The following is a 461,373-nucleotide window of genomic DNA, read 5'->3' on the forward strand; positions in this document are numbered from 1 at the left end:
TCGAGATTCGTGGGTTGACGAAGACGTTCAAGGCGGCGCGCGCGGTCAACGACCTGAGCTTCGACGTTCAGGCGGGCTCGATCACCGGGTTTCTCGGCCCGAACGGTTCGGGCAAGACGACCACGTTGCGGATGCTCCTCGGACTGGTGTCACCGACGTCGGGATCGGCCACGATCAACGGCACCCCGATGCGTTTGCTGCCCAACCCGGCTCGGACCGTCGGCGCAGTACTCGACGTCGGCAGTCTCCATCCGAAACGAACGGCGCTCGGACACCTCGAGATCTACGCGGCCGCTATCGGCATGCCGACTCAGCGCGCGGCGCAGGTGCTGGACATGGTCGGTCTGAGATCGGTCGGAGTCCACAAGACCGGCACCTTCTCGCTCGGGATGCGCCAACGCCTGATCCTTGCCACCGCGATGCTCGGTGATCCCGAGATCCTCGTGCTCGACGAACCCGCGAACGGACTCGACCCCGAGGGCATGGCGTGGCTTCGTCAGTTCCTGCAGACCTTCGCCGGTTCCGGCCGAACGGTTCTGATCTCGAGTCACGCGCTTCGTGAAGTGGAAGCGACCGTCGACAGCGTGGTCATCGTCAGCGCCGGCTCACTCGTCTACCAAGGGACCATGGACGAACTTCGCCGCTCGCAGCGCAGTCGACTGCTCGTCTCGTGTTCCAACCCAGCGCTCCTCGCCACGGCATTGGCCGCTCGCGGAATCATCGACGCCCAGATCACGCAGGACGGACGGCTCGCCGTGGGCGGCACCGACACGTCGGTGCTCCCACCGGTGGCATCCGCCGCCGGTGTCACGATCTTCGGCGTCGCAACCGAAGGCGCAGATCTCGAGCAACTGTTCCTCGCGATGACAACACCGCAGTACGCGGTTCCCCAGGTCGGATACCACCGCCCACCCGGTCCCGGTTCCGGACCGGGCTATTACGGCCCTGCCGCATACGGACCTTCCGGAGGACACCGATGACCACGCTCGTGCGCGCGGAGACACTCAAAGTTCTCACCCTGCGCTACTGGTGGGCACTGGCCATCGCACCGGTCGTCGTGGCCGTGCTGATTGCTGCCTCCACCAGGACGTTCGTCGAAGCCGTGGCCGATTCGGCAGACACCACCTTCGACGTCGATGTCGTGTCCACCGGCGTCAGCCTCGGTGTCTCCAACACGCTTGTCCTGGTGTTCGCGGCTGTCTTCGGAGCACTCACCGCCGGATCCGAATTCGGCTACAAAACTCTCACCACGACGTTCCTCACAGCTCGCGGCCGTGACGGAGTTCTCGGCGCAAAACTTGCCGTCGTCGCGGTATTCGCCGTCGGCTACGCGTTGGCGGTCGAAGTAGTCAGCATCGGCGCGATGTTGCTCTTCGGCCGGGACTTCAGCTTCACCACCGATCTCTTCGCCATCTGCGCCGCAGGCATTCTGGCGTGCGCTCTGTGGGCACTGCTCGGCGCCGGGGTGGCACTGCTCACCGGTTCGTCGATGGCCGGTGCCCTCTCGGTCATCCTGTGGTTCGTCTTCGGTGAATGGATCGTCCGCGCAGTGCTGCTCGCGATGGATCTCGGCGGGGTCGGGGCCGCGCTTCCGGTGTCGGCCACGATCGGCACGATCATCAATGCGGCCCCGTCGATCGACGTCGACGCGTTTGCGTCCTGGCCGAGCGGCCCGATGATGCTGGCCGCTTGGGTGGTTCTGTTCTGCGGGCTCGGTTGGCTGCGGACCAGGACCCGCGACATCACCTGAAAAGGCTGTCTGGGGCCGGGTCTACCGTGGATCTCGATGAACACGATCAACACGGACAGTCCGGTAGCTGGAGAGGTCGATCGAGCTCCGGGCTGGATCCGCCGCTTGGCGCACGCATGCTGGTTGCACCGAAGAGTTGCCATCGGCGCGCTTCTGGTGACCGTCATCGCTTCGGCGATCGACATCTCGTTTCCTCTTCTGACCCGCTATGCGCTCGACGCCGCAAGCCAGGAGAACCCAGGCAAGGTGATCGGGTTCGTCGCGCTGGCGATCGCGCTGCTCGCGGTCGTCCGCTTCGCGTGCCAGTACGGCCGACGGATGCTTGCCGGCCGACTCTCGCTCGATGTTCAACACGACTTGCGGCTCGCCTTGCTCGGCTCGCTGCAACGCCTCGACGGACGCGGGCAGGATCAGATCCGCACAGGCCAGGTGGTATCCCGGTCCATCACCGATTTACAACTCGTCCAGGGTTTGCTCGCGATGGTGCCGATGTCCGCGGGTGCGCTCCTGCAATTCGTGCTCGCGATCGGCATCATGGCGTGGCTCTCGCCGCTGTTGACTCTCGTCGCTGTCGCCGTCATCCCCGCAGTAGGGCTGGTGGTGTTCCTGATGCGACCGATGCTCTTCGCCGCAACATGGTCCGCGCAGCAGCGGGCCGCCGACCTCGCCCAACATGTCGAGGAAACCGTCACGGGCGTGCGCGTCGTCAAGGGATTCGGGCAGGAACAACGAGCCGTCGACCAACTCGAAAAGCACAGCCGCACGTTGTATTCGGAGCGTCTTCGCGCCGCGTGGTTGAACGCGAAATTCGCGCCGACCATGGCCGCCTTGCCCCAGCTCGGGCAGGTGGGAGTGATCGCTCTCGGCGGGTATCTCGCACTGCACGACAAGATCACCGTGGGAACGTTTCTCGCGTTCGCCACCTACATCGTGACGATGACCGGCGTCACCCGAACTCTGTCGTCGGTCATCGTCATGGCGCAGCTTGCGCGCGCCGCTGTCGAGCGTGTCTACGACGTCATCAACGCTCAGCCGGACATCGCCGATCCTGACCATCCGGTGGACCTGCCCGACGGTCCGCTCGGCGTCACTTTCGAAAACGTCGCATTCGGGTTCGACACCGAACGCGACGTCCTGACCGGGCTGAACCTCCGCATAGAACCGGGCGAGACCGTCGCCGTCGTGGGGCCGGCCGCGTCAGGCAAGACCGCGTTGTCCTTGCTTCTCCCCCGGTTCTACGCCCCGACTTCGGGTGTAGTGACCGTCGATACCGCGGGCGAGACGTTCCCCATCGGCGAACTGCGCACAGAACAGCTTCGTGCCGCCGTCAGCCTGGTCTTCGACGAACCTTTCCTGTTCTCGGACACCATCGCCGCCAACATCGCACTGGGGCGCGAGGACGCCTCCGACGAGGACATCCGCGCCGCAGCTGCATTGGCACAGGCAGACACCTTCATCGAGGCACTCCCGGACGGATACGACACCGTTGTCGGTGAACGAGGTCTGACGCTGTCGGGCGGCCAGCGTCAGCGCATCGCGCTTGCCCGAGCCCTCCTCGTCGACCCGCGGATTTTGGTCCTCGACGACGCCACCTCCGCGGTCGATGCGGCAACCGAGGCTGCGATCTTCGACGCGTTCCGGGCCAGACGACGGCAAACCACGCTGATCCTCGCGCACCGGCGATCCACCTTGACGCTGGCAGATCGCGTCGCGGTTCTCGACGGCGGACGGATCATCGACTCCGGAACCGTGGACGAGCTGGAAGCGCGATGTCCGCTCTTTCGCGCCCTGTTCTCCTCGCCGCCGGAACTATCCGCCGAAATCGACGAGGCCGGCCCTGACGCTTTCGGACATCAACGCCGCGAGCCCACAGCCGAGCAGCTGTGGCCGCAGGCTCCGGAATCCGAAGCCAACAGCACTACCGCTTCGGCGCAGAGTGCCGGCGGACCGATGGCCGGAGCGCTCAGCGGAATCGCGGTGACTCCGTCTCTGCGGGCAGCAGTCGACGCTCTCCCACCCGCACGCGAAGACCCCGGAATTGCTCCTGAGAGCCTGCGCGAATCGAATCCACAGTTCTCACTCCGACAGATCTTGAGGCCGGTCCGCTGGGTTCTACTGGCGGTTGTCGTGTGCCTTGCCCTGGACTCCGCCGCGGCGATCGCATTTCCCTCCCTCGTCAGATATGCGATCGACCACGGAGTCGTGACCGCAGACAGCACCACACTCTGGATCGCGACGGCGTTCGGCGCGCTCCTGGTCGCCGCAGACTGGGTCATCGTGGCGGTCATGACGGTGCTCACGGCCCGAGCCGGTGAACGCGTGCTGTTCGGGCTCCGCGTCCGCAGCTATGCACACTTGCAGCGCCTGGGTCTGGACTACTACGAACGGGAATTGTCCGGCCGCATCATGACGCGTATGACCACCGACGTCGACGCGCTCTCGTCGTTCATCCAAACCGGTATGTCGACGGCGATCGTGAGCGTCCTGACCGTCGGCGGAATTTCGATCGCCCTCCTGGCGACCGACGTGACGCTCGGCCTGGTGGCGCTGGCCGTCATCCCACCGCTCGTGGTTGCGACCGTGATCTTCCGCAAGATCTCCTCGGTTGCCTACAGCCAGTCCCGCGAACGGATCTCGCTCGTCAATGCCGACTTCCAGGAGAACATCGCCGGTCTGCGAGCAGCTCAGGCCTACCGCCGCGAAGAAGGTGCGGCGCGTAGGTTCGCAGAACGCTCCGAGAGCTACCGCCGATCGCGGATGCGGTCGCAGCGAGCCATTTCGATCTACTTCCCTTTCATTTCGTTCCTGTCCGACCTCGCGTTGGCCGCGGTCGTGTTCGTCGGTGCGCACCAGATCGCCAACGGATCGACTTCGCCCGGCGTACTGATCGCGTTCGTGCTCTACCTCGGTCTGCTGTTCGGACCGATTCAGCAACTCTCACAAGTGTTCGATGGTTACCAACAGGCAAACGTCGGATTGCAACGAATCGGCGACCTGCTGCGCACTCGCAGTTCGATCGAGACTGCCGACAGCGAGGATTTGATCGCGATCTCCGGACGACTCGACGGCGCCGTCCATCTCGACGGGGTCGGGTTCCGGTACTCGGGTGCGGACGTCGACGCCCTCTCCGATTTCGATCTGCAAATCCCGCCGGGCACGACCGTCGCTCTGGTCGGCCGAACCGGTGCCGGGAAGTCGACGGTCGTGAAGTTGCTCGCCCGCTTCTACGACCCGACGTCCGGATCGGTCGACGTGGACGGAACCGACATCCGGAACTTCCACCTCTCGCAGTACCGACGTCGCCTCGGCGTGGTCCCACAAGAAGCCCATCTGTTCACCGGCACGGTCGCCGACAACATCGCGTACGGCAGGCCGTCGGCGTCGCACGCGGAGATCGAGGAAGCGGCACGTTCCGTCGGCGCACTGAATTCGATAGCCGACATGCGTGGAGGCATGAATCATCCCGTCAGCGAGCGCGGCCAGGGGCTCTCGGCGGGCCAACGCCAACTGATCGCATTGGCCCGTGCCGAACTCGTCGACCCGGACCTTCTGCTCCTCGACGAGGCGACCGCGACGCTCGATCCCGCGACCGAACGAATGGTGCTCGAAGCAAGTCGGTCGGTCACCCGGAAACGGACTTCCGTCGTCGTAGCTCACCGCCTCGCGACAGCTGCCCGAGCGGACCTCGTTGTCGTAGTTGACCGGGGACGTATCGTTGAATACGGCCCGCACGATGTTCTGCGGTATGCCGGTGGTCACTACTCGGGACTCTGGGATGCATCGCAGGCGCGTGAGGGGAATAATCTGACGTCGAGAACTGTCATCGAAGGCAACCCCGTCGCGTGACAGTCGGCACGGATTTGTACCGCCGAGAGGTAGTGCGCGATCGCAAGATCACGGACTTCCGTGAGACAGCTCACAAATTGTGTGCCGCACAATTGCTCGTCACACGCTCGGGCTAATCTCATGTATATAGGCGCTCTGATCGGGTACCGAAATAGAAACGAGGCGAACACCTGCCGTGAGCAGCAGTTCTACATCCCAATTCGGACAGAACCAGTGGCTGGTTGACGAGATGTACCAACGCTTCCAGGACGATCCGTCGTCCGTGGATCCCAGTTGGCACGAATTCTTGACCGATTACTCGCCGGACTCGGCGAACACGGGAGGTGGAAACGGGACTGCCTCGAACGGCAACGCGGCTGCACCCGCCGCTGTTGTAGCTCCGCCTGCTGCTCCCAAGGCCACGCCTCCCGCCCCCAAGACCGCACCTCCTGCGCCGGCTGCCAAGGCTGCCGCTCCGGCCCCCGCGAAGACGGCAGCGCCCGCCGCCAAGGCCGCCCCGGCCCAGCCCGCAGCAGCCAAGCCCGCGGCCGCTACTGCGAAGCCCGCCCCTGCCGGCGGAGCCGAGGAAACCAAGGTTCTCCGCGGCGCCGCAGCCGCAGTCGTCAAGAACATGTCGCTCTCGCTCGAGATCCCGACTGCAACCAGCGTGCGTGCCATCCCCGCGAAGCTGATGTTCGACAACCGCATCGTCATCAACAACCACCTCGCGCGTACCCGCGGCGGCAAGATCTCGTTCACCCACCTCTTGGGTTACGCGATCGTCCAGGCAGTCAACGCGTTCCCCAACATGAACCGGCACTTCGCCGAAATCGACGGCAAGCCGAACGCGGTCACGCCCGAGCACACCAATCTCGGACTCGCGATCGACCTTCCCGGAAAGGACGGCAACCGCTCACTGGTAGTTGCCGCCATCCGGAACACCGAGTCGATGAACTTCGTCCAGTTCCACGCGGCATACGAGGACATCGTCCGACGCGCCCGTGAAGGCAAGCTCACCGGCGAAGACTTCACCGGCGTCACCATTTCGCTGACCAACCCGGGCGGTATCGGCACGGTTCACTCCGTTCCTCGCCTGATGAAGGGCCAGGGCGCCATCATCGGTGCCGGCGCGATGGAATACCCCGCCGAGTTCCAGGGCGCCAGCGACGAGAAGCTGGCCGAGATGGGCGTCGGCAAGTTGATGACTCTCACCTCGACCTACGATCACCGCATCATCCAGGGTGCCGAGTCGGGCGATTTCCTGCGCACGATCCACAACCTGCTGATCAGCGACGAGTTCTACGACGAGATCTTCCACGCGCTCGGCAACCCGTACGAGCCGGTGCGGTGGCGCAAGGACGTGCCGGAAGGCGCTGTCGACAAGAACACCCGCGTTCTCGAACTGATCGCTGCATACCGTGACCGCGGCCACCTCATGGCCGACACGGACCCGTTGCAGTTCGTCAAGGACAAGTTCCACAGCCACCCCGACCTCGACGTCATCAGCCACGGCCTGACGCTGTGGGATCTGGACCGTGAGTTCAAGGTCGGCGGCTTCCACGGCCAAGAGAAGATGAAGCTGCGCGACGTGTTGAGCGTGCTGCGCGACGCGTACTGCCGCCACGTCGGCGTCGAGTACACGCACATCCTCGAGACGGATCAGCGTCAGTGGATCCAGGACCGCGTCGAGGGCCATCACGCCAAGCCTTCGGTCGCTCAGCAGAAGTACATCCTGAGCAAGCTCAACGCCGCCGAGGCCTTCGAGACGTTCCTGCAGACCAAGTACGTCGGCCAGAAGCGCTTCTCGCTCGAAGGCGCCGAAGCCGTCATCCCGATGATGGACGCCGTGATCGACCAGGCCGCCGAGCACCAGCTCGACGAGGTCGTCATCGGCATGCCGCACCGTGGCCGTCTCAACGTGCTTGCCAACATCGTCGGCAAGCCGTACTCCAAGATCTTCACGGAGTTCGAGGGCAACATGAACCCGGCAGCCGCTCACGGCTCCGGCGACGTGAAGTACCACTTGGGTGCCAGCGGAACGTACATCCAGATGTTCGGTGACAACGACATCGCTGTCTCCTTGACCGCAAACCCGTCGCACCTCGAGGCCGTCGACCCGGTTCTCGAAGGCCTGGTCCGCGCCAAGCAGGACATCCTCGACAAGGGTGAAGAAGGCTTCACCGTCCTGCCGCTCATGCTGCACGGTGACGCTGCATTCGCCGGTCAGGGCGTTGTCGCCGAGACGCTCAACCTCTCGCTGCTTCGCGGTTACCGCACCGGTGGCACCGTGCACATCGTTGTGAACAACCAGGTCGGCTTCACCACCGCTCCGGAACATTCACGCTCGTCCGAGTACTGCACCGACGTCGCGAAGATGATCGCCGCACCGGTCTTCCACGTCAACGGCGACGACCCCGAGGCTTGCGTCTGGGTTGCTCAGCTGGCCGTCGACTTCCGTGAGAAGTTCGGCAAGGACGTTGTCATCGACCTCATCTGCTACCGCCGTCGCGGTCACAACGAGGGCGACGACCCGTCGATGACCCAGCCGGCCATGTACGACGTCATCGACACCAAGCGCAGCGTTCGTAAGAGCTACACCGAGTCCCTTATCGGCCGCGGTGACATCTCGCTCAAGGAAGCCGAAGACGCACTTCGCGACTACCAGGGCCAGCTCGAACGGGTCTTCAACGAGGTCCGTGAACTCGAGAAGTTCCAGCCCGAACCGTCCGAGTCCGTCGAACTCGACCAGACTCCCCCGGCTCGCCTGACCACGGCTGTCGCTCCCGAGGTTCTCGAGCGCATCGGAGACGCGTTCGTCAACGTCCCCGAGGGCTTCACCGTTCACCCGCGCGTCAAGCCGGTTGCCGAGAAGCGCCGCGAGATGGCCCGTGAGGGACATGTCGACTGGGCGTTCGCAGAATTGCTCGCGTTCGGCTCGTTGGCCGAGCAGGGTGCCTTGATCCGCCTCGCGGGTCAGGACTCCAAGCGAGGAACGTTCACGCAGCGTCACTCGGTCCTCATCGACCGCAAGACCGGCAACGAGTACAGCCCGATCGCCAAGATCGCTGCCGACGCCGAAAACGGCGGCAAGTTCATGGTTTACGACTCCGCACTCACCGAGTACGCAGGTCTGGGCTTCGAGTACGGCTACTCGGTCGGTAACCCCGACGCTCTGGTCCTGTGGGAAGCGCAGTTCGGTGACTTCGTCAACGGCGCGCAGACCATCATCGACGAGTTCATATCTTCGGGTGAGGCCAAGTGGGGTCAGCTCTCCGACGTCGTGCTGCTCCTGCCGCACGGTCACGAAGGTCAGGGTCCGGACCACACCTCCGGCCGCATCGAGCGTTTCCTTCAGCTGTGTGCAGAAGGCTCGATGACCGTTGCGGTTCCGTCGACTCCGGCCAGCTACTTCCACCTGCTGCGTCGCCATCACCTCGACGGCATCCGCCGTCCGCTGGTGGTTTTCACGCCCAAGTCGATGCTGCGTAACAAGGCTGCCGTCAGCAACGTCGAGGACTTCACGACGGGCAAGTTCCGTTCGGTCTTCGAGGAGCCGGCATACGAGAGCGGCGAAAGCGCACGCGAATCGGTCAAGCGGGTTCTGCTGGTCAGCGGCAAGCTGTACTGGGAACTCCTGGCGAAGAAGCACAAAGACGAGCGTGACGACATCGCCATCGTGCGCATGGAGCAGCTCTACCCCGTGCCGAAGCGTCGCCTCAAGGAGACCCTGGACCGTTACCCGAATGCGGATCAGTTCCGTTGGGTCCAGGAAGAGCCCGCAAACCAGGGTGCGTGGCCGTTCCTCGGGCTGGCTCTGCCGGACCTTCTGCCGGAGACCTTGACCGGTATCAAGCGCATCTCGCGTCGTCCGATGTCCGCTCCCTCTTCGGGATCGAGCAAGGTCCACGCGGTGGAGCAGCAGGAGATCTTGGACGAGGCGTTCCTGCCGACCAACTGATCTCAGTAATTTGACAAGGGCCGGGCCCCACATTCCGCAAGGAGTGTGGGGCCCGGCCTTTCTGCGTTCACGTCAATTCGATTGCAGCAGACCCAGATCCGGCCCGGCATCGAAGCCGACGGCGGCCAGCGCCAACGCGGGCAACGACTGAACCGTCAGGTCGATCAGTTCCTCGCGGGTGATGGCGGGCGCGCGGAGCCAACTGATGGTGGCTTCCTCGACAAACGCGATCCAACCGCGAACGGCCAACTCCACCTGAGGTGTTCGAGTCAGGCCGATCTTCGGGAGCTGATCGAGGGTTCTCTTGGCCATGATGTCGCGAGTCTGCTCGAACACCTCACGCATCTGCGGATCCCCGCTGGCGGTCCCCCGGAGCAGCGAGACGTAGGTATTGCGGTTCTCGGTCACGTAGTCGACGTACGACGCCAGCACCGAGCGGAGGGTGAGCATCGGATCGTCCGACTCGCTCGGCTCGGTGCGCTGGAGCATCTGTTCACTGCTGTGTCGGACGATCGCCAGATGGAACTCGCTTTTCGACGCGAAGTAGTGGAACAGAAGCCCCCGCGAGACACCAGCCTGATCGGCGATGTCCTCGACGGAAATCTGTTCGAGCGGCCGTTCGGCCAGCATCCGCGCCCCGAGGTCGATGAGTTGCGCTCGGCGTTGCGCAGGGTCGAGCCGCGTTCGCTTTACTGCGTCCATGCCCAACAGACTACTGAATATTCGTCAATAAGCTATTGACCGTGACTCAATAAAGGCATATCGTTCCCTACATGAGTCTTCCAGTTACAGATACCTCAGCACCTGCCGCGGATACTCGCCACGTCGGCACACTGATCATCGGCAGTGGTTTCGCCGGTCTCGGTGCGGCGATCAAACTGGCACAGGCCGGCATCACCGACTACGTCGTTCTCGAGCGCGGCAACGACGTCGGCGGGACCTGGCGTGACAACAGCTACCCGGGCGCCGCGTGTGACGTGCCGTCGCATTTGTACTCGTACTCTTTTGCACTCAATCCGGAGTGGACGCGCTCCTTCTCCACTCAGCCCGAGATCTACAAGTACATCCAGTCGGTGGCCAACCGCCACAAGGTGCTCGACAAGCACATCTTCGACTGCGATGTTCTCTCCGCACGCTGGGACGAGGCGTCTGCTCGGTGGCACGTCAGCACCAACAAGGGCGAATTCGTCGCAAAGATCGTCGTCTCGGCCGTCGGCGCATTGTGTGAGCCTTCACTTCCGGACATCAAGGGCATCGACGGCTTCAAGGGCGAGATCTTCCACTCCTCGCGTTGGAACCACGACGCCGATCTGACCGGCAAGCGTGTGGCCGTCATCGGAACCGGCGCCTCGGCCATCCAGATCGTGCCGGCCATCGGCAAGAAGGTCTCGCATCTCGACGTGTACCAGCGCACGGCGCCGTGGATCCTGCCCCGCGCAGACCGCGAGTACACCAAGATCGAGCACCTCGCGTTCAAGTACCTCCCCGGCTTCCAGAAGTTGTGCCGCACCGGTATCTACTGGATGCGAGAGACGCAGGTCGTCGGCCTGGCCAAGGCGCCGGTCTTCATGAAGCCGTTGCAGTTCGCCGCCGAGCGTCACCTGAAGGCCCAGATCAAGGACAAGGATCTTCGCAAGAAGGTCATGCCCAACTTCCAGATCGGCTGCAAGCGCATGCTGATCTCGAACAACTACTTCCCCACCCTCGCCCAAGACAATGTCGACCTGGTGACCGAAGGCATCGAGGAGGTCACCGCCAACGGGATCGTCTCGAAGACCGGCACCACCCGTGAGATCGATGCCATCGTCGTGGCGACCGGATTCCACGTCACCGACTCCCCCACCTTCGCGGGAATCTTCGGCAAGGACGGACGCTCGCTCGCCGAGGTCTTCGAAGAGACCGGCATGCAGGGATACAAGGGCGCGGCAGTTGCCAACTTCCCCAACATGTTCTTCCTCGTCGGACCCAACACCGGCCTCGGACATTCGTCGATGGTCTTCATGATCGAGTCGCAGATCAACTACCTGGTCGACGCGATCGCCACCATCGACAAGTACGACATCGGCACCATCGAGGTGCGCAAGGACAAGCAGGACAAGTACAACAAGGACCTGCAGGCAGCTATGTCCAAGAGCGTGTGGAACAACGGCGGTTGCGCCAGCTGGTACATGGACAAGCACGGAAACAACACCACCCTGTGGCCTGGCTTCACCTTCCAGTTCCGCAACGCCACCAAGCATTTCGACCTCGCGGCATACCGCAGCGTCGCCACCTCGGATCTCGGCGCCGTCGGCACCGCGACCACTTCACAGATCGACCTCGACGACGAGAAGGCAGTAGCACAATGAGTGATTTTGCAGGCAAGGTCGTAGTCATCACCGGAGCGGGATCGGGCATCGGTCGCGCACTAGCACTGAACCTGGCCGGCCAGGGCGCCAAGTTGGCGATCTCCGACGTGGACACCATCGGGCTCGCCGAGACAACGCGTCTGGTGGAAGCCATCGGCGCCGAGGTGAAGTCGGACCATCTCGACGTCACCCAGCGCGAAGCGGTTCTCGAGTACGCCGACGCGGTTGTCGCCCACTTCGGCAAGGTCAACCAGATCTACAACAACGCCGGAATCGCCTACCACGGCACTTTCGAGAAGTCCGAATTCAAGGACTTCGAACGTGTCATGGACGTCGACTTCTGGGGAGTTGTCAACGGCACCAAGGCATTCCTCCCCCACGTCATCGCCTCCGGCGACGGGCACATCGTGAACGTGTCGAGCCTCTTCGGTCTGCTGTCGATGCCGGGTCAGAGCGCATACAACTCGGCCAAGTTCGCCGTTCGCGGTTTCACCGAGTCGCTTCGCCAGGAAATGCTGATCGCCAAGCACCCGGTGAAGGTGACCTGTGTGCACCCGGGCGGAATCAAGACCGCCATCGCACGCAACGCCACCGCAGGCCCGGGTGAAGATCTTGCGGTCTTCTCCGAGTTCTTCGACCGCAAGCTCGCGCGCACCACTCCGGAAGATGCCGCCAAGACGATCGTCAACGGCGTTCGCAAGAGCAAGCCGCGAGTTCTCATCGGGATGGACGCAATCGCACTCGACGCCTGGGTTCGCCTCGTAGGATCGGGCTACCAGCGCATCGTCGCGATCGTCGCCGGCCGAATGATGCCCAAGTCCAGCTGAGTTCGTTTCACAGCGCAGTTCGTTTCACAGCGCAGTTCGCACAAAGAGTCAGGAGCCCTGCCGGTGAGCACGTTCACCCTTCCGCTGCCCGTGGTCGCATTCTTGTTGAAGCCGTACTTCCGTCTGGCTTTCAACTCGCGGCTGCCGTATCGGATTCAACGTCTGTTGCTCGAGGCCGGGGCACCGCTACAGCAGGTTCCAGCGGGCGCCGTCGTGCGCCCGCTGGAGCTGGCTTGCCGACCGGCAGAGAAGATCACCGTCGGCGCAACCGAGCACCCCACCGCAGTTCTCTACCTGCATGGCGGGGCGTACACGCTCGGTTCGCTGTCCACACACCGTTCTCTCGCAGCTCATCTCGCCCGTGAGTCGTCCAGTGCGGTCTTCACCTTGGACTACCGTCTCGCGCCGGAGAATCCGTATCCCGCCGCTCTCGACGACGCGGTCTCGGCCTTCATGCAGTTGGTCACCGAGTTCGACTATTCGGAAGACCGCGTTGCCATCGCCGGCGATTCGGCCGGTGGCGGCCTGGCCGCGGCGACCGCTATTCGTCTGATCGAGCGTCACGGCGTGACCCCCGGCGCGCTTGCCCTGATCTCACCGTGGGTCGATCCCGGCGATCGGGGTGCCACCAAAAAGGCCGACCTGGTGGTCAACACAGCGTGGTCCTTCGACGCCGCCGACGCCTACCTTGCCGGAGTCGACCGTACTGATCCCGGCTACGCACCGATGCACGGCAAGCTCGACGGGTTGCCACCCACCAGGATTCACGTCGGTTCCGAGGAAGTCCTTTACCCGCAGATCATGACCTTCACCGACAAGCTCGCCGCTGCCGGCGTCGATGTGTCCCTGGTCGAGTACGCAAGACTCTGGCACGTGGCTCACGCACAGGCGTCACTGGTGAAGGAAGCAGCAGACGCCGTTTCCGACCTCGGCCAGTTCATCGCATCGAAACTGATTCGTGCCAAGGATGATTCGAGTTCAGCAGTGGGCTCGAACAGTCACTGACGGGTGGCCCACTCCGTCCATGTCACTGACGGGTGGCCCACTCCGTCCATGTCACTGACGGGTGTCCCACCAGGTGCGGGCGACTTCCGAGGCTGACGCCTTGCCGGTCCGCACCTGCTCGATCATTGCGGCGAGATCGGTGGTGGACAGTTCACCGGCAACGACGCTGAGCGCCTTGACAGCCGAATCTCCCAGTGCGCCCGCTCGAAAGAGCGGAACGACATTCTGCGCAGCCAGAACGTGATTCGAATCAGCGAGCACTGTGACGGCATCGGATTGTGCCAACGCCGACAGCGTCGTGGTTCCGAATACTTGTGCACCGGGTACGTCTGCCGGCGTTGCCTGATCGACACCGGCGAAGACACACTCGGCGCCCTCGGCCAACTGTTCCACTGCCCCGTCCTCGACGAATCTCGCGGAGACGAGCGGCGTCGCCGCGGCACACGAAGGAGCAAAGGCTTCTATCGTCTTCGCTCCCAACGACTGTGCGTATCCGGTGTCGAGTGCGAGGACCGCACGATCTTCGGCCATCGCATAGTCGGAGACCGAAAGACCTTCCGGCAGAGAGCGACTCAAGGCTTCGAAGACGTCGTCGGCCTTGCGGGCCGGGGATGACGGGTCGTAGTGATCGAGCAGCGCGCCGGTGAACTCGGGCACCAAAGTGACTCGCGCTGCGTCCAGAGCCTCGAGTGATTGGTTTCGGCCACCACCCACCGATTCGACGCGAGCCGACAGGCCGGAGGAGGAGAGCACCGTCGAATACACCTCGGCCAACACCGAACTCTCCACCGATGCGTCAGCAGCCACCACGATCTGGTCACGAGACTCCGCTTCGGCACCCTCTACCACCGAATCACCGTTTGCGCATCCGCTGAGAATCGGCAGGACCATCAGTGCTGCAACAACAGTCGAATACTTCGTGCGTGTGCTCTTCACCGAAATCCTCACATCCAATCCCATGGATCGAAAACCGTGCCATGTCGGTACCTATCGTTACACTTGTCGGGCGATGCGCGGTAACCAGTCCTGACGCAGCCACTCGGTGGCGGCGCCGTCGAAGTCACTCGGGTGGCTTCGCCACAAGGGAATGGTTTCCGACGCCCGAAACACGGGACGCCCGAAAAACCGGAAGGACGCTCATGCGCACCTCACGATTTCGTTCCAACCGTTGGCTCGTAGCCGCGGCAACCGTTGTCTCTCTGACTGCACTGACAGCGTGCGGTAGCAGCGACGGTGACTCCAACAGCGATCCCAACGCGATCGTCGTCGGCTCCGCCAACTTCACCGAATCCGAGACGATCGCCAACATCTACGCCGAAGCACTGCGTGTCAACGGGTTCGATGTGTCCACGTCGTTCAACGTCGGCAGCCGCGAGGCGTACATTCCGGCACTCAAGGACGGGTCCATCAGTGTCATTCCGGATTACACGGGAAATCTCCTGCAGTACTTGGATCCCGACAGCACGGCCACCAGCTCCGCTGACGTCCTCGCTGCTCTTCCCGCAGCTCTCGGGTCGGAATTGGCAATTGCGACGCCTGCATCCGCCGAGGACAAGGACGCCGTCGTCGTCACGAAGGAAACCGCTGACAAGTGGAACCTGAAGACGATCGCCGATCTGGCTCCGCATTCCGCCGAGGTCAAGTTCGGTGCTCCGGCCGAGTTCCAGGAACGTCCAGCCGGATTGCCCGGTTTGAAGTCCAATTACGGCCTCGACATCTCGGCAGCCAACTTCGTTCCGATCGCCGACGGCGGTGGACCGGCAACCGTGAAGGCTCTCTCCTCCGGTGACATCACCGCGGCAAACATCTTCACGACGTCGGCCTCCATCCCGGAGAACAACTTCGTGGTTCTCGAAGACCCGAAGAACAATTTCCCGGCTCAGAACGTGGTGCCGGTGCTGCGCGCGTCGAAGTCTTCCGACAAGTTGAAGACAGTCCTCGATGCGGTGTCCGCCAAGCTCACCACCGAAGAGTTGTTGGCACTCAACGTCCAGGTGTCCGGCGACACCAAGACGGAGCCGGCAGCGGCGGCCAAGGCGTGGGTGACGGCGCAGGGCCTCGACAAGCCGGTCTCGTAGTCACGTGATCACCTTCGAGGGCGTCACCAAGCAGTATCCGGACGGCACCACCGCCGTCGACCGTCTCGATCTCACCATCGAGGCCGAGTCGTTCACGGTGTTCGTGGGGCCGTCCGGGTGCGGCAAGACGACGTCGATGCGCATGATCAACCGGATGATCACACCGACGTCGGGCAAGATCTTCGTCGACGGTCGTGACATCGCCCAGACCGACGCGGTGAAGCTGCGTCTCGGCATCGGGTACGTCATCCAGAACGCCGGCTTGCTTCCGCATCGCACCGTGATCGACAACGTCGCAACAGTTCCGGTACTGCGCGGTGAGTCCCGCCGCGCAGCGCGCAAAGCCGCGTTGGGGGTACTCGAACGAGTCGGTCTGGACATCTCCCTTGCCACCCGCTATCCCGGGCAACTCTCGGGTGGGCAGCAACAACGTGTGGGAGTTGCGCGAGCATTGGCTGCCGATCCGCCGATCCTGTTGATGGACGAGCCCTTCAGCGCCGTCGACCCGGTGGTGCGTGAGGATCTGCAGACCGAAATGCTCCGTCTTCAAAGCGAACTGAAGAAGACGATCGTCTTTGTCACCCACGACATCGACGAGGCAGTCAAACTCGGTGATCACATTGCCGTCTTCGGTCCCGGCGGGCGGCTTCAGCAGGTTGCGGCACCTCGCGACGTGTTGGCCGCACCGGCAACGGATTTTGTCGCCGGATTCGTCGGACGCGATCGCGGCTATCGGGGATTGTCGTTCCGCGCTGCCGACGAGGTTCCGTTGCACCCTGTACGCACGGCCGTCGAGAACGAATTGAAGGCTCTGCGTCTCGAATTGGGCGAATGGGTTCTCGTGGTCACGGACAACGGAACTCCGCAGGGATGGATCGACGTGACCGGCGTCGAAGGCCTGCGCTCGGGACGAACCCTTGCTCAGTCGACGTCTGCCGGTGGTTCGCTGTTCTCCCCCGGCGGCGATCTCCGCCAAGCCCTCGATGCGGCAATCTCGTCGCCTTCCGGTATCGGCGTTGCCGTCGACGGCGAGGGCGCGGTCATCGGCGGGATCCTCGGTTCCGAAGTCGTGGCGAAATTGGCAGATCAGCGTCGACGCGAGGACGAGGAACGCAACCGCGTCGCCTTCACCGAGGGATTCGGGTCGTAGCGGCATGCGCTGGCTCATCGACAATTTCTCGACGGTCGTGGATTACTCGAAGACCCATCTGTATCTGGCACTGCTTCCTTTGCTGATCGGTCTCCTGATTGCCGTTCCGGTCGGAACAGCGATCCGCAACGTCAGATGGCTGCGCCGAATCACGTTGACCCTGGCGAGCATTGCGTTCACGATTCCGTCGCTCGCGCTGTTCGTCACCATCCCCCAGTTGTTCGGACTCAAGACCCTTGATCCTCTCAACGTCGTGATCGCACTCAGCGTGTATGCGACGGCACTGCTCATCCGGGCAGTACCCGAAGCACTCGACTCGGTGCCGGACAACGTCATCGACGCCTCCACCGCCGTCGGTTTCACACCGCTACGACGCGCTCTGACGGTCGAGTTGCCATTGGCGCTGCCGGTGATGATCGCGAACATCAGAGTTATTGCCGTTACCAATATTTCGCTGGTGTCAGTCGGATCTCTGATCGGAATCGGCGGGCTTGGAGTCCTGTTCAAACAAGGCTACGACCGCGACTATCCCGACCAGATCGTTGCGGGCATCATCGCGATCGTCGTGCTGGCACTGGCGCTCGATCTGATCCTGTATCTGATCGGCCGATTCCTGACCCCGTGGACCAGAACGTCGACCTCGTCGAAGGTTCCCGCCGTCCTGTCAGCCGAGGGGGAACCCGTATGAGCATCTTCACCGGGGCCTGGGACTTCATCGTCGATCCCGGAAATTGGAGCGGCGACACCGGAATCGGCACCCGCATCCTCCAGCACCTCTGGTACAGCGTTCTGGCCGTGGCACTTTCGGCTGTGATCGCGGTGCCCATCGGATTACTCATCGGCCATCTGCGTCGCGGTGAGATCGTGGTCGTCAGTCTGGTCAACGCACTGCGGTCACTGCCCACTCTCGGCCTGCTGACCTTCCTCGTTCTTCTCATGGGTCTGGGAGTGATGCCGCCGATTCTCGCCCTCGTCATTCTTGGTATTCCCCCACTACTCGCCGGCACGTACGCCGGAATCGCCAGCGTCGACCGCGGCGTCGTCGAGGCCGCACGGGCAATGGGTATGACCGAACTCCAAGTGCTCTTCCGCGTCGAGATACCCAATGCGCTGCCATTGATTCTCGGCGGACTGCGTAACGCGACACTGCAGGTGATTGCCACGGCAACGGTCGCCGCCTACGTCAACCTCGGCGGCCTCGGCCGGTACATCTTCGACGGTCTCGCGCTCTACAAGTACGACCGAGTGGTCGTCGGCGCAATCCTGGTCGCGGTTGTGGCTCTCGTCGTGGACGGCTTACTGGCGCTGGTGGTCTGGGCATCGGTTCCCGGGACCGGCAGGCTACGCCGAACACCCGACCTCACTCGTCTGTAGCTCTCGGTACACACGAAAAAGCCCCGATCGGAACCTTGTGTGCGGGTTCCGATCGGGGCTTTCGTAGTCCCTCTTAGCTGGTCACGCCCTCAGCATGCGCTGCGGCCGCGACGGCTTCCGCTACTGCGGGTGCCACGCGAGGGTCGAGTGGGCTGGGGACGATTTTGTCCGCCGCCAACTCGTCGCCGACCACCGACAGGATTGCCTCGGCGGCAGCGAGCTTCATACCTTCGGTGATGCGACGGGCGCCGGCGTCGAGCGCGCCCTTGAAGACACCGGGGAAGGCGAGAACGTTGTTGATCTGGTTCGGGAAATCACTACGGCCCGTCGCCACGATCGCCGCGTACTTCGACGCGGTTTCGGGGTGAATCTCCGGGTCCGGGTTGGAAAGTGCGAACACGATCGACTCGGGAGCCATCGAAGCGATGAGCTCCTCGGGGATCTTGCCCGCCGAGACACCGAGGAACACGTCAGCACCTTCGAGAGCCTCGATGGCACCACCATGCAGGTCACGGGGATTTGTGCGGGCCGCGAGTTCTGCCTTCACGTCGTTGAGGTCGCTGCGCTCACCCGAGATGATGCCCTTCGAGTCCAGCACGATGACGTCGCTGATTCCGGCGGCGAGCAGGATGTTCGCGCAGGCAACACCCGCAGCGCCGGCGCCGGAGATGACGACCTTGAGTGTGGTGATGTCGCGGCTCTGGACCTTCACGGCGCCCTTGAGTGCCGCGAGGACCACGATGGCGGTTCCGTGCTGATCGTCGTGCATGACGGGGCAGTCGAGAGCTTCGATGACGCGCTTCTCGATCTCGAAGCAACGCGGCGCCGAGATGTCCTCGAGGTTGACCGCGCCGAAGCTCGGACGCAGTCGGATGAGTGTCTCGACGATCTCGTCGGGATCCTTGGTGTCGAGAACCAGCGGAATGGAGTTCAGTCCGGCAAAGTTCTTGAACAGCGCCGACTTGCCCTCCATGACGGGCAGCGACGCGCGGGGGCCGATGTCGCCGAGTCCGAGAACAGCGGTGCCGTCGCTGACCACGACGACGAGTCGGTTGGTCCACGTGTATCGATCGGCGAGGGTTTCGTCTGCAGCGATGGCGCGGCTCACCTGAGCAACACCCGGCGTGTAGGCGATCGAGAGGGCCCGCTGCGTATCGAGCGGTGCTGTGGTCTCGACCGAGAGCTTGCCACCGACGTGAGCGGCAAAGATTTCTTCGTCGGTCAACTCGACCTTGGGTACGTTGATGGCTTCAGTCACGAGGGACACGATGACACTCCTGATTAGTCCAGCCTCAAGCGGGGCTGGGTTACTGGGAAGTAATCCTTCGGACCGCTGCGAAACTACGTTCACAACGGTCAGAGATCATTTCTTCCGCGAACGACTACTGAGAAGAAGAGCATTCGGCGTGCGCGAGAAAGTGGGCCGCAATACATCCGAAGCGTCATGGTGTGGGGCGGGTGAGCCCTGGCGTATCCATGCAATCTAGGTTTCGGGAGAAATTCTGACGAAACCTGCACTTCGGGGCCGGGCTGTGGCGCCGCCTCGAAGTAACTCCAGTTTGCCACCAGAGTCGGATCACAATCAAATCCTCCAAGCGGTCGGATTCCTCACCACACTCGAACCCGAGCCGTCATCCCCACCGTGTCATCCCCACCGTGTCATCCCCACCCAGTCATCCCCACCACTGCGTCACCAACAACAGCCCTGCCACCACGAGCACGACCACCGATCCGGCAACCGCCGCGATACCCCGCCTGCGGTCGCACCAGATCTGCGCGGCGAGAGCAACCACCGAGGCCGCAATGTGCGCGGTGATCGACGTTGTTCCCGGACCCGGGAATCCGCGGTTGCCGCCCAGATATGCCGAACCGATGATCACGAGTGTCAAGACCACGATTCCGGCCGCCACGGTGCCACTCAGGGCGCGTAGAGCGCGGACCAGCAGCCATTGTCGTTTGTCGGCGGGATAGTCGTAATCGTCTTCGTACTGATAGTCCTGATATTCCTGGTACTGGTAGTCGTCCTCGTACCTGTCGTTCCGGTCGTACCTGTCGTCGTATGTCATCTCTTACGCTCCCGCGACGAATCCGCGGACTGATTCCGCAATGAGTTGAACCGCGATGGCGGCGAGCAGAAGACCGGCGATGCGTGCCAGCAGACTGATGCCACCCTCGCCCAGTATCCGGATCAGTGCGGTCGAGAAGCGCAGGACCACGAACAGCACGAGGTGGATGGACAGAATCGCCAACGCGATCGCCAGATACGACGCCGCTTCACCGTCGGCCTGGGCGACAAAGACGATGACGGCCGCTATCGCACCGGGACCGGCCATCATCGGCGTTCCCAGAGGAACGAGTGCGACGTTGACGTCGTCGGCTCCCTGCGGACGGTTGGAGGCCTTTCCGGTCAGCAGTTCGAGTGCGATGAGAAGCAGCAGCAATCCGCCGGCGCCCTGCAACGCCGGAATGCCGATGTGGAGGTAGTTGAGGATCGCCTGACCGCCGATGGCAAAGACCGAGATGACCGCCAGGGAGACGGCGGGGGCCTGCCATGCCGCTCGGTTGCGATCTTCACGGCTTTTGCGGCCGACCAGTGACAAGAACACCGGGATGACTCCGGGCGGGTCCATGATCACGAACAGCGTGATGAACACGGTGAGGTAGAGCGTGGTGTCGAGCATCAGCGCCCCAGTACCTCCACGCCGGTGGCAGCCGAGACGAGTTTGTCGAACTCGGCCTCGTCCGTGAGCTCGTCGCCGAGTCCGATCGTCTTGTTCTCGCCGTGGTAGTCAGAGGATCCGGTGACTGCCAAACCGAGGTCGACAGCCAGGCGGCGCAGGACGTCACGATCGTCGCTGCGATGGTCCGGGTGATCGACTTCGAGACCCCCGAGACCCAGCTCGGCCAGATCACGGATGTGGTCGAGCGCAAGCAATCCGCCGCGCGAACGCGCCCGTCCATGCGCAAGGACAGTTACTCCCCCGGCCGCTGCCACCAGTTCGACGGCGTACTCGAGCGGAGTGTCGTACTTGGGAACGTCGTATCGCCCTCGACTGGACAACAGGTCGGAGAAAGCCTCACTGATGCTCGACACCACTCCCGCTCGCATCAAGGCCGCTGCGACGTGCGGGCGTCCGACGGACGGACCGGCGTCGGCGAGGATCTGATCGGGATCGACGGGCAGACCGTCACGCGCCATCATGGTCGTCATCACCCGGATACGTTCGACGCGTTCGGCGCGCAGTCGCTCACGTTCTTTTGCGAATTCGGGGTGCGTCGGATCGAACAGGTACGCAAGCAGATGTACAGCGACCGGCCAACCACGCTCACCTCGACCTTCGCACGACATCTCCATCCCACGAACCAGGCTGACGCCGGCCGGCAAGGCCTGCGCCGCCTCGGCCCAGCCCGAAGTCGTGTCGTGATCGGTGATGGCGACGACGTCGAGTCCGGCGTCGGCTGCGGCGCGCATGAGGGCAGCCGGGGTGTCGGTGCCGTCCGATGCGTTGGAGTGGGTGTGAAGATCTATTCGCACTGTTCCAGTGTGTCAGCAATCGGCAACTTCATCGCGCTCCGGTGGGCGAGCCGGAAGCTGACGTACGATTACGCCGCAGCGGCAGCGCAATTCGATCAGGTGTCGCTGTAGTGCCGTTCCCCTGCCGTTCCACTGCATTACAGACCGAGAAGGAGCGAGCGTGCCAACCATGCCGTCACTGCCGAATTGGTCGAACGGCAAATCGACGCAAGCCGATGCGCCCAAGATCCCCGTTCCGGCAGCCCGCGCGATCGTCGACTGCGCGGTCTACGTGGACGGCGTGCGGTTGCCGGGCAAGTACACGCACCGCGCTGCGTTGGCCGAGGTTCGTAGTCGCGACAACGCGTTCGTCTGGGTGGGCATGCACGCTCCCGACGAAGGTCAGATGCAAGATGTCGCAGCAACTTTCGGACTCCACGAGCTGATGGTCGAGGATGCCGTCCATGCACACGAGCGCCCGAAACTCGAACGCTACGACGACGTCATGTTCCTGGTGCTGCGCACGGTCGTCTACGTACCGCACGAGTCCGTCGCGACGGCGAGCGAGATCGTCGAAACCGGCGAGATCATGGTGTTCGTCGGCCCCGACTTCGTAGTGACCGTCCGGCACGGGGATCACTCCGAACTGGCAAGCGTGCGCAAGTCACTCGAGGAGAACCCCGAGCGCCTCACCATGGGCCCGTTCGCGGTGTTGCACGCGATCACCGACCACGTCGTCGACAGCTATCTCTCCGTCATCCAACTCGTCGAACAGGACGTCGACAGCATGGAAGAGTTGGTGTTCAACCCGCGGAACACCGTTGCCGTCGAGCACATCTACCTGCTCAAACGTGAAATCGTCGAACTACGACGCTCGGTCACTCCACTCGGATTGCCACTGCTCCAGCTGACCCAGCCCGCGGGCGGCCTCGTCCCGAAGGAGATCCGGCGATACTTCCGTGACGTACGAGATCACCACACGATCGTGGCCGAACGTATCTCGGAATACGACGAGGTGTTGAGTTCGCTGGTCGACGCCGCACTCGCGAAGATCGCGGTGCAGCAAAACACCGACATGCGCAAGATCTCCGCGTGGGTCGCTATCGCCGCCGTGCCGACCGGCGTTGCCGGTATCTACGGGATGAACTTCGAGAACATGCCGGAACTCGGTTACAAGTACGGCTATCAGTCCATCCTGTTCCTCATCGCGTCGGTGTGTGTCGGCTTGTTCTTTCTCTTCCGTCGCAACAACTGGCTGTGAACCTCGCACGCTGACTCCCTGTACTTGCCACCGTCGCAGGCGGACAATGGATATGGGTACGCATTTTCATTCCGTTCCCGAAATCCATTTTGCGACAAGCAAATTCAGATCCAAGGAGAAGTGGAGGAGCAACCATGCCTACAGTCGAGCAATCCGTGGAGATCGCGTTGCCACCCAAGGACGTCTGGGAGTACATCGCCGTCGCCGAGAACTGGCCCAACTGGGAGAATTCGATGGTCGAGTGCAAACAGATCACCGACGGCCCGATGGGCGTGGGAAGCCGCTGGCACGGTGTCTCGCGAATCCTGGGCAAGCGTCTCGAGTGGACATCCGAATTCACCGAGTACGACCCACCGAGATCGTCGAAATCGACGTCCGTCGAAAGTCCGGTCAGCTTCTCGCAGACCACGACCTGCGAAGAAGTCGGTGACGGCACTCGGGTCACCTACCGACTCGACAGCGAAAGCGGCCTGGGAGGAGTATTCGGCAAGATGGCCGACCCGATCGTCACGAAAGCATTTTCACGGACGGTTCGGGTAAGTCTCGAGAACTTGGCGGACATCCTCGTGCACGCCGAATGATCTGACGGACAAAGCGCCAGCGCAGCTAGAGCGAGGCAGCGGAACGGTGCGGATCGCGGATGTCGATCCCCGCCTCGGTCCATGCTTCCCTCAGTGCCTCCGCGCCGCGCAGACGCACCCAGGCGGCTTCGGTACCGGTCAGGGGGACCACACCAAGGAAGCGCACCGGGTCGAACGGCTCCGGCAGCGTCAGGTCTTCGATCCCGCTGTCACCGAGAAGCACCGCCGTGAACGCAGTGTCCTTCCACAGCGGCTCGCCCAGGTCCAACAGTGCGTCCTCGAGCAGCACGACGCCTTCGACGGACGGCGCCGCGGCCAGCACCGCGAGCGTCCTGGCCACACCTGACGCCACACCGGTGCCACCGCGCAGCGTGAGTACCAACTCGGCGCGGGGTCCGCGCGTGGGGTCTGCGACCAGTTCGTTGGGGTCGCCCATCGGATGACGCGAGCACCCCAGTGTGACGTAGCGGACCAGGCCGTCGGGTGATTCGAAACGCAGCACGTCCAGCGGTTCGACACCGAGGAACGTCACCGAGGCCGCGGTGGGGTCCGGCCCCTCGATGCTGCTGACGAGATGGGCCCGGACGGAAGATACGACGCTGTCTGACACTCGTCCATCTAAACACCGTGCCCGCGAGGTTCGCAGCGCAGATACCTCGCGGTGGCGGTAGCGTCGTCGAAATGGTCTCCGTTCTCGCTGTCAGCGACGAGACCGTCGAATTCCTGTGGAGCAGTCAAGTTCGTTCACTCGGAGTCGACGTGATCCTGGGCGCGGGCGATCTGCCGTTTGCGTATCTGGAGTACCTGTCTGACCAACTGAATGCGCCTTGCGTGTTCGTTCCCGGAAACCACGACGCCGATCTGTCCGGATATTCGAACAAGAGATCGGGTTGGACGCGGGCCGGGATGCCTGCGCAGTGGCCGGGGCCTACCGGCGCAGTCAACGCCGACGGACGCATCGTGACCGTCGCCGGTCTGCGGATCGCGGGCCTCGGTGGTTCCATCCGATACAACACGGGTCCCAATCAATGGTCCGAGCGCCAGCAGAGCCGACGCGCTCGCTCGCTCGCTTGGCGAAACGCCTGGCAATCGCGACTTCCCGGCGGCCGGGCGGGCGTGGATGTGCTGCTCACCCACAGCCCCGCCCGCGGTGTCGGCGACGCCGAGGATCGGCCACATCGAGGGTTCGAATGCTTCACGCCTTTGATTCACAACCTCGATCCGACGGTGATGGTCCACGGACACATCCACCCGCACGGGCGAACCCCTCTCGATCTGGCGGTAGGCCGGACTATCGTGCTCAATACCGTCGGCTTCACGCTGATGGAGATTTCCCCAGGTACTCCGCCGACGATCGTGAGGCGCCGACATGGCTCGTGACACCGGATTTCCCACAGCCGACGCGGAAAACGACTTCGCTCGTCAGCGTCGACGCGCCGACGTGGCACGTCTGGTCAGTTGGCTACGACGCGAACCGGACGACGTCAACGCGATCCTGCCGTTCGACGAGGTTGTCGCAGCTCTGGGCAAGGTCGGCGAGAAGTCTCTGGGGCTGCAGGTCGTCACCATCGAATCAATAGTCGGAAGTGTCGACCGCACAGGTGATTTCGACAGGTACTTCCGTCCGACGTCCACTCACTCGCGCGCTCGTTGGGAGCGACTTGCGGTGGCGCAACGACGCGGCGAATCGGTACCACCTGTTCAGTTGTATCGCGTCGGCTCCATGCATTTCGTGATCGACGGGCACCACCGAGTGTCCATTGCGTGTGCGATGCACCAGAAGACAATCGACGCGTACGTCACCGAGATCATCACGCGTATCTCGCCGGAAGGCATCACTCAGCGCGCCGATCTGCTCATCAAGGATCATCGTCGACTCTTCCTCACCCGCGTTCCGCTGCAGGGTTCACAACGCGAAGCCGTCCAGGTCACCGACCCGTGGGAGTACGCCGAACTCAGTGAGTGTGTGGAGGCGTGGGGTTTTCGGCTCATGCAGGAGAAGGGTGAGTTCCTCGGCCGAGACACCGTCGCCCGCCGCTGGTTCGGCGAGGAGTTTCTGCCCGTCGTGCGAATGCTGCGGGGTGCCGACATGTTGCCCGAGCACACCGACGCCGAGGCCTACTTGTGGATCGCCCGGGAGCGGTACCGACTGGTGCGGCGGCACATGTGGAACGACGAGATCGTGGCCGAACTACGCGATCGAGCACCGCGAAAGCACAAGCCCGCTACGTAGATGCAGTGAAGCGAACCTCGCGGTTCGGGATCTTCGGGTGCATGAACTTCAGCAACGAACGCGCTTCTTTCTCGATGGACGCGAGGGCGGTCTTCGGTTGCTGCGCAAACAGAGTCGCACCCAACTCGACCGTCTCCTTTGCCGGCGTCACCGTCGCATATCCCACCACCTTCCCGCGCACCAGGATGGCGGGCTTGATGATGCCGTTCACGGTGAAGACGCGAGTTCGGTACTGCTCGTCCATGATTCGAGATCGGTCGGCGTGCGAGAGCAAGATGTTGTCGAACGGTGCAAGTATGCGAACCGGGGGTGTTCCGGAGGTCGGTCGTGGCGCGTCCGGCAGGTCGAACACCTCGGCCCCATTCTCGTTGACAAAGGTGACCAAGCCGGGTCGTAGCCGCTCGAATACTTCGGCGAGTCTGGTCAGACCCGACCACGCCTGAGCGTCCTTCACGCTCGCGGGCCCGAAGGCCGCCAGATAACGAAGCACCATCGCATCCGGATCCGGCGATGAACTCACTTCCGTGCCAAGCCAATTCTCCAAGGTCGTCAGTGCCGGTACTCCGGATCGTCCCCACAGGCCTCGCGGTGGGACCTGCACCATCGGCAGAAGTCCTCGAACGCCGTGCGCCAGCCCCTCGGCCGCGTGGCCGGGAAAGCGCTCTGCCAGTATCGGTCTCATCTGCATTTGGGTGAGCGGCCCGTCCGCTACGAGGTCCCGTCCCGCCCGCGCCAGAGCGTCGAGATCCAACCCGGTGAGCGCCGCACGCTGTGTGCTGTTGGTGTGGAGATCGCGTTCCATGATCGTCTGAACCGTGGCCCGGAATGGGCCCGCATCCGCGGCCGAAAGAGCAAAGACCGTGCCCCGCATGGCAACAAGCCGCACCACCTGGCGCTTCTCGACAAGGGTGGAGAGGTCTTCTGCCGCAAAGTTCTTCAGCCGCGCCCACAGCGCCAGGTAGGGCGGGTTCGGCGCCTGGGCCTGCAGACCTGCCAGGTGCTCGATCGCATCCAACGCACTGACCTCGGCCCTCCGCAGCAGGAACTGCCGCGCCAGAGTCGCCAGGTTGAGCTCGCGATCGGTGATCAGTGCAGCCATCGACAACTCCTCAACGATCGTGGTCAGTGGCGGTGACGATCTGGAACGGTATCTCGACTCGCGCGAGGGTTCCGGACTCTTCACCCGGTCCGACCGAGAACGAGCCACCCGCGGCAACCACTCGCAGTTCGTGCGAGAGCAGTCCGATGTGCCCGGCAGCCCGTCGTTCGGCAATCCGATCGGCGCTGATCCCCCGACCGTCGTCCGAGACCACGAGCACCGCACGGTGGTCCAGTCGTGCAAGCTCGATCCGGACGTTCTGCGCGCCGGCATGTTTGACGACGTTGCCCAGAAGCTCTCGGGTGGCGCCGAACAAGACCTCGTCGGCAGACGTGCGTAGATCGTCGTTCCAGCCCGAAGTGTCGACGTCGACCACTACTCCGCCGCGTCCCTGCGCCGATCGCGCGAGGTCCCCGATCGCGCGGGCAAGGCCCACGTGGACGAGAACTGTGGGATGCAGTTCCGAGACGGACGATCTCAACAGCGTGGTCGCTTCACCGAGCGCTTTTCCGGCTCGCGCCAACGCGACAGGCTCCGCACTGTCTGCCAATTCGTCGAGATCCATCCGCGCGGCGAGAACGTACTGGAGCGCCCCGTCGTGCAATTGCTCGGACAGTTCTGTGCGCTCACGCTGCTCGAGCCCCATGAGTTCGGCCAGAAGGCTGGTGCGATGCCCGACGAGGTGCCCGATGGTCAGCACGCGTGATCTTTGAATCCGAGTCAGTCCGATTGCGCCTGCGCCCACTCCGGCCAAGGCCATGGTGCTCAGCAGGATCGACGGCCACGGCTCGGAGTTCGAAGTCATCGTTGCCCAGCTGGAAACGAAGAACACCCCGATCGTGCAGGCAACGACGCCGACACACACGTCCGTCCGCAGTTGCGTACACGCCAGAACCGGAATGACGAAGAGCCCGTTACTCAAGATGTCGGCGGTCCAACTCTGCTCGGCCGCGAGACCGGTCAGCAATGTCAGAGTTGCGAGCACGGCAAGGTCGACGAACAAGCCGAGCCAGATCATCGTCACCGGGCCGGTGCCGCCCTTGCGGATCCACAGCGCCACGGCTGCCGACCAGAGTGCATAGGCGCCCAGAATCGCGAAACACCATCCCGCGTCGTTCATCGGCGGGACGAAAATCAGTGTCAGGGCGATGAACAGCACCAGAGCGCCGCGCACCGTCAGTTGGAGGTACGCACCGCGGTAGGCGTGTTCGCGCATGATCCGCTCGAGGTCCGGGCCACCGGGCAGGTGCTCGGTTCGTACCGAGGATTCGTTCATCTGTCCTCCTGTGCCGCCCATTCCAGTTCCCTGTGAATGAGCTTCGCACACGAGATTTCACAATCAACCCGCAATACCGTGAATGACACAGCATTCACCGAACCTCGAAACCACGCAGGAGTGCTCATGATCTCGACCCGAGCAAGCAAGCGCCGCATCGCCACTCGATTTGCCGTCGCCGGCGCCCTGGCAGCGGCGCCGATCGCCGTGGTGGCCGGGACAGCGCAAGCCACCCCGGCCTCCACCCATCACGAACAATTCGGCCGCCTGGTCCCCCTACCCGAACCGGCCGACGCAGCGCCCGGCCCCGAACAGGTACCGCTCCCCTGGGGCGCGACGTATTCGGTCACCTTGCCCGGGTAAAGGTCACAGCAGCAGATTGGCTCCCGTACCGCCGTCGAACACCGCGATCTTGGCGGGATCGAACCACAGATCGACAGACCTGCCCTGGGCCACCGTGGACTCGGACGAGAGCCTGGCAACCAGTTGACCGCCACCAGCGACGGCCGTTCCCGAATCGGCGGCGAGTTCCTCGAGTTCACGAGAGTTGACGGCGGGGCCACCAGCGAGGAAATACGCGTACTTGTCCGAACCCATCGATTCCAGCACGTCGACGTCGACGGTGAACGTCCCACCGTGCGGCTTCTGCGCTGCATCGACCAGCGCCACGTCCTCGAAATGTTCCGGCCTGATACCGACCACGACGTCCTTGCCCGAGCCGCTGCCCGAGATCTTCGACTGCGCCGCCGCGGGCAGGCGAGCATCGCCGATCGGCGTGCTCACACCGTCGGCCGTCAACTGTCCGGGGAAGAAGTTCATGGACGGGGACCCGATGAACCCCGCCACGAACAGATTGTTCGGTCGATCGTAGAGTTCCTGCGGCGCACCGATCTGTTGCACGATTCCGCCGCGCAGCACGACTACCCGATCGCCGAGCGTCATCGCCTCGGTCTGGTCGTGGGTCACGTAAATCGTTGTCGTACCGAGTCGCTGCTGCAGACGGGCGATCTCCGTCCTCATCTGCACGCGCAGTTTGGCGTCCAGGTTGGAAAGCGGCTCGTCCATGAGAAACGCCTTCGGGCTGCGCACGATTGCGCGTCCCATCGCGACACGCTGACGCTGACCGCCCGACAGGTTCGCCGGTTTGCGATCGAGATGCTGGGTGAGGTCGAGGACCCGCGCAGCGTCGTCGACCTTGGCGTTGATCTCGTCCTTGGACATCTTCGCCAATGTCAGTGGGAAAGCGATGTTCTGACGCACCGTCATGTGCGGATACAGCGCATACGACTGGAAGACCATCGCGATGTCGCGGTCCTTGGGGGCGCGTTCGTTGACGCGTTCACCCGCGATCCGCAACTCACCGGTCGAAATGTCTTCCAGCCCGGCAATCATGTTGAGAGTCGTGGATTTTCCACAACCGGACGGGCCCACGAGAATGATGAATTCTCCGTCGGCGATGGTGATGTCGACATCACTGACCGCCTTGGCTCCGTCCGGGTACAGCTTGGTCACCTTGTCCAGCACGATCTCGGCCACAGGCTTATCCCTTCACTGCGCCGGAAGTAAGCCCGGCCACGATACGACGTTGGAAGAACAGAACAAAGATGATGATCGGAATGGTGATGACCATGGCGGCCGCGGCGATCGACCCGGTGGGCTCCTCGAATTGTGAAGCGCCGGTGAAGTTTGCGATGGCCGCAGGGGCGGTGATGGAGCGTTCGGTCGACGTCAGCGAAATCGCGAACAACAGATCGTTCCAGCAGAAGATGAACACCAGAATGCCCGCCGTGACGATGCCGGGCGCGGCGAGCGGAGCTACCACCTTCCGGAACGCCTGCCCCGGCGTCGCGCCGTCCATCTGCGCCGCCTTCTCGAGCTCCCAAGGAATCTCTTTGAAGAATGCCGAGAGCGTGTAGATCGCCAACGGCAACGCAAAGGTGATGTACGGCAGGATGAGTCCGGCCCAGGTGTCGAAGAGTCCGAGCCGTCGTTCGATGTCGAACAGCGGGCTCACCAATGAAATCTGCGGGAACATCGCGATCAGCAGGGCAACAGCCACCAGCAGCTTCTTGCCCGGAAAATCCAGGCGCGCAATCGCGTAAGCAGCCATGGTTCCGATCACCACGGCGATGACCGTCGAGATGAGTCCGATGCCGATGGAGTTGATCAGAGCACTGGTGAAGGCGCTGGTGTCGAAGATTCCTCGGTAGTTGTCCAGGGTCCACTTCTCCGGAATGAACTTGCCGTCCTTGATCGTTCCGGCCGGTTTGAATGACAGGCTCGCAATCCACAGGACGGGAACCAGCGCGTACAGCAAGACCAGAAGGTTGACGACGGACCAGCTGATCTTGAGTCTGGGAGTCACGGTCATGTCAGCGTCCTTCCGTATCGGATCCGGGAGCCGAAGCACCGAAAAGTTTGATGAAGATGAACGCGATCACGGCCACACACACGAAGATCAACACGCTGATCGCGGATCCGATGCCCAAGTTGAATGCCTTGAACAGATTGTCGTAACCCAGAATCGACACCGACCCGGTGTCGTTCGCTCCCTTCGTGAGCACGTAGATGTTGTCGAAGATGCGGAATGCGTCGAGTGTGCGGAACAGCAGAGCGACGAGGATGGCGGGCTTCATCAGCGGAAGGATGATGCGTACCAACCGGGTCCACGCGCCGGCGCCGTCCACCTGAGCCGCCTTGAGAAGGTCATCGGGCACGAGCGCCAAGCCGGCGAGCAGGAGCAGCGCCATGAACGGCGTCGTCTTCCAGACCTCGGCAAGGACGATGATCGCGAGCGACGGGATCTGGTCGGTGAGCGGCGCACTGCCGTCGGGCAGGAGATTGGCGAGGTAGCCGGTCCCCGGCGTCCACGCGTAGTACCAGCTGTATGCCGCCGCGACGGTGACGATGCCGTACGGGATGAGCACAACGGTGCGGACGAGCCCCTTACCCACGATCGTTCGGTGCATCACCAGTGCGATGGTCAGTCCGAGAACGAACTCGATGACGACCGAGACAACCGTGATCGACGTCGTCACCGCGAACGCTTGCCACCAGTAACCGTCGGTCAGCACCGACACGTAGTTGTCGAACCACACGAACTTTCGTTGATCCGGGAAGCGCAGGTCGTAGCGCTGCAAACTCAGCCAAACGGCGTAGACCACCGGATATGCGGTCACCGCGATCATGAGAATCGCGGCCGGGGCCACCAGCCAGAGACCGAGGCGACGCTCGGCCGCCTTTCCGTCCGACATCTTCGACTTCGCGGAGTGCTTCGGCTCCGGCGATGCCGTCGCGACTGTTGGTGCAGCTCCCGAATTTTCGCTGTCGATCGTCACGGAATCAGCCCCTCGGAATTGACTGCCTTGCGTACCTGCTCGGCAAGATCGTTCACGGTCGATTCCGGATCGATGTTTCCCACAGGGTTCAGCGTGGCAGTGATGAGCGTCGAAATACTCTGATAGGCAGGAGAAACCGGACGAACCGAAGCGGTGTCCAGGCTGTCGCGAACCTCACGCCACGCCGGGTACGCCTCCTGAAACGCCGGGTCGTCGTACAGGCTCTCGAGAGTCGGCGGAACGCCACCGGCTACCGCGTTGTTGCGCTGATTCTCCTCGTTACGCAGACAGGTGAGCGCCTCGAAAGCGAGGTCCGGATGCTGGCTGGTCTTGGCCACCGCCACGTTGAAGCCGCCGATCGTGACCTCGGCCGGCTTACCCTCGATCACCGAGGGATACGGAGCGGCAAGGAAATTCCGTTCTCCGTTCACCGTGAGCACCGTGTTTCCGGTGTTCTCACTGGTGACGTTGCCCTTGTCGTCGATGTACGGCAGATCGCCCTTCTCGGCGTTCTCCATGATGCCGGGCAGCACGAACGGCCAGTTGACCTGGAAGGCAGATTTGCCGCTCTCCATACCCAGTCGCGACGACGCTTCATCCCCCTGCGAGATCGAGGGATCCGCACCCTTGGCGGTAGCGACGCGCTTCATGACGGTCAGCGCCTGCTGGGCAGCATCACCGTCGGCCACCGTCACGGTTGTTCCGTCCGGCCCCACCACCGATCCGCCGGCACTGGCGAGAAGGGTGTTGAACCAGACCATCAATCCTTCGTACTGCTTGCCCTGCACACCGATCCAGCTGGGGCGCCCCTCCGCGGCCAGGCCTTCGGAGATGTCGATCATCTGATCCCAGGTCTGGGGTGGTTGCCCGTCCGGCATCAAATCCTTTCGATACCAGAGCAATTGGGTGTTGGTGTTCAATGGCGCCGCATAGAGCTGGTCCTGCCACTTCGCCGACTCCAGCGGACCCTCGAGCGTCCCGTTGCTGACCTCGGCCGCCACGTCGTCAGGAAGCGGCAATGCCCATCCCGCTTCGGCGAATTCGGCAGTCCACACCACGTCGAGCGTCATCAGATCGAGTGACTTGTCATTGCCGGTCAGACGCCGGGCCAACTGAAGTCGCTGGTCGTCGGCACCCTTGGGCAGAGTTTTCTGCTCGACCCGGTACGCGCCGTTCGACGCCGCCGAACAATTGGCGGCGGCCTCCGCATACTGCTCGGCTCCGTCGGCAGCGGTGTAGAAGGACAGCACCACGCCGTCGTCATTGTCCGATCCGCACGCACTGAGCAAGGGCGCCAACAACAATGTTGCCGCGCCGAGCAGCCCCGCCCGCAATTTCTTCTTCTGTCCCGCCCGCGATCTCTCGTTCTGCCCCGCCCGCGATCTCTTGTTCTGCACAGCCGTCCTCCTCGGGCGGCGAGACGGCGCAGTCGTTACGGCTGGCCGACGCACCACACATCGGCACTTTTGCCGGAGAAGGAACCTATTTCCTTGTCCGGCAAACGGTCACGGGAAGCGAGTACTACCTCGCCCGCGTGTACATAAAGTAACCGAGATCACACAAGTTGGCAGCCCGAGCGAGAATGTCAGATGGCGAGCTTGGCGAGCAGGTCGCGCGCCGACTCCGCCGTCTTGGGCTCACACAGTACGTCGTAACGTCCGGCGACCAACTGCATCGTCGAGGCGAAGTCCCGCTGCCCACGCGTCGCGGCGTACGGAATCGTCGTGGAGATGACACCGAAGATGATGCCGCCCACGATGCCCGCGATCAGCGGAGCGAGGAAACCACCGGTGACGATTCCGAGCACCAGGCCGAAGAAGACACCGAGCCAAGCACCGGAGACGATGCCGCCACCGATCACCTTGGCCCACGTCAACCGACCGAGAACTCGCTCGACCTGCATCAGGTTCACGCCGACGATAGTGACGTCCTGAACCGGGAATTCCTGATCGGAGAGGTAATCGACTGCGCGCTGCGCCTCGGCGTAGGTGGGGTACGACCCGATGGGCCATCCCGAAGGCGGTGTCGGCAACGCTCCACGGCGCGACCCATTCGACGATTGACCGAGCGGATTGGACATGGCTGGCTGCGCTCCTCTTTTCGGGCACGTCATCCACGCGGATGACGCAAGTACATCTACCCCCTATTGTGCCCTTTACAGACCTGATTCGTTCGGCTATGCGAGCGTCAGGCGTGTTCGGGCGGCGTGAATTCCGAGGTGCGCGTCATCCCCGCGGCGCGGCCCTTGGCCGAAATCACCAGTGCCATCTTGCGACTCGCCTCGTCGATCATCTCGTCGCCGAGCATGACGGCGCCCCGCCCTCCCCCGGCAGCCGAGGTGTGGAACGCGTACGCGTCCAAGATGAGTTCCGCACGGTCGTAATCGGATTGGCGCGGACTGAACACCTCGTTGGCCGCCTCGATCTGCGTGGGGTGCAGAACCCACTTGCCGTCGAAACCGAGCGCTGCCGTTCGCGCAGCCGACCGAGTGAAAGCCTCGACGTCGCGGATCTGCAGGTACGGCCCGTCGATGGCCTGGACGCCGTGCGCCCGCGCGGCCATCAAGATGGTCATCAGGATGTGGTGATACGCGTCACCGCGGTCGTAGCCGTCCGGTTGCTCACCGACGACCAGAGTTCGCATGTTCAAGCTCGCCATGAAGTCGGCCGGGCCGAACACGAGCGCCTCGACGCGGGGACTCGCGGTGGCGATCGCGTCGATGTTGGTCAAGCCGATCGCGTTCTCGATCTGCGGTTCGATCCCGATCTTGCCGACCTCGAGACCGTTGGCCTTCTCGACCTGCGTCAACAACAAATCGAGCGCCTGGACGTGACTCGCATCGGGAACCTTGGGCAGCAGAATGGCGTCCAGATGCGCTCCGGCGCGGCCCACCACCTCCACGACGTCGGCATACGTCCATTCGGTGGTCCAGTCGTTGACCCGGACGACCTTGACCTGTTTGCCCCACCCGTCCTCGGCCAACGCGTCGCCGATCGACTCCCTGGCCGCCTGCTTCGCCAGCGGCGCCACCGCATCTTCGAGGTCGAGAAAGATCTCGTCGGCGGGCAATCCCTTCGCCTTGTCGATCATCTTCCGACTGCTGCCGGGAACTGCCAATACCGATCGACGGGAACGGTTGCGTGAAGTCATTGCGGACTGCCCTTCTCGATTTTCGGTGGCGCCGTTGCAGATTTTGACGCTGGACGAATTAGCCTTGCAATCATGGCAGCAGCAGGCAAGGTATTTGCAGCCAGGCTTGCCGGCCTGGTTGTACTCGGCCCGGACGGCGAATCGATCGGTCGTGTGCGCGACGTCGTCATCACGGTCCGTATCGGACGCCAGCAACCGCGGGTTCTCGGTCTGGTGATCGAAATGTTCACGCGCAAACGTATTTTCGTTCCGATGTTGCGTGTGACAGCAATCGAACCGAGTGCAGTCACCCTCACCACCGGCAACGTCAGTCTGCGGCGCTTCAACCAGCGCCCGGGCGAAGTGCTCGCTCTGGCGCAGGTACTCGATTCGCATGTGCGCGTGGACGACCCGGAACTCGAGGAGCTTCACGGCGTCGACACGATAGTCGTCGATCTCGGAATCGAATCGACGCGGACGCGAGACTGGGTGGTCTCCAAGGTCGCGGTTCGCGGCCATCGCGGACGCCTCGGTCGACGCGCGGCGATTCACATCGTCGACTGGCAGCACGTCGCCGGCCTCACCCAGAGCGACCTCTCACTCCCCGGCCAGGGCGTAGCTCACCTGCTTCTCCAGTACGAAGGCATGCGACCCGCCGATGTGGCCAACGCCATGCGCGAACTGCCGGAGAAGCGCCGCCACGAACTGGCCGTGGCGCTCGACGACGAACGCCTCGCCGACGTCGTGCAGGAACTGCCGGCGGACGACCAGACCGATCTGCTGATGCACCTGGAAGTCGAACGTGCCGCCGATCTACTCGAAGCGATGGATCCCGACGACGCCGCCGACCTGTTGGGCGAGCTGCCCGAAACCGAGGCCGAGTCACTGCTTCAGTTGATGGACCCGCAGGATTCCGAACCTGTTCGACGCCTGCTCGAGCATTCCCCGGACACTGCCGGTGGTCTGATGACGCCCGAACCGGTGGTACTGACGGCCTCGACGACGGTCGCGGAGGCCCTTGCCCGCGCCCGCAACTACGACGTGACCCCGGCGCTGTCGAGCATGGTCTTCGTCGTACGTCCGCCGACGGCGACTCCGACCGGGCGGTATCTCGGCTGCGTCCACTTGCAGAAGCTTCTCCGCGAGCCTCCCGCCAGCCTGGTAGGCGGACTACTCGACACCGACATGCCCCGGTTGGCCCCGGACGACTCGTTGGCGTCGGTCACCCGATATTTCGCGACGTACAACTTGGTATGCGGGCCGGTCGTGGACGACGAGAACCACCTGATCGGGGCCGTGACGGTCGACGACGTGCTCGATCACCTCCTGCCGGAAGACTGGCGTGAGGATTACTCCGACGACGAGGAACTACTCCGATGAGCGAACGGGCGTCGAGCACGACCGCACGGCAACGACTGGAAACGCCCCGCGGAAGCCGCCGGTTCAATCTCGATTTCGACGTCGAAGCTGTCGGGCGCGTCAGTGAACGCATCGCCCGCTTCCTCGGCACCGGGCGTTATCTCGCAATCCAGACGATCATCGTGATCGTCTGGATCCTGATCAACGTGTTCGCGGTGGCCCTGCAGTGGGACCCGTACCCGTTCATCCTGCTCAACCTGGCCTTCTCCACCCAGGCCGCCTACGCGGCGCCGCTGATCCTCCTGGCCCAGAACCGTCAGGAGAACCGCGACCGGGTCTCGCTCGAGGAGGACCGCTCACGCGCCGAGCAAACCAAGGCGGATACCGAATTCCTCGCCCGAGAACTCGCAGCTCTGCGTATCGCCGTCGGCGAGGTTGCCACCCGCGACTACCTGCGACGGGAGCTCGAGGAGATCAAGTCGATCCTTGCTGCCGACGGCGAACCGACCCCGAAGAAGAAGCACCGTGACTCGAATACTGCGAAACAAAGTCACAACTAGCTGAGCGTTCGCTGAGTTTTGCTGCACGCACCGTGACCGATATGTAACGTAAGTCACAGCAATATGGATATCACGGTGGGTACTCCGGAGCGGGAGCGCCAGCAAAGGGGAATCGTGCGAGTACGCGGAATGATTGCAGCATCCACACTGGTGGGGGGACTGCTCGTCGTAACAGGTCCAGCGGCCCTCACTGCCGGAAGCGCACCGACCGGAGGGTCACAGGTTCCGATCGCACTGGCGGGCTCCGCCTCGATTGCGCAGCCGGACTCTGTCGACTTCCTCCCGACGCCCCGCACGGTCCGAACGCAAAGATCGGCCCCGCCCAGCGATACGGTCGCCGGCGCCCCGGCAGCGCCTAACGCTGCGGCCGTCGTCCTCACCTCTCTGGGCATCCCCGAGATCGTCCTGAACGCGTACCGCTCCGCGGAGCTGGTGATGATGACCGAGGCACCGGGATGCGGAATCCCCTGGCATCTTCTGGCCGGCATCGGACGCATCGAATCCGGTCACGCCAACGGCGGCAAGACGACCTCGGTGGGTACGACAGTCACCCCGATCCTCGGCCCCGTCCTCGACGGACGGCTGGCAGGCAACGAAGTCATTCGGGACACCGACAAGGGCGCGATCGACGGCGACCCCACTCACGACCGCGCCGTCGGGCCGATGCAGTTCATTCCGGCCACCTGGGCCGGATATGCCAGCGACGGCAACGGGGACGGAATCAAGGACCCCAACAACGTCTTCGATGCGGCGCTCTCGGCAGCGAAGTACCTCTGCAGCGGCGGACTCAACCTGCGCGATGTCGCCCAGGAGACCAAAGCTGTTCTGCGATACAACAACTCGGCCGCTTACGCAGCAAACGTGATCATGTGGTCGACGGCATACAAGAACGGTGTCATTCCTTCCGGTCAGCTGCCGTACACCTCGGGCATCAACACCGGCAGCTCCGCGATCAACGCCGCCGCCTCGGCAGACTCCGCCGCTTCGGCCGTACTCGCCGCGGCTGCGGCTACCGATCCGGCGGCCGGCGACAAGGAATCAGCGTCGACGACGCCGACCCCGACCACCACTCCCCTCTTCCCGGGTCTGCCGGACATGCCTGCACTCTCACCCGAGATCCAGGCACTGATCCCGCCGGGCGTCATGCCGACCAGCCCCGCTCCGGGACCCAACTCCGCCCGGAATGCGGCTCCCGGTCCGATCATCCCGCTCCCCGTCCTCACCTCACGGGGTCTCGTGTGGCCGATTCTGACGGCCGAGGGATGGCGCTGGCCCGACGACATGTGTGTGATCCTTCCGGACCCCGCAGCCCTCGACGCCTTGCAGGACGGCATCCTTCTGCCGTGCACGATCCCGGGCATGGCAGTGGCCGCCACGGCACCCGCCACCACCGACGCGGCTCCCGCGGAATCCTCTCCACCCGCCGCCCCCTCTCCGGAGCCCGCACCGGCACCGGCACCCGCACCCGCACCGGAGCCCGCTCCGGCCCCGGCTCCGGCATTCGTGCCGTTCTTCCCGGGCCTGCCCGGCATGCCCGCTCTGTAACCGAAAAATCACGAAAGAACAGTGCATATGCCCCAAACTGCCCTTCTAGATCACGGTTGAATAACGGAAACGCAACAAATCAGGTAGCCTCGACTCCGTCAGTTGAACGGAAAACCTCCTCGCGGAGGTTCAGGAGGCATAAACAGTGGGTCGGCACAGCAAGAAGACAGATTCGCACATCCGTCGAAATTCGGTCATCGCGCTCACCGGACTCATCCCTATCGGACTCGTCACCGCAGCCAACACGGCCGGCGCCGCTCCCAAGGTCCCGTTCTTCAACACCAGCTCCGCCGAAACGGTGGACACCGCCGCACAAGCCACGCAGGAACCGCAGGCGCAGATTCTGCCCGCCGTCGAAGCAATCGCCGAGCCGGCTCCCGCCCCCGCGCCGGAACCCGCGCCGCTGGCTCCCGTGCAGGCAACTCCCCCGCTCCCCGCCTCGATGGCCGAGGGCGCACTCGGAATCCCGAGCGTGAGCGTCGCCGCCTACCAGAACGCCGAGCGAATCCTCGCTGTCGAGAAGCCCAACTGCAACATGCACTGGACGCTCCTCGCCGGTATCGGCCGCGTCGAATCCGGCCACGCCAACGACGGCAAGGACGCCGACGCGAACGGCAACCTCTACAAGCCCGTGATCGGCCTGCCACTCAACGGCAGCCTCCCCGGCCAGGCCGTCATCATGGACACCGACGGCGGCGCCCTCGACGGCGACACCGTCTACGACCGCGCAGTCGGCCCGATGCAGTTCATCCCGTCCACGTGGAACCAATACGCCGGTGACGGCAACGGTGACGGAATCGCCGACCCGCAGAACCTTTTCGACTCCGCACTGACCACCGGCAAGTACCTGTGCGACGGCGGACTCAACATGCAGGACGTCACGCAGGTTGCCTCCGCGATCCACCGCTACAACAACTCGGCCGCCTACGTCGCCAACGTTCTGGCCTGGTCGCTCGGGTACTCCACCGGCATCGTGCCCGCCGCATCGGACCTGCCGCGCATCCACTGACCTACCTGGACTTACCATGGAGTCATGTCTGTACTGACCGAGTCCGACGTTCGCTCCGCGCTCGCGCGAGTTCTGGACCCAGAGATCCGCAAACCCATCACCGAACTGGGGATGGTCAAGGGGATCTCCCTCTCCAGTGACAACAGCGTCGACATCGGCATCTATCTCACGACCGCCGGCTGCCCGATGCGCACCGAGATCACCGAACGCGTCACCAAGGCCGTCGCCGATGTCGCCGGGGTCGGCGCGATTCGCGTCGAACTCGACGTCATGGACGACGCTCAGCGGACCGAGCTCCGCAAGTCGCTTCGCGGCGATTCCGCCGAACCCGTCATCCCGTTCGCCCAGCCGGGTTCACTCACCCGCGTCTACGCCGTGGCCTCCGGCAAGGGGGGCGTCGGAAAGTCCAGTGTGACAGTCAATCTCGCGGCAGCAATGGCCGCGCGCGGACTGTCTGTCGGCGTACTCGACGCGGATATCTACGGTCACTCGATCCCCCGCATGCTCGGCACCGACGCCAAGCCCACTCAGGTCGAGCGCATGATCATGCCGCCGGTTGCACACGACGTGAAGATGATCTCCATCGCGCAGTTCACCCAGGGCAACACTCCTGTCGTCTGGCGCGGACCGATGCTTCACCGCGCACTCCAGCAGTTCCTCGCCGACGTGTTCTGGGGCGATCTGGACGTGCTGCTGCTCGATCTGCCGCCCGGCACCGGTGACATCGCCATCTCGGTGGCTCAGCTCATCCCGAGCGCCGAGATCCTGGTCGTCACCACACCGCAGCAGGCCGCTGCCGAGGTCGCCGAGCGAGCGGGCGCCATCGCCCTGCAGACCCGCCAGCGCGTCGCCGGCGTCGTCGAGAACATGTCGTGGCTCGAACTTCCCGACGGCACCCGTATGGACGTCTTCGGCGAAGGCGGCGGGCAGACCGTCTCCGATCGCCTCACGAAGGCCGTCGGCGCCAAGGTTCCGCTTCTCGGACAGATCCCGCTGGATCCGTCCGTCCGCGAGGCAGGCGACGCCGGGACGCCGATCGTCCTCAGCGCTCCCGATTCACCCGCAGCCATCGCACTCAAGGACATCGCCGACAAGTTGGCCGTCCGTCAGCGCGGGCTGGCCGGAATGTCGCTCGGTATCAACACGGTTCGCAACCTGTAGAACCCCCTCATACGGAAGGGCGCCTGTCACCGATCGGTGACAGGCGCCCTTGCGTATGTCGAATCTAGGTTGCGTCGAAGTCCACAGGAGGACGTTCGCCGGCGGTGAGTGGCTTGTCCTTCGACATCGTCTTCGGCTCCTGCACTCCGCTCTGCGGCTTCTTGTCGAAGTTGCCCGTGAAGATGGAGTCGTCGCCGTCGAGGAGGTGCTGGGTGATCACAGCGCGCGGCGTCATTCCGCGCAGCTTGTTCAGATCTGCGAGCGGTTTACGCAGATCCTCGAAATCGGTGCCCAGTTCTTCCTTGAGCTGATTGGAAGCGCCCGAAGCATATTCGCGCACCTGCCTCAGGGATTTCGTGACCCAGGAGACCGCACCAGGAAGCCGCTCAGGTCCCAAGATGACCAGAGCCGCTACGAGGAGGATCATGAACTCGCCCCAACCGATGTTGCCAAACACAGGGTCAGCCTACTGTGTGCTCGCTCGGTGCGCGCATGTCCGGATCAACCTCACAGGAAGATCGCAGGGGCCGATCAGTCCGACACCGGCGTGACCGAAATGTCGACCTGCCGTCCGTCGCGGATCAACTGAACGTTGACGGGTTGGTCGACGGTCGTCGCGTTGACCGCAACCACCAATTCGTCGGCGCTTGTCACCGGTCGGTCACCGACCTTGACGATGACGTCCCCCTCGACGATCCCCGCACGTTGAGCGGGGCTGCCGTCGCGGACATTGGCCACTGCCGCACCACTGGTCGCGTCGTTGACCGCGGTGCGGGCATTCACGCCGATGTCGGGGTGATGAACCTTGCCGTCGCGGATGATGGTCTGCGCCACCTCGGTCACCGTGTCGATCGGAATCGCGAAGCCGAGCCCGACCGAACCGCCGGACTCACTGAGCATTGCGGTGTTGATGCCGATGACGCGGGCTTCGTCGTCGACGAGCGCACCACCGGAGTTGCCGTGGTTGATCGCCGCGTCGGTCTGGACGGCGTCGATGACGGCGTTGGTGTCGGTGCCTTCACCCGACAACCGCAGAGGCCGGTTCAGTGCACTGACGATTCCGCGGGTGACGGTCTTGCTCAATCCGAGCGGTGAGCCGACGGCGACGACGTCGTCGCCCACCTGAACATCCTCGGATTTTCCGAGCTGAGCGACCGTCAGATTGTTCGCCGACACCTTGAGCACTGCGAGGTCTGTCTTGACGTCACGTCCGACGATCTGGGCGTCGGTCTTGGTTCCGTCGGAGAAGATCACCTGGATCTTCGCGTCCTGAGCGGGCGGAACGGCCGAGGAGATCACGTGGTTGTTGGTGACGATGTATCCGGCGCCGTCGATGACCACACCGGAACCCGTGCTGCCCTGGTCGCCGACGGCGACCTGAATCGACACCACTGATGGCAGTACCGCGTCGGCGACCTTCGCCACCTGAGACTCCGGCTGTTCCCCACCGCCGGATTGAACGAGCGTGACACGTGAGCTGGTGAGTGAACTGCGATCGGCAGTGATGACAGTGGCAAGCAACCCACCGACGAGAGCGATGACAAGCGCCATGCCCGCAAGCGCGGCCAGTGCCGAGGGGGCGACCTTGCGACCGAACAACAGCTCACGCACGTCGAGTTTCTGGGCGGGAGGCAACTGCACCGGCGCCTCGGACTCTGCGGGCTTGCCCAGCGAGACGGCGGATTCAGGATCACGCCACGGATCACGCGGCGGTTCTTCGTCGGGCGTGTTGTTCGCCGTCGCATCGGGATCGCGACCGATCGACTCGGTGGCGTCTGCGGGTCGTCCGAACGCTTCGGCCAGAACCGGGTCCGGAGTCCCGATCACGACATCGGAGGACGGAGTCGATCGCGCGGCCACCGGAGTGAACGAGCCCTCGACTCCACTCGGCCGACCGAACACCTGGCGCGAGGCCGGATCGATCTGGGGTCGATAGACCGGACGGGGGTCGAGAACCGGCGCATCTGCCGGTCTGTCCACCGAACCGTTTGCCGAAGAATCCGAACTCACTCCGGAGTGCCCCCTTTTTCCGTCAGTCACATGGTCCAGTATCACTGATCCGCGCCGGGAAGCTGGCGCGCGGCGTCATTTGCGCCAGCGACGGGACAACCTCTTGCTGATGGTGGAGAAGCCGGCGGGTTGATTACCGACGGAACTGTCGGCGTTTTCCGAATTCGGCCCGGTAGTCGGACTGTTGCACGAAGGAATCTGGCTGAGAAGTCCCACCAGGGACAACGGCATCGTCATCTCGCCGCTTCGACGCAGCGCACCACGTGCCTGCTGCTGAGCATCGACGGCCGCAGCGCACTCGGCACAGATCGAGATGTGATGCGAGGCCCGCAAGTAGGCCTGCATTCGGAGTTCTCCGTCGACGTAGGCAGCGATTGCCTCGCTGGCCAGATGTTCGGTCGAACCGAACTGGCGATGTGCCCGCGCCTCCGTCATTCGTCCCTCCAGGTGATTGACCACGTCCCGCTCTGTAGCTCGAACCCGACCGTCAGAAACCGACGAGTTCGGATTCGGCTGCGCGCTGCGCTGCCAGATGATCACGAATCGCCTGTCGCCCACGATGGATACGGCTACGAACCGTTCCGAGCTTCACTCCCAGTGTGGCACCGATTTCCTCGTACGACAGACCTTCGATGTCACAGAGCACGACAGCGGCACGAAATTCAGGTGCGAGCGAGTCCAGTGCGGCTTGCAGACCTGCGTCGAGGCGCGCGTCGTGGTAGATCTGCTCGGGGTCGGGACCGGGCGAGGGAACGCGGTCGTAGTCCTCGGGCAGCGCTTCCATACGGATGCGATTGCGTCGGCGAACCATGTCGAGGAACAGGTTTGTGGTGATGCGGTGCAACCAGCCCTCGAAAGTTCCGGGCTGATAATCGGAGAGCGAGCGGAACACCCGGATGAAGGTGTCCTGCGTCAAGTCCTCGGCATCCTGGGCATCGCCTGACAACCGGTAGGCCAGGCGGTACACCCGGTCACCGTGCTGACGCACGAGTTCGTCCCAAGACGGCATGGAGGACTTCTCACCAGTTGCATCGAACACAGCAGTGCCGATCAATTCGGAATCCACAGCCGATTCCGTCGTCAAAACTTCCGACTCTCGAGGGCGAGGCTCGTCGTTGACCTGGTAAATAAGTTGATCCTCCTGCTCGGGATCGCGTAGTTCGATCACCGCGTTGTCCGAATCACGTGATGCGCGATATTCGGGAGAACCAGCCGATGCTGTGATTTGTTCCCGATCACCGAGCTGCGAAAGATCAACTTGGTAGAAATCGATACCGCCGTGCGATCTTCGATCCGGCGATGTATACACCTTTTCTCATCGCGGTGTGCACGCCATATGAGGAGCCTGAGGGATTCCTGAGAATCCTGGTGACTGCGCGCCTTGCAGCGACAATCCGAACCGCCCGATAACCTCATGAGCGTGACCCACGCCGAACAGATACTCCGCCACGTCGAGGACGTAGTTTCCGAGGACGAGATTTTGACCGCGGCGCGAGATCGAGCGCTGGATCTCGGAGCCCATCCGGTGACGCCCGCCGTCGGTGCGACGCTCGCGATGTTCGCGAGGATGCTCGACGCGAAGACGGCCGTCGAGGTGGGTACCGGAGCCGGCGTGAGCAGCCTGTGGCTTCTGCACGGAATGCGCGACGACGGCGTCCTGACCACGATCGACAGCGAACCCGAACATCAGCGGGCCGCCAAGCTGACCTTCCGCGAAAGCGGAATCGCTCCGGCACGCACTCGCCTGATCAACGGACGGGCTCTCGACGTGCTTCCCCGGCTCGCCGACGGCGGCTACGACCTGGTATTCGTCGACTGCGCCGCGATCGACCACCCGCACTACGTCCGCGAAGGTGTCCGCCTGCTGCGCTCCGGCGGTGTCATCGTTCTGCACAACGCCCTGGCCGACGGCCGCGTTGCCGACAGCTCCGCACGCGACGCGACAACGGTTGCGGTCCGAGAAGCGGCAAAGGCCGTGACCGAGGACGAGCGACTCATTCGAGTCCTCCTCCCCCTCGGTGACGGCCTCCTCTGCGCGAGCAAGCTCTAGATCCAGACGCCCTTACCGATGGCGACGACGCCACCCTGACTGACGGCAAATCGTTCGCGGTCACGTTCGAGATCGACGCCGATGATTTCGCCGTCACCGACGACGACGTTCTTGTCGAGGATCGCTCGCCGTACGACGGCACCCTTGCCGATGCGCACACCCGGCATCAGCACGCTGCCCTCGACGGTCGCACCGTCCTCGATCATCACGTTGGAACTGAGTACCGAATTGCGCACGGTCGCCGCGGACAGGATCGACCCAGCACCGACCACCGATTCCTGCGCGAGTCCGCCCTTCACGAACTTTGCGGGCGCGAGATTCTCGGTGGCGCCGCGGATGGGCCAGCGACGGTTGTAGAGATTGAAGATCGGGTGCACCGACACCAGGTCCATGTGAGCGTCGTAGAAGGCGTCGAGGGTACCGACGTCACGCCAGTAGCCGCGGTCTCGATCGGTGGCACCGGGAACGACGTTGTCCTTGAAGTCGTAGACCGACGCCTCACCCGCGGCGACCAAGGCGGGAATGATGTCTCCGCCCATGTCGTGATCGGAATCGGAATTCTCTGAATCAGCGCGGATGGCGTCCACGAGCACCTTGGTGGTGAACACATAGTTACCCATGGACGCGAACGTCGAATTGGGGTCGTCCGGTGTCCCGGGAGGATGGGCGGGCTTTTCCAGGAACTGGGTGATGCGTCCGGACTCGTCACTGTCGATGCAGCCGAAAGCAAAAGCCTCACTTCGCGGTACACGAATACCCGCGACCGTCACGCCTGCCCCGGATTCGATGTGGTGCTGAACCATCTGTTCCGGATCCATCCGGTACACGTGGTCGGCACCGAAAACCACGATGTACTCGGGGTCCTCGTCGTAAACGAGATTGAGCGACTGCAGGATTGCGTCGGCACTGCCGGTGTACCAGCGCGGCCCGAGCCGCTGCTGGGCCGGGACCGGGGTGATGTACTCACCCGCGAACCCGGACAATCGCCACGTCTGCGAAATGTGGCGGTCGAGTGAATGTGACTTGTATTGCGTCAACACACAAATACGCAGATATCCCGCGTTGACAAGGTTGCTCAACACGAAGTCGATAAGTCGATATGCACCTCCGAAGGGCACTGCGGGCTTCGCTCTGTCCGCGGTCAGCGGATACAAGCGTTTGCCCTCGCCCCCGGCGAGCACGATTCCAAGCACATGCGGCTGGCTTCTCACACCGCTAACCTATCCGCACTGGTGAACTCCCGCTAGCGAAGCAGTCCGAGAGGTCCGATCGTGTCCCCCTCCGAACGGCCGGGGATAACGTGATCGGTAGCCGGATCGACCACGGGCGGTTAGGTTTAGCGCGTGCGAGTCGCGATGATGACCAAGGAATACCCGCCGGAGATCTACGGCGGCGCAGGAGTACACGTAACCGAGCTCGTCGCTCAGATGAAACGGCTGTGCGAGGTCGACGTGCACTGCATGGGCGCCCCGCGCGAAGGCGCGATCGTCCACTCTCCCGACCCCGCTCTCGCCGGATCCAACCCGGCCCTGACGACGCTCTCCACCGAACTGCGCATGGCGGACGCCGCGGCCGGTGTCGACATCGTCCACTCCCACACCTGGTACACCGGACTGGCCGGGCATCTCGCGTCGGCTCTCTACGACGTGCCGCACATCCTCACCGCGCACTCACTCGAGCCCAGACGCCCGTGGAAGGCCGAACAGCTAGGCGGCGGCTATCGGATCTCGTCGTGGTCCGAACGCAACGCCGTCGAGCACGCAGACGCGATCATCGCCGTCAGTTCCGGTATGCGACTCGACGTCCTCGACGCGTATCCCGCTGTCGATCCGAGTCGCGTTCACGTAGTGCGCAACGGAATCGACACCGAGGTATGGCATCCCGGGGGATCTGCGCCGGGAGCACAGTCCGCACTCGCGTCGATCGGCGTCGACCCGGCGAAACCCATCGTGGCCTTTGTCGGACGCATCACGAGGCAGAAGGGCGTCGGGCACCTCGTCGCGGCAGCCCACCACTTCGACCCGGAGATTCAGCTCGTGCTGTGCGCCGGCGCTCCCGATACGCCGGAGATCGCCGCCGAGACGGAGAAGGCGGTGGCCGAACTCGCCCGGCACCGGGGCAATGTCTACTGGGTGCGCGAGATGCTTCCGACCGAGCAGATCAGGGAAATACTCTCGGCAGCAACGGTATTCGTCTGCCCTTCGGTGTACGAACCCCTCGGGATCGTCAATCTCGAAGCCATGGCGTGTGAGACCGCCGTGGTCGCTTCCGACGTCGGCGGCATCCCCGAGGTGGTCGCCGACGGCGTCACCGGTCGACTCGTGCACTACAACGCCTACGAGCCGAACGCATTCGAGGAATCGCTCGCGGCCACCGTCAATGCCGTTGTCGCCGACCGAGAAGGCGCCGACGCGATGGGTCGTGCGGGCAGGATCCGTGCGATCGACGAGTTCTCCTGGGCCGAAATCGCCAAGCAGACGCTCGAGGTCTACGCGGACGCCGTCACGAGACGCTGATCCGCGTCAGATCTTGCGATAGGTCGAGACCGTCGCCGACGCGGTGACGGTGCTCGGCTGCGGCAGCTTCGCCACGGCGGCAGCCAGATCGGCGGGCGTCAGGTGTCTCGCCGACGGTCCCATCCCCACCAAGTCGAGGACGTCCTGGTGTGAGAGTGACATCGTGAACTCGACCTCGTCGCTACTCACACGCTCGAAGTATCCGGCCATCGACGATTCGAGACGTTCCACTTTGCGGTCGTCGACCCGGACCATCGCGAGAATGTCGATCAGCTCGCGCAGATGCCTGTCGGTGGGCGTCAGGACCACCAGAACTCCGTCTTCGGCGAGAACTCGATGGGACTGCGGACCGTTACGAGGAGCGAACACACAGAGCACGTGAGAGAGCGCTCCGTCGCGAATGGGTAGTGGTTGCCAGACGTCTGCGACGATCGAACCGATTCTTTCGTGGACCTTCGCGGCACGCCGGGCCGCGAACTTGGACACGTCCAACGCTATCGCCCGAGAATCAGGCAGCGAATCCACGACGTGTGCGAGGTATTGTCCTGTGCCTGCGCCGATTTCGACGATCCGCGCGGGGTCCGACCCCGCCGTCGTCGCGCAGGCCCGGGTGACGGCATCCATCAGCGGGCCGAAGTGGCCGGCGCCGAGCAATCGTGCACGCGCGGCAATCATCTCGGCACTGTCGCCGGTGAACTTCGTGGCACCGCCACTGATCAGGCTCACGTAACCCTGGCGAGCGATATCGAATCGATGTCCGCGGTCGCACTCGGCGGCGCCGTCCACCAATTCCAGATCAGCAGCACACTGCGGGCAGGACAGAAGATCGATCACGGCGGCAAGCATTGATCCGTCCTTTCGGCTACCGGCGGTGCGCACACACTTCAGGCCCCGTACCGAAACGGATACGGAGCCTGCGTGCAATCACGTGCTGTTGTTCGTACTGCTACAACCTGGACCCGACTAGCTGGTGACGTTCGTGAGTTCCACACCGAGCGCTGCAGCTTCATCCGGGGTCAGCTCGACGACGAGGCGTCCGCCACCCTCGAGTGGAACCCGCATGACGATTCCTCGTCCCTCTTTGGTTGCTTCGAGGGGACCGTCCCCGGTCCGGGGCTTCATGGCCGCCATCCTCTGCTCCCTCCAGATCTGCGCTGCATTGCTCTGCGCCTCGACTAACGGTGCGCCCCGCCAACAATCAGCGAGGCTCGTACCCTCCATTGTTCCCTATGGATGCGGGAACCGGGAATCTGAGTCACATTTAGGGGTGTTCAGTCGACCGTCACACCTGCGCCGGAACCCAGCAATCGGCCACGTGATCATCGACCATTCCGGTGGCCTGCATGAGCGCATAAGCCGTGGTAGGACCCACAAACTTGAACCCGCGCCGCTTGAGTTCCTTAGCCATGGCAGTCGACTCGGGAGTGACCGCGGGAACCTCTGCAATTGATGTCAGTCTTCTGGTGCGTCGAGGCGGCGAGAACGACCAGAGTAACGAATCGAGGTCCAGATCGGGCGAATTCACGAGCACTCGGGCGTTGGAAATCGTCGCCTCGATCTTCGCGCGATTGCGGACGATCGCGGCATCGGAGAGCAATCTCTCGACATCCGCAACTCCGTACGCTGCGACCTTGTCCGGATCGAACCCGTCGAAGGCTTCGCGGAACGCCTCGCGTTTGCGCAGAATCGTGATCCACGAAAGTCCCGATTGGAATGCTTCGAGGGCGAGTCGTTCGAACAGTTCGTCGCGCCCGTGCAGAGGACGCCCCCACTCCTCGTCGTGATAGTCGCGGTAGAGCGTGTCGCCGGGCGTCTCGACCACCCAGCCGCACCGAACGAGTCCGTCGGCCATCAGCCCTGGGAATCCTTCGATTCGGATACGGTCTCAGGCTCCTCCTGCGATGCTTCGGCCTTGGCCGGAGCATCCGCTTTCACCAGGACCTCACACCGCTCGTCACGGCCCAGTTGTGCACGCAGAGAATCGATTTCCAACCCGAGGCGATGCAGGGCCCAATCCACTTCACTCGCCTTGTAGCCACGCAGCACCTGCTGAAAACGCAGCGCGTCGACATCCGCCCCGGTGACGTCCTCTGCCGGGAGTACGGTCGCCGTCGTGCCAGGAGGCAGCGGCGGCAGCTCTTCCGAGCGCCCGAACACAGCGCTGGCGGCGAGGAAGATCATCGCGCCGACCAGAGCCATGACAATCAGGTACAGGAGGATCGTCATCATGGACCGATACTCCCATACCCGAGTGTGAGCGGTCAGACCCCCGCGGTGCGCACTATCGAATTCATCGGGGGTCGATCGAGTAGCGAAACCTCGGTGGTCTCGGGCACGAAAGAATCGCCGTCGACCAGGAATTGGGTCAACCCGGCACCCGAATCCTCGATCCCGCACCGCCGGAGCATCGTTCCGATGATCTGCCGGCTCATCACACCGAGGTCGGCGAGCGGCCGGTTGCGATGCTTGCGCACACCGAGATTGACCTGACCGATCGCCGCCAGCCCCAACGTGTCGTACGTGTCGAGCAGCAAACCGATCTCGACGCCGTAGCCGGGCGCAAACGGGACAGCGGACAGCAGCTCACGGGTGCCCGCGTATTCACCGCCAAGCGGTTGCAGTACCGACGTGAGTTCCGGCCGCAGCGCGGCCAACATGGGCCGCGCAACCAATTCCGTGACTCGCCCGCCGCCGTTGGCATCCTCCGTGCCGCTCACGCGCAGCGGACGGCGGTAGTAGCCCTTCACCAGATGGATGCCGTCAACCGTGAGCAGTGGCCCCAGCAGTTTGGGCACGAACGCCGGATCGGGATTGATGAGATCGGAGTCGACGAATGCGATCAGATCGCCGGTCGTTGCGGCGACCGAACGCCAGAGCACCTCACCTTTGCCCGCAGTCGGCGGGATGGACGGGACCGCGCTCTCACGACTGATCACCGTTGCTCCAGCAGCGCGAGCACGCTCGGCGGTTCTGTCGGTCGAACCGGAATCGAGAACGATCAACTCGTCGACCAGGCCACCGAGCAACGGATGAATGGTGTCGACCACCGCGGCAACGGTGTCCTCTTCGTTGAGTGCGGGCAACACCACCGAGACGGTTCGGCCACCCTTCGCCCGTTCGAGCTCGGCGACCGTCCAACTCGGATGGTCCCAACTGTTGGCGTCTGCCCATACGCGGGTCGGGCCCGCACCGGTGATGCTCATGCCAGACCTCGAACCGTACGTACCGGGGCACGGCGTCCCTGGATCGCGGCCACCATGTCGACGACTCGACGGGTGGACGCCACCTCGTGAACACGGAACACCCGGGCGCCGCCCGCCGCGGCCATTGCTGTCGCTGCCAATGTTCCCTCCAACCTCTCGGAAAGCTCCACACCAAGAGTCTCCCCGATGAAGTCCTTATTACTCAGCGCCATCAGCACTGGCCACCCGGTGTTTACAAGAACGTCCACTTTCCGCAACAACTCGAGCCCGTGGAAGGTGTTCTTACCGAAATCGTGGGTGGGATCGATCAGGATCGCGTCACGCGGAACCCCGAGTGCCAGGGCGCGCTCTGCCGCCGACACGACCTCGGTGACCACATCTGCGACGACGTCGTCGTAGCGGACACGATGCGGGCGGGTGCGCGGAACCGCGCCACCCGTGTGCGAGCAGACGATCCCGGCACCAGTCTCGGCAGCAACCAGGACGAGGTCGGGATCCGCACCCGCCCACGTGTCGTTGATCAGGTCGGCGCCTTCGACGCGTGCCAACCGCGCGACGCCGCTCCGCCAGGTGTCGACGCTGATGATCAGCTCGGGGTACTTGGCTCTGATCGCGGCGACGAACGGAACGACTCGCCTGACCTCTTCGTCGGCGTCGACGAGGTCACCGGGCCCAGCTTTCACTCCCCCGATGTCCACCAGATCGGCGCCCTCGTCGACGGCCCTGTCGACGGCAGCCATCGCTGCCGAATCCGAGAACGTCGCGCCTTGGTCGTAGAAGGAATCGGGAGTGCGGTTGACGATGGCCATCACCAGTGCACGGTCGACCGCGACCGGACGCCCACACAGGGTGGGCGCCGGACCTGGCTGCGCGGTAGAACCGGGGAGTGAAGACATGCCACTCATACTGGCATGACGGAACTCGGTCTAGCCCTTGGGTACCGAGCCCGCCGCGACCTTTCCGACGTATTCGTCGTACGAGTCCACGTAACCACCCTCGCGGCCTTCGAGAACGTGCAGAGTGTCGGCGCCGACGTCGTAACCCTCGTTGCGCAATTCCACCTTGCGCGACTTGAAAGTGCTGGTGTGTTCGAGTGAGTCGACGATGCGGATGAACAGCGGGACCGCGTAGTTGGGGAGCTTGCCGTAGAGGTGTGCCGCGACTTCACTTCCCTCCAAGCTTTGACCGTCCCGCAGCTTGACTGCCGCCATGCCCGCGCGACCGTCGGTGCCCGGAATCTCGACGCCGTAGACAACTGCTTCCTCGACGGCCGGGTGCGAACTCAGCGCGCCCTCGACCTCCGTGGTGGCGACGTTCTCTCCCTTCCAACGGAAGGTGTCTCCGAGACGGTCGACGAAGGCGACGTGGCCCCATCCCTGCTTGCGCACCAGGTCTCCGGTGTCGAACCAGGTGTCGTCGTCCTTGAATCCGCCGCGTACCAGTTTGCTGTTGCTCGCCGCTTCGTCGGTGTAACCGTCGAAAGGCGCCCGGTCGGTGACCTTCGACAGCAGGAGTCCGACCTGACCCGTGGAAACCTTGCGGAGTCGACCGTCGGCTCCACGCAACGCTTTTCCGGTGTCCTCGTCGAACTCCACGACGGCGTGCGGCAACGGGCAGATGCCGGCCGTCTTGTCGACGTTGAGTGCGTTGACGAACGCAATGTTGCATTCGCTCGCACCGTAGAACTCGGCGACGCGGGGTATGCCGAACCGCTGGGTGAATTCGGCCCAGATCTCAGGGCGCAGACCGTTACCCACCATCAGCCGAACAGCATTGTCGCTGTCGGTCGGCTTGACCGGCTGGTTGAGCAGATAGCGGCACAGTTCGCCGATGTAGGTGAACGCGGTCGCCTTGTTGAGTGCGATGTCGTCCCAGAACCGCGAGGCCGAGAACTGACGTCCGATCGCGATTGTCGCACCGGACGCGAGCACCGAGGACAGCGAGACCGTCAACGCGTTGTTGTGGTAGAGCGGCAGGCAGCAGTACAGGGTGTCCGAGCCGCGCAAGCGCACGCCCATCAACCCGAGCCCCGACATCGACTTCAACCAACGGAAGTGAGTCATCAAGCTGGCCTTGGGCATTCCGGTGGTGCCCGAGGTGAAGATGTAGAACGCCTTCTCCTTTGCCAGCACCTCGGCGGTGACCGCGGGGTTGGACGGATCAGCCGTCTTCGCCAGATCCGCGAGTTCGCTGACGAGAAGTTGGTTCGGTCCGCTAAATCCGGCGGGCAACGATTCGAGGGCTTCTTCGCACTCGTCGGCGACCACCAGGACGCGCGCATCGAGGAGCGTAAGGCTGTGTGCCAGAACGTCGTCGCGCTGGTTGTAGTTCAGCATGCCCGCTGCCGCGCCGAGTTTTACCGCGGCCAAGGCGATCAGCAGCGCTTCGGGAGTGTTCTTTGCCAGCACTCCGACGACGTCTCCGCGGTCGACTCCTCGACCACGGAGAACGTCCGCGTAGCGGTTCACCAGTTCGTTGGCCTCCGCGTAACTGGTCGCGTGGCCCTCGAACCGGATGAACGGGCGCGACGGGTGCGCGTGCGCGGCCTTCTGGAAGATCAACCCGATCGATTCCTTGGCCGAAGGCTTACGGGTGAGCCCGGCGGCCCCCCGCGCCAGGATCGGCACCTCGGTGATCATCGACGGCAGTTTTGCCGCCAGATCGAGCAGGCCGACGGTCGAACGGGCTTCCGAACTCATGGCTCCCCTAACACGTATCCGGCGCCCATTCGGCCGCCCAGTCTGCGGCCACCTTACTGCACGGTAATAAAGCCCGCCATGCCCCAGGTCAGGGTTTCACGCACGCGTCTGATCAGGATTTGACGCACGCGTCGAGCGCGGCCTCGACGTCCGTCCTCACCAGCAGAGTGTCCAGCGCCTGACGCCCGACGAAGCCGGTCCCGTCGAGCTTGTTCAACCACTCGAGCAGGCCGGTGAAGTGGCCGACGGGATCGAGCATCACGACAGGTTTCTCGTGCATTCCCAGGTAGCCGGCTGTCCACGTCTCGAACAACTCTTCCAGCGTCCCGATTCCGCCGGGCAGCGTGATGAACGCGTCGGCGTGGTCTTCCATCAGCTTCTTGCGTTCGCGCATGGTGTCCGTGACGATCAGCTCGTCGGCATCGACGTCGGCAACTTCCTTGTGCACCAAGGCCTTCGGGATGACGCCGACGGTCCAGGCACCCGCCGCGCGAGCGGACTCGGCGACAGCGCCCATCATCGACACGTTGCCGCCACCCGAGACCAACTGCCATCCGCGTCGACCGATCGCGGTTCCCACCTCGGCAGCCAACGCCAGGAACGATTCGTCCACCGGACCCGACGCGCAGTAGACGCAGATCGAGTACTTCTTGTCGGAATCGGTCACCATTCTTCTTCTTTCCCCAGATCTGCGGCCTCGTCGACGCCCTTGTCGGCGTTGAGGACGATTCGTACTGCTTCTTCCACACTGTCGGTGACGTGCAGCAAGTTCACGTCACCTTCGGAAATCTTGCCGTCACGCTCGAGGGTGCCGCGGATCCAATCGACGAGTCCGGACCAGTACTCGGTACCGAACAGGACGATCGGGAAGCGCGTGACCTTGTGGGTCTGCACCAGGGTGAGTGCCTCGAACAGCTCGTCGAGTGTTCCGAAGCCACCCGGCAGGCAGATGAATGCCTGGGAGTACTTCACGAACATCGTCTTGCGTGCGAAGAAGTACCGGAAGTTGATTCCGAGATCCACCCACTCGTTGAGTCCCTGCTCGAACGGCAACTCGATGCCGAGGCCGATCGAGTACCCGCCGGCCTCACTGCAACCGCGGTTGGCAGCTTCCATCACTCCTGGCCCACCACCGGTGATGACGGCGTACCCGGCCTCGGCCAACGCCGTTCCCAGCTCGCGCCCGGATTGGTACTCGGGATGATCGACCGTGGTGCGGGCCGAACCGAACACCGTCACCGCACGCGGGACCTCGGCGAGTGCGCCGAAACCTTCGATGAATTCGCTCTGGATACGCAGCACACGCCACGGATCGGTGTGTACCCAATCCGTGGGTCCGCGCTTGTCGAGCAAGCGCTGATCCGTCGTGGTCTTCTCGTCCTTGCGCTTGCGTCGAAGCTGAACCGGCCCGCGGTGCTTGATCGACGAGCTCTGCTTCTTCGAAGCCGAATTCTTCTCTGGTGCCATGCGGCAAGGCTAACGGTCAGGCCGACAGATACTTCCTCAGCACGGCCGCGACGTCGGTGATCTGCTGCACCGGAACGTGCTCGTCGCGCTTGTGCGCGAGGTTCGGATCACCCGGTCCGTAGTTCACGGCAGGAATGCCGAGCGCCGAGAACCTGGACACGTCGGTCCACCCGTACTTCGCACGGAACTGACCACCGGCCGCCTCGATCAGGGCGGCAGCGGACGGGTTCGCCAAGCCGGGCAGCGCGCCGGGCGAGGAGTCGGTGACCTCGAATCCGAGGCCCAGACCGTCGAACACTTCGCGCACGTGCGCCTCGGCTTGTACCTCGCTGCGATCGGGCGCGAATCGGAAATTGACGTCCATCTCGGCTTCGTCCGGGACGACGTTTCCGGCGACACCGCCGGAGATCCGCACCGCCGACAAGCCCTCGCGGTAGCCGCAACCGTCGATGTCGACCGAGCGCGGCTGGTACGCCGACAACCGCTCCAACGCTCCGCCGAACTTGTGAATGGCATTGTCCCCCAGCCAGGACCTGGCCGAATGGGCGCGAGTTCCCGAAGCCGTCAACCGCACCCGCATCGTGCCCTGACACCCGGCCTCGATGAAACCGGCCGTCGGCTCACCGAGAATTGCGACGTCCGCCGCGAGCCATTGCGGGATCTCGCGTTCGATCCGTCCCAGGCCGTTGTACGTTGCGGCGATCTCTTCGCAGTCGTAGAAGACGAGGGTCAGATCGTGGGCCAGGTTCTCGATGGTGGCCGCAAGGTGCAGGAAGACCGCGTCGCCCGACTTCATGTCCACGGTCCCGCAGCCGTGCAGGATGTCGCCGTCACGCCGCGAAGGAACGTTGTCCGCGATCGGCACCGTATCCAGATGTCCGGCGAGCATGACCCGACTGGGCAAACCACGCGACGTACGCGCCAACACGGCATTGCCGTTGCGGATGATCTCGAAGCCCGAAGTCTGCTCACGCAACGCATCCTCGACAGCCTGCGCGATGACGGATTCGTCGTGCGAGACGCTGGGGATGTCGACCAGGGCGGCCGTCAAGTCGATGGGGTCCGAAGCAAGATCGAGGATGCTCACACGCACCAGCCTAGGCCGGTGCACCCACCACCCAGTAATCTCTAGTCCCGTGAGCGCACAGGGAGCAACAGCAGTAGGTATCGCCAACGTGACCGCGGACGGAACCGTCCTCGACACCTGGTTCCCGGCACCGGAGCTGGGAACATTCGACAAGACCGGTACCGAGAACGTCGAGGGAACAGATATTCCTTCCGATCTTGCACTGCTGGCAGGCACTGATGACGCTCGCGAGGTATCGCAGGTCGTCGTGCGCACCACCATCGCCGATCTCTCCAAGGCGCCGGTCGACGCACATGACGTCTACCTGCGCCTCCATCTCCTCTCGCACCGTCTCGTCGCACCCCACGGTGTCAACCTCGACGGCCAGTTCGGCCTGCTCAGCAACGTCGTGTGGACCAACTTCGGCCCGTGCGCCGTCGAAGGTTTCGAGCAGGTTCGCTCGCGTCTGCGCATCCGCGGCGTCGTGACCGTGTTCAGCGTCGACAAGTTCCCCCGCATGGTCGACTACGTCGTGCCGTCCGGAGTTCGCATCGGTGACGCGGACCGTGTCCGACTCGGTGCACACCTCGCCAGCGGAACGACCGTCATGCACGAGGGCTTCGTCAACTTCAACGCCGGCACCCTCGGCAACTCGATGGTCGAAGGCCGCATCTCCGCGGGCGTCGTCGTCGACGACGGATCCGATGTGGGCGGCGGCGCCTCGATCATGGGCACCCTCTCCGGTGGAGGCAAGGAAACGATCTCCCTCGGCAAGCGCTGCCTCCTCGGCGCAAACGCCGGCCTCGGCATTTCGCTCGGCGACGACTGCGTCCTCGAAGCGGGCCTCTACGTCACCGCCGGCACCAAGGTCACCGGCCCGGACGGAACCGTCGTCAAGGCCAAGGAACTGAGCGGCAAGTCGAACCTTCTCTTCCGTCGTAACTCGGTCTCGGGTGCCGTCGAGGTCGTGCCGTGGAAGGGCACCGGCGTCGAACTGAACGCTGCTTTGCACGCCAACGACTGATGACTGACACCGACGTCTCCGACGGAACAACCACTGCTCTCGGCCACGGTCTCAAGGTCCGCCATCTGACGATGATGGGCTTGGGCTCGGCCATCGGCGCCGGCCTGTTCCTCGGAACCGGCGTCGGTATCGCCAAGGCCGGGCCGGCCGTCCTGATCTCCTACATCCTTGCGGGCGCCGTCGTGGTGTTCGTGATGCGCATGCTCGGCGAGATGGGCGCCGCGATCCCGGCCAGCGGTTCCTTCTCTCACTACGCGCGCCTGGGGATCGGCGAGTGGGCCGGCTTCGTGATGGGCTGGCTCTACTGGTTCATGCTGATCATGGTGCTGGGCGCCGAGATCACCGGGGCTTCGGCGATCGTGAACGACTGGGTGCCGTCGATCCCGCAATGGGTTGTCGCCCTGGTTTTCGTGGTGTTCTTCGCCGTGGTGAACCTGGCGAAAGTCAGCAACTTCGGTGAGTTCGAGTTCTGGTTCGCCGCAATCAAAGTCACCGTCATCATCGGCTTCCTGATCATCGGTGTCCTGCTGGTGTTCGGTCTCCTCCCCGATACCGACCCGGTCGGTACGAGCAATCTATTCGGGCAGGGCGGCTTCATGCCCAATGGATTGTCCGGCATAGCCGCAGGACTTCTCGTCGTGGCATTCGCCTTCGGTGGGATCGAGATCGTCACCATCGCCGCAGCCGAATCCGAGAATCCGGAACGCTCCATCGCCGTCGCTGTCCGGAGCGTCGTGTGGCGCATCAGCGTCTTCTACATCGGCGCCATCTCGATCATGGTTCTGGTGCTGCCCTGGAACGACCCCGAACTCGAGAGCGGCCCGTTTGTGGCCGTCCTGAACAAGGCGAACATTCCAGGCGTTGCCGGGTTCATGGAACTCGTCGTAGTGGTGGCGTTGCTTTCCGCCTTCAACGCCAACATCTACGGCACCTCTCGCATGGCGTTCTCACTTTCGCGCCGCGGCGACGGACCCGCCTTCATGGCGAAACTGTCGAGCACCGGAGTTCCGACCAATGCCGTTCTGCTGTCGGTGTTCTTCGGTTTCGTCAGCGTCCTGCTCAACTGGCTGCTCCCCGACGACCTGCTCGGCATCCTGCTCAACGCAGTCGGCGCTGCGCTGCTGGTCATCTGGATCTTCATCGTCGTCTCGCATCTGCGACTGCGAAAACAACTCGAAGCGTCGGGCAAGCTGACGGTTCGGATGTGGCTGTTCCCGTATCTGAGCTACGCGACACTCGCGATGCTCGGTGTGTTCGTCGTCCTCATGCTCTTCGACGCCGATGCCCGTGCACAGTTGATCTCGACCACCGTGTTGTTCCTCGTGATCGCGGCATTGGGTTTCCTGAACGCCCGTTGGCGTAAGCAGAATCAGCCCGTCTGATCCGTGTGCCTATGCATCCCGCCTGTTCACGACGACGATGCTGAGACCGAATACGACGAGCACGAAGAGGGCGAAGTAGATCAGGCTGCCCCAGGGTCCCCAGTGGAAATCGACGCCACCGCTGGAACCGAGAAAGTTGTTGGCGTTCATGAACGGCAGGAACGGCATGATCTTCTCGCCGATACTTCCGAACAGGTTGAAAAGATTCTCGATCAGCAAGGGCCACAACAGCAATAATGCGATCGCACCTGCAGACTGCCGGAGCAACGCGCCCACTCCGACTGCTAGAACTACGCAGAAGAACGCGTAGATCGGTGTTCCGTAGACGACCCGCCAGTTCTCGTCGCCGGACAGAGTCAAGAATCTTCCGGCGTCACCTGCCGTGGCCTTCGTGAGGGCGAAGGCGCCGAACGACAACACGAGAGTCAGCACCGCTCCGAACCCACCGATGAGGCCCGCTTTGGCGACGAGCACCGAGGCGCGGTTCGGAACTGCCTGGAAGGTGGTGCGGATGGTCCCGAAACGATATTCGCTGGTGATCGCGAGAGCCGCCATGATCATCAGAACCAACACACCGAAGCCGGTCACTCCACTGAGTGCCCCCGAAACTGTCGGCATCATTGCACCGTTGGGGCTGCTGAGCGACGACTTGGCGCTCAGTCCGAAAACGGTAGCGAGTCCCAACCCGAGCACGATGATGATGATCGTGCACCACAGCGGCGACTTGGTCGTGGTGATCTTGATACGTTCAGCACTGAGAACAGCCATTACAGTGCACCTCCCATAGCCTGCTGCGTGTTTGCCTGCTGTGTATTTGCGTGGTGTGCACCGACACCCGGATCGATACCGGATGCGTGGTACTGGACATCGTCCCCGGTCAACTTCATGAACGCATCCTCGAGCGACCCCTGCACAGAAGCCAACTCGTACAACACGATCCCCTGCGAACCAGCCAAACCACCGATCACATCAGTGGTCGAATCCACCACCACCAACACCGGCTCCGATCCTGAATGTTCCTCGCGGACAGTCAGTCCCTGGGCAGTCAATGCGGCATGGAGAGCGTCCAATTGTGGGCTGCGCACGCGCACCGTCGACTCCGACGAACGATCCACGAACTCCGCGACCGTCGAATCCGAAATCAACCGACCCCGACCGATCACCACCAACTGCTCCGCCGTGAGCGCCATCTCCGACAGGAGGTGACTCGACACCAACACCGTGCGGCCCTCGGCCGCCAACCGCTGCATGAACTTACGAATCCAGACGATGCCCTCCGGATCGAGACCGTTGACCGGCTCGTCGAACAACAACACCTTCGGATCCCCCAACAGCGCACCCGCCAACCCCAGACGCTGCGACATACCGAGCGAGAACCCGCCTGCCTTCTTGCCCGCCACCTCGGACAATCCGACCAACCCGAGCACCTCGTCGACGCGGGACTTCGGGATCCCGTTCGAAGCAGCCATCCACTGCAGATGCGCCCGCGCACTGCGATTGGGGTGCACCCACTTCGCATCCAACAACGCACCGACAGTCCGCAACGGCGTCTTGAGCTCCCGGTACGGCTTGCCCTCGATCAACGCCGCACCCGAGGTCGGCTGATCCAAACCCAGGATCATCCGCATCGTCGTCGACTTACCAGCACCGTTCGGGCCCAGAAAGCCCGTCACGATGCCCGGCTTGACCGTGAACGACAAATCGTCCACCGCTTTCGTCGGTCCGTAAACCTTGGTCAATCCCCTCAGCTCGATCATGAGGACCAGTCAACCATGAAAACCGAACTGTCGGAACTTTCAGACGCCAACGGAGAAAGGCGTTGCGTCCGTTCGCTGTCGAGGCTAGTATCGAATGTATGTTCGACACTACCGGGGGGTAAAAGTGACGACGCAAGTATCTGAACAGGCCATATCCAAACAGGCGATATCCGAAGAGACCATCGGACAATTCCGAGCATCACTCGTCAGCATGGATCGATCCATCGACAACGCAGCACGCGTGGATCTTCTGCGCGCTTTGGAAGAGTTGAAGGCCAGTTGCGCTGGTGCCCAGGCATTGCTGGCTGCCGATCTCGACGCGTTCACCCGCAACGACCGCAGCGAACGGGGAGTGCCGCGCGCATACCAAGGCCGTGGAATCAACGCGCAGATTGCCCTCGCACGGCGAGAGTCGGCTTGGTTCGGAACTCAGCATCTGAACCTGGCCCGCGCACTGAACGACGAGATGCCGCACACACTTCGACTACTCGTCGACGGCTCCATCAGTGAGCATCAGGCGACGATCCTCATGCGCGAGACTTCATGTCTCACCGCCCAGGATCGCGCTACGTTGGATCGCGAGTTCTGCTGCGACGCTGCAATCTTGGACGGATGCGGCAACCATCAACTGACACAAAGAATCCGCGCACGCGCTGCCGAAATAGACTCCGACAGTGTTGCCAGACGAGCACGCAAAGCCGTGGGAGACAGACGAGTGACGTCACGGCCTGCGCCCGACACGATGTGCTGGCTCAATGTGTTTCTTCCCGCGGCCGAAGGTATCGCCGTGCACGCCACGCTCAGGCGCGACGCAGATTCCGTACTTGCCGGCGGGGACAAGCGCACCCGAGCGCAAATCATGGCTGATCTCCTGGTCGAGCGGGTTACCGGAATCGGCCGCGCCACACCGACACCCGTCACCGTGAATCTGGTTGTCTCCGACCAGTCATTGTTGGGCGACAATTCCGCCCCGGCGTACGTCCACGGGTACGGACCTGTACCAGCCGCTATTGCACGCGAATGGATCACCAAGGCCAGCGAAGACTCCGAAACGGTGGCAACGGTCCGAAAGCTCTACGCACGCCCCGATACGGGCGCGCTGACCGCAATGGAATCCACGGCGAGAACCTTCCCGAAGGGGTTGGCGCGATTGATCGAACTCCGTGATCGAAGCTGCCGCACTCCGTGGTGCGACGCGCCGGTTCGCCACCGCGACCACATTCGCGATCACTCGAGGGGTGGACTCACCAGCGCAGCCAACGGTGCCGGGTTGTGTGCGGCATGCAATTACGCGAAACAGGGCTCGGACTGGACTGCCGAACCTGTACCAGGTAACCGGCACACCTTCACCACGACGACACCTACCGGGCACCGGTATTCGTCTGAGGCTCCGCCACTTCCGGCACCCTGGACCAGTCCGGATGCGGCCTAAGTTCCTCGGTGAGCCAATGCGTTCACGAACACCTCGGAAATCTCCGAGGGGTCACGAGCGATGTACGTCGAACCGCCCGTCACGCGGGAGATATCGGCGAGCGCCGCCGCATCTGCGTCATCGGTGATGCCGATGGTGACGATGATGACCGGACGCGCCGGATCCTGCTCGCGTGCAAGTACATCGAGCAACTGTTCACGGCTGATGCTGTCAGGATCTTCGTTTGCGCCGTCGGTCAAGATGATGACGCTGTTGACTGCTCGCGGATCGTACGATTCCTGAACCTTACGGAATGCGGCCAGCGTCGTGTCGTACAAACCTGTGGCGCCACGTTTGAGTTCGGTGAGCCGGTTCGCCTGATCTGCCATCAACTTTCGTTGAGTCACACCGTCGACGATCGTGTCGTAGCGCCTGATCGGCACCAATTCCTGGAAGTCCTGGGTTCCGTTCATACCTTGGGAAAACGCCCAGAGACCGGCAGCGACGCTGTCTGGGAAGACCTGATTGCCGGCCAGAGCAGCAGCAGTGGTCAACTGCATGCGCGTCTTGCCGCCTGCCGCCGGGTAGTCCATCGACGCAGACACGTCGATCGCAACGAGTGTCCGGATCGGCTTGGCCATCAGAGCCCAAGCGCCCAGTGTCTGATCGGCCACCGACTGTTCGGACACGGTCAGTGCCGTGACGTCACCGACTCCACCTTCGACGGCTCCACCGCCGGAAGTACGGAACCCGCTGCGCGTCAGCACTTCCTGAGCAGATTCACTGTGCAACAGCTCGGCGATGGCGTCACTCTTCTTGGCTGCGGCGTAGTGCCGGTCCGGTGCCGAAGCACTGACCACCAGGGGGTAATCCATGATCATGGTTCCCGTCGCCGGTACTGTCGCGGAAATCTTCGACTCGGCCTTCGTGAACTCGACGACCTGTTGCTCGGTCGAAACACCGACCTTTCCGGAGCTGACCAATTCGGTGAGCATCTTCTGTCCTACCGGCTGATCTTCGGTACGAACACTCTCCGCTTGCGCATGGGGTACGAGTGCCGCTCGAACGGATTCGGAGGTGGCCCCGGTCTCCGCGAGAGCTCCGAGAATGGGCGCCGACGCAACCCCTGTGAACAACGGATTGCCCAACGCCAGATCGGGAACCTGTAGCGCCGCGAGCCAACTGGCAAACTGTTCGCCACCGCCGGAGGCGAGAACGACAGGCGAGGTGGCGATCGAACCGCCGGCGGCAGCGACCGGCCCCTTGGCCGTCAATGCAGCTTTGCCCACCCACGCTGTCGAATCCGGTATCCACATGTCCGGCGCGTCCACGCCCTTACCCAGGGTTCCCGCAACGTCCCCGGGCAGCGCAGAGGTAACCGTGATCCGCGAACAGCCTGTCTGCTCCGGCGACGATTCTGCGAGGATCTCTGTGACTGCCGGCGCGATCGCAGGATCCGCTGCCAGCGAGTACTCGTCGACGCTCTCGCAGGAATCGGACTGTGTTGCCTTGAAGACCACCACCCCGGTGGCGATTACCGCGACGGCAACCAACCCACCCACTGCGTAGAACCCGATCGACCGCCCGCTGTCAGGACTCGAATGCCGTCCGCCCGCCATGAAATCTGCCCTTCCGAGGCCACTCGCACTCAGGCATACCGACGGTATGCGCGCGACTGGAACTGTCCCTACCGGGCGGTAGTGTAGCCAAGAACACAGAAATTCCAACTAGCGCTGAATCGTCGGAGAACCGGCGAGCCCACATTTCGGGACAGGCCGGCCGAATTCACGAACCTTCAAGCGTCGCAGCGACTTTTCAGCAAACTGACCTACCTAGAGCAGCTCACGCTTCTGAACCTTGCCCATCGCGTTACGTGGCAGAGTCTCGGCAAATCGAACCTCACGGGGACGCTTGTGCGCCGACAACTCCGCCCCGACCAACTCGACCAATTCGGCTTCGGTGACCTCGGGGGTCCCGGGCTTACGGACTACGACGGCGATGATCCGTTGCCCCAGATCGGCGTCGGGGACACCGATCACCGCAACTTCGGACACCGAAGGGTGCCCGAGGATGGCGGTCTCGATCTCGCCGGCGCCGACTCTGAATCCACCGGATTTGATCAAGTCGATGGATTCGCGGCCGACGATTCGGTGGAACCCACCCTCGTCGATGACGGCGACGTCACCGGTCTTGAAGTAGCCGTCCTCCGTCCAGGACTCGGCGGTTGCGTCCGGACGGTTCAAGTAGCCGTCGAAAAGCATCGGCCCACGTACCTGTAGGCCGCCGATACTCTCGCCGTCGTGCGGCACATTGTTGCCCTTCTCGTCACGAAGACGAGTCTCGACTCCGCGCAGCGGCACGCCGACCCACCCCGGGCGTCGCTCGCCGTCGAAACGTGTGCTCAAAGTCAGCATCGTCTCACTCATGCCGTAACGCTCGATGGGCGTCAAGCCTGTTCGGTCCCGTAGCTTTTCGAAGACAGGCACAGGAAGCGGCGCACTACCGGAAACCAGAAGTCGGGCACCGGACAACGCGCGGGCAGCTTCTTCGTCTTCGGCGATACGCGACCAGACGGTGGGAACACCGAAGTAGAGGGAGCCTTTCGCCCGGGCGTAATTTTCCGGCGTCGGCTTGACGGTGTGGATCACCCGGCTGCCGATCCGGAGGGGGCCGAGGATTCCGAGGATCAGTCCGTGCACGTGGAAGAGCGGAAGCCCGTGCACGAGCGTGTCTCGCCACGTCCAGTCCCAGGCCTCGGCGAGCGCGTCGATCCCGGCTGCGATGGCCGAGCGACTGAGCAGAACGCCCTTCGGTGGGCCAGTGGTTCCGGACGTGTACAGGACGAATGCTGTGGACTGCGGTGCCGGTTCGGGATAGCTGTGCCACGAGCGAGCGTGCAATCGGACGGGAACCACGGGCAGGCCTTCGCAGTGGTCGTCCGTTTCGCCGAGCCACGCCTGGGCACCGGAGTCACGCAGAATGTGCTCTCGCTCAGCCTTCCCCGAATCCGGCGGGACCGGCACAACGGTGACGCCGGCAATCAACGCCCCGACGACGGCGAGAATCGTTTTTGCTGTGGGAGTTGCCAATACGGCAACCCGATCGGCCTGCGCCACTCGCTCCGCGACCGAGGTCGCGGCACCGAGAATGGCACTCCGCGAGAGAACCGTGTCACCGATCGTCACGGCGTCGTCGAGGTCGTCACCGCGGGCAACAGCAAGGGGGTTCAAGGATCTCAGCAGCACCACGACAGCATCTCACAGCGCGGATGGTCGCAAACTTTCTCCTGCCCGACGCGCGTCCATCGAGTGCGGAGGGAACAGCGTCACCAGCGCAGCCCCCAAGAGCGCCCCGGAAAGCACCGCGAATCCGTGTGCGTCGTCGACCGTCACCAATGTTGCGCCGCCGACGACAATCACGACCGTCAGAACAATCTCAGGCATTCGCGGGCGCACCAGAACGCCGATCCCCGCGGCCGCCGCTGCCAGAGCAAGCGTGGCACCGGAGTTGCCTGCGCCGGTCGACGGGAAGACTGCGGTGGTGAGCAAACCGAACAACAGTTGACCGAGCAGGAAGAGAGCCCAGCCACGTGCGGCGCCCCAGAGCCGAAACGCAAGCGGTGCAACCACGGCCAGCGTCGCGAGATTGGTGACAGTTCCTGCGGCCCCTCCGTCCTGAACGAGCACGGAGGTCAGAATGCGCCACCATTGCCCGTCACGAATCAACGCGGGATCACGACGAAACATCTCGAGCAGTCCCGGCATCGCCGCCTGCAGGATGGAAGGCACTGCAACCATCAGCCAGAGCAGAGCTGCCGAGAGTGGGAATTCTCCGAAAACTCGACGACTTTTCAACCACACGAGCATCAGTGCAACCGAGGCAACGACGACAGCAAAAATCAGTACCGCGTCCAAGCCGCCGGTCCCTGAGGTGGTCACAGCGCGACCTTACATCGGACCGATACCGACATCAGGGAACCTGACACCTGGGAAAGCACACGATTCAGGCGGAGAGGCGCTTTGCTGCCGCGGCGATTCGCTCGTCTGTTGCAGTGAGCGCGATCCGCACGTGCTTGCTCCCGCTCGGTCCGTAGAACTCACCGGGGGCAACGAGGATCCCACGATCGGCGAACCAACTGACCGTCGCTCGACATTCCTCGCCGCGCGTCGCCCAGAGGTACAGACCTGCCTCGGAATTGTCGACGGTGAATCCGGCGCCTCGAACAGCTTCGATCAACACACTACGACGCTCGCGGTACCGCTCGCGCTGGATGTTCTCGTGTTGGTCGTCGCCCAAGGCTGCGGTCATCGCCGCCTGGATCGGTAGCGGCAGGATCATGCCCGCATGCTTGCGCACCTCGAGCAGTTCCGACACCAGAGCCGGATCACCGGTGACGAACCCGGCGCGATAGCTCGCGAGATTGGACGTCTTCGAAAGTGAGTGGACCGCAAGCAAACCGGTCAGATCACCGTCGTTGACACGAGGATCGAGAATGGAGAGCGCATCCGCTTCCCACGTCAATCCGAGGTAGCACTCGTCGGAGACGACGATGGCGCCGCGCTCGCGCGCCCAGGCCACGACCTTCTGCAAGTGCTCGAGGCCGAGCACCTTGCCGGTGGGGTTCGAGGGCGAGTTCACGAAGATCATCGCCGCCGACTCGGGACCGAGCTTGTTCAAGCCGTCGGCGCGCAGGACGCGAGCACCTGCCAGTTTCGCTGCGACCTCGTACGTCGGGTACGCCAACTCCGGAATGACCACTAGATCGTCGGCTCCGAGACCGAGCAATTTCGGCAGCCACGCGATCATTTCCTTGGTACCGATGGCCGGCAGCACCGCTGCCGGATCGACGTCGGGAATGTTGTAGCGGCGATCCAGTGACTCCGCCACGGCCTCGCGAAGCGCGAGCGTGCCATGAGTCGTCGGATATCCGGGCACCTCGGCAACAGAGGCCAGAGCCTCCTGAATCACCGGATCCACCGGATCCACCGGCGTCCCCACGGACAGGTTCACGATGCCGTCGGGATGAGAGTGCGCCTTCGCCGTCACGTCGGCGAGCGAATCCCACGGAAAATCAGGAAGCCCAGCGGCCACCGGAGTACGAGACAAGATCTCTATTCCTCACCCATGGGAGGCAGCGCCTTGATGAACGGCGTGTCGTAGTCGACCTTGCCGAGCTTGGCCGCTCCACCCGGTGAGCCGAGATCGTCGAAGAAATCGACGTTGGTGCTGATGTACGCGTTCCACTGGTCCGGGACGTCGTCTTCGTAGAAGATGGCTTCGACGGGACAGACAGGCTCACACGCGCCGCAGTCGACACACTCGTCGGGGTGGATGTAAAGCATGCGTCCACCCTCGTAGATGCAGTCGACAGGGCATTCTTCGATGCACGCCTTGTCCATCACATCTACACACGGTTCAGCAATCGTGTAGGTCACTGCCGATCTCCCTGCCTTCCTGTCGTGCATCGCCGCCGCAACACGCAGTTGCAAGGGGCCGAAAATCCGATACGACTCTCACGTACCGCGGGAACAGCCTATTATCCCCCTGCCGACCGACTCTGAGCAGGCGGGGGTAACACATTTCAGCCTACTGCGGTGAAGTTCCTCGACCGAATCGCGATCCACTTCTCCCCCAGAGCGGCCGCGCGTACCAGTGCGCCCCGCTCACCGAGGTAATCCGCCACGACGCCGACCACCGGAATCTTGCCGATGATCTCGTACGGTTTTGTCCGCGACGGCCGCTTGTGCAACTCGTCCGTGATGGCACGAAAAGTCTTGGACGTGCGCCACAACGTTCCGATGAGCGCGAACGGGCGCCAGGTCTCGTCGGCGCCGCCGGCTGATTTCTCGGCGAAGTCTTCTCCGGTGAGAAGCTCTCGAGACTTCGTCTCACGCCGGCACAGCACCGACGCCAGGAGGTCCACCTGCTGATCCCGTTCGGTCACTCCGTGTTCACGGGCAACCGCAACGAGCACAACGGCCTGATTCGCGAAGGCCAGCAGGTCCTGGATCGGCAACCGATTGAGGAGGACGCCGAAGATGCCGGGAAACGCGACGGCGACGGTGTTGAGTGCACCCAACCGGGTCGTCCACCACTTCGAGCGCTGCTCGTCGGTCATCACCGACCACGCCGCCGTCCCGGGGAACTTGACGACGTCGAGGACCCAAGCGGCCGCGTCCAACACCATCGCAGCAGCGTTTCGCTCGGGATCGGTCGGCTCGAACGTCCGACGCTTGATACCGAGCGGATCGCTGTAGGCGAGGTCGAGAACCGGGTTGATCCCCCACACCGCTCGATCGAGAACCTCGACGACCTTGCGGTCCCCCAGTACGTCAGCCATCAGGCAATCGCTCCTTCGCGTCGTGCATGTGTGGTGGTTCGTTCGCGTGCCGGACGTCCGATTCCCTCGGCGATGGCGCGCAGTTCTGCGACGGTCTTCTCGGAACCGTGTTCGGAGCCGGCCATCCGCGAGATCGTCTCTTCCATCAGCGTTCCGCCGAGGTCGTTGGCGCCGCCGTTGAGCATCATCTGCGTTCCGGTGATGCCAAGTTTGACCCAGCTGGTCTGGATATTGGGTATGCGGCCGTGCAGCATGATGCGTGCCAACGCGTGCGCAGCGCGGTTGTCCCGATTGGTCGGCCCTGGCCGGGAAGCGCCCGCCAGGTACAGGGGCGCGCTCTGGTGAACGAACGGCAGCAGCACGAACTCCGTGAATCCGCCTGTACGGTCCTGGATTCCGCGAAGAACGTTCAGGTGCCCGACCCAATGGTGCGGCTGATCGACATGCCCGTACATCATCGTCGAACTCGACCGCAGCCCCACCTCGTGCGCCGTGGTGACCACTTCGATCCATTCCGCCGTCGGCAATTTGCCCTTGGTGAGGATCCAGCGCACCTCGTCGTCGAGGATCTCCGCTGCCGTACCGGGAATGGTGTCCAGGCCCGCCTCACGAAGGGCCGTCAGCCAATCCCTGATGCTCTCACCACTGCGCGATGCACCGTTCACGATCTCCATCGGAGAGAACGCGTGGACGTGCATCGACGGCACGCGCTTCTTGACGGCCCGGACCAGGTCGGCGTAACCGGTGACGGGAAGTTCCGGATCGATACCGCCCTGCATGCACACCTCGGTTGCGCCGGCGACGTGCGCTTCCCACGCACGGTCGGCAACCTGCTCTGCCGACAGCGTGAACGCGTCGGCGTCACCCTTGCGCTGCGCGAACGCACAGAATCGGCAGCCCGTGTAGCAGATGTTGGTGAAGTTGATGTTCCGGTTCACCACGTAGGTGACGTCCTCGCCGACGGCATCCTTGCGCAGCGCATCCGCCAGTGCCACAACGGCTTCCAGGCCCGGTCCCTCCGCCGTGGCAAGGGCCAGGTACTCGTCGTCGGAGCATCCGGCCGGGTCGCGTTCGGCACTGCGGAGCGCAGCCAGCAGATCGGTGTCGACGCGAATCGGAGCACTGAGCTCGAGGACCTGTTCGCGCACGGTCTCCCAGTCGCCGAACGCACTGCCCAGGTCACTGCGGGTCTCGGTGTTGCGCCCGTCCGTGTCGATCTCGGTATTGAGATCGACGCGTCCGCTCGATTCCCACGACTCGTCCGGTTCCTGCCACGGTCGACCCACCGGTTTGGTGTCGGGCAGGGCGAGGCCGGTCTTGGGGTCCGCCAGCGCTTGCACGTGACCCGCAATACGCGGATCGATCCACGGAGCCCCGGCCAGGACATATGCCGGCTGAGCCGCAGTGCGTTCGGTCAGCGTGAAGCCGCCCTCGGCGCTGATCTCGGCCAAGGTCTCGAGATTCGGCCAGGGACGCTCGGGGTTGACGTGATCGGGGGTCAACGGTGATACCCCGCCCCAGTCGTCCACGCCTGCGCCGAGCAGCGCGAGGCACTCGCTGTTCGAGACGAGATTCGGCGGACTCTGAATCCGCATCGTCGGCCCGAGCAACAGGCGTGCGACCGCGATGGCCGCGAGAAACTCGTCGAGTCCCGCATCAGGCGTATTGCGCATCGCGGTATCAGGCTTGGCCAGGAAGTTCTGAATGATCACTTCCTGGATGTGGCCGAACGCCTTCTGCGACTTGCGTATCGCCATGATCGACTCGGCACGCTCGAGGAAGTTCTCCCCGATGCCCACAAGAATTCCCGTGGTGAACGGGATGTTCAGTCGGCCTGCGTCGGTCAGGGTGCGCAGCCGAACCGCCGGGTCCTTGTCCGGGCTGCCGTAGTGGCACTCACCCTTGTCGGTGAACAGCCGGGTAGCGGTCGTCTCGAGCATCATGCCCATCGACGGCGCAACGGGCTTGAGCCGCGAGAGTTCCTGCCAGCTCATCACACCGGGATTGAGGTGTGGGAGCAGGCCTGTCTCCTCGAGTACCCGGATCGACATCGCACGCACGTAGTCGAGGGTGGAGTCGTAGCCGCGTTCGTCCAGCCATTGCTTGGCTTCCGGCCAGCGAGCCTCGGGGCGATCCCCCAGCGTGAACAACGCTTCCTTGCAGCCCAATTCGGCACCTGCCCGGGCAATGTCCAAAACCTCGTCCGGTTCCAGGAACATGCCGTGCCCAGCGGCACGCAGCTTCCCGGGCACCGTGACGAATGTGCAGTAGTGGCACTTGTCCTGGCACAGACGGGTCAGCGGAATGAAAACTTTCCGCGAATACGTCACGGTGTTCGGCCGACCCGCTGCCAGCAGACCGGCATCGCGAACCTTGGCCGCCGAAGAACACAGATCGGTCAGATCGGTTCCCCGTGCCTGCAGCAGCGTTGCCGCCTCGTCGACGTTCAGGGTCGCTCCGTCGCGTGCACGACGGAGAACTCGCCGCATCGCCGACGCTGACGGGCCGGGCGACGGACTGGACGAGGCGGACGCGGAAATACCTGGCATCGGAAGCATGGTGGGTTTGCCGGAGTCATCACCAGTTCGGTTCACCTAGCGATCATGCGCCATGTGGGACGACTAGTGCCACCCGGTGCCAGAAGTAGGAGGCCTCACCGCCCCGACACCGCCTCGATCACGACGGCCGGTAGTCGTCGTCGACCGCAACCTCGACTCGTTGATCCACCACGTCAGCCACTGGCGCGTCGAGCGGAATGTCGGTCAGATCGGGTTCTTCAGGGGCGTTCGGATCTACAGGTGTCGATTGTTCGAGCGCATCTGATTCCGGAGCCTCCGGGTCGAATGTCGCATCTTGTTCGGTCATCACGTGCTCCCTTCGCGGTCGCCACACTCCACGATAGGGCCGATGTCGACAGATCGCCCCTCACTCGACCAAAGTAGTGCCCATGACTGCGCCGCAACCGCTGACCATGGCCGACCCGTTATGGCGACCCAGCACCAAAGCCCCGAGGCTGTGGGCAATCACTGCCTCACTGTTCTGGGTACCCGTCATCGTCGCCGAAATCGTCTGTGCCGTCTTGATACCCGGAATCCCGTCCTGGGTGGTCGGCACCGTATTCGCAGTCACCGTGCTCTTCGCTGCCACCTACATTCTGATGGTCCCGGCGTGGCGGTATCGCGTCCACCGATGGGAGATCAGTGATACCGCGGTGTACACACGCACCGGCTGGTTCACCCAGGAGCGACGCATCGCACCGATCTCGCGCGTGCAGACCGTGGACACCGAGCGCGGACCGATCGACCGCATGTTGGGTCTGGCAACCGTCACGGTCACGACAGCGTCGTCGGCCGGGGCCGTGAAGATCTCCGCACTCGACCAGGAAGTCGCCGACCGCACGGTGGCTCAACTGACGGAGATCGCGGGTACCAACGTCGGAGACGCGACGTGAACGAGAAACAGTTGGGCGACCCGACCGCGATCGAGATCCCGGTAGAGGCGGAAACGGCAGCTGCCGAGGCCGCGGAAGAGGAACAGCCCTGGCTCCGCCTCGACCGACGCATGCTTCTGGTCCACCCCGTCAACGAAGTCGTCAAACTGCTCCCGGTCCTACTCGTCTCCGTAGTTCTCGGCAGCCAATCCGGAAACCACTGGTGGGGACTCGGCGTCGTCACTCTGCTCGTCATCTTCGGTTTGTTGCGGTATTTCACCACCACGTACCGAATCGGACCCGTCCACGTTCAACTGCGCACCGGGGTCTTCCAGAAAAAGCTGCTCTCCGTCCCGCGTAGCCGCATCCGATCCGTCGACGTCGAGGCCGGGGTCATGCACCGGTTGCTCGGACTGTCGATCGTGCGCATCGGTACCGGCCAGCGCGCCGGGAGCGGCCACGATTCGAACAAGTTCGAGCTCAACGCCCTGTCGACCGCCCTGGTTCCGGACCTACGCGCCGCACTGTTGGCCGGCGCCCAGCAAGCACGGCGACTGGAAACCCCGGGCACGCCGGTCGAAAGCATCACCGAACCGGTCGACACCGAAATCGGTCACTGGGAACCGAGTTGGGTTCGCTACGCCCCCTTTTCGTTCACCGGAATCGCCATCATCGCAGCCATCATCGGCATCTCGTTCCAATACGGCATCGGCACTGCCGTCGCGAAATCCTCGGCAGTGAGCGACAGCTTCGACTCACTCGAGAGCCTCGGCATCGCACTGATGGTCGTCATCGCACTCGTCGTGCTGCTGGTGCTGTCGAGTGCACTCGCCTGCGTCCAGTACCTGATCGCGTTCGGCAACATGAAACTCACCGACAACGGCCGCATCCTGCATGTCAGTCACGGCCTGTTGAAGACTCGGCAAACCACACTCGACCGCGCCCGCCTCCGTGGCACGACGCTCAAGGAACCGCTCCTGCTGCGATTGGCCCGCGGCGCGCGGCTCGACGCCATCATGACCGGGGTCAGCGCCGAGAAGAAGGAATCTTCGCTACTGCTCCCACAGGGACCACGCAGGGAAGCCGAGCGAGTGATGGCCACCGTGATCGGTGACTCACGCCAGGCGTCCGCCCCGCTGATCCCGCACGGCCCGGCCGCGCGGCGGCGCCGGTACACCCGAGCACTGTTCCTCGCCGCGGTGGCGTTCCTGGTCTGTGTGGCGGGCGCGGCTTCTGGACTCGATGTACCGATCTACGCGTGGTTCGGGGTCGCCGTACTCGCCATCGGTGGCACCGCCCTCGCCTACGACCGATACAAGGGCCTCGGCCACGCAGTACTACCCGGATGGTTGATCACCCGAAACGGCTCGCTCGATCGCCAGCGTCACAGTCTCGAATCCGAAGGTGTCATCGGATGGACGGTGCGCGAGACGTTCTTCCAACGACGCGCGGGAGTGGCAACCGTCGTCGCCGCGACGCCCGCCGGCACCGGAAGCTACGAGGTGATCGATCTCCCCGCCGAGAACGCGTGGGAATTGATCGAAGCCGTCACTCCGGGCGGTGGCGACGTGTGGGCAGGTCGTCGATGATGAGCCTCGCCAGCGAACCGAGACGCGATCGCTCGGGCTGGATGGTCGGAACACCGAGGAGTTCCAGCGGAGCGGCCGTGACCGGTCCGACGCAGTAGGTCGGTACCGGTCCACGCATCGCTGCGACGAACCGCTCCAACTCGCCCATTTCTTTTGCCGTGCTGAGCATCGAGGAGACCGCGGGGGCACTGGTGAAGGTCAGCGCGTCGATCGCACCGGAACGAACTGCAGCGACCAACGCGCGGACCGGCGACTGATCCGGCGGCCGGATCCACCGATAGACCGATACCGGAGTGACAACCGCGCCGATGTCGGCGAGGGAGGCGCTCAGGTCCGTCAACGGCTCCCATTCGGTGATGGTGCCGTGCAACTGGACTGCGATGCGCAAGCCTGCCACTCCCTCGCTTCCGAGATGTGCCAGAACTTCCTCGGACGACTCACCCGAAGGCGACCATTCCTCGCGCAGTCCGGCGCCTCGGATGGCGCCCGTCGCCTTCGGGCCGCGGGCGATGATGCGCGTGTGGGCGAGAGCCCCGAGGAACTCGTCGGTCAAACCCCACGAGGCGACGGCGTCGAGCCAACCCCTGAAGCCGATCCCGGTACTGATCACGACCAATTCCGGAGGATCGGCAATCAAAGCGGACGTCTGAGTCCTCAGGTCTCGATCGTCCACCAACGGCAGCACATGGATCACCGGTGTCCGCACGATCTCCGCGCCTCGACGTTCGAGGAGCGTCGCAAATTCTTCGACACGCCGTTCTGCGGTCAAGGCGATAGTCGCACCCGCCAAATCATGTTCAGCCACAGGCTGAGTGTCCCTTATGCACGGGTCAGTTTCCTACGCGCGCGCCGAGAACTATTGCGAGCTGAGGGTGGCGAGTCTGTTGATCGCCACTTTGAAGAGGAAAACGGCGGCCGGAGCGATCGCACCGACCAGCAGCAGGAAGGTCAGAGGGGACGAAAGCACGAGTACGTCGCCGCCGGGGCCGCCCACCATGCACACCAAGAACCCGACGATCCAACCGGCGAGCGGCAATGCGGCCCTACCCGGCGTCGTAACCGTGCGGGCGGCGATCACCAATACGAGGTTCGCGGTCGCGGCTACGAGAATGCTGATGGGAAATGCCGTCGTACCGAGATGAGTCGGCAAGAACAGGACGGACAACACCGCGCACAAGAATCCGTCGAAAATCAGGACGCCGAGGATGACAGGGTCGAGCCACGACAGCGACGTTCCTGTCGAGGCGTCCGTGTTGTTCTCGACGGTCGTCATGGTTTTGATAGTGGTCTATCGGTCGTCATCGCGCGAGCGCGGGGTCCCTCCCGACAAGCACCCCGGCTCGCGCCCGAAAAGCACGAAGCTGATCAGGGAACCGGCGGGAACCCGAGCAGAGTCAGCAAATGACTCTGCTGATCTGCGAATGCGTAGAGCGACCCGTAATACAAGTCGTGGTAATAACCAGCCATCGGACGCAACGAATCGACGAAGGCGACGATCTGGTTTTGCAGGTCCCAGTTGTACATTTCTTCAGCCCCCAGGCTTTGCTGTTACCGAAAGGACCACCCATCCGGTGACACGCATCACACACCACTACGGCGTCGATCGCAATGCCTGTGAGCCGACGCCCAGGTCAGCTGTGCAGCCCGCCGAACAGATCGCGCTCGCGGCCGTCCTCACCCACCGGACCGAGCGCGCCGGCGGCCAATACGAAATGCTCGACCGTCAGGATCGGTTGGACCACGTTGTTCGACAATGCGAACTCGGCTCGGCTCGGGGCTACCGTCACCTGAGTGGCGTGGGCGCTCAATGCCCTCGCCTTCGCATCGATGACGCCTCGAACGTCGATTGCCGTCGTCACGTCTGTGTCCTCGACGCTCGGCAATTCCCCGGGCTCGGGCAGACGCCAGTTCTCCGGGAACTCGGAAATCGCCGCGATGCCGCGTTCGAGTCCGCTGCGCTCGGTCACGGTCCAGTAGAACTTCGGAGTCGACCACGGCTCGCCGGTCTCGGGATACGCGGTCGTTCCTGCAGCTTCGACGGCCGCTGTCGTGATCGCGTGCGCCTGGATGTGGTCCGGGTGCCCGTAGCCGCCGTTGGGGTCGTACGTGATCACGACGTGCGGCTGAATCTCACGAATGACGGCGACCACCGCGCCGACTGCTTCGTCGAGTCGAGCATTGACAAAAGCACGGGGATTGGCGGCCGAAGGTGTGCCGATCATTCCGGAGTCGCGATACCGACCGGCACCGTCGAGGAAGCGAGGAGCGGCACTGCCCAAAGCCGACAAAGCAGCGCTCAGTTCCGCGATCCGGTAGCCACCGAGTTGATCGGCCTCGGAAGCCACGAGCCCGGCCCACGCATCACCGATCACTTCGCCTTCCTCCCCCAACGTGCAGGTGAGGACTGTGACCTCGACGCCTTCGGACGCGTATCGCGCGATGGTGCCACCGGTGGTGATCGTTTCGTCGTCCGGATGTGCGTGTACCAACAAAAGCCGCCTCGCCGACGCGGTCACTTTTCCACCCTCACCCAGTCCGTAGCGTTTCCGAATATCCCCACCTGCACCGGCCCGTCGAGGACCACGCCCTCGACTCCGGTCCCGACCGCGACCAGCGCTCGGCTCTGCACGATCGGCAAAACCGCCGCAAGATCCCACAGCTTGGGTTCCGCATCGGCGATCAACGACCCCAGATCCCCGATGCCACTGAGCGCTTCGTCGATCCGACCTTGCAACGCCGGATCACACAGCCCGGCCAGGTTGCTCGGAGCCTCGACGCTTGTCGTTCGGATGGGCTCCGGTGTCTGCGACGGCGTCGGTGCGGGCACTGCCGAACTTGTTGCCGGAGTGGAAGGTGCGCTCGGGCAACTGAACCGCGAGGCCAGCGAAGTGGCCGTGTCGGCGCCTGCCCGGCTCCAACCGACGATCATGTCGACGCGTCCTGTCGTCAGGTCCTCGCCGTAGAGTTCCTCCGGCGCCACCGATTCGACGGTCGCCAGGATTCCCACGTCACGCAATTCGTCGGCAGCGGTGTTTGCCACGGCGATCGCGATGTCGTCGTTTTCGGGAGCGCCGATCAGCAGTGTCAACTGGGCGCCGTCACGGACGATCGATCCGACCGTTCCAGTGCCCGTGACGATTCCGGTGGGCGGTGCCGTCAGGTAGCCGGCTGCAGTCAGCTCGCCCAGCGCCTGCTCCCTGGTCGGTTTCGGCGGCGCGGTGGGCGCATATCCCGGATCCGACGGAGCGAGGATCTGAGCTTTCACCGGGGCCGACGCCGATTCACTCCCTGCCGCCACCACGGCGAGCAGGTCCGGATCGAGCAGTCCCAGAACACCTTTACGCACCCGAACATCCGCGAAGTTCTTGCTTCGCCCGTTCACGTTGATGTCGAGAGTGCGCGGAACGTAGGAGAATGCCGTCCTGACACCCGGGATTGCAGACAGCTGAATATCCGTGGCACTACCCGAATGAACCTGCGCCACTTGGGCATCGTCGGTACGCAGCGCATCCGCCAACTGCGCAGCCGTTCCTCCGCGTCGCAGAACTATCTGATCCGGGTCTGAAGGCTTGCCCCAGAATCGGTCGTTGCGTTCGAGCACGATTTCGTCCCGGCCGCGGTCGACCGAGCGCACGTGAAAGTGGGCTCCCGACACCGGAATCCCCTCACTCAGGCCGGTGCTGAAACCGCCGGGAGTGTCCTTGATCAGGTGGGACGGAAGAATATCGGTGAACAACTCTCGCCATGCCGGATACGGCGCACGCATCACGACGTTGACCGTTTTGCCGCCGCCGGACGAGTTCACGTCGTCGATCATCTGATAGCCCGCGGGATTGACCACACCGGGAACCGAGATCATCTGCTGCCACAGGTAGCGAAAGTCTTCTGCCGCAATGGGAGCGCCGTCCGACCATTGGGCTTCGTTGCGCAGTTGGTAGCGAATCGTGAACGGGGCCTCCGACGTCACTTCAGCGGAAACGAGGAAAGAATCGTCGATCGCCCACTCCGTCGCGCCAGGTTGTGTGGGCGAATTGATCGGGCGAAACGCACTGGGCAGTACGAGGTTGCCGACTGCGGAGTTGACCGGCGACTGATCCGCGAGCAGGTGCGGGTTGAATCCGCCTCCCACCTCGTCGATTGCCACAGTGACCTGCTTCATCGCCGGAACGACCGGAGTCGGTGTGGGCTTGACGGTTTCGGTGCTCTCGACCGGAGGCGGGGGATCGGCTGTACATGCAGTCAGTGACAACGCCGTCACTGCCACTGCCAACGCCAGGTAGCGACGTCCTGAGGCCACAGACAATTCCTTCCGTACGGGGCCGCGTCGCCCCTTCGCACTCGATTTCCAGGCAGAACTTTGCCTGGAAACCATGAAGGCGAATGTACCTTTCCGCCGAAAACTCGGCTGAAAGGCACATCCGCCTGTCAGGTTGTAACCGACGAAAGACTACAGAGCAGCCTTGTCGCGTGCCTTACTACGTGAACGCTCGCGAGCGCGCTCGGTTGCGTTGAGGTGCACCTTGCGGACGCGAACGTCCTCCGGGGTGACCTCGACGCACTCGTCGCTGGAGCAGAACTCCATCGCTGCTTCGAGTTCGAGCTTGATCGGCTTTGCGAGGGTCTCCATCACGTCTGCGGACGACTGACGCATGTTGGTCAGCTTCTTCTCGCGGGTGACGTTGATGTCGAGGTCTTCCTGACGCGGGTTGATACCGACGACGTGTCCCTCGTAGGTGTCTGCGCCGGGCTCGACGAAGAAGGTTCCGCGGTCGGCCAACTGGATCATGGCGAACGGCGTCACCGTGCCGGAGCGGTCCGAGACGAGCGAGCCGGTGTGGCGCGCACGGATCTCGCCGGCCCACGGGCCGTATCCGTCGAACACGGCGTTGGCGATACCGGTTCCGCGGGTTTCCGTGAGGAAGTCCGTGCGGAAGCCGATGAGGCCACGCGAAGGAACGATGAACTCCATGCGAACCCAGCCTGCGCCGTGGTTCGACATCTGGACCATCTTGCCCTTGCGGTTGGCCAGGAGCTGCGTGATGGCGCCGAGGTACTCCTCGGGGCTGTCGATGGTCAGCTCTTCGAAAGGCTCGTGAACCTTGCCGTCGACGAGCTGCGTGACAACCTGCGGCTTACCGACGGTGAGTTCGAAGCCCTCACGACGCATCTGTTCGACGAGGATGGCGAGCGCGAGCTCTCCACGACCCTGGACCTCCCACGCATCGGGGCGACCGATGTCGAGGACCTTGAGCGAGACGTTACCGACGAGCTCCTGGTCCAGGCGGGACTTGACCATGCGTGCAGTCAGCTTGTGACCCTTGACGCGACCGACGAGCGGTGACGTGTTGGTGCCGATCGTGACCGAGATTGCCGGCTGGTCGACGGTGATGCGGGGCAGTGCGACCGGGTTCTCCAGATCGGCGAGGGTGTCGCCGATCATGATGTCCGGGAATCCTGCGACGGCGCAGATGTCACCGGCGACGGCGACCTCACCGGGAACGCGCTCGACACCGATGGTCGTGAGGAGTTCGGTGATCTTGGTCTTCGTGACGACGGGCTCGCCGTCGACCTCGCGGCACCAGGACACGGTCTGGCCCTTGCGCAGCTCGCCGTTGTGGATGCGAACGAGTGCGAGGCGACCGAGGAATGCGGATGCGTCGAGGTTGGTGACGTGAGCCTGCAGCGGTGCGTCGACCGAGCCCTTCGGCGCGGGGACGTACTCCATCAGCACCTGGAAGAGTGCGGTGAGGTCCTCGGCGTCGGGAGCCTTGCCGTTCTCGGGCTGCACGGTCGATGCCTTGCCTTCGCGACCGGACGCGTAGAGGACGGGAAGTTCGAGTGCGAGCTCAGCGGCTTCGGCGGCCTCGTCGGACAGGTCCGATGCGAGGTCGAGGAGCAGGTCCTGAGCCTCGGTGACAACCTCTTCGATACGGGCGTCGGGGCGGTCCGTCTTGTTGACGACCAGGATGACGGGCAGCGAAGCGGCGAGTGCCTTGCGCAGCACGAAACGCGTCTGCGGCAGGGGTCCCTCGGAAGCATCGACGAGCAGGACGACGCCGTCGACCATGGACAGGCCGCGCTCGACCTCGCCACCGAAGTCGGCGTGGCCGGGGGTGTCGATGACGTTGATGACGGTGATGGAACCGTCTTCGTTGACCTTATGTACTGCGGTGTTCTTCGCGAGAATGGTGATGCCCTTCTCGCGTTCGAGGTCGCCGGAGTCCATAACGCGATCGACCAGCTCGGCGCGCTCCTCGAACGCGCCGGACTGACGAAGCATGGCGTCGACGAGGGTGGTCTTGCCGTGGTCGACGTGTGCGACGATGGCAACGTTACGGAAGCTGGTGATGGTCACGCGATGGCTCTCCTGGCTGAGTTGATTCGGCCACGCGAAAGTCAAGTCGCACGGCTCTTCTGGTGGCCGCTGCACGAGTGTGTGATCCGAATCAGGGCACGAATCGCCTGAGAAGGCACCGCGGCCTAGTAAATACTACTCGCTCCGGGCTGATACTCCTGCATTGTGCGGCCTCTATCACCGCCCCCACCAGCGAATAGTGATCTGCACCACGCCGATGCGCGTAGGATTACGACCTGGAGAAACAGGTCATTTAAGGGTACGCTAACCTCGTTCCAAGAGCGGGCTCTCCGCCGTAGTGAAACAGGAAAGCCGCAGCGTCACATGGGAAAAGTCAAGGCAAGCAAGGTCTCGCAGCTCAAGCCGAAGAAGAAGTGCTGCCGCAAGAAGACGCGGTGCATCAAGTGTCCCGTCGTCATCATGCGGATGAAGAAGCTCGAGAACGAGGGCGCATCCAAGAAGGAACTGAAAGCGGGTCTCAAGAAGGCTCGTGCGGCGTAAGCGCGCTCAATTCCGCGAGTAACTCGGGGATCCAGGCTCGATCGTTGTCCACCAGATCCATCGACAACAGTTCTTCGGCGTCGACCCATGTCAATTGAGCATGGTCGAGCGCGACCGGTTCTCCCGACACCAACTCCGCCCGGTAGGCCCGCAGGACCAACCCCGGCGACAGTGGCACGTCGACACCGATTCTGGCGCCGCATCTCACCTCGACCGCCAGTTCCTCGAGCAGCTCCCGCGCCAACGCGTTCTGTGGCGATTCGAATTCTTCGACCTTCCCGCCCGGCAGCTCCCAACGACCGGCCAAAGCCGGCGGACTCGTCCGCTGCGCGAGGAGCAGCCTTCCCTCGCGGAAGATCGCACCGGCGACAACTTCCCGATCCCTTGCAGGTGCATCACTCATCGCACCATGATGGAGTATGGCCACTTTGTTGTCCGACTCCGCGATCCAAAACGCTCTCGACGAACTGCCCGCCTGGCAACTGTCGCCAGGGTCGATCACTCGCACGGTCGACTCCGCGACATTCCCGGACGCCATCGCGCTTCTTCAACGCATCGCGGCAGTCGCCGAGGCCGCGGATCATCATCCCGACATCGACGTTCGCTGGCGAAAGGTCACGTACACGCTTTCGACACACTCGGCGGGCGGTCTCACGGAACTGGACTTCGACCTTGCCCGTCGAATTGACGTACTCGTCGACGATTCGGTCCGTTTCGACTGATCTTCGAGTGAACAAACCTCGCAATCTGACGTAACAGTTGCATCAACTTTCACATAGATCACTTCAGTCACAGGTATGGTCGCCGTAAATCACGATCGAGGCCGGTCATGCCATAGACTCCCCCCGGTGCGTAGCTGCTCAGCAACTGAACAGCTGTACAACCCGGGGGCTCTGTACATAGAGTGACCCCTCGAGCCGTCAAACGCGGAGCTCGCCTAGGCGCCCGCGCGGTATGACTAAGGATGGGGAAACAGTGCTTCGAACCCGAGGTATGCGAAAGGCGTTCACCGCCGTCGCTATTGCCGCAGTAGCAGGACTGGCATTGCCGGCACAGGCAATGGCCGATCCGGCAGCACCGCCCGCACCCGAAAGTGTGCCGATCGAGTTCCTCGCATCGTTTGCGCCCGCCATCATCGGCGCCGCCGCAGGTCCGGCCGATGTTGCAGGCGGACCGCAGCAAGCGTTGCTCGACCAGGCTCGCGCGATCCTGAACTCCCCCGGCATTCCGCCCGAGATCAAGGCCACCCTCGAGAAGGTCATCACCTTCCTCGACGGCAGCGGCGGCGGCGGACCGGCGATCCCGGACGAGAACGCCCCCGTCATCGCGCAGTTCCTCTACCCGACGCTTGGCAAGGGCTGCATCTCGGCCACCGCCGATTCGGTCGGAACCGCACTTGCCGTTCCCGGCCCGGCTCACCTGCCTCCTCCCGGTCCCGCTGCCGGTCAGGCCGGATTCGTCTTCACCGCTCTCGGTACGGCTCCCGCCGTCGACGACCAGCCGGTGCCGATGACCGTCACCTGGGTCAACATCGACAACCAGCGCAGCGCCACCCAGAACTTGACCAACGCCGCACGCATCAACCCGGACGGCCCAGCCACTCTGTCGGCTATCGCCGATACCGGCCCCGGACGCGTTCTCTCGGTGATCAGCGGTTCGCTGACCACCCAGCCGGAAGGCGCAGATCGCATCACCTGCAGCTTCCTTCCGACCGTGGGCATGTTCGCGGTAGCTTGATCGAAGTCTTGTGAAAGGGACCCACCGAATTTCGGCGGGTCCCTTTTGCATCTCCGATCACCGTGATAGACCCGATAGATGGGACATCTACGAGTGGACATCACGCACGGTCGTCCAGAGAAGAAATCCGGCCCAGACCAGTCGATACGGTCACACAAGTCGACGCGATCGATACTGTCCATCCGATCCGAGGGGTCCATTCTCTCGATCGGATCGGCGTACTCGATCCTGTCGATCGGTAGCGTCGGCTCTTTTCTTTCGATCGGAAGCATCGGGTCTACGGCGTCGGTCCTGAGTTCGGGCTCGTTCGCCAGTCTCGGGTCCGCGCTGTCCGGTCTCTCACGTTGGTCACTGCTCTCCTGGCGTGGAAATCATGCAGCCCCCGAAGAACACCCGAAACTTGTTGTCATTGCGCCGGAATCGGATTCGAGCGATCCGGACCGCTCACTACGATCCGTCTCGCACTCTCAGACCTGATTCGGTCGCGGCCATTCGCGGCCTTCCAGCGCTTCGACCGAGGTATTGAATTGCCGCAGTAGGTCACCGAGCGCGAGACGCTGCTCCGGCGTCCACTCGCGGAGGACCTTTTCGACACCGGCTGTCGAATGTTCGCGATCAGCACGAAGTTTCGACAGCCCCTGCGCCGTCGGCCGGACCTTTCGCGCGAGCCCTCCGTCCGGATCCTCCACTCGCTCCACCAAGCCCTGACGCCTCAGCGCGCCGATCTGCCGGTTGATGGTGGAGATGTCGAGCGAGAAAGCGCAGGAGAGCTCCTTGAGGCTCATGGGATGTTGCAATTCCAGTCGACCGAGCAGTAGATACGCCGACCGGTCCAGATGAAGTTCGGCCCGTTGTGCGAGCGCGTGGTAACGCGAGAGCAGAGTCAACTCGTACTCGATATTCACCAGATCAGGGTCCCGGTCCATCCTCATATTGTGCAGACTACACACGATGTGTAGCGTGCACACTGGGGCGAACGCACCAATCAGAACACGCCATGGCGGGAGCCGCATGTCCGTTCACGCAGGGTCGTCCAATGTCGACGAGAAAATCCCCGACACGAACTACGCATCCTCGGGTCCAGTGCTCACCGTTCTAGGACTGTGCGGAATCGTCGTCGCCTTGATGCAGACGCTGGTAGTCCCCATCATTCCGCAATTGCCGCACCTGTTGAACTCCACTCCCGCCGACACCTCGTGGGCGGTCACCGCAACACTCCTCGCCGCCGCGGTGATCACGCCGATCAGCGGGCGCCTCGGCGACATGTTCGGCAAGAAACGAATGCTGCTGGTCAGTCTCGGGATGGTCGTTCTGGGCTCGGCCATCTGCGCGATCGCACCTTCACTGATCATGCTCGTTGTCGGCCGAGCACTTCAAGGAGCATCGGTCGGGGCAATTCCATTGGGCATAGCCATCATTCGTGACGTTCTTCCACCGAAGAAAGTGGCCGGCGCCATGGCGGTCATGAGCGCCACCCTCGGCGTCGGCGGTGCGATCGGACTGCCGATCGCCGCGGTGATCGCCCAGAATGCCAACTGGCACTTCCTCTTCGTCACATCGGCAGCGTTCGGGCTGATCTGCATCGCACTGGTTGCGTTCGTCATTCCCGAATCGACCGTACGACGCCCGGGACGTTTCGACTTCGTCGGTGCGCTCGGCCTCACCGTTGGTCTGATCACCCTGTTACTCCCCATCACCAAGGGCGGAACCTGGGGATGGGGCGACGCGAAAACCCTGGGGCTCCTTGCGGTTTCCGCGCTCAGCTTCCTGGTGTGGGGATGGTGGGAACTTCGACGCAACGCACCGCTGGTGGACCTCCGCGTATCGGCCCGGCCGCAAGTTCTCTTCACCAACTTCGCGTCGATCGCCGTCGGTTTTGCCATGTACGGCAATTCCCTGACGCTCCCCCAACTGCTCATGGCACCGACGTCCACCGGTTACGGACTCGGACTGTCCATGGTTGCAGCGGGACTCGCACTGGCCCCCGGCGGACTCGTCATGATGGCGCTCTCGCCCGTCTCCGCTCGAATTTCGGCTTGGCGCGGCCCGCGAATCACGTTGATGCTCGGCGCCCTCGTCATCGGATTGGGTTACGCCTTCGCATATTTCACGGTGTCGAGCGTCTGGCAGGTCGCTGTGGCCGGAATGTTCATCGGAGCGGGCGTCGGGCTCTCGTACTCGGCCATGCCGGCCTTGATCATGGGCGCAGTCCCCATCACGGAATCTGCAGCCGCGAACGGACTGAACTCACTGATGCGATCGATCGGCACGTCGACGTCTGCCGCGATCGTGAGCGTCGTTCTGGCCGGAATGACCATCACCGTCGGCACCGCAGTGATCCCCTCGTTCGAGGCGTTTCGTGCCACGTTCCTGATCTCCATCGCCGCCGCCGTCGTGACGATGGTGTTCGCCGGGTTGATTCCCAAACAGAAAGTCTCGTAGGGGAATCAACCCGGCGGAGGACTCACTTCTCCGAAGAGCCTTCGATGCTGCCCGTCTGCAACTTCGACAGAAGTGTGTAGATGAAATTGATGATGATATCCACGTGGTGCCCTCTCGCATAACGGGTCCCCGACCCGCCAACGACGGTACCGCAGAACCCTCCTGCATCGAATCGCCGACAATCAATTCTGCAACGTGTTCTAATTTGAGGCGACGACTACCCGAGGAGCCTTTCATGACCTGGACACGCACCGAACTCGAAGACGCCTTCGCGGGTTACCAGAACACCGTTGTCGAGTGCACTCGTTCCGGCGATTGGAACGCCTTCGCGGACATGTTCACCGAGGACGTCGTCTACGTGGAACACGCTTTCGGCACCCTCAATGGCCGAGAGGCCGTACGCAAGTGGGTTACTCGCACGATGACGGAGTTCCCGGGGCACCGCATGACCGAATTCCCGGCCAACTGGTTCGTGGTCGACGAGCAGCGCGGATGGATCGTGTGCGAGATCGACAACCCGATGGAGGATCCGGGTGACGGATCCAAGCACGGAGCCGCCAACATCACGATCCTGCACTACGCCGGCAACGGACTGTGGTCTCGCGAAGAAGACGCCTACAACCCGATGAACTTCCTGTCGATGGCAAAAGCATGGTGCCTCGCCGCGGAAGCGGCGGGCACCCTCCCCGATGACGCCAAGGCCTGGCTCGCCAAATTCGGCGCTATGGTGCGATAGATCCTGTCGGCAACGAGGATCCGACCGGCTGGGCCGGACCGACCGCACCGGCCAACGACCACTGCCCGTAGTCCCGAGTGAGGATCGAGTTCAGATCCACGCCGACGCCGTCGACCTTGCGCTTGTCGATCTCGAACTGATGCAGGTTTGCCCGCGGGTGCACATACCCTGCGGGTGAGCCCCAGTTGTGCTGCCAGAACCAGGTTCCGACGCCGGCACTGATCATTGCGTCGATCACGCGAGTGTTTCCGTAGACGCCGAGCGCTCCGTTGCCGACAACCGAGGCCCACCCCTCGAGGTACGGCGTGATCAGCGTAGTGATTTCAGTACTGGTCGGATTGTCGTCGATCGACGCGTAGATCGGGCGACCGGACGGCCCACCAGCCGCCGCATGTAGTTCGAGGCCACGGGCAGCATGACGCTTGCCCGCTTCGCGGGCCCCGCGCCAGTCCGCCGTTCCGCCCTTGCCGAATTGATAGCAAGAAACGACTTGGAGTCCGGCCGCGGTCAACGCGTCGGTTTCCCGCGCCAGTACGGGCTTGCCGACCATCCAATCGGCGCCCGGGCGCCTGTCCGAAACGTATCGAATGGCGCCCGCATACCCGGCGGCCTTTATCGCCTGAGCGGACGGCACACCGGCGGCGTAATCGAGCAGGGTCCCGAGCGAACCGGCATTGGCCACCGACGTCGTACCGCTCAATGCAGCGAGTCCGGCAGCCGCCGATCCAGCCGTTGCGTACTTGAAGAGGTTTCTTCGCGAGACGTGCACAAAGCTCCGATCATCGGCGTGTCCCGCTCGAAGTGGCGGGCAGGCAAGCTATCTTCTTTCGCTCGCATTCCACCACAGTCACATCATCCCCGCCATGCACTTGGCCAACATGAGCCACATTTGCGACAAATGGGCTCGGTGCCCACTCCACCGCGCAGCTCGATGAAACAGAGAAGTGCCCCCGCGCCACAGGCTCGGGGGCACTTCTTGCTCTGCGGGACTTACTCTGCCGACAGGCCTTCAACGCTTCCGGAGATGAAGTCGAGGAATCCGAAGAGGTCAGCGAAAGCGCCGAGGAAGTCTGAGATGTCGCCGAAACCGATAGTAGGCATTGATATTGCTCCTGTCAGTGATGAACTGTCCGTGATGGCGGGCCACTGGCTGGCTGCCGGGGCTAACACTAGAGCCCTTCCGTTACTTTTACGACACCAAATGTGTCCGGGACGTTACATTTCAGGCCCGCTCGACTGACCTCATATCCACAGGTAACAACCAGTCACGGTGAACAATTTGTCACCATATTGCGCATTCCTGACAAAATTCGAACATGGTTCCCGAGAGCAGTTATCGTGCAGCATCACCGCTGTACCGGTGCTGCAAGAACAGAGGGCTCGACTTCCCCACCCTGAGAGATTCGCCGTCAAAGTCTCTTACTTGCGAATCGGTGCCAAATCTCCCCGTCCAGGGCACATTGCATCCTGAGCGTGTGCGCAATTTTTCAGCCATAACTTCGGTTAGCGAGATCTTTACGCCGAAAACGACCGGCCCGACGGCCCGCGGGACCGTACCTATCGGTCATCATGGTGACGCTATTCACACTGATTTGAGGAACTCCCGGCACCGATAACAACCGGCTCTCGACACCGATTGGACGTTCGAGGGCACAGTGGAGTTCATGAACCTCACAAAGAAGAAGTCCTGGAGTGAGCTGTCACCCGCGCAACGCCGCGTCGTCGCCGTGCTCGCAACGATTCAGTCCCTGTTGGCGATCGCCGCGTGGACAGACCTGGCGCGACGCCCTGCCAATACGGTCAACGGCAGCAAGAAGAAGTGGGCGGCGATCATCTTCGTCAACTTCTTCGGACCGCTCACCTACTTCCGCCGAGGCCGGATTCAGTCGAAGTAGTCCCAGAACTGCAGCCACTTCACGGAGGCGAAGAGCGTCAGAGTCACGACGTACACCGCAATTACCGCCGCGACGCCGCGCCAGTTGGTGCGGGGAACGGCGCCGTCGACCGGGTCCAGCCAATGACGGAACCATCTCGTGACCGTCGGCATCAGGAACCACGTCATGGCGCCGACGCTGACTATCTGGCTCAACCACATCGACAGCCACGGCGGCGCTCCGATCCCGTCGAGCAACGGCCCGAGAAACCTCGACAGCGTCATCACCGTCGGATAGAGGACGAGCAGGATGATCATCGCCGTCTTCCAATTCGGCGTCGCGCGAGTCTGCCCGTTCTCCGTACGCAGAATGGTGCCGAACGGTGTCGACCGCGTGGTCTCGGTGAAGTCCTCGGCCAACTCGGCCCGCAGTTTCGGTAGTGCTGCGGCCCTCTCGGGCGACGCCATCCACACCGCCAACTGCTGCTCTGTCCGAAACCGAAGGACGGACTTCCACTCGGTGGAGTCGGTGACCGACCGCAACAACATCACCGACTCGTAGCCGGAGAATCGCGAACTGAGATCGATGAGGTGTCGTTGCGTTCGCAGAAACTCGTTCTCCTTACCCACGACGACGGCGTGGTCGTACACACCGATACCGGGCGGCGGCAGCACGCCGTCGATCAGAACGAGATCACTCGTCTGCGCCAGAATTCCCGTTGCAGCAGCTGATCTTTCGAGATCGCGGCGATCAGTCGACTCCAGCCAACGATGAAGATCGTCGGCACTGTCGAAAGTGACGGACACGCCGTGCGACACCGGTTCCGGTTGATCACTGATGCCACAGCTCAGGTAGCCGTCGAATCGACCGGCGGTCTCGGCCGCACGCTCGACCCACGCCCGGAATCCCGAACTCGTTCGGTGGTACCCGGTGATGGCAGTTGCGGACACGTCAGCCCGATATCCGGCGCCCTTGCACGTACACGTGCGCAATCGCGGGCTCGCGCATCGCCATCAGGAGCCCGAAGAGCGTCTGGTCGCGGGCGAGTATCGGATCATCCGAACGCGTTCCGTAGTTGACGAGCCCGGCGAGCGGCGGCCACCCGGACGGATCGATCACCAGGAAGTCGGCCTCTTTGCCCTCGTCGAAGTTGCCGATCCGGTTCTCCATGTCCAGCGCGCGAGCACCGCCGAGTGTTCCGGTGAACAGCAGTTCGGCAGGGTGCATCGACACTCCGTCGTCTCCGGCTTCGGAGATGTGAACCTTGAAGGCGTCGCCGAGGACTCGGGTGAGCAGGCACTCGTCGCCGCCACCGAAGTCCGATCCGATCGCGATGTTGACCCCTGACGCAACGGTTCGTTTCCACGGCATGGTGCCGGAGCCGAGAAACTGCTGGGACGTAGGGCAATGTGCGATCGAGGTTCCGGTCTCGGCCATTCGTGCGAGTTCGGAGTCCTGGCAGTGCACCGAGTGCGCGAGTATCGCGCGTGGACCCAGGAAGCTCTTTCCGCCGACCTGTGAGCCGGGGAGGAACTTGCCGTCGTACGTGTCGAGATAGGTCTCGACCTCGTACTCGGCGAGTGTGGTCGCCACCTCGCCGGTTCCGGGCCGATTGTTCTCGTTGAGATGACTGTGGAAGTAGACGCCCCGGTCACGGACAGAGTCGTACAACTCCCCCAAATCCTTCAGCGTCCGTGTTGTCACCGCGAGAGAGAAGCGGGGAACCACTGCGACGTGAACGAGCGCAGTGTTCACGTCGCCGGTGTCGGCCGCGTGCCACTTGTCGATCTCCTCGCGGGTGAGTCTGATCGCGTCCTCTTCCGAGGTGATCAGCGCGGCGGCGGAGGCCGGGCCGGTGGTCTGAACCCCACGTCCGCTGACCACCCGAAGGCCGCGTTTCAGAGTTTCCGAGAACAGGGCGTCCTGCGCGTGCGGGAAGGCCGATCCGAACACCATCGCGGCCGTGGTTCCCGTGGCGATTCGGCGAGCGCAGAAGGCCTCGGCAGCGTGCTGGGCAAACTCCGGATCAGCGAATCGCGATTCGGAGGGAAAGACGCACAGGTCGAGCCACTCGAGGAGTTGGCCGCCGCCGTATGCGTCGCCGGCGTAGGTCTGCGGGAAATGAATGTGTGCATCGACGAATCCGGGCAGCAGGAAACCCGGTCGGTGGTCGTGGGTTTCAGCGCCTTCGAGACCGCTCGGGAGTGATCCGAATTCTCCGCAGTAGACGATCGTTCCGGCATCGTCGATCGCCAAGACGCCGTCGGGGATCGAGACGAGCGACTGCGCCGCATCCTCTACCGTCGGACGACCGGAGATGTGGAAGACATGGCCTCGATGAAGGTGCGTCACTTACTGAGCAAAGCACAAAACTACCCGGCGTCGCGCGGCGAATGCTGTCCTTTTTGTCAGATATTGGGATCAAGCAAGAGTTGCATGCCAAACAAGAGCCGCAGCCAGCGCACCGGCACCGTTCAACGACCAATGCAGAGCAATCGGCGCAATGAGGCTGCCGCTGCGATGACGAAGCCAGGTGAATACGAGACCGGCCGCAGCGGTGGCGAGAACGGCTCCGAGGATGCCGGCGACCTGGCCGACGACTCCGGTACCGAGAAAGCCGGACAGCCCTTCGTTACCGCTGGTCAAACCCATCGACGACGCGATGTGCCACAGTCCGAACATCAGAGAACCGGCAGCGGCGACGCCGCGGAATCCACTGACCCGGTTCAACGTGCCGTGCAGGACGCCACGGAAAGCCAACTCTTCGGGAATGACGGTCTGCAGCGGGATCACGATCATCGACGCGATGATCGCGCCGGAAATAGTGGCGTAGCGATCCGCCATGAAGAAAGGACGTGTGAGCGGAAGCAGAGCGCCGACGGCGACAACGGTCAGGACCAGGCCGACGGCAGCAAGCGCGTACTTCGAACCTCGCCGCAGGTCACGAGGGGACAGCCCCAATTCCGCCCAACCCATTCCCCGGCGCTTGGTGAGCGCCAACAGGACGAGAGCAGAGATGGGTACCGTCGCGATGCTTGCCCAGGCGGTGGTGAAATGCGCGATCAGATTGGTTCCCACCAGCACCACGATCACAACAGCGATATCCACGTATGCATGCATCCGCGGAAAACGAGGAGCGGTCGCTTCGATCTCCACTGGAGCGATCTCCACTGGGCCGCCGCTCGTTAGCTGAAAGTTCACTTTTTCCAGTGTACTGACGCACGAGAACTGCCCGCCACTGTTTGCGAACACGCTCACAGTGACGGGCAGGTCCCGAAGCACCTCTGATCAGGTGCCGAGCGTGCTCGCAAACTTCGGAACGGCGTTGTCGATCGCGTAGGTCAACCCCGGTACCGAGCCACTCGAGAACGCATTGACGAGTGCCGGGTCATCGAGGATCAACAGATGTCCCTCCTGGGCCGACGGGATTGCGCGCAGTAGCGGATCGTTCGCAAACGCACTGCTGTCGAGGAAGATCGGAAACAGCACCGTGAGATCCGCGTCGAACAGGTTCAGGTTCTCGTTGGCGACCGGGATGTAGAAGTTTCCGGTGGCTTTTTCGGTGATCGCCGTCGGGATCGTGAAGCCGAGGCGGGTCATGAAGTCTGCGCGTGCGTCGCCGGGTACGTACACGCCATAACCATCGGAACTGTAGGCGCCGACGGCCGCTGTCTTACCCGCAAAGCTCGGATTGGCGGCAATTGCAGCGTCGAACTTGGCGTTGAGGCCGGACAGTAGCGCCTTTCCTTCTGCTTCCTTGCCGAGAGCCTTCGCGACGAGTTCGGTCTGCTGCTCGACCGTCGTCCCGTAGGCCGTGGCGAGACCTGGAGGCGGCCCGACCGTCGGCGCGATGGTACTGAGCTTGTCGTAGGTGGCCTGCGTGTTGTCGCTTCGCGTCCACAGAATGAGGTCCGGTTCGAGCGCGATGACGTCTTCGACGCTCAAGTCCATCGTTCCGAGGATCTTCGGGCCCGTGGTGAACTCGTCCGCAATCCAGGGTCCGACGCCCTTGCCACCGAACGCCATCCAGTCCGCGACACCGATCGGCTGTGTTCCGAGGGCAAGTGCCGTCTCGGCGTCCGACCAACCGAGCGCGACGACGCGCTGCGGGTTGGCCGGGACCTCGACGTCGCCGAACATGGTCGAGACGGTTGCTCCCGCCTCCGCGGGTGCGTCAGCGCTGTCGCTGCTGCAGCCGGCAAGTCCGGCGACGGCGAGCGAGGCGGCCAAGGCGGTGACTGCAATCTTCATTCGAGAGACTTTGATTCGCATGGTTACCAGCACTCCTCCAACGCTCCAGCGAGAATTAGGGAAGGCTAGCATCAGCTAACGAAGGCTGTCGCCCATCGGCCAGATCGTGTTCAGGACGCGTCTGCGGCCCGTTCGAGCTCCGCGATATCGATCTTCTTCATCTTCATCATCGCGTCCGTGGCGCGTTGCGCCTTGGCCCGATCCGGATCCTTCATCAGTTCGAGAAGGCGATTCGGGACTACCTGCCAGGACAATCCGAACTTGTCCTTGGCCCATCCGCACGGGCCCTCTTCCCCACCCTCGGTCAGCCTGGACCAGTAATGATCGACCTCAGCCTGATCGACGCACGGAATCTCGAAAGACACTGCTTCCGAGAACGTGAACATCGGTCCGCCGTTCAATCCGGTGAATCGCTGACCGTCGAGCTCGAAGCTGACGGTCATCACCGATCCCGCCGGCATTCCGGAAGGCGATCCCTCGACGTATCTTTCGATTCCCAGGATCTGCCCGGAACCGAACACCGAGATGTAGAAGTTGGCTGCTTCTTCTGCTTGGTTGTCGAACCACAAACAGGGAGTGATGGAAGGCATGTTCTGTCCTTGTCGGAGAGGTTACGAAACAGGTGTACAGGGTTATAGACCCGGCCCGAAGCGGAAACTCATCGCAAGGAACTGCTCAAGCGGTCAACGCAGAGTCGAGCATCGGCCAGGAGCGAACGAGTTCGTCGCGCCAGTACGGCCAACCGTGCGTCCCCACCGGTTGAGCGCTGCGGGTGACATCGACTCCGCGATCGCGCAACACCTGCGTGATCTGGTCGGTGCACAGGTTCGATCCCAGTTCCATGACCCCGCCGACGACCAGTACGCGCCCCAGGGCAGGAGTATCGAGGGTTTCGTGCGGGCCTGGTAGTCCCGACCCCGAGGCGAGATACACCTTGGTTCCGCGGAGCTTGTCGGCATTGGCGAAGATGTCGTGCTCTTGCCAAGCCTCACTGCCGGCCGGACCCCACATCTGCTCCGAACGGGCATTTCCGTTGATCACAACAAGATCGGTCAACGCCTTGCCGAATCCCCCGACAGTTGTGTAGCAGCCGCTGTAGCCGGCGACCGCGTCGTACAACCCGGCTGAGCGCTGGGCCAGGATCAGCGCGGCTTCTGCGCCCATCGAAATCCCGCCGATTGCGTTGTGCCCGTTGGTCGCGAACCTCTCGTCGATCAGCGAGGGAAGCTCTTTTGTCAGGAACGTCTCCCACTTCAGACGACCGAATTTCGGGTGATCTTCCTGCCAATCGGTGTACATGGTGCCGGTCCCACCGATGGGGAGTACGACGTTCACATTCTTGTCGGCAAAGAACGGGACGATATCGCCGTTAGCCGGAGCCAGCCAGTTGTTCTCTTCGATCTGCCCGGAATTGCCGTCCAGGAGATACAGCGTCCCGCGCGGTTCCGAGCGGTCGGCAGGAAGCAGCACTTTCACCTGCATGGTGCGCCCCATGGCGGGACTCGCGACGTCGAGAAGAACCAAGCGCGAAGACAGTTCGGTGACACTCGTTATCTTCGGGGTCTCGTCGGCGAGCGCGGTCGAGGGCAACGCAAGAAGTGAAATCAAGGCGAGCGCGCCGACGAGAACGACGCTTCGAAGGCTTGCTCGATGGGGCCTCACACGCCGAGCGACGCGGCGATCATCGGCCACGAGTCGTGTAAGTCGTCTTCCCAGTATCCCCATGAATGCGTTCCTGCCGGCTTGAAGTTGTAGCGAATGTTGTTCATACCCAATGCGTTCGTCCTGTCCGCAAGCTGGGTGGTGCAGTAGTGAGTTGCCGCCTCGATTCCGCCACCGAGAACAAGCTGCAACGCCAAATCTGTGACGTCGTTGCCGATCCGCGGATCGGCAAGTGTGTCGTACGGACCCGGAATTCCGGTTGCGGTTGTGATGTACATCGGGATTCGAGGTAGCTTGTCCGCGTTGACAACCGGATCGTGAGCCGGCCAACCCGGACCATCGTACGGACCCCACATGTTTTCCGCGTCACCCCCACCGACGGCGACCACGAGTTTCACGAAGTCCTGCCCGATGCCCGGACTCGTCATCGCGCACCCGCTGAAGGACCCGACACTCTTGTACAGCGCGGGCGCCGCCATAGCCAGATCCAGTACCGACGTGCCTGCCATCGACAGGCCTGCCAGTGCGTTCTCGCCGGTCGTCGCGAACATCGAATCAACGACTGGCGGTAGTTCTTCCGTCAGGAACGTGGTCCACATGTTGACCCCGTTGTTGTTGCCGGATTTCGCGAGGCCGGGGTCCGGCCGCTCCCAATCGGTGTAATAGCTGAATGCTCCACCGAGAGGGGTGACCACGTTGACGTGCTTGTCCGCGAAGAACTTCGGTGCGTCGGTCCGCACCGACCACGTCGCGTCGTCTTTTCCTCCGTCTACTCCGTTGAGTAGGTAGAGCGTCGGCGCGGGCGTCGAGGTATCAACCGGCCGCAAGACCTGCAACGGTATGTCGCGCCCCATCGACGGTGAGTACACCGAGATGTCGACCAGCCTGCTGTTCACTGATTGAGCGTGACCCGGTGCGCCGAGAAGGTCGAACCCGCATACCGCCGTGGTCAGCGCGACGAAGACGCGGAAAACCGTTCGTAACGCACGAGTCTCGATCATCCGGGTCACTCTCTTCGGCAGCGGAACCTTTCGAACGGTACCGCCTGAAACAGGCAAACCCGACATGATCGGAAAAACTCGATCCGGTCGACACGGAAAGGCTCACGCACCGAGTGCGTGAGCCTTCCTCGTCAGACGACGCTTACTTGGGCGTAACCGTGCCGCCGCTGAGCGTGGTCAGTGCGTCGACGAGACGCTGACCGAGGTTGTTGACGCTTCCGATGGCTTCACCGAGAGATCCCATGAGTTTCCTCCTGCAGTTTGTCGAAATTGAAGTAACTACACCCGGAGCGGGCGTGGCAATGTCGCGCTGAATTAGGGGGTGGGGTCCTTGGAGATGGTCTCTACCGATCCCATGAAGGTCTTGAGCAGACCGTCAGCGCTGAACAGTGATCCCAGGCCCTGAACAACAGCGCCGAGAATTCCTTCCATTGAACCCATGTGAATCTCCTTGAGAGGTCAGAGGTCAGCTGCCGAAAGCACCCGACAGTGCTGTGACAGCTGCGTCACATCTGTAATGTATCCGTGACGTGGGTAACAGTAATCATACGAACGACCAGTTGGCAAAGGATTCCGACAATGGGGTCATTATTTCGACTAATAAGGTCTGCTACTGAAAAAATTCCGGCCAATCGGTCGAATTTGACCAATTCTGTCGCCGCATTGATCAACCGCCCCAAATCCTGCGGTTACCCACCAGTAAACTGAAATCATGTCTAGCGCAACCTCACTCACGCAGGTAGCTAATTTCCGGTGGCACCGCCATCAACTCGACCGAGCGGTTATCGGTGACGCCGATCACAGCGATTGCAGCATTCTCGATCTCGGGATTCAGAACACCGGACCTGACGGAGCCGCCTGGGCCCTGCGGATCCGCGGCGTCCGCGTCGACGCCACTGAGCTCGCTCTTGCCTGGACGTTGCGCGGAGCCCCCCACTATTACCGTCGGGGCGACCTGCCTGCCGTCGCCGCCGCCACGTCGCCGTTCAGCGAAGCCGATGCAGCCAAGCGCATTTACGACGCGAATCGGCCCCTGAAGGCCGCCGGCATCCCGACGCTGACTGCCCTGCAAACAGTTGCTGCTGCGATGCGGGACATCGTCTCGAAACCAACCGTCAAGGGCGAGATGTCCGCGCAGTTGACCAACCGAGTGACCGAGCCCTATCTGAGATTCTGCCGCCCGTGCAACGCCACTCATCTGTACGAGATGCCGTTCCGGCTCGCGGCACTCCAGGCAGGCCTCGAGCTACAGCCGGACACATCTCCCCCAGTGCTCGAACGCATTCCGGGTTGGCGCCGACGCCCATTCAGCGCCACGGGCGCAGACGCAGATTCCCGCTTCGACGTGATCCGGGGTTATCTGCGGTTCTACGGCCCCGCGACTCCTGCTCACGTCGCGTCGTTTCTCGATGCTCCGGTCAGGGACGTCAAAGCCCACTGGCCAATCGATGCCGAGGAGATCGAGGTGAACGGCGAGAAGCGGTGGATTCTCGAACAGGACCGCGAAGACTTGTTCGGCTCCCCCACCGATTCGAGTACGCGCTTGCTCGGGCCTTTCGATCCGTATGTACAGCTCAAGGATCGGGAGACCCTGGTTCCCGATCCGACCGCCCAGAAGACGGTGTGGCCGACCCTCGGGCGACCGGGCACGGTGGTGGTCGGTGGCACGATCACCGGATTGTGGCGACCACGAGCATCCGGAAAGAAGCTGAAGGTCGCGATCACCCCGTGGGGAACGTGGTCACGATCGGCCCGCGCAGCAGTGGCCGAGCAGGCCGAAATACTTGCCGAATTTCGCGGCGTCGAGCTCTCCGAACTGGTCGAAGTATCTTGATCGAGCCAGTGGCATCCGGATAATTCCAGCTCACACCCGCCCCGATTCGGAGAAGGAAACCCCCAACGATAACCTGAATGCGACCTTCGCACGCACCCTTGTTCAGGAGAGATGATGGCCGACTTCCTCTATGAGGACCTGTTGCCGATCGGTGATGACACCACCGAGTACCGATTGCTCACCACCGAAGGGGTGTCGACAGTCGAGGGACCGGACGGCCGCACCTTCCTGCAGGTCGAGCCGGAAGCGATGCGCTTGCTGACTGAAACGGCGCTGCACGACATCTCTCATTACCTGCGCACGGATCACCTGACGCAACTCGCGAGCATCCTCGACGATCCCGAAGCGTCGAACAACGACAAGTTCGTCGCGCTCGATCTGCTCAAGAACGCCAATATCGCCGCTGCCGGCGTTCTGCCGATGTGCCAGGACACCGGAACCGCCATCGTCATGGGCAAGCGTGGACAGCATGTGCTCACCCCCGGCGACGACGAGAAGTCCATTGCCCGCGGTGTCTACGACGCCTACACGCGTCTGAACCTGCGCTACTCGCAGAACGCCCCCATCACGATGTGGGACGAGAAGAACACTGGCAACAACTTGCCCGCGCAGATCGAGCTGTACGCCGATACTGCTGCCGGACATGAGAACTCGTACAAGTTCCTCTTCATGGCCAAGGGCGGCGGAAGCGCCAACAAGTCCTACCTGTACCAGGAAACCAAAGCGATCCTGAACCCCGACTCGATGATGCAGTTCCTCGAGGCGAAGATCCGCTCACTCGGCACCGCGGCCTGCCCGCCGTACCACCTCGCGATCGTCGTCGGCGGTACCTCGGCCGAGTTCGCGATGAAGACGGCCAAGTACGCGTCCGCGCACTACCTCGACGAATTGCCCACCGAAGGCGCCATCACGGGCCGCGGCTTCCGCGATCACGAACTCGAGAAGAAGGTCTTCGAGCTCACGCAGAAGATCGGCATCGGCGCACAGTTCGGCGGTAAGTACTTCTGCCACGACGTCCGCGTCGTTCGACTCCCCCGCCACGGCGCTTCGTTGCCCGTCGCCATTGCGGTGTCCTGCTCGGCAGATCGACAGGCGAAGGCCAAGATCACCCCGGAGGGCGTGTTCCTGGAACAGCTCGAATTCAACCCGGGCCGTTTCCTGCCCGAGGTCACGGACGCTCAGCTCGACGAAGAGACGGATGGCATTTCGGGTACCGGCAAGGGCGCTGCGGTCAAGATCGATCTGACCAAGCCGATGTCGGAGATCCTCGCCGAGCTCTCCAAGCACCCGGTGAAGACTCGTCTCTCCTTGACCGGTCCGCTCGTCGTGGCACGCGACATCGCGCACGCCAAGATCAAGGAACGCCTCGACGCAGGCGAAGAGATGCCGCAGTACCTCAAGGATCACCCGGTGTACTACGCCGGCCCCGCCAAGACGCCCGACGGTATGGCATCCGGTTCGTTCGGCCCGACCACGGCCGGCCGTATGGACTCGTACGTCGAGCAGTTCCAGGCCGCCGGTGGCTCGATGATCATGCTCGCCAAGGGAAACCGCTCCAAGCAGGTCACCGACGCCTGCAACTCGCACGGCGGTTTCTACCTCGGATCCATCGGTGGACCGGCCGCTCGCCTGGCGCTCGACTGCATCAAGAAGGTCGACATCCTCGAGTACGCCGAACTCGGGATGGAAGCCGTCTGGAAGATCGACGTCGAGGACTTCCCCGCCTTCATCGTCGTCGACGACAAGGGCAACGACTTCTTTGCGCACACCGGTGAAGTAACCCTGACGATCGGCAAGCGTCCAGGCCTGTAGACACGTCAACAGCAAAGAGCCCCGGCGAGTTTCGATCGCCGGGGCTCTTTTGTGTCTTTGTCAGGTCCAGAGCGCGGCCACGAAGACGGTCACGATCGACAACCCGCCGACGACGTGTACCAGATTCGGATTGGGCTGGCCCTTCTTCTGCTTCGCCCGGGTGATCTCGGCAAGCGCCACGATGACCAGCGAAAGCACCAGCTTCACAGCGATCTTCGCGTGAATGTAGTTCTTGTCCAGGGCGCCTTCGCCCAACCCGACGATGATCAGGCCGGACACGAACTGCATCCTGGCACCCCACACCATGACCTCGGTGATCGAAGGAGCCTTGAGGACGGTGAAGTAGCTACCGACCAGGGCAGCCATGCCGAGTAAGTGAATCACTACAAAGACGTTGTATAGAACAGACATACAAGCGCTTTAACTTGTACCTTGTTCTGGCCGAACGGAACTGCGACTTCTCTCAGAGAATTCCGGCTTCGGATGCGGCGGAACGATATTTTGCTGCCAAGGTGTCCACCGTCTCGTGTGCGTTGAGACCACTGGGATTGGGCACGATCCACAGTTTTGCCCCCTCGAAATCACGGTCCTGACGCCCGGCCTTCGCCTTCTTGTCACCGAAAGCTGTTCGATAGGCGGTGATCCCGGCGAAGGCAACGACTACTGGATTGGTTGCGCGCACGATGTTTCGGACCCGAACTCCGCCAGTTGCGAGTTCCTCCGACGTCAATTCATCGGCGCGCGCAGTTGCCCGCACCGCCAAATTGGTGATGCCCACTCCCCGATCGATCAGATGCTGTGTGTCAGCGTCCGACATACCCGCGGAAGGATCGATCGCATGCTCGATGATGCCTGCCCGCAGCAGTGCCGGATAGAACCGATTACCCGGTCTGGCGAAATGCGCGCCGGTCGCCGCCGTCCACAGTCCCGGGTTGATACCGACGAACAACAGCCGACAATCCGGCCCGATCAGATCCTCGATCTCGGCGTCTCGGAACGATTCCAGTTCGGCACGCGTGAATCCCATGCTGCCAGTACATCAGGCCGTCACGACAGTGCTTCGCGCACCTCGTCGATCGCGTCGTGCATCATCTGCTCGTACACATCGATGTCCGGAATCGAGGCCGGACTGCTGGTGATGCTGATCGTCACAGTGTCCCCGATCCCGTGTACGCCGTGGGTCAACGACATGACCGGCGACAAACTCGGGAAGCCCGCTGTGAACCGAACGACGCCGCCTCCGAGCACCAGATCCGCGTCACCACGCGCGACACTCGACACCACGGTGTTTCCAGTGACCTCGTCGGGTACTGCCGTGAAATCGTATTGCTGCACGCCCCAACGGACCAGCGGGCCGGGAACCGCGTTCAGCGCGAGATCCGACGCTGCGCTGGATGGATGGGACGCACGTGCGCGACGCTCGTCCATCGACTCCCTGATCAATTGGGCTCGCTCACGAAGATCATCGACTTCCGGGAACAGCCCGACACCTGCATTGCGGAAGTGATTGCGCGCCGTGGGTGTACCTGCCTTGGCGATGGTCACCTCAGCTCCCAATTCGGGCGGTACCGAGCCGTCTCGCTCGGTGAGGTAGTTCGCCATCGCTACCGAGATGGCTGTCATCGCTCCGACTGTGACGGATACGCCGTCGCCACGGAAATCGGCGCTGTCCCGCACGACCATGCGCACCAGTCGGTGCGGTCCGGGAGGGATGTTCGAGCGCACCTTCGGACGGCTCGCCGCCTGCGGCGCAACAACTCCCGATTCGGTGTCCGCCTGCAGCTGTAACTGCGCGCGGTGCCCCGCCCGGCCGTCGCGGAACAGCGAAACGAGTTGGCCCGGAAGGCGCAGGGCGGCGCGGCCCAGAATCTCGGCTGATCCGCTACGCCGCACGTCCGTCTTCTGCTTCGCGGGCGGTTGCGGCGAGAACAGTTGGCGAGCAATCGCCGACGCGCGTTTGCCGTCCGCCAGAGAATGAGCGACCTGCAGAACTGCGATCAGCGCCGGGCCACTGCAGCGCGGCACGCCGGTGACGCCGTGAAACAGGTGCAGCGTCCACGGGGACTCGCGCGGGTCGACGTGGTTCTCGAGTAGTTTCTCGATTCCGTGAATGCACGAGAGCCACGAGTTTTCGGGCAGCTCATGCACTCTCACCAAGGAGGCGTCGACCGGCATGGGCTCCCACACCGGATAGTCGAGGTGCCACGGCGATTCACGAATCCGAACATTGAGATCCGGAATGAGCGACGCTCTTTCCACCACCGAGCGTCGTAGCTCGTCCATGTGCTGGCTCTGCCCGTCGAAACAGTAGAGCAGCAGCTGATCGTTCGGGATCTTCTCCGAAATCCAGAAGGTTTGGGCATCGGTGGGCGTCATCCGTAACACCGGGAGACGGTACCACCGGCTTGTCAGCTCTTTTCTGCAGCAGCTTTCAGCTGGGACAGGCCCTTCTCGAAATCCTTTCCGACAAGCTTGTCCATGCTGAAGATGAAACCGAAGATCTTGAAGAACAGATTCTTCTTTCCGGTCATCTTCCACGTCACCTGAACTTCACCGGAATTCGGCGAGATGAGAAACGTGGTGACGTTCTGCGCCTTGAACGGCTTGAGGAAGGCCAGGTCCAAAACTACTCGTTCATTCGGGACGGATTCGGTGATCACCATCGAACCGGAGCCCGCCTTCTTGTTTCCCGCCGAGGCGTACGAAGCCCCGACGCCCGCGTCAGGCCCCGCGTACGTCCGCTGCATCGCCGGGTCGAGACCTTCCCACGGCGACCACTGAGTCCACTGATGGAAATCGTTGATCAACGCGAAGACGACCGGTGCTTCTGCCTTGACGATCTTCGTACGTTCTACCAGGAATTCGTTGGAATTCTGCGAAGCCATCGTCGATCTCCAATTCTCGGGCGTGACAAGTGTTCGGAATTATCCACGGTCGACGAGATCGGAGCGAGTCGACACTCAGTCCCGCAGGCACAGGCAGAAATAGTGACCGACCGGGTCGCGGTACACGCGGAAAGTCTGATGCTCCGGAATGTCGGTCACCCGCTGCGCTCCAAGGTTCGTCACCCAAGCCTCGGCGGGGTCGAGAGAATCCACGAACAGATCCAGATGGATCCCGACACCGGAGGTCGGCCAGTCCACCGGAACGAAATCCGGAGCGAGCTGAAACGCGAGCCGCTCCCCGCCGGGTCCTTCGATCACGTGCCAATCATCCTCGTCGCGAACACTTTTCCACTCGAGGACCTGGACGTAGAAGTTGGCCAATGCAGCCGGATCCGGGCAGTCCAGGACTGCGTAGTCCATACCGATGTTCGGGCCCGTCACTGTGCCTTCTTCTCCTGAACTTTCTTACGCACGAACAACAACGGAAGAACCAGCGTCGCAACGGCGGTTACCAGCCACACGACGACGGTTCCCAGAATCCACGTCGAGACACCGGAGATCGACAGATTGGAGAAGAGCGACGCCACCAACAGCGCGACAAATGTCGACACCAATCCGATTCCGCCGAGAAATGCCGGTGCATGGCGCTTTGCCACCGTGGCGATGAACGGCGCCAGGACCGACTGCGCAATCGCAAAGATCACGACCGCAACGATGAATCCGGATGTGGGCGCCGAGAAGCCGGAAAGAATCAACGACGCAACTAGAAGCCCGACAGCGGCAGAACCCAGGAAGATCGCGGCGCGAATCAGGAAGCTGATCATTTGTTGATCCTATATGTCGGATATCGAGGAGAACAGATATTCACAATCCCAGAGATTCCTGCACCTCTCGCAATGTCCGGGCAGAAGATCGGAGCCCCGAAGCCTCCTTTTCCGATAGCGGCACTTCGAGGACTCGGCCGGCACCAGCACGACCAACCATCGTGGGAAGGGACAGGCAAACGTGCTCGAGTCCGTGGACGCCGCTCTGCAAAGTCGACACCGGCAGAACCCGTTGTTCGTCCCGCAACACGACTTCCGCGATGAATGCGCTCGACAATCCGATGGCGAGGTTGGTCGCACCCTTACCCTCGATGATCTCGTAAGCACTCTCGACTACAGACTTCGCTACTTTCGCGCGTAGGTCGGGGCCGAGGACGCCACCCGACGGTCCCACGAACGAGGTTGCCGGCACTCCGCCGATGGTTGCGCTCGACCAGAGCGGAATCTCGGAATCCCCATGCTCGCCCACGATGAAGGCATGAACGTTCTCCACCGCGACTCCGAGTTCGGTAGCCAGCAGGAATCGCAATCGGGCCGTGTCCAGCACGGTCCCAGATCCGAAAATTCGGCCGCGGTACGACGGTCCCGCGGCCTGGATCGCTGCGTAGGTCGCCACGTCGACCGGGTTGGTGACGAAGAGTAGAACCGCGTCCGGTGACACCGCCAACAGTTGTTCGGTCAGTGTCTGCGCGATCTTGACGTTCACCGCGGCAAGTTCGAGCCGCGACTGACCGGGATGCTGTTTGGCGCCCGCGGTGACGACGACCAAGTCGGATCCCGCGGTGACCGAGATGTCATCGCCTCCGTCGACAGTGCACGGCGGTGTGAACTGGGTGCCGTGGTTGAGATCGAGAACTTCGGCCCGGACCTTTGCGCTGTTGGTGTCGTAGAGGGCGAGCGCGTCGGCCGATCCGCGTATCAGGCACGCATACGCAATTGCGGTGCCGACGCTTCCCGCACCGACAACGGACACTTTTCGTCTGGATGAACGATTCGGCGTCGTCATGGGTAAATGGTGCTCGCTCGATAACGATTTCGCAGTACAACGGATTGCCAGTCTCTTCTCAGGGTTTGGATGCAGACCTCTCAGAATCGACGTGGATGATCGCTGACATGGCTGAGGTAACCGTTCTTGCAGTTGGCGGCACCGGCGAATCCCACGTTGGCGACGACAGCGCCCGCGTGCTCGGACTCCTCAGCGCCGTCACCGACGAACTCGACAGTCGATTCGATTCTCGCTGGGTCGCTTATCCCGCATCGTACGGTCCGGTCGCCGACGGTGGCCTGAGCTTTCGGCACAGCACCGCGATGGGTGTGAAGGCCCTCACCGCCGAAATCGCACAGACAGACGGCCCGGTCATGCTGATCGGATACTCACAGGGATGCACCGTGATCCGCTCGGCTCTTCCGACGCTGAACCGCGCCAACGTCATCGGAGTCGGACTGATCTCCGATCCTCAACAACCGGCAGGCGTGATCGAAGGTTGTGAGGGACACGGAGTTGCCGGCGACGGACCCGAGATCCAGCCGTGGATTCCGGTCAAGTGGATCGGGCACCCGCAGGACATGATCTGTAATGCCAGCGACGACAGCTACATTCGCGACATCGCAGACTTGACGCGCTGGATGTCCTTCTCGCAGGCACGCGTGTGGGCAGGAAAGGTTTGGGAACTACTTCGTAGCAATGCTTTCCAGAATGCGCAGAAGACTCGTTTCAGTCCCAAACAGTGGCGTACCGATCTACGACGTATTCGCACCGCGTTCCTCGAAGTACTTGGTTACCTGCCGACGAAGTTGAACCTGAACCGATTTCAGCTCAAGAACCCTCGCGGCGGTAGACACATCAGCTACGCGATCGAACCTCTCGACGAGAGCGGACTGACCGGGTGTGAGCTTCTGGCGTCGTGGATGAAGGTCCACGCGAGCGGCGTCGGGCAGCGCATTCACGCGGCCTGACCTTTACCGTTAGTTTACCTAACGAACCCCGGCGAGCCATTCGACGCCTCTACGTTCCTTTCATGCAACTGAGCAGAATATTGTCGTGTGCCGCCGTGACCGTCGCACTCCCCCTCACCGCCCTGGCGGCCCCGGCCGGCGCATCGCCAACCGGCAGTCTCGACTGGTCCGGTTCGTTCGGTAGTTCAGCACCCCAGCCGGTTTCGACGTTCGACGTCCAAGCCCACCGCGGCGGGCTCGGCCTGTACACGGAAAGCAGCCTGGCCGCGTTCGCGAATGCCCTCGAAATGGGCGTCAGCACACTGGAACTCGATACCCAGATCACCGAGGACGGGATCGCTGTCGTCACGCACGATCGCAAGATCTCGAACAAGAAATGCCTCGACACCGAGCCCGCCACTACCGGCGACCCGGAGTTCCCGTACGTCGGCAAATTCGTCAACAAGCTCAGCCTGCAACAGATCAAGACCATGGACTGCGGCACGCTCCCCCTTGCCGGATACCCTGAGCAGCAAAATGTTCCGGGAGCGAAAATGCAGACACTCGAAGAAGTGCTCGCTCTGGTGAAGTCGTACAACGCACCCGGAATCAAGCTCAACATCGAGACCAAGGTGGAAGCGGGAGCACCTCACGAGACCGCCCCGCGTGAGCAGTTCGTCTCTGTTGTTCTCGACACGATCCGGGCAGCCGGATTGTTGGACAGCGTCACCATTCAGAGCTTCGACTGGGGCTCACTCATGCTCACCCGTCAGCTCGCGCCGAGTGTGCCTGTCGTCGCGCTCACCAATGGCGACTTTCTCCAGGTAGGCAAGGACGGAGCATCACCGTGGCTCGGCGGTCTGGACATCGATGATTTCGGTGGCGACGGCATCGCTGCGGTGGCAACCTTTGGTGCCTCCGCCTACTCCCCTGTCCAAGGAACTCCGCAGGGCGGAAAGGTCGCGGATCCCGGTTTCACCCTCTATCCGACAGCCGACATGATCGCGAGCGCACATGCGCGTGGCATGAAGGTCATCCCGTGGACCGTCGATGATCCGGCCACCATGCACGCCCTGATCGACCTCGGTGTCGACGGGATCATCACCGACTACCCCGATCGTCTCCGAGCCGTTCTGGCCGAGCGAGGCATGCCACTACCTGCACCTGCGGTCAAGAAGTAGCCTCCACCGCGCGCCGAAGCAGGTACCTGAACAGGTACTACGGCCGATGTCCCCGGGGTCCCGTCGGCCGCATCCTGGACAGGTACTTGCTCGGGTGATCGGAGGTGAATTCTGATGATGTCTTTGAAGGATCAACTGGACAACTGCGAATACCTACTTGCCGACGCGGAAATGGCCGGCGACTGGAATGCTGTCCGGCGATTCAGGGAATACCGGCTCAGGCTCGTTCGACAACTGTGCAGGCAAAGGGCCGCCGGCCTCTGCGCCTAGAGGCCCGACCTCAACCGTATCTGAGCTGGTCCCTCTGGGCGGTTACGATCCGCCGTCGCCCGAGTCACAGTCGGGTGCTCTCACCAATTGAGCTACAGAAGGTATGGCCCGCAGTGCTTTTCGACTGCGATCTTTCTCTGCCGAACCATACGGGCCCGCATCTCGTCCGCGCTACTGATTTTCGAGTAGACGATCTACACCGACCACCGCTGTGAGTTCGGTTTCCGCGTCCCCGCGGGGACGTCCCCGTCGAGGCCACACCGAATCACCGCTGACCAGTAGTCGATGGGATGATGACCTGCGTGTCCATGTCCCCACCGCTGCCCGTCAAGAACGGGGTTGGCCCGACGCGCCTACGCATCCCGCTCTCTGGGCCGTGGGCGACGATCGCCGAGTACGTCGTAGCCAAGTTCGACCATCTGGACGCCGAGAACCTGTATCGGCGGTTCGACGACGGCGAGTTCGTAGATACCGACGGCCACTCGATCTGCCTGAACACAGAACTCAGCGCGCACCGGTTCGTCTGGTACTACCGTGAGTTGCCGGCGGAGGACCCGGTGCCGTTCCACGAGGAGATCCTGCACACCGACGACGATCTCGTCGTCATCGACAAGCCACATTTTCTCCCGACCACTCCGAGCGGGCGATACCTGCGTGAGTCGGCGCTCATCCGCCTGCGGGTTCGTCTCGACAACCCAGATCTGACCCCGATCCATCGACTCGACCGCGGCACCGCAGGGGTGGTGATGTTCTCGGCCCGCCCCGCGACGCGCGGCGCGTACCAGTCACTGTTCGAGAAGCGTCAGGTCACGAAGGTTTACGAGGCGGTGTCGGCGCGACCGACCCGGCGGGGCCGGGATGCACCAGCGCTCGACGTCCCTCTCGTTTACCGCAACCACATCGAAGCTCGACGCGGCGAGTTGCGAGTCGTCGTCGACGACAGCCGTGAACCCAACTCCGAGACCATGATCGAGGCGCGAGGGATGGGCGTGAGTGCCTCCGGACGTGCTGTGCTGCACACGGTTCTACGTCCGCAGTCCGGACGGATGCACCAGTTGCGGGTGCATTTGGCAGCTCTCGGCGCCGGGATCCTGGGCGACCGGCGATACCCCGACCTGCTTCCCGACGCGCCGGACGATCATTCCCTCCCACTCCAATTGCTCGCGAGGGAACTCGAATTCACCGACCCGTTGTCGGGGAAAGCGCGGCGGTTCGTCACCCGTCGGACGCTCAGCGAGATGCCCGTGGGGTGACGACCAGAAGCCGCGGATTTAGACGTTGAAGCGGAACTCCACCACATCGCCGTCGGCCATGACGTATTCCTTGCCCTCCATGCGGACCTTGCCGGCAGCCTTGGCTGCGGCCATGGAACCGGCCTCGACGAGGTCGTCGAAGGACACGATTTCAGCCTTGATGAAGCCACGCTCGAAGTCGGTGTGAATGACGCCGGCAGCCTGGGGCGCGGTGTCACCCTTGTGGATCGTCCAGGCGCGAGCTTCCTTCGGACCAGCCGTCAGGTAGGTCTGCAGCCCGAGAGTGTGGAAGCCGGTGCGCGCGAGGGCATGCAGGCCCGGCTCGGTCTGACCGATCGAGTCGAGCATTTCCTGGCGGTCTTCCTCGTCCAGCTCGAGCAGTTCCTGCTCGACCTTCGCGTCGAGGAACACGGCGTCGGCCGGGGCGACGGAAGCGCGCAGTTCCGCGACCTTCGCTTCGTCGGTGAGCACCGACTCGTCGGCGTTGAAGACGTACAGGAAGGGCTTGGTGGTGAGCAGGCTCAGCTCACGCAGCAACGAGAAATCGAGCTTGTCCTTGACGCTGAAGAGCGTCGTGCCCTCGTTGAGGAAGGCCTGAGCCTTGAGCGCCTCGTCGTGGGCTGGCTTGAGCTCCTTGTTCTTGCGAGCTTCCTTGTCCAGACGCGGGAGAGCCTTCTCCAAGGTCTGCATGTCGGCGATCACGAGCTCGGTCTCGATGACCTCGATGTCCGAGGCCGGGTCGACCTTGCCGTCGACGTGGATGACGTCGTCGTCGGCGAAGACGCGAACTACCTGGCAGATGGCGTCCGCTTCACGGATGTTGGCCAGGAACTTATTACCCAGGCCTGCGCCCTCGGACGCGCCCTTGACGATGCCGGCAATGTCGACGAACGACACGGTCGCAGGGAGGATGCGCTCGGAGCCGAAGATCTCGGCGAGCTTCTGCAGCCGCGGATCGGGCAGCTCGACCAGACCGACGTTGGGTTCGATGGTCGCGAACGGGTAGTTCGCTGCCAACACGTCGTTGTTGGTCAGTGCATTGAAAAGGGTGGACTTGCCGACGTTGGGCAGTCCGACGATTCCGAGGGTAAGGCTCACGGTCTGTGGATTCTACGGCCTCGCGGCGACGTGACGGGTACTCGCCCCACCGTCACGTCGCGGCAGGTGATCAGTTGTAGGTATACGAATCGACGGATGACACGATCGCAACCAGGAAGATGACGTAGAACGCGATGAACAGCACCCAGCAGATGACGGCTATGAGGAGCGAAATCTGCCCGAGCTTCTTCACCCGCTCGGACGCGTACTGCGCGCCCTGGTGATCGCCCATCGCCCACTTCGGGTAGATGTCGTGGAGATGGTTGAACGCGGCGAACGCGATAGGCCAGAAGAAGATGATCGACGCGACGGCCCATCCCGCGTTGGACTTCGGCGGACCGTACTGAGGCGCCGCGTACGTGGGAGCAGCGCTGTACTGCTGGGCTGCGCTGTACTGCTGACCGGTCGGATACTGCTGTCCGGCTGAGTACTGCGGGTCGGTTGGGTACTGCTGGCCCGTCGGATATTCCTGGCCTGCTGAATATTGCTGACCGGCTGAATACTGCTGGCCTGCCGGATACTGCTGCTCCTTCGGATCCTGCGGGTCGGTCGGATATTGCGGTTCGGTCATCATTCCCCCAAAGAGTCGGATTCGGTTCTCTATCGCAGAACCTAGTGGAGACTTACCGCTGCCGTGTCACAGTGAGCGCCTACGCTCTCGAGGTGACTCGGATGCTGATCGTGCTCTTGATATGGATAGTGGGTCTCGGCACCGCCGCGCTCGCAATTGTCGCCTCGCCCGGATGGTGGGTGATCGCTGTCGTCACACTCGCGCTGGCGGCCATGGGCACCTACGACCTCACTCAGAAGTCCCACAGCATCCTCCGTAACTATCCGGTCCTGGGGCACGCGCGATTCCTCCTCGAGAAAATTCGACCGGAGATCCAGCAGTACTTCGTCGAATCATCCACCGATGGAATGCCATTCGATCGCGAAACGCGAGATCTGGTTTACGAGCGGGCAAAAGGAACACTGGCGGAAGAGCCCTTCGGGACCGAGCGCGACGTCAATGCGATCGGCTACGAGTTCATGACGCATTCGATTCGCGCACGGACCGCCCCCGACACCGTTCCCCGAGTTCGCCTCGGCGGACGCGATTGCACGAAGCCGTACGACATCGCTCTCCTGAACGTCTCCGCGATGAGCTTCGGGTCGTTGTCCGCCAACGCAATCGAGGCCCTCAACGCCGGCGCAGCCAAAGGCGGCTTCGCTCACGACACGGGCGAAGGCGCGATCAGTCCGTATCACCGCAAACACGGCGGCGATCTGATCTGGGAAATCGCCTCGGGATACTTCGGATGCCGGACCGAGGACGGCCGATTCGATCCTGACCGTTTTGCCGAGCGCGCAGGCTCCGACCAGGTGAAGGCCATTTCGATCAAGCTCTCGCAAGGTGCGAAACCCGGGTTGGGTGGCGCGCTTCCCGGAGTCAAGGTCTCCCCCGAAATCGCCGAAACCCGCGGGGTACCCGTCGGCCAGACCGTGATTTCGCCACCCGCGCACACCGCGTTCAGCACCCCGGTCGAACTGGTCGATTTCATCGCGACCCTGCGAAAACTGTCGGGAGGCAAGCCGGTCGGGATGAAACTGTGTGTCGGCTCGCGTCGTGAATTCCTCGGAATCTGCAAGGCGATGATCGAACGCGGCATCACGCCCGACTTCATCATCGTGGACGGTTCCGAAGGCGGCACCGGCGCAGGTCCGGTGGAGTTCGAGGACCACATGGGCATGCCGTTGACCGAGGGCCTGATGCTGGTGCACAACGCTCTGGTGGGAACTGGTTTGCGCCCTCTCGTGAAAGTCGGCGCTTCCGGAAAGGTGGCGAGCGGTTCCGACATCGTCAAACGCATCATCCAGGGCGCAGACTTCACGATGGCGGCCCGCGCAATGATGTTCGCAGTGGGCTGTATTCAGGCCCAGATGTGTCACACCAACCGCTGCCCGGTCGGCGTTGCCACTCAGGATCCGGCACGCACCCGCGCACTCGACATCCCCGACAAGAGCGAGCGCGTCTACCGATTCCAGAAGGCAACCGTCGCCAGCGCGCAACAGATGATCGCGTCGATGGGCATCGATTCCTTCGACCAACTGCAACCGGGAATGCTCAACCGCCGCGTCGACGGTCTCACCACTCGCACCTATGCCGACCTGTTCGACTGGCTGATGCCGGGCGAACTGCTCGACTCCCCGCCGCAGAGCTGGCTCACCGATTGGATCGACGCCGACGCTCACCGATTCTGACGTCGGTCGACTCCCGCGTTTCAGATCGCGCGGATTCACCCTTCTGGTCCTACAGTGACAGATGGCCCGCTGTGACGGCGGCCACACGTGCACTAGTGGACGGAGTTCGACGATGAGCTTGACGACTGCGCCGGAACCAAATGTCGAGTACCTGAAAACCGATCCTGACCTGCCACCTGTCGGCGTCATCGACAAAACACCCATCTCCACGACTGCGCGCGTCGTCTTCCTTGTTCTCGGACTGGTCGGCGCGGGCGCCTGGTACATGATTGCGATCGTCCGCGGTGAACACATCAGTGCCGTCTGGTTCGTGTTGGCCGCAATTTGCACTTATCTGATTGCCTACCGCTTCTATGCGCGGTTGATCGAACGCAAGATCGTCAAACCCCGCGACGACGTCGCCACTCCCGCCGAGATCATGGAGAACGGCGCCGACTACATGCCGACCGACCGTCGGGTGCTGTTCGGTCACCACTTCGCGGCAATCGCCGGTGCCGGCCCCCTGGTCGGACCCGTGTTGGCCGCACAGATGGGATATCTTCCGGGAACGATCTGGATCATCGTCGGCGTCGTGTTCGCCGGGGCGGTGCAGGACTTCATGGTCCTGTGGATCTCGTCGAAGCGCCGCGGGCGCAGCCTCGGTCAGATGGCCCGCGAAGAACTCGGCCTCGTCGGCGGCGTCGCCGCACTGATCGGCGTGTTCGTCATCATGATCATCCTCATCGCGGTGCTCGGACTTGTGGTCGTCAATGCGCTCGCCGAGTCCCCGTGGGGAGTGTTCTCGATCGCGATGACCATCCCCATCGCGCTGTTCATGGGCGTGTACCTGCGGTATCTGCGGCCGGGCAAGGTTTCCGAGGTCTCCCTGATCGGCGTCGTCCTGCTTCTCCTTGCCATCGTCTCCGGCGGATGGGTTGCCGATACCGGTTGGGGCGCAGACTGGTTCACACTCTCGAAGGTCACCATCGCGTGGCTGATGATCGCGTACGGATTCGCCGCATCGGTGCTGCCGGTCTGGCTGCTCCTGGCACCGCGCGACTACCTGTCGACGTTCATGAAGGTCGGCACCATCGCGCTGCTGGCCATCGGAATTCTGGTCGCACGACCCGCGCTGAACATGCCGGCAGTGACGCCGTTCGCCTCCAACGGCGAAGGCCCGGCCTTTGCCGGTTCACTGTTCCCGTTCCTGTTCATCACCATTGCCTGTGGCGCACTCTCGGGCTTCCACGCACTGATCGCGTCCGGTACGACGCCAAAGCTGCTCGAGAAGGAAAGCCAGACCAAGATGATCGGGTACGGCGGCATGCTGACCGAATCGTTTGTCGCGATCATGGCTCTGGTCACCGCCTGCATCCTCGATCAGCACCTGTACTTCGCACTCAACGCTCCCGCGGCACTGACCGGTGGAACACCGGAAACCGCAGCCGAATACGTCAACAATCTGCCCCTCGGCACTGCCCCCATCACACCGGACGTGCTGACTCAGGCAGCCGAGGCCGTCGGCGAAGAATCGATCATCTCGCGAACCGGCGGCGCCCCGACGCTCGCGTTCGGAATGTCCGAAGTGCTCAGCGACGTCTTCGGCGGCGACTCGCTGAAATCGTTCTGGTACCACTTCGCGATCATGTTCGAGGCGCTCTTCATCCTCACCACGATCGATGCCGGCACCCGCGTCGCTCGATTCATGCTCTCCGACTCGCTCGGCAACTTCGGCGGTCCGGCAAAGAAGTTCAAGGACCCGTCGTGGCGCATCGGCGCGTGGCTGTGCTCGCTGATCGTCGTCGCTGCCTGGGGTGCGATTCTGCTCATGGGTGTCACCGATCCGCTGGGCGGAATCAACACACTCTTCCCGCTCTTCGGCATCGCCAACCAGCTACTCGCCGCGATCGCACTGACGGTGGTCATGACGATCGTCATGAAGAAGGGCCTGTTCAAATGGGCCTGGATTCCCGGCGTGCCGCTGGTGTGGGACCTGGTCGTAACCATGACCGCGTCGTACCAGAAGATCTTCTCCGACAACCCCGCGATCGGGTACTGGGCTCAGCACAACGTGTTCAAGGACGCGAAGGCTGCCGGCGAGACGGCGCACGGTTCCGCGAAGACTCCGGAGGCCATCGATGCCGTCATTCGCAACACCTTCATCCAGGGCACGTTGTCGATCATCTTCGCGTCACTGGTGATCGTCGTGGTCATCGCCGGGATCATCGTATGTGCCAAGGCAATCCGAGCGGGCGGGCTGCCGACCACCGAGTCCCCGGAAGAACCGTCGAAAATCTTCGGACCCGCCAGCTTCATTCCGACGCCCGCGGAGAAGGAAATCCAGAAAGAATGGGACGAGCTGATCAAAGCCGGGAAAGTCCGGGCGCCCGGCGCCGCACACGGAGGTGGGCACTGACCATGACGACGGCGACCATGACGGCAAAACTCACCACAGCGTTCCGCGGAACGCTGTGGTGGGTTCGCTCGGTGATGGGTGATCTCGACTATCAGCGCTACGTCGAGCACACCCGACGCCACCACGCCGACTCACCGGTGATCAGCGAACGAGAGTTCTGGCGCCGCCGACACGCAGCAGCCGACGCCAACCCAGGCGCCCGCTGCTGCTGAATCCGGTCAGGGGCAGGTGGCCTTCGCGAGTTCGTAAATGTGGCCGGCCTGCTCGTCGGTGGGCTTGTTGCCGTTGTTCTCGGCCAGGTCGGTGATCTTGGTCTTGACCTCCGCCTCGTCCGTGCCGTTGGCGACCTCGGTACACGTGGTCGTCAAGATCTCCTCGATGTCTGCGTCGTCGCGGTTCTCCGCCAACGGTGCGTAAGCCCCACGGAACGTGGCGACGAACAGCGCCGTCTTGCCCTGATCGATGGCGTTGCCCGCTGACTGTTTCGCCGTCTCGAGCGCCTGTTGCCCGCTCGTGACTGCCTCGCTGATCTTGTTCTGCGCGTTGTCCTGATCCTCGGTGCTACACGCGGTGAGCCCGAGAACGACGATTGCTGCTGCCCCGACTGCTGCTGCGATTCTCATGACGGAAATGTTAGTCCGATCAGCATGCTTCAAAACACAGTATTGCAGCGCAACACACGAGTTATCGCATGCAGTCGTTACGATCAGCTCAGCTAGATCACCGGATTCGCACATCGGCGAGGAGATCCCTGCGCCGACGGAAAGGACGATCAGTGAGCGAGCAAGACAAGGGGACGTCCGCAGGGGTGCGCAAGCGCGACCGCGGCGAGATCATCGGGCAAGGGGGTATGTGGCTCGCAAAATGGTCGTTGGTGTTGGCGTCGATTTCGCTGGGCGCCTGGATTTTCGGCTGGCTGATCGAAAAGCTCTGGGTCATCATCCTGCCGGTGGCTCTGGCTATCGTTGTTGCGACAGTCATGTGGCCGCCGACCCGCGGCATGATCAAGCGCGGGATGCCACCGGCCGCGGCAGCCGGCATCACCCTGGTGCTCTCGATCGGAATCCTGGCCGGTGTGATCGCCGGCATCGTTCCGTCAGTGGTCAGCCAGGCCCCCGAGCTCGCGAACAAGACCACCGAGGGCATCAACCAGGTTCAGGACTGGCTCCAGGGTCCGCCGCTGAACCTGAAGGACGACCAGATCGACAACGCCGTCCATGCCGTCATCACCAAGGTGCAGGAAAGTGGAACCGCCATCGCTTCAGGCGTTTTCAGCGGCGTGAGCACAGCGAGCTCGTTGTTGGTCACGCTCGGTTTGGTCCTGATTCTCGCTTTCTTCTTCATCAAGGACGGACCGAGGTTCATCCCCTGGCTCCACGCTGTCGGCGGCGGCCGTGCCGGTCGGCATCTCGAAGAGGTCCTCACCCGCATGTGGGACACGCTCGGCGGATTCATCAGGACACAAGCACTGGTGAGTCTGATCGACGCGGTCTTCATCGGCGCCGGACTGCTGATACTCGGGGTCCCGCTGGCACCGGTGCTGGCAATTCTCACGTTCATCGGTGGCTTCATCCCGATCGTCGGTGCCTTTGTCGCCGGCGCCCTGGCTGTGTTGGTTGCGCTGGTGGCCAACGGTCTCACCACCGCCATCATCGTGTTGATCATCATCCTGGCCGTTCAGCAGATCGAAGGAAACGTCCTTCAGCCTGTGCTGCAGAGCAAGTCGATGAAACTCCACGCCGTCATCGTGCTGCTTGCCGTGGCCGCCGGTAGCTCGCTGTACGGCATCGTCGGCGCCTTCCTCGCAGTGCCCGTCGCCGCTGTGGCAGCAGTTGTCATCCGGTACATCGGCGAGCAGATCGACGAACGCGCAAGCGACAACGAGCCGATGCCCGCCGGCGATGCGTCGGACATCCTCGAGGATCAAGACGACGACGCCGAGTCAGAGGTAGAGAACAAAAAGGCCTGATCAGCCCGCGATCACCTTCACCGAGGAGCCTGCACGTCCGCGAATGACGTGCAGGCGACTCGGGATTCGCTGCCTCATCTCGTCCACGTGACTGACGATGCCCACCACTCGTCCACCGTCGCGAAGCTCGTCCAACACAGCCATCACCGAGTCGAGGGTGTCGGCGTCGAGAGTGCCGAATCCTTCGTCGATGAACATCGTGTCGAGAACGATTCCGCCGGACTCCGCCGCAACCACATCGGCAAGTCCGAGGGCCAAAGACAATGACGCCAAGAATGATTCACCGCCCGAGAGCGTCTTCGCCGAGCGAACCACACCCGTGAAGTCGTCCCGGATGTCGAGTCCCAGACCGCCGCGGCGACCCCGAGAACCTGCCTCGTCACTGTGCACGAACTCGTATCTGCCCCCGGACATCCGCTGCAGCCGAACCGACGCCGACACGGCGATCTCTTCCAACCGCGACGCGAGCACATACGCTCGCAGCGACATCTTGCGACTGTTCTGACCTTTGCCGGCGATCACGTCGGCAAGCGCCGCGAGTTCGTCGTGCAGTTCACGCTCAGGTGCAACCGCTTCGTATGCCTTCTCGAGTTGTCCGCTGAACCGTTCGAGATCCGACACACGGTTCTCGGCCAGGGAAGCAGCTGCAACAGCCGAGTTCACCACCTCGGCGCACCGAAGAGCACGCTCGCGAGGACCGTCGACGTCGACTGTCTCGACTTCGCTCACCGCAACGACCTCGGGGTCGTCGAGGACCGTCCGAGCGGCCACCTCGAGGTCGCGTGCTTTGGCGAGTTCCGTTTCGATCGCCGTGATTCGGGCCGGCGATCTCACCCCTTCGATCGCAGCCTCGACCGAATCGAATCCAGCAGCGGCCGCCGCAGCGGCCAGTTTGGTCGACAGTTCCGCCGATCGCGCCTGCGCACGAACGGCGTCGTCACGCATCTCAGACGCCGCCGAGGCAGCGGAGGCAATCCTTTCGAACCACGAGCGCCGAGCAGCGATGGTCGAATCTTCTCCCACCGCAGCGACGATCGCCGCTCGAATCTGCTCGACCGTGGCCGACAGAGTCGTCGTACGCTCGGTCAGTGCCGCCAATTCGGCCGTCAGAGAAGCGGATTCCTGTTGCAGCTCGCCGTCACGCTCGTTGAGATGCCCGAGCTTGTCGGCCAACCCTCCAACCTGACCGGCAGAGTGGGTCGCCTCGTCAACGGCGTTCCGAGCCGCGGCGCGGAGCCTGTCGAGTTCTGCGACGTCGCCGTCCCCGCCGCGGGCGATCACCCGGTCGATGTCACGGTCGACGGTTACCTGGCGGTCGACTACCTTGCTCAGGGCTTTCTCGGCCGCACGCTCGGCTGCGGACGCGACTTCCAGATCGGGCTCGGTGACCGTCACGACATCAGACTGCGCCGGCGCAGGGTGTTCACGCGAACCACACACCTGGCATGGGTCACCGGGCGCGAGTGAACTCGCCAACTCCGCAGCCATGCCCTCGATACGCTTCTGCACGAGGTCGAGCCAGCGCCCGCGAGCACTCTGATGGGCGTCGCGCGCATCCAACACCTGCACACGAATCTTCTCGGCTTGCGCACGCAGAGAGACGAATTCATGAGCCGCTGCCGCAGCATCCGATGCTTTGGCCAGTGCAGCTTCGAGGCCGGGCAGAGCCGCGTGCGCGCGTTGCGCATCCTCCAGTCGTTGGCCGGCCGAGCGCACCATTTCTGGCAGTTGAGTGCGTTCAACCGCGATGGCATCGATGCGCTCGGACAGAGCGTCTCGCCGAACTCCGAGTTTCTCGATCTCGGCTTCTGCCGCATCGGCTCTGCGAGCATCCTCCGCCATTGCGTCCAGGCGAACGATCTCGTCACGCCAGGTCCGGATCCGAGCTACGACGCGTTGACGCTCGTCGTCGGTGGGTGGCCACACCTCCGGCACGAAAATCTCCGGACCGCCCGTTGCGGAGTAGGTCGACATCGCTGCGGTCATCGATTCGAGTGCGGCAGCGAGGTGCAAGCCGGCAGCGTCCACATCGCCGGCGACAGCGGCCACCGGCAGTGCGCGCTTGGCGGTCTCGAGTTCAGCGCCGATCACAGCTCTTTGGGCGGTGCCCGTATTGAATGCTGCGAGTTCAGCGGTCGCACGATTACGGCGAGCGACCAGATCTGCGGTTCGCTGCGCAACGGTGAGCACCCGATTAGCCTCGGCTGCTGCATCTTTCGCGGTCACCAGCTCCGCAAGACTTGTATCGCGGGTGTCCTGAGCCTCGGCGAGGAGTTTGCGCGACCATTCCAGTGGGTGTGCCTCGGCGCCTACCTCGAGTCCCGCAGCTGTCTCGACCTTCGCGAGCAGCAGCCGCACGGATTGCTCCCTTGCCGCGAGCGCGGTCGCACTTGCCTTTCGCTTGGCGTCGAACCATGCCTCGACGGAGACAAAACGCTTGGTGTCGAACAGACGCTCGAGCAGTTTGCCTCGCTCGTCACTCTCGGCACGCAGGAATTTGGCGAACTCACCCTGCGGCAAGAGCACCACCTGGAAGAACTGATCAGCGCTCATGCCCATGAGGCGGTTGATCTCGTCACCGATGTCAGGGATGCGCGAAAGATTCTCGCCGCGGCCGTCCAACCACGTCAGTGTGGCCTTTGCATTCTCTGTGATCGAACCGGTCCCGCGCTTCTTCGGACGCGAATACTCTGGACTACGAACAAGTTTGATTCTGCGACCACTGATGGTCGCTTCGAGTTCCACGCGCGGCACCGAACCGGCGGGCGCGTGATCGGACAACAATCGCTTGCCCTCGTTGCGCGCACCCGGCACCCGCCCGTACAGGGCGAACGCAACCGCGTCGAGGATCGTGGTCTTGCCTGCCCCGGTGTCACCGTGCAGAAGGAACAGCCCGTCTGCACCCAAACGGTCGAAGTCGACCTCGACCGTGTCGGCGAAGGGCCCGAAAGAGCTGACTTCGAGTTTGTGCAGCCTCACGCGGTTTCACTCAGTTCTACCGTGGACTCCTCGGCGCGCGCGGCAGCGCTGAGCGCTTCGGCCATCAACGTGACCTCCCGCTCGGACGGGTCACTACGCACGGCCGAGACAAAGCCACGGGCGATCTCCATGTCGGTTCGACCCCGTACCGCGTCGCGATACTTGAGATCCGATTGTCCTTCCGGCCTTTGCCATTCGAGGTGAACGGCAAAGGGGAAACGTGCCTGGAGCTGCCTCATGGCATCGACGGGACGAACCGGGTCGGTGAGCAAAGCGGAGACGTAGCACTGCTCGGAATCGGCGTACTTCGACTCGGTGAGAAGTTCCTCGAGAGTTCCCGTCACCTGGCTCAGCCCTCGAATCACCGGAAGATCGAGGCGCTGCACCGACGACAGACCGGCTGCGTCGAGTTCGATCAAAAGCGCAGCCTTGCGGTGGCTGCGCTCACCGAACGAATACGGCAACGGTGAACCTGAGTACCGCACACTCTCCGAGAGCATCTGCGGAGAATGCAGGTGTCCGAGGGCGACATAGTCGACGCCGTCGAATTCGCCCACTGCGACGGTCTCCACTCCGCCGACCGAGATGGAGCGTTCCGATTCAGAGGCCTCACCGCCCACGACGAAGGCATGGGCGAGCAATACCGATCGAGTCGCGGGGTCGGCAGCCGTTCGTTCGGCGAGATCTCGCCGAACACGCGACATGGCCGCTCCGAGGATGTCGGAATGAGTACGAGCCCGGGGCACGCCCAACTCGACGCGCGTGATCTCCGGCTCGAGGTACGGAATCCCGTAAAAGGCGACAGGACCGAACTGATCGCTCAGCATCACCGGAGTACCGATCTGGCCGACGCGAGTGATCAAGTGCAAGCCGCCGGCAGCGGCAAAGGATGCCCCGGCTCCGAGCCGCACCGCGGAATCGTGATTGCCGGACGTCGCGACGATGACCGCCCCCGCCGCCCGGATTGCCTCGAAGCCTCGATTGCACACGGTGACCGCGTCGGAACTGGGAATCGAGCGGTCGTAGATGTCACCGGGCACGACCACGACGTCGACGCCGTGTTCGCGGACGGAATCTGCGATGGAACCGAGCACACTCGCCTGATCGGCCAACAGATCGACGCCGTGAAAGGTGCGACCTATATGCCAATCGGAGGTGTGCAGAATCTTCATGAATCCGACGGTAGAGCAGCCCACCGACACCGCCGATCTCCCACGCTGACGGCTTCGTCGGTGTGCCCCAACCCACGAGCGTCCGGTGACCCTGCACACAATCCGTCCGGTTCGTTTGACGAAGAACCCGAAACCATCGCGCCATCGCGTCGATAAATGCGCCAGCCACGACCCGCACAAACACGGCCGACAACGCAAGAACCGCTAATGTCGTTATGTGTCTGCAACCCAACGTGCTCGCTCCGGGGTACCGCTGGACAAGCGATCGCTCATCGTGACCGTCCCCGGCCTGCCCTGGTGGGGAGTGATCCTGCTTGCTGCCGGTGTGACCGCCGTCGGCGTACTGATCGATGCCACCGGAGGCGGCGGAGAGCTCACCGCGGTGTTCTCGACGTTCTACTTCCTGGGCTGTCTCTTCGCTGTGGTTGCCGCTTCGAACAAGGCCCTCTTCACCGCGATGGCCCAACCGCCGTTGCTGCTCTTCGCTGCGGTGCCGATCGGGCACACGCTCATCGGCAAGGACAACAGCACCGCGCTGCGCGATATCGCGATCAACATCGCGTATCCGTTGGTCAACCGCTTTCCGATCATGTTGGCCGCAACCGTGGTCGTGCTGATCATCGGTGGCTTCCGATACTTCCTGCTCAATCAGCGCCCCACCGGACCCGCGCGCTCGACCCGCTCCCGCCGCTCGGCGGCCACCACTCGTGACTCCTCTGCAGCTGCCACGCGAGAACAACCCGCACCCGAGACCGGGCGTCGACGCAGAGTCTCGGACGCGCCCGTCCCCGGGCCCCCGCGTCGCCGCGCCCCCGAGGTGGACGAGCAGCCCGCCTACCGAAGCACCCCCAGGCGCGAGCCGATCCAGGACGAGCGTCCGCTGCCGCCTCGGAGAAGCCCTCAGCCACCCAGGGTCGATCGCACGCACCAACCGCCTACGCGTCGCCCCCAGCCCGACAGTCGGCCCGTGGCAGACGACGACTACCCGTCGTACGGTCGCCGCCGGGCGCCCGAGCCCACTCCGTCGCCCAGACGTGAGGAGCGGATGGAGCCCTTCTTCGCTTCGGGTGACGACGTATCGCCGCCGCTGCCCCCTCGCCGCCGCCCACCCGGAGTCGATCTTCCCGCGTATCCGCCGCCGCGAGTTCGGTACCGCGATCGCGAAGAGCCCTGAACAGACGCGCCCGGTAGCACAAAAATGCGGGGCACCTTCCAGATGGAAGGTGCCCCGCATTTTCTTGTTTCAGGACGTGCGCGCTGCTCGCAATTCACGGGGAAGGGCGAACACCAGAGTCTCGTTGGCAGTGGTGACGGGTTGAACGTCGTTGTATCCGTGCTCGGCAAGAAGTTCGATCACGCCGCGCACGAGCACCTCGGGTACCGATGCGCCTGACGTGATGCCGACTGTCTGGACACCCTCGAGCCACGCGAGATCGACCTCACGGGCGTAGTCGACCAGGTACGACGCGGCAGCGCCCGCCCCGAGCGCGACCTCGACCAGGCGAACCGAGTTGGACGAGTTCCGCGAACCCACCACGATCACGAGATCGCACTCGGGAGCCATCGCCTTGACCGCGACCTGACGGTTCTGCGTGGCGTAGCAGATGTCGTCGGACGGCGGGTCCTGCAGATTGGGGAAGCGCTCACGCAGGCGCGCGACGGTCTGCATCGTCTCGTCGACGCTCAGTGTGGTCTGGGAAAGCCAGATGACCTTCGACTCGTCACGAACCGTGACCGCGTCGACCGAATCCGGGCCGTCGACGATGGTGACGTGATCGGGAGCCTCACCTGCGGTGCCCTCGACCTCCTCGTGGCCTTCGTGGCCGATGAGCAGAATGTCGTAATCGTCGCGGGCGAATCGCTTTGCTTCCTGGTGCACCTTCGTGACCAGGGGGCACGTTGCGTCGATCGTGCGCAGGTTCCGCTCGGCAGCCGAGTCGTGGACGGCCGGCGACACACCGTGCGCCGAGAACACGAGCAACGATCCCTCGGGAACCTCGTCGGTTTCGTCGACGAAGATCACGCCTTGATCTTCGAGCGTCTCGACGACGTGGCGATTGTGGACGATCTCCTTACGCACGTAGATGGGTGCGCCGTGCTTCTCGAGGGCCTTCTCGACGGTCTCGACCGCGCGGTCGACGCCGGCGCAGTAGCCGCGAGGCTCGGCGAGGAGCACGCGCTTGGCGCTGCCCTTGCGGGTGGACGGCGAATCAGCCGAGTGCGCGATACCGAGATTGAGAGGAACAGCCGAAGACATGTGACCAGCCTACTGGCACCTCGAACGTGAGACACTCAGGCAAACGTGAATACCTCGGTTTCGGGCTCCGATCGAAGGTTCCGAAGTAAACGAGTACGGCCGTCACAGGCAAGTCGGCTACCGATTGTCGGAGCTTTGCGGCAAGCTGTGGGAATGATCCGACCACCGTTCGTGGCGCGCGTTGCCGCGGGACTCGCCGTCACCGCGATGGAAGAGGCAAAGAAGTTGCCCACCACCGCCGTCGCCCTGCCGATGACCGCCGTGAGCCAGATGCTGCAGACAAGCATGCGCGTGCAGCAGTCGATCACCTCGTTGGCCATCAAGGGCGATCAGGCATTTGCACTGATCAACTGGTCTTCCGAGGACGAACAGCCCGAGTGGGCGGTCTTCGACGAAGACGTCGACGCGCCTGCTGACCCGACGTCTTCCACCGGATCGACCACCGCTGACACCCCGACCAACGCCGGTCGCTTCGCGCTCTACTCGCTCGAGCCGACTGCCCCCATCGAGGAACCCGCACCCGTCGCCGAGTCCGAATCCACGGCAGCTACGACGGACGGACCTGCCGAAGAGCCCGAGATCGTCACCGAACTCGACTACCCCAACCTCACACTCGCACAGCTCCGTGCGCGCATCCGGACGCTCAGCATCGACGAGCTGACCGCAGTCCTGGACTACGAGAATGCGACGCTCGCCCGGGCACCGTTCCAGACCATGCTCACCAACCGCATCACCACAGCCAAGGCAAAGTGACTTCCGCAACGCCCCCCGCTTCATCGCAGCGATCGTCCGGCGCCAGCAGCGCTGAGCAGCCGTGGCCGGTCCGCACGGTTTCCGCCAAGGTCGCCGGCTGGATCGATCGGCTCGGCAGCATCTGGGTCGAAGGCCAGATCACCCAGATCAATGCACGCCCCGGCACCCGAACGGCCTTTCTCGTCCTGCGTGATCCGTCGGCAGACATGTCGCTGTCGATCACGTGCTCACCGCAGTTGTTGCACAACTCCCCGGTGCCGTTGACCGAGGGCTCGCGTGTCGTGATGTTCGGCAAGCTCTCGTTCTACACCGGACGCGGAACGGTGTCGTTGCGTGTCACCGAGATTCGCGCCGTGGGTATCGGTGAGCTGCTTGCCCGCATCGAGAGACTGCGCGCCTTGCTCGCCGCCGAGGGCTTGTTCGATCCGCGGCTCAAACGGCCGCTTCCGTTTCTGCCCGGCACGATCGGCCTGATCACGGGCCGAGCCAGTGCGGCCGAGAAGGATGTCGTCTCAGTCGCCCATCGTCGTTGGCCAGCAGTTGCCATCGCAGTGCGTAACACCGCGGTTCAGGGCCCGACTGCTGTTCCCCAGATCATCGAAGCGCTGAAGGAACTCGACGCCAACCCGGTAGTCGACGTCATCATCCTCGCTCGCGGCGGCGGTAGCGTCGAGGATCTCCTGCCGTTCTCCGACGAAGCGCTGTGCCGCGCCATCGTGGCCTGCACGACGCCGATCGTCAGTGCCATCGGACACGAGCCGGACAGCCCGCTCAGTGACCACGTCGCCGACCTGCGCGCAGCCACACCCACGGACGCGGCCAAGCGCGTCGTACCCGACGCGGTTGCGGAAGCTGCCCTGGTTGCGGATCTGCGTGACCGCAGCGCTGCGGCACTGCGCAGCTGGGTCAAGCGTGAGTCTCATCTGATCGAACAGTTGCGCACTCGACCGGTCATGGCATCGCCGCTGCTCGCGGTGGACCGTCGCGCCGAGGAAGTCGAAAGGCTCCAAGCCGCCGGACGACGCGATGTGACTCGGTTGATCGACTCCGAGTCCCGAACGATCGAGCATCTGCGCGCCCGGCTCACCACGCTGGGCCCCGCCGCGACGCTGGCCCGCGGATACGCAGTCGTGCAACGTGTTGTCGCCGAAGGCGATCCGGAGGTTCTGCGCTCGGTCGAGGACGCGCCACCCGGTACCCAGATTCGAGTTCGACTTGCAGACGGCGCCGTTCGCGCCGCAGTGATGGGAAGAGAAAAATGAGCAACGCCACCGACACCGACATCAACGAACTCGGCTACGAAGCAGCCCGGGACGAACTGGTGAGCGTCGTGAAGATTCTCGAACAGGGCGGTCTGGACCTCGACGCGTCACTCTCACTGTGGGAGCGAGGCGAAGCGTTGGCCAAGCGCTGTGAAGAGCACTTGGCCGGCGCGAGGGCCCGCGTCGAAAAGGCTCTGGCCGAAGCGGACGAGTAGCGTCCGCTCCGACCGCAAATCCTATGGCGTGATCGGCTGCGCTGCGCCGACCTTCTCGGCAAGAATCCGGAACTCTTCCGGCGTCGCCGCGCCCGTGAGCAACAGGCGAACATCCCCGACGTCCGTGACCCAGATCGACTCGACACCTTCGCCGCCGAAGACGTTCCACGTATCGGCACCGACGGTCTCGACTCCGGTCGCGAATCGCTGTCCACCGGCAACATGTGACACCAACGGGAATTCCTCGGCGTTGCTCTGTGTCAGCTGGATGTAGCGACCACTGGTCGTGATGAATCCCACAGTGCTCGAATCTCCGCCGCCGTCGCCGGAGATGATCTTGCGACTGCCGGAGTTCGGAGTCCACCCGTCCGGAACACCGGGATTACGGATGGGAAATCCGAGTTCCTTCGCGTCGTAGTTCAGAGCTGCGTCCACGTCGACGCTCGGGATAGGCCCCTGTGTCGGGCCGCCAGGACTGAACGTGCACTGGCTGGCGATGCCCGCAATGATGATGCAGAACAGCACCAACGGTACGAGAGACCAGACCATGTCTTTGTTGTCTTCGAGAATGCGGGGTTTCTTCGATGCCACACCCCCAGTATCCAGGTACTGCGCAGTAGATACGATTCCCGGTCCCCCTCGAGCGAGACAAAACGTCTCTGCGGCGACCCGACAGCGCACGTAGCCGCTCCCATCTGGGACAATGACGCCTGAAGAAACCACTGCGTCGACACACCCCGTCGACCGCGACCGCGCCAGGAGGCACCGCACATGACGGCCAGCAGCACTCATCGTGAGACCCCGGACCGTAACCTCGCACTCGAATTGGTCCGAGTCACCGAAGCCGGTGCTATGGCTGCCGGCCGCTGGGTAGGCCGCGGCGACAAGGAAGGCGGCGACGGAGCAGCCGTCGACGCCATGCGTCAGCTCGTCTCCTCAGTCTCGATGCGCGGCATCGTCGTCATCGGTGAAGGCGAGAAGGACGAAGCGCCGATGCTGTTCAACGGCGAAGAGGTCGGAAACGGCGACGGCCCCGACTGTGACTTCGCCGTCGACCCGGTCGACGGCACCACCTTGATGTCCAAGGGCATGCCCAACGCGATCTCTGTTCTGGCTGTTGCCGAGCGCGGCGCGATGTTCGATCCGTCGGCCGTGTTCTACATGGAGAAGATCGCTGTCGGGCCGGATGCCGCAGATGTCATCGACATCAGCGCACCGATCGCCGAGAACATCAAGCGCGTGGCCAAGGTCAAGAAGGCGTCGGTCTCCGACATCACGATCTGCATCCTGGACCGCCCGCGTCACAACCAGCTGATCCAGGACGTTCGCGACACCGGCGCTCGTATCCGTCTGATCTCCGACGGTGACGTTGCCGGCGCGATCGCCGCAGCGCGTCCGGAGTCCGGCACCGACATGCTCGTGGGCATCGGCGGAACGCCAGAGGGCATCATCGCCGCAGCAGCCATGCGCTGCATGGGTGGATCGTTGCAGGGCAAGCTGGCCCCCACCGACGACGAAGAGCGTCAGAAGGCCATCGACGCCGGTCACGATCTCGATCGGATCCTGTCCACCGAAGATCTCGTCTCGGGCGAGAACGTCTTCTTCTGCGCCACCGGCGTCACCGACGGTGACCTCCTGCGCGGCGTCCGCTACTACGGCGGCGGCGCCAGCACGCAGTCCATCGTGATGCGTAGCAAGTCCGGCACCGTTCGCATGATCGACGCGTACCACCGTCTCGAGAAGCTGCGCGAGTACAGCTCCGTCGACTTCGACGGCGAAGAGGGCGCGGTTCCCCCGACGTTCTGATGGGCTCCGCCCCGTGAGTGGTTAGGGAGTCCCTGCATTCCTCAACCGCTCACGGGGGACGTAGTCCCCTACCCGCTCTCGAAAAGTGGCAATGTGGAGCCATGACGGAGAGCAACGATCAACAGTTCCGAATCGAACACGACACCATGGGCGAAGTTCGGGTGCCCATCGACGCACTGTGGCGAGCACAGACCCAGCGTGCAGTCGAGAACTTCCCGATCAGCGGGCGCCCGCTCGAGCGCACCCAGATCCGCGCAATGGGCTTGCTGAAAGCAGCGTGTGCGCAGGTCAACAAGGACCTCGGACTCCTCGACGCGGACAAGGCCGACGCAATCATCGCCGCCGCGAACGAGATCGCCGAAGGCAAGCACGACGATCAGTTCCCCATCGACGTCTTCCAGACCGGCTCGGGAACCAGTTCGAACATGAACGCCAACGAGGTCATCGCATCCATCGCGAAGGCCGCCGGTGTGGACGTACATCCCAATGATCACGTCAACATGTCGCAGTCCTCCAACGACACCTTCCCCACCGCCACGCATGTCGCAGCTACCGAAGCAGCGGTCACCGATCTTGTTCCGGCACTGGAACATCTGCATGCTGCGCTTGCCACGAAGGCGACCGAGTGGAAGACCGTCGTCAAATCCGGGCGCACCCATCTGATGGACGCTGTGCCGGTCACGCTCGGTCAGGAGTTCGGCGGCTACGCACGTCAGATCGAGGCCGGCATCGAGCGCGTCAACGCAACACTCCCCCGCCTCGGCGAGCTGCCGATCGGCGGAACAGCAGTCGGCACCGGTCTCAATGCTCCGGATGGATTCGGCCCCAAAGTTGTTGCCGAACTAGTCAAGTCGACCGGCGTCGACGCGCTGACTCCGGCGAAGAACAGCTTCGAAGCGCAGGCCGCGCGTGACGGACTGGTCGAGGCATCGGGCGCGCTGCGGACCATCGCCGTCTCACTGACGAAGATTGCCAACGACATTCGGTGGATGGGATCGGGTCCGCTGACCGGACTCGGCGAGATCGCACTCCCTGATCTGCAGCCGGGAAGCTCGATCATGCCCGGAAAGGTGAACCCGGTCCTGCCCGAGGCAACCACTCAGGTTGCGGCTCAGGTGATCGGAAACGACGCCGCCATCGCGTGGGGCGGCGCTGCCGGAGCTTTCGAACTCAACGTCTACATCCCGGTCATGGCCCGCAACCTGTTGGAGTCGTTCACCTTGCTGGCCAACGTCTCTCGACTGTTCGCCGACAAGTGCGTCAGCGGACTGGTCGCGCACGAGGAGCACCTCAAGACACTCGCCGAATCGTCACCGTCGATCGTGACGCCCCTCAACTCGGCGATCGGTTACGAGGAAGCCGCAGCCGTCGCGAAGCAGGCGCTCAAAGAGAAGAAGACGATCCGCCAGGTCGTCATCGAGCGCGGACTCGTCCCGGACAAGCTGAGCGAGGAAGAACTCGACAAGCGTCTCGACGTTCTGGCGATGGCGAAGGTCAAGGACTGAACAAACAACAGAGTGGCGGTTTCCACTTCGGAAACCGCCACCCTTGCACTCACACCGCAGCGGTTGCCCGCCACTCGTCGGTGCGATCGGGGCTCGCCTCGGCCAATGCCTTCAACGTCGCTTCTCGATCGAAGTCCTTGCCGTACACCGGAGTTCCCGGCTGCTGACGCCAGGAATCGTCGATCGTTCCCGCATCGACGGGATCGAAGCCCAACTGATTGATCAGATCGAAGACGACCTGCTTGTTCGCGTCGTCGTCGCCGGCGACGGGTAGCGCAATGCGCCCCTCTGCACCTTCGGGAAGGCCCTTCTCGAGAAGATGCTTCCACCAGATTCCGTTGAACGCCTTGAATACCGGAACACCCAGGTGCTCCTGCACCCATCCGCTTTCGGTCTGCCCGTCCTCGATGGCCGAGATCAGACCGTCACGCTGTTGCGGGTAGTAGTTGTTGGTCTCGATGACCGGGGCACCGGCGACCGCACCGCTGAGAATCCCCGCCGGTAGATCGACCACGTTCTTCTGCGGAATGCTCACGATGACCAGCTCGGCACCCTCGGCGGCCTCGGTGCTGCGGACTGCCTTCGCGCCCGTCTACGCTTCCAGTTCTGCAAGCGTGTCCGGTGTCCGCGAGTTCGAGACGCGCACGTCGTGACCGAGCGCAGCGAGCCTACGTGTGAGCGTGCCACCGATCTGACCGGCTCCGATGATTCCGATGCGCATGACCCTGCTCCTTCGTCGTGTGCAGTGGCGATCGCGCCACCGCTGCATTCGTCAACGACGAGAACGCACCGGGTCATTCCGCACCGACCATTTCAACTCCCGTTGATTCAATCGGTTGACGGATCGAGTGCGAGCCTGAGGCGGACACTGACCGGGTCGGTCTGCAATCCGCGAAAGGCAGAGGCCGTCAGCGCCGATCTGATCTTCCCCGACGCAAATGTCTTCACCCGCGCCGGCACGTCGTCGTCCGGCATGATCTGGGCCTGTCCGTCGACCCACTCGCCGCGGCGACGGATCCGAACCTTCGGCGTCGCAGAGATATTGGCACCCCACCCCGTGCCGGTGCCATGCTGCGCAATGACCCACGCCTCGTCACCGTCGTAGGTGATCGCAACGGGCACTCGGCGGGTCAGACCGGTTCGGCGTCCAACCGTCTCGATCTCGGTCATCAACGACGGCATCAAACCGATCCGATTCAATCCGGTGACCAGCGGATTGGCGAAATACTTCCCGACTGCGACTTCGATTCTTCGTTTTCGTGCAACTGACGTCGGTACCGGCATGTCGTTTCCTCTCCTCCGAAGCTGGTGCTCGAAGCAACAGCTCTATATCGCACGATATAACCACTGTTCGGGGAGTTTTGCCACCAAGAATCTCCGTCGATACCCACCACCTGCACACAACACTTGACTGTGTCTGCCGGTTACATCTAGTCTCAGATTCGTTCCTATACCGATCGACATACTGGGAGGCAGTGATGAACACACCTCGAGACGCCTCGTTGCCATGACCGGCCCGCAGACGCGTTGTCCGATCGCCGCAGCGCGTCGCAAGTGGGGAGTACCAAGAGAATCAGCGGCACCAGATGATTCGAACAGCACTGCGATTGCATACGATGGCGGGATGGCCGACTCCGATTCCCGCACTCTGATGCTGGTCGGCGCCATCAATGCCTTCCGTGAACACGGGATCGCGACGACCTCGCTCACCGAGATCGTCGAACGCTCGGGAACTCCCCGCGGGTCGGTGTACCACTACTTTCCCGAGGGCAAAGGACAGCTGGCCGGCGAAGCAGTTGCCTACTTCGGCCGGGGCGTCAGTGCCGCCATCAGTTCGATGATCGCTCAGTCTTCCCCACCGGAGATCATCGACGCGGTTGTCACGATATTTCGAAACAGCTTGGTAGAGAGCGATTTCACCTCCTCCTGTCCGGTCGCAGCCGCGGCAGTGGAGGGCGCGTCGACGCCGGCGGCATTAACTGCTGCGGGCGAATCCTTCACCTCGTGGGAATCGCTTCTCACATCGTTCTTCTGGCAGCAGGGACAGCCGTCCGAGACTGCAGCACAGTGGGCAACCGTCGTGATCGCGTCAATCGAAGGCGCGACGCTGATGGCAAAAGCTCAGCACACCACGGCGCCTCTCGATCGCATCGGCGCTCACCTCAAGGCTCTGGTCTCGGCCCCGAGCTGACCAACCCTCTTTCTTCCAACCGCTGCTGCCGTCCGCGCAGGAGCAGAGATGGCGTACAAACATGTCTCACACACTTGCACCGGCGCCCTCGGCGCCCATGATGACCAAGTCCCGTCGATTCACTGCGCTGATCTTCATCTGCCTCGCCGAACTCCTTGTCGTGCTGGACAACACAGTGGTCAACGTCGCATTGCCGACGATGAGCGTCGACTTGTTCGCCAGCGTCAGCGACCTGCAATGGATCGTCGACGCGTACACGTTGACCTTCGCCGGGTTCCTACTCACTTTCGGCCACCTGGGTGACCGCTTCGGACGCCGCCGAGTGATGATCATCGGCTTGATCGGCGTCGGTGCGATGTCGCTCGTCGGCGCTTTGGCTTCCAACCTCGAACAGGTGATCATGGCGCGAGCCGCCATGGGTGTCTTTGCCGCAGCGGTCTTTCCGGCTACATTGGCCATGATCACCAACATCTTCACCGACGCCAGAGAACGAGCCATCGCCATCGCGGCCTGGACCGCAATGGCCGGCTTCGCGATTGCCATCGGCCCGACTGCGGGCGGCTGGCTTCTCGAGCACTTCTCCTGGCACTCGGTGTTCTGGATGAACGTTCCGGCAGCACTGTTGGTCATCGTGGGTGTGCTGCTGGTTGTTCCGGAATCGAAGGCGCTCCACGTCGGCCGATTCGATTTCGTCGGAACAATCTTGTCGCTACTGGGCATCGTCATTCTGGTGTGGACCATCATCGACGCACCACATCGCGGATGGGTGTCGACATTCAGCATCACGGGATACCTCTCTGCGACAGTGTTGTTGGCCGCATTCGTAGCATGGGAACTGCGCACCGACGCGCCGATCCTGAACATGAATCTCTTCCGAATCCGGCGGTTTTCATTCCCCGCCTTGGCTATTGCGGTCAGCTACTTCAGTATGTTCGGGTTCTTGTTCCTGATCACGCAGTACTTCCAGGGCGTTCGCGAATACTCGCCGCTCGAATTCGGCATCCACTCTTTGCCTTTCGCCGCCGCTGTCGCCGTGGGCGCCCCCGTCGCCACCTTGGCGGCACAGAAACTCGGCACGACCGCAGTGATGGTGTTCGGCCTCCTCGTCCTCAGCGGCGGCATGTTCCTGGCCGGCCAGACGACCGTCGAGACGCCCTACCTCGGACCCGTCGTGATCTCGATGGTTCTCATGGGTCTGGGCCTCGCAATTGTGCAGGGACCGGCGACCGACTCCATCATGTCCTCGGTGCCCCTCGACGAAGCGGGCGCAGGTTCGGCAGTCAACGACACGACGCGTGAGCTCGGCGGGACCCTGGGCGTCGCCGTCATCGGTTCGATCGTCGCCTCGTACTACACGTCCAAGGTGGCTCCGATCGTCGACGCCATTCCCGACGCCGTGATGTCGGCGCAGGAGAAAGGCTTCGCTCGTGAGTCCGTGCTCAGCGTCATCGAAATCCGCTCCCGCGACATCAGTCCGCTCTTCGAGCAGCAGAAGGACAGTCTGATCTACACGATGAAGACCGCATGCCTGGAAGGCTTCGCCATCGCGTCGTACTTCACGGTCGGAGCAGCATTGATCACCGCTCTGCTGGTCGCGTTGTTGCTCCCTTGGAAGCCGGTCACGGAAGGCTCCATTCTCGGCAGTCTGACAACCAAGACCCCGAAGTAGCTACAAGGTTTCCCGATTTGTCCCAATATCAGCCCGCCGTTCCCCGATACTGGATTGACCGAGTGGTACCGACGACAACCCTGCTAGGGAGAATCTCGTGTCCATCACCAGTAGAAACAGCCCGCGACTGTCGGCAGCGGCGGTTCCGGTAGTACTGACGGTCGCCCTGCTCGCCGGATGCTCGTCCGATTCAGACACCACCTCGGCGCCCGGGCCGGTCGTCAGCGACGCCAGCCCGGGTCTCGACGCCGGGGTGCCGATCCCGGACGGGCAAATCGACGACGCGGTCGGGAAGCTCGACGGCCTCGCGAACGACCTCATGGCAAGTTCCGGTGTTCCCGGCATGGCGGTGGCCGTGGTGCACGGAGGTAAGACTGTGTACGCAAAGGGATTCGGGGTTCGCGAGTTGGGTAAGAGCGCCACCGTCGATGCCGACACCGTGTTCCAACTGGCATCGGTGTCGAAATCGGTCGGGGCCACGGTGGTCGCCCACGAAGTCGGAATCGGGACCGTCGACTGGGACACTCCGGTGATCTCGAAACTGCCGGGGTTTGCGCTTGCCGATCCGTGGGTGACCGACCACCTCACGATCTCCGATCTCTACACGCATCGGTCGGGGTTACCGGACCACGCCGGCGACGGGCTGGAGGACCTGGGCTACAACCGGGCCCAGGTGCTCGAAAAACTTCGCCAACTTCCGCTCAATCCATTCCGAATCACATACGAGTACACGAACTTCGGCGTCACTGCCGGTGCGGAGGCCGTTGCAGCCGCGGCGGGCACCGATTGGGAAACGCTGTCGCAGAACACGATCTACGGTCCGCTCGGTATGACTTCGACGTCTTCGCGGTTCGCCGATTACCAAGCCCGAGAAAATCGAACAGTCGGCCACATCCTCGAAGACGGAAAGTACAAGGTAGGGCCGGTTCGGGACGCCGACGCCCAATCCCCCGCCGGTGGAGTCAGCTCCTCGGTGAACGACATGGCCAAGTGGTTGGACATGGTGCTGTCGGGCGGCCGGTATCAGGGGCAGCAGGTCGTTCAGACGGAGGCGCTCGTGCCAGCAGTCAACCCGGAAATCGTCTCGCGCCATGCGCAGGAAATCGGGGAACGTTCCGGCTTCTACGGCTACGGGTTCAACGTTTCCGACAGCGCGGCAGGCCGTGTGACCGCCAGCCACTCCGGCGCCTTCCTGCTCGGTGCCGGGACCAATTTCGTCACGATTCCCTCCGCTGACGTCGGCATAGTCGTTCTGACCAACGGCACGCCCACCGGCGTCGCAGAGACCTTGACCGCCGAATTCGCCGATCTGGTGCAGTTCGGGAAGATCACCCGCGAGTGGCGCCCGCTGTACGAAGCGTCCTTTGCCTCACAGGCCGACCCTGAGGGCGAACTTGCCGGGAAGACGCCGCCGGCCTCCCCCGCTCCCGCGCCACCGACAGACCAATTGACCGGCGACTACGGCAATCCGTACTGGGGTCCCGCGCTCGTGACGCAGCAGAACGGTGCGCTGACCTTGACCATGGGTCCCGCGGCCGCGACGTACCCTCTGACCCACTGGGACGGAAACACCTTCACGTTCCCGCTCAGCGGCGAGAACGCACCGGCCGGGACGGTCTCGAAGGCCACCTTCGACGGAAACTCGCTAACCTTGGAGTACTTCGATCACGATCATCTCGGTACCTTCATCCGGGCAACACCGGCCGAATAATCAGCCAAGGACACCCCATGAGTAGTTCGACAGCCACGGTGAACGCAATGTTCGCGGCCCTCACCGATTTCGACGTGGACGCCGCAGCCGAATTGATGACAGACGACATCGTCTGGCAGAACGTCTCGCTCCCCACCCTGCGAGGCAAGAAGACCGTCGTGCGAGCGCTTCGTCTGGTCACCAAGCCTTCACTGAAATTCGAGGCGGAGATGCACCACATCGTCGGCGACGAGTCCACGGTGCTCACCGAACGCACCGACATCCTCACTGTCGGACCGTTGCGCATCGAGTTCTGGGTATGCGGAACTTTCGAACTGCGCGACGGCAAGGTCTGCGTCTGGCGGGACTACTTCAGTCTGCGAGACGTCGCGTGGGGCGTGGTGACCGCGGTCGGCCGCGCAGTCGTCGGGACCGGGACACGAAGTAGGCTTGCTCCGGCCTGAAATCACCTGCCGAAAGCGAGCGAACCTGCCATGTCCGAAAACACCACGCCTGACTCCTTCGACGCCGGATTGGCTGTGCGCACCGAAGTCATGGGGGCCGATTTCGTCGACGCCGCCTTCGAGCGCACCCGGGGAACGGACAGCGAAGAACTGCAGAACTTCGTGACGGCCAACGTCTGGGGTTCTGTATGGACGCGTCCCGGACTCGATCGCCGCAGTCGCAGTCTGATCAATCTGGGGATGCTGATCGCGCTGCGCGCCGAGAACGAACTCAAAGGCCACGTACGTGGGGCATTGCGAAACGGATTGACGCGCACCGAGATCGTCGAAACCGTGATCCACGCGAGCGCGTATTGCGGCGCGCCGGCGGGGCTGGCGGCGATGCGTGTCGTGCAGGAAGTTCTCGACAACGAACTGGGACCGCTGCAAAACTGAACAACTTCAAACCCAGGCATCTCCCCGTGCAGACCGAAGTCCGCACGGGGAGATCACTTCTCAGGAAGTGGGGCCGAACTCCTCGAGCATGTCGGTCACCAACTCGGCGATCGGCGAACGCTCACTGCGCGTGAGTGTGATGTGCGCAAAAAGCGGGTGCCCCTTGAGCTTTTCGATGACGGCCGCAACTCCGTCGTGCCTGCCCACTCGCAGGTTGTCACGCTGCGCGACATCGTGCGTGAGGACCACTCGCGAGCCGGTTCCCAGACGAGAAAGCACTGTCAGCAGAACATTTCGTTCGAGCGACTGCGCTTCGTCGACGATCACGAACGAATCGTGCAGCGACCGACCGCGAATGTGCGTCAGCGGCAACACTTCCAGCATTCCGCGGGCGAGAACCTCCTCGAGAACCTCTGGCGAGGCCAACCCGTCGAGAGTGTCGAAAACGGCCTGAGCCCACGGGCCCATCTTCTCGCTCTCACTACCGGGAAGGTAGCCGAGTTCTTGTCCACCAACGGCATACAACGGACGGAAGACGACAACCTTGCGCTGAGTGCGGCGCTCGAGAACGGCTTCCAGACCTGCCGTCAGAGCCAAGGCCGATTTACCGGTGCCCGCCTTACCACCGAGAGAGATGATGCCGATGCTCTCGTCCATGAGGAGATCGAGCGCAATGCGCTGCTCGGCGGAGCGGCCGTGCAACCCGAACGCCTCGCGCTCACCGCGCACCAACTGGATGCGCTTGTCGGGAGTCACCCGACCGAGGGCGCTCGACGAACCACCGAGCAGGCGAAGACCCGTGTGACACGGTAGATCTCGCGCTTCGTCGAGGTCCAGGAAACCCTCGTTGAACAGCTCGTCGATGTCCGTCGAGGCGACGTCCAGCTCGGTCATGCCCGTCCATCCGGATGGCACGACGTCGTGAGCGTGGTACTCGTCGGCAGGTAGTCCCACCGCGCCTGCCTTCACACGAAGCGGAATGTCCTTGCTGACGAGGACTACGTCCTTGCCCTCCGCAGCAAGATTCAGCGCACACGCCAGAATCCTCGAATCGTTACTGTCCGTGCGGAATCCGACGGGCAGGACCGCAGGGTCGGTGTGATTGAGTTCGACCTGCAGTGTCCCGTTCTCGGTGCCGATCGGCACCGGACGGTCGAGGCGGCTGTATTCGATCCGTAGATCGTCGAGCATGCGGAGCGATTCTCGGGCGAACCATCCCAGTTCGTGGTGGTGCCGTTTGCCTTCGAGTTCACTGATCACGACCAGTGGGAGTACCACGTGGTGTTCGGCGAATCGAGTGACAGCCCATGGATCGGACAGTAGTACCGAGGTATCCAAGACGTACGTGCGAAGTGCATCTCCCGAATGATTCCCGGCTGATAGATCAGCCCGGGCCGAGTGGGCAGAGACGGAGCGTGATGCAGTCACGTTGGGCTCCTAGGTCTGCGCGGCACCCGCGCAAACTCAGCTCGCTGGGCCGGACGGCTCTGGTGTCAGGTGACGCTGTGTCAGCTGAAACAAGGGCCGGGCGCCGGCCCTCTCGTACTGAGTGTTTCAGTCACGATCAGAACCTCCCGCACAAGTAACTTCTGGTTACTCGTTACTGCCGACGGTACTGCGGATCGGACACTCGCGCCACGGAACGAGCCGCACATCTGGTGAACGCCAGGTAACAAAATGCCACTCGTGTGATTCGGCGTCACTCAGGACTCGATCAGACCCCACTTGGCGGCGCGCACCGCTGCCTGAACCCGCGAATTGGTTCCGGTCTTGACGAAGATGTTCTCGAGATGGGTGGCGACGGTGCGACGGCTGACGAACAACTCCTCGGCGATCTCGACATTGCCCGCGCCCCTGGCCACCAATTGCAGTACTTGAATCTCCCGTGGGCTCAGATGGACACGATCGAGCGCCACCTGGTCCCCCACGACGCGCGAGCAGGCTGCGCTGGACGCCGCCACCACCTCCCGTACGCGATCGACGACGCCGGAATCCGCGAAGCTCATGTGCAGCAATCCGGTCACCTCACGGCCGGAGAACCCCAATGCGACCGAGGCACCCTCGGCGTACCCGGACGGCCGCAGAACATCGGTGACCATCTCGACCTGCTCGAATCGTGGCACGTCCTGCCAGAACACGGGCACGCCCGAAGCCTCGCGAATGATGCCGAAGAGATTGCGATCGGCGACGAAGTCCTCGAGCAGGAACTCGAGCACCCTGGCGTCGTATCCGGAACTCGCCAGAGCCCGATGCCTTCCGCTCGACGGGTCCCGGTACGTGACCGCCGCAGCCGAGTACGCGAGTCCACGTGCGCGAAGTTCTTCGGCGCACAGGCCGAGAATGCCGTACGCCCCGGCCGCCGGCGATCGCGGCGCGAACATGTCAGGTCCAGCGCCGCGATCAGGCAGTACAGACGTCATCACACCAATCTAGCCAATCGTGTGAGCTAGGCCACCACCAGTGAATCGGCCGGCTTCTTGTCCGCCCACGGACGTGCCGCTTCGAAGTTCGCGGCAGCCCGCATGACCACTGCGTCCTGGCGGTGACGTGCGGCGATCTGCAGCCCCACCGGTCGACCGTCGGCGGTGAATCCAGCGGGCACGGTGATCGCCGGATTGTTGAGCATGTTGTACGGGTAGGTGAAGAGCCAATCGAGCAACTGCTCACGCAGCGACGCACCTTCGAGCCACGACGGCGCGAACTGACTGAGCGGGAACGTGGCCGAAGCCAAGGTCGGCGAGACCAACACGTCGTAGTCGTTCATGAACGTCGTCCACGTGTCCCACATCACGCCGCGGAATGCGTCGGCCCGCCCGACGTCGACACCGGTGAGCCGCTCGGCCTCGTGCATGATCTCGATCAGGTTGTCGTCGACCTCACCGCGCTGGTTCTCCCAGTCGAGCAAGTCGTATTCGGAAGCGAAACCGGGAACCCAGATGCCGTTCCACATCGACTCCGACGGATTTCCCCACTGCGGGGTCGCCTCGGTGATCCGGGCACCCAATTCCTCGAATGCCGACAACGCGTCGAGACACACCGCCAGCACCTCCGGATCAACATGGCCGAGACCGAGATTCGGCGACCACGCCACGCGAAGGCCCTTCACGTCACCCTTCGAGGCTTCGACGTACGAGGTCTCGGCACGCTCGATCGAGAGCGGGTCCGCATTGTCCGGCCCGGCCATGATGTCGAGCATCAGCGCGTTGTCGGCAACAGTCCGGGTGATCGGACCGTGGTACGCCCAGTTGTAGAAGCGCCCGGCCAGGATGGTCTGCGGGATGACGCCGGTGGTCGGCTTCAACCCGACGACCCCGCAGAGCGCCGACGGGATACGCACCGATCCCGCGCCGTCACTGCCCTCGGCGAGTGGCCCGAGGCCTGCAGCCACGGCAGCCGACGCACCGCCACTGGACCCGCCCGCGCTGTTGCCGAGCTTCCACGGGTTGTGCGTCGGCCCGTACAGGTGGTTGTCCGTGCCACCGTAGTAACCACTTTCGGGAGTGTTCGTCTTTCCCAGGAACAGTCCGCCGGCGCCACGCAGCCTGTCCACGACGACGGCATTTCCCGTCGCGATGTTGTCGGCCATCGGCTTCATCCCGAACGTGGTCGGCAGCCCGTCGACTGCCGTCAGATCTTTGATCGTGAACGGAACGCCGTGCAGCGGGCCGAGCTTCTCGCCCGCTTCCTGTTGCCGTGAGAGTTCGGCCGCATCGCGCGTCACCTGCTCGCGATCGAACTGCACTATCGCGTTGATCGACGGATTGACGGCGTCGACGCGCTGGATCATCGCTTCGGCAATCTCGTTGGGCGAGAGACTGTTCGACGCGACCGACGCCGCCATCTCGGTAGCGGAGAGCCAATGCAGATTCTGTTCGGTCATGGGGTTTCCTTCGCCGGAGGGGTGATGCTCTCAGGCTAGGAAGCACCGAACTCGGCCACCATCGGTCATGTGACCGATGCCACAATCCGCGACTGGCAAAAAACCAGCGGCCCGGCCCCTCGAAAGGGACCGGGCCGTCGGTGAAGGAATTCCTAGACGTTCTTGCTGAGCAGGCCCCAGTTCTCGAGACCGTCGTACAGAGGAAGGTCGAGAGCGAGCTTGGCGACGCGCGCACGCAGCGCCGGCAGATCCGCGTTGCCGGCCAGAGCGGTACCGATGATGTCGGCGACCTCGGTGAACTCGGCATCGCCGAATCCGCGAGTGGCCAACGCTGCGGTACCGATACGCAGACCGGAGGTGGTCATCGGCGGGCGGGGATCGAACGGAACAGCGTTGCGGTTGACCGTGATGCCGATTTCGTGCAGAAGGTCCTCACCCTGCTGGCCGTCGAGCTGCGAGTTACGCAGGTCCACGAGAACGAGGTGGACGTCCGTGCCGCCGGTCAGGACGCTGATGCCCTGGTCTGCGACGTCCTTGTTGCCCAGACGCTCGGCAAGGATGCGCGCACCGGAAAGGGTGCGTGCCTGACGATCCTTGAACTCTTCACCGGCAGCGATCTTGAAGGTGACTGCCTTGGCCGCGATGGCGTGCATGAGCGGTCCACCCTGCTGACCGGGGAAGACAGCGGAGTTGAGCTTCTTGGCCCACTCTTTCTTCGCCAGGATCAGGCCCGAACGCGGACCACCGAGGGTCTTGTGGACGGTCGAGGAGACGACGTCTGCGTACGGGACGGGCGACGGGTGCAGGCCTGCCGCAACCAGTCCGGCGAAGTGAGCCATGTCCACCCACAGGTACGCCCCGACCTCGTCGGCGATCGCGCGGAACGCCGCGAAGTCCTGCTGACGCGGGTACGCGGACCAGCCGGCAACGATGACCTTCGGCTTCTCGGCGAGGGCGATCGAGCGCACCTCGTCCATGTCGATGCGGTGATCTTCCTTGCTGACGCCGTAGGACGCGACGTCGTACAACTTGCCGGAGAAGTTGAGCTTCATGCCGTGCGTGAGGTGACCGCCGTGTGCAAGGTCGAGGCCGAGCAGCTTCTCACCCGGGTTCATCAGTGCCATCAGAACAGCAGCGTTGGCCTGTGCGCCCGAGTGCGGCTGAACGTTCGCGAACTCTGCACCGAAGAGTTCCTTCGCACGGTTGCGCGCCAGATCCTCGATGACGTCGACGTGCTCGCAACCGCCGTAGTAACGACGTCCCGGGTAGCCCTCGGCGTACTTGTTGGTCAGGACGCTGCCCTGAGCCTGCAGAACCGAGCGGGGAACGAAGTTCTCCGACGCGATCATCTCGAGCGTGTCGCGCTGACGAGCCAATTCACCAGCCATCGCCTCGGCGACTTCGGGGTCGAGTTCGGCGAGTGATGCAGAGTTGACGTCGGAGCCGGGCACAGCGGTCATCGAGGAATCTCCAAGCTGGATGCGGAAACGAATGCGTCCAGTCTACGAAGTTCGCTCCCGCCGTCTCCACCCGGCACTAGGCAGCACGCAGAGAGCTGGGGACCAGCGGCTCGTCGAGCAGCCTGCGGAAGCGTCCGGTGCGCTCCGCGCCCACCGGCACCTCGTCCAGCCATCCCCCGAGCAGCCGGTATCCCTCGACATACGTGCTGGTGTATGCCCGCCACAGCGGCGAAGACAGGAACTTGAGCGATTGGCGAGCGCGTTCCGGCGTCGACAGCGACCACCGTTCGAGGAACAGCGCCACGTCGTCGAGGCTGCGCCCCTCGTCGTGCAACATCAGCGCCGCATCCTGCCGGACACTCAGCAGTTGCCCCGACGCGGCGGAGAGCCGTTGCGCCTTTTCCCCGTCGAAAGACAAGCCGAGGTCGGCGTAGATGTCCTGCGCCCACACACCCCAGTCCGGGCCGACAATCGCTTCCAGCGCCAAATCCGCGAGGCCTTCGGCCATGATGCACTGCGGCGTGTTGACCAGGAACAGTGTCTGCTCGAGCTGGCCCGAACCGACCAGACCGGCTTCCTTACGGCAATGCTCGGTGTGATGGCCGGGGTAGGACTCGTGCGCGATCAGCCGCGGCAGGTTGGCCATGAACTGCGGCAGATCCGAATTGATCGCAACCTTGGAGCGGTAGTCACCGAGGTAGTAGTTGAAGCCGGACCACGGCTTGTCCCCCACCACTTCGTATTCGACGGTTTCCGACGCGGGAAGCCCGAAGGTGCCGCGGACCAGATCGCGCAGCGCACTCGACATTGCCTCGACGCATTCGTTCAGTTTCGCCGCGGGGATCTCGTCGGCCTTGCGATGCGCCTGCACCCGCTGCGCCAGCGGTCCCGGACCGGGCAGAACTTCACCCATCAACCGGTGAGCGTCGCTGTAGGCGTCCTCGTTTCCCTTTTCGATTCGTACGTCGAAGTACGCCTCGACCTCGTCCACGAAGCCGATGTCCTCACCCGCGAACTTGCGCCCGGAGCATTCCAGGGCGCGAAGGTGTACGTCGACGAAGTGGGAGCGTTCGGCATTCAGACCACTTCCGGCCAACTCGCCCCGCAATTCACGTGCCGTGCGGGCAAGTTCACGCGGATCGGGCTTCGGGGCGCTCTCGATCTGCTTACGCAGCGCCGGGTCACCGGTGAACGCGTCGACGAACCCGTCTTCGAGACGGTCGAAACCCAGTCCGAGCAGCAGGTATTGGCGAACAAGTGTGTCTGGATCCATAACCACCGAGCCTAGTCGCTCGCTCCGGAATGCCACCCGGCGAAAGTCCCGGACGTGGCACCGAGCACAATCCGACTATGCACTCGGATCGTGCGCACACGCGCCTGGCTTGCTCGCATAGCTGTTTCGTCCGCCGGGCCCCGGGTTCACTACGTGCCGGTGAGCTGGGCTGATGGCGCGCACCAACGAATCGAGTCCCTACGTCGAGTTCGACCGCAAGCAGTGGCGGACACTGCGTAAGTCGACGCCACTGGTGTTGACCGAGGACGAGTTGTACGGCTTGCGTGGTCTCGGCGAGCAGATCGATCTCGAAGAAGTTGCCGAGGTTTATCTCCCCCTCGCACGTCTGATCCACCTACAGGTAGCGGCGCGCCAACGACTGTTCGCGGCCACCGCGACCTTCCTCGGCGAGAAGCATCCCGACCGTCAGGTGCCCTTCGTCATCGGCGTCGCCGGTTCGGTCGCGGTCGGAAAATCCACGACTGCTCGTGTGCTGCAAGCTCTCCTGGCCCGCTGGGATCACCATCCGCGCGTCGACCTCGTCACCACGGACGGATTCCTCTATCCGACCAGGGAACTCCAGCGTCGGGGCATCATGCACCGCAAGGGTTTTCCCGAAAGCTACGATCGCCGCAAGCTGTTGCGCTTCGTCACCGAAGTCAAGTCCGGGGCGGAAGAGGTAGCGGCGCCGGTCTATTCGCATACGTCGTACGACATCATCCCGGGCCAGTACCACCTGATCCGCCAGCCCGACATCCTCATCATCGAGGGCCTCAACGTCCTGCAGACCGGCCCGCGTCTGATGGTCTCCGATCTGTTCGACTTCTCGATCTACGTCGACGCCCGCATCGAGGACATCGAAGCCTGGTACATCCAGCGGTTCCTCGCGCTACGCAACACGTCGTTCGCCGATCCGAACGCCCACTTTCACCACTACTCCGGCCTCTCCGACCGTGACGCGACCATCGCGGCGAAGGAGATCTGGAACTCGATCAACCACCCGAACCTGGTGGAGAACATTCTCCCCACCCGCCCCCGCGCAACCCTGGTGCTGCGCAAGGACGCCGATCACACGATCAACCGGCTGCGACTGCGCAAGCTCTGAGACGGCTCAGGCGCCGAACCGGCGGTGGCGCGCCGCGTAATCGCGCAAGGCTCGAAGAAAGTCGACTCGACGGAATTCGGGCCAGTACGCCTCGGTGAACCAGATCTCCGAATAGGCGCTCTGCCACAACAGGAATCCGGAGAGCCGCTGCTCGCCGGAGGTGCGGATCACCAGATCCGGATCGGGCTGTCCCGACGTGTACAGATGCCCGTCGATGCCGTCGACCGTGACGGCCTGGATCAGTTCGTCGCCGCTCAGACCCGCACCGATCTTGTCGCGCAGGAGCGATTGGACGGCGTCGGCGATCTCCTGACGCCCGCCGTATCCGATCGCGACGTTGACATGTGTCCCGGTTCGGCCGCTCGTCCCCGCCGCCGCTTCCCGCAAGCGCCTGGACTGCTCGGGAGGCAGAAGATCGAGAGCACCGACGATCTGCACACTCCAGTTCTTGCCGGGCCCGGAGATCTCTTCGACGACGTCGGTGATGATTTCGAGGAGGGTGTCGAGCTCTTCCGGCTCGCGGCGCAGGTTCTCGGTCGAGAGCAGGTAGATGGTTGCCATCTCGATTCCGGCGGCGTCGCACCACTCGAGCAATTCGGCAATTTTGAGCGCGCCCATGCGGTGCCCGTGACTGACATCGGTGAAGCCGTTCTCGCGAGCCCATCGCCGATTTCCGTCACACATCACGGCTACGTGCCGTGGGTGCGCGAGACCGTCGAGATGACTGAGGAGTCGTCGCTCGTAGATGCTGTACAGCAGTCCGCGCAGATTCACCGTGACATCACCATGGTGTCAAAGACTACGCCCGGCAGTGACAGCCACATGCGAGCGCCGTCACGCTTTTTGTACGCGTCGAAAACCCGCAGGTAGGTTATGCTACTGATGCGTAACCTACGGTACCGTAGGTTACGCGGTTCGCAACAGTACGGAACGAGAGGGGTTGCACATGACGGCATTCGGGCTCGAAGAGCTTCCGGTCAAACCACGCATGCGCGGTTGGATCCATCTGTGGGCGCTCGGTGTCTCCGTCGTCGCGGGCATCGTTCTCGTCTCCGTAGCCGGCGCTCAGGTCGGCGCCAAAGCGGCTTGGGCGACCGCGATCTACAGCGTCACGATCTGTGGCCTCTTCGGCATCAGTGCGACGTATCACCGCATCCAGTGGCAGACGGTCAAGGGCCGTACGTGGATGAAGCGTGCGGACCATTCGATGATCTTTCTCTTCATCGCCGGCAGCTACACACCGTTCGCCATGCTCGGCCTCCCGACTCACACCGGCAAGATCATCCTCGCGATCGTGTGGGCAGGCGCGCTCGCCGGCGTCGCACTCAAGATGCTCTGGCCCACCGCCCCGAAATGGGTGGGAGTCCCGCTCTACCTGCTCCTCGGTTGGGCGATCGTTCCCGTGGTCGGTGAACTGACGCACCAGGTCGGTGTGGCGCCGATGGTGCTGCTGCTCGTCGGCGGAATCTTCTACAGCGTCGGTGCGATTTTGTACGCGACGAAATGGCCCAACCCGTGGCCCACGACCTTCGGTCACCACGAGTTCTTCCACGCCGCGACGGTCGTCGCGGCGATCTGCCACTACATCGCGGTATGGCTCGTCGTGTTCAACTGACTCGCCAGTTCAACCACCGTCGTCACCGGCCGATCACACACGAATCCCCGACAGATGTACGCGGCTTCACCACCGTCGACAAGTGGTCGATCCGCAAGCAGCGGTGAAGAATCCGGGGCTCCCCCGACAACCACTGCACCACCCGGCGCAAGCCGACGGGCATCGGCCAACAGCGAACCTTCCCCGACGACGGCCACCTGTATCGGACCACGCGACGACGCTTCCGCCACAGCGAGCCAATGTCCCGCCGAGCGAGGCGCACGCTCGAGCGGCAACGTGGCCCTCGCCAGCGCGTCCGCCGCGGCCTGGGCGTAACGAGAAGAGCGCTCGGCATCGGTCAACGCCGCTGCGGTCAACAGAGCCTCCGCGACGCTCGACGCACCGGACGGCGTCGCGCCGTCCAACGGGTCTCGGGGCCGAGTCACGAGCGACTCCGCGAAATCGGCCGTGTCGAACCAGCTTCCCGGCTCGGCCGGATCAGCGAAGTGGTCGACAGTGACGTCGAGCAACTGCTGCGCCGCATCGAGCCACCGCGCCAATCCCGTTGCCTGGTATAGAGCCAGGAGGCCGGTGGCCAACATTGCGTAATCCTCGAGCACGCCCGTCGGGGCGCCGACAGCCCCGCCGAGGGAAGCGCGACGCAAGTGACCGTCCACCAGGTGAAGGTCGAGAAGAGCGCCTGCGCACTCGGCCGCCGCGGTGATCCAGTCGGGTCGGTCCAGGGCAAGTCCGGCTTCCGTCAAGGCCGTGACGGTCAGCCCGTTCCAGGCCGTCACCACCTTGTCGTCGCGGCCGGGCTGTGGACGCTGAGCCCGGACGGCGCGTAGAGCGTCGGAGACCGTCTGCCAGCGCGACCAGTCATCGGGGTCACGGAGCAACTGCAGTACCGACGCACCCTCTTCGAAGGTTCCGGTATCGGTGACCCGGAACAACTCCGACGCCCACTGCCCGTCCTCCGCGCCGAGAATCTCGACCAGCTGCGTCGGCGTCCATACGTACGTGAGGCCTTCGACGCCGTCGGTGTCGGCATCGAGAGCCGAAGCGAAGCAACCGTTCTCGGTCAGCAGATCGGAGAGCAGGAACCTTGCGGTCTCCTCGGTGACGCGAGTGGCGAGGTCCGATCCGGTGCGCCGCGCCCAGTGCGCGTAGAACCGCAGGAGCAGCGCATTGTCGTAGAGCATCTTCTCGAAGTGCGGAACCACCCACTCGGCATCGGCCGAGTACCGCGAGAAACCGCCACCCAACTGGTCGTAGATCCCGCCACGTGCCATTGCTTCGGCGGTGCGCTCGATGCCGCCGAGGATCTCGCCCGAACCCGTTCGCTCGTACTGTCGGAGCAGCCCCTCCAGTAGTGCCGACGGTGGAAACTTCGGTGCCCCACCGAATCCCCCGCGCGGGACGTCCTCGTCGCCGAGGATCGACCGACCCGCCGCGTTCAGCAGCTCGGCGTCGATAGGTGCTCCCCCGTACGGAATCCCGCCCGACGCGCGCTGAAGTTCCGTGACGATCGACTGTGCCGCGTTGTCGACCTCGTCGCGCCGATTCGTGAAGGTGTCGACTATCGCTTCGAGAAGCTGTGTGAACGAGGGCATTCCGCCGCGAGGCGTCGGCGGGTAGTACGTGCCGCAGTAGAACGGTGAACCGTCGGGAGTCAGGAAACAGGTCATGGGCCAGCCGCCCTGGCCGGTCATCGCAACCGTCGCATTCATGTAGACGGCGTCGATGTCGGGACGTTCTTCTCGGTCCACCTTCACACAGACGAAGTTCGCGTTCATGACGGCCGCGATCTCGTCGTTCTCGAACGACTCGTGCGCCATGACGTGGCACCAGTGGCACGCCGAGTATCCGATCGAGAGGAGAATCGGCACGTTGCGCTCGCGCGCCCACTCCATCGCTTCTTCGCCCCACTGTTGCCAGTGGACCGGATTGTCGGCGTGCTGACGCAGGTAAGGGCTCGAGGACCCACCCAGGTTGTTCCGCATCCGTGGGTCCATCGCCGCTACCTCGTTCGTCTCAGGATTCTTGCTTGGGCTTCTTCTCGGTAGAGACGTTGGGTTCCGCCGGGCTCGGAGCAGTGATAGCTCCCCGGTCGGTGCCTTCGTCTGCCTGCTGATCGAGTTCGGGATGATCCGGTTCGAACGTCTCCGGCAGCTTCTTGAGCTGGCGGTTCATCGACCGAACCAGGAGGATCACACCGATGAGCAGCGCAAGAATCACCAGCAGGCCGACCGGAGAGGACTTTCCGAACTCCGGGCCGGATGGGTTACTGGGCGTCTGAGCAAGAAATTGTGTGGTGCCGAGAACTACCTCGGCGGACAGAGCATTCACTTCTGAGCGTCCTCTTCGAGACCTGCGAACAGGTCGGTTTCCGGAATGGACGTGGTGACCCGCGTCTTGGCGAGCTCGAATTCCTCGGTGGGCCAGATCTTCTGCTGAATGTCGAGCGGCACAGCGAAGAACGAACCGTTGGGATCGATCTGCGTCGCGTGTGCGCGCAGAGCATCGTCACGCTGGGGAAAGTAGTCGCCGCACGTGACCTGAGTGGTCACCCGGACCATCATGTCGCCGCGTTCGGTCTTCCACTTCTTGAGCCAGTCCGCCATCGGGAACGGCTCACCGCGACGCTCGTACTCCTCCTGGAAGAGTTCGAGGCGCTTACGGATGAATCCGTGCGAGTAGTAGACCTTCTTGATTTCCCACGGCTGACCGTCCTCGGGGAAGTACTCGGGATCGGCGGCGGCTTCGTAGGCTGCCATCGTCACCTCGTGGCACCGGATGTGATCCGGGTGCGGGTATCCGCCGTTCTCGTCGTACGTCGTGACGACGTGGGGACGGAACTCGCGAATCACCTTCACCAGAGCGCGCGTCGACTCTTCGAGCGGAACGAGGGCGAAGCACCCTTCGGGCAGCGGCGGAAGAGGGTCGCCCTCGGGAAGCCCGGAATCGACGAAACCGAGCCAGCGCTGCTTCACGCCCAGGATGCGAGCGGCCTCGGCCATCTCCTCCTGGCGAACTTCGCTGATTCGATCGCGGACACCGGGAACGTCCATGGCCGGGTTGAGAATGTCGCCACGCTCACCCCCGGTGAGCGTCAGGACCATCACTTCGTGGCCTTCGGCTGCATAACGGGCGGTGGTGGCCGCACCCTTGCTCGACTCGTCGTCGGGATGGGCATGGACGGCCATGAGCCGGAATCCGCTCACGTGTTCGTTCACCTCAACTTCACCTGTAGCCGTTGCCGGCAGTTCACCTGTAGCCGTCACCGGCAGTTCACCTGTAGCCGTCACCGGCAGTCTTCGAATCACACGCTGTGCACCGCTCGGATTACTCCGGGCCGTTGCCGTCAAACGTACCGACTGCCGACAAACCTACCGACGGCGCGACGGGATACGTCCTCTATAGTTCCACCCGAGAGTTCCTGGCGCAGCCGTGACCCCTTCGGTAATCCGGCGGGACACAGTCAGTTGCTGCACGACACGCGAACTCGAGTCTTCGAGAGCAGAGTGATGAGCAAACCGCTTCCCCAAGATCGGTACCCGAGCACAACTCGCACGGGCAGTCCCCGCAAGTGGATGGTGTGGGCTCTGACCGCTCTCGTCATCGTCGTAGGCGGCGGAATCGCGTACTACGCGTACGGAAAATTTGCGGTCAAGGAAATCGAGACCGAGACCATCTCGTTCGACATCGCCAACGACTCCACGGTGAAGATCCGTTTCACCGTCACACGCGACGACTCGTCGCGTGAAGCGATGTGCATCGTGCGCGCACGCTCGAAGGACGGCTCCGAAACCGGTCGACGTGAGGTCTACGTCCCGTCGTCGGAACATCAGACCCTCGAGTTCAACACCGAGGTCAAGACGTCCCAGCCGCCAGGCATGGCCGACGTCTACGGCTGCAGCTTCGACGTTCCGGAGTACCTGACCAAGAGCTGACCTCGGGACGCACCCACCCTGCCGGACGTTTGACGCCGGACAGGGCGGGTAGTCATGCGTGATAGAATTGCCCGATACACGGTTCCGGGTGGAACCGTGTATTGCTGCATTGACGCAAGGTTTGACGGCAAGGTTGCATCCCTGGTGGTGCTTCTGTGTCGTTGTTCGCTGCTGTTGCAGCGATCGTCGAGGGAGCCCCCGGCTCCGACTACTAGGGAGTGATCGAGATGACCGAGACCCAGGTGACCTGGCTTACCCAGGAATCACATGACAGGCTCAAGAACGAACTCGACCAGCTCATCGCCAATCGCCCGGTCATCGCCGCCGAGATCAACGAGCGTCGCGAAGAGGGTGACCTGAAAGAGAACGGCGGCTACCACGCTGCCCGCGAAGAGCAGGGTCAGCAGGAAGCCCGCATTCGCCAGCTCCAGGAGCTGCTGAACAGCGCAAAGGTCGGCGAGGCCCCCACTCAGTCCGGTGTCGCACTGCCCGGATCCGTAGTCAAGGTCTACTACGACGGCGACGAGAGTGACACCGAGACGTTCCTGATCGCTACCCGCGAAGAAGGCGCACGTGACGCCAAGCTCGAGGTCTACTCGCCGAACTCACCGCTGGGCGGCGCGCTGCTCGAAGCCAAGGTCGGCGACACGCGTGAGTACAACCTGCCCAACGGCAGCACCATGAAGGTCACGCTGCTGAGCGCGGAGCCTTACCACAGCTGATCGGCTGTACCAGCTCTGAAAAGAAGCGCCACCCGACTCGGTCGGGTGGCGCTTCTTGCTCTGTCGACGCTCGCCGTTTCCTGCCCACTCACACCACGCGGCGAGCCTTCATGCCGGCGAAGATCGGGCCGACCTTCACCACGTCGCCGAACGTGGGTGCGTGAAGCATCTGACCGTTGCCGACGTAGATCGCCACGTGGCCGGGGCCGCCTGCCTGCCAGTTGCCGAACAACAGGTCACCGGGCTGCGCCTGATCCAGCGGGATCTCGACGCCGACACCCCACTGCGTCTCCGAGGTCCGGGGCAGAGTCACCCCGGTGGCCGCGTGGATCGCGTACGACGTCAGCCCCGAGCAGTCGAACCCGCCCATCGACGGCCCGTTGATGTTTCCGCCACCCCACACGTACGGCAATCCGAGAAACTTCAGACCGGCCTCGACGACGCCGCCCACCGCTGCGGCGAGGTTGTTGTAGTCGAAGGGCGCAAGCATCAGGGCGAACGAGTCCTGCAACGATTTGATCTGGGCGACGAACGGAGCGGCGACCGCCTGCTCCGCAGGAACCTCGCCCGACTTGTCTGCCGGAACGCCGCCCGCTTCGCGAACTGCGTCCGGCCCGACGTCGTAGGCAGCGAGCGCGAGGTCGACGGTATCGCCCTCGACCTCACCGGACTTCTGCCAGGACTGCGCTTGCTTCACGAGATCGCACAACCGGTATCCGGTTGTCATCACCGGATCGGCAACGCCCAGGATGTCCATCTTTCCGTCGCCGTCACCGTCCTTGCCGTATGCCGTCCACGCTGCGGTGGTGAAGCGGCCAGGCCCGCGCCCACCTTCCGGTGAGATGTCGGTATCGGGTCCGTACTTGAATCCGTTCTCGACCGAGTACAGCGAGGCGATCACCGCGGGTGTGATCTCCGAGCACAGAGCACCGGCCTTTTTGATCCACGGCGCGAACACTGCCACCGCTCCCACGGGCGCCAATGTCGCTCCCGGAAAGTTGGAGGGTACGGAAGGCACGATTCCCTCAGGTGTGTCCTGAGTTCGTGCCGGTCCGTTCCAGGCTGCAAGTGAGACTGCAGCATTCGAAGACTCGTTCTTCTCGACTTGTGCGGGCGCTCCGAGAGTTCCACTCATCACGCCCAGTGCGGTGCCGATCGACACAGCGATCGCCAGGACACCGACTGCCATCCGAACCTCCGATAAACCTCTGAAAATCCATGTACGTGGTCGTACCCGAAACTTGTCGGTGCGAACATCTACTCTTTCGAACATGCATTCGACACGGCTCAGTCTCGCGACTCCTGTAACCAATGTCTCATTTATCTCGGCGGGCGTTACGCAAATGACTACAGACGCCAAGGCTTTTCTCAGGTTCGGCGTGCAAGCTGAGTCCATGAGCGACGATCGGCCACGACCCGCCCGGGGACGCACTACGGTGTATCGACCCGTTCGCCTCGCCCTCGCAGCCACGGCTGTGGCGGGAGCACTCGCAAGCGGCGGACTTTCACTCGTTTCTTCTCCCACTGCCACGGCACTCGCGCCGGACACGTCGGCTTCTCACACCAAGAATCCCGTAGCGAAGCGGCCCGTCGTGGTCGCCGGATTCGGAACCCCGGACGCCGTCTCCAACGGTTCGTGAGTACTCCGCGCTCGGCCTCCGAGTGGCTCACGTGGGGGGTTCAGGCCCGGGTCGTCGTCACCGACCCTGAAGTCCTTCCCTCCGCGGCCAGCCTGGTTCGCGGGTACCTCAGCGCTGCCGACGCCGCCACCAATCGAGATCGTGCCGACTCCGAGATTCGTACCTATGTCAGCGCCGCGAGCAACGTCGACGGCGTCGCCGTGACCCCGATGTTCGCGCACTTCCTCGAAGACGCGTTGGCTGTCGCACGACTGACCGACGGCAAACTCACGCCGACGGCCGGGTCGGCAGACCCTCACTCCTGGTGGAAGATTCGCGTCGAGAACAACCGCGTGTACAGCCCGGACGACGTCGTTCTCGATCTGTCCGCGACGGCCCGCGCCAGTTCAGCGGACCACTGTGCCGCGTCCACTGCGACTCTTCTCGGGTGTGGCGTGCTGGTCGGCCTCGGCGGGGACATCGCGGTTGCCGGCCCGGCGCCGGAAGACGGCTGGCAGATTCAGGTGCAAGACCTGCCCGGCGACCCGACCTGCCAGGTAGCACTTCCGTCCGACTGCGGGATCGCCACGGCCAGCACCGTCAAGCCACTGCACCGCGAATCGACGGCGACGCCGATGTGGCGCACGGTGTCGGTGATTGCATCCTCCTGCGCCCAGGCCGCCGCATTCAGTCGGGTTGCGGTCGGCATGGGCGGTTCGGCCATCGACTGGCTACATCAACTCGACGTACCCGCCAGGCTGGTCGACCAGGAGTACCGCGTGACGGTTCTGGGCGGCTGGCCTGACGAGTAACTCGCCTCAGTTCTGCAGTCGTACTGCGTAACCGGCGCGGTCGAAGGCCGTCAGAAGTTCCGCCTTGTTGTCCGGACCACGCGTCTCGACGGTGAGGAAGACTTCCACTTCGTCGAGTGCAAGTTCGCCACCGGTACGGGAATGGATGACATCGACCACGCTGGCGCCGTTCGCTCGAACCACTTCCAGCAACGAGACCAGTGCGCCCGGCCGATCGTCGATGGTGATGTGAACTCCGAGGAACCGTCCGGCCGCTCGCAGACCGTGCGAGATGACGTGCGTGAGAAGTAGCGGATCGATGTTGCCGCCGGAAAGCACGGCGCACACCGGCCCTGTCAGTCCCAGCTCCTCCGGAGTACAGGTCATCAAGGCCGCGACGGCCGCGACGCCGGCCGGTTCGACGATGAGCTTGGCGCGTTCGAGGCACAGCAGGAGCGCCTTGGACAGCGCTTCCTCGCTGACCGTCACCACGGCGTCGACATGGGCGGCAACTTCGGCGAACGGAACCTCGCCCGGGCAGCCAACGGCGATACCGTCTGCCATCGTGGACATCGACGCCAAGGCGGTCGGCTTCCCGGCTGCCAACGACGCCGGCCAGGCAGCCGCGGTCTCGGCCTGCACTCCGACGATGCGGACCTGCGGGCGCACAGCTTTGACGGCTGCAGCCACTCCCGCGATCAAACCGCCGCCGCCGGTGGGAACGAGGATCGTGCCGACCTCAGGCAGTTGCTCGAGGATTTCGAGCCCCACAGTCCCCTGCCCCGCCACGACGTCCTCGTGGTCGAACGGGTGGACCAGAACTGCTCCGGTTCGGTCCGCGAATTCGCGAGCGGCCACGAGCGCTTCGTCGACAGTCGAACCGTGCAGGTGGACCTGAGCTCCATATGCCTTGGTGGCCACCAACTTCGGCAGCGGCGCACCCGTCGGCATGAAGACGGTCGACTTGATTCCCAATTCTGTTGCAGACCAGGCAACTCCCTGCGCATGGTTACCGGCACTGGCCGCCACCACGCCCGCTGCCCGTTCCTCTGCGGAAAGATTGGCAATGCGGTTGTACGCACCGCGCGGTTTGAAAGAGCCGGTGCGCTGCAGGTTTTCACATTTCAAGCTCACGGCGAAGCCGGTGGTTTCGGACAACACTCGCGAGGCCACGACCGGGGTGCGTCGCATGACCGGGGCGAGCAGTTGCTGTGCAGCCTTTATCTGTTCGAGATTCACGCATGCCTCCAGAAAGTGCGCCTCCACACCCTCGTGAGGTGTGAAGGCGCACTGCAGATTCGAAGTCGAATTACTGTAGAGCGAAGATCAGGACAGCGCTTGCTCGATGTCGCCGACCAGATCGGAGGCGTCTTCGATGCCGACCGACAGGCGAACCAGATCGTCGGGAACCTCGAGAGCGGAACCGGCCGTCGAGGCGTGGGTCATCGCACCGGGGAATTCGATGAGGGATTCGACTCCGCCGAGAGATTCTGCCAGCGTGAAGATCTCGGTGCGCGAGCACAGGTCGAGAGCTGCCGCCTTGCCGCCCTTGAGGCGGACGGAGATCATGCCGCCGAAGCGTCGCATCTGCTTGGCCGCGACCTTGTGCGACGGATGCGAAGCCAGTCCGGGGTAGATGACGCCGGCAACCGCGGGGTGGCCGTCGAGCAATTCGACGACCTTCTCCGCGTTGTCGCTGTGACGCTCCATGCGCAGCGCCAGTGTCTTGATTCCGCGCAACGTCAGGAACGCGTCGAACGGGCCGGGAACGCCGCCGGATCCGTTCTGCAGGAAGGCAAACGCGGTGTCCAGTTCTTCGTCGTTGCAGACGAGAGCGCCACCGACCACGTCGGAGTGTCCGCCGATGTACTTGGTCGTGGAGTGCAGCGCGATGTCGGCACCGAGCTGCAGCGGCTGCTGCAGGTACGGCGAGGCGAAGGTGTTGTCCACCACGATCTTTGCGTTGCCCTCGTGGGCGACCTCGGCAAGGAGCTCGATGTCACCGATATTGAGCAGCGGGTTCGTGGGCGTCTCGACCCAGACCAGCTTGGTGTTGGACTTCATCGCCGCGCGCACCGCATCGACGTCGGACACCGGAGCCGGGGTGTACTCGATCCCCCACTGCGTGAAGACCTTGTCGATGAGGCGGAAGGTTCCGCCGTACGCGTCGTCGGGGATGACCAGGTGATCGCCCGGTCGAAGTACCGAACGGAGCAGGCAGTCGGTGGCCGCCATTCCCGAACTGAACGCTCGGCCGTAGGTTCCGGATTCGAGCGCTGCGAGGTTCGCCTCGAGTGGGCGACGGGTGGGGTTACCCGTTCGCGCGTACTCGAAGCCACTGCGCATTCCACCGACGCCGTCCTGGGCGAAGGTGGAACTCGCGTAGATCGGCACGTTGACCGCACCGGTCAGCGGATCGGGTTCGTAACCCGCATGCACCGCTTTCGTGGAGAAACCCTGCCAGCTGATGTTGTCGGCCTTGCTGCGTTGCTCACTCATGGTCCCCAGCCTAATGGCGCCGGTGCCGGCGCAGGAATCCGAACTCAGGAATCCGAACTCAGGAAACCCAGGAGATCGTGGCGCGTGATGACACCGACCGGCTTGCCGTCGTCGACGACCATGAGTGCGTCGGTGTCCCCGAGCGCCTTCGTGGCAGCCGAGACCGGCTCGCCGGAACCGATGAGCGGGAACGGCTTGCTCATGTGCTTCTCGACGGAATCCGCAAGGTGCGCACGGCCTTCGAAGACCGCGCTCAGCAGATCCCGCTCGGACACACTTCCGGCGACCTCGCCTGCCATGACCGGCGGTTCCGCACCCACGACGGGCATCTGGGACACGCCGTACTCGCGCAGGATCTCGATCGCGTCGCGCAGGGTCTCCGACGGGTGGGTGTGAACGAGGTCCGGCAGCTCGCCCGACTTGCCACGCAGAACGTCGCCGACGGTGGGGACGTTGGTCTTGCCGTCGAGTGGGGTGCGCAGGAATCCGTACGACGCCATCCACTGATCGTTGAAGATCTTGGACAGGTAGCCGCGGCCACCGTCCGGGAGGAGGACGACGATCAGGGCGTCAGGACCCTCACGCTTGGCTACTTCGAGGGCAGCGACGACGGCCATACCGCAGGAACCGCCGACCAGCAGTCCCTCCTCGCGGGCGAGGCGACGCGTCATCTCGAAGGAATCGGCATCCGAGACGGCGATGATCTCGTCCGGGATGGACGGGTCGTATGCCGACGGCCAGAAGTCTTCGCCGACGCCTTCGACCAGATACGGACGACCGGTGCCGCCGGAGTAGACGGAGCCCTCGGGGTCTGCGCCGATGACCTTGACCTTGCCGCCCGAAACTTCCTTGAGGTAGCGGCCGGTGCCGGTGATGGTGCCGCCGGTGCCGACGCCCGCGACGAAGTGCGTGATCTTGCCGTCGGTGTCGGCCCAGATCTCGGGGCCGGTGGTCTCGTAGTGGCTCTCCGGTCCGCCCGGGTTGGAGTACTGGTTGGGCTTCCAGGCGCCGGGGATCTCACGGGTGAGGCGGTCGGAGACGCTGTAGTAGCTGTTCGGGTTGTCCGGCGCGACGGCCGTGGGGCACACGACCACCTCGGCGCCGTAGGCGCGCAGGACGTTGCGCTTGTCTTCGCTGACCTTGTCTGGGCAGACGAAAACGCACTTGTATCCACGCTTTTGCGCCACGAGCGCCAAGCCGATTCCGGTGTTGCCCGAAGTCGGCTCGACGATGGTGCCGCCCGGCTTCAGTTCACCCGAAGCCTCGGCTGCGTCGATCATCTTGACGGCGATGCGGTCCTTGGAGCTACCGCCAGGGTTGAGGTATTCGACCTTGGCTGCCACCGTGCCGAAGTTTTCGCCCGTGACGGACGTGAGCTTGACGAGTGGGGTGTTGCCGATGAGGTCGACGACGTGTTCCGCGATGCGCATTCGTCCATGTTCCCAGATGAAAGAAAACGGTGCGCGCGGACGTCGGGCGAAGGTGGTGCAATCCGGCTAGATTGGCAAGTGTGAGTCGAACCGGACTGAAAGCGTCGGTGGCCACGGTGGTGGCCGGATCGAGTGCAGGCACGCTCTCCTGGTTGGGCTACAACTATCTGATGTCGCAGGCGGGGGCGGCCCGCGGGGTGATCGGTCGCAATATCGCCAAGCCACCCGAGGCGGACGGGGTGTACGCACCCGGCGCCGACAACCCGGAACTCTGGTGGCGGGCCGTGCCCTTCGATCTCCACTTGATGATCTTCGGCGATTCCTCTGCGGCCGGCGTCGGCGCGCTGACGGCCTCGGAAGTACCGGGTGTTCAGGTCGCGAAGCTGCTTGCGAGTGAAACCGGGAAGCGAATCCGTTTGAGCACCAAGGCCATCGGGGGCGCCACCTCCCGCGGGTTGAGTGGGCAAGTCGACGCCATGTTCGTCGCCGGTCCTCCCCCGGACGCTGCGGTGATCCTGATCGGCGCCAACGACGTCACCGCCAAGAACGCGATTCACGCGTCGGCTAAACGCCTCGGCGACGCGGTTCGACGCTTACGCGAGAGCGGCGCCGTCGTTGTTGTCGGCACCTGCCCGGATCTGGGGGTGGTCACGGCGATCCCGCAACCTCTGCGCTCCGTGGTGCGCGAATGGGGCCATCGCCTCGCACTCGCCCAGGCGGCCGCGACCAGAAACGCCGGGGGTCATCCCGTTCCACTGGCCGACCTGCTGGCCAAGGAATTCCTGGCCTCGCCCGACACGATGTTCTCGGCCGACCGTTTCCATCCGTCCGCGGCCGGATACGAACTCGCGGCGAAGCAGATCGTCCCGGTTCTCGCGTCGGCTCTGGGTGAATGGCAGGGTGGCCCGCTACCCGAGCTCCCCCACGTTTCAGAGGCGGCGCAAGCCCGCACCGTCGCGGCCCGACTGACGGCGGCGGCAACCCAGTGGAAAGCCTTCGCGAGACGCACCAAACCTGCAGGTCAGCGCCCCGACGTCAACTGAGTGAGACTGCGTGACCACCATCTGGGAGCGGCAACGTAAATTGTAAGTCGAAGCTGCATTCAACTTGCCCTGCTCGACGGCGTTTCAAGCCGCCCTCGAGCAGTACACAAAAGGAGTTTTCATGCCCGAGGCAGTAATCGTCTCAGCAGTACGGTCGCCCATCGGCCGCGCAATGAAGGGTTCGCTCAAGGACATCCGCCCGGATGACCTCGCAACTCAGATGGTTGCCGCCGCGTTGGCAAAGATCCCCGAGCTCGACCCCACCGAGATCGACGACCTCATGCTCGGTTGCGGCCAGCCCGCCGGCCAGTCGGGCTTCAACATCGCCCGAGTCGTCGCCGTTCAGCTCGGCTACGACTTCCTCCCCGGTGTCACGGTCAACCGTTACTGTTCCTCCTCGCTGCAGACCACCCGCATGGCGCTGCACGCCATCCGCGCAGGCGAGGGCGACGTCTTCATCTCCGCCGGCGTCGAGTCCGTCTCCAGCTTCATCACCGGCAACGCCGACGGCCTCCCCAACACCAAGAATCCGCTCTTCGACGCAGCGCAGGCCCGTAGCGCCAAGCTCGCCGAAGGTGGAGTCGCCTGGACCGATCCTCGCGAAGAGGGCCTGATCCCCGACGTGTACCTGGGCATGGGCCAGACCGCGGAGAACGTCGCTTCCGCCACCGGAATCACCCGCGAAGACCAGGACCGCTGGGCAGTTCGCAGTCAGAACCGCGCCGAGGAAGCCATCGCTCGCGGCTTCTTCGAGCGTGAGATCACGCCCGTCACGCTCGCCGACGGCACCGTCGTCTCCAAGGACGACGGCCCCCGCGCCGGCACCACCTACGAGGGCATCAGCGGCCTCAAGCCCGTCTTCCGCCCCGATGGCACCGTCACCGCCGGCAATGCCTGCCCGCTCAACGACGGCGCAGCCGCACTGGTGATCATGTCCGACACCAAGGCAAAGGCACTCGGCCTGACCCCGCTCGCTCGCATCGTCTCCACCGGCGTCTCGGGCCTGTCCCCCGAGATCATGGGCCTCGGCCCGATCCAGGCCGTCAAGAACGCCCTGAAGATCGCCGGCAAGTCGATCTCCGACATCGACCTGTTCGAGATCAACGAGGCATTCGCAGTGCAGGTCCTCGGATCCGCTCGCGAACTGGGCATCGAAGAGGACAAGCTCAACATCTCCGGTGGCGCGATCGCGCTGGGTCACCCCTTCGGTATGACCGGTGCCCGTATCACCAACACCCTGATCAACAACCTGCAGGAGCAGGACAAGACCTTCGGCGTCGAGACCATGTGTGTCGGCGGCGGACAGGGCATGGCAATGGTGATCGAGCGCCTCAGCTGATCCCCTGAGCACGTCGAAAGCGGCCGCCCGGCTTCTGCCGGGCGGCCGCTTTCGTGTGGTCGGGTTTCAGGTAGTCGTGAACTTCCGAGCAAAACTCCCCAACTCGCGAATCAACTCTCGCGCAGCGTCGTCCTCACGCTGCACGGCAGCGCGAGCTTCGTCCGCCCATCCGTGACGGAGCAGTCGTTTGGCGGCAAGGACTGCCGGTCCGACGTTGGCGGCAATCTGCTCGGCACTCCCGCGGGCGCGTGCCTGTACCTGGTCGGCCGGCACGGCGGCTGTCGCCAGTCCGTAGGCGGCAGCTTCGACGCCGCTGAGCCACCGGGCCGACAGGATCAGCTCGGCGGCTCGCTGCGTTCCGATCACCTTGGGCAGCAACCAACTACTGGCAGCTTCGGGAGCGGTACCCAGCGAAGTGAACGGTGCCCGCAGACGTGCGTCCTCGGCAACGTAGACGACGTCGCAGTAAAGCAGCATGGTCAGGCCGATGCCGACGGCAGCGCCGTGTACCGCGGCGATCAATGGCTTCGGGAACTCCACCAGCGCGACGATCAGCGGCGCGAATGCGTGGCCGAAGTCGGCGTTGTCTGCGCCTGGTTCGGCGAGTGCGCGTAGGTCGACGCCACTGGAAAATGCCTTGCCTGCACCCTCGACGATCACCACGGCCACGGCTTCGTCCGACGCCGCGTCGTCGAGCGCCTTGGTGAACGCTCGAAAACCGGCTGCATCAAATGCGTTCAGGCGACTCGGATTATTGAAGGTCAGCGTTCGCACTGCTCCGGCATCCGCGACCAGGATGGGTTCAGAGGTGTTTGTCGACATTCGCTCCCCTTCGTTCCAAACCAAGCAGTTGCTAGGTATCCAAGCACCGTAACCGTCCACAGACGACAAAAGAAGGGCCCCTCGCGGGGCCCTTCTTCGTGTTACGGATCGACTCGAGAACTAGTCGTTGTTGAAGTAGCTCAGCAGACGCAGGATCTCGACGTACAGCCAGACCAAGGTGACGGTGAGCCCGAATGCGACGCCCCAGGCTGCCTTCTCGGGCGCCTGTGCGCGGATCAGCTGATCAGCGGCGTCGAAGTCGAGCAGGAAGCTGAAGGCTGCGATGCCGATGCAGACGAGGCTGAAGATGATGGCGACGGTTCCACCGTCACGCAGTCCCAGTCCGCCCTCGGTGAAGAAGCTCGCGACGAGGTTACCGAGCGCCAGAACGACAACACCGATCAACGCACCGATGATCATTCGCGTCAGACGAGGTGTCACCCGAATCGCACCGGTCTTGTAGACGACCAACATGCCGAAGAACACGCCGAAGGTTCCGAGGACCGCCTGCGCAATCAGCATCGACGCGTCAGCGCCTTGGAGTTGGAAGGTGAACATGAACGACAGCGCACCGAGGAACAGGCCCTCGGCCGCGGCGTACGCCAACACGATTGCCGGGTTGTCCATTTTGCGACCGAACGTCGCGACCAGAACCAGAACGAGGCCGACGAGACCGCCGCCGATGACCAGCGGGGCTGCGAGGTCGGCGTTGTTGTTGACCAGGAAGTACGACACCAGTGCCGAGATCGTCAGCACACCGAGCGTGATGCCCGTCTTGGTGACGACGTCGTCGATCGTCATGGCCCGCGAGGTGGGACCGGTCTGGTACGGCTCGGCCGGAGCGTACTGCGGCTGACCGAACTGCTGGGTTGCCTGCGAGGCGCCCGCCGTCGCAGATCCGAACGAGGCGTATCCGTTGCCCTCTTGCTTGGGCAGATTGCGGAACACCGGGTTGCTGGTGGTGCGCACCGTGATCATCCCTTCATCGTGGTGGCCTACGACGGGTGCGTCGCGGGTTCGCCGGACGGATCCGAGTTTCCGACACGGTCCGTGTACCTGACTAAAAGTAAAGCACTCGTAATTTACAACGTCGAAGCTTCGGTTGTAGTTCCCGGCGCATTTCCGGAAGATCAACACTCTTCGACACTCGTCCCTTTTCGATACTAGGACGGTTTGACCGACTTCATCACGATGAACTTCGCGTTCTTCGCCATCGCCTCGCTCGGACCCACCGCGGCTTTCAACGGTTCGCGATACCCCAGATGCGCGTTGTGAACAGTCCACAACTCGCCACCGGGACGCAGGACACGGCCGGCAGCTTCGAACATCTTGAGTGCTCCGCCGGTGTGGACCGCCGCGCCGACGTGGAACGGCGGGTTCAACAGAACCAGATCCGCGCTCGCACTGGGCAACGAACTCACGGCGTCGTCGCGCAGGCCGCTCACTCGATCGCCGACGCCATTTGCGGACGTGGTCGCCAGAGCCGAAGCGACGGCTGCCGAGGACTGATCCGTTGCGATCACGTGCACGTCCGGGAACTTCCGCGCGATCGCCGCCGCGAGAATGCCGCTGCCACAACCCAGATCGATCACGTCGCTCAGCGGATCGACCGCAATCTTTCCGAGGTTCTCCAGGAGCAACCGGGTGCCGATGTCCAGGCTCGCACCGGCAAACACTGCGCCGTGAGCAACGACGTCGAGGTCGAATTCGTCGAGGCGTTCGGTCACCGGGAACGTGATAGCAACCTCGGCCTTCGGTTCCGAAGCCTTGAGTACGCGGGACTTCTGACGCCCACGCGAGGCGCTGACGTCGGAAAACGATTCGCCGAGAACCTTGTTCATCGCTGGGGTGATGTGCTTGTCACGCCCACCGGCGAAGACACGAACCGCCGGGTCGGCGTGAAGCGCGATCAGCTGGGCGATCTCGGCAAGTTCGGCGAGGCTACGCGGCAATTGCATGAGCACGACGCGGGCGCCGCTGAGCAACTCCTCGTCCAGTCCGTGCGAGGTGAAGGCGTCACTGAATCCGAGTTCGCGCGCATTGTTCGCGAGGGCCAGCTCTCCGGTGAGCGGATCCTGGTGAACGCGCACGGCGGCGATTCCGTGCACGAGCGCAACACCGGCAGTCAGCGCACCGTAGTGATCGCCGATCACGACGACGGTGCCCGCCGGTGCCGCGGCGAGAGCGTCGGCGGCCTCGTCGAGGATCAGACGATCAGCCGCATCGACGGCAAAGAGATTGGGTGCCTCGACATCGGGGAATCGGCGCAGACGATCGAACAGTTCGGGTGTGTCGGACATGCCACCAGTCTTTCAGGTGGAACTACGCAACACTCAATCCCCCGACCAGCAGGTGATCAGTTCGACATCCCTGTCAGTTCGACATCCCTGTCAGTTCGACATCCCTGTCAGTTCGACATCCACTGCACGACGTTGTCGACGGTTTCGCGTTCGGTGCGGAATCCGTTCACCGGGTGGTCGGCGTCGGGGTATCCGAACGAGATCGCGCAGACAACCTTGCGAGTGTCGTCGATACCGAAATGCTCGTGAATGAACTTGGAGCTGCCCGCGAGCGCCGCCTGCGGGATGGTGGCGACCCCCAGACTCTGGGCCGCGAGCAGGAAGCTGTTCACGTACAACCCGCAGTCGACTGCGCCGTAGGTGCCCAATGCCTCGTCGGTGGTGATGATCGCGACGTGAGGAGCGCCGAAGAGCTCGAAATTCTTCATCGTCTGTGCCGCGGATCCGGCGCGGTCACCGTGCTCGATTCCGACGCTCGAATACAGCGCCATCGCGCAGTCGAACCGACGCGACTTGTAGATGCCCTGGTACGCGCGCGGGAACTCGAAGTCCGACTCCTGGGCGTTGGCCATCACGTACTCACCGAGGCCGGCGCGGAATCGCTCGGTGCCCTCCCCTTCGGTGATCGCGACCTGCCACGGTTGCGTGTTGCACCACGACGGCGTCTTCTGCGCCAGCCGAAGGATCTCCTCGATCACCTCACGTGGCACCTGACGGTCCTCGTAGGCGCGGCAGCTGATCCGGGCGTCGAGCAACGCTTCCAGGCTCGTATCCACGACGATGCTCTCGGTCATGTGTTCTCTCCTCGATCAGGCTGCACTACAACACTTCGCACGATAGAACTACCGCCTCGACGCAATCGTCAGCGGGTCACCTTTGCGAAGGCCGACACCAGCTCGCCGAACTCTGCCATCGCCGCATCCGGATCCGGATCTACTGCTGCCAGCGCAACCAGCACATCGGTGGCACCGGATTCGAGCAGCTGCTCGGCGCCGATCATCGTCGCCGGGAGGTCGATCGAACCGTCGGACCCGCGTACGACGGTCAGTCGCCCACGGACCTGCAATTCCGCTGGATCGCGTCCGAGATCCGCCATCGCTTTGCCGATGACGTCGATCCCTTCACGTAGGTCGTCGTCCGCGGCACCCATGATCGGAATCCACCCGTCACCCCAGGTTGCGACGCGTCGTACAACGGCCTTGGAGAGCGAACCGGACACCCAGATCGGGATTCCAGCGGCCGGACGGGGCGCGCAGTACACGTCGTCGAACTTCAGACGAGGGGTGTCGATGCTCGCCGGCGCCGAACTCCACAGGGCCCGGCACACTGCGAGAGCGTCGTCGAGCAGTGGTCCCCTTTTACCGAAGTCCATACCTGCCGCCTCGTATTCACGTTCCTGCCAACCGGTTCCGACGCCCAGGTCGAGTCGGCCCCCGGAGAGCAGATCGAGTGTCGCGGCCGTCTTGGCCAGTACCGCTCCCCCGCGCAGCGCCGCGATGACGATTCCGGTCCCCAAGCGAATTGTCTTCGTCTGTCCGGCAACAAAAGCCAGGACGGTCAGCGGCTCGAGCCAGTTGGCGTCGGGCTCGGTGGGGAACGCCGACCACGTGTACGCCGAGTTGTCCGAGCCCATCACCACGTGATCGGTGACGAGGACCCGGTCGAAGCCGGCAGCTTCCGCGTTCTGACAGACCTGCACGAGTTTCGCGTAGGAGTCCTCCGCGAGAGTGGTGCCGAAGTTGGGAACGTTCAGACTGAAAGTTGTCATGTGTCAAGCCTTTCGGGGCCGGTTGGTCCAGCCACCCTCTTCTGTGGGGAACCAGCCTCCGGCAGCGTGCGAGCCGCCGTCGACGTGGATCACGGTTCCGGTGATGTATCTCGCCAGGTCGGAAGCCAGGAACAGTGCGGGGCCGGCAATGTCGACCGGCTGGCCCGGTCCGCCCAACGGTGCCCACCCCGGCCACTTGTCCCAGTCGTCGGCGGGAACGATCGTGCGATACGGCACCTGTACCGACTCGATCAGATCCGGGGCAATGGCGTTGACGCGCACTCCGGTTCGACCGATCTCCACACCAAGGCTCCTGGTGAACTGTGTCAGCGCGGCCTTGTATGCCGAGTACATCGTGTGGCCCGGGATCGCTCGATGCGCCTCCACCGTCGTCAGGTTCACGATCGATCCACCCAAACCGCGGTCGATCAAGCCGGGAAGCAGGGCATGGGTCAGACGCACGACGTGATCGAAATTGATGCTGCCGGCCTCGGACCAAAAATCGGGATCCGTACCGGTGAACTCTGTCGGCGGGTTCAGGAAATGACCCACATTGTTCACAAGGACGTCCGGGGCGAACTCGGTCAACGCGACGGGGACTTCCCGCGTCCGCACGTCGTACTCGAGATAGTTGATCGAACCACCTGCAGCCGAGTCGAATTCGACGTCGCCAAGAGGAGCCACGTCGACAACCAGAACTGACGCGCCATGCGATGCAAATGCTCGAACAATCGCTGCGCCGATTCCCTGGGAACCGCCTGTGACCACTGCCTTCTTACCCACCAACATCGGCCCTGGGGAGTACGCCGATCCGACCACCACGAACACACCCTTCTGCAGTTCGATGTGAAGCACTTCGGCGTACCGTCACACATCGAACGGCAAAACGGGCGCAAAGTTCTCACTCAGTGGTAGCCGCGACACCCCACCTGCTCGAACCGCCGAGTCGCCCATTCAAATAGTGCGGAATCTCGGCTGCCCGTATCGGCATTCCCTCGAGGTACCCCTGGATCACGTCACATCCGCACTCGGTCACTATCGCGCGCTGCCTCTCCGTCTCCACGCCCTCGGCGACGGTGTCCAGCCCCAGAGACTTGGCAATCGCGATGACGGCTCGCAAGACAGCGAACCTCGAATTCGAGGGATCCGCGTCCAGCGGTGCGACGAACGCCCGATCGATCTTCAACCGATCGAGCGGCAGCCGGGCCAAGCTGGCAACCGAGGAGAACCCGGTGCCGAAGTCGTCCATCGCAATGGCGATGCCGAGCGCCGAGAGCTGTACCAACACATCTCGGTCGGCGTCGTCGATGACCAACGATTCGGTCACCTCGATCTCGAGTCGGCTGGGGTGGAGGTTCACCTCGATCAGTGTCCGGCGTACCGAGTCGACGTATCGACTCGAACGCAGTTGCACCTGAGAAACATTGACGGCAACCCGAATGTCCTCCGGCCACGTTGTCGCCGCCGTGCAGGCAGCCCTCAGAACACCTGCACCGATCGGCACGATCAAGCCGGTTTCCTCGGCGACCGAAATGAAGTCTCCCGGCGAGACGAGACCTGAAGTCGGATGGTTCCACCGCAGCAGAGCCTCGAACCCGACAACAACTCCCGTCGCGGCCGAGACCTGTGGCTGATAAACCAACTCGAACTCTTCGTCGATCAACGCACGACGAAGATCCAACAATGCCCTGGCCCTACCCGTCGCACGATCCCGCAAAGTCGCATCGAAGGCGCGAATCTGGTTCCGACCGCTCTCCTTTGCGTGGTAAAGCGCGAGGTCCGCGACAATCACCAGGTCTTCGAGGCTGTCGGCGTCGTCGGGCATCGAGCCGTACCCCAGACTGGCACGAATGCGAATCTGGTTGCCGACCAGTGAAAATGGTCGTTCGAATGAGTCGAGAATCGTTTGGAATCTCTTCTCCACCTCATCTGCACTCCCGATGTCGTCGAAGGCTAGGTCGTCGAAGGCGATGGCGAACTCGTCACCCCCCAGTCGGCCACAGATCTCGTTCGATCGCAGAACGCTGTGCAGTCTGCCGGCAACATCGCGAAGCACGTCGTCTCCGATGTGGTGTCCCAACCGGTCGTTGATCGACTTGAAGTTGTCCAGATCCAGAATTGCCAGCCACACCCTGTGTCCGTCCCGAATCCGCGAAGACAGTTGAGCGTTGAAGCTGTACCGATTTCTGAGACCGGTCAACGAATCGATCTCTGCCAATCGCAAGATGTTCTGGCGCTGGTGATACGAGTGCGTGATATCGGATCCGACACCGCGCCACCCGTAGGTCGCCCCATCGCCACTGCCCGGGTGACCTGACATCGACCACCAGCGAGTATCGCCCCGAACGACGACCTGCATGGTGAGGTCCCGAAACGCCGTCCCGGCTTGAAAATTCGCGGCGAGGAGATCAAGGGACTTCCTGCCCACATCTGTTCGGGACACGCCGATCCCGATCAGGATCTCGTGCATTGTGCGGCCCCGAATCTGTGCTGCCGGCAAACCGACCTGCTCGGCGAATCGATACGACACGGTACTGGCGATACCGCGCGAATCGGTCTCCCAGAGCCAATCCTGTGCTCCGTCTTCGAGATCGTTGAGCAACAACTCGACGAGATCTCGTTCGTCCTCGGCTATGAGTTCGGCGCGTAGCCGTCTCTCGAAAAGTTTGGCCAACAGCAAAGTTCCGCTGTAGAGCGAACCTACAAAGACGACCAGCACCCCGATCAGCACGAAACGCGATGTGCCCGGTTCCGTCCAGAACGCCCCGGCCAACCCGACTCCCACCAGGCTGATCCAGACCACAGTGATTCCGCGAAACATCATGGTGGGAAACACGCCGACCGCGATCCCACCGATCAAGGTCGAGCTCAGTACCAACTCGTCACGAGGATCGAGCATCGGAAAGAGAACGAGAGCCAAGCACGCCAGGAGCACTCCCCAGACAATGATTTCGACTGTGAGTACCACCAGTTCGGTGGTCTGGGACTCGGAGACGCCGAGACGCGAGCGCCGGAGCCAATACACACTGAATCCAGCGCTCGACAACAGCATGACGCTCGACCAGGCGAAGGTGAACCATCCGGAATCCACCGGTAGAAGCACCACGATCGCTGACAACGCAACCGCTGCGGTCAGAAACGACCACGGCAGTACGCGCGCGGTGAACCGCAGTCGTCGATCGAGTAGGCGACGGCGATCGTAATCCGAGAGGTGTTGTTCCGTGCCGCTGCGACCGAGTTTGCGCACCGACGTCTCGACACGACGCCTACGGAGTACTGCCGGGTCATCCACGTCGGCCTGCTACCGCCGCTGCGACCGCGTCGACCGACATGGCTCCGCCGGCGATGTATCCCTGAACAGTCCTCACCCTTGCAGCGGCCACGGACTTCAAGTCTTCCTCACCGTCGACTCCCGAGACGACGACCTCCATTCCCAACGCGTCGACCAGATCCACGACAGCTTCGAGGATCGACCGTCCACCAGGCACTGCACCCGAAATGGAGCGCTCTATCCGGACTCGGGTGAACGGAAGGCCGGACAGTGATGCGAGCGAGGAGAATCCGGCGCCGAACTCGTCCACGGTCAGCGCGATTCCCATGTCCGCGATGGCGTGCAACGCAAACTTGGACTCGTCGGTGATCGCCGATGATTCGTTGAGTTGGAGCTCGAGCTGATGTGCACTGACACCTGATCGTCGAAGCGAGTCCCCTATCGCGACGACAAAGGAATCCGATTCGAGCTGACGCGTCGATACCGCGACGGCTACCCGCAGGTGATCAGGAAGGCGGGACGCCGCCTCGCAGGCCAACTCGAAGACGGTAGTCCCCAGTGAGTACGCCAAACCGGTGTCGTCTGCGACGCTCATGAATTCGGCGGACGTAACGGCACCGAGGCGGGCGTTGTGCCAGATCACGCGGACTTCCACGGCCACGATCTCGCGGGAAACCACGTCGATCCTGGGCAACAGCTCGAGTTCGAGGTCCTTCTCCGCGACAGTGTTTCCCAGATCTTCGAGCAGGCGGGCCCGCCGATCGGCCACGGACTTCATCGAGTCTCGATATTCACGTACGGCCCCGCGCCCGGATTCCTTTGCCGCGAACAAAGCCAGGTCCGCAGCGCCCATCATCTCGTCGGCGGAGGACGGCAGCTCGTCGGGGAGGTAGTACCCGATGCTGCATCCGATCTCCAACCGCGTACCGGCCACTGTGATCGGCTCGTGCAGAGTTTCGATGTAGCGGCCGAGCAGAGTACGAACTTGTGAGCTGTCACCCACATCGGTGAAAAGAACCGCGAACTCGTCTCCCCCCAGACGTGCGAACAACTGTGACACCCCGCCGGCTTCGGACAGGCGATCCGCGACCTCTCGCAGAACCGCGTCGCCAACGGTGTGTCCCAGTGTGTCGTTGACCGACTTGAAGTTGTCGAGGTCGAGCATGGCCAACGCGAGACCACTTTCGCTTGTGTACGGCTCGCGCAGCAGTCGCTCGAGCTCGGTCCAGAAGCTGTGCCGGTTCGGCATACCGGTGAGTGCGTCCACACGACCCATCCGCACGATCTCGTCACTCTGCAGTTTTACTTCCGTGACGTCGGAACCGACTCCTCGCCAGACGAACTCGTCGGGTGTACGGCCGGGGCGCGGGCGTCCGGAGATCTGCCACCACCGAATTTCACCGTGAACTCGGACCGGAACGAGCACGTCGACGAATGCGGTCTTCGTGTGGCGGGCCTGCTGCAACTCCATCAGCGCATCGATCCCGCCGGGGATCCGTAGGGTGCCCAACTCCATGAACAGGTCCTGCCACGCCGTTCCCTGCAACTCGGTGGAGTCCAGCCCCGCTTCGACCGCGAGCCGCGTCGGGATTCGGTTGAACTTGCCTTTCTGGTCCGTCTCCCACACGAAGTCCCCGGCGTTGCCTTCGAAGTCTTCGAGAAGCATCTGCACGACCGATCGTTCCGACGCGGCGCTCAATTCAGCTCGATAGCGAGATTCCAGGTTGCCCGAGACCACTATCGTGCCGCCGATCAGAGCCGCGCCATAGGCGATCATTCCAATGAGAATTCGTTCGAACTCGGGTCCCGGCTGAAGCCAGAATGCCACCCCGAGGATTATCAGATTGGACAGGACCCAGGTGACCCCCACCACTCGCAACATCGCGGTGGCCACGGCTCCGGCACCGGTGATCGATGTGGTGACCGCTATCAGGATCAGATCGCCGGAATCGTCCAGGATCGGGTACAGGACCAGGGCGAGCGAGGAATACAGGATCCCGACTACAGCAAATTCGACGATGAGAAACGCGTAGGACATCCGGTACGTGGGTGTGATCAGGTTGAAATGAATGGCGAGACCCACGCACATCCCCACCAACCCGATCACGCCGGACAGAAATGGCCACAGGCTTGGTAACAGTCCGCTGTCCGGCGGAATCACATACAACGTCAGCCCGAGTGTGACGACGAGGTGGACGGCAGCGGCCCATGGCAGCACGCCGAAGGTGACGGCTATCTGCTCGCGAGTGACGTCATCGCGCTGGGCGGGCGTCAGTCTTTCTCTCTGGTGGGGTTGAAGAAGAGACAGGACTGACATCTCTTACCTCCCGCTCCCACGACGCAATTGAATCGGACGTCCGACTCAGCAATTCTTCCGTAATTGGACTTTGCCGTGTCAACCAGTGCGTCCACCCTATTTCGGAGTCGCGTCTGCCCACAGACACAGTAATCAGCAAACTGCTGGTCTGCCGCAAGTTGGCGCCGCAAGTTTGATGCCCATGGGTTGAAATCAGACATGAGGGACAATGGCCGGAGGTCGCCGATCACGTCGGTGGAGATTCCTCGACGGGTAACACGATCGGACTCATTCGAGTTCAGACAAGGACTATCACGATGGCAATCGACTACACCCGACGTTCCGGCGAGTCCACTCCGTCGCAAGCACCGGTCAGCCTGAGCAAGATCACGCTCACAAAATCGGCGCCGACGGTCAACCTCGCGAAGGCGGGTGAACGACAAGGCAATATGCGCGTGAACCTCAACTGGTCACAGGGGGCACCACCGAAGAAGACCGGTTTTCTCGCCAAGCTCGCCGGCGCAGGCTCTGGTGCGGTCGACCTGGACCTCGGATGCCTCTACGAACTTGCCGACGGGTCCAAGGGAGTAGTTCAGGCCTTGGGTAACAGTTTCGGTTCACTGACTTCTCCGCCCTACATCTCCCTCGACGGCGACGACCGCAGTGGTGCGAACACCGGCGGCGAGAACATGCACGTCAATCTTGGTGATCCAAGCGCTTTCCGGCGAATCCTGATCTTCGCGATGATCTACGACGGCGCTCCCAACTGGGCGGCCGTGGACGGCGTCGTCACCTTGTATCCCACCAACGGGCCGGAGGTGGAAGTGCGACTCGACTCCGCGAGCAACCAGGAGCGACTGTGCGCGATCGCGCTCATCCAAAGTTCAGGTCAAGGCGTGACGGTGACGCGCGAAGTGCAGTACATCAACGGCAGTCAGTCCGATCTCGACCGTGCGTACAACTGGGGTATGAAATGGGCTGCCGGACGAAAGTAGGGGCTGCGGACGAGGCCTCCCCCATCCGAATGACAATGTCCGAATCATCCACAATGTCGCAAGTTACTGGATAGTGTCGAGAAGTGGGGTCGGACATGAGGGGTCACGCTCGACACCGATAGTGGGTCGGTGACGCTATGTGCTTGGCGGCGCCGACGTTCGACCGGAAAGGCCCTCGATTTCCCCCGAGATCGAGGGCCTTTTCGTATCTTGCGTCACTGTTCGCACCCTTTCATTAGTTGATCGTTAAACTAGGCGTTCGTCCAACATGCACCGATGGAGAACGTGAATGTCCACGAATTCAGATCGACGCCCGCGCCTGCCCGTGAGAATCGCCTACCTCGCCGCAGGAGTTCTCTTTGTCGCCGCCATGCTCCTGTTGGCAAGCGTCGTCAACCCTGATCGGGACCGCGATTTCTCGATGAACCACGTCCCCGCGGGGACGTCGACGACCGCCTTCGCCGCAACGTCCGACCTCGGCTAACGAAGGTACCGGTACGTAAGTGGCGCACGTCACGAACTGTGGGTAGTTTCAACGCCGATGGTTCGCCGTAGGTCGGTATTGAGAGGGACGGCCAACCACTGCCCTGCCTGGTTGCCCCACCCAAGCAGGCAGGGCACCCCAGATCAGGCAGGCACCGCCGATAATTTAAGCCTCAAGTAACTGTTACCCGGGAAAGACTTGTATCAAACCGGGACGAATCGTACATTTCATCCGGCAGTCGGCCTTCGTCCGACGCCTTTGCCGTCAATGTCGACGGAACTTCTCTGAACACCACCACAAGTCGGCCACTTGTCGTGACCGCATTCGTCCTCGCGAAAGGCTCGCCCATGTTCGATTTCTTCGGCGCAATCTCCGGCTTCTTCGGTCTACTGTTCGGCACCGGCTCGTCGAGCGGGAGCTCGGGAGGAAGCAGCGACGCACCCGTCGCCCCGCCTACCTGATCCACAAGCCTCACCCGGCACCGATCCGCCGGGTGAGGCTCTCGCGAATCTCCTTGAAACACAACGTAACAGCACTTCAACTCCACCGACTTTTCTGCGGATCCACGCCGACGCACTCCGGCGTCCGGACAGTTTCACCACATCGCCTGCAGTAATGGGTCCTGTGTCCGCCATTCTCCGTCGAGGCACACCCGCAGACCTCCCAACCGACAAGGCATGTGTTCGCCGTGAGCCGGTGTCCGTTGGGGCAGCAGTCCGGGGATTGCTCGGTCAACCGCATCTCCACATTTTCGCACACATGTTCGACAACTTGGTACTGCACGCTGCACATTCGATTGCACCGGCCGCTTCCGGTCGGCCCGAGCGCAACTATCCCTTCCGTCACTTCGGTCTGCTTTAATACGAAGGCTTTGTCGGGGGTTTACCAATGTCCGAAGTTGTCGAGTTTCTGCGAGCACACGCAGGCGAACACGGGGTTGAACTATGGGTTTCTTCACGAAGGCGGCTGTGACTGCTCTAGCGGTCGCTGCAGTCGGAGCATCAACAGGGATCGCATCAGCTGATCCGTCGACCGACGTGAATTACGAAGCGAAGGTCGTCGACAAGTCGATCGTCACCACCATCGACGCCGGGCTGTTCAAGGTGTCCAGCGACGGCAAGTCCGTCGTCTTGCAGGACAGCAAGGGAGCCGACCTTGTTTCCCTGCCTCTCGCATACAACCTCGGGGATCTACAGTTCCCCTTCGATCGCACGATCAGTGAAGACGGTAAGACCCTCACGCTGACACCGATCACCGATTCTGCGAAGGCAACACCTCGACCCGAGAGTGCGCCTGCGGCAAAGGAATGGACGCCCGTCGCCTCGCCCGAGGAGAATGATCGGGCGATTGCGCACTTCCAGAGCCAACTCGGCCTCGGCACTCAGGTCGGCAGCCTGCTCGGCACCATCGTCGGCGCCGGAATCGGTTGCGCTGTCGGCGCTCCGCTGGGCTTGACCATCGTCGGACTCCCCGTCGCCGCGGCACTGTGCCTGGGTGGCCTCGCAACAGGCGCCGGAATCGGCGGTGTCGCCGGAACGATCCTCGGCGGCGGCGGCGCGGCTGTCGTAGCCGGCATCGATCTCGTCAACACGCTGAATGCTCCTGCCGGGACGACCGTCTGGGCTCAGTAGCCACGTGGTGGTCAGTCGCTGCTCCACGGAAAGCCCCGCCCGCCCGAAGAGGACGAGCGGGGTTTTTCGATTCAATGTGCAGGAGGATCTACGTGGTGCCCCCAGTCGGACTCGAACCGACACTTGACGGATTTTAAGTCCGTTGCCTCTGCCAATTGGGCTATGGGGGCCTTGCCGCACCCGACGGGTCGGGTGCGGCAGGGATCAGACTATCGGGTCGGTCTGAGCTACCGACATCGCGATGCCGTCGAGTATGTCGTGTTCGCTGACAACCAGTTCGGCGATCCCGGCTTTGGCTTCGAACGCTTGAGCCAGCACCGTGGTGATGATCGCTCCGCCGCCGATGACGTCCACCCGCCCCGGATGCATCGGGCCGAAGGCAGCACGATCAACCCGAGGCATAGCAATGAGACGCTCGCACACGTCGAACAGTTGATTGAACGAAATCCTCGACAGGTGCACCTTCTCGGCGTCGTACTCCGGAAGTTCCTGCGCGATCGCGGCCAGCGTCGTCATGGTTCCAGCGACACCCACCCACGTGTGCGCCTTCTCGACGGGTACGGCCTCGAACGCCTCGGCAAGTTTCGCGGTCGCGAAAGCCGTCGCCTCGGAAACCTGCTCTGCTGTAGGCGGATCCGACGGTAAGCACCGCTCCGTGACGCGCACACAGCCGATGTCGGTGGAGTACGCAGCCTGGACGCCCGACGTGTCGCCGAGGACAACTTCGGTGGATCCGCCGCCAAGATCGACGACCACGAACGGGCCCTCGGACGGATCAAGTTCTCCCACAGCACCGCTGAACGAGAGGCGCGCCTCTTCGTCGCCGGTGATGACCTCTGCTCCGGATCCGGGAATCACCGCGCCGAGCACGTCCCGCGTCATCGTGAAGAAGTCTTCCCGATTCGCAGCGTCGCGAGTAGCCGAGGTGGCGACCATGCGAACGGCGGTTGCTCCGGCATCGGCGATCATCGACGCGTACTCGACCAGCGCGACCCGGGTGCGTTCGATGGCCTCGGGCGCGAATGCCCCTGTCGCATCAACACCTTGACCGAGTCGCACGACGCGCATCTCGCGCCGGACATCCACCAGACGACCGTCGGCGCCGACGTCCGCGATCAGCAGTCGAATGGAGTTGGTACCGCAATCGACTGCGGCGACACGGCGAGTCACCGGTCGGTGTTGTCGGCATCGTCGATGCCAGGCCAGTCCGCGGGAATTGCAGTGCCGCGCAGCTTTCCGTGACCGGCCAACGCGACGGACTCGTCACCGAGCGGATTGACGCCGGGTCCCTTGGCAAGCGAATGTGCCATCAGCACGTGCAGGCACTTGACACGATCCGGCATCCCACCGCCGGCAAAGTCGGTTCCCAGAGATTCGATCGCGTCCCGCTCGGCAAGGTACGACTCGTATGCCCGTCGATAGGCCGCGGCAAGTTCCGGATCCTGGGTCAGGCGTTCGGTCATTTCACGCATGACGCCGGCGGATTCCTGACGGCTCGCTTCGGCAGTCAGTCGCGGGTCCGTGAGGTAGTACAACGTCGGGAACGGTGTTCCGTCCGGAAGTTTGGGGGCGGTCTTGACCACGCCCGGCTGACCGTCCGGGCTGCGGTACGCGATCTCGATCACTCCGCGTGGCTCACGGCCCAATTGAGCGGCAACGGCGTCGAGATCCGCTTGTGAAACCTGTGGGGAATTTTCGGACGTGTTGCTCACCCGGTGGGTACTCCTTGTTCTTCTGGCTCTATCGGCGCCAACGGCATCGGGGCCGGTGTCGTCGTCTCGGGAACCACTGGCGGTTCCGAAATCGTTTGCCACAGATCGCGATACCACGGACCTGTGAGCGGTGTTTCCTTTTCCTGCTTCTTCTCGGGTTCCTTGTAGTCACCGGGAAGCTGAACCTGGAACGGGGTCTCGCCCGGTTTGACGTACCGAAGGCGTTCTCGTGCAAGAGCTTCGATGTACGCAGGGTCGTCGAAGCGCGCGTTCTGCCCTTGCAGCTTTCGCAGCTCTTCCTCGAGTACCTGACGTTCCGCCGCCACCTGCGCGGCATCCGAACGCTGGCTGATGTAAGTACGGAGCGGCACTGCCAGTGTCAGCGCCAGCATGAGCACAACCATCGCGAGCACAACTGCCCGACTGGTGGACAAGCCGAAAATGGTGTTGTCCGACTTCGGAAGCCGAGACCAGAACTTGTTGGTTCCGCTCTTCCCCCGGGCCGACTTCGACCCTCGCGCCGACGCTTTCTCGGCGGAGACCCCCGGTTGCGCGGGGTCTGTCACAGCGGAATCGACTGCTTCCGGATCTACCGAAGGTTCCGACACGCGTGGGCGTCGGGCACTGTCCCGACGCGCACGCGACGGTGTGTCCCCACGACGGGAACCACGACCCCCCGGACTTCCGCCGGGGGATCGTGGCTTACCGCGCTGTGCAGACACTACTGAATCTTAGATTTCCGTCAGGCCTCGAAAGCGAAGCGCGGGAACGCAACCTCGCCGGCGTAACGTGCTGCGTCGCCGAGGTTTTCCTCGATGCGCAGCAGCTGGTTGTACTTGGCAACGCGCTCGCTGCGTGCCGGAGCACCGGTCTTGATCTGGCCGCTGCCGACGGCAACCGCGAGGTCGGCGATGGTGGTGTCCTCGGTCTCGCCGGAACGGTGGCTCATCATCGTCTTGTAGCCGTTGCGGTGAGCGAGATCGACGGCATCGAGGGTCTCGGTCAGGGTGCCGATCTGGTTGACCTTCACCAGGAGTGCGTTGGCCGCACCCTTGACGATGCCTTCTTCGAGGCGCTCGGGGTTGGTGACGAAGAGGTCGTCGCCGACGAGCTGGATCTTGTTGCCGATCTGATCGGTGAGTGCGACCCAGCCGTCCCAGTCGTCTTCGTCGAGCGGATCCTCGATGGAAACGAGCGGGTAGGCGTCGATGAGCTCGGCGTAGAACGCCGCCATCTCGGCCGCGGTGCGGTTCTTGCCCTCGAACTTGTAGCCGGTGCCGTCGGTGTAGAACTCGGTGGCAGCGACGTCGAGAGCGAGCGCGACGTCGGTACCCAGCTTGAGGCCGGTCTTGTTCACGGCGATCGTGATGAGGTCGAGTGCTTCCTTGGTGCCTGCGACGTCGGGCGCGAATCCGCCTTCGTCGCCGAGACCGGTGGAGAGGCCCTTCTCCTTGAGAACCGACTTCAGGGAGTGGTAGACCTCGGCGCCCCAGCGCAGCGATTCCTTGAAGCTCGGTGCGCCGATGGGAGCAACCATGAACTCCTGGACGTCGACGCCGGTGTCTGCGTGCGCGCCACCGTTGAGGATGTTCATCATCGGGACAGGGAGAACGTGAGCGTTGGGGCCACCGACGTAGCGGAACAGCTCGAGGCCCGAGGACTCGGCGGCGGCGCGAGCCACGGCAAGCGAGGCACCGAGCAGAGCGTTTGCGCCGAGACGCGACTTGTCCGGGGTGCCGTCCGCGTCGAGCAGCGCCTGGTCGACCGTGCGCTGCTCGGTTGCGTCGATGCCGATGATGGCAGGAGCGATCTCGCCGAGCACAGCCTCCACGGCCTTCTCGACGCCCTTTCCGCCGTAGCGTGCGCCACCGTCGCGCAGTTCGACGGCTTCGTGCTCACCCGTCGAAGCGCCGGACGGCACCGCAGCCCTGGCGAAACTTCCGTCTTCGAGCAGAACCTCGACCTCAACCGTGGGGTTACCACGGGAATCAAGGATCTCGCGAGCTCCGACCTGCTCAATACTGGCCACTGTGTGGTTCTCCTTCGAATGGGCTTCGCATTGGGGCACGCTCTGCGTGCTTGACACTTGGGCTCCGACCCCTCCGGTCGAAAGAGGACCACGATCGCGGCTGGGCCTCTGCAGTGCCAGCACCTCTGTAGTGCCAGCACACAGCCTAACCGCACGGGCCGAAGGCTTCTTTATCGACGCGCGGTCACGGGTCCGACCTGCGGATCGATCACCGTCAGTCCGGCCGTACCCCGACTGAATACGCCGACGCACGATCACGAACGAGCGCGAGATAGTCGCCCGAGAGGTTGTACGCCATCAGTGCCTGCTGCCATCCGGCAGCGGAAGTGAGGTCTCCCCCGCGTGCACACAGGTAGCGGGCGGCCGTGAGGGCAGCGTCGTCGATGTTGTCGGGGTCCACCCGGCCGTCGCCGTTGGCGTCGACTCCCCATTTGAGCCACGTCTCGGGGATGAACTGCATGGGCCCCATCGCACGGTCGTGCACTGGATCGCCGTCCATCGCCCCGCCGTCGGTATCGGGGATCTCGGCAACTCCCGGGCCACCGTCGAGAGGGATTCCCCGAATGATCGGAGCAACCTGGCCGAACGCGTCGACCGACGAGCCGTCGTAGGTCCCGTGGCGGCTCTCGACGCTGCCGATACCGGCCAAAGTTGTCCACCCGATTCCGCAGCCGGGAAGCGTCTCGGCCATGACCGCAGCGGCGTACCCGTAGGCCTCGAGTGCCGTCGTCCCGATCCCGATGTCGTCCGACAATCCCGCTGCCCAGTCGGCGAGTTGATCAGCACTGCGGCCGGGAGCATCGATGTCGATCGGCGGCGTCGGAGCGCCGGTACCTGGGGGTATTCCCTCCGGAATGGCCACTTTCGGTTCGTTCGATCCGCAAGCCACTACGCCTGCGCCCAGCAAAGCCGTTCCGGCAGCTACTGCTGCTACGGCTCGCGAGAGACGCCGGGGACTTCTGCGGTCAGCGGGGGTTCGGTACACCCTTCCATCATCCACATGTGAACGAACTACTCCCGAATCCATTGGTAAAGAACAGCAAAAGTACAGGTGAGGGCATGGTTCGCCGTCGATGATGGAGTATCTTCTTCTGAGTTAAGGCTGGCCTAGCCTCACGAACTTGTCCGAAGCTGTTACACCCTTCCTGTCAGGAGTCGCCCGTGCCCGTGTCGGTACTCGCTGCCGCGAGCACACCATCAGTTGCCACCCAGTTATTCGGCAGTGGCCTGATCGGTCTGCGCGAAGGCCTCGAAGCGGGCATCGTGGTGATGATTCTCGCCGCCTACCTCGTGAAGGCGCAGCGCAAGGACGCACTGAAATGGGTGTGGCTCGGCGTCGCGATCGCCGTCGCGATGGTGGCGATCATCTTCTTCGCGATCCACTACGGAACGTCGACGGTCGACGGCCTGACCGCAGAGATCATCGCGGGCGTTGCCTCCCTGATCGCCGTCGTCATCGTCACGATCATGGTCCTGTGGATGCGTACGGCAGCGAAGAACATTTCCGGAGATCTCAAGGCGGGGATGGAAAAGGCGCTCATTGCCGGACCCGTCGCCATTTTGTCGCTGGCATTCTTCGCGGTCGGTCGTGAAGGCGTCGAGACAGCGTTGCTCATGGTGGGGTACGCAGAGAACACCGCCGGCAGCTCCTGGCCGCTGGTCGGACTGCTCCTCGGAATTCTCTTGGCCGCCGTCTTGACCGTCGCCATGTACTTCGGCGCCCTCCGTCTCAACCTCACGACGTTCTTCCGGTACACGGCGATCTTCCTCATCGTCGTAGCCGCCGGAATCCTCTCGTACGGTGTTCGCGCTCTGCAGACCGGAAACGTCCTGCCGGGCGGTTCGAATCTCGCGTTCAACCTGACACCCGGCTACGACCCGTCGACCTGGTACGGCACCGTCCTCGCCGGAATCTTCAACTTCCGCCCGGACCCGACCGTCCTGCAAGCCGTCGCATGGCTCGTCTACCTCGTAGCCGTCCTAGCACTCTTCCTGCGTCCCCTTCCGTCGAAGCCAACCGAGCCGACGGCCCCGCCCGCGCACGACACACACGTTCCCGAAAAATCCTGAGAGGCATTGCCGACATGCGTAAATCCACCCTCGTACTGGCCACGGCTGCGGTACTTCCCTTCTCCCTCGCCGCGTGCACCGAGAAGACGACGGCGAACGACGGCGACATCACGGTCACCGCCACCGACGACTCATGTGAGGTCAGCGCCACGACGGGGACGACCGGCACGTCGACCTTCCAGGTGACGAACAACGGCTCCAAGGTCACCGAGTTCTACGTCTTCGCCGAGGGCGATCGAGCGATGGGCGAAGTCGAGAACATCGGCCCCGGCCTTACCCGGCAGCTGATCGTCTCCCTCCCCGAGGCTGCGACCTATCAACTCGCGTGCAAGCCGGGCATGGTCGGAACCGGCATCCGTCAGGACTTCGTCGTCACGGGCGATTCGCAGGCGGCCACCGACGAGAGCGGCCAACTCGCCGAAGCTGCCGACGGCTACCGGAGGTACATCCGCAGCCAGATCGTCGCGCTGCAGGACACCGCAGCTCAGTTCGTCGCCGCCGTCCAGTCCGGCAACGTCGACCAGGCGAAGGCACTCTTCCCGATCGCACGTACCTACTACGAGCGCATCGAACCCGAAGCCGAGAGCTTCGGCGAACTCGATCCCAAGCTGGACCTGCGCGAAGCGGATCTGGAGCCCGGTCAGGTCTGGACGGGATTCCACCGCCTCGAGAAGGATTTGTGGGTGACCGGGCTTCAGCCGGATACCAACGCGGTCGCCGATCAACTGCTCGAAGACATTCAGTATCTTGCCGACCAGCTGAATGCCGAGGATTACACGATCGATCCAACCAAGATCGCCGGCGACGCCCAAGGACTGCTCGACGAGATCTCGACTTCCAAGATCACCGGCGAGGAAGACATCTTCTCGCACACCGACCTGTGGGATTTCCAGGCCAACGTCGACGGCTCGCAAGCGGCGATCGCGGCACTGAACCCGATTCTGCAGGAACGTGATCCCGAGCTCGCCCAGCGCATCGCTGACCGATTCGCCGACCTCGACGCTGCGCTGGCGCAGTTCCGGGTCGGCGACGGATTCGTGTACTACGACACCGTCACCGAGGCGCAGCGTCAGGAACTCTCGCGTAAAATCGATGCACTGTCCGCCGAGGTCAGCCAGGTCCAGGAAGTAGTCGCGGGACAGTAGATGACTGATTCACCAGAAGGCACACCCGCTGCGGAAAACGCAGCACCGCACGCAGTCTCACGGCGCCGACTGTTCGGCGCCGTGGGGGCCGGCGCCGTCCTGGCCGGTGCCGGTGCCGTCATCGGGCGGGTGACCGCCGACGAGAGTTCCGGCGCCGATCACGCAGACGTGGTCGCCTTTCGCGGCGAGCACCAGGCAGGCATCACGACGCCGGCCCAGGATCGTATGCACTTCGTCGCTTTCGATGTGACGACGAAGTCGCGCGACGAACTGATCACGCTGCTGCAGACGTGGACGGCGATGGCCGAACGAATGACGGCGGGTCAGGAAGCAACCGAAGACGGAGCGACCGGCGACGGTCCGTATGCACCACCGAGCGATACGGGTGAGGCACTCGATCTCGCGCCGTCGCAACTCACCCTGACCATCGGATTCGGACCGTCACTTTTCGACGACCGTTTCGGGCTCGCAGACAAGAAACCTGCTGCCCTGCTCGATCTCCCCCACTTCCGTGCGGACAACCTCGACCCGAATCGGAGCGGGGGCGACATCGCCATCCAAGCGTGCGCCAACGATCCCCAGGTTGCCGTCCATGCGATCCGCAACCTCGCGCGAGTCGCGTTCGGGACCGCGTCGGTCAAATGGTCGCAACTCGGGTTCGGACGAACATCCTCGACCTCGACGACGCAGGCGACGCCACGAAATCTGTTCGGGTTCAAGGACGGAACAGCCAACATCAAGGCGGAAGATCCAAACGCACTCGCCCAGCACGTCTGGGTTGATCCCACTGACGATCAGGCCTGGATGGCGGGCGGATCATTCCTCGTCGCCAGACGAATCCGCATGCTGATCGAGCAGTGGGATCGCGCAGTACTCAAGGAACAGGAAGCTGTCATCGGCCGCTCCAAACGGAGCGGAGCGCCGCTCGGTGGCAAGGACGAGTTCGACGAGCTCGATCTCGATTCCAAAATGGGACACGACTTCGTCATCCCGGAGGATTCACACGTGCGCCTGGCCTCTGCCGAGGAACTCGGTGGGATTCAGATCTTGCGCCGCGGATACAACTTCACGGACGGCTCCGATGGCTTCGGCCACCTGGACGCGGGACTGTTCTTCGTTGCGTACTGCCGGAATCCGGTCGAGCAGTTTGTTCCGATGCAGCAAAACCTTTCACGACACGATGCGCTGAACGAATACATCCAGCACGTCGGTTCTGCGGTCTTCGCTTGCCCCGGCGGTCTCGCCGACGGGAGCTACTGGGGCTCCGCGCTGTTCGCGTAGCCGAACACCGGGACACCGGTCCAGGTTGCGATCTCGGAACGAAATCTGCGCACGGAGTACTTCTCGTACGAGCGGGCACCATTCACGTCCACTGCGGCGACATCTCGGATGCACTCGGCCACCGATTCCCAACTGTCGTCGTGGAAATGGAGTCCGTCGACACCAGGTGTCACGGTTTCCGAAGCTCCCCCGATGCTGTTCGTAATCACGCGCGCACCCGCAGCCATTGCCTCCACCGGCATGATTCCGAAGTCTTCGATCGCCGGAAAGACGTATGCGAGTGCCTGCTGATACAGCGCAAAAAGCAACGCATCCGAGGGGCGCCGAACAATTCGAACGGGAACCGACGCAGAGTCAGCCATCGCGCGGAGCCGATCCTCTTCCGGGCCCGACCCTGCGATGACAGCAGCCGTTCCGGCCCGCTCGGCTGCCCGGATCACCCAGTCCAAACGCTTGTACGGAATGAACCTCGAGGCACCGAGAACGAATGGCGAGGGAAAACTGGATAGTAGCTGAATTTCGTTTTCGCTCAATCGGGACCGCCAATCCTCGACGGCGGAGATCCGGTCGACGTCCACCGGAGGGTGGATGACCCGTGATTGCACGCCCCAGGCTCGCTCAACCCGTCGACTGACGAACACACTGTTCGCTGCGAACGAGGCTCCCTCCGACGCTCTTTTGCGGTCGATCTTGCGCAGAATGGGTGATCCCAGCCTCGCGAGTGGCGAGTTTCCACGCTCGTCCAGTTCGGGATTCCACACGTACCTGGCGGGGGTGTGCACGTAGACGAATTTCCGGAATCGCGCAGACTGCTCCCTGAATGTTGCGTGATGGGCAAACACGTGGGAGCTGATCAGCGCGAAGTCATAGCCGCGGTTCTCCAACCCTCGCCAGGTGAACGGCATGACAGGCAATGAGAGCGCTTTGCTACGACGCAATGGCGTTGCAGCGAGCACACTTTCGTTGACATCGGTTGTCGAGTAACGCCCGGGAGCATCGTTCCACAGACAATAGAGGTCAGCGTCCGGATAACAGTTGACGAACTCGTCCAGCACCTTCTCTGCGCCGCCCGAACGCTCTATCCATTCATGGACGAGTACACCTGACATTTTCGGACTCCTATGCGCTTTTTTGGCGCTTCACAAACCTAGAGATTGCCGGATCGGCATCAAACAGACTACTGGTATGTTTACTAGCAACATACAGGCAACCGATCTTGACCGGAGTGATCACCATCGAGACTCAACTGGCCACGTGGTTCGGGTCGGCAGACAGGCCGTTGCTCGGATTCGTTCACGTGCCCTCTTCAGGAACTGTCCGAGAAGCCGTGGTCATGTGTCCCCCGCTGGGCAAGGAGCACATCGACACCTATCGCGGCATGCGACTTCTCGGCGAAAAACTCGCGGCACAGGGTATGGCCGCTTTTCGTTTCGAGTACGCGGGAGTCGGCGACTCGGCCGGTGCCGAAGACGATCCTGACGCTCTCACCCTCTGGCTGAAGAGCATCGTCAGCGCTGTGGACTATGTCCGACGAGCGGGCGCGGAATCCGTCAGCATCGTCGGACTGAGAGTTGGGGCCCTCCTGGCAGCGTCGGCATTGCAGGAGTGCGGACACGTCAACTCGATAGTCCTGTGGGACCCAATTCTGACCGGCCGCAACTACCTCAGGGAACAACGTGCGTTCTACGCGATCAGCGTCGGAGAGGACGATCCCGCCGACTCACGTGTGTCGATCATGGGTGGCGTGCTGGCTCCCGAATGCGCCGACCAACTGTCACGTCTCCGCATCACCGGACCATTTCTCGGACGTCCACGCACCCTTCTGGCCGTGAAGTCTTCGGTACTGGACAGCAGAGCTGTCGCCGGGCTCGCAGCAACTCTTGATCCCGAGATGATGATCTTGGAGAACCACGACGCGTTCACGTCGCCTCCCAGTTTCTACGTCGACATCCCCTACACACACATCAGCGAAATCGCACAGTGGTTGGATCGCCACGCGCCCACGAGTTCCTCCGCGTTCACTCCCGCGATCACCACCACAGCTCGCGTCGCGGTCACCGAAGTCGGCGAGGAGGTGTTCGAGACGTTGGAACGATTCGGCGCTCAGGAGCTCTTCGCGATCCGCACGCATCCCGCAACTTCTCCCGAATCCGAGGCAGGCAACATATCGACCACCGATGCGCCTCCCGAGCGCGGACTACTGTTCTTCACTACTGCAATCGAGCATCGAGTCGGGCCTGGCCGCTCGTGGGTGACCATCGCTCGTGAGGCCGCGGCTCTCTCGGTCACGAGTCTCCGATTCGACCGACGAGGGGTCGGCGACTCGGGTCCGATCGACGCCGACAATCCGACGTCGGTCTATTCACACGCGGCAGACGAGGACGCACGCACTGCCGTTGCCGCACTCGGCGCAGATCCGAGAAACCTCGTGATGACCGGATTGTGTTCGGGGGCATGGACCTCAGCGTCCATGGCGCTCCAGATGGGTGCGAGATCGACAATACTCGTAAACATGATCTTGTGGTCGGTGAGGCGCAAGAAGTCCCTGATGGATGCTGTCTTGCCGGAGGCTCCTCGAATCGATCCAGGTGCCGAAACCACGAAACTTCCCCTCCGCGGACGGGTGAAAGGCGTACTGCAGTCCCGTCTCCCCTATCCAGCGTGGAAGCTTCTGGGAATCAGGGGAATCACGCAGGTTCCTGAGGTAATGCTGGAGGCACTCTGCAAGCGTGGGGTGGATACCACCGTCATCCTCTCCCCCGCGGACGCCGCATGGTTCAATCAGCAACGCGGACCCGAAGGCGTTGCCCGGATGACTCACCGAGGACAAACGTTCGACGCGATCATGCCACCGGTCGGCGATCACCCGTCCTACCATCGTGACCTCCGAAATATCGTGCAAACAAAGGCGATTTCTTCGATAGCGAAAGCATTCGGAATTACGACGGTCCCTCGGGCCGACACGGCGAATGCGAACCGGTTCATCGCGTGAACACATCATTCATGTTTGTTGCTGCAATCTTCGCAGTACCCATCGTCGTTGCGATCTACCAGCGACCACAACGCGGCTTGCTGCTTGTTGCACTGTTCGCTCCGCTCCACGGTCTGTTGGCGATCATTCCCGGCGGGACATCGATGGCCGGTTGGAAGGAGGGGTTGCTCCTGCTCACGTTGGGATGCACCTTCGTCAGCCCCAATCGCCTTCGGGTAGTGCGCCCCTCGATGCCTTGGTGGCCGGCTGCCGCGGCCTGGGTAGCTTTCGGTTCCGCGTCAGCACTGCTTCTGTCCGGTATCGCCGGGGTGACATCGATAAAGATCACCTACTTCTACATCTTGATACCCGTCATTCTCTGGCGCGCACCGTTCTCGCGGGACGACCGAGATCATCTCGTGTCCGTCCTGATGGGTATGGGGATACTGACAGCAGTCATCGGACTCCTTCAGCAAGCAGTAGGGCCTGCATACCTGGTGGATCTCGGCTACAGCTACACCGAACAGATTCGAATCACCGGCTCGATCTTGCGAAGCTTCAGCACTTTCACCGGTCCGTTTGCGTTCGGTCTCTTCGTGATGCTGAGTTTGATCGTCGGTATTTCGGTCGCTCTCGCGGATCCGAAACGGCTGCGCAACATTATCTTTCTGGCCGCAACTCCGATCATGGTCGTAGGCATGGGAGTCTCGATTGTGCGGGCCAGCTACATCGGGTTGGCTGTCGGGCTTCTCTGGATTGCCGTATACAAGTATCGGTCTATCTTGATGTTGTTCGGCGCGGCTGCCGCTGCCGTTCCCTTTGTACTTCTGTTGGCACCACCATCAATCGTCAAACCACTGTTCTCGTCGTACAGTCTCGAAGAACGCGGTAGCGGATGGTCGTCGACAATCAGCTCGCTGTTCGTGCATCCACTCGGGCAAGGTCTGGGCGCAACAGGATCCGCGGCAGCAAAGGCGGCGGAAGCAGCGCAACCGATGCTCAACACGATGACGATCAAGGCCGCGACAACACTTGGGCTGATCCCCTATCAGCCCGACAACTACTACATGAAAGTCGCAGTCGAGCTCGGACCGATCGGCTTGTGGATTTTTGTCCTGGTCCTCATATCTTCCGGAGCGTCCGCGCTGAGGGCATCGCGTGTGCTTCCCGGCTCGGACGGCGCTTTGGCTCTCGGTGTCAGCGCCTCGATCGTCGCGGCCGCGGTCGCTTCTGTCGTCTCGACATATTTCGAGATATTTCCCCTCGACCTCTACTTTTGGCTACTGATTGGAACCGTGGGATGCGCACTGACTCAACACCACTCGGAGAAAGAAGCGATATCCGATCACGAATCACCCTCGGAGCCATGGCACTCCGACCTGGTGGGGGCGGCGTCCAAACCTATGCACGCGAACTACTCCGAGAACTCTCCCCACTGATCAGCGAATCGACGAACCTCAGCGCAACAGTGCAAATCGACGCTGTCGATGAGATTCCAACCGGAGTGCGCGCCGTGACGCGCCCTGTTGCCTCCGGAGCACGCAGAGCCGCGTGGGCGATGGTGCCGGTCGCGGGCAGCGACTTGTTCCACAGCCTCGACGTCGACCTCCCGATCGGGCAAGGCGGCCTGAAGATCTCGACGTTTCACGACATGTCGGTATTCGACGTTCCGTGGGCCTTCAGTCGATATCGAGCAGCTGGCGAACGCCGACTCCTGTCCGCGGCGCTACGCAAGGCCGACGTCGTCATTGCAGTATCGGACTTCACCGCCGAACGAATACTCGCACTGAGCGGTCGGCATGCCGTTGTCACGCCGCTGGCACCCGCATCCTGGGCCACGATCCCCACCGAAGCTGCAGTGACCGAAGTTCGGCGGCGATTGAAACTACCGGAGCGATTCGTGCTGCAGGTCGGAACGATCGAACCTCGAAAAGATGTCGCTCTGGTCGCCGAAGCGTGCACGGAGCTGTCGATTCCTTTTCTGCTGGCGGGCTCCGGCTCGACTGGCCCCGACGCGCCCCGTTCCGCCCGAGGATTGGGTTACGTCGCGACAGAAGACCTTCCGGCACTCTATTCCGCCGCAACTGCTGTCGCTTACTCCTCCCACTACGAGGGGTTCGGTCTGCCGCCACTCGAAGCCATGGCGTGCGGCGCGGCAGTGGTTGCGAGTGCGGTCGGAGCACTGACCGAATTCGCCGACAACGCCGCCGTGCTTGTCCGCAAGCACGACAAGGCTTCCTGGTTGGCCGCTCTTCGCTCAGTCGTCCTGGACGACGATGTCAACACCGCACTCCGTATATCTGCGCCACGTGTCGCGGCCCGATCGACGTGGACCCGAACAGCCGAATACACGGTTGACGCGTACCGCACTGCAGGGCTGAGCGTGTGAGTTGCTCATGACGAATCGCAATTCGACGGGCACCGAGCCCGTATCGCCGCGAGAGTTCGCCGAATTGCGCCAGGCCGCTATCGACAAGTTCGAGAAGGAACGTCGCGAGCGAGAGACGAAAATCCACGGGCCGGCCGCTCCGGATTTGACTGCGAACGATGCACGCCGAAGCACTGCGATCATGCTCGGAAGCCGGATCGCAGTGGCAGCGATGGGGTGGACCGGCTCGGTTCTGATCGCGCGTTCGATCAGCCCTGACGAATTCGGTCAGTTCTCCCTCATCTTCGGATTGCTCGGATTGTTGTCCGTCGTCACCGATCTCGGCGTCGGCCGAGTGGTGCTCGCGAAGTTGGTCGAGTGCAATCCGTGGGAAGTTTCGCTGGTCACCACCGCGTTCATATCCCTACGGGTCGCCCTTGGTCTTTTCGGATACATCGTCGCGGTGGGTTATGTCTGGATTCTCCGCTACCCCGCAGAAGTGGTCGAAGCAACGGCGGTCGCTGGTTTGGTCGTTGTCGTTGCCACTCCCAGCCATGCACTTTCCGTCATGTACCAGAGCCGCCTGCGCATGACGTATGTCGCGATCGCCGAGGGCGTCGGGCAACTCGCCCAGCTTGTCGCGACCATCGTCGCGGTTTTGTGGCAGCCGATCCTCCTCGTTCTCGTCATCCCTGCGGTTATCAACGAAGTGGTCGCGGCCGTCGTGAAAGTGCGCGGTGTCCGAAAGGGCGTCGCCGGGCCTAGGCCGTCGTCACGAGCGCAGTTTCGTAGGTGGCGGGAAATGCTGATCGAAGCAATCCCTTTGAGCATCGGCTTCGCTTTGGTCACGCTTCTGTCCAAAGTGGATGTGCTGCTCTTGGGCAAGCTCGATACTTTCGATTCGGTCGGCTTGTACACCATCGGGTACAAATTCGCGGACCTTCTGCAAATCGTCGCAATCACCGTAGTCACCCCGGTAACAACACTTCTCGTGTCCTATTGGCCCGACAGCGTGGCAGTGTTCCGCGAACGAAGCCGCGAAACATTCATCGTCCTGACAGTTCTCGGGAGCGCATCGATCGCCGCGTTCTGGCCTGCTGCCACCGGAGTGCTCACCTTTCTGTACGGAGAGCGGTTCGCAATTGCAGGGACCTCGACGCGACTGTTGGTGCTTGGCGCATGCTTCTCGATGCTCACCCAGTTGGGGTTGATGATCCTGGTTGCGAGCGGCCGGCATCGAATATATCCGTGGATTGCATTGGGCGGCTTACTCTTCAATATCGTGGTCAACATCGTGTTAATTCCTCGAATGTCATTCAACGGAGCGGCAGTTGCGACCGTATCGACCGAACTGCTTCTTTTCGTTGCAATTTGGGTTGTAGTGCGGCAAAGTCTGCCGGTTCACAGAATGTTTCCGATGCTCCCGCTCGGAGCGGCCGTCGCCCTCTGCGCGGTGGTCACAGTGGCAGGAACGATCTGCGTCGAAAGGTTGTGCGTGCCATGGCCAGTCGTTTCGGTTCTCGCTCCACTTGGGACAGTCGGAATCTATGCACTTGTATCGCTCGCGGGCGGGAAGTCGCCACTCGCAATGGTAAAACCCGACAGGGAAGTAAAATGACACGAACGATCATTTTCGTCAGCCACACTGGAGAGATCTCCGGCGCCGAACTGGTCATGCTCCAACTGATGCGTTTGGCACACGAGCAGGGTTTCACGGTAATGTTGGCTTGTCCGGAAGGGCCGCTGAGGGATCGCGCATGCGCGTCAGTCGACTTCGAAACGGTCACGCTACCAACCCTGTCGCTCAGAGGCGAAGGGGGTCTGGCACGCGTCCTGGCGATTCTCGAAGTTGCAAAGAATTGGCGAATTGCCGGGCGCATCATTGCGTCTCGGGCTCAGTCGGCCAGCTCGACCGTGATAGTCAACTCATTGTTCGCATTGCCGGTGATCAGGCTCGGCCGCGTACCGCAACGTGCAACGTGGCTTGTCCACGACACTCTCTCGAGCACAAAACAACGATTCGTCGTACGGATTGCAAAACCCGGGATCCGACGAGCAGTCGCCGTCTCCGGACCGACATCGCTTCCTGTTCTTTCGCTGGGAATTCCCACCTCGGTGTCACGACTTGGTGTTGTAGTTCCCCCTGAGGTAACGGAAGTTCGATCACCGGCACGCCGAGTTGTCGGAATCATCGGGTCACTGACGCCGTGGAAAGGCCACTTGGTGTTGATGGATGCCATCGCCCGCACAGTAGACGTCCAACTCGAAATCGCCGGACTTCCGTTCCCGGGCGATGAAATGTACGCACAAGTACTTCGTGAACGCGCACAGCAGCCGGATCTGGCGGGTCGCGTCACATTTCTCGGATATGTCGATTCACTGGCAACTATCAAAGGATGGGACATCGCGATTTCTGCGAGCACCTCTCCCGAAGCCGGCCCACTCGTGGCACTCGAAGCAATGAGCATCGGAGTGCCAGTCGTCGGAACCGATCTCGGCGGCACCAGCGAGCTGCTGGGGGACGGCGCCGGATCGCTCGTCGAGCCATCTGATTCAGTAGAACTCGCAGCCGAGATAACGAGACTGTTGGAGGACGGGAGTGCACGATCCGAATTGTCACGCATCGGCCGGCGGAAGGTAGAGGACCGATATGACATCCAGAAGAATCTTCCGGCTCTGCTGAAGGAGCTCATCGATGGCTAAGGCACGTCGAGTCGCCGCAGTCGCAGTGGTCTTGTTGATTGTCGGATTGGTAGTCCATTCTTCGATTACCGCAACCGGCGAACCTTGCGCAGTTCAACCTTCGTCAGACAATACTGGCATCGCACTTGGTTCCGGCTATACCGCAATGAGTGACGCCGAAATGGATCGAACGGTGGAAGCTATTCGATCATCGGGTTCGCACTGGGTCAGATTCGACATCGACTGGTCCGCCATCGAAAGTACCGAGGGCACCTTCGACTGGTCCGGAACCGATCGCCTCGTGGACATCGCGAAATCTTCCGGGCTCGAGATTCTCGGTCTCATCACCTACACGCCTGCCTGGGCAAGAGATCCGGCAGCGACGAGTCCTGACACGCATACCCGTCCGGCCGACCCGGACGCGTTCGGTAGGTTCGCGGCGCTTGCCGCTGCCCGCTACTCGAATTCCATTTCGTCATGGGAGATCTGGAACGAGCCCAATCTCCAAACATTCTTCAATCCGACGCCGGATCCTGAGTATTACTCGAAGCTGCTCGCCGCATCGAGCGTAGCAATCGAGGCAGTGCAACCGGGCGCAACAATTGTCTCCGGTGGCTTGTCCCCCGCAACTGACAACGGCGCTGACATAAGCCCCACGACGTTCCTCGCGAACATCTACGAATATGGAGCTGGACAACACTTCGACGTTGTCGGAATGCATCCGTACACCTACCCGGCACTGCCCTCGGACCCGTTGACTCGAAACTGGAACTCTTTCTATCGAATGCGGCTGATGCACGACACAATGGTTGCAAACGGCGACTCGACCAAATCTATTTGGGCGACCGAATTCGGGGCACCAACAGGAACTGGTCTCGACGCTGTGACCGAGTCGATGCAAGCCGAGATACTGCGTGACGGATTCAACGAAGCGCGTAGCCTCGGGTTCGTTCAGAAGGTCTTCGTTTACAGTCTCCAGGACCGCGGCTCCGATCCCGGTGATCGCGAACAAAACTTTGGCCTTCTGGATCTCGACTTCGAACCGAAGCCCGCAATGGCCGTGTTGCAAGATGCAAACGAAACTGGAGGATGCCTCTGAACTATTGATCATTTTCGACCACAGTCACCGAGAAAATCGGACAATACCAACCGGCGCATTTCGCAGTAGCACCCAACCGGACGGAAGTACTGCAGAACCGACTTCGAGACTGGTGCCAAGTGACCCAATTCATGCAATTCTTTGATTTGTCGGATTGGTCATCTAGTTCGGCTTCCAACTTGTCTGTCCCGCACCGGTTTCGAGTCACTGTGGAAAGAAGGTGGTCGGCGTGAGTCGACTTCGATTGTCCCTCGCCTGCGCCCTGTTGACTGTCGGGTCATTGAGCGCGTGTGCACCGAGTCCCGTTCCAACAACAACCCCAACCCCGAACTCGACGTGCAGTTCCGTTGGTTTAGGGATCGCCGCGGGCGCCCCACTCAACGGTCTCTCTCAGAATGATCTCGATGCAGAACTGACCGCAATGAAGAATGCCGGCGCGACCTGGCTCAGGTTCGACGTCGATTGGTCCGCCGTCGAATCAACCAAGGGCCAACAGAATTGGAGCACAACGGACCGCGTCGTCGATCGAGCACGTCTCCAAGGATTGAGCGTCTTGGGAATCGTTACGTACACGCCGGCTTGGGCTCGCGTCGCCGGGGTCAACGATACCCACGGGTATCCATCCGATCCGGCCGCGTTTGCCAAGTTTGCACAACAAGCAGCACAACGGTACTCGAACAGAATCAGCACTTGGGAGATTTGGAACGAACCGAACCTGACACAATTCTTCCGCCCCAAGCCGAATGTGAACACATACACTGCACTCCTGAAAGCCGCATCTGAAAGTATCCGTGCGGTACAACCGGGTGCAAAGATTCTCAACGGCGGTTTGGCACCGGCCGTCGACAACGGATCCGACATCTCACCGGTCACATATCTCAAGGGTATGTACGCGGCAGGAGCAAAGTCTTCATTCGATGTCTTTTCGATCCATCCGTACAGTTGGCCTGCGCTACCTTCGGATTCGTCCACCCAGAATTGGAACACTTTCTACAGGATCCGACTGATGCGAGAATCGATGGTGCAGAACGGGGACAGCGGAAAGAAAGTCTGGGCAACCGAATTCGGAGCTCCGACAGGTACAGGCCCGACCGCCGTCAGCCCGCAATTACAGGCCAACATCATCTCGGATGGATTCGCGCAAGCAAAGGTGCTCGGTTACATCGAGCGCATTTTCATCTACAGCATGCGTGATCGCGGAACCAACACTTCGGATATCGAACAGAACTTCGGTCTGGTCACGATCAATTACACTCCGAAACCCGCACTCGCAGCGGTGAAACAGGCAGTTGGAGGGTGCAGCACACCCAAGATCTAGTGAAAGCCCGGTCCTTCAGGATTCCGACTGTCCGTCTGCTGAATCCGAACGTATAAGGCTCACGCGAGTTCTTTGCCTCCTCTTTCGAATTTCCGCTATATCTTTGGAGGTCAGCATAATTCGTTCGGTCGAGGCTTCGGAGTCGATGCCGTCGGCTTCCCCGGACGCCTTGACACCAGTTGCATCATTGCTGGTCGACTCCGCTCCGGAAATCTCCACTGCGGACGCCTCGACTCCGGCGCCCTCGACATCAACAGCCTGCACGATCTGCGGCTCTTCGAGCTCGACCCCTGCGCTCGGCTTGGGCATAGCCTTCGGCAGGTTCTTCTTCGCAATACTGACCGTTTTCGCATCCACCAGGCTGGCGCGATCCCTCCTCGAATCCAGGGCGGAAGTATCCATTCCGTACGGCACGGCAACGGAAGGCTCGTTCAGCCGCGGCGCACCGGACTTCACCCAGGCGCTGTCGGACGGGGCCTGTGAGTTCGTGGCCGAGTTGGTCGGCTCGGCCGCCAGTTTCACTGAACTTGCGGGCCTGCGTCTGCGACGCAGCACCGCGAGGGTAAGTACGTCGAGGAGAGGCTCGGGAGCAGACGGACCCACGAGTACCAGTGTTCGCGCAACATCGACTTCGGCCAAAGCCCTGAGGCATTCGACGATCTCCCGTTGGTTGGCGTGCTGTGCGGAGACAACAACCAGGGCAAACCCGGTTCCATTGGAGTCAAATCGGCGCCACCAGTCCGACTTCAGCGAATATCGGGAGACCCCGGATCGCACGTGCGCAGGAACATCCCATGATGTGGAGAGGACGCCGTCACCCGAAAGCACCAGGACATGATCACCGAGACTTGCACGCTGGCATATCGTCAGCGCGAGGTTCGGCGGAAACTCAGCGGCTTCGGAGTGCTGCAGGAGTAGTGAGGCTCCGTATTTCCGGGCCGTTCGACGTGCCCACGCGTCGGTCACTCGCGAACTGAATCGACCCCGGCAGGCAGAGAGGATTTCGGCAGCGAGAATGAGGACCACCAAGAACGCAACCGCCGACTCGACGAGTGGCTTCGGCGCAACCGGCAGACCCGTTCCCGCGGGGGCGGAAAGCAACTGCAGTCGGTCGGAACCGGATACGGTCGATCTCAACTGGCGCAACTGCTCCAGCCTCGCGTCGAGATCCGCCTTGATAGTCGGATCGTCGGCGGGCGTCTCGTATTCGTCCAAGCTTTCTCGCCGCGCTGCGTCCAAGTCCCCGTTCAATCGAGCGATGTCGTCGGTGAGAACTCGGGTACGACGATCCAGCGTGTCTGCATTGCGTCGCGCCTGCGCGTCGCTCAAGGTGGCGACGACTATTCGTGCCAGCGCGTCCGCGTCAGCCTGACTGAAGGCAGTCGCCTTGACGAATACCAATGCCGGAGAAGTACCGGGCGTCACCGAGATGTGGCTTGAGACATCCGCTGTCGTCCACCCGTTATTCAACTGGTCGTGGATGGCGGCAACCACATCGCTATCGGTGGCCAGTGCGACATAGGGGGCAACCAACTGGCCGAGGTTCGCGTCCGTCACGACGATCTGAGAGGCAGACTGAACCTCCGCGACGATGTCGGATTGATACACCGGTGTCGCGCTTCCCCGCACAGCGTAGACAATCCCACCGACGAGCAATGCGATGACAAGAGCGGGGAAGAACACTCTTGCAAGGTTTCGTGCATGCCTCACCAGGTCGAAAGTGGGCGGAACGCCGAGTTCGCGACGTATCGCCGCATCCCTGGTACTCGAATCTGCCATCTTGAGTACCCCCGATTGGATCGCGCGTTGAAGCGTAGCTGAAAGAAACCAAAAGTTTGCCGAACGCACACAAACATACCTGACGGCTGATGTCAGCTACCAAGTAGCCATCGCGGTCGCGACCACATTTGCCAGTACTCGACGATTTCGGCTCCGCTCGCGTCGTACAGAGCATTGCCGGCAGCGCTGGCGAGACCACACACGGCGCCGTCGCCGACAGCCTCGAATGCGGCTGCCGACACTTGCCGAAGGACCCGTAACCCATGTCCGCGCCGCTGTCCTTGCGCCCTGGTTCCGGCCGCCCACACAGTGCTGATGGGCTTACCGAACGACAGCATCGCTGCGGTCTGCAGCGTGTCGAGTTCGAACAGGCCGACGACTGAACGCTCACTTGGTCGGTCGGGGGCCGCCTCCTGATACACCAGAGTCGCAGATTCGCGATCGATACCGAAAACATCCTCCGCAAGTTGTCGTGCTGAACGCAGGTCGCCATCTTCCAGGATCCGCACCGCGGCATCCGGCGCTGACGGAGAATTCGGTAGCGCGCGCAGCGAACTCGAACCGACGCACACCCACCCTGCATCCGCGAGGACGGTCGCGGCATCCAGGCCCGCCCCGGCGAGCATGACAACGGTGCGCAGTCGCTCTGCGAGCACTCGTTCCACAACGGCGACCGTGTTTTTCCGCACATCACCCCCATGGACCAATGCAAGGTTGTAGCTGGGATCGGGTGCACCCGTGAGAGCGATCCACCAACCGTCGTCGGCGAGATACACACCGGTCTCAGGTACGAGTCCAGACATGTTCTGCCCATAGGCATCCCGTAAGGCGGTCAACCCCGCCACCGTCCGAAGTGGTTGCGATCCGGTCATCGTCGTCTCCTGGGTCCAGGTATTGTGGGGCCATCAAACAGATCAAATCGGCCTTGAAGATTGCGGGCATACCTCTATCACTCCTCGCCCTTGGTGCGGCAGCGGGTTGGCCCGTCTTCGTCTCACCCAAGATCGATGCACCACGAAGTGCTGACGCTATCGTTGTCCTCGGCGGAGCACACGACGGACGCGAGGAGGTCGGAATCCAACTGATGAAAGACGGTTACGCACCACGCCTGATCTTCTCGAATCCGTACGGCGACAACGACAAGAAGATGCGGTCGATCTGCGAGGGTACGTTCGACTTCCCTGTCGACTGTTTCGTCCCGTCACCGTCCACCACCGAGGGCGAGGGGTTCGAAATCGAGAGAATGGCTAATGCCAACGGATGGAAGACTGTCATCGTCGTGACGTTCGTTCCTCATATCTCGCGGGCGCGGCACATCATTTCGCAGTGTTATCAAGGAGAACTGGTCATGGTCGCAAGCCGTCCGGAACTCTCGATCGGGACGTGGGCATTCAACTACGTTTACCAAACTGCCGGCTACGTCAAGAATCTGTTCTCGCATTGTTGAGCTCGACAGCTGACAGGAGGGTGCCCGGCGCGGATATCCGCGCCGGCACCAACCGCGTAGTCAGTACGCTCCGTCGCTTTTCGCGACCGCTGAGACGGTACGAGTAATGATCGAAAGATTTTGCAGGATAGACCAATTCTCCACGTAGGAAGAGTCCAGTCGAACAGATTCTTCCCACGAGAGATCACTGCGACCACTTACCTGCCAGAGGCCGGTGATGCCAGGCTTGACCAGCAGGCGCCGGGCAACCTCGTCGTCGTACATCTCGACCTCGCGACGCAATGGCGGCCGTGGGCCGACAACGCTCATCTCTCCGCGAATGACGTTGAAGAACTGCGGTAGCTCGTCGATACTCAATCGACGAAGGATCTTGCCGACGGACGTGATTCGTGGATCCTCACGCATCTTGAACAACACACCTCCGGCGCCTTCGTTGTCCCCCATCAGATCGACAACCTGCTGATCGGCGCCTTCCACCATGGTACGAAACTTGAACATGGGGAACGGTTTCCCGTTGAGGCCGATGCGTTCCGCCTTGTAGAACACCGGGCCTTTCGACGTGAACTTGACTGCAGCGGCAGCGGCGAGCATGACCGGCGCCACGAGGAGGATCATCAGCATCGAGAACACCGCGTCGAAAACAGCGGGCGCAAGCCGGTTCGCGCCCTGGTAGCGCGGCCGCGCAACGTGAATCAACGGGAGACCCGCCGCAGGGCGAAACATCAAGCGAGCCTTCGACACATCGGCCACGACCGGTGAAACCACCATGTCGACGCCCTCGGCTTCGAGGTCCCACATCAGTTTGCGAATGCCCACCTGTCCGAGGTCTTCGGTCCCGGTTACGATGACGGTGTCTGCGCCACTTGCGCGCATCCCCTCGACTACCTCGAACTCGTTGCCCATTACCGGGACTGCTGCTCCGTCGACAACGATGTGATCGTCCAACGCGGTCGCCCGACGCGGAATGCACGCTCCCACAACGTCGTAGCCTGCCGAGGATTCCCGCACGAAGGCACGCGTAGTAGCAACGACGGACGCATGTCCACCGACCAACAGCACCGAGTTACGGCAATCCCCGATCGCACGCTTCTTTCGAATGTCGCGTCGCCAGAGGTAGCGTCCGAGAAGCAGCGCAGCGAGTCCGACGGGCAGTGCGATCATGAGGTAGCTTCGCGCAATTCCCACGCCCAGAATGATCCCGGCCAATGCGCCTACTCCGAAGACCTGGCCGGTAGCGAGCAGTACCTTCTCGTACTCGTCACTGCCCTCGCCCAGCATCGCCTGATGACGGCTACGCCCCCGTGCGAGGGCGATCATCCACAGTCCGCCCAACGCTGCAGACGCGATCACTTTAAGTGGTGTCAGCCACTCGATGGGATGCGGCCACATACTGCCGATCTGAGCGAGTGCGATCACGAACAGGACCGTGATCGAATCGCTCACTGCGATCCGCTTCCGGTATGCCCGGCGCCAGTCTGTTCCGACATGAGCGGAATCCTGCGATACCGCCGACCGGCTCTCCACCTCAGCATGAACGCTCATTTGCCATCAGTCTTTCTTGTCATACGAACGGCGTCAGCGGATCGAACGGCTTGGGGGATCGCTGATCGGTAGCCACCGCGAGCGTCCAGGTACGGCAACACCCCGCCGGTTGCCGTACCTCGCTGCTCGCAGTGCAGAAATGAACCGTCATCGGACCCCCCTACATAACCGCCGATCAAAGGCCAATTCATGCAAGAAAACGACCCAGTGTTGCTCATTTCGTACGTAAACATACCTTAGGTTTGTTTCAACTGCACTCACCAAGCCCAAGCTATTTTCCGATTGCCAGGTGATTACCGGGCAATTACGTCAAAGTGGGCTAATCCTCCACGTCTTCGAGACGTCTTCCCTCACGAATCCGAATGTCGGCGATCAGCATGTCCAGGGCGCCCAGGAGTGCAGTGTCGGCGCGTCGGCACTGCTCGATCAGAGCTTCCAGATCAGCTTCATCGGCGCTTTCGATCACACCAGCTTTGGCGGCCCTGCTCAGTACTTTTTCGGCGAGGAGCAACGGCGGCTGCGACCGAGCGATGCCGTCCATGGATGACGCGCGAGCCTTCTCGGCAGCCTTCAAAGCGTCCCACGCCCGCTCTTGCTCAGCGATGTCGACCGCCCCGGAACTGACCAGGTGCGGGCTGCGGTGCACGAGTTTCGCGATCAATGCACCGGCCACGTCGTCCAATTCGAAAACACCGTGTGCTTGAGCGATCCGCGAGTGGAACAACACCTGAAGCAACAGGTCTCCGAGTTCCTCCCGAAGATCGCTCTCGTCGTCGCTTCGAATCGCGTCGACTACCTCGTAGGTCTCCTCGACGAGGTAAACGGAGAGGCTCTCGTGCGTCTGGGTCGACTCCCAACCGCCGCGATTCCACAACCGGTCCATGATCGACGCCGCTTCCACCAGTCGATCGCCGTGAATGGGTTCGGCGCGAATCATCTTTACCCCAGCGGCAGACAACGCCGCGATCTTCGGCTCGGCGGTGTCCATCATCACAGTCACCGCGGCGCCGGGTGTCGTGGCCGGCAGTGCGCCGCGTACCGAGTCGGGAACGTCCGGGTCGATATCGATCGCGCCGGACAGGAACGGGAGCGCCTCCAGCGGAAAGACATGCGGCCGCAAAGGATCGAGCAGTACGACGACGGGCGATTCGTTCACCGTGTGCTCACGCCTCGACCAGGACGGCACCGGCGGCGCGCCCGTCAATCGCCAGGATGAAGTCCGCGATGTACTGGAGCAATTCGACGTCCCGCAGGCGATCCGAGCCGACTCCGCCGGTGCGAGGCAGCGGGAGTTGCACGAGCCCGGTCGTTGCCCGGTACTGCGCGCTCGGATAGATCCTCTTGAGCCTGATCTGTTTGGAATCGGGCAGTGACATAGGCGAGATCTTGAGCTGAGTTCCGGTGACGGCGACTTCCTCCAGTTGATACTCGCGGCAGAGCAGTCGAAGCTTGGCCACCGAGATCAGCCGTCGAACCTCTTCGGGCAGTGGGCCGTAGCGATCGACCAGTTCTTCGACTACGGCAGCGATGCCGTCGGAATCAGTTGCCGCAGCGAGCTTGCGGTACCCCTCCAACCTGAGCCTGTCACTGGTGACGTAGTCGGGCGGGATGTGCGCGTCCACCGGTAGGTCGATCCGGACTTCCTTCGTGCCCTCGTCCATTGTGATCGGTTTGCCGTCGGCTGCAGCCCGGAAGGCTTCGACCGCCTCACCGACCAGCCTGACGTACAGATCGAACCCGACCCCCGCGACGTGGCCGGACTGCTCTGCGCCCAGAACGTTTCCGGCTCCACGGATTTCGAGGTCCTTCATCGCGACGGCCATACCCGCGCCGAGGTCCGAATTCTGCGAAATCGTTGCCAGTCGGTCGTATGCCGTTTCCGTCAAAGGCTTTTCGGCCGGGTACAGGAAATAGGCGTATCCACGTTCACGACTACGCCCGACGCGTCCGCGAAGCTGATGCAACTGCGAGAGGCCCAGCGAATCCGCGCGTTCGACGATCAGTGTGTTCGCGTTCGAGATGTCCAGACCGGTTTCGATGATCGTGGTACAGACCAACACGTCGAAGTCGCGTTCCCAGAATCCTTGCACAGTCTTTTCGAGAGTGTCCTCGTTCATCTGACCGTGCGCGACGACGACGCGAGCCTCCGGGACGAGTTCGCGGATCTTCTTGGCTGCCTTGTCGATCGAGCTGACACGGTTGTGAACGTAGAAGACCTGACCGTCGCGCAGAAGTTCACGCCGGATGGCCGCGGCAACCTGCTTGTCCGCATACGCGCCGACGTACGTGAGGATAGGATGACGTTCTTCCGGCGGTGTGAGGATCGTGGACATTTCACGGATCCCGGCCATGCTCATCTCGAGAGTACGAGGAATCGGGGTAGCCGACATCGTCAGGACGTCGACGTGGGTGCGTAGCGCCTTGATGTGTTCCTTGTGCTCGACTCCGAATCGCTGTTCCTCGTCGACGATCACAAGCCCGAGGTCCTTCCAGCGAATACCGGTCTGCAGCAACCGGTGAGTACCGACGACGATGTCGATCTCACCTTCCGCCATGCCGGCGATGATTTCCTTCGAGTCCTTGGCGTCGGTGAACCGGGACAGCCCTCGCACCTTCACCGGGAACGACGACATTCGTTCGGTGAAGGTCTGAAGATGTTGCTGTGCAAGCAGAGTCGTCGGCACCAGCACCGCCACCTGCTTGCCGTCCTGCACTGCCTTGAACGCGGCGCGGACGGCGATCTCCGTCTTGCCGTACCCGACGTCACCGATGACCACCCGGTCCATCGGAACCGGCTTCTCCATGTCGGCCTTGACCTCACTGATAACGGTCAACTGGTCGATCGTCTCGGTGAACGCGAACGCGTCTTCGAGTTCCTTCTGCCACGGTGTGTCCGGGCCGAACGCATGCCCGGGAGCAGCCTGACGCGCTGCGTAGAGCTGAACCAGCTCGCCCGCGATCTCACGAACTGCCTTGCGGGCCTTACGCTTTGTGTTTGCCCAGTCGGATCCACCGAGCTTGCTCAGCGCCGGCAACTCTCCACCGACGTATCGGGAGAGTTGATCGAGCGATTCCATCGGGACGAACAGACGATCGCCCGGGTGACCGCGCTTGCTCGGCGCGTATTCGATGACCAGGTATTCACGACGCGCCCCACCGATGGTGCGTTCGACCATTTCGACGAACCGGCCGATACCGTGCTGATCATGCACGACCATGTCCCCTGCCGACAGCGCGAGGGGATCAACCTGATTGCGGCGCTTGGCCGGCAAGCGCTTTCCGTCGCCGACCGCGGCAACGCGGTTGCCGGTCAGATCGGACTCGGTGACGATCACCATCCCAGGCGTCGAGTCGTCGCCGGCGAGTACCAGTCCGTCGTGCAGTGATCCGCGGAGCACCGCGACCTGTCCACGAGCGGGGGTAACGCCGGCATCGAGCATCTTGGCGGGCACTTCGGCTTCACCGAGTCGCTCCACGACGCGGCTTGCGGTTCCGGCACCTGCCACCACGATCGCCGCGCGACCGCCCGTGCTCACGTGCGCCCGAAGGCTGACGAACAGCTCGGCCAACAGGTCGTCGGAACCGCGCACCTGCGGTGCCGCATGCACCGGGAGTTCGAGTTCTTCACCGTTTCCCGACGCCAGCGGGCTGACTGTCCACCAGGGTCTGCCGGCAGCTTCGGCAGATTCGCGAACATGACGAAGCGACCGGTACGCGGAGGCACCGAGATCGACTCCTCCGCCGTTGAGGATCGACGTGTCGAGCGGTGCAGCGCCGCCGATCGACGCCGCCGTCCACGATGCTTCCAAGAATTCCTGGCCGGTGCGCACCAGGTCGGTGGCGCGGGTGCGCACCTTTTCCGGATCACACAGAAGAATGTGCGCCCCTTCGGGAAGTACATCGGAAAGTAGTTGCAGTTCACCGGGTTTGAGAACCGGAAGCAGAGCTTCCATCCCCTCGACGGGGATACCTGCCGAGATCTTGTCCAGCATCTCGACCAACGACGCGTCAGCCTGGTTCTCAGCAGCGAGTGCCGCAGCTCGATCACGAACATCAGCTGTCAGAATCAGTTCACGACACGGCGGCGCGATCACGGAATCGACGTCGACGTCCGCTAGCGAACGCTGATCGGCAACTGAGAAGTACCGAAGCTCGGATACCTCGTCACCCCAGAATTCGATACGGACCGGATGATCCGCCGTGGGCGAGAACAAGTCGAGAATGCCACCACGGACCGCGAACTCACCACGCTTTCCCACCATGTCGACCCGGCTGTACGCCATCTCAACCAGACGAACCAGAACGGAATCGAAATCGATCTCGGTGCCGACGCGCAACGTGATCGGTTCTATCTCGCCCAGGCCTGGCGCCATCGGCTGAACGAGGGAGCGCACCGTGGTGACGATCACCCGAAGAGGCGATCCGTACGAGGCGTCGTCTGGCCTGGCGAGTCTGCGCAGTACCTCCACCCGTCGCCCAACGGTATCCGCGCTCGGCGACAGTCGCTCGTGCGGCAATGTTTCCCACGACGGAAACTGCGCCACTCCTCCACCGAGCATCTCGGTGAGTTCCGAAGTCAGATCGTCGGCTTCACGACCGGTGGCTGTCACCAGCAGCACCGGCGTGCGAGCGGCGAGTGCAGCGGCGATGAACGGCCGAGCCGGCTTCGGAGCCACGATGTCCAAGGCGGCCGATCCGATGGATTCGATCACCGGAGTGAACGCGGCATCTGCGAGGGCGACCTCGGCGAGTCCAGCGAGCGCAGTCTGGGCAGAGGACAAGGAAGTCAACGAACGCGCTCCTGAACAGTGATGACGGGTTGCGGACGCACAGCCCGAGCGCAATATCCCCACCGAGGCAGAGTTGTGCGCCGGTTCGATTCTATCGGTGTGCGATCTCGCAGCGCAGTCCGATCCGTTCAGTTTCCCGTAGCACTCGTCTTCTTCGACGTCCGCTTGGACGGCGAGGATTGTGTGACCGGAGTGATCGGCGGCGCCACGGCCACACTCACGTGCGAGTTGAGCGCCCGAACGCGACCGATCACCTTCGTCGCCTGACCGGTTCTCCGTAGGCGTACAGTCCTGCGACCGTTCGGCGCGAGGTGGAACCAGGAGTCTTCGGGCTCGAAGCCCTGCAGTTCGAGGGCAACGTATTGGGCGGAAGCATCCGTCGAGACGTCGACTACCCACTCTTCGTCACCGACGTTGCGCGCTGTGGCAACAAGTCCGACCGATCGCTCGCGAGGCCGCGCCGAGCCACCCAGGAGGTGGACCACTTCGTCCACCATCTCGCCGTCTTCGTCTTCGAGTGTGACGGTGACGGCGTCGTATGTCCGCGCCCCGAAACGAAAGACGTGAGTGAGGTCGGTGAAACGTCCGACAAGGCTGTCCACGGACCAGGTCAGACTTGAATGCGCTTCCACCTTGACCGGTAGCGCGACGTCGACCGGGACGACACCTGACCGACTGTGCGCTCGAAACCTGATCTCGCCGACGACAGGTTCGGCGGTCTCGTTGATCGCGTCGAGCCTCAATCCGTCCATACCGTCGTCCGTGACGAGGAGCGCAATCGGTTTGGCGCTCCTACGGAGCACGAACCACGGAGCTTTGGGGCTGCCGCTCCAATCGAGGACCCCCCATCCCGGTCCGGGCTCCAGGTCTCGCAGTGCGAGTGTCAAGGCGCCGTCGCACCGAGAGTCCGGGCGACGCCAGTATCCGAGCGTCGATGCGAACGCCTCACATACAGCTGCTCGCCCCAGGTCGAGATAGCGTTCCGGGTCGGACCACCGGACTTCACGAGCGTCTTCGCCGAAAAGCGCGTGGACGTAGTGGTCCCGAACATCCTCGAAATCCCACGACGATCCGTTGTCCCTAGGCACCGCGGCTTTCCATGCCGGGTGGTGCCCCGCGACGGCGAGTGAACCGAATTCGTTCTCGATCACGGCATTCGACGGTGGAATCGAAAATGCCAATGATTCGGTCGCAAAACGTACTCGCGCGCTGAGCACGTCGGCCAGTGGACGACGATAGGCACCCACCCCGAAGTAGTGAGCGACCCCGCTTCCGACATGCGTTGCCAATTGCTCGCCCCCGCGAGGCGCCGAGGGGGACGACGTCACGTACTCGAGTTCGGGTGCCACCGTCGAGATCAAGTCCGGCAGTCTCGAATGAATGAGCGGGATGTGCTGATCGACCAAGCCCAGCATGGTCGGCTGCTGTTCGGTCTCGCTGCCGCCGCAGAAGACTGCCAAAGCGGGATTTCCGCGCACTCTGTGCAAGAACTCGGTGACCTCGGTGGCAACGAGTTCGAAGAATTCGTCGGTGTCGGGCGGATCGAGCGTCGCCAACATCATGTCCTGCCACACGAGAATGCCCAGTCGCGCGCATTCCTCCCAGAAGTGGTCGCTCTCGTAGACCATCGTCCCCGGGATTCGAATCATGTTCAGTCCCGCCTCTGCCAGGCGTTCCAAGACACGAGTGGTGCCGGCGTCGCCTTGAAGCGAGATCGGGTCGGTCGGCACCCACACCGAACCACGGCAGTACACCCGGATGCCGTTGACATACAAACGGAATCCACCATCGGATCTGTCGACCTCCACCGTCCGGAAGCCAACTGAACCGAGATGCTCGGAGAGTCCGACCGCTTCCATCGTCACCCGATAAGTGCGCGGGGTGCCATGAGTGTGCGGCCACCACAACTGCGCGTCCGGCACTTCGACGACGCCGGACACCTCGAGAAATCCATCCGGTCCGGCGGATACAGCCAATTGCCGCGAGTGTTCGCCGACACGCACGGTCACGTACTCCAGCGAGGCCGGCAATCCGGTGAGCCGAGCACTGACGGCAACGCGACCGGTTGTGCCGTCAACACTCGCATGCTTGACAGCAGAGACTACGGCGACAATCCCCTTGTCCAACAAGCGGATACCCCGCCACGGACCCACCGGTACCGGCACACCACTGAACACGGGAGCCATACCGAGCATCGTGGTTCGGATCCACCGAAGGCCCTGCTCACGGACCATCGACGAGCGCCAACGTCCTCGAGGACGCCTCGATCTCAAAATCGCGGAGAGAGAATGAAAATGAACAGCCACCTGGACACGTTTACCAGCGCCGACTCCGGCCGGAATGCTCACTTCCCCAGGTGCGAACATGGATTCAGTGGACGCGACACGGACACCGCCGATCCAGACATCCGCAAACGCCGTCATACCGTCGAACTGGAGCAGCCACGACCCCTCACCAGTCGTGGCCACGGTAGTCACGAACCACCAGTCCGACGATGAAACGGATGATTCTGAAACAGACGACGAAACGGACTTTGTGCGTCCGGCGTCCGTTTGCGCCGCACGTAACGCACCGACGACTGTTCCAGGCACGGACGCTGCGACCCACTCGGTCACGGCTTCGAGGGCATCCGGGTCAGATATGGATCCGGGTTCGGTTGCAGCGCATCGCCATATCGCGCCGGCCAGCAGGTCTGCTGACGAACGTGGCACTGTCAGACCAACCTCAGGTGTCGATGCGAGTCGACGCCGACTGTGTCGGCAACGATTTCCATCGCCCTCTTCCACGACACGGCCATCTCGTCGAGTTGCTCACGCGGGTCCACCGCGCGGCCCCTGGAGGCACGCGCCATCTGAAACTGCACGCTCTTGGCACCGGATGCCACTTTGCGGAAATCTGGCGCAGCTTCGCCTGTCCCGGAGAAACCTGCAGTGTCCAAGAACTCGCTGGCGTCGGCGGCCAGCTCCGCGCTGGCCCCGCACTGACGAAGTAGCCCGAAGGACCAGAGGTGAAACGCATCCATACCCGCCCCCTGCACCCATTCGAGGTCTTCGATCACCTTGCGTCCCAGCTCTCGCACGGGATTACCCACCGCTCGAACCGCTACATTCCGCCGAGCCACTTCGGCGATGTTTCCGGCGTTGGTCGCGTGAACCGGATTCAACCTGATCTGTTCGACATAGGGCACGAACGAAGGAAGTGAGGAACGATCGAGATCGAAGACGCCGGAGAAATCGTCGCCTCGCAGCAAGTAGTACCCGCTGTTGTGAAAGTACTCGAGCTCGCCGGCAACGCGATCGATCCGATTGGGCACGATCGTGGTCTTGGTGTGCCCCTCGTGATAACTCGTTCCAAGAGTGTCGGGAAGCCAGTATCCGTCCACTTCAACCGTCGACAGCATCCCAACCGCGAGGTTGTCCTCGACATGGATCAGCGGTGCCCGCCAGACGTTCATCTCGGCGACTTCGATTCCGTACAGCGCGTAGATGTCCTCGGCCTTGAGCTTGAGGAACGTCCACTGAGTCCCGTCGAACCGCGACGAGAAGGCACATGCCAATGCCGGGACGGGGTCCAATCCCAGCGAATGCAACACTTCGATCCACAGATCCGTGTAGCAGTTGGTCTGCGCCCACACGCGGTCGTCCTGATGCAACGAATGGGGCCTGTAGCGATCAGGTGAAATGTCGATGAGCCGTAACATCAGATGCCCATTCGTTCACGAACGGAGGTTGGCCATGCAGCCACGTCAAGACCATGAGTCCGCAACAAGGACAACGCGATTCGCTCCATCCCGAAGCCGACGCACGAGCTGTGTGCCACCTCCCCCTCCGCCGTTCGGATGTCGAAGTTGACACCGAAATGGTCGAGATGGTTGTTCGAGGACACGATCGCCGTGCCCTCGTCGAGATCTCCGTAGAGCCGAACTGTCAGTTCCGTCTTGAGATTCTCTTCACGCTGGTTGGCTGCAAGCATCTTTCCGGCGCGCCCGAAGAAAGGATCATTGGCGATCACCGGGGTAGCGTCGAGTTCGAGCCGGCCGAGCACCTCGAGCCCCCGCTCGATCCAGTGCTCGCGATGCGCTCGCGCTGCCGCGGCGTCACCGATCGTCACGAACTCGTGCATCCGAAACGCTTGCATGCGAGCCGGATCGATGGCCGGTTCGTGCCGGAAGCAAAAACCGTAGATGTCCAGCAGCACGCCGCCTTCGGGCAGAACTCCGGTGTACCGCGCATAGGCAGGATGGCACGCTGCGGACACGAGCATGGTCTCGGTCGGCTCGAGGTGGCGGTCCCACGATTGTCCCTCGGCGCGATCGGCCAGCAGTCGCGCGTGATCGCGATTGGAACCGGCGAAGGTGTTGATGGCGCCGGTGAGGTTGGGAAACGAAGCGATGTAGTCGGTGCGCTCGAAACTGCTCCGCGGGAACACCGGCGGGAACCGCAGCCGAGTCGCGGCGTCGCCTGGCCCCGCTGCAATCACCACTCGGTCGATACCGTCGACGATGTCCTCGAACACGCCGGAACGCCCGTAGAGTCCCGGCACCTCCGTCTCGACGAGAAGTCCTTCGACGAGCAGTTCACGTTGAAATGCAGCCCGGGCCCGATCCAGATCGGTCTCGCCTGTCACAGTCTCGTTCGTCATAGCGTTCCCCGGTATCCGATAGCCATGTGCGCTGAACCTGCCATGATTCGATCGTTGTTCACCATCACCGCTGCGCCGTGCGCGTCACGAAGGTGCCGACCGAGCGAAAATTCGGTGTCCTCGCGATATCCCGAGATTCCACAGATCAACATTGTCTGCCCCACGATTTCCACCACCGCTGTCGACGCTGTGACTTTCAGGTTGTTCATCGCGAGCGAAAATCCCACCGCTCCCGTCGCCTCGAAATCGGCAACGCCTTCCTCCGCGTGGACTGCGCGGTCGTACCTGCGCGCAGAGGCACCGACGAGATCGGCGAATTGTTGTGCCGAAGCGGCAACTTCGGCGAGCCGCAGCGCTCCGGGGGAAGTGACCCCGGGCTGCTTGCGGGCGGCGGCACGCACGTACTTGCGCGCCTTCTCGACTGCAGCGTCGGCAATTCCCAACCACACCGAACTCCAGACGACGTGCGAGACCGGAAGCATCGTGTGGGTGGAGATATCGGAATACGGTACGCCGGCGACCATCTCCGGCGTCGAGGTGGCCCGAAGGATGTAACCGAGACTGCAAGTACCCCTCAGCCCCAGCGTGTTCCACTCGGTGGTGCGTTCGAGCGTCAGGTCTGGGGTACGACACACCACGAGAACCTGATCGTTCGGCTGACTCTCCGGTGTTCGCCGAGCCGTCACGACTATCGCGTCGGAGTGTTCACCGTACGAAATGACAGGCGCGTTCTTGATCAACAGCAGGTGACCGCCCAAGTCTTCCACCGCGCAGTAACTCCGGCTGACGTCACCACCGATTCCCAGCTCAGTGGTTGCCGATGCCAACAGCAATTGCTTGTCGACCGTTTCTTCGACAAACTCGCGTAGTGCTTCGGTGTTGCCGTGCTTGACCAACGAGTATATCTGCGTCTGATGCATCGCAAAAATCATTCCGCTTGCTGCACAGCGCGTTCCGATCACACGGGCGATCTGCGACACTTCCTGCAGCGAGAGCCCTTCGCCGCCTAGTTCCCTCGGCACAGCTACGGACAGCAGCCGTTCGCTTCGCATGGCGTCGACAGCTTCACGCGGAAACCTTGCTTCTGCATCGACTTCGTCGGCCCACACCGCTGCAACTTCGTCGGCCAACCGTGCGGCCCGCTCGAGGGCCGTTCCGGTGGAGCACTGCGATTGCGGAGCGTTCATGCAGCACCCAACTCCGTCAACGCACCCTCGATCGCCTTGACGCTTGCGAAAGTACTCTTCCGCAACAACTCGTCAGGGAACTCGATGTCGAACGAATCCTCCAGCGCCAACATGACATTCACGCTCGCGTGCGACGTCAAACCCAACTCGTAAAGATCGGCCTCTCCGTCGATCGTGCTCACGTCGACTGCCAGCCGACCGTGCTCGACGAGCACTTTCCGAATTGCCTGATCAATCATCAGCGATGTCGTCCTTCTTTTCGATGCGAGCGCCCGAGCGTGTTGCGATCACCATTGCGATGGCCACGTCCGCTTCGTGCGAGATAGATACTTGAAAATCGTGCAGATCCTGGGCCCGCGCGAGTTCCGCGGCATTACCGGACAGTGTCACCCCACAGCCACCCCACTCGGCCCGAGTGATTTCGATGGAACTCCACGGAACGGGAACGTCACCAGGCCGCAGTACCTTCACCACAGCCTCTTTGGCGGCGAAACGTGCAGCCAATCGTTGATCCCGCGCCGGCCCGGCGCACGTCTGCAATTCGTGCGGGGTGAAGGTCCGATCGAGATACCTCCGCCCGAAGAGTTCAATACTTCGAGTGACATCCACGACGTTCACTACGTCACAGCCGATCCGCGGGCCGATGTCGAGCATCGGCGTCGGCGCAGTGTCACCCATCTGTCGACTCCCCATCTGGGGTCGTACACGCCGGGCAGCCCCCTATGCTGCCCGGTGCGCCGACGCCGTCACCCTGCCCTGACAAACCTTCATTCTCAGCAATTCTTCAGCTACCGATAGAACATACCGCAATCCGAAGATTGACGGCAAGATCGGACTTCCAGATTCCCATCAACACTATAAACATACTCTTAGTTTGTTTCGAATGCAGAACAAAGAGAGCAATGTCCCTACCAGGACATTTGCAGCAAATTGACCAAGGAGCAGTGCGGAGAGCCAGTGATTTCAGTGATCACTGGCAAGGCGACGGGCCGCGAATTGCCTGAAGTACTCCACTTTCGATTCCGGGACCACGATCGGAAGTATCAGGTTCCACGATGCCTTCATGGAGTCCGAAAGCTCACGAACGGTCCCGGTCGCGGCTGCCATCAGCCGAACTCCCGACGCAACTTCCAACAGGAAACGAGCAATGTCAGCAGAATCCGCGTCCGAACGCAGATCACCTTCGTCGGCGGCACGGCTGGCAAGTTCACGGTAAATGTCGAGCCACACGTCCAGAGTCGCCGGCCCGGAGCCCCGATAGTCCCCGATCTCGACCAACAAGCGGAACGTCGCTCTAACCATGGCGTCATGCGCACCGATGTCGACGATGACCGACGAAATACCGATCAGTGACTCGAGTGCGGGAGTTCGACGGTCCAACCAGAGCTCACATTTTGCGTCGAAACGTGCCGAACCCTCGTCTATCACCGCCCGCGCGAGTTCTTCCTTGGACCCGAAATGGAAGTACAGGGCGCCTTTGGTCACCTGCGACTCGGCGATGATCTCGCTCAAGCTGGCATTGGCATAGCCCAGGCGCAAGAACACACCCGCTGCTCCGCGCAGCACCGAATCACGGGTGGCTTCTGCCCGCTCTTGCCTCACCATCGATCCGGCCTCCAATCACCACACATCGAACGAATTCTTGGTCTTAACCGTTCACAGCGTCAAAATGGATGGCACGGTTCGGCATTCAACCCACCCTGCAAACAAATGAGACATTTGCCCATCAAACGATCGTGATACAGCGAACACAGCTTAGACCGCGATCCATCTCTGCGCGGCAGGCGCGCCTGGTTAACCCTCCAATTGTGGATCGGCTTCCAGATTCGTCAGCCCATTCCAACACAAATTCACGAGGTGAGCGGCGACAACTTCCTTCGACGGAGTCCGTTCGTCGAGCCACCAAGTAGCCGTAGTGGACACCATGCCGACAAGCGCCTGTGCGTACATCGTTGCTAGTCCGGGGTCGAAACCGCGTCTGGAGAAGTCCCCCGCCAACAGGTAGCCCACCTGACTGATCGCATCGTTGAGCAAGCTCGAATATGTCCCACTGGGCGCGACAACGGACGAATCGCGCACGAGTATCCGAAATCCGTCGGTGTGCTCTTCCACGTAGGTGAGCAAAGCCAACGCAACCCGCTCGACTCGAACTCTCGAGCGATTTTGTGAGAGCGAAGACGTGATCATCTCGAGGAGTCGCGACATCTCCCGGTCCACTACGACGGCGTACAGCCCCTCCTTGCCGCCGAAGTGCTCGTACACGACAGGCTTGGACACGTTCGCGCGCTGGGCGATCTCCTCGATCGAGGTCGCTTCGTATCCCCGTTCGGCGAACAATGCCCGCCCGATCTCGATCAGCTGTTGCCGACGTTGGGTACCGGTCATCCGGATCCGTGTCACTCGTTCGGGAACTGGATCCCCGCCACCCGAACCGGACACCGTCGCCATTGTCTTCCTCTCGCCGACACACAAATCACTGCTGTGGACGCTCAGCCTATCGGGACTTCAGGGGCCCGATCGGAGGAGCGGTTCGACCTACGGCGGGTCGGCATGCGATTATTCTTTCGCGCGTTCGGCCGCAAGGCTCGGCAATGCGTGGCAATCCGCCGTGGTGTAATGGCAGCACCTCTGATTTTGGTTCAGATAGTTCAGGTTCGAGTCCTGGCGGCGGAGCTGGTGAACAACATGCTTTCCCGAGCGGAAATGTATGTCTTGATCGACAGTTTGATCGACAGAGGGAGCTCAAACCAGTGCAGACCGCCGTGATCGTTCTCGCAGCGGGTGCCGGTACACGAATGAAGTCGAAGACTCCCAAGGTCCTCCACACTCTCGCCGGACGCAGCATGCTGGCACATTCGCTTCACGCGGCAACCTCACTGAATCCCACGCACCTGGTGACCGTCGTCGGTCACGATCGTGAGCGTGTCACCGAAGCCGTGAACGCAGTCGCCGGGGAACTGGACCGTTCCGTCACCGTCGCCGTTCAGGACGAGCAGAAGGGCACCGGGCACGCTGTCAGTTGTGGGCTCGAGGGGTTGCCGGCCGACTTCTCCGGGACCGTACTCGTCACAGCCGCCGACGTGCCTCTGCTCGACGGCAAGACCATCGCAGACCTCCTCGCCCAGCACACGGCTGCTCCCGCGGCCGCGGTGACGGTGTTGACGTCGACGGCCGTCGACCCCACCGGCTACGGGCGAATCCTTCGTACGACGGACGGCGAGGTGAACGCCATAGTCGAGGAGAAGGAAGCCACCGATTCGCAGCGCTCGATCACCGAAGTCAATTCAGGGGTCTACGCCTTCGACTTCGAAACTCTGCGCGACGCGCTGGCGTCCCTCGACTCCAACAACGCACAACACGAGTTCTATCTCACCGATGTGATCATGATCGCCCGTCGCGCGGGCAAGCGTGTTCGTGCTCAGCACATCGCGGATTCGGTTCTCGTCGCGGGGGCCAACGATCGCGTGCAGCTCTCGACGCTCGCCCGCGAGATGAACCGTCGGATCCTCGAGAAGTGGATGCGTGCCGGCGTCACCGTCGTCGATCCTGCGAGCACATGGATAGATTGCGGCGTGCACGTCGCACAGGACGTGACGCTCCTGCCCGGAGTTCAGTTGACCGGCACGACCTCGGTGGGCGAAGACGCCGTGATCGGCCCGGATACCACCTTGGACAACGTGAGAGTCGGTGAGCGCGCAGTAGTCGTCCGCTCGCACGGGACCGACTCCGTTGTCGGCGCGGATGCGACTGTGGGCCCCTTCGCCTATCTCCGGCCTGGTACCCGCCTCGGGGCACACGGCAAGATCGGCGCCTACGTGGAAACCAAGAACGCGGATATCGGCGAGCATTCGAAGATTCCGCATCTTACCTACGTCGGCGACGCCACCATCGGCCATCACAGCAATATCGGAGCTTCGAGCGTCTTCGTCAATTACGACGGGGTGAACAAGAGCCGTACTGTGGTGGGGTCGCATGTCCGAACAGGCTCCGACACCATGTTCGTCGCCCCTCTCGTCGTGGGAGACGGCGCATACACGGGTGCGGGCACGGTCTTGAAGAACGACGTACCGCCTGGGGCGCTCGCCGTCTCGGGTGGGGTGCAGCGCAACATCGAGGGCTGGGTCCAGAAGAATCGTCCCGGCACACCCGCGGCCGATGCCGCTGCAGCAGCTGCACAACCTGACGGCCCTGCAACAACCTGACAGCCCTGCACAACAGACAGCACAGATCACCACCAGATCGACCGGCAAGTACAAAAGGACGGCATGAACCAGTGACTGCGAATTGGATCGACAACCAGAAGAACCTGATGTTGTTCTCGGGTCGCGCACATCCCGAGTTGGCGGAGCAGGTGGCGAAGGAACTCGACATCCGCGTCACCCCGCAGACCGCGCGCGACTTCGCGAACGGTGAGATCTTCGTTCGATTCGAAGAGTCGGTTCGCGGCTCCGATGCGTTCGTCCTGCAGAGTCATCCGGCACCGCTGAACACGTGGGTGATGGAGCAGCTCATCATGATCGACGCTCTCAAGCGTGGATCGGCAAAGCGCATCACCGCCGTTCTTCCGTTCTACCCGTACGCCCGCCAGGACAAGAAGCATCGCGGACGCGAGCCGATCTCCGCTCGCCTGATTGCCGACCTGCTCAAGACCGCCGGCGCCGATCGCATCATCACGGTCGACCTGCATACCGATCAGATCCAGGGCTTTTTCGACGGCCCCGTCGATCACATGCACGCACACAGCCAGTTGGCCAACCACATTCGCGCGGGCTACAACCTCGAGAACATCACGGTGGTGTCCCCCGACTCGGGCCGCGTTCGTGTCGCCGAGAAGTGGGCCGACTCGCTCGGCGGAGCACCGCTGGCATTCATTCACAAGACGCGCGACCCGTTGGTACCCAACCAGGTCAAGTCCAACCGCGTCGTCGGTGAGGTCGAAGGTCGCACCTGCATCCTGATCGACGACATGATCGACACCGGCGGAACCATCGCCGGCGCGGTCAAGGTGCTCAAGGAAGCCGGCGCAGGTGACGTCGTCATCGCTGCAACCCACGGCGTCCTCTCCGACCCTGCGGCCGAGCGTCTGTCGACGTGTGGCGCGAAGGAAGTTGTTGTCACCAACACACTTCCGATCGACGAGTCGAAGAAGTTCCCGACGCTGACGGTGCTGTCCATCGCACCGCTGCTCGCTCGCACCATCAAGGAAGTTTTCGAGAACGGTTCTGTGACTTCGCTGTTCAACGGCAGCGCCTAGTCTCGCGCCGCACTACGGGCGCGTACCTGTGACTTCACGGTCACCGGTACGCGCCCGTCGTCGTCTTCGTGAACCTCTCAGAAACAGACCACCCGGTCATCATGAAACCACCTGTGGGACACACGAATACCGCCGAATGCGACGATTGGCATGATCTTGATCACGCTCCCGTCGAGAAACCCAGGTCGATGTTGGGGCGGTGTTCACCGCGCCGCAATCTTCGCCTAGTGTGGCTCGTCGTGATCGACGCGCAAACCCTGGAATCCCGGCCCGAATCTCATTCCCTGAATTCATCAGTTCCGACGATCCGGCGGTGGCGCCCAGGATCTTGTGTCTGGTGCGGAGACGACAACTCCGTGGACATGTTCCGCAACGAACCCCGCTGCGGAAAATGCCGTGAAAACGAAGGCATCATCGACGACGCCAAGCGCTTCCTCGGCATGTACGGTCTGCGCCCGCTCGGCGGCACGCTGCAGTCCGACGACGACGAAGAGCGCGAGTACCGCGTCAACGCACGCGAGGCACGCCGAGTCCTGAACGAGATCCGTATGGACGTCCTTCCTGATGCGGCCGCTGTTCGCAAGGCAATTCGGCCCCGCGCCGCAACGGTTGTCGCCGACACGTCACACGCACGCGCTTCCCGCCCCGCCAGCACGGGCACAGCGACGCGTGTTGCCGCTCCGGTCAAGACCGACACCGTGGACATCGACACGCTCCAGACGCGCGTCCTAGGGCTTCTCGATCAGCTCGGTTCGATCGACGAGCAGATCAAGGTCGCCGAACTCGCACAAGGGTTGCCGGCTCGCGCACGACTGAGCGATCTGAACAAGCAGAAGGCCACGGTTCTTCGCACGCTGGCCGCTCTCGAGAAGGCCCGCATCGCCGCCTCCAACTAATTCTCCTCGCGTCCGTCCCACGGCCCCGTCTCACTTGCGAGACGGGGCCGTTCTGTATGAGCAGGTACCTTTACGAATCGTGAATGACATCACCATCACTTTCGTCGTGCTTGCACTGGTCGTGGCGCTGTTCGTGATCGGGCGAATCCCGGTCGGCATCATCGCGATCGGCACTGCCCTGGCGCTGTACGCCACCGGTGTGATCACGATGGAGCAGGCGCTCGCCGGATTCGGCGATCCCACGGTGGTGTTCATCGCCGCGCTTTTTGTCGTCAGCGAAGCCCTCGACGCCACCGGTGTCACCACGTGGGCGGGCGAGAAACTGCTGGCGAAAGTCGGCGAATCCCGAGTCCGTCTCGTGAGTGCGATCATGTTGCTGGTTGCCGCGTTGACCGCATTGATCAGCGTCAACGGGGCCGTAGCCGCGTTGGTACCGATGGTGGTCGTCTTGGCGGTACGTCTCGGTAAATCGACGTCACAACTGCTTCTGCCGTTGGCATTTGCCGCCCATGCCGGATCGATGCTCACCTTGACCGGAACACCGGTCAACATCATCGTTTCCGAAGCCGCCGAGGAATCCGGGGCCGGTGCTTTCGGGTTCTTCAGTTTCACCTTGGTCGGTGCGCCGCTCGTATTGGGAACGATTGCGATCGCCGTACTTCTCGGTCCTCACGTCCTCCCCCATCGTGCGGGGACGTCGATGTCGCCTGACCTGAGCCGGCATGCCAAGACCCTCGCGAAGCAGTATCAGCTCATGGGAAAGGATGCGCCGTCCGCAGAGCCCTTGATCACCAAGCACGACGGCGTGGTCGAAGTGATCATCCCGCCGCGCTCGGAAATGATCGGCGACAGGGCTTTTCCGGGCATGGTGACCGACAGTGGAGATCTGGTGATACTCGCAGTCCAGCGCGCCGGTGAGGACTGCGGCCCCAAGGGCGTCAAGTTGGCGGCCGGTGACACGCTTCTCCTGCAAGGAAGCTGGGACGATCTCGACACCCACACCTCCGTCGATCCGAACGTCCTCGTGGTCGACGCACCTGCCCAGATCCGTAAGCAGGCAGCCCCGTTGGGAACCCGCGCGGTCATCGCTCTCGTCGTCGTCGCGGCGATGGTAGTGATGCTGACGTTCGGATTGGTGCCGTCCGCGATAGCCGGACTCCTCGCGGCATGTGCGATGGTGCTGCTACGAGTCATCAGCGTCGAGCAGGCGCATCGGTCCATCTCGTGGACCACGTTGATTCTCGTCGGCGGAATGATCCCGCTGTCGACCGCAATCCAGCAGACCGGCGCGGCCGAAAAGCTCGCGCATGCGTTTGTCGACGTCGTCGGTGGGGCAAGCCCGTATGTCGTCGTCGCTGGACTCTTCGTCGTGACGGCGACTCTGGGCCAGCTGATCAGCAACACTGCAACCGCGTTGATCATCACGCCGATCGCGATCTCGGTCGCCATCGAACTCGACATCTCGGTGCTGCCCCTTCTGATGACGGTCACCGTCGCTGCCGCGGCCTCCTTCCTGACGCCTGTAGCCACTCCCGCGAACATGATGGTGATGGGCCCTGGTGGTTACAAGTTCGGCGACTACTGGAAGCTCGGACTCCCGATGTTGTTGTGGTTCCTGATAGTTGCAACGGTGTTGATCCCAGTGATCTGGAGTTTCTGATGTGCTCACCGAAGGTCTTGTCGGAGGTCTACGAATCGATCGGACGCGAGGGCAGGAAGATCAGCCGTCGATCGATGTTCGCGGCGCTGGGCACCGGTGCCCTCGGCGCGACCGTCATGGCCGGCGCTGTACAGCCCGCTGCGTCGGCAACGCCATCGGGTCGGACCATTGTCGATCTGACACACGTACTGACGCCGGAGTTCCCGGTGTGGCCGGGCGCGCGCTCGTTCGAGATGAGGAACCTGGCGAAGATCGCCGACGCCGGCGGGTCTCTGGGCTCGCTCGGCTCCGCCGGGTCAGGTGGAAAGTTCTACCTCAACGAACTCCGCCTCGAGGAACACACGGGTACTCACATCGACGCGCCCGCACACGCCAGTGCGGACGGGATCACCGTCGAGAAGATTCCGGTTGCCGACCTCGTCGTACCGATTGCGGTCGTCGACATCAGCGCCCGCGCCGCCGCCGACCCTGACACATTGCTCACCCACCAGGACATCCTCGATTGGGAAGCCGTCCATGGGACGATCGCTCCCCGCAGCCTGGTCGCGATGAACTCGGGTTGGGATAACCGGGCCGGTGCCGGTGGCGCCTTCACGAATCGAGATCCACTCGGCGTGCAACACACACCGGGATTCAACCCCGAGGCGATCGACTTTCTCGTCCGCGAGCGCAACATCGTCGCCGTGGGCTCGGACACCCTCAGCATCGACGCGGGCCGAAGCACCACCCACGGGGCTCACCGAAGCGCTTTGGGCTCAGGAAAGTACGCAGTCGAAGCCCTCGCAAATCTGTCCGCACTTCCGGCCGTCGGCGCCACGGTGATGGTGGGAGCGCCGACGCATGCGGGTGGTTCCGGTGGTCCGTGCCGGGTCATCGCCTGGTACTGAAGATCAGGGCGTGGGCGTCACCCGCAGCACCTTGTCGCCGGCGCCGTTGTCGGTGGTCACCAGGAGCGAGCCGTCGGGCGTCGGGGTCACCGACCGCAAGCGACCGAACTGGTTCTCCAACCCGAAGGTCTGCGCGTCGACCGAGCGTCCATCGGCACTCAGGCGGAGGAAGATCAGTTCCTTGCTCTTGAGGCCACCCATTACGAGCGCACCGTCCCAGGCACCCCATGCAGCTCCACCGGTGAAGGCAGCGCTGGCGGTAGCCAACGTCGAGCTACCCGAACGCCACACCGCCGCAATTGCTCCCGGCACTCGCACGGGATCGGTCATCGGCACGGATTCGTCGTACGTTCCGGGAAGCCGATCCGGGCGGTAGCCGTAATTTCCGCCGGGGGTAAGCAGGTTGACTTCGTCGTCGACGCTTGTGCCCTGTTCAACCGAGTACACCCGGCCGGTTCCGGGTTGCACGGCCAAGCCTTGGACGTTGCGGTGCCCGAGCGTGTAGACCGGGCTGGAAGCATTCGGATTCCCCGCCGCCGGAGTTCCGTCGGCGTTGATGTGCAAGACCTTGCCGCCCAGCGAATTCGGATCCTGCGGGACGCTCGGCGTCGCGGTGTCACCCGTCCCGACGAACAGCGTTCCGTCCTGCGCCGCAAGAATTCGGCAACCCCCGTGACGCCCGGACGAGACCGGGATTCCTGGCAATACAGTTCCGGTTCGCGTGAGTGCGGTCCATCCGGCGTCGACGGTCCACGCGATCACTCGAACGTCCGTGACTCCCCCAGCACTGAATCCTTGGCAGGTGTACAGGGTGCGCGACTGAGCGAAGTCGCGAGCAAGCGCGATGCCCATGAGCCCGGTTTCGGACTGCGCGTAGAGATCCGAAAGGTCAGCAGCGACTGGACCTGTCGTGTTGTCGCCTCGGCGAACGAAGAATCCGCCGGATCGTTGTCCGGTCAGGATTGCACCGTCCGGGGCCGCCACCACGTCCCAGGGGTGGTCGAGTCCGTCGACCAGTGTGGTGACCGACAACTGCGGGAGGGTGTCCTCGATGGGTATGTCCGGGTCGTCGCTCCCCAACGATCCGGTGCTTCCGTTGCCGAAACTGCCGGGGTCGAAGGGGAATGGTTGAGCCACGCTCTGCGTTACCGGCATCACCAGTACTGCAGTCAGGGCCACGGTCAATGCGGCGAGCTTCGGATGACGCACGCGTTCTCCTCGGGTCGGAAACCGTTCTGCGCCTCACTATAAACAGACAAACACCATTTTTCGGGCCCTCTCGCTATACCCGCAGGCCACAGGAGAAACGAAACCCCTTCAGAAGTCGGCAAACTCCGGCAAAGCGTTCGCCAGTGGGGATGCGTTACGTCTTGATGCAGATCGTGCCTTCCGCCAGCCGGGCACACTCCAGTCCAGGAGGTATTCGAGATCCGCTTCCACTCCCCTGTCCCGAAGTCCGAAACGTCGTTCCAGCGCATCGTCGTCCGTCAAATGCAGTCTCGCCGCGTCGGGCAACCTCAGTTCGGGGTCACAGAATGGGCCTACGGGCGCGGTAACCGTTCGTCGTCCTGACGGATCTTTCCACTCCAGAAGACCACCTCCGATTTGCTTCACTGTCCACCTGCCAAACGTCTTCAGTCGGTGATGTTTTCGACACAGACAGGCCAAGTTCCGTTCTGCAGTGGGCCCTCCCTGAGCGGGGTTGCCGTGATCGAACGGCACCGTGTGATCGATATCGCAACTATCAGAACGCACAACACAATTCGGAAAGCGGCACGTACCGTCTCGCGTCCTAACAATCGTCGCCAACGCCGCGGACGGCTGGTACGTGGATTCACCGCGCCGCGAACCACTGTTCCTTCTCGAGCGATTATCCCTTGCCGCAGCGGGCAATATCTCCGGTGAGCGCATCGACCGACCCACGCCGAGCACCGGTCCGACTGCCCCCGCAGTCGAACAATGTTGCACCTCGGGCGGTGCAAGGGTGAGGACTCTCTGCCACGTGGCGTCCGCGGCGATCGCGCGCGCAAGGTCGGCATCGATGTGGCCGTACCCCTGCAAATAGCCTGGCAGGTCGTCGAATCCGAGCAGGGTGGAAGCGTTGACACCCACAAGAATTGTCGCAATCGGGAGCGCGGAGGTCTTCGTATCATCCCTACGGGTGCAATCGCCGTCGCACTGACAATCCAACGACGTCTTTCCTTCCGCCAATGCGATCAGTGCATCGGCACGCCGTTGCCCGAAAGTTCTCGGATCGGAACCACAGACCTGCATCGACATCGCACGGAGCCTGGTGGCCAAAGTCTGAGCGCCGACCGCTGGAAGCATTCCGTCCAGAGTCGACATACCGTCGTGCGACGCGCACGTCCGAACGTCCCGATCCGCCTCCGCACGAACTCGCCTGGCACGCACCCCATCAGGGTCGTGCCGAGCAATGAGACCTCGTGCGCGCGCCTTCAACTTGTTACCGGTTACACGGCAGGCACCGTCCACGAGGAGTCGCTCGATGTCATCGAGCGCGTGCTCGGAGACGTTGGCGAGAGCTTCGGACAGTGCCATCGCTTTGGCCAGATCGATGTCACCGCAAGCAAAAGCGGCCGCCACCCGCGGAAGTCGCCAGCGCAGGTCACATCCCAGTGCAATCATTTTCTGCGCGGCGTACTCCGTAATGCTCAGTATCGACGCGATCTCCACGTGCGCGAATTGACCCCGAAAAGCCTCATTGACTCCAACCGCGGCATCCTCCTCACAACGGTCCAAGTACAGCGCAGTGACCGCGTCGATCTCGAGGAAGTGGGCGCGCGCGATTTCCGCATGCTGCCGAAACAGCGCGTCCGCGGAAGTCTTCGATTCGAACATATGAGCGATTCTACGGGCGCCCACCGACAAGTTTTTGCGAAATCCCGGGGTATTCACCGATACCTTTTGCGCTCCGATGTCACTACGTTCAATCGCATGACTCAGCATCCGACACGAGATCAACCGTACTTCGGCATAGCGATATTCGAGTTGGGGAAGAATGACGGGGTCGGGTGCTTCCACCGAGAGGACTGTTATCTCATCTGGGCTGGCGACCCCGCTGAGGCGCAGTCAAAATTCGAGCGCAAGGCCGGCGAGCGGGAGTATCCGCTCGGCGCGAGCGATGACCAGTCCTATGTAAAACTCGCGCATCTCGTGGATCTTGCGCCGGTGTCGGACGCTGTCCATACCGGCACCGCAGATCTCTACTCTCGACACTTCTCAAATATTGCCGCCTACAGAACTTTTGAGACACTTCTAGGAGGAGACAGCATCCTCTGACAAGCGCCCACTTCACGCCCGCTGCGCGCACAACAGCGCGAAGCGCTGATCCTGATCTGTCCACACCTTCCGTACCCCGAAGCCCGCGGACGCGAGTTCCGCGGCAATCCCCTCCTCGGTGAACTTCGCCGAGATCTCGGTGCGCAGCTGCTCGCCCGCTGCGAAGGTGATCTCCAGATCCAGGTCGTCGATATGCACCGAGACTTCACGAAGTGCTTCCAGGCGCATCTCGATCCACTCGTTCTCGGCATCCCAGAGCGCGACGTGACGGAAGTCCTCCAAGGGAAAGTTCGCTCCCAGTTGCTTGTTCAGGACCGAGAGAACATTGAGATTGAACTGAGCAGTCACACCGGCAGCGTCGTCGTAGGCGGGCACGAGGACTGCGGGATCGATCACCAATCCCACGCCCAGGATCAGGTTCTCACCGGGATCGAGCACCGCTGCAATGCCCGAGAGGAACTCGGCGCGTTCTGCCGGAACGAGATTGCCGAGAGTTCCACCGAGAAAAGCGACTGCGCGCCGTCCGCCCCCGGGTAGATGATGCAGCGAACCGGTGAAGTCACTGACCACCCCGACCACGTCGATTCCGGGAAACTCGGCACCGACTTGCTGCGCCGCACCTTCGAGGGCCGTCACCGAAACATCCTGCGGTACATACGTTCGCAGAGTTCCGCGAGCCGTCATCGCGTCGAGGAGTAACCGCGTCTTCTCAGAGGAACCTGAACCCAGTTCGATCAGGATCTCGGGTTCGGTCAACGCCGCGATCTCGTCGGCGTACCGAGCGAGCAGGCCGCGTTCGGTACGGGTGGGGTAATACTCGGGTAAGGCCGTGATCTCCTCGAAGAGTTCACTTCCACGCGCGTCGTAGAACCATTTGGGCGAGAGCCACTTCGGCGTAGCGGTCAAGCCCTCCCTGGCCTCGGCTCGCAATGCGTCGACCGATTCGGCCGGTGTCAGATAAACCTCGAGCGTAGGGGTTTTCATTGTTCTCCCATCGGTATCGGGGTGATGATCAAATGGCCGGGACGCGCGCAGACGATGTGCCGGTCCGGCACCTGCTCCCAGTTCGGCGAACGATCGGACGGTTCGGAAACGATCAGTGCCCGCGACTCGTCGACCCGCGTGTACAACGTGTGGCCCCACGCCGTGGCCCACAGTTCCTGCCCGTCGCCGAACAGGAGGTTCAATCGTGAATCCGGTGCCGCCGCAGCCACATCGTGAACGAGGCTCGTCACGGCGGCCTCCGCGGGCTTCGACTTCAACCGATGCCGAAGCACTGTCCACAACAAGGCAGCATCCGTCGGGGCGGGCATCTTCAGCAGTTCGACGGCCGGAACTTCTGCTGCCAAGTCGGCGAGTGAGCCAGGCCAACCGGACACCGCTCCGTTGTGGCTGAAAGCGTAGGTTCCGTCGACGAACGGTGCGCAGGCACCGATCTCGACGGCCATCCCCTCCGTCGCGGAACGTACGGCGGCGACAACGGATCCGGAAATGATGTGGGACAACGTCTCGTCGACTGTCGGGTCCGACCAGATCGGCGAGATACTGCGGTACCGTCCCTGCCTTCCACCGTTCCACCACACCGCGCCGAATCCGTCGGCATTGACGGTCCCGCCGCCACGCATCTCGCGAGGTGCCCACGACTGTCGCATCAGTGAGTTCTCGCCGTCGTGGAGGAGTTCACGAACCGAACGCGGCGGCCCGAGATACCCGAGGTGCCGACACATGTCAGGATCTACCCGAAATCGTTCTGGCGCAGCGAAAACCCGAGAAGATCTGGCGCCTGATCGGGTGGTCCCAGTTGCGGAACGTCCCCCGGCAGGCAACGCTGTCGGTCCCGAACGATCCCCCTCGCAACACTTTGTAGTCGCCGCCGAAGAACACCTCCGAATACTCCCGATACGGGAAGGCCCGGAAACCCGGATACGGATGGAAACCCGAAGACGTCCACTCCCACACGTCACCGATCAACTGCTCGACACCCGCTGCCGACGCACCCGCCGGGTACGAGCCGACGCCGGCGGGACCGAGATGGCGCTGACCGAGATTGGCTTGATTCTCGTCTGCGGACACGTCCCCCCACGGGAATCGTCGCGATCTTCCGGATTCCGGATCCCACCGCGCGGCCTTTTCCCATTCCGCCTCGGTGGGAAGCCGTTTGCCTGCCCAACTCGCGTAGGCCTCGGCTTCGTAGAAGCTCACATGCACGACGGGCTTGTCCGGTGGGACCGGAGCCTCGACGCCGAAAGTCTCGTGCCACCAACCCGAACTGTCGCGTTCCCAGAACAGTGGTGCACGGAGTTTCGCGTCGACGCGATGCCGCCAACCGTCTCGAGACCACAGTTCCGGTCGGGAATAGCCGCCGTCCTCGATGAATTCGACGAACTGCCCATTGGTGACCGGGAATCTGTCGATCGCGAAGTCGGTGAGATAGACCTGATGCGCAGTGCGCTCGTTGTCGAGTGCCCACGGTTCGTCGTCGGTCCCCATGACGAAGGGGCCGGCGGGGATCGTGACCTCGTCGAGTTCCGGCATGCGGGCCGCTTGCGGAGCGGGTGTGGCAACGAGTGCCGTGGGTCCCGAACGCAATTGGTGTGTTGCGAGCATGGTTTCGGCGTGTTGCTGCTCGTGCTGCGCGATCATCCCGAAGGCAAAACCGTCCATGTCGAGTTCTGTGCGTCCGAAGGTGCTGGCTTCGAGCACATCCCAGACCTTCCCGCGAACCGTACGTACGTATTCGCGCGCCTCGGCCGGGTTGAGCAGGGGAAGTGTGGGTCTCGACGATCTCGAATGCTTGAACGCGTCGTACAGCTCGTCTATGTCGCTACGCACCGGATCGCGGCCACCGACATCTCGCACCAGCCAGAGTTCCTCTTGATTGCCGATATGCGCCAGGTCCCACACGAGTGGACTCATCAACGGGGAATGCTGAGCGACCAATTCGGTATCGTCGACGCAGTCGGTGAGCAGCGTCGACCGCTCACGCGCTCGCAGAAGTACGGCCTCGACCGCTTCCTTGGTGATCTCCCCCGTCATGTGTCGCTCTCACCGGGCACAATTGCGCGACAACACCGTTCGGCTGCGGCATCGAGAAGACGGACAAACTGCGGCTCCGGCGCGTACGACGCGGCAAGCGACATCAGAGAGGTTGCCGCCGAACGCAGTTCGACGTCGTCCAGACCGTACTCTGCCGCATCCCGCCATCTCCCGGCCGTCGACGCTGCGGCATCACTCGCCTCACGCATCACGGCAGGCCCGGACAGCAACGCGTCGATCGCTGCTACCGGTACTCGCCACAGATCTCCCGGCTGCGCATCGATGTAGCGAACCTCCAGATGGCCGACAGCGCGAACCGGCGGGAACAGCGTGGACAGGTGATAGTCCAAGTCCGCCCAGACGGGTCGGCGTCCGATCTCGGCATCCACAGCGCCGTCTATCCAGTCCCCGAAAGTGGCACCCCGCGGAGCCGTCCAATCGTCGCCCTCGTTTCGCACACACATCAGCGGAACATCGAGCGCCCAGCCGGCGTAGTCCTGCACTTCCGGGACTGCGACCGTTCGCCAGGAATCGAGTTCGAGCCACGTCCGCATGCGTTGGGACGCCCAATCCCCTCTCGGAACCCCTTGCAAGCGTGGAGAACATGCAAACGCAGCGATGAGCGCCGGCCCCATGTCCCCGAGGAGCCGCCAACGCTGGGCAATGGACTCCGGGCTGCCGCCGGCATCGACACTGACCTGCACTGCTGCTGTATTGCACATCATCAAGGTGCCGTACGGTCCTATCCCGGCGAAGCGGGATTCCATTGCGCAATAACGTGGCAACCGGAGAATCCGGGAAGGTGGGCGGGCGACGTCGGCCGCGGCAGAACTGATTTCGATGGAGTACGACGCGAGGAGTGTTTCGAGAGTACGACGGTCTTCGTCGAGACAGTCACACAGTTCTCGGGCGGACGTCCGCGGCGCTGACGAGAGTTCGATCTGTCCGCCAGGTTCTACGGTGACGAGGCTGCCACGAGGAAGCGGAACCGCTGGTGAATCCGGGTCGATACTGGTGGGTGCGTGTCGCCCGAGTGCCTTTGCCAGAGTCGCTGCTGACGGCCGCTCCCCACCGGGAACCTGGCTGGTCAGCCACTCGAGCTCAGCTCCGACCAAACGGGGTGGCCCCTGTTTGAAGCACACACCACCGACGTAGGCCTCGGCCGCAGGACGTGAATCCACCTGCGTGGTCTGTGCTGCTGTCAACGCTGCTGTCACCATTCGACTTCCCCTTCGGGCGGTCTTCGCGGTCGCTACCGACGATAGAACGCCAACGTCCGAGATGCACCCTTTGTGGTGTTACGTGTCGTTGAATTTCTTCAGTCGTATCCACCGGTACCCACAACCGGACAGAACCACACCTGCGCCGGAAACAACCGCGATCCACGGAAGTGTGACCACCAGAACGACACAACCAGCCGCGCCGACCGCTTGCAGCCACTTCGGATACATCCGGTCCACACCGCGTTGGCTGTACGCACTCACGTTCGCGACGAAGTAGTAGAGCAGCACTCCGAACGACGAAAAGCCGATCACCCCACGAAGATCGGTTGTCGAGACCAAGGCGATCACAACGGCACCGACCACAAGTTCCGCATGGTGAGGGACCCCGAACCGTGGATGGACTGCAGCGAGGGCCACTGGCAGATCGCGCTCGCGGGCCATCGCCATCGCCGTACGACTCACGCCGGCGATCAGAGCCAGCAGCGCCCCCGCCGACGCCGCCGCGGCACCGATCACCACTACGGGAACGGCCCAACTCCACCCGACTGCGCCCACCGCATCTGCCAGTGGTCGCGCCGAATTCGCCAGCCGATCAGGTCCCAGCGTCACCAACAGCACCACCGCTACCAGCGCATAGAGGATGACGGCGACGGTGAGTGCGATCAGGATCGCCCGCGGAATCGTTCGACGCGGATCACGCACTTCCTCCCCCAGCGTCGCGATCCTGGCGTACCCGGCGAAGGCAAAGAACAGCAGTCCCGCCGATTGCAGAATGCCGTACCACGACCCGAATGCGAGATCCGGGAACTCGCGCACCGCACCAGGACCGACGACGGCAACCACCAGCGCTACACACAGCGCCGTCGTCGACACGGCGACGATCACCCTGGCCATGTGCGCCGTCCGCGTGACTCCGCGGTAGTTGACTGCAACCAGCGCTGCCACCACCAATACCGCGACGGGGACACGCCAGGCCGTAGGCGCAACATACGTCGCGAAAGTCAGAGCCATTGCCGCGCAGCTCGCGGTCTTCCCGATCACGAACGACCAGCCGGCGGCAAACCCCCACCAGGGTCCGAGCTGCTCACGTCCGTAGACGTAGGTCCCACCTGAAGTGGGGTATCTGGCCGCAAGCTGCGCCGACGACGTCGCGTTGCAGTAGGCGATGAACGCTGCAATCACCAGGCCCACAAGCAACCCGGTACCGGCTACTGCGGCAGCGGGCGCGAACACCACGAAGACTCCGGCGCCGATCATCGCGCCGAGGCCGATCACCACGGCATCGGACGTGCCCAGTCTTCGCTCCATCGGGACAGCTTCGTTCACAGGTAGTTTGAACCACACCGACATGAACGGAAGGTGCCATGTTCGATCTCGACACGATCCGCCGCGACACTCCCGGATGCCTCGACAAGGTGTTCCTCGACAGCGCGGGATCCTCGCTCCCGCCCGAGCCGGTGCTGACCACGATGATCGAGCACCTGAGACGTGAAGCCGACGTCGGCGGATACGTCGCAGCTGCTCGTCAGAGCGGCGCCCTCGCTGCTGTTCCCCATTCGCTGGCCCGGGTCATCGGTGCTCAGGCAACCGATATCGCTTTGACGGACAGCGCGACCCGTGCGTGGAACGACTTCCTCGCTGCCGTTCCGCTCGGACCCGGTGATCGAATCCTCATCAGCGGAGTCGAATACGCGAGCAACGCCATCGCTGCACTGGGGCGGGCGCGTTCGACCGGTGCCCACGTCGAGATCATCCCGAGCGATCAGTACGGACGCATCGACCTCGACGCACTCGAGAACATGCTCGACGATCGTGTTCGCGTCGTCTCCGTCGTCCACATCCCCACCAACGGCGGCCTGATCAACCCCGTCCGCGAGGTCGTCGAACTCGCGAGGGCCCACGGCTCGCTCGTTCTGCTCGACGCATGCCAGTCCGTCGGCCAATTGCCCATCGACGTCACCGAACTCGGCGTCGACGCCCTCAGCGCAACCGGCCGCAAGTGGCTCCGCGGGCCACGCGGAACCGGATTCCTGTACGTCCGCCCCGGACTCGTCGACGCACTCGAACCCGCTGCGATGGACCTGCACGGAGCGGAATGGACCAGCGAGAACAGCTTCGTCCCTGCGCCGGATGCAACACGATTCGAGCTCTGGGAAACGAGTGTCGCGGCGCGCCTGGGTCTCGGCGTCGCCGCCGACTATCTGCTCTCGATCGGCACCGACACGGCGTGGGAGCAGATCGAATCCCGAGCAGTCACGCTGAGGGAAGGTCTGGCAGCGATTTCCGGAGTCGAAGTCCGCGATCGAGGAACCCATCTGAGCGGCATCGTTTCCTTCACCGTCGACGGTATTTCCGAGCACCTGGTTCGGGATCAGCTTGCAGCACAGAACATCACCGTCACCGTCAGCGGTCGCGGGTCCACGCTCCTCGACATGGATGCCCGCGGACTCGACGCCGTGGTTCGCGCATCGCCGCACTACTTCGTCGACGAAGCCGACCTGGACACATTTCTGGGCGCGGTGAGGAGTTTGCAAACCTCCCGTTGACCGGGACCATGCCTGATCTGCGGAAGTCGAAACTGCAACTGTGGGGTGATCAGCAGTTTCGCCTTCCGAGAGGACTATTCGCATGGCCGACCCCACCGTCAGACCGATCTCCGCTGCCGACATCACCACCTGGGACTACGAGGCCGACGTCGTCGTCGCGGGATACGGCATCGCCGGCGTCACCGCTGCGATCGAAGCAGCTCGTGCCGGCGCCGAGGTGCTCGTCCTGGAGCGGACGGGCGGTTGGGGCGGAGCCGCGTCACTGGCTGGTGGATTCATCTACCTGGGCGGTGGAACGCCGTTGCAGAAGGCGTGCGGGTTCGAGGACTCGGTCGAGAACATGAAGACGTTCATGAAGGCAGCGCTTGGCCCCGGAACCGACGATACGAAGATCGACGCGTACTGCGAGGGCAGCGTCGATCACTACAACTGGCTCGTCGACGCCGGGGTCCCGTTCAAGGAATCGTTCTGGGGTCAGCCCGGCTGGGAACCGCCGTACGACGACGGCCTCATGTACTCGGGAGGCGAGAACGCCGCGCCGTTCAACACCCTCGTCGATCCCGCGCCCCGCGGACACGTTCCGCAGATGTCCGAGAAGAACACCGGCGAGAAGGGCGGCGGCTACATGCTGATGAAGCCACTCGTCGAGACGGCCGAGAAGCTCGGTGTCCGAGCAGAATACGATCTGCGCGTCCAAACTCTGGTGGTAGACGGCGATCGGGTTGTCGGCGTCGTCGCCAAGCGTTACGGCAAGGACGTCGCGATTCGCGCACGCAAGGGCGTCGTGCTGGCGATGGGCAGCTTCGCGTACAACAACGAGATGGTGCGCTCGAACGCACCGCGTATCTTCGGCCACCCGGCGGCCTCCATCGAGGCGCACGACGGCCGCGCAATCCAGATCGGTCAGGCACTCGGCGCCGACACCGCACACATGGACGCCACCGAGGTCGCGTTCTTCTGCGACCCACAGTTGATGGTGCGCGGCATTCTTGTCAACGGCCGCGGTCAGCGATACATCCCCGAGGACACCTACCCCGGCCGCATCGGCCAGGCAACGCTGTTCCAGCAGGATAACCAGGCATTCCTCGTGATCGACGAAGCTGCGTACGAGGAAGGCATGAATGCCGAATCGTCCAGTGCACAGTTGCGGGCGCAGCCGAGCTGGGTGGCGGAGACCGTCGAGGAACTCGAAGGCGAGATGGGATTGCCCTCCGGATCGCTGCAATCCACCGTCGACCTCTACAACCGGCACGCGGCTGAAGGTTCGGATCCGGTGCTCGGCAAGAAGTCCGAGTGGGTGAAGCCGATCGTCGGCCCGTTCGCGGCAATCGATCTCCGTGGCCGCACAGGCGGATTCACGCTGGGAGGATTGAAGACCACCGTCGATTCCGAGGTTCTGCACGTCTCGGGTGCGCCGATCCCCGGACTTTTCGCAGCGGGTCGCTGCACGTCCGGTGTCTGTGCGGGCGGTTACGCCAGCGGGACAAGTCTCGGCGACGGCAGCTTCTTCGGACGTCGTGCCGGAATCAGCGCGGCGCGCTAGATCACCACAACTCGCACACCGTCGGCAAAGCGGTACGGCTGAGTCTGCAGGACCGCGCCGAGGTGTTTCCTCAGTCTGGACACCTCGGCGCGCACTGCCACGACATGCTCGCGATCACCGAAGAGCACTTCGCTCAGGCCTGCGGCATCCACACCTGCCGAACCGACGGCTGCCAGTGCCCGCAAGATCTGAGCGTGACGCGGCGAAAGCGCGCGCGTCCAGTTGGCGTCACCACGCACCGTCACCTGCGGCGATGCGCCGAGGGCCAGCTCCAGCTCGATCAACGGCCCGCCGACGCCGGTGCGCAACAGCCAGCCGTCTCCGAGCGGCTCAGGCAGACACATCCCCAGACCTGGCACGATGACGGGCTTTCCCGCACTGGGTGCTGCCACGCGGTCAGGCGCGGCAATCCCGCTGGCGCCGGCCACCCAGCCGTACTCGTCGACCACCAATGCCGGACCTGTTCCTGCCGCGAACAGCGGTGCCGCCCGCGAGCGCAGGCGCTCGAGCGAAGCTGCGTGCTCGCGCCACAGCGTCGCCTCCGCGAGGCGAACCGCGGTGCGCACCAGCGCGACGGTGGTGGGATGAACCGAAGCTGCGGATCCACTGATGTCCACCACGCCCAGGATCTCGCCCGTCCGTGGGTCGTGCACGGGCGAGCCGGTACACGACCAATTGTGATGCGTGGGCGCATAGTGCTCGGCCGAGAAGAGTTGCACCGCAGAGTCTTCGATCAGCGCGGTACCTATCGCGTTGGTCCCCACCGACTGCTCCGACCAGCGTGCGCCTTCCGCGAACCCGAGAGCGTCCGCCGCACGTTTGACGGTCTTCGCCCCTTCGCGCCAGAGCAGGACACCGTCGGCGTCGGCAACGACCACGATGAAGCCCGCGTCCTCGGCGACCTCGGTGAGCGTGGTTCGCAGTTCGGGCAGAACGCTTCGCAGCGCGGTACGCGAACGCCTCGCCTCCAACTCGGAGAAATCGGCGACAGTAGACGCACCGCAGTGATCCGGCGTGAGCCCGCCGGCGGCCACCCTCGACCACGACCGCGCCACGACGGTCCGCGGCTGCGCCGGTGGTTCCTGGCCGGAGAGAACTGCGTCGTGCACCCGACTGAGTAGGCGAGCATGCTGCGACAGGTCGGTACCCGGCACGACGGCACCGAGCCGACTGCCTTCGGGAGCGTTCCCCACGATGGTCACTCCGTCAGGCTACCGCTTTCGATGTGACGCGAACCACGTCCACACGGCCAGGTCCCCACCACCTGCGATTAGCGGCCGGGAGCAAACTCCGGTAACGTATCCAAAGTTGTCTCGGCGAGGGTGAATCGCAGCAGTTCCACACGTTGCAGGTTTACCGTGATCGACGCGGCTACGGCTCAGCTCGAGCGTTTCGCTCCTGGCCGTGTGCGCGCCTGTCCGCCTTGCCGCAGGCAAAACCACACGTCAGTAAACCGAGCACGAACCCCGTGAGTTGTAGGAGCCGTTTCATCATGTCTGAAGAAAACAACCTCGTCGCCGTCGTCCGCACCGAATTCGGCAAGGGCGCAGCTCGCCGCGCACGTCGTGACGGCCAGGTCCCCACGGTTCTGTACGGCCACGGTGAAGATCCCCGCCACCTCAATGTGCCGGCTCGCGACTTCGCCGCCATCCTCCGTGCACACGGCACCAACGCCATCCTCACCCTCGACATCGAGGGCACGGAGCAGGTTGCACTGACCAAGTCGGTCGTCGTGCACCCCATCCGCAACTACATCGAGCACGCCGACCTCCTCGTCATCAAGAAGGGCGAGAAGGTCACGATCGACGTGAACGTCATCGTCGTCGGCGATGCTGCTGCAGGCACGATGGTCGCGCAGGACGCATCCACGATCTCCATCGAGGCCGACGCGCTTCACATCCCCGAGCAGATCGAGGTTTCGGTCGAGGGTCTCGAGATCGGCACCCAGATCCTGGCCAGCCAGCTCGAACTGCCCAAGGGCTCGACCCTGCAGGCTGACGCCGACACCCTGATCGTCAACGTCGTTGCTGCACCCACCGAGGCAGACCTCGAAGAGGGCGCAGAAGCTCCCGCCGCCGACGAGGCTGCAGAAGAGGCCTGATCCTCTCGGTTCCAACAGAACTCACTGCGCGCGGCGCGTCATTCCGATTCGGAGTGACGCGCCGTTCGTGCGTAGCAGGAAAAATCAAGCCAGAAAGTAGCGTCCGTTGAGCACAGATACCGCCCTCGTCATCGGCCTGGGTAATCCCGGCCCCCAGTACGAGAAGACCCGGCACAACGTCGGCTTCATGGTCGCCGGCACCCTTGCCGGGCGCATGGGCGGAAAGTTCAACGTACACAAGAAGAGTGGTGCCGAAATCGTCGAAGGTCGCCTCGCCGGCCGGCGCGTGATTCTCGGAAAACCACGCTCGTACATGAATCTCTCGGGTGGCGCTGTCGCCGGTCTCGCGCGGTTCTTCTCGGTCGACGCCGCGAACATCATCGTCGTCCACGACGAACTGGATCTCGATTTCGGGACGATCAGACTCAAACTCGGCGGCGGCGAAGGCGGCCACAACGGCCTGCGGTCCATTTCGAGTTCGTTGACCACCAAGGACTACCTGCGCACGCGCGTCGGGATCGGTCGTCCGCCGGGCCGCATGGACCCGGCGGACTACGTTCTCAAGCCGTTCTCGTCCACGGAGCGAAAAGAACTCGATCTCGTATGCGAAGAGGCTGCGGATGCAGTGGAGCTACTGCTCGAACTCGGGTTGGAAGCCGCACAGAACCGCCTGCACTGACGGTCAGTTACCCAGCAGTGCAGCCGAATTCGCGCGGCGGAGCTTCCCCGACGACGTCTTCGGGATACTGCCGGGACCCAGGACCGCAACGGCACGAGGTCGGACACCGACGTCGGCAACCACGGCGTGGACCACTTCGCGTTCGATACGCTTGACCTCTTCCGGATCTTCGAAAGCGTTGGTCTCGACGGCGACTGCAAAGCTCTCACGCTTCTGGCCGGCGTCGAGACGAATCGCGACGGCGTTTCCGGGACGCACACCGGCAACGGTTCCGGCCGCCCGTTCGATGTCTGTGGGGTACACGTTCCGGCCGCCCATGATGATGACGTCCTTGACACGCCCGCACACCACGACCAGTCCTTCCTCGGTGAAGTACCCGACGTCACCGGTGTCGAGCCAACCGTCGGCGTCCTGGGCCGGCTTGTGTCCGTCGACCGTGACGTACCCGGGAGTGACTGCCTTGCCGCGAACCTCGATGATTCCGACACCGCGGGCCGGAAGCACCTGACCGTCACGGTCGACGATGCGTCCCTCGAGGTCAGGCACCATCTTGCCGAGTGTGGCGAGGGCACGAGCGTTGGGGCGATTGGACGGCACCGCTCGAGACATCGATTCGAGAAAGTCTGGATCGACGTAGTCGAGGACCTGACCTTGATCGGGATCCGGAATCGACACGGCGAGCGTGGTTTCCGCCATTCCGTACACGGGCGCCAGCGCAGTCGGGTTCAAACCGAAACGCGCACCTGCCTCGGCGAGTGCATCCATCGTGTCGGGATCCACCGGCTCGGCGCCGTTCCACATGTATCGGACGCTGGACAGGTCGACTGCCCCGTCTTCCGCCTGTGCGAGTCGACGAGCCAAGAGCGAGTACGCGAAGTTCGGTGCGGCGGTGACGGTTCCGCCGTACTTGCCCATCAGTTCGGCCCACAGCACCGGGGTGCGCAGGAAATCCATCGGCGTGATGCTGATGACCTCTGCGCCCACCTGCATCGGAACCGTGAGAAAACCGACCATGCCCATGTCGTGGAAGAGCGGAAGCCAGCTCACCATCACGTCGTCTTCGATGGAGAACTTGATGCGGTTGATCATGGCGTAGGCATTTATGTAGAAGTTCTCGTGCGTGATCTGCACGGCCTTGGGCGAACCGGTGGAACCGGACGTCAACTGCTGGAGTGCGATATCCGATTCGGCCGTCTCCACGGGATCGATCGACGTTCCGCTGCGAAGCTCGTCCACCGTCACGACGGTGATGCCACGCTCTTCGAGGAGCGGCTTGGCCGCGTCGAAGGGCGCACCCAGAATGACGGCTTTCGCGGAGATCATGTCGATCACAGTCTCGGTGTCCTGAGCCCAGACGCCCAGATCCGTTCGGGGGGTCGGCTGATGCAGCATCGTCACCGACGCACCGCGCATCCACGTCGCCTGGCAGGCAGGTGCGATGTCGACGGGCTGTCCGGCGAGAATGCCGATCGCGACGCCGCGATCGATACCGACCTCGGCCAGGCCGCCGGCCATGCGCCGAGCCTCCTGGTGGATGTCGCCCCAGGTCTGACGGAAAGCGTTGTCCGGCTCTCCCGTCACCAGGCCGCGGTCGGTGACTGCGGCGGTCGCATACATCTCTTCGGTGAACTTGCTCAACGCAACTCCTCGGTCAGTGTCACTCTTCGATCAGTGCAACTCTTCGCAGGACACAAATGGCTGTGTGTTCGAACACACACATACATGGATAATCAGCGATCGTTCGCCGAGTGTTACGCCGCAGTGGCTATTGCATCGTGGTCTGCGAGTATCCTTTCTCTGTTGTGCTGCCGCACTCTCCACCTGTCCGCGCACCGGCACGTCGCCGGCACCGACGCCCACTTCGAGAGGTTCTTCGTTGACTACCCCGTCCGACTCGACCGTCCCTTCCGACTCGACTGTCCAGTCCGACACCGAAGGCCCCGATTCAACCGAGAGCGGGTCGGTCGCGGTCACGACGACGACCAAGGGCCTGTCCGCCGAGGCAGAGCGTCGCCGCACCTTCGCCGTCATCTCGCATCCCGACGCCGGAAAGTCGACGCTGACCGAAGCGCTTGCACTGCACGCGAAGAAGATCTCGGAGGCAGGAGCCGTCCACGGCAAGGCAGGCCGCAAGTCGACGGTCTCGGACTGGATGGAGATGGAGAAGGCCCGCGGCATTTCCGTCAGTTCCACCGCACTGCAGTTCAACTACCACTCGTCCGAGACCCCGGACGAGCAGATCAACGTCATCAACCTCGTCGACACCCCCGGTCACTCCGACTTCTCCGAGGACACGTACCGCGTCCTGACCGCCGTCGACGCGGCGGTCATGCTCATCGACGCTGCCAAGGGCCTCGAACCGCAGACGCTCAAGCTGTTTCAGGTGTGTCGTCACCGCGGCATTCCGGTCATCACCGTCATCAACAAGTGGGACCGTCCCGGTCAGACTCCTCTCGAACTGCTCGACGAGATCAGCGAACGGATCGGCCTCACGCCCACCCCCCTGTACTGGCCGGTCGGCATCGCCGGCGACTTCCGCGGACTGCTGCGGCGCGGTGAAGACGGTGAGGCTCGCGAGTACGTCCGCTTCACCCGCACCGCAGGCGGCGCGAAGATCGCCCCCGAAGAGGTCATGGACGCCGACGCGGCGCTCGCCAAGGAAGGCTCCGAGTGGGAGACCGCGGCCGAGGAGAGTGAACTGCTCTCCGCTACCGGCCAGGACCACGATCAGGAGATGTTCCTCGCCGGTCAGACTTCCCCGGTGATCTTCGCGTCCGCGATGCTCAACTTCGGCGTCCGCCAGATCCTCGACACCCTCGTCGAATTGGCGCCGCCGCCGCGTGGGCGCGAAGACCTCAGCGGCAAGCCGCGCGAGGTCACCGATCCGTTCAGTGCGGTCGTCTTCAAGGTCCAGGCCGGTATGGACACCGCGCACCGCGACCGTCTGGCGTTCATGCGCATCGTCTCCGGCGTGTTCGAGCGCGGCATGGTTGTCACACACGCCCAAACCGGCAAGCCCTTCACGACCAAGTACGCCCAGACGGTGTTCGGACGTGAACGTTCCACCGTCGAATCCGCGTTCCCCGGCGACGTCGTCGGCCTCGTCAACGCCACCGCACTCGCACCCGGCCACACGCTGTACACCGAGAAGAAGGTGGAGTTCCCGCCGATCCCGTCGTTCGCGCCGGAACACTTCTCGATCCTGCGCGCCGAAAGCGCCGGCAAGTACAAGCAGTTCCGCCGTGCTGTCGACCAACTCGATTCCGAGGGCGTCGTCCAGATTCTCCGCAACGACATCCGCGGCGACGCCTCCCCCGTCATGGCGGCCGTCGGCCCGATGCAGTTCGAGGTCGTCGCAGCACGCATGAAGGCCGAGTTCAACGTCGAGGCCAAGATGGAACCGCTCGGCTACGCATTGGCTCGCCGTACCGACGCCGCGTCCGAGGTCGAACTGAACCGTCAACGAGGTGTGGAGGTCTTCACCCGTTCCGACGGTGTTCTGCTCGCCCTGGTCAGTGACAAGTGGCGCCTGCAGTACATCCAGAAGGAACTCCCGGATCTGACGCTCGAACCCCTCGTCGCTGCTGCGGACTGATGAGCCTGATCGAGGCGCTGTTCGACGCCGAACTGCACATCGGCAGCGCCACGATTCTCTGGCGAGAGATCATCGGAAACGCGTTCGGAATCGGCTCCGCGATCGCGGGCGCGCGACGCTCGGTATGGGCGTGGCCCGTCGGTATAGCCGGAAATGCCTTGTTGTTCACGGTGTTCATGGGCGCACTTTTCCACACGCCGCAAGAGCTCAATCTCTACGGCCAGGCCGGCCGTCAGTTGTTGTTCATCACCGTCAGCGTCTACGGGTGGACTCAGTGGCGACGCGGGGCACGCGACTCCGGTCGCGCAGTCCTGCCCCATTGGGCGACAACTCGCGAGCGCGTCGCCATGATCGCCGTCATGACCAGCGGCACAATCGCTTTCGCCTGGATCTTCGACCTCCTCGGCTCGTACGGAGCGTGGGCGGAGGCCTGGATCTTCACCGGCTCCATCCTCGCGACATACGGCATGGCGCGCGGCTGGACCGAATTCTGGCTCATCTGGATCGGCGTCGACGCCGTTGGTGTTCCCCTTCTTTTCCGAGCCGGCTATTACCCTTCGGCGATCCTCTATCTGGTCTATGCATTCTTCGTCCTGTGGGGCTTCGCAATGTGGCTGCGCATTCAACGCCGAACTCCACAAGGGGTGTGACCATAAACCAACTCCTGGTATGTTTGCGTCGATTAAGCAAACCGGCGGTCTGTTTACGGGCATCAGGAGCGAAACAATGGAAGACAAGAATTCTCACGGAATAGCGGGCCCCAACGGTTCCGGCAACGGATCGAGAGCCAATAGTTCCGCAAGTAATGGTTCTGCAAGCAATGGTTCTGCAAGCAATGGTTCTGGGAGCAACCTTTCCACGGGTAACGGTTCCAGCAGTGCCACCGCCACAGCGGATTTTCTGTCGACCGCACCCAAGCAATCCGATGCATTCACGTTTCCGCTTCCTGCCCGAACCACGACCGCACACAGCAGCGGAGAGGACCTTTCAGTGCCAGCTTCAACACGCGAATCATCGAGGACGCTCGAAACTCGAAGTCGTACCGTCGTACGTCGCGACGCGATGGGCGTAGCCGCCGTTCGAGTGGCCGGTCGACTCACCCACACCGAACTCATCGCAAATCAGGCCTCACCCTCGAGCGCACATTCCTCCGATCCCACGACGGATCTGGACGAGTTGCTCACGATGCTCGGCAGCTACCTGTTGTCCTCGGGGTTCGAACATCCCGAAATCCACGCCAAGCTGGGCGGACAGTCGATCGTCGTCAACCTCGTATCGCCGGAGATCAGCGCGAGCTGATCTGGGCCCAGCTGCCCCTTAGGGCCATAGCACTGCTCGTGTCCATGCTCGGTCCGAGCCGCGCCGGTACAACCACCGCTGATGTCGACGCCCGGAGTCTGCCTGCCAGAACTCGACAGACTCCGGCTCGAGGCACCACGCACGCCAGTCCTTCGACACGAACCCTGGGTCGTCGCTGATTCTTGCTTCCGCAGCGGCCACCGACGCGTCGTACGCCCCTAAGTCTTCGAGCACCTCGCTCTGCTTACTTGCCGTCGCCACCGCTCGCGCGGTGACGGAGCGTTCGACGAAGTCTCGGCGTCGAAGTGCGTCGTCGCCCTCGCGAACCGTTCCGCGAATCCGGACCTGTTGGCCTGTTTCGCGCCAGTAGAAGGCGAGCGATGCTCGCGGATTTTCTTTCAACTCAACACCTTTCGGCGAAGCAGCTGAACCAGAGAACCAGAACCCTCCCTCGGTCACGTCCTTGAGGATGAGGAAGCGAGAATCAGGCATACCGTCGCCGTCCACGGTCGAGAGCGCACACACGTGTGGCTCGACGACGCCGAAGGCCACGGCCGCACGGAGCCAGTCGAGGAACAACTCCCCCGGCTTTTCCGGAAAACACTCGGGCGCGGGCGGCGGAGTTCCGGTCAGCGCGGGGATACCGCGAATCCACGTCCGTACGTCAGGCAGCGAAAAATCTGCATCAACCATGAGCCGACTCTAATCGCGGGCGACGTCAGGAGACGTTGCGAACTACCGAGTCGCCGAACGACGGTTGCTGCAGCAGCGCCCACTTGTTGGACGTCAATCGGAAACTCGGCATGTCGGCGAGCGCCACCACCGATTCCCAGGTCCGCTCGTAGCTCGTGTGGGAGATTCGCCATTCACCGTCGCTGCAGCGGGTGTATCTGTCGTGATAGAAGGCCGATCCGCGAAGCAGCATGCCGTCTTCGGGGATTACCACTGTGTCCGCGAGGCACCAGATCCCGGTTGCGGTGTCTCCGTCGACGTCGATCTCGGGTTGCCCGCACTGATGTTCGGTGATGATGTGTGATCCGAGAGTGTTCTCGAGGAAGGAGACGAACGAATCTCGGGAATCGAAACTGAGTTGTTCTCCGTAGATCGCGGTGGCGTCGACGGTCAGAGTGTCGGCGAATTCGACCCACGATTTGGTGTCCAAGGCGCGTGCGTATCGGTACTTGAGTCTTTGGATGAGAACAATCGCTTCGAGATCCATGATCCCCGCCTCCCGGTGCAGCAACCACCCGTCCTATGTGTGCACATTAGCCTGTATCACGCCGAAACGGGCATTACTCTCAAAGCTAGTAGAAATGTCAGCCGATAACACGCTTTTCCAGGCCGTCGAGCATGATCGTGATCTTCTCGTCCAACCAACCTCGCCCGTGCCACGTCGATTCGTCGCCGATTCCCTCGATCAACGACTCCGATGCATTCCAACTTTCCTGATACGCCTGTCGCGCGGAACGTGAATCGGCGGAGCTGACGGTCTTGTCCATCGCCGCCATCATTGCGAACTGCGTCATCGTCACCTCGGAGATGAAGTCCACCGCCAATATCGCATCGTGGGGTGTGAAGCCTTGCGCAGTCAACGAACCGACCAGTTTCTCCACGATCTCGATTATCGCCGGCGGCGTGCCCGGAACTGCGAGACCGACCTGGGCCAGACCTGGATAGCGCTCGAACGAGGACCACAGAACGTCGCAGAAATCCTTCAGGAATTCGCGCCACGGACGATTCGTATCGGGCCATACAGTCTGACGCACAACATGATCCGAGCAGGCACGCAGCAGCGCTTCGCGGTCTGCGAAGTAGCGATAAAGTGCAGAATGACTGACGCCCAGCCGCTTTGCCACGCTCGGCATGGTCAGTTCACTCAGATCACCGGCGAGGGCGGCCTCGACGATGTCCACTGTCGACAACGTCGGCGGCCGCCCCGTCTTCTTTCCGGTCTGCATTCTGCTCAGCTTGCCACCAACCGCCATCCCGACGCACGGTGGCGCTGATTCCAGAACGCGGCGTAGTTCCCACCGGCTGCGAGCAGGACTTCGTGGGTGCCCACTTCGACGATCGAACCGTCGTCACCGAGCACGATGATCTGATCTGCGGCCACGACGGTCGACAGTTTGTGAGCGATCACGAGCAGTGTGCTTTCCCTGGCGAGTTCTTGCATCGCACGTTGAACGTGTGCCTCGTTCTCGGGATCGAGCGCGGCCGTCGCCTCGTCGAGCAGAACGACAGGTGCGCGTTTGAGGAGTGCGCGTGCAATGGAGACCCGCTGCCGCTCTCCACCGGACAGTGCCGTCCCGCCCTCACCGACACGGGTGTCCCAACCCCGCGGAAGCCGCTCGACGATTTCCGCGACGCCCGCGATCCGAGCCACGTCGAAGACTTCTTCGTCCGTGGCTTCGGGGCGGCCGAGGCGGATGTTCGCGATCAACGTGTCGTCGAAGAGGTACACGTCCTGGAAGACCAGAGACAGCTGCGACATCAGGTCGGCACTCGTGAGGTCCCGCACGTCGACGCCGCCGACACGCACCACACCGGAGTCGACGTCGTAGAAGCGCGAGATCAACCGAGTGACGGTGGTTTTGCCGGACCCTGACGGACCGACCAACGCCGTCAACGACTTCCGTGGCACGTCGAAGGAGATGTTTCGCAGAACCTGCCCACCGTCCGCGTATCCGAAGTCGACGGCGTCGAACTGCACTGCCGTCTCCCCCCTCGCCGCCCCGCTGGTATCGGGTTCGACCATTGGTTCAACTTCGAGGATCTCGGACATTCGCCGGATTTCATTGCGTGCCATTCTGATTGCACCGCCGAACTCGCCGATCTCACCCAGCGGCTGGATGAACCGTGCGGTCAGTCCGAGTAGCGCGATCAACGTGACCGGATCGATGTCGCCGCCGAGCGCGAGGAACGCGCCCAAGATGATCACGGCAGAGAACACGAATTGCAGGGCGATCCCGTTGACCACGGACCCGATCACCACGAACCACAGTTGTGAACGACCCGCAGTGTGTTGCGCTTCGATCGCGTCGTCGAGCGGTTCGTACACCCCGTGGGTGCGTCCGAAAGCACGCAGGACCGGTTGGCAACGCGCGTATTCGAGCACTCGATTGTTCGATTCGACGGCCGCTGCATGAGCCCGATCGTCGGCCTTGGCAGTCATCGTCGAGGCAAATCGTGCTGCCGCGAAGAGAATCGGAACGCTGATTACCAGCGCGAGCCCGAGCCGCCAGTCGAAGAACAACATGCACACGACAATGGTTGCCGGGCTGGCAATTCCGGAGATGATCGGTGTCATCAGGTGCGCAGCGGCCCCCATCACCGAGATGGTGCCCTTGCTGGCAACCTGCGATACCTGCCCGAGTCGGCCGGCGCCGAACCAGCCGAGCGGCAGAGTGACGAGATGATCTCCCAGGCGCAGATGCATCGTCCGCAGCAGAGTGAGGGCCGACTCGAAACCCTTCATCGCCTGCAGGTAGTGCGCAATCGAACTGATCACAGCGCATACGGCCATGGCGGCGAGCCACCGAACGAAACTGCCCCAATTCTGATCGAACAGTGCCTGCACCGCCGGGACCAGAAGCGCCACTGCCAAACCCTGCATCACGCCGTACAACACTGCCCACACCAGGAACTCGCGATATCGGCCCTGATTCTGCGGGCCGAGTATCCGGAAGAGGTCGCGAATCATGAGTTGGCCTTTCCTGCTGCGTCAGACGTACCTGCGATGCTGTCGGCCCGACTGTGCTCAATCGAGTCGGCCCGACTGTGTTCAATCGAGTCGGCCCGACTGTGACTCGCCCACATCCGGGCATAGGTTGAACCACTCGCCACGAGCTGATCGTGCGTGCCCTTCTCCACGATCCGTCCGGCGTCGAGGACCACGATCTGATCGGCACACACAATCGAAGCCAACCGGTGCGCGATCACCAGCACCGTGCGGCCGACCGTCAAACGCGACAGCGCTTCTTGGATATCGGCTTCGGACTCCGGGTCGGCGAACGCGGTTGCCTCGTCGAGCACGAGAACAGGAGTGTCCGCGAGAATCGCACGCGCGATGGAGACTCTTTGGGCTTCACCACCCGAGAATCTGGCGTCGACCCCGACCACCGAGTCGTACCCCCTCGGGAGCGCTTCGATTCGGGTGTCGATCTGCGCGGCTGCGGCAGCGGCCTTCACCTCGGCCGAAGTCGCCTGCGGTCGGGCAAGCCGAATGTTGTCGAGCACGGTCGCTTCGACCAGCTGCACGTCCTGCAGAACAAATCCGACGTGGCGGTACAGCTCGTCGGTAGCGACTTCCCTGACGTCGACACCACCGATGGCCACGGATCCGGCACGCACGTCGTGGAACCTCGGAACCAGCGTTGCCAGCGTCGACTTACCCGAACCCGAAGGTCCGACCAACGCCGTCACCGTGCCCTCCGGCAGCGTCAGATCGATGCCGGTCAGAACGTCGGCGCCGTCGTCGTATGCAAAGGAAACTCCGGAGAATCGAACTTCGTTCCCCACAGGCTTTTTCGGATGATCGGTTTCCGGCAGAGCGTCGGTTGCGAACAGCGCGATCAGTCGCGCCGCAGCGGCGGCTGCCTCACGGCGTGCCTGCATACCGAAACCGATGGTCGTCAGCGACACCGGAATCACCATCGCGACAAGAGAACTGGTCAGCACATCGATGGGTGACACCCATCCGGAGTGAACGAACCACGAGCCGAGGCCAAGGTTGACCACCAGCACAACCGGTGCGCTCAACGCAATCGAGGCCAGCGCCTCGGTCCGGAGCATCGGGCGAACCCAGCCCTCGTACGAGACGGCAAACGCCTTGGCAGCGTCGCGGTATCGAGAATGTGACTGCTTGTCCTGACCGAAGGTCTTGACCACTGCGATGCCGGTGACGAACTCGACGATGGTGTTGCTGATGGCCGCGATGCCCTCATTCATCCGGCTCAACTTGACGGCCATGTCCTTGGTCATCATCGCGTAGGCGATCATGTAGATCGGGAGGGTGGCAATCGCGACCAGTCCCAGACGCCAGTCGATCGAGATCACGTAGCCGAGCCCGACGAGCGGCACCGCAATGGCGCCGGTGGTCTCGACGGCGCTGTGCGCAACCAGGTAGTGGAGATCGGAGATGTCGTTCTGCGCGGCTTTTCGCACGGTTCCGGACGAGTGGGAGGTGAACCAGCCCAGTGGAAGTCGACCGAGTGTCGCTGCGATTCGACGCCGAAGCACAGCTTGAAGATTGACATCGGCGAAGTGCGTCACGATCAATGCACCGCCTCCGAAGAACGCGCGCATACCCAGACCGAAGACGACCACCCACACGATCGTCCAGACGCGAGACGAGTCGATGTCACCGCCCACGATCAGCGTCTTACCCAACTCGGCGATGGCCACGTACGGCACGATGGCCGCGACCGCGGCGATCACCTGCATCACCATCGCGATGGTGGTCCGTGTACGAACTGGCGCAAGGAGTTCGCGAAGCGCGCTCTTGTGCGCCGCCGCTTCAGCTTTGGCTTGCGAGGCTTCGGCCGTCGCTCCTTGTGATGCGTCGGCCTCTTCAGATGAAATGTCTGCTTTCGTAGCCTGTGTCGTCGTCATTTCGAGAACGCCTTCCATCGGGTTACTGCGTCGGCGTCGGATGCGATGCGGCCTTGGAGTTCCGCGCCGGTGAGAGTGAGATCGGCAAGAGCCTCGAGGTCTTCGAGGATCCAGTAGACCGCGAAAGGATAACTGCCGAACCAAAGTTCACCGCTCACGTCCACTGTGCGTCCGGCCTTCACTGCGGAGATCTCGTTGAACAGTGGATTTGCGTGAACTAGAGCGCCGTCGTAGATGTTGCCCGAGGTCACGACCATCGCGTCCGCCGCGTGCTGTCCGACCTCCTCGCCTGACACCGAAGACGTGGCAACACCTGTGTTGGGGCCGATCTTCGCGTCGAGTTCGGCTTGCGGGCGCCCGAAACCGGCTTCCTCGATGATCGAGGACATCGGCGACTGTGGGATGACGGTGTAGATGCCGCCGGAGAATCCCACCAGCACTGACAGTGTCTGCGGTTGCGCCTCGACCGTTCCGGATACTTCGGCAAATTTGGCCTCGAGCCTCGACACGATTTCGCGAGCTTCGGACTCTCGACCCAGTGCAGTCGCCGCGGTATTCAGAACTTCGCGCCACGGCGCCGCATAGGCGAGCACCGTCGTCGGGGCAATCTCGTTGGCCCGCACGGTGATCGACGTCAACGAGCCGACATCACTGAGCAGGATTCGGTCAGGATGAACGGCCGCGATCTGCTCCGCATCTGGTGATTGGAAGAACGTCGGTTTGTCGACGACCTCGATCCCCTCACTCTGCAATATCTCCTTCGCCGCCTGCGACTGCAGCGTGGCGAAGACCGTATCGGGCTTGACCCCGAGCGTGAGTGCGTTGAGCGCTGCGAACTCGTCCAGTGCGAGCAGTTTCTGAGGTGCAGGTACGGCCGACGACTCGCCTGTTTCCGATGCGTCTGCGTCATCGCCGCCCACGGAGCAACCGACAAGCGCCGTTGCTGTCGCTGCGAGTGCCGTTGCTCGCAGGCCCCACTGCTGCCGCATCCTTCTCTCCCCGCTTTAGTTACACGCTGTCTCGATTAGGGGAGCCTACAATAAGTCACGCCTTTTGTGCAGTCCTCGTCGCTGGAAGTGCAATCGCCGGCAGACAGGCGACAACACTGATGACGGCACCCATCACGAACGCCAGCGCGAACGAGTCGCCGGAAATGCCGATCGCCAGGACCGCTGTGGTCACCGGGGCGCCCACCGCCGAACCGACGGTTCTGATCACACTGTTGACTCCACTGGCTGCTGCCATTTCCGATGGCGGGACGATCGAGGCAACCAACAGAGCACAGACCGCGAACCCCACGCCGTTCCCCAATCCGACGAGGGAAAAGAACGCCACGATCGCAACCACCGAACTCGGCCAGATCGCGAGTCCGACTGCGCCCGCCGCCATGAGGGCCAGCGCTATGACAGCGGGCACCCGCGGCCCGAATCGCCGCGCGAGAGCCGGCGTCAAGCGGCCACCGAGAAAGACGAGGACAGCGGCGGGCAAGAGCGCCAAGCCGGTCTGCACAACGGTGAATCCGCTTCCATACGTGGACGTTTCCGGCGCCTGGAGGATCCGCGGCAGACAGAGATAGAAAATGTACGGCACGAACCCGAACACCAGGGTGAGTGCGCTGGTAATCATCATCGGCTTGTCCCGAAAAACTCGCATGTCGACGATCGGCGCGTCGTGGCGGGAATCGACGGCAATCAGTGTCGCGAACGAAACGAACGCGACTACCACCAGACCCCAGAATCCGAGCGACAAAACTCCCCAGTCGGAGGCTTTCGTGATCGCCAATAGCAGGCTCACCAATCCGAACGCCAGAGCGCCGGCACCGGCCCAGTCCGTCGGCATACCCGGGCGGCGATGCGAGCCCGGAACCACGGCCACCACTGCGACCAATGCGAGCACGATCAAGATCCCGGTGATCACGAACAACCACTGCCAACTGAGATACTCGAGGATGACACCGCCGATCACCAGTGCACTTCCGGCACCGATTCCCAAAGTCCCAGCGAGCCAACCTATCCCTGAAGACAACTCGGGACCTACTACCGTTCTCCGCAGTACTGCCATCGCAAGCGGGAAGCTCGCCATGCTCACTCCCTGGACAGCTCGAACGACAAGCAGCACCCCGATATTCGGGGCGGCTGCCGCGGCAAATGTCGCGAGAGCGAAGATGATCAGGACGATCACCAGGACTCGCTTGTCGCCGAATCGGTCACCCATCGCGCCGACTATCGGAGCCATCACCGCGGCCGCCAACAGGTACGCCGTCAGGATCCAGCCGGTCACCGCCACGGACGTGTCGAAATGCTCACCCAACACCGGCAACGCCGGTACCAGCATGGTCTGCATGAGCGAGTAGACGAGTACCGCCCCCGCAAGCGCGGCGATCACCCGGCTCCCGGATCGCGTGGGCGCCTCCGCCAAGGTTGTCATCGACACCTTCCTCCAATCATGAATCGAATCGGAACGGAACACTCCGTTCCGATTGAGTAAACCATGCATTGCTAGCCTGTGGGAATGGCGAAAGAGAATGCGAGCCTCCCCGGACGCGCCCGAGAAGCCGCAGACAACGACGTCACCGTACTGCGAGCAGCGCGCGAGATTTTTGCCGAACAGGGTTGGAATGCACCGGTATCGGCAATTGCCACCCGGGCCGGAGTGGGAGTAGGCAGCATCTATCGCCGATACCGAGGCAAGGAGGAACTGGCGCAATCCCTGCGCGTCTGGGCGATCGACCACCTCGCCACCCTCGCCCGAGAGTGCATGAGCACCGCGAAAACCGATGAAGCCGTATTGAAGACGTTCTTCTCGCGATATCTCACCGAATCAGTGGGACCGCTCATTCCGGTCCTCGGCGGCAAGTTACCTGAACACGCCGAAGTCACTCGTGCCGCCGAAGAATTGGAGGCCGCACTGCAATCGATGGTCGACGTCTGCATCGACGCTCGCGAAGTCCCGCCCGACTTCACTGCTGCTGACGTCATGCTCATGACAGTGCATCTGCGGCCGACTCTGCCGATCGAGGGTGATCGAGCCACCGAAATACACACGCGCTATCTCGACTTCATGCTCGACGGACTTCGTGGCGGAACACCTCGACCAACGATCACTCCCCCGTCTTGGAGCGAATGGCTTCAGATGTGGCAGGGCAACTGACCCCGAGAACACCCGAATGACATGTCAGGTTAGGCTTACCTCGCTTATTTCGCCATGTTCGGAAGGTTCTCATGAAAATCAATCGCCGGCTCGCCGGCTTCGCCGCACTACCCGCCGTCGCCACGCTCCTACTCGCCGGTTGCGGAAGTAGCGACGCAGCGCCCTCTACCGAGACCAGGTCTGCCGACCAGTCCTGGAGTTACACAACGGGATACGGAAACACGATCACCCTCGACCACGCCCCGGAGCGGATCGTCGTCGACGCGTACTCCGCTGCGGCTCTGTGGGACTACGGCATTCGGCCGGTCGGCATCTTCGGTTACGGCGTCGGCAATCCAGACGTCACCGATCGCGCTGACGAGTCGACGATGACCGTCGTCGGCCGTGAAGGTGAACTCAGCGCGGAAGCTCTTGCGGCGCTGGACCCAGACCTGGTCATCGGGTACGGCAACAGCGACGACCCGACACGATGGACTTGGTGGGACGAGCCGATGGGCAAGACCGTCAACAATGTTGCACCGTTTGTCGGCGTCAAGTTCTCCGGAGCCTCGACACCGGACGTGTTGAACGAGTACGCCTCACTCGCCGAAGCACTCGGCGGGAACACCGACACAGTGGCAGCACGCGAGGGCAAGGAAGCATTCGAATCCGGTGCAGAGCGCATCCGAACTGCTGCGGCCAAGGTCGACGACATCGAAGTCCTCGCCCTGAACGGTGACAGCTCCGAGTTGTACGCAGGCACAACGGCGCTCGCTCAGTTCGGGTACCTGAAGGAACTGGGCGTGAAGTTCACCGGTCCGGGAGGCGACAAGGGCTGGGCCGATCTCAGCTGGGAACAGGTACCGGACTATCCGGCGGACATCGTGTTCCAGTTCGCGAAGTCGGCAGAGGCATTCGCGGCATCACCCGTGTTCGTCAAGCTGCCCGCGGTGACCGCGAACCAGGTGATCGACTTCGACGACAAGCGTCCCAACACCTACGCCAATTACGGCGCCTGGTTCGAGCAGGTTGCACAACTACTCGACCAGGCCCGCAACGTCGCCTGAATTACTGCCCAGCAGTGATTCGTCCGGCCGCTTCCTCGAGAACGTCGAGGAAGATGGCCGCGGTGAGCGCAAATCCTTGGTTGTATCGCGCGTCGCTGGTCAACACGTTGCCCGCTTGAACTGCAGGCAACCGCTGCCACGTCGGCTGCGACTTGATTGCGTCGAGCGCTTCCTGATCGCGTGCTTGGGCGATGATCACATCCGCCGGAGCCAAGGTGTCGAGTTGCTCGAACGACAACTCGAACGAGTTCTCTGCATTGTCGTCGTCACGGAAAAGCACGTCCAGGCCGGCATCGAGTGCAACACTGATTCGCAGATTCCGCTGATGCACAAGGAAGCCCGTCGGCGTCTGAACGCCGAACACGATCTTCTTTCCGCCCAGCTTCTCCTGCAACATCGGTCGCAGTCTCGCGAGCTTGTCGTCGTACTCCGCAATGGAAGCCTCGGCGATCGTCACCCGGTCGAGCTGGCTCGCCTGCGCCATCAGAGCACCTCGCCAGTCGACCGGGTGCCCGGCAATCGGTTCGACGTCGTCGCCGACGACCAACAGCGGCGCGATGGAAGACAAGCGCTCGGTGCCGTACCAGTCACTGGTGTATCCGATCGCAGTGATGACGATCAGATCGGGCTCGAGAGCGAGCAGAGCCTCGAAGTTGGTGGAGAAGTCGCCGGCGACGTTGACGAAGCTCGCGTCCTCGATGGTGCGGCCGGGAAACTGGAATCCTGCCTTGGCGTCGGGGAACCAGAAGTTGCCCGATCCGACGATCGGGTAGTCCATCATCATCGCGAATTCGAGGTCGACGCGGCCGTCGAGCACCACCACACGCTTCGGGTCGCGCGGAACGTCGCCGCTGAACTCGGCCCACGTGTACGGGAGAGTGTCACTGGCAGAGTCGGATTCGCCATCGGAGCTTCCGCAGGCGCTCAGCGCCAATGCTGCAGCCACACCAGCTGCGCCACCGAAGAATCGGCGTCGCGAAATGCGGTCGACGATCTGAGCCCACTCCGTGTCGGTAACCTGCGCATCCAGGACGAGTGTCATACCTTTGCTCCTTCGATGTTTCGCTGACGCTCGCGTCCCAGCGGAATGACCAGCGGTGTGTGGGAAACCGGATCGTCGATGATGCGGCACGCCATGCCGAACACCTCCTGCACCAGTTCTTCGGTGATGATCTCCGCGGGCGGGCCCTCGGCGACCACCGCGCCGTCCTTCATCGCGATGATGTGAGTTCCGTAGCGGCACGCGTGATTGAGATCGTGAAGCACCGCCACCAGCGTGTGTCCGTCGTTCTCGTTCAGATCGCGGCAGAGTTCCAGCAGCTCGATCTGGTGCGCGATGTCGAGGAACGTCGTCGGCTCGTCCAGTAGCACCAACGGAGTCTGCTGCGCGAGAACCATAGCTACCCAGACACGTTGGCGCTGACCACCGGACAGTTCGTCGACCGGCCTGGCCGACAGATCCGTGACCTTGGTTGCCTCCATCGCCTTGATGACGGCGGCCTCGTCCTCTCGGGACCACTGGCGGATCAGCTTCTGGTGCGGATAACGCCCTCGCGCAACCAGATCGGCGACTTTGATTCCGTCCGGCGCGATCGACGTCTGCGGCAGAAGCCCGAGTCGCCTCGCAACTTCCTTTGCCGGGTACGACGTGATCGCCTTACCGTCGAGAAGGACCTTGCCGGTGGTCGGCTTGAGCAACCGGGACAGCGCACGCAGAAGCGTCGACTTGCCGCAGGCATTGGGACCGACGATGACGGTGAAGCCACCGTCGGGGATTTCGACGTCGAGGTGTTCCGAGATGACGCGCTTGTCGTAACCGATCGTGACGTCCTCGGCGCGAAGCCGATTCGTCCTTTCGACCACGACGGCGGCCGTACTTGTCTCGTTCACGCTGTTCCTCGTTCCTTCACCGATCACTGCTTACGTGCCTCTCGCGCGAGAAGCCATACGAAATAGATGCCACCGATGGAGACGGTGACGACGCCGACCGGCAACTGTGTCGGCGCGAAAGCTCGCTGCGCCACCCAGTCGCTGACCATCAGCAACGCGCCACCCATTGCTGCCGACGGCAGCAGGGTCACTCCGGCACTACCGGTCAATCGCCTCACCAACTGCGGAGCCGCAAGAGAGACGAACCCGATGGGACCGGCCGCTGCTGTCACCATGGCCGTCAGGGCGACGCCGAGAACAACCAGGGAAAGCCGCGTGGGTTCGGCCCGGACGCCGAGCGCCTTGGCGGCGTCGTCGCCCATCTCGAGCATCTGCATCCGCCTGCCCAACACCAGGATCAGCGGAACGAGGATGGCCAGCACGACGACCACCGGCCACACCTGAGTCCAGCCGAGGCCGTTCAACGAACCGGCACCCCACACTGCGGCAGCCATGGCGTCGTCAAGTTTCGCCTTGAGGATCATCCAGGTGTTGACCGAGCCCAACATCGCGCTGATGGCGATACCGACGATGATCAACCGGAATCCCTGCACACCTCGCTTGTACGCAAGGAGATAAACAACTGCTGCGGTGGCGATTCCGCCCACCAGAGCACCGACTGCGATCTCGTAGTAAGTACCACCGATGAGGAGGATGACCACCAGAGCGCCCGTGTACGCACCGGAGTTGAAGCCGATGATGTCCGGGCTACCCAACGGGTTCCTGGTCAGCGATTGGAAGATCGCACCGCTCATACCGAGCGCCGCACCGAGCATCAGCGCCAACAGAACTCGGGGCAGACGCCATTCCACGACGACCATGTGGATACGCGCGGGGGCTTCGCCGAACAGTGCACCGAGGACGTCCCCGATCGGCACTTGGTAGTCACCACTACCGAGCGCGATGACACCGATGGCCAATGCAAGCGCAACGAGGACGAGGCAGACTGTGACCGTGCGGACGTCGATCCGCGCGGACCAGCCTTCTTTGGGTGAGCGCACCACCGTGGTGGCGCGCCCGAAATCGATGCTCACAGACCGCTCACCTTGCTTCGACGCACCAGCATGATCAGCACCGGAGCGCCGATGAAGGCCGTGACGATGCCGACCTGAAGTTCACCCGGGCGCAGCACGATTCGGCCGACGACGTCGGAGAAGAGAAGAAGAATCGGCGAGCACACCAACGTGTACGGGAGAATCCATCGCTGATCCGGTCCGACGAACCATCTCGCGACGTGCGGAACCATCAAACCGACGAATCCGATCGGCCCGGCCGCAGCTGTCGCCGCGCCGCACAGCAATGTCACCGCGATGACACCGAGGATGCGAGTACGAGTGATGTTGGCACCGAGCGAACGTGCCAGATCGTCACCCAGGGCCACCGCGTTGAGTTGGCGCGCCAACGCGAGCGCCAGGAAGAGCCCGATGAGAATGAATGGGGCAACGGCCAGAACGATTTCCAACGAACGCCCGCTGAGTGAGCCGGCATTCCACTGGCGCATCTGGTCGAAGGCGGTCGGGTTGAGCAAGGTGATCCCGGACGAGATGCCGCCGAGCACGGAGCCGATGGCAACACCGGCAAGCGTCAGCCGAATGGGCGTCGCACCACCTCGACCGATCGAGCCCAGCGTGTAGACGATCGCCGTGGCTATCACCGCTCCGAGGAAAGCGAACCATATGTACGACCAGATGCTGGTCAAGCCGAAGACCGCGACGGCAACGACCATCGCGAAGCCCGCGCCGGCATTGACACCGAGAATTCCTGGATCAGCCAAGGGATTTCGTGTCATCGCCTGGATGAGGCCACCGGCCACACCCAGTGCCATACCGACTATCAGACCGAGCAGAGTACGAGGTAGCCGCAGATCACGGATGATCACGTGATCATTGGAATCGTCGTAGTTCACCAGCGCGTCGATCACGGTGCCGAACGGAATGGTCTTCGATCCCACCGCGATACTCAGCAGGAGCACGGCGGCGAGCACCACCAGGCACACCAGAAGACCCGCCATACGACGAGAGTTGGTCGATACCAGCCCGTCCGGTTGCTTCTGCTTCTCGTGCAGCGACTCGTCGATCAGTTCTTCGGTGTGTTTGTCGACTGCGCTCTTGTCCGCCGCACCGCTGTCGACAGCACTCTTGTCGAATCCAACGGTCACAAGCCGGCGCTCTCTAGAGTCTTCTCGACCTCGTCGCGGATCTCTTCCTCGTCGCGGTCCGATTCCCAGGCCGCATCGAGTGCCGCGCGGACACTTTCGTCGAGGGCCTCGTACTTCGCGTTCCACACCTCGGCTTTGTACGTCCAGTAGCCGATGACCTTGTACTGCTCACCCGGCAACTTCAGTTCGTGGCGAAGGTACTTGCGGATGTCACGGAGCATCGTGCTCTCGCCTGCAACCCACACGTATCCGAGTTCGGTGGGCAGGTTCATCGCGCGAACCGCGTCCGGCAACTTCGACGGTGCAACACCGTTGCCACTGCCGACCAGCCAGATGAACTCGACGTCGGCCGACGAGGTGATCTGTTGCTTGTGAGACTCGTCCACCACCTCGACGATCGCCTTGGCCGACATCCCGGCGGGCAACTGTTCGATCAAGCGCCCGAGTGCGGGGAGTCCAGTCGCGTCGGCGACGAACACCTGCCAGCGTGCGTCGGCCGGAGGCTCGTAGAGGCCACGAGACTCGCCGATCGCCAACTTGTCACCGATCTCGGCCTTCTGCGCCCAGTCGCTGGCGATACCACCCTCGTGAACGACGAAGTCGATCGTCATGCAGCTGGTTTCGGAATCGAACCGTCGCACGGTGTACGGCTGGCACGGGGACGGTTCCTCTCCCTCCGGGTATCGCCAACCGCGCGGTGCATCCGGATCTTCCGCCGGAAGAACGAACTTGCCTGTAGCCGGGACCGGGAAGTGGAGGCGCAGGTATTCGTCACCGGTACCGGTGGTTTCGAAGGCGGTCAGCTCCTCCCCACCGAACACGATACGAACCATTCCCGGGGTCACGTACTCCTTGTGAAGTACCTCGCCGAACACAAGACTCACAACAATCTCCAACATCGATGGAACATGAACCGGACCCGAACACGAGGATCCATCCGACTTCCGGACATAGTTAACCCGTGCTAAGTAAGGTAGACCTTAATTTATTGCAGTGTCGTCGATGAGTCGATGCCTTCTCCGCTGCAACGGGGCCAACTACTATCGCAATTCGGCCAACGCAATACGTATGGCCTGTTCACGACAAGTATTGGCACCGGTGTGACTTCTGACTACCGCCCACGATCCCTAGCGTGGACCCAGTGCCTTCGACACCACTTCTTTCGGCCGAGACAAACGGTCCCCCAACCAGCCCGGCGATCACGCCGCGTCAGGTAATCACACGCGCGATCGCTTCCGAAGGTCGCGGAGCCAAGCTGGCGGCCGCGTCCGTCGGCTTCACCGGCCACCAGGTCGCGGAAGCGTTGGTGCCGGTGGTGATCGGTGCAGTGATCGACCGTGCTGTGGCGACCAGCGATGCCGCAGCGCTCGGAAAGTGGATCCTCGTTCTCGGAATTCTCTTCACCGGCTTGTTGCTCAGTTGGCGCTTCGCGGCGCGCATCTCCGATTCCGTCACCGAGCACGGAGCACATCGCTTGCGGATGGACATCGCGCGCCGAGGCCTCGATCCGCACGGCATGTCGCCGCGGCGTATGCCGGGCGAGGTCTACTCGATTGCAACATCCGACGCGGGTTCGGTGGCCGGATTCACGCACACGCTGAGCACCAAACTTGCGGCCGCCTGCGGAGTGCTGACCGCCGCGATTTCGCTACTGGTGATCTCGGTGCCACTCGGCCTGCTCGTCATCCTCGGCACTCCCCCGGTGCTGGCTCTCATGCAGGTGGTCAGTCGGCCGCTCGAACGCCGAGCCGAAACAGATCAATGGCAGGGCGCCAAGGCCGGCGCGCTAGCCGCAGATCTACTCTCCGGACTCCGAATCCTTTCCGGAATCGGCGCCGGAGATGCTGCAGCGCAGCGGTATCGGGGAGCCAGCCGGACTTCGTTGGAAGCAACCCTTCGCGCACAGAGATACCAAGCGATGTACTCCGCCGCCAACGTTGCGATCGCCGGCGCTTTCCTCGCCGTCATCGCGTACGTGGGCGGACGGATGGCAGCGTCCGGGAGCATCTCGGTCGGTGAATTCGTTGCCGTGGTTGGTCTGGCACAGTTCCTTCGGGGTCCGTTGATCGACATCATCTACTTCGGCGCCGGTCTGGCACGGGCGCGTGCTTCCGCCAACCGCGTCGCAGCACTTCTCGGGACCGGCGAGGCTGTCACTCCCGCGGGTGAACCTGTGTCCCTGAATCACTCCGAGTTCCTGACGCTGCGCGACGTCGTGTTGGCCGGAGCGTCACCAGTCGATCTCGACGTCAAACGCGGCGAGATCATCGGCATCGTCACCGAGAATGCCGCCTGGGCGGATGCGTTGGTCGACGCACTGGCGCGTCGAATCGAGCCTTCGAGCGGAACAATTCATCTCGGCGACAACGCCATTCACGAGCTGCACATCGACGAACTTCGCACTCACGTTCTGGCAGCACCGCACGACGCGGCACTGTTCATCGGCACAGTCGGCGACAACATCGACGCCCTCGCACCGATCGGCAGCCGCAACGACGAGGCCATCGCCGCTGCTGCGGCAGATCAAGTGATCTCGGCACTGCCGCTCGGCCTCGCAACCCGAGTCACCGAGCAAGGGAATTCTTTGTCCGGCGGTCAACGTCAGCGCATCGCGTTGGCGAGGGCACTGGCGAGCGAAGCTCCCGTCCTGGTCCTGCACGATCCCACCACTGCCGTCGACTCCGTCACCGAAGCACGCATTGCTCGCGGGATCGCCGAGGTACGCGGGGCGCACGCCACAATACTTCTGACCAGCAGCCCAGTGCTGCTCGATATCTGCGATCGGGTGATCGAGCTGTGAACGAACTACTCCCCACCGCAACACCGAAACAGGCGCGGCGCGCGGCACTTCGGTTGATGGGACCCCACCGGATTTCCGCGATCGCAGCAGTCGTCACCCTGACCGCCGCGACCGCGATCGGTCTGCTCACACCGCTGGTCCTCGGCGCCATGGTCGACGCCGTGACCGACGCAGACGGCGACGCTGTCTCTCGCATCGGCACACTGACTCTCGCGTTGGTCGGCATCGCGGTTGCCTCGTCACTTCTCGTCGGAATGAGCAACTACCTACTCGCCGGCGTCGGCGAGCGCGTTGTCGCCGACCTTCGCGAAGAAGTTGTCGTCCGGGTTCTCGACCTTCCGCAGAGCGACGTCGAACGGGCCGGGCGCGGAGATCTCGTCTCCCGCATCACCGGCGACGTGCGGTTGGTGACCCGGGCCGTATCCGAAGCACTTCCGGTTTTTGCCACCGCGGCACTGACCATCGTGTTGACGCTGATCGGATTGGGTAGCCTCGATTGGAGATTCGCCGTCGCCGCGGTGATCGCGGCACCCATCCAGATCCAGGCGCTGCGCTGGTACCTCTCGAGGTCGGCACCGGTCTACCGCGAGGAGCGGGAGGCAGAAGGTGCACGTGCGCAACAGCTCCTGGACTCGCTGAGCAACTCCGACACCGTCGGATCGCTTCGCCTGGCCCAGCCGCATCTCGAACAGATCGAATCTCGATCGATGACGGCCGTCCGGCTGAGCTTGTTGACCACGCGTCTACGCACCAGGTTCTTCGGCCGGCTCAACATCGCGGAGTTCATCGGCCTGTCCGCTGTGCTGATCACCGGCTTCTGGCTGGTGAAGGACGGTCAGATCAGCATCGGTGCCGCCACCGCCGCAGCCCTGTTCTTCCACCGCCTCTTCGATCCGGTGGGCGCGGTTCTCAGCGTGTTCGACGAATTGCAGGAAGGCACAATCGCGTTGGCTCGCCTGGTCGGAGTCACGCTTGCGCCCGTGCCATCTGCACCGACCGATCCGCAGGAACCTGTCGACAGCTCAGCTTCTTTGGAACGCGTCACATTCTCGTACCGAAGCGGCGACGCTCCTGTTCTGCGAGACATCGACATCACCATTCCGGCAGGAACCGTCACCGCACTGGTGGGCGCTACCGGAGCCGGAAAATCTACAGTCGCAAAGCTGATCGCGGGAACCTACGAACCGACCGAAGGCGTCGTGAAGATCGGGACGGTGCCCCGGAACGAACTGCCACCGTCGACATCTCGGAGCGCGGTGGCCCTCGTGACTCAGGAGGTCCACGTCTTCGCCGGCACGTTGGCCGAGGATCTGCGGCTGGCCGACCCGTCGGCAACCGACAACGACATCACCGCGGCGCTCGATACCGTCGGCGCGTCGGATTGGCTGCGGGCTCTCCCGGACGGACTCGAAACCGTGGTCGGAGACGGTGGACACCGGCTGACCGCAACACAGGCACAACAACTTGCGTTGGCAAGAATCGAATTACTGGATCCGCCGCTGCTGATTCTCGACGAGGCGACCGCCGAAGCGGGCAGCGCCGGAGCCAGGGTCCTCGACGACGCCGCGCTCGCCCTGACCCGAGGTCGCACTGCTGTCACAGTGGCACACCGACTCTCACAGGCCGTCGACGCCGATCAGATCCTGGTGATGGACGACGGCCGCGTCGTCGAGCACGGCTCTCACGACGAGTTGGTCAACCTCGGGGGTCGGTACGCGGAGCTGTGGGAAGCGTGGTCCGCGCCGCGGAGTTGACCGCGACGGTTGCACCGAGCACTTCCGCCCAGTGCAACCCAACTCAAGCGTGCAGAAGGTACGGCACCGATTCGGGCGCCACACTCCCCTTGTTCATCATGCTGCCGGGCGTACGGCCGGTGACCCGGCGGAACACTGCGACAAAAGCACTCGGAGTTTCGTATCCGACCCGCCTACTGACAACCGAAACCGGCACTCCAGCAGCTAAATACGTCAATGCTGCGCGGACACGTACCTGAATTCGCCACTGCGCAAAAGTCATTCCAGTGCCCTGCGCGAACACACGCGTCAGCGTACGGACGCTACCGCCAGCCGTCAGCGCCCATTCGGACAGCGACCGCTGGTCTGCCGGATTGGCGACCAACGCTTCGGCGACGAACAACGCTCGCGGATCGGTCGGCATCGGAACCTCAACCGCAGCAACTTCGAGCGGCTGCAGCATGTCGAAGGCCACCCGCTCGGCGCGACTACGCGCCTCGTCGGGCATGTTCCGCCGATGCATGTGCAGGAGCACCTCACGCAGGAGAGCACTGACACCGAACAAACCCGGAACACCCGACGGCGCGGCGTGAGCCTCGGGCCGGAAGTAGGTGCAGAAGAACTCCGTACCCGGACCGGCCTTCACGGCATGCAACGCCCCGGCAGGCAGCCACAGTCCGGCCGAAGGCGGCACCTCCCAAGTGATGCCGTCAGCGACAACCGTGAGCATTCCACCGGAGTTTCCCCAGATCAGCTCATGTTCAGGATGACGATGCGGGGCCCACTGCCGCTGATGAGAGAGCTTCAGAGTCACCGTTGTCATCGAGTAGGGGTGATCGATGGAACGCGGCCCCACGGGCACCGAAATTCTCTCTGCCACAGCTGTCATGAAGACGAGTATAGGACTTTCGTTAGGCATACCTAAATAGGAACCCGAAAATCGTTGACTGTGACCCCAGAGTTACACATACCAGGGTCCCCGATATCGTGACTGCAACTCCCGGCTACGGGTCGGCAACGAGAGGTACATGATGGTTGACGCATCACGAATCCCGGTCATCGTCGGCGTCGGCGATCTGCGCCGGAATCCTGCCGACGGGCACCGCGAACCCCTCGATCTGATTCACGACACCACCGTCGCCGCGTTGAACGACAGTGGACACGCTGAACTGGGAACACAGATCGATTCCGTGTTCGCGATCAAGACAGTCAGCTGGTCGTACGACGATCTCCCCGGGCTACTCGCCTCACGATTAGGCGCGACCCCCACGGTCACCTCTACCTCGCCGATCGGTGGCCACTGGCCCGCGGCGCTCCTCGATCGGATCGGCGCGGCCATCGCTCGCGGTGAATCCTCGGCTGCTCTGCTCGTGGGCGGCGAATCGCACGCCAGCAGTACCGCCCTGCGAAAGTCCGGAGTCGCCCCCGACTCGATCGGGTGGACAGCCGCGCCGGGTGGGCCTCCCGGATTCGATCCGACCGACCTGGGAAGCGCCGAAATGCAGCGCGCCGGTTTCATCGTGCCGACTCGTGTCTACCCGCTCTTCGAGAACTGTTTCAGTGCTGCCGAGGGCCACGACGCCCGTGAATCGCTCGACTGGTCCGCGCGGATGTACGCCGCGTTCTCGGAACTGGCTTCGAAGAATCCCGCCTCCTGGACGTCGGAGATCCGATCGGCAGACGAGATCGGCACCGTCGGCCCCGGCAATCGGATGGTCTCCGAGCCGTACCCGCTGATGCTCAACGCCATGCCTTTCGTCAATCAGGCTGCGGCCGTTGTCGTCTGCTCGTTGTCGACGGCCCGCGAGTTCGGGATCGATGAAAGCAAACTGGTGTACCTCTGGGGCGGCGCTGGTGCGAGTGATCCGTTGGACATCCTCAGCCGCAACAGCTTCGACAGCTCGGCCGCGATGCATGACGCCGTACATCGCACACTCGACGGTGCCGGAGTCGGCGCCGACGCACTCGACATCGTCGATGCCTACAGCTGCTTCCCGATCGTGCCCAAGCTGTTGATCCGCGAACTCGGACTTCCCGATACCGCGATCCCAAGCGTCACCGGAGGACACTCGTTCTTCGGCGGACCGCTCAACAGCTACACCCTGCATTCCGTCGCTGAAGTCACCAGGCGAATTCGCGACGGCGCGAACCTTGCCCTCGTCCACGGCAACGGTGGATTCCTCACCTACCAGCACTGCGTACTGCTGTCGTCCGCCGCTCACGCTGGCGGGTACGTCGGTGATCCCGACGCACGCGCGCTAACTGCGGAGGTTCCGGAACTGATCACTGATTACACGGGCACGGCGGAAATAGTTACGGCCTCTGTCGAATACGGCCGCACCGGGGAGCCTGAGATCGGGTTCGTGATCGCGGCAACGCCGGACGGCGGCCGCGTCGCCGGTCACACCGGTCCCGAGAATGCCGCCGAACTGACCCAGCTTCGCGGTGACAACCCTCCGTCGATCGGGCGAACTGTTCACATCAGCGACGAGAACGGGCGACTCACGCTCACGTTCTGACAGTAGCGTTCTGACAGTAGACAGCCGTCAGCACCGGGGCATGGTTGTGCCCCGGTGCTCACGTCTTCAGTTGTCGCGATTCACGCCGCTGTCGGTGGGCTGTTCCCGCCGATCGGCTGCTGATACGGATCAACAGACATCGGCGGATAGAACACCGATTTGCGATCCGGCCCGATCTCCACCCGCCATTCGGTGTGGTGCATCGTCCGATGGTGATGACCGCACAACAAGATCAGATTGTCGAGATCCGTTGGGCCACCATCGTTCCAGTGAACAATATGATGGGCATCGCACCACCCCGACGGTGTCCCGCATCCCGGAAACGCACACCCACCATCACGAACCGCCAACGCCCGCCGCTGGGGTAGCGTCGCGGTCCTTGCTTCTTTGCCGCAGTCGAGCGGAACACCGTTCTCGTCCAACAAAATCCGGGTGACCGTGCAGTCGCACGCCAGCATCCGGGCAGTATCGATACTGATCGGACCTACCCAATCCGCCCACGCGAAACCCAGTTCCTGAGTCGACGGCAGTAGATCCTTCAATGCTTTGAGGTCGGTCATGTCTTTTGCACTGGCGGTGACTGTGATGTGCGGTTTCACTCCGCCTTCGATCGGACCCAGCCCCGCCCGCTCGTACCGCCGCAACAATTCGCAGAACCCATCCGCCCGTCGTAATGCCGGCGTGCGGGCGTCCTTGACGCCGTCTTTCTCCGGCGTCGGCGCCGACAGGCTCGACAGCAACGTGATCAGACGTGCCCCGTTCACAGCATCCAGGTCGCCCTTCACGGTCACCCGCCCGTACAAGCCTTTCGAGGCGTAGAACTCGTTACGCTCCGAATCCTCACCCACCGGAACGCCGTCTTCGCGTTTGCCGTACTGCTTCTCGATCCGCCGAATCGCCGCCCGCACCGCATCACAATCGGCGATGTTCTTCGACGCCAACCCCAACAAGATCCCGCGAGCCTTGTCCACATCCGCCAGGGTCATGTTCTTGGGTGGATGCTGACAAAACGACGCCACCTGCCGCGCCTTCAACGCATCCACGTCACCACGGTGAAACGCATCCGCGACAACAGGTTCGAGCATCAACAACCGCGCCAACCCGACCAGCAGACTGCACTCACCGATCTCCAGATTCGTCGACCCATGCAACCACTGCGCGATCGCCCGAAAACCCTTCCCACCGAGAACCTCCCGGGAAAACATCTCCACGATCAGCAACACCATCCGCGACTGCAACTCGTGTCGGGCGCGCACCAGATCCAGAACCTCACCCTTGAGGTCCTCGCCATCCAGCTGCCACGCTTCCCGACTGTCCATGCTCAAAGTTTAATCGAACATACTTTCGATAACCAGAGACAAACCGGACAACTTCGGGAACATGAAGACTTGAGACCTGTTGAAGTACATCACCATTCAGCTAGCCGTCAAAGACGACGCGATAGAGGACGTATCCCGCGAAACACACAATCGCAACAACGCACAGCACAAGCAGGATGTCGAAAAAGACGGGCCGGGTTGGGTTTCGAGCCTGGTCGATGAGAGGCGTCGAAGACGAGGCGGGCGTGCCACACGGCAGCGCACGGCACTACTTCGCAAACCAACGTGGACTGATAGTCGAGGTGGTGCGGCATCTTCTGGACGGCGATCTTCCTCGCCCGGGCGAGACGCCGAAGCAACAGGTGGCCCGGTGGCTGGGGCCTGAATCCGGCCGCACTCGGGCGCGTTACGAACTGATCATCGCGTCATTCCACGATCCCGACCTCGCAGTGGAACTGGTGCGTGGTCGGGATCGGTTTGTCGACATCTTGATCGAACGCGGCATGACCTCGTCCGATGCAACGGAGTTGGTCGCAGCACTGGACGGGCTCGTTCTGGACGCACTGCTGCGCAGGCAGGCGCCGGAAACCCTGGATCCAGAGCAAACCTTCAAGAGGTTCGGGGCGAAGTTCCCCTAGCCGTCCAGCTCGGCGAAGAGCTCCATCCACTGCTCTTCGGCGGCTTCCTTGTCGGCGATGACCTGCTTGAGTTCTGCGCCGAGTTTCTGCAGCTTGTCCGGGTCGGTGGCCGCGTCGGCGAGGGAAGCGTGCAGCTTCTTCTCTCGGTCGTCGAACTTCGCAATGGACCGCTCGAGCTTCGAAAGTTCCTTGCGTGCAGCGCGATCCGCGGCGCCGTCGCGGACCTGCTTGCTCTTCGACGCACCACTCGCCGTCGAAGCCACCGACGGGTTGTCGCCATCCCCCATTGCTGCGCGCCGACGCAGGTAGTCCTCGATACCACCGGGCAGGTTGGTGAGCTTGCGGTCACCGAAGAGCGCCCAGGTGGTGTCACAGATGCGCTCGATCAGGTACCGGTCGTGCGAGATGACCACCATGGTGCCCGCCCAGCCGTCGAGCAGATCTTCGAGTTGCTGAAGCGTGTCGATGTCGAGGTCGTTGGTCGGCTCGTCGAGAAGCAGGACGTTGGGCTCGGCCATGAGGACACGTGTCAACTGCAGACGTCGGCGCTCACCACCGGAGAGATCACCGACTGGGGTGCGCTGACGCGCCGGTGTGAAGCCCAACCGCTCAGCCAGCTGACCCGCCGATACTTCCTTGTCTCCCAGCGTGATTCGCTCGGCTACATCCTTGACCGCGTCGAGTACGCGCATGTCGGTCGGTAGATCGTCGAGTTCCTGCTTGAGCCAACCGATGTGGACGGTCTGCCCCTGAATGCGCTTTCCGGCGGCAGGCTCGAGTTCGCCGGCCAGAGTCCGCAGCAGAGTCGTCTTGCCCGAGCCGTTGACACCGACCAGGCCGACACGCTCACCTGGAGCGAGACGCCAGGTCAGATCCTCGACGAGTACACGGCCGTCCGGAGTCTCCAGACGCGCGTCTTCGAGTTCGATGACAACCTTGCCGAGTCGACGCTGGGCGAAGGACGCAAGTGCCACCGCGTCACGAGGTGCCGGAACGTCGGCGATCAGGGCCTCCGCGGCCTCGATGCGGTACTTCGGCTTGGACGTACGGGCCGGCGCACCGCGGCGCAGCCATGCGAGTTCCTTGCGTGCAAGGTTGCGTCGACGCTCTTCGGAAGCGTCAGCCTGACGCGAACGCTCGGCGCGAGCGAACACCCAGTCGTTGTAGCCACCCTCGTAGCTTTCGACGCCGCCGCCGACAACCTCCCAGGTGCGGGTGGCGACGGTGTCGAGGAACCAGCGATCGTGGGTCACGACGACAAGCGCGCTGCGACGCGAGACGAGGTGCTCGGCCAACCACTGAACACCTTCGACGTCGAGGTGGTTGGTGGGCTCGTCGAGCACCAGCAGGTCGAGGTCCTGAACCAGGGCCGCAGCGAGAGCCACGCGGCGACGCTCACCGCCGGACAGGCCGTCGACCTTGGCGTCCAATGCGGACCGCTCGCCACCGGCGCCCAGGTTGTCGATGCCGATACCCGAGAGCACCGAACGGATGCGCGCGTCGCCGGCCCATTCGTGTTGCGCCACTCCGAGCGGCCCCAGGACCACTTCACCGACAGTGGAGCCGGGAGGCAGCACACCGCGCTGCGTCACGACGGCCATACGCAATCCGCCGACGCGGCTGACGCGTCCCGAATCCGGCTGCTCCACACCCGCGAGGACTTCGAGCATGGTCGTCTTACCGCCACCGTTGAGGCCGACGACGCCGATGCGCTCGCCCTCCTCGACGCCCAGGGAGACCCCGTCGAGCAACGGCTTGACGCCGAAAGACTTCGACACGTTTTCCAGATTGATCAGATTCGCCATCAGTGCTGTCCCTTTGCCGCATTGTCGAGTATTCGTGCTCCGGGAACGGGTCCGCTCGCCACGCGAACGGTGCGGCACACCCCCGCTCCCGCAAGTTCTGCGCTCACTTCCACCGCGGACTGTGCGTCGGCGCAGAGAAAGGCGCATGTCGGTCCGGAGCCGGAGACGATGCCGGCCAAAGCTCCGGCTTCGACGCCCGCTCGAAGCGTCCGTCGTAGATCCGGGTTGAGTGAGAGTGCCGCAGCCTGCAGATCGTTGCCGAGCAGCGACGCAAGCAGATGAGCGTCACCCGTGGTCAGTGCCTGGATCAACGCATCGGCGCTCCCCAACCGTTTCGGGGAGCCTTCTGCCCGCAGCTTGTCCAGCTCGCGGAACACGACTGGTGTGCTCAAGCCACCCTTGGCCAGCGCCAACACCCAGTGAAAAGTGTGGCGGGTCAACACGGGGACAAGTTGTTCGCCGCGGCCGGTTCCGAGGGCAGTGCCACCGTGCAGCGAGAACGGAACGTCACTCCCGAGGCGTGCCGCAAAAGCGTCGAGATCAGGCCGCGAGAAGTCGAGCTTCCACAAAGCGTTGAGCGCAACCAAAGCGGCGGCTGCGTCGGCACTCCCGCCGGCCATTCCGCCTGCGACGGGGATGCCTTTCTCGATGACTATCTCGACGTTCGGGGCCACGCCACCCTCGACGGCGAGCATCTCGGCGGCACGCCACACGAGGTTGGTGCGATCGGTCGGCACGGCCGCGGCGTCGTCGCCGATCACCCGCACGGTCAAGGTGTCCGCAGGCGCCACCGTGAGGGTGTCTGCCAGCGACAAAGCCTGAAAAACCGTCGTCAGCTCGTGATAGCCGTCGTCTCGCAGGTCCCCGACGGCAAGGTGGAGATTCACCTTGGACGGGGCCCGGACGACTACGGGGCGTGGAACGACGGAGAGCACAAGGAACAACAATAGGCGCTGCGAACACCTGGGCGAAAACCTGCGACCGCAGCAGCCCGTCCGACAGCCAGCACACCCACGCTATTTCACCGCGCGCACACCTACGCCCAGACCGACCACCGCCACGCCCAAGGCGGCGACGATTCCTGCCAGAACGCTGCTCGACGCGAAGTCTCCGGCAAAGAGTGCCCGCTCGGCGTCTACGACGTAGCCGAGCGGATTGATGTTCACGAGGACCTTCATCCAACCTGGTGCGTCCTCGAGTGGAAGCATGGTTCCCGACAGGATCAGGAGCGGGAACATCAGCGTCTGCTGAACGACCCAGAACATCCAATCCTGCTCCCGCACAGCCAGAGCGAGAGCGTACGAGAGCGCACCGAGTCCGACGCCGAACACTCCCAGCAGGACTATCCCGAGCGCGGCTCCCGCTGCATTGACGTCCAATCCGAGCGGAAGTGCGACAAGAATGATCAGAATCGCCTGCGCGGCAAGCGGAACCATCTCCTTGCACGCTCGCCCGATCAACAAGGACGAGCGTCGGAGCGGAGTCACCAACATTCGCTCGTGCGATCCCTGCTGCATCTCCATCAGGAGGTTGGACCCGGTCATCGTCGTTCCGAAGATCGCGATCATCACCAACACACCGGGAATGAACCAATTCCATACGCCGTCACCGGTACCCGGAACCCCTTTGAGCAGAGGCCCGAACAACGCCAACAGGATCAGCGGCTGGATGAGGCTGAAGATGACGCTGACCGGGTCGCGCAACATCGGTCGCAGCTCACGGCCCATCACGATTGCGCTGTCTCGAACGATGTTGCCGTGCACGGTACGTGGGGTATCGAGTGTGATTGTCATGGCGGATTCCTGTTCGTCGAAGTTCTTTGTCGTGTTTCAGGAAGCGACCGCGGCGGCGCTCTCGCGCAGGCTGCGGCCGGTGAGAGTGAGGAAGACGTCGTCGAGAGTCGGCCTGGTGATGTCGGCAGTGAGTGCGCGGGCACCACGGGCATCGGCTTCACGCAGCAACACCGGTAGCGTCGAATCACCCTCGCCGGCACGGATACTCACCGAACTCGCCTGGACGGTGACGTCACGCACAGTGACAAGTCGCTCGGCCACCGACGCTGCGACGGCGGCCGCCTCGACGCTGTCGAAGGTGAGCAGAAGATGATCCCCCGCAAGATCCGCTTTGAGTGCAGCGGCGGTGTTGTCCGCGATAACAGTGCCCTCGTCGATGACGATGACCCGCTCTGCCATCGAATCCGCTTCTTCGAGGTAGTGCGTGGTCAGCACGATCGTGGTGCCCATCTCGCGCCGCAGCCGGAGGATGTGGTCCCAGAGGTTGGCCCGACTCTGCGGGTCCATGCCCGTGGTCGGCTCGTCGAGGAACAGGAGCGGTGGGCGATGGACCAGGCCCAGAGCGATATCGAGCCGCCGTCGCTGCCCGCCGGACAACGTACTGACCTTTCGAGTGCCCAACTCGGTGAGTTCGAGATCACGCAGCAGCTCGTCGGCCCGGACCTGCGAGTCACCCTTGGGCATTCCGTAGCACAACCCCTGCGTCACCAACTCGTCGCGAACTCGCTGGTTGTGGCCGGCTCCGTTCCCCTGTCCGACGTATCCGAGGCTCGATCGCACCTCGTTTCGTGCCGCAGCGATGTCAAATCCTGCGATTCGCGCGCTGCCGGACGTGGGCTCGAGCAAGGTGGTCAACATGCGCAACGTCGTCGATTTCCCGGCGCCGTTCGGCCCCAGCAAGGCAACCAACTCACCCTCCGCTACGTCGAGAGTGACTCCCTTGACTGCTTCCACGAGTTTCTTGCCCTGAGCGAAGTGCTTGGTGAGCGCCTTCGTCTCGATCATCGGTCTGCCGTCGTTGATGCGACTCATGACGTGGCCCCAATTTCTTCTCGACTGGTCGGATGTGGACCAACCTAAATTCAATTGAGGACTCATACGGTCCTAAATGTTTGGCAGACTTCTGGCCATGAAGGAGACATCGGCTCGCCTACTGCGGTTGCTGTCACTGCTCCAGACGCGTCGAGACTGGTCCGGTGCCGAACTCGCAGACAAACTCGCGATCACCCCGCGCACGGTTCGACGTGACGTGGACCGCCTCCGCGATCTCGGCTATCCGGTCGACGCGACAGTCGGAGTCGGTGGCGGATATCGCCTGGGTGCCGGCGCGGAGATGCCCCCGCTACAGCTCGATGACGAAGAAGTGCTCGCGGTGGCACTTTCACTGCAGTCCGGAGCGCCCGGCTCTGTGGTCGGCATCGGCGAGGCTTCGATGCGCGCGCTGGCGAAGCTGCGGCAGATCATGCCGTCGAGGCTGCGACACCGTCTGGAGTCGCTGTCGATCGATGTCGTGCCACGCGAGCCCGCCGCGAGCGCAGTCGATGCGTCGGTCTTGTCCGCCATCGCGTCGGTGTGCCACAACCACGAACGCCTGCGATTCGATTACAGCACTCACGACGGCACCCAGAGCCGGCGCGAGGTGGAACCGTACCGGCTCGTACGGTCGGGTGTCCGGTGGTATCTGGTGGCCTGGGATCTCGCTCGCGAAGACTGGCGATCATTTCGCGTAGACAGAATGGAACCCAAGATCCCCACCGGCCCACGATTCGTGCCGCGGGAACTACCCGCCGGTGGTGCAGCAGACTTCGTTTCCCGCGGTGTCGCTCGGGCCTATTCCTCCACGCGCGCAACCGTTCTACTGCATGCACCCATCGAGCAGATAGCACCGATGGTCAACGAACAGTGGGGATCGGTGGAGTCCACCGACGAAGGGCGTTGCGTCATAGTGCTTTCGGGCACTTCTCTGCGATCGATCGCACACTGGCTCAGAGCTTTCGACGTCGATTTCACCGTTGTGAATCCACCTGAACTCCGCGAGGAATGCCGCACGATCGCGGCGGAAACGGCAGTCGCCACTCAGCGGTATCTCGATGCATGACAGCGTTTTTCACCCAAATACAACAAGACCCCAACTCCGAAGAGTTGGGGTCTTGTCAGTACGTCATGCGTCGGTTGCCCGACTCACATGGACGTCTTAGACGATGGTAACGCCGGTGGCCTGCGGGCCCTTGTTGCCCTGACCGATCTCGAACGCCACGCGCTGGTTCTCCTCGAGAGTGCGGAAGCCGCCACTCTGGATCTCGGAGTAGTGAACGAAGACGTCAGCACTGCCGTCTTCGGGAGCGATGAAGCCGAACCCCTTCTCGGAGTTGAACCACTTCACGATGCCCTCTGCCATGTAAATCTCCTCTAACACAGTGTCAACAGGCAGTCGCTTCGACCGCCCGGGTCACTTACTACGACCGTTCTGAGACAAATCCGTGGAGGATGTCCAAACGCTCGCAACCTAACCATTTGCGAGCGTGGAAACACAAACACAAACACTTACGACCAACACAAGTAGACCACACATCCGCCGTGTTGTCTTCCTTGAGGCCTTCATCACTGCCCAGCCCGTTGACAGGCATACCCCCTGGGGGTACCTTCGATTGCAGAGCGATACCTACACCGGGTATCCGTAAAATAAGCTTTCCACAACCGAAGGGATCTGCGATGACCACCGCCGAATACACCGTTTCCGGAATGACCTGCGGACACTGCGTCGGATCCGTCAAGGAAGAGATCGGCAACATCGCGGGAGTAACCGCGGTGGATGTCGAACTGGCGAGCGGACGCGTCGTTGTCACCAGCGATGCTCCCGTCTCCGCAGCCGACGTCGTCGCAGCAGTCGACGAAGCCGGCTACGCAGTCGTACCAAGCTGAGTCAGCCGTGCGCACCTCGACAACACTTGCCGCCTACGCCGTAGGGCTGGTCGCCGTCTTCGGCGCCGCCCTCGGCGTGGGGGCCGCAATCGGAAGCCCGATAGACATGTCCACCACCCAGCACAGCACCCACGAATCAACCACCGAATCGATGCCAGGCATGGATTCGGCAACACCTGCAGGTCTCGAAGTCTCTTCCGGCGGATACACACTCACCGATGTGACCGCACCCGGTCGAGCTGGGGAGCCGGGAACCTTGACCTTCCGGATTCTCGACGACACCAACACGCCCGTCGTCGATTTCGACCTCCTGCACGAGAAGAAACTCCACCTCATTGTCGTCCGAAACGACACCAGCGAATTCCGCCACGTACATCCGTCCCTCGCTGCAGACGGCACCTGGTCGATCGACTGGGCCTGGCCCGCCGCCGGCACCTACCGAGTCTTCGCGGACTTCGATCCCACCGACGGCACCCAACTGACACTCGGCCGAAACTTCGACGTGGCAGGCGAATTCACTCCTGCGCCGCTACCTGAGAAGAGCGCGACCGCAACCGTCGACGGATACACCGTGACTCTCGACGGTGATCTGACCACTGCCGGCGGCCCGATCACGCTGAGCGTTGCTCGCGACGGAGCCCCGGTCACCGATCTCGATCCGTACCTCGGTGCCTTCGGTCACCTCGTTGCCCTGCGCACCGGCGACCTCGCCTACCTGCACGTGCACCCCGAAGGCGAGCCAGGCGACGGCGTCACAGCTCCTGGTCCGGACATTTCCTTCCACGCACAGGCACCGAGCGAAGGCACATACCGACTGTTCCTCGACTTCCAGCACGAAGGCGTGGTTCGGACCGCCGAATTCACTGTTGATGCAGGCACTTCCACGGCTTCAGTTCCAGACAATCACGAGGGAGGGCACTGATGACGTCACCGACTGCGGTCGACAATGCTGCCAACTCGAGCAGCGTCGAACTCGCGATCACCGGGATGACCTGCGCCTCCTGCGCGTCACGAATCGAGAAGAAGCTCAACAAGATCGACGGCGTCACAGCCACCGTCAACTACGCGACGGAGAAGGCCAAGGTCACCTTCCCGGACGGGGTACCCGTCGAAGATCTGGTCACTGCCGTCGAGAACGCCGGTTATTCCGCCGCGCTCCCCAAGCCGCCCAGCGCGCCGGACACCGTCGACCCGGATGCGGAAACCCCGCAGGATCGTGATCTGCGCGAGCTCCGTACCCGCCTGATCATCTCGACTCTTCTCTCCGTGCCGGTCATCGCTATGGCAATGATTCCTGCGCTGCAGTTCGACAACTGGCAATGGCTCTCCCTCACACTGGCCGCACCGGTCATCGTGTGGGCGGCCCTCCCCTTCCACCGGGCTGCCTGGGTGAACCTGCGTCACGGCGCGGCCACGATGGACACGCTCATCTCGCTGGGCACCATCTCGGCCTTCGTCTGGTCGCTCTACGCACTGTTCTTCGGCACTGCGGGCGAAGCCGGTATGAAGCACGCCTTCCGGCTGACGGTCGACCGGATGGACGGCAGCGCCAACATCTACCTCGAAGTTGCCGCGGGCGTCATCACGTTCGTGCTGGCCGGACGCTACTTCGAGCACAAGTCCAAGCGCACGTCCGGCGCCGCACTACGCGCACTCATGGAACTCGGTGCGAAAGACGTCGCGGTATTGCGCAACGGCGTCGAAGTACGAATCCCCGCCGAAGAACTGGCAGCGGGCGACTCCTTCATCGTCCGGCCCGGCGAGAAGATCGCCACCGACGGCATCATCACCGAGGGCCGCTCAGCCGTCGACATGAGCATGTTGACCGGCGAATCCGTGCCGGAGGAAGTCGGTGTCGGGGACACTGTCGTCGGCGCCACCGTCAATGTCGGTGGAACCTTGACCGTCGAGGCAACCCGGGTCGGGAGCGACACCCAACTCGCCCAGATGGCGGCACTGGTCGAAGACGCCCAGAACGGCAAGGCCGAAGTTCAGCGCCTCGCCGATCGGATCGCCGGTATCTTCGTGCCGGTCGTCATCGCGATTGCCGTTGCGACACTGGGCTACTGGCTCGGTACCGGTAACCCCATCGAGATGGCCTTCACCGCTGCGGTCGCCGTGCTGATCATCGCGTGCCCCTGTGCCCTCGGATTGGCAACGCCCACAGCCCTGTTGGTGGGCACGGGTCGCGGAGCTCAGATGGGAATCCTCATCAAGGGACCCGAGGTGCTCGAATCGACGCGCGCAGTCGACACCGTCGTGCTCGACAAGACGGGAACCGTCACCACCGGTCAGATGACATTGCTGGACACCGTGGTGGGCGAAGGAACAACCGTCGACGAGGTCCTTCGGCTGGCCGGCGCACTCGAACATCGCTCCGAGCACCCCATCGCCGCAGCGATCGCGAAGGGTGCGACCGAAGCCGTGGGCGAATTGCCTACGGTCGAGGATTTCGTGAACGTCGCCGGGCGCGGCGTGCAGGGAATGGTCGACGGTCACGCCGTCGTCGCGGGCCGAGACGCGCTGCTCGCCGACTGGTCGATGCCGTTGCCGGAAAATCTCCGCGAGGCGAAGGCTGCAGCAGAGAAGGCCGGGCGCACCGCAATCGCGGTGGGCTGGGACGGCAAGGCGCACGGCATCCTCGTGATCGCCGACGCGGTCAAGGACACGAGCGCCGAAGCAATCGCGCAGTTGAAAGCACTCGGCCTCGAACCGGTTCTGCTGACCGGTGACAACGCCACCGTTGCTCGCACTGTCGCGGATCAGGTCGGGATCAGCACCGTCTTCGCCGAGGTCATGCCTGCGGACAAGGTCGACGCCGTCAAGAAACTGCAAGCGGAAGGACGCGTCGTGGCCATGGTCGGCGACGGCGTGAACGACGCGGCAGCCCTGGCTCAGGCCGATCTCGGCCTGGCGATGGGCACGGGTACCGACGTTGCGATCGAGGCCAGCGATATCACTCTGGTGCGAGGTGACCTGCGGTCGGCAGCCGATGCAATTCGACTGTCCCGCAAGACGCTCAAGACCATCAAGGGCAATCTGTTCTGGGCATTCGCCTACAACACGGCTGCGATCCCGCTGGCTGCGGCCGGCCTGCTCAACCCGATGCTAGCCGGTGCCGCAATGGCATTCAGCAGTGTGTTCGTGGTGAGCAACAGCCTGAGGTTGCGGCGGTTCAAATAAGGGGGCAAGCCCCTGTGCGCGGTTAGGGAGTCCCTGCACTCCTTAACCGCGCACGGGGCTATTCGCCTCCAGCCAGCCGAACGAAGGCTGCTGCGTCGAGCATCTCACCACGCGTCTGTGGCTCGATGCCGGCAGCGAGGAGCCGTCGTTCGGCCTCGGCAGGCGAACCTGCCCAACCGCTGAGCGCGGCACGCAAAGTCTTGCGGCGCTGCGCGAACGCGGCGTCGATCGCCGCAAAAACCTGCTTGCGGTGCTTCTCGTCCATCGGCCACGGCGGCTCCGCGTACCGATCGATACGAACCAGTCCTGACTCGACCTTCGGCACCGGCCAGAACACGTTGCGTCCGACTGCACCGGCGCGGCGAACCTCGCCGAAGAAGTTGGCCTTGACGCTGGGAACGCCGTAGATCTTGCTTCCCGGATCAGCCGCCAGGCGATCGGCAACCTCGGCTTGCACCATCACGAGTGCGGTCCGCAGACTCGGAAGCGACGCGAACAGGTGCAACAGCACCGGCACCGCGACGTTGTACGGCAGGTTCGCGACAAGCGCGGTCGGCTCGCCGGGAATCTGTGAAGGCAGCACACGCATCGCGTCGGCTTCGACGACGGTCAGTCGATCGGCCAGTTCCGGCGCTCGCTCGGCCACCGTCTTCGGCAGGCGAGCCGCGAGGTTGGGATCGATCTCGACCGCGATGACCCGATCGACGACGTCCATCAGCGCCATCGTCAGCGAACCGAGACCAGGCCCTACCTCGAGAACGACGTCGTCACGTGTCACGCCTGCCGTGGTGACGATGCGCCTCACGGTATTGGCGTCGTGAACGAAGTTCTGCCCCAACTGTTTCGTGGGCCGGACACCGAATTCCTCGGCAAGAGCGCGCACCTCGACCGGACCGAGCAGGGCTGCCTGCCCGCGCGGAGTAGCGATGGGTTCGTTCGATTGTTCGGCGTCTGACACCAGTAGAACTTATCCCAGTCCGAGGCGACCCGAGCACGACGGCCATGCGCCCCAGCCCTGAGTGCGCTGGGTCTGTGTCGCAATCGCGATCTGTTCTTCACGGGTGGCGAGGTCGGCGCGGGGCGCATACTTCAACCCGCCCTGTCGTTCCCAGGTGTTCTGATCGAACTGCACGCCGCCGTAGAAACCGTTGCCGGTGTTGATGGCCCAGTTACCGGTGGCCTCGCACTGTGCGAGCGCATCCCACGTCGAACCGTTCTCCACGGGCGGCACCTCGGTGCCCGGCTTCGTTCCGACACGCACGACCTTCGGCTGCGCCGGTGTGGTGATCGTCTCCGAGACCTGGGTACGTCCGGCTTCGACACCGTTGACGAGATTCACGGCGAACGTCACGTCACGCACGCCGGGCACGCCCGGGTTCTCGACGATCGTGCGACTCTGGTTCATCGTCGGATCCTCGATGCGCTGATCCGGCGGATCGAGCGGCAAGGTCTCGACCTTGTTCTCGGTGCGGTTGCGCGTCACCGTGACCTCCAGGCCCTCGGTCAGTGGAGCGTCGGCGGCGGGAACCACCGTGTCCGACTGCTCGAGCGGAGTGCCGTTGGCGGTAAGGAACTCCCCGACCGTCGGCGCCGCGATACGCACGTCTGCTGCCGCGTTTGCGCCGTCGACCAGTTTTGCGACGACCGGTGTCAGCACGTCGAGCGCGGCGCCGTCCAGCGGAAGACGCTGCGAGCGCGAAGCCGACACGTGCACATCCGCCGCGACGTCCAACTGCTTCAACGCGTCGTCGACGGTCAAGGCAGTGGTCCAGAGCTTCTGCGGCTGACCGTCGACCGTCAGCGTGATCTCACGGGCACGACGGAGCACCACGGTGTCGCCGTCGGACAGCGAAGCGTCGGCCGCGGGAGCAACTGCATCCTTGTCACCGATCGGGTAACCCGCGTCCTCGAGAGCGCCGTCGACGTTGGTCGACATGGTGCTCAGGCGAATCTGCTCACCGTCGACATCGAGAGTGATGGTCTTGTGCCGGACGACGGCCAGAACACCACCCACGAGAACCGTCAGGAGAAGAGCGGCGATCGCCGAGTACAACAACGGCGACCTGGTCGAGTTGATCTTGGCGAACGGTGACATCGGTTCCTGTGTTCTGTGAGGTGTGAGCGCGTCAGCGCAGGCCCAATTTGCTGGTGCAGGACGGCCAAGCACCCCAGCCCTGACCGGCGCGGACTTTCTCGCCGATCGCGATCTGCTGTTCACGTGATGCGAGGTCGGCGCGAGCTGCGTACTGACCGCCGCCGAATGCTTCCCAGGTGCTCTGGGTGAACTGAAGTCCTCCGTAGAAACCGTTGCCGGTGTTGATGGCCCAGTTTCCGGTCGCCTCGCACTGAGCAATGGCATCCCACGTCGACGCGTTGGACACAGCGGGAGCGGAAGCCTGCTTGGTACCGACCTTCACCACTGCTGCGACCGGTTCCTTGATCACGGTCGCGGACAGTTCGGTTCGTCCGGCCTCGACGCCGTTGACGGTCTTGACCTCGACGGTGGCCGTGCGCTCACCCGGAACACCCGGGTTCTCGACGACGGTCTTGTCCTTCTCCAGCTCGGGATCCTCGACCTTGTTCTCCGGCGGCGCGATCGGCTGCGTCTCGACGCGAATGTCCGTGCGGTCGCGAGTGACCTGGATGGTCAGGCCGTTGGTAACGGGTGTGTCGGCGGTGGGAACCACCGAGTCGGCCTGCTCGAGCGGCGCATTCTTGGCCGCGAGAAGATCGCCGACGGTCACGGCGGCGAGCTTGACCTCCGCCGCGGGAGCACCACCGTCGCTGACGCTGACGGTCTTCGGGCTGACGACGTCGAGCTCGGTCCGTTCGAGCGGCAGACGATGCGAGCGCGAAGCCGAGACTGCGAAGTCGTCGGAAACATCTACCTGCTTCAATGCCTCGTCGACCGTCAATGCGGTGGTCCAGATGGTGGTCGGCTGACCGTCGACGGTCAGAGCCAACTCACGGGCACGGCGCAGTACGACGGTATCGCCATCGGACAGGGAGGAATCGGCACTGGGTGCGAGCGCGTCCTTGGGATCGACCGGGTATCCGGCGTCCTCGAGAGCGGTACCGACACTGCTCGACATCGTGGACAGCGAAATCATGTCGCCGTCGACGTCGAGGGTGATCGTCTTGTGCCGAACCACGGCGAGCGCACCCCCGACGATGAGCGTCAGAAGCAACGCACCCACCACTGAATAGAGAAGTGGTGACTTCGTGGAGTTGATCTTGGCAAAAGGCGACACAGGAAATCCCAAGGCAGACGACGTTCGATCACAATACGGTAACGACCGAGCGTTGTATCGGCAACCAAATCACAACGAAATGCGACTTTTGTCACGGAACGGCAACGGCGTGTCGTGTGTTCTGCACTTTCCGGCTCCGATACCCGTGTATCGATTCAGCTCTGGGCGCAGTATGTTCTCGTCTGGTTCAAAGCAGTCCGGCGATCCCGGGCGCGACAGAAGAAAGCTGGGCGATAGTGCGAAGAAGATTCGACAGACCACGTAATGCCAGGTGGCCGATCCTGGCCATCCTGCTGGCGCTGATCGCAGCGCTGTTCGCCCCCGGAATCGCGAGCGCGCAACCCGGCCGCACCTACACGATCGCCACCGATCTGACATTCGCCCCGTTCGAATTCGAGAACGAAGACGGCAAACTCGTCGGCATCGACATCGACCTGCTCAATGCGATCGCCGAGGACCAAGGCTTCAAGGTCGACATCAAGCAGCTCGGCTTCGACGCGGCCCTTCAGGCCGTGCAGGCCGGGCAGGCGGACGGCGTCATCGCGGGCATGTCCATCACCGACGCCCGCAAGCAGGTGTTCGACTTCTCCGACCCGTACTTCGAGTCGGGCGTGCAGATGGCGGTCCTCGAGACCGACAACGACGTGAAGTCGTACGAGGATCTGAGGGGCAAGCGCGTCGCCGTCAAGAACGGCACCGAGGGCGCCAGCTTCGCCGAGTCCATCAAGGACCAATACGGCTTCACCACAGTCTATTTCGCCGACTCCGCCAGCATGTACGACGAGGTCCGCACCGGGAACTCCGTCGCAGTCTTCGACGACTACCCCGTCCTCGCCTACGGCATCACACAGGGCAACGGCCTCAAGACGGTCACCGAAAAAGAGGTGGGCGCGAGCTACGGCTTCGCAGTCAACAAGGGCCAGAACGCCGAACTGCTCCAGATGTTCAACGCCGGACTGCAGAACCTGCGCGACGACGGCCAGTACGACGAAATCGTCTCGACCTACCTCGGTCAGGGCGCGTCGACGTCGGACAACTCCATCATCGGCTTGATCAAGAGCACCTACCCGCAGCTTCTCAAGGGCCTGTGGTTGACGATCGTTCTCTCCGTCGTCTCGATCGCGATCGCTCTGGTCCTAGGCGCGATCTTCGGTCTCTGCCGCGTGTCCACCAACATGTTCGTCCGAGGTATAGGCACAACCTACGTCGACATCTTCCGCGGCACACCGCTGTTGGTGCAGGCATTCTTCATCTACTTCGGCATCCCGGCAGCCCTGCATTTCCAGATGTCCGCCTTCACCGCAGGCATCATCACGCTCTCGCTCAACGCCGGCGCGTACATGGCTGAAATCGTCCGCGGCGGCATCCTGTCCGTCGACAAGGGACAGATGGAGGCGTCACGAAGCCTGGGCATCAGCTACATGAAGTCGATGCGAAAAGTCATCATGCCGCAGGCAATTCGCACGATGATCCCGTCGTACATCAACCAGTTCGTGATCACCCTCAAGGACACGTCGATCCTGTCGGTCATCGGACTCGCCGAGCTCACTCAGACAGGGCGCATCATCATCGCGCGCAACTTCCAGTCGTTCAACATGTGGCTGATCATCGGCGTCATGTACTTCATCATCATCATGGCGCTCACCAAGCTGTCGAACCGCCTCGAGAAGAGGATCAACAAGTGACCGAAACAGCCGTCAACATGGGCAAGTCCGCCACCGAGGTCAAGATTTCGGTCAAGGGACTGAAGAAGTCGTTCGGCGACAACGAGGTCCTCAAGGGCCTGGACGTCGACATCAAGAGCGGTGAAGTGGTCTGCGTCATCGGGCCTTCCGGTTCCGGCAAGTCGACCTTCCTGCGTTGCCTCAACCGCCTCGAAGACATCACCGCCGGATCCGTGCGCGTCGACCAGTTCGACCTCACGAACAAGGATGTCGACATCGACAAGGTGCGCCAGCACATCGGGATGGTGTTCCAGCACTTCAACCTGTTCCCCCACATGAGCGTCGTCGAAAACGTGATGCTCGCTCCGGTGCAGACCGGGCGATCGACCAAGGAGCAGGCTCGCGAGATCGCCGTCAAACTGCTCGGCCAGGTCGGTCTCGCGGAGAAGGCAGATGCCAAGCCCGCCAGCCTGTCCGGTGGGCAGAAGCAGCGCGTTGCCATCGCCCGCGCACTCGCGATGAGTCCGGACATCATGCTCTTCGACGAGGCCACCAGCGCCCTCGACCCCGAAATGGTGGGTGAGGTTCTGCAGGTGCTGCGCGACCTCGCCAAGCAGGGCATGACCATGGTCGTCGTGACCCACGAGATGGGCTTCGCCCGTGAGGTTTCCGACCGAGTCATCTTCATGGCCGACGGATACATCGTCGAAGAAGGTAAGCCGGAGAGTCTGTTCGGCAACCCCCAGCAGCAGCGCACCCAGGACTTCCTGGCGAAGGTTCTCTAGGGGCAAGCCCCCTGTGCGCCTTTTTGGTAGTGGGGACTACTGGAAAGGCGCACGGGTGGTGGCCAATTCGACGACCAGCCCGGTCTCGATCCGATTCTGCGGCTCGAAGTCGAAGTCGCCGAACCTTCGGAACCACCGAGGACTGGCCTCGACCCTTCGATAGGTCTCGCTACCTTCGACGGGCAACCACATGCGTGGACTTCCGACTTCCTCGTACGTCGTCGTGACCACGAGAATCCCGAGCACCACACCCGTGGTCACGACTCCCGACGCCGGCATCCCGCCGTGAACCCAACCGTCGAACGCGTCGTCCTGCGATCGCGGTGTCAATGTCCACGAGCATTGTTCACCGACTACAGGAAACGGTCCGCAGCACTCGACTTCGACCGCGTCGACATGAACGCTGACGATCTGGACCGAAGAGTCGACCGGCGTCGGCTCAGTGAAGCTGTGCGCCTTCATTCCCTCCCGGGATGCGAGAAATTCGCAGCGCTCGCGCCGGATCGAGAGGACTGTTCGTCTATGTGTTCGACGTCGTCGGGATCGACGTCGGAGGGATCGATGCGGTCATTCATCTGAATACTCCGCGCAGTAGACGAACCGGGACACGACGGTCCCGGGCGCGGAGTTACCTGTCAGACCACCATAGCGTCAGAGCTTGTAGACGCGCTCCGCTGTCGCCGTGGACGCTGCTGCCAGCGCCTGCGGATCCTCGCCGCGGATGTCTGCGAGTGCGCGCACCGTGTACGGCAGGCAGTACGACTCGTTGGGCGCACCGCGGAACGGGTGCGGCGTCAAGAACGGCGCATCCGTCTCGACGATCAGCTGATCCGAGGGCACCAACAGCGCGGCCTCACGCAGCGCCTTCGCATTCTTGAAACTCACGGTTCCCGAGAAACTCAACACGTAGCCCGCGGCGATGCACGCACGGGCCATCTCCGAATCCGAGGAGAAGCAGTGGAACACCACAGTCTCCGGCGCGCCTTCCTCGTGCAGCACCCGCAGCAGGTCCTGATCGGCTTCGCGATTGTGAATCATCAGCGTCTTACCGAGACGCTTCGCGAGGTCGATGTGCCACCGGAAACCGTCGACCTGCTCCTCGATGGTGGCGCACCCTTCGAGCTTGCCCGGCCAGTAGAGATCCAGCCCGGTCTCCCCCACCGCGACGACCCGCGGATCGGACGCCAACCGTTCTATCTCGGCTCTGGTGTCGACATCGAGGACGTTCGCCCTGGTCGGATGGATTGCGACGGCTGCGTAAACCCTCGAATCCCAGTTCGCAGCGTCGACGGCAAAGCGTGCGGCATCAAGGTCGTCGGCCACCGTGACGACCCGTCCGACGCCGACGGCCTCGGCCCGATCGACAATTTCGGCCACGGTCGCAGCGTCGTGCGCACCACAGGCGTCGAGGTGCGTATGTGCGTCGATCAGAGGCGACAAGGGCTCAGGGGCATCGGGGGCGGGACGGTCTTTGCTCACGCCCGATAGAGTAAGCCCACCATGACTGTGCCTGCCTCACCCTCCCAGACCCCGCGCCCGGACTCCGCTGCCCCGGAAGGCGCGGAACGATCGCCGTTCTACATCACGACAGCGATCGCGTATCCCAACGGCGCTCCGCACATCGGCCACGCGTACGAGTACATCTCCTCGGACGCGCTCGCCCGTTTCAAGCGGTTGGACGGTCACGAAGTGTTCTTCATGACCGGCACCGACGAGCACGGTCTGAAGATGCAGCAGACAGCGATCAAAGAGGGCATCGACGTCCGCGAACTCGCGGCTCGGAACTCCGACGTGTTCCAGAACCTCGACAAGGTCCTGAACATCTCGTACGACCGGTTCATCCGCACCACCGACGCCGACCATCAGGTCGCCAGCAAGGCGATCTGGGAAAAGATGGCCGCATCGGGCGACATCTACCTCGACACCTACTCGGGGTGGTATTCGGTTCGTGACGAGGCCTTCTACACCGAAGCCGAGACCACGCTCCTGGACGACGGCACCCGTCAGTCGACGGAGACCGGCACTCCGGTGGAGTGGACCGAGGAGTCCAACTACACTTTCCGTCTCTCGGCCTACGAGGACCGTTTGCTTGCTCTGTACGAAGAGCATCCCGAGTTCATCGCACCCGCGACTCGTCGCAACGAGATCGTCAGCTTCGTCAAGGGCGGCCTCAAGGACCTGTCGATCTCGCGCACCACGTTCGACTGGGGCGTCGAGGTTCCCGGAGACCCCGACCACGTCATGTACGTCTGGGTCGACGCCCTCACCAACTACCTGACCGGCGTGGGTTACCCGAACGTCGACTCGGCGGAGTTCGAGAAGTTCTGGCCCGCGAGCCTGCACATCATCGGCAAGGACATCACGCGTTTCCATACCGTGTACTGGCCGGCGTTCCTCATGTCTGCCGGCATCGAACTGCCGGAGCGGGTCTTCGTCCACGGGTTCTTGTACAACAAGGGCGAGAAGATGTCGAAGTCGGTCGGCAACGTCGTCGACCCCATCGCGATGGTCGATCAGTACGGCCTCGACGCGGTCCGTTTCTTCCTGCTCCGCGAGATCTCGTACGGCCAGGACGGCAGCTACAGCCACGAAGCAATCGTGACGCGTATGAATGCAGACCTGTCCAACGAACTGGGCAACCTCGCGCAGCGTTCACTGACGATGGTCGCGAAGAACTGCGATGCCCAGGTACCGACCCCCGGCGAGTTCACCGAGGACGACCTGGCGATGCTGGCGTCGGCGGATGCCCTGCTTGCCAAGTGCCGCAGCGAGTTCGACGTGCAGGCGCTGCATCTCGCACTGGAAGCCATCTGGGGCGTTCTCGGCGAGACCAACCGGTACTTCTCCAAGCAGGAACCGTGGGTTCTGCGCAAGACGGATCCGGCACGCATGGCGACGGTTCTGTACGTGACGCTCGAAGTGGTCCGTATCGTCGGGCTTCTCGTTCAGCCGGTGATGCCCGACGCGGCGTCACGCATCCTCGATCTGCTTGGCCAGAGCGAAGAGAACCGGCAGTTCGCCGACATTGCGGTTCGCATCGACGCGAACCGGAAACTGCCTGCTCCGGCGCCAGTTTTCCCCCGCTTCGTCGAGGAATGAGCTAAGCGAGAGTGCCGCACGTGGGGTCCGAGATATCCGGTTACAGGCGGATGTGTCGGACCCCACGTGCACACTCCAGCCATGACGACGAATAGAACATACATTCGAACCAGCGCTTCGGCGCAGACACTGCCATGGAACGGAGCGCGGGTGTCCACTCAGGAGGTCAGCCCTCAATCCGTTTCCGCGGTGCGAGATCTCGTTTCCGAACTGTCCGCGGCGTACGACCGCGGATGGCAGCCGGCGGATCTGATTCATCTGGCGCGTCGAAGCAAAGAAGCGTCCGACGCCGATCTCGCCGCCACCACCATCCTGTTCGACGCGAAGGCGTCGCGCGCCTCCGATCGCGCTCCGCTCGAATGGGTGGGGCAGTTGCAGACAATCGGCGAGCAGTATCCGAAGTCTCGGCACATCGCTTCTCGAATCACCGTGGACGACGACGTTTTTCGCTCCCTCGCGGCCGGCCTTCTGTTCCAGGATCCCTACTTCCTCGTTTCGCAGATCGTCGACGTCGCGCGATCGTGGATGCGCCTACCTCAGTGGACGGTGTTGCTCGCGCCACCATCCACCTGGCCGTCGCAACGCACCGATACCAGCTATGCCGGCGTCGGCGATACCGAGGTCGACGCCAAGGTACTCAAGCGAATTCGTGGACTACTCGCCAAAGCGGAAGCAACCAACTTCGCGGAAGAAGCCGAGATTTTCACCGCGAAGGCCCAGGAGTTGATGACCCGGTACGCCATCGACTCCGCACTGCTCCACAGTCGCGCCGGGGTCACCGACACATCCGTCAATGCCCGACGCATTCACATCGAGAACCCGTACGTGAAAGAAAAAGTTCACCTCCTGACCGAGATCGGCGAATCGAATCGTGTCAGGACGGTGTGGTTCAGCGATATCGCGCTCGCGACCGTCGTCGGCACTCCGGTCGACCTTCAGCAAGTCGACATGCTGTTCATTTCTCTGCTCGTACAGGCAACCCGTGCAATGCAATTCGCCGACTCGAGCAATCGTGGCGGCTCACGCACCACCTCGTTCCGCAAGGGATTCCTGGCCGGGTTCGCCAGCCGCATCGGACACCGCCTGCGTGACGCCGGCACCAAAGCCACCGCCGAAGCGGCCGACGCGGCATCGATGGACGTCGCGGATCTTCTGCCGATCCTCGCCACCACATCCGAGGCCGTCGACGCCGAATTCGATCGATTGTTCCCGACAACCCGCAAGACTCGCGGACGGTCCGTGGACGCCGAAGGCTGGCACGCCGGCCAGGCTGCAGCCGACGACGCCAACCTGCGTCCCGGCGCACCCGCCGTGAACCGCTCCCGCTAGTCCTTTCGAGCGGCCAGGACCGTCTCGTACAACTCACGCTTGGAGACTCCGGCCGTTGCGACCAGAGCACACGCGTCCTTCAATCGTGCTCCCCCCTCGACCAGCCTTTCCACCTCGTCGACCAGATCGGCAGGATCAGATGCCACCAGCACTGCGCCTTCGAGCACCACCGTGATCTCACCGCGAACGCCCTCGGCGGCCCAAGCAGCTAACTCCCCGAGAGTGCCGCGCTTCACTTCCTCGTAGGTCTTGGTCAATTCCCGGCACACGGCCGCGCGGCGATTCGGCCCGAGCACTTCCACCGCATCTGCGAGGCAGTCGGCAAGGCGATGAGGCGCTTCGAAGAACACACACGCTCGCTGCTCGGTTGCCAAGGCAGAGAGCCACGTCTTGCGCTGCCCCTGCTTACGCGGCGGGAACCCGTCGAAGCAGAACCGCTCGACGGGCAATCCGGAGAGTGCCAGCGCCGTCGTCACCGCCGACGGACCGGGCAAGCACGTGACGGCGAGGTTCTCGGCTACGCAGGCGGCGACAAGGCGATATCCGGGATCGCTGACCGACGGCATGCCCGCGTCCGTGACCAGCAGGACGGTCTTGCCTTCGGCGACGTCGGCGACCAGCGCGGGCAGCCGGGAAATCTCGACCTGATCGTAGAAACTGACGATCTTCCCGGTGATGGTTACCTCTAGCGCGGACGCCAGAGACTTGGTGCGTCGTGTGTCCTCCGCAGCAACGACGTCGGCGGTTGCGAGAGCAGACCGAAGACGCGGAGACGCGTCACCGACATCTCCCATGGGTGTTGCGGCGAGTACCAAGCGACCAGTCATACCTGACAGCCTACGATTGCCAGGTGACTGTGCAGACGGACGAGCGGCCAACGCCCGCCACGAGCGATCGGGTAATGCGTAGTCCCGGCCCGCTGGTACCGGATCCTGATTTCGGCCCGACCGACAGATTGCGCGGCTGGATTGTCACCGCTTTCGTCACCGCTATCGCGGCGATCACACGCTTCACGATGCTCGCCTACCCGACCGACGCCGGCACACCTGTCTTCGACGAGAAGCACTACGTTCCGCAGGGCTGGCAAGTTCTGACCGGTGGCGGCATCGAAGACAATCCCGGTTACGGATTGGTGGTACACCCGCCGATCGGTAAGCAGATGATCGCGATCGGCGAAGCACTCTTCGGTTACAACGGTTGGGGGTGGCGATTCTCGTCGGCCCTGGTCGGGACACTGATGGTCTTGCTGATCATCCGGATCGTGCGCCGCATGACGCGGTCCACGCTGATCGGCGCGATTGCCGGAATCCTGCTCATCGTCGACGGCGTCACCTTCGTCTCCTCACGCCTGGGGATGCTCGACATCTTCCTGGCTTTCTTCGTCCTCGCTGCTCTCGGATGCCTGGTGGTCGATCGCGACCAAGTCCGCGAACGGATGGCGAAGGTATACGAAGAGGGCCGAATCGGCGACTCTGCCTGGGGTCCGCGGCTGGGTTTCCGGTGGTGGAGGTTCGGCGCCGGCATCCTGCTCGGCCTGGCCTGCGGAACAAAGTGGTCCGGCATGTACTTCATTCTGTTCTTCGGATTGCTCAGTGTTGCCTTCGACCTGTCAGCGCGCCGCGCCTACCGCGTGCAGCGCCCATGGGTCGGCACTGCAGTTCGCGACATCGGGCCGGCTCTGTACGCGTTGGTGATCATTCCGCTCGGTGTGTACCTCGCGAGCTACTGGGCCTGGTTCACCAGCGAGACCGGCGTCGACCGTCACGCCGTCGGTAACGAGATCGGTGAGGGCGGCACATGGAGCTTCATTCCCTCCGCGCTGCGCTCACTCTGGTACTACAGCGGAAACGTTCTCCAGTTCCACGCCGGTCTGACCAACTCCGCCGGAAACCACCACCCGTGGGAGTCGAAACCGTGGACGTGGCCGATGGGGCTACGACCGATGCTCTACTACTACGCCGACGGCGAGCAGGTCACCGGTTGCGGGGCCGCCAGCTGCGTCAAGGCCGTGATGCTGATCGGCACACCGGCGATGTGGTGGCTGGCCCTACCGATGTTGGCGTGGGCGATCTGGCAGACGTTCGTGCGCAGGGACTGGCGATACGCCGTGGTCCTGACGGGCTACGGTGCCGCTTACCTCCCGTGGTTCGCGACGCTCGACCGCCAGATGTACTACTTCTACGCAGTAGCACTCGCCCCGTTCATGGTCATGGGATTTGCGCTGCTCCTCGGCGATGTACTGGGCAAGGCGAGCGCGTCCGTCGAGCGTCGTACCACCGGACTTCTGGCAGTCAGTCTGTACATCGGTCTGGTCGTGGCCAACTTCGTCTACCTCTGGCCGATACTCACCGCCATGCCGATCACGCCGGAATCGTGGCAGAACCATCTGTGGTTGCCCAGCTGGAAATAACCGGACGACAAAAGGGGCACCGAACCGCAGTTCGGTGCCCCTTCACGGTTCAAGTCCTACTCCGCTCAAGTCCTACTCCACTGACTTACCCGCACGGCGTCCTCGGCGCGGGCGTAGGAGAGCACGTTTCTGCTCCTTCGCCGCAATGATGATCGGGTCGTGCGAAAGATCCTTGTACAGCGAGAAGCATAATCCGATCATGACCAGCACGAACGGCGCCGCAGCGATGATCGTCATGGTCTGCAAGCCGTCGAGCGCTTCGGAACCACCGGTCCACAGCAGAAGCGCCGCGACGCCACCGGTCAACATGCCCCAGAACACCACGACCCAGCGACTCGGTTCGAGCGTTCCGCGCTGCGAGAGCGTCCCCATCACCATCGACGCAGCGTCGGCGCCGGAGACGAAGAACACTGCGACGAGCAGCATGACCAGGACAGTCGTCACTCCGGCCAACGGCAGATTGTCGAGCATGCCGAACAGTTGAGCCTCTTCCGAGCCTCGGCCGGACAAGCCGATTCCGTCGCGTTCCTCACCGATGCCTGCGCCGCCGAAGATCGCGAACCAGAGCAAGCTGACAGTCGTGGGAACGGCGATGACGCCGACGATGAACTGGCGGATCGTGCGGCCGCGGCTGATGCGGGCCAGGAACATGCCGACGAACGGCGTCCAGGACACCCACCATGCCCAGTAGAAGATCGTCCACGACGAAAGCCACGCGCCGGTTTCAGGATTCGACGATGCACCCGTGCGGGCCGACATCTGGGCGAGGTCGGAAACGTATGCACCAATGGTCGTCGGGAGCAGATTGAGAATCAGCACGGTCGGCCCGAGAACGAACACGAACAGGGCCAAGATCAGCGCTAGCACCATGTTGATGTTGGAGAGCCACTGAATTCCCTTGGCCACACCGGAAACTGCCGAAGCGACGAACGCCAGGGTCAGCACCGCAACGATGGCCACGAGCAGGAATACGCCGGCTTCTTCCATCCAGCCGACTACCTCGAAACCGGAGCCGATCTGAAGTGCGCCGAGCCCCAAAGATGCTGCGGTGCCGAAAAGTGTCGCAAAGATTGCCAGGATGTCGATGACCTTGCCGATCGGCCCTTCGGCTTTGCGACCGAGCAACGGGATGAAGGCCGAACTGAACAGTTGCTTGCGTCCTCGGCGATACGACCCGTACGCAATGGCAAGGCCCACAACGGCATACATCGCCCAAGGATGAAGACCCCAGTGAAACATGGTGGTAGCCATGGCAGTTCCGACGCCACCGTCGGTACCGGGAGGCGGAGTCACGTAGTGCGCAAGCGGTTCCGCGACACCGAAGAACATCAGGCCGATGCCCATGCCGGCGCTGAACATCATGGCGATCCAGCTGACGGTTCGGAACTCGGGCTTCTCACCGTCTTTGCCCAGCGGAATGTCGCCGAATCGACTGACAGCGAGGTAGATGGAAAACAGCACGAAAGCCGAAGCTGCGAGTACGAAGAGCCAGCCGATGTTCGTCACCAACCAGCCGAGAACACTTCCGGTTACCGAGTTCAGGTTGTCGGGAGCTACGAGACCCCACACGACAATCGCCAGCACCGCTGCGGCCGCCACGGAAAACACCACGTAGTCGGTCCGAACGCCTACCCGAGTAAAGCCCGTCTCCGGGCGCTCTTCGTTGGCCCCGGAATCTTGTTCGGATCGATCAGATTTCGTCACCATAGATGACTACGTTCGTCACTTTGTGGGCCAAAAGCAAGCTGGAAGGCGGGCTCAACAGCCGTTGAACCCGCCTTCTCACCCCGATCAAGCTGGGGTTTTAACCCAACCGTTGCCCTTGCCGATCAATCCGTCGATGCTGATGCGTCCTGCGCCGATAACAGCGATCAAGAGCGAACCGACACCGAGTGCGACGACGAGTTCATAGCCGCCGTTGTCTATGAAGACGCCCTTGTCGGCGTGCACGATGAAGAACGCGCCGACCATGTCGAGGAACAGCAGTGCGCCGACGAGCGGGGTCAGCAGACCCGCGATGAGCAGGATGCCGCCACCGAGTTCGATGGATGCTGCCAGAACTGCAGAAATCTTGGGGAGCGGGGCGCCCATCCCTTCGAATGCGGCCTGCGTTCCGGCGATCTTGTAGGTGAAGAACTTCTGCCAACCGTGGGCGATGAAGATGATCCCGAGGCCGACACGGGCGATGAGGAGTCCGAGGTCACGAGCAATCGACGAATTCATGAGCCAAGACTGACAGCTTTAAGTTGAAGCGTCAACTTAATCAATGTGTCACGCACCTCTCAATGCCGACTCCACCATGGCGACGATCTCAGTGTCGGAGTACCCGAGCGAGCGGACCTTATGCGCAAACGCGGTCGCCGCCTGCTCCGCCTGCGCCTGCACCGGATCGGTCCCCGAAGCGATGAACGTCCCTTGCTTTCCCCTCGTCTCGATCACGCCCTGATCGCTGAGCGCGCGATAAGCCTTCGCGACGGTGTTGGCCGCCAATCCCAGCTCCGAGGCCAATGCACGCACCGTCGGGATCTTGGTTCCCGCAATCAATCCGCCGCCGTGAACCTGCTCGATAATCTGTTGCCGCAGTTGGTCGTACGGAGCTGTGGAGGAATCGTGTTCGATAGCGATCTTCATCGTCACCCTCGTCGTATCTTCTCGGTCACAGCATCTTCTCTCTCACAAACCCTCGATCGCTTCGCGGATCGTATGCGGGCCGGAGGTCAGAACCAATATCTTGCCGACACTGGACGGCGCGTCGATGAGCGCTTCGATCACTGCGGCGACATCTGCACGAGGCACAGAGCCTCGATCGACGGGCGGCTCTGCAAGAAGGACTTCACCGGTGGGGTCGTCGTCTGTCAGAAGGCCTGGCCGAAGAATCGTCCAATCCAGCGAAGTCCTTGTCTTCAGGTCTTCCTCTGCTGCAGTCTTCGCCCGCAGGTAGGCGGCAAAAACCTCGTCGGTGTTCTCCGGTATTTCGTCACCAGCACCCATGGCGCTGATCTGTATGAACCGACGCACTCCCGCTTTCTCGGCGGCATCGGCCAACAGCACCGCCGCAGCTCGGTCTACGGAGTCCTTCCGCTCGATCGAGCTACCAGGTCCGGCGCCCGCGGCGAAGACCGCGACGTCGGCACCGTCGAGTACCTTCGCAACTTCCTCGACCGTGGAGGATTCCAGATCGATCACCACGGGGAACGCGCCGAGTGTGCGGACCGCACCCTCGTGCGCGGAGTTGCGGATCAGCGCTACCGGCCGATCACCATGTCCTGCCAGCAGGTACGTCAGGTGCTGCGCGATCTTGCCGTGCCCACCGGCAATGACCACGCGCCGTTCGTCCACACTTCGATGTTCCGTCATCGTTTTCTCCTCACAAGTCGGTACTTCAAGTGCAGCGCGCCGGAGGTGTCCGTTGTTCCCCTGTTTGTCCCACGAGTTCGGACACAGAGGCAGAATGACGGACATGGCATCTGCAACCATCTTCCACAATCAACGGTGCAACACGTCGCGGACTGTTCTCGGACTTATCCGCGACGCCGGCATCGAACCGACCATTGTGAAGTACCTCGATACTCCGCCTACCCGATCCGAGCTGGAAAAACTCCTCGCCGACGCCGGCCTCGAGCCCAGCCAAGCCGTTCGCAAGCGCGAAACGCAGTACAAGGAACTCGGGCTCGCCGATGCATCCGAATCCGAGATCCTCGACGCGATGATCGAGCACCCGATTCTGATCGAACGCCCGTTCGTGGTCACCGACAAAGGCACCGTCCTCGCGCGGCCTGCAGCCAAGGTGGAAGAAATTCTCTGACAGCGTCGACGGCTTACAGCGGATCGCGGGCGATCGGGCAGGACATGCACCGAGGACCACCTCGGCCGGACCCCAGTTCCGAACCCGCGATTCGCAAAACCTCGATACCCGAGGCCTCCAGCCTGGCGTTCGTTTCGACGTTGCGCTCGTAAGCGACGACGACGCCAGGCTCGACGGCGAGGGTGTTGTTTCCGTCGTCCCACTGCTCACGCTCGGCAGTCACCGTGTCGAGTCCGGTGTCGATCACACGCAGTTTTCCGATTCCCATGGCGTCGGCCGCCGCTTCGAGGAACGGCGTCGCACCGCGAATACTCACCCCGTCGTCTTCCTTGCGCAGAGTGAACGCCGCCAGGGTGTCCTGAATGGCCGGATACATGACGACCGCGTCGGCCTCGACCATGGTGCAGACCGTGTCGAGATGCATCGACGCTCGGCGTTGCTCGATCGGAACAACCAACACCGTGTGGGCGAGGCCGTCGTCGAACACGCTACGCGCCAATGCTTCTGCTCCGGCGGGTGACGTACGTTCACCGACACCGATTGCGATCACCCCCGGCGCGAGAAGCAGCACGTCACCTCCCTCGACAGGAGCCGTGTGCGACTCGTACGCGCGGCGCACGCCTTTGAATCGAGGGTGATGCGCGTAGACGAGATCCGTTATCGAGGATTCGCGAGCTCGCGCTGACAACGCCAAGGACGTGATGATGACCCGTGGCCCGACCCAGAACGACGAATCACGGGTGAAGAGCAAGTTGGGCAACGGGTCGATCACGAAGTCACCGCCGTGATGCATCCTGCGCACCAACGAGGTCGAGTCGGCATCGATCGGCAATTCGTCGAACGTCATTCCTGCAGTAAGGATCGACGAAAGCTCCTTCGGCTCCACCTTTCGCAGGTAGGCGGCCAGGTGTTGCCCGAGCGCGTGGCCGATCTTGCGTGCGTCCACGGCGGCCGCGATTCCCTGGATCCTCGCTGCGCCACTGACCTCGAGCGCCTCGGTGAGGAGATCGGACAAAAGCAGTACCTCGACGCCGCGCTCACGAAGGACGGTCGCAAACTGATCGTGTTCCTCCTGCGCGCGGTCCACCCACGGCAACGCGTCGAACAGCAGCTCGTCGTTGTTGCGCGGAGTCAATCGTTTCAACTCGTCGCCAGGACGATGAAGAATGACCGATCGCAATCGGCCCACCTCGGAATCGACACCGAGGGGGACGGAGCCAGAAGCGTTCATGAGTGAACACTAATCCCGTAGGCCCCACCCAGCAGGGACAAGCAGCTGTCGTACCGGCCCGCGTAACGTCTGATCCGACGCAGGCGAGAGGACCAGGCAATGAGTAGTACGGATCAGGCGGCGCTGAACGGCGCCGGAATCGAGAGGTTCACCGGGCGCTGGGTCGGCGCTGGAGCCGGACATTTCCCCACCATCGACGACTTCGAGTACTCCGAGGAGATCGAGTTCGCGCCCACCCCGAAACCGTTTCTCACCTACTCGTCGCGCACTCGTGGGCTCCCCGACGGACGACCGCTTCACATGGAATCGGGATACCTGCGCCCAACACCGGGTGGTGAGCTCGAATTGCTGGTCAGCCAGCCCACCGGATTCGTCGAGATCCATCGCGGCACCCTCGACTCCGAAGGCACTCTCGCCTTGACCCGTCGCACGCTCGCAGCATCACCCGACGCAAAACCGGTTCACGACGTTCGGCGAGTCATGCGCGTTCAGGGCGACACGCTGACATACGACCTGTGGATGGCGCACGGCGACACCCCGCTGACGCATCATCTCCACGCCACCCTCCACCGCGCGACGGACCGGTAGTCGCCATGGAGATGCCGTCGTGGAAGGCAAAGGAACTCACGCCCGGCCAGCTCTCCGAGCGCAGCGGTGTCGCCGTCTCGGCCCTGCATTTCTACGAACGAGAAGGCCTCATCGTCAGTCGCCGGACCAGCGGAAACCAGCGCCGATACCAACGAGACACGCTTCGACGCGTCGCCTTCATCAGAATCTCGCAACGCGTCGGCATTCCGCTGTCGGAAATCAGAGAGGCCCTCGGCACACTTCCTGAAGGCCGTACCCCGAACCGCGCAGATTGGGAAAGATTGTCGACCGGGTGGCGGCGCCACCTCGATCTACGCATCGAGCAACTGGAACGTCTACGGGACAACCTCACCGGTTGCATCGGTTGCGGGTGCCTCTCGTTGGAGGGGTGCGCCCTCGCCAACCCGCACGATCAACTCGCATCCGCCGGCCCGGGTGCGCGCGTTCTGGAAGTAGATTTCGGTGCAGGCTCAGGCGAGAAATGACTCGACGGCGTCCCGATCGCGCCCCAGCAAGTCCTCGACGGTCTTCTTCAGCAACTTCTCGATCTGGCCGCCGATGATCGGCATCTTCACCTCAGCCGTTCCGTCGACGACCAACCGCGTGCAGGACTCGGCGGCGGTGAGATCGAGCGTCGTCTCGATTCGGATCGGCAGTCCCCGCGCGATTCCGGTGACCGACCCTGCTGCACGCCCGTCCGACAGAGGTCCCCACCGATCGACCCGTTTCAGACCGAGCCGACTCGGCGCAACCTTGGCGACCAGGCTCGGGAGGGAGGCGGAGTCGATTTCCTCGGACACGGATACTTCGATCGATCCGTCTCGAACTTCGATGTCCGAGGTGGCATAAAGGTCTCCGAGTCTGCCTTTCCAATAATTCGGGTCGGTCAAAGTTCGATGCACGTCGTCGATCGGATATTTGAATTCGATATCGAAGTGAAAACTCTTCGGCATGACTTTGGTCCCTATTCGACTAGATAAAAGTCCCGGCGGAGTTAACGCTCATCGCTTGAGCAATTTACTGAACTGGTCGTTCGCTTTTTGCATCACGAACTCGTAAGGCAGGGCGAATTTGCGCGCCCACCAGTATCCGAATCGGATGTCATTGGACGTATATACGAGGTACGTATTCTTCTCGATTCCCCGCAGAATGCACGACGCCACCTTCTCCGGGGAGACAGCACGCGCCTCGAACCGGTGCGTGAGTTTTTCGACCCGCGGGTCGTTCCTGTCGATACCCGCTATTTCCACGGTTCCCACCAATGGCGTCTTCACCCCACCCGGCACAACCAGACTGACCCCGATTCCGTGCCGCTTCAGATCGAATCGCAGCACCTCGGACACCCCGCGAAGGCCGAACTTGCTCGCACTGTAGGCGGCGTGCCACGGCAGGGCCAAAAGTCCGGCAGCCGAAGACACGTTGACCAGGTGTCCACCCTTGCCGGCACGAATCATGGGTGGAACAAACGTCTCCATGACATGGATCGGCCCCATCAGGTTGACGTCCACCATGGACTTCCAATGCCGATGTTCGAGGTTCTCGATAGTTCCCCACGCTGAAATGCCGGCGATATTCATGACGACATCCATCGAAGAAAATTGAGTGTGAATCTCGGTACCGAATTTCACGACCTCGTCGTAGTCCGAGATATCGAGTGCCTTCGCCATGCTGACCGTGCCGCCGCCGGCGCCGACCATCGCGACCGTCTCTTCCAATCCGACGCCGTTGATATCGGTGAGAAACAATTCGGCGCCGACCTCTGATGCACGCAGCGCAGTTGCACGTCCAATTCCACTACCGGCGCCGGTGATCAGGCATTTCTTGCCGTCGAGCGACCTTACAGACATGGATGAACACTCCCCCGCACTCGTACTGTGGACATGCGGGAAAGTCTACGCACGCACGGTGCGGCCGCCCTGAAACACGCAAGACGACCTGCGGGGCACGGCCGTACTCCGCGCAAACACCGCACAGAGACGACCGCAGCGAGCACTAGAGACGCTGCATCATCTGCTCTTGATAGCCCTTGACCGTACGGTCGAGTTCTTCCGCCGCTACATCGTCCCCACGCTTGCGTGCGTCGTGGGCTCGATCCTGAATTTCACGGATTGCGCGGCGCAATTCATCATCGCTCATCGTGTGTTTCATGTCACAATTCTGCACCCACTCGGAGGGTTTAGCTAGCACAGATCGCAATCCGGCAAACCGTTCAAGGTTCAACCCCGAGGTGATCCGCATGACATCGCAACCAGCCACCCTGATCGCGACCCCAAACCTTCAAACATCGCTTGAACTGCAGTTTTTCAATCGAAATAGTTGTGAAAAACCAGGCTAACGCATAGCTAATATCGCCAAAACGGGTAAAAGGTTTGATATTGGGCAGATTGGCCAAGTACTGGAAGGTTCGAATAGCGCAGTCGTAGCTGCACATTTCCGTGTGGCGGAAACTCAATGTGCGCTGAGACATAGCTGAGCACTCATTGGCCGGACGAATCGAATCTCGGACACATTTGACAACTAGTCCACTAAACAGACTACGGTGAGCTACCGATCGGTTATCCGCGTGATACCGTAGGATTCACTGAACGGACAATTGCTAGCTAGAGAGGATTACGGGGCGGTTCACAATGGCTGACTTTGCAGAACGATTGAACAAACTGTTCGACAGTGTTCATCCTCCGGGGCGCAAACCCCATACCAACGCCGAGGTTGCGGCAGCGCTCATCGAAGACGGCCATCAGATCTCCAAGCCGTACATCTCGCAGCTCCGCTCGGGACAGCGCACCAACCCCTCAGACGAGACAGTCGCAGCCTTCGCCCGGTTCTTCAAGGTGAAGCCCGACTACTTCTTCAACGACATCTACGCAGCCAAGATCGATCACGATCTCGAACTGCTCTCACAGCTCCAAGGCTACGGGCTTCGCCGCCTCTCGAGCCGTGCATTCGACCTCTCGGAAGAATCGCAGAATCTACTCACCACGATGGCTGAAAAGCTCCGCGCGAGTGAAGGTTTGCCAGAGGTTCCGCCTGACGCGTCACGCTGATGTGAACGTGCTGAAGCACTGACTCGATCTCGAGCACTGCAATGACATGGAGTAGGTCGACTACGAACGTCGACCTACTTTTGTCGTTTCATCGAGTACTTTCGCCAACAACAACACCCATCGGCGCGCCGACATCTTCTCAGGAGGCGCAATCCACCTGGTGTCCAACACATCCGAGGCCAAGGGATCGGCGATCCACCCCGCCAAAATCCCCGCGTGTGCAGTGACGGCCCGCGGCGGTTCCTGACCACCGACGTCGAACATCCCGGCGCCGGACTGGATGTACATCGCATCCATGATCTGCGCGATCATGTCCGATGCCCGCAGCACAGACGTACTCCCGGCGCTGTCCGCGTCGACTACCTCGGGGAATCGCTTGACGAGAAGCGCGTGCATCCGCCGCAGCCGGTACAGATCTCGTCGCGCACGTAACCAGGTCTCGAGAAGCACCCACGTGATGCCCAGCGCAATCAGAACACTCGAGGCAGCGATGAACCACACCCCTGCGCCCGTCCAGATATCCGATTCGAGTGCGCCGGTGCCACCGATCGATTCGACAAGCATCACGACGACCACGACGAGCAGGATCGACGAACCGGTCACGATCAACGCGATTCCGCGCCCCAACGGCGCCCACGCAACGTGCCGTAGCCCTGTCGAAATGACAAGGGACAGAGCGACGATGATAAAGATCAGAGCCGGCGCCGGGTAGCCGAAGAGAACCGCGATCGCCACCAGGAGCCCCACCGAGTACAGCACGGTGGCGAGGCCGCGCATAGCCGGACGTGACATCACCGGCCACGCAGACACGGCGCCGACTGCACTGGCCGCAGACAACGCTGTCCACAAGACGATGACGATCATCGCGGCGGCATGCTGCTCCGGCGCAATGCGATCGACGATGTCCCATACCGCCGGCACCATGACCGTCGACGACAATGCGACCGAGAAGCCTGCAAAGACCATCGACATTCGCAACGGCGTCGCGGTGCGCGCGACAACTCGACCCAGTCTCGCGCCGGCTGCAACCCAGACGAGAAGGGCCACAGCCCAAAAGATCATCCGATCGCCTCGTCGTACCGCAACACCGACAGCGGTGTCCCACGGCCACTCATCGTTCGCAGACGCATGATCAACATCGACGCGAACGTCTCGGCTTCCCACTCCGCGATGTCGTCCATCGGCACGGGTTCGTTGCGCCGCAGAGAACGTTGACTCAACATGTAGGCGATCAAATCGTCACTGACCTCGAGCGTCGCCTCGGCGATCTCGGCACCCTCGTGGCGAAACACTATGTGCCCCAACTCATGTGCCAGAGTCCGCTCGACATTGGGTAGTCCGGGAGCCAAAACGATGACGTCGTGGTCGTCGTAGGCCCGGCGCTGACCGCACACTCCGGTGGCGAGAGGGGTTTCCAGATCGATCTCGATCGGGCGCCCACGCTCGCGGGCGACTGTCTGCACCACCGTCAGCAGTGACACTGCCTCCGACGACGCTGCTGCGTCGCATACGGCATCCACCGCGGCCAGAACGCGGCGATGTGAACGTCTGTCCGGCACGACTCACGCACCTCCCTGTGATCCGGGTGCCAGGAATTCGGCACGCGCGGCAGCCAATCGTGCCTTCTGCAGCGATGCTCCGCGGAAAGTCAGTGCTCCCGCACCGGCCGCTACCACTGCCATTCCGCCTACACCGCCGGCGACGGCGGCGGCGTTGAGAATCGGCGGAAGCCCTTGAGTGAACGCCGTCGGAAATGCCTGCGGGTTGTCAGTCGGAGCCGCGACGTTCGGAACGTTCGACGGTACCTGCGGAGCTACGGGTGCGGGTGCGGCCAGAACCTCGGGTGCGGAAGGGGCTGCGACTGCGCCCGGCGCAGCGTTTGCCGGTCCACCGGCAGAGGGTGCAGGCGCTCCGCCGCCCGCTGACGGTCCCTGCGGATCAGACGGTCCAGCCGGCGGAGCCGCTACCGCGGACGACTGCTCGGAACTCGGCTGCGATTCGGAAGGAGACTGTGTCTCGGAGGGTGCTTGGCTCGAAGGACTCTCGGTCTGCGAAGTTGCGTTGGTCGCAGAAGTTGCGTTGGTCGCAGAAGTTGCGTTGGTCGCGGGGGAAGCGCTGCTGCTCGGACGTTGCGACGCCGAAGGGTTGGTCGTGGGCTCAGTCGTGGTCGTGGGCACAGTCGTCGTGGGCTCAGTCGTCGTGGGCTCAGTCGTCGTCGGCTCAGTCGTCGTGGTCGGCTCAGTCGTCGTGGTCGGCTCAGTCGTCGTGGTCGGCTCAGTCGTGGTCGTCGGCTCAGTCGTCGTGGTCGGCTCAGTCGTGGTCGTCGGCTCAGTCGTCGTGGTCGGCTCAGTCGTCGTGGTCGGCTCAGTCGTGGTCGTCGGCTCAGTCGTGGTCGTCGGCTCAGTCGTCGTGGTCGGCTCAGTCGTCGTCGGCTCAGTCGTCGTGGTCGGCTCAGTCGTCGTCGGCTCAGTCGTCGTGGTCGGCTCAGTCGTCGTCGGCTCAGTCGTCGTCGGCTCAGTCGTCGTGGTCGGTGTCGGAATTACGGTCGTGCCGCAGTTGTGACGGTGACAATGCCAGCCATAGTTGCCGTTGCCGTTGTTGCCGCCACCGTTGCCGTTGTGACCGCCACCGTTGCCGTTGTTATTGCCGCCGTTGCCGTTGTGACCGCCACCGTTGCCGTTGTTATTGCCGCCGTTGTTGCCGTAATTGCCGTTTCCATTGCCGTTGTTGCCACCACCGCTGTTGCCGCCAGGTTGGGCGGCGACGATGGCGGGGAAGACCGATACGGCAAGGACGCCGATACCCATCAGGCACATCACAGCAACAAGCATCATCGCTAGCCGTCGTGGCTGGCTCATCGACATTCCTCCCCGACACATACGTCCGACCTGCGGAAAACTGCGGCAGACTCACCGTGCCTATCGCACCGGACACACCCTCGTTACATTTCCGGCAAACATGTATCCGCCCAAGGATCATCCCTCACTTGGAAGCTCAACGGTCCGGATCAGCGGTCGCAATCGTATGAAACGGCGCACACTCAGATCGAATCTTCGCAATTCGGGCAGGCCCTGAAAATGCAGGAAAGGGTCGTTCAACTTTCGTTGAAAGACCCTTTTCGCTGGTACTTCTTGGTGGAGCTGAGGGGAATCGAACCCCTGACCTCTTCGATGCGAACGAAGCGCGCTACCAACTGCGCCACAGCCCCGTGCCACCGCCTCAGCGGTGCTCGGCAACTCTAACAGGAACGAATACTCCCGTTGGAATCACCCGACACGAACTTTCGGCCCGACGAGATCGGCCCAGAAGATCACTGACCGGACGCGCGACGCATCTCGGTGTGCCTGATCTCTTCTTCGTAGTGATCCAGGTGATCGAACACCGGATCTTCGTCGTCGACCTCGAGGACAACCGCTCCTGGCCGACGCAGTCGCGCCGGAATCAGGCGAAGCTCTTCGTCGGTGTGCGATTCGACTCCGAGTCGCGATCGGTTGAGGCGTTCGGTACGACGGCGGCGAATCTCTTGCTCGATCCGAACCTGCCGACGCAAGTACGCCATGTACCCGCCGAGGCCGCACACGGTCAGCGCAAACAACCACCACACCATCGGCGAGATGATCAATGCGAGAGCGCCCGAGAGAATCGCGACGAACGCAAGTCCCAGCAACGTCCGCTGACGGAATGCATACCGCGCCTCCCGGGCGATGGCATCCGCTTCGGGGTCGAATCCGCCTCGGCCGCGCCGAACCGGAACAAATTCTCCGACCGGTGCACGACCGCCGGCGTAGTCGTCTTCTGCGTGAGTGTCCATCTGGTCCTCCGCGTCGTAGCTGCTGCGCACTGGTTCTGGTTGCCAGTTCGGATCGCTTCGATGTCCTGCTGCCGGCCCGCGCTGAACAGGGTTGCTGTCACCGCGGTGGAGTACTCGAGTCGCGAGTGCCGCGTCACTCGTCTGCCGGATCCTGGGGCGCTTGTTGACAAGCATCGGCACCAGGACGAACAGCCACACGGCCACCAGCCCGATCCACACGAATGAGCTAGGCATGCCGCGGCCTCCTCCCGATCACCTACCAGCACCTATGCCAGCCGTTGACGAGTCAAGGTTAACGGCCGACGCCCTCGCATCGTTGCCGACGCGCCGAACCCCACCATACTCATGTGTCACACGCGTACCGAACTGAACTTCCGGTTCAGTCCCAAAAGTTTCAAGTTCTGGTTGAATCAAAAACCACATTTTCCCGACCGAAAGTAGGACTACTCAGCGGTAACTGCTGTTTAGCTCGCGTTTCTCACGCTTCTGGCGCCGTCTTCGTCACACCCACGAAGCGCGTCCGGACCGCACCAATCTGTCGACGACGGTGGTGGGTACTTCCTCGATGGTCATTCCGACCAGAAGATGATCACGCCATTGGCCGTCGACATCGAGGTAGCGCTTGAGAAGACCTTCCTCCCGGAACCCAACATTTCGTAGGACTGCGCGACTCGACGCGTTCTCCGGCCGAACAGTGGCCTCCACTCGATGCAGACCGACCTTCGAGAATGCGTGATCGAGTGTGAGTGCAACGGCAGCTGTGGCTACGCCCCCACCGGTCACGTGCGAGGCAACCCAATAGCCCACCCAGGCGGACCGCAGAGCGCCGCGCACCACATTTCCGATGGTGACCTGCCCGCAGTACTTCCCGTCGAGTTCGATCACCAGGGGAAGGATCCTGCCCTTGCGCGCTTCGGAGCGAAGGTTTCCGCACAGGGACGGCCAGACGGTGATGTGGTGGCGAGCATCCCAGGGCGATTCTCCGGTGGGCTCCCACGGCTCGAGGTGCTCGCGATCGCGAATGCGGAGACGACTCCATACCGCAGCGTCACGGAGCTTCACGGGGCGGACGGTCACCACTCCCGCGGGCACTCGCAGCGGGCCGAGATCTTCCGGCCATCCTGGATGGACTGACATCACACCCCACTCGGGTCGGCGTTACCCACGTTGGGCGAGAAAAGCTACGTCGACTTCTTCACCGATGTGCACTTCGGTGACGTCTCGATCGACCAGAACCAAGCAATTGGCTTCCGCCAAGGTCGCGAGGAGATGTGAGGACGCACCGGGCGCACCCCCGAGGGCCTGCACGAGGTACTCCCCTGTCGCTTCGTCACGCATCAGCTGACCACGCAGAAAACCCTTGCGATCGGCAATCGACGTGATCGTTCCCACTGTCCGCGCCTTCACTACTCGCCGCATCGGCTGGCGGCGTCCGAGCGCGATTCTGATCAGCGGGCGAACCATGACTTCGAATACCACCAGTGCGCTGACCGGGTTGGACGGTAGGAGAAAGGTCGGAACCTCGTCCCTTCCCAGCTTTCCGAAGCCTTGCACCGATCCCGGATGCATGGCAACGCGCTCCACCTCGAGTGTCCCCAGGTCGGCAAGCGCCTCACGAACCTCGTCGGACGCTCCGCCGCCCACGGCACCGGCGATGACAACGATTTCCGAGCGAATCAGCTGTCCCTCGACTACTTCGCGAAGACGACGCGAGTCGTTGCCTGCGATTCCCACACGGTTGACGTCGGCGCCGGCATCGCGCGCTGCGGCGGCGAGGGCATACGAATTGACGTCGTAAACCTGACCAGGCCCCGGCGTGCGATCCACGTCGACGAGTTCTCCACCGACGCTGATGACGGAGAGGCGCGGACGGGGATGGACGAGTACTTTGTCGCGGCCGACCGCGGCGAGCAACCCGACCTGTGCGGCTCCGATGATGGTGCCTGCCCGAACGGCCACGTCGCCCGGCTGGACGTCGTCGCCTGCACGGCGAACGTAATCGCCCGAACGCACCGGCTCGAAGATCCGAACGCGAGCGCGACCACCGTCGGTGTTCTCGAGGGGAAGAACTGCGTCGGCCAGCGTGGGCAAAGGCGCGCCGGTGTCGACTCGGACGGCCTGGCGAGGTTGCAAGCGGATCGGTTGGCGTGAGCCCGCCGTCACCTCACCGACCACCGGCAAGCTGAGGTCGGTAGGCTCGCCGTCCTCGCCTCGGAGGTCGGCTCCGGCGCCGGCGACATCGACACTGCGAACCGCGTAACCGTCGATGGCAGCTTGATCGAATCCCGGCAATGGGCGTTCGGTCACCACTTCCTCGGCACACAGCAGTCCCTGCGCCTCCGAGATGGCGACCCGAACCGGACGGGGTGCCACTGCAGCAGCGGTAACCCTGGTCTGCTGCTCCTCAACCGACCGCATCTGGTCCGCGTCCTCCTGTGTCTGGAAATTCGGTGATATCCGTCAGCTCATGATGCCTTGCCGCCGAAAAGGGACAAGCACATTGATACTGCGTTATCGGGCGATCAACCACCGTGGCGACACGCTCAGCGGTCGAGCCGATCCGCGAGCCACTTACGCAAGGACGGGCCGTAATCGTCACTGTCGAGCGCCAGGTCCACCGAAGCGCGGAGGTACCCGCCGGGGTTGCCCAGGTCATGACGCGTTCCGCGGTGCACCACCACGTGAACCGGATGGCCCTCGGAAATCAGGAGAGCGATGGCGTCGGTGAGTTGCAACTCACCGCCGGCTCCCGGCTCGATGCGACGAAGTGCGTCGAAGATCGCACGATCGAGCAGATAGCGACCTGCAGCGGCAAAGGTCGACGGCGCGTCTTCCACAGCCGGCTTCTCGACCATGCCGACGACCTTGAGGACGTCGGGATTGACCGCGTCGGGAACGATCTCGACGTCGAAGACGCCGTAAGCGCTGACTGCGTCTTTCGGGACGTCGATTGCACAGAGAACGGATCCGCCGCGCTTGGCCCGAACTCGCGCCATGATCTCCAGGACGCCACGCGGTAGTACGAGATCATCGGGCAGAAGGACCGCGATGGCATCTTCGTCGTCGTCGAGAACCGACTCGACGCAACCGACTGCATGCCCGAGGCCGAGGGGCTGCTCCTGAATCACGGAGTCGACTTCGAGCAAACCCGGCGCTTTGCGCACCTTCGCCAGGGCAGCGAGTTTTCCGCTTGCTTCCAGCTTGCTTTCGAGCACGAGATCCTCGACGAAGTGGGCAACCACGCCGTCTTTGCCCGGGGACGTCACGATGACGAGCCGCTCGGCTCCCGAGTCCGCAGCTTCACCTGCCACCAGTTCGATACCCGGTGTGTCCACGACCGGCAGCAATTCTTTCGGAACCGTCTTGGTGGCAGGCAGGAAACGCGTACCAAGTCCGGCTGCGGGAACCACGGCCGTACGGAAGGCCCTCGTGCTGCTAGCGACAACGTCTGTCATGCCAACACCTTAGCCGCCGCTTGTTACCGCTCGGTCAGCACGACGAATATCGTTGCGGGGTGACACCTCAGACAAAAGCACAATGGCGACAAATCACACTCGCAGCACGTGATGCAGTCTCCGAGCACACTCGAAACACGGAAACTGCGGCGTTGATCACGCACATACGTTCAGTGATTGTCGACGGCTCGGTCGTCTGTGCGTACGTCCCCACCCGCACCGAACCAGGATCCACCGATTTGCTCGACGCCGTTGCCGAGATCGCTCAGCGTGTACTACTTCCGATCACCGGGGAGCCGGGACCGTTGTCCTGGGTCGAGTACAGCGGCGCGGACGGTTTGCGCCCCGCGAAGTACGGCATTCGAGAGCCTGTCGGACCCGTCCTACCACCGGAAACCCTGTCCGACGTGGAATGCATGCTTGTCCCTGCTCTCGCGGTGGATCTTCGCGGAACACGCCTCGGCCGTGGCGCAGGCTTCTACGACCGGACGCTCGGGTCGGTCGGACCACAGACTCGGCTCGTGGCAATTGTCAGAGACTCCGAACTCGTCGAGGCCTTGCCTGCCGACGACCACGACATTCCCATGGGCTGGGCATTGACGCCAAGCGGCGGTCTCACGCCGCTCCAAGGCGATTGATCTGCGGGAATAGATCCCTGATTAGCGCTGTTGGCACTGTCACTTGTAGAGTGCTAAAGGCTGCGGTGTAAATACGCGGCTGCTCGAACATCACAGTGCGGAGGAAGCCCGGTGCCCACCTACTCATACGCATGTACGGAATGTGACAACCGTTTCGACATCGTCCAGTCCTTCAGCGAAGATTCGCTGACGGTCTGCCCAGCTTGCTCAGGCAAGCTCCGCAAGCTGTTCAACTCTGTTGGCATCGTGTTCAAGGGCAGCGGCTTCTACCGCACCGACAGCCGCGGCGGCTCCGGGACTGCGAGCGAGCCCGCCAAGAGTGATTCGGCACCCGCTACGAAGTCCGAGTCCAAGTCGGACTCCTCGTCGACATCGAGTTCGTCGACCAGCACGCCGGCGCCCGCAAAGGCTGCCGCGAGCTGATTTCCACAACCTCCGGGTTGTCCACAGGTTCACATTGTCAGGGCCGGAAGCACCGCTTCCGGCCCTAACGTGCATGAATGCCGTCAGCACGTTCTCGCTCGCCGAGGCGCTCCGATCCACTGCGCGCCCAACTCGATCTCAGCCCGAGCACCTTCGATCGCGTCGTCGAACTGACACGGGGCACACGATTCCGCACGGCGACAGTCCGTAAGATCGCAGCCGTTGTCCTCGCCACACTCGGCGTTGTTCTCTTCTTTCGAGGCGATCCCGCGACCGATACGGTCGCCGTAGTTGTCTCGAGCCGCGATCTCACTCCGGGGCAGGTGATTGCGGATTCGGATGTCGAGATGCGAGAGATCGACTCGAAACAACTTCCCGAAGGAGTTGTCTCCGACACCGACCTGGTGGTCGGAAGAACCGTTGCCGGCCCGATTCGCTCCGGAGAAACCGTCACCGACGTGCGCGTTCTCAGCCCACGGCTGGCCGGGTTGTCGGTAGGAACCGACGACGCCCGCATCGTCCCCGTCCGATTGGCCGATGCGGCCGTCGCGGACATGTTGCGCAGCGGGGACGTCGTCGACGTCCTGACCGTCGGCCCTGACACATCCCGCCCAGACACACCCCACCCCGACACACCCAACGAATCAATTGCCGACAAGGCCCCACAAATTCTTGCGGCAGGAGCGGTAGTCGCGTTGGTCACCACGTCGGAAAGTACACGTAACCAGCAGGAACAGGTGATTTTGCTGGCCCTGCCGACACCAGCAGCCAACGTCGTAGCCGCGGCATCTCTGTCCAATGCGATCACCGTGACATTCCGCTGACCGCACAAAGCGTCCGAAGCTCCTCTAGGATTTTTCCAGTCGGTTCGGTATCAACGGACCATCTGGCACTTGCCATCGGAGACTCGAGGGGACACCGACATGCTCAAGGGATTCAAGGACTTCCTGCTTCGCGGAAACGTGCTCGACCTGGCCGTCGCAGTGGTCATCGGCGCGGCCTTCACCGCCATCGTGACTGCCTTCACCAGCAATATCATCAACCCACTTGTCGCTTCGATTGGCGGAGCCAACGAATACGGGTGGGGCATTCAGCTGACGGGTGACTCCGCTGAGACGTTCCTGAACTTCGGTGCGGTCGTCACCGCGATCATCAACTTCATCATCATCGCAGCGGTCGTCTACTTCGTGCTGATCGTCCCTGCGAATGCGGCGAAGAAGAAGTTCGTCTCCGAGCCCGAGGACAAGGAAGCCAGCGAAACCGATCTGCTCATCCAGATCCGCGACATCCTCTCGGCCAATGCCGGTGGCGCCGACACGGGAGCGCACGCCAAGACTCTCGAATAGGCAGTGCCCACAGATCAAATCAGGCCCTCGGACAATTGTCCGGGGGCCTGATTTACTTCTCAACCCCCGTGGTGCGGGGGCCGCTGACTGCGCAGCCAGTCGTCGTCCGAGGACCGCGAGGATCCCTCGGGACCCCGCTCGTCCGACGTCGTCTCGGGAAAGACGTCCCCGAAGATGCGCGCCAGGCGCTTCTTGTCGACTGACGGCTTCTTCGGGGTATCTCGTTGCTCCGACAAGCTGTCTCAGCCCTCGAGGCTGGAGAGCTCGGCGATCACGTGACTCGCCAAAGCCGTCAGGGTTGCCATGCCGTCGCGAATTGCCGGCCTGGTCGACGCCAGATTGGCGACCACGGTGCTTCCCGAAACTCCGACGAGGCCGCGGGACAAGCCTGCTTCGAGCGATCCGGCCGAAAGACCGGAAGCACGAAGTGCTTCGGCAATTCCCGGGATCTCGCGATCGAGAACCTCAGCGGTCACGTCAGGAGTGACGTCACGCGGGGATACCCCGGTACCGCCGACCGAGATGACGAGGTCGACGCCACCGATGACTGCGGTGTTGAGAGCGTTGCGGATCTCCACTTCGTCGGCGGCGACGGCGACCGTCGCATCGACGAGAAAACCCGCTTCGTTCAGCAGTTCCGTGACCAGTGGACCGATGGAGTCGGTGTTGTCGCCGTGGGCTGTGCGATCGTCGACGATGACGACCAGAGCGCGGCCGGCCGATGTGGCTTCGAGTTCCATGACTCCTACCGTAGTGTCCGATCCCGACGCCGTTGCGATCTGGCCGAAGATCGGGTCGATCGTCTGCTGATCGCCGAACATCATCGACCGCCCTGCGCTGCCGCGGTTCCCAACGTGACGTCGACGGTCTTGGTCTGCCCGCCGTCGCTGTACGTGATCGAGACCTTGTCGCCGGGAGCATGTGAACGCACTGCCGCGATCAGCGAATCACCATCTGCGACAACACGATCGTCGACCTTGGTGATGACTGCACCCTTCGGGATACCGGCCTTGGCTGCCGGCCCGTCAGCAGTGACATCCATGACGGTTGCGCCGTCGGCGTTGTCCTGCGACGGCACGGTCACGCCGATCATGGCCTGAGTCGCCTTGCCGGTCTTGATCAGTTCGTCGGCGACGCGGCGTGCCTGATCGATCGGGATGGCGAAACCGAGGCCGATCGAACCGCCTTGGGTACCCGACGACGCTCCGAGCGAGGCGATCGCCGTGTTGATGCCGATCAGCTGGCCGTCCATGTTGACGAGGGCGCCACCGGAGTTGCCGGGGTTGATCGCTGCGTCGGTCTGCAGAGCGTCGATGACGGTGTTCTGGTTGCCGGACTCGCCGCTCGTGGACACCGGGCGATCGAGTGCGGAGATGATGCCTTCGGTGACCGTGCCGGCCAGGCCGAGTGGGGACCCGACGGCAACCACCTGCTGTCCGACCTGGACGTCGCCGGAGTTGCCGAGATCGATGGGGGTGAGGTCGTTGCGACCGTCGACCTTGATGACGGCGATGTCGGAGACGGGGTCGGCACCGACCAGAGTGGCCGAGGCCTTGGTTCCGTCGGAGAACGCAACGCGAAGTTGCGCTCCCTGTGCGCCGGCAACGTGGTTGTTGGTCAGGATCAGACCGTCGGAGGACAGGATGACACCGGAGCCCTCACCCCCCTGTCCCTGCGCGGTGGCTACCTCGATCTGCACGACGCTGGGCACGACCTTCGAGGCAACGGCCTGAACCGAGCCGGCGGGAGCGTTGGACGTGTTGGTCGCAGTGGGCTTCGGAGCGTTCAGAGAGTTGGTGACCGTCGCGGTTCCACCGTTGCGGTCCGCGACGACTGCGCCGACCACGCCACCGACACCACCACTGACCAGGACCAGGGCGAGAGCGCCGGCAACCAGCGCCATGCGTCCCGACTTCGGCTTGGTGGTGGTCGAACCGGAGTTCGGCCCCTGCAGCGGTGCGGGGATCTGGTTGTGGCCGCCGCCCGGGCCGTTCGGACCGCCGGGGCCACCAGGGTTGGGTGCGCCGTACGGGGCGCTCTGCTGGTACGCGGCCTCATGGGCACCGTGCGGGTGGCCGAAAGCCTGCGTGGGCTGCTGCTGTGCCTGCCCGAAGGCTTCGGTGGGCCGGCCTTCAGTGGGTCGGGCTTCGGCGGGTCGGGCGAACGATTCGGTCGGCTGGTACGGCTGCTGAGGCGCCTGCCCCTGAGGCTGCTGCGGCGGCACGGGAGGCTGTGCCTGAGGTGCTGTCGGCTGCGCTTGAGGTGCTGTCGGCTGCGCCTGGGTGGTGGGCTCGCTGTTGGGCTGCTCGGGCCGGGTCGGCCCGACGTTACGGTCCTCGGTCATCGGCTCGCTTTCGTCTACGGTGACCACCGGACGGGCAGTCACAACTGTTCTGCCGACAATGCTGCCTTGCGCTGCTGAGAAGGCGCTGAGACGTGCCTGTCACTTTACCCAGAGTTCGACGTGAAAAACCGGTGTTGTCGGTTCGGCCCGAAAGACTTTCGGGCCGAACGCATTAAGCCGTGACGTCAGTCACCGAAGCGAGGGACCAACGGGTCTACAGAACACGCTACTCGGCACTCGGCCCCGGTTCACCGGGAAGCACGATACGAACAAGCGCTCCCCCACGATCGGATTCGTCGATCGCGATGGTGCCGCCGTGCTTGACGACGACCTGACGCACAATCGCAAGTCCCAGACCCGATCCCGGCATCGAACGTGCCGCAGTCGACCGGTAGAAACGATCGAACACCAACTCCCGATCCTCCTCCGGAATGCCAGGTCCCGCATCACTTACGGTCAATTCCAACAATCCTTGACCCACCGGACGCATTTCGACGCGTACCTGTTCGCCCTTCGGACTCCACTTCGCAGCGTTGTCCAGGACGTTCAACACGGCACGCGACAGGCCCGCTTGATCTCCGTAGACGTACCACGGAGTGGTGACCGCCTCGAACTCGATTTCGTTGCGCCTGCGCCGCGCTCGTTCGAGCGCACGCTCGACGACGTCGCTGACGTCGACGCGCTCGTACACGGTTTCGGGTGCGTCTTCACGGGCCAGGTCGACGAGGTCGCCGACCAGAGTCGACAGTTCCTCGATCTGCGCAACGACATCGGCACGAAGTTCTGCCATGTCCTCGTCGGGAATCTGCGGCGCACCGGGGCGACTTGACGCGATCAGCAATTCCATGTTGGTGCGCAACGAAGTCAACGGCGTCCGCAACTCGTGTCCGGCGTCCGCGACGAGGCGCGACTGACGCTCACGGGACTCGGCGAGCGCCCGCAGCATCGTGTTGAAACTCTCTGTCAGGCGCGCCAATTCGTCGCTGCCGGTAACGGGGATCTGCGTCAGATCGTCGGTCCGAGCGACTCGTTCGGTGGCAGCAGTCAGCCTGGCAATAGGTCGTAAACCGGTGCGGCCCACGGTAGTACCCGCCACCGCCGCAAGTATGACGCCACACCCGCCGACCACGAAGAGCACCCAGGCCAGACGGTCCAGTACCGCAACGGTCGGCGCGAGCCGCTGACCGATCACCAAAGTGCTTCCGTCATGGGTTCGTTGAGCCAGCACTCGCTGACCGTCGACCGTTCGCAGCGAGGAATCCGATTCGCCACGCGCTACGGCGTCTTCGGCTTCACCGATCGGCACGTCGGAACCGGGCGGCTGGTACGTGCTCAGGTCCGAGAAGATCAGGGCCACACTGATGTCGGTGGTGTACAGCGTCGCACCGGAGATGTAGCGAGGATCGAATCGCACGACATTGCTGTCGATCAGCACCGCTGCCCTGGTACGCAACTGGTGATCGACGTCCGCGTAGAGCGCACGCGAAACCACCGCGTAGGCAGCGATCGCCATGACTGCGACGGCAATGGCCACCACCGACGCGGCGAGCAGCGTCACACGCCAACGCAATGACACCGAACGGGTCAGTGGCATCGGCGGGCGCATTTCGACGGACGCTTGGGTGGTGGAGGATTTCTTAGGTTCGGCGTTCTTGCCGAACGGAGCGGTGATCACGGAGGCGTCTCCCGCAGGACGTATCCGACTCCGCGGACGGTGTGGATCAACCTCGGTTCGCCGTCGGCTTCCGTCTTGCGACGCAGGTAGCCGACATACACCTCGAGGGCATTGCCGGACGTCGGGAAGTCGTATCCCCACACTTCTTCGAGAATGCGTCCACGGGTCAGCACGCGGCGTGGGTTGGCCATGAGCATTTCGAGGAGGGAGAACTCGGTGCGCGTCAGGCTGATCGATCGTTCGCCGCGCTTGACCTCACGGGTGACCGGGTCGAGGGTGAGGTCCTCGAACGCCATCATTTCGGAATCGGCGTCCAGATCGGGCGCGGTGCGGCGAAGTAGTGCACGCAACCTGGCAAGCAACTCTTCCAAAGCGAAGGGCTTGGGCAGGTAGTCGTCCGCTCCGGCATCGAGACCGGCCACTCGCTCGCTGACCGAATCGCGGGCGGTGAGCACGAGGATGGGCAGGTCGTCGCCGGCACTGCGAAGACGACGGCACACTTCGAGTCCGTCGAGTCGCGGCATCATGACGTCGAGCACGGCGGCGTCGGGCCGGTTGGCGAGGATCTTCTCGAGTGCGTCGAGTCCGTCGACCGCGAGCTCGACCGTGTAGCCGTTGAAGCTGAGCGACCGCCGAAGCGACTCGCGAACCGCCCGGTCGTCGTCGACCACCAAAATACGCATACCGACAGTTTGGACTGAAGTGCTGAGATGCGGCTGAGAGGGTCCGATTCCGGCCTCCGGCGTGTCGCGGTCAGTCCCGGGTTCGCCTCGGCCCGGGCAGGCTCCAATGACGCCATAACGCAAGCAGTCTGAACACCGCGGCGAACGCTGTGCCGCACACCAGCGCGGCGTTGGTGGACAGTCCGGCTTGCGAGACTGTGACCACCAACGCAGCGCCGAGCAGTGCGGGAACCGCGTACAGGTCCTTGTGCAGGAGCAGTGGCACCTCGTTGACGAGAACGTCGCGGATCACGCCGCCGCCGATCGCCGCGGTCGCACCGATCAACGTCGCCGCCAGCGAACTGGCGTTGTTGTCCAGCGCGATGACGGCGCCGGTGCTCGCGAACAAGCCCATCCCCAGTGCGTCGAGCGCCAGGATTTCACGACGCAGTCGATTGAGCGGCTCGTGGAGGTAGAACACGGCGAGTGAGGTGGCGGCGGCCGTTCCGAAGTACGGCCAACTGCTCAGCGAGCTGGGCGGATGGACGCCGAGGAGAACGTCGCGGACGATACCGCCGCCGATGCCGGTGAACACACCCACCGAGCACACCCCGAAGATGTCGAGTCGCTTGGTGACGCCCACCAGGGCACCCGAGGCCGCGAACGCCACGATGCCCACCAGTTCGAGGATCCTCAGCAGCACCGGCCAAGGATCGCACGGTCAGATGCGGCTCGGGTCGATCACCCCGAGTCGAACTGCTTTGACCAGTCGCCGAGGGACTCGGTGGGTCTGGCCGAAGGCTGTGACCTCGACCAGATCGGGCGCCGTCGCCTTCCACTGGGCACGACGGCTGCGCGTGTTGGAACGGGACATCTTCCGCTTGGGAACGGCCATCAGAGTGCCTTGCGCTTTCCGTAGCGCCGCTCGAACTTCTCGACGCGTCCGGCGGTGTCCATCACACGTTGCGCTCCGGTCCAGAACGGGTGAGAGTCGCTCGTGACGTCGACGACCAGCAGCGGGTACGTGCCACCATCTTCCCATTCGACGGTGCGCTCACTCGTCACGGTCGATCGGGTCAGGAAGCTCTTGCCGGTGCTGGCGTCCTGGAAGACCACCGGGTGGTAGTCGGGGTGCATTTGCTTCTTCATTCGTTTCCCTCTCGCGTTGATTCGGTTTCGGCATAAGGTGATTCGGATTCGTCACACGGGTCTTCGTGAAACTCGCCGAACGGGTCTTCCCACGTTGCCCACGACGCTTCGTCCGCCAATTCGTCGTCGGTGACCAAGGCGTGCTGCAGTGTTCGGTCGATCTCGAGCGGGTTCGCACCGCATGTGAGAACGACCATCGAGGTGTCGCGATCACCGAAACGCTCGTCCCATTTCAGGGCCGCGAGTGCACGGCGTTCAGCTGGAACGCGGTCTCGTTCCTCCGGCGTCATCGCGGCAAGCCAGGTGTCCGCGCTGGCAACTCGCAGGCCACCGCCCGCCGATTCGAGCCAGAGCGCTTCACCCGGTTGCGTCGCCACCCAGACGCGCCCCCGGGAGTACACGACGCCTTCGAGCAGAACGTCGATCGCCTCGTGCAGACGCCCGGGGTGAAACGGCCGGTTCGCGGTGAACTCGACCAGCATCACTCCGCCGTCGTCGTCGAGCGGCGGCTGGCGACGCAGCAACGGTGAGTGAGCGTCGGCCAGTTCACCGCGTCGCGCATCCGCAGGCACCTCGAGGAGCAGTGCCTCGATGTCGTCTCCCTCATCGAAGACGGGTACCCGCGGAGCGATGCGCGCGAGAACCGCGTTCAAGCGGGACCGCTGCCAGCCGTCGAGCGCATCGGACCCGCGTAGGACGAGCGCGTCGGCGAAGTCGACCTGCCCGACGACGACCTGAGCCAGGGTGCGGTCGTCGTCGAGGGCTTCGTCGCCGGTGGCGTCTGCCAGCCAGGTCACCGCGTCGATGCACGTCACGACGGCGTCGACGCGGACGTCCCGCTGCGCCGGTCCGTCCAGTTGGCCGACGACGCCGGTCACGACGACGTGCTCGATCGCCCAGCACAGCGCCTCGGGCTCGAGTTGCCGGTCCAACAGCAACACGATCCGCTGCACCGAACTGTGCGAGTGAAGCCGGCGCAGGAGCGGCAGCAAGTCTTCGCGCAGAGTGCAGGAGACGCAGCCGTGCGCGAGCTCGAGGATCGTCTCGCGCTCGGACACAGTGCCGGCAGACCCGGCACTCCCGGTCATCGAGGTGACCGTCCGCCGGACCACCCCTTCACGGACGTGGCTCAGGTCGTGGTGGACCAGAACAGTTCCCGTTCGCAGCAACGCTCGTGCGGTGTGTGGGGTGGATTCGCTCATGCCGGCGACCAGGACCAGCGGAGTCCTGCCGTCCAAGATCGTGTTCACAGCGGGCCTTTCTGGGAATGATTGTCATTACCGAGGTTGAACGGTACATTGATCTCACCGCATTGTCGAAAATGATTGTCATCTGCAAGTTGAAAGGAACACCCATGTCGGCTCACTGCCAAGTGACCGGACGTGTGCCGGGGTTCGGAAAATCCGTCTCGCACTCTCACAAGCGTTCGAACCGTCGCTGGAACCCGAACATCCAGCGCAAGACCTACCTCCTGCCCAGCGAGGGGCGTCGCATCACACTCACGCTCTCGACCAAGGGCATCAAGACGATCGACCGCGACGGCATCGAATCCGTCGTCGCCCGGATCCGCGCGCGCGGCGAGAAGGTCTGAGCAGATGGCACGCAACGAGATCCGCCCGATCGTGAAACTCAAGTCCACCGCGGGCACCGGGTACACGTACGTGACCCGCAAGAACCGTCGTAACGACCCCGATCGACTCGTACGGAAGAAGTACGACCCGGTGCTGCGAAAGCACGTCGATTTCCGAGAAGAGAAGTAGGCATGGCCAAGAAGTCGAAGATCGCGAAGAACAACCAGCGACGGGTCGTCGTCGAGCGGTACGCGGAGCAGCGGTCCGCTCTCAAGGAGACGATCCGCTCCCCGAAAAGCTCGGCAGAGGAGCGCGCGAAGGCCCAAGCGACCCTGCAACGTCTACCACGCGACGCCAGTCCGGTACGATTGCGCAATCGAGACGCTGCGGATGGACGTCCGCGCGGCCACCTGCGGAAGTTCGGGCTCTCCCGGATTCGCGTGCGAGAAATGGCGCACCGTGGGGAACTGCCTGGCGTACACAAGTCGAGCTGGTAAGGAAGTCGGATGGCAGTCAAGCGTTCACCGTCGAAGAAGCCACGCCCCGTAGAGGGTCGTAAGCCCAAGAAGAACCCGTTGTTCGCAGCGAAGATCACGCATGTCGATTACAAGGACATCAACTTGCTTCGCACGTTCATCTCGGACCGCGGCAAGATCCGCAGCCGTCGCGTCACGGGCCTGACCCCGCAGCAGCAGCGTCAGGTCGCCGTTGCAGTGAAGAACGCACGCGAAATGGCGTTGCTCCCCTTCACCGCCGCCCGGTAGTCATACGTGCTCGGTAGTCACACGTAGAAGTACCGAAGAGGTCGCGCAGTCACTCGACTGCGCGGCCTTTTTGTTGCCCGGACTAAGATTTCCCGAAGTCGTTCATTCCAGTCGAGAGGTGCCCGCAGCGTGTCGGGAGTTGTTGCGGGTTTCACCGTAATTTTTGTTGTCATCGCGGTTGGGTATCTCCTCGGCCGTCTCGGCACCCTCGGTAGCCAAGGACAGTTCGTTCTCGGTCGACTCGTCTTCTTCGTCGCGACGCCTGCCCTGCTGTTCACCACCCTCGCGTCGTCCGATCTTTCGGTGATCTTCTCGCCGACGCTCGCCGTTGCGTCGGCTACTGCATTTGCCGTCGGCGCTCTGTACGTCGTCGTCGCAAAGATCTGGCTCAACCGGCCGCTACCCGAACTGACCATCGGCGCGCTGTCGGCTTCGTACGTGAATTCAGCCAACCTCGGAATCCCGATCGCGGTGTTCGTGCTCGGCGATGCCACGTTCGTCGCGCCGCTCCTGCTCTTTCAGATCGTCGTGTACTCCCCGATCGCCTTGACGATCCTCGATCTGACGGCCCTTCGCGGCGCGGATGCCGAGAAGCTCTCGTTGATCGACACCGTCACCGCCCCGTTCAAGAATCCGATCGTGCTCGCGGGCGCTGCGGGGTTGATCGTCGCGTTGATCGGTTGGGTACCGCCCCGGCCGCTGATGCAGCCTTTCGAATTGATCGGCGCGACGTCGGTACCCGGTGCGCTGTTGGCATTCGGGCTCTCGCTCTACGGAGTGCGGGTGCTGGAGAAGGGCTCGAGTCCACGCCGCGACGTCGCGCTGGCATCGACGCTCAAGATCGTGGTCCAACCTGTGCTGGCCTATCTGATGGCGCATTTCCTCCTCGGCATCGACGGTCATCAGTTGTTCGCCATCGTGGTCGTCTCGACGTTGCCGACGGCGCAGAACGTCTTCATCTATGCAAGCCGCTATCGGCGCGGAATGGTCCTCGCCCGAGACAGTGCCTTTGTCACCACTTTGGCGTCAATTCCCGCAATTGCGCTGGTCACAGCGCTACTCGCTTGAGCAGGGTTACGGTGGATTCATGCGTGTACTAACCCTCGCCGTTCTGGCCTGCCTTGCTGTGGCCGGATGCTCCGTCGGGGCCCAGACCACGGGGCCGGTTGCCGCACCGAATCCGATGGCGGCCAACGAAGCAAGTCCCGCCGACTGGTCGCTCGGAACCCCCGTTCCCGACGAGGTCGACGACAGCGAGATGGGCACGGAGTTCGACAGCCGCACCGACATCGTGGGTGCGACGGCCACGATGTTCGAATCGTGGTCCGAGGTCGACGATCACACGGTGGCCGTCCACTTCGTGACCGGCACTCCGGAGTGCTACGGCGCGTACGCAACCGTCGAAGAGACCGATACGACGGTGATCGTCACGCTCCGAACCGGGGCACTGCCCGAGGCCGCGGACAAGATGTGCATTCTGGTTGCCGTGTTCGGCAGCTTGGATGTCCCGCTGAGCCGACCGCTCGGCGATCGTCACGTCATCAACGGCTAGCCGCGCCTAAACGGCACAAGTTCGACGATCGAACACTCCGTTTCGTCAGGTGTGGTGTGCGTCTCCTCGGGACAGACTGAAAACCGACACCCGTTCACTCGCTCGTCGGCAGCTTTCGACTCGAGCGGTGCTCAACATGAAGGAGCTCGCAAGTGCCTACTCTCCAGAGAGACGTTGCAATCGTCGGCGCCGGCCCCTCTGGCCTGGCAGCTGCAACCGCGCTGCGCAAGGCCGGTTTGACCGTCGCTGTAATCGAAGCGCGCGACCGCGTCGGCGGCCGCACGTGGACCGACACCATCGACGGAGCAGTTCTGGAAATCGGCGGCCAGTGGGTCTCCCCCGACCAGACCGCGCTGATCTCCTTGCTCGACGAACTCGGCCTGAAAACTTTCGAGCGCTACCGCGAGGGCGAGTCCGTCTACATCTCGTCGGCAGGTGAGCGGACGCAGTACACGGGTGATTCCTTCCCCACGAACGACACCACGAAGAAGGAGATGGACCGTCTCATCGACGAGATGGACGATCTCGCAGCACAGATCGGCGCCGAGGAACCGTGGGCACATCCCCTCGCCCGCGATCTCGACACAGTCTCCTTCAAGCAGTGGCTGATCAATCAGTCCGACGACGCCGAGGCACGTGACAACATCGGCCTCTTCATCGCCGGTGGCATGCTCACCAAGCCCGCCCACTCGTTCTCTGCCCTGCAGGCCGTACTCATGGCCGCTTCCGCAGGTTCGTTCTCCCACCTCGTCGACGAGGACTTCATCCTCGACAAGCGAGTGATCGGCGGAATGCAGCAGGTATCGATCCGCATGGCGGAGGCCCTCGGTGACGACGTCTTCCTCAACGCACCCGTGCGAACGGTGAAGTGGAACGAATCCGGTGCAACGGTGTTGGCGGACGGCGATGTTCGCGTCGAGGCAAGCCGAGTGATCCTGGCCGTACCGCCCAACCTCTACTCCCGAATCTCGTACGATCCCCCGCTGCCGCGTCGTCAGCACCAGATGCACCAGCACCAGTCCCTCGGCCTCGTCATCAAGGTTCACGCGGTGTACGAGACGCCTTTCTGGCGCGAAGACGGCCTCTCCGGCACCGGCTTCGGCGCGTCCGAGGTAGTGCAGGAGGTGTACGACAACACCAACCACGAGGACGATCGCGGCACCCTGGTCGCTTTCGTCTCCGACGAGAAGGCCGACGCGATGTTCGAGCTTTCCGTCGAGGAGCGTAAGGCCACGATTCTGGCCTCACTTGCCCGCTATCTCGGCCCGAAGGCCGAAGAGCCGGTTGTGTACTACGAATCCGACTGGGGCTCGGAGGAATGGACCCGCGGTGCGTACGCAGCGAGCTTCGACCTCGGAGGCCTGCACCGCTACGGCGCGGATTCCCGCACGCCCGTCGGCCCGATTCACTTCTCGTGCTCCGACATTGCGGCCGAGGGGTACCAGCACGTCGACGGTGCCGTTCGGATGGGTCAGCGAACCGCAGCCGACATCATCGCTCGCAGCAAGGCCTGACGGCCGCTTTGCCAAGTCTCGATCATTGCCCGGCAGTCACGATTGCCGGGCAATGATCGAGAGCAGTAGTTCGGCCCGAACCCTGGCCACTTCCAGCCGACAGTCGATCAGGCTCTCCACCTTCGCCATTCGGCTCCGCAGTGTGTGCCGGTGAACGCCCATCGTGATGGCGGCCGCTTCCCAGTGTCCGTTGGCCTCGAGAAATGCCCGCAACGACGCCAGCAGTTCGGTGCCGTTGTCACGGTCGTAGTCCTCGATCGGTGTGATCATCGTTTCCGCCAGCGTGTTGAGCACTTCACGCGTCGAATCGAAAGACAGCAGCACACTTCCGGTCAGCGCCGCGAATTCCAAAGGTTCGCCACCGATTTCCGCCGCCGACGCACACAGCTGGGACTGTTCGACGGCGACCGCCAGCGCAGCGACCACCCGTCGCGCGCTCAAGCCGACACGAAGCGCGCGAAGATCCGACCTCGATACCCCGCCGAGCAGCTCTCGGGCGAACTCGACGTCGTCGGTTCCACGCAGCAGCACCGTGACGCGAGTGTCGTTGATCCGCGAGAACAACTGCCGCCCCGCCTTGTTCATGAACTCGGCAATCTCGGCTCCGACGCGTCCCGCTACGTCGGACGTGTCGGCAAGAACTGTCAATCCTCGGATCATTCCCTCGCCGTCGGCGGCATGCCTGATCTGTTGCCACGCCGGCGCCGGGTCGCGATCCTCGGTGAGCAGCAGCCCGAGGGCGTGCGAATTCAACTGATCCTGAGTAGCACGCAGGCGCGCAGGTTTCTCGAAGTCCAACGCCAACAACGAGTTCGCGTGACCGAGCAGTATCTGATCGACGTAGCTGAGCGCCGAAGCACTGATCACCGCCAGGTATCCGTACGGCGTTCGCCCGACGCTGATCTGCTGCACCGCGATCGACGCTCCAGACCTTGCGAGCGTCACGCTACTGGAGGCACCGCCCCCGAGAGTTGCTCGCAGTTCGTCGATCACGTCGTCCGTCGGCAGTTGAGGTGAGCTCTCGAGAACTCTTCCGGCGACGTCGAGAAGAAGCACCGTCGCCGAAGTCGCGATCGCCAGTTCACGCACGGTCGCAGCCGTTCCGCCGGAAATGACGGCACGCGTCATTCGCGGTTGCGCCCGCGACGCCCGGAGGACAGCTTCATATTCCTGCTCTGCCAACCGGCTCATCACACGCTTGACGACGGCAGCAAAAGGCGTCGGCAGCGGCACCTCGATCAGCGGGAGTCCGATCTCGTCGGCGACGGCCACCAGATCGGCCGGGACCTCGGGGTACGAGAGCCCGGTTCCGAATCCCACCGCCGCCACACCTGCCGCGTCGAGCATTCGGAGATAGCGGCCGCGCTTTTGCTGAGTGGACGGCAATCGGATGCCGGTGGTGAGGATGAATTCGCCGCCGGTCAACCACCGGAAAGGGTCGAGCAACTCCGTGGCGTGCGCAAATGTGATTTCGCGACCGACGCCCTGGGCGCCGCCTTTGAGTTCCAGCGCGAGGTCCGGCTGCGCCAACATCCACCGCACAGCGATCGTCATGGGCTGGACTGTACAACTCGGCGCGTCGGCGATCAAAGATTTCACCTTTTTGGCAGCTGCCTTTACTTGTGAGTCAGCGCACACTTGCTCACACACGCCCCACAAAGTGCGAGTTCCGTGCTGATCACCTCGGCCGGAACTCGTTCGACCTCGAGAGGAACCGGTACCGATGTCGATCGTCGTACTCGAGAACTACATCAACGGTGAATTCGTCGCCTCAGCCGCGACGGAAACACTCGACCTGATCAACCCCGTGGACGAGAGTGTGGTCGGGCGTACGCCGGTCTCCACGAAGGAAGACGTCGACGCAGCCGTCGAAGCCGCACAGAGAGCATTCGAGACCTGGGGCAAGACGACGCCGAGCGTGCGGCAGGCTGCACTCCTCAAGCTCGCCGACGCCATCGAAGCGCACAGCGACGAAATCGTCGCAGCCGAAAGCGCCAACACCGGCCAGGCCCACCAGATGATCGCCGACGAAGAGGTCAAGGTCGGAGCCGATCAGATGCGGTTCTTCGCCGGAGCCGCACGACTTCTCGAGGGCAAGGCGGCCGGAGAGTACATGGAGGGTTTCACCTCCTACGTCCGTCGTGAGCCGATCGGCGTCGTCGGTCAGGTCACGCCCTGGAACTACCCGTTCATGATGGCGCTATGGAAGATCGGGCCCGCCCTCGCGGCCGGCAACACGATCGTCCTTAAGCCCAGCGACACCACACCGGGCAGCACGCTGGTCCTGGCGAAGCTCTCGAAGGGCATCCTGCCGGACGGCGTGTTCAACGTCGTGCTCGGCAACGGCGGAACCGGAGCGACGTTGGTGGAGAACCCGGCCCTCGGTCTCGTCTCGATCACCGGTTCGGTGCGGGCGGGCATCGCTGTCGCCGTGTCCGCAGCACAGCAACTCAAGCGCGCGCACCTCGAACTGGGCGGCAAAGCGCCGGCGATCGTCTTCGGCGACGTCGACATCGAGAAGACCGCCACCGGCATCGCCGAGGCAGCGTTCTTCAACGGCGGCCAGGATTGCACCGCGGCCACTCGCGTGATCGTTCACGAGTCCATCCACGATCAGCTCGTCGAAGCCCTCGTCCGGAACGCCGAGAAGCTGCGCCCCGGAGCGCCTTCCGATCCTGATGCCTTCTACGGCCCGCTCAACAACATCAATCACTTCAACGCCGTGAGCGACAAGATCGCGAACCTGCCGGCGTCGGCCAAGATCGTTACCGGCGGAAAGCGTTCGGGCGAAACCGGATTCTTCTTCGAGCCGACCGTCATCACCGGCGCCGCACAATCGGACGACATCGTGCAGGAAGAGACTTTCGGTCCTATCCTCACAGTCCAGAGCTTCTCCGACGAGAAGGAGGCGATCACGCTTGCCAACGACGTTCGGTTCGGCCTGGCCTCGAGCATCTGGACCAAGGATCACGGTGTCACGCAACGCGTCTCCGCTGCTCTCGACTTCGGTGCGGTGTGGATCAACTGCCACATCCCGCTCGTCGCCGAAATGCCGCACGGCGGCTTCAAGTATTCCGGTTACGGCAAGGATCTCTCGGCCTACGGAGTCGAGGACTACACCCGTCTCAAGCACGTCATGAGTTCGCACGACTGAGTCGCCGCCCCTCCTGCTGTGCGCCTTTATCAACCCCCCGCGGTTAATAAAGGCGCACAGCAGATTCCTCCAATCCGGAAAAGAGCCACCATGCGCCTTATCGTCGGATACCTCGCCACACCCAGCGGTAAAGACGGGCTGGTCCTCGGGGCCCAGCTCGCGCGCAGTCTCGGCGCGCAACTCGACATCTGCATGGTCCTCCCACCGGATCGGACACTGCCGGCCAAGGTTCCCTCGGAAGCCGGCTACGACGACATCCTCGCCGCGCGTGCACACGACTGGCTCGCCGAGGCGAAAGCGTCGGTGCCCGAGGACATCCAGGTGGAAGTACACCTGAGCTTCCACGAGTCGTTCGCTCAGGGCCTGCTCGACGAAGTGGACCGACTGAATGCGCTCGCGATCGTGGTGGGAGCTTCCGGCGACGGTCTGCTCGGCCGTCACGCGATAGGTTCGGTCTCGACCGAACTGCTTCACTCCGCCCACGTCCCGGTAGCACTGGCGCCTCGCGGAACGCGGCACTCGGCGGCCACTGCGATACGAGAGGTCACCTGTGCACTCGGCACCCGTGTCGGCGCCGACATCGTCTTGAACACCGCCGTGCGCGCCAGCGAACTGATGCAGGTTCCGCTCCGACTGGTCTCACTGGTAGCGCTCGACCCCCAGAACGATCTGCGAGATCATCGCGACACCGCCGAGTCGGCCAGGGAGCGTGCACGAAATCACGCTCAGGACACACTCGACGTCGCAAGAGCCGCGCTCCCCGCGGAGTTCCCCATCGAGGTCATCATTGCCGACGGATCTACCGTGGAATCGGCAGTGCGTCAACTGGACTGGCAGGACGGCGACCTCGTGATGGTCGGTTCAAGTCGACTCGCACAGCCCCGCAAACTGTTCCTGGGCTCGACCGCCGCCAAGATGCTGCGCGTACTGCCCGTACCCATGGTCGTAGTGCCCAAGCACGAATTCACCCAGCCGGAGGCACTGTCATGACCAGCACCGAACTGAGTTCCAAAGGCCTCGCCACCGGCAAGATCGGCATGATCTCCGGCGCGGTGCTCGGAATCTCCTCCGTGGCACCGGGTTACACCCTGACGGCCAGCATCGGATTGATCGTCGCTGCGGTCGGTCTCAAGATGCCCGCCATCTTCATCGCCGGCTTCATCCCGATGTTCCTCACCGCGTACGCGTACCGCGAACTGAACTCCGACACTCCTGACTGCGGAGCGTCATTCACGTGGTCCACCAAGGCATTCGGACCGTACGTCGGCTGGATGTGCGGCTGGGGCATGGTGATCGCCACCATCATCGTGCTCTCGAACCTCGCTGCAATTGCCGTCGACTTCTTCTATCTGTTCATCGCGCGGGTGGCCGACAATCCCTCCATCGCCGATCTGCCGGGCAATAAATTCGTCAACGTCGGCACCACACTGGTGTTCATCGCGTTGGCCACCTGGATTGCCAGTCGGGGAATCACCACCAGCGAGCGCGTACAGTTCGCGCTCGTCGGCTTCCAGATGGTGCTGCTGGTCGTCTTCGCCGTCGTTGCACTGGTTCACGTCGGCGCCGGCGACGCCCCGGCCGGATTGTCCTTCGACCTGAGTTGGTTCAACCCGTTCAGCGGACTCGCCATCGGTGCGTTTGTCATCGGACTCACCGGATCGATCTTCGCGTTCTGGGGCTGGGATACCTGTCTCACGCTGGGCGAGGAGTCGAAGAACCCCAAGAAGACCCCCGGCCGCGCCGGTTTGCTCTGTGTCGCAACCATTCTCCTTACCTACCTGCTGGTCGCCGTTGCCGCGATGATGTACGCCGGCGTCGGCGAGGAAGGCCTCGGCCTCGGCAATCCCGACAACTCCGAGAACGTCTTCGGCGCTCTGGCCGACCCGGTCCTGGGCAACTGGGGCGGAATGCTTCTGTTCCTCGCGGTCTTCGTCTCTTCAGTCGCCAGCCTGCAGACCACGTTCCTGCCCGCGGCACGAACCATGCTCGCCATGGGTGCATACGGAGCTTTCCCCAAGAAGCTCGCCGAGGTCTCGCCTCGGTTCCTGGTGCCGTCGTACGCGACCGTCGTGGCAGGCGCGGTAACCGCAGTGTTCTACAGCGTCGTCACGTTCCTGTCCGAAAGTGCTCTGCTCGACACGATCGCCGCACTCGGCATCATGATCTGCTGGTACTACGGCATCACCGCATTCGCGTGCGTGTGGTACTTCCGCAAGACGCTTTTCGAGAGCGTACGAAACTTCGTCTTCCGGCTCGCGTTCCCACTCATCGGTGGCCTCATGCTGCTTGCGGTGTTCGTCATTTCGGTCCAGGAGAGTATGAATCCGGACAATGCCAGCGGAGCATCCATCGGCGGAATCGGCCTGGTCTTCTTCCTCGGCTTCGGAATCCTCATCCTCGGCGCGGTCCTGATGATGGTCATGCGAGTGCGCAATCCCGAGTTCTTCGAGGGCAAGACCCTCAACCGCGACACGGAGGCTCTGCGCGACGAGAACGACCTCAGCGTGTCCTAGGAGACAGTAGATTCGGGGGCCTGCGCGATCAGGCCCGCCATCAACACGCGCAAGCCGAATTCGAAGGCGGCGTCGGCACGTTCGGGATTTTTCCCGGACGTTGCCAACGCCGCCTTCATCGCGTCGTTGGCTTCGGGTCCCGACGCCCACTGGACGTCCGGCGCCGCCAGGTCCAGGGCCGAACCGAGAACAAAACTGTCGACGGTCGTGATCGCGTGCAGTGTTTCGGTCGGGTCGAAGCCACCATCGGCAAATGCCTGCGCCAATGCGTTGTAGAGGGTGAACGCCACACCGGCCTGCACCGTCTGGGCCGTGAAGAGCGGAATCAGACGAGGATGCGCGGCGTAGCTTCGCCGGTACTCGGCTGCCAGCGCCGCGACGGTCTCACTCCAGGTCCCCGAGGCCGACTCGACGTCGATTCCTGCCATCAGCTGAGCCCTCATCAGTTCGACGATCTCGGCTCGTCCGGAAACGTGGTTGTAGAGCGAGGACGGTCGAACCTTCAGTCTTGCGGCGAGTCCCGGCATGGTGAAGTCGCCGGATTCGTCCACCGACTCGATCGCTGCCTCGGTGATGATCGCCGGTGAGAGCAGTCGTTGCGATGGCCGCGGCATATGTCCTCCTGTAGTGATCCACACCGTTCGGGGCGCTGCAAAAAACAATTCCTCGAAAGTCCTTGATCAATCAGCGCTCACCCACCATACTTAACGAATCACATTCGTTTTACGTTGAACGTCGAATACCCGAGCACCGAGGAAACCCCATGCTGACGATCACCGCCCTCACCCCACCCGAGTCACCGGCCGCGACTTCGCCGTCCACGTCCACCCCTCTGCGTGTAGGTCTCGTCCAACATCGCTGGCACGAGGACCAAGACGACCTCCACGCCGAATTGAGCGAAGGCATTGCGTCCGCAGCGAAGCTGGGCGCTTCCGTGGTCTTTCTTCCAGAGCTGACGCTCAGCCGCTACCCCGCCTCCACCCCGGCCGGCGACAATCCCGGACGCGCGGCGGAAGACCTGCTCACCGGACCCACTTTCGCCTTCGCCACCAAGGCCGCCGCGGAGAACCAGGTTCTCGTTCACGCGTCGTTGTACGAGCGCAGCGACGCCGAGGACGGCCTGGGCTTCAACACCGCGATCCTGGTCTCGCCCGGGGGTGAACTTCTCGGTCGTACCCGCAAGCTCCACATTCCGGTGACGGCCGGGTACTACGAGGACACGTACTTTCGCGGCGGTCCGTCCGAGGACGCATACCCCGTTCACGAGGCACTCGGCGCCAAGTTCGGACTCCCGACATGCTGGGACGAGTGGTTCCCCGAGGTCGCACGTGCATACTCCCTCGCCGGTGCCCAGGTCTTGGTGTACCCGACGGCGATCGGCTCGGAACCCGATCACCCGAACTTCGACACCCAACCGCTGTGGCAGCAAGTGATCGTCGGAAACGGTATCGCCAACGGCACTTTCATGGTTGTCCCCAATCGCCACGGCAGTGAAGGTCTCATCACCTTCTACGGTTCGTCGTTCATCTCGGACCCGTACGGACGCATCCTCGTTCAGGCTCCGCGCGACGAATCAGCCGTCCTGGTCGCAGATCTCGACCTGCAGCACCGTGAAGACTGGCTTGCGCTGTTCCCGTTCCTGGCCACTCGCCGACCCGACACCTACTCGGCCCTGACCGCACCTGTGAACACTGCAGGAGCCAACCGATGACCTGGCGCATGCCCGCGGAAAGTGAGCCGCACGAACGTACCTGGATGGCGTACCCGAGCGCCGGATACTCTCTCGGGGACACCGCGGAAGAACAGCACGAAGCGCGCTCGACGTGGGCGGCCGTCGCCCACGCCGTCGCCGAATTCGAGCCGGTCACCGTCGTCGTCGATCCCGCCGAAGTCGAAGAAGCACGAAAGTACCTGTCCGAGAAGGTCGACATCGTCGAGGCACCTCTCGACGACGCGTGGATGCGCGACATCGGGCCGACGTTCGTCCTGTCCGACGAAGGCCGTCTCGGCGGAGTCGACTGGGTGTTCAACGGCTGGGGTGCACAGGATTGGGCGCAGTGGGACAAGGACTCGAAGATCGGCGCATTTGTCGTCGAACAATCCAGTGCCCAGTTGATCGACTCACCAATCGTCAACGAGGGCGGCGGTATTCAAGTCGACGGTCTCGGCACCGTCTTGGTCACCGAAACCGTCCAACTCGATCCGGGACGAAACCCCGACCTGACGAAGGCCGACATCGAGGCCGAACTCGCCCGCACCATCGGCGCCAAGCACGTGATCTGGCTTCCCCGCGGGTTGACCCGCGATCAGGAGACCTACGGAACGCGCGGACACGTCGACATCGTCGCTGCCATCTCTTCCCCCGGAGTGGTACTCGTCCATGACCAACGCAATCCGGTGCACCCCGACTACGCCGTCAGCAAGACGATCATCGAGTTGTTCGAAAGCTCGACGGACGTCGGCGGCCGGCCGTGGAAGGTCATTCGGGTACCCGCTCCCGAAATCCTGCGCGACGACGAGGGATTCGTCGACTACAGCTACATCAACCATCTCGTGGTCAATCGCGGAGTGATTGCCTGCAGCTTCGACGATCCGGCCGACGCCGAAGCGGCCCGGATCCTTGCGGCCGCCTACCCCGGGCGCACCGTCGTCACCGTCGACGCCAGACCGCTGTTCGAACGTGGCGGCGGCATCCACTGCATCACCCAGCACCAGCCCGCTGAACAAGACTGACGGCGGCAGAATTAGCGGCGACCTCGCATGTAGTCACTCACGACCGCGGCGCCGAGGCCGTCCAGGTCCGGCGCGATGACGCGTCCACCCACACGGTGCGCCATCCGGTCGACCACCCTGGCCAGACCTGGATCCTCACCGAGGCGGAAGAACGTGACCTTGGCGCCCAGCCTGGCCACCGCGTCGAGTGCTCGAACCGTCAAACCGAGGGTTCGTGCACTCGGCGGGTAGTCGAACCTGGCTTCTCCGTCCGCTTCGAGATGAGCCGTCGGCTCACCGTCGGTGACGATCAGTACCACCGGCTGTGCGTTGGAGTGGCGTCGAAGATGCCTGGCCGCCAACAACAGTGCGTGGTGCAGGTTGGTTCCCTGGTCCCACGCGCCGTCCAAACCAGCGAGCTCCGACGGGCTCAGCACGTGCGCGTGGCGTCCGAAGGCGATCAACTGGAGTTCGTCGCTGCGAAATCGCGTACTCACCAGATGATTGAGTGCCAGAGCGGTGCGCTTCATCGGCACCCAGCGATCTTCCATCACCATCGAGAACGACGTGTCCACCAGGAGAGCAACCGCAGCCTGACTGCGCTGTTCGGTTTCGGCCACCTCGACATCGACGACGCTCAGCCGCACCGGCATTCGGCCCGGGTCACGCAGGACGGCGTTGGTGATGGTTCTCGTGACGTCCCACGGTTCCGTGTCCCCGAATTCCCATTCGCGGGACGCTCCGGTCGGTTCACCCATCGCACCGGCCCGACGCGTATCGCGTTGACCGGTTCGTGACGACAGTTGCCCGGCGACATCGCGCAGAGCAGTCTGTCCGAGCTGTCGCATGGCTTTGGGCGACAAGCGCCATTGACCATCCGGTGCACGATCGAAGAAACCCTGTTCCTGCAAAGCCTTTTCGAGATCGGCCAGGGTGCGAGCATCAGCGGCGGCTTCGTCGCCGAGATGCCGCGCGAGTAGCTCGGGGTCGATGTCGTCGAGCGCCGCGCCCGCGTATTGCTGCGACAGTTGATCCGCCAAGGATTCCAGCTCGGCGATGTCCTGCAGGGCACCGGTCCCCTCACCCAACCCCATTCCGTTGTCGCCGCGGAACTGTTGCGAACCTTCCCAGTCCTCACCCGGCCGAGCCGCCTGAAGGAACTGGTCGAGTTGACTCAGTTCACTCATCAGGCTCGGATCACCGAACGCCTGCTGCGCCAACGCATCCAACTCGTCACGCTGCTCCTGCGAGAGCGAGTTCCGCAATCGTTGTGCAGCCGCCGCGCGCTGCGCCAAAGAATCCAGAAGTTCCTCGACGTTGCGCGGGTTGTCCGGGAAATACTGCCCGTGCTTGTCCATGAACTCCGCGAACTGCTCCGCAGTGTCGACACCCCGAGAGTGCGCGTCGAGCAGTTGATTCAGATCAGCCAGCATCTGGCGAATCTGCTCACGATCCTCGTCGGTGGCGCCCTCGAGTGCCTGCTTCATTCCCGAGAAGCGTTGATCGAGGACCTCTCGCCCGAGCAGATCACGAATCTTCTCGTAATCCGCGCGCGCCTGTTCGCTGCGCCAGTTGTAGTCGGCCAGATCTTGCACGGCCTGAGCTGTCGACGGCGGTAACTCCTCGATCCGCATTTCGTTGAATCGTGCGTCGTCGTCGAGAGCACGTGCCAATTCTTTGCGCTCTTCGAGCACCGCCTTGTCGAGAAGCTTGCGAACCTCGTCGAGAGTTCCGTCGAGATTGTTGCGGCGCAGCAACTCGCGTCGACGCCGGTTCGCCTGGGCGGCAAGGTCGTCGAGCCCGCGCATGTCCCGGTTGCCTCGGCGCAGGAGCTCTCGGAGGGCATGGCGCGGCGACGTGCCCGACAACACGTCGTCGCCGATTGCTGCCAGGGCCTCGCGCAGATCCACGGGAGGCGCCAGCGGATCGGGACCACCGTCGTAAGGCCCGTACCGCGGATTGTGGATCATCACTGCCCCTTACGAATACACCGAGCGGCCGCCCGGGCCTTGATCTTTGGAGATCCGGCGCGCGAGGTAAAGCCCTTCGAGGGCAAGTTCGGCACCGGCGGCACGCTCGCCGTCGGATTGCGCGCCGAGGCGTTCGGCTACTTCGTCCAGGACCTCGAGGTCCGGAAGCTCGTCGAGAAATGCCTTGGCCGTGACAGATTCACCGGTGACGATCGTGTTGCCCATCTCCACCGCAGCAACCAGCATCCCCAGGTCGATCCCGCCGAGACGCACCCGAACCGTATCGGCCGTCGCGCGACGCAGCAGGTGCTCGAGCACCTCCAGTTCCCGTCCCTCTTCACCGGATTCGAACTCGACCTTGCCGCGAAGAACCTCGACCACGGACTCGAGATCGACGGGCCGTGCAACAGGATCGGCTTCGCCGAGCACCGCTGCCCGTCGTACCGCGGCGGCACTGACGGTTTCCGCGCCGGCGACGGCAAAGCGTGCCGACACACCCGATCGCTGGTCCACCGAGGTGGATTCGCGGAGCAGGCGAGTGAATCTGGCAAGAATTTCGAGAAGGTAGTCGGGCACCTCCGCGGCCAGGTGCGCCTCCTGCTCGATCACCGCGATCTCGCCCGCCAGCTCGACGGGGTAGTGAGTGCGGATCTCGGCGCCGAAGCGGTCCTTGAGTGGTGTGATGATGCGCCCGCGGTTGGTGTAGTCCTCGGGGTTGGCGCTCGCGACCAGAAGAACGTCCAACGGAAGCCGAAGCGTGTACCCGCGGACCTGGATGTCCCGCTCTTCCATCACGTTGAGCAAAGAGACCTGGATGCGTTCGGCGAGGTCGGGGAGCTCGTTGATGGCCACGATTCCGCGATGCGCGCGAGGCACGAGGCCGAAGTGAATGGTCTCCGGATCGCCGAGGCTCCGGCCTTCGGCAACCTTGACCGGATCGACGTCGCCGATCAGGTCGGCGACCGAGGTATCCGGCGTCGCCAACTTCTCGGAGTACCGCTCGCTGCGGTGGCGCCAGGCGATCGGGAGGTCGTCGCCCAGTTCCTTGGCTCGACGTATCGAAGCCGGGGTGATCGGCTCGTACGGGTGCTCCCCCAGTTCCGAGCCTTCGATGACGGGCGTCCACTCGTCGAGCAGGAGCCCGAGAGTGCGAAGCAGCCTCGTCTTTCCCTGACCTCGTTCGCCGAGCAGAACCACGTCGTGGCCGGCGATCAGCGCCCGCTCGAGTTGCGGGGCGACCGTGTCCTCGAACCCGACTATCCCGGGCCAGGGGTCACGGCCGTCCCGCAACGCGGCGAGAAGATTCTCTCGTAGTTCTTCCTTGACACTTCGCTGTACGTGTCCGGAGGCGCGTAGCTCTCCGAGGGTTTTTGCGACAGTCACCACTCCACGCTACGAGTGTTTTCGGGGTTTCGCCTCTTGCCGAGGAAGTTCGGTCGCTCAGCCCTCGATGTTCTCGGGATTCATCCAGATGATTTCCCAGATGTGGCCGTCGGGATCCTGGAAGCTGCGGCTGTACATGAAGCCGTGATCCTGCGTCGCGTTACCTTCGGAACCGCCGGTCGCGAGCGCCTTGTCGACGAGGGCGTCGACGGCCTCACGGGTCTCGGCCGAGAGACCGAGCAGCGCCTCCGTCGACGTCGAGGTGTCGGCGATGCCCTTGGTGGTGAAGGTCTTGAAGAAGGGCTCGGCCAACAGCATCACGACGATGGTGTCACTGATGACCATCGACGACGCATTCTCGTCGGAGAACTGCGTGTTCTTGGAGTATCCGAGGCCCTCGTAGAAGGTGGTGGCCTTGCCGAGGTCCTTGACGGGCAGGTTGAGGAAGAACATCGGCTGCGGGTTTGTCGCCATGAAAGGTCCTTTCCGAGACTTTGCTGTGCGCCTTTATTAACCGCCGGCGGTTAATAAAGGCGCACAGTAGACCTAAACTCCACCCATGGATACCTGGGTGTTGCCGGCCATGCTCGGCCTCGGACTCGCCGCAGCGTCCGGAATGCGAACCTTCCTGCCCCTGCTGATGCTCAGCGCTGCCGTCCACTTCGAACTGTTCGGGATCACCGTCGGTGAGTCGATGCGGTGGATCGGATCGACCGGCGCGCTGGTGGCATTGGCAATCGCCGCGGTGGTCGAACTGGGTGCCGACCTCATTCCGTTCGTGGACAACGCACTCTCGGTGATCGGGAACGTCACGGGGCCGATCGCCGGAGTGATCGCGGCCTGGGCGGCCTTCAGCCATCTCGACCCTGCGATGGCCGCGTTGGCGGGCATCATCGTCGGAGCGCCGACGGCGTTGACGTTCAGCGCCGCGCAGACCGGCACTCGCGCGGTCAGTACGGCCACTACCGGTGGGCTGGCAAATCCCGTCGTTTCCGTCATCGAGGATGTGCTGACTTTCTTCACTTCCTTGATCGCGATGATCTTGCCGCTCCTGATCATTCCCCTGCTCGCCGCGCTCTTGTGGTTCAGCTGGCGTGGCTGGCGTCGTGTCCGGAGTCTGCGCACCGCCTGACCGCACCGACCTGGTAGACAAGTCGTCATGTCCGACACCGAGATCTCGTTCCAATCCGGCGACGTCACCCTGTACGGGAGTCTTCGCCTGGCCGCCTCACCCGACGCCCCTGCCCCGGCCGCGCTGATTCTGGCCGGCAGCGGCCCCACCGATCGCAACGGCGACAGCGCCCTCCTCGAAGGCGACATCGGAACTCTGCGGTTCATCGCGGATCTTCTTGAAAATCAAGGCATTTCAAGCCTGCGTTACGACAAGCTCGGCAGCGGCGAAACCGCCCTCGGCGACTACGAGATCGAGGACATCGCCGATCTCGGCTTCAACACTTTTGTCGACGCCGCCTCCGACGGACTGGACTACCTCGCCGGGCAACCCGGTGTCGATCCCGAGCGCTTGTTCGTGGTCGGACACAGCGACGGCGCCGTAGTCGCACTGGCTCTCGCCACCGCGAAGGAGGGCGCCAGAGTCAGTGCCCTCGCACTGCTCGAGCCACTGAGCGTCAGACTTCTCGATCTACTCACGACGCAGATTCACCGCCAGCTCGATGCGGTCGTCGGCGCCGGTCAGTTGCCGGTCGAACTGGCTGACGAACTGCGCGTCGCGCTCGCCGATGCCGTCGAGTCGCTGCGATCCGAGGGCACTGTTCCGGATGACCTGCCCGAGCCGCTGCAGAATGCGGGACTCGTACACGCCAACGCCAAGGCACTCGCCGAGGAAGACGCATTGGACCCGGTTGCGCTCGTGGCGGCGCTACCGGCGGGCATGCCCGTTCTCACGAGCTGCTCGGACAAGGACATCCAAGTCATTCCCGCCGATGTCGCGGCACTCGACGCCGCGCTCTCCCATACAGCGCTGACTTCCGTGCGGATGCGCAACGCCAACTTCGTACTCAAGGACATCGGCGACGAACAGTCCACCGGTGCCGACTACGTCGCGCCGCTTCCGTACTCGGCAGAGTTCTCGGAGCCCTTCACAGCGTGGGTCCGTTCGTTCTCCTGATCACGTACAGACCGAACGTCCTCTTTTTCAGGTAGAAAGTTCCCTCCGCGAACCATCGCGGAGGGAATTCTGCTTTCTACGCCTGACCTGCAACGCAGACTCTTTCAATCCAGCGAGCCCGGGGACAGAAGTCACCCGGAGTTTACGTTCGCGGCGCTTTTTATTGGTGCGAACCCTCGATCCGTGCTGTACGGTCATCCATTAACCAGCAACGCCACACAGAAGGGAACGGACATCATGTCGCTACACCCGCACGTCGTATCCGTACCTTCGTGGCGCAGCTGCACCGCAGACAAGCACATTTTTTCGGCCGCAATGTCGGCCAAGCACATGGGCAACAAGCGCGGTGTACCCCGAGAATGATCCCCAGTTTCACCGGATTCGTTCTCGGGCACCCAGGGCAAACGCCTCGGGTGCCTTTTCTTTTACCTTTCACACGCAGGAGCACCACATGAAACTTCGAGTCAACCAACTGTCCATCGCGCCGCCGTATGTCGATCTGCCCGGTGACCTCACCGGATACGCCGTCACCCTGGATCTTTCACACTCCGATGCGGCCCACGAAGCTACCCTCGGCGCATTGATCAGCGAGATCCGCAGTCGCGGAGCCTCACGCGTCGTCATCACCGGCTCACCGCGCGAACTCCAGGGCACCCACAGCAGCGCCGCCTGAAAGACCCGGGCGGCCTGAATGCAGAACGGGCCCCGAACTCCCGTTGAGGAGTCGAGGCCCGCTACCGACGTAGGAGTCAGTGCGCGAAGTGGCGCGCACCGGTCAGATAGAGAGTGACACCGGCTTCCTTGGCTGCGGCAATCACTTCGTTGTCGCGAACCGAACCACCCGGCTGCACAACAGCCTTGACGCCGGCGTTGAGCAGCACCTGCAGACCGTCAGGGAACGGGAAGAACGCGTCCGAAGCTGCAACCGAACCTACGACGCGGTCACCGGCTCGCTGAACAGCCAGATGCGCTGCGTCGACGCGGTTGACCTGGCCCATGCCGACGCCGACAGAGGCACCGCCGGAGGCCAGCAGGATCGCGTTGGACTTCACCGAACGGCTGGCGCGCCAAGCAAATTCGAGGTCAGCGAGAGTCTCGGCATCGGCAGCCTCACCGTTGGCGAGGGTCCAGTTGGCCGGGTTGTCGCCGTCGGCGTCCAGGACGTCGCGCTGCTGGAGCAAGGTACCGCCGGAGATCGGACGCAGTTCGATTCCGGTAGCGGTCGGAGCGGCTGCCTTCAGAACACGAATGTTCTTCTTACGCTGCAGAACCTCGACAGCTCCGTCTTCGTACGAGGGCGCGATGACGACCTCGGTGAAGATGTCGGCGATCTGCTCGGCCAGTTCGACGGTGACCTCGCGGTTGGCAGCGATCACACCACCGAAAGCACTGACCGGATCGCATGCATGCGCCTTGCGGTGGGCGTCGGCGATGTCGGTGCCGATGGCGATGCCACACGGGTTGGCGTGCTTGATGATTGCGACGGCCGGATCAGTGAAGTCGTACGCTGCGCGCCACGCTGCGTCGGAGTCCGTGTAGTTGTTGTACGACATCTCCTTGCCGTGCAACTGCTCCGCCTGAGCCAAACCTGCAGGCGCAGCCGGGTTTTCGTACAGCGCAGCGTCCTGGTGCGGGTTCTCGCCGTAGCGAAGAACAGCGCTGCGGTTCCAGGTCGCACCGACCCAGGCCGGGAACAGCGAACCGTCCTCGTCAGCGGCGATCGTGCTCGTCATCCAGCTCGCAACCGCGACGTCGTACGACGCAGTGTGCTGGAACGCCTGCGCTGCAAGCACAGTGCGCTCACGCAAGGTGAATCCGCCACCGGCAACGGCAGTCAGGACGTCGGCGTACCGAGCCGGATCGACCACGACGGCAACCGACGGATGGTTCTTGGCTGCAGCACGCACCATCGACGGGCCGCCGATGTCGATCTGCTCGACGCACTCGTCCGGGCTAGCGCCCGAGGCAACCGTCTCGGTGAAGGGGTACAGGTTCACGACAACCAATTCGAAGGTCGCGATGCCGAGTTCCTCGAGCTGAGCGAGGTGATCCGGCTTGCGGGTATCGGCGAGAACGCCGGCGTGGACGCGCGGATGCAGCGTCTTCACACGGCCTTCGAGGCATTCCGGGAATCCGGTCAGAGCCTCGACCGGGGTCACGGGGATTCCGGCGTCGGCGATCTTCGACGCGGTCGAACCGGTCGAGACCAACTCGACACCGGCCTCGTGCAGGCCCGTGGCCAGCTCGATCAGACCACTCTTGTCGTAGACGCTGACAAGTGCACGGCGCACAGCCTTGCGTTCACTCACTGGGGATCACGGCCTTTCGTCCATCGGAAACCACTCCGCGCGTAGCAACAGCGGCGATGACGTCCGCCAACAACCGTCGCTCCACAATTTTGATGCGTTCATGCAACGAAGACTCGGTGTCGTCGTCATGCACCGGCACAGCTTCCTGCGCCAAGATCGGCCCGGTATCAACTCCGCCGTCGACGAGATGCACCGTGGAACCGGTGACCTTCACGCCGTACGCCAGAGCGTCGGGAACCGCGTGCGCGCCGGGAAAGGCAGGCAGCAACGCGGGATGAGTGTTGATGATTCGGCCGCCGAAACGCTCGAGAAAGCTGGGGCCGAGGATTTTCATGAAGCCTGCACTGACCACGAGATCGGGTTCGTACTCGGCCACTGCTGCTGTCAGCGCCTCGTCCCAGGCGGCACGATTTTCGTAGGTCTTGATCGAGACCTTGAAGGACGGGATCTTCGAATCCGCAGCGTGCTCGGCGGCGAGGCAGTCACGATCTACACCGACGGCAACGATCTCGGCGGGGTATCCCTCGGCATGCGAAGCGTCGATCAGCGAAGTCAGCAGGGTTCCCGCGCCGGAAGCGAGTACGACTACCCGCGCGACAGAGTCGCGAAATTGGACCCTGTCGGGCATTGTCGGCTGCGGATTGTCGGCCGAGGCAGTCAGCGCACTACTCCTGAGAACTGGAAGATGATGCGGCCGGAGTATCGGCCGCATGACAGCCTAGTCGCTGGACTCCTGCGGCTTCGAGGGCAGGTCGGTCTCCGGCTCGGCCCCGGCTGTGGGGTCCGCCTCGGGTGCCGCGACAACCTCCGCGTCGACTACTTCGATCTCGACGGTTTCCTCTGTCACTACCTGCACGGGTTCGCCTGATTCTTCGACAATTTCGGCTTCGACGACCTTGGTCACTACCACCGCAGATTCCTGGGCGAGCACTTCGTCGGCGTTTTCGTCGTCCTCGCCATCCGTTGTGGCCGCGGCCGTGATCGCAAGTTCGGGCTCGGATTCTCGAGCCGGTTCAGCCGTCGGCGGCGCAACCTCGTCCTTCATGTGTCCGCGGTGTGAGAACCACATCGCGAACAGCGCCGAGACGGTTCCGAACAATCCCAGCCACGCGAAAGTCAGAAGACCGAAGCCCCACCACAGGACCTCGACGGTGCCGAACTGCCCGAGGTCTCCCCCCGCAGCAAGGGCAAGCAGAGCCATGACGACGCCGGCACCGGCAGCTGCCGTCAGCACTGCGAGCACACTGTCCTGCCCGGCGATGCGTCGAGCGCAATCACGGCCGAGCATCACACCCACCGCAGCCGGAACGATCAACAGCACCGGCCAGATTCCGCCGGCGACGCCTTCCGGAACCGCTCCGAGAAGGGGCAAGGGTGGCAGATCTCCACCGATGTTGCCGAACACGCTGATGGAGACGTTTCCGAAATCGGCCGTCGATCCCGTCATCACCGCGGCTGCACCGACCACGAGGTTCGGCAGGTAGAGCAGCGACAACACCGTCAATCCCAGTACGCCGACAAACCCGTTGCCGCGTGCGAGTAGGTCACCGACCGTCGACCACGACACGAGTAGCGACACCACGACGGCCACGGCGCCCGCAGCCAGCAGCGCTGCCGACGCAGCCGCGGCCGGACGAACAGCGGCAGATGCCCACGGCGGAATCTCGGCGACGACGCGATCCCAGTGCGCAGCAGCAACACCGACGGACGCGGCGATCAGGTGAATCCCGGCGACCCAGCCGAAAGCGGCCAACGTGTTGGGGCTCGACAGCGGAATTGCCGCGGAGGCGTCGGCGACAACGGCGAGAGCGATTGCCGTGATAGTCAACGGTCCGGCTACCGCCGCCCCCACCAGGCGGAGGGTGTCGTCACGGGAGTCGGTGTGCACCGCAGTCGACGCGCATCGGCGTGCGACCACCCACATCATGACCGCCGTTGGAAGCAGTGGCAGTACACCGAGTTGGACGCCGCTGATAGTCGCCGGCACCTGGTGGATGGCCAACCATGTAGTGGCAATGGCGCCGAAGGTTCCGGTCAGATCGCTGCTCGCCGATACCAAAGTGACCACGACGACAGCCGCGATCAGCAGCATCGTCAGGCCCGACGGTCGGAAGGCGACGGTCAGCAGCTTGCGCGCCAGGTCCGGGTTCGGTCCCGGGCGACCGCCGCCGACGCGGCCGCTGCCAGTACGACCACGTCCGGGTCGTGAGGACGTGGGACGGGACCGGGTGCCATCAATCAAAGAACTCATCCCCTCGAGGGTTTCACTCGACAGTGCGCCGCGCACTCAGGCGCGCCGTCGGGCTCACGGAATGTGGCCTCCACCCGCAGCGGGTCGGAGGCCACATTCATGTTCGTGAAACGAAGAAATACTACTGCTGACGCTCGTCGGGGTTCTGCGAGCCGAAGACCTTGGTCTCGGCCGCGGAATCGCTGCTGCCCTGGTCAGGTTCCGCAGACGGCGTCGGCGCTTCGAAGGTAGGCGGCTCGAAGCCCGTCGGCTGCTCGGTCGAGCCAGTCTGCTGCTGGTTGTACGGCTGGCCGTAACCGCGTGGAGCGGTGAACTGATCCGACGAGTAACTCGGGTTCGGCTGGCCACCGGGCTGAGAGGTCAGCGGATAGTAAGACGACGTCGTCGCGGCCGACGAGTCGGTCTGTCCGGGATTTTGCACCGGGTTCTGCCCGTAGGGAGACGCAGTCTGGCCGTAAGGCGGCTGCGAAGCGGTCGGGTCGACGGGGGCGGCGTGCGCTCCCCCGTATCCCTGCTGCTGCGCCTGCCCGTACTGCGGATTCTGCTGGTACTGGCCCGGCTGCTGAGCCTGCTGAGGCTGGCCGTACTGAGCCTGTCCGTATCCCTGTGGCTGACCTGGCGCCTGCCCCGGCGCCTGGCCCTGGGGCTGGCCGTAAGGCTGCTGCTGACCGTACTGCTGAGCTACCGGTCGGGGCGCGGGCGCCTTCAGAATTCCGATCTCGAACAACAACGCGGCGACTGCGACGACGGTCTGCACGAACGAGAGGATCAGCACGATGATCAGGCCCCAACCGAGGCTGATGTCGACGTAGTCGCTGGTACCGACGGAGAACGCGGCGAACACCAAAGCGAAGAAACCCGTGAGGGTGAGCGCTGCGGCAATGCCTGCATACGACTGCTTCGGGAGGAGCGATACGCCCGCAACCACACCGCCGGCGAAAACGAATCCGAGGCCGTAGATGCTCGATTCGAAGAAACTCGAACTGGTATCCAGGCCGCTACCGATGCCGCTGCTGCTTCCACTGATCGACGTGAAGGGCGCAAAACCGAGCAGGAAATTGATCAGGCCGAGTGCCGCGACGGCGATGAGCAGGATGAATCCGAGATTCTTGGTTCCACCGCCCGCTGCCGGCTGATTCGGTGGCCCGAAGCTGGGCCCTTGCGGCGTGAACGTCATGACTTCTCCTCGTAGACGGTCTTCGATGGTTACCAGCGTATGTGTCTCGACTTCGCACGCTAACACCGACAGGAGACAATGGGCAGATGCCCTTCACCCTCGCGCCCGGCGCCGACCACGTCGTCGAAACCGAGGTGAAGCACTCACGATTCATCGCCGCGCTTCACCGGGTAGACGACGCCGAAGCCGCCACGGAGTTCGTCGCGGAGCAAAAATCGCTGTATCCCGATGCGCGCCATCATTGTTCGGCTTTCGTGATCGGATACGAGGCGAACTCACGCGTCGAACGTGCACACGACGACGGTGAACCGGGCGGCACTGCCGGGGTGCCGATGCTTCAGGTTCTCAAGTCTCGAGATCTGGTCGATGTGATTGTTGTCGTCACGCGCTATTTCGGCGGAATCAAGCTCGGCGCCGGTGGATTGGTCCGCGCGTATTCGGGAGCGGTCTCGGTGGCTCTCGATTCGGCCGAGCTTGTGGCCAGGGAGAGAAAGGTCCTGCGCACTTTGGCGATCCGGCACTCAGAGGCCGGTCGGGTGGAAGCGGAGCTGAGAGCGCGGGGCGTCTCGGTGCTCGGAACTACGTATGGATCGAAGGCGGTGATGACGCTCGCCGCCGGTGACGCCGACGATCTCGATTCGATCGTCGCATCCATCACATCCGGTGCCGGGCAGTTGGAACCTGCCGGGTCGATGTGGGTCGATACCACTGTGCGTGGTTAAGGAGTCCGGAGACTCCCTAACCACGCACGGGGGCGAAGCCCCTTACAGGGACTGAAGAATCTCGCGAGCGAGAGCAGCGGTAGCGGACGGCGTCTTGCCGACCTTCACGCCTGCAGCTTCGAGAGCTTCCTGCTTTGCCTGAGCAGTTCCCGAGGAACCGGAGACGATGGCACCGGCGTGGCCCATGGTCTTGCCTTCGGGAGCGGTGAAGCCTGCCACGTAGCCGACGACCGGCTTGGTGACGTTGGCCTTGATGTAATCGGCTGCACGCTCTTCCGCGTCGCCACCGATTTCACCGATCATCACGATGACCTTGGTCTCGGGATCCTTCTCGAACGCCTCGATGGCGTCGATGTGGGTGGTTCCGATGACCGGGTCGCCGCCGATGCCGATGGCGGTGGAGAAGCCGAAGTCACGGAGTTCGTACATCATCTGGTAGGTCAGGGTGCCCGACTTGGAGACCAGGCCGATGGGGCCGGTGCCTGCAATGTTGGCGGGCGTGATGCCGACGAGGGCCTCACCCGGGGTGATGATGCCGGGGCAGTTCGGTCCGATGATGCGGGTCTTCTTGCCCTTGGACTCGTTGTACGCCCAAGCGTAAGCGGAGTCCTGAACCGGGATGCCCTCGGTGATGACCACGAGGAGCGGGATCTCCGCGTCGATGGCCTCGACGATGGCGTCCTTCGAGAAGGCCGGGGGAACGAATGCGATGGAGACGTCTGCGCCGGTCTCCTTGATTGCCTCTTCGACCGTCGCGAAGACGGGGAGCTCGACAGGGGAACCGTCAGCAGCAACGTGCGAGACCGTGGTGCCGGCCTTGCGAGCGTTGACGCCGCCGACGACCTGGGTGCCGGCCTTGAGCATCAGAGCGGTGTGCTTGGTGCCCTCGCCGCCGGTGATGCCCTGGACGATGACCTTTGAATCCTTGGTGAGGAAGATTGCCATTGTTCTGTGAGTCCCTTACTTCGCTGCGTGAGCGAGTTCGGCGGCCTTGTCGGCGGCCTCGTCCATGGTTGCGACGACCGTGACCAGCGGGTGGTTGGCCTCGGCGAGGATGCGACGACCCTCTTCGACGTTGTTTCCGTCCAGGCGAACGACGAGCGGCTTGTTGGCCTCGTCACCCAGGGTCTTCAGTGCGCCGACGATGCCGTTGGCAACTGCGTCACACGCGGTGATGCCGCCGAAGACGTTGACGAACACGCTCTTGACCTGTGCATCGTTGAGGATGACATCCAGGCCGGCAGCCATGACTGCAGCGGAAGCTCCGCCGCCGATGTCGAGGAAGTTGGCGGGCTTGACGCCACCGTGGTTCTCGCCGGCGTATGCGACGACGTCCAGCGTGGACATGACCAGGCCTGCGCCGTTGCCGATGATTCCGACCTCACCGTCGAGCTTGACGTAGTTGAGGTCGTTTTCCTTGGCCTTGAGCTCGAGGGGATCGGTAGCGTCGCGATCCTCGAATGCCTCGTGGCCGGGCTGACGGAACGCTGCGTTCTCGTCGAGGGTGACCTTGCCGTCGAGGGCGAGGATCTGATCGTCAGGCGTACGAACGAGGGGGTTGACCTCGACGAGGAGTGCGTCTTCGCCGATGAAGACCTCCCACAGCTTCTGGATCGTCACGGCCGCTGCGTCGAGCACCTCTGCGGGCAGCTTTCCTGCCTCGGCGATGCTGCGCGCGAACGCGAGGTCGACGCCCTTGACTGCGTCGACGGGGATCTTGGCGAGAGCGTCGGGGTTCTCCTCGGCGGTGACCTCGATCTCGACGCCACCCTCTACCGAGCACATGGCCAGGTAGGTGCGGTTGGTGCGGTCGAGCAGGAAGGAGATGTAGTACTCCTCGGCAATGTCACTTGCCTCTGCGACCAGCAGCTTCTTGACGACATGGCCCTTGATGTCCAGGCCCAGGATTGCCTCGGCGTTTGCCACTGCGGCATCCACGTCGGGCGAGTACTTGACGCCACCGGCCTTGCCGCGGCCGCCTACCTTGACCTGTGCCTTCACCATCACGGGCTTACCGATTTCTTCGGCAATCTCGCGTGCGCCGGCGACTGTGTCTGTAACACGTCCAGCCGAAGTCGGCACTCCGTGCTTGGCGAAGAGTTCCTTCGCCTGGTATTCGAAGAGATCCATCTGCTCACCGTCTCGTCTGCGTTGTCACCCGCTCGAGGGGTAGGAGCGGGTCTGTTCTGGACTTTAACCAGTTGCCGCGTTCGGTTTGCGCCCGCATTGATGCTATGTGGCCCAAGTCACGCGCAATTGCTCGATGAGGCACGCCTCACCGATTCGGCAAGGTGGCCACACCGAATTTGTCAAGCATCAGTCTCACTGATTCTTGCGCTCGAGAACGCTGCAACGAGAAGCAACACTATGCCCGTGGCCGCTGTGATCGCACCCACCCCCACGGTTGCGTCCGATATGCGCGATGACGTGAGTGGCCACTCACCTACGTACACCAGAGCTGCCACGGCAGATCCGATCAGCAATGCCGCGCCCCGCGACGGCCGCGCGGACGCTGCGATCACAGCGGCGATCACGACGGTGACGCCGACGAGCAGTTGACCCCAGACGTCAATTCCCCACGGCCACTCCAGAACTGAGGCCGCCGTATAGGTGTCGCCCTGATAGAGGGGAAGCGCGGTTCCGATCAGGACAGCGACGGCGCCGATCCCACCGACGATAAGCACCAGCCCTCGCGAACCGCCACCTACCGACGTGTCGACATCCTCACGCTCGGCGCTTCCCGCCAGCCAGACGAGCAGTCCCGTCGCCGCAGCGAGGAAAGCCGCGCCGCAGAGCACGAAGGCGCCGGCCCCCAACCCGACGCCTGGTACGTCCGTCGCGATGACCGCCGACTGCATGACAGCGGCGACTCCCATCACGACCGTGGTCCACAACACGCCGACGGCCGGCCGCACCACCGCGGCGCGGCCCGGGGCGAACAAGACCAGACCGGCGACCAGCAGTACAGCAGCCGCGAGCAGGACAACTCGAGACGAGAGCATGGACGGTTCGGGGATGTTCTCCTGCAACGACAGGACCGGAAATGCCACCCCCAGGGCTGCCACTGCTGCGGTGACAACTGCGCCGATACCGGCAACGCGGTGAAGTCTGTTCACCCGCGCTTGCGCCGCCCGGGACTGAGCCACCATCGCCGCTTTCAGCGCACCCTTTGTCGTCTTCGCGGGTGCGCGAACCACACTTTCAGCGGGAATCGCATCTGTTTCACGCCTGGAAGCGAGGTAGGGAGCTGAAACTCCGATCACGGCGATGACCACGGCGGCCAGTGCCCCGACCACCGATCCCGAACCGACGCCGATCCGATCGCCGGCCGCGAACCCAGCCATCACCCTGGTTCCACTGACTGCGAGTGCGCCGAGACCGACACCGATCAGGGCGCCGCAGCCCACCGGTAGCGAGATGGACGTCAATGCCGCCGCGACCGCAACGAGTACCGCGACGCCGACCAATCCCGTACCGACGGCGGTGGCCGCCGCCGAGTCGACGAGCGGTTTGACCAGAAAGATCGGATCCTGCGAACTGAAGGAAGGACCGAACAGGGAGAGCACGAACACCACCGCGGCCAGAATCAGCAGCGCAGTCGGCCATCCGCCGATCCGCCCGCCAACCGATCGCCCGTCGAATTCCGCGGCGCGAGCGCTGCCGTATCCGTCCCGCTCCGATTCACGATGGACGACCATGAAGCCGAGGACACCGGACACCACAAGAAGTCCGTGGCCCGCGAGCGCGAGATAAGCGCCCGGACCCGCATCGATCGAACCCGCCGAAATCGGACGGAAAAGGTCCAAGCGGTTTGCATCGATTGCGTCGACGAACAACTGAACGTCGAGGATCGCCGCGCCGAGGGACACCGCGCCGATACCTGCCAGGAGTCCACCTGCGAAGGCGGGCCTGCGCCCCGAGGTGAGCACCGCAACCAGCGGCACGACGATCGTGCAGACGGCGGCGAAGAGAGCGGCGGAAGCAAGAGCCCCCGTCGTGTCGACCCCGCGGCCACTCCCGACTCCGACGACGGGACTGGCTGCCACTCCGACGGCACCGAGCAGTCCGATTACCGCCGCGAGTGGCGCCCCGGACTTCACTCCGGGGTCGTCGATACGCGCCTGCGACGTAGTTCCAGGTGTTGTGGACACTCGATCGACGGTAGTGCCTGAATGGACCGGTGATCCGGTTGTGACACGCGCGATCACGAAACGAGATGATTCGTCCGTTTTGCCCGGATCGACATATTCCCAGGTCAAGCTGTGAGGCACGTCACATAATCGGACAGGTTTCCGCTACGGCTTGCGCCCATCGCAATCATTTCGTTACCGTCAGTCGGTCTAAGTCACGGGCTGATCACGAACTCGAGGAGAGAACCGGCATATGCATCACCGCAGCCAGTTCACCGCTAGTAGGTTCTCGAACTCAGCTCCAGACGAGGTCACGACCACTTATCCAACGCACTCGGCCAGGCGTTACACCGAGACCAAAAGTTCTGAGATCTCTACCGATATGTTCACTCGAAATTCATCCTCCACGTCGTCAGATTCCGACTCTCACGAGTTCGTCGAGTCCGACGTGATCAGCACCCCCACTTACGCCTCCTCCGCACCGACAGTCGATGTCGAATCTCCGGTTCGCCGCAGCGGTGCTCACCGACTCCCCACCCCTCCCTCCGCTCTCAAGGGCCGCGCCGCCGTTCTGGCAGTTGCAGCCGGCGCGGTTGTCGCCGCGGGCCAGGCAGTTGTCAACGACGGTTCCTCTTCTGCCGCCGACCACTCGGAAGTTGCACTCGCCAACGAGTCCTCCGCGATCGGTACCACCGCAGAACCGCAGGCCGCTCAGTTCGCTCCGGCCACCTCCACGGCAGCCACCACCGAGGCCGACGCTCCGCAGGTCCTCAACGTCGCAGCGCCGACCGACCTCTCCCAGTTCAGCAACCTGCTTGCCAAGGGCCAGCGTTTCAGTGACGAGCGCGCAGCACGCGAAGCCGCTGCCCGTCGCCCGCTGTTCGTCCTGCCGGCAGTGGGCACGTTCACGTCCAACTTCGGCACCCGCTGGGGCACCCTGCACGCCGGCGTCGACATCGCCGCCCCGATCGGGACGCCCATCGTCGCCGTCGCCGACGGCAAGGTCATCGATTCAGGTCCGGCTTCCGGGTTCGGCATGTGGGTACGCCTACAGCACGCAGACGGAACGATCACCGTCTACGGCCACATCGACACGTCCACCGTCACGGTCGGTCAGCAGGTCATGGCCGGCGACCAGATCGCCACTGTCGGCAACCGCGGCTTCTCCACCGGCCCGCACCTTCACTTCGAGGTTCATCTCGCCGGCGAGAACAAGATCGACCCCCTCCCCTGGCTCGCCTCACGCGGCATCAGCCTCGGCGTCGAGCAGGACTGATCGCAAGCCCAACGCTTCTGATGAAAAACTTCCGGCCCGCACCTTTCCAGGTACGGGCCGGAAGTTTTTGCCTGTCTTCTACAGCTTGACCATCGGCACACCGCCGATGAGCATCAACCGCACCTTGCCCGCGCTACCGAAGTCGATGGTGACCGTCGCGGTGGGGCCAGTGCCCTTGGTTTCCAACACGGTGCCCAGACCGTACTTGTCGTGACTGACGCGGTCACCCGTGGCGAGGACCAGAACGTTGTTGCGGCCACGCGCGGCACCGAAACTGGGAGTCGACGCGGCCTTGCCGGACCCTCCCCCGTAGTTCTGCCCGCCGCCGTATCCCTGGCCGCCCTGGCTGCCGTAGCGGCTTCCGCTGCCGTAACCCGGCCTGCCGCTTCCGAATCCGCCACCGGTGCCCGGATCCTCACGGCGCCAGTTGATCAGGTCCTCCGGGATCTCCTGGATGAACCGCGACGCCGGGTTCTGGATCGGTTGCCCCCACGCCGAACGCATGATCGCGCGCGTCAGGTACAGGCGCTGCCTGGCACGGGTGATGCCGACGTAAGCAAGTCGACGCTCTTCGGACAGCTCCGCCGGATCGCCGAGGGCGCGCATGTGCGGGAACTGCCCGTCCTCCCAACCGGTGACGAAGACGACCGGGAACTCGAGGCCCTTGGCGGTGTGAAGCGTCATCATGGTCACGACGCCGTCGTCGGAGTCCGGCAGTTGATCGGCGTCGGCGACAAGCGATACCCGTTCGAGGAAGGCGGCAAGCGAACCCGGATCGGGTTCACCTTCACGCATTGCTGCGGTTTCCTCGTCGTCCGGATCGATCAGCCCGGCCGCGTTTCGCGCGTCGGAACTGAATTCCCTTGCCACGCTGACGAGTTCGTTCAAGTTGTCGAGTCGCGCGCCATCCTGCGGATCGCTGCTCGCCGCAAGCTCGGCGCGGTAGCCGGTGCGCTCGAGCACCGCCTCGGCAACCTCACCGATGTCACCGAGCTCGAACGGTTCGTCCTCGTCGGCGGCCGCTGTCGGTAGCAGGGCCCGCAGCCCGTCCATCATCTCGAGGAACGACGCGATGGCCTTCTGTGACCGCGTATTGAGCAGCGCCACTTTGCCTTCCGCGCCGTCACGGAGAGCGGCGGCGAAGCTGATGTTGCGATGCTCGGAGTGCACGGCGACGCAGGCTTCGGCTCGATCACCGATACCGCGTCGGGGCGTGTTGAGAATGCGTCGCAGGCTCACGGTGTCGTCCTCGTTGGCGAGGACGCGCAGATACGCGACGATGTCCCGAACTTCCTTGCGCTCGTAGAAGCGAACGCCGCCGACCACCTTGTACGGCACTCCGAGTCGAATGAAGATCTCCTCGAGCGCGCGCGAGGAGTTGTTGGTCCGGTAGAACACCGCGATGTCGGCGAACTTGGTCTCGCCCTGGTCCACCAGCCGATCGATCTCCGAGGCGACAAACGATGCTTCGTCGTGCTCGTTGTCTGCAACGTAGCCGACGATCAGTTCGCCTTCACCCGAATCGGTCCACAGACGCTTTTCTCGTCGGCCGGTGTTCTTGGAAATCACGGAGTTGGCCGCAGACAGAATGTTCTGCGTCGAACGGTAGTTCTGTTCGAGAAGGATGGTCCGAGCATCCGGGTAGTCGCGTTCGAACTCTTCGATGTTGCGGATAGTGGCTCCGCGGAACGCATAGATCGACTGATCGGCGTCACCGACGACGCACAGTTCGGCCGGGGCAACGGCGTGGTCGGACTCGCCGGCTCCACCGACCAGTTCACGCACAAGCATGTACTGCGCGTGGTTGGTGTCCTGGTACTCGTCGACGAGCACGTGACGGAAGCGGCGGCGGTAGTACTCGGCGATCTGTGGAAACGCCTGAAGAAGCGCGACGGTCTCACCGATGAGATCGTCGAAGTCGAGTGCGTTCGCCGCACGCAGCCGCTGTTGGTAGTGGCCGTAGACCTTGGCGATCAGTCGCGGAAGTTCGGCCGGATCCTGATCGGCTGCGACAACCGCCTCTTCCGGTCCGACGAGTTCGTTCTTCAGATTGGAGATATGCGTAGCGAGAAGCCGCGCGGAGAATCGTTTGGTGTCGAGCTCGAGGTCCTTCGAGATCATCGTCAGCAGTCGACGCGAATCGTCGGAATCGTAGATCGAGAAATTCGAGTTCAAACCGGGTAGGAGCGCCGCCTGTGCTCGCAGAATCCGCACGCAACTGGAGTGGAACGTCGAGACCCACATGGCGTTGGCACGCGGTCCGACAAGAGCTGCCACACGCTCGCGCATCTCGGCCGCAGCCTTGTTGGTGAACGTGATGGCCAGGATCTGACCGGGGGTGACACCCCGTTCGGCCAGCAGATAGGCGATACGACGCGTCAGCACTGCAGTCTTGCCCGAGCCGGCGCCCGCGACTATCAGCAACGGCGAACCGGCATGGACCACGGCCTCGCGCTGTTGCGGGTTGAGACCCTCGAGGAGGGCGTCCGAACCCGCGTCGTGTCCCCGCGCGCCGCCCCCGTCGTGCTGGGAATGTCCGTCGTGCTCACCGAGTGCTGGGTACGTGTTCATCGCCTGTCCACGCTACCGGCGTCCACCGACACGGTCGTCAGTGCGTCCACCTGCTGGTAGAGGCACTTGGATTACCTGTGTCGAGCATGGCAAACTGGACGCTATGTTCAGCATTTCCGTTCGCGACAACACGGCCGACCCCGTCGGCCCGCTGTGGCGTTACTTTACGTGCCCCGGACCTCGGTGCACGTGATCTGAACAGCTCACCCGCCCCTGGTCCGAATCGGATCCGGGGCATTTTCGTCAGTGTGCCTGGATCGGTAACGACCCGAGCCGAGACCACGATCCACGCAGTAGGAAGAGGAGACGAATAGCAATGAGCACCCAGGCTGCAGCCCCCCATGGAAATACTGTCGATACTGTAAAAACTGCTCCGACAGACGTCGAGATCCCCCAGAGTGAGGCGGAGATCGACGAACTACGGAAAGAAATCGACCGTCTCGACGCCGAGATCCTCGCGGCCATCAAACGCCGCTCCGAGGTCTCCCAGATCATCGGCCGTACCCGGATGGCATCGGGTGGTCCGCGTCTGGTGCACAGCCGCGAGATGAAGGTCCTAGAACGATTCAACGAGCTGGGCCAGGAAGGCCACACTCTCGCGATGCTGCTCCTGCGCCTGGGCCGCGGACGCCTGGGCCACTAGCGCACACCCAGATCACTTGCGAACGGCCACATCGGATGCCTCTGGCAGTCCCGATGTGGCCGTTCGCGTGTGTATCAGCTCTCGAGCGCGATGTACTTCGTGTTCAGGTATTCCTCGATCCCCTCGGTCCCGCCCTCGCGGCCGAATCCGGATTCCTTCACGCCACCGAACGGCGCTGCCGCGTCCGAGATCACTCCGCGGTTGACGCCGATCATTCCTGATTCCAGTGCGTCGGAAACCCGAAGCGCACGGTCGAGATCCCTTGTGAAGATGTACGCGGCCAGTCCGAACTCGGTGTCGTTGGCGGCTGCGATTCCCTCGGCTTCGGTGTCGAAGCCGGTGATCGCGGCGACGGGTCCGAACACCTCTTCTTTCAGAATCCGCGCGCTGGCCGGAACGTCTGCCAACACCGTGGCTGGATAGAAGTACCCTTCACCACCCGGCGCTTCGCCGCCCAGTCGCACCTTCGCCCCGGCATCCACCGCATCTGCAACCAACTCCGCGACCGTGTCGAGTTGGTTCTGGTTGATCAGCGGGCCGAGCTTCGTCTCCGGGTCGGTACCGGGTCCCATCGTGAAAGTCGCCATCTTCTCGGTCAGCTTGGTCGTGAACTCTTCACGCACGGCGTTGGCGACGTGGAACCGGTTGGCGGCGGTGCATGCTTCGCCTCCGTTGCGAAGCTTCGCCAGTACCGCGCCCTCGACTGCCTTGTCGACGTCCGCGTCGTCGAACACCACGAAGGGTGCGTTGCCACCCAATTCCATCGACGTGCGGAGCAATCGCTTCGCGGACTTCTCCACCAGCATCTTGCCGACGCCGGTGGACCCGGTGAAGGTGAGCTTGCGCAGTCGAGGGTCGTCGATGAGAGGGCCGGTCACTTCACCGGATTTCGATGTCGGCAACACCGAGAGGACTCCGTCGGGCAACCCGGCTTCGGCCATGAGCTGAGCAAGCAACAACATCGTCAACGGGGTCTCCGAGGCGGGCTTGACGATGATCGTGCAGCCGGCGGCCAACGCCGGGCCGATCTTGCGGGTACCCATCGCCAACGGGAAATTCCAGGGAGTGATGGCCAGACACGGTCCGACCGGCGCCTTGGTGACAAGGATCCGGCCGTTGCCCGCCGGCGCCGGCGTGTAGCGCCCGCCGATGCGAACGGCCTCCTCGCTGAACCACCGGAAGAACTCCGCCCCGTACTTCACCTCGGCGCGACTTTCGGCGAGTGCCTTGCCCATTTCGAGGGTCATCAGCAGCGCCACGTCCTCGGCTCGCTCGGTGATCTTCTCGAAGACGGCTCGCAGGATTTCACCACGCTCGCGCGCAGGTGTGCTCGCCCACTTCGACGAGACGGCGACGGCTTCGTCGAGAGCGCGCAGCGCGTCCGCGGGGCTCGCATCGGCGACATCGGTCAACGATTTCCCGGTCGCCGGATCCGCCACCGGGAAGGTCGCGTTGTTCTCCGCGGGCACGAACCGACCGCCGACGAACAACTGGGTGGGAACTGATCGAATGAATTCGAATGTGTCCATGGGTTCCATGATGCTCGTCGGAGCCGCGTCCGTCTGCCCGCGAGCGAGACTCACGCGGAAGTTTCCAGCTTGTGCCACTAAAGTCGATGATTGTGAGCACTGACATCACCGGAACCTCAGCCTGGCAGAAACTGCGCGCTCATTACGCCGACACCGAAGGCGTTCACCTGCGAGAACTCTTCCAGGACGATCCAGCCCGCGGGCGAGAGCTGACGATCGACGCCGGTGATCTTCACATCGACTACAGCAAGCATCGCGTCAGCCGCGAAACTCTCGCGCTACTCGTCGACCTGGCCCGCGAGGCCGGCGTCGAGGCACGACGCGACGCGATGTTCGCGGGCGATCACATCAACACTTCCGAAGACCGCGCCGTACTGCACACAGCGCTGCGTCTGCCCAAGGATTCTGCTCTGACCGTCGACGGTCAAGACGTCGTCGCGGACGTTCACGAAGTTCTGGACGCGATGGGCGCTTTTGCCGATCGTGTGCGCAGCGGCGAGTGGACCGGAGCTACCGGCAAGCGCATCCGCACCATCGTCAACATCGGCATCGGCGGTTCCGACCTCGGGCCGGTGATGGTCTACCGCGCACTACGGCATTACGCCGACGCCGGAATCAGCGTCCGGTTCGTCTCCAACATCGACCCTGTCGATCTGGTCGGACAGCTCGACGACCTCGATCCGGAGACGACGCTCTTCATCGTCGCATCCAAGACGTTCTCCACCCTCGAGACCCTCACCAACGCGACAGCGGCAAAGCGTTGGCTGTTCGCCGGTCTGGGCAGCGAAGACGTCTCGGCCGTAGCCAAGCATTTCGTCGCAGTCTCCACCCACGGTGACCGTGTGGCGGAGTTCGGCATCGACACCGCGAACATGTTCGGGTTCTGGGATTGGGTCGGCGGGCGCTACTCCGTCGACTCGGCGATCGGCTTGTCGGTCATGTGTGCCGTCGGACCGCTTCGCTTTGCGGAGTTCCTCGACGGTTTCCACCAGATCGACACGCACTTCCGAAACCAACCGCTCGAGCAGAACGCGCCGGTCCTCCTCGGCCTCATCGGGCTCTGGTATTCCAACTTCTTCGGCGCACAGTCCCGCGCAGTGCTGCCCTACTCCAACGACTTGCTGCGCTTTCCCGCCTACCTGCAGCAGCTGACCATGGAGTCCAACGGCAAATCGGTTCGCGCCGACGGCTCACCGGTGACCACGTCGACCGGTGAGATCTTCTGGGGCGAGCCCGGAACCAACGGCCAACACGCCTTCTACCAACTCCTGCATCAGGGCACCTGGCTGGTGCCTGCCGATTTCATCGGGTTCGCGGAATCCACCGACGATCTGCCTACTGCGGACGGCACGGGATCAATGCACGATCTGCTCATGAGTAACTTCTTCGCTCAGACAAAGGTTCTCGCGTTCGGGAAGACTGCCGAAGAAATCGCGTCAGAGGGCACTGCTCCGGAGCTGGTGCCACACAAGGTGATGCCAGGCAACCGACCGTCGAGCACTATCTTGGCGAGGGAGCTGACCCCCTCGGTCGTCGGTCAGCTGATCGCACTTTACGAGCACCAGGTATTTGTCGAAGGTGCTGTGTGGGGTGTCAATCCGTTCGATCAGTGGGGCGTCGAACTCGGCAAGACACAAGCCATGGAACTGGGGCCTGCGCTCTCTTCCGAAGCAGCACCCGGCGACCTCGGCGACACATCCACAGATGCTCTGGTGCAGTGGTACCGCAGAGAGCGCGGACGGGCCTGACTCACGCGGCCGCCGGGCCGAACCAACTTTCCGTTGTGTACACGCGTCCGGATCGGTCGACGAGCCGAGCCCGAAGCTCTTGCTGTTCAACCCATTTGATGGCGCTTATCCCCCGGATCAACGCAGCTTCGCTCGCGGCGTACGCCCACACCGCGTCGTCAGCAATCACCGAGACCTGTGCCCATTCCGTGGAGGGCCGCTCCTGGTTCGGCTCCCAGGAGGGCAGCTCCAGCGCCCGCGCCGTCGCCATCGCGGTTCCGTTGATCAGTTCGACTTCTTCGCTGTCCGGCACCGGAATCTGCCAGCCACCAGCCGGTGCATGGCCGGCCGTGGCGATCACGTCGCCGATCCGCACAGCAACGCCGCATTGTAATTCGGCGGCGACGATCTGCGCGGCGCGATCGACGGTGTCGGCCTTGGCAACTCCGGTGATGTCGAACGACGCACCCCAGGGCGCGTACACCACGTCTCCGTCGAGCTGTACGTCCTCGAACGTCGGGGTCGGGTGCACCGGAGGGATGGATTCGTCCTCGGAGTAGTTGTCGGCAAGCGGATTGACTGCACCGCCGGTCATACGGGCAGCCCACAGCGCCGACCGCAGCAGAGCCGACATACGTCGTGTCACTTTGACCGGAGTTCCCTGAGCGAGGTTGACGGCGTGAATCTCGGCGTCTCCCCGGCGAAGGTCGCAGACCGCTTCGGTTTCGTCGATGGCAGCTGCGATCAACGCGTGCGCAGTAGGCAGCGCAGCGCCCTCGGTGACGTCCACCTCCACGGCGGAATCCCACATCGCCCACTTCTCGACACTGACCATGTCAGTCCTGCCCTTCGAACACACTGTGTTGTAACCAGTATGCGCCGGTCAGCAACCCCCGTGCCATAAAGCGCTTCCGAGGCCGAGGCACACATGCCGCAGGTTGAGCAGCGCACGGCGGGGACTGGATGGTAGATCTGTGCGACAGAATTGCCGCCCGGACTGTCGCCCTCCGTGTGCAAGACGTGTAATCCTCCACATGGTTCTGACATGCACCTGACTGCGACGACGTCGACTACTACTGGCGCAGCGGGCAATTCCGATCCGAAAGACGCAGAGTCGACGCTCGACATGTCCGGCCGGCCGGCTGCGCTTCGAGCCCGGTCCGCCGCAGCAACACGCCCGGGCGGCGCTGATGTCACCGCATGAACCTTATGTCACCGCATGAAAAATGGGGACCGACGAGAAGCACTGTGTTCCAACGTCGATGACATACCAATCGGCCGCTTTCGATGCGCGTCACTTTCGCAGGTGGACACACCTGAGCGCTCACTCTCGAGTGCAGCAAAATACGGGCCCACCACTGCGCGCGAGCGTCGAGCAGAGCACCGAGAAGAAGTCCCGAACACGCGGCGCGCCAACCGCCGGCACGACGACGCCCGGTGCCCGGCGGCAGCGCTTCGCACGTTACAGACCGAGCAGGAATGCATCGACACAAAATGGATAGGACCGGCTGAAAGAACCTGCAGCACAATGGCGTAACCACCACCGTTCGGCTTATACGCTACCGCCGTACACCTTGGCAAAACGAACGGTCAGTACGCGGCGAAAATCACATACTTTACAAAGTCTTTGGAATTTTTCTGCGCCAAATATCCGCAGGTGAAAGGACTTTCGACCAGAGTCCAGAATAACCGTGTCGTCTACTATGTGAAAACTGCGAAGTAGCTGTGACGCTGGGTCACGCTCGAGGGAGGAATTGTGACCGATTCATTCAAGGACCGTTTGAACGCCTTGTACCCGGCCACAGCACCGAGACTCACCAACGCACAAGTTGTGGAAGCCCTTTCGCAACGTGGATGCAAGATTTCGACACCGTACCTCTCGCAACTCCGGAGCGGTGTGCGCACGAATCCATCGGAGCAAGTCGTTTTGGCATTGGCCGATTACTTCGGCGTAGCAGCAGAGTATTTCTTCGGCCCGACACCTCGCCAAGATCCCGAACTGATTCCGGAAGAAGACCGTTCGGTTGTCGAGGAGTTCCACGACAGCGAATTACGTTCTCTGGCCATAAAAGCGGTCGATCTCTCCCCTGAATCGCAGGACTTGCTCTCATCGATTGCGGAGAAACTTCGCTCGTCCGAAGGACTCCCGGCCGTCCCTCCGGATTGCAGCACCTACACCCCACCGTTCACTCGCGACTAGTCCGGAGCGAAGTTCAGCGAGTCAGATCAGCGAGTCAAGCGGCCCAATAGTGCCGAAGCTGTGATGATTCCGAGCAGCGCGGCCCCGATCAGCACGCCGAAGTCGACGAAGTAGTCGGTCGGCATTCCGATCAGCAGACCGCGCAGCGCTGACACCTCGTAACTCAGCGGATTGATGCGACTGAGCCACTGAACCCACGTCGGCAAGAGTTCGACCGGGTACAGAGCGTTGGACGCGAAGAACAACGGCATGGTGATCGCCTGGCCGATGCCCATCAATCGATCTCGCTTGAGCACGATCCCCGCGATCGCAACCGACAGACAGGCGAAGAACGCCGAGCCGAGGACAACGACAGCCACGACGCCGAGCAGCTTGATCGGGTTCCACGTCATGCTCACGCCCAGCAGCGCCGCTACAACGACTACGACCACGGCCTGGGCGACCGCACGGATACCGGCCGCAAATGCCTTTCCGGTGACCAGCGCGGCTCGTGGCGTCGGCGTCACCATGAGTTTGGTGAGGACTCCCGCGTCACGCTCCCAGATGATCTGGATTCCGTAGAAGATCGCAACAAAAAGCGCGGACTGCGCAATGATGCCCAGCGCGAGAAAGTCGAGATACGGTACGTCGCCAGTCGGGATCGCTCGGATATGACTGAACGTCTGACCGAAGATCACCAACCAGAGGATCGGCTGGATTGCGCGCGTGACCAATTCAGATCGGTCGTGCCGCAACTTCTGAACCTCCACGAGGCAGAATGTGTAAATTCTCGAGAGCAATCGAGCAAACCCGTTGGTAGTGGGATCAGCCCAAGCGGCGCGCTGTGCGACGGGCACTGCGGACATCGCGGAGACCTCCTGACTTGTCGCCGGTGAGATCGTCGCCGGTGTAGTGACGGAACACGTCTTCGAGAGTGGCCTCCGGCCCCAGTTCGGCGGCCAACGCGCTCGGCTCGCCCACCGCACGAAGTTCACCGTGATGCATCAACGCAACACGATCACACAACTCCTCCGCTTCTTCCATGTAGTGCGTCGTGAGCAGCACAGTCATGCCGTACCGCTTCTGCATCTCCGCCACTCGCTGCCAGACGGATTCGCGGGCAATGGGATCCAACCCCACCGTCGGTTCGTCGAGCACCAGCAACGACGGTCGGTTCACCAGCGCCTGCGCAAGTTCGAGCCGTCGCACCATACCGCCGGAGAAGCTCGACGCGAGACGCTCACCTGAATCGAGCAGATCCACCATCTCGAGCGCCTGGTCGACGCGCTCGCGTCGTTCGGACCGCGGAACGTCGTACAGTCGCGCGAACCAGGTCACGTTCTCGCGTGCGGTCAATGCGCTTTCGATCGAGAGCTGTTGTGGCACGTACCCGAGGTAGCGCCGAATGGTCATCGCTTCGCTGCGAACGGAGCGACCGAGAATTCGAATGTCACCCTCTTGCAGAGGAAGTAACGTGTTGAGCAACCTGATCGTCGTCGTCTTTCCTGCACCGTTGGGACCGAGCAGGCCGAAGCATTCCCCCGCGTTGACGACCAGACTCAGGTTGTCCACCGCCCGATGACCGCCGAACTTCTATGTGACCGAGTCGATCTCGACCGCGGGTGCGTCAGGGTCAGGCATGTGTACTGCTCGGCTCCTCCACCACTGCGTCAGCATCTCACTGCCCCCCGCCTTCCGATCCGGCTGCTGCCAGAGCGCTCGCCAATCGAGACAGGGCCGGTAGAGCAGCCTCGATACTTGCCCTGTCCTCTGCGGTCAGAGTCGACAATGCCTGACCGACAATCACACTCCGGCGATCACGCCACACCTCGACGCGGGCGCGCGCCTCGTCCGCGAGCACCAATCGCGCGACGCGGCGGTCGGCCTCGTCGGCAACGCGTTCGATCACTCCCTCGTCGACGAGCTGCCGCACCAAGGTGGACACCGTGTTTGCCGCGACACCCAATCGCCCGGCGGCCTCGGCCACCGACAGACCCGGGTTGCGCCGTAGCAGCCTGACGAGTTCGATCTGGGCGCCGGCGAGCGGTCGTTCCGCAAACGGCCGCCCCGACGCCTTCCTCGTGACCCGGCGCAATTGTCCGAGCGTCTCCAGGACGTCATCCGAAAGCCTGTGATCTGCTCCGATTTCATCCATACCTCACAATAGCTCTGTAACAGAGCTATTGTCGAGGAATCCGGACGCCCGGCGTTTTCAGCTCGTCCGCAACGGGTATCCCCGATTGCTTGTCCCGAGCACTCCCGCCCAGAACGGAGACGTCATGCGCAGACAGTGGTTGTTCGCGACGGTTGCGAGTAGCGCCCTGATCCTCACCGGTTGCTCGCCCGACGCCCTCGATTCCGGGGACAGCGCAGACAACGTCACTGCCATTGCGACGTCGCTGTCGCCACCCGCCGCCGCTGATGCACCCCTGCTGAAGACCGCCGACTCCCCACTCGGGACGATCGCCGTCGACGGCGAAGGCATGACCGTCTACGTCTACAACCCGGACGAGGAGAACTCACAAGCCGGGTCGTGCGACGAAGCGTGCCTGCGTTACTGGCCGGCGGTCACCTCGGTCACGGATTCGCCGATCGTCGAAGGAATCGACGCCGTCATCGACACTGTCGACGGGCCTGAAGGATCTTTCCAGATCACCGTCAACGGCAAGCCTGTTTATCGGTACCTCGACGACAAGGTTCCCGGCGACATGCTCGGACAGAGCGTCGGCAGCCTGTGGTGGATGATCGACGCCGCCGGAAACCCCGTGTTCAAGACCGAGTAACCCTCAGTTGTACGGCTGCCGAGCGGTTTCGGGGTCGCCGTACGTGATTGCCCGTTCCCGACGCGTTTTCGACGCCAGGGTTGCGCCCCAGTTCAGCACCGTGCTGGCGCGATTGCGGAACCCCGCGAGGAACGCGATGTGGATGATTCCCCATGACACCCATCCGATGAACCCGGACAACTTGACCGGCCCTGCCTGAAGCAACGCGTGGCGTCGCGAAATGTAGGCCGCGGTTCCAAGATCGCGGTACTTGAACGGTTTTCGGCTGGGCACTCCGTTTTCCACGGTTGCAGCGATCCGGGCACCGGCGTGCCGACCACCCTGCATCGCGACCTCGGCCACCCCGGCAAGTTTGTCCCGCGACATGAGGTCGCCCACCACGTAGACGTTCGGGTGGCCGGGAACGGTCAGATCGGCTTCCACCTCGATGCGGCCACCGCCGACCTGCTTCACACCCAGCGCCGTGGCCAGTGCCTCGGCGAACGGCACTGCTTCGACGCCCGCGGTCCACAGAATCGTGCGGGTCTCGTACTGCCGCTTCTCTTTTGTCTTCTTGTCCGTCGTCTCGATGCTGGTCTCGCACACGTCGGTGACGTGCACGCCGAGGTGAGTCTCGACGCCGATCCCGTCGAGAGTACGTTTGGCGGCGGCCGAGAGCTTGCGACTGAACGAAGGGAGCACCCGATCGTCGCCGTGGAAGAGCAGTACCCTTGCCTCGTCAGGGTCGATGGACCGGAACTCGTTGGTGAGCGCGTGCATCGCCAATTCGCGGATCTGTCCGGCTAATTCGACGCCGGTGGGTCCGCCGCCCGCCACGGCGAATGTCAGCCACGGTCGACGTTCTTCCGCAGTCGGGAGCGATTCGGCCATCTCGAACGCAGCAATGAGACTGCGCCTGATCGCCAAAGCGTCGTCGAGGGTTTTCATGCCGGGCGCCCATTTGATGAACTCGTCCTGGCCGTGGTAGGACTGGCGCATTCCAGCCGCCACGATCAGGTAGTCGTACGGCAATTCGAAGGTCGACCCGTCGAAGCGACTGGCAGTCAGTATCCCGGCGTCGGCGTCCACCGACTTGGCCTCGCCCAGAACGACGTTCGTGTTCTTGTTGTCCTCGAGCAGATGTCGCAGCGGACTTGCGATCTGCCCTTCGGAGAGCAGACCCGTGGCGCACTGGTAGAGCAGGGGCTGGAAGACGTGGCTGGTCCCTCGGTCGATCAGAACCACCTCGACGTCGGCCTTCTTGAGCCGTCTCGCTGCGTACAGTCCACCGAAGCCGCCACCGACGATCACTACGCGGGGCTTACCGTTCGAGATGTGGATGCTCATCAGACAAACCTCGCTGTCACGGAGTTGGGCAGGAATCGTAGGGCCGCATCTATCCCTTGCCACTTGAGGCCGGGTAGCGCCGCTCGGGTGGTTTCCTTCTCGATGGCGTCGACCATGGCACTGACGCCTTCGTCCAGACTGGCCATGAGCGCTGCGTCGTCGCCGGCGCCGGCGGACATGTCGGTCTTGATGAAGCCCGGCAGCAGGGTGGTGACCCGAATAGGTGTGCGCGCCAACTCGATACTGAGCGCCTCACCCAGAGCCGCTACTCCCGCCTTGCTTGCCGAATAGGCCGCTTTTGGCCCGGGTAGCCCCCGATCCGCGCTGATCGAGGACACGAGAACCAGGTGTCCGGAGTCCTGCGCGCGGAAGATCTCGAGCGCAGCTTCACACTGCGACAGCGCGCCGACAAAATTCGTCTGCGCTGTTGCAAGATTCGCGTGCGCTTTTCCGGTTCCGATCTTGGCGCCCTTGCCGAGCCCGGCGTTGACGATCACCCGGTCCAGGCCACCCAACTCGTCGCGCAGCTCACCGAAAACCCGGACGACGGAATCGTGTTCGGTCACATCGAGTTCGCGCACTGCGACGCTGATCGACGGGTACTGCGCCACCAGCTCCCCACGCAGCGTGTCGAGACGATCCGTCCGCCGGGCACACAACGCGAGGTCGCGACCGGCCGCGGCGAATCTCCTGGCCATCTCCTCACCCAGACCCGAACTGGCACCGGTGATCAAAATCTTCTGCCGCGTCATGGGTGCAACTGTAACCATCATCGAGTTCTCGTACCCGGCGGTAACCGAGCGAACTCGGACCGATCCGACATACCGTGGAGCAATGACCGACGAATTCGATGTCATCGTGATCGGCGGTGGACCCGCCGGCGAGAACGCCGCCGCATACGCCATCGCCGGAAGTAATCGCACCGCCGCAATCGTGGAACACGAACTGGTCGGCGGTGAATGCTCGTATTGGGCCTGTATGCCCAGCAAGGCACTACTGCGCCCGGGGCAGGTCCTCGAGGCGGCCGACGCCTTGCCCGGGATCCCGGCCGGACCGCTGGACGTCGATGCCATTCTGAAACGGCGCGACTCGTTCACCCACAACCACGACGACTCGTCCCAGGTCGACTGGGCAACCTCCGCGGGCATCACCGTGATCAAAGGCCACGGGGTCATCGACGGCGAGCGAGCAGTGACCGTCGACGGGACCCGTAAGCTCCGTGCCCGCCAGGCCGTCGTACTCGCCACGGGAACGACCGCCACCGTCCCGAAGACACCGGGATTGCGCGAGGCACTCCCGTGGACCTCGCGCGACGCCACCAACCTGCACGAGGTTCCGTCGCGAGTGGCGGTCATCGGCGGCGGAGTGGTCGCAACTGAGTGCGCAACGTGGTTGTCGTCGTTCGGCGCTCACGTGACGTTGCTCGTGAGGGGCGATGCTCTGTTGAAATCAGCAGAACCGTTTGCCGGAACGATGGTGGCCGAAGCACTCGGTGCCCGCGGTGTGGACGTTCGACTGAGCACTGCCGTCAACTCGGTCTCACGCCCCGATGCCAAGGACACCGGCGAAGGTCACATCCACGGTGGACCCGTCAGCATCGAGACATCGTCCGGCGTGATCGAAGTCGACGAGGTCATCGTCGCGGCGGGCCGCGGGCCGACATCTGCCGATCTCGGCTTGTCCGTCATCGGCCTCGAGGACGGCAAGTACGTCACCACTGACGATCACCTCTGTGCCCAAGGTGAGTGGCTCTACGCCGTCGGCGACATCAACGGTCGTTCTCCCCTCACCCACATGGGCAAGTATCAGGCGAGAGTCTGCGGAGACGTCATCGCCGCGCGGGCCGAGAGCCGCGGACTCAGGGGACCTCGGTACACGGCGTCGGCGGACAACGGACAGGTCCCCCAGGTGGTGTTCACCTCACCCGAAATCGCCTGGGTGGGACGCACCGAGAAGAAAGCTCGCGACGACGGCTACGACGTCGAAGTCGTGGAGATCGAACTCGCCGTCGCGGGATCTTCGCTGCTGCGCGACGACTACTCGGGGCGCGCGAAGTTGGTGATCGACAAGGCCACCGACGTGATCCTCGGCGCTACCTTCGCCGGGCCCGAAGTATCCGAGCTGGTGCATGCGGCGACAATCGCGGTCGTCGGCGCCGTACCACTGGAAACTCTCTGGCATGCGGTGCCCTCGTATCCGACGGTCAGTGAAGTCTGGCTTCGATTGCTGGAGGCTCGCCGCTGACGCGCTCCCGAAGTACGTATAGTCGCGACATGGCGTCCGACATACTTGTGACCACGGCCGACGGCACCCTGCGCGGCCGCCGGGTGGGAAAACTTCGTGCCTGGCGCGGAATTCCCTACGCCCGGCCGCCGGTCGGAACACTGCGTCTGACGCGACCCCAGCCGGTCACGCCGTGGACCGGAGAACGCGACGCGACCAGGTTCGGCGACGCGTCTGTCCAACACAAGAAGGGGCTGTTGCTCGCGCCCGGGAAGTACCAGCCGAGCAGCGAGGACTGCCTGACGCTCAACGTGCTCGCCCCCGCGAACACCGGCAATACTCCGCGTCCCGTCATGGTTTTCATCCACGGTGGGGCAAACACCATCGGGACCTCGGCCACCGGCTTGTACTCGGGCGTGTCCCTCGTCGAACGCGGCGACGTCGTCTACGTCTCGATCAACTACCGACTCGGCGCTCTGGGCTACCTCGATTTCACCCCGTTCTCCACATCCGAGCGCGTATTCGACTCCAACCTCGGACTGCGCGATCAGGTCGCGGCCCTGCAGTGGGTGCAACGCAACATCGCCGCCTTCGGTGGGGATCCTGAAAAAGTCACGATTTTCGGTGAATCCGCCGGAGCCACCGCCGTCACCACCCTGATGGCGACTCCGGCCGCCAAGGGACTCTTTGCCGGCGCTATCGCCGAGAGTTCGGCTCCGGATCTGGTCTCGAGCACGCAGCGATCGCATGCCTGGGGCGCGCGTTTCGTCGAGATCCTCAATTCCGGCCTACCACCCGCGAAGGCCCTGACCTCGGCGACAGCCGTCGAATTGGGCAGAGCCGGAAGCAGACTGGGCGCCGAGGTACTCGCGAACACACCTGGACTACATCCCTTCGGACCGGTCGTCGACGGCGACTTCCTGCCGCGCTCCCCCTTGGACGCATTCAAAGAAGGATCGGCACACCAGGTGCCGATGATCATCGGCACCAACAGACGGGAGGGGACGCTGTTCCCGAAGGTGCTCGACGCACTTCCGACCAACCCGTCGCGCATCGACACCATGTTTGCCCTCACCGATCCCGAGGCCGGGAAGCGCATCCTCGCAACCTATCCCGGCTACCCGGACGAGCAGTCCGCGATCGACGTCGGCGGAGACGTCACGTTCTGGCACCCGTCCGTGGAGTTGATGCAAGCGCACGCACAATCGGCGCCGACATACGCCTACCGATTCGACTTCGCGCCGACGATGATGCGCTGGCTCGGCCTCGACGCCACACACGGATTCGAGCTGTTTGCAGTCTTCGGCATCGGTGACACCCTTGTCGGGCGCGGCCTCACCCTTCCCGGCGGTCGACGCGGACTGCGCGCAGTCACCGAATCTGTTCAGGGACACTGGCTTCACTTCGCCGAGCACGGCTCGCCGCGCGGATCGTGGCCGCGCTACGAGGGGCAGGAGCGTCGGACCATGATCTTCGACGAGATCGTCCGCGTCGAGAACGATCCCAGACGTGAACAACGCTTGGCCTGGGCGGGATACAGCGGTTACCGTAGCCACGGCACCGACATCTCCCTACCGTGACGAGCCCCCTCGAGATCACTCTCGATTCCGGGGTCGTACGCGGGCGCCTCGATCGAGGACTGCGCACCTGGCGAGCAATCCCCTACGCAACGGCCCCGACCGGTCCTCGGAGATTTCGCGCACCGCAGCCGGTCGAGGCTTGGCATGGTGTCCGCCCGGCGGAAGCATTCGGCTCTCCGTCTCCGCAGCGCAAGAGCAACTTCGACGAGAACTCACTCTTCGTCAATGTCGTGGCTCCGCAGGTACCGTCGGATTCGTTGCGACCGGTCATGGTTTTCATTCACGGCGGCGCGTACAACGGCGGGAATCCGTCGACGCCCATGTACCGCGGAACGAGCCTGGTCGAACGTGGCGACATCGTCTACGTCTCGATCCAATATCGTCTCGGCGCGTTGGGCTACCTCGATTTCAGTGAATATTCCACTGCGGAACAATCATTCGAGACGAACCTCGGATTGCGCGATCAGATCGCCGCGCTGACGTGGGTCCAACGCAACATCGCCGCTTTCGGTGGCGACCCGAACGCCGTCACCGTCTTCGGTGAATCGTCCGGCGCCAACGCGGTCACCACTCTGATGGCAACGCCGGCGGCACGAGGGCTGTTCGCCCGGGCCATCGCTCAAAGTCCGCCGGCTGCTTCGGCATACGGAAAAGAGCGAGCGCACCGTTGGGCACGCGAGTTCCTCGAGATCGCACAGGCTCCGGATGCCGATCCGGCATCGTGGCTGCGCTCCGCTTCGGTGAAGGACCTGGTCGATGCCGGCGAAGAACTTGCGCGCCGCGGCGCGGACGACGAACCCGGAACGCGGGCATTTGCCCCCGTGGTGGGTGACGACGTCCTTCCCGAACACCCGCTCGACGTGTTCGCCGCCGGACGCGCCCACCCCGTTCCGCTGCTCGTCGGTTCGAATCTCCACGAGGGAAGAATCTTCCCGCGCGTTCTCGACATCTTGCCTACCGACCCGGTTCGGATCGAGAAGATGTTCTCCCACACCACCCCTGAAGTGAAAGCACGTGCGCTCGCGGCGTATCCCACGTATCCGCACCGGTTTGCTGCCGCAGATCTCGGCGGCGACATCACGTTCTGGGAGCCCGCGATACTCTGCGCACAGGGTCATTGCCAGGTAGCTCCTACCTACAGTTACCGCTACGATTTTGCGCCTCGCCTGCTCAGACTCATCGGCATGGGCGCTACCCACGCCACCGAATTGCTTGCGGTCTTCGGGCGTTCGGATGCACTCACCGCGGCCTTGACAGCGGTCGGTGGGCGCCGCGGACTGACTGCGGTGACCTCCACCATGCAGCGCCACTGGATCCATTTCGCCCGCCACGGAGTGCCGGACCGGGATTGGCCCGCCTACTCCGTACCGGAGCGGCAAACAATGATCTTCGACGAGACGTCCCGAGTGGAGAACGACCCGATGGGTGAGCGTCGACGGGCTTGGATCGGCTACGAGCACAGGCGCTGAAGCCCGATCAGAAGAACTGACCTTTCACGAAACCTGCGAGTAGGACGGCAAATCCGCCCACCTCGCCGAGAATCAGCAGAAACATCCCGAGGTGCAGGGGCGGACCGGCGGACTCGAACTGATTGTCGGTGTCCTTCATCGCACCGTGAGCGATGTAGCTGAATATCGCTGCGAGAAAGAAGAACACGACCACTGCGGCACTGGTCAGGTTGATCCACGTCGGCCACGCACTGAGTTCGACGAACACCGCGATCAGCAGCGTCGCAAACGAGTACATCAGGGCAGCGCGGTGTGCGATGTCGACATACGGATGGGCGAGGTGATTGTCCGAAGTGGCCATCTGTCGGTATTTCCAGATTCCCAGGCACAGGGAGAGAAGGAAGATCAGACCGGCAGCGAGAAGCGTCAGTGTCGTGTCGATCCCCAGCGTCATCTGCCCACCCCGCAGTGCGTTTCCAGCGAGTCACCGCTGGGTGATCCAGCCGAAGGCTTGTCGTAGACGACAACCAACACCACCGCACGATCCGCCGACACCGACCGCATCCGGTGCGGCGTATTCGCGTCGAAGTACAAGCTGTCGCCGGCGTCGAGGTGCATCGTCTGCCCGGGGATTTCGAATTCTACGGATCCGGAATGCACGAACACGAACTCCTCTCCCGTGTGGTCCATGAACTTGGGACCCATCACCGAGGCCGGATGAACCACGAACGGCTGCATGGCCTTTCCGACCAGTGAGGGCGCGATCGGATCGTAGACGGAAGACTGCACGGAGTTGGCCGGGTCGATCACGCGGTCCTTCGCGCGCACGATCGTCATGGCATTTCCCTCCATACTGTCCGAGAACAGTTGCCCCACATCGGCGTCGAGCACACGCGCAATCTTGAGTGCCACCGCGATCGACGGGGTACTGATACCCCGCTCGACCTTGGAGAGATAGCTCTTCGTCAGACCGGTCTGCTCGGCCAGGCCCTCGAGCGTCAGACCGGCGCGACGCCGATGTGTTCGCAAAAACGCTGCCATTCGGTTCCCCTCACGAGACTTTGTGTCATCACCCTACCAATACATTGACCTGCGGCGATCAGCGATGCAGGAATCGAAGGTTGCACATTTCCGTCCTATATGACACTTTGTGTCTTATAGGTGACTGAATGTCATTGATTCCCGGGTCCCGAGAAAGGCACACCCTATGACCGACACGATGCATGCGAGCAAGCAGGAACTCATGGCCACCGCCGAGACGAAGATGCTCACCGAAGTAGCGACAGGTAGTTGGACTCTTCGACAGAAGATCGCACTGACCTGCCGGGCACTGTCGGACGCCGGCCACGACTCCGGCCTTGCCGGACAGATCTCCGCCCGCGGTGAGCAGCCAGGAACGTTTGTCACACAGCGACTCGGCCTCGGGTTCGACGAGATCACCGAGGACAACCTCCTGCTCGTCAACGAGGATCTCGAAGTCCTCGACGGGGAAGGCATGCCGAACCCCGCCAACAGGTTCCACAGTTGGATCTACCGCGCACGACCCGACGTCAACTGCATCGTCCACACACACCCGCTACATGCGACGGCGCTGTCGATGCTCGAGATTCCCCTCGTCGTCTCCCAAATGGACATCGCGCCGCTCTACGACGACTGCGCATTTCTCGCCGACTGGCCCGGGGTTCCCGTGGGAAACGAGGAGGGCGAGATCATTTCGGCTGCACTCGGCGACAAGCGGGCAATTCTGCTCGCCCACCACGGCCAACTCGTCGTCGGCAACACGGTCGAAGAGGCATGCTCTCTCGGGCATCTGATCGAGCGAGCGGCCAGACTGCAGTTGCTGGCGATGGCTGCCGGAGACATCAAGCCGCTACCGCCTCGCCTGGCGAAGGAGGCACACGATTGGACACTGACTCCTCGGCGCAGCGAGGCGAACTTCGCTTACTACGCCCGTCGCGCTCTCCGCAATCATCCCGACACACTGACCAACTGACTTTTGTTTCCCACCAACAGAACTGAGAGCCTCATGAGCAGCACCATCAAGGGAATCGTCGCCTATCCCATCACCCCGTTCGACCGGGACACCGGAGCATTCGACCCCAAGCCGCTACACACGCTCCTCGACAGCATGATCAGCAGTGGTGTCGACGCGATAGCCCCACTCGGCAGTACCGGCGAGAGCGCCTATCTCGACGATGCAGAGTGGGAGACGGTCGCTCGGGAGACTGTCGACTACGTCGACCGCCGAGTCCCCACCGTCGTCGGAGTGTCGGATCTGACGACGGCGGGAGCACTCCGCCGAGCATCGATCGCGGCAGACGCCGGAGCCGACGCAATGATGATCCTCCCCACGTCGTACTGGCATCTGGGTGAGCAGGAGATTCGTGAACACGTCACCGCGGTGGCCGATTCCGTCGACATTCCCACGATGATCTACAACAATCCGGCCACCACCGGGATCGACATGTCGCCGGAGTTTCTCGTCGATCTCGTCTCCACCGTCGACGGCATCACGATGATCAAGGAATCCACCGGCGACATCACCCGGATGAACCGCATCAACGAACTGAGCGGTGGCACGATCCCCTTCTTCAACGGCAGCAATCCTCTTGCACTGCAATCTTTCTCTGCCGGTGCAAGCGGATGGTGCACGGCAGCCCCGTGTCTGGCCCCCGAACAGGTGGTGCACTTCTGGCGTCTACTCGAATCCGGTGATCGGTCGGGTGCCGCCGCTGTGTTCGAACAGATCGAGCCGCTACTGAAGGTCCTCGTCAGTCGCGGACTGCCGTCGACGGTCAAAGCCGGGTTGGAATCTCTCGGCGTCGACGCCGGCCTTCCCCGCCGGCCCCTGCTGTCCCTCGACGACAACACCAGGACAGCTTTGTCCGACGCTCTGTCGGTGGCTCGCGGTGTAATCGTCGCGTCGTGACCTGACGTGGGAGTGGGTTCCGGCAAGATGGGATGCACACCGACCGAAGGAGGGGCACCATGTCCGTAGATTCACGGTCTGCGAGGATCGCCGTCACCGGCGCGACCGGTCATATCGGCGGACTGGTGGCCCGGTCGTTGGCCGACGCCGGTGTCCCGCAGCGGCTGATCGCACGGTCGGTCAACCGATTACCGCAGCTCCCCGGTGCCGATTCGGCCGAGACCACGTACGGGGATCAGGAGCGCGCTCTCGCGGCTCTGGCCGGAATCGACACCCTCTTCATGGTCTCGGCGGCCGAAAGCGCAGATCGCCTGGATCAGCACCGCACCTTCATCGACGCCGCAGCGGAGGCCGGGGTCAGGCACATCGTGTACACGTCTTTCCTCGGCGCTGCTCCGGACGCGACGTTCACGCTCGCTCGCGATCACTGGGTCACCGAAGAACATATCCGCGCTTCCGGGCTCGCATTCACCTTCCTGCGCGACAGCTTCTACCTCGATTTCCTACCCGCTCTCGCCGGTGAAGACGGTGTGATCCGCGGACCCGCAGGGGACGGTCTCGTCGGCGCGGTAGCGCGCTCCGACATTGCTGCCGTCGCTGTGTCGGTTCTGCAGGATCTGGATTCTCATGTCGGACAGACGTACAACCTGACCGGACGGGAGGCACTGACGCTCTCCGAGGCCGCGAGCATCATCACCGAAGTCACCGGCAAGCGAACCACGTACGTCGAGGAAACGCTCGAGGAAGCTTACGAATCGCGGGCGTCGTACAACGCACCCGCTTGGGAACTCGACGCATGGGTGTCGACGTACACCGCAATCGCGCAGGGTGAATTGGCGCTGATCACGGGCACCGTGGAGGACCTTGTCGGCCGGCCTGCGCTCACGCTGCGTGAATTCCTCACAGCAGAAACCGCCTGATGCCACCACGCAAAGCAACCACGGCACGCAAGGCTGCCGCAAAGAAGGCTGCACCGCAGAAGGCTGCACCGAAGAAGGCTGCACCCAAGAGGAACACGACCAGAAAGACCGCCCCGAAGAAGACTGTCGCAAAGAAGAGCTCACGCGCGACGATGCCGGATGTGCCGACTGCCGGCCCTGGTGAGAGAGTCTGGCTCCTCGACGTTCCCTTTCGGACGCCGGCGCCTGGTGCGCAATTCGTCAAGAAATGGAAGAGCTACGCGTGGGTCGGTACGGAGTTACCCGTAGAACTCGCTCCATTCAAGGCACTCCCCTTCTCTTATCAGCAGTGGGTAGAGGACGACATCAATGACAGCACCGGTGAACGTCCCGTTGCTGCACCCAAAATTCCTCGGCCCGAGCAGGTTTCGGGGGCTGCAGCCGTCGTCGATGCCGCTCGCGCCGGCAAACGCGGATTTCTGTTGGCAGACAATGCAGGCCTGGGTAAGACGCTGATCGCAGTGATGTCTGCCAAGACGATTGCCGAGGAGCGTGGCGAAACCAACATCCTCGTCCTCGTCGATCGACCCGCACAGATCACCATTCCGCATTGGCGCTATTCCATCGCCTCGGTGGGCGACGGTGGATTCCGCTGGTTGATCATGTCGCCTGACCAATTGAAGAAGCTGATCGCGCGAAACGGCCGCCCCAAGTACACGTTCGGTGTGGTGATTGCCGACGAGGCCCAGCTGTACAGCAACGACACACAGCGCACGGCGGCATTCGAGAAGGTCGCGCGCTTTTCGAATGCTCACGAGCAAGCGCCGTTCGTCCTGTCCGTGACGGCAACACCGGGACACACGCCGGCCGACCAGCGTTACCTGGCACCGCTTTTCGCGCAGCTGCATTCAGAACCTTCGGAGTACTGGTCCGACCTGGGCGCCAGGCTGGTCGAGTCCGGCCTTCCGCTGGACAAGTCCTACGGGAAGTGGACGTGGAGCGCAGAGGCGAAGGAATCACCTACGCTGCAATCTCGCGCGCTCGAGACCGTGCGTGGGTGGATGTCGAACAGCAAACCGCCCTTGATGATTCATCGACCGACTCCGTGGGGACCTGTTCCGCTCGACGGTATGCCGATCGACCTCACCCATGCCCAGCGCGCCGAGTACGAGACGGAGTGGGCCGAGTACGCCTACGAAATGGGATTGGCCCGCAAGAGTCGCAACATCGCGCGCGGCCGTGCGCTGGTTCTGCGCTACCGACAGAAAGCGGGCATGATCCGCGCCGAGTCGACGGCCCAGTGGGCGCAGGCGCAGGTCAAGGCAGGCAAGCAGGTGTTGGTGGCCGTCGAATTCGTCTCCACGGCAGGTGATCCACTGGTCGAGATGATCGAAGACGCCGGGATCTCGGTGGCAAAACTGTTCGGCGCGGTGCCGGACAAGGAGGGTCAACGTCTGCGGTTTCAACGCGGGGACGCACCGGTCATCGTCTTCAATGTCACGACCTCGATCTCGCTCCATGCCAACGAAGCACTCCCGGACGGCACTCACGCGTCCCCGTTGCCGCGGACGGGAATCTTTCATCAACCGCGCTACTCAGGGATCGCGGCAGAACAGACGTTCGGTCGGTCGCATCGCGACTACCAGACGTGCCCGTGGGTCATACCCTTCGGCGTGGGCACCAAGGAAGAGGACGTCGCCACGGTCATGTTGCGCAATCTCAATTCGGTCACAGGTCTGAAAGGTGGTGATCGATCCGGTCTGCGGTCGCTGTCCGAACTGCTCGGCGTCGAGTGGCTAGAGCCTGATGTCTTGACCTCGGAGGGTTGATCTTCCAACGACCGTCCAACGCGCACAAACGAACGGTTTCGGCGGTATGCCCCAATTCTACTCCACCAAAACCGAATTCGGCTGACCGCTTCATTCCTTTCGGGACCTTGGGACTCAGGTATCTGTGACCAGACGTGGCAGACTCTTTCGAGTCGAGGTGCACCAGCCTCGAAACAGTGCCGAGAATGCGAGGGGTCCGATGCGCAATATCTACCGGTCATTGATGCGCAATGTCGGCCATACACAATGGTTCTCGGATCTCGGCAAGGATCTGGTTCCGCTCGATCGAGCAGTGCAGAGAGTGTCGGGAGGCAAGCTCTCGCTGGTCGGAGAGAACACCGTGACTCAGCTACTGCTCACCACGACGGGCCGTAAGACCGGCCGTTCTCGAACCACGCCACTCCTGTACGCACCCGACGGCGATGCGTTTGTCGTCGTCGGTTCGAACTGGGGGCAGGATACGCATCCAGCATGGACACTCAATTTGATGGCAAACCCCACCGCAATCGTGACAGTGAAGGGCGTCGAAATACCGGTCGGTGCGAGTCTGGCGGAGGGCGCCACGCGTAAGAAGCTGTGGGAGCTCGCGACCACCACGTGGCCGCCGTACGAAACCTACGCCGATCGAGCATTCGGGCGCCAGATCCGCGTATTTCGACTCCAACCTGTCAAATAACTGCTGCCGGGCGCAGGATGGGAAGGACCACCCTGCCGATCTCAGGAGCATTCGCGAATGTCCACAGCACTGACTCACGCAGAAGACACACAGATCAAAGCTTCCAACGGGCGGATCGCACTGGAGCCGAACCCCCGCCGAATTCGAGCCTTCTTCGCTGGTCACGCCGTCGCAGACACCACTCGTTCGGTATACCTTTTCGAACGCGGCCGCCTGCCGATGTACTACATCCCCCTCGCGGACGTTCGTACCGAATTCCTCGTCCCGACGTCGACGACCACCCATTGCCCATGGAAAGGTGACGCCACCTACTGGACGATCGAGATCGGGGATCGCCGGGCCGAGGACGCCGTCTGGACCTACCCTGAACAGTTCGACGGTTCCCTGGATCTGAGTGAGTACGTCGCATTCTATTGGGATCGCATGGACGCCTGGTACGAGGAGGATCAACAGGTCTTTGTCCACGCCCGCGATCCATACGTACGTATCGACGCACTCCCCTCGTCCCGCCACGTCCAGGTTTTTGTCGGCGACGTACTGGTCGCCGAGACGAGACGACCCAGACTGCTCTTCGAAACCGGACTGCCCACGCGGTACTACATTCCGAGAATCGACGTTCGCAGCGAGTACTTTGCGCCGTCCCCGACCACCACGGCCTGCCCCTACAAGGGCACTGCGTCGTATCTGTCGTTCACCGGCACAACCGAACTCGCTCCGATCGAGGATCTGGCGTGGTTCTATCCGTTCACTACCGCCGAAGCGTCCGGGATCGACGACCACGTGTCGTTCTATCCCGAACGCGTCGGCAAGATCCTGGTGGACGGTGCCGAAATCTGAAAGGTGCTGGAGCCGAGAAGGTGTGGGTGCCTACCCCACTGCAACAGGGGATTCCGGGATTCGCAGTTCAGCCGTCTCCAGTCGGCGATCATGCACCCACACCATCGCCGTTGCAACGGAGAAGACCAACCCGGCGATGCATACTCCGTTCCAGCCGTACGACTTCCACACCACTGACCCCACCGCCGAGCCCACGGCAGCACCGACGAAGTAGGTGGTCATGTACACGGAATTCACACGCGAACGTGCTTCGGGGACAAGGGCGTAGATCACGTTCTGGTTGCTGACGTGCACTCCCTGCAGCGCGAGGTCGGCAAGGACGATGGCAACGAGAAACCACACCACGTGGGTGGCACCGGCGACAAAGGGAAGCCACGACACCAAGAGAATCGCGATGGCGCCGCCGGTCGCCAGCTGACCCAATCCCCGATCGGCCAGTCTGCCCGCCACCGTCGCCATCAAAGCTCCCGCCACACCGAGTAGTCCGACCAAGCCGATTTGAGTGTCGCTGTAGCCGAATTCGCCGGACAGAAGAAAGGCCATCGTCGTGAAGACGGTGCTGACAGCAGCAAAAGCCAGTCCGCCCATGGCCGATCGGGTTCTCAGGCGCGGCAAGGTCGCAGCCAACTTCCCTACCGAAGCGAGCGTTGCGCGGTAGCTTGCCTTCGGGCGATCTGCGGAATCGGAAGGCAGAGATCGCCACAATGCCACGGCCATCACCACCATCAGCACCGCCGCAACCTTGTATACCGTCGACCAACCTCCCAATCCGGAGAGGACGCCGGCAACGCTGCGCGCCAGCAGGATTCCGATCAGCAGTCCACTCATGATCGTGCCGACCACCTGACCGGACCTCTCAGGTTCGGCCAGTGAGGCGGCAAACGGAATCAGCACCTGGGCGGCGACCGAAAAGACGCCAGCGACAGCGATTCCCACTGCCAGCGTGGCAAAGTTGGGCGCAAATCCGCTGACCGCTTGACCGGTCGCCGCCAGCAGCATGAGCCCTACCGTCAGCTTGCGTCGGTCCACCATGTCGCCCACCGGAACCAGAAGTATCAATCCGAGTGCATACGCGACCTGCGCGATGGTCACCGTCGCGGCCGCTGCGGAGGCCGACACATTCAGGTGATCTGCGATGGAATCGAGGAGTGGCTGGTTGAAATAGTTACCGCCCGCGCACAGGCCCGTCGCCGCAGCCATCAGCAGCACTATAGGTAGTCCGAGCCTCGGACGCGCGTCGCTTGAAATCATGTCGTCAAGCATGACCGCCTACACCGACGCGCGTCCAATAGATAGATATGCATGATCTATCTCCAGAAACGATAGATTGGTGCAATGGAACTACGTCACATCCGCTACGCCCTGGCAGTCGCGGAAGACAGACACTTCAGCCGAGCAGCGTCGCGGTTGCACGTTTCCCAGTCCGCCTTGAGTGCCCAGATCAGAGACCTCGAAAAGGAACTGGGAGTCGAATTGTTCAACCGGAACAGCCGAAACGTCGGCCTGACTGCTGCAGGCGAGGTTTTTGTCGCCCGCTCCCGCGAGGTACTCGGCGCCGTGTCGAGACTCGTCAGTGATGTCTCGGCACGGAGCAACGAGCAAGTGCGGTTGACGGTCGGCACCATCACCTCGGCGGGGCGCGTCGACGTCGGACGCGCCCTGGCAGATCTGACACGGCGCCACCCTGCAATCAACATCACCGCGCGACCGTACGGCAGTGAAGTAGTTATCGAGGGAGTCCGGTCCGGTGCAATCGACGTCGGCATTGTCGGATTGGCCGCAGGTCGCCTACCCAAGAGCTTTGCCGCCGCACCGCTGTGGAGTGAACCCACCGCAGCGTTCGTTGCTCCCGACCATCCCTTTGCCCAGGCTTCGTCGATCAGGCTCGAAGACCTACGCGATCACACTCTCGTGGACTTCGCCTCCGGCAGCGAGGCCCGTGTCCAAACCGACCAAGCCTTCGCCGAATCACAGGTCCCTCGGGGAAAAACCCTTGAAGCCAACTCGGTAGACCTGATCTGTTCACTGACCGCCAACGGCCTGGGCGTAGGTTTGCTCCCCCAGTCCATGAGCGCCCTGCACCCCGAATTGGTCTGTATTCCGATCACCGATGCGCCGCATCGGATCGTCCACGCAATCACCGAACCCACCCATTCGTCGGCGCTCGCCCGCGAGTTCGTCGAACTACTCGCAGCGCAGTTCGCTACTTGAGCAGTTTCGACATTCGCCTGTCCGCCAACGGTTTACCGCCGGTCTGGCACGTCGCGCAGTATTGAAAAGAGCGCTCCGCGAACGACACTTCGCGTACGACGTCACCGCACACCGGGCACGGAAGTCCAGTACGAGCATGTACTCGCATCCCCGAGCGTTTCTCACCTTTGAGCCGGGCCGCGTCCTGACCTTCCGAACGCTCGATCGCGTCGGCCAGCGTAGATCGCATCACGGCATACAACGTCGAAATCTGATCCGGCGTCAGCCGCGACGAGGTCGCGAAAGGCGAGAGTTTCGCGGTGTGGAGGATCTCGTCCGAGTAGGCGTTCCCGATACCGGCGATCAACGACTGCTCGACTATCGAGTTCTTGATCCGCGCCGACGTTCCGCCCAGAATCTGTGCGAACTCGGCTTCGGTCACAGCCATCGCGTCCGGCCCCAACCGGGCGATGCCCGGAACTTCCTGCGGATCGTTCACGACCCAGACGGCGAGGCGTTTCTTGGTGCCGGCTTCGGTGAGATCGAATGCCGGCGTCAACCCTTCGGGTGTGAAGAAATGAACGCGCAGCGCCAACGGCCCCTTCCCCGGCTTCGGCGGCGTCGCCGATGGATTGTCCAGCCAGCGCATCCAGCCGGCACGGGAGAGATGCGTGACCAACCACAACCCGTCGCAATCCAGAGCCAGATGCTTCCCGAAGCGGGCGGCGCCCGTGACGTCACGCCCCTGCAGAGCGGTGATCGGCGGATCGAAGGTCTTGAGCACACTCAATGCAGCGATGTCGACGCGTCCCACCACTGCGCCGACCGCGTGCTGACGAAGGAACCCTGCCAGCGCTTCCACCTCGGGTAGTTCAGGCATGGCAACAGACTAACGCCGACCACGGACACTCACAGCGCGCTCAGTCCGTTTCCGTCTGCAGCACCACCGAATGCCCACCGCGTGCCTTCGCGGAGTACATCGCCCGATCCGCTCGCCGCAGCAGAGTCGGGTATGCGACCAGCGCATCATCCGCTGATTCGAAAGGCCCTGCAATCTTCGCGATTCCGACGCTCATCGCCACCTCGGGATGATCGGGCGAGGTGATCGTCGAACGGAGTAGCTCATGTTCGAGTCGATGGAACGAGCGTTGATCGACCGAATCGACGATGACGAACTCGTCGCCGCCTATCCGTGCGATCAAGGCCGCCGGGCCGGCGCATTCGACCAGCCTCGATCCGACTTTTTCGATCACAGCGTCACCGACGGTATGTCCGTACTCGTCGTTGATGGCCTTGAATCGATTGATGTCGACGGCGGCGACTACCAAGAGCGCCGAGTGCGTGTACGACCGCTCCAGCAACAGTCGTACTTCGTCGGCCAGTCCCCTCCTGTTGAGCAGTCCCGTCAGTGGGTCCAATTGCGAGTTCAACGCGTCGGTGCCGAGGATCGAGAAAATGAACTGACAGGCAAAGGGAATCACGTAGATTGCCGCGCCGACCAGTACTACCAACGCGACCAGAACCGGAACATCCACATCGTTTTCGACCACGGCCGTACGTGTCACGATGCCGATGACCACGACGAATACCCACAACATGTGAAGGCTCTGTATTCGAGCATTGTGGAAGAACGCGATGTATCCGCCGATCACCGAGAACATCACGGCGTGTGCCAGTGCTGCAAGTGGATTGGAGTACAGCAGCATTGCGGCCGCTATTCCCACTTCCGAGTAGAGCACAAAGGCGTAAGACCAGGAACGGGAGAGATTGCGCCTCGTCGAGAGGGCGACGGCCATCATCACGGTTATGACCATGATGACTGCGTTCGCGGTGCGCGCGTGCGAAGTGGTCGGTCCCTGTGGACTGAAGCGAGTGAGGAACATGATCACGGTGACCAGCACCAACGAGCAGACGACGAGAAACCGCGAGGCGACGGTCAACCCTTTGTCCGCGAGATAGCGATTGAAGGTGTCGAATTGGTCCGGACGCCGATACCAATCGACAAGTTGAGAAGAGATCAGCCGGAACGCGGGGCCCGAGAGCGGTCGTCGAGACGCCACGGCGTCCGAACGCTCAACACTCTCGGCAGATTCCATAGTGTCAGGGTAATCCAGTCAACTCCCCGCAATCAGACAATTTTCACTGTTTGCCGTCCCACATCACAACCTGATCGCCGCCGGCGGCCTTCGCGCGGTACATCGAGGCATCGGCTACTCGAAACAGTTCCGTCAACTCCTCGTCGGAAATAATCGACGACCATTCGGCAGAGGTGATCGCGACTCCGACGCTGGTGGTCACTACCGGATCACGATCGTCGATTCGCAAGTGCCTTCGCAGATTGTCTTCGAACGCAGGCGCTGCGCCGACGTCTATCGTGTCTACCAACACGAACTCGTCCCCACCGAATCTGGCGAAGAGCGCCTTCTCGCCGCCGCACCACCGCAGTCGATCAGCAATCTGGCGAAGTACGAGATCGCCTTCCTCGTGCCCCTGTGAGTCGTTGACGCTCTTGAACGAATCGACATCGACAATCGCGACGACATACGACGACTTGCTCGACGCATGCCCCGTCGCCCCCATTTCGACAACAGCTCGCTGCAGCCCGCGCCGATTCAGAAGCCCTGTCAACGGATCCACATCCGAACTGTCCGCGTCGGAGCCGAGAAGTGAGAGGACGAACTGGCAGGCGAACGGGATGACCACGATCCCGGTGGCGATGATCAGACACAGTGCGGTGGCCAACGCAGGATCCGCGTAGACCGCAACCTTTCGGCCGACCACTGCCAGAACCACGATGGACAGCGCGATGTGAACCGCCTGGAGTCTCGCGTTGTGAAAGTACGCGATGTAACCACCGATCAGTACGAAGAGCACGCACTGGATCAACCCGATGAAAGGGTCGTTGTTCAAGAACACGCCGACGAATACGCCGACCTCGCAGTAGGCGACAAAGAAGTACGACCACCGACGCGTGATTTCGGGCAGAAGGCAGAAGAGCACGATCACCGCAATCGTGACGGCGATGATAACGGCGTTGACGACGCTGGTGACGTGGTTGTGCACGCCCGCGTCGCTGAAGCGCAGCAGAGTCATCGCAATGATGACCGTCGTCAGCGAGCCGATGACCAGCAATCGGACAGCTAGCTCCAGGCCCTTCGTGGCGAGGTATCGATTGAAACTGTCGAATTGATCAGGACGCCGATACCACTGAACCAGAAGGTCGAAAGCCGACTTCACAGCTGATTTTTCACGGCCACGCGGCGCGGGCAGAATCGACTGCAGTCGGTCCTGCCCGAACGATGTCATGCGCAGATCATAGGTGCGCAGACCGTCGTTCGGGATCAAGAGTGCAGGATCGAGGCGGCAAATTCAGGGTCGGTTGTCAGCGCCGAACGAGGTACGTGTCCATGATCCAACCGTGCTTCTCACGCAACTCCGCCCGGCGAGCGACGATCCGATCTTCGACGTCACGCAGTTTGCCGGAAATCAACTCCTCGTCCGGGGTCCCGAGGTACGCGCCCCACCAGATCTCGGCGTCGTTTTCGCTTACCTGAGTGAAGGTGCAATGCGCGTCGAGCATCACGACGGCATTGTCCACGCCGTCGGGCAATCCCTCGGCCAGTTTGCGGCCGGTCGTGATGTGGATGGGTTCGCCGATTCGGTTCAGGACGATCCGGTGTTGTGCAGCCAGCGACTGCACGCTGGTGATTCCCGGGATGACGGAGTAGTCGAACGAAACTCTCCCGCGAGCGAGCACGCGCTCGACGATCCGCAGAGTGCTGTCGTAGAGGGAAGGGTCACCCCAGACGAGAATCGCGCCGACGCCAGGTTCGGCCGCGAATTCCGCTTCGAATTTCGCGGCCCGACGCTCGTGCCAGTCCTCGACGACGCCCTCGTAGTCAGTCGGGGTTCGGTCCCGCGGCGGGTCCGTGATCTCGACCACCTTGTAGTCGAGGTGAACGTGCTCGTCGAGAATGCCGGTGCGCAAGTCGACCAGGGCCTGCTTCTCGTCACCCTTTCCGATGATGAAGAAGGTATCGGCCCTGTTCATGGCCTTGATCGCCTGAACCGTCACCTGGTCGGGATCACCAGCACCGATACCGATCACCAAGAGTTCGCGCATGTGCCGAGGCTATATTGCCGTGCGCCTTTATTAACCGCCGGAGGTTAATAAAGGCGCACGGCAGGGCAGGCCCTAGACTGATTCCCGTGACTGTCTCCACTGCTTACGAAGACCTCCTCCGGCTCGTCATGGAGACGGGTACCGCCAAATCCGATCGAACCGGAACCGGCACCCGCAGCATCTTCGGTCACCAGATGCGTTTCGATCTTGCCGACGGCTTTCCGCTCGTCACCACCAAGAAGGTCCACCTCAAGTCGATAGTCAACGAACTCCTGTGGTTCCTGCGCGGCGACTCCAACGTGGCGTGGCTGCACGAGCACGGCGTCTCCATCTGGGACGAGTGGGCCGACGAGAACGGTGAACTCGGCCCCGTCTACGGCGTCCAGTGGCGTAGCTGGCCCACCCCTTCGGGCGAGCACATCGACCAGATCACGCAGACCGTCGAGACTCTGCGCTCCAACCCCGATTCGCGGCGGATCATCGTTTCGGCGTGGAACGTCGCCGACATTCCGCAGATGGCCCTGGCGCCGTGCCACGCTTTCTTCCAGTTCTACGTCGCCGACGGCAAGCTCTCCTGCCAGCTGTACCAGCGCAGCGCCGACATGTTCCTCGGCGTTCCGTTCAACATCGCCAGTTACGCGCTGCTCACCCACATGATGGCCCAGCAGGCCGGACTCGACGTCGGCGAGTTCGTCTGGACCGGCGGCGACTGCCACATCTACGACAATCACGTTGACCAGGTGACCGAGCAGCTCGGCCGCGAACCGCTGCCGTTGCCGACCCTGAAGCTGAACAAGCGCGACTCCATCTTCGACTACACCTTCGAGGACGTGGAGATCGTCGACTATCAGCACCACCCCGCGATCAAAGCCCCGGTAGCGGTCTGACGATGACCGATCGCACAGTCACCCTCATCTGGGCGCAGGCCCACGGCGGCGTCATCGGCGCCGACAACTCGATCCCGTGGCGCGTGTCCGAGGACATGGCTTACTTCAAACGCGTCACCATGGGCCATCCGGTAATCATGGGGCGGCGCACCTGGGACTCCATTCCATCGAAGTTCCGTCCGTTCAGCGGGCGTCGGAACATCGTCGTCACACGCGATCCGCAATGGCACGCCGAAGGCGCCGAGGTGGTCCGCAGTCTGGACGACGCCCTGGCGTTGCCGGACGGTGACGTCTTCGTCGTCGGTGGCGGGCAAATTTATTCGGCTGCACTGCCATTCGCAACGCATCTACTGGTGACCGAGATCGACCTCGACATCGCCGGCGATGCTTTTGCTCCCGAGATCGGCCCCGAATGGAACCTGAAATCCGACGAGCCCTGGCAGACCTCGGAGAAGAGCGGCCTGCGCTTCCGCTGGTTGGAGTACACGCGCTGACCGACTTCCGCCGATAACGAGGCACCTCGCGAGTGAGTCGGTCATACTCCAAGAAGGACATTCACCGCTTCCGAGAGGTCTTCGATGGACAAGAAGTCACTGACCGCTCTCGCTCGCCAACAGTTGAAACTGGCGGGCTCGGCGACCAGCGGTCGCAGTTCACAAACCGTCTACGGTGGCCACCAGCGCAGCCTGCGACAAACGGTGATCGCGCTGAGCGCCGGCAAGAGCCTCGCCGAACACGACAGTCCGGGCGAAGCCACATTGTTGGTCCTGAGCGGGAAGCTGAATCTTGTATGTGGGAGCGACCAGTGGAAAGGATCCACGGGTGATTTCCTGACCGTCCCGGCCGACCGGCACAGCGTCGAAGCGCTCGAAGACGTTGCATTTCTACTGACCGTCGCCATGAAGGGCTGAAATCGGTAGCGTCTTCCGCGTGAGCGAAACCGTGATCGAAGTGTCCGTCGTCGCAGCCCCGTCCGTACTCTGGCCCGCGCTGCGCGACCCGTCGCTGATTCGACGTTGGTTCGGCTGGGAGTACGACGGACTCGACGACGAAATCAACCAGATCTACTCCACCGCTGAGGCCGACCCCGAAGCGTTGACGCTGAAACTCGGAAACGGCGACCGTTTCTCACTTCGCGAACAGGACGGCAAGACGGTCGTCCGCATCGATCGGCCGGCCAAATCTGCCGACGACGACTGGTACGACGACATCACCGAGGGCTGGACGACATTCCTCCAGCTGCTCAGATTCGCAGTGGAGCACCACGGACTGGCCGAGCGTAGAACCATTTATCTCGACGGCCTTCTGCTCCCCGGTGAGAACGTGGCAAGCGTCCTCGGGCTCACCGAAATCGAATTGGAAGCGGGAAGTCGGTACGCGGTGACAATCGCTCCCGGCGACTATTTCGAAGGCGTCGTCGATTACGTCACCGACCACCAATTCGGGTTGACAGTCGAGGATCTCGGCCCTGGCTTGCTGTCTGTCGCCACCCAGTCGGTGACGGCGCAGCGGCCCGACGGAGGCATGTCCATCCTGCTGACCACCTACGACCTGAGCGATGACGAGTTCGACGAGATCAAGCATCACTGGTCGTCGTGGTGGGAAGGTCGCCGCCAGGAGAGCTGACGTTCGGTGAGGCGATATGCTTCGACCATGGTCGAAGCTTCGGGTCACAGTCCGGCACGTACGTTCGGCGAGTTGCTCGACCGCCTGGGCGATTCCAATGCCGACATACCGACACTCCACCGCCTGCTCGAGGCGGTCCTGGTGGTCGGCTCCGGCCTGGACCTCGACCTGACGCTTCAACGGATCATCACCTCTGCGACAACGGTTCTGGATTGCCGCTACGGCGCCCTGGGGGTCGCGGCGCCGGGGGGCGGGCTCTCGGAATTCGTGTACGAGGGAATCTCCGGGTCCCAACGCGCGACCATGGGACATTTCCCCGAAGGTCATGGCGTGCTGGGTGTTCTGATGAATCACCCGCAGACTTTGCGTGTGGCCCATCTCGGCGACCATCCCGAATCGGTGGGATTCCCCGCAAATCATCCACCGATGGAGAGCTTCCTCGGGGCGCCGATCATGATGCGGGGAAAGGTGTTCGGAAGCATCTACCTGACCGAGAAACGGGGACAGGCCGAGTTCACCCAGGAAGACGAGGTCATTCTCGAAGCCCTCGCCATCGCAGCCGGTATCGCTGTGGAAAACGCCCGACTGTTCGAGCAGTCACGAACTCGTGAAAGATGGCTCACCGCAACATCTGCCATCCGCTCGCGGTTGCTGGCCGGTGACTCGCTCGAGGACGGCCTGCAACTTCTTGCCAGTCGCGTTCGGGACCTGACCGGCGTCGACGACGTGATCGTGGTGATCTGCGAGAACGGCTACGCACAGGTTCACGCCGCGGCCAGCGCCCGGACCACGTCACGTGGAGTCAGAATCCCGGCGACCACTTATCCGTTCGACGTGGTGCGGAGCAGTCGAAAGCTACAGGTACTCACCACTTTAGGCGCACTCACCGAACTGGTGCCGTCGGCTGGGAGTGCGGTCGTGGCACCGATGTGCGTCGCCTCGGGTGTAGTCGGCGCGGTCATCGTGGCGTCGAATTCCACCAACACGCACTGGGATCACGACGAACTGACCCGGATCGAGTCGATGGCCGAACTCGGCTCCGTTGCAATCGAGTTCGACGAGAAACAAAAGGCGCAACGCCTGTTGTCCGTTCTCGCCGACCGCGACCGCATCGCACGAGACCTGCACGACAACGTCATCCAGCGACTGTTCGCGAGCGGAATGAGCCTGCAGAGCACGCTTCCGGACGAGACCCTCCCGGAGTCGGCGCGCGCGATTGTCAAACGATCTCTCGAACAGCTCGACAAGACAGTCCGCGAGATCCGGACAACCATCTTCGATCTGCAGACTCCGACGGCCACCGATTCGTCGAGCCTGCGCCGACGCCTCCTCGATGTCATCGGCGACGCCACCGCACAGTCCGCGGTGACCCCGAGCGTCCAATTCTCCGGCGCCATCGACACTCTGGTGAATCCCGGGATCCACCAGCACGCCGAAGCCGTGCTGCGTGAGGGGTTGAGCAACGTCCTTCGGCATGCACACGCACGCCACATCACCATCGCTGTCACCGCGGACGTCGAATTTGCGATCACGATCGAGGACGACGGCGTCGGACTCCCCTCCGACTTCCACAAGAGTGGACTGCACAATCTGGAGCGCCGCGCCGAACATTGCGGCGGTACGTGCACGATCGTCAATCACGATCCGAGCGGTGCACGCCTGCTCTGGCGAGTACCGCTCGGTCGCACCAACTCGAATCGACCGAAATCCGGTCGTTAGATCCTAGCGACTGCCGCTACGGATTTCGGTCGCCAGCACCGCAGCCTGAGTACGACGCTGCATGCCCAGCTTCGAGAGCAGACGCGTCACGTAGTTCTTGACCGTCTTCTCTGCGAGGAACAATCGCGCGCCGATCTCCCGGTTGGTGAGCCCTTCTCCGATGAGGTCGAAGACTGCTCGCTCCTGATCGGAAAGTTCGGCCAACGGATCAGCTGTACGGTCGCTGCGGATCCGCTGCATCAGCGCCTCGGTTGCACGACTGTCGAGCAGTGAACCGCCGCGCCCGACTGTGCGGACTGCAGCGACCAAGTCGGTTCCGAGAATCTGCTTGAGGACGAATCCCGAGGCGCCCGCCATGATCGCGTCGAGCAACGCCTCGTCGTCGGCGTACGACGTGAGCATCAGGCAGCGGAGGTCGGGAAGCATCGAGCGGAGTTCTCGGCACAGTTCGACGCCGTTGCCGTCAGGCAGGCGTACGTCCAGAACAGCGACGTCGGCGTTGCTCTGCGGTACCACGGCCAGCGCTTCCCCCACGGACGCCGCCTCGCCCACCACCACGAAGTCCTCGACCCCACCGAGTAGGTCGAACAATCCGCGTCTGACGATCTCGTGATCGTCGACCAGGAATATCCGCGTTGTCATCGAACCCCTCCAAAAGACATCTCACGTCGAACGGTACCGGAGACGGTGGACTCAGAACTCATGGAATGCATTCTCTTCACTTGTTGACGTGCCGGACGATGAGAACCGGGCAATCCGCGGTGTGCAGGAGCGCCCGACTGGTCGATCCGAGGAGCATTCCTGCGAATCCGCCGCGCCCGCGACTGCCGACGACTATCAACTGCGCCGTCTCCGCGTATTCGCTCAGGACTCGGACCGGACGGTCACGCGCGACGACTCTTTCGACGACGACGTCCGGGTAACGCTCGGTGAATCCGGCCAATTGCTCGGCGAGGACAACTTCCTCACCCGTCTGGATGCTGCTCCACAGTGGGTCGTCGGGGGTGGCGCCCAACGAGGGCTGCACACTCACGTCGCTCCACACGTTGACGGCAATCAAGGTGGCGCCCCGCGCGGAGGCCTGCTCGAAAGCGTGCTCGACTGCCTCGATGCTGCTTTCGGATCCATCGACGCCGACGACGACGGGGCCCTCGGTCGGCGGTCGACCGTCGAGCGTCCGTCCTCGGACAACTGCAACCGGAGATTCGCCGTGCGAGACAACCGAGACCGTCGCAGAACCGACGACCAATCCGGTGAATTCGCCGTGCCCGCGAGGGCCGAGCGCAATGATGTACGCGCCCTTGGACAATTCGATCAGGCGATCGGAGACGCTGCCGTCGAGTAGTTCGGTGACGATCTCGAGGTCGTCGTCGATGCTTTGCCGCGCGAGAATCTGTGCGCTGTCCAGACGAGCGGTGGCAGTGCGCCGCAGTTCGTCCTTGAAGCTCTCGGCGAGGTAAGGCTCGGAGTAGTAGAAGGCTGGGATGTGCACCACCGTCGCGATGTGGAGCGGTCGACCGAGCGCCACCGCGGTCCTCGCCGCCCAGACGACAGCCGACGACGCCGATTCCGAACCGTCTACCGCTACGACGACGGGTTTGGTTGCACTCATGTTCGTCCCTCCACAATCGACCACAGAATCTCTTCGCCCTCACACTATTGCCCAATGACGGCAAAAAGGATTCATCAGCCGACGCGAGTCCCGAATCGGACATTGGGTGTTCGGGTGGACTGCGGCAACGGCCCCGCCAACATCCCTTTCGGGCGTCAACGAGGCCACCGGTGCCGGATTCGCACGCAAACCCTGGCTACTCGATCCACGTTAGGTGAAGAACCCGACCGGTCAGAAGTGAAAAAAGTCCTGTCAACAAGCGCCCAAAATCGGGTTTCGTACGCAGGAGATCCTGAACCACCTGCTCTGCTGTGCGCCTTTATTAACCGCCGGCGGTTAATAAAGGCGCACAGCAGGGTCAGTCACAAATCTTGCGGAACTTCTCGATCAGCTGCACTCGGCCGTTGCGGTCGGCCGCCAACGGCGTGACGTTGAGCGTCGTGACACCGGCTTCGGCGAAGGCTGCGACGCGTTCCTTGACGTAGCTCTCGGGACCGATCAACGACACTGCGCGAACCAGTTCGTCCGGCACTGCTGCGGCGGCTTCGTCCTTTTTGCCCGCGAGGTAGAGATCCTGGATCTTCTCGGCGGCCTCTTCGTAGCCGTAGCGCACCGCGAGATCGTTGTAGAAGTTCTTGCCCTTGGCGCCCATGCCACCGATGTAGAGCGCAAGGCTCGGGCGTACCCAGTCGAGCATGTGGTCGACGTCGTCACCGATGGCCAGTGCCGGCGACGCGTACACCTGAAGCTCACCGAGGCTCGGATCGCGCTTGGCCTTGCCCTTGGCGATCGGCTCACCCCACACGCTTGCTGCCTTCTCCGGATGGAAGAAGATAGGTTCCCAGCCTTCGGCGATTTCCGCCGTCAGCTCGACGTTCTTGGGTCCGAGCGAAGCGATCAGGATCGGGATGCGCTCACGCACAGGATGATTGATCAGCTTGAGCGGCTTTCCGAGTCCGGTGCCCTTCTCGGCGGGGAGGGGAACCTGGTAGTACTTGCCCTGGTACTCGACCTTCTCGCGGCGCCATACCTGACGGCAGATCTCGACGACCTCACGTGTGCGTCCCAGCGGAGCGTCGTACTTGACGCCGTGGAACCCCTCGATCACCTGCGGTCCGGAAGCGCCCAGTCCCATCACGAAGCGACCGTTGGAGACGAAGTCCAGGCCAGCCGCCGTCATGGCGGTCAACGAAGGGGTACGGGTGTAGATCTGAAAGATTCCCGAAGCGAGTTCGATGGTCGACGTCTTGGCCGCCAGGTAACCGAGCTGGCTGACGGCGTCGAAGGAATACGCCTCCGGGACGAAGGCGATGTCGAGGCCCGCCTTCTCCAGGTCACCGACCTCTTCGACGGTTTCGGCGAACCCGCCGCTGTAGTTCAAACCCATACCGATACGCACGTTGTAACCCCAATCCTGACGATTGCTGCCGTGTGCGACGCGCACACGAGCAGTGGTACTCCCATCGAACACTTACTCACATCGAACACTACGGAACCTGAGTCCGCATTCATGTGACTACCCCGTTCATATTCGATGACCGAAATGAACGGGGTAGTGGGAGAGCCTGTCGAGGGTCAGGATTCTTCGGGGCGAACCACCATGACGGGGCACTTGGCCGAAGCGATCAGGGTGTTGCTGGTCGAGCCGAGCAACATGCCGCGGAATCCACCGCGACCACGGCTTCCGACTACGACGAGCTGCGCTTTTGCCGACCAGTCCAACAGCCGTCCGCGTGGGTTGTCGAGGTATACCTCGCGCCGGACCTTCACGTCCGGGTATTGCTCGGACCATCCGGCCAAGCTCTCGCTGAGTACCGCGTGCTCTTCCTCTTCGAGAGACTGCGGGGCAAGCGCAGCGGCCCTCGGGTCTTCGAATGCCGCACTGCCGAGGTCACTCCACACGTGCAACGCCACCAACTCGACTCCGCGGAACGACGCTTCCTCGAAAGCCGCACCGACGGCCTGGGCGCTCAATGCGCTGCCGTCGACGCCGACCACTACGGGTCCTTCCGAGGGCACCGCACCATCGCGGTCCCGAACGACGATGACCGGACACTTGCCGTGACTGGCCACACCGACCGCGGTATTGCCGAGGACTGCTGTCGCCGCCTTGCCTGACGCCGACGCTCCGACGACTACCCGCCTGGCTTGTGCCGAACTCTCGATCAGCCACTGAGTTGCGCTGCCGATGGCGATTTCGGTGTGAACTTCGAGTTTCGGATCGATCTCACGGGCGAACTGTTCCGCCTCCGCCAAGATCGCTTTTCCGGCCTCTTCGACCCATTCGTACACCCCACCCGCGTCGACGTACGGTCCGCCGAAACCGTAAGGCGCGAAGTCGAGAGCGTGGATGATGTCGAGTCGCAATTCGCGCTGGGCGGCGATTTTCGCGGCCTCGCGGAGCGCTGTGGACGCAGTGTCCGAACCCTCGACTCCGACAACAACACTGTTATGTTCGCGTGAACTCATGTGCCCACCTTCCTGAAGAAGTAACCGAGCCACTTTCACTCTAACCATCCCACTTGTCCGGCTTTTTTGGGGTCGCCCCCTCTTCATTTCGGGGACTTAGGTCCCCGAAACTGTTGACGGATAGGAGAATTAGCAGAGCAATCAGGACCAGGTGTGAACAGGATCTCCCGTCCGCATGTTCTCCACGTAACCGCGGAGCATTCCGGTGAGCGCAGTCGAGCGGTCCGCGCCCGAGGCCTCCGCGTGCGCCACTTGCTCGCGTTGCCAGGCGGCACCGGTCTGCCGATTCATGCACCGCCCTTCGATCACGCCGAGGTACCGATCGCGGGCCGCGGCGGACAATCCGAAGTCGGCCAAACCCTCGTCCGCCAACGGCAGCAGCCTTCGCAGGACCAACTCGTCGGCACCGACCCAACCGATCTCCGGCCAGTACAGGGTGGCGTCGAGTCCGTACTTGGCGCCGATGTGCAGGTTCTCTTCGGCCGCATGGAACGACAGGTGCGACCACACTGGCCGCTCCGCGTTCACCAATGCGCGAACGGTTCCGTAGTAGAAGGCCGCATTGGCCATGATGTCGACGACGGTCGGCCCGGCCGGCAGCACCCGATTCTCGATACGCAAGTGCGGCTTGCCATCCGAGCAGTCGTAGACAGGCCGATTCCAGCGATAGACCGTGCCGTTGTGCATCTGAAGCTCGCTCAACTCCGGAACCCCGCCCGCCGCGAGCACTTCCAGTGGATCGGTGTCCGAGACATCAGGGAGCAGCGCCGGGAAGTACCGTGAATTCTCCTCGAACAGGTCGAGAACCGAATGGATCCACCGCTCACCGAACCACACTCGCGGTCGCACACCTTGGTTCTTGAGCTCGAAAGTTCGGGTGTCCGTTGCCTGTTCGAAGATCGGAATGCGTGATTCGTGCCAAAGCGCCTTCCCTGCCAGGAAAGGAGAATTGGCCGCAAGCGCCACCTGTACTCCGGCCAGACACTGCGCGGCATTCCAGTGCGCTGCGAATTCTTCCGGCGCGACGCGCAGGTGCAACTGCATGGACGTACAAGCCGCCTCCGGCACCACCGAATTGGTGTCGGCCCGAAGGATTTCCACGTCGCCACCGGGTAGCGCGACACCTTCGACGTCGAGTTCGATGTCCTCTCCTCGCGCGGCAAAAATTTGCTCGTTGAGCAATTCGTAGCGCTGGTTGGCGGTGATCCACTCACGATCGAGATGCTCGAGCTGCAGGGTCGGCAGCATCCCGATCATCACCATCTCGGCGTCGTGCGCGTGGATTCGCGCGTCTGCGACGTCGAGGGACGCCCGCAGTTTCTTCTCCAATTCGAAAGTCGCATCACCGGTGAGTGGGCCGGGCTCGACGTTCATCTCGACGTTGAACTGTCCGAGCTCGGTTTGGAAAACCGCAGAGTCGTCGATGGATTCGAGCACTTCACGGTTGGACATCGCGGGCGTCATCTCGCCGGTCACGAGGTTGAACTCGATCTCCATGCCCAACAGCGGAGCGGGCTTGTCGACGGCGTCTCGGAAGTCACCACCGTCGAGCATCTGCTTCATGGCGTCGACGCACGAGCGCACCTTCTTACGAAAGAGCCTACGGTCGGCTCTGGTGAATTCTCGCGCCGTGACCTCTGCACCCATTGCGCATTCCCCCTTCGACGATCAACGTCACTGAAGGCTATCCGTCCGGTGTCACCGACAAACGAGAACTGCGGTGGCACCGGGAAGAATTTCCCGGCGCCACCGCAGTTCTCCGAAAGTTTCTTCTACGAGTTGTCGACCCAGGTGACAGCTACGCCGCGAGCCTGCAGCCACGCTGCGGGATCGACCTTTGCGCCGTTCTCGGCAACCTCGAAGTGCAGGTGCGGGCCGGTGGACTGGCCACGGTTACCCACGGTGGCGATCTGCTGGCCGGCGTTGACGCGCTGGCCGACGTTGACCTGGTAGTCGTTGACGTGGCCGTACGTGGTGACCGTGCCGTCGTCGTGCTGGACGCGGACCCAGAGGCCGAAACCTGACGCCGGGCCGGCGTCGATGACCTGGCCGTCGGCTGCAGCCAGAATCGGCGTACCGATCGGAGCCGCGATGTCGAGGCCACCGTGGTGTGCTCCCCAGCGCGAACCGAAGGTGGAGGTCAGCGTTCCGGACACCGGCTGCACGGTACGAGCTGAGGTGCCGGGGTTGATCCCAGCGAGGAACTGCTGTGCCTGCGTGTTGAGGTCGGCAGCAAAATCGGGAAGCTCGGGGATGTCGAGAGCCGGAAGTGCCGCCAATTCAGCCGGAACGACAACGCCCTCGGGGAGCAGACCCTGCGGGATTTCGATGCCGGCGATGGTCTGTGTTGCCGGCGCCGCAGCAGCGGTTCCTGCGCCCATCTGGCCTGCACCGACGAGGAGTGCACCGGTAGCCGCAGCTACGACACCTGCCTTGACACCGGCACCAGGGCCAGCCGACGGGGTGCGGTGGCGGCCGCTTGCTGCCTCGGGATCGATCTCGAAGACAACATCGTCATTGCCCGTGCGGTGGTGGTTTCCCACAGTGTGTACTCCGTCAGTCGTCGGCGTGCAGCGTCCTTCTGATGAAGCCCGCTCCTCTGTCTGCCGAAGAATGTAACAGTTTGATCAAGGCGGCCGCCACCGTTACCCGATCTTGACCAAAACTATTTCTCGCCGTTCTGTCGGCTGGCGTCCAGTTCTGACTTGAATGCGTCGTATCGTGCCCGGTGAGCGGGTCGACGCCGGATGATCGCCCACGCGATGCCCAGAACCACGAACCAGATCGGCGTGACGAGAAGTGCCTGCAGGGTGTCGTCCTTGGTTGTCAGTGCCCAGAGGATGAAGACGAAGAACGCGAGCACGACCCAGCACATCACGATGCCGCCGGGCATCTTGAACTTCGACGCCTCGTGCAGGTGCGGACGACGCTTCCGGTACACCATGTAGCTCGCCAGGATGATCGTCCACACGAACATGAACAGCAGCGCCGAAATGGTCGTGACGACGGTGAAGGCCTCGATCACGGAATCGCCCGAGAACAGCAGGATCAACGACGCCAGCAGGAAGATGCACGAGAACATCAGGGCGTTCGCGGGGACCTTGCGTGAGTTCAGCTTGCCGAGGGCCCTCGGTGCGTCGCCCTCCTGCGCAAGGCCGAACACCATGCGCGAGGTGGAGTAGATACCCGAGTTGGCCGAAGATGCAGCGGAGGTCAGCACGACGAAGTTGATGACAGAAGCAGCGATGCCGAGGCCGGCGAGTGTGAACATGGCGACGAACGGACTCTTGTCTGCGCTGATTTCACGCCACGGAGTCACCGCGATGATCACGGTCAGTGCAACGACGTAGAACAGCAGGACACGAATGGGGATGGAGTTGATGGCCTTCGGCAGATTCTTCTCCGGGTCTTTCGCCTCGGCTGCCGTCGTGCCGACGAGCTCGATACCCACGAAGGCGAACACGGCGATCTGGAAGCCGGCGACGAAGCCCATGAATCCGGTCGGGAACATCCCGCCGTCGTTCCAGAGGTTGTCGATACCGGAGGTGGCACCGTTCGGCGCCGTGAACCCGGAGACGACCATGACGATGCCGACGACGATCAGGCTGACGATGGCGATGATCTTGATCAGCGCGAACCAGAACTCGGTTTCACCGAAGGCGCGAACGGTCGGGAGATTGAGGAGCAGCAGCGCCGCGATCGTCAGCAAAGCAGGAATCCACGCCGCGAGCCCTGGCCACCAGTACTTGAAGTACCCGGAAATCGCGATGACGTCCGCGATGCCGGTGACGATCCAGCAGAACCAGTAGGTCCAGCCGGTGAAGAATCCCGCCCAGGGGCCCAGCAGATCCGCGGCGAAGTCGGAGAACGACTTGTACGCCATGTTCGAGAGCAGCAGCTCCCCCATCGCCCGCATGACGAAGAAGAGCATGAATCCGATGATCATGTACACGAAGATCACGGAAGGCCCGGCGAGCGAGATCGTCTTGCCCGATCCCATGAACAGTCCGGTGCCGATGGCACCACCGATGGCGATCAGCTGGATATGCCGGTTGGACAGCTGACGTGAGAGGTGGGGGTCTTCGCCGGACGGCTTCGTCAGGTCTGGTGTATTCGCGTGGTCGGACACGGAGGATCCCCCTCGTCGTTCGGTTCATCCGGGGCATCGAAATCGTGCCCGTCGGGGGAACCTCGGAAAATGTGCTCTCTCAAAGTACGCGTGCACTGGCTCACATCACGCATCGGAAAGCGGACGCCGATAACCTGTCGAGGTGAACACTGACAGCACGGCCCATCAAGACGGACATATCGCCGCGACGCTGTTCGATTTCTCCGGAACCCTCTTCCGTTTGGAGGAGAGCGACGATTGGACCGAGCACCTCGTCGATCACCAAGGCGATCCGCTCGACGTGCACGCTCAAGCCGAGCTGATGCGTCGGATGACCGCGCCGGTGGGCAGAACCGTGGAGATGGACGAAGCGGGGATCTACGCGTGGGAGAACCGCGACCGGGATCCGAAGTTGCATCGTCAGGCTTACCTCGACGTGTTGAGTAAGTCCGGGGTGCCCGATCCGGTTCGGGCCGAAGCTTTCTACGCCCTGCTGGTCGATCCGGATCAGTGGTCGCCGTACCCGGATACCGGCGAGGTCCTGAAGTCACTGTCGGAGAAGGGCATACGCACTGCCGTCTTGAGCAACATCGCCTTCGACATCCGTCCGGCGTTCGCCGACCGCGGCTGGGACGTCTGGGTCGACGAGTTCGTTCTCTCGTTCGAGGTGGGTGCAGTCAAGCCCGAACCGGCGATCTTCGAGTACGCCCTCGCACAACTCGATGTGGATGCGGCGCAGGCTCTGATGGTCGGTGACAGCGACATCGCCGACGGCGCTGCCCGTGACGTCGGTTGCCAGTTCGCACTCGTCGATCCCCTGCCGACGACCGAACGCCCGCACGCGCTACTCGACGCAGTGCGGAAGTTCGGGCTTCTGTAGGGAGCGCTCAGACACCTTCGGTGAGTTCGCGCAACGACGCGTAGCGCTCGCGCACGTGGGGAGCTGGTTCGGCGTCGAATCGTCGCTCTTTCGGTTTCGGCCACACCGGCGGCTGCGTGTCCCCGGACAGTGCCCATGCTGCTTGCCTGCATGCCCCTTCGGCGACGTACTCACCCGGAGCAGGGATCACGACCGGCACTCCGAGAATTGCCGGCGCGATCTCACAGAGAGCGCGCGACTTCGCTCCGCCTCCCACGAGGAGAACTCGCTTCACCTCGACGCCTTGACGAACCAGGTCGTCGACGCCGTCGGCCAAGCCGCACAGGAGCCCTTCGATTGCGGCTCGTGCAAAGTGCGCAGGCGTCGAGTTCTGCAGCCGGAATCCGTGCATGGCCCCCGTGGCGTCAGGGCGGTTGGGCGTCCGTTCACCCTCGAAGTACGGAATCATGACCAGCCCGTCGTTTCCGAGGGGCGCCGTCGACGCCAACCGCGACAGTTCGGCGTGATCGACACCGAGAATGGACGCCGTCGCATCAAGAATGCGCGCGCCGTTGAGAGTGCACACCAGCGGCAAGTGCAGGCCGGTTGCGTCCGCGAATCCTGCCACGTTCCCGCCGGGATCATGCGTGGGGGTGGCCGATACAGCCGAGACGACGCCGGATGTTCCGATCGAGATGATCACGTCACCGGGAACTGCCCCCAAACCCAGTGCGGCTGCGGCATTGTCACCGGTGCCAGGCCCGACAATACCTCCGGAACGTGTACTTCCGATCTTTTCGTTCGGCGATGCAACTCGGGGAACATGCGGGGTTCGACCGCGAAATGCCAACGCCAGCAAATCTTTACGATATTCGCGCGTCGAGGCAGCATAATAGCCGGTTCCACTGGCGTCGCCCGCGTCGGTGGCAAGCTCCTCGATCGAGACGGACCCACCCAACTTCCAGGACAACCAGTCATGCGGAAGACACACCGCGGCAGTGCGATCGGCGTTGCCGGGTTCGTGATCTGCCAGCCATCGAAGCTTGCTTGCCGTGACCGCGGCGACCGGAACTACACCAACTGCGTCGGCCCACGCCTTGGGTCCGCCGAACTCTTCGACCAGATCGGTCGCAGCCTTCGCCGAGCGAGTGTCGTTCCACAGCAACGCCGGTCTGACAACCTCGCCGCCACTGTCCAGACACACCATGCCGTGCTGTTGAGCTCCGACCGATACGGCTGCGACGTCGCCGAGCCCACCCGCCGCGGCGATTGCACTGTCCATCGCCTCGAGCCAGCATGCCGGATCTATCTCGGTACCGACGGGGTGCGCCGCCCGCCCTTCTCGTACCAGCTCTCCCGAATCGGCATCACGGACAATGACTTTGCACGACTGGGTGGACGAATCGATACCGGCTACGAGGGTCACACTGGCGTCCTTTCCGAAGGACCGTCAGCTCGCGTTGGCGACCGCGGGCATCCGGTTGCTGCGCTTACGCAGCGATCGCACATATTCTGCGCGCTCGGTCTCCGTCATTCCACCCCAGATGCCGTACGGCTCGTGGACGGAGAGTGCGTGTTCGCGGCACTGCTGGAGTACAGGGCACGTCGCGCAGACCTTCTTGGCGTTGCGTTCACGGTTCTCGCGGGCGTGTCCACGCTCGCCGTCCGGATGGAAGTACACCGCGGAATCGTGCCCGCGGCACGCTCCCTGCAGCTGCCAGTCCCACACTTCGGCGGTCGGGTACGGCATCGGAAGGTGCTTGTGCATGATGGCGACCTCAATTCCTTACTCGGGTGACACGGATTCGGGTGACTCTGGGCTGACGCCGGGTCGGACTTATCGACGCCTGGCCGATTGGCCGAGTCGATGTGCACAGACCGTTGCGAGTTCGCCGGTGACCGGCGGAGTCAGCGCTACGACGCCGTCGTCGAGAATTGCCTGCAGCCTGCGGAAATACTCGTCCGGGGCGAGGCCGAAGGTTACGAAGATCTCTTCGTCAGGTCCACCGTCGAACTGCTGCCACTTACGTGCGAACTCGACGATCTCTTGTGTATCGGTGCGGCTCATCAGGTTCTCCCCTGTTTGTGCGCCCTGCTTCACAGAAACTGCGACTCGTCTCCTCGGACGCCCGTGGCAGTGAGTCAAGACACAGACTATGCCTACTTCTGCTTTTTCACAAGACCTACTTACGTCTTTTTGTGGACAAAGTATGCGAACTTTCGCACGCTGAAGTTACCGACGAGGAATGCTTGAATAGGACAATGACCCGACCGTCCACGACTCCGGCTACCGCGGGAGAGGTATTCACGCTGATACGCAGCGGTTCCGCGACCACGCGCAGCGAGATCGGGAAGCTCACCGGCCTGTCCAGGACGGCGGTATCGGCCAGGGTTGCAGCACTTCAATCGCTTGGTTTGATCGCCGATGACGACGAGGGCCCGTCGACAGGCGGTCGGCCGCCGTCCACTCTCACGTTCGCGAACTCGTCCGGCGTGGTTCTCGTCGTGGCAATCGGTCGATCGCGGGCACAACTTGCCGTCACCGACCTGGCGGGCACGATCCTCGCGGCAGAAGACATCGACAAGTCGGTCGGGGTCGGCCCCGACGAACTGATGCCCGAAATTGCCGAGCATCTTTCGTCACTACTGGCCCAGGTCCACCGCGCGTCTACCGAGGTCATCGGAATCGGACTGAGCATTCCCGGAACGGTCGACGTCGCCGCGGGAGCAAGCCTCGACTCTCCGATGATGGCGGGGTGGGACGGAGTCGCGCTTGCCCCCTATCTGGCATCGGTGACCACGGCTCCGCTGTTCGCGGACAACGATGCCAACGTGATGGCTCTGGCCGAATTGAGCGAGCGACGCGAGAGTGCGCCCAACCTCCTGATGATCAAGGCGTCAACCGGCCTCGGCGCAGGAATCGTCATGGGCGGAGTCCTCCAACGCGGTTCACTCGGAGCGTCCGGCGAGATCGGGCATACCAAAACCGCTGCAGCGCGGGGCATGAAGTGTCGCTGCGGCGACGTCGGCTGCGTCGAAACTGTCGCCAGCGGTTGGGCTCTCGTGCACGCCCTCCGAGATCAGGGCCGAAGCGTCGGTCACGTGCGTGATGTCGTTCGCCTCGCCCTGGACGGCGACAGCGAAGCCCGCCGGCTCATCAGAAGCAGCGGCCGACTGATCGGCGACGTCATTTCCGGCGCGGTCAATCTCCTCAATCCCGAGGTCCTGATCATCGGCGGCGACATGGCCGAGGCGGACGAACTCTTCCTCGCCGGGCTTCGGGAGTCCGTCTACGGCAACGCAACGGCGCTTGCCACCCGAAAGCTTCAGATCGCTTCGGTCAGCCACGGCGCACAATCCGGCATCCTCGGTTGTGCGGTTCTCGTCCTCGACCATCTGCTCAGCGCCAGGGAAATCGATCTGCGGATCGCGGCGTCACTCCACACGTGAGTCGCTGACTTCTCGCACGCTCCGCATCAAAAAATCAGACTTTTCCGGCATCGCTTGTGTTGACGCTCACACTTCTGCATAATTCATTACCTACCGATCATTCGGTTGTCGATATCGACGATGAGATCGCGCAGGAACGCTCCGAGTCAGCCAAAAGCATGCACCGAGCACACCGGCAACGTCGCAGATCGAACAGCGTTTCTCCCCTGTTCCGACTTCGCAGTTTCACCGTGTCGGTGAACCACGTGACTGGCAGAAAGTAGCTCGATGACCACAACCAGAACTGGCACCAAGCCCGCCGCGAAGGAATACGACCGCGCCGCGATGGCGTCGATGGTCGGCACCACCGTCGAGTGGTACGACTTCTTCATCTACGCCCAAGCTGCAGCCCTGATCTTTGCCGACCTGTTCTTCAAGCCGATGGGCTCGGCAGGCCAGATCGTCTCCTACGTCACGGTCGGCATCAGCTTTGTCTTCCGTCCTCTCGGTGCCATCGTGGCCGGCTATCTCGGCGACAGGCTCGGCCGCAAACGTGTCCTGGTCGCGACGTTGGCGATGATGGGTGCCGCGACGGTTCTCATCGGCGTGCTGCCGACGTATGCATCGATCGGAATCTGGGCACCGATCCTGTTGATCCTGCTTCGCGTCGTCCAAGGATTCTCGACGGGCGGCGAATGGGGCGGGGCCGCTCTTCTTGCCGTCGAACACGCACCCACCAAGCGTCGAGGATTCTTCGGAGCGTTCGTACAGATGGGAGTACCGCTCGGAATGTTGCTCGCCACCGGCGTTTTGGCACTGTGCACGTTCACCCTCACGGACGAACAGTTCACCACCTGGGGATGGCGAGTGCCGTTCCTGCTCAGCGTCGTGTTGATCGGCGTCGGCTTCTACATTCGAAGCAAGGTCAGCGAGTCACCCGTATTCGCCGAACTCAAGGAACGCCGCACCGAGAGCAACACGCCTATCCGAACTCTGTTCAAGAAACACCCGAAGCAGGTCGTACTCGCGGCGCTGTCCTTCATCGGCACAAACGGCAACGGCTACATGGTGATCGGCGGATTCATCGTCGCGTACGCAACCAAGACCTATGGCCTGGGTAAGACCGAACTACTGATTGCCACGCTCGCAAGTGCCGTCACGTGGGGCGTTTTCACCATGATCGGCGCCTACTGGTCGGATCGACGCGGCCGCACCACGGTGATGAACGTGGGCAACCTCGCAATGGTCCTCTTCGCGGTGCCGTTCTTCCTCCTCATCGACACCGGGAATCTCGGCTGGATCTACGTGGCGATGATCCTGTTCTCGGTCGGACTCGGGCTGTCGTACGGACCTCAACCCGCGTTGTTCGCCGAACTGTTCCCGGCTTCGATCCGTTACAGCGGTGCGTCGATCTCCTACGCGGTAGGCACCATCTTCGGCGGCGCCTTTGCTCCCACCGTCGCACAGTGGCTCCTCGGCAAGACCGGTGGCACCCTTGCCATCTCGATATACCTCGCCCTGCTGGCCGCGGTCTCGTTCGTCGCCACGATGCTCATCAAGGATCGATCAGGACGAGACCTGATGGTGTAATCGACCTGAATGTGGACGCCCAACGGCGTCGCGATGCCGGAGTTTGTCAGCCGAACTTTCGAAAGGCGAACTCCGGCAACTTCTTCGCAGCATTCGCTGTGCGCACGATCTTGTGGTTCTTGCCTCGCATCAGCGCCAGTTGGATCCGCGATTCGATCCAGAACGCGCCGCGAGGCGAGCGGTTCCAGGTCTTGTGCAGCAACGTCTTCGTCGCTGCGACGGCGTCCGGCGAGCGAACCGCGATCTGCGACAGCAGTTCCTGCGCCGGCTTGATCGGATTGTCGCTGACTCCGCTCACGAACCCCCACTCGAGAGCCTGATTTCCGTCGAACAGTTCAGCAGTCATGGCGAGGCGTTTCACGACGTCCATTGCCGCGAGTTCGCGCATCGTGACCGTTCCGGTCATGTCGGGGATCAATCCCCACTTCGCCTCCATCACCGAGAACGTGCAATCGGGGGTGGTGAATCGAAAGTCTGCGGCGAGCGCCAATTGCAGTCCCCCACCGAAGCAGTGCCCGTGAACGACCGCGATGACCGGCACGGGCAATTCGCGCCACACCCAGCACGCGCGTTGGAAGAGGTTGGTCTTCTGACCGGGAAACTTCGCGAAGGCCTTTGCCATCCGCCTCGGCTGCTTGCCCGCAGAAGCGAAGTCCAACCCGGCCGAGAATGCGTCACCCGCGCCTTGCAGAACCACGCCCCGAATCGAACGATCGGTTTCGATCGTTCGAGCGGCATTCACCAGCGCGTCGAGCATGTCCAGATCGAGACCGTTGAGTTTCTCCGGTCGGTTCAGCGTCACGTACGCCACCGACTGCACTACCTCGACACGAACACGATCACTCACGGCAACTCCTCCGATTCGACATATCCCCGACGAACTTACCTGAGAGTAAGTTCCCCGGGGATTCGTCATGCCATCTCGGCAAGAAGTTCCATGGTCTCTTGCCCGGCCGGGTCCGAATCAGTGGATGACGGTACGGCCACGACGGTGTCCACACCCGCCGCTCGGTACGCCTCGAGTTGCGCGCGAGCATCGGCCGGAGTCCCGACGATTCCCACCGTTGCCACCATCGCGTCCGAGACCTGGCTCAAGAGCTCGCGCGGCGCGGCCCCGGCCCTGGCTGCCTCGATCACGTCCGCGAAGCCTGCGCGGACGAACATGTCCGAGTATCCGGGGGCAGCGAGATACGGCACGAGTCCACGTCTGAGTTGATCGATCGACATCTGAGTTGGGCCTTCGGTTGCCACGGCCGCCGGCGCCCACACCGACACCTGGGGCATCACCGTTTCCGTCTCAGCCGCGATCTCCTTGCACCGTGTGATCAGACGACCGGCCTGCTCCGCACTCACCAGATTGAGCACCAGTTCGTCACCCAACTCCACGGCGGCCCGAAGAGCCTTGTCTCCGAATGCCGCAACGATCAGCCGCCCACCTGGCGGCTGAAGTCGCAGCCGATATCCGCTGGTCCGCATCACCGTTCCGGCGACTTCGCCCCGCTCACCGTTCATCAGCGCTCGCACACCGCGGGCGGACTCCGCAAGTGCACGTGCCGCCCCGGATCTGCTTCGCCCATGCCATTTCTCGACCACGACAGTGCTGGAAGTACCCAACGCGATCGATACGTCACGCCCGGTCAGGTCGGATACCGACGCCGCCCCGATCGCGATCATCGCCGGATCACGAACCGTCACCGCGAGCGGGCCGACCACTAGTTCGGAGTGCTCGAATCCGGTGCCGACTGACGTCGCCAGAGCAAAGGCGTCGTACGTCGCCATCTCCCCCACCCACACTCGGCCGAACCCGAGTCTGTCGGCGAGGCGTGCAGTAGCGGTCACCTCCTGCTGCGGACGGTCCTGCCACAACCCCAGGGAGATGTCGATGGTCGGCAAACCTCTACTCGAAGTCGGAGACAAGACCCATTCCCTCCAACAGTGTCGGACGGTCGTAGTACTCGAGCCACTCGGTGATCCGTCCGTCTGCCATGCTGAGGATTCCGACAACAGGAACGACGCCATGGGTACCGTCGAAGTGGAAGTCGTCCACTCGCTGCACAAATACCCTTCCGTCGATCACGCCGAGAGACTCGATCTTCAGTGTGATCCGTTCACACTTGCTTGCCAGTAACGCAATTCGGCCCGCAACGGCATCCTTGCCGACAAGAGGTTCCTGCATGACGCTGTGGAGCACACCGTCTTCGGCGAACAGGTCGACGACGCGTGTCCAGTCCATGACGTCCCACGCCTGGAACATCTCACGCGCCAACGCAAGCTTGTCACTGTCGTTCATCACACTCATGCCACACTCTTCTGTCGAAGCTCACGCTTGAGGATCTTTCCGGTCGAATTGCGCGGCAGTTCTTTCCGAATCTCCAGCCGCTCGGGAAGTTTGTACGACGCAATGCGCTTGTCCTTCAGGAACGCGACCAGAGCGTCCAGCTCGAGTTCCGTCTCGGGCCGCAGCGTGACCACTGCTGCGACGCGCTCACCGAGTACTTCGTCGGGGTCGCCGATGACGGCCACATCCGCAACGGCCGGATGCTCGGCGATCAATCCCTCCAGTTCGGCTGGGGCGATGTTCATTCCGCCGCGGATCACGAGGTCCTTCCCCCGGTCCAGGTAGCGGAGAAACTGCCCGTGATCACCGGCAATCTCGAAGATGTCTCCGGTGCAGAGGAATCCGCGTTCGTCGAACGGAGACGGCCGATCGCCGAGATAGCCGGCAAAGACCGTCGGTCCGCTGATTCGCAACTCACCCGGGTGCCCGACTTCGGTGATGTCCTCGCCGGTGACCGCGTCGACCAAGCGCACGTCCATCCAGTCGGAGATTCTTGTGCTCCAGCGAAAGTTCTCGACACCGAAGCGGGGGAAGTACCGTGCGCGGTCGTCCGGATCCGGCATGTCCGCAGGCGAGGAGAGCAGACTGATGCCTTCGTTGGATCCGAAGAAGTTGATGACTCCGATTCCGTATCGCTCCTGCCATCCCCGGACCATCGGAGGTTGCAGTGGCACCGAACCCGAACCGATCCGAGTCAAGCTCGACAGGTCGACCGCCGCGAGCATCGACTCGTCGGCGAGCAGCATCCACAACAGCGCAGGCGGCGCTACCGTGTACGTCACGCGCTCGGCCTCGATCTGCCCGAGGAAAACTCGAAGATCGAACGGGTGGTGCTGTACCAGTACACATCCCGTGCGGAGCCACGGCAGGAACATTCCGTTGATTCCGGCCATGTTGACCATCGGGAACGGGTTCAACAAGACGTCGCCGACGACGATGTCGGGAGCGTCGATCGTGGCCCAGCAGATGGCCAGCCACTCGTAGTGCGAACGTGGGACCCCTTTCGGTTCGCTTTCGGTCCCGGAGGTCCAACAGATCGTCATCGCATCGTTGGGGTCGTTGGGATCTTCGGTGATTCGTACATCCAATTCACTGCGCTGTGTTTCGGTGGCCGCCCGAGGACTCAGCCCCACGACGCCGGTAGGAAGCTCAGCCGGAAGCTCTGATTCGGGAGCGTAGGCGAACACCGATCTCAGAGAAGGAATCCGGGATCTGATTGCAGCGATCTCCGTAGCAGGGAGTCTGTCACCAAAACTGGGTACGGTGACAAATGCTGCAAACGCCGCCTGGTTTGCCATTCCTTCCACTTCACGTTCGCGGTACTGCATGGGCAATGGCGAGACCACGATCCCCAGAGACCACGCTGCAAGGTAGACCTCGACCAATTCGACGGTATTGGGCATCTGCACGCCCAGAACATCTCCCCGGCCCAAACCCCCCTCGGAGAAGCCGGCAGCGAGCGCGATGACTTCGCTCTCCAGTTGGTTCCAACTGAGGCGTCGCGGATCTCCGCCGGACAACTCGCTCCGGTTCGCCGGATCAACCACGGCAAGTTCGTCACCGCGTACCCGCACCTGCGCCCGGAACACCTGATCGATCGTCTCGTCGGACCACCACCCTTTCGAGGTGTATTCGTCCACCTTGACGCGAGGATGCAATCCCCTGTGTGCCTTGTTCATTCGCGTACTCGTTTCAGTTCTCGTAACGGCCGGAAATGTCGATCACGTCGCCCTGCTTCTCGAACGCCTGGGTAGCGGCGTTCCACTCGAACGGCTGGAATGCCAGGATTCCCAATGCATGGTCCGCGGTCATCGTGAATTTGATTCCGTCGATGAACATCGGCGGGTGGTAGTCCTGCGTTCGTGCGGCACTCATGATGCTGGCGCGTGAGAGTCCGTCAGACGACTCAGAGGCCCGAGTGAAGTTGTCCACCAACAGGTCACCGATGGCCCAGCCGTTCACGGTGTAGCTGTTGGTCGGGGAATCGGCACCGTGAGCAGCCGCACCGGCCAGGTAGTCACGTACCGCCGCGTCGTCCTTGTAGAGGGCGTTGTTTGGATCCTTGAGCCACACCATCACCTGCTGCCCGTCGGCAGCATCACCGGCGGGCGCATACAGCGTCGCACCGTCGACGCAGTTCGACGGTTGAATCACGGTGTCGGGCTTCCATCCGACACGTCCGATCGCCTGGGTGATCGCGAGGCAATCGGTGGTGACACCGGCCACCACCAATACCTCGGCGCCACTGGCTTTGAGGGTCGATGCCGCCGTCTTGGGGTCGGTCAGCGCCTCTTCGGCTGCGATCTCGAAGTTCGTTCCTTCGATCGCGGACTTGAAGCCGTTGGCGATCCCTTGTCCGGACTCGGTCTGGTTCGTGGCCAAGGCAACCTTGGCGCCGCTCGGATACTTCTTCTTCAGGCTTTCGACCACTACCTCCATCTCGACGCCCGGATCCGGTAGATACTCCGTGGTCCACGGAAAGTCTTCGATCACCCGGAACTCGGGCATGCCTGCCTGCGCGAAGAGCAGTGGAACACAGGCAGTGGTCTGGTCGTCCGCGATGGCGTTCAACTGGCCTGCTCCGAACGTGCCCAGAACGTCGACCTTGTCCTTCTGAATGAACTCTCCGACATTGGCTTTGGCGCGCTCCGGCGAGAAGGCATCGTCCTTGACCACGACGTCGAGCTTGACGCCGCCGACGCCGCCGGCCGCGTTCTCGACCTCGAACCGTGCTCGCATTCCTTCGATCACGTTGCCGACCGCGTCGGCGAGCGGGCCGGACGTCGGCCCACTCCACCCCACCGTGAGTTTGTCGGTGATCGGCGCCGCGGCACCACTGGGATCGCTGCAGTCGTCGACCGATACTGCTCCGGCCGAGGTCGACGTGTTGCTCTCTGCGTCGGAGTTACCTCCGCAGGCCGAAAGGAGTAGTGCCGCAGCGGCGATGACTGCGGGAATCGTGGTCTGCCTTTTCATATCGTCCAGTTCCTTGCTGTGAGTTGAGAGAAACGAGAGTGGGCGAGGGAGACGGCGCTCAGGTGCGGGGTTCACCTTCGCGATACTTGGGATGATCTGCGGGAACCACGAGGACAAACCGTCGGAGAACGCTGTTGATCCGGCCGACGATTCCGTCCGGCATCAAGAACACGATCGCGATCAGCACCGCGCCGAACACCACTCCCGACACGGGGCCGTCGGTGACGCTTCCGGTGTAGTACGGCAGGAACACCACTGCCGTAGCCCCGACGATCGGGCCGAATTGCGTTGCGATTCCGCCCAACACCAGTCCGGTGATGAACTCGATCGACTTCATCAACGAAAAGGACTCGGGTGAGAGCGCGCCGATGTACATCGTGAACAGCGAACCTGCCAGACCGGTGATCGCGCCGGAAAGTCCGAAAGCGAGAATCTTGACCCGCGCGACGTTGATGCCGTTTGCACTCGCCGCAATCTCGTTGTCGCGCACCGCAACCATTGCCAGACCGAATCGACTCTTGACGAGATTGCGGATCAGGAGCATGACCACTGCCAGCGTCACTACCGAAACCCAGAAGATCCAGAGATAGGTGTCCGCGCGGGTCAAACCCGTCCATTTCGGCGGGACCAGAAGATTCGCACGAACGACCATGCCGGCCGCGCCACCGGTGAGATCCCCGGTCTTGCGGATCACTTCGGGAAACGCCACAGCGGCGGCGAGGGTAACGAGGGCCAGATACAGCCCTTTGATCCGCAAGGAGGGAAGCCCGACGAGAAGTCCTAGTACGAAACACAATACGACTGCCATCGGGATTGTGGTCAACGGCGAGTATCCGCGATCGACGATCAGAACGCCGGTCGTGTACGCGCCGAGGCCGAAGAAGGCAGAATGGCCGATCGACAGAAGTCCGGTGTACCCGCTGACGATATTCAGTCCGGCGATGGCAATCGCGATGATGAAGACACTCGTGAACTGCCCTACGCGAAACGGCGCGCTCTGCGACACGAGGAGCAGGGCACAGACGGCAGCCACCAGCAGAACCAGTTGGAGTATCCGGTACGACGTCGATCCGGCAACCACCACGCGCGGCTGCCTGACTGCCTTTTCGGCGACCGCGGGTTCATTTCTCTCGGCAAGCGTCGTCATACCCGCTCCAGTTTCTTGGTACCGAACAGTCCATTGGGTCTGAAGAAGAGGATCACCACGATGATCAGTAGCGCGGATGTCTGCTGCAGCGAACCGCCGATGACCGAAATGTAGCCGCTGAGCATCGATTCCAGAACACCGATCGTCAACCCACCCACAACTGCGCCGACAAGACTGTCCAGACCGCCGAACAGCGCTGCCGCAGATGCTGCGATGAAGATCGGGAACATGGTCGTGAGGCCGAGTTGTTGCGGCGAGAGCGGAGTGACCAGGACACCGGCCAGTGCGCCGATCGCTGCCGCAACACCCCAGCCGATTGCGAGTATCCGGCTGGTCGGAACTCCGGCGAGAGTGGCAGATTCGGCATTGTCCGCGACGGCACGCATGTGCAGACCGACTCTCGTCTTGCGAAAGAGCAAGGACATCAACACAAGTAGGACAACGAGCGCAACCAGTACGCCCAGTGCGTCGCCGTACACGCGCGCGCCGCCCACCGAGATGTAGTCGGTGGGACCGTTGGGAAACGGGCTCGGCATGATCTTCGTTTCGCTCCCCCACAGCATTCCGGCCAACGAGTTGAGCCCGGTGAACAATCCCAGTGCCACTATCAGCACTGCCATGTCACTTCTACGTTGAACCGGCCGGATGAGCAGACGCTCCATCAACGCCCCGAGCAGGAAGCCGAGAGCGAGAGCCGCTCCGATCGCGGCCCAGATCGGCCAGGACATCGTTGTGAGCCACCACGCCACGAAGGTTGTGAACAGGGCCAACTCGCCCTGAGCGAAGTTGATCGTGCCGGTGGCACGGAACACCACCACGAGTGCCAGCGCGAGAATTGCGTAGATCGAACCGTTGGTCAATCCGGAGATGAGTCGTTCGAGAAAGAGTGTCACCGTTTACTCCTGGTACCCGAGATAGGCGCTGCGCACGACGTCGTCCGAACGAAATTCCTCGGGCGTGCCGGCAGCGACGATGGTGCCTACGTCGAGCAGGAAGACCTTCGACGCGAGTTTCATCGCGAGATCGGCATTCTGTTCCACGATCAGCAGTGCAGTTCCGTCGCTCCGGTTGATCGCACCGAGCGTGTCGAACAATTCGGCGATGACGATGGGCGCCAGACCCAGGCTCGGTTCGTCGCACAAAAGAAGGGTGGGACGGCTCATCAATGCCCGCGCGACCGCGAGCATCTGCTGTTCACCGCCTGACAGCGAACCTGCCAACTGTGTGGACCTCCTCGCGAGCACCGGAAATGTCTCACACCACCGCTCGATGTCGGCCTCGATCTCCGCCTTGTCGTTGCGAAGCGCAGCACCGACGAGCAGGTTGTCACGTACCGACAGTTGACCGAGAGTTCCACGGCCCTGTGGGACAAGGCTGACGCCGGCGGCCACGGCGCGTTCAGGTTTGGATCCGAGCGGCGAACCGTTGAAGGTGATCGTTCCCTGGTGCGGAATCAATCCGGCAAGCGCGCGCATCATGGTGGTCTTGCCGGCACCGTTCGCGCCGAGAACAACAGCGACCCCGCCGGGTTCCACGTCGAGCGACACCCCGTGCAGTACATTGCCTCGCCCGTAACCGGCATGCAGATCATCGACGCTCAGCAGGCTCATGCCGCTCGCCCCAGATAAGCATTGATCACGGCGTCGTTCTGCTGGATCTCCGCCGGAGTACCTTCAGCGATCTTGTGGCCGAAGTTCAGTGCGACAACGTGATCGGAGATACCCAGCACCAATCCCATGTGGTGTTCGACCAGAAGCGCTCCGAAGCCGAAGTCGTCGCGGAGCGAGACGATCAGTTCTCCCAGCTCCTTGACTTCGCTGTGTGTGAGCCCGCCGGCGGGCTCGTCGAGCAGAAGCAGCGAAGGCTCGGACATCAATGCTCGTGCCAGTTCGACGCGCTTGAGTGTTCCGAACGGAAGGCCTGCTGCCGGCGCGTTCGCGACGTCGACGAGTTCGAGGCGTTCGAGCAGGTACCAGGCCTTCTCTCGCAGTTCTCGGACTCGGGCGCGCGCTGGAGGCCAGCCGAGAAGCCCGCTCGCCAGTCCGAAGCGGCCCCTAGACGATCCGCCGACCATGGTGTTGTCGAAGACGCTCATGCCGCTGAACAGTGCGAGATTCTGGAAGGTCCGAGCGATCCCTGCAGATGCCAATGCATAGGGCCGCAATCCCAAGAGGTCGGTTCCTTGCCAGGTGATGACACCGCGACTCGGTTCGTAAATCCTTGTGATGCAGTTGAACAGCGTGGTCTTACCAGCGCCGTTCGGCCCGATGAGTCCGCAGATCTGGCCGGCGTGGACGTCGAAGCCGACGTCGTCGAGAGCCGTGACTCCGCCGAATTCGATCGATACATCGGAGAGCGTGAGTACGACCGGGTCATTCGCGGGTTGTGCGGGTGGTGTGTTTCCAAGCATTGGTTTCACCTCCTCGTGACACTTCAATTAACAGTGTGATAGAGATTACTACAGTAAACAGAGGCACTCCGTCAACGTGCGGCCCCCGATCCGGAGCCGAGAAGGGACATCATCGTGAGGTCCAACAACATTCACGCAGTCGACAGCGGCGGGGGCCCAGACGTCAGGGACTACAGCCGGGTCGACGCTCTCGTCGCCAAGCAGGAAATCTACGAGGTTCTGGCTCGTTTCCTCCGAGCTGCCGATCGCGGAGACGTCGAGGACGCCAGGCGGTGTTATCTACCCGGCGCAACCGAAGACCACGGGGGTGTCTTCACCGGCACCGCCGACGACTACATCGACCACATCGCCGGGGCCATCACTCACCCACGGTCACTGACGACCCACGCAATGACCAACGTCCTGATCGAACTCGACGGGGCCACAGCACACGTCGAGTCCTACGTGCTTGCCTTCGCGCGAATCAAGCACTCGGACGGCATAGCCGACACACTCACCGCGGCGCGCCTGATCGACCGCTTCGGCTACGAGGACGGCAGGTGGGGAATCCGCCACCGCGCACTGCGGTGGGACTGGAACCACGACATGGCCACAGCCGAAGGCTGGATCTTCGGGATGCTCGCGCCTGAAACGTCTTTGAAGAAGAGCAAGAAATTTCCCGACGACCTCATCTACACACGGCGGACACAGGAGCACTCATGACAAGGTTTCGCGGAACGCCGATAGAGGGCGCGACTGTCCTCGTCACCGGCGCCAATCGAGGGCTCGGCTTGGCCTTCGTCCAACAGGCGAAGTCGATGGGTGCCGCCAAAATTTATGCAGGGGTGAGAAATCCCGACGAGGCGCCCGCCGAGCTGCGATCCACCGGAGCACACATCGTCGAACTCGACGTGACCGATCCAGGACTCGTCGATGCAGCGGCCAGGGCGTGCGGTGACACCACAGTGGTCGTCAACAATGCCGGACTGTTCACCGGGAATCGGTTGATCGAGGCCGACGACCAAGCGGCTGCGCGAGCCGAGATGGAGGTCAACTACTTCGGGCCTCTGACGATGATCCGCGCCTTCGCGCCGGTACTCGCCGCCCGCGGCGGAGGATCGATAGTCAACGTCCTGTCGGTGGCCGCAATCGCTCCGACCGCCTTCATGGGTGGCTATTCACCGGCCAAGGCGGCTGCTCTGTCGCTCGGCGGCATCGCTCGCGCCGAACTCGAACCGCACGGCATCACCGTCACGTCGTTGATCGTCGGCAGCGTCGATACCCGCATGGCGTCACATGTTCAGGGCCACAAGGAAAATCCTCTGGACATCGCCGCGACCGGACTCGCCGCCACGCAACGCGGTGAGTGGACGTGCGACACAGATTTCATGGCAATCGATGCCCGTGCGCGTCTGGCACGCGACCCGATTCGGTACGAACGCGGTCTGGGCAAGCTCCTCTTCGCCGGCGAACTGACCACTCGATCATGAGCGATCCGATTCGTGTTGCCCAGTGGGCGACCGGTGCCATCGGCAAGACAGCGCTACGCGGAATCATCGATCGTCCCGACCTGGAGTTGGTCGGCCTCTACGTGTACAGCGACGCCAAGGCGGGTCGAGACGCCGGTGACATCGCCAGACGAGCACCGACGGGGGTGATCGCTACACGCGACGTGGACGAGATCATCCGCTCGCGCCCACAGGTTCTCATCCACAGTCCGCGGTTGCAGATTCCGTACGAACGCCACGACGACGATCTGTGCCGTCTGCTTCGCGCCGGGATCAACGTGATCACGACGGCCGGGCAGCACTTCCCCCGCGCACACGGCACCGAACGCGAGCACATGTTCGCCCAAGCATGCAAGGAAGGCGATTCGACGCTCTTCGGGGTCGGCGTGAGCCCAGGTGTCATCGGCGAGCGATTGGCGTTGGCGCTGACGGGAACATCGATCGAACTCGACCGAATTACGATCGACGAGGTGCTCGACGCTCGCGGCATGCCTGACCCCGACTTCGCGTTCACCGTGATGGGAATGGGTTCGCCCCCGAAGGACCTGGACGGCACCGGGCCGTTGCCCTCGCTGTACGCGTCGCTGTACCTCGAGACCATCGCGTTCATGTGCGAGCGCCTGGGCGTCACCTACGACGAGGTCGTGTCCGATCACAGGGTCGTTCCGGCACGTACGGATCTCGACGTCGCCGCCGGACGCATCGCCGCGGGAACCGTCGGAACCACCGAATGGCGCTGGCACGCAATGGTCGACGGAAAGCAGTTCCTCACCCTCGCCATCATCTGGACCATGGAACCTGATCGCGACGAATACGCGGGACGGGACCAATGGGAAGTCCACCTCTTCGGCAAACCCGAGATCGTGATGACCGTCAACCTGGTCGAACCACAAGATCCGAACAGTCGCACGACAGCCGGTCAGTTCATCACTGCAGGCCCGGCACTACGCGCCGTCGAGCATGTACTCGCTGCTCCCGCCGGCATTTTCGAACCCCCTGTCTTTGCCCCCTTCAGATTGGAGCATTCAGCATGACAACTCAGCCGACGGACGTAGGTTCGACTGCCACCCGTGAACCTGCCACCCGTGAACCTGCCGTCCGTGAACCTTCCGTGAACGCGCTCCTGCCCGACGGTCGCCCCGTGCAGAATCTGGAAGACTTGCTACGCAGCCGGGCGATTGCCAGTCCGGAGAGCACCGCCGTCATCTCCGATGACGGGCGTACCAGTTTCCGCGAACTCGACATCGAAACAAATCGTGTCGCGAATGCACTTCTGCGCGATGGTGTTCGACCCGGCGACCGGGTGGCGTACATCGGGGCCAATGCACCGTCTTTCCTCTCCGTCCTGTACGGATCTTCGAAGATGGGCTCGATCCTGACGGCCGTCAACAATCGGCTGGCACCGGGCGAGGTCGACTACATCCTGAGCAACAGCGAGCCGACCGTTGTCGTACTCGGAGCAGGCGATGAGGGCCTCTCCGACGTCGCCGCGGCGGTCGGTAGCGTCCGGACCGTCGTCACGGTGGACGGTTCCGGAAACTCGATCTCGTGGAACGACTGGCTTTCCGGTGTCGGCGACGACGATCCGGGGTCGTCGCGCCGCCCCGACGACACAGCGCTGATCTTCTACTCGTCGGGAACCACCGGTCACCCCAAGGGAATCGAACTCACCGGCGCCAACCTCGGCCGCGCCCTCGCCACCATGTATCACCTGCTCGATCTCGACACCGACTCCGTGGCTATGTGCCCGGTTCCGTTCTTCCATGTGGCCGGACTGGGTCTCGCCCTGGTCACGACGCTCGGCGGTGGCGCTCTACTGCTCGAGACCATCGCCGGACCTCTCGAACTCGTCGCGCTGATGCAGGAGTACAAAGTCACGCATGCGGTCGCCGTTCCCGCGGTGATCAGCGTCCTGACCTCCCTTCCGGCTGTGCGCGAGGCAGATTGGAGTGCCCTGCAGTTCCTCGTCTACGGAGCCGCGCCGATGCCACTGCCCCTGTTGCAAGACGCGACCGAGGTCTTCGGGTGTAGTTTCCTGCAGGCATACGGACTCACCGAGTCGACCGGCGGCGTCACCATGCTGACCCCGGAAGATCATCGGGCGACCGACGAGTCGACCGCGCATCGGTTGAAGTCCGTCGGGCAGCCGATGTTCGGAGTGCCCATCCGCATCGTCGATCCCGTGACGCTCGAAGACGTCCCGGTCGGTACCCGCGGCGAGGTCGTCATCGGCGGCGCTCACGTCATGAAGCGTTACTGGCGTAACGAAGCAGCCACTGCGGCCACCATGTTGGACGGCGACTGGCTTCGCACCGGAGACGGCGGATCGTTCGACGAGGACGGCTATCTCTACCTCCACGACCGCCTCAAGGACATGATCGTCTCCGGCGGTGAGAACGTCTATCCGGCCGAGGTGGAGAGTGTTCTCTCCGGGCACCCCGGCATCCGCGAGGTCGCGGTAGTCGGCGTTCACTCCGATCGGTGGGGTGAGACTCCCCTTGCCGTGGTCGTTCGAGCTGCTGATTCGGATGCAACCGAAGCGGAGATCATCGAGTGGTCACGCGAGCGACTGGCTCACTTCAAGTGCCCCAGTGCAGTTCGGTTCATCGAGGAGCTGCCACGCAACGCTAGCGGGAAGCTGCTCAAGACTCGTTTGCGACAGGACTTCGCTTGAGTCCATGACACGAATTCGGGGCCGGTCGCTTCGAGCGATCGGCCCCGAATTCTGTCGTTCGATGTGAAGCACGCTCAGCGTGGGTGAATCCGGAACTCCACGCCGCCGACACTCAGCCCGGGCTCGACGGCAGACGCGCCGCTCGACGCCGCCAGATCGATTGCAGTGAGCATCGACCGCTCCCCCGGAACGAACGACTCGACGCGTGATCCCAGCCTGATCGAGAGTGGTTGCGCCGAGACCGGTTTCTTTCCGAACACTTCGGCCCACAGCGTCGCCGTCCTGGCCGGATCGGGCGAGGACACGTCGACGCCGAGGATGTCGTCGACCCAGGGATCGAGGGAAACCTCCTTCTCCGTCTCATCCCAGAACCACTCGTCGGCGTCGGGAATCTCGTCGAGTTCTACGAGCAGTCCGAGATCACCGGGATGAAGTTGGACGATCCGGTGACCGTAGGCCTCGATATCTGCCACCGTCCGAACATCGGCCGCAGCTGCACGTTCCAGATAGGGCTCGATGTTCGAAACCTGGATCGAGAGTGCATAGCCGCCCTCCCCTCCGCCCTTGCGGATCCATCTCGCCAGCGAGACCTTCTCGTCGAGCGGCGCGACGATCTCGAGAAATGCCTGCGGCCCGACGGCCAAGGTCTCGTCGGCCAAACCGATGTCTTCGAGCAGTGGATCCGCGAATCCTGGTGCCAGATTCAATGCTTCGCGCAATTGGTGACCGGTCTTGTCCACGTCTCGTGCACCGATCACCACCTGTCGCAGGATCTCCCACATGCCCGCGTCGTGCGTGCCCGTCACAGTCCGACCGCTTCGGCTGCGGTGTCGGCACTCTGCCAGCGTCGGAGCTCGGCACCCGGCGCCCACGTCGAGTGGGTGCCACTCGAAATCCGTTCGGGAAGGCGAAGTTTGCACAATGGTCCGTCTCCGACGCGGGCAGCGTCGAAGATCAGGCAGAAGGACGCGTCCTCGTTCATGTCGGTGGTCAACGTGATGAGATAGCCGTCGTCTTCGGCGGTACCACCCACGCGTGGTGCCATCGAGGTCTCGCTTCCATACACGCCGTCACCGAAGGAGAATCGTTCCTCGTTCCCCGTAAGCAGGTCGTGTTTGACCAAGCCGTCGAACAGGAACCACGACGGCTTACCAGAAGCCGCATAGGCGTATCGGTACTTCTCACCCGCGAAATTGCCGTTCATCATGCCGAATTCGGTGATCGAGTCACTGAGTTGCTCTTCACGCGTGGCTCCGGTGACCAGGTTCAAACGCCAGCGGTGAAGCCGGGTCTGCATGCGATCGAGAGCGAGGAAACGGAAGGCGCGCTCCCACTGATTGCCCATACCGTTGTCCGACGGCTCCGGATCACCCTGGTAGAAACCGTCCAGAACAATCTCGTCCCCCTCTTCGTAGGCGTTCACGAAGTGCAGGACATAGGTCGAATCGGCTTCGAACCACTTGATGTCAGAGGTATTTCCGCGGCGTGGGATGACTCCGAGACGCAGCGGGATATCGGGATGGAAATTCGCGACGTGCGCGCCCTTCTCCAGCAGAACCGGATCCCAGAACAAGGGGCAGTCGTTGAGGATCGCGTAGTTCTCCGTGAAGGCCATGTCGTGCGGCAAGCGCGGACCGGGAAGTGGGACGTCGACGTAGTGGACCAACTCGTTGGCCGAGTCCACCACGCCGTAGTGCATGTACGGCGCTTCCTTGCTGTAGTTGAAGAACAGCATTTCTCCGGTCTTGTCGTCCACCTTCGGATGCGCGGACACACCCCATTCGAAGGGGAACTTGCCGTTCCAGCTTTCCTTGCCGAGTGTCTCCGCCGACATCGGATCGAGACGATACAGATCTCCGCACTGGTAGAAGCTGGTGAGAGCAGTCCCCCGGTGAACGACGACGTCGGTGCTGGACGCGTCCTTCATCCGGGTGCGCGCACCCTTGCCGCCCTCGGGGCGACTGAGTTTGGGAGACTCGGCAAGCCCGGCCCACAACGCAGCGCCGGCATCCTGCTCGGCCGCCAAGCCGTCGGTACGTACGAATCGGTTGCGGTAGAACGACTCTCCGTCGCGAAAGCCCACGATGTGAATCATGCCGTCACCGTCGAAGGGGTGATACGCCTTCATCGAGGGATGGAGCGGATTCTCGGTGTTACGCAGGTAGACACCGTCGAGGTCTTTCGGAACCTCACCGAATACGACTTCGAGGTTGTCCGCTTTGAACTCGGTGGTCTGGGGTTGCCACGGGCCGGTGCGATACGGGTGATCGTCATCGGCGGGAAGGGTGGACAACAACTTGCCTACGATTTCGACGTCCATGGAATTCTCTTTTCGACTGATGGGGAAAGGCTGGGTTGGGCTGCACTTTCAGGAAACTGCGTCGACGACAAAACTGACGGTGGTGGCCGTACTTCCACCGAAGTTGAGCGTCGCAAAGCGGCTCGCACCCTCGACTTGGAAACCGCCGGCCGTTCCCGTCACCTGATGGGCCGCGTCGAGAAGCATTCGAACACCACTGGCACCCACCGGATGACCACCGCCGATCAGACCGCCGCTGGGGTTGATCGGTAGCTTGCCGCCCATGGCGATGTCACCACTCTCGATGGCTTTCCACGACTCGCCGGGTGCGGTCAGACCGATGTGGTCGATCGCGAGATACTCACTCGCCGTGAAACAATCATGTGTTTCGATCCCGTCTATCCCGGCCAGGTCGACTCCGGCCCGGGAGAAGGCACCCATCACCGCATCCCGAACGTGTGGCATCACGTAGGGATTATCGGCGTCGCGGGCCAGCTTCTGCTCGAGACCTAAACCAACTGTCCGGTGACCCCAGCCCGCGATCTGGGCCAGCGGAGTCGCCGCGGCATCAGGATGCTCTCGGAGGTACTTGTCCGTCACCAGCACAACCCCGGCGCCACCGTCGGTCACCTGACTGCAATCGAATCGTCGAACACCACCTTCCACAACGGGATTGGTGGTGTCGTCACCACCCGCATTTCCGAGTAGATCGGGCACCGCCCAACCGCGTGTCTGCGCGTTGGGGTTGTTCTTCGCGTTTGCGAAGTTGATCTGCGAGATCGCGCGAAGGTGAGATTCGTCGATCCCGTAACGCCGCCCGTACTCCTTCGACACACGGTCGAACATGTACGGCCACATGAATTTTGCTTCCTGACCTTCGTGTCCGACCCAGGCTGCAGCGCCCAGATGGCCAGCCGCGTCATCACCCGGAACCGTCTTCTCCAGTTCGATACCCATCACCAGAGCCACGTCGTAGTTGCCGGCGCGCAGGTCTGCCATCGCTGCAAGTACAGCGATACTGCCCGATGCGCACGCCGCCTCGTGCCGAGACGAGGGCACACCCCACAGGTCTGGATGCACGGTGGCGGGCATCGCGCCCAGCTGACCTTGGCCGGCAAACAATTGCCCGAAGGCATTACCGACGTGGATCACCTCTATGTCGGTGGCAGGAACCTTCGCCGCGTCCAGGGTGTGGTTCACCACCTCTTCGGCAAGGTTCGCGAAATCGAGTTCCTCACGGGTGAAGTTCCGTGCGAAGTCGGATTGGTACCCGCCGAGAATCCAAATGTTCGAAACAGTCATGACCTCTCCCCTTGCCGATCCGGCCTCGGTGACGTCACCGAGATACCCGCGCAACGGCGGTTGTAATTTCACCGCAACCGTACTACAACTAGCAGAGTAACTCTACTAATTGAAGGGTTGAAAATGACTGATGCTTTTGTCCTCGACTACGTGCGAACGCCGCGCGGTCGAGCATCGGCGCGAGGCGCCCTCCACGAACACAGCCCAGTCGATCTTGTCGTCCACCTGGCCAAGGCTTTGCAGGGTCGAACGAACCTCGCCGCAGAACAGATCGACGACGTCGTTCTCGGTTGCGCATCGCAGGTGGACGAGCAGGGCGCGAACATCGCGAGAACTGCCGCACTCCTTGCCGGTTGGGGCGACTCCGTCCCCGGCGCAACCCTCAACCGATTCTGCGCATCCGGCGTCGACGCAGTCGGCCAGAGCGCGGCCCGCATTCGCGGCGACGACGTGTCCCTCGTCGTGGCCGGTGGCGTCGAAAGCGTCTCCCGGACTCCGATGTTCAGTGATCGAGGACCGCTGTGGACCGATCCGGCAACTATCGCGCAGATCGGTTCCATCCATATGGGTGTTGCCGCCGACTTGAATGCCACGATCGAGGGGTACTCCCGCGACGAGTTGGATGCGTACGGCGTCGAAACCCAGCACAAGGCTGCCGAGGCCTGGCGCAACGGCGCATTCGAGCGGTCCGTTGTGCCTGTCCCCGGCAGAAATGGTGAAGCCGGAATCGCGCACGACGAACTGGTCAGGGCAGAGACGACGGCAGAGGGACTCGCCGCGCTGCCTCCGGCCTTCGAAGGGCTCGGCGCCGCCGGTCAGGATGCACTCGCGCTCGCCGCCTACCCTGAGGTCGGCAAGATCGAACACCTGCACACCGTCGGATCCTCTCCCGCCATGGCCGACGGCGCAGCGCTCCTACTCCTCGGATCCGAGAAAGCCGCGGCGAGAGCCGGCTTGACCCCTCGCGCACGGATCATCGGATCCGCCTCGACTTCGGTGAATCCGGTCCTCATGCTCACTGCGGGCCAGAGCGCCGTGGAGGCAGTCATCGCGCGAGCCGGGCTTCGTCCACAGGACATCGACGTGTTCGAGTTCGCAGAGGCGTTCTCCGCACTCTGCCTACGGTTCCGCCGCGATCTTGACGCCGGGCCGGACCGCATGAACCCCAACGGAGGCACGATGGCGATGGGCCATGCATTCGGCGCCACCGGAGCAATTCTCGTCGGCGCATGTGTCGACGAACTGGTACGGAGCGACGGACGCTACGGTGTGGCCGCGGTCAGCGGCGCCGCCGGTGTCGGAGTCGCGGTGCTCGTCGAACGGATCGCCTCATGACCGTCAGTTCACTCTCCGGCCGCGTTGCCGTCGTCACGGGAGGGGGTAAGGGCCTCGGCCGTGCCGTCGCACTGCATCTCGCGAGCCGAGGGGTCACGGTGATCGTCAACAATCGGAATCGCACACTCGATTCGAGCGGCCGAGGCCCTGCAGATCAGGTCGTCGACGAAATCCTCGAAACCGGCGGACAGGCCGTCGCCAACCACGACGACGTCACCGACCCCGAGGTCGGCCGAAAGTTGGTGGACGACGCTCTCACTCGGTTCGGACGACTCGACTTCTGCATCACCAGCGCCGCGGTCAGCGGTCCACAGATGCTTCATCGCACCACCGCCGAGAACCTCAGCACCGTCATCACGACAAACGTCGTCGGAACCGCACTGGTCGCCGCCGAAGCCTCCCGAGTGATGCGCGAAGCCGGATTCGGGCGCATCGTGATGATTGCCTCGACCGCAGGACTGCACGGAGAACCCACCGTGTCCGCCTACGCCGCCAGCAAGGGTGCCGTCATCGCATTGGGACGCACCGCAGCCGGCGAAGGAGCGAGTCGCAATGTGTTCACCAATGTCGTACTGCCCTATGCCACTACGCAGATGACCGAGTCCGGAATGGACCCACGATTCATCGACATCATGGGGGCCGACCTGGTAGCCCCGGTGGTCACTGCTCTCGTCGATCCCGAGTCCACGACCAACGGGCAGGTGATCGTCACCGCAGGTAACGGAGTGCGTTCGGCCGACGCCGTCGAGGGCTCGACCGAATTCTTACCCACCACCACAGAACTCGATGCCAAAGCGCTCGACGCACTGCTCGTGACCAGCCGGCTCGGCACTCCTCACACCTATCCGAGCGCACAGGAAGCCTTCGCGGACTTCGCTTCCGAACTGCTCGACCACCACAATCGGAAAGCGCGCACATGACCGACATCCCACTGGGCGACCTTGCACTGAACTTCGGTGTGAGCGCACTCGCCGTCCTCGTCTTCATCGCAGTCGTGATGGCCGTCGCCATCCGGATGAACAATCACTCGATCATCGACATCTGCTGGGGGCCTGGCTTTGCCGTCGTCGCCGTCGTCTCGTACCTGACGTCCATCGGGTCGGACGGCAACGATCTGCGTCGCCTCGTCGTGCTGGCTCTGACCGTGGTGTGGGGAATGCGACTCGGCCTCTACATCGGCTTCCGAAACCGTGGGCACGGGCAGGACAAGCGCTACACTGCCCTGCTCAAACATCAACAGGGACCGCTGGTTCCGTTCCTGATTCGCAAAATCTACGGCCTCCAGGGCGTTCTCATTCTCGTGGTGTCGCTGCCCGTCCAGTTCGCGATGTACGAGTTTCGCGCCCTCGGAGTCCTCGGCGCGATCGGCATCGCGGTCTGGACCGTCGGCTTCGTCTTCGAATCGGTTGGAGACTACCAACTTTCCCGCTTCAAAGCTGATCCGGCCAATGCCGGGAAGGTGATGGACCGTGGGCTCTGGGCCTGGACCCGCCATCCCAACTACTTCGGTGATGCATGCGTCTGGGTCGGTCTGTTCATCCTCGCGCTTGGTGATCCATTGGCGCTGATCACGATCGTCTCTCCGATCGTCATGATCAAACTGCTGGTGAGCTACAGCGGTAAGGCCCTTCTCGAACGCGGCATGCGCAAGAGCAAGGGGCAGGCCTACGACGACTACGTCGCCCGGACCAGCGGATTCTTACCTCGTCCACCCCGTCCGGCACGAAACCACGCGTCGTGAGCGCCCCCACGAGTGGTCTCGCCGACGTCTTCGATCTGGAATCGACCGGCCCGGACCGGTGGCAAGGGTCGAACGACGGTGTTCGGCTGCCTCAGCTGTTCGGCGGCCAACTGGTAGCCCAGTCGATTCTCGCAGCCGGGCACACGGTTACCGACGGCAAAGCGATCAGTTCCGTCCACACCCACTTCCTTCGCCCGGGGTCGACGAATCGCGCGACCGAGTTCTCGGTAGATCGCCTTCGGGACGGAAAACGCCTGTCCACCAGAGGCGTCGACGTCCACCAGGACGGACGACTCGTCTGCCGTTCGACGGTCTCTGCCTCCTCGATCGACGAGGGCATCACTCACAGTCGCGCAGTACCTACCGCACTCCCGCCCACTGAGTGCGTGACGTTGCAAGAGTTGGCCGAGGCAGACGGTGGGTTGGGTGAGGTGTGGGAGGAGTTCTCCGCCATCGAGATTCGTGTTTCCCCCCTTGATTCGCACTCCCCCACCGCGCATTCGGCGGCGCCTCCGCGCAACATCTGGATGCGTTCGGCTCAGCGGCTGAGCGACGATCCACTGATTCACGTGGCTGCTCTCGCTTATGCCAGTGATCTGATGCTGATGGCAACCGCACTGACTCCGCACGGCTACGACATCGGGCAGGAGCACTCGCTCGACACGGACTGGACTGGTGTGTCCCTCGATCACACGATGTGGTTTCAACGCCCTGTGCGGGCGGACGAGTGGCTGCTCTTCGAGCACTCGACCCCCACAGCTCACACCGGCAGAGCAGTAGTGAATGCCGCGGTCTTCGATCAGTCCGGACTCCAGATCTGCCAGATCACTCAGGAAGCGTTACTCATTGCCCGCACCGAGTGATTCCCGACTCTTTCTGCAGACCATTCGGTACGGTCTCGCGGTGCCGCAGGGTGCGCGGCCTATGATTTCGGGGTGGTACGAGTGAATGCAGCCGGATCTTCGACACCCACCGCGTCGGCGGGCGTCACCGAGTTGCCTGCCGGCGGTCCGAACGCACTGGCCGTCACGCTCGGGTTGTTGGGGGACGAGTGGAACCTCTGGATTCTGCGATTCGCCCTGTTGGGGTCGCGGCGATACAACGACTGGCTCGCCCTCGGGGGAATCTCCAACTCCGTATTGTCCTCACGGTTGGCGGTCCTGACGGCCGGCGGAATGCTCGAGCGTCGTGAGTATCAGCAGAACCCGCCCAGGCACGAATACTCGGTCACCCGCAAAGGGCAGTCGATCTGGCCCGTCCTCATCACCATGTGGTCGTGGGAGAAGCAGTGGGCGCCCAATGAAACCCAGCCGCTTCCACCACTGCGGCACAGCACCTGCGGAAACGACTTCACCCCGATCCTGCGCTGCAAGGAGTGCGGCGAGGACGTGGACGTACGATCCCTGGACTCCCAAATGGGTCCGAGTGGGGACTTCTCACGCAGTGTCCCGGAAGCAACATCGCGGCGACGCTCCACCAAGTCCGAACGCCGTCCGGAAATTCTGGCTCACACGATGGAACTTGTCGGCAATCGCTGGTCAGCGGCGATCATCGGTGCAGCTTTCCGAGGCGCTCGCCGCTACGGAGAGTTCGCCGAGATCACCGGTGCACCACCGGCGATAGTCGCGGATCGCTTGAAGCACCTCACCGAGATCGGTGTGATGGAAACGCGTCCGCTTCCGGATCGCCCACAGTGGTCGGAGTATCGACTCACCGCCAAGGGCACGGCGTATTTCCCCGTGGTGATGTGCATGATCTCCTGGGGTCAGCGTTGGTTCAGATCCGCGGACGGCCCGGACATCGTTCTCCATCACAAGGCCTGCGGTAAACGGTTCGAAGCACGCTTGGGTTGCAGTGTGTGCGGTGAAGAGTTGAGGTCTTCGGACATCGAGGCCGTCAACCTCACCACCTCGGTTCACGTACCCGGGTCCGGCTGGTCCTGAGGTCCCCGCTCAGCCGGCAGTGCGGATCCGGTCGAAGCTCCGGCCTCGGTGTTCGAGCGGCAGCCTGTCCCCTCGCCCGAACAGTTTGTTGCGCAGCGTTCCCTCGTCGTAGTCGCTCTGGTAGGCACCTCGTTTGGTCAGCTCCGGAATCACATGCTCCACAATGTCTTCGAAGGTTCCGGGAGTCACCGCGTACGCGAGATTGAAACCGTCGACGTCGGTCTCGGACACCCACTCCTGCAATTCGTCGGCGACCTCCGCGCCGGAACCGACAACGATCGGGCCGAGCCCGCCGATGCCCGCCCACTCCGCGATGTCCCCCACCGTCCATTCGCCACCTTTCTCGTCGGCCTGGCGAAACGATGCGACCGCGGATTGAATGGCATTGCTCTCGACGTTCCCGATCGGTTCGTCCGCTCGGTATCCGGAGAGGTCGATTCCCATCCACCCCGAGGTGAAAACGAGCGCGCCTTCACTACTCGCGTAGCTGCGGTAGTCCTCGAGCTTCGCCTGGGCCAACTCAGGGGTTCGGTCGGTGATGATCGTCAACAGTGTGTAGATGCGGGCCGAGTACGGATCTCGCCCGACCTTCGTCAGTTCGTTTCGGATTCGGGCAACGGTGTCTTTGAGAATCGCCTTTGTCGGTGCACCGACAAAAATTGCTTCGGCATTCTCGGCGGCGAACCGAACCCCGCGAGGCGACGCGCCGGCCTGGAAGATGACCGGCGTCCGCTGCGGAGAAGGTTCGGAGATGTGGATGCCCGGAACGGTGAAGTGCTTGCCTTCGTGCTCGATCGGATGAACCTTGGCGGGGTCTGTGTAGACCCCGGTGGTTCTGTCACGCACCACCGCGTCGTCTTCCCACGACGTTTCCCACAACTTGTAGAGAACTTCGAGGTACTCGTCCGCGTGGTCGTAGCGATCGTCGTGCTGGAGTTGGTCGTCCTCGCCCATGTTCCGTGCGGCCGAGGGGAGGTATCCGGTGACCACGTTCCACCCGATTCGCCCGTTCGTCAGGTGGTCGAGGGTGCTCAAGCGCCGAGCGAACGGGTAGGGATGCTCGAAAGCTGTACCTGCGGTGATCCCGAAGCCCAAGTGCTCGGTCACGGCAGCCATCGCCGACGCCAGCAGTAGCGGGTCCGAGACCGGTACCTGCGCGCCCTGCCGCAGCGCTGCGTCGTGATTGCCGCCGTACACGTCGTACGTTCCCAACACGTCGGCCAGGAACAGCCCGTCGAATCGTCCACGCTCGAGGAGCTTCGCCAATTCCGTCCAGTACCTCAGATCCGTGTACCTGGACGACTGGTCCTCCGGGTGGCGCCACAGACCTGGTGATTGGTGGGCGACGCAGTTCATGGCAAAGGCGTTGAATCGGATTCTGCGGGTCATTCCCGCACGATGCCGTGCCTGCTCCGCGGTGAACACCATTGCGATCAGTGCGATCGGTTCGGCTCCTGCTTGCACCCGGCGATACCGTCGACTTCGCGACCTCGTCGGCGGGCCGCTACACTGACTAGCGCAGCTGTGACGCCCGAGGCTTCGTGCCGACAGGTCGAGCGGACGCAACAGCAGTATCGAGAAGCGAAAACCCCGGCAGCACAGGGTTTTCAGCGCTTGTCGGTACGCTCCCCGCCCTCGTAGCTCAGGGGATAGAGCATTCCTCTCCTAAAGGAAGGGTCGCAGGTTCGAATCCTGCCGAGGGCACATTTGGGATCCTCAAGCGCAGATGGGAATGCGTTCTCAAGCAACGAACAATTGCGTCAGCCTAATCTCGGGCGCCGCGCTTCCCGTGTGATCACAGCCAAATTTGGGTTTGAAATATGCGAGTCACCTCGATCGGCTGATCATAAATCCCGTCCGTCTGGTTTGATAACTGCACACTCGCCGAGCAAAGTGCGAGCAACAGACTCGAAGGACAGAGTAATGACGCAACAAGGGATTCAGTTACCGGTTCAGCAAACCCCGATTCGGAAACAAGGGCCGTGGGGTTTGTGGTGGCTGACGGTAATCACCTTCGGAATCTATTACCTCGTCTGGTACGACCGCATCAACGGCGAACTGGCAAGCTTCACCGGGAATCAACGTGAGGGCTGGACGCGCTGGTGGTCGCAGATCATCCCTTTCTACGGTCTTGTGGGACTGTCTCGAACGGCGAAGCGATTGAACCAGGCCCACGGGATTGTTAACTCGCCCGTGACGGTGTCCCCCGTTATGAGTTGGCTGTGGGCACCGGCATGGTTCGGTTCGCAAACGCGTTACCTGCAGCGACGGATCAACACCCTCGCGGACATCCAGGCGAGTCACAGAATCTAGCACCATCGAGTGGAGCCCCCACCTCGCGAGGTGGGGGCTGTCCAGTCTCGCGGACCAGTGATCTCTCGCCCAAGCGCCTGCGGGTGTCGATCACCGGCCAGACCGGCAACTTCAAACTGACTGCAGTGCAGCGAAATAGGTCGATTGATCGACATGGAGTCGATCCGAGTTGTTTTTGCCTAAATCCTGATTACGTAGGCTGCGACACGGAGCATTTCGACGCTCCGTGTAAGTGTCGAGACACTCGGTGGGACTCTCCCCACATCGGCGCGACCAACGTGCCATTCTTGAATTCATGACGACGCCTCACTCCACGGCAACTCCCCCGAAGAACATGTCTTTGATCCCGGGTGGGACGTACTGGATGGGCTCCGAAGATTTCTATCCGGAAGAACGCCCAGTTCACCAGGTCACAGTCGACGGATTCTGGATGGACACGACGGCGGTGACGGTCGCCGAGTTCCGACGCTTCGTGAAGGCAACCGGCCACGTCACCACTGCTGAAATCGCCCCGGACGCCGCCGACTATCCCGACGCCGATCCAGCCCTCCTCGTCCCGGGATCGTTGGTCTTCAATTCGCCACCCGGCCCGGTTTCACTTGACGACTACACCCAGTGGTGGTCGTTCACTCCCGGCGCCGATTGGCGCCATCCCGAGGGCGCCGACAGCAACATCGGGGGACGTGAACGGCACCCCGTCACCCACGTGTCGTACTTCGACGCCCAGGCCTACGCCGCGTGGGCCGGCAAGGAACTCCCGACCGAGGCCGAGTGGGAGTTTGCCGCCCGCGGTGGACTCGATCGCCAGGCGTACGTGTGGGGCGATCACGACTCTCCGGGCGGGCGGCCCGGTGGCAACGTGTGGCAGGGCCAGTTCCCCTGGGAGAATCTGCTCGAGGACGGTTACGAGCGCACCGCTCCGGTCAGAAAGTTCCGGCCCAACGGCTACGGACTGTTCGACATGGCCGGGAACGTGTGGGAATGGACGGCCGATCACTACACGTCCGACCACGCCCACAGTTCCAAGAACGTCGCGCCGGCCTCGTCGTGCTGCATTCCTCGTAATCCCCGAGCGGAGTTCGCCACGGAGGCGTTGGTGGGCGAACCCTACGCACGACGGGTGATCAAAGGCGGCTCACATCTGTGTGCACCGAACTACTGCTTGCGATACCGCCCCGCCGCGCGGCAGGGCGAATCCGAGGAGTCCTCGACCTGCCACGTCGGCTTCCGGTGCATCATCCGCATTCCGCAGGAGTAGATCAGAAGGGCACGTCCCCCAGGATGGCCACCCGCTCCATGACGCGACGATGCGGGAAGTAGTCGCTCGCAGCGTAGTGCTGGGTGGCCCGGTTGTCCCAGAAGGCAATGGAATTCGGCGCCCACTTGAAGCGGCACTGAAAGTCCGGGACCTTGACCTGCGCGAACAATAGGTTGAGCAGATCGTTGCCTTCGACAGGATCCATATCCGGAATGTGGGTGGTGAAGAGGCTGTTGACGAACAGAGTTTTACGCCCGGTCTCCGGATGCTTACGCACCATCGGATGCAGAACCGGCGGGTACTGCTCCTTCATCTGCTCCAACTTCTCCGGGCTCATGCCGCGTCCGAAGGACGGTACAAAATCGTGGATGGCGTCCTTGCCGTCGATCAAGTCCTTGATCTCGTCGGGGAGGCAGTCGAAGGCGTTACCCATATCAGCCCAGAGCGTGTCACCACCGGCAGGCGGTACGTCGATCGCCCGAAGTACTGAACCGAGCGGCGGCGTCTTCGTCCACGTGACGTCGACGTGCCAGATGTTCTCGGTTCCTGGACTGTCCTCTCCGCGTTCGAATCTGACGACTGCCGGAACCTCTCCCTGTGGGAGAAGTGGATGGACCTCGAGTTCGCCCCAATGGGCAGCGAAGTCACGATGATTCACGCTCGAAATCGGCTGGTCCCGAAAGAACACGACCTTCCATTCGAGCAGGGCCCGACGCACGTCCTCGATCTGCTCCTCCGACGGATCATGCAGGTCGATGTCGCTGATCTCGGCACCGATGAACGGTGTGACGGGTGTCAGAGTGAACCGCTCGTACGGCCTCGATTCAACGCCTTCCGGGTTTCGCCTCATTCCGCGTGGTCCGAATTCGATTGTGTGATTGCCGATTTGGACTGTTCGTGAGGATGTAAGGGTAGCCATCGAATGACTCCGTCCTGTCGTGTCGTGTCGCGGGGTCACACGTCAGTCGACGCGTGCACCCGCTTTGCTCGTGTGCGTTTGTGTGCGCTTTGGGGCGCGGTCAGTGCTCCTACCGCGAGATCGACCAGATGATCCACTGTCGTATCGAAATCTGCCTGCACAACCGGGTTTTCGTCTTCGCGGCGCTGCTCGAAGATTGCCAGAGCGGAGACGCTCATGTTGAACGTCAGATCGATCCGTTCGACCGCGACGCGGCGAGATAGATGCGGCAACGCCCGCGTCAACCTGACGACAACTTCGTTGATCCCCTCGCTGACCTCGCGGAACTCAGCACTCTGCGTATCCACCGACGGTGAGATTCGGGCAATGAACCTCGCATAGTTGGAACCGTCGACCGTCGCCAGAAAATCTGCCAGCGGGTACAGAAAGGCTTCGACCAAAGCACGGACCAAGTCGGTCCGCCCACTGGCGTCGATGTCGTCGAGATACGTCAGTCGCGCTGCGTTGATCTGATCCATCCGATGCCGGAATACGGCCAGCACCAGACCGTCTCGCCCACCGAAGTGATACTGAACTGCAGAGTTGTTGCGCTGCCCGGCCGCAGTCGCCACGTCCCGCATGGACACTTCGTGAATACCTTGCTCGGCGAACATCCGCTCGGCGACGGCGATCATGGCGTTCTTGGCATCCAACGAGGCGGGCATACACCGACCATATAAGTCACTGTCTTAATTCCGCAAGCCCCATCCCCTGTGCGCGGTTAGGGAGTGCAGGGACTCCTTAACCACTCACGGGAGTAGTTGTCCCAGTCAACGAGACATACGCCGCCAACTGAATTCCGATCGATACGCTCCAGATTAAGACGACTGCTTAATCCGCCCGGTTTTGCACACGCCAAGGAGCCTGCTGGTGAATCGCCATTCCATTCCGATCATTCCCGAGACGCCGAACGTCGCGGCCGCCGTGTACTACCCCGATCAGAATCCCCCGTACACCCGCCCGGAACCGCTTCGCCCGCCGGCCGGGGCCCCGAACGTGCTGCTGATCATGATCGACGACGTCGGATTCGGCGCACCCTCCGCGTTCGGTGGCCCGTGCCGCACCCCCACCGCCGAGCGTTTGGCCGAAACCGGCGTGAAATACAGCCGATTCCACACCACGGCTCTGTGCTCGCCGACGCGTGCCGCCACACTGACCGGGCGCAACCACCACAGTGTCGGTATGGGTGTCATCTCCGAAATGGCCAACGCGGCAACGGGATACAACGGGACCCGCCCCGCCTCTGCCGCCACGGTCGCACGCGTCCTACAGGGAAACGGCTATGCGACAGGTGCTTTCGGCAAGATGCACCAGACCCCGACGTGGGAGACCACCGCTGCCGGGCCGTTCGACCGTTGGCCGGTCCGTGAGGGTTTCGACAAGTTCTACGGTTTCCTCGGTGCCGAGTCCGACCAGTTCACCCCGGTTCTCTACGAGGACTTCACGATGGTCGACTTACCCAAGACACCACAGGAGGGTTACCACCTGTCCGAAGATCTCGTCGACCACGCGATCGAATGGGTCGAGGGCGTCAACACGATGGACCCCGACAAGCCGTGGTTCTGCTACCTCCCCTTCGGCGCGTGCCACGCTCCACTCCAGGTCCCGGACCGCTACCTGGACAAGTACGTCGGCGAATTCGATCACGGGTGGGATCGCCAACGCCAGATCACCCTCCAAAAGCAGAAGGAACTGGGCGTCGTCGCTCCTGACACCGAATTGGCCCCGTGGGCTCCGGGGCTCCCACACTGGGACGAACTCGACGACGACCAGAAGAAGGTCTCGGCCCGTCTGATGGAGTTGTACGCGGCATTTCTCGAGCACACCGACGACGAGGTAGGCAGGCTCGTCGACCGGTTGCAGGACATGGGTGTACTCGACAACACTCTGGTGCTCTACATGATGGGTGACAACGGCGCTTCCGCGGAAGGCGGAATGGAGGGCTCGTTCAACTACCTCGCCGGCCTCAACGGTTACAAGAGTGCGACATCCGACGTACTGGCGCGCTACGACGAATTGGGGACCGAAACCAGCTACCCGCACTATCCGGCGTCGTGGGCTCTGGCTCTCGACACCCCGTACCAGTGGGCCAAGCAGGTTGCGTCCCATTACGGCGGTACCCGGAACGGCCTGATCGCCCACTGGCCCAAGGGGATCGACAAGCCAGGCATCAGGGAGCAATGGCATCACTGCGTCGACATCACGCCGACGATCCTGGAAGCTGCCGGTATTCCGGCACCGTCCAGCGTCGACGGGGTGACCCAGAAACCGATGGAAGGCGTGGCGATGAACTACACCTTCGCCGAGCCCGACGCCGAAGAGCGCCACACCACACAGTATTTCGAGATCTTCGGCAACCGCGGAATCTACGATTACGGTTGGACCGCAGTCACGGCCCACCGCGCACCCTGGCTGATGGCCACTCACGGCCTCGAGCTCACACCGATGAGCGAGGACCGTTGGGAGCTGTACGACACCTCGGTCGACTGGTCGCAGGCCCGCGATCTCGCAGACGAGCATCCCGAGATCCTGGCCCGGCTCAAGGAAAAGTTCCTCGTCGAGGCGGCCAAATATCAGGTGCTGCCGCTGGACGACAGAACGGTCGGTCGCCACGCCACCGCGGAATCACGACCCCCGCATCCGATGATGGGCCGCAAGACCCTCACGCTGTACCCACACATGAACGGTCTGGTCGAGAAAGCCGCGCCGACGTTCTTCAACCGCTCGTACACGCTGACCGCAAGTCTGGGTAGCGTCGCCGACGGCATGCTGGTCAGCCTCGGTGGCCGGTTCGGCGGATTCGCTTTGTACATACTCGATTCCGTCCCCGTCTACTGCTACAACTTCAGCGGCGGTGGTCGGACCTTCGTGCGTGGGCGCAACCCGCTGGCACCCAATGCACGCGAGGTGTCCGTCCACTTCGAGTACGACGGCGGCGGAATCGGCAAGGGTGGAACCGCAACCCTGAGCGTCGACGACGAGGTGGTCTCCGAAGGCCGGATCGAGAAGACCACTCGGGCGATCTTCAGCATGAACGAACAGCTCGACGTCGGCATCAACCGGGGAAGCCCGGTGGCGGAGGAGTTCGCGGACAAGGGCACGTTCCGTTACGGCGGCAAACTCCACAGCGTGACCGTCGACTTACGATCCACCCGAGACGTGGTGTCCGCAGAGGAACGGGAGAAAATCTCACTCGCCGTGCACTGATCGACCAGGCGGCGCTCGCCGATTATGCAGCCGCGCAGGCCATCTGCCGCGCGGCTGCACAATCGCCCTGCGTCTATCCGACCGTGTACATCTGCAGGCACGGCCCCACCGGGCGAGCTTCCAGGATGTCGCGGGCCTTCTCACGCGCTGCGTTGAACTCCCAGGGCGCAGTGGTGCCCGGCACTCCGAATCGATATCTGCTCAAGGCACATGAACGCTGCGGTTCCGGTAGACGATCCAAGGCAGGTACCGCGTCGACGGAGAGCCCGCGTAAGTAGGAAACGTCGATGCTCTTGCCGCCCTCGAACCGTTCCACGTTCTTTTGCGCGATGTACGCGTCGGGGTTGAACACCGCGAAGGCCAGCAGCGCGACGGCCGAAGTGGCGAGAACAGCTGTGGGCAGCCACTTCCCGGACATCCGAATACCTGCGACGAGCAACAACACGAACACGAATCCAAGAAGCAGCTCTGTCGCGAAGACGCTGACCCGGAGCACCGTGAAACCGTACTGATTCTCGTACAACCACATCCGGTGCACAGCGGACGCCACGATCACCAGGCTGAAAACACACAGGGCACCCAGCAGTCCGCGGGCAAGACGCCTCGATCCAGCGTCGCGGCGGTCGATGTACCGCACTGCGACGGCGATGACGAGCAGCGTCAGCACGGTAACCGCCATAAGCTGCCAGAAACCCTCACGCGCGTAGTCCGCATAGGTCAGTCCATCGGTCACCTGTACGTGCTCGTCTCCCCCGAACAGCGTCTTCGTCTGTACTGCAACAAAACCGAGGAACAGCACGTTGAGTACTCCGAGCGGGACCGCCCACTCCCACATCGGCAACGGCGTCGCCGGCGCAGGTGCAAACGCGTCCACCGTCGGCGTTCTGCGGCGCAGATACACCGCAACCAGCGTGCCGAACGCCATCACGACGCCGGCAAAGATCCGTGCCCCCGGGTTCGACACCGAGATGGCCGGAGCGAAGCCGCCGAAGATCTTCGCGAACTCCGGATCCGCACTCACGAACAAAGATCCGAAAATCAACAGGAGAAGAATCGATACTGCGCTCACGACGACAACTCGCGCCGCCGGCACCCGCGGAGCAGAGCGGGTAGCGAGCTTTCGACGACGAACGAAGTTGACCGTCCGGTGCGGTGCCCGCCAGGGAGCGAACGTTCCCAGAAGTATCCCGGTCCACGTCCGCCCGCCGATCAGAGTCCACGTGAACAGAACCCACGCAACCACGACGCAGAGGAACACCAACCACTCCGCACCGCGAACGGCGGCAACACCCAGCAGTGCGAGCATCCCGATGGCGGCGACCCACTGCGTCACGGTCATCCGCGGCGGCGTCAGAATCCCGAAGACGATCACCACACCGGCACCCACGATCACGTACGCGATACTCGCGAACCCTGGGTCGAGGATCAGGGCCGCAAGCACCCCTACTCCGGCCGCGCCGAGGAGCATCGAGCGGGTGGCCATCGACGTGCGATCGGGACGCCAGAACCGGCTGGGACGCTTCGGTTTTACGGCCGGCATCGGCGGTTTCGGTGGAATTACTATCGGAGCGCTCATGTGATCTCCTATGTGTCTGGTTCAATTTTCAGGGTCGGAAGTACAGACGAATGCCGATGAAGACATGCGCCATCGCGAGATCTCTCGATCTCGTCAGGGACTTTGATTCAGTTCTGCGGCAGCACTACTCGAATGCAACAACCCGACGGGGCATCGACGACGGCAATCCTGCCGTCATGTAATTCGACCGCCCACTTCGCGATCGCGAGGCCGAGTCCGGTGCCCCCGTCGGTCGAGCCGCCGCGGATGAAGCGGTCGAACACTCGCTCACGGGCCTGTGGTTCGATGCCGGGGCCGTCGTCGTGGACGTCGAGCACCAACTCCCCCGCGCTGCCGGTACGTACTCGGATCACAACTTTGGTGTCGACGTTCCCGTGCTGAACCGCGTTGTCCACCAGGTTGGTCACCACCTGATGGAGGCGATCCGGATCGGCGACCACGGACAATTGCGGAGGCTTGACGTCTATCTCGATGTCGCCCGCACTCACACTCGACAGCTCACGTAGGAACGGCTCGACCTCGAAACGGCGGCGTTTCAACGGCATTGCGCCACCCTCGAGTTTCGAGAGATCGAGAAGGTCGGCTACCAGCGCGCCCAGTCGTTCCGTCTGCCGCAGCGCCGATTTCATCATCGCCGGATCCGGTTCTTCGACACCGTCGACGACGTTCTCGAGCATGGCTTGCAAAGCGGTGATGGGCGTGCGCAGTTCATGGGAGACGTTGCCGATCAACTCGCGGCGGTACCGGTCGTCGGCCCCGAGGTCCTCGGCCATCCGATTGAACGCATGGGCGAGTTCGCCTACTTCGTCTCTGGAAGTCGCTCGTACTCGCCGCGAATAGTCGCCGCGCGCCATCGCCTTCGCCGCGGCCGTCATCTCGCGAAGCGGTGACGTCATCCCGTGTGCGAGCACCTGCGTAACGCCGAGAGCGACAACCAACGCCGTCAGTAGAGCAAAACGAAACGGTTGTTGCGACGTCAGCCAGAAACCACCCGCGGCGAACACCAGTGCTGCGACAACCAGGAGGCCGACCTTCACCTTGAAGGACCGCATCGGGTCCAGCGGCCGCGGCCACCGTGCAAAAAGACGGTCGACGACGCTCATCGCGGCACGTCCCAGGCGTACCCGACGCCGTGAACGGTCCGGATCACGGAAGGTCCGAGCTTGCGTCGCAGCGCCTTGACGTGGCTGTCGACGGTCCGACTGCCCGCTCCCTCACCCCAGCCCCAGATCTCCTCGAGCAGCGACTCCCGCGGGATCGCGGCTCGCGGCCGCTCCGCCAGATAGGCGATGAGATCGAATTCGGTGCGAGTCAGGTGAACTTCTTGCGCATCACGGCGCACTCGACGTTCGGTCAGGTCGATCACGACGTCACCGAACTCGAGGAGGTCGGCCACCGGGCGAGCAGCGTGCTCCGCGCGATCCGCACGCCGAAGCAGAGCCTGCACCCGGGCGACGAGCACACGCATGCTGAACGGCTTGCTCAGATAGTCGTCGGCCCCGACGCCGAGACCGATCAGCATGTCCGTTTCATCGGCGCGAGCGGTCAGCATCAGCACAGGCACCGGGCGCACGGCCTGGATGCGGCGGCAGACTTCGAGTCCGTCGAATCCCGGCATCATCACGTCGAGTACCACCAGGTCTGCGTCCATCTGCTCGCAGCGGGCCACCGCGCTGGGACCGTCGAACGCCAGCTCGACGTCGTAGCCCTCGGCACGCAGCCTCGCCGCGATGGACTCGCAGATGCTGACCTCGTCGTCGACCACGAGCACTCTTCGCTGACTCATGGAACTGACTGTATTCGGCCCTCGTGGATGAACCTGGGAGGACTTGTGAAGGTTCTGTGCAGGTTCTAGAACCTGCGGATGTTGTTGATCGGCAGATCCGCCAGGGGCGTCAGTCCGGTCGGAACACCAACTCCGTAGGCGTTGAACACCATTCCGAACCCAGCGTAGATGCCGACGTGCGTCGCACCGGGGTAGAAGGTGATGACGTCGCCGGGAGCGAGGGCCCACCGGGGAACCGGCTGTCCGACGTTGGCCTGCTGTTGGCTGGTCCGTGGCAGATTCACTCCGGCCTGCCGAAACGCCCATTGCACCAGCCCGGAGCAGTCCCACGAGTTCGGCCCGACGCCGCCCCACTGGTAGGGCTTTCCGGTCTGAGTGCTCGCCGCTGCCAGCGCGATCAGGCCTGCCGGACTCGGGATGGGGAGGGCGGCTGATCCACTGCTGATGCTTCCTGCGCTTCCCAGGCTGCCGGAGCTCCCGCTACTGCCGCCGCTGCCGAGGCTTCCCGGATCGGCCGAGGGGGGGCAGCGGAGAGCAACAGGACACTTCCGGTCAGCAGAGCAGCGACCGTTCCCGTGCGGAGTGTCGACTTCTTCATGCATCCGTCCTTCGTGGGAGTCGTTTCGGCGCGCGGCAGCGCACCTCGATAGCCGTGAACTGGTAAGACACGTGAAAACAAACACTTCGTTCGGATGTTAACGGCGTAGACGTTGTGTTCGGACAGGAATGATTGATCCGATTTGTCGGTTTTGAACAAACGGGCCTTACGTCCCGGCCTGGCAAAGATCAGGGAATGATCGGGGATTTCCTGGATCCGTCGGAGCCGGCGGATCCCTAGATTCGAAATCATGCGCTCATACCTCCTTGTCGCCGCGGTCATCATCGGAGCCACCACGGCGCTGATCGGTTGCTCGACGCTCCAGCGCGCAGTGGAGATTCAATCGGATCTCGACGGACTCGCCAGGTCGGGTGTCGTCGGGTCGATCGCAACACTCGACGACGGCACCACGACGGCTGTCATGACCAGCGGCGTGCCCAACCGGACCAACGGCGATTCGATCGGCAAGAATGATCGCGTCCGGATCGGAAGTGTGACAAAGACATTCACAGCTTCGCTCGTTCTGCAGTTGGTCGCCGAGGGCAAGGTCGACCTCGACGCACCGATCGAGCAGTATCTCCCGGGCCTACTGCACAGCAGTGACATGGACGGCAGTGGCATCGACGGTAGCGCGATCACCGTGCGGCAACTGCTGCAACATCGCAGCGGCCTTCCCGAGTTCGCCGGAGAACCCGGCGCCGACGAATGGATTGCAGCAAACGAGAACCGAACGCTGACGCCGTCCGCCGCGGTCGCCATCGCCCTCGGCAAACCGGCGCAATTCGTCCCCGGAACGTCGTTCGTCTACACCAACACCAACTACATCGTTCTCGGAATGCTCGTCGAATCGGTGAGTGGCCGCAGCTACGCCGATGAACTCCGGTCTCGGATACTCGATCCGCTGGACTTGGAAGACACGTACCTCCCGCCGGCCGGTGAGCTCGACATCAGGGGCGATCACCTGACGGGCTATCAGGATCTCGACGGTGGCCTGACCGACGTTTCCCGCACGGAACCGTCGATCCCCTGGGCTGCCGGAGCGATGGTCTCGACGGGCACAGACCTGAACACCTTCTGGCGTGCACTACTCGACGGGCGGGTGGTGCCGGCCGAGCAGCTTGCCGAGATGACCACCCCTCAGGTCGCCGCCACCGAAGCCGAGGGACTCGGGTACGGGATGGGCGTCGGCGCCACCGAACTTCCCTGCGGCGTCACCTATACCGGCCACAGTGGTGGGATCTACGGGTACTACACACTGTCCGGTGCGACGCCGGACCGCGCGTTCACTGTGACGCTGACGTCGACGCCGAAGGACCAGCCGGACACCGTCGCGATACTCTCGCACGCACTCTGCCCTTGACGCTGTTACCAGTATTGATGACGTTTTCCATCAGTGTCCGCGACGAAAATGACCGCGTCGGCGCCGTCCAACTCCGAAGGTTTCAGCGGCAGATGCCCTGGCAGGATCGCCTCTCCCGCGGTGACGGACAGGTCAAGTGCTGCGCGAAGTGCGGGGGTCGGAAACAGGGCACGCCGACTGGTCGCATCGGCCAACGCTCCCTGCAGAGTGCCCGGATCACTGTCGGGGTTGGCGTCGGTTGCCACGAATACGTAGCGCTCTCCGAGGACAAGTCCGACAAGTGAGCCGGCGCTCCCCCAGCTGACCACGTCGCCGTTGACGGGCATGTCGGACGGCACTCGCAGGAGATGGGCATTGTGTGCGAAGAGCAGGATCGGCCCGCGTCGCTGCTCCTGGGCGACGACGGCCAGCAGGTTCTCGGCCATCATCTCGGCACGGAGACTGAGCAGAGTGCCGATACGATCAGGAGCGGAACTCGCCATCGCGGCGTGGTAGCGCAGAAGACCTACAGCGGTGCGTGCGTGTGCGAGGGCCAGGTCGTATCCGCCCGGGTCGGCGGGCCGCAGCACAGGTGCGGCGCGCCGCAGGACGCTGGCGAGGTCGTCCGCAATGATGCGCAGGGCACGAGCCTGATCGGAGTTGCCGACGGACGCAGCCGGTTCGAACATCGCCGCCGGGTTGGTCCAGTCGGGGTCCTGCCCGAGCAGAAGGTCGATGTCGTCGAACGAGTGCGGCCGCATCGCAGCGGGCAGGAAGTCACCTGCTGCAGACAGCGCGCCACGTGGGCTCGGTGCGCCGGAGTACTCCACCGGAGCGTCGAAGCCGTAGAAGCGAACTCGGTCGGCCGGAGCGCGGCCGTGGTTGTACTCGCGTAGCCATTCGACGAGTTCGCGGTTTCCCGGTACCGCACCGAATCCGTGGCTGAAGCCTGTGGCGAGCACCTTCTCGATGTCCGCCTCTCCCCCGTTCACGTAGTCGTTCACGAGCAAAGCCGCAAAGACATCTGTTTCGAGCACGATCGACCGATATCCTCGTTCGACCAGTTGGCCGAGAAGTTCGTTGCGCAGCAACGGAAAAGCCTTGATCCCATGAGTCGGCTCGCCGAGAGCGAGCAGAACCGGCACCTCGGTTCGCGCTGCGAGCAGTTCGTCGACCGCACGACCAAGACTTGCCGCGTCTTCGAGTTGGCGGCCGAACTCACTCAGCGCTGGGGCAGTGGACATGATCATCCCTTTCGAAGGTGGACTGCCTTCGACAGTATCGTTGAAGATTCGTTTGAAACTTTCACTGGCAATTACCTGGGGTATACCGTGAAAAGCCTCAATCGGAGGTGATCAGTGCGGCCCATAGACCTTGCCCGTGAACACGGGTTGTCCGCACAGGCGATCCGCAACTACGACGATGCCGGCATCCTCCCTCCGAGCGAGCGCAGCACTTACGGCTACCGGCGATACACCCCAGTGCACGCGCAAGCCCTGCGCACTTTCCTCGCATTGCGCGGCGGTCACGGGCACCAGCGGGCCACGGAAATCATGCGGGCGACCAACCAGGGCGACACCGAGTCCGCCTACCGCCTGATCGACAGTGCGCACGTGACGCTGCTCGCCGAGCGAAAAACTCGCACCGAGGTAGCCACAGCGCTGGGGACTCTGTCCACCATGGCACCGGCACTGGTGCACGGTCCAGCGCTGACGGTGGGTGAGCTGGCGCGCCGTCTCGGCGTTCACCCGGCGACACTGCGCACATGGGAAGAGCACGGCATCCTGCGCCCCGAGCGCGAACGAGCAACGGGTTATCGCGAATACGGTCCGGAGTGTGTGCGCGACGCCGAGATCGCACGGCAGCTGCGGCGCGGTGGCTATCGGCTGTCGCAAGTCGCTCAGTTTCTCGATTCGCTGCGCGAGGCCGGCGGAGCAGACGCATTGTCAGCGTTCCTCGAATCCTGGCAAGACCGGCTGGCCACACGCAGTCGCAACCTTCTCGCCGGCGCAGCTCAGCTCGATGCCTATCTCACGATGCTGGATCAGACCTCGCCTGGTTGCCGATCAGCAAACGGTTGAGGCGTCAGTTCACAAGCCGCGCAAGGCTCCTCACCATCTCACCGACGGTGTCGGTCGACGGCCACGGGAATTCCGGGAGATCGGCCCGCAACATCACCTGTCCGTGCAGCGAAGTCCAGATCGATACCGCATCGACAAAAGTGTCTGTGCTGGCCGACCTCCCAGCGGCGACGCACGCGTCGAGGTTGGTCACCAGCGTGTTGAAGGCGGCCAGTCCTCGCGTATCCGATTGTGGTGACTGACCTTTCGGCCTGGACCACCCGAACAAGACCCGATACCGAGCGGGCTCGGAAATGCCGAACTCGACGTATGCCGAGCACCCGGCATACAGACCCTCGACCGGGTCGGGGTGTGCGGAAACGGCGTCGGCCACGGCGAGATGCAACTGCTCCAGCGATTCGGAGACCACCGCTTCGACAATGGCATCGCGATCGGAAAAGTGTCCGTAGATAGATGGTGCGGATATCCCGACTTCGCGAGCGACCGATCGGAGCGTCACCGCCTGATCCGATCCGGTGCGGGCGATGAGCGTCGCCGCTGCGGCGACGATCTCTCCGCGGAGCCGTGCGCCGCTTCCTCTCGGATTTCGGGCGCGAGTACTCCGAGAACCACTCGTCCCAGTTTCATCGGCATCTTCGGAAACATCACTCACCCGACAAACTTTACACATGTAAGGCGAAGGGGTACGTTCTCATCACTAAACATTCGTAAGGTTACATTCGTAAGGACATGATGAATTCCCTCGAACCCACTGACCGGCGACGATGGGCAGCACTGGGCGCCCTCTGCACATCCCTCGTCGTAGTCACGATCGACAACACCATCCTCAACACCGCTATCCCGACCCTTGCCCGCGAACTGCGGGCGACCACCGTCGACCTGCAATGGATCACCAACGCATACACATTGGCGTTCGCCGCCTTGCTCATCACGGCAGGTGGACTCGGCGCGAGATTCGGTCACCGTCGGATACTTCTGACCGGCCTCACCTTGTTCGCTCTCGGGTCAGCCTTCGCTGCCCTCTCTCACACGTCGTTGCAGCTGATCGGCTGGAGAACAGTGATGGGGGCAGCCGCCGCACTGGTCATGCCGGCGACGCTGTCACTTGTCGTCTCGATGTTCGCCCCGCACGAGAGAGGCCGGGCGATAGGAATCTGGTCTGCAACCGCCGGACTGGGAATCGCGATCGGCCCCGTAGCCGGTGGCGTACTACTCGAACATTTCAGTTGGGGAAGCGTCTTCTGGATAAACGTCCCACTGGTCGCCGGTGTGATCGCCGCGACGGTTTCTCTTGTGCCCCCGGCAAGAGGAATCACGAAGGGTTCGTTCGACATCCCCGGGCTCCTGTTATCCGCCGGCGGACTGGCTTTGATCGTGGATGCCCTCACCCAGGCAAGCCTTCGCGGATGGTCGTCGCCCGTCACGCTAGTGGAGATCGTCAGCGCAACAGCACTTCTCGCCGGATTCGTCTGGTGGGAGCTGCGGGCCTCGGCGCCGATGACCGACGTGCGCATCTTCACCAGTCGAGTGTTCAGCATCTCCAATGCCATCTTGGCCGTAACGTTCTTCGCCCTTTTCGGAGTTCTCTTCACGTACACGCAATACCTCCAATTAGTTCGTGGTTACGGTCCATTGGTCGCCGGCGTCGGTGCAGTTCCGTTTGCGATAGTGATGGCGACTGTCGCCTCCAGCAGCGATCGTATGGTCGGCCGATTCGGCGTGCGCAGTTCGATCGCGAGCGGTCTCGCAGTCATGTCCGCGGGACTGTTGGTCCTGTCGATCGCAGCAGATTGGTACGCACCGTTCGGAATCCTGGCTGCGATCATGGCACTGGTCGGCGCGGGGATGGGGTTGGTCATGGCTCCGGCCACAACCACGTCGATGTCTTCGGTTGCGCCCCAGCAGGCTTCGATGGCCAGTTCGATCAACAGCGTCGTGCGAGAGTTGGGTGGAGTTCTGGGCGTCGCCGTCATCGGGACGGTCGTAGCCACCGTTTTCCGGTCCCGCTTCGAACCCGGAGTCGACACTTCCACAGCCGATCCGGCGCAGATCCATGCCGGCGCTCCCCCCGCGAGTGCCTTGACCGACGCAGCGAACCAGGCTTACACCTCGGCGATGAGTACCGGAATCCAAATCTGTGCCGCAGTCGCGTTCGTCGGTGCGTTGGCCGTCATTGCACTGTTTCCCGCACCACGTCGCCCGGTTTCTTGTCCTCCCGCAGACCTCGCCAACTCGGATGACGCAGACGCTCGGTCTTCGTCCAATCCATGAACCGCACCTCACCGACGAGTTCCGGTTTCACCCACACTGCTCCCTTGCGGTCGTCGGCGGGCAGTTCCTCCCCGAACGGACTTTCCTTCTGACGCAGCGGTTCCAGTGTCGCAAGTAAAGACTCCAAGTCGCGATCACTGAAGCCGGTACCGACGCGTCCCACGTAGGTCAATCCATACTCACCCGGAATTCCCATGAGCAGCGCCCCGATCCCCTGTGCTCGATTGCCCTGCCCGGTGCGCCACCCTCCGATCACCACCTCTTGAGTGCGCCAGTTCTTCACCTTGATCCAACTCGACCCACGCCGCCCCGGAAGGTAGACCGATGCACGACGTTTGGCGACAATCCCTTCCCATCCGGCATCGGTACTCACCTCCAACGCGTTCTCCGCCGTGCCCTCGATCTGTGGAGGTACCTCGAGCTCACCGACCTTGCCCGCCAACGCATTCAACACGGTGCGCCGGTCCGAGTAGGATTTCCGCAGCAAAGACACTCCGTCGAGGTACAGAAGATCGAAGGCCAGGAACACCGGCTCCCCACCTCGCTGGAGAAGACCGAAATCGGTGCCCCCCGCGTCGTTGTACGCCACCACTTCACCGTCGAGAACCACGTCATGACCGTCCAGCACCTCGGCCAACCCGGCAAGGGCGGGATAGTCCCCGGTCTTGTCGTTACCCGCGCGACTGCGAAGTGACATTGTGCCCGAATGATATTCGAGAATCACTCGGATCCCGTCCCACTTACCTTCGAAAGCCCACTCCTGCGAGTCGAGACCTTCGAGCGTTCCAGCGGTGGCAAGCATCGGCTCGAGATTCTTGGGAAACTCCGTTCCGAAACTCGCGTTCTGATCCTTCATCAGATGCATCAACCACTGGTCACCCTTCGTCCGGATCAGCGCGAAGCGTCCCTGCACCCGTTTCCCACTGAGGCGCACGATCACCTCGTCTTCACGCCACTTCTCGGTCTCGTACGTCCCGGAATCCCAAATCGTCATCGAACCGCCGCCGTACTCCCCCTTCGGAATCGTGCCCGAGAACGTGGCGTACTCGAGCGGGTGATCCTCGGTGTGCACGGCCAACCGATTCTCTCCGGCACTGGTCGGCACGCCCTTCGGAACAGCCCAGGACACGAGCACACCATCCCGCTCCAGGCGAACGTCGTAATGCAATCGTCTGGCGTGATGTTCCTGAATCACAAAGGTATTGCCCGCTGTCTCCTTGGTCACCGCAGCAGGGATCGGCTCCGGCGTCCGGTCGGCCGACCGCTTGTTGCGATAGTGCGTCAACGTGTCGGCTACAGCCGCCGAGACCGGCGGATCCAGATCGCCCAGCAGATCACCATCGGATTCGACGCGCTCCAGAACCTCGTCGAACAACAGATGTCGTAGTTTCGGATCGTCGAGTTCGGCCCAACTGCGCGGCGCGGCAACATAGGGTTGATCGCGACCGCGCATCGAGTACGGCGCAATGGTTGTTTTGGCTGCGTTGTTCTGACTCCAGTCCACGAAAATCTTGCCTGCCCGCACATTTCGAGCCATCGTCGCGGTGACGAGATCCGGGTGAAGCTTCTCGAGTCCGGTGGCGATCTGCTTGGCGACAGTCGACGCACCGCTGCCGTCCAAGGCTCGATCCAGTGGAACGTAGAGGTGAATTCCCTTGCTACCACTGGTTACCGGATAGGCAGTCCACCCCAGAGTTGCGACCAGATCTCGAATCGACCTCGCCACCTCGGCGCACTCGGTCAACCCGACGCCTTCGCCCGGGTCGAGATCGAATACCAGTCGTGTCGCCGGACCACGCTCGGAACCGTCGAATCGCCATTGGGGAACGTGCAATTCGAGTGCGGCCTGCTGCCCCAGCCACGCCAGGGATGCAACGGAATCGAAGACCGGGTAAGTGACGACACGATCAGAATGTTGCAGCGACGCACGCGTGAGCCACTGCGGGGCAGACGACGCAAGGTTCTTCTCGAAGAAGGACTGACCGTCCACGCCATTGGGCCAACGCTTTCGAGTACCCGGTCTACCGACGACATGCGGAAGCATGACTGCGGCGATACGGGTGTAGTAGTCGATGACTTCGGCCTTCGTGGTGCCGCTCTCGGGGTAGAGAATCTTGCCCAGATTGGTCACGGACACGGTTGTGCCGTCGAGAGTGATCTGACCCCGATCCGTCGTTGCCATCTCCTCATTGTGCTGGATAGCGCTGCGTCTGGCAGTAGAAATCTGATGGATCGGAAACCTGCCGCTGCGCCAGGCCACGGGCAAGACTGGATTCTCGATGGGAGAGGAGACCACGATGACAGTTCGCAGTTCCGTGGAGCCGTTGGTGGACAACAACTGGCGGATGTTCGCCACCTGTAAAACAGTGGACCCGGCGGTGTTCTATTCGCCGGGTGAAGAGCGCGGACGCAATCGGGCTGCACGGGAAAATTCCGCCAAGCAGGTGTGCTTCCGCTGCCCGGTCATTCGGGACTGCCTGACGTTTGCACTCGACACCGCTGAACCACACGGAGTATGGGGTGGGACGACACCGTCGGAGCGCCTTGCACTACGACGCTCAGCTGCGTGAACTCCGCTCACACGAGACCCCCGTCACGTCCGTACCGGACAAACAGGCAAGATGGCCTTGTGCCTATGACACGACGCGCTGTTGCCGTGACCGCGATCTTCGCTTCCTCGATCTTGTTGGGCTCGTGTTCGTCGCAGCCGGAGGCACCTGCGGCAGCGGACACCACGACCACGGTTCCCGAGGCATTCACCAAACTGCCCTCGACCACTGCCGTGGACAAGTGCGGACCCCAGAGCGGGACCACCCTCGAAGACGGTGTCTTGACCATCGCCACCGATTCGCCGGCGTACGCGCCGTGGTTCGTCGACAACACTCCGTCCAACGGCAAGGGCTTCGAGGGGGCGGTGGCCCGGGCCGTCGTCGACAAACTCGGGTACAACGCCGATCAGGTTCGCTTCACCACGGTCGCCTTCAACGACGCACTGAAACCAGGCCCCAAGGATTTCGACTTCGACGTCAATCAGTTCACGGTTTCCGGGGATCGCCGCGAGAACGTCGACTTCAGCTCGCCGTATTACGCAGTGGCGCAGTCGGTGATCGCCTCGCGCGGGAGCAAAGCCGCTGAGGCAAAGAATCTTGCGGATCTTGCCGGCTACCGACTGGGCGCTCAGACCGGTTCCACCAGCCTCGCGGCGATCACGGACACGATTGTTCCGACCACTGCGCCACGCGAGTTCGCGACCACGGACGATGCGAAAGCTGCGCTGGCCGCAGGCGAGATCGACGCACTGGTCGTCGACATCCCGACCGGATTTCACATCACCGAGAACGAACTGCCCGGGTCGGTCATCGTGGGTCAGTTTCCGCGGCCCAACGCAGTCACCGAATTCTTCGGGTTCGTGCTCGAGAAGAACAGTCCGCTGACGGCGTGCGTCTCTGCCGCCGTGGATGCGCTCTACGCCGACGGCACCCTCGAGAAACTCGCAACCGAATGGATCACGGACAGCGCCGACGCACCCGTTCTCGAGTAGTTCAGCCGGCGCGCCCACTGATCGCGCCGACGAAGACCTTCGGGATGTCTGCCGGTGTCGGAGCGAAGTGACTGTTGCCGCCGGTGAGAGTCGAAATCTGCTCGAGCACATCGGTATCGGCGTCATCGGTGACACCGATGGTGATGATCGGTACCGGCCGCGTCGGGTCCTGCTCGCGAGTCAGGGTGTCGAGAAGTTCCTGCAGCGAGATACTCGACGGATCATCGTTGGCACCGTCGGTAAGCAGAATCACCGAATTGATCGAGGCCGGATCGTAGGTCTGTTGCATGGACCGATACGCGGCGAGAACGCTGTCGTACAAACCTGTTCCGCCGCCGACGATCGAAGAGAGGCTGTCGATCCGAGACAGCAGTTTGCTCCGATGATCCGTGTCGCCTTCAGTTGCATCCATACGGGCGACAGGTTCGAGTTCGCGGTAGTCCGTGCCCTCGCCGAGGTCTACGGAGAACGCCCAGAGACCCAATTGTGCGTTGGCAGGAAACATTCGGATCGCGATGTCACCGGCCTGCGCCGTCGCGGCCATTCGAGTGACCCCGTCCTGCATGTAGTCCATGGACCCCGAGACGTCGACAACTGCCAGCGCGCGGGAAGGCCTGGACAGAATCTCGTACCGCGCAAGCGCTTTGGTGACCACAGACGGATCGGACGGCACCAGCGAGCCAACCTTTCCCACTCCACCGGCTACCGGTGGGGCCTGATCCGCGCCGCGGAACCCGAGGCCGGCAAGTACGGAGCGCCCGGTGTCCGATGCCAGCGCTGCCGCCAGCAGTTTGCCGGCGTCGTCCGCCGCCGACGAGTCTGCACCCACACTTGCCATCGGGTAGTCCATGAAGACCGAACCGGAAGACGGTACCGACGCGGTGAGTCGACTGTCCGCATGTGCGGCGAGATAAGCCTCGAAGGTCTGCTCGGTCGTCACCGCGGTCCCGCCGTCCGCGTCCACGGTTTGGATGCGTCCGGTCGAACCGGTTTCCTTCAGATTTCCGTACTGCGCTTGCGCCACCGGGACCAGGGCTGCCGAAATGGACGTGAGGTCCCCGCCCCGCGACTGGGCCTCGGCAAAGGCTGCCACGATCGGTGCGCTGGAGACGGCACTGGTGAGGGGATCGCCGATGTGCAGTGCTGGAGCGCCGAGGACATCCGTCCAAGCGGCGGGTGCCTCGCTACCCGGCGCCGAGACAGTGACAACAGGGGTGGACGCGACCGAGTTGCTGATCCGGCGAATCTCCTGCCCGCTAGCCGAAACCTTGTCCAACCATTCGCTCGAATCAGGGATCCACAGTGCGGGTGCCGAACCGTCGGCGATCGCCGCGACGGTGAGCACGGGATCTTGCGGCGTCACACTGAGCGAGCTGCACCCGAGTTCCGTAGCGGGGATGGCAGCGGCGACAGCTTCGAGTCCCGAGGCGATCGACGGATCGGCGGCCACGGTCACGGTTTCCGGGTTCTCACAGCTGGTTGCCGTCGCAGCTGTGACAGCACTCGCACCGAGTTCTCCCTTGTCGCTGACGCTTTTGAACGTCACGGCGAATGCTGCGGTTCCACCGACTGCGACTACTGCCAAGAGTCCGATCAGAACCTGCACGGATCGAGGCATGGACGCAGGTGGTGCGCCGTACCCATGACGAGACGACATTGATCGAATCCTTTCCGGCGGGACCCGCATCAATAACCAACCGATGCCCGGTTTATCCCGCCGAAAAGAATCCTAACTCATGTTAGCGGTGAAGTAGCTCGATGTGGAAATCTCCACAACTTAGGTGTAGATCTGGACAAACTGGGCCAGCGACTTCTCCACATCGCCTTTGAGCGCCCGCGCCACACTCGAACCGATCGGGCCGAACAACGGCGCGCCGCCCAACTCGACTGTCAGCGCGAGTTCCGACCCGTCGCCCTTTGCCTTGACGTCGAGTTCGAGACCGAGCTTGACCCCGCCCTTGCCGTCTCCCTTGAGCGAGATCGCCTTCGGGACGTCGTACTTCTTGATGGTCCACCGAACGCGGTTGCGCAGGCCCTTCACGGTCACGACCGAGCTGATCTCGGTGCCGACACCCAGTTGTTCGGGAAGTTCACTGCGCCATCCGTCGTGAACCACGAGCCAGTTTTCGTATCCACTGAGATCGGACGCCTTGTCCCACACTTCCTGAGGAGGAAGCGGAACGTCGATTTTCACTGTGAGCTTTGCCATGGCAGAACAATAAGCCCCGTGCGCCTTTTCCGTAACCAGAGGTACCAGAAAGACGCACGGGGCTTTGCCCCTCTTAGTGGCTGACTGCCTTTTCGACGCCGACGCCGGTGAGGGAGCGAACTTCCATCTCCGCCTGCTTTGCCGGATCTTCGATCTTGTTACGTCCGATGTACGTACCGACGATGCCGAGGACGAATGCCAGCGGAATCGAGACGATGCCGGGGTTCGAGAGCGGGAACCAGGCGAAGTCGGAGTTCGGGAACATCGACGACGGCTTACCCGACACCGCCGGGGAGAACACGATCAGCGTCAAGCAGCTGATCAAACCGCCGTAGATGCTGAAGAGCGCACCGGTGGTGTTGAACTTCTTCCAGAACAACGAGTAGAGCAGGGTGGGCAGGTTCGCCGAGGCCGCCACTGCGAAGGCGAGAGCCACCAGGAAGGCGATGTTCTGCCCCATCGCCATGATGCCGAGAACGATGGAGACGAGTCCGATGACCACGACGGTGATTCGAGAAACTCGAACCTGCTGCTCCTCGGTTGCGTTGCCGCGCTTGATGACACTGGCGTAGATGTCGTGAGCGAACGACGCCGAAGCAGTGATCGCGAGACCGGCAACGACGGCGAGGATGGTCGCGAACGCCACCGCGGAGATGATGCCGAGGAAGATGGTGCCACCGAGCTCGAAGGCGAGAAGCGGAGCGGCCGCGTTCTCCTTACCAGGCGCTGCCAAGATCTTGTCCGGTCCGACCATGCTGGCCGCGCCGTAGCCGAGAACCAGTGTGAACAGGTAGAAGGCACCGATGAGCGCGATCGCCCAGGTCACCGAGCGGCGAGCTTCCTTGGCAGTGGGCACCGTGTAGAAGCGCATCAGCACGTGCGGCAGGCCCGCGGTGCCGAGCACCAAAGCGATTCCGAGAGAGATGAAGTCGAGCTTCGTCATTCCGGAAAGACCGTACTTGGCACCGGGCCCGAGGATGTCGCGTCCCTGCACACCCTTGGTGGTGGAACTGTTGACCATGTCCTGCGCATTGGCGAGCAACTGAGAGAAGTTGCCGCGCACTGCCCACAGAACGAGTACGAACATGATTCCGGCTCCGGCAACCAGCAGAACTGCCTTGACCATCTGTACGTAGGTGGTGCCCTTCATGCCGCCGACCAAGACGTACACGATCATCAGCACACCCACGATCGCGACGACGATCGACTGTCCCACCTTGCCGTCGATGTTGAGCAGCAGCGCGACAAGTCCACCGGCGCCGGCCATCTGGGCAAGAAGATAGAAGAGGGAAACGGCCAGAGTGGACAGGGCTGCCGCCATGCGCACCGGACGCTGCTTGAGTCGGAAGCTCAGCACGTCGGCCATCGTGAATCTGCCCGTGTTCCTGAGCAATTCGGCGACCAGGAGCAGTGCAACCAACCAGGCGACAAGGAAGCCGATAGAGTACAGGAAGCCGTCGTAGCCGTACACGGCGATCGCACCTGCGATACCGAGGAACGATGCCGCCGAGAGGTAGTCACCGGCGATGGCGAACCCGTTCTGCGGGCCGGTGAACTGCCCACCACCGGTGTAGAAGTCGGACGCCTTCTTGGTGGTCCGGCTGGCGCGGATCACCAGCGTCATGGTCACGACGACGAAAGCGAGGAAGATCGCGATGTTGAAGGCTGGGTTTCCTACGTCCGTTCCGGACGCGGCGAGTGTGGTGATCACTATGCGGAACCTTCCAGTTCTTCACGGATGGCGGCGGAGCGGGGATCGAGCTCACGACCGGCGAACTTCACGTACCACGCGGTGATGGCGAAGGTCGTGACGAATTGCCCGAGGCCGAGGATGATGCCGAGATTGATGTTGCCGAGGACCTTGGTGGCCATGAAGTCGTGGGCATAGGTAGCCAGGACGACGTACACCGCATACCAGAGCAGGAAGAATGCAGTGATGGGGAAAACGAACTTGCGCAGACGCGTTCGGAGTTCCTGGAATTCGGGACTCGCTTGCATGTCTATGAATGCCTGGGCATCCGGGGTGCGTCGCTCTTGCGGCGACCCCTCACTGATTTCTGCTGTGGACACTGCCGGCTCCTCGCCTCGCGTGTGAAGTGAACTACGCACAGACGTTAGTGAGATCGGAGTCACATGAAGACGCTGTGGCGCCAGTCACACGGTGAGCAGTCGCGCGCTGCGCCGAACGGTCAGGCAGGCGCGACCAACGGCAGAGGGTTCGGGCGGTGAAAGTCAGGGTTGGCGGAGATCGTCTTCGCGATCGGAGCCCATTCCGAGACGTTCCGGGGCGTGCATCCGCGTGAAGATTCGCGCAATATCTGCCGGTATCTGCTTCGACGACACCTTGCTCACGACGATCATCGTGAGGAACGCCAGCGGCACGCTCACCGCGGCCGGGAACGCGAAAATGGCTGCCGGCCAGCCACCGAGGACGTCCTCCGACAAACCACCCAGGACGGCGACAGTAGCGGCAGTGCCCGCAACACATCCACCGACAACCATCCCCGCCCCCGCGCCGACGGCAGTCAGACCGCGCCACCAGATACCCAATACGAGCAGTGGGCAGAGCGTCGACGCGGCGACTGCGAACACCAAACCGACGGTTCTCGAGAGGTCGACCGACACCACCGCCAGCGACAGCACGAGAGGAACGACCCCGGCCAGTAGCGCTGCAATACGGAAGTCTCGAACTCGACCACGGAGAACATCGGTACTGACGACGCCGGCGATGCTGACGAGCAATCCGGACGACGTCGACAGGAAAGCGGCGATGGCACCGGACGCCACGAGGGCTGCCAGCAGTTGTCCGCCCCACCCCGAGAACACCGAGCCCGGCAACAGCAGCACCGCCGCGTCAGAGGTGCCGGTGATCAGAAGTTGCGGGACGTACAGGCGAGCGAAGACGCCGAGGAGTGTCGGAAACAGGTAGAACACGCTGACCAGACCGACAACGGCGAGCGACGTCAGACGGGCTGCCCGGCCGTCGGGGTTGGTGTAGAACCGGACGAGAACATGAGGAAGGCCGAGCGTTCCGAGGAAGGTCGCGAGCATCAGCGAGTACACCTGGTACATCGGGTGCGGCCCACCGAAACCCCAACCCGGGGTGATCCAGTCAGAGTTCTGCGCGGGCGCTCCGGCGACGACAGGGACGGCGGCTCCCGCGTCGAGGACCATGGACATGCCTTCACCGAGAGTGTGCTCCCCCGGCCCCAGGGTCATCGTGCCTTCGACCGCTCGCCCGTCGACTGTGCCGCCGCTGACCGTCACCGGCTCGGACACCTGGACGACGACGTCGGTGGTGATGTCGACGGTCGTCGCAGTGGTGACCGTCGGCGGCATCGACGCGCCGACGTCGTGGTGATCGCCGAAGAAGTAGAAGGTCAGTGCCACAGCGGGAATCGCGACGGCAGTCAGTTTCAGCCAGTACTGGAAGGCCTGAACGAAGGTGATCGAGCGCATCCCGCCGCCGACGACGTTGGCGATGACGATGACCCCGACCGCTACGCCGCCGATCCAACTGGGAACCCCGAGCAAGATATTGAGCGTCAGTCCCGCGCCTTGGAACTGTGGAATCAAATACAGGATGCACACCATCGCGACCACGAGCATCGCGAGCTTGCGCAATCGCGGTGAGCCGAGACGGAACTCGGCGAAATCGGGGACGGTATACGCACCGGAACGCCGAAGCGGCGCTGCGACGAACAGCAGCAGGGCGAGGTATCCGGCGGTGAAGCCGATGGGATACCAGAGTGCGTCGGCGCCGTACTTGGCGACCAGCCCCGCAACACCGAGAAACGAAGCAGCAGAGAGGTACTCGCCGGAGATGGCCGTCGCATTCCACCGCGCACTGACGGTTCTGGACGCGACGAGAAAGTCCGAGGTGGTACGAGCGAGCCGAACGCCGTAGATTCCGATAGCCACCGTCGCGACAGCTGCTGCCACGATGCCGAGCACCGTCAACACCGGGATAGGTTGTCCTCCCACAGTGCCGCGCTCAGTCGTCCACGATGTCGTTGAAGTCCTGCTCGTTTCGCTCCGCACGACGCACGAACACCCAACCGGTCGTCAACAGCAAGGGATACACGGCGCCGCCCATCACGAGCCACGGCAACCGGATGCCAAGGACCGCGACCTCCGACAGCGTCGGGAAGAGATGCGTCAGCAGCGGTACCGCACACAGGAGCCCGGCTGCGACGACGGCAAGGCGAATCGCCAGTCCCAACTGCGCGCGAACGAGACCGCGGATCATGGCGTCACCGACTTCGGTCTGTTCCTGCACCTCCACCCGTGTTCGCACGATCCGTGCGCCACTACGTTGCGCCAACACAACGCGCTCACGCTGCGGAGGATCGGACTGCGACGTCACCGCGACAACCAACTCTGCTTGGGCGCACGAACCAGTCGATCCTTGAGTTCACGGGTGTGTCTGCGACTGACCGGAAGCTCGACGGGAGGCTTGTCGCCGTGCGGGCGCAGACAGACCACCAAACCGCTGCCTACTGTGCGGATGCCGGTGACCAGCGCCAGAGACACCAGGTAGGAGCGGTGCACACGCAAGAAGCCCGCGTCGGCCCAGCGTGATTCGAGCGTCGAGATCGGGATGCGCACCAGGTGCGACTTTCCAGCGGTGTGCAAACGCGCGTAGTCCCCGTCGGCTTCCACCCACTCCACCGAGGAACGCTGAACGAGCGTCGTGACACCGCCCAGTTCCACCGGGATCACCTCGTCCGTGGGCGCAGCTTCGGGTTTGCTCTCACTCTTGGTGCGCCCGGCGAGCCCCACGATCCGCTGAACGGCCTGAGCGAGACGCTCCTCCCGGAGCGGTTTGAGTAGGTAGTCGACGGCGCCGAGATCGAATGCGTCAACCGCTCGATCGTCGTGCGCTGTCACGAACACCACGGGCGGTGGCGTCGCGAAATTGGAGAGGATGCCGGCCAGTTCGAGACCGTCGAGTCCGGGCATGTTGATGTCGAGAAACACCGCGTCGATGCTTCCACCGCGCAGTATCCGCAACGCTGTCGTCGCATCCGATGCCGTGTGAACGTGCGCCACCGAGTCCTCGGCGCGCAGCAAGAAGGCCAGCTCGTCGAGGGCTGGTTTCTCGTCGTCGACGGCAAGGACGGTCAGCTGGGCATCAGTGTCAGTCTCGTTCACAACAGGTCCATGTTCCCACGACGGTTTCAGCCTGATCATCGAAGGCGAGAATCAGACGTGAATACCCTGCTTGAACTTGGGAACACGCATGCTGACCTTCGTACCGGCACCCGGCGCTGTCTCCACCACGAGTCCGTAGTCGTTGCCGAACGCGGCACGAAGTCTGTCGTCGACGTTGGCCAAACCGACGTGAGCAGCTTCTCGTGCGCTGGGTCGCCCCGATCCCGACTCGATGGCGTCGAGCGAACCGGAGCGCAGTAGTTCGGGGTCCATCCCCACACCGTCGTCCTCGACGCTGATGATGCAGTCCGGTCCCTCGTCCGCAGCCACGATGCTCACGGTCCCGCCCTCCGGCTTACTCGAAATGCCGTGACGAACCGCGTTCTCGACCAGCGGCTGGAGGGCAAGGAAAGGAAGAACCACGTTGAGCACTTCGGGTGCTATCTGAAGGCGGACGTTCAGAGCCTCCCCGAATCGCGCGCGTTCGAGGGTCAGGTAACGATCGATGTTGCGCAACTCGTCGGCAAGCAGGGTGAACTCACCCGCAGATCGGAACGAGTACCGCGTGAAGTCCGCGAACTCGAGGATCAGTTCTCTGGCCCGCGCCGGATCGGTTCGAACAAACGATGCGACCGTGTTGAGCGCGTTGTAGATGAAATGAGGACTGATCTGTGCGCGCAGGGCACGCACTTCGGCTCGATCCAACAGGGCTCTGGACGCGTCGAGGTCGGCGAGTTCGATCTGACTGCAGGCATATCGTGCGACCTCGGTGACCGCTCCGAGCATTCCCGGCCACGGGTCCTCGCTGGTGACGATTCCCAGTACGCCGACCACGCCGATGTCCTCGATCAGCAGGGGCTGAGCGATCAGCGCTCGCACATGGTGATCGCTCGGTCCGCGCACCAGGTCCGAGTGCGTGACGAGTACCCGGCGTTCGCCTTCGATCGCACGAATGGCGGCGTCATGGAATTGTTCGGACAACGCTTCGTGACGGCCGTCCCACGCCAACAGGTTTCCCGACGCGTCTGCCAGGCCCAGACCGGAGCCGCCGGTCAGCTCGCGTAGGTGAGGCGCCGCCTCGGCGGCCGAATTCTCGTCGAGTCCACGCCGAAGTGGCCGCGCGGCAAGCGAAGCCGTATGGAGAGCGGCATGGACTGCACGTTCGGTGGGGGTGGTCACCTCACGTCTGGTGCGCATCCACACAGCCGTCAGCGCCCCGGCCACTGCGAGAATCAGCACGCTGAGAAGCGCGACCACGGCCGGACTCAAGGCGAGTCCTCGTCCAGTTTCCGTATCAGTGTTTTCGGAGCCACCGTGCGGTACGCATCTTCGACGACGTCGGCTACGTCGTTCCAGAATTTCTCGTCCTCGGTCTCGTCGGCACTCGGAACGTCGAGGTACACGCCGATCCATCCCCGGCCACCCACGTACGGAGGGACGAAGAACCTCGACGGGTCACGACTGACCCAATCTGCCTGCGCCCCAGGTGGGGCCGCGGCCCAGATCGCGACGCGATCGTCGTGGTGGTGATCTGCCATGGTGACGAACTGCGGCGCCTTGCGCACGAACCACGACGCTTCACCGTGGCTGACCCGCTCGGTCGCCTCCGGCAATGCCAGTGCAAGAGCGCGGATTCGCTCCAACGGCGTCATCGATTCACGACCCGCAGGTATTCGGTGCCGGAACACCTGCAAATCGATCCTTCACCCACGCGACAGCTCCCGGCACAGCGGCGCCGTCCGCATGACCTTCACCCGGTCGCGCCTGGAATTCGATGACGTCACCGCCGGCGCAGGCGCGTTCGACTGCCGCCTCGGTCCATTCCGGACGGATCAGGTTGTCATTGGTACCGACGACTACGTACATCGGACCGCTCGCGCGTTGACGGGGAAGAGCAACATCGCTGAGCCACGCGTGAATTCGGTCCGCATCCTCGGCGGTAGCCGGCCGCGTGTCGGCGGGCGTCACCTTTCCGACCAGACCCAACTTCTCCGTCGCCCGAGAGGTCAGGCACGAGGTGAGCAGGTCGTAGTTCTGCTCGAATGCGCCGCGCACGTAGTCGGTTCGTTCGAGGTCCGGATGGGTGAGGGACAGCCCTTCGAGTACATAGGGCAGCAGCAGTTGCTGAGGCAGTGACAGATTCACCTCGGAATCACTCGAGATGATCGGCGAGATGTCCGCTGCCGGGGACAGGTTTGCTGCACCGACGAATTCGAGTCCGTCGCCGTAGGTGTCGGCTTCCTCGGCTGCCGCCCAGGATGCCTGCCCGCCTTGGGACAGCCCCAGAGTTGCCCAACGAGTCGAGGTGTCCGGAACGACGTTGCGCGCCGCTCGAACCGCGTCGATGACGTTGAACGCCGCGGTGTCCGGTTGCAGGTAAGGATGCGGGTCCGGAGTGCCGAGGCCCTCGAAGTCGGAGACAGCGACCACGTATCCCGAGTCGAGGAACGGCGCGACCAGGCCGATCGTGCCGAACAGGGTCGGCGAGGCCGACGGCGCGCAGTCGTCCGAAATACCCGTCGTGCCATGGCCGATGGAGACGATCGGCCAACCGCCCTCCGGCGGAGTTCCAGGCGGCGTGAACACCGTTCCCGACACCTGAGTCTCTCGGCCGTCGATACCGGAGGTGGAGCCGTACAGGATTTTCACCGCGCTTGCTCCGGACGCCGCCACTTCGGCTGTGCTGGTGAAGGGTTCACTGTCGAACACGACGCCACGTTGCGCACTGCTCTCGACCGACGGGGTTGTCGTGGTCGAGGTGTCGGTGACGGAGACATCCGGCGAGGCATCCGATCCGCAGCCGACGCTCACGAGAAGTGCGCTCGCCACCACGACTCCCCAGACTGCGCGAACCCTCGAACTCCGAACAGTCATACGCAGTGTTCCCCTCTATTTGCCCGCACCGCTACCTGCTCGGCGACGCCTGACACGTTCCTCTGCTGCGGCCTCTTCGATGTCGAGTCCTTCCAATACGGTACGCAATACCTCGTCGTCGAGATCTCCGTCGTCACGTGCGGCGATCAGCGCAACTCGTTGCGAGCGCAGTGACTGATGCCGGAACTTGTCGAACAGAGCTCCCGCATTCCACAAGGCGGCCTCGCGATCGGCGTCCTCGTCGACCTCCTGGAGTTGAAGCCTCGCCTGCATCGAGCGTCGTACGCGTTCGACGATCGCCTGCAGTTCCTTCCCGTCGATCCCCGGCGGAGGGTGCGCGGCCGCGTCTGCCAACGCCTTCTCTCCCGCCTTGCGAGAAATGTTGCGGGCCAACTCCATCTGTTCCTGCGTGCGCAACTGCTCGTAAGGATCCGCGACGTCGAGGCGACGGATCATGAACGGCAAGGTAGATCCCTGGATGAGCAATGTCCCGACCGCGACGATGAACGCGATCGCCTGGATGACGCCGCGTCCGGGGAACGGCTCGCCGGACGAGAGTGCAAACGGGATACCGCCGGCCGCAGCAAGAGTGACGACGCCGCGCATTCCAGCCCACGAGACCACCAGATTCTGTTTCCACGTCAGTTGATTCTCGCGATCACGGCGCAGGGTTACACCGAATCGCACACGCGAGTAGCTCAGGAACAGCCACACCGGCCGAATCACGATGACAACGGCCAGGACTGCGAGACCGTACGCGAACACGTGAAGCACCGGAAGTCCGTCGGCGACAACATCGTCGATCACAAAGCTCAGCTGGAGCCCCATGTATGCGAAGACGAACATCTCGAGAAGAGTGTCCAGGCTCGACCACACCGAGCGCTCCTGCAATCGCGTCATGATCGACGCGTCCGTCGAATAGTGCCCGATCACCAGACCAGCGACCACAACGGCCAGAACACCGGACGCGTGTAGTTCTTCGGCGGCCAGGTAGGCAGCGAACGGAAGCACCAACCCCAAGCCGGTTTCCAGTGGAGAGTCGTACATGCGGGCACGAACGAACTTGACGACAAACGCGAGCACCAAGCCGACGACAACGCCGCCGATCACTTCGTACGCGAAGAACAACAGGGGCGAATCGGTGGCAATTCGCGTTCCGGTCACTGCTGCGACGGCGACGGTGAAGAGCGTGAGCGCGGTGGCGTCGTTGACGAGCCCCTCGCCCGTCAGGATGGCGATCACCCGTTTCGGGAGCCCGAGCTTCTGACCGACCGCCACCGCGCTGACGGCGTCGGTCGGCGCGATCACGGCCCCGAGCACCAGGGCGGCGCCGATCGTGAACTCGGGCACCATCCATTCGGCGAAGAAGGCAACCACGAACGCCGTCACCAACACCATTCCGACGCCGAGGCGCAAGATCGGGGCCAAGTTGCGTTTGAAGGTCGCCACCGAGAATTTCAGAGCGGCCGAGTAGAGAAGCGGCGGCAGGACCACACCGAGAATGACGTGGGGATCGAGTTCCGGCCGCGGCATACCGGGTATGAAGGATGCGACCGAACCTACCGTCACCAAAACCAGCGGAGCCTGCAGGTTTCGTCGATTGGACAGCCCGGTGACTGCGATGGCGGCAATGACGACCAGCAGAATCCAGGTGAAGTTCACGCGTTCATTCTGCCCGCCGACCCTGGGAGTTCACCTAGCGGACGCACAGAAGCCCGCAACCTTTTCGGTGACGGGCCCCTGAGCAACGGTGCTACCGAAAAACGGTATGCCGAATCCGGTATTACTGCTTTTCGGGAACAGCCTTCTTGGCGGCCTCAGCTGCCTTGTCGATCTGATCGCCGTACTTGTTGCCGGTCTTGTCGTCGGCGATGTCGGCGACCTTGTCGATAGCGTCGTGAACCTTGTCGGAGTTCTCCGCTGCGAGCTCCTGGCCCTTTTCGACCAATCCCTTGACGTTGTCCAAGAAACCCATGTCCGTGTCCTCTCCCGGTGCTAACGCACATCCTTCGGCGGAATCGTTCCTCCGCGCCCTTCGATTCTCACAGGTCGACGGCCTCTGCGCCAGAAAGCAGGTCCGTGCGTTCGAGCCGTGCGCAACTCGAGGTAGCGTTAACCCGCCAATAGCTGATTGACCACCCATCGACATCGACAGGTGCCCGGTTTGAATGCAGGACTGCGCGGGACGGGGAGCGACCCCTACCCCACGCGTGAACTGCTGTCCCGGTGGTGGTCGGATCGCACCGATTACACCTGGCTCCCCCGATTCCTCGACACTCGCGGGCTGACCGTTCCCGGACGCAAATTAGTCGCGGTGTGGTGTTTTCTCTTCGCCCTGATCGCGGCGACCATGCAGTTGAGCCGCTTCGGTTCCGACACCGCCCTGGCGCGGTCGATCTTCGCCCTCGGAACTATCAGTGGCGCCTATGCGGGCTACCGCTGGGCGCGTAATGAATCGTGGCCAACTTGGCGACAATCCGTGGCCTTTGTCGTCTGGGCCGACCTGTGGCTCGCCGTCACTCTCTTCTTCGCCGTACGCACCGCTTTCGTCGGAACCATCGGCTGCATCCTGTTCATCATGATCGGCTTCTATGCGGCGATAGTTCACAGCCCTCGCGTTGCCATCAGCCACATCGGTTGGGCTCTTGCTGTCTGCACGACGCTCGCTGCCATGGCGATGTCCGAGCCGGTCAACGACGACTGGGTGGTCGTGAATCTCTATCTGATGGTTGCCGGTGTGGTTTTCTCCACCGCATGGATTCTGCAGATCGTCTGGCTGCGCCTGACCGACGACGCACGCAACGCCCACCGGGACTACCTCACCGCGACACTCAATCGCCGCGGACTCCAGGACGAGGCACAGCATCTGCTGCGCAGTGATCGAACGCAGGCTCTGATCGCACTACTCATCGACGTCGACTCGTTCAAAAACCTCAACGACACGCACGGGCACGTCGCGGGCGACGACGCGTTGACCGCTGTCGCCGACCGCCTCATCGCTGCCGCCGGCCCCGATGCGGTGGTGGCTCGAATCGGTGGAGACGAGTTCGTCGTCCTGCGCGGAGTCGATCGAGGAGATATCGAGCAGGTCGCCACCGAGATACATTCGGCGGTTTCGTCCGACTCCGATCCCTATCCTGTGTCCGCCAGTACCGGCGTCAGTGTCTATCTGAGTCCCGAGACGGACTTACCGGATCGGGCTGTCAACGAACTGATCGAGCACGCAGACAATGCGATGTACCGAGCCAAGAAGCGGGGCGGCGATCGCATTGCCTGGGTGCAGATGTTCAGGCGCTGAAACTACTCACTCACTGTGGGCATGGTGATGCTCGCCGGGCAGGTCGTCGGGTGTCGCGAACATCTTTCGTTTCTCCCCGTGCAGGCGTGCGCTGATCCACCACGAGAGTTCCACGAGTACAACGCCGATCGCGCCGAGGGTGATCGCGAGCGTCGTCGCAGCGACGTTGCTCGGATCCAGTTTGAAGAACTCGCGGGTGAACGGCAGCGCGAACAGGATGAGGTATCCGGCCACCGACCCGCCGATCAGAACGAGCTTCCACCAGACGTACGGCCGAGCCACGACGGCCAGAACCCACACGGCGATCATGATCAACGTGATGAGCGCACTGGTTCCGGCCTGGATCTTCTGGGTTTCCGTCTGGTCCGGGCCTTGGTAAGCCAATACGTAGGAGATGAACGTGGTGATGCCGATGATCAGGCCCGACGGCAACGCCAGACGCATCACGCGCGAGACGAAACCGGTTCGCGCGCGCTCGTTGTTGGGTGCCAGAGACAAGATGAAGGCCGGGATACCGATCGTGAACCACGCTGCGATCGTGACGTGGCGGGGCAGGAACGGGTACGGCAGCGGTTCGAAGTCGAAGACCTGGGACAGGACGCCGGTGATGCCGATCAGGAACGCAAGCACCACCGAGTAGACGGTCTTGGTCAGGAACAGATTCGACACACGCTCGATGTTGCCGATCACTCGGCGGCCTTCCGCGACGACGTACGGGAGCGTCGCGAACTTGTTGTCCAGCAGCACGATCTGGGCCACGGCTCGGGTAGCCGGGCTGCCCGACCCCATCGAGACTCCGATGTCGGCGTCCTTGAGGGCGAGCACGTCGTTGACGCCGTCACCGGTCATCGCGACGGTATGTCCGCGAGACTGCAAGGCCGCGACCATTTCCCGCTTCTGATCCGGTCGCACTCGACCGAACGTCGTTGCTCCGTCGAGAGTGTCCGCCAGCTTTTCCTGATCGCTGGGCAGTTCTCGCGCGTCGATGGGGCGGTCGCCGCCTTCGAGTCCGAGGGATCCGGCAACGGCGCCGACGGAAACCGCGTTGTCGCCGGAAATGACCTTGACCGCGACCTTCTGGCTGGCGAAGTACTCCAACGTCTCCTGGGCGTCCGGGCGCACTTTCTGCTCGAGCACGACCAGAGCTTCGGGGGTGACGGTGCCAGGGGCGTCGGCGTCGTCGACGGGGAGGTCGCTGCTGCCGAGCATGAGGACACGAAGTCCGCTCGAACCCACTTCCTCGGCCTTGCGGGCCATTTCCGAGTCGGGATCGAGCAGCACGTCCGGGGCACCGAGTACCCAGTTGCCGTGACTGCCGTACGACTGGCCGCTCCACTTCTTCGCCGAGGAGAACGGCGCCACCGCTGTCGCTTCGCCCCACCCGGAGTCGTCGGAGAGAGACTCGCGAATCGCCAGGACACTCGCGTTGGGGCGAGGGTCGGACGCGGCCATCGCGCTCAACGCGGACTTGACCGCAGTCTCCCCCGATCCACCCGGTGCGACGTCGACCTCGGACAGGCGCATGCCGTTCTCGGTCAGCGTTCCGGTCTTGTCCGCGCACACCACGTCGACACGGGCCAGACCCTCGATCGCCGGCAACTCCTGAACGAGGCACTGGCGCTTGCCCAACCGGATCACACCGACCGCAAATGCAATGGACGTCATGAGCACAAGGCCTTCGGGAACCATCGGAACCAGAGCTGCCACCATGCCGTTGAGTGCCGGTCGGATCGGCAGGCCGATCGTGAAGAGCTGATTGAAGATGATCAGCGCACCCGCCGGAATCATCAGGTAGGTGATGAACTTCAGGATCTTGTCGATGCCGCTACGCAGTTCGGAATGCACGAGGGTGAACTTGCTCGCCTCTTCGGCCAGCTTGGCCGCGTATGCATCGCCGCCGACCTTGGTGGCGCGGTATGCACCGCTGCCCGCGGCAACAAAACTGCCCGACAACACTTGCTGGCCACTCGCCTTGTGAACCGGATCGGCCTCACCGGTGAGCAGCGATTCGTCGACCTCGAGTGCAGCCGAACTGACCACCTCACCGTCGACTACTATCTGGTCACCGGATCCGAGTTCGATAATGTCGTCGAGCACAACATCTTTGGGCGCCATCGCCACGGCGACGCCGTCACGCCTGACCATGGGCTTGGCCTGACTCACGATGGCCAGAGCGTCGAGCGTGCGCTTGGCGCGGATCTCCTGGATGATGCCGATACCGCTGTTCGCGATGATCAGCAGTCCGAACATGCCGTCGATGATCGAACCCGTCGCGAGCACGATCACCAACAACACGGTCAGGATCGCGTTGATGCGAGTGAAGACGTTGCCGCGAATGATGTCCTTGACCGAGCGGGACGCCCGGTCCGGTACATCGTTGGTTTGTCCCGACGCGATCCTTGCTGCAACCTGATCGGCGGTCAGACCGCGGGCGACGTCGACGTCGTCCGGCAATCGCTCAGGCGCTACCGCCACTGCTGTCTCTTCTGAACTGGTGTGCTCGTGAGCCATGGTCAAAGATTACGCACCCGGAGCAACTAATCAGGGTGCGACTCGACAGGCAACCACGTCCGCGACACTTCGCCGCTCAGCCCAGCGGTATCCACCACTTCGACGGCGGTGTCGGTGACAACGCGTCGATCCTGCCGCCCGGCATCGGGACCGACACTGTTGTGCCCGCATCTGCAGCCGACTCGTCGAGGCGAATGATCGGCTCCGACCACGAGTGAAACGCGAGGTTGAACGTCGCCCAGTGAATCGGGACGAAGACACCGCGCGACCCGTCGCCCTTGTTGAGGTCGATGTGCGTCTGCACTGCCTCTTCCGGATTCATGTGGATGTCCGGCCAGCGCACGTCGTACGCACCGACGGGGAGAAGCGTCAGATCGAAAGGCCCATAGGTTTCACCCAGCTGTTCGAAACGTGATGTGTATCCGCTGTCACCACCGAAGAAGACCCGGTGCTTCGGCCCGGCGAATACCCACGACGCCCACTGGGTCGTGTTCCGGACAAGGCCACGACCGGAGAAGTGACGAGCCTCCGTGCACGTGAGGACCAGGTCGCCGATCTTGGTCGACTCGTCCCAGTCCAGTTCCACGATCCGGTTCTCGGGCACCTTCCAGTGCCGCAGGTGCGCACCGATACCGATCGGCACGACGAACGGAGCGGTCTGTGTACGAGTCAGGGTCTTGACCGTAGCCATGTCGAGATGGTCGTAGTGATCGTGAGAGATGACTATCGCATCCACTGCAGGCAGTTCGGTCAAAGCCACCGGAGTGGGGTGCATGCGTGCGGGACCTACTGTGGCCGAGGGTGATACGCGTTCACTCCACACCGGATCGGCGAGAACGCGGTAGCCGTCGACCTCGACGAGAACGCTCGAATGGCCGTACCACGTCACCGCCGCGTCGCCGGCTGCCGCCGGTGCCAGCGGAGTGGCCAACGGAATCGGCCGACGCGGCCGACCCGTCGACCCTCGCGTGGCCATCGACTTGAACATTCCGACATCGGTGCCCGGAACCAGTGTGCTGCTGGGCTCCGAGTTGTGGAACTGGCGGTCCCGGTATCGCGGGGACATCGCCGCATACGGTTGCACCGTGTTTCGCGAGGCCCCGATCTGCGTCGGGATGCCCCATGCGGCTCGCGCCACCCACCCCGTCGCCGCGGCAACAGCAGCAACTCCGAGAACCGTCGTCTTCTTCATTCAGACGAGCGTAGCCACTATCTGCCCTGCGTGCCCGGCGCCTGTTTTCCCTGCAACCAGCTTTACTTACCCTTGAATACGGGAGGGCGGTTCTCGATGCGGGCAGCGCGGGCTTCCTGGACGTCCTCGCTGAGCCAGGCGGCGTGAAGCGCGTCGAGCTGCTCGGGAGACTGCTCCTCCATGGTGCCGTCGTCGTTGAGAACCATCTTCATGTGCCGCAACGACAGCGGTGCGAGATTTGCAATGCGGTGTGCCCATTCCTGAGCGTCGTCGAGGGTTCCAATTTTGTTGGCGAGGCCGCGAGTGAAGGCTTCTTCGGCGCCGATCTGTTCGATGCCGAGCAAAATGGTGCGCGCGGGACCGCCGCCGACCAGCGACGCGAGCCGACGCATCGTCCACTTGTCCACCGAGACACCGAGGGTGGCGGCCGGGATTCCGAAGCGAGCGCTCGGCGCTACGACGCGAAGATCCGACGCGATGGCCAGTTGCGTGCCCGCGCCGATGGCCGGACCGTTGACAGCGGCAATGACGGGGATGGGCGCCGTGTCGATAGAGCGAAGCATCTCGAACAGACGATCGGTGAAGCCCTCCATGTAGACGTCGCCGGAAAGGTCCGCGCCTGCACAGAACGCCGATCCCTCACCGGTGATGACGACGACGTGCGCGTGCTCGGCTACCGCCGCGTTCATCGCGTCCCGTATTGCGATGCAGAGTTCCGCGCTGAGCGCATTACGACGCTCGTGACGCTGCAACTCGATGGTCACGACGTTGCCGTCACGGGAGAACCCGATCATGTCCGCTCACTTTCGTTTCTGGAAGGCTCGACACAGGGATGTTCCGAGGCGCCGATACCGTCCGCATACTTCTCTGCAGCTAAGTTCTGTACATCAGGAGGTTAGATTACCGATGAGTACAGACGACCTTGCCGCACAGCAACCACACCCGGTTGACGTGGTGGTGATCGGCGCCGGACAGGCCGGACTCTCCGCCGCGTACTACCTGCGCAAGTTCGGAATCGAGCCCGAATCGGGGTTCGTGGTGCTCGATCATGCGTCGGGGCCGGGCGGGGCGTGGCAGTTCCGTTGGCCGAGCCTGACACTGAGCACCGTCAACGGCGTCCATGACCTCCCGGGAATGTCCTTCGCGGAAACCACCGGTACAGACGCCGAACAGGTGCCTGCATCGGTGGCGGTCCCCCACTACTTCGAACTGTACGAAAAGCAATTCGAACTTCCCGTCCACCGCCCGGTACACACGCGAGTGGTGTGTCCGAGGGAAGAGCGCCTGCGGATCGAGACCGACCAGGGAGTATTCGCGGCGCGAGGCTTGATCAACGCGACGGGGACCTGGGAGCGGCCCTTCATCCCCCACTATCGCGGGGCCGAGTCGTTCCGTGGCCGACAACTGCACACGAAGGACTATCGAACCGCTGCCGAGTTCGAAGGCAAACATGTCGTCGTGGTCGGCGGCGGGATCTCGGCTGTCCAACTGCTCGACGAGATCTCACGCGTCACGACCACTACCTGGGTGACGCCGCGCGAACCCGAGTTCCGCGACGAGCCGTTCACGCCGGACATCGGCCGCGCTGCGGTTGCCATGGTCGAAGATCGTGTACGACGCGGCCTGCCACCGGGATCCGTTGTCTCGGTGACCGGCCTCCCGGTAACGCCTGCCATCCGGGCAGCACGTGAGCGTGGTGTGATGAATCGACTGCCGATGTTCTCCGAAATTCTTCCGAACGGCGTGAAATGGGCCGACGGTACCGTCGCCGACGCCGATGTCATCTTGTGGTGCACCGGTTTTCGTAGCTCACTCGATCACCTGGCGCCGTTGCACCTGCGCGGACCGGGTGGCGGAATCCCGATGACCGGGCGCCTCGCCACGCAGGTCGAAGCCGACCCTCGCGTGCACCTGGTGGGATACGGACCGTCGTCGTCGACGATCGGAGCCAACCGCGCCGGCCAAGCGGCAGCGCGCGAACTGACCGCGTACCTGGGAATCGGCGAATGAACAGAATCCTTGTTCCGGGCGAAACCTGCTGGCGCATCGAACCGGCGGACAATCTTGCCTGCATCGTCGACGCCGCTGACTACTTTCATCATGCGAAGTCCGCAATGCTGCAAGCTGAAAAGCGAATCATGTTGATCGGCTGGGACTTCGACACGCGCATCAAACTCGAACCAGGCGAGCAGACTCTCGACGGCCCCAACCGGTTGGGAATGTTCCTCCGCTGGCTCGTCCGCGAGATACCCGACCTCGAAATCCTCGTACTCAAATGGAACATCGGCGCGTTCACCGCAATCGGCCGCGGCATGACTCCCGTCTTCGTGTCCAACTGGCTGACCGACGAGCGCCTACGGTTCGAGATCGACGGCGCCCACCCGGTTGGTGCGGCGCACCATCAGAAAATCATCGTCATCGACGACGCTCTGGCGTTCTGCGGCGGCATCGACATGACTGTGGACCGCTGGGACACCTCGGATCACGTCGACCGAAACAATTATCGAATCACGCCGAGCGGAAGGCGTTACGGCCCTTGGCATGACGCAACCACGGCGGTCGACGGCAATGCGGCTGCGGCCATCGGCGAATTGGCGCGGGCACGCTGGAAATCCGCAACCGGCGAGGATCTGACACCGGTCAAGAGCACTGCGACTCCGTGGCCCGTCAATTTGGCTCCCACCTTGCGGGTGGTCGACGTAGCCGTCGCCAGAACATTGCCGGAACTCGGCGAGCGCGCGGAGGTTCGTGAGATCGAGGCGCTGTATCTCGCGGCCATCGCCGGCGCCGAACACACGCTGTACATCGAAAGCCAGTACCTCGCATCACGCACGCTGGCCGAGGCGATTGCCGCGCGTCTACGTGAGGCCGACGGGCCGGAAATCGTTCTGGTCATTCCCCGCAATGCCGATGGATGGCTCGAACAAAAGGCGATGGACGGGGCACGCCACGACCTGCTGCATTTGCTGTGGTCGGCCGATATCCACGACCGTTTCGGTGCGTTTTATCCCGTGACCTCTTCTGGCGCACCTATTTACGTACACGCCAAGGTTCTCGTGATGGACGATCGCCTCCTGCGAATCGGGTCGTCGAATCTCAACAACCGTTCGATGGGCTTCGACACCGAGTGCGACATCGCCGTCGAATCCGACGACGACGCAGATGTCGAGTTGCGCGCCTCGATCATCGGATTGAGGCGCCACCTACTCAGCGAGCACCTCGACGTCACCGAGGAAGAAGTCGACGACGCGTTGGGCGAGCAGTCACTGTTGTCGACGGTTCGCGCTCTCTCGACCTCCGCCGCTCGCAGTCTGCGCGAATTCGACCGGAACACAGTCGACGGCGAAGACCACGTGCTCGCTGAAAATGCACTGATGGATCCCGAGCGCACGCCGCCCAGACTGAGCGATCGAATCGAAGGATTGCGCCGCCTGCTCGGCAAACGCTGAGACTCTAGAACACGCGCACGCAGTGCCCGGTTGCCAGCGCGAGTTCGACGAGCGTTGCACCGTGAACACTCGGGACGAGCGCGAGGAGAAACGTATCGCTGTCGCTGTCGAGCCAGGCAAGTGAAACGCCCGTATCGGTGATGTTGTCGCCGATACGGGCGAGAAGCGATTCGAGTCCGGCAGCTCGATCGAAGGCCACGACAAGACTGTCCGACCACTCCCACGATCCCGCCGGCGCCGACGTGAGCACTCGCAGCTGACCCAGAACCTCGGCAGCATCCTCGTTCCAGTCCACCCAGACCAGGCGTTCTTGTTCGTGCAATGCGTCGACGAGAGCAAACCACGCCATTTCCGGGTGTGGCTTCTCGAGCGTCTGTGAGTACAACTCGTTCTGTACTTCGACATACCGTTCCGGTTGGTCGATCGCGAGAGTCACACGATCGATGACAACAGCGCTGTCAGGGGCGAGCAGTTCGGCGATCGCGCGCAACGCGTCGCGAGCAGTTCCACGAATTCCCGGGCAACACCGCTCGCCGAGCTACCAAATTGGACTTTCCGGCTATCCCATTCGCCGCACTTGTCCGTTTACCCTTTCACCTGGCCTTACAATCCGGATATAGTCATCGGCGATCCGAGAAGCCAACTGCGATGTAGCGAGCCAGCGAACAGTCTGTTACCGTTCAGCTAACTACCCCTTCTGGTCAAACCGGATCGAAGGGGTTCGGGCAATGACCCACGGGGGGTTGACGTGAAGGGGCCATGTTCCGCATGAAACACGATTCACACACGACAACCTCTTGGTGGTCGATCGGCGAATGGCGCCTGGGATGGAAGGTCATCGCCGTTCTCGCATTGCCGATGATCGTCGCCGTCGTCCTCGGAGCCCTTCGCGTTCAGACGGAACTCGAAGAAGCCGCACAGCTGAGTTCCTCGTCCGAGCGCGCCCTCGCTGTGCCCGCCGCGATCAATCTCGAATCCGCGCTGTACGAGCTCGCCGAAGCCGCATCGGCACGCACTGACACCGGCCCCGCCACACAAGCGGTTTCGGACGCAATGGATCAACTGGTCGACGCCGCGCGCGCGTTCCAGTCCGACGACGATCTCAACGACCAAGTGACTTCGGCGCTCGCAGAGAGCCGTTCCATCACGGAGGAGGTCGCCGCCGGCGCGGTGGCTCCCGCACGCTTGGTTTCGCGGGTCGGCGAAGTCTCTCGCGCACTCTCGAGCACCTTCACCAGCGTCGTCGAGCATTCTCAGCGTCCGGCGCTGCGCGAAGAGGGTGGCCGACTCTCAGCACTCTGGGATGCGCGACGAGCACTGGCCGAACAACGAATCCTCTTCGGCTCAGGTGATCCGGACCAGCAGGCTCGTACCTCGATGGTCAGTGCCGCCGGTGCCGAACTGGTCGCTCTGAACAACATTCTCGCCATCGACGGGAGCAACGACACCGTCCGGACCCTCAGCAACTCCGCTCAGAACCGGATCAACGCACTCGGATCAACCCCGTCGACCTCTCCTCTGGGGAGCCGCGTCGGTACCGATCTGAAATCCGGAAACGACCAGTACAACAGCCTGACCGACACCACCGTCACCGAGTTCGGCGATACCGTCACCGCTGAATCCAATGCAGCACGAACCGCAGCACTTCGTGACACTGCAATCGTGCTCGGCGCGGTCCTGCTGGCACTGGCCATCGCCCTCGTCATCAGCCGATCGCTCATCGATCCGATCCGTCGGCTGCGATTTGCCGCATTGCAAGCAGCACGACGCGGACTCCCCGACGCGATCGAACGAATTCGCGCAGGTGCCAGTATCGACGACGTCGACTTCGCCCGTGTACCGATCCGCACCCACGAGGAAATCGGCGAGCTTGCACGCGCGGTGGACGACATGCACGGTCAGGCCATCACGCTGGCCGGCGAGCAGGCCACCCTGCGGCGCCAGGTCAACGACATGTTCGAAACGCTGTCGAGGCGTAACAAGTCCCTCGTCGACCAGCAACTCGGTTTGATCGAACAGTTGGAGCAGGACGAAGACGACCCTCGTCGCCTCGAGAATCTGTTCCGGCTCGACCACATCGCCGCGAGAATGCGTAGAAACGGCGACAACTTGTTGGTTCTCGCCGGAACCGATGTACGCCGCGCCAGAACCGCCCCCGTCGCTCTCGGCGATATCCTTCGTGCGGCGGTATCAGGCGTCGAGGAATATCGACGCGTCGAACTCGGGCAGATACCGCCCGGAGTCGTCACCGGTCATGCTGCCCCGGACGTCGTTCACCTCATCGCTGAACTGCTCGACAATTCTCTGCGGTACTCCCCGCCGGAGACCACCGTCTCCATCAACGCTGCCCGCACCATCGACGGCTCCATGATCGTCGAGATCGCAGATCTCGGTATCGGCATGTCGCCTGCCGATATCCTCGATGCCAACGAGCGCCTCGCCGCCGGCGGCGAGATGAGCGCGGATACAGCGCGTCGCATGGGTTTGTTCGTCGTGAGCCGAATCAGTCGTCGCTACAACATCTCTGTGCGCCTGCGCCCGACGGCAACGTCGTCGACGCACAGCGGCATCACCGCAACGGTGCTCCTACCGACGTCGATACTCGATTCTTCTCGGGGACCCGAGATCCGCACGCCGCGAACCGGACCCGTGCCCACGCTCGATCGGACTCCGCCGCCCGCACCGTCTGAACCGTCCTGGTCAAAGCCCGTCCCGACCGAATTGGCACCCCCGCGGCCTGCGACCAGAAGTTTCGCAGATCTCCCGCGTCGAACGCCCAGCAACAGCACCGACCGGACTGAGACGTTCGCCCCGATCACACCGCAATCCATTCCCACGACAACAGCGCCTTCGGGGTTGCCACGTCGCACTCCGGGCACAAGTGGAGTACCGGCGGTCAGTACCTCGACTCCGACCACTGCTGCACCCGCCACCTCCGTGTCGTCCTTCGCTCCTCTGCCCGATCCCGAAGGCACAAGCGCATCGACGTCCCTTCCCGTGCGTACTCCTTCGCCGGAATTCACCTCGCCGGCACAGGGTCCCGAGATCCCGGTGGGTCCACACCCGTCGACAACCCCGCCGCCACGGCACCGGCTCTCAGCCCCGACGCCGACAAATACTGCGGCGTTCTTCTCCTCGCGCACCCGTGACGGGCTCTCTGCTCGCGCATCGGCGCGCGCTGACGGCGCGGGAGAGGGCAACTCGAACGGCGTACTCGCTGCCCCGACCACGATGCCGATTTTCGCCCGGATGGTGTCCGAGTGGCTCGTGGACCCGACGGCGGAGACTTCAGCTGCTTCCACCGGCAGTGCTTGGACCACCGACGCGGATCAAGGCTGGCTGGCCGCTCGGACCTCGTTCGAGATGCCGGTCACCAAGATCGCCGATTCCGGACTTCCCATTCGAGACCGCGGAGCCCGCCTGGTTCCCGGTGCCGTCGGGAGAGGCGGAACGACACAGCGCCATGCATCCAATCCGGCGGACGTCCAACGTGGTTGGAGCAGTTACCAATCCGGCGTACAACGAGGGCGTCGGCGCGCCGCCGACCATGAGCCCGATGGCGGACAGTCTTTCGAATCGTCCACGATGTTGCACAACGATGAAGGAGAACAGTGAACACTGTCGGAGCCCAAGAGACTCCCCGCGCACTCGACTGGCTGGTATCGGCTTTTGCCCGAGACGTGCCGGGTGTGAGTCACGCGATCATCGTCTCAGCCGACGGGTTGTTGACGGCCTCGAGCACACATCTTCCGCTCGATCGGGCCGATCAATTAGCCGCTGTCACTTCCGGACTCGCCAGCCTGTCCGCGGGGGCGTCACGCCTCTTCGACGGTGGAGCCGTCATGCAGTCCGTCGTCGAGATGGAGAACGGCTACCTGCTTCTCATGGGCGTCGGTAGTGGCGCTTACCTTGCCGCTCTCGCTGTCGCCGGATGCGACATCGGCCAGATCGGTTACGAAATGGCGACTCTCGTCGATCGCGTCGGCACCACCATGGACATTGCCCCGAGAACATCGCAGGGTATTTGAGTTCGATGCCTCACCATCAATCCGAGTACGACGACGCCGAACCGAGCTTGGTCCGGCCGTACGCGCTCACCGAAGGTCGGACCCTGCCGTCCATCGACCTCCCACTCGAAGCGATCATCGCGACGATCGAAGACGCGGTCTCGAACAATCTTGCACCGCAGGATATTCGTGCATCGATCGTCGCACTCTGCGAGCAGCGGATCTCGGTTGCCGAGATCGCTGCCCACCTGGGTGTTCCGATCGGAGTCGTGCGGGTACTGGTCGCCGACCTCGTAGTAGCCGGATCACTGGAAATACATGCCACTCTGCGAAGCGACGCATCTCGAGTCGAGCGACGCGAACTGATCGAAAGGACCCTCAGTGGACTTCGGGCACTCTGACTCATCGTCTCGCGTGAAATCGACAAAAATCGTGATCGCCGGGGGTTTCGGTGTTGGCAAGACAACACTTGTGGGGACCGTCTCCGAAATCGTCCCCCTTCGCACGGAGGCCATGGTCACCGACGCCAGCGACGGTATCGACAATCTCGGATCCACTCCCGACAAGAGCACCACGACGGTCGCGATGGACTTCGGGCGCATCACTCTCGCCGACGACCTGGTCCTCTATCTGTTCGGAACCCCGGGACAGCGCCGCTTCTGGTTCATGTGGGACGACCTGATCACCGGTGCGATCGGTGCGGTCATTCTGGTCGACACGCGTCGCCTGGAAGACAGCTTCGCCGCAGTCGACTTCTTCGAGGCGCGAGGCCTCCCGTTCATCGTGGCGGTCAACCGTTTCGACGGCGCACCAATCCATTCGGCGAGCGATCTCCGCCAGGCGTTGGCTCTACCCAACCGGGTTCCCATGATCGAGATCGACGCCCGAAACCGCGAATCAGCCAAACGCGCGCTGATCGCCGTCACCGAATACTCCCTCGAACGACTTGCAGCTGAAGCAGTCGTCTAGATGAATCACCAGATGCGAATCGTCGCCGAAAGGAACTGGCATGTCGGATGAAATGCACCATTTCTCGATGGGAATCTGGCTGCTCGGACTCGCCTACGTCGTGTCCGTGGTCGGGTCGGTAGTCGGCCTGGCGTGCACCAGGCATTCAGCGTCCGCGACGACAACCGCCACACGCATGCGATGGCTCGCCATGGCTGCCTTGTCGATCGGTGGCGTCGCCATCTGGCTCATGCATTTCATCGCCATGCTCGGCTTCGCGGTCCCCGGCAGTCCCATTCGATACAACCTCGGATGGACCGTGATCTCCGCGATCATCTCAGTAGGGGCCGTGTTTGTCGGCCTGCTGATCATCGGGACCGAATTTCGCTGGACGCGGCTTCTGATCGGGGGCGTGGTAACCGGTCTCGCCGTGAACATCATGCATTACACGGGTATGCGCGCCTTGCGCTTTCAGGGCGAGATCCACTACGACCTGCTCTTCGTTGCACTGTCGGTTCTCATCGCAGTCGTCGCCGGAACCGCTGCACTGTGGTTCACCATGGTGCTCGAGTCCACGATTCTGCGTTTTGTCGCCGGAATCATCATGGGCATCGCTGTCGTCGGTATGCACTACACCGGAATGGCCGCTGTCGAGGTTGTTCACGACGCGGCAGCCCCGGCGCCACAGGGACTCGAAGTGTTCTCATTCCTCTTCCCTGTCTTCGTTCTCGGCCTGCTGGCGTTGGCAGTTCCGATTGTCGCAGTGCTGACAGCACCCAACCGCGCGACGGCACGAATGGAATCCGCCGCCGACGATCTGGCGTTCGAAGCACGAGAGTTCGCGATCTCGAACTGAGCGAGTACGGGGCGAGTACGGGGCGAGTTCACGTAAATCGACAACGCCCCGTACATTTCGGGGATGGTGGATGCCGGACACAACCCCCAGCCATCGACTCGCGCAACGCTCGTCGTGATCGGTGGTTTGCCGGCCACCGGCAAGTCGACGATCGCGCGGGCGCTTGCGCAGCGTCACCAAATCCCCTTCGTGCGGATCGATACCATCGAACAGGCGCTGATCCGCAGCGGTATCGCTGACGGGTCCGGGACCGCCGGATACATCACCGGGTACGCGCTCGCCGCCGAACAATTGCGACTCGGACTTTCGGTCGTGGTCGAATGCGTCAACCCCGTCGAGGCGACACGAGACGCCTGGTCCGCTACCGCACAACATAATTCGGCGCGCCTGCTCGGTGTCGAGGTCATCTGTTCGGATCCCGACGAGCATCGCAGACGCGCTGAACGGCGAGTCGTCGACATCCCGGATCTCGTACCACCGACGTGGCAGGAAATTCTGGATCGAGACTACGAGCCGTGGACTACGGAACGGCTGGTGCTCGACACCGCAATCATGGACTCCGACAGTGCAGTACGACGCATCACAGCAAAGATGCTGTAGCGTGCGAGCTGCTCACAAGGTGAGAACGAAGAATGCGCTGTTCGGGTCTTCGCGGTAGTTCCCGAACGGTGGACAAGGCACGAACCCGAATTTCGCGTACAACCGGCGAGCTGGATCGAAGAACTCTTGCGTACCGGTCTCCAATTCGAGTTGCCGGTAACCTCGTTGTCTCGACTCGTCCACGACGTGTTGAAGAAGTCGCGTTCCCACGCCACGCCCCCTTGCTGCCGATGACGTTCGCATCGACTTGATCTCGCCGCCCGCCGACGACCGTTCCTTGAGCGCGACGCAACCGAGTAACTCGTCACCTTCGCTCCACAGCGTCCACATGGTCACAGAGATATCCATCAGCCCCGTGACGTCCAGCGCGTGAACGCTGTCCGAGGGCGAGGTCGCGTGCATGTCGGCGAGATGTTCGGTGAGTAGAGCACGGACCGCATCCCGACTCAGGTCGTCAATTTCGATTCGCACAGACCCTCACTGTCCTCTTCGCTTCCGGCAGCATCGAATGAAAGTATGACTGTCCGTCACTTCGCCGAAGGCCTGGCCCGAACGTGGATGCGTTCTCCTTGGGGGCCGAACAGACTCAGTACCTCGACCGGGCCGCGCCCGTCACTGCCGAACCAATGCGGGTTTCGGGTGTCGAATTCAGCAGCTTCACCCGTACCCATCACGATGTCGTGATCGGCCAACACCAACCGCAACCTCCCCGACAACACGTACAGCCATTCGTAGCCGTCGTGCACTTGGGGATCCGGTTCCGTCTGGCTTGCCGGGATGGTCATCTTGAATGCCTGCAACCCACCCGGTTGCCGAGTCAGCGGCAATACCGTTCGCCCACTGACGCTTCGAGGCGCACTCTGGATGCGTGGATCGGCGACCTGCGGTGCCGCCACCAGTTGGTCCAACGGCACTTGGTGGGCAAGCGCGATCGGAAGCAGCAACTCCAAGCTCGGGCGACGCTCCCCCGCTTCGAGCCTCGACAGGGTGCTCTTCGAAATACCGGTGGACTCGGACAGCGCTGTGAGCGTGACGTTCCTCTGTGTACGAATGCGTTTGAGGCGCGCGCCGATCTGCGAGATGGCGGCATCGATGTGCGGACCGTTGACATTCATGGTGCCGAGTCTGACGACGATTCCCAGAAATGGCAACATTAGTTGCTGAAGAACCCCCTCCGCGAGCAATCTGTGCTCATGCGAACACACACTGAAACTGAGATCCTCGACGCCGTGATCGTCGGCGGTGGCGCCGCCGGACTCAGCGCAGCCCTGGTGTTGGGTCGTGCTCGGCGCTCGGTCGCCCTCATCGATTCCGGCAAACCGCGCAACGCACCGGCAGCACACATGCACGGCTTCCTCTCGCGCGACGGCATGGCGCCACGTGAGTTGCTCGCCGTCGGACGCAGCGAATTGCAGACGTACGGAGTGGAATTGACACAAGATGACGTAGTCGACATCTCCTGGCGCGGTATCGAACCCGGCTTTGTCGTCGAACTTTCAGGAGGCACGACGCTCGAAACTCGTACTGTGCTGGTTGCCACCGGTCTACGGGATTCACTCCCGGAAATACCAGGCATCCAGGAGCTTTGGGGACAAAGCGTGCTCCATTGCCCGTACAGCCATGCGTACGAGATCAGCGACCAACCGATCGGCGTTCTCGGCGGCGACGCTCGCGAGATGTCACTTCACCAGGCGTTTCTACTCCGACAGTGGTCGTCGGATGTGACGTTCTTCCCCGACAAGATCTCGCTCACCCCCGACGAACGCGCGCGACTGGCTGCCCGAGGAGTGACGGTTGCCGACGGATCGGTATCTGGATTGGTCTGCGAGAAAAGCAAACTGAAAGCCGTCGAACTCGACAACGGCCAACTTGTTGCGCGCTCAGCACTGTTCGTTGCGCCGCGTTTCGTTCCGAACGACGCACATCTGACGCGACTCGGCTGCAAAACCAGCCCCACGGGATTCGTGGCTGTCGATCGTTCCGGCGCCACCGGTGTTCCTGGTATCTGGGGCGCCGGCAACGTCGTCGACCCTCGCGCCCAGGTAATCAATGCTGCGGCGGCAGGTTCGACCGCGGCAATCGCGATCAACGGATATCTGGTCGAGCAAGATGTCGAATCGGCTCTCCGTTCGACCGAGCCGGAAGGGGGCTTCTCGGCGACCGTGGAGCAACGCGTCTGCGAGTTGAACGGCGGCAGCGCCCTCCACGGCTTGTGACCGAGGTGTCTACGTCGCGGGGCCGCCGTGCAACTTCTCGTAGGCGGCCTTCTCGGCGTCGTGGCGCGAGATCTTCTTCGGGTTCTCGAGGTCGGAAGGCAAACCGTGACGCTCGAGGCGACGCGACCTGTTCTGAGCCATGTAGGAGACCGAATAGAACAGTGCCAGAAGCACTCCGAGCAGCACCATCGATGCCCGCAGGGCCCACGGTCCGGGGAAGAGCATGAAAGCCGCGAACACTGGAATGAACGGCACCATGCTTCGGATCAGGTGACGCGGCACGGCCCAGTCACCGATCAGGTCGTTTCGTACCCAGTCCTGCATCGAATCGGGCAGCTTGCGCCCCACTGAATAACCCAACCACTGAAGAGGATTCGGGCTCGTACGTTGCTTTTTGGAAGTCACGGAAGTCACCTGTTCGGTACGCATCGACGGTACTGACGCAGTCATCACGTTTCTTTCGGATGCAGTCATCACATTTCTCTCATTGGTCCAAGGCTCCGGCGCGGAGCGCGGCCTCGTTGACCCGCGTCAGAACGTTGTGGAGTTCTTCGAGTTCGGCGAGGCTGACGCCGAGCTTCGCGACAACCGCCGGCGGGATCTTCTCCGCCTCCGCGCGCAGTGCCACACCGGCTTCGGTGAGGTCCACGTCCAGTTGCCGTTCGTCGGCGCGGCTACGGGTTCGCGTGATCAGCCCGGACGCCTCGAGTCGCTTGAGGAGCGGCGACAGCGTCGGCGAATCGAGTTGCAGTGCCTGCCCGATTTCCTTGACCGCCATCGGCGACTTTCCCCACAGTGCCAGCATCACCAGGTACTGGGGATGCGTGAGGCCCATCGGCTCGAGCAGTGGCCGGTAGACGGACAGCACCGCCCGGTTCGCGACCGCAAGTGCAAAGCACACCTGCCGGTCGAGAGCCAGCGGATCATCCATCTGCGTCTGCGGAGCCTTCGTCGTCATGAATCCGATGTTATCAGATTAATTAGTGCAGCAACTATTATTGCACTAATCAATCTGGCGATGATCGTCACTCTTCTCCAACGTCGACGTGGGTTGCCCGGTGAGACCCACGTGCGCTTCCGCCCTCATTCGCTCCACCATGTGCGGGTAGTGCAGCTCGAACGCCGGACGCTCACTGCGGATGCGCGGCAACTCGGTGAAGTTGTGACGCGGCGGCGGGCAGGTGGTTGCCCACTCCAGCGAGTTTCCGTAACCCCACGGATCGTCGACGGTGACAACTTCGCCGTAGCGGTAGCTCTTGAAAACGTTCCAGATGAACGGAAGCGTCGAGGCACCGAGCACGAAGGCAAAGATCGTGGACACCGAGTTCAGCACCGTGAACCCGTCCGAGGGCAGGTAGTCGGCATAGCGACGCGGCATCCCCTCGCCGCCGAGCCAGTGCTGAACGAGAAACGTGCCGTGGAAACCGACGAACGTGGTCCAGAAGTGCCACTTGCCGAGACGCTCGTCCATCATGCGACCGGTCATCTTCGGGAACCAGAAGTAGATACCGGCGTACGTGGCGAACACGACCGTACCGAAGACCACGTAATGGAAGTGGGCGACGACAAAATACGTGTCGGTGACATGGAAGTCGATCGGCGGGCTCGCGAGAATGACACCCGACAGACCACCGAAGAGGAAGGTGATCAAGAAGCCGACCGAGAACAGCATCGGCGACTCGAAGGTCAACTGCCCCTTCCACATCGTGCCGATCCAGTTGAAGATCTTCACACCTGTCGGCACGGCGATCAGGAACGTCATGAACGAGAAGTACGGCAGGAGAACAGCACCCGTCGCGTACATGTGGTGAGCCCACACCGCGATCGACAGAGCTGAAATCGCCAGTGTCGCATAGACCAATCCGGTGTACCCGAAGATCGGCTTACGGCTGAAGACCGGGAAGATCTCCGAGACGATGCCGAAGAACGGCAGCGCGATGATGTACACCTCGGGGTGACCGAAGAACCAGAACAGGTGCTGCCACAACAGAACTCCACCCGACGCCGGGTCGAAGATGTGCCCACCGAGATGACGGTCGACGAACAGACCCATGAACGCAGCGGTCAAGAGCGGGAACGCCATCAAGATCAGAATGCTGGTGATGAAGATGTTCCACGTGAAGATGGACATCCGAAACATCGTCATACCTGGTGCGCGCAGGCAGATCACGGTGGTGATCATGTTGACCGCACCGAGAATGGTGCCGAGGCCACCGACCGTCAGACCGAAGACCCACAGGTCGGCGCCGACGCCGGGACTGTGCACCGCGCCCGACAACGGGGTGTACGCGGTCCAACCGAAGTCGGCAGCGCCGCCCGGCGTGAGGAATCCGCCGAGAACGATGAGACCACCAAAAGTGAAGAGCCAGAATCCGAATGCGTTCAGACGCGGGAACGCCACGTCCGGGGCACCGATCTGCAGCGGAAGTATGTAGTTCGCGAAGCCGAAAACGACGGGCGTCGCGTACAGCAGCAACATGATCGTGCCGTGCATGGTGAACAACTGGTTGAACTGCTCGTTCGAGAGGAACTGCATCCCGGGGACAGCCAGTTCCGCACGCATGAACAGGGCCATCAGGCCGCCGATCAGGAAGAACACGAAAGCCGTGATCATGTACATGATCCCGATCTTCTTGTGATCGGTGGTCTTGATCATGTCGAACATCCACGACCCCTTGGGATCACGGCGCTTCGGGTACGGCCGCTCCGGAATCGGCTCCAACTCTCCGGTCCGCTCGTCCGGCACCGTTGTCGTCATGCTCGCGCGTCCTCTTTCGTGCTCGATACCGCCTCAAGAACTTTCCGCACGACCATATCGCATGTTAATAGTTAATGCACAAACTAAGTGTGGTCGACGTGAGCAACTATCGAAAACCGAACGTACGCAACCTTTTGCAGATTTCGGTGAGATAAAGTCAGGCGGCGGAATAGGTCGAGGGTCCGCCGCGTTGAACAAACCCGTGACTCTTCCCGACACATCGACAGCACCCGAGGCCTCCGCGTTGCGCGGCCTCTTCGAGCCTTTCGAGGTCAAATCACTCTCGTTGCGTAACCGTTTCGCCATGGCCCCGATGACGCGCGCCTTCTCGCCGGACGGAATCCCCGGCGCCGACGTAGCCGAGTACTACCGTCGTCGCGCAGCAGGGGGTGTCGGCTTGATCATCACCGAAGGCACGTACATCCCGGACCCGGCAGCCGGCCCGCACACCCGCGTACCGCGCATCTACGGCGATTCGAGCCTGGGTGGCTGGAAGTCGGTCGTCGACGCCGTCCACGCCGAAGGCGGATCGATCATTCCTCAGCTGTGGCACCTCGGAGTCGAACGCGGCGAGAACTCACGCCTGAACCCCGAGGTCGAAACCGTCAGCCCCTCCGGCCTGGCACTGGACGGCACCCGCCTGGGACGAGAATTCACCACCTCTGACCTCGACGACTTGAAGCAGTCGTGGGTCGACGCCGCACTCAACGCGAAGAACACCAGGTTCGACGGTCTCGAGTTGCACGGAGCACATGGCTACCTGCTCGACGAATTTCTCTGGGCGGGAACCAATGTCCGAACCGACGGCTACGGCGGATCACTCGAGGCCCGCACCCGTTTCCCGGCCGAGGTCGTCGCCGCAATCCGAGAGGCCGTCGGGGACGAGTTCGCGATCGTCTACCGATTCTCGCAGTGGAAGTCCGGCCATTACGACGCTCGTATCGCCCAGAGCCCGGCAGAACTCGGCCGCATCCTCACTCCCCTGGTCGACGCCGGCGTCGACGTTCTGCATCCGTCCACGAGGCGTCATTGGGAACCGGCATTCGCTGAACTCGACGGTGAAGACGGCACACTCGGCCTCGCCGGTTGGACGAAGAAGCTGACCGGGTTGCCGACCATCACCGTCGGTTCGGTCGGACTCGATTCCGTGTTCACGACGGCATTCACCGGCGAAGCTGCATCTGCTGTCACCGGACTGGAGCGTCTCGAAGCTCAGTACGAGAGGGGTGAATTCGACATGGTTGCCATCGGGCGCGCGCTGCTCGCCGATCCCGAGTGGGTCGAGAAGCTCCGCACCGGACGCGCGGACGAGCACATCGCATTCACCGCAGAACATCGCACACACCTGAACTGACCTCGCACGACAAAACGGCACTCCCGCAATTGTGGGAGTGCCGTTTGTGGGTCTGCCGGAAGTACTAGCTGCCGAGCGTGACCGGGTCGGGGCCGATGCGGCCGGCCGGGTCGTCGAGAGCACCGATCGCGTTGATCTGTTCCGGTGTCAGTTCGAATCCGAAGACATCGAAGTTGGCGGCGATACGTTCGGGGGTCACCGACTTCGGAATCACCACGTTTCCGATCTGCAGGTGCCAGCGAATGATCACCTGAGCCGCGGTGACGCCATGAGCGTCGGCGATAGCGGTGATGACGGGGTCGCCGAGAACGGTTCCCTGTCCGAGCGGGCTCCACGCTTCCGTCGCGATTCCCTTGCCGGTGTGGAAGGCGCGCAGTTCGGCTTGGTTGAACTTGGGGTGAAGCTCGATCTGGTTGAGGACCGGCACCTCACCGGTTTCACCGATGACACGCTCGAGGTTCTCGATGGTGAAGTTGGAGACACCGATGGATCGAACCCGTCCGTCGGCCTTGAGCTTCTGGAATGCCTTGAACGTCTCGACGTACAGGTCCTTGGACGGAACCGGCCAGTGGATCAGGTACAGGTCGAGGTACTCGAGACCCAACTTGTCGAGGCTGGCGTCGAATGCCGCAAGCGTCGAGTCGTAGCCTTGGTCGTCGTTCCACAGTTTTGTCGTGATGTAGAGGTCTTCGCGGGCGATGCCGGATTCGGCGATCGCGCGGCCGACGCCCACCTCGTTGCCGTAGATCTTGGCGGTGTCGATACTGCGGTAGCCGGTCTTCAGGGCGGTGGAGACGGCTTCCTGCGTCTCGTCGTCCGGAACCTGGAACACACCGAATCCGAGTGCGGGGATCGTCTTACCGTCGTTCAGAACAATGGTCGGTACAGAGGTCACATCGTTGGTCTCGGTCATATGTGGATCCAACGCGCGAGGGCCGGGAGGCATTCCCCGCCGAACCTCCGGGCAGTGCCCTTGTACCGCCCGAAATGCCGGTCTACCTTGGAAGACAAGTATTGGAATCGCCTCGAGAAAAGAGAGAGCGATGAATCTTTCATATCGTCTCGCCTACAAGGTCGGCGTCACTCCGTGGGAGCACACCGGGCACGGGTTCGACGCTCAACTGTCCGGCCTTCTGGATGCGATTCCCGTCCCGGAAGGTGGCCGTGCACTCGATATCGGTTGCGGCACCGGACGCCATTCCATCGAGCTGGCGCAACGCGGTTGGCACGTCACCGGCGTCGACGCCGAACAGGAACCGCTGGACAAAGCGCGCATACACGCGCGTGAAGCACACGTCGACGTCCGGTTCCTCCACGAGGACGCGGCAGACCTGCACATTGCTGTCGACGGCGGGCACATGCTGGTGCTCGACATCGGCTGTTTTCACGGGCTCACCGATCATCAACGACGGGACTACGGGAGGTCGGTCAACGCGATCACCGCACCCGGGGCGTCCATGGTGATGTTCGCATTCGGACCGGGGCACCGTTGGCCGATGCCACACGGCGTCTCGGAGGAGGACGTCATGCGAGCATTCGACGGTTGGTCGATGGCCTCGAGCATGGCCGCGGACGTGAGTGAATCGCCACTTCCGGTCCGTGCGGCACATCCGTGCTGGTATCACCTGGTCCGTGGCTGACTGCTGTGCGCCTTTATTAACCGCCCGCGGTTAATAAAGGCGCACAGCACCGGGGATACTTCTCAGGTGACTGCAACACTGCGCATCAGCGGCCTCTCTGCTTCCCGGGGAGAACGCACCCTGTTCTCCGACCTCGATCTCACCGTTGCCCCCGGCGACGTCATCGGCCTCGTCGGCGCGAACGGCGCCGGCAAGTCGACGCTTCTCACCGCACTGGCCGGAATCGGAACTGCCGACGTCGAAGGTTCGATCATCCTCAGCCCGCCGGATGCTGCGGTCGGTTACCTCGCGCAGGAACCCGATCGCATCGAGGGTGAGACCGTCCTCGAGTTCCTCGGCCGCCGCACCGGCGTCGCCCACGCCGAGGAAGTCATGAACTCCGCAGCCGAAACCCTGGCCGAAGCCGAAGAGGATCTGTACTCCCCGGCACTGGAACGCTGGCTCGCTCTCGGCGGCGCCGACCTGCTCGAGCGCGCCGAGAAGGTGGTCGAAGAACTCGGTCTCGGAGTTCCACTCGATGCACATATGACGGCATTGTCCGGCGGTCAGGCCGCGCGCGCCGGCCTCGCGTCACTGTTGCTTTCGCGCTACGACATTCTCTTGTTGGACGAGCCCACCAACGATCTCGACCTACGAGGTCTCGAGCAGTTGGAGCGATTTGTCGCCGAGACGCGCGCAGCACTGGTTGTCGTGAGCCATGATCGCGAGTTCCTCTCGCGCACCGTCACGGGGATCGTGGAACTCGATCTGGCACAACAGGACATCGCCGTGTACGACGGCGGCTACGAGTCGTACCTCGCCGAACGCGAGATCGCCCGCCAGCACGCACGCGAGGCGTTCGAGGAATACGCAGGCACCCGCTCCGATCTCGAAGATCGCGCACAGATGCAGCGCAACTGGATGGAACACGGCGTCCGCAACGCGCGTCGTAAAGCCAAGGACAACGACAAGATCGGACGCGGATTGCGGACCGAGTCGACGGAGAAGCAAGCCGCGAAAGCACGCCAGACTCAACGTCGCATCGAGCGACTCGAAGTGGTCGAGGAACCGCGCAAGGAGTGGGAACTTCGTATGGAGATCGCGGCGGCGCCGCGGTCCGGATCCGTTGTCGCGACCACGAACGGCGCCAAGGTAACTCGCGGTCAGTTCACGTTCGGTCCGGTCACGACGCAGATCGACTGGGGTGATCGGATTCTCGTCACGGGCGCGAACGGGGCAGGCAAGACCACCCTCCTCAACGTCCTGCTCGGCAAACTCGTCCCGGACGAGGGCATCGCGTCGCTGGGTTCCGGTGTCGCGATCGGTGAGATCGATCAGGCGCGTGGATTGTTCGAAGGTGATCAACCAGTCGTGGAGGCCTTCGGTGCACAGGTTCCGGACTGGCCCGATGCCGATGTCCGCACTCTCCTCGCCAAGTTCGGCCTGCGCGGACACCACGTACTCAGATCTGCCGCTTCCCTGTCCCCCGGCGAGAGAACAAGGGCTGCGCTTGCTTTGCTCCAGGCTCGCGGCGTGAACCTACTGGTACTGGACGAGCCGACGAACCATCTCGACCTTCCGGCGATCGAACAGCTCGAGCAGGCGATGGAGTCGTTCGAGGGAACCCTCCTTCTGGTCACTCACGATCGACGCATGCTGCAGTCCACCCGAAGCACGCGCCGGTGGCGAATGGAGAACGGACAGCTCTTCGAGGAGTAGCCGATCGACTCTGCTTGCGCAGACAACCCGCGTGTGCAACTATTTATCGGCGCACGCAATAGTTGCATGCGCGGCATAGGTGGCCCGCGGATGACATGATCCTCCGTCGAGCTGCCACATCCCAGTCCCGAAAGGCACTCTTCAATGTTGTCGATCCCCGACCGCACACTGACTCACGGAACCACCGGCGAGCCGATCACCATCCCGCAACTCGGGTACGGCGTTTTCCAGGTACCGGACGCACAGACCGAAGAGGTCACTGCCGCAGCTCTCGAGATCGGCTACCGCCACATCGACACGGCCGCGATCTACGGAAATGAAGCCGGGGTCGGCCGCGCCATCGCAGGTTCGGATATCCCTAGGTCAGAGCTGTTCGTCACCACCAAGCTGTGGAATGACGATCAGGGCCACGACCGAACACTCGCCGCTTTCGACACCAGCCTCGACAAGCTCGGACTCGACTACGTCGACCTCTATCTGATTCACTGGCCCGCGCCGGCAAAGGGCCTGTTCGTCGAGACCTGGGCGGCATTCGAGCAAATTCTCGCCTCTGGCCGCACCCGGGCGATCGGCGTGTCCAACTTCCTGCCCGAGCATCTCGAACTGCTGGCCCAACACAGCGCGACCACCCCGGCCGTCAACCAGATCGAATTGCACCCCAGACTGCAACAGCACACTTCTCGGGAGTACGCGCGAAGTCGCAGCATCGAAATCGAGGCTTGGAGCCCATTGGGACAGGGAACTATCCTCGACGACCCGGCCATCGGGAAAATTGCTGCAGCACACGGCAAGAGCCCTGCACAGATCATTCTGCGCTGGCATCTCGAACAGGGCCACACCGTTCTGTCGAAGTCGGTCACGCCTGCCCGTATGCGCGACAACGCCGCAATCTTCGACTTCGCACTCGATACCGACGAGTCAGCTGCCATCGCAGCGCTGAACACCGACAGCCGTGTCGGACCCGTTCCAGTCGAATTGAACTGAATCGAAACGGCTTCAAGAATTTTCGTGGGGAGTCAACGTCAGCAGCACAGAATCGACGGACTGCTCGGCCAGGAGCGCGTCCAGCGGTAAGTGACGGAACAACGCTCGGTAATAGATCGGCGACGCCAGCGCGTCCAGGACGAAGTCCATGTCGAAGTCGCTCCGAATGTCTCCGCGTAGCCGCGCCGATTCCAGCACTGCCGCAGTGGAATCGCGTCGAGGCTGAAAGAATGCCGACTGGAAATCCCGCGCCAATTCCGGGTCCGCCGCCAGATCCGCGACCAACGCGGGCAGGATCCGACCGACTACCGTTTCACTCAGTCCCACAACCAATGTCGTGATGCCGGCGACCAGGTTTGCCCTGAGATCGCCGGTGTCCGGCGTTGGATCAGTACCGATGTGCGCCACGACAACGTCGACCACCAGATGCCGCTTCGACGGCCATCTCCGGTAGATGGCGGGTCGATGCACGCCCGCTCTCGTCGCCACCGAACCGATCGACAGCTCCGCATATCCGTTCTCCCCCAACAACTCCAGGGTTGCCGCCAGAACGGCGTCGTCGATCCGCTCGTCGCGGGCGCGCACCATCTACAGCACCGGCCGCGGCATGAGCACCAGACGCCAGCCGTCGGGATCTTCGAAAGTCATCCCCGCATTCTCCTCCCAGTACGGATTCTCGGCGCCAACGGGTTCGTGCCCTGCTTCCCCCAACCTCTGAACTACCTCGTACATCGCCGACTCGCCGGCGAAGTAGAGCACCAACAGGTTGTCCTGCGTCGGCGCCGGGCACGGGCTTCCGTCTTCGTGGGTCGTGAATTCGAGGTGATAGTTCGAATCCGGCAGACCCAGCATGATTCCGTCGTACCCGGAATGACCGGAGAACCGGTAGAGCTCTGGCAATCCCAGACAGTCGCGATAGAACGCAATCACGTCGTCGAGCCTGTCGGTGGGTCGCGCTACGCGCACTTGCACTACTGCGAGGTCGCTCGGCCAAGTTGTCATTCCAAAACAGTACAGTACGTACCGTAATGTTTCGAGAAGATGGCTACCAGCCTCCCGACGGCAGCTCGCTGCAACTACAAGCGATCATTCTCCGGAAACGCCGCCTTGGGCATGAACTTCGGCCTGGCGAACAGCACAGACAGTTTAGTGGGCTGCGACTCCACCGGGCGATCGGACCGGTACAGCAACGCCTGCTGCGGGGTACTCACCCATTCACTGGCGAAGATCTCACCGAGGCGCGAAACCGGCACGTGCGACCCGTCCTCGAGTCGAACGGTGACGTCCGCCCCGATGTCCGACTGGCCGTACACGACCCACCACGATTCGCCTTCCACATCCCCCGGAGTGTGCTGCCCGATACCGATGACTGCACCCTTCTCCATCGGATCGCGCCAGACCGCTTCGCGCCCTTGCGGTCCCACGCAGTAGCTACCATCCTCGCGCACCTGCACGACCAGGCCGGACTCTTCGAGCACCAA

At 62.9% G+C, this 461,373-nt stretch carries 439 protein-coding genes, 5 tRNA genes and 1 pseudogene (2 of these 445 cut by a window edge); 188 read left to right on the forward strand and 257 right to left on the reverse strand.

Translation table 11 applies throughout. The features are described 5' to 3' along the window. From ACVZUB_RS20410 to ACVZUB_RS20425, 4 genes are all read left to right on the forward strand, one after another. A protein-coding gene (locus ACVZUB_RS20410) for an ABC transporter ATP-binding protein (RefSeq protein ID WP_007736138.1) crosses the window boundary here: on the forward strand, positions 1-980 show its 3' portion. It extends 22 nt beyond the left edge of the window; only the last 980 of its 1,002 coding nucleotides appear in the window; its start codon lies off the left edge, out of view; it ends in the stop codon at positions 978-980. Continuing rightward, positions 977-1,750: an ABC transporter permease gene (locus ACVZUB_RS20415; RefSeq protein WP_007736136.1), complete on the forward strand. Its 774-nt coding sequence runs from the start codon at positions 977-979 to the stop codon at positions 1,748-1,750. The genes ACVZUB_RS20410 and ACVZUB_RS20415 overlap by 4 nt, the downstream gene beginning before the upstream one ends. Before the next feature lie 36 nt (positions 1,751-1,786). Continuing rightward, entirely contained in the window at positions 1,787-5,596 is a 3,810-nt protein-coding gene (locus ACVZUB_RS20420) for an ABC transporter ATP-binding protein (protein WP_482627707.1), read from the forward strand. Positions 5,597-5,771: 175 nt separating this feature from the next. Further along, positions 5,772-9,533 carry a multifunctional oxoglutarate decarboxylase/oxoglutarate dehydrogenase thiamine pyrophosphate-binding subunit/dihydrolipoyllysine-residue succinyltransferase subunit gene (locus ACVZUB_RS20425; protein WP_037126710.1) on the forward strand — a complete coding sequence of 1,254 codons (3,762 nt, stop codon included), beginning with the start codon at positions 5,772-5,774 and terminating at the stop codon, positions 9,531-9,533. Between the two features lie 72 nt (positions 9,534-9,605). Here the strand turns inward: ACVZUB_RS20425 and ACVZUB_RS20430 are convergent, their stop codons facing one another. Beyond that, entirely contained in the window at positions 9,606-10,235 is a 630-nt protein-coding gene (locus ACVZUB_RS20430) for a TetR/AcrR family transcriptional regulator (protein WP_007736130.1), read from the reverse strand. Positions 10,236-10,306: 71 nt separating this feature from the next. Between ACVZUB_RS20430 and ACVZUB_RS20435 the strand changes: the two genes are divergently transcribed. The 3 genes from ACVZUB_RS20435 (at position 10,307) to ACVZUB_RS20445 (ending at position 13,713) form a co-directional block, all read left to right on the forward strand. Next, positions 10,307-11,881 (forward strand): flavin-containing monooxygenase, encoded by a 1,575-nt coding sequence (locus ACVZUB_RS20435; protein ID WP_003945071.1) that lies wholly within the window; start codon positions 10,307-10,309, stop codon positions 11,879-11,881. Continuing rightward, on the forward strand, positions 11,878-12,708 hold the full coding sequence (locus ACVZUB_RS20440; protein WP_007736128.1) for an SDR family NAD(P)-dependent oxidoreductase: 831 nt from the start codon (positions 11,878-11,880) through the stop codon (positions 12,706-12,708). The genes ACVZUB_RS20435 and ACVZUB_RS20440 overlap by 4 nt, the downstream gene beginning before the upstream one ends. A 63-nt stretch (positions 12,709-12,771) precedes the next feature. Further along, on the forward strand, positions 12,772-13,713 hold the full coding sequence (locus tag ACVZUB_RS20445; RefSeq protein WP_482627708.1) for an alpha/beta hydrolase fold domain-containing protein: 942 nt from the start codon (positions 12,772-12,774) through the stop codon (positions 13,711-13,713). Positions 13,714-13,764: 51 nt separating this feature from the next. Here ACVZUB_RS20445 and ACVZUB_RS20450 read toward each other — a convergent pair whose 3' ends face one another. Then, on the reverse strand, positions 13,765-14,649 hold the full coding sequence (locus ACVZUB_RS20450) for an ABC transporter substrate-binding protein (RefSeq protein ID WP_007736124.1): 885 nt from the start codon (positions 14,647-14,649) through the stop codon (positions 13,765-13,767). 203 nt (positions 14,650-14,852) lie between these two features. Between ACVZUB_RS20450 and ACVZUB_RS20455 the strand changes: the two genes are divergently transcribed. Genes ACVZUB_RS20455 through ACVZUB_RS20470 form a run of 4 tightly spaced genes read left to right on the forward strand, consistent with a single transcriptional unit; the run spans position 14,853 to position 18,315 of the window. Further along, complete coding sequence (locus tag ACVZUB_RS20455) at positions 14,853-15,791, forward strand: ABC transporter substrate-binding protein (RefSeq protein ID WP_003945094.1); 939 nt, start codon at positions 14,853-14,855, stop codon at positions 15,789-15,791. Positions 15,792-15,795: 4 nt separating this feature from the next. Then, positions 15,796-16,941 (forward strand): ABC transporter ATP-binding protein, encoded by a 1,146-nt coding sequence (locus ACVZUB_RS20460; RefSeq protein WP_003945084.1) that lies wholly within the window; start codon positions 15,796-15,798, stop codon positions 16,939-16,941. A gap of 4 nt (positions 16,942-16,945) precedes the next feature. Next, the gene (locus ACVZUB_RS20465) at positions 16,946-17,629 is read left to right on the forward strand and encodes an ABC transporter permease (protein WP_007736121.1); all 684 of its coding nucleotides are present in this window, start codon (positions 16,946-16,948) and stop codon (positions 17,627-17,629) included. Beyond that, on the forward strand, positions 17,626-18,315 hold the full coding sequence (locus ACVZUB_RS20470; protein ID WP_003945081.1) for an ABC transporter permease: 690 nt from the start codon (positions 17,626-17,628) through the stop codon (positions 18,313-18,315). Before ACVZUB_RS20465 ends, ACVZUB_RS20470 begins: the two co-directional genes overlap by 4 nt. Before the next feature lie 73 nt (positions 18,316-18,388). On the opposite strand, the gene ACVZUB_RS20475 is transcribed toward ACVZUB_RS20470, so the two are convergent. The 4 genes from ACVZUB_RS20475 to ACVZUB_RS20490 all read right to left on the reverse strand — a co-directional run bounded on the left by ACVZUB_RS20475 (position 18,389) and on the right by ACVZUB_RS20490 (position 21,850). Continuing rightward, positions 18,389-19,582: an NAD(P)-dependent malic enzyme gene (locus ACVZUB_RS20475; RefSeq protein WP_003945072.1), complete on the reverse strand. Its 1,194-nt coding sequence runs from the start codon at positions 19,580-19,582 to the stop codon at positions 18,389-18,391. A gap of 406 nt (positions 19,583-19,988) precedes the next feature. Next, the gene (locus tag ACVZUB_RS20480; protein WP_007736120.1) at positions 19,989-20,381 is read right to left on the reverse strand and encodes a hypothetical protein; all 393 of its coding nucleotides are present in this window, start codon (positions 20,379-20,381) and stop codon (positions 19,989-19,991) included. A 3-nt stretch (positions 20,382-20,384) separates the two neighbouring features. Then, positions 20,385-20,999 carry a MarC family protein gene (locus ACVZUB_RS20485; protein WP_164490628.1) on the reverse strand — a complete coding sequence of 205 codons (615 nt, stop codon included), beginning with the start codon at positions 20,997-20,999 and terminating at the stop codon, positions 20,385-20,387. Further along, positions 20,996-21,850: a PHP domain-containing protein gene (locus ACVZUB_RS20490; RefSeq protein ID WP_007736119.1), complete on the reverse strand. Its 855-nt coding sequence runs from the start codon at positions 21,848-21,850 to the stop codon at positions 20,996-20,998. The genes ACVZUB_RS20485 and ACVZUB_RS20490 overlap by 4 nt, the downstream gene beginning before the upstream one ends. 169 nt (positions 21,851-22,019) lie before the next feature. Between ACVZUB_RS20490 and ACVZUB_RS20495 the strand changes: the two genes are divergently transcribed. Beyond that, on the forward strand, positions 22,020-23,090 hold the full coding sequence (locus ACVZUB_RS20495; RefSeq protein WP_064112521.1) for a magnesium and cobalt transport protein CorA: 1,071 nt from the start codon (positions 22,020-22,022) through the stop codon (positions 23,088-23,090). A gap of 134 nt (positions 23,091-23,224) precedes the next feature. Continuing rightward, on the forward strand, positions 23,225-23,671 hold the full coding sequence (locus tag ACVZUB_RS20500; protein WP_007736117.1) for an SRPBCC family protein: 447 nt from the start codon (positions 23,225-23,227) through the stop codon (positions 23,669-23,671). 25 nt (positions 23,672-23,696) lie between these two features. On the opposite strand, the gene ACVZUB_RS20505 is transcribed toward ACVZUB_RS20500, so the two are convergent. Further along, a complete protein-coding gene (locus ACVZUB_RS20505) occupies positions 23,697-24,281 on the reverse strand; it encodes a suppressor of fused domain protein (protein WP_007736116.1) in 585 nt (194 codons plus the stop codon). Between the two features lie 71 nt (positions 24,282-24,352). On the opposite strand from ACVZUB_RS20505, the gene ACVZUB_RS20510 reads away from it, so the two are divergent. Next, positions 24,353-25,051, forward strand: a complete 699-nt coding sequence (locus ACVZUB_RS20510) for a metallophosphoesterase family protein (RefSeq protein ID WP_042923373.1) — start codon at positions 24,353-24,355, stop codon at positions 25,049-25,051. Further along, positions 25,041-25,904, forward strand: a complete 864-nt coding sequence (locus tag ACVZUB_RS20515; RefSeq protein WP_003945080.1) for a hypothetical protein — start codon at positions 25,041-25,043, stop codon at positions 25,902-25,904. The genes ACVZUB_RS20510 and ACVZUB_RS20515 overlap by 11 nt, the downstream gene beginning before the upstream one ends. Here ACVZUB_RS20515 and ACVZUB_RS20520 read toward each other — a convergent pair. Continuing rightward, positions 25,897-27,003: a winged helix DNA-binding domain-containing protein gene (locus ACVZUB_RS20520; protein ID WP_054782366.1), complete on the reverse strand. Its 1,107-nt coding sequence runs from the start codon at positions 27,001-27,003 to the stop codon at positions 25,897-25,899. The genes ACVZUB_RS20515 and ACVZUB_RS20520 overlap by 8 nt on opposite strands. A gap of 10 nt (positions 27,004-27,013) precedes the next feature. Continuing rightward, positions 27,014-28,279, reverse strand: coding sequence for a sensor histidine kinase (locus ACVZUB_RS20525; protein WP_058037450.1), 1,266 nt, complete (start codon positions 28,277-28,279; stop codon positions 27,014-27,016). A gap of 126 nt (positions 28,280-28,405) precedes the next feature. Here ACVZUB_RS20525 and ACVZUB_RS20530 point away from each other — a divergent pair, with 126 nt between their 5' ends. Further along, positions 28,406-28,642 (forward strand): hypothetical protein, encoded by a 237-nt coding sequence (locus ACVZUB_RS20530; protein ID WP_207624637.1) that lies wholly within the window; start codon positions 28,406-28,408, stop codon positions 28,640-28,642. Positions 28,643-28,645: 3 nt separating this feature from the next. Here the strand turns inward: ACVZUB_RS20530 and ACVZUB_RS20535 are convergent, their stop codons facing one another. From ACVZUB_RS20535 to ACVZUB_RS20560, 6 genes are all read right to left on the reverse strand, one after another. After that, positions 28,646-29,815 carry an ABC transporter ATP-binding protein gene (locus tag ACVZUB_RS20535; RefSeq protein ID WP_058037430.1) on the reverse strand — a complete coding sequence of 390 codons (1,170 nt, stop codon included), beginning with the start codon at positions 29,813-29,815 and terminating at the stop codon, positions 28,646-28,648. Between the two features lie 4 nt (positions 29,816-29,819). Next, on the reverse strand, positions 29,820-30,650 hold the full coding sequence (locus ACVZUB_RS20540; RefSeq protein ID WP_003945075.1) for a carbohydrate ABC transporter permease: 831 nt from the start codon (positions 30,648-30,650) through the stop codon (positions 29,820-29,822). 1 nt (position 30,651) lies between these two features. Beyond that, positions 30,652-31,533: a carbohydrate ABC transporter permease gene (locus ACVZUB_RS20545; protein WP_044480569.1), complete on the reverse strand. Its 882-nt coding sequence runs from the start codon at positions 31,531-31,533 to the stop codon at positions 30,652-30,654. 80 nt (positions 31,534-31,613) lie between these two features. Beyond that, complete coding sequence (locus ACVZUB_RS20550) at positions 31,614-32,951, reverse strand: ABC transporter substrate-binding protein (protein WP_037131899.1); 1,338 nt, start codon at positions 32,949-32,951, stop codon at positions 31,614-31,616. 251 nt (positions 32,952-33,202) lie between these two features. Next, positions 33,203-33,697, reverse strand: a complete 495-nt coding sequence (locus ACVZUB_RS20555; protein WP_003945065.1) for a general stress protein — start codon at positions 33,695-33,697, stop codon at positions 33,203-33,205. A 107-nt stretch (positions 33,698-33,804) separates the two neighbouring features. Further along, complete coding sequence (locus tag ACVZUB_RS20560; RefSeq protein WP_020908461.1) at positions 33,805-34,767, reverse strand: HpcH/HpaI aldolase/citrate lyase family protein; 963 nt, start codon at positions 34,765-34,767, stop codon at positions 33,805-33,807. 72 nt (positions 34,768-34,839) lie between these two features. Between ACVZUB_RS20560 and ACVZUB_RS20565 the strand changes: the two genes are divergently transcribed. From ACVZUB_RS20565 to ACVZUB_RS20585, 5 genes are all read left to right on the forward strand, one after another. Then, complete coding sequence (locus ACVZUB_RS20565) at positions 34,840-36,126, forward strand: magnesium transporter MgtE N-terminal domain-containing protein (RefSeq protein WP_003945077.1); 1,287 nt, start codon at positions 34,840-34,842, stop codon at positions 36,124-36,126. After that, positions 36,123-36,665 carry a DUF1003 domain-containing protein gene (locus ACVZUB_RS20570; RefSeq protein ID WP_003945067.1) on the forward strand — a complete coding sequence of 181 codons (543 nt, stop codon included), beginning with the start codon at positions 36,123-36,125 and terminating at the stop codon, positions 36,663-36,665. Before ACVZUB_RS20565 ends, ACVZUB_RS20570 begins: the two co-directional genes overlap by 4 nt. A 75-nt stretch (positions 36,666-36,740) precedes the next feature. Then, positions 36,741-38,210, forward strand: coding sequence for a lytic transglycosylase domain-containing protein (locus tag ACVZUB_RS20575; RefSeq protein WP_482627709.1), 1,470 nt, complete (start codon positions 36,741-36,743; stop codon positions 38,208-38,210). Positions 38,211-38,355: 145 nt separating this feature from the next. After that, complete coding sequence (locus ACVZUB_RS20580) at positions 38,356-39,219, forward strand: lytic transglycosylase domain-containing protein (RefSeq protein WP_003945171.1); 864 nt, start codon at positions 38,356-38,358, stop codon at positions 39,217-39,219. 24 nt (positions 39,220-39,243) lie between these two features. After that, positions 39,244-40,380, forward strand: coding sequence for an Mrp/NBP35 family ATP-binding protein (locus tag ACVZUB_RS20585; protein WP_003945178.1), 1,137 nt, complete (start codon positions 39,244-39,246; stop codon positions 40,378-40,380). Positions 40,381-40,444: 64 nt separating this feature from the next. Here the strand turns inward: ACVZUB_RS20585 and tatB are convergent, their stop codons facing one another. The 4 genes from tatB to sigE form a co-directional block, all read right to left on the reverse strand. After that, entirely contained in the window at positions 40,445-40,837 is a 393-nt protein-coding gene (gene tatB / locus ACVZUB_RS20590; protein ID WP_482627710.1) for a Sec-independent protein translocase protein TatB, read from the reverse strand. Positions 40,838-40,911: 74 nt separating this feature from the next. Beyond that, the gene (locus tag ACVZUB_RS20595) at positions 40,912-42,435 is read right to left on the reverse strand and encodes a trypsin-like peptidase domain-containing protein (RefSeq protein ID WP_370852746.1); all 1,524 of its coding nucleotides are present in this window, start codon (positions 42,433-42,435) and stop codon (positions 40,912-40,914) included. A 30-nt stretch (positions 42,436-42,465) separates the two neighbouring features. After that, on the reverse strand, positions 42,466-42,825 hold the full coding sequence (locus ACVZUB_RS20600; RefSeq protein ID WP_003945180.1) for a hypothetical protein: 360 nt from the start codon (positions 42,823-42,825) through the stop codon (positions 42,466-42,468). 52 nt (positions 42,826-42,877) lie between these two features. Next, entirely contained in the window at positions 42,878-43,474 is a 597-nt protein-coding gene (gene sigE, locus ACVZUB_RS20605; RefSeq protein WP_029255812.1) for an RNA polymerase sigma factor SigE, read from the reverse strand. A gap of 330 nt (positions 43,475-43,804) precedes the next feature. Between sigE and ACVZUB_RS20610 the strand changes: the two genes are divergently transcribed. Next, complete coding sequence (locus tag ACVZUB_RS20610; protein ID WP_007736091.1) at positions 43,805-44,440, forward strand: O-methyltransferase; 636 nt, start codon at positions 43,805-43,807, stop codon at positions 44,438-44,440. On the opposite strand, the gene glgC is transcribed toward ACVZUB_RS20610, so the two are convergent. Further along, positions 44,437-45,651: a glucose-1-phosphate adenylyltransferase gene (gene glgC, locus ACVZUB_RS20615; RefSeq protein ID WP_003945185.1), complete on the reverse strand. Its 1,215-nt coding sequence runs from the start codon at positions 45,649-45,651 to the stop codon at positions 44,437-44,439. The genes ACVZUB_RS20610 and glgC overlap by 4 nt on opposite strands. Positions 45,652-45,783: 132 nt before the next feature. On the opposite strand from glgC, the gene glgA reads away from it, so the two are divergent. Then, positions 45,784-46,956, forward strand: a complete 1,173-nt coding sequence (gene glgA / locus ACVZUB_RS20620) for a glycogen synthase (RefSeq protein WP_003945186.1) — start codon at positions 45,784-45,786, stop codon at positions 46,954-46,956. Positions 46,957-46,962: 6 nt separating this feature from the next. Here glgA and ACVZUB_RS20625 read toward each other — a convergent pair whose 3' ends face one another. The 10 genes from ACVZUB_RS20625 to dapE form a co-directional block, all read right to left on the reverse strand. Continuing rightward, complete coding sequence (locus ACVZUB_RS20625) at positions 46,963-47,802, reverse strand: putative RNA methyltransferase (RefSeq protein WP_007736089.1); 840 nt, start codon at positions 47,800-47,802, stop codon at positions 46,963-46,965. A gap of 117 nt (positions 47,803-47,919) precedes the next feature. Beyond that, the gene (locus tag ACVZUB_RS20630) at positions 47,920-48,087 is read right to left on the reverse strand and encodes a DUF3117 domain-containing protein (RefSeq protein WP_003945169.1); all 168 of its coding nucleotides are present in this window, start codon (positions 48,085-48,087) and stop codon (positions 47,920-47,922) included. A 151-nt stretch (positions 48,088-48,238) separates the two neighbouring features. After that, positions 48,239-48,808 (reverse strand): DNA-3-methyladenine glycosylase I, encoded by a 570-nt coding sequence (locus tag ACVZUB_RS20635; protein WP_003945189.1) that lies wholly within the window; start codon positions 48,806-48,808, stop codon positions 48,239-48,241. Further along, positions 48,808-49,185: a DivIVA domain-containing protein gene (locus tag ACVZUB_RS20640; RefSeq protein WP_372024474.1), complete on the reverse strand. Its 378-nt coding sequence runs from the start codon at positions 49,183-49,185 to the stop codon at positions 48,808-48,810. The genes ACVZUB_RS20635 and ACVZUB_RS20640 overlap by 1 nt, the downstream gene beginning before the upstream one ends. Positions 49,186-49,217: 32 nt before the next feature. Then, positions 49,218-50,159, reverse strand: coding sequence for a glucosyl-3-phosphoglycerate synthase (locus ACVZUB_RS20645; RefSeq protein WP_003945188.1), 942 nt, complete (start codon positions 50,157-50,159; stop codon positions 49,218-49,220). Continuing rightward, complete coding sequence (gene folP, locus ACVZUB_RS20650; protein ID WP_050656816.1) at positions 50,156-51,055, reverse strand: dihydropteroate synthase; 900 nt, start codon at positions 51,053-51,055, stop codon at positions 50,156-50,158. The genes ACVZUB_RS20645 and folP overlap by 4 nt, the downstream gene beginning before the upstream one ends. A 30-nt stretch (positions 51,056-51,085) precedes the next feature. Continuing rightward, entirely contained in the window at positions 51,086-52,858 is a 1,773-nt protein-coding gene (locus ACVZUB_RS20655) for a long-chain-acyl-CoA synthetase (protein ID WP_003945170.1), read from the reverse strand. 112 nt (positions 52,859-52,970) lie between these two features. Next, positions 52,971-53,528 (reverse strand): LOG family protein, encoded by a 558-nt coding sequence (locus ACVZUB_RS20660; RefSeq protein WP_003945191.1) that lies wholly within the window; start codon positions 53,526-53,528, stop codon positions 52,971-52,973. Then, positions 53,522-54,325: an LOG family protein gene (locus tag ACVZUB_RS20665; protein ID WP_003945176.1), complete on the reverse strand. Its 804-nt coding sequence runs from the start codon at positions 54,323-54,325 to the stop codon at positions 53,522-53,524. Before ACVZUB_RS20665 ends, ACVZUB_RS20660 begins: the two co-directional genes overlap by 7 nt. Positions 54,326-54,341: 16 nt before the next feature. Then, entirely contained in the window at positions 54,342-55,412 is a 1,071-nt protein-coding gene (dapE, locus tag ACVZUB_RS20670; protein WP_174519520.1) for a succinyl-diaminopimelate desuccinylase, read from the reverse strand. Between the two features lie 49 nt (positions 55,413-55,461). Between dapE and dapD the strand changes: the two genes are divergently transcribed. Next, the gene (gene dapD, locus ACVZUB_RS20675; protein ID WP_019749368.1) at positions 55,462-56,415 is read left to right on the forward strand and encodes a 2,3,4,5-tetrahydropyridine-2,6-dicarboxylate N-succinyltransferase; all 954 of its coding nucleotides are present in this window, start codon (positions 55,462-55,464) and stop codon (positions 56,413-56,415) included. Continuing rightward, complete coding sequence (locus tag ACVZUB_RS20680) at positions 56,415-57,797, forward strand: amino acid permease (RefSeq protein ID WP_165639634.1); 1,383 nt, start codon at positions 56,415-56,417, stop codon at positions 57,795-57,797. The genes dapD and ACVZUB_RS20680 overlap by 1 nt, the downstream gene beginning before the upstream one ends. Before the next feature lie 9 nt (positions 57,798-57,806). Here the strand turns inward: ACVZUB_RS20680 and ACVZUB_RS20685 are convergent, their stop codons facing one another. Both ACVZUB_RS20685 and ACVZUB_RS20690 read right to left on the reverse strand, forming a co-directional pair. Next, positions 57,807-58,565, reverse strand: coding sequence for an ABC transporter permease (locus ACVZUB_RS20685; RefSeq protein ID WP_065455456.1), 759 nt, complete (start codon positions 58,563-58,565; stop codon positions 57,807-57,809). Beyond that, a complete protein-coding gene (locus ACVZUB_RS20690) occupies positions 58,565-59,554 on the reverse strand; it encodes an ABC transporter ATP-binding protein (protein ID WP_482627711.1) in 990 nt (329 codons plus the stop codon). The genes ACVZUB_RS20685 and ACVZUB_RS20690 overlap by 1 nt, the downstream gene beginning before the upstream one ends. A 211-nt stretch (positions 59,555-59,765) precedes the next feature. Here ACVZUB_RS20690 and ACVZUB_RS20695 point away from each other — a divergent pair, with 211 nt between their 5' ends. Next, on the forward strand, positions 59,766-60,986 hold the full coding sequence (locus ACVZUB_RS20695) for an HNH endonuclease (protein ID WP_231915225.1): 1,221 nt from the start codon (positions 59,766-59,768) through the stop codon (positions 60,984-60,986). Here ACVZUB_RS20695 and ACVZUB_RS20700 read toward each other — a convergent pair. From ACVZUB_RS20700 to ACVZUB_RS20735, 8 genes are all read right to left on the reverse strand, one after another. Beyond that, positions 60,983-62,584 (reverse strand): substrate-binding and VWA domain-containing protein, encoded by a 1,602-nt coding sequence (locus ACVZUB_RS20700; RefSeq protein ID WP_042926345.1) that lies wholly within the window; start codon positions 62,582-62,584, stop codon positions 60,983-60,985. The two genes, ACVZUB_RS20695 and ACVZUB_RS20700, sit on opposite strands and share 4 nt — an antisense overlap. A 213-nt stretch (positions 62,585-62,797) precedes the next feature. Continuing rightward, positions 62,798-64,210: an acyl-CoA synthetase gene (locus ACVZUB_RS20705; protein WP_482627712.1), complete on the reverse strand. Its 1,413-nt coding sequence runs from the start codon at positions 64,208-64,210 to the stop codon at positions 62,798-62,800. Between the two features lie 12 nt (positions 64,211-64,222). Next, complete coding sequence (locus ACVZUB_RS20710; protein ID WP_482627713.1) at positions 64,223-64,903, reverse strand: rhomboid family intramembrane serine protease; 681 nt, start codon at positions 64,901-64,903, stop codon at positions 64,223-64,225. A gap of 64 nt (positions 64,904-64,967) precedes the next feature. Next, a complete protein-coding gene (dapC, locus tag ACVZUB_RS20715; RefSeq protein ID WP_003945226.1) occupies positions 64,968-66,071 on the reverse strand; it encodes a succinyldiaminopimelate transaminase in 1,104 nt (367 codons plus the stop codon). 5 nt (positions 66,072-66,076) lie between these two features. Continuing rightward, positions 66,077-66,400, reverse strand: a complete 324-nt coding sequence (gene fdxA, locus ACVZUB_RS20720) for a ferredoxin (protein ID WP_003945248.1) — start codon at positions 66,398-66,400, stop codon at positions 66,077-66,079. Positions 66,401-66,546: 146 nt separating this feature from the next. Then, a complete protein-coding gene (locus ACVZUB_RS20725) occupies positions 66,547-67,305 on the reverse strand; it encodes a hypothetical protein (RefSeq protein WP_030536220.1) in 759 nt (252 codons plus the stop codon). After that, positions 67,305-69,863 carry a bifunctional FO biosynthesis protein CofGH gene (locus tag ACVZUB_RS20730; protein ID WP_003945208.1) on the reverse strand — a complete coding sequence of 853 codons (2,559 nt, stop codon included), beginning with the start codon at positions 69,861-69,863 and terminating at the stop codon, positions 67,305-67,307. The genes ACVZUB_RS20725 and ACVZUB_RS20730 overlap by 1 nt, the downstream gene beginning before the upstream one ends. Before the next feature lie 118 nt (positions 69,864-69,981). Beyond that, complete coding sequence (locus ACVZUB_RS20735) at positions 69,982-70,170, reverse strand: hypothetical protein (RefSeq protein WP_003945217.1); 189 nt, start codon at positions 70,168-70,170, stop codon at positions 69,982-69,984. Between the two features lie 82 nt (positions 70,171-70,252). Here ACVZUB_RS20735 and ACVZUB_RS20740 point away from each other — a divergent pair, with 82 nt between their 5' ends. Both ACVZUB_RS20740 and ACVZUB_RS20745 read left to right on the forward strand, forming a co-directional pair. Next, on the forward strand, positions 70,253-70,756 hold the full coding sequence (locus ACVZUB_RS20740) for a PH domain-containing protein (RefSeq protein ID WP_007726268.1): 504 nt from the start codon (positions 70,253-70,255) through the stop codon (positions 70,754-70,756). Next, complete coding sequence (locus ACVZUB_RS20745; RefSeq protein ID WP_307807246.1) at positions 70,753-72,324, forward strand: PH domain-containing protein; 1,572 nt, start codon at positions 70,753-70,755, stop codon at positions 72,322-72,324. Before ACVZUB_RS20740 ends, ACVZUB_RS20745 begins: the two co-directional genes overlap by 4 nt. Here ACVZUB_RS20745 and ACVZUB_RS20750 read toward each other — a convergent pair. The 6 genes from ACVZUB_RS20750 to typA all read right to left on the reverse strand — a co-directional run bounded on the left by ACVZUB_RS20750 (position 72,284) and on the right by typA (position 78,679). Then, complete coding sequence (locus tag ACVZUB_RS20750; protein WP_030536223.1) at positions 72,284-73,129, reverse strand: uroporphyrinogen-III synthase; 846 nt, start codon at positions 73,127-73,129, stop codon at positions 72,284-72,286. The genes ACVZUB_RS20745 and ACVZUB_RS20750 overlap by 41 nt on opposite strands. Positions 73,130-73,180: 51 nt before the next feature. Then, on the reverse strand, positions 73,181-73,597 hold the full coding sequence (locus ACVZUB_RS20755; RefSeq protein ID WP_030536224.1) for a hypothetical protein: 417 nt from the start codon (positions 73,595-73,597) through the stop codon (positions 73,181-73,183). 92 nt (positions 73,598-73,689) lie between these two features. Then, positions 73,690-73,848: a hypothetical protein gene (locus ACVZUB_RS20760; RefSeq protein WP_003945210.1), complete on the reverse strand. Its 159-nt coding sequence runs from the start codon at positions 73,846-73,848 to the stop codon at positions 73,690-73,692. A gap of 107 nt (positions 73,849-73,955) precedes the next feature. Beyond that, positions 73,956-74,840 (reverse strand): N-acetyl-1-D-myo-inositol-2-amino-2-deoxy-alpha-D-glucopyranoside deacetylase, encoded by an 885-nt coding sequence (mshB, locus tag ACVZUB_RS20765; RefSeq protein ID WP_482627714.1) that lies wholly within the window; start codon positions 74,838-74,840, stop codon positions 73,956-73,958. Then, positions 74,837-76,621: an ABC transporter family substrate-binding protein gene (locus ACVZUB_RS20770; protein WP_482627715.1), complete on the reverse strand. Its 1,785-nt coding sequence runs from the start codon at positions 76,619-76,621 to the stop codon at positions 74,837-74,839. The genes mshB and ACVZUB_RS20770 overlap by 4 nt, the downstream gene beginning before the upstream one ends. A 150-nt stretch (positions 76,622-76,771) precedes the next feature. After that, positions 76,772-78,679 carry a translational GTPase TypA gene (typA, locus tag ACVZUB_RS20775; RefSeq protein WP_007726276.1) on the reverse strand — a complete coding sequence of 636 codons (1,908 nt, stop codon included), beginning with the start codon at positions 78,677-78,679 and terminating at the stop codon, positions 76,772-76,774. A gap of 324 nt (positions 78,680-79,003) precedes the next feature. On the opposite strand from typA, the gene ACVZUB_RS20780 reads away from it, so the two are divergent. After that, positions 79,004-79,180 carry a hypothetical protein gene (locus ACVZUB_RS20780; RefSeq protein ID WP_003945207.1) on the forward strand — a complete coding sequence of 59 codons (177 nt, stop codon included), beginning with the start codon at positions 79,004-79,006 and terminating at the stop codon, positions 79,178-79,180. On the opposite strand, the gene ACVZUB_RS20785 is transcribed toward ACVZUB_RS20780, so the two are convergent. Then, entirely contained in the window at positions 79,158-79,583 is a 426-nt protein-coding gene (locus ACVZUB_RS20785; protein WP_007726279.1) for a (deoxy)nucleoside triphosphate pyrophosphohydrolase, read from the reverse strand. The genes ACVZUB_RS20780 and ACVZUB_RS20785 overlap by 23 nt on opposite strands. A gap of 16 nt (positions 79,584-79,599) precedes the next feature. On the opposite strand from ACVZUB_RS20785, the gene ACVZUB_RS20790 reads away from it, so the two are divergent. The 3 genes from ACVZUB_RS20790 (at position 79,600) to ACVZUB_RS20800 (ending at position 81,394) form a co-directional block, all read left to right on the forward strand. Further along, positions 79,600-79,902: a 4a-hydroxytetrahydrobiopterin dehydratase gene (locus ACVZUB_RS20790; RefSeq protein ID WP_003945236.1), complete on the forward strand. Its 303-nt coding sequence runs from the start codon at positions 79,600-79,602 to the stop codon at positions 79,900-79,902. 271 nt (positions 79,903-80,173) lie between these two features. Next, positions 80,174-80,917: an Rv1157c family protein gene (locus ACVZUB_RS20795; RefSeq protein ID WP_003945233.1), complete on the forward strand. Its 744-nt coding sequence runs from the start codon at positions 80,174-80,176 to the stop codon at positions 80,915-80,917. Positions 80,918-80,995: 78 nt separating this feature from the next. Then, the gene (locus ACVZUB_RS20800) at positions 80,996-81,394 is read left to right on the forward strand and encodes a hypothetical protein (protein ID WP_042448789.1); all 399 of its coding nucleotides are present in this window, start codon (positions 80,996-80,998) and stop codon (positions 81,392-81,394) included. On the opposite strand, the gene ACVZUB_RS20805 is transcribed toward ACVZUB_RS20800, so the two are convergent. Beyond that, positions 81,385-81,843 carry a MarR family winged helix-turn-helix transcriptional regulator gene (locus tag ACVZUB_RS20805; RefSeq protein WP_003945257.1) on the reverse strand — a complete coding sequence of 153 codons (459 nt, stop codon included), beginning with the start codon at positions 81,841-81,843 and terminating at the stop codon, positions 81,385-81,387. The genes ACVZUB_RS20800 and ACVZUB_RS20805 overlap by 10 nt on opposite strands. Positions 81,844-81,928: 85 nt before the next feature. Here ACVZUB_RS20805 and ACVZUB_RS20810 point away from each other — a divergent pair, with 85 nt between their 5' ends. Together ACVZUB_RS20810 and ACVZUB_RS20815 are read left to right on the forward strand one after the other, a co-directional pair. Continuing rightward, a complete protein-coding gene (locus ACVZUB_RS20810) occupies positions 81,929-83,359 on the forward strand; it encodes an MFS transporter (protein ID WP_063316831.1) in 1,431 nt (476 codons plus the stop codon). Positions 83,360-83,594: 235 nt separating this feature from the next. Continuing rightward, on the forward strand, positions 83,595-84,095 hold the full coding sequence (locus tag ACVZUB_RS20815) for a nuclear transport factor 2 family protein (protein ID WP_007726289.1): 501 nt from the start codon (positions 83,595-83,597) through the stop codon (positions 84,093-84,095). On the opposite strand, the gene ACVZUB_RS20820 is transcribed toward ACVZUB_RS20815, so the two are convergent. Next, positions 84,082-84,864 carry a DUF1906 domain-containing protein gene (locus ACVZUB_RS20820; protein WP_482627716.1) on the reverse strand — a complete coding sequence of 261 codons (783 nt, stop codon included), beginning with the start codon at positions 84,862-84,864 and terminating at the stop codon, positions 84,082-84,084. The two genes, ACVZUB_RS20815 and ACVZUB_RS20820, sit on opposite strands and share 14 nt — an antisense overlap. Positions 84,865-85,759: 895 nt before the next feature. On the opposite strand from ACVZUB_RS20820, the gene ACVZUB_RS20825 reads away from it, so the two are divergent. After that, a complete protein-coding gene (locus ACVZUB_RS20825) occupies positions 85,760-85,990 on the forward strand; it encodes a PLD nuclease N-terminal domain-containing protein (RefSeq protein ID WP_007726301.1) in 231 nt (76 codons plus the stop codon). On the opposite strand, the gene ACVZUB_RS20830 is transcribed toward ACVZUB_RS20825, so the two are convergent. From ACVZUB_RS20830 to ACVZUB_RS20865, 8 genes are all read right to left on the reverse strand, one after another. Continuing rightward, positions 85,978-86,919: an antibiotic biosynthesis monooxygenase gene (locus ACVZUB_RS20830; protein ID WP_482627717.1), complete on the reverse strand. Its 942-nt coding sequence runs from the start codon at positions 86,917-86,919 to the stop codon at positions 85,978-85,980. The genes ACVZUB_RS20825 and ACVZUB_RS20830 overlap by 13 nt on opposite strands. Position 86,920: 1 nt before the next feature. After that, positions 86,921-88,321 (reverse strand): amidohydrolase family protein, encoded by a 1,401-nt coding sequence (locus ACVZUB_RS20835; RefSeq protein WP_482627718.1) that lies wholly within the window; start codon positions 88,319-88,321, stop codon positions 86,921-86,923. A gap of 69 nt (positions 88,322-88,390) precedes the next feature. After that, positions 88,391-89,089: a CPBP family intramembrane glutamic endopeptidase gene (locus tag ACVZUB_RS20840; protein WP_020908494.1), complete on the reverse strand. Its 699-nt coding sequence runs from the start codon at positions 89,087-89,089 to the stop codon at positions 88,391-88,393. A 168-nt stretch (positions 89,090-89,257) separates the two neighbouring features. Beyond that, positions 89,258-90,220, reverse strand: a complete 963-nt coding sequence (locus tag ACVZUB_RS20845) for an iron-siderophore ABC transporter substrate-binding protein (RefSeq protein WP_482627719.1) — start codon at positions 90,218-90,220, stop codon at positions 89,258-89,260. A 110-nt stretch (positions 90,221-90,330) separates the two neighbouring features. Then, positions 90,331-90,810: a VOC family protein gene (locus ACVZUB_RS20850; protein ID WP_003945229.1), complete on the reverse strand. Its 480-nt coding sequence runs from the start codon at positions 90,808-90,810 to the stop codon at positions 90,331-90,333. Positions 90,811-90,895: 85 nt separating this feature from the next. Beyond that, positions 90,896-91,882 carry an alpha/beta hydrolase gene (locus ACVZUB_RS20855; RefSeq protein WP_482627720.1) on the reverse strand — a complete coding sequence of 329 codons (987 nt, stop codon included), beginning with the start codon at positions 91,880-91,882 and terminating at the stop codon, positions 90,896-90,898. Then, positions 91,879-92,883, reverse strand: a complete 1,005-nt coding sequence (locus tag ACVZUB_RS20860; protein ID WP_482627721.1) for an alpha/beta hydrolase — start codon at positions 92,881-92,883, stop codon at positions 91,879-91,881. Before ACVZUB_RS20860 ends, ACVZUB_RS20855 begins: the two co-directional genes overlap by 4 nt. A gap of 315 nt (positions 92,884-93,198) precedes the next feature. Further along, positions 93,199-93,324 carry a hypothetical protein gene (locus ACVZUB_RS20865; RefSeq protein WP_019744544.1) on the reverse strand — a complete coding sequence of 42 codons (126 nt, stop codon included), beginning with the start codon at positions 93,322-93,324 and terminating at the stop codon, positions 93,199-93,201. 271 nt (positions 93,325-93,595) lie between these two features. On the opposite strand from ACVZUB_RS20865, the gene ACVZUB_RS20870 reads away from it, so the two are divergent. Together ACVZUB_RS20870 and ACVZUB_RS20875 are read left to right on the forward strand one after the other, a co-directional pair. Beyond that, positions 93,596-94,717, forward strand: a complete 1,122-nt coding sequence (locus ACVZUB_RS20870) for a winged helix DNA-binding domain-containing protein (protein WP_058037412.1) — start codon at positions 93,596-93,598, stop codon at positions 94,715-94,717. A gap of 114 nt (positions 94,718-94,831) precedes the next feature. Then, positions 94,832-96,529, forward strand: a complete 1,698-nt coding sequence (locus ACVZUB_RS20875; RefSeq protein WP_007726313.1) for a fumarate hydratase — start codon at positions 94,832-94,834, stop codon at positions 96,527-96,529. Positions 96,530-96,589: 60 nt separating this feature from the next. On the opposite strand, the gene ACVZUB_RS20880 is transcribed toward ACVZUB_RS20875, so the two are convergent. The 7 genes from ACVZUB_RS20880 to ACVZUB_RS20910 form a co-directional block, all read right to left on the reverse strand. After that, positions 96,590-96,940: a hypothetical protein gene (locus ACVZUB_RS20880; protein WP_003945214.1), complete on the reverse strand. Its 351-nt coding sequence runs from the start codon at positions 96,938-96,940 to the stop codon at positions 96,590-96,592. A gap of 52 nt (positions 96,941-96,992) precedes the next feature. Then, positions 96,993-97,556 (reverse strand): mismatch-specific DNA-glycosylase, encoded by a 564-nt coding sequence (locus tag ACVZUB_RS20885; protein WP_003945221.1) that lies wholly within the window; start codon positions 97,554-97,556, stop codon positions 96,993-96,995. A 20-nt stretch (positions 97,557-97,576) separates the two neighbouring features. Beyond that, entirely contained in the window at positions 97,577-98,905 is a 1,329-nt protein-coding gene (locus tag ACVZUB_RS20890) for a WS/DGAT domain-containing protein (protein WP_030536239.1), read from the reverse strand. 32 nt (positions 98,906-98,937) lie between these two features. Continuing rightward, entirely contained in the window at positions 98,938-99,414 is a 477-nt protein-coding gene (locus tag ACVZUB_RS20895) for an SRPBCC family protein (protein WP_482627722.1), read from the reverse strand. Between the two features lie 75 nt (positions 99,415-99,489). After that, a complete protein-coding gene (locus ACVZUB_RS20900; RefSeq protein WP_482627723.1) occupies positions 99,490-99,855 on the reverse strand; it encodes a VOC family protein in 366 nt (121 codons plus the stop codon). Continuing rightward, entirely contained in the window at positions 99,852-100,238 is a 387-nt protein-coding gene (locus tag ACVZUB_RS20905) for a phage holin family protein (protein WP_003945275.1), read from the reverse strand. The genes ACVZUB_RS20900 and ACVZUB_RS20905 overlap by 4 nt, the downstream gene beginning before the upstream one ends. A 40-nt stretch (positions 100,239-100,278) precedes the next feature. Continuing rightward, positions 100,279-101,244 (reverse strand): L-lactate dehydrogenase, encoded by a 966-nt coding sequence (locus ACVZUB_RS20910; RefSeq protein ID WP_039972672.1) that lies wholly within the window; start codon positions 101,242-101,244, stop codon positions 100,279-100,281. A 107-nt stretch (positions 101,245-101,351) separates the two neighbouring features. Here ACVZUB_RS20910 and ACVZUB_RS20915 point away from each other — a divergent pair, with 107 nt between their 5' ends. Further along, entirely contained in the window at positions 101,352-102,194 is an 843-nt protein-coding gene (locus ACVZUB_RS20915) for a PE-PPE domain-containing protein (protein WP_482627724.1), read from the forward strand. A 62-nt stretch (positions 102,195-102,256) separates the two neighbouring features. Continuing rightward, positions 102,257-103,354 (forward strand): glycerophosphodiester phosphodiesterase family protein, encoded by a 1,098-nt coding sequence (locus tag ACVZUB_RS20920; protein ID WP_482627725.1) that lies wholly within the window; start codon positions 102,257-102,259, stop codon positions 103,352-103,354. Positions 103,355-103,650: 296 nt separating this feature from the next. Here ACVZUB_RS20920 and ACVZUB_RS20925 read toward each other — a convergent pair. Continuing rightward, positions 103,651-103,726: transfer RNA gene (locus ACVZUB_RS20925), tRNA-His, on the reverse strand. 188 nt (positions 103,727-103,914) lie between these two features. On the opposite strand from ACVZUB_RS20925, the gene ACVZUB_RS20930 reads away from it, so the two are divergent. Continuing rightward, a complete protein-coding gene (locus tag ACVZUB_RS20930; protein WP_125051657.1) occupies positions 103,915-104,877 on the forward strand; it encodes a pseudouridine synthase in 963 nt (320 codons plus the stop codon). Positions 104,878-104,895: 18 nt separating this feature from the next. On the opposite strand, the gene ychF is transcribed toward ACVZUB_RS20930, so the two are convergent. Together ychF and ACVZUB_RS20940 are read right to left on the reverse strand one after the other, a co-directional pair. Beyond that, on the reverse strand, positions 104,896-105,975 hold the full coding sequence (ychF, locus tag ACVZUB_RS20935) for a redox-regulated ATPase YchF (protein WP_030536245.1): 1,080 nt from the start codon (positions 105,973-105,975) through the stop codon (positions 104,896-104,898). A 70-nt stretch (positions 105,976-106,045) separates the two neighbouring features. Continuing rightward, positions 106,046-106,549: a CD225/dispanin family protein gene (locus ACVZUB_RS20940; protein ID WP_030536246.1), complete on the reverse strand. Its 504-nt coding sequence runs from the start codon at positions 106,547-106,549 to the stop codon at positions 106,046-106,048. Between the two features lie 89 nt (positions 106,550-106,638). Here ACVZUB_RS20940 and ACVZUB_RS20945 point away from each other — a divergent pair, with 89 nt between their 5' ends. From ACVZUB_RS20945 to ACVZUB_RS20955, 3 genes are all read left to right on the forward strand, one after another. Continuing rightward, positions 106,639-108,216 (forward strand): FMN-binding glutamate synthase family protein, encoded by a 1,578-nt coding sequence (locus ACVZUB_RS20945; protein ID WP_482628545.1) that lies wholly within the window; start codon positions 106,639-106,641, stop codon positions 108,214-108,216. A gap of 112 nt (positions 108,217-108,328) precedes the next feature. Beyond that, positions 108,329-110,611 (forward strand): carbon starvation CstA family protein, encoded by a 2,283-nt coding sequence (locus ACVZUB_RS20950; RefSeq protein WP_007726338.1) that lies wholly within the window; start codon positions 108,329-108,331, stop codon positions 110,609-110,611. 2 nt (positions 110,612-110,613) lie between these two features. Next, complete coding sequence (locus tag ACVZUB_RS20955; protein ID WP_003945213.1) at positions 110,614-110,823, forward strand: YbdD/YjiX family protein; 210 nt, start codon at positions 110,614-110,616, stop codon at positions 110,821-110,823. A 6-nt stretch (positions 110,824-110,829) separates the two neighbouring features. On the opposite strand, the gene ACVZUB_RS20960 is transcribed toward ACVZUB_RS20955, so the two are convergent. Beyond that, positions 110,830-111,234: a hypothetical protein gene (locus tag ACVZUB_RS20960; protein ID WP_003945253.1), complete on the reverse strand. Its 405-nt coding sequence runs from the start codon at positions 111,232-111,234 to the stop codon at positions 110,830-110,832. A 152-nt stretch (positions 111,235-111,386) separates the two neighbouring features. On the opposite strand from ACVZUB_RS20960, the gene ACVZUB_RS20965 reads away from it, so the two are divergent. After that, positions 111,387-112,580, forward strand: a complete 1,194-nt coding sequence (locus ACVZUB_RS20965; RefSeq protein ID WP_003945249.1) for an AI-2E family transporter — start codon at positions 111,387-111,389, stop codon at positions 112,578-112,580. Here ACVZUB_RS20965 and ACVZUB_RS20970 read toward each other — a convergent pair whose 3' ends face one another. Both ACVZUB_RS20970 and ACVZUB_RS20975 read right to left on the reverse strand, forming a co-directional pair. Then, the gene (locus ACVZUB_RS20970) at positions 112,581-115,559 is read right to left on the reverse strand and encodes an AAA family ATPase (RefSeq protein ID WP_482627726.1); all 2,979 of its coding nucleotides are present in this window, start codon (positions 115,557-115,559) and stop codon (positions 112,581-112,583) included. Next, on the reverse strand, positions 115,556-116,731 hold the full coding sequence (locus ACVZUB_RS20975) for an exonuclease SbcCD subunit D (protein WP_064689303.1): 1,176 nt from the start codon (positions 116,729-116,731) through the stop codon (positions 115,556-115,558). The genes ACVZUB_RS20970 and ACVZUB_RS20975 overlap by 4 nt, the downstream gene beginning before the upstream one ends. A gap of 217 nt (positions 116,732-116,948) precedes the next feature. On the opposite strand from ACVZUB_RS20975, the gene ACVZUB_RS20980 reads away from it, so the two are divergent. Beyond that, the gene (locus ACVZUB_RS20980; protein WP_042448843.1) at positions 116,949-117,905 is read left to right on the forward strand and encodes a DUF6542 domain-containing protein; all 957 of its coding nucleotides are present in this window, start codon (positions 116,949-116,951) and stop codon (positions 117,903-117,905) included. 69 nt (positions 117,906-117,974) lie between these two features. Here ACVZUB_RS20980 and ACVZUB_RS20985 read toward each other — a convergent pair whose 3' ends face one another. Then, complete coding sequence (locus ACVZUB_RS20985; RefSeq protein ID WP_003945273.1) at positions 117,975-118,988, reverse strand: 4-hydroxy-3-methylbut-2-enyl diphosphate reductase; 1,014 nt, start codon at positions 118,986-118,988, stop codon at positions 117,975-117,977. A 153-nt stretch (positions 118,989-119,141) separates the two neighbouring features. Here ACVZUB_RS20985 and ACVZUB_RS20990 point away from each other — a divergent pair, with 153 nt between their 5' ends. The 3 genes from ACVZUB_RS20990 to ACVZUB_RS21000 are packed head-to-tail and all read left to right on the forward strand — an operon-like array spanning position 119,142 to position 121,218. Continuing rightward, positions 119,142-119,741: a lipid droplet-associated protein gene (locus tag ACVZUB_RS20990; protein WP_134932325.1), complete on the forward strand. Its 600-nt coding sequence runs from the start codon at positions 119,142-119,144 to the stop codon at positions 119,739-119,741. Next, positions 119,738-121,003 (forward strand): exodeoxyribonuclease VII large subunit, encoded by a 1,266-nt coding sequence (gene xseA, locus ACVZUB_RS20995; protein ID WP_042920858.1) that lies wholly within the window; start codon positions 119,738-119,740, stop codon positions 121,001-121,003. Before ACVZUB_RS20990 ends, xseA begins: the two co-directional genes overlap by 4 nt. Further along, positions 121,000-121,218 carry an exodeoxyribonuclease VII small subunit gene (locus tag ACVZUB_RS21000; protein ID WP_003945276.1) on the forward strand — a complete coding sequence of 73 codons (219 nt, stop codon included), beginning with the start codon at positions 121,000-121,002 and terminating at the stop codon, positions 121,216-121,218. Before xseA ends, ACVZUB_RS21000 begins: the two co-directional genes overlap by 4 nt. Before the next feature lie 21 nt (positions 121,219-121,239). Here the strand turns inward: ACVZUB_RS21000 and ACVZUB_RS21005 are convergent, their stop codons facing one another. Beyond that, positions 121,240-121,809 carry a DUF4245 domain-containing protein gene (locus ACVZUB_RS21005; RefSeq protein ID WP_003945206.1) on the reverse strand — a complete coding sequence of 190 codons (570 nt, stop codon included), beginning with the start codon at positions 121,807-121,809 and terminating at the stop codon, positions 121,240-121,242. A gap of 180 nt (positions 121,810-121,989) precedes the next feature. Between ACVZUB_RS21005 and glpX the strand changes: the two genes are divergently transcribed. Then, positions 121,990-123,024: a class II fructose-bisphosphatase gene (gene glpX, locus ACVZUB_RS21010; RefSeq protein WP_003945202.1), complete on the forward strand. Its 1,035-nt coding sequence runs from the start codon at positions 121,990-121,992 to the stop codon at positions 123,022-123,024. A 101-nt stretch (positions 123,025-123,125) separates the two neighbouring features. After that, positions 123,126-124,529, forward strand: coding sequence for a class II fumarate hydratase (locus ACVZUB_RS21015; RefSeq protein ID WP_003945220.1), 1,404 nt, complete (start codon positions 123,126-123,128; stop codon positions 124,527-124,529). Between the two features lie 49 nt (positions 124,530-124,578). Here ACVZUB_RS21015 and ACVZUB_RS21020 read toward each other — a convergent pair. Both ACVZUB_RS21020 and ACVZUB_RS21025 read right to left on the reverse strand, forming a co-directional pair. After that, a pseudogene (locus tag ACVZUB_RS21020) lies at positions 124,579-125,298 on the reverse strand (NADPH-dependent F420 reductase). A 59-nt stretch (positions 125,299-125,357) separates the two neighbouring features. Beyond that, positions 125,358-125,813, reverse strand: coding sequence for a nitroreductase family deazaflavin-dependent oxidoreductase (locus ACVZUB_RS21025; RefSeq protein ID WP_482627727.1), 456 nt, complete (start codon positions 125,811-125,813; stop codon positions 125,358-125,360). 340 nt (positions 125,814-126,153) lie between these two features. On the opposite strand from ACVZUB_RS21025, the gene ACVZUB_RS21030 reads away from it, so the two are divergent. From ACVZUB_RS21030 to ACVZUB_RS21050, 5 genes are all read left to right on the forward strand, one after another. Beyond that, a complete protein-coding gene (locus ACVZUB_RS21030) occupies positions 126,154-126,720 on the forward strand; it encodes a TetR/AcrR family transcriptional regulator (protein ID WP_372024535.1) in 567 nt (188 codons plus the stop codon). Between the two features lie 97 nt (positions 126,721-126,817). Further along, entirely contained in the window at positions 126,818-128,389 is a 1,572-nt protein-coding gene (locus tag ACVZUB_RS21035) for an MFS transporter (RefSeq protein ID WP_003945261.1), read from the forward strand. A gap of 97 nt (positions 128,390-128,486) precedes the next feature. Continuing rightward, complete coding sequence (locus ACVZUB_RS21040) at positions 128,487-130,100, forward strand: serine hydrolase (RefSeq protein ID WP_285183525.1); 1,614 nt, start codon at positions 128,487-128,489, stop codon at positions 130,098-130,100. A 17-nt stretch (positions 130,101-130,117) separates the two neighbouring features. Then, on the forward strand, positions 130,118-130,543 hold the full coding sequence (locus ACVZUB_RS21045; protein WP_007726363.1) for a limonene-1,2-epoxide hydrolase family protein: 426 nt from the start codon (positions 130,118-130,120) through the stop codon (positions 130,541-130,543). 30 nt (positions 130,544-130,573) lie between these two features. Continuing rightward, entirely contained in the window at positions 130,574-130,978 is a 405-nt protein-coding gene (locus ACVZUB_RS21050) for a carboxymuconolactone decarboxylase family protein (RefSeq protein WP_003945227.1), read from the forward strand. Between the two features lie 60 nt (positions 130,979-131,038). Here ACVZUB_RS21050 and phoH2 read toward each other — a convergent pair whose 3' ends face one another. From phoH2 to ACVZUB_RS21075, 5 genes are all read right to left on the reverse strand, one after another. Further along, on the reverse strand, positions 131,039-132,406 hold the full coding sequence (phoH2, locus tag ACVZUB_RS21055; RefSeq protein WP_003945274.1) for an RNA 5'-3' helicase PhoH2: 1,368 nt from the start codon (positions 132,404-132,406) through the stop codon (positions 131,039-131,041). A gap of 275 nt (positions 132,407-132,681) precedes the next feature. Then, positions 132,682-133,398: a helix-turn-helix transcriptional regulator gene (locus ACVZUB_RS21060; protein ID WP_030536254.1), complete on the reverse strand. Its 717-nt coding sequence runs from the start codon at positions 133,396-133,398 to the stop codon at positions 132,682-132,684. Between the two features lie 26 nt (positions 133,399-133,424). Further along, positions 133,425-134,858 carry an amidase gene (locus ACVZUB_RS21065; protein WP_482627728.1) on the reverse strand — a complete coding sequence of 478 codons (1,434 nt, stop codon included), beginning with the start codon at positions 134,856-134,858 and terminating at the stop codon, positions 133,425-133,427. A 152-nt stretch (positions 134,859-135,010) separates the two neighbouring features. After that, on the reverse strand, positions 135,011-136,318 hold the full coding sequence (gene glyA / locus ACVZUB_RS21070) for a serine hydroxymethyltransferase (RefSeq protein WP_003945195.1): 1,308 nt from the start codon (positions 136,316-136,318) through the stop codon (positions 135,011-135,013). A 76-nt stretch (positions 136,319-136,394) separates the two neighbouring features. Beyond that, positions 136,395-137,591 (reverse strand): DUF885 domain-containing protein, encoded by a 1,197-nt coding sequence (locus ACVZUB_RS21075; RefSeq protein WP_482627729.1) that lies wholly within the window; start codon positions 137,589-137,591, stop codon positions 136,395-136,397. Between the two features lie 172 nt (positions 137,592-137,763). Here ACVZUB_RS21075 and coaA point away from each other — a divergent pair, with 172 nt between their 5' ends. After that, positions 137,764-138,696, forward strand: a complete 933-nt coding sequence (gene coaA, locus ACVZUB_RS21080; RefSeq protein WP_003945270.1) for a type I pantothenate kinase — start codon at positions 137,764-137,766, stop codon at positions 138,694-138,696. A 6-nt stretch (positions 138,697-138,702) separates the two neighbouring features. Here coaA and ACVZUB_RS21085 read toward each other — a convergent pair whose 3' ends face one another. Continuing rightward, a complete protein-coding gene (locus tag ACVZUB_RS21085; RefSeq protein ID WP_003945211.1) occupies positions 138,703-139,470 on the reverse strand; it encodes an isoprenyl transferase in 768 nt (255 codons plus the stop codon). A 172-nt stretch (positions 139,471-139,642) separates the two neighbouring features. On the opposite strand from ACVZUB_RS21085, the gene trhA reads away from it, so the two are divergent. Further along, positions 139,643-140,311, forward strand: a complete 669-nt coding sequence (trhA, locus tag ACVZUB_RS21090) for a PAQR family membrane homeostasis protein TrhA (protein ID WP_058037248.1) — start codon at positions 139,643-139,645, stop codon at positions 140,309-140,311. Here the strand turns inward: trhA and ACVZUB_RS21095 are convergent. The 3 genes from ACVZUB_RS21095 to mca are packed head-to-tail and all read right to left on the reverse strand — an operon-like array spanning position 140,278 to position 143,514. After that, positions 140,278-142,305 (reverse strand): thioredoxin domain-containing protein, encoded by a 2,028-nt coding sequence (locus ACVZUB_RS21095; protein WP_482627730.1) that lies wholly within the window; start codon positions 142,303-142,305, stop codon positions 140,278-140,280. The genes trhA and ACVZUB_RS21095 overlap by 34 nt on opposite strands. 19 nt (positions 142,306-142,324) lie before the next feature. Next, positions 142,325-142,639 carry a hypothetical protein gene (locus ACVZUB_RS21100; RefSeq protein ID WP_007726381.1) on the reverse strand — a complete coding sequence of 105 codons (315 nt, stop codon included), beginning with the start codon at positions 142,637-142,639 and terminating at the stop codon, positions 142,325-142,327. Beyond that, on the reverse strand, positions 142,636-143,514 hold the full coding sequence (gene mca / locus ACVZUB_RS21105) for a mycothiol conjugate amidase Mca (RefSeq protein ID WP_007726383.1): 879 nt from the start codon (positions 143,512-143,514) through the stop codon (positions 142,636-142,638). Before mca ends, ACVZUB_RS21100 begins: the two co-directional genes overlap by 4 nt. A gap of 303 nt (positions 143,515-143,817) precedes the next feature. Between mca and ACVZUB_RS21110 the strand changes: the two genes are divergently transcribed. Further along, the gene (locus ACVZUB_RS21110) at positions 143,818-144,243 is read left to right on the forward strand and encodes a DUF4307 domain-containing protein (protein WP_007726384.1); all 426 of its coding nucleotides are present in this window, start codon (positions 143,818-143,820) and stop codon (positions 144,241-144,243) included. 227 nt (positions 144,244-144,470) lie between these two features. Then, positions 144,471-144,965, forward strand: coding sequence for a transcription elongation factor GreA (greA, locus tag ACVZUB_RS21115; RefSeq protein ID WP_007726385.1), 495 nt, complete (start codon positions 144,471-144,473; stop codon positions 144,963-144,965). A gap of 88 nt (positions 144,966-145,053) precedes the next feature. Here the strand turns inward: greA and ACVZUB_RS21120 are convergent, their stop codons facing one another. Continuing rightward, positions 145,054-146,154 (reverse strand): C40 family peptidase, encoded by a 1,101-nt coding sequence (locus ACVZUB_RS21120; protein ID WP_003943296.1) that lies wholly within the window; start codon positions 146,152-146,154, stop codon positions 145,054-145,056. A gap of 205 nt (positions 146,155-146,359) precedes the next feature. Here ACVZUB_RS21120 and ACVZUB_RS21125 point away from each other — a divergent pair, with 205 nt between their 5' ends. Together ACVZUB_RS21125 and ACVZUB_RS21130 are read left to right on the forward strand one after the other, a co-directional pair. Continuing rightward, complete coding sequence (locus tag ACVZUB_RS21125) at positions 146,360-146,605, forward strand: hypothetical protein (protein WP_153211881.1); 246 nt, start codon at positions 146,360-146,362, stop codon at positions 146,603-146,605. Next, complete coding sequence (locus ACVZUB_RS21130; RefSeq protein ID WP_482627731.1) at positions 146,602-147,396, forward strand: FAD:protein FMN transferase; 795 nt, start codon at positions 146,602-146,604, stop codon at positions 147,394-147,396. Before ACVZUB_RS21125 ends, ACVZUB_RS21130 begins: the two co-directional genes overlap by 4 nt. 6 nt (positions 147,397-147,402) lie before the next feature. Here ACVZUB_RS21130 and ilvA read toward each other — a convergent pair whose 3' ends face one another. The 3 genes from ilvA to ACVZUB_RS21145 form a co-directional block, all read right to left on the reverse strand. Then, positions 147,403-148,566 (reverse strand): threonine ammonia-lyase, encoded by a 1,164-nt coding sequence (gene ilvA, locus ACVZUB_RS21135; RefSeq protein WP_223304414.1) that lies wholly within the window; start codon positions 148,564-148,566, stop codon positions 147,403-147,405. Positions 148,567-148,701: 135 nt separating this feature from the next. Further along, the gene (locus tag ACVZUB_RS21140; protein ID WP_003943272.1) at positions 148,702-149,874 is read right to left on the reverse strand and encodes a cystathionine gamma-synthase; all 1,173 of its coding nucleotides are present in this window, start codon (positions 149,872-149,874) and stop codon (positions 148,702-148,704) included. A gap of 44 nt (positions 149,875-149,918) precedes the next feature. Further along, positions 149,919-151,304, reverse strand: coding sequence for a cystathionine beta-synthase (locus ACVZUB_RS21145; protein ID WP_003943292.1), 1,386 nt, complete (start codon positions 151,302-151,304; stop codon positions 149,919-149,921). 71 nt (positions 151,305-151,375) lie between these two features. Between ACVZUB_RS21145 and ACVZUB_RS21150 the strand changes: the two genes are divergently transcribed. Then, positions 151,376-152,347, forward strand: a complete 972-nt coding sequence (locus ACVZUB_RS21150; RefSeq protein WP_042448870.1) for an SGNH/GDSL hydrolase family protein — start codon at positions 151,376-151,378, stop codon at positions 152,345-152,347. A gap of 121 nt (positions 152,348-152,468) precedes the next feature. Further along, positions 152,469-153,686 (forward strand): acetyl-CoA C-acetyltransferase, encoded by a 1,218-nt coding sequence (locus tag ACVZUB_RS21155; protein WP_019744600.1) that lies wholly within the window; start codon positions 152,469-152,471, stop codon positions 153,684-153,686. A 66-nt stretch (positions 153,687-153,752) separates the two neighbouring features. Here the strand turns inward: ACVZUB_RS21155 and ACVZUB_RS21160 are convergent, their stop codons facing one another. The 8 genes from ACVZUB_RS21160 to ACVZUB_RS21195 all read right to left on the reverse strand — a co-directional run bounded on the left by ACVZUB_RS21160 (position 153,753) and on the right by ACVZUB_RS21195 (position 164,164). Next, positions 153,753-154,508 (reverse strand): enoyl-CoA hydratase/isomerase family protein, encoded by a 756-nt coding sequence (locus ACVZUB_RS21160; RefSeq protein ID WP_221741718.1) that lies wholly within the window; start codon positions 154,506-154,508, stop codon positions 153,753-153,755. A gap of 120 nt (positions 154,509-154,628) precedes the next feature. After that, complete coding sequence (locus ACVZUB_RS21165; protein ID WP_020970268.1) at positions 154,629-155,477, reverse strand: Bax inhibitor-1/YccA family protein; 849 nt, start codon at positions 155,475-155,477, stop codon at positions 154,629-154,631. A gap of 194 nt (positions 155,478-155,671) precedes the next feature. After that, the gene (locus ACVZUB_RS21170) at positions 155,672-156,808 is read right to left on the reverse strand and encodes a class I SAM-dependent methyltransferase (RefSeq protein ID WP_482627732.1); all 1,137 of its coding nucleotides are present in this window, start codon (positions 156,806-156,808) and stop codon (positions 155,672-155,674) included. A gap of 107 nt (positions 156,809-156,915) precedes the next feature. After that, on the reverse strand, positions 156,916-157,602 hold the full coding sequence (locus ACVZUB_RS21175; RefSeq protein WP_003943290.1) for a nitroreductase: 687 nt from the start codon (positions 157,600-157,602) through the stop codon (positions 156,916-156,918). Between the two features lie 68 nt (positions 157,603-157,670). After that, a complete protein-coding gene (locus ACVZUB_RS21180) occupies positions 157,671-158,576 on the reverse strand; it encodes a TIGR03619 family F420-dependent LLM class oxidoreductase (protein ID WP_050657062.1) in 906 nt (301 codons plus the stop codon). A 3-nt stretch (positions 158,577-158,579) separates the two neighbouring features. After that, positions 158,580-159,431: an SDR family NAD(P)-dependent oxidoreductase gene (locus tag ACVZUB_RS21185; protein WP_436382453.1), complete on the reverse strand. Its 852-nt coding sequence runs from the start codon at positions 159,429-159,431 to the stop codon at positions 158,580-158,582. A gap of 46 nt (positions 159,432-159,477) precedes the next feature. Further along, positions 159,478-161,868, reverse strand: a complete 2,391-nt coding sequence (locus tag ACVZUB_RS21190) for a putative bifunctional diguanylate cyclase/phosphodiesterase (protein WP_482627733.1) — start codon at positions 161,866-161,868, stop codon at positions 159,478-159,480. Then, positions 161,861-164,164 carry a putative bifunctional diguanylate cyclase/phosphodiesterase gene (locus ACVZUB_RS21195; protein WP_233405558.1) on the reverse strand — a complete coding sequence of 768 codons (2,304 nt, stop codon included), beginning with the start codon at positions 164,162-164,164 and terminating at the stop codon, positions 161,861-161,863. The genes ACVZUB_RS21190 and ACVZUB_RS21195 overlap by 8 nt, the downstream gene beginning before the upstream one ends. Positions 164,165-164,460: 296 nt before the next feature. Here ACVZUB_RS21195 and ACVZUB_RS21200 point away from each other — a divergent pair, with 296 nt between their 5' ends. From ACVZUB_RS21200 to ACVZUB_RS21210, 3 genes are all read left to right on the forward strand, one after another. Then, on the forward strand, positions 164,461-165,138 hold the full coding sequence (locus tag ACVZUB_RS21200; protein ID WP_007728823.1) for a TerD family protein: 678 nt from the start codon (positions 164,461-164,463) through the stop codon (positions 165,136-165,138). Between the two features lie 289 nt (positions 165,139-165,427). After that, positions 165,428-165,622, forward strand: a complete 195-nt coding sequence (locus tag ACVZUB_RS21205; RefSeq protein WP_007728824.1) for a hypothetical protein — start codon at positions 165,428-165,430, stop codon at positions 165,620-165,622. Positions 165,623-166,566: 944 nt separating this feature from the next. Further along, positions 166,567-167,253: a DUF8020 domain-containing protein gene (locus tag ACVZUB_RS21210; RefSeq protein WP_482627734.1), complete on the forward strand. Its 687-nt coding sequence runs from the start codon at positions 166,567-166,569 to the stop codon at positions 167,251-167,253. A gap of 93 nt (positions 167,254-167,346) precedes the next feature. Here the strand turns inward: ACVZUB_RS21210 and ACVZUB_RS21215 are convergent. From ACVZUB_RS21215 to ACVZUB_RS21240, 6 genes are all read right to left on the reverse strand, one after another. Then, positions 167,347-167,423 (reverse strand) — tRNA-Leu (locus ACVZUB_RS21215). Between the two features lie 34 nt (positions 167,424-167,457). Further along, positions 167,458-168,423: a Ppx/GppA phosphatase family protein gene (locus tag ACVZUB_RS21220; RefSeq protein WP_073512635.1), complete on the reverse strand. Its 966-nt coding sequence runs from the start codon at positions 168,421-168,423 to the stop codon at positions 167,458-167,460. Next, positions 168,420-168,965 carry a DUF501 domain-containing protein gene (locus tag ACVZUB_RS21225; protein ID WP_003946286.1) on the reverse strand — a complete coding sequence of 182 codons (546 nt, stop codon included), beginning with the start codon at positions 168,963-168,965 and terminating at the stop codon, positions 168,420-168,422. The genes ACVZUB_RS21220 and ACVZUB_RS21225 overlap by 4 nt, the downstream gene beginning before the upstream one ends. Next, a complete protein-coding gene (locus ACVZUB_RS21230; RefSeq protein WP_019744627.1) occupies positions 168,962-169,531 on the reverse strand; it encodes an FtsB family cell division protein in 570 nt (189 codons plus the stop codon). Before ACVZUB_RS21230 ends, ACVZUB_RS21225 begins: the two co-directional genes overlap by 4 nt. A 176-nt stretch (positions 169,532-169,707) precedes the next feature. Then, positions 169,708-170,994 carry a phosphopyruvate hydratase gene (gene eno, locus ACVZUB_RS21235; protein WP_003946309.1) on the reverse strand — a complete coding sequence of 429 codons (1,287 nt, stop codon included), beginning with the start codon at positions 170,992-170,994 and terminating at the stop codon, positions 169,708-169,710. A 214-nt stretch (positions 170,995-171,208) separates the two neighbouring features. Next, entirely contained in the window at positions 171,209-172,021 is an 813-nt protein-coding gene (locus tag ACVZUB_RS21240) for a lytic transglycosylase domain-containing protein (RefSeq protein ID WP_482627735.1), read from the reverse strand. Positions 172,022-172,161: 140 nt separating this feature from the next. Between ACVZUB_RS21240 and efeU the strand changes: the two genes are divergently transcribed. Genes efeU through efeB form a run of 3 tightly spaced genes read left to right on the forward strand, consistent with a single transcriptional unit; the run spans position 172,162 to position 175,490 of the window. Beyond that, the gene (efeU, locus tag ACVZUB_RS21245) at positions 172,162-173,064 is read left to right on the forward strand and encodes an iron uptake transporter permease EfeU (protein WP_482628546.1); all 903 of its coding nucleotides are present in this window, start codon (positions 172,162-172,164) and stop codon (positions 173,062-173,064) included. A 14-nt stretch (positions 173,065-173,078) separates the two neighbouring features. Continuing rightward, complete coding sequence (gene efeO, locus ACVZUB_RS21250) at positions 173,079-174,209, forward strand: iron uptake system protein EfeO (protein ID WP_482627736.1); 1,131 nt, start codon at positions 173,079-173,081, stop codon at positions 174,207-174,209. Beyond that, a complete protein-coding gene (gene efeB / locus ACVZUB_RS21255; protein WP_063316802.1) occupies positions 174,210-175,490 on the forward strand; it encodes an iron uptake transporter deferrochelatase/peroxidase subunit in 1,281 nt (426 codons plus the stop codon). Here efeB and ACVZUB_RS21260 read toward each other — a convergent pair. Further along, positions 175,463-176,599 carry a glycosyltransferase gene (locus ACVZUB_RS21260; protein ID WP_482627737.1) on the reverse strand — a complete coding sequence of 379 codons (1,137 nt, stop codon included), beginning with the start codon at positions 176,597-176,599 and terminating at the stop codon, positions 175,463-175,465. The two genes, efeB and ACVZUB_RS21260, sit on opposite strands and share 28 nt — an antisense overlap. 116 nt (positions 176,600-176,715) lie before the next feature. Here ACVZUB_RS21260 and ACVZUB_RS21265 point away from each other — a divergent pair, with 116 nt between their 5' ends. From ACVZUB_RS21265 to ACVZUB_RS21295, 7 genes are all read left to right on the forward strand, one after another. Then, positions 176,716-178,482, forward strand: a complete 1,767-nt coding sequence (locus ACVZUB_RS21265; RefSeq protein WP_063316801.1) for an alpha/beta fold hydrolase — start codon at positions 176,716-176,718, stop codon at positions 178,480-178,482. Positions 178,483-178,493: 11 nt separating this feature from the next. Further along, entirely contained in the window at positions 178,494-179,900 is a 1,407-nt protein-coding gene (locus ACVZUB_RS21270) for an O-antigen ligase family protein (protein WP_223304407.1), read from the forward strand. Next, on the forward strand, positions 179,828-180,850 hold the full coding sequence (locus tag ACVZUB_RS21275) for a glycosyltransferase family 4 protein (protein WP_223304406.1): 1,023 nt from the start codon (positions 179,828-179,830) through the stop codon (positions 180,848-180,850). Before ACVZUB_RS21270 ends, ACVZUB_RS21275 begins: the two co-directional genes overlap by 73 nt. 7 nt (positions 180,851-180,857) lie before the next feature. Continuing rightward, positions 180,858-182,447, forward strand: coding sequence for a flippase (locus ACVZUB_RS21280; protein WP_482627738.1), 1,590 nt, complete (start codon positions 180,858-180,860; stop codon positions 182,445-182,447). Continuing rightward, positions 182,444-183,532 carry a glycosyltransferase family 4 protein gene (locus ACVZUB_RS21285; RefSeq protein ID WP_083058234.1) on the forward strand — a complete coding sequence of 363 codons (1,089 nt, stop codon included), beginning with the start codon at positions 182,444-182,446 and terminating at the stop codon, positions 183,530-183,532. The genes ACVZUB_RS21280 and ACVZUB_RS21285 overlap by 4 nt, the downstream gene beginning before the upstream one ends. After that, the gene (locus tag ACVZUB_RS21290) at positions 183,525-184,610 is read left to right on the forward strand and encodes a glycoside hydrolase 5 family protein (protein ID WP_054827664.1); all 1,086 of its coding nucleotides are present in this window, start codon (positions 183,525-183,527) and stop codon (positions 184,608-184,610) included. The genes ACVZUB_RS21285 and ACVZUB_RS21290 overlap by 8 nt, the downstream gene beginning before the upstream one ends. Before the next feature lie 229 nt (positions 184,611-184,839). Further along, positions 184,840-185,928 (forward strand): cellulase family glycosylhydrolase, encoded by a 1,089-nt coding sequence (locus ACVZUB_RS21295; protein ID WP_063316862.1) that lies wholly within the window; start codon positions 184,840-184,842, stop codon positions 185,926-185,928. Between the two features lie 15 nt (positions 185,929-185,943). On the opposite strand, the gene ACVZUB_RS21300 is transcribed toward ACVZUB_RS21295, so the two are convergent. Further along, complete coding sequence (locus tag ACVZUB_RS21300) at positions 185,944-187,707, reverse strand: YveK family protein (RefSeq protein WP_139799832.1); 1,764 nt, start codon at positions 187,705-187,707, stop codon at positions 185,944-185,946. Between the two features lie 92 nt (positions 187,708-187,799). Further along, entirely contained in the window at positions 187,800-188,579 is a 780-nt protein-coding gene (locus ACVZUB_RS21305; protein WP_075833977.1) for a hypothetical protein, read from the reverse strand. A 53-nt stretch (positions 188,580-188,632) separates the two neighbouring features. Here ACVZUB_RS21305 and ACVZUB_RS21310 point away from each other — a divergent pair, with 53 nt between their 5' ends. Then, entirely contained in the window at positions 188,633-189,154 is a 522-nt protein-coding gene (locus tag ACVZUB_RS21310) for a YdcF family protein (RefSeq protein ID WP_020970286.1), read from the forward strand. A 60-nt stretch (positions 189,155-189,214) separates the two neighbouring features. Here ACVZUB_RS21310 and ACVZUB_RS21315 read toward each other — a convergent pair whose 3' ends face one another. From ACVZUB_RS21315 to ACVZUB_RS21365, 11 genes are all read right to left on the reverse strand, one after another. Then, positions 189,215-190,696 carry a sugar transferase gene (locus ACVZUB_RS21315; RefSeq protein WP_482627739.1) on the reverse strand — a complete coding sequence of 494 codons (1,482 nt, stop codon included), beginning with the start codon at positions 190,694-190,696 and terminating at the stop codon, positions 189,215-189,217. 319 nt (positions 190,697-191,015) lie between these two features. Beyond that, positions 191,016-191,852 (reverse strand): nucleoside triphosphate pyrophosphohydrolase, encoded by an 837-nt coding sequence (locus tag ACVZUB_RS21320; RefSeq protein ID WP_482627740.1) that lies wholly within the window; start codon positions 191,850-191,852, stop codon positions 191,016-191,018. A 7-nt stretch (positions 191,853-191,859) separates the two neighbouring features. After that, a complete protein-coding gene (mfd, locus tag ACVZUB_RS21325; protein WP_064444237.1) occupies positions 191,860-195,486 on the reverse strand; it encodes a transcription-repair coupling factor in 3,627 nt (1,208 codons plus the stop codon). Positions 195,487-195,614: 128 nt separating this feature from the next. Then, complete coding sequence (locus ACVZUB_RS21330) at positions 195,615-198,197, reverse strand: glycosyl hydrolase 2 galactose-binding domain-containing protein (RefSeq protein ID WP_482627741.1); 2,583 nt, start codon at positions 198,195-198,197, stop codon at positions 195,615-195,617. Between the two features lie 2 nt (positions 198,198-198,199). Further along, positions 198,200-199,186 carry a DUF1839 family protein gene (locus ACVZUB_RS21335; RefSeq protein WP_391590231.1) on the reverse strand — a complete coding sequence of 329 codons (987 nt, stop codon included), beginning with the start codon at positions 199,184-199,186 and terminating at the stop codon, positions 198,200-198,202. Further along, entirely contained in the window at positions 199,186-200,127 is a 942-nt protein-coding gene (locus ACVZUB_RS21340) for an amino acid--[acyl-carrier-protein] ligase (protein WP_058037013.1), read from the reverse strand. Before ACVZUB_RS21340 ends, ACVZUB_RS21335 begins: the two co-directional genes overlap by 1 nt. Next, positions 200,124-201,314 carry an acyl-CoA dehydrogenase family protein gene (locus ACVZUB_RS21345; RefSeq protein WP_003946288.1) on the reverse strand — a complete coding sequence of 397 codons (1,191 nt, stop codon included), beginning with the start codon at positions 201,312-201,314 and terminating at the stop codon, positions 200,124-200,126. The genes ACVZUB_RS21340 and ACVZUB_RS21345 overlap by 4 nt, the downstream gene beginning before the upstream one ends. Continuing rightward, on the reverse strand, positions 201,311-201,553 hold the full coding sequence (locus ACVZUB_RS21350; RefSeq protein ID WP_003946296.1) for an acyl carrier protein: 243 nt from the start codon (positions 201,551-201,553) through the stop codon (positions 201,311-201,313). The genes ACVZUB_RS21345 and ACVZUB_RS21350 overlap by 4 nt, the downstream gene beginning before the upstream one ends. Then, on the reverse strand, positions 201,546-201,992 hold the full coding sequence (locus tag ACVZUB_RS21355) for a holo-ACP synthase (RefSeq protein ID WP_003946314.1): 447 nt from the start codon (positions 201,990-201,992) through the stop codon (positions 201,546-201,548). Before ACVZUB_RS21355 ends, ACVZUB_RS21350 begins: the two co-directional genes overlap by 8 nt. 285 nt (positions 201,993-202,277) lie before the next feature. Continuing rightward, the gene (locus ACVZUB_RS21360) at positions 202,278-202,919 is read right to left on the reverse strand and encodes a ScbR family autoregulator-binding transcription factor (protein WP_003946317.1); all 642 of its coding nucleotides are present in this window, start codon (positions 202,917-202,919) and stop codon (positions 202,278-202,280) included. Positions 202,920-203,108: 189 nt separating this feature from the next. After that, positions 203,109-203,762, reverse strand: coding sequence for a TetR/AcrR family transcriptional regulator (locus tag ACVZUB_RS21365; protein WP_003946303.1), 654 nt, complete (start codon positions 203,760-203,762; stop codon positions 203,109-203,111). 154 nt (positions 203,763-203,916) lie between these two features. Here ACVZUB_RS21365 and ACVZUB_RS21370 point away from each other — a divergent pair. The 6 genes from ACVZUB_RS21370 to ACVZUB_RS21395 all read left to right on the forward strand — a co-directional run bounded on the left by ACVZUB_RS21370 (position 203,917) and on the right by ACVZUB_RS21395 (position 210,011). Beyond that, positions 203,917-203,987 (forward strand) — tRNA-Gln (locus ACVZUB_RS21370). 77 nt (positions 203,988-204,064) lie between these two features. Next, a complete protein-coding gene (gene glmU / locus ACVZUB_RS21375) occupies positions 204,065-205,516 on the forward strand; it encodes a bifunctional UDP-N-acetylglucosamine diphosphorylase/glucosamine-1-phosphate N-acetyltransferase GlmU (protein ID WP_080726597.1) in 1,452 nt (483 codons plus the stop codon). 71 nt (positions 205,517-205,587) lie between these two features. Further along, a complete protein-coding gene (locus ACVZUB_RS21380) occupies positions 205,588-206,568 on the forward strand; it encodes a ribose-phosphate diphosphokinase (protein WP_003946284.1) in 981 nt (326 codons plus the stop codon). 239 nt (positions 206,569-206,807) lie between these two features. Continuing rightward, positions 206,808-207,464 (forward strand): hypothetical protein, encoded by a 657-nt coding sequence (locus ACVZUB_RS21385; RefSeq protein ID WP_482627742.1) that lies wholly within the window; start codon positions 206,808-206,810, stop codon positions 207,462-207,464. A gap of 79 nt (positions 207,465-207,543) precedes the next feature. Beyond that, positions 207,544-209,124 carry an SLC13 family permease gene (locus ACVZUB_RS21390; protein ID WP_218694759.1) on the forward strand — a complete coding sequence of 527 codons (1,581 nt, stop codon included), beginning with the start codon at positions 207,544-207,546 and terminating at the stop codon, positions 209,122-209,124. After that, positions 209,124-210,011, forward strand: a complete 888-nt coding sequence (locus ACVZUB_RS21395; RefSeq protein WP_276117266.1) for a cyclase family protein — start codon at positions 209,124-209,126, stop codon at positions 210,009-210,011. The genes ACVZUB_RS21390 and ACVZUB_RS21395 overlap by 1 nt, the downstream gene beginning before the upstream one ends. Before the next feature lie 3 nt (positions 210,012-210,014). On the opposite strand, the gene ACVZUB_RS21400 is transcribed toward ACVZUB_RS21395, so the two are convergent. Together ACVZUB_RS21400 and ACVZUB_RS21405 are read right to left on the reverse strand one after the other, a co-directional pair. Further along, a complete protein-coding gene (locus ACVZUB_RS21400; protein WP_047270295.1) occupies positions 210,015-211,220 on the reverse strand; it encodes a PQQ-dependent sugar dehydrogenase in 1,206 nt (401 codons plus the stop codon). A gap of 108 nt (positions 211,221-211,328) precedes the next feature. Then, entirely contained in the window at positions 211,329-212,870 is a 1,542-nt protein-coding gene (locus tag ACVZUB_RS21405) for an HNH endonuclease signature motif containing protein (RefSeq protein WP_482627743.1), read from the reverse strand. Positions 212,871-212,966: 96 nt separating this feature from the next. On the opposite strand from ACVZUB_RS21405, the gene ACVZUB_RS21410 reads away from it, so the two are divergent. Then, positions 212,967-213,311, forward strand: coding sequence for a DUF4288 domain-containing protein (locus ACVZUB_RS21410; protein WP_482627744.1), 345 nt, complete (start codon positions 212,967-212,969; stop codon positions 213,309-213,311). Between the two features lie 12 nt (positions 213,312-213,323). Here ACVZUB_RS21410 and egtD read toward each other — a convergent pair whose 3' ends face one another. The 5 genes from egtD to ACVZUB_RS21435 form a co-directional block, all read right to left on the reverse strand. Then, the gene (gene egtD, locus ACVZUB_RS21415; RefSeq protein ID WP_030536289.1) at positions 213,324-214,295 is read right to left on the reverse strand and encodes an L-histidine N(alpha)-methyltransferase; all 972 of its coding nucleotides are present in this window, start codon (positions 214,293-214,295) and stop codon (positions 213,324-213,326) included. Beyond that, positions 214,292-215,038 (reverse strand): ergothioneine biosynthesis protein EgtC, encoded by a 747-nt coding sequence (gene egtC / locus ACVZUB_RS21420; protein WP_482627745.1) that lies wholly within the window; start codon positions 215,036-215,038, stop codon positions 214,292-214,294. Before egtC ends, egtD begins: the two co-directional genes overlap by 4 nt. A 1-nt stretch (position 215,039) precedes the next feature. Beyond that, the gene (gene egtB / locus ACVZUB_RS21425; protein WP_387388545.1) at positions 215,040-216,347 is read right to left on the reverse strand and encodes an ergothioneine biosynthesis protein EgtB; all 1,308 of its coding nucleotides are present in this window, start codon (positions 216,345-216,347) and stop codon (positions 215,040-215,042) included. Next, a complete protein-coding gene (gene egtA / locus ACVZUB_RS21430; protein WP_054826087.1) occupies positions 216,344-217,567 on the reverse strand; it encodes an ergothioneine biosynthesis glutamate--cysteine ligase EgtA in 1,224 nt (407 codons plus the stop codon). Before egtA ends, egtB begins: the two co-directional genes overlap by 4 nt. Positions 217,568-217,645: 78 nt before the next feature. Continuing rightward, positions 217,646-218,920, reverse strand: coding sequence for an APC family permease (locus ACVZUB_RS21435; protein WP_482627746.1), 1,275 nt, complete (start codon positions 218,918-218,920; stop codon positions 217,646-217,648). 14 nt (positions 218,921-218,934) lie between these two features. On the opposite strand from ACVZUB_RS21435, the gene ACVZUB_RS21440 reads away from it, so the two are divergent. Together ACVZUB_RS21440 and ACVZUB_RS21445 are read left to right on the forward strand one after the other, a co-directional pair. Continuing rightward, positions 218,935-220,116, forward strand: coding sequence for an aminotransferase class V-fold PLP-dependent enzyme (locus tag ACVZUB_RS21440; protein WP_482627747.1), 1,182 nt, complete (start codon positions 218,935-218,937; stop codon positions 220,114-220,116). 82 nt (positions 220,117-220,198) lie between these two features. Beyond that, positions 220,199-221,659 carry an FAD-dependent oxidoreductase gene (locus ACVZUB_RS21445; protein WP_030536294.1) on the forward strand — a complete coding sequence of 487 codons (1,461 nt, stop codon included), beginning with the start codon at positions 220,199-220,201 and terminating at the stop codon, positions 221,657-221,659. Here the strand turns inward: ACVZUB_RS21445 and ACVZUB_RS21450 are convergent. Then, entirely contained in the window at positions 221,656-222,861 is a 1,206-nt protein-coding gene (locus tag ACVZUB_RS21450; protein WP_232319110.1) for a GAF domain-containing protein, read from the reverse strand. The two genes, ACVZUB_RS21445 and ACVZUB_RS21450, sit on opposite strands and share 4 nt — an antisense overlap. A 290-nt stretch (positions 222,862-223,151) precedes the next feature. On the opposite strand from ACVZUB_RS21450, the gene ACVZUB_RS21455 reads away from it, so the two are divergent. Together ACVZUB_RS21455 and pth are read left to right on the forward strand one after the other, a co-directional pair. Beyond that, positions 223,152-223,760 (forward strand): 50S ribosomal protein L25/general stress protein Ctc, encoded by a 609-nt coding sequence (locus ACVZUB_RS21455; protein ID WP_003946242.1) that lies wholly within the window; start codon positions 223,152-223,154, stop codon positions 223,758-223,760. A 106-nt stretch (positions 223,761-223,866) separates the two neighbouring features. Beyond that, a complete protein-coding gene (pth, locus tag ACVZUB_RS21460; RefSeq protein WP_003946229.1) occupies positions 223,867-224,439 on the forward strand; it encodes an aminoacyl-tRNA hydrolase in 573 nt (190 codons plus the stop codon). 3 nt (positions 224,440-224,442) lie between these two features. On the opposite strand, the gene ACVZUB_RS21465 is transcribed toward pth, so the two are convergent. Continuing rightward, positions 224,443-226,077: a fatty acyl-AMP ligase gene (locus tag ACVZUB_RS21465; protein WP_058226046.1), complete on the reverse strand. Its 1,635-nt coding sequence runs from the start codon at positions 226,075-226,077 to the stop codon at positions 224,443-224,445. A 352-nt stretch (positions 226,078-226,429) separates the two neighbouring features. Here ACVZUB_RS21465 and ACVZUB_RS21470 point away from each other — a divergent pair, with 352 nt between their 5' ends. The 3 genes from ACVZUB_RS21470 to ACVZUB_RS21480 all read left to right on the forward strand — a co-directional run bounded on the left by ACVZUB_RS21470 (position 226,430) and on the right by ACVZUB_RS21480 (position 229,333). Further along, complete coding sequence (locus tag ACVZUB_RS21470; protein WP_135000451.1) at positions 226,430-228,034, forward strand: peptide chain release factor 3; 1,605 nt, start codon at positions 226,430-226,432, stop codon at positions 228,032-228,034. Then, entirely contained in the window at positions 228,034-228,684 is a 651-nt protein-coding gene (gene pnuC / locus ACVZUB_RS21475) for a nicotinamide riboside transporter PnuC (protein WP_050654516.1), read from the forward strand. Before ACVZUB_RS21470 ends, pnuC begins: the two co-directional genes overlap by 1 nt. A gap of 340 nt (positions 228,685-229,024) precedes the next feature. Beyond that, positions 229,025-229,333 carry a hypothetical protein gene (locus tag ACVZUB_RS21480; RefSeq protein ID WP_306669658.1) on the forward strand — a complete coding sequence of 103 codons (309 nt, stop codon included), beginning with the start codon at positions 229,025-229,027 and terminating at the stop codon, positions 229,331-229,333. Between the two features lie 18 nt (positions 229,334-229,351). Here the strand turns inward: ACVZUB_RS21480 and ACVZUB_RS21485 are convergent, their stop codons facing one another. The 7 genes from ACVZUB_RS21485 to ACVZUB_RS21515 all read right to left on the reverse strand — a co-directional run bounded on the left by ACVZUB_RS21485 (position 229,352) and on the right by ACVZUB_RS21515 (position 237,370). Beyond that, positions 229,352-230,026, reverse strand: coding sequence for a pyridoxine/pyridoxamine 5'-phosphate oxidase (locus ACVZUB_RS21485; protein ID WP_064687522.1), 675 nt, complete (start codon positions 230,024-230,026; stop codon positions 229,352-229,354). Positions 230,027-230,051: 25 nt separating this feature from the next. Further along, the gene (locus ACVZUB_RS21490) at positions 230,052-230,552 is read right to left on the reverse strand and encodes a nuclear transport factor 2 family protein (RefSeq protein WP_003946235.1); all 501 of its coding nucleotides are present in this window, start codon (positions 230,550-230,552) and stop codon (positions 230,052-230,054) included. A gap of 97 nt (positions 230,553-230,649) precedes the next feature. Next, on the reverse strand, positions 230,650-231,291 hold the full coding sequence (locus ACVZUB_RS21495; protein ID WP_054780876.1) for a TetR/AcrR family transcriptional regulator: 642 nt from the start codon (positions 231,289-231,291) through the stop codon (positions 230,650-230,652). A 5-nt stretch (positions 231,292-231,296) separates the two neighbouring features. After that, positions 231,297-233,033: an ABC transporter ATP-binding protein gene (locus ACVZUB_RS21500; RefSeq protein ID WP_209447835.1), complete on the reverse strand. Its 1,737-nt coding sequence runs from the start codon at positions 233,031-233,033 to the stop codon at positions 231,297-231,299. After that, positions 233,030-234,943 carry an ABC transporter ATP-binding protein gene (locus ACVZUB_RS21505; protein WP_482627748.1) on the reverse strand — a complete coding sequence of 638 codons (1,914 nt, stop codon included), beginning with the start codon at positions 234,941-234,943 and terminating at the stop codon, positions 233,030-233,032. Before ACVZUB_RS21505 ends, ACVZUB_RS21500 begins: the two co-directional genes overlap by 4 nt. Continuing rightward, positions 234,940-235,932, reverse strand: a complete 993-nt coding sequence (locus tag ACVZUB_RS21510; protein WP_166502528.1) for an ABC transporter substrate-binding protein — start codon at positions 235,930-235,932, stop codon at positions 234,940-234,942. Before ACVZUB_RS21510 ends, ACVZUB_RS21505 begins: the two co-directional genes overlap by 4 nt. Before the next feature lie 55 nt (positions 235,933-235,987). Continuing rightward, positions 235,988-237,370: an MFS transporter gene (locus ACVZUB_RS21515; protein WP_047270341.1), complete on the reverse strand. Its 1,383-nt coding sequence runs from the start codon at positions 237,368-237,370 to the stop codon at positions 235,988-235,990. A gap of 84 nt (positions 237,371-237,454) precedes the next feature. Between ACVZUB_RS21515 and ACVZUB_RS21520 the strand changes: the two genes are divergently transcribed. Together ACVZUB_RS21520 and ACVZUB_RS21525 are read left to right on the forward strand one after the other, a co-directional pair. Next, positions 237,455-238,093, forward strand: coding sequence for a TetR/AcrR family transcriptional regulator (locus tag ACVZUB_RS21520; protein ID WP_030536301.1), 639 nt, complete (start codon positions 237,455-237,457; stop codon positions 238,091-238,093). Between the two features lie 71 nt (positions 238,094-238,164). Beyond that, on the forward strand, positions 238,165-239,139 hold the full coding sequence (locus ACVZUB_RS21525) for an ABC transporter substrate-binding protein (RefSeq protein ID WP_166502529.1): 975 nt from the start codon (positions 238,165-238,167) through the stop codon (positions 239,137-239,139). 1 nt (position 239,140) lies between these two features. Here ACVZUB_RS21525 and ACVZUB_RS21530 read toward each other — a convergent pair whose 3' ends face one another. The 5 genes from ACVZUB_RS21530 to ACVZUB_RS21550 are packed head-to-tail and all read right to left on the reverse strand — an operon-like array spanning position 239,141 to position 244,110. Continuing rightward, positions 239,141-240,181 (reverse strand): ABC transporter substrate-binding protein, encoded by a 1,041-nt coding sequence (locus ACVZUB_RS21530; protein ID WP_054827505.1) that lies wholly within the window; start codon positions 240,179-240,181, stop codon positions 239,141-239,143. Then, entirely contained in the window at positions 240,178-241,029 is an 852-nt protein-coding gene (locus tag ACVZUB_RS21535; protein ID WP_050794099.1) for an ABC transporter ATP-binding protein, read from the reverse strand. Before ACVZUB_RS21535 ends, ACVZUB_RS21530 begins: the two co-directional genes overlap by 4 nt. 23 nt (positions 241,030-241,052) lie before the next feature. Beyond that, positions 241,053-242,102 (reverse strand): iron-enterobactin ABC transporter permease, encoded by a 1,050-nt coding sequence (fepG, locus tag ACVZUB_RS21540; protein WP_003946259.1) that lies wholly within the window; start codon positions 242,100-242,102, stop codon positions 241,053-241,055. Next, complete coding sequence (locus tag ACVZUB_RS21545) at positions 242,099-243,226, reverse strand: Fe(3+)-siderophore ABC transporter permease (protein WP_003946222.1); 1,128 nt, start codon at positions 243,224-243,226, stop codon at positions 242,099-242,101. Before ACVZUB_RS21545 ends, fepG begins: the two co-directional genes overlap by 4 nt. Further along, positions 243,223-244,110: a siderophore-interacting protein gene (locus tag ACVZUB_RS21550; protein ID WP_225320112.1), complete on the reverse strand. Its 888-nt coding sequence runs from the start codon at positions 244,108-244,110 to the stop codon at positions 243,223-243,225. The genes ACVZUB_RS21545 and ACVZUB_RS21550 overlap by 4 nt, the downstream gene beginning before the upstream one ends. A gap of 257 nt (positions 244,111-244,367) precedes the next feature. Here ACVZUB_RS21550 and ACVZUB_RS21555 point away from each other — a divergent pair, with 257 nt between their 5' ends. Further along, positions 244,368-246,026 carry an ABC transporter ATP-binding protein gene (locus tag ACVZUB_RS21555; protein WP_242430777.1) on the forward strand — a complete coding sequence of 553 codons (1,659 nt, stop codon included), beginning with the start codon at positions 244,368-244,370 and terminating at the stop codon, positions 246,024-246,026. After that, complete coding sequence (locus tag ACVZUB_RS21560) at positions 246,023-247,780, forward strand: ABC transporter ATP-binding protein (RefSeq protein ID WP_083058291.1); 1,758 nt, start codon at positions 246,023-246,025, stop codon at positions 247,778-247,780. Before ACVZUB_RS21555 ends, ACVZUB_RS21560 begins: the two co-directional genes overlap by 4 nt. Positions 247,781-247,823: 43 nt before the next feature. On the opposite strand, the gene ACVZUB_RS21565 is transcribed toward ACVZUB_RS21560, so the two are convergent. Next, positions 247,824-248,648: a helix-turn-helix domain-containing protein gene (locus tag ACVZUB_RS21565; RefSeq protein ID WP_003946247.1), complete on the reverse strand. Its 825-nt coding sequence runs from the start codon at positions 248,646-248,648 to the stop codon at positions 247,824-247,826. A 139-nt stretch (positions 248,649-248,787) separates the two neighbouring features. Between ACVZUB_RS21565 and ACVZUB_RS21570 the strand changes: the two genes are divergently transcribed. Next, complete coding sequence (locus tag ACVZUB_RS21570; protein WP_482627749.1) at positions 248,788-250,278, forward strand: acetyl-CoA acetyltransferase; 1,491 nt, start codon at positions 248,788-248,790, stop codon at positions 250,276-250,278. A gap of 80 nt (positions 250,279-250,358) precedes the next feature. Here ACVZUB_RS21570 and ACVZUB_RS21575 read toward each other — a convergent pair whose 3' ends face one another. After that, positions 250,359-251,597, reverse strand: a complete 1,239-nt coding sequence (locus tag ACVZUB_RS21575; protein WP_064074040.1) for an HNH endonuclease signature motif containing protein — start codon at positions 251,595-251,597, stop codon at positions 250,359-250,361. 218 nt (positions 251,598-251,815) lie between these two features. Here ACVZUB_RS21575 and ACVZUB_RS21580 point away from each other — a divergent pair, with 218 nt between their 5' ends. After that, positions 251,816-252,235, forward strand: coding sequence for a TetR/AcrR family transcriptional regulator (locus ACVZUB_RS21580; protein ID WP_482627750.1), 420 nt, complete (start codon positions 251,816-251,818; stop codon positions 252,233-252,235). Here ACVZUB_RS21580 and ACVZUB_RS21585 read toward each other — a convergent pair. The 4 genes from ACVZUB_RS21585 to ACVZUB_RS21600 form a co-directional block, all read right to left on the reverse strand. After that, positions 252,232-254,040: an ABC-F family ATP-binding cassette domain-containing protein gene (locus ACVZUB_RS21585; protein ID WP_003946255.1), complete on the reverse strand. Its 1,809-nt coding sequence runs from the start codon at positions 254,038-254,040 to the stop codon at positions 252,232-252,234. The genes ACVZUB_RS21580 and ACVZUB_RS21585 overlap by 4 nt on opposite strands. After that, positions 254,040-254,975, reverse strand: a complete 936-nt coding sequence (locus ACVZUB_RS21590; protein ID WP_030536307.1) for a 4-(cytidine 5'-diphospho)-2-C-methyl-D-erythritol kinase — start codon at positions 254,973-254,975, stop codon at positions 254,040-254,042. The genes ACVZUB_RS21585 and ACVZUB_RS21590 overlap by 1 nt, the downstream gene beginning before the upstream one ends. Before the next feature lie 81 nt (positions 254,976-255,056). Continuing rightward, positions 255,057-255,833, reverse strand: coding sequence for an ABC transporter permease (locus tag ACVZUB_RS21595; protein WP_042448972.1), 777 nt, complete (start codon positions 255,831-255,833; stop codon positions 255,057-255,059). 36 nt (positions 255,834-255,869) lie between these two features. After that, positions 255,870-256,865 (reverse strand): ABC transporter ATP-binding protein, encoded by a 996-nt coding sequence (locus ACVZUB_RS21600; RefSeq protein WP_080726601.1) that lies wholly within the window; start codon positions 256,863-256,865, stop codon positions 255,870-255,872. Positions 256,866-256,962: 97 nt separating this feature from the next. Between ACVZUB_RS21600 and ACVZUB_RS21605 the strand changes: the two genes are divergently transcribed. Then, positions 256,963-257,931, forward strand: coding sequence for a helix-turn-helix transcriptional regulator (locus tag ACVZUB_RS21605; RefSeq protein WP_482627751.1), 969 nt, complete (start codon positions 256,963-256,965; stop codon positions 257,929-257,931). A gap of 96 nt (positions 257,932-258,027) precedes the next feature. Here ACVZUB_RS21605 and ACVZUB_RS21610 read toward each other — a convergent pair whose 3' ends face one another. After that, positions 258,028-258,231, reverse strand: coding sequence for a cold-shock protein (locus ACVZUB_RS21610; protein WP_003946232.1), 204 nt, complete (start codon positions 258,229-258,231; stop codon positions 258,028-258,030). A 314-nt stretch (positions 258,232-258,545) separates the two neighbouring features. Here ACVZUB_RS21610 and ACVZUB_RS21615 point away from each other — a divergent pair, with 314 nt between their 5' ends. The 3 genes from ACVZUB_RS21615 to ACVZUB_RS21625 are packed head-to-tail and all read left to right on the forward strand — an operon-like array spanning position 258,546 to position 261,938. Then, positions 258,546-258,755 (forward strand): heavy-metal-associated domain-containing protein, encoded by a 210-nt coding sequence (locus tag ACVZUB_RS21615; protein ID WP_003946267.1) that lies wholly within the window; start codon positions 258,546-258,548, stop codon positions 258,753-258,755. A 7-nt stretch (positions 258,756-258,762) separates the two neighbouring features. Next, entirely contained in the window at positions 258,763-259,677 is a 915-nt protein-coding gene (locus ACVZUB_RS21620; RefSeq protein WP_064074038.1) for a hypothetical protein, read from the forward strand. Beyond that, on the forward strand, positions 259,677-261,938 hold the full coding sequence (locus ACVZUB_RS21625; RefSeq protein ID WP_003946240.1) for a heavy metal translocating P-type ATPase: 2,262 nt from the start codon (positions 259,677-259,679) through the stop codon (positions 261,936-261,938). Before ACVZUB_RS21620 ends, ACVZUB_RS21625 begins: the two co-directional genes overlap by 1 nt. A 58-nt stretch (positions 261,939-261,996) precedes the next feature. Here ACVZUB_RS21625 and rsmA read toward each other — a convergent pair whose 3' ends face one another. From rsmA to ACVZUB_RS21640, 3 genes are read right to left on the reverse strand one after another with little or no spacing between them, the layout of a single operon-like run. Beyond that, on the reverse strand, positions 261,997-262,896 hold the full coding sequence (gene rsmA, locus ACVZUB_RS21630; RefSeq protein ID WP_003946263.1) for a 16S rRNA (adenine(1518)-N(6)/adenine(1519)-N(6))-dimethyltransferase RsmA: 900 nt from the start codon (positions 262,894-262,896) through the stop codon (positions 261,997-261,999). 9 nt (positions 262,897-262,905) lie between these two features. Next, the gene (locus tag ACVZUB_RS21635; protein WP_007729017.1) at positions 262,906-264,033 is read right to left on the reverse strand and encodes a resuscitation-promoting factor; all 1,128 of its coding nucleotides are present in this window, start codon (positions 264,031-264,033) and stop codon (positions 262,906-262,908) included. 31 nt (positions 264,034-264,064) lie between these two features. Beyond that, positions 264,065-265,189 carry a transglycosylase family protein gene (locus tag ACVZUB_RS21640; protein WP_482627752.1) on the reverse strand — a complete coding sequence of 375 codons (1,125 nt, stop codon included), beginning with the start codon at positions 265,187-265,189 and terminating at the stop codon, positions 264,065-264,067. A gap of 236 nt (positions 265,190-265,425) precedes the next feature. Here ACVZUB_RS21640 and ACVZUB_RS21645 point away from each other — a divergent pair, with 236 nt between their 5' ends. Both ACVZUB_RS21645 and ACVZUB_RS21650 read left to right on the forward strand, forming a co-directional pair. Then, positions 265,426-266,874: an amino acid ABC transporter substrate-binding protein/permease gene (locus tag ACVZUB_RS21645; protein ID WP_003946214.1), complete on the forward strand. Its 1,449-nt coding sequence runs from the start codon at positions 265,426-265,428 to the stop codon at positions 266,872-266,874. Further along, entirely contained in the window at positions 266,871-267,638 is a 768-nt protein-coding gene (locus tag ACVZUB_RS21650; protein WP_003946239.1) for an amino acid ABC transporter ATP-binding protein, read from the forward strand. The genes ACVZUB_RS21645 and ACVZUB_RS21650 overlap by 4 nt, the downstream gene beginning before the upstream one ends. Before the next feature lie 36 nt (positions 267,639-267,674). Here ACVZUB_RS21650 and ACVZUB_RS21655 read toward each other — a convergent pair whose 3' ends face one another. Beyond that, positions 267,675-268,100, reverse strand: coding sequence for a DUF6578 domain-containing protein (locus ACVZUB_RS21655; RefSeq protein ID WP_054780871.1), 426 nt, complete (start codon positions 268,098-268,100; stop codon positions 267,675-267,677). Positions 268,101-268,289: 189 nt separating this feature from the next. Beyond that, entirely contained in the window at positions 268,290-269,117 is an 828-nt protein-coding gene (locus ACVZUB_RS21660; protein WP_083058296.1) for a TatD family hydrolase, read from the reverse strand. A 21-nt stretch (positions 269,118-269,138) separates the two neighbouring features. On the opposite strand from ACVZUB_RS21660, the gene metG reads away from it, so the two are divergent. Both metG and ACVZUB_RS21670 read left to right on the forward strand, forming a co-directional pair. Further along, positions 269,139-270,737, forward strand: a complete 1,599-nt coding sequence (gene metG / locus ACVZUB_RS21665; RefSeq protein WP_003946248.1) for a methionine--tRNA ligase — start codon at positions 269,139-269,141, stop codon at positions 270,735-270,737. Positions 270,738-270,818: 81 nt separating this feature from the next. Beyond that, the gene (locus tag ACVZUB_RS21670) at positions 270,819-272,066 is read left to right on the forward strand and encodes a DUF2786 domain-containing protein (RefSeq protein WP_482627753.1); all 1,248 of its coding nucleotides are present in this window, start codon (positions 270,819-270,821) and stop codon (positions 272,064-272,066) included. Here the strand turns inward: ACVZUB_RS21670 and rsmI are convergent. Next, positions 272,063-272,893, reverse strand: coding sequence for a 16S rRNA (cytidine(1402)-2'-O)-methyltransferase (gene rsmI / locus ACVZUB_RS21675; protein ID WP_003946264.1), 831 nt, complete (start codon positions 272,891-272,893; stop codon positions 272,063-272,065). The genes ACVZUB_RS21670 and rsmI overlap by 4 nt on opposite strands. A gap of 74 nt (positions 272,894-272,967) precedes the next feature. Here rsmI and ACVZUB_RS21680 point away from each other — a divergent pair, with 74 nt between their 5' ends. Then, positions 272,968-274,476, forward strand: coding sequence for a dolichyl-phosphate-mannose--protein mannosyltransferase (locus ACVZUB_RS21680; RefSeq protein WP_482628547.1), 1,509 nt, complete (start codon positions 272,968-272,970; stop codon positions 274,474-274,476). 72 nt (positions 274,477-274,548) lie between these two features. Here ACVZUB_RS21680 and ACVZUB_RS21685 read toward each other — a convergent pair whose 3' ends face one another. The 4 genes from ACVZUB_RS21685 to ACVZUB_RS21700 all read right to left on the reverse strand — a co-directional run bounded on the left by ACVZUB_RS21685 (position 274,549) and on the right by ACVZUB_RS21700 (position 277,833). Beyond that, entirely contained in the window at positions 274,549-276,183 is a 1,635-nt protein-coding gene (locus ACVZUB_RS21685; protein WP_211920693.1) for a BCCT family transporter, read from the reverse strand. 84 nt (positions 276,184-276,267) lie between these two features. Beyond that, entirely contained in the window at positions 276,268-276,699 is a 432-nt protein-coding gene (locus tag ACVZUB_RS21690) for a DoxX family protein (RefSeq protein WP_003946228.1), read from the reverse strand. Between the two features lie 48 nt (positions 276,700-276,747). Beyond that, the gene (locus ACVZUB_RS21695) at positions 276,748-277,107 is read right to left on the reverse strand and encodes a GntR family transcriptional regulator (RefSeq protein ID WP_003946225.1); all 360 of its coding nucleotides are present in this window, start codon (positions 277,105-277,107) and stop codon (positions 276,748-276,750) included. Between the two features lie 42 nt (positions 277,108-277,149). Beyond that, positions 277,150-277,833, reverse strand: a complete 684-nt coding sequence (locus tag ACVZUB_RS21700; protein ID WP_003946268.1) for an SDR family oxidoreductase — start codon at positions 277,831-277,833, stop codon at positions 277,150-277,152. Between the two features lie 94 nt (positions 277,834-277,927). On the opposite strand from ACVZUB_RS21700, the gene arsC reads away from it, so the two are divergent. Then, the gene (gene arsC / locus ACVZUB_RS21705; protein ID WP_003946209.1) at positions 277,928-278,281 is read left to right on the forward strand and encodes an arsenate reductase (glutaredoxin); all 354 of its coding nucleotides are present in this window, start codon (positions 277,928-277,930) and stop codon (positions 278,279-278,281) included. 13 nt (positions 278,282-278,294) lie between these two features. Here arsC and arcA read toward each other — a convergent pair whose 3' ends face one another. After that, positions 278,295-279,512 carry an arginine deiminase gene (arcA, locus tag ACVZUB_RS21710; protein WP_003946210.1) on the reverse strand — a complete coding sequence of 406 codons (1,218 nt, stop codon included), beginning with the start codon at positions 279,510-279,512 and terminating at the stop codon, positions 278,295-278,297. 99 nt (positions 279,513-279,611) lie between these two features. On the opposite strand from arcA, the gene ACVZUB_RS21715 reads away from it, so the two are divergent. Both ACVZUB_RS21715 and soxR read left to right on the forward strand, forming a co-directional pair. After that, positions 279,612-280,100: a heme-binding beta-barrel domain-containing protein gene (locus ACVZUB_RS21715; RefSeq protein WP_482627754.1), complete on the forward strand. Its 489-nt coding sequence runs from the start codon at positions 279,612-279,614 to the stop codon at positions 280,098-280,100. 5 nt (positions 280,101-280,105) lie between these two features. Continuing rightward, positions 280,106-280,585 (forward strand): redox-sensitive transcriptional activator SoxR, encoded by a 480-nt coding sequence (soxR, locus tag ACVZUB_RS21720; RefSeq protein ID WP_003946250.1) that lies wholly within the window; start codon positions 280,106-280,108, stop codon positions 280,583-280,585. On the opposite strand, the gene ACVZUB_RS21725 is transcribed toward soxR, so the two are convergent. The 3 genes from ACVZUB_RS21725 to ACVZUB_RS21735 form a co-directional block, all read right to left on the reverse strand. After that, positions 280,571-281,053 (reverse strand): DUF2505 domain-containing protein, encoded by a 483-nt coding sequence (locus ACVZUB_RS21725; RefSeq protein ID WP_030536322.1) that lies wholly within the window; start codon positions 281,051-281,053, stop codon positions 280,571-280,573. The two genes, soxR and ACVZUB_RS21725, sit on opposite strands and share 15 nt — an antisense overlap. 48 nt (positions 281,054-281,101) lie before the next feature. Then, positions 281,102-281,947, reverse strand: coding sequence for an SDR family oxidoreductase (locus ACVZUB_RS21730; RefSeq protein ID WP_482627755.1), 846 nt, complete (start codon positions 281,945-281,947; stop codon positions 281,102-281,104). A gap of 145 nt (positions 281,948-282,092) precedes the next feature. Beyond that, on the reverse strand, positions 282,093-282,248 hold the full coding sequence (locus ACVZUB_RS21735; protein ID WP_003946253.1) for a hypothetical protein: 156 nt from the start codon (positions 282,246-282,248) through the stop codon (positions 282,093-282,095). A gap of 479 nt (positions 282,249-282,727) precedes the next feature. Between ACVZUB_RS21735 and ACVZUB_RS21740 the strand changes: the two genes are divergently transcribed. After that, a complete protein-coding gene (locus tag ACVZUB_RS21740; protein ID WP_003946231.1) occupies positions 282,728-283,144 on the forward strand; it encodes a helix-turn-helix domain-containing protein in 417 nt (138 codons plus the stop codon). Between the two features lie 60 nt (positions 283,145-283,204). On the opposite strand, the gene ACVZUB_RS21745 is transcribed toward ACVZUB_RS21740, so the two are convergent. Together ACVZUB_RS21745 and ACVZUB_RS21750 are read right to left on the reverse strand one after the other, a co-directional pair. Then, positions 283,205-284,206: a hypothetical protein gene (locus tag ACVZUB_RS21745; protein ID WP_482627756.1), complete on the reverse strand. Its 1,002-nt coding sequence runs from the start codon at positions 284,204-284,206 to the stop codon at positions 283,205-283,207. Continuing rightward, complete coding sequence (locus ACVZUB_RS21750) at positions 284,203-284,703, reverse strand: ImmA/IrrE family metallo-endopeptidase (protein ID WP_003946241.1); 501 nt, start codon at positions 284,701-284,703, stop codon at positions 284,203-284,205. The genes ACVZUB_RS21745 and ACVZUB_RS21750 overlap by 4 nt, the downstream gene beginning before the upstream one ends. Positions 284,704-284,881: 178 nt before the next feature. Here ACVZUB_RS21750 and ACVZUB_RS21755 point away from each other — a divergent pair, with 178 nt between their 5' ends. Together ACVZUB_RS21755 and ACVZUB_RS21760 are read left to right on the forward strand one after the other, a co-directional pair. Then, positions 284,882-285,706: a hypothetical protein gene (locus tag ACVZUB_RS21755; RefSeq protein ID WP_482627757.1), complete on the forward strand. Its 825-nt coding sequence runs from the start codon at positions 284,882-284,884 to the stop codon at positions 285,704-285,706. A gap of 2 nt (positions 285,707-285,708) precedes the next feature. After that, positions 285,709-285,984 carry a hypothetical protein gene (locus ACVZUB_RS21760; protein ID WP_168798909.1) on the forward strand — a complete coding sequence of 92 codons (276 nt, stop codon included), beginning with the start codon at positions 285,709-285,711 and terminating at the stop codon, positions 285,982-285,984. A gap of 292 nt (positions 285,985-286,276) precedes the next feature. Here ACVZUB_RS21760 and ACVZUB_RS21765 read toward each other — a convergent pair. The 5 genes from ACVZUB_RS21765 to ACVZUB_RS21785 form a co-directional block, all read right to left on the reverse strand. Further along, positions 286,277-286,352: transfer RNA gene (locus ACVZUB_RS21765), tRNA-Ala, on the reverse strand. A gap of 102 nt (positions 286,353-286,454) precedes the next feature. Then, the gene (sepX, locus tag ACVZUB_RS21770; protein ID WP_007727521.1) at positions 286,455-287,189 is read right to left on the reverse strand and encodes a divisome protein SepX/GlpR; all 735 of its coding nucleotides are present in this window, start codon (positions 287,187-287,189) and stop codon (positions 286,455-286,457) included. 267 nt (positions 287,190-287,456) lie between these two features. Beyond that, positions 287,457-288,092: a GNAT family N-acetyltransferase gene (locus ACVZUB_RS21775; RefSeq protein ID WP_007727523.1), complete on the reverse strand. Its 636-nt coding sequence runs from the start codon at positions 288,090-288,092 to the stop codon at positions 287,457-287,459. A gap of 21 nt (positions 288,093-288,113) precedes the next feature. After that, positions 288,114-289,373, reverse strand: a complete 1,260-nt coding sequence (gene glp / locus ACVZUB_RS21780; RefSeq protein ID WP_003946353.1) for a molybdotransferase-like divisome protein Glp — start codon at positions 289,371-289,373, stop codon at positions 288,114-288,116. Between the two features lie 125 nt (positions 289,374-289,498). Beyond that, positions 289,499-290,410 (reverse strand): UTP--glucose-1-phosphate uridylyltransferase, encoded by a 912-nt coding sequence (locus ACVZUB_RS21785; protein WP_003946415.1) that lies wholly within the window; start codon positions 290,408-290,410, stop codon positions 289,499-289,501. A gap of 59 nt (positions 290,411-290,469) precedes the next feature. On the opposite strand from ACVZUB_RS21785, the gene ACVZUB_RS21790 reads away from it, so the two are divergent. The 4 genes from ACVZUB_RS21790 to mscL all read left to right on the forward strand — a co-directional run bounded on the left by ACVZUB_RS21790 (position 290,470) and on the right by mscL (position 292,817). After that, complete coding sequence (locus ACVZUB_RS21790) at positions 290,470-291,048, forward strand: 5-formyltetrahydrofolate cyclo-ligase (protein ID WP_064074033.1); 579 nt, start codon at positions 290,470-290,472, stop codon at positions 291,046-291,048. 111 nt (positions 291,049-291,159) lie between these two features. After that, complete coding sequence (locus tag ACVZUB_RS21795) at positions 291,160-291,471, forward strand: FmdB family zinc ribbon protein (RefSeq protein ID WP_042921300.1); 312 nt, start codon at positions 291,160-291,162, stop codon at positions 291,469-291,471. A gap of 77 nt (positions 291,472-291,548) precedes the next feature. Continuing rightward, positions 291,549-292,295: an SAF domain-containing protein gene (locus ACVZUB_RS21800; protein WP_064687538.1), complete on the forward strand. Its 747-nt coding sequence runs from the start codon at positions 291,549-291,551 to the stop codon at positions 292,293-292,295. A gap of 99 nt (positions 292,296-292,394) precedes the next feature. Continuing rightward, positions 292,395-292,817 carry a large conductance mechanosensitive channel protein MscL gene (mscL, locus tag ACVZUB_RS21805; RefSeq protein WP_030536328.1) on the forward strand — a complete coding sequence of 141 codons (423 nt, stop codon included), beginning with the start codon at positions 292,395-292,397 and terminating at the stop codon, positions 292,815-292,817. Between the two features lie 59 nt (positions 292,818-292,876). Here mscL and ACVZUB_RS21810 read toward each other — a convergent pair whose 3' ends face one another. The 9 genes from ACVZUB_RS21810 to mrf all read right to left on the reverse strand — a co-directional run bounded on the left by ACVZUB_RS21810 (position 292,877) and on the right by mrf (position 299,897). Beyond that, positions 292,877-293,053 carry a hypothetical protein gene (locus tag ACVZUB_RS21810; protein WP_165639126.1) on the reverse strand — a complete coding sequence of 59 codons (177 nt, stop codon included), beginning with the start codon at positions 293,051-293,053 and terminating at the stop codon, positions 292,877-292,879. 6 nt (positions 293,054-293,059) lie between these two features. Continuing rightward, on the reverse strand, positions 293,060-293,557 hold the full coding sequence (locus tag ACVZUB_RS21815; RefSeq protein ID WP_176720912.1) for a MogA/MoaB family molybdenum cofactor biosynthesis protein: 498 nt from the start codon (positions 293,555-293,557) through the stop codon (positions 293,060-293,062). Between the two features lie 80 nt (positions 293,558-293,637). Further along, on the reverse strand, positions 293,638-295,161 hold the full coding sequence (locus ACVZUB_RS21820; protein WP_230587546.1) for a S1C family serine protease: 1,524 nt from the start codon (positions 295,159-295,161) through the stop codon (positions 293,638-293,640). Between the two features lie 226 nt (positions 295,162-295,387). After that, entirely contained in the window at positions 295,388-296,767 is a 1,380-nt protein-coding gene (locus ACVZUB_RS21825; RefSeq protein ID WP_020908630.1) for a HAMP domain-containing sensor histidine kinase, read from the reverse strand. Between the two features lie 65 nt (positions 296,768-296,832). Continuing rightward, a complete protein-coding gene (locus tag ACVZUB_RS21830; RefSeq protein WP_482627758.1) occupies positions 296,833-297,519 on the reverse strand; it encodes a response regulator transcription factor in 687 nt (228 codons plus the stop codon). Between the two features lie 70 nt (positions 297,520-297,589). Then, complete coding sequence (locus ACVZUB_RS21835) at positions 297,590-298,201, reverse strand: trimeric intracellular cation channel family protein (RefSeq protein WP_003946409.1); 612 nt, start codon at positions 298,199-298,201, stop codon at positions 297,590-297,592. An 18-nt stretch (positions 298,202-298,219) separates the two neighbouring features. After that, complete coding sequence (gene rpmF / locus ACVZUB_RS21840; protein WP_007727540.1) at positions 298,220-298,393, reverse strand: 50S ribosomal protein L32; 174 nt, start codon at positions 298,391-298,393, stop codon at positions 298,220-298,222. Continuing rightward, complete coding sequence (locus ACVZUB_RS21845; RefSeq protein WP_003946367.1) at positions 298,393-298,647, reverse strand: type B 50S ribosomal protein L31; 255 nt, start codon at positions 298,645-298,647, stop codon at positions 298,393-298,395. The genes rpmF and ACVZUB_RS21845 overlap by 1 nt, the downstream gene beginning before the upstream one ends. Further along, positions 298,644-299,897 carry a ribosome hibernation factor-recruiting GTPase MRF gene (mrf, locus tag ACVZUB_RS21850; protein WP_225320117.1) on the reverse strand — a complete coding sequence of 418 codons (1,254 nt, stop codon included), beginning with the start codon at positions 299,895-299,897 and terminating at the stop codon, positions 298,644-298,646. Before mrf ends, ACVZUB_RS21845 begins: the two co-directional genes overlap by 4 nt. Before the next feature lie 104 nt (positions 299,898-300,001). On the opposite strand from mrf, the gene rpmB reads away from it, so the two are divergent. The 7 genes from rpmB (at position 300,002) to ACVZUB_RS21885 (ending at position 304,048) form a co-directional block, all read left to right on the forward strand. Further along, on the forward strand, positions 300,002-300,238 hold the full coding sequence (gene rpmB / locus ACVZUB_RS21855; protein WP_003946346.1) for a 50S ribosomal protein L28: 237 nt from the start codon (positions 300,002-300,004) through the stop codon (positions 300,236-300,238). 4 nt (positions 300,239-300,242) lie between these two features. Continuing rightward, the gene (gene rpmG / locus ACVZUB_RS21860; protein WP_482627759.1) at positions 300,243-300,407 is read left to right on the forward strand and encodes a 50S ribosomal protein L33; all 165 of its coding nucleotides are present in this window, start codon (positions 300,243-300,245) and stop codon (positions 300,405-300,407) included. Positions 300,408-300,409: 2 nt separating this feature from the next. Beyond that, positions 300,410-300,715: a 30S ribosomal protein S14 gene (rpsN, locus tag ACVZUB_RS21865; protein WP_003946379.1), complete on the forward strand. Its 306-nt coding sequence runs from the start codon at positions 300,410-300,412 to the stop codon at positions 300,713-300,715. Between the two features lie 9 nt (positions 300,716-300,724). Further along, positions 300,725-300,982, forward strand: a complete 258-nt coding sequence (gene rpsR, locus ACVZUB_RS21870; protein WP_003946414.1) for a 30S ribosomal protein S18 — start codon at positions 300,725-300,727, stop codon at positions 300,980-300,982. A 129-nt stretch (positions 300,983-301,111) separates the two neighbouring features. Continuing rightward, positions 301,112-302,050 (forward strand): AEC family transporter, encoded by a 939-nt coding sequence (locus ACVZUB_RS21875; RefSeq protein WP_003946401.1) that lies wholly within the window; start codon positions 301,112-301,114, stop codon positions 302,048-302,050. Between the two features lie 19 nt (positions 302,051-302,069). After that, the gene (locus ACVZUB_RS21880; protein ID WP_007727550.1) at positions 302,070-302,534 is read left to right on the forward strand and encodes a hypothetical protein; all 465 of its coding nucleotides are present in this window, start codon (positions 302,070-302,072) and stop codon (positions 302,532-302,534) included. A 152-nt stretch (positions 302,535-302,686) separates the two neighbouring features. After that, positions 302,687-304,048, forward strand: a complete 1,362-nt coding sequence (locus ACVZUB_RS21885) for a flavin monoamine oxidase family protein (RefSeq protein WP_007727552.1) — start codon at positions 302,687-302,689, stop codon at positions 304,046-304,048. A 36-nt stretch (positions 304,049-304,084) separates the two neighbouring features. Here the strand turns inward: ACVZUB_RS21885 and ACVZUB_RS21890 are convergent, their stop codons facing one another. After that, positions 304,085-305,602 carry a PucR family transcriptional regulator gene (locus ACVZUB_RS21890; protein WP_081558234.1) on the reverse strand — a complete coding sequence of 506 codons (1,518 nt, stop codon included), beginning with the start codon at positions 305,600-305,602 and terminating at the stop codon, positions 304,085-304,087. Positions 305,603-305,771: 169 nt separating this feature from the next. Here ACVZUB_RS21890 and ACVZUB_RS21895 point away from each other — a divergent pair, with 169 nt between their 5' ends. From ACVZUB_RS21895 to ACVZUB_RS21905, 3 genes are all read left to right on the forward strand, one after another. Continuing rightward, positions 305,772-307,202: a gamma-aminobutyraldehyde dehydrogenase gene (locus tag ACVZUB_RS21895; RefSeq protein ID WP_165639123.1), complete on the forward strand. Its 1,431-nt coding sequence runs from the start codon at positions 305,772-305,774 to the stop codon at positions 307,200-307,202. Positions 307,203-307,292: 90 nt separating this feature from the next. Beyond that, positions 307,293-308,192 carry a universal stress protein gene (locus ACVZUB_RS21900; protein ID WP_007727555.1) on the forward strand — a complete coding sequence of 300 codons (900 nt, stop codon included), beginning with the start codon at positions 307,293-307,295 and terminating at the stop codon, positions 308,190-308,192. Beyond that, complete coding sequence (locus ACVZUB_RS21905; RefSeq protein WP_003946397.1) at positions 308,189-309,715, forward strand: APC family permease; 1,527 nt, start codon at positions 308,189-308,191, stop codon at positions 309,713-309,715. Before ACVZUB_RS21900 ends, ACVZUB_RS21905 begins: the two co-directional genes overlap by 4 nt. On the opposite strand, the gene ACVZUB_RS21910 is transcribed toward ACVZUB_RS21905, so the two are convergent. Further along, the gene (locus ACVZUB_RS21910; protein ID WP_030536334.1) at positions 309,712-310,329 is read right to left on the reverse strand and encodes a TetR/AcrR family transcriptional regulator C-terminal domain-containing protein; all 618 of its coding nucleotides are present in this window, start codon (positions 310,327-310,329) and stop codon (positions 309,712-309,714) included. The two genes, ACVZUB_RS21905 and ACVZUB_RS21910, sit on opposite strands and share 4 nt — an antisense overlap. 149 nt (positions 310,330-310,478) lie before the next feature. Between ACVZUB_RS21910 and ACVZUB_RS21915 the strand changes: the two genes are divergently transcribed. Further along, entirely contained in the window at positions 310,479-311,426 is a 948-nt protein-coding gene (locus ACVZUB_RS21915) for a nitrilase-related carbon-nitrogen hydrolase (protein ID WP_054188815.1), read from the forward strand. Next, positions 311,423-312,448 (forward strand): agmatine deiminase family protein, encoded by a 1,026-nt coding sequence (locus ACVZUB_RS21920; protein ID WP_165639122.1) that lies wholly within the window; start codon positions 311,423-311,425, stop codon positions 312,446-312,448. Before ACVZUB_RS21915 ends, ACVZUB_RS21920 begins: the two co-directional genes overlap by 4 nt. Before the next feature lie 11 nt (positions 312,449-312,459). On the opposite strand, the gene ACVZUB_RS21925 is transcribed toward ACVZUB_RS21920, so the two are convergent. From ACVZUB_RS21925 to ACVZUB_RS21935, 3 genes are read right to left on the reverse strand one after another with little or no spacing between them, the layout of a single operon-like run. Further along, a complete protein-coding gene (locus ACVZUB_RS21925; RefSeq protein ID WP_030534873.1) occupies positions 312,460-314,397 on the reverse strand; it encodes a VWA domain-containing protein in 1,938 nt (645 codons plus the stop codon). Between the two features lie 9 nt (positions 314,398-314,406). Then, on the reverse strand, positions 314,407-315,783 hold the full coding sequence (locus ACVZUB_RS21930; RefSeq protein WP_102999408.1) for an ATP-binding protein: 1,377 nt from the start codon (positions 315,781-315,783) through the stop codon (positions 314,407-314,409). Between the two features lie 54 nt (positions 315,784-315,837). Continuing rightward, the gene (locus tag ACVZUB_RS21935) at positions 315,838-316,254 is read right to left on the reverse strand and encodes a VOC family protein (protein ID WP_007727590.1); all 417 of its coding nucleotides are present in this window, start codon (positions 316,252-316,254) and stop codon (positions 315,838-315,840) included. 85 nt (positions 316,255-316,339) lie between these two features. On the opposite strand from ACVZUB_RS21935, the gene ACVZUB_RS21940 reads away from it, so the two are divergent. The 3 genes from ACVZUB_RS21940 to ACVZUB_RS21950 all read left to right on the forward strand — a co-directional run bounded on the left by ACVZUB_RS21940 (position 316,340) and on the right by ACVZUB_RS21950 (position 318,581). Beyond that, the gene (locus tag ACVZUB_RS21940; protein WP_007727593.1) at positions 316,340-316,912 is read left to right on the forward strand and encodes a DUF4126 domain-containing protein; all 573 of its coding nucleotides are present in this window, start codon (positions 316,340-316,342) and stop codon (positions 316,910-316,912) included. A 27-nt stretch (positions 316,913-316,939) separates the two neighbouring features. Beyond that, positions 316,940-317,908 (forward strand): alpha/beta hydrolase family protein, encoded by a 969-nt coding sequence (locus ACVZUB_RS21945; protein ID WP_007727595.1) that lies wholly within the window; start codon positions 316,940-316,942, stop codon positions 317,906-317,908. 451 nt (positions 317,909-318,359) lie between these two features. After that, positions 318,360-318,581, forward strand: coding sequence for a hypothetical protein (locus tag ACVZUB_RS21950; protein ID WP_003946391.1), 222 nt, complete (start codon positions 318,360-318,362; stop codon positions 318,579-318,581). A gap of 76 nt (positions 318,582-318,657) precedes the next feature. On the opposite strand, the gene purH is transcribed toward ACVZUB_RS21950, so the two are convergent. The 4 genes from purH to ACVZUB_RS21970 form a co-directional block, all read right to left on the reverse strand. Continuing rightward, positions 318,658-320,217 carry a bifunctional phosphoribosylaminoimidazolecarboxamide formyltransferase/IMP cyclohydrolase gene (gene purH / locus ACVZUB_RS21955; protein WP_003946407.1) on the reverse strand — a complete coding sequence of 520 codons (1,560 nt, stop codon included), beginning with the start codon at positions 320,215-320,217 and terminating at the stop codon, positions 318,658-318,660. After that, positions 320,210-320,929 carry a phosphoribosylglycinamide formyltransferase gene (gene purN / locus ACVZUB_RS21960; protein WP_030534875.1) on the reverse strand — a complete coding sequence of 240 codons (720 nt, stop codon included), beginning with the start codon at positions 320,927-320,929 and terminating at the stop codon, positions 320,210-320,212. Before purN ends, purH begins: the two co-directional genes overlap by 8 nt. A gap of 6 nt (positions 320,930-320,935) precedes the next feature. After that, on the reverse strand, positions 320,936-322,468 hold the full coding sequence (locus tag ACVZUB_RS21965; protein ID WP_270008112.1) for a cell division protein PerM: 1,533 nt from the start codon (positions 322,466-322,468) through the stop codon (positions 320,936-320,938). 121 nt (positions 322,469-322,589) lie between these two features. Continuing rightward, positions 322,590-323,645, reverse strand: a complete 1,056-nt coding sequence (locus ACVZUB_RS21970; RefSeq protein WP_042921326.1) for a DUF5336 domain-containing protein — start codon at positions 323,643-323,645, stop codon at positions 322,590-322,592. Between the two features lie 86 nt (positions 323,646-323,731). Here ACVZUB_RS21970 and ACVZUB_RS21975 point away from each other — a divergent pair, with 86 nt between their 5' ends. Then, positions 323,732-324,367 carry an IMPACT family protein gene (locus ACVZUB_RS21975; RefSeq protein ID WP_003946418.1) on the forward strand — a complete coding sequence of 212 codons (636 nt, stop codon included), beginning with the start codon at positions 323,732-323,734 and terminating at the stop codon, positions 324,365-324,367. A gap of 42 nt (positions 324,368-324,409) precedes the next feature. Here ACVZUB_RS21975 and sucD read toward each other — a convergent pair whose 3' ends face one another. From sucD to ACVZUB_RS21990, 3 genes are all read right to left on the reverse strand, one after another. Continuing rightward, positions 324,410-325,312 carry a succinate--CoA ligase subunit alpha gene (gene sucD / locus ACVZUB_RS21980; RefSeq protein ID WP_003946432.1) on the reverse strand — a complete coding sequence of 301 codons (903 nt, stop codon included), beginning with the start codon at positions 325,310-325,312 and terminating at the stop codon, positions 324,410-324,412. Between the two features lie 15 nt (positions 325,313-325,327). Then, positions 325,328-326,497: an ADP-forming succinate--CoA ligase subunit beta gene (sucC, locus tag ACVZUB_RS21985; RefSeq protein WP_003946426.1), complete on the reverse strand. Its 1,170-nt coding sequence runs from the start codon at positions 326,495-326,497 to the stop codon at positions 325,328-325,330. Positions 326,498-326,676: 179 nt separating this feature from the next. Further along, positions 326,677-328,518: a hypothetical protein gene (locus ACVZUB_RS21990; protein WP_482627760.1), complete on the reverse strand. Its 1,842-nt coding sequence runs from the start codon at positions 328,516-328,518 to the stop codon at positions 326,677-326,679. Positions 328,519-328,750: 232 nt separating this feature from the next. Between ACVZUB_RS21990 and ACVZUB_RS21995 the strand changes: the two genes are divergently transcribed. Beyond that, the gene (locus ACVZUB_RS21995; protein WP_030534879.1) at positions 328,751-329,773 is read left to right on the forward strand and encodes a M23 family metallopeptidase; all 1,023 of its coding nucleotides are present in this window, start codon (positions 328,751-328,753) and stop codon (positions 329,771-329,773) included. 78 nt (positions 329,774-329,851) lie between these two features. Here ACVZUB_RS21995 and pcrA read toward each other — a convergent pair whose 3' ends face one another. Continuing rightward, on the reverse strand, positions 329,852-332,344 hold the full coding sequence (gene pcrA, locus ACVZUB_RS22000) for a DNA helicase PcrA (RefSeq protein ID WP_003946394.1): 2,493 nt from the start codon (positions 332,342-332,344) through the stop codon (positions 329,852-329,854). Positions 332,345-332,660: 316 nt separating this feature from the next. Here pcrA and ACVZUB_RS22005 point away from each other — a divergent pair, with 316 nt between their 5' ends. Then, entirely contained in the window at positions 332,661-332,987 is a 327-nt protein-coding gene (locus ACVZUB_RS22005) for a chorismate mutase (protein ID WP_003946362.1), read from the forward strand. A 74-nt stretch (positions 332,988-333,061) separates the two neighbouring features. Here ACVZUB_RS22005 and ACVZUB_RS22010 read toward each other — a convergent pair whose 3' ends face one another. Next, positions 333,062-334,516: an NAD-dependent succinate-semialdehyde dehydrogenase gene (locus ACVZUB_RS22010; protein WP_007727613.1), complete on the reverse strand. Its 1,455-nt coding sequence runs from the start codon at positions 334,514-334,516 to the stop codon at positions 333,062-333,064. A gap of 92 nt (positions 334,517-334,608) precedes the next feature. Between ACVZUB_RS22010 and pgi the strand changes: the two genes are divergently transcribed. Then, complete coding sequence (pgi, locus tag ACVZUB_RS22015) at positions 334,609-336,264, forward strand: glucose-6-phosphate isomerase (RefSeq protein WP_482627761.1); 1,656 nt, start codon at positions 334,609-334,611, stop codon at positions 336,262-336,264. Between the two features lies 1 nt (position 336,265). Here pgi and ACVZUB_RS22020 read toward each other — a convergent pair whose 3' ends face one another. Beyond that, positions 336,266-337,078 (reverse strand): FAD:protein FMN transferase, encoded by an 813-nt coding sequence (locus tag ACVZUB_RS22020; protein WP_007727618.1) that lies wholly within the window; start codon positions 337,076-337,078, stop codon positions 336,266-336,268. A 210-nt stretch (positions 337,079-337,288) separates the two neighbouring features. Between ACVZUB_RS22020 and ACVZUB_RS22025 the strand changes: the two genes are divergently transcribed. After that, complete coding sequence (locus tag ACVZUB_RS22025) at positions 337,289-337,447, forward strand: hypothetical protein (protein WP_155277906.1); 159 nt, start codon at positions 337,289-337,291, stop codon at positions 337,445-337,447. A 552-nt stretch (positions 337,448-337,999) separates the two neighbouring features. Next, the gene (locus tag ACVZUB_RS22030) at positions 338,000-338,443 is read left to right on the forward strand and encodes a helix-turn-helix domain-containing protein (RefSeq protein WP_003946341.1); all 444 of its coding nucleotides are present in this window, start codon (positions 338,000-338,002) and stop codon (positions 338,441-338,443) included. 26 nt (positions 338,444-338,469) lie between these two features. Here the strand turns inward: ACVZUB_RS22030 and ACVZUB_RS22035 are convergent, their stop codons facing one another. The 3 genes from ACVZUB_RS22035 to ACVZUB_RS22045 all read right to left on the reverse strand — a co-directional run bounded on the left by ACVZUB_RS22035 (position 338,470) and on the right by ACVZUB_RS22045 (position 340,577). After that, positions 338,470-339,288, reverse strand: a complete 819-nt coding sequence (locus ACVZUB_RS22035; RefSeq protein ID WP_482627762.1) for an ABC transporter permease — start codon at positions 339,286-339,288, stop codon at positions 338,470-338,472. Next, a complete protein-coding gene (locus tag ACVZUB_RS22040) occupies positions 339,248-339,994 on the reverse strand; it encodes an ABC transporter ATP-binding protein (RefSeq protein WP_482627763.1) in 747 nt (248 codons plus the stop codon). The genes ACVZUB_RS22035 and ACVZUB_RS22040 overlap by 41 nt, the downstream gene beginning before the upstream one ends. Before the next feature lie 106 nt (positions 339,995-340,100). Next, positions 340,101-340,577, reverse strand: coding sequence for a MarR family winged helix-turn-helix transcriptional regulator (locus ACVZUB_RS22045; RefSeq protein ID WP_482627764.1), 477 nt, complete (start codon positions 340,575-340,577; stop codon positions 340,101-340,103). A gap of 124 nt (positions 340,578-340,701) precedes the next feature. Between ACVZUB_RS22045 and ACVZUB_RS22050 the strand changes: the two genes are divergently transcribed. Then, the gene (locus ACVZUB_RS22050) at positions 340,702-341,205 is read left to right on the forward strand and encodes a COG4315 family predicted lipoprotein (protein WP_019744765.1); all 504 of its coding nucleotides are present in this window, start codon (positions 340,702-340,704) and stop codon (positions 341,203-341,205) included. Positions 341,206-341,208: 3 nt separating this feature from the next. Here ACVZUB_RS22050 and ACVZUB_RS22055 read toward each other — a convergent pair whose 3' ends face one another. Next, positions 341,209-342,531, reverse strand: a complete 1,323-nt coding sequence (locus ACVZUB_RS22055; RefSeq protein ID WP_482627765.1) for an NAD(P)/FAD-dependent oxidoreductase — start codon at positions 342,529-342,531, stop codon at positions 341,209-341,211. Continuing rightward, positions 342,531-343,283 (reverse strand): SDR family oxidoreductase, encoded by a 753-nt coding sequence (locus ACVZUB_RS22060; RefSeq protein WP_007727631.1) that lies wholly within the window; start codon positions 343,281-343,283, stop codon positions 342,531-342,533. Before ACVZUB_RS22060 ends, ACVZUB_RS22055 begins: the two co-directional genes overlap by 1 nt. 82 nt (positions 343,284-343,365) lie before the next feature. Between ACVZUB_RS22060 and ACVZUB_RS22065 the strand changes: the two genes are divergently transcribed. Genes ACVZUB_RS22065 through ACVZUB_RS22075 form a run of 3 tightly spaced genes read left to right on the forward strand, consistent with a single transcriptional unit; the run spans position 343,366 to position 347,803 of the window. Continuing rightward, positions 343,366-344,775, forward strand: a complete 1,410-nt coding sequence (locus ACVZUB_RS22065) for a dihydrolipoyl dehydrogenase family protein (protein WP_042449247.1) — start codon at positions 343,366-343,368, stop codon at positions 344,773-344,775. Positions 344,776-344,804: 29 nt separating this feature from the next. Further along, positions 344,805-346,334 carry a carboxylesterase/lipase family protein gene (locus ACVZUB_RS22070; protein ID WP_063315948.1) on the forward strand — a complete coding sequence of 510 codons (1,530 nt, stop codon included), beginning with the start codon at positions 344,805-344,807 and terminating at the stop codon, positions 346,332-346,334. Next, positions 346,331-347,803, forward strand: a complete 1,473-nt coding sequence (locus ACVZUB_RS22075; protein ID WP_482627766.1) for a carboxylesterase/lipase family protein — start codon at positions 346,331-346,333, stop codon at positions 347,801-347,803. Before ACVZUB_RS22070 ends, ACVZUB_RS22075 begins: the two co-directional genes overlap by 4 nt. A gap of 7 nt (positions 347,804-347,810) precedes the next feature. Here ACVZUB_RS22075 and ACVZUB_RS22080 read toward each other — a convergent pair whose 3' ends face one another. Both ACVZUB_RS22080 and ACVZUB_RS22085 read right to left on the reverse strand, forming a co-directional pair. Beyond that, entirely contained in the window at positions 347,811-348,236 is a 426-nt protein-coding gene (locus ACVZUB_RS22080; RefSeq protein WP_003946354.1) for a hypothetical protein, read from the reverse strand. Beyond that, positions 348,233-348,823: a helix-turn-helix domain-containing protein gene (locus ACVZUB_RS22085; protein WP_003946400.1), complete on the reverse strand. Its 591-nt coding sequence runs from the start codon at positions 348,821-348,823 to the stop codon at positions 348,233-348,235. Before ACVZUB_RS22085 ends, ACVZUB_RS22080 begins: the two co-directional genes overlap by 4 nt. Before the next feature lie 166 nt (positions 348,824-348,989). Here ACVZUB_RS22085 and ACVZUB_RS22090 point away from each other — a divergent pair, with 166 nt between their 5' ends. The 6 genes from ACVZUB_RS22090 (at position 348,990) to ACVZUB_RS22115 (ending at position 354,952) form a co-directional block, all read left to right on the forward strand. Beyond that, positions 348,990-349,775 carry an aldolase gene (locus tag ACVZUB_RS22090; protein WP_063315946.1) on the forward strand — a complete coding sequence of 262 codons (786 nt, stop codon included), beginning with the start codon at positions 348,990-348,992 and terminating at the stop codon, positions 349,773-349,775. Positions 349,776-349,808: 33 nt separating this feature from the next. Continuing rightward, positions 349,809-350,711: a dihydrodipicolinate synthase family protein gene (locus tag ACVZUB_RS22095; RefSeq protein ID WP_064687551.1), complete on the forward strand. Its 903-nt coding sequence runs from the start codon at positions 349,809-349,811 to the stop codon at positions 350,709-350,711. A gap of 59 nt (positions 350,712-350,770) precedes the next feature. Then, positions 350,771-351,631 carry an SDR family oxidoreductase gene (locus tag ACVZUB_RS22100; RefSeq protein WP_003946390.1) on the forward strand — a complete coding sequence of 287 codons (861 nt, stop codon included), beginning with the start codon at positions 350,771-350,773 and terminating at the stop codon, positions 351,629-351,631. Next, entirely contained in the window at positions 351,631-353,439 is a 1,809-nt protein-coding gene (locus ACVZUB_RS22105; protein WP_311093794.1) for a DEAD/DEAH box helicase family protein, read from the forward strand. Before ACVZUB_RS22100 ends, ACVZUB_RS22105 begins: the two co-directional genes overlap by 1 nt. Positions 353,440-353,638: 199 nt before the next feature. Continuing rightward, positions 353,639-354,115 carry a nitroreductase/quinone reductase family protein gene (locus tag ACVZUB_RS22110; protein ID WP_003946395.1) on the forward strand — a complete coding sequence of 159 codons (477 nt, stop codon included), beginning with the start codon at positions 353,639-353,641 and terminating at the stop codon, positions 354,113-354,115. Positions 354,116-354,172: 57 nt separating this feature from the next. Next, positions 354,173-354,952 carry a DUF427 domain-containing protein gene (locus ACVZUB_RS22115; protein ID WP_475843859.1) on the forward strand — a complete coding sequence of 260 codons (780 nt, stop codon included), beginning with the start codon at positions 354,173-354,175 and terminating at the stop codon, positions 354,950-354,952. A 30-nt stretch (positions 354,953-354,982) separates the two neighbouring features. Here ACVZUB_RS22115 and ACVZUB_RS22120 read toward each other — a convergent pair whose 3' ends face one another. Next, positions 354,983-356,215 (reverse strand): MFS transporter, encoded by a 1,233-nt coding sequence (locus ACVZUB_RS22120; RefSeq protein WP_042921334.1) that lies wholly within the window; start codon positions 356,213-356,215, stop codon positions 354,983-354,985. 72 nt (positions 356,216-356,287) lie between these two features. On the opposite strand from ACVZUB_RS22120, the gene ACVZUB_RS22125 reads away from it, so the two are divergent. Beyond that, entirely contained in the window at positions 356,288-357,163 is an 876-nt protein-coding gene (locus ACVZUB_RS22125; RefSeq protein WP_007727651.1) for a LysR family transcriptional regulator, read from the forward strand. Here ACVZUB_RS22125 and ACVZUB_RS22130 read toward each other — a convergent pair. The 4 genes from ACVZUB_RS22130 to cobF form a co-directional block, all read right to left on the reverse strand. After that, the gene (locus ACVZUB_RS22130; RefSeq protein WP_007727653.1) at positions 357,156-358,022 is read right to left on the reverse strand and encodes an Fpg/Nei family DNA glycosylase; all 867 of its coding nucleotides are present in this window, start codon (positions 358,020-358,022) and stop codon (positions 357,156-357,158) included. The genes ACVZUB_RS22125 and ACVZUB_RS22130 overlap by 8 nt on opposite strands. Before the next feature lie 40 nt (positions 358,023-358,062). Continuing rightward, positions 358,063-359,238: a GGDEF domain-containing protein gene (locus ACVZUB_RS22135; RefSeq protein ID WP_042921337.1), complete on the reverse strand. Its 1,176-nt coding sequence runs from the start codon at positions 359,236-359,238 to the stop codon at positions 358,063-358,065. A gap of 43 nt (positions 359,239-359,281) precedes the next feature. Next, entirely contained in the window at positions 359,282-360,448 is a 1,167-nt protein-coding gene (locus ACVZUB_RS22140) for a GGDEF domain-containing protein (protein WP_223304416.1), read from the reverse strand. Between the two features lie 76 nt (positions 360,449-360,524). Then, on the reverse strand, positions 360,525-361,265 hold the full coding sequence (gene cobF / locus ACVZUB_RS22145; RefSeq protein ID WP_003946376.1) for a precorrin-6A synthase (deacetylating): 741 nt from the start codon (positions 361,263-361,265) through the stop codon (positions 360,525-360,527). 86 nt (positions 361,266-361,351) lie between these two features. Here cobF and ACVZUB_RS22150 point away from each other — a divergent pair, with 86 nt between their 5' ends. The 5 genes from ACVZUB_RS22150 (at position 361,352) to ACVZUB_RS22170 (ending at position 365,497) form a co-directional block, all read left to right on the forward strand. Beyond that, positions 361,352-362,152, forward strand: a complete 801-nt coding sequence (locus tag ACVZUB_RS22150; RefSeq protein WP_003946427.1) for a thymidylate synthase — start codon at positions 361,352-361,354, stop codon at positions 362,150-362,152. Positions 362,153-362,154: 2 nt separating this feature from the next. Next, positions 362,155-362,646 (forward strand): dihydrofolate reductase, encoded by a 492-nt coding sequence (locus ACVZUB_RS22155; RefSeq protein WP_003946393.1) that lies wholly within the window; start codon positions 362,155-362,157, stop codon positions 362,644-362,646. Between the two features lie 84 nt (positions 362,647-362,730). Next, entirely contained in the window at positions 362,731-363,063 is a 333-nt protein-coding gene (locus tag ACVZUB_RS22160; protein ID WP_003946336.1) for a cupin domain-containing protein, read from the forward strand. A 19-nt stretch (positions 363,064-363,082) separates the two neighbouring features. Further along, positions 363,083-363,778 carry a hypothetical protein gene (locus tag ACVZUB_RS22165; RefSeq protein WP_193595056.1) on the forward strand — a complete coding sequence of 232 codons (696 nt, stop codon included), beginning with the start codon at positions 363,083-363,085 and terminating at the stop codon, positions 363,776-363,778. 27 nt (positions 363,779-363,805) lie between these two features. Continuing rightward, the gene (locus tag ACVZUB_RS22170) at positions 363,806-365,497 is read left to right on the forward strand and encodes a sensor histidine kinase (RefSeq protein ID WP_039972838.1); all 1,692 of its coding nucleotides are present in this window, start codon (positions 363,806-363,808) and stop codon (positions 365,495-365,497) included. 3 nt (positions 365,498-365,500) lie between these two features. Here the strand turns inward: ACVZUB_RS22170 and ACVZUB_RS22175 are convergent, their stop codons facing one another. From ACVZUB_RS22175 to cycA, 7 genes are all read right to left on the reverse strand, one after another. After that, complete coding sequence (locus ACVZUB_RS22175) at positions 365,501-366,139, reverse strand: response regulator (RefSeq protein WP_209447851.1); 639 nt, start codon at positions 366,137-366,139, stop codon at positions 365,501-365,503. Positions 366,140-366,215: 76 nt separating this feature from the next. Beyond that, a complete protein-coding gene (locus ACVZUB_RS22180; protein ID WP_003946389.1) occupies positions 366,216-367,109 on the reverse strand; it encodes a universal stress protein in 894 nt (297 codons plus the stop codon). A 358-nt stretch (positions 367,110-367,467) separates the two neighbouring features. Further along, positions 367,468-368,508, reverse strand: coding sequence for an LLM class F420-dependent oxidoreductase (locus ACVZUB_RS22185; protein WP_007727670.1), 1,041 nt, complete (start codon positions 368,506-368,508; stop codon positions 367,468-367,470). 176 nt (positions 368,509-368,684) lie between these two features. Then, positions 368,685-369,578, reverse strand: coding sequence for a universal stress protein (locus tag ACVZUB_RS22190; RefSeq protein ID WP_007727672.1), 894 nt, complete (start codon positions 369,576-369,578; stop codon positions 368,685-368,687). A 141-nt stretch (positions 369,579-369,719) separates the two neighbouring features. Then, positions 369,720-371,225, reverse strand: coding sequence for a glutamate-cysteine ligase family protein (locus ACVZUB_RS22195; RefSeq protein WP_482627767.1), 1,506 nt, complete (start codon positions 371,223-371,225; stop codon positions 369,720-369,722). Positions 371,226-371,350: 125 nt separating this feature from the next. Next, positions 371,351-372,121: a M23 family metallopeptidase gene (locus ACVZUB_RS22200; RefSeq protein WP_003946431.1), complete on the reverse strand. Its 771-nt coding sequence runs from the start codon at positions 372,119-372,121 to the stop codon at positions 371,351-371,353. Positions 372,122-372,243: 122 nt separating this feature from the next. Next, on the reverse strand, positions 372,244-373,707 hold the full coding sequence (gene cycA, locus ACVZUB_RS22205; RefSeq protein ID WP_030534902.1) for a D-serine/D-alanine/glycine transporter: 1,464 nt from the start codon (positions 373,705-373,707) through the stop codon (positions 372,244-372,246). A gap of 142 nt (positions 373,708-373,849) precedes the next feature. On the opposite strand from cycA, the gene ACVZUB_RS22210 reads away from it, so the two are divergent. Continuing rightward, the gene (locus tag ACVZUB_RS22210; protein ID WP_075834066.1) at positions 373,850-374,566 is read left to right on the forward strand and encodes an HAD family hydrolase; all 717 of its coding nucleotides are present in this window, start codon (positions 373,850-373,852) and stop codon (positions 374,564-374,566) included. A gap of 7 nt (positions 374,567-374,573) precedes the next feature. Here ACVZUB_RS22210 and xylB read toward each other — a convergent pair whose 3' ends face one another. From xylB to ACVZUB_RS22225, 3 genes are all read right to left on the reverse strand, one after another. Next, positions 374,574-375,971, reverse strand: a complete 1,398-nt coding sequence (gene xylB / locus ACVZUB_RS22215; RefSeq protein WP_475845655.1) for a xylulokinase — start codon at positions 375,969-375,971, stop codon at positions 374,574-374,576. A 24-nt stretch (positions 375,972-375,995) separates the two neighbouring features. Further along, positions 375,996-376,313 carry a WhiB family transcriptional regulator gene (locus ACVZUB_RS22220; RefSeq protein ID WP_003946343.1) on the reverse strand — a complete coding sequence of 106 codons (318 nt, stop codon included), beginning with the start codon at positions 376,311-376,313 and terminating at the stop codon, positions 375,996-375,998. A gap of 69 nt (positions 376,314-376,382) precedes the next feature. After that, complete coding sequence (locus ACVZUB_RS22225; RefSeq protein WP_020970382.1) at positions 376,383-376,613, reverse strand: DUF3263 domain-containing protein; 231 nt, start codon at positions 376,611-376,613, stop codon at positions 376,383-376,385. A gap of 194 nt (positions 376,614-376,807) precedes the next feature. Here ACVZUB_RS22225 and ACVZUB_RS22230 point away from each other — a divergent pair, with 194 nt between their 5' ends. After that, complete coding sequence (locus ACVZUB_RS22230) at positions 376,808-377,995, forward strand: ROK family transcriptional regulator (protein WP_003946405.1); 1,188 nt, start codon at positions 376,808-376,810, stop codon at positions 377,993-377,995. 267 nt (positions 377,996-378,262) lie between these two features. After that, positions 378,263-379,564: an MFS transporter gene (locus tag ACVZUB_RS22235; protein ID WP_007727683.1), complete on the forward strand. Its 1,302-nt coding sequence runs from the start codon at positions 378,263-378,265 to the stop codon at positions 379,562-379,564. 46 nt (positions 379,565-379,610) lie between these two features. Here ACVZUB_RS22235 and ACVZUB_RS22240 read toward each other — a convergent pair whose 3' ends face one another. The 9 genes from ACVZUB_RS22240 to ACVZUB_RS22280 all read right to left on the reverse strand — a co-directional run bounded on the left by ACVZUB_RS22240 (position 379,611) and on the right by ACVZUB_RS22280 (position 388,435). Further along, positions 379,611-380,411, reverse strand: coding sequence for a crotonase/enoyl-CoA hydratase family protein (locus tag ACVZUB_RS22240; RefSeq protein ID WP_007727685.1), 801 nt, complete (start codon positions 380,409-380,411; stop codon positions 379,611-379,613). A 65-nt stretch (positions 380,412-380,476) separates the two neighbouring features. Continuing rightward, complete coding sequence (locus ACVZUB_RS22245; protein WP_482627768.1) at positions 380,477-381,457, reverse strand: LLM class F420-dependent oxidoreductase; 981 nt, start codon at positions 381,455-381,457, stop codon at positions 380,477-380,479. A gap of 4 nt (positions 381,458-381,461) precedes the next feature. After that, positions 381,462-381,863, reverse strand: coding sequence for a nuclear transport factor 2 family protein (locus tag ACVZUB_RS22250; RefSeq protein ID WP_482627769.1), 402 nt, complete (start codon positions 381,861-381,863; stop codon positions 381,462-381,464). After that, a complete protein-coding gene (locus ACVZUB_RS22255) occupies positions 381,860-383,581 on the reverse strand; it encodes a class I adenylate-forming enzyme family protein (RefSeq protein WP_482627770.1) in 1,722 nt (573 codons plus the stop codon). The genes ACVZUB_RS22250 and ACVZUB_RS22255 overlap by 4 nt, the downstream gene beginning before the upstream one ends. Positions 383,582-383,594: 13 nt before the next feature. After that, on the reverse strand, positions 383,595-384,878 hold the full coding sequence (locus ACVZUB_RS22260) for an ABC transporter substrate-binding protein (protein ID WP_003939841.1): 1,284 nt from the start codon (positions 384,876-384,878) through the stop codon (positions 383,595-383,597). A 58-nt stretch (positions 384,879-384,936) separates the two neighbouring features. After that, the gene (locus tag ACVZUB_RS22265) at positions 384,937-386,025 is read right to left on the reverse strand and encodes a branched-chain amino acid ABC transporter permease (RefSeq protein ID WP_482627771.1); all 1,089 of its coding nucleotides are present in this window, start codon (positions 386,023-386,025) and stop codon (positions 384,937-384,939) included. Further along, positions 386,022-386,918, reverse strand: coding sequence for a branched-chain amino acid ABC transporter permease (locus ACVZUB_RS22270; RefSeq protein WP_482627772.1), 897 nt, complete (start codon positions 386,916-386,918; stop codon positions 386,022-386,024). The genes ACVZUB_RS22265 and ACVZUB_RS22270 overlap by 4 nt, the downstream gene beginning before the upstream one ends. A 3-nt stretch (positions 386,919-386,921) precedes the next feature. After that, positions 386,922-387,635: an ABC transporter ATP-binding protein gene (locus tag ACVZUB_RS22275; protein WP_003939931.1), complete on the reverse strand. Its 714-nt coding sequence runs from the start codon at positions 387,633-387,635 to the stop codon at positions 386,922-386,924. Continuing rightward, positions 387,632-388,435 (reverse strand): ABC transporter ATP-binding protein, encoded by an 804-nt coding sequence (locus ACVZUB_RS22280; protein ID WP_003940309.1) that lies wholly within the window; start codon positions 388,433-388,435, stop codon positions 387,632-387,634. The genes ACVZUB_RS22275 and ACVZUB_RS22280 overlap by 4 nt, the downstream gene beginning before the upstream one ends. A 114-nt stretch (positions 388,436-388,549) precedes the next feature. Here ACVZUB_RS22280 and ACVZUB_RS22285 point away from each other — a divergent pair, with 114 nt between their 5' ends. Genes ACVZUB_RS22285 through ACVZUB_RS22300 form a run of 4 tightly spaced genes read left to right on the forward strand, consistent with a single transcriptional unit; the run spans position 388,550 to position 392,596 of the window. Next, positions 388,550-389,137, forward strand: a complete 588-nt coding sequence (locus ACVZUB_RS22285; protein ID WP_083056968.1) for a nuclear transport factor 2 family protein — start codon at positions 388,550-388,552, stop codon at positions 389,135-389,137. After that, positions 389,134-389,904: an SDR family oxidoreductase gene (locus ACVZUB_RS22290; RefSeq protein ID WP_042451076.1), complete on the forward strand. Its 771-nt coding sequence runs from the start codon at positions 389,134-389,136 to the stop codon at positions 389,902-389,904. The genes ACVZUB_RS22285 and ACVZUB_RS22290 overlap by 4 nt, the downstream gene beginning before the upstream one ends. Further along, the gene (locus ACVZUB_RS22295; protein WP_083056965.1) at positions 389,901-390,956 is read left to right on the forward strand and encodes an NAD(P)H-dependent amine dehydrogenase family protein; all 1,056 of its coding nucleotides are present in this window, start codon (positions 389,901-389,903) and stop codon (positions 390,954-390,956) included. The genes ACVZUB_RS22290 and ACVZUB_RS22295 overlap by 4 nt, the downstream gene beginning before the upstream one ends. Beyond that, entirely contained in the window at positions 390,953-392,596 is a 1,644-nt protein-coding gene (locus tag ACVZUB_RS22300) for a long-chain-fatty-acid--CoA ligase (RefSeq protein ID WP_082920612.1), read from the forward strand. Before ACVZUB_RS22295 ends, ACVZUB_RS22300 begins: the two co-directional genes overlap by 4 nt. Positions 392,597-392,670: 74 nt before the next feature. On the opposite strand, the gene ACVZUB_RS22305 is transcribed toward ACVZUB_RS22300, so the two are convergent. The 3 genes from ACVZUB_RS22305 to ACVZUB_RS22315 are packed head-to-tail and all read right to left on the reverse strand — an operon-like array spanning position 392,671 to position 396,197. Continuing rightward, entirely contained in the window at positions 392,671-393,402 is a 732-nt protein-coding gene (locus ACVZUB_RS22305; RefSeq protein WP_482627773.1) for a VOC family protein, read from the reverse strand. Further along, positions 393,399-394,916 carry a carotenoid oxygenase family protein gene (locus ACVZUB_RS22310; protein WP_003940450.1) on the reverse strand — a complete coding sequence of 506 codons (1,518 nt, stop codon included), beginning with the start codon at positions 394,914-394,916 and terminating at the stop codon, positions 393,399-393,401. Before ACVZUB_RS22310 ends, ACVZUB_RS22305 begins: the two co-directional genes overlap by 4 nt. A gap of 48 nt (positions 394,917-394,964) precedes the next feature. After that, entirely contained in the window at positions 394,965-396,197 is a 1,233-nt protein-coding gene (locus tag ACVZUB_RS22315; RefSeq protein ID WP_030534916.1) for an acetyl-CoA acetyltransferase, read from the reverse strand. A 123-nt stretch (positions 396,198-396,320) separates the two neighbouring features. On the opposite strand from ACVZUB_RS22315, the gene ACVZUB_RS22320 reads away from it, so the two are divergent. The 5 genes from ACVZUB_RS22320 to ACVZUB_RS22340 all read left to right on the forward strand — a co-directional run bounded on the left by ACVZUB_RS22320 (position 396,321) and on the right by ACVZUB_RS22340 (position 401,216). After that, positions 396,321-397,532 (forward strand): acetyl-CoA C-acyltransferase, encoded by a 1,212-nt coding sequence (locus tag ACVZUB_RS22320; protein ID WP_030534917.1) that lies wholly within the window; start codon positions 396,321-396,323, stop codon positions 397,530-397,532. Next, positions 397,529-398,452 (forward strand): SDR family NAD(P)-dependent oxidoreductase, encoded by a 924-nt coding sequence (locus ACVZUB_RS22325; RefSeq protein WP_475845645.1) that lies wholly within the window; start codon positions 397,529-397,531, stop codon positions 398,450-398,452. The genes ACVZUB_RS22320 and ACVZUB_RS22325 overlap by 4 nt, the downstream gene beginning before the upstream one ends. Continuing rightward, a complete protein-coding gene (locus ACVZUB_RS22330) occupies positions 398,449-399,273 on the forward strand; it encodes a DUF1295 domain-containing protein (RefSeq protein ID WP_042451087.1) in 825 nt (274 codons plus the stop codon). Before ACVZUB_RS22325 ends, ACVZUB_RS22330 begins: the two co-directional genes overlap by 4 nt. Next, complete coding sequence (locus tag ACVZUB_RS22335; protein WP_050654676.1) at positions 399,270-400,136, forward strand: acyl-CoA thioesterase; 867 nt, start codon at positions 399,270-399,272, stop codon at positions 400,134-400,136. Before ACVZUB_RS22330 ends, ACVZUB_RS22335 begins: the two co-directional genes overlap by 4 nt. Before the next feature lie 81 nt (positions 400,137-400,217). Beyond that, on the forward strand, positions 400,218-401,216 hold the full coding sequence (locus ACVZUB_RS22340) for a winged helix-turn-helix transcriptional regulator (RefSeq protein WP_475845659.1): 999 nt from the start codon (positions 400,218-400,220) through the stop codon (positions 401,214-401,216). A gap of 9 nt (positions 401,217-401,225) precedes the next feature. Here ACVZUB_RS22340 and ACVZUB_RS22345 read toward each other — a convergent pair whose 3' ends face one another. Further along, positions 401,226-402,605, reverse strand: coding sequence for an LLM class flavin-dependent oxidoreductase (locus ACVZUB_RS22345; RefSeq protein WP_047272629.1), 1,380 nt, complete (start codon positions 402,603-402,605; stop codon positions 401,226-401,228). Between the two features lie 242 nt (positions 402,606-402,847). Here ACVZUB_RS22345 and ACVZUB_RS22350 point away from each other — a divergent pair. The 3 genes from ACVZUB_RS22350 (at position 402,848) to ACVZUB_RS22360 (ending at position 404,787) form a co-directional block, all read left to right on the forward strand. Continuing rightward, positions 402,848-402,920: transfer RNA gene (locus ACVZUB_RS22350), tRNA-Arg, on the forward strand. Between the two features lie 219 nt (positions 402,921-403,139). Then, positions 403,140-403,529, forward strand: coding sequence for a DUF4234 domain-containing protein (locus ACVZUB_RS22355; RefSeq protein ID WP_156665935.1), 390 nt, complete (start codon positions 403,140-403,142; stop codon positions 403,527-403,529). A 295-nt stretch (positions 403,530-403,824) separates the two neighbouring features. Next, positions 403,825-404,787, forward strand: a complete 963-nt coding sequence (locus ACVZUB_RS22360) for a formylglycine-generating enzyme family protein (RefSeq protein ID WP_482627774.1) — start codon at positions 403,825-403,827, stop codon at positions 404,785-404,787. A 1-nt stretch (position 404,788) separates the two neighbouring features. Here ACVZUB_RS22360 and ACVZUB_RS22365 read toward each other — a convergent pair whose 3' ends face one another. Further along, complete coding sequence (locus ACVZUB_RS22365; protein WP_030534931.1) at positions 404,789-405,706, reverse strand: TauD/TfdA dioxygenase family protein; 918 nt, start codon at positions 405,704-405,706, stop codon at positions 404,789-404,791. 35 nt (positions 405,707-405,741) lie between these two features. After that, a complete protein-coding gene (locus tag ACVZUB_RS22370; RefSeq protein WP_030534932.1) occupies positions 405,742-406,410 on the reverse strand; it encodes a TetR family transcriptional regulator in 669 nt (222 codons plus the stop codon). 205 nt (positions 406,411-406,615) lie between these two features. Between ACVZUB_RS22370 and ACVZUB_RS22375 the strand changes: the two genes are divergently transcribed. Beyond that, on the forward strand, positions 406,616-408,952 hold the full coding sequence (locus ACVZUB_RS22375; RefSeq protein ID WP_482627775.1) for an arylsulfatase: 2,337 nt from the start codon (positions 406,616-406,618) through the stop codon (positions 408,950-408,952). Between the two features lie 73 nt (positions 408,953-409,025). Here the strand turns inward: ACVZUB_RS22375 and ACVZUB_RS22380 are convergent, their stop codons facing one another. From ACVZUB_RS22380 to ACVZUB_RS22395, 4 genes are all read right to left on the reverse strand, one after another. Continuing rightward, positions 409,026-410,528 carry a DUF4153 domain-containing protein gene (locus ACVZUB_RS22380; RefSeq protein WP_482627776.1) on the reverse strand — a complete coding sequence of 501 codons (1,503 nt, stop codon included), beginning with the start codon at positions 410,526-410,528 and terminating at the stop codon, positions 409,026-409,028. 107 nt (positions 410,529-410,635) lie between these two features. Beyond that, entirely contained in the window at positions 410,636-411,631 is a 996-nt protein-coding gene (locus tag ACVZUB_RS22385; protein ID WP_007727705.1) for a HAMP domain-containing sensor histidine kinase, read from the reverse strand. Next, on the reverse strand, positions 411,628-412,314 hold the full coding sequence (locus ACVZUB_RS22390; protein WP_003940586.1) for a response regulator transcription factor: 687 nt from the start codon (positions 412,312-412,314) through the stop codon (positions 411,628-411,630). Before ACVZUB_RS22390 ends, ACVZUB_RS22385 begins: the two co-directional genes overlap by 4 nt. Before the next feature lie 65 nt (positions 412,315-412,379). Further along, positions 412,380-412,916, reverse strand: coding sequence for an NlpC/P60 family protein (locus ACVZUB_RS22395; protein ID WP_482627777.1), 537 nt, complete (start codon positions 412,914-412,916; stop codon positions 412,380-412,382). Between the two features lie 246 nt (positions 412,917-413,162). Between ACVZUB_RS22395 and ACVZUB_RS22400 the strand changes: the two genes are divergently transcribed. Beyond that, positions 413,163-414,272 (forward strand): serine hydrolase domain-containing protein, encoded by a 1,110-nt coding sequence (locus tag ACVZUB_RS22400; RefSeq protein ID WP_482627778.1) that lies wholly within the window; start codon positions 413,163-413,165, stop codon positions 414,270-414,272. 5 nt (positions 414,273-414,277) lie between these two features. Here ACVZUB_RS22400 and ACVZUB_RS22405 read toward each other — a convergent pair whose 3' ends face one another. Further along, on the reverse strand, positions 414,278-415,501 hold the full coding sequence (locus ACVZUB_RS22405; protein ID WP_338925702.1) for an erythromycin esterase family protein: 1,224 nt from the start codon (positions 415,499-415,501) through the stop codon (positions 414,278-414,280). A 108-nt stretch (positions 415,502-415,609) separates the two neighbouring features. Here ACVZUB_RS22405 and ACVZUB_RS22410 point away from each other — a divergent pair, with 108 nt between their 5' ends. Continuing rightward, complete coding sequence (locus tag ACVZUB_RS22410; protein WP_007727731.1) at positions 415,610-416,332, forward strand: TioE family transcriptional regulator; 723 nt, start codon at positions 415,610-415,612, stop codon at positions 416,330-416,332. 4 nt (positions 416,333-416,336) lie between these two features. Here the strand turns inward: ACVZUB_RS22410 and ACVZUB_RS22415 are convergent, their stop codons facing one another. Continuing rightward, entirely contained in the window at positions 416,337-416,984 is a 648-nt protein-coding gene (locus tag ACVZUB_RS22415; RefSeq protein ID WP_003940096.1) for a TetR/AcrR family transcriptional regulator, read from the reverse strand. A gap of 77 nt (positions 416,985-417,061) precedes the next feature. On the opposite strand from ACVZUB_RS22415, the gene ACVZUB_RS22420 reads away from it, so the two are divergent. Then, on the forward strand, positions 417,062-418,603 hold the full coding sequence (locus ACVZUB_RS22420) for an MFS transporter (protein ID WP_482627779.1): 1,542 nt from the start codon (positions 417,062-417,064) through the stop codon (positions 418,601-418,603). Here the strand turns inward: ACVZUB_RS22420 and ACVZUB_RS22425 are convergent. Next, positions 418,503-420,785 carry an ATP-dependent DNA ligase gene (locus ACVZUB_RS22425; RefSeq protein ID WP_459678316.1) on the reverse strand — a complete coding sequence of 761 codons (2,283 nt, stop codon included), beginning with the start codon at positions 420,783-420,785 and terminating at the stop codon, positions 418,503-418,505. The two genes, ACVZUB_RS22420 and ACVZUB_RS22425, sit on opposite strands and share 101 nt — an antisense overlap. Before the next feature lie 115 nt (positions 420,786-420,900). On the opposite strand from ACVZUB_RS22425, the gene ACVZUB_RS22430 reads away from it, so the two are divergent. Together ACVZUB_RS22430 and ACVZUB_RS22435 are read left to right on the forward strand one after the other, a co-directional pair. Beyond that, positions 420,901-421,173 (forward strand): WhiB family transcriptional regulator, encoded by a 273-nt coding sequence (locus ACVZUB_RS22430; protein WP_037128762.1) that lies wholly within the window; start codon positions 420,901-420,903, stop codon positions 421,171-421,173. A gap of 65 nt (positions 421,174-421,238) precedes the next feature. Then, positions 421,239-422,144: an ABC transporter substrate-binding protein gene (locus ACVZUB_RS22435; protein WP_208690350.1), complete on the forward strand. Its 906-nt coding sequence runs from the start codon at positions 421,239-421,241 to the stop codon at positions 422,142-422,144. Position 422,145: 1 nt separating this feature from the next. Here ACVZUB_RS22435 and ACVZUB_RS22440 read toward each other — a convergent pair whose 3' ends face one another. From ACVZUB_RS22440 to ACVZUB_RS22495, 12 genes are all read right to left on the reverse strand, one after another. Then, positions 422,146-423,801: a substrate-binding domain-containing protein gene (locus ACVZUB_RS22440; RefSeq protein ID WP_338925715.1), complete on the reverse strand. Its 1,656-nt coding sequence runs from the start codon at positions 423,799-423,801 to the stop codon at positions 422,146-422,148. A 120-nt stretch (positions 423,802-423,921) separates the two neighbouring features. Next, a complete protein-coding gene (locus ACVZUB_RS22445) occupies positions 423,922-424,353 on the reverse strand; it encodes a type II toxin-antitoxin system Rv0910 family toxin (protein WP_003939735.1) in 432 nt (143 codons plus the stop codon). A 73-nt stretch (positions 424,354-424,426) separates the two neighbouring features. Continuing rightward, a complete protein-coding gene (locus tag ACVZUB_RS22450) occupies positions 424,427-426,064 on the reverse strand; it encodes a solute symporter family protein (protein WP_007727752.1) in 1,638 nt (545 codons plus the stop codon). Then, positions 426,064-426,423, reverse strand: coding sequence for a DUF485 domain-containing protein (locus tag ACVZUB_RS22455; protein WP_482627780.1), 360 nt, complete (start codon positions 426,421-426,423; stop codon positions 426,064-426,066). Before ACVZUB_RS22455 ends, ACVZUB_RS22450 begins: the two co-directional genes overlap by 1 nt. 162 nt (positions 426,424-426,585) lie before the next feature. Next, positions 426,586-428,337, reverse strand: coding sequence for a sodium/solute symporter (locus tag ACVZUB_RS22460; RefSeq protein ID WP_030534942.1), 1,752 nt, complete (start codon positions 428,335-428,337; stop codon positions 426,586-426,588). A gap of 10 nt (positions 428,338-428,347) precedes the next feature. Then, positions 428,348-428,719 (reverse strand): membrane protein, encoded by a 372-nt coding sequence (locus ACVZUB_RS22465; RefSeq protein ID WP_003939880.1) that lies wholly within the window; start codon positions 428,717-428,719, stop codon positions 428,348-428,350. Further along, positions 428,716-429,507 carry a LytR/AlgR family response regulator transcription factor gene (locus ACVZUB_RS22470; RefSeq protein ID WP_003939723.1) on the reverse strand — a complete coding sequence of 264 codons (792 nt, stop codon included), beginning with the start codon at positions 429,505-429,507 and terminating at the stop codon, positions 428,716-428,718. The genes ACVZUB_RS22465 and ACVZUB_RS22470 overlap by 4 nt, the downstream gene beginning before the upstream one ends. A gap of 51 nt (positions 429,508-429,558) precedes the next feature. Then, complete coding sequence (locus tag ACVZUB_RS22475; protein ID WP_030534943.1) at positions 429,559-430,776, reverse strand: sensor histidine kinase; 1,218 nt, start codon at positions 430,774-430,776, stop codon at positions 429,559-429,561. After that, positions 430,773-431,159 carry an MmcQ/YjbR family DNA-binding protein gene (locus ACVZUB_RS22480; RefSeq protein ID WP_007727762.1) on the reverse strand — a complete coding sequence of 129 codons (387 nt, stop codon included), beginning with the start codon at positions 431,157-431,159 and terminating at the stop codon, positions 430,773-430,775. The genes ACVZUB_RS22475 and ACVZUB_RS22480 overlap by 4 nt, the downstream gene beginning before the upstream one ends. Positions 431,160-431,163: 4 nt before the next feature. Beyond that, entirely contained in the window at positions 431,164-432,381 is a 1,218-nt protein-coding gene (locus ACVZUB_RS22485) for a lipase family protein (protein WP_064074002.1), read from the reverse strand. 15 nt (positions 432,382-432,396) lie between these two features. Then, the gene (locus tag ACVZUB_RS22490; protein WP_003939739.1) at positions 432,397-434,043 is read right to left on the reverse strand and encodes a Na+/H+ antiporter; all 1,647 of its coding nucleotides are present in this window, start codon (positions 434,041-434,043) and stop codon (positions 432,397-432,399) included. Between the two features lie 121 nt (positions 434,044-434,164). Further along, a complete protein-coding gene (locus tag ACVZUB_RS22495) occupies positions 434,165-434,356 on the reverse strand; it encodes an antitoxin (RefSeq protein WP_003940164.1) in 192 nt (63 codons plus the stop codon). 180 nt (positions 434,357-434,536) lie between these two features. Between ACVZUB_RS22495 and ACVZUB_RS22500 the strand changes: the two genes are divergently transcribed. Further along, on the forward strand, positions 434,537-435,679 hold the full coding sequence (locus tag ACVZUB_RS22500) for a GGDEF domain-containing protein (protein WP_003940053.1): 1,143 nt from the start codon (positions 434,537-434,539) through the stop codon (positions 435,677-435,679). Between the two features lie 6 nt (positions 435,680-435,685). Here ACVZUB_RS22500 and ACVZUB_RS22505 read toward each other — a convergent pair whose 3' ends face one another. The 3 genes from ACVZUB_RS22505 to ACVZUB_RS22515 all read right to left on the reverse strand — a co-directional run bounded on the left by ACVZUB_RS22505 (position 435,686) and on the right by ACVZUB_RS22515 (position 440,176). After that, complete coding sequence (locus tag ACVZUB_RS22505) at positions 435,686-438,190, reverse strand: cation-translocating P-type ATPase (RefSeq protein WP_003940410.1); 2,505 nt, start codon at positions 438,188-438,190, stop codon at positions 435,686-435,688. A gap of 76 nt (positions 438,191-438,266) precedes the next feature. Then, positions 438,267-439,382 carry an MBL fold metallo-hydrolase gene (locus tag ACVZUB_RS22510; protein ID WP_081558270.1) on the reverse strand — a complete coding sequence of 372 codons (1,116 nt, stop codon included), beginning with the start codon at positions 439,380-439,382 and terminating at the stop codon, positions 438,267-438,269. Positions 439,383-439,444: 62 nt separating this feature from the next. Continuing rightward, positions 439,445-440,176 carry an enoyl-CoA hydratase gene (locus tag ACVZUB_RS22515; RefSeq protein ID WP_003940192.1) on the reverse strand — a complete coding sequence of 244 codons (732 nt, stop codon included), beginning with the start codon at positions 440,174-440,176 and terminating at the stop codon, positions 439,445-439,447. Between the two features lie 112 nt (positions 440,177-440,288). Here ACVZUB_RS22515 and ACVZUB_RS22520 point away from each other — a divergent pair, with 112 nt between their 5' ends. Both ACVZUB_RS22520 and ACVZUB_RS22525 read left to right on the forward strand, forming a co-directional pair. Next, positions 440,289-441,392, forward strand: coding sequence for an NAD(P)-binding domain-containing protein (locus tag ACVZUB_RS22520; RefSeq protein ID WP_058037849.1), 1,104 nt, complete (start codon positions 440,289-440,291; stop codon positions 441,390-441,392). Continuing rightward, positions 441,389-442,831, forward strand: coding sequence for a phospholipase D-like domain-containing protein (locus ACVZUB_RS22525; RefSeq protein ID WP_482627781.1), 1,443 nt, complete (start codon positions 441,389-441,391; stop codon positions 442,829-442,831). The genes ACVZUB_RS22520 and ACVZUB_RS22525 overlap by 4 nt, the downstream gene beginning before the upstream one ends. Before the next feature lie 4 nt (positions 442,832-442,835). On the opposite strand, the gene ACVZUB_RS22530 is transcribed toward ACVZUB_RS22525, so the two are convergent. Then, positions 442,836-443,321, reverse strand: a complete 486-nt coding sequence (locus tag ACVZUB_RS22530) for a DUF6630 family protein (protein WP_251014185.1) — start codon at positions 443,319-443,321, stop codon at positions 442,836-442,838. A 278-nt stretch (positions 443,322-443,599) separates the two neighbouring features. Here ACVZUB_RS22530 and ACVZUB_RS22535 point away from each other — a divergent pair, with 278 nt between their 5' ends. From ACVZUB_RS22535 to ACVZUB_RS22560, 6 genes are all read left to right on the forward strand, one after another. Continuing rightward, positions 443,600-446,446, forward strand: coding sequence for a HAMP domain-containing sensor histidine kinase (locus ACVZUB_RS22535; protein ID WP_311093799.1), 2,847 nt, complete (start codon positions 443,600-443,602; stop codon positions 446,444-446,446). Further along, entirely contained in the window at positions 446,443-446,859 is a 417-nt protein-coding gene (locus tag ACVZUB_RS22540; RefSeq protein ID WP_003940329.1) for a roadblock/LC7 domain-containing protein, read from the forward strand. The genes ACVZUB_RS22535 and ACVZUB_RS22540 overlap by 4 nt, the downstream gene beginning before the upstream one ends. Positions 446,860-446,864: 5 nt before the next feature. Further along, positions 446,865-447,239: a DUF742 domain-containing protein gene (locus tag ACVZUB_RS22545; RefSeq protein WP_007727785.1), complete on the forward strand. Its 375-nt coding sequence runs from the start codon at positions 446,865-446,867 to the stop codon at positions 447,237-447,239. Continuing rightward, positions 447,220-447,807, forward strand: a complete 588-nt coding sequence (locus ACVZUB_RS22550; RefSeq protein ID WP_003940118.1) for a GTP-binding protein — start codon at positions 447,220-447,222, stop codon at positions 447,805-447,807. The genes ACVZUB_RS22545 and ACVZUB_RS22550 overlap by 20 nt, the downstream gene beginning before the upstream one ends. 40 nt (positions 447,808-447,847) lie before the next feature. Beyond that, complete coding sequence (locus ACVZUB_RS22555; RefSeq protein ID WP_003939865.1) at positions 447,848-448,642, forward strand: MHYT domain-containing protein; 795 nt, start codon at positions 447,848-447,850, stop codon at positions 448,640-448,642. Between the two features lie 63 nt (positions 448,643-448,705). After that, a complete protein-coding gene (locus tag ACVZUB_RS22560; RefSeq protein ID WP_054781217.1) occupies positions 448,706-449,242 on the forward strand; it encodes a P-loop nucleotide/nucleoside kinase family protein in 537 nt (178 codons plus the stop codon). Positions 449,243-449,254: 12 nt separating this feature from the next. Here ACVZUB_RS22560 and ACVZUB_RS22565 read toward each other — a convergent pair whose 3' ends face one another. Then, on the reverse strand, positions 449,255-449,713 hold the full coding sequence (locus tag ACVZUB_RS22565; RefSeq protein ID WP_007727787.1) for a GNAT family N-acetyltransferase: 459 nt from the start codon (positions 449,711-449,713) through the stop codon (positions 449,255-449,257). Between the two features lie 56 nt (positions 449,714-449,769). Then, positions 449,770-450,396, reverse strand: coding sequence for a helix-turn-helix domain-containing protein (locus ACVZUB_RS22570; protein WP_007727793.1), 627 nt, complete (start codon positions 450,394-450,396; stop codon positions 449,770-449,772). A gap of 33 nt (positions 450,397-450,429) precedes the next feature. Here ACVZUB_RS22570 and ACVZUB_RS22575 point away from each other — a divergent pair, with 33 nt between their 5' ends. Further along, a complete protein-coding gene (locus ACVZUB_RS22575) occupies positions 450,430-451,458 on the forward strand; it encodes an NAD(P)/FAD-dependent oxidoreductase (protein ID WP_397517594.1) in 1,029 nt (342 codons plus the stop codon). Between the two features lie 9 nt (positions 451,459-451,467). On the opposite strand, the gene ACVZUB_RS22580 is transcribed toward ACVZUB_RS22575, so the two are convergent. The 3 genes from ACVZUB_RS22580 to ctaD are packed head-to-tail and all read right to left on the reverse strand — an operon-like array spanning position 451,468 to position 454,216. Next, entirely contained in the window at positions 451,468-451,887 is a 420-nt protein-coding gene (locus ACVZUB_RS22580) for a DUF5313 family protein (protein ID WP_042451127.1), read from the reverse strand. 55 nt (positions 451,888-451,942) lie between these two features. Then, on the reverse strand, positions 451,943-452,416 hold the full coding sequence (locus ACVZUB_RS22585; protein ID WP_003939892.1) for a MarR family winged helix-turn-helix transcriptional regulator: 474 nt from the start codon (positions 452,414-452,416) through the stop codon (positions 451,943-451,945). A 45-nt stretch (positions 452,417-452,461) separates the two neighbouring features. Continuing rightward, entirely contained in the window at positions 452,462-454,216 is a 1,755-nt protein-coding gene (gene ctaD / locus ACVZUB_RS22590; protein WP_020970441.1) for an aa3-type cytochrome oxidase subunit I, read from the reverse strand. A 202-nt stretch (positions 454,217-454,418) separates the two neighbouring features. On the opposite strand from ctaD, the gene ACVZUB_RS22595 reads away from it, so the two are divergent. Continuing rightward, a complete protein-coding gene (locus tag ACVZUB_RS22595; RefSeq protein ID WP_482627782.1) occupies positions 454,419-455,570 on the forward strand; it encodes an NADH:flavin oxidoreductase in 1,152 nt (383 codons plus the stop codon). Positions 455,571-455,634: 64 nt separating this feature from the next. On the opposite strand, the gene ACVZUB_RS22600 is transcribed toward ACVZUB_RS22595, so the two are convergent. After that, positions 455,635-456,483: an aldo/keto reductase gene (locus ACVZUB_RS22600; protein WP_037128502.1), complete on the reverse strand. Its 849-nt coding sequence runs from the start codon at positions 456,481-456,483 to the stop codon at positions 455,635-455,637. A gap of 130 nt (positions 456,484-456,613) precedes the next feature. On the opposite strand from ACVZUB_RS22600, the gene ACVZUB_RS22605 reads away from it, so the two are divergent. The 3 genes from ACVZUB_RS22605 to ACVZUB_RS22615 all read left to right on the forward strand — a co-directional run bounded on the left by ACVZUB_RS22605 (position 456,614) and on the right by ACVZUB_RS22615 (position 459,892). Continuing rightward, positions 456,614-457,210 carry a class I SAM-dependent methyltransferase gene (locus ACVZUB_RS22605; RefSeq protein ID WP_030535396.1) on the forward strand — a complete coding sequence of 199 codons (597 nt, stop codon included), beginning with the start codon at positions 456,614-456,616 and terminating at the stop codon, positions 457,208-457,210. Between the two features lie 66 nt (positions 457,211-457,276). Next, positions 457,277-458,908 carry an ABC-F family ATP-binding cassette domain-containing protein gene (locus tag ACVZUB_RS22610; protein WP_003940033.1) on the forward strand — a complete coding sequence of 544 codons (1,632 nt, stop codon included), beginning with the start codon at positions 457,277-457,279 and terminating at the stop codon, positions 458,906-458,908. 144 nt (positions 458,909-459,052) lie between these two features. After that, positions 459,053-459,892: an aldo/keto reductase gene (locus ACVZUB_RS22615; protein WP_482627783.1), complete on the forward strand. Its 840-nt coding sequence runs from the start codon at positions 459,053-459,055 to the stop codon at positions 459,890-459,892. A gap of 12 nt (positions 459,893-459,904) precedes the next feature. Here ACVZUB_RS22615 and ACVZUB_RS22620 read toward each other — a convergent pair whose 3' ends face one another. From ACVZUB_RS22620 to ACVZUB_RS22630, 3 genes are all read right to left on the reverse strand, one after another. Further along, on the reverse strand, positions 459,905-460,480 hold the full coding sequence (locus ACVZUB_RS22620; protein WP_482627784.1) for a TetR/AcrR family transcriptional regulator: 576 nt from the start codon (positions 460,478-460,480) through the stop codon (positions 459,905-459,907). After that, a complete protein-coding gene (locus ACVZUB_RS22625) occupies positions 460,481-460,894 on the reverse strand; it encodes a VOC family protein (protein WP_210377589.1) in 414 nt (137 codons plus the stop codon). 74 nt (positions 460,895-460,968) lie between these two features. Continuing rightward, positions 460,969-461,373, reverse strand: partial view of a hypothetical protein gene (locus ACVZUB_RS22630; protein WP_003940252.1) — the 3' portion only. Its footprint extends 12 nt past the window's final position; 405 of the gene's 417 nt are visible here — the last part of the coding sequence; its start codon lies beyond the right edge, outside the window; its stop codon occupies positions 460,969-460,971.

It is taken from the genome of Rhodococcus sp. OS5 (genome assembly GCF_056837585.1).

Excerpts from the sequence above, each read along its gene's own strand:
- ACVZUB_RS20415 (WP_007736136.1), top strand. The coding sequence starts at position 977 with ATGACCACGCTCGTGCGCGCGGAGACACTCAAAGTTCTCACCCTGCGC.
- ACVZUB_RS20420 (WP_482627707.1), top strand. The coding sequence starts at position 1,787 with ATGAACACGATCAACACGGACAGTCCGGTAGCTGGAGAGGTCGATCGA.
- ACVZUB_RS20430 (WP_007736130.1), bottom strand. The coding sequence starts at position 10,235 with ATGGACGCAGTAAAGCGAACGCGGCTCGACCCTGCGCAACGCCGAGCG.
- ACVZUB_RS20435 (WP_003945071.1), top strand. The coding sequence starts at position 10,307 with ATGAGTCTTCCAGTTACAGATACCTCAGCACCTGCCGCGGATACTCGC.
- ACVZUB_RS20440 (WP_007736128.1), top strand. The coding sequence starts at position 11,878 with ATGAGTGATTTTGCAGGCAAGGTCGTAGTCATCACCGGAGCGGGATCG.
- ACVZUB_RS20455 (WP_003945094.1), top strand. The coding sequence starts at position 14,853 with ATGCGCACCTCACGATTTCGTTCCAACCGTTGGCTCGTAGCCGCGGCA.
- ACVZUB_RS20465 (WP_007736121.1), top strand. The coding sequence starts at position 16,946 with ATGCGCTGGCTCATCGACAATTTCTCGACGGTCGTGGATTACTCGAAG.
- ACVZUB_RS20470 (WP_003945081.1), top strand. The coding sequence starts at position 17,626 with ATGAGCATCTTCACCGGGGCCTGGGACTTCATCGTCGATCCCGGAAAT.
- ACVZUB_RS20480 (WP_007736120.1), bottom strand. The coding sequence starts at position 20,381 with ATGACATACGACGACAGGTACGACCGGAACGACAGGTACGAGGACGAC.
- ACVZUB_RS20495 (WP_064112521.1), top strand. The coding sequence starts at position 22,020 with ATGCCGTCACTGCCGAATTGGTCGAACGGCAAATCGACGCAAGCCGAT.
- ACVZUB_RS20500 (WP_007736117.1), top strand. The coding sequence starts at position 23,225 with ATGCCTACAGTCGAGCAATCCGTGGAGATCGCGTTGCCACCCAAGGAC.
- ACVZUB_RS20510 (WP_042923373.1), top strand. The coding sequence starts at position 24,353 with ATGGTCTCCGTTCTCGCTGTCAGCGACGAGACCGTCGAATTCCTGTGG.
- ACVZUB_RS20515 (WP_003945080.1), top strand. The coding sequence starts at position 25,041 with ATGGCTCGTGACACCGGATTTCCCACAGCCGACGCGGAAAACGACTTC.
- ACVZUB_RS20520 (WP_054782366.1), bottom strand. The coding sequence starts at position 27,003 with ATGGCTGCACTGATCACCGATCGCGAGCTCAACCTGGCGACTCTGGCG.
- ACVZUB_RS20525 (WP_058037450.1), bottom strand. The coding sequence starts at position 28,279 with ATGAACGAATCCTCGGTACGAACCGAGCACCTGCCCGGTGGCCCGGAC.
- ACVZUB_RS20530 (WP_207624637.1), top strand. The coding sequence starts at position 28,406 with ATGATCTCGACCCGAGCAAGCAAGCGCCGCATCGCCACTCGATTTGCC.
- ACVZUB_RS20540 (WP_003945075.1), bottom strand. The coding sequence starts at position 30,650 with ATGACCGTGACTCCCAGACTCAAGATCAGCTGGTCCGTCGTCAACCTT.
- ACVZUB_RS20545 (WP_044480569.1), bottom strand. The coding sequence starts at position 31,533 with ATGTCGGACGGAAAGGCGGCCGAGCGTCGCCTCGGTCTCTGGCTGGTG.
- ACVZUB_RS20555 (WP_003945065.1), bottom strand. The coding sequence starts at position 33,697 with ATGTCCAATCCGCTCGGTCAATCGTCGAATGGGTCGCGCCGTGGAGCG.
- ACVZUB_RS20560 (WP_020908461.1), bottom strand. The coding sequence starts at position 34,767 with ATGACTTCACGCAACCGTTCCCGTCGATCGGTATTGGCAGTTCCCGGC.
- ACVZUB_RS20565 (WP_003945077.1), top strand. The coding sequence starts at position 34,840 with ATGGCAGCAGCAGGCAAGGTATTTGCAGCCAGGCTTGCCGGCCTGGTT.
- ACVZUB_RS20570 (WP_003945067.1), top strand. The coding sequence starts at position 36,123 with ATGAGCGAACGGGCGTCGAGCACGACCGCACGGCAACGACTGGAAACG.
- ACVZUB_RS20585 (WP_003945178.1), top strand. The coding sequence starts at position 39,244 with ATGTCTGTACTGACCGAGTCCGACGTTCGCTCCGCGCTCGCGCGAGTT.
- ACVZUB_RS20600 (WP_003945180.1), bottom strand. The coding sequence starts at position 42,825 with ATGACGGAGGCGCGGGCACATCGCCAGTTCGGTTCGACCGAACATCTG.
- ACVZUB_RS20610 (WP_007736091.1), top strand. The coding sequence starts at position 43,805 with ATGAGCGTGACCCACGCCGAACAGATACTCCGCCACGTCGAGGACGTA.
- ACVZUB_RS20625 (WP_007736089.1), bottom strand. The coding sequence starts at position 47,802 with ATGCTTGCCGCCGTGATCGATCTTCTGTCCTGCCCGCAGTGTGCTGCT.
- ACVZUB_RS20630 (WP_003945169.1), bottom strand. The coding sequence starts at position 48,087 with ATGGCGGCCATGAAGCCCCGGACCGGGGACGGTCCCCTCGAAGCAACC.
- ACVZUB_RS20635 (WP_003945189.1), bottom strand. The coding sequence starts at position 48,808 with ATGGCCGACGGACTCGTTCGGTGCGGCTGGGTGGTCGAGACGCCCGGC.
- ACVZUB_RS20640 (WP_372024474.1), bottom strand. The coding sequence starts at position 49,185 with ATGATGACGATCCTCCTGTACCTGATTGTCATGGCTCTGGTCGGCGCG.
- ACVZUB_RS20645 (WP_003945188.1), bottom strand. The coding sequence starts at position 50,159 with ATGAGCATCACCGGTGCGGGCCCGACCCGCGTATGGGCAGACGCCAAC.
- folP (WP_050656816.1), bottom strand. The coding sequence starts at position 51,055 with ATGTCTTCACTCCCCGGTTCTACCGCGCAGCCAGGTCCGGCGCCCACC.
- ACVZUB_RS20655 (WP_003945170.1), bottom strand. The coding sequence starts at position 52,858 with ATGAGTTCGGAAGCCCGTTCGACCGTCGGCCTGCTCGATCTGGCGGCA.
- ACVZUB_RS20660 (WP_003945191.1), bottom strand. The coding sequence starts at position 53,528 with ATGGTGACCGATTCCGACAAGAAGTACTCGATCTGCGTCTACTGCGCG.
- ACVZUB_RS20665 (WP_003945176.1), bottom strand. The coding sequence starts at position 54,325 with ATGGCACCAGAGAAGAATTCGGCTTCGAAGAAGCAGAGCTCGTCGATC.
- ACVZUB_RS20680 (WP_165639634.1), top strand. The coding sequence starts at position 56,415 with ATGACTGACACCGACGTCTCCGACGGAACAACCACTGCTCTCGGCCAC.
- ACVZUB_RS20685 (WP_065455456.1), bottom strand. The coding sequence starts at position 58,565 with ATGGCTGTTCTCAGTGCTGAACGTATCAAGATCACCACGACCAAGTCG.
- ACVZUB_RS20690 (WP_482627711.1), bottom strand. The coding sequence starts at position 59,554 with ATGATCGAGCTGAGGGGATTGACCAAGGTTTACGGACCGACGAAAGCG.
- ACVZUB_RS20695 (WP_231915225.1), top strand. The coding sequence starts at position 59,766 with ATGGATCGATCCATCGACAACGCAGCACGCGTGGATCTTCTGCGCGCT.
- ACVZUB_RS20700 (WP_042926345.1), bottom strand. The coding sequence starts at position 62,584 with ATGGCGGGCGGACGGCATTCGAGTCCTGACAGCGGGCGGTCGATCGGG.
- ACVZUB_RS20725 (WP_030536220.1), bottom strand. The coding sequence starts at position 67,305 with ATGGCTGACGTACTGGGGGACCGCAAGGTCGTCGAGGTTCTCGATCGA.
- ACVZUB_RS20730 (WP_003945208.1), bottom strand. The coding sequence starts at position 69,863 with ATGCTTCCGATGCCAGGTATTTCCGCGTCCGCCTCGTCCAGTCCGTCG.
- ACVZUB_RS20735 (WP_003945217.1), bottom strand. The coding sequence starts at position 70,170 with ATGACCGAACAAGATGCGACATTCGACCCGGAGGCTCCGGAATCAGAT.
- ACVZUB_RS20740 (WP_007726268.1), top strand. The coding sequence starts at position 70,253 with ATGACTGCGCCGCAACCGCTGACCATGGCCGACCCGTTATGGCGACCC.
- ACVZUB_RS20755 (WP_030536224.1), bottom strand. The coding sequence starts at position 73,597 with ATGACGACCGTCGAGAACAACACGGACGCCTCGACAGGAACGTCGCTG.
- ACVZUB_RS20760 (WP_003945210.1), bottom strand. The coding sequence starts at position 73,848 with ATGTACAACTGGGACCTGCAAAACCAGATCGTCGCCTTCGTCGATTCG.
- ACVZUB_RS20780 (WP_003945207.1), top strand. The coding sequence starts at position 79,004 with ATGGGAAAAGTCAAGGCAAGCAAGGTCTCGCAGCTCAAGCCGAAGAAG.
- ACVZUB_RS20785 (WP_007726279.1), bottom strand. The coding sequence starts at position 79,583 with ATGAGTGATGCACCTGCAAGGGATCGGGAAGTTGTCGCCGGTGCGATC.
- ACVZUB_RS20790 (WP_003945236.1), top strand. The coding sequence starts at position 79,600 with ATGGCCACTTTGTTGTCCGACTCCGCGATCCAAAACGCTCTCGACGAA.
- ACVZUB_RS20795 (WP_003945233.1), top strand. The coding sequence starts at position 80,174 with ATGCGAAAGGCGTTCACCGCCGTCGCTATTGCCGCAGTAGCAGGACTG.
- ACVZUB_RS20800 (WP_042448789.1), top strand. The coding sequence starts at position 80,996 with ATGGGACATCTACGAGTGGACATCACGCACGGTCGTCCAGAGAAGAAA.
- ACVZUB_RS20805 (WP_003945257.1), bottom strand. The coding sequence starts at position 81,843 with ATGGACCGGGACCCTGATCTGGTGAATATCGAGTACGAGTTGACTCTG.
- ACVZUB_RS20810 (WP_063316831.1), top strand. The coding sequence starts at position 81,929 with ATGTCCGTTCACGCAGGGTCGTCCAATGTCGACGAGAAAATCCCCGAC.
- ACVZUB_RS20815 (WP_007726289.1), top strand. The coding sequence starts at position 83,595 with ATGACCTGGACACGCACCGAACTCGAAGACGCCTTCGCGGGTTACCAG.
- ACVZUB_RS20825 (WP_007726301.1), top strand. The coding sequence starts at position 85,760 with ATGAACCTCACAAAGAAGAAGTCCTGGAGTGAGCTGTCACCCGCGCAA.
- ACVZUB_RS20840 (WP_020908494.1), bottom strand. The coding sequence starts at position 89,089 with ATGCATGCATACGTGGATATCGCTGTTGTGATCGTGGTGCTGGTGGGA.
- ACVZUB_RS20845 (WP_482627719.1), bottom strand. The coding sequence starts at position 90,220 with ATGAAGATTGCAGTCACCGCCTTGGCCGCCTCGCTCGCCGTCGCCGGA.
- ACVZUB_RS20850 (WP_003945229.1), bottom strand. The coding sequence starts at position 90,810 with ATGCCTTCCATCACTCCCTGTTTGTGGTTCGACAACCAAGCAGAAGAA.
- ACVZUB_RS20860 (WP_482627721.1), bottom strand. The coding sequence starts at position 92,883 with ATGATCGAGACTCGTGCGTTACGAACGGTTTTCCGCGTCTTCGTCGCG.
- ACVZUB_RS20865 (WP_019744544.1), bottom strand. The coding sequence starts at position 93,324 with ATGGGTTCAATGGAAGGAATTCTCGGCGCTGTTGTTCAGGGCCTGGGA.
- ACVZUB_RS20870 (WP_058037412.1), top strand. The coding sequence starts at position 93,596 with ATGTCTAGCGCAACCTCACTCACGCAGGTAGCTAATTTCCGGTGGCAC.
- ACVZUB_RS20875 (WP_007726313.1), top strand. The coding sequence starts at position 94,832 with ATGGCCGACTTCCTCTATGAGGACCTGTTGCCGATCGGTGATGACACC.
- ACVZUB_RS20880 (WP_003945214.1), bottom strand. The coding sequence starts at position 96,940 with ATGTCTGTTCTATACAACGTCTTTGTAGTGATTCACTTACTCGGCATG.
- ACVZUB_RS20885 (WP_003945221.1), bottom strand. The coding sequence starts at position 97,556 with ATGGGATTCACGCGTGCCGAACTGGAATCGTTCCGAGACGCCGAGATC.
- ACVZUB_RS20890 (WP_030536239.1), bottom strand. The coding sequence starts at position 98,905 with ATGACGCCCACCGATGCCCAAACCTTCTGGATTTCGGAGAAGATCCCG.
- ACVZUB_RS20895 (WP_482627722.1), bottom strand. The coding sequence starts at position 99,414 with ATGGCTTCGCAGAATTCCAACGAATTCCTGGTAGAACGTACGAAGATC.
- ACVZUB_RS20905 (WP_003945275.1), bottom strand. The coding sequence starts at position 100,238 with ATGATCAGCTTCCTGATTCGCGCCGCGATCTTCCTGGGTTCTGCCGCT.
- ACVZUB_RS20910 (WP_039972672.1), bottom strand. The coding sequence starts at position 101,244 with ATGACGACGCCGAATCGTTCATCCAGACGAAAAGTGTCCGTTGTCGGT.
- ACVZUB_RS20915 (WP_482627724.1), top strand. The coding sequence starts at position 101,352 with ATGGCTGAGGTAACCGTTCTTGCAGTTGGCGGCACCGGCGAATCCCAC.
- ACVZUB_RS20920 (WP_482627725.1), top strand. The coding sequence starts at position 102,257 with ATGCAACTGAGCAGAATATTGTCGTGTGCCGCCGTGACCGTCGCACTC.
- ACVZUB_RS20930 (WP_125051657.1), top strand. The coding sequence starts at position 103,915 with ATGATGACCTGCGTGTCCATGTCCCCACCGCTGCCCGTCAAGAACGGG.
- ACVZUB_RS20940 (WP_030536246.1), bottom strand. The coding sequence starts at position 106,549 with ATGATGACCGAACCGCAATATCCGACCGACCCGCAGGATCCGAAGGAG.
- ACVZUB_RS20950 (WP_007726338.1), top strand. The coding sequence starts at position 108,329 with ATGAGCTTGACGACTGCGCCGGAACCAAATGTCGAGTACCTGAAAACC.
- ACVZUB_RS20955 (WP_003945213.1), top strand. The coding sequence starts at position 110,614 with ATGACGACGGCGACCATGACGGCAAAACTCACCACAGCGTTCCGCGGA.
- ACVZUB_RS20960 (WP_003945253.1), bottom strand. The coding sequence starts at position 111,234 with ATGAGAATCGCAGCAGCAGTCGGGGCAGCAGCAATCGTCGTTCTCGGG.
- ACVZUB_RS20975 (WP_064689303.1), bottom strand. The coding sequence starts at position 116,731 with ATGAAGATTCTGCACACCTCCGATTGGCATATAGGTCGCACCTTTCAC.
- ACVZUB_RS20985 (WP_003945273.1), bottom strand. The coding sequence starts at position 118,988 with ATGTCTTCGGCTGTTCCTCTCAATCTCGGTATCGCGCACTCGGCTGAT.
- ACVZUB_RS20990 (WP_134932325.1), top strand. The coding sequence starts at position 119,142 with ATGATCCGACCACCGTTCGTGGCGCGCGTTGCCGCGGGACTCGCCGTC.
- ACVZUB_RS21000 (WP_003945276.1), top strand. The coding sequence starts at position 121,000 with ATGAGCAACGCCACCGACACCGACATCAACGAACTCGGCTACGAAGCA.
- glpX (WP_003945202.1), top strand. The coding sequence starts at position 121,990 with ATGACGGCCAGCAGCACTCATCGTGAGACCCCGGACCGTAACCTCGCA.
- ACVZUB_RS21015 (WP_003945220.1), top strand. The coding sequence starts at position 123,126 with ATGACGGAGAGCAACGATCAACAGTTCCGAATCGAACACGACACCATG.
- ACVZUB_RS21025 (WP_482627727.1), bottom strand. The coding sequence starts at position 125,813 with ATGCCGGTACCGACGTCAGTTGCACGAAAACGAAGAATCGAAGTCGCA.
- ACVZUB_RS21030 (WP_372024535.1), top strand. The coding sequence starts at position 126,154 with ATGGCCGACTCCGATTCCCGCACTCTGATGCTGGTCGGCGCCATCAAT.
- ACVZUB_RS21035 (WP_003945261.1), top strand. The coding sequence starts at position 126,818 with ATGATGACCAAGTCCCGTCGATTCACTGCGCTGATCTTCATCTGCCTC.
- ACVZUB_RS21045 (WP_007726363.1), top strand. The coding sequence starts at position 130,118 with ATGAGTAGTTCGACAGCCACGGTGAACGCAATGTTCGCGGCCCTCACC.
- ACVZUB_RS21050 (WP_003945227.1), top strand. The coding sequence starts at position 130,574 with ATGTCCGAAAACACCACGCCTGACTCCTTCGACGCCGGATTGGCTGTG.
- ACVZUB_RS21060 (WP_030536254.1), bottom strand. The coding sequence starts at position 133,398 with ATGACGTCTGTACTGCCTGATCGCGGCGCTGGACCTGACATGTTCGCG.
- ACVZUB_RS21065 (WP_482627728.1), bottom strand. The coding sequence starts at position 134,858 with ATGACCGAACAGAATCTGCATTGGCTCTCCGCTACCGAGATGGCGGCG.
- glyA (WP_003945195.1), bottom strand. The coding sequence starts at position 136,318 with ATGACCGCTGTGCCCGGCTCCGACGTCAACTCTGCATCACTCGCCGAA.
- ACVZUB_RS21075 (WP_482627729.1), bottom strand. The coding sequence starts at position 137,591 with ATGGATCCAGACACACTTGTTCGCCAATACCTGCTGCTCGGACTGGGT.
- coaA (WP_003945270.1), top strand. The coding sequence starts at position 137,764 with ATGGCGCGCACCAACGAATCGAGTCCCTACGTCGAGTTCGACCGCAAG.
- trhA (WP_058037248.1), top strand. The coding sequence starts at position 139,643 with ATGACGGCATTCGGGCTCGAAGAGCTTCCGGTCAAACCACGCATGCGC.
- ACVZUB_RS21095 (WP_482627730.1), bottom strand. The coding sequence starts at position 142,305 with ATGGACCCACGGATGCGGAACAACCTGGGTGGGTCCTCGAGCCCTTAC.
- ACVZUB_RS21110 (WP_007726384.1), top strand. The coding sequence starts at position 143,818 with ATGAGCAAACCGCTTCCCCAAGATCGGTACCCGAGCACAACTCGCACG.
- greA (WP_007726385.1), top strand. The coding sequence starts at position 144,471 with ATGACCGAGACCCAGGTGACCTGGCTTACCCAGGAATCACATGACAGG.
- ACVZUB_RS21120 (WP_003943296.1), bottom strand. The coding sequence starts at position 146,154 with ATGGCAGTCGGTGTCCTGGCGATCGCTGTGTCGATCGGCACCGCACTG.
- ACVZUB_RS21125 (WP_153211881.1), top strand. The coding sequence starts at position 146,360 with ATGAGCGACGATCGGCCACGACCCGCCCGGGGACGCACTACGGTGTAT.
- ilvA (WP_223304414.1), bottom strand. The coding sequence starts at position 148,566 with ATGCGACGCACCCCGGTCGTGGCCTCGCGAGTGTTGTCCGAAACCACC.
- ACVZUB_RS21140 (WP_003943272.1), bottom strand. The coding sequence starts at position 149,874 with ATGAGTGAGCAACGCAGCAAGGCCGACAACATCAGCTGGCAGGGTTTC.
- ACVZUB_RS21145 (WP_003943292.1), bottom strand. The coding sequence starts at position 151,304 with ATGCGCATCGCGGAACACGTCGTCGACCTCATCGGCAACACCCCACTC.
- ACVZUB_RS21155 (WP_019744600.1), top strand. The coding sequence starts at position 152,469 with ATGCCCGAGGCAGTAATCGTCTCAGCAGTACGGTCGCCCATCGGCCGC.
- ACVZUB_RS21160 (WP_221741718.1), bottom strand. The coding sequence starts at position 154,508 with ATGTCGACAAACACCTCTGAACCCATCCTGGTCGCGGATGCCGGAGCA.
- ACVZUB_RS21170 (WP_482627732.1), bottom strand. The coding sequence starts at position 156,808 with ATGTCCGACACACCCGAACTGTTCGATCGTCTGCGCCGATTCCCCGAT.
- ACVZUB_RS21175 (WP_003943290.1), bottom strand. The coding sequence starts at position 157,602 with ATGACCGAGAGCATCGTCGTGGATACGAGCCTGGAAGCGTTGCTCGAC.
- ACVZUB_RS21180 (WP_050657062.1), bottom strand. The coding sequence starts at position 158,576 with ATGACAACTTTCAGTCTGAACGTTCCCAACTTCGGCACCACTCTCGCG.
- ACVZUB_RS21195 (WP_233405558.1), bottom strand. The coding sequence starts at position 164,164 with ATGTCAGTCCTGTCTCTTCTTCAACCCCACCAGAGAGAAAGACTGACG.
- ACVZUB_RS21200 (WP_007728823.1), top strand. The coding sequence starts at position 164,461 with ATGGCAATCGACTACACCCGACGTTCCGGCGAGTCCACTCCGTCGCAA.
- ACVZUB_RS21205 (WP_007728824.1), top strand. The coding sequence starts at position 165,428 with ATGTCCACGAATTCAGATCGACGCCCGCGCCTGCCCGTGAGAATCGCC.
- ACVZUB_RS21210 (WP_482627734.1), top strand. The coding sequence starts at position 166,567 with ATGGGTTTCTTCACGAAGGCGGCTGTGACTGCTCTAGCGGTCGCTGCA.
- ACVZUB_RS21240 (WP_482627735.1), bottom strand. The coding sequence starts at position 172,021 with ATGGATTCGGGAGTAGTTCGTTCACATGTGGATGATGGAAGGGTGTAC.
- efeO (WP_482627736.1), top strand. The coding sequence starts at position 173,079 with ATGCGTAAATCCACCCTCGTACTGGCCACGGCTGCGGTACTTCCCTTC.
- efeB (WP_063316802.1), top strand. The coding sequence starts at position 174,210 with ATGACTGATTCACCAGAAGGCACACCCGCTGCGGAAAACGCAGCACCG.
- ACVZUB_RS21260 (WP_482627737.1), bottom strand. The coding sequence starts at position 176,599 with ATGTCAGGTGTACTCGTCCATGAATGGATAGAGCGTTCGGGCGGCGCA.
- ACVZUB_RS21270 (WP_223304407.1), top strand. The coding sequence starts at position 178,494 with ATGTTTGTTGCTGCAATCTTCGCAGTACCCATCGTCGTTGCGATCTAC.
- ACVZUB_RS21275 (WP_223304406.1), top strand. The coding sequence starts at position 179,828 with ATGGCACTCCGACCTGGTGGGGGCGGCGTCCAAACCTATGCACGCGAA.
- ACVZUB_RS21280 (WP_482627738.1), top strand. The coding sequence starts at position 180,858 with ATGACGAATCGCAATTCGACGGGCACCGAGCCCGTATCGCCGCGAGAG.
- ACVZUB_RS21285 (WP_083058234.1), top strand. The coding sequence starts at position 182,444 with ATGACACGAACGATCATTTTCGTCAGCCACACTGGAGAGATCTCCGGC.
- ACVZUB_RS21290 (WP_054827664.1), top strand. The coding sequence starts at position 183,525 with ATGGCTAAGGCACGTCGAGTCGCCGCAGTCGCAGTGGTCTTGTTGATT.
- ACVZUB_RS21300 (WP_139799832.1), bottom strand. The coding sequence starts at position 187,707 with ATGGCAGATTCGAGTACCAGGGATGCGGCGATACGTCGCGAACTCGGC.
- ACVZUB_RS21305 (WP_075833977.1), bottom strand. The coding sequence starts at position 188,579 with ATGACCGGATCGCAACCACTTCGGACGGTGGCGGGGTTGACCGCCTTA.
- ACVZUB_RS21315 (WP_482627739.1), bottom strand. The coding sequence starts at position 190,696 with ATGAGCGTTCATGCTGAGGTGGAGAGCCGGTCGGCGGTATCGCAGGAT.
- ACVZUB_RS21335 (WP_391590231.1), bottom strand. The coding sequence starts at position 199,186 with ATGTTACGGCTCATCGACATTTCACCTGATCGCTACAGGCCCCATTCG.
- ACVZUB_RS21340 (WP_058037013.1), bottom strand. The coding sequence starts at position 200,127 with ATGACGAACGAGACTGTGACAGGCGAGACCGATCTGGATCGGGCCCGG.
- ACVZUB_RS21345 (WP_003946288.1), bottom strand. The coding sequence starts at position 201,314 with ATGAACGCTCCGCAATCGCAGTGCTCCACCGGAACGGCCCTCGAGCGG.
- ACVZUB_RS21350 (WP_003946296.1), bottom strand. The coding sequence starts at position 201,553 with ATGATTGATCAGGCAATTCGGAAAGTGCTCGTCGAGCACGGTCGGCTG.
- ACVZUB_RS21355 (WP_003946314.1), bottom strand. The coding sequence starts at position 201,992 with ATGGGTGACACTGCGCCGACGCCGATGCTCGACATCGGCCCGCGGATC.
- ACVZUB_RS21360 (WP_003946317.1), bottom strand. The coding sequence starts at position 202,919 with ATGGTGAGGCAAGAGCGGGCAGAAGCCACCCGTGATTCGGTGCTGCGC.
- ACVZUB_RS21365 (WP_003946303.1), bottom strand. The coding sequence starts at position 203,762 with ATGGCGACGGTGTCCGGTTCGGGTGGCGGGGATCCAGTTCCCGAACGA.
- ACVZUB_RS21395 (WP_276117266.1), top strand. The coding sequence starts at position 209,124 with ATGTGCTCACCGAAGGTCTTGTCGGAGGTCTACGAATCGATCGGACGC.
- ACVZUB_RS21405 (WP_482627743.1), bottom strand. The coding sequence starts at position 212,870 with ATGTTCGAATCGAAGACTTCCGCGGACGCGCTGTTTCGGCAGCATGCG.
- ACVZUB_RS21410 (WP_482627744.1), top strand. The coding sequence starts at position 212,967 with ATGACTCAGCATCCGACACGAGATCAACCGTACTTCGGCATAGCGATA.
- egtD (WP_030536289.1), bottom strand. The coding sequence starts at position 214,295 with ATGAAAACCCCTACGCTCGAGGTTTATCTGACACCGGCCGAATCGGTC.
- egtC (WP_482627745.1), bottom strand. The coding sequence starts at position 215,038 with ATGTGTCGGCACCTCGGGTATCTCGGGCCGCCGCGTTCGGTTCGTGAA.
- egtB (WP_387388545.1), bottom strand. The coding sequence starts at position 216,347 with ATGACGGGGGAGATCACCAAGGAAGCGGTCGAGGCCGTACTTCTGCGA.
- egtA (WP_054826087.1), bottom strand. The coding sequence starts at position 217,567 with ATGGTGACAGCAGCGTTGACAGCAGCACAGACCACGCAGGTGGATTCA.
- ACVZUB_RS21435 (WP_482627746.1), bottom strand. The coding sequence starts at position 218,920 with ATGTCGGTGTGGTTCAAACTACCTGTGAACGAAGCTGTCCCGATGGAG.
- ACVZUB_RS21440 (WP_482627747.1), top strand. The coding sequence starts at position 218,935 with ATGTTCGATCTCGACACGATCCGCCGCGACACTCCCGGATGCCTCGAC.
- ACVZUB_RS21445 (WP_030536294.1), top strand. The coding sequence starts at position 220,199 with ATGGCCGACCCCACCGTCAGACCGATCTCCGCTGCCGACATCACCACC.
- ACVZUB_RS21455 (WP_003946242.1), top strand. The coding sequence starts at position 223,152 with ATGTCTGAAGAAAACAACCTCGTCGCCGTCGTCCGCACCGAATTCGGC.
- pnuC (WP_050654516.1), top strand. The coding sequence starts at position 228,034 with ATGAGCCTGATCGAGGCGCTGTTCGACGCCGAACTGCACATCGGCAGC.
- ACVZUB_RS21485 (WP_064687522.1), bottom strand. The coding sequence starts at position 230,026 with ATGGTTGATGCAGATTTTTCGCTGCCTGACGTACGGACGTGGATTCGC.
- ACVZUB_RS21490 (WP_003946235.1), bottom strand. The coding sequence starts at position 230,552 with ATGGATCTCGAAGCGATTGTTCTCATCCAAAGACTCAAGTACCGATAC.
- ACVZUB_RS21495 (WP_054780876.1), bottom strand. The coding sequence starts at position 231,291 with ATGCAGACCGGAAAGAAGACGGGGCGGCCGCCGACGTTGTCGACAGTG.
- ACVZUB_RS21500 (WP_209447835.1), bottom strand. The coding sequence starts at position 233,033 with ATGATTCGCGACCTCTTCCGGATACTCGGCCCGCAGAATCAGGGCCGA.
- ACVZUB_RS21505 (WP_482627748.1), bottom strand. The coding sequence starts at position 234,943 with ATGACGACGACACAGGCTACGAAAGCAGACATTTCATCTGAAGAGGCC.
- ACVZUB_RS21510 (WP_166502528.1), bottom strand. The coding sequence starts at position 235,932 with ATGCGGCAGCAGTGGGGCCTGCGAGCAACGGCACTCGCAGCGACAGCA.
- ACVZUB_RS21515 (WP_047270341.1), bottom strand. The coding sequence starts at position 237,370 with ATGACAACCTTGGCGGAGGCGCCCACGCGATCCGGGAGCCGGGTGATC.
- ACVZUB_RS21520 (WP_030536301.1), top strand. The coding sequence starts at position 237,455 with ATGGCGAAAGAGAATGCGAGCCTCCCCGGACGCGCCCGAGAAGCCGCA.
- ACVZUB_RS21525 (WP_166502529.1), top strand. The coding sequence starts at position 238,165 with ATGAAAATCAATCGCCGGCTCGCCGGCTTCGCCGCACTACCCGCCGTC.
- ACVZUB_RS21530 (WP_054827505.1), bottom strand. The coding sequence starts at position 240,181 with ATGACACTCGTCCTGGATGCGCAGGTTACCGACACGGAGTGGGCTCAG.
- ACVZUB_RS21565 (WP_003946247.1), bottom strand. The coding sequence starts at position 248,648 with ATGACAGCTGTGGCAGAGAGAATTTCGGTGCCCGTGGGGCCGCGTTCC.
- ACVZUB_RS21570 (WP_482627749.1), top strand. The coding sequence starts at position 248,788 with ATGATGGTTGACGCATCACGAATCCCGGTCATCGTCGGCGTCGGCGAT.
- ACVZUB_RS21575 (WP_064074040.1), bottom strand. The coding sequence starts at position 251,597 with ATGGACAGTCGGGAAGCGTGGCAGCTGGATGGCGAGGACCTCAAGGGT.
- ACVZUB_RS21580 (WP_482627750.1), top strand. The coding sequence starts at position 251,816 with ATGAGAGGCGTCGAAGACGAGGCGGGCGTGCCACACGGCAGCGCACGG.
- ACVZUB_RS21585 (WP_003946255.1), bottom strand. The coding sequence starts at position 254,040 with ATGGCGAATCTGATCAATCTGGAAAACGTGTCGAAGTCTTTCGGCGTC.
- ACVZUB_RS21595 (WP_042448972.1), bottom strand. The coding sequence starts at position 255,833 with ATGACAATCACACTCGATACCCCACGTACCGTGCACGGCAACATCGTT.
- ACVZUB_RS21600 (WP_080726601.1), bottom strand. The coding sequence starts at position 256,865 with ATGAGTCGCATCAACGACGGCAGACCGATGATCGAGACGAAGGCGCTC.
- ACVZUB_RS21605 (WP_482627751.1), top strand. The coding sequence starts at position 256,963 with ATGAAGGAGACATCGGCTCGCCTACTGCGGTTGCTGTCACTGCTCCAG.
- ACVZUB_RS21610 (WP_003946232.1), bottom strand. The coding sequence starts at position 258,231 with ATGGCAGAGGGCATCGTGAAGTGGTTCAACTCCGAGAAGGGGTTCGGC.
- ACVZUB_RS21615 (WP_003946267.1), top strand. The coding sequence starts at position 258,546 with ATGACCACCGCCGAATACACCGTTTCCGGAATGACCTGCGGACACTGC.
- ACVZUB_RS21625 (WP_003946240.1), top strand. The coding sequence starts at position 259,677 with ATGACGTCACCGACTGCGGTCGACAATGCTGCCAACTCGAGCAGCGTC.
- ACVZUB_RS21635 (WP_007729017.1), bottom strand. The coding sequence starts at position 264,033 with ATGTCACCGTTCGCCAAGATCAACTCGACCAGGTCGCCGTTGTTGTAC.
- ACVZUB_RS21655 (WP_054780871.1), bottom strand. The coding sequence starts at position 268,100 with ATGAAGGCGCACAGCTTCACTGAGCCGACGCCGGTCGACTCTTCGGTC.
- metG (WP_003946248.1), top strand. The coding sequence starts at position 269,139 with ATGACTGTGCCTGCCTCACCCTCCCAGACCCCGCGCCCGGACTCCGCT.
- ACVZUB_RS21670 (WP_482627753.1), top strand. The coding sequence starts at position 270,819 with ATGACGACGAATAGAACATACATTCGAACCAGCGCTTCGGCGCAGACA.
- rsmI (WP_003946264.1), bottom strand. The coding sequence starts at position 272,893 with ATGACTGGTCGCTTGGTACTCGCCGCAACACCCATGGGAGATGTCGGT.
- ACVZUB_RS21680 (WP_482628547.1), top strand. The coding sequence starts at position 272,968 with ATGCGTAGTCCCGGCCCGCTGGTACCGGATCCTGATTTCGGCCCGACC.
- ACVZUB_RS21685 (WP_211920693.1), bottom strand. The coding sequence starts at position 276,183 with ATGGTGACGAAATCTGATCGATCCGAACAAGATTCCGGGGCCAACGAA.
- ACVZUB_RS21690 (WP_003946228.1), bottom strand. The coding sequence starts at position 276,699 with ATGAATTCGTCGATTGCTCGTGACCTCGGACTCCTCATCGCCCGTGTC.
- ACVZUB_RS21695 (WP_003946225.1), bottom strand. The coding sequence starts at position 277,107 with ATGAAGATCGCTATCGAACACGATTCCTCCACAGCTCCGTACGACCAA.
- ACVZUB_RS21700 (WP_003946268.1), bottom strand. The coding sequence starts at position 277,833 with ATGACGGAACATCGAAGTGTGGACGAACGGCGCGTGGTCATTGCCGGT.
- arsC (WP_003946209.1), top strand. The coding sequence starts at position 277,928 with ATGACGGACATGGCATCTGCAACCATCTTCCACAATCAACGGTGCAAC.
- arcA (WP_003946210.1), bottom strand. The coding sequence starts at position 279,512 with ATGAACGCTTCTGGCTCCGTCCCCCTCGGTGTCGATTCCGAGGTGGGC.
- ACVZUB_RS21715 (WP_482627754.1), top strand. The coding sequence starts at position 279,612 with ATGAGTAGTACGGATCAGGCGGCGCTGAACGGCGCCGGAATCGAGAGG.
- soxR (WP_003946250.1), top strand. The coding sequence starts at position 280,106 with ATGGAGATGCCGTCGTGGAAGGCAAAGGAACTCACGCCCGGCCAGCTC.
- ACVZUB_RS21725 (WP_030536322.1), bottom strand. The coding sequence starts at position 281,053 with ATGCCGAAGAGTTTTCACTTCGATATCGAATTCAAATATCCGATCGAC.
- ACVZUB_RS21730 (WP_482627755.1), bottom strand. The coding sequence starts at position 281,947 with ATGTCTGTAAGGTCGCTCGACGGCAAGAAATGCCTGATCACCGGCGCC.
- ACVZUB_RS21735 (WP_003946253.1), bottom strand. The coding sequence starts at position 282,248 with ATGAAACACACGATGAGCGATGATGAATTGCGCCGCGCAATCCGTGAA.
- ACVZUB_RS21740 (WP_003946231.1), top strand. The coding sequence starts at position 282,728 with ATGGCTGACTTTGCAGAACGATTGAACAAACTGTTCGACAGTGTTCAT.
- ACVZUB_RS21745 (WP_482627756.1), bottom strand. The coding sequence starts at position 284,206 with ATGATCTTTTGGGCTGTGGCCCTTCTCGTCTGGGTTGCAGCCGGCGCG.
- sepX (WP_007727521.1), bottom strand. The coding sequence starts at position 287,189 with ATGCCTAGCTCATTCGTGTGGATCGGGCTGGTGGCCGTGTGGCTGTTC.
- ACVZUB_RS21775 (WP_007727523.1), bottom strand. The coding sequence starts at position 288,092 with ATGTCAGTCCATCCAGGATGGCCGGAAGATCTCGGCCCGCTGCGAGTG.
- glp (WP_003946353.1), bottom strand. The coding sequence starts at position 289,373 with ATGCGGTCGGTTGAGGAGCAGCAGACCAGGGTTACCGCTGCTGCAGTG.
- ACVZUB_RS21785 (WP_003946415.1), bottom strand. The coding sequence starts at position 290,410 with ATGACAGACGTTGTCGCTAGCAGCACGAGGGCCTTCCGTACGGCCGTG.
- ACVZUB_RS21800 (WP_064687538.1), top strand. The coding sequence starts at position 291,549 with ATGCCGTCAGCACGTTCTCGCTCGCCGAGGCGCTCCGATCCACTGCGC.
- mscL (WP_030536328.1), top strand. The coding sequence starts at position 292,395 with ATGCTCAAGGGATTCAAGGACTTCCTGCTTCGCGGAAACGTGCTCGAC.
- ACVZUB_RS21815 (WP_176720912.1), bottom strand. The coding sequence starts at position 293,557 with ATGGAACTCGAAGCCACATCGGCCGGCCGCGCTCTGGTCGTCATCGTC.
- ACVZUB_RS21820 (WP_230587546.1), bottom strand. The coding sequence starts at position 295,161 with ATGACCGAGGACCGTAACGTCGGGCCGACCCGGCCCGAGCAGCCCAAC.
- ACVZUB_RS21825 (WP_020908630.1), bottom strand. The coding sequence starts at position 296,767 with ATGCGCCCGCCGATGCCACTGACCCGTTCGGTGTCATTGCGTTGGCGT.
- ACVZUB_RS21830 (WP_482627758.1), bottom strand. The coding sequence starts at position 297,519 with ATGCGTATTTTGGTGGTCGACGACGACCGGGCGGTTCGCGAGTCGCTT.
- rpmF (WP_007727540.1), bottom strand. The coding sequence starts at position 298,393 with ATGGCCGTTCCCAAGCGGAAGATGTCCCGTTCCAACACGCGCAGCCGT.
- ACVZUB_RS21845 (WP_003946367.1), bottom strand. The coding sequence starts at position 298,647 with ATGAAGAAGCAAATGCACCCCGACTACCACCCGGTGGTCTTCCAGGAC.
- rpmB (WP_003946346.1), top strand. The coding sequence starts at position 300,002 with ATGTCGGCTCACTGCCAAGTGACCGGACGTGTGCCGGGGTTCGGAAAA.
- rpmG (WP_482627759.1), top strand. The coding sequence starts at position 300,243 with ATGGCACGCAACGAGATCCGCCCGATCGTGAAACTCAAGTCCACCGCG.
- rpsN (WP_003946379.1), top strand. The coding sequence starts at position 300,410 with ATGGCCAAGAAGTCGAAGATCGCGAAGAACAACCAGCGACGGGTCGTC.
- rpsR (WP_003946414.1), top strand. The coding sequence starts at position 300,725 with ATGGCAGTCAAGCGTTCACCGTCGAAGAAGCCACGCCCCGTAGAGGGT.
- ACVZUB_RS21880 (WP_007727550.1), top strand. The coding sequence starts at position 302,070 with ATGCGTGTACTAACCCTCGCCGTTCTGGCCTGCCTTGCTGTGGCCGGA.
- ACVZUB_RS21890 (WP_081558234.1), bottom strand. The coding sequence starts at position 305,602 with ATGACGATCGCTGTGCGGTGGATGTTGGCGCAGCCGGACCTCGCGCTG.
- ACVZUB_RS21895 (WP_165639123.1), top strand. The coding sequence starts at position 305,772 with ATGTCGATCGTCGTACTCGAGAACTACATCAACGGTGAATTCGTCGCC.
- ACVZUB_RS21900 (WP_007727555.1), top strand. The coding sequence starts at position 307,293 with ATGCGCCTTATCGTCGGATACCTCGCCACACCCAGCGGTAAAGACGGG.
- ACVZUB_RS21905 (WP_003946397.1), top strand. The coding sequence starts at position 308,189 with ATGACCAGCACCGAACTGAGTTCCAAAGGCCTCGCCACCGGCAAGATC.
- ACVZUB_RS21910 (WP_030536334.1), bottom strand. The coding sequence starts at position 310,329 with ATGCCGCGGCCATCGCAACGACTGCTCTCACCGGCGATCATCACCGAG.
- ACVZUB_RS21915 (WP_054188815.1), top strand. The coding sequence starts at position 310,479 with ATGCTGACGATCACCGCCCTCACCCCACCCGAGTCACCGGCCGCGACT.
- ACVZUB_RS21920 (WP_165639122.1), top strand. The coding sequence starts at position 311,423 with ATGACCTGGCGCATGCCCGCGGAAAGTGAGCCGCACGAACGTACCTGG.
- ACVZUB_RS21925 (WP_030534873.1), bottom strand. The coding sequence starts at position 314,397 with ATGATCCACAATCCGCGGTACGGGCCTTACGACGGTGGTCCCGATCCG.
- ACVZUB_RS21935 (WP_007727590.1), bottom strand. The coding sequence starts at position 316,254 with ATGGCGACAAACCCGCAGCCGATGTTCTTCCTCAACCTGCCCGTCAAG.
- ACVZUB_RS21940 (WP_007727593.1), top strand. The coding sequence starts at position 316,340 with ATGGATACCTGGGTGTTGCCGGCCATGCTCGGCCTCGGACTCGCCGCA.
- ACVZUB_RS21945 (WP_007727595.1), top strand. The coding sequence starts at position 316,940 with ATGTCCGACACCGAGATCTCGTTCCAATCCGGCGACGTCACCCTGTAC.
- ACVZUB_RS21950 (WP_003946391.1), top strand. The coding sequence starts at position 318,360 with ATGAAACTTCGAGTCAACCAACTGTCCATCGCGCCGCCGTATGTCGAT.
- purN (WP_030534875.1), bottom strand. The coding sequence starts at position 320,929 with ATGCGGCCGATACTCCGGCCGCATCATCTTCCAGTTCTCAGGAGTAGT.
- ACVZUB_RS21965 (WP_270008112.1), bottom strand. The coding sequence starts at position 322,468 with ATGAGTTCTTTGATTGATGGCACCCGGTCCCGTCCCACGTCCTCACGA.
- ACVZUB_RS21970 (WP_042921326.1), bottom strand. The coding sequence starts at position 323,645 with ATGACGTTCACGCCGCAAGGGCCCAGCTTCGGGCCACCGAATCAGCCG.
- ACVZUB_RS21975 (WP_003946418.1), top strand. The coding sequence starts at position 323,732 with ATGCCCTTCACCCTCGCGCCCGGCGCCGACCACGTCGTCGAAACCGAG.
- sucD (WP_003946432.1), bottom strand. The coding sequence starts at position 325,312 with ATGGCAATCTTCCTCACCAAGGATTCAAAGGTCATCGTCCAGGGCATC.
- sucC (WP_003946426.1), bottom strand. The coding sequence starts at position 326,497 with ATGGATCTCTTCGAATACCAGGCGAAGGAACTCTTCGCCAAGCACGGA.
- ACVZUB_RS21995 (WP_030534879.1), top strand. The coding sequence starts at position 328,751 with ATGCATCACCGCAGCCAGTTCACCGCTAGTAGGTTCTCGAACTCAGCT.
- pcrA (WP_003946394.1), bottom strand. The coding sequence starts at position 332,344 with ATGAACACGTACCCAGCACTCGGTGAGCACGACGGACATTCCCAGCAC.
- ACVZUB_RS22005 (WP_003946362.1), top strand. The coding sequence starts at position 332,661 with ATGAGCACCCAGGCTGCAGCCCCCCATGGAAATACTGTCGATACTGTA.
- ACVZUB_RS22010 (WP_007727613.1), bottom strand. The coding sequence starts at position 334,516 with ATGGACACATTCGAATTCATTCGATCAGTTCCCACCCAGTTGTTCGTC.
- ACVZUB_RS22020 (WP_007727618.1), bottom strand. The coding sequence starts at position 337,078 with ATGGTCAGTGTCGAGAAGTGGGCGATGTGGGATTCCGCCGTGGAGGTG.
- ACVZUB_RS22025 (WP_155277906.1), top strand. The coding sequence starts at position 337,289 with ATGCACCTGACTGCGACGACGTCGACTACTACTGGCGCAGCGGGCAAT.
- ACVZUB_RS22035 (WP_482627762.1), bottom strand. The coding sequence starts at position 339,288 with ATGTCCGCAGTGCCCGTCGCACAGCGCGCCGCTTGGGCTGATCCCACT.
- ACVZUB_RS22045 (WP_482627764.1), bottom strand. The coding sequence starts at position 340,577 with ATGGATGAAATCGGAGCAGATCACAGGCTTTCGGATGACGTCCTGGAG.
- ACVZUB_RS22050 (WP_019744765.1), top strand. The coding sequence starts at position 340,702 with ATGCGCAGACAGTGGTTGTTCGCGACGGTTGCGAGTAGCGCCCTGATC.
- ACVZUB_RS22055 (WP_482627765.1), bottom strand. The coding sequence starts at position 342,531 with ATGAGCATCCACATCTCGAACGGTAAGCCCCGCGTAGTGATCGTCGGT.
- ACVZUB_RS22060 (WP_007727631.1), bottom strand. The coding sequence starts at position 343,283 with ATGACGCGGCAGAAGATTTTGATCACCGGTGCCAGTTCGGGTCTGGGT.
- ACVZUB_RS22065 (WP_042449247.1), top strand. The coding sequence starts at position 343,366 with ATGACCGACGAATTCGATGTCATCGTGATCGGCGGTGGACCCGCCGGC.
- ACVZUB_RS22070 (WP_063315948.1), top strand. The coding sequence starts at position 344,805 with ATGGCGTCCGACATACTTGTGACCACGGCCGACGGCACCCTGCGCGGC.
- ACVZUB_RS22080 (WP_003946354.1), bottom strand. The coding sequence starts at position 348,236 with ATGACGCTGGGGATCGACACGACACTGACGCTTCTCGCTGCCGGTCTG.
- ACVZUB_RS22085 (WP_003946400.1), bottom strand. The coding sequence starts at position 348,823 with ATGGCAGCGTTTTTGCGAACACATCGGCGTCGCGCCGGTCTGACGCTC.
- ACVZUB_RS22090 (WP_063315946.1), top strand. The coding sequence starts at position 348,990 with ATGACCGACACGATGCATGCGAGCAAGCAGGAACTCATGGCCACCGCC.
- ACVZUB_RS22095 (WP_064687551.1), top strand. The coding sequence starts at position 349,809 with ATGAGCAGCACCATCAAGGGAATCGTCGCCTATCCCATCACCCCGTTC.
- ACVZUB_RS22100 (WP_003946390.1), top strand. The coding sequence starts at position 350,771 with ATGTCCGTAGATTCACGGTCTGCGAGGATCGCCGTCACCGGCGCGACC.
- ACVZUB_RS22105 (WP_311093794.1), top strand. The coding sequence starts at position 351,631 with ATGCCACCACGCAAAGCAACCACGGCACGCAAGGCTGCCGCAAAGAAG.
- ACVZUB_RS22110 (WP_003946395.1), top strand. The coding sequence starts at position 353,639 with ATGCGCAATATCTACCGGTCATTGATGCGCAATGTCGGCCATACACAA.
- ACVZUB_RS22115 (WP_475843859.1), top strand. The coding sequence starts at position 354,173 with ATGTCCACAGCACTGACTCACGCAGAAGACACACAGATCAAAGCTTCC.
- ACVZUB_RS22120 (WP_042921334.1), bottom strand. The coding sequence starts at position 356,215 with ATGCTTGACGACATGATTTCAAGCGACGCGCGTCCGAGGCTCGGACTA.
- ACVZUB_RS22125 (WP_007727651.1), top strand. The coding sequence starts at position 356,288 with ATGGAACTACGTCACATCCGCTACGCCCTGGCAGTCGCGGAAGACAGA.
- ACVZUB_RS22130 (WP_007727653.1), bottom strand. The coding sequence starts at position 358,022 with ATGCCTGAACTACCCGAGGTGGAAGCGCTGGCAGGGTTCCTTCGTCAG.
- ACVZUB_RS22135 (WP_042921337.1), bottom strand. The coding sequence starts at position 359,238 with ATGGAATCTGCCGAGAGTGTTGAGCGTTCGGACGCCGTGGCGTCTCGA.
- ACVZUB_RS22140 (WP_223304416.1), bottom strand. The coding sequence starts at position 360,448 with ATGACATCGTTCGGGCAGGACCGACTGCAGTCGATTCTGCCCGCGCCG.
- cobF (WP_003946376.1), bottom strand. The coding sequence starts at position 361,265 with ATGCGCGAACTCTTGGTGATCGGTATCGGTGCTGGTGATCCCGACCAG.
- ACVZUB_RS22155 (WP_003946393.1), top strand. The coding sequence starts at position 362,155 with ATGACCGATCGCACAGTCACCCTCATCTGGGCGCAGGCCCACGGCGGC.
- ACVZUB_RS22160 (WP_003946336.1), top strand. The coding sequence starts at position 362,731 with ATGGACAAGAAGTCACTGACCGCTCTCGCTCGCCAACAGTTGAAACTG.
- ACVZUB_RS22170 (WP_039972838.1), top strand. The coding sequence starts at position 363,806 with ATGGTCGAAGCTTCGGGTCACAGTCCGGCACGTACGTTCGGCGAGTTG.
- ACVZUB_RS22175 (WP_209447851.1), bottom strand. The coding sequence starts at position 366,139 with ATGACAACGCGGATATTCCTGGTCGACGATCACGAGATCGTCAGACGC.
- ACVZUB_RS22180 (WP_003946389.1), bottom strand. The coding sequence starts at position 367,109 with ATGAGTGCAACCAAACCCGTCGTCGTAGCGGTAGACGGTTCGGAATCG.
- ACVZUB_RS22190 (WP_007727672.1), bottom strand. The coding sequence starts at position 369,578 with ATGAGTTCACGCGAACATAACAGTGTTGTTGTCGGAGTCGAGGGTTCG.
- ACVZUB_RS22195 (WP_482627767.1), bottom strand. The coding sequence starts at position 371,225 with ATGGGTGCAGAGGTCACGGCGCGAGAATTCACCAGAGCCGACCGTAGG.
- ACVZUB_RS22220 (WP_003946343.1), bottom strand. The coding sequence starts at position 376,313 with ATGCACAAGCACCTTCCGATGCCGTACCCGACCGCCGAAGTGTGGGAC.
- ACVZUB_RS22225 (WP_020970382.1), bottom strand. The coding sequence starts at position 376,613 with ATGAGCCGCACCGATACACAAGAGATCGTCGAGTTCGCACGTAAGTGG.
- ACVZUB_RS22230 (WP_003946405.1), top strand. The coding sequence starts at position 376,808 with ATGACCCGACCGTCCACGACTCCGGCTACCGCGGGAGAGGTATTCACG.
- ACVZUB_RS22235 (WP_007727683.1), top strand. The coding sequence starts at position 378,263 with ATGACCACAACCAGAACTGGCACCAAGCCCGCCGCGAAGGAATACGAC.
- ACVZUB_RS22250 (WP_482627769.1), bottom strand. The coding sequence starts at position 381,863 with ATGAGTGTGATGAACGACAGTGACAAGCTTGCGTTGGCGCGTGAGATG.
- ACVZUB_RS22255 (WP_482627770.1), bottom strand. The coding sequence starts at position 383,581 with ATGAACAAGGCACACAGGGGATTGCATCCTCGCGTCAAGGTGGACGAA.
- ACVZUB_RS22260 (WP_003939841.1), bottom strand. The coding sequence starts at position 384,878 with ATGAAAAGGCAGACCACGATTCCCGCAGTCATCGCCGCTGCGGCACTA.
- ACVZUB_RS22265 (WP_482627771.1), bottom strand. The coding sequence starts at position 386,025 with ATGACGACGCTTGCCGAGAGAAATGAACCCGCGGTCGCCGAAAAGGCA.
- ACVZUB_RS22275 (WP_003939931.1), bottom strand. The coding sequence starts at position 387,635 with ATGAGCCTGCTGAGCGTCGATGATCTGCATGCCGGTTACGGGCGAGGC.
- ACVZUB_RS22280 (WP_003940309.1), bottom strand. The coding sequence starts at position 388,435 with ATGCTTGGAAACACACCACCCGCACAACCCGCGAATGACCCGGTCGTA.
- ACVZUB_RS22290 (WP_042451076.1), top strand. The coding sequence starts at position 389,134 with ATGACAAGGTTTCGCGGAACGCCGATAGAGGGCGCGACTGTCCTCGTC.
- ACVZUB_RS22295 (WP_083056965.1), top strand. The coding sequence starts at position 389,901 with ATGAGCGATCCGATTCGTGTTGCCCAGTGGGCGACCGGTGCCATCGGC.
- ACVZUB_RS22300 (WP_082920612.1), top strand. The coding sequence starts at position 390,953 with ATGACAACTCAGCCGACGGACGTAGGTTCGACTGCCACCCGTGAACCT.
- ACVZUB_RS22310 (WP_003940450.1), bottom strand. The coding sequence starts at position 394,916 with ATGGACGTCGAAATCGTAGGCAAGTTGTTGTCCACCCTTCCCGCCGAT.
- ACVZUB_RS22315 (WP_030534916.1), bottom strand. The coding sequence starts at position 396,197 with ATGACTGTTTCGAACATTTGGATTCTCGGCGGGTACCAATCCGACTTC.
- ACVZUB_RS22320 (WP_030534917.1), top strand. The coding sequence starts at position 396,321 with ATGACTGATGCTTTTGTCCTCGACTACGTGCGAACGCCGCGCGGTCGA.
- ACVZUB_RS22325 (WP_475845645.1), top strand. The coding sequence starts at position 397,529 with ATGACCGTCAGTTCACTCTCCGGCCGCGTTGCCGTCGTCACGGGAGGG.
- ACVZUB_RS22330 (WP_042451087.1), top strand. The coding sequence starts at position 398,449 with ATGACCGACATCCCACTGGGCGACCTTGCACTGAACTTCGGTGTGAGC.
- ACVZUB_RS22345 (WP_047272629.1), bottom strand. The coding sequence starts at position 402,605 with ATGACCCGCAGAATCCGATTCAACGCCTTTGCCATGAACTGCGTCGCC.
- ACVZUB_RS22355 (WP_156665935.1), top strand. The coding sequence starts at position 403,140 with ATGACGCAACAAGGGATTCAGTTACCGGTTCAGCAAACCCCGATTCGG.
- ACVZUB_RS22360 (WP_482627774.1), top strand. The coding sequence starts at position 403,825 with ATGACGACGCCTCACTCCACGGCAACTCCCCCGAAGAACATGTCTTTG.
- ACVZUB_RS22365 (WP_030534931.1), bottom strand. The coding sequence starts at position 405,706 with ATGGCTACCCTTACATCCTCACGAACAGTCCAAATCGGCAATCACACA.
- ACVZUB_RS22370 (WP_030534932.1), bottom strand. The coding sequence starts at position 406,410 with ATGCCCGCCTCGTTGGATGCCAAGAACGCCATGATCGCCGTCGCCGAG.
- ACVZUB_RS22380 (WP_482627776.1), bottom strand. The coding sequence starts at position 410,528 with ATGAGCGCTCCGATAGTAATTCCACCGAAACCGCCGATGCCGGCCGTA.
- ACVZUB_RS22385 (WP_007727705.1), bottom strand. The coding sequence starts at position 411,631 with ATGAGCGTCGTCGACCGTCTTTTTGCACGGTGGCCGCGGCCGCTGGAC.
- ACVZUB_RS22390 (WP_003940586.1), bottom strand. The coding sequence starts at position 412,314 with ATGAGTCAGCGAAGAGTGCTCGTGGTCGACGACGAGGTCAGCATCTGC.
- ACVZUB_RS22395 (WP_482627777.1), bottom strand. The coding sequence starts at position 412,916 with ATGCATGAAGAAGTCGACACTCCGCACGGGAACGGTCGCTGCTCTGCT.
- ACVZUB_RS22400 (WP_482627778.1), top strand. The coding sequence starts at position 413,163 with ATGCGCTCATACCTCCTTGTCGCCGCGGTCATCATCGGAGCCACCACG.
- ACVZUB_RS22405 (WP_338925702.1), bottom strand. The coding sequence starts at position 415,501 with ATGATCATGTCCACTGCCCCAGCGCTGAGTGAGTTCGGCCGCCAACTC.
- ACVZUB_RS22420 (WP_482627779.1), top strand. The coding sequence starts at position 417,062 with ATGATGAATTCCCTCGAACCCACTGACCGGCGACGATGGGCAGCACTG.
- ACVZUB_RS22425 (WP_459678316.1), bottom strand. The coding sequence starts at position 420,785 with ATGGCAACGACGGATCGGGGTCAGATCACTCTCGACGGCACAACCGTG.
- ACVZUB_RS22430 (WP_037128762.1), top strand. The coding sequence starts at position 420,901 with ATGACAGTTCGCAGTTCCGTGGAGCCGTTGGTGGACAACAACTGGCGG.
- ACVZUB_RS22435 (WP_208690350.1), top strand. The coding sequence starts at position 421,239 with ATGACACGACGCGCTGTTGCCGTGACCGCGATCTTCGCTTCCTCGATC.
- ACVZUB_RS22440 (WP_338925715.1), bottom strand. The coding sequence starts at position 423,801 with ATGTCGTCTCGTCATGGGTACGGCGCACCACCTGCGTCCATGCCTCGA.
- ACVZUB_RS22445 (WP_003939735.1), bottom strand. The coding sequence starts at position 424,353 with ATGGCAAAGCTCACAGTGAAAATCGACGTTCCGCTTCCTCCTCAGGAA.
- ACVZUB_RS22480 (WP_007727762.1), bottom strand. The coding sequence starts at position 431,159 with ATGACGCCGTTGGAGCGAATCCGCGCTCTTGCACTGGCATTGCCGGAG.
- ACVZUB_RS22485 (WP_064074002.1), bottom strand. The coding sequence starts at position 432,381 with ATGACTGTTCGGAGTTCGAGGGTTCGCGCAGTCTGGGGAGTCGTGGTG.
- ACVZUB_RS22495 (WP_003940164.1), bottom strand. The coding sequence starts at position 434,356 with ATGGGTTTCTTGGACAACGTCAAGGGATTGGTCGAAAAGGGCCAGGAG.
- ACVZUB_RS22505 (WP_003940410.1), bottom strand. The coding sequence starts at position 438,190 with ATGGCTCACGAGCACACCAGTTCAGAAGAGACAGCAGTGGCGGTAGCG.
- ACVZUB_RS22510 (WP_081558270.1), bottom strand. The coding sequence starts at position 439,382 with ATGAAGAAGACGACGGTTCTCGGAGTTGCTGCTGTTGCCGCGGCGACG.
- ACVZUB_RS22515 (WP_003940192.1), bottom strand. The coding sequence starts at position 440,176 with ATGATCGGGTTCTCCCGTGACGGCAACGTCGTGACCATCGAGTTGCAG.
- ACVZUB_RS22520 (WP_058037849.1), top strand. The coding sequence starts at position 440,289 with ATGAGTACAGACGACCTTGCCGCACAGCAACCACACCCGGTTGACGTG.
- ACVZUB_RS22525 (WP_482627781.1), top strand. The coding sequence starts at position 441,389 with ATGAACAGAATCCTTGTTCCGGGCGAAACCTGCTGGCGCATCGAACCG.
- ACVZUB_RS22535 (WP_311093799.1), top strand. The coding sequence starts at position 443,600 with ATGAAACACGATTCACACACGACAACCTCTTGGTGGTCGATCGGCGAA.
- ACVZUB_RS22545 (WP_007727785.1), top strand. The coding sequence starts at position 446,865 with ATGCCTCACCATCAATCCGAGTACGACGACGCCGAACCGAGCTTGGTC.
- ACVZUB_RS22555 (WP_003939865.1), top strand. The coding sequence starts at position 447,848 with ATGTCGGATGAAATGCACCATTTCTCGATGGGAATCTGGCTGCTCGGA.
- ACVZUB_RS22560 (WP_054781217.1), top strand. The coding sequence starts at position 448,706 with ATGGTGGATGCCGGACACAACCCCCAGCCATCGACTCGCGCAACGCTC.
- ACVZUB_RS22570 (WP_007727793.1), bottom strand. The coding sequence starts at position 450,396 with ATGTTGCCATTTCTGGGAATCGTCGTCAGACTCGGCACCATGAATGTC.
- ACVZUB_RS22580 (WP_042451127.1), bottom strand. The coding sequence starts at position 451,887 with ATGCGTACCGAACAGGTGACTTCCGTGACTTCCAAAAAGCAACGTACG.
- ACVZUB_RS22585 (WP_003939892.1), bottom strand. The coding sequence starts at position 452,416 with ATGACGACGAAGGCTCCGCAGACGCAGATGGATGATCCGCTGGCTCTC.
- ctaD (WP_020970441.1), bottom strand. The coding sequence starts at position 454,216 with ATGACGACAACGGTGCCGGACGAGCGGACCGGAGAGTTGGAGCCGATT.
- ACVZUB_RS22600 (WP_037128502.1), bottom strand. The coding sequence starts at position 456,483 with ATGACCGAGACCAACGATGTGACCTCTGTACCGACCATTGTTCTGAAC.
- ACVZUB_RS22605 (WP_030535396.1), top strand. The coding sequence starts at position 456,614 with ATGAATCTTTCATATCGTCTCGCCTACAAGGTCGGCGTCACTCCGTGG.
- ACVZUB_RS22615 (WP_482627783.1), top strand. The coding sequence starts at position 459,053 with ATGTTGTCGATCCCCGACCGCACACTGACTCACGGAACCACCGGCGAG.
- ACVZUB_RS22620 (WP_482627784.1), bottom strand. The coding sequence starts at position 460,480 with ATGGTGCGCGCCCGCGACGAGCGGATCGACGACGCCGTTCTGGCGGCA.
- ACVZUB_RS22625 (WP_210377589.1), bottom strand. The coding sequence starts at position 460,894 with ATGACAACTTGGCCGAGCGACCTCGCAGTAGTGCAAGTGCGCGTAGCG.